The organism is Proteiniphilum saccharofermentans (assembly GCF_900095135.1).
Taxonomy (GTDB): Bacteria; Bacteroidota; Bacteroidia; order Bacteroidales; family Dysgonomonadaceae; genus Proteiniphilum; species Proteiniphilum saccharofermentans.
The window spans coordinates 2,652,879-3,114,251 of record NZ_LT605205.1 but is presented as its reverse complement, the minus strand read 5'-3'; the positions used below and the strand labels follow the sequence as shown (position 1 = coordinate 3,114,251).

Here is a 461,373-nt window from a genome sequence, read left to right as displayed (position 1 = left end):
CGTTGGGATATAATGTCCCATTGAATACCTCCTATATCCGGAATTTACGGGTTTACGTGACGGGAAAAAACCTGTTTACCATTACTGGATACAGTGGGTCGGATCCTGAGTTGCAGGATACGGGATTTGAGGCCGGTGTGGATGCCCGGGACTATTATCCCCGCACACGCTCATGGTCTGTTGGGTTGAATATCGGATTTTAACAGTAAAAAAGTTTTAGTCGTATGAAACGAGCATGATAATCATTATCACACAAGATCATGACTAATGCGAGTTCCATATGACACCATTGAAAATAAATATTTTAGTCATATGAAAAATAAAATATATCATATATCTGCTCTCATTTTGGCGACGATACTCATAGCCGGAATGAATAGCTGTACCGATCTGGATGAGAATCTCTACAGTGAATTGCATGAGTCGAATTTCTATAATAACAGGTTGGAAGTGCTGCAAGCCGCTTTGAGGCCGTTTACACATATGCAGGCCTGGCTGGCGCCCACCGGTCAGAACGGATATTATTACCATGCGGAATTGTCGGCCGATCAGCTGGCATGGCCGCAGAAAGGGCGTCATGGATACGATAGCGGTGATCATTTCCGTCAACATTATCATACATGGACATCCAACGAGGGACGCATGCGTACGGCATGGACACTGATGTGGACAGGAGTCGGTTATGTGAATTCTGCTATTGCAGACCTGGAGGAGGTGGATAATGAAGCGATAGATATTTCCGACGAGGAAATGGCTGCCATTTTGGGTGAACTATATGTGTTGCGCGCTTTTCATTATATGAAAATCATGGAACTATGGGGAAATGTACCTATTGTCACAACCGTAGGAGAAGCGATTAATCCTCCGACACAATCGAAAGCCGAAGTGTTTGAATTTATTAAAACGGAACTGGAAACCCATGTACCCAATCTTCTGCCTTATTCGGAAGAGTTGGTAGGGCGTGTCTCACAAACTGCCGGGTACGCTATGCTTGCGGAGTTATATCTGAATGCCGAGTATTTTATCGGGGAACCCATGTATGATGAATGTATCGCTGCCTGCGACAAAATTATCAGTGGAGAAGCCGGAGGTATTAACGGTACTCCCGAGCTGGCACCCGACTTGCTGGAAACATTCTCCAATGCCAATCAGAATGCAAGAGAAGCATTATTTCAATTCGCATTTAGCCGTTTAGGTGGATTTACATTCGATTGGGCAGGTTTTTTTATGGGGTATTCCAATATGAGCCGGGCGCTTGATGTAGGTTATTCCGGGAACAATGCCTTTGTGGTAATCCCTTCGGCTTTTGATGCTTATCAGGATAATGATCTGCGGAAAGAGGAGTGGTTTTTGTTCGGGCCTCAGTACGTTTACGGTACCGATGAACCGATCCTGGGTGTAGAAGAGTATAACGGACAACCTTTCATCTATGTCAATTCCATCCGCCAGGAAAGTCAGGGTGACCTTACGAGCGAAGGAGGCATGGATCAGGGAGAAGAGAACAGCGGGGCCCGGTTTCATAAATATAAGAGCGGCCGGACGAGCGATCCGGATTATCGGGAGAATCACTATATGATCTACCGGTTGACGGAAATTTATTTTAATAAAGCGGAAGCATTGATGCGGAAGAACAACGGTGTGGCTACACAGGAAGCCGTGGATCTGGTGAATGCATCCAGAAGACGGGCATTCACGAATGAAGATTGGGAGGAGGCACAATATACAACCTCCACGTTAACAATGGATGAGTTGCTGGCTGAACGCGGCCGGGAATTTATTTTCGAAGGGAAGCGACGTACGGATATCATCCGTTTCGGTAAATTTACGACCGCTAGCTGGTGGGATCATGAACCGACGAACGATCCGAATCGGGAGATCTATCCCATCCCTCATACCCAGTTGGCTGCCAATCCGAATCTGGTGCAGAATCCCGGTTATGAATAAAATGTTTTGAAAACATAAGCAATTAGCCAGGGCAATCTGAATAAAAAATAACGTGGCGGAATAAAGCCACGTTATTTTTTATCTGCATATCAGAGTATGGTCTTTATACCTACAGTAGTATTCTGAATTTGTTAAAATAAAAGATATACAGCGTCGTTTTTTAAAAGAAAGGAATATTTGTTTTACTTTTGTAAGATACGGTTCTTGTAGTGGCAATATAAAAGAGATTTGTCTATATAAGAAATGGATCGAGAATTTCCTGGAAGTATAAGATAGGTTAGGGTTAATTCAAATGAAAAAAATATTTCCATCGGATAGATTTGCTGAGTTATACAGTGCTTATTATAAAAAGTCCTTTTTGTTTACCAAATCCTATGTCCATGACAAATATGTAGCGGAAGATATCGCCTCCGAAGCGTTGATGAAATTGTATGAGAAACTGCAGAAAGAAGAGATTGAGAGTATTCCCGCTTATTTATTGACTTTATTGAAAAACCAATCGTTGGATTATCTGCGTAAAAAAGCTGTCAGGGATAAAGCCCATGCAGATTATTCCACTGCGGATTATGAGGAACTGAATTACCGGATATCCACTTTACAGGAATGTGATCCCAGTCTGATCTTTTCCAAAGAAATACAAAGTATAATTGATGCGACACTGGCACAATTGTCTCCGCAAACCCGAAAGATTTTTATATTGAGTCGCTATGAGAATTATTCCAACAAAGAGATTGCCGCAGAGTTAAATATCAGTGTGAAAAGTGTTGAATACCATATTACCAAAGCCTTGAATCTATTTCGTGAGAACCTGAAAGATTACCTTCCTTTGTTTTATTTCCTTTTTCTTTTTTAAAAAAAACAGATTTTTTGTTTAGGGTTGCCGGGGTGTAATACGTCATCTATTACAACGACGGTAATTTAACTTGCTTTTGCGAGAGATGGACGATTTGTTAAAAAAATATCTCGAAGGAGATACCAATCGAATAGAAAACAGGGATGTCTTTGAATGGATCAGACAGTCAGACAAAAATGAGCAGAAATTCAAGGCATTAAGACGATTGCATGATATTGCCATATGGCGGGATGATGCTGTTGTTGGACCGGTTGTACGGGAAAAAGTTCAAAAACGGAATGTCAGCGTTTTTATACGTATTGCGGCAGCATGCATACTGGCTATGGCTTTATTTTATTTTTATCAACAGGTATCGGACAGCGATACTGAATGGATAGTTGGGCAATCCGATGCCGGGATGCAGGAAATGAGTGTCCCCACCGGACAAAATGCTGAATTGGTATTGGATGACGGGACAAACGTCTGGCTTAATTCTAAATCGACACTTGTTTTTCCTTCCCGCTTTACCGGTACGGAAAGAGTTGTGCAACTTTCTGGTGAAGGATATTTCGATGTAGCTCACGATTCCGGTCGTCCGTTCAAAGTTGAAACGCAGCAATATAGTATAGAGGTGTTGGGGACGGAATTCAATGTCCGTGCTTATGAGGGATCACAGCTTTTTGAAACATCTCTGTTGAAAGGAAGTGTGATAGTAAGATCGGTACAAACCTCGGAAGACCTGTATTTGAAACCGAATGAGCGGGCCATCGGAAAAGACAGCAAGCTGAATATCACCTCTTTTAATAAAGATGAATTTTTGTGGCGGGAAGGAATTCTTTTTATTGATGATAAATCCATTTATGAAATCCTACCAGTATTAGAGCAATACTTCGATACCAAATTCATAATAGAGGAAAATAGCGTTGAAAAACATAAAAAATATACCGGAAAATTCCGTATTCAGGACGGAGTTGAGCACATTTTGAATGTACTTCAGATTCAAAATAAATTTTCATACAAAATGTATCAGGAAGATAAAACAATTATAATTAAATGAATGCCTATGGAATAAGAGATATTTTATCACAATTTAAGAACATGAGTAAAAATGACTAATTATTAATAATCTAAAATCAATTTAATGAATAATGGAACATATCAATAGGAAAAGAGTGAACATTCGTAAGAAAATGAGAGGACTCTATACACATAATATACGTGTCTCGGTACTTCTTATATTTACTTTATTCACGTATTCTCTGAGTGCAAATTCTCAGGATGTAAAGGTGAGCTTAACGATTAATAACAAGCCTGTTATAGATGTATTGACGGAAATAGAAAAGCAGACAGATTATTTATTTGTTTACAGTTCCGATGAGATCAGTACCAATAGGAAAGTTTCAGTGCGTGCTAATAATGAGTCTATTGATAAGGTGCTGGAGGATATTTTTTTCAACACAGATATTGAATCAAAAATAGAAGGGAAAAATATTCTTTTGGTTAAAAAGCAGGAAAATATTGCTGCCATACGTCAATCGGGACCGGTCGTGACCGGGATTGTGACTGATTATTTGGGAGATCCTCTTCCCGGTGTCAATATACGGGTAAAAGGAATCGATGCAGGAACCATTACGGATATTGACGGTAATTTCAGACTCGAAGTTCCTTATGCGAATGCAATCCTGGTATTTTCTTTTGTAGGTTTTCAGCCGCAGGAAGTAGCGCTTGGGGGAAGGGATCATGTAACCGTACAATTAGTAGAAGACAGCAAAGCATTGGAAGAGGTGGTGGTTGTCGGTTATACCACACAAAGGAAAGCAACCATAACTGGTTCGGTGGCGACTATAACCACTAAAGACCTAAAGCAAAGTCCCACTGCAAACATCAATAACGCTTTGGCAGGGCGTATGCCGGGATTAATGGTCAATCAATTCAGCGGAGGAGAACCGGGAGTAGATGTGGCCGATGTCAATATCCGGGGTATGGGGACATACGGAGATAAATCCCCTATTATAATTGTTGATGGCGTTGAGCGGGATATGAGTTATCTGTCTGCGGAAGAGATAGAGACTTTTACAATACTCAAAGATGCTTCTGCTACTGCTGCTTATGGTATCAGAGGTGCAAATGGTGTTATTATTGTAACGACAAAGCGGGGACAGGCCCAGGAAAAAGCTACGGTGAACTTTAAAGCATCCGTAGGTACGAATCATCCCGTGAAATTTCCTCAATATTTGGGTTCGGCCGATTATGCGACGCTTTATAATGAAGCGATGATAAACAGTAACCCGAATACGGATCCTTCCTCTCTTACTTTGTTTTCAGCGCAATCCATAGAAAACTTCAGAAAAGCAAAAGGAGATAATTCGGATGGTTTGGGATATAACTGGGATTATTTCGATTATGCTTTTAAACCGGGAATCCAGCAGGATTATAGTCTTTCCGTCAGAGGTGGCTCCAATCAGGCGCGTTATTTCGTGATGGGGAATTACTATGAGCAAAGCGGAAATTATAAACATACCAATTTAACACAATACGATACCCAGGCGGTATTCAAACGCTATAATTTCCGTGCCAATGTGGATGTCGATATTACGAAAGATTTTTATGTAAAAGTGGATCTTGGTGCACGTATTACGGACAGGAACGCACCCGGAACCACGGCTTCCAGAGTGGTTGCTATTGCCAATACCCAGCCGCCTTATCTGCCGATCACCTTGCCGGATAACGGGCATCCGGATAATGAGGTCTATGTTTTGAATAATCCGTATGGCCTGCTATATGGTGATTTTTTACATCGTTACAATATATTAGGAGAATTGTCGCGTACCGGTTATTTGAACGAAAAGAAAACTTTTTTGAACGGTTCTTTTGCATTAGGACATAAGCTCGATTTTATTACCGAAGGTTTAAAAATAGAGGGGATCTTCTCTTATGATGCTGAAGAAGGACGTTGGATCAGAAGGGTGCTTGAAACACGTGCCGACGGTTATGCAAGTTATGGTCGGTATGCCACCTTTCAGCCTGCAGAAGGCAATCACGGTGCGTTCTATATGAATAATACCTTTTATGAAGGTAGGTATATATTAGGCAATCCCTGGTATGATACCGATGCAACAATAGGGAACAGTTTAAGCCATAATGCCGCGCAGAGTAAGACCTATTATCAGTTGAAACTGGAATACCTGCGTCAGTTCGGAGGACAACATGATGTGTCGGGTCTGGTTTTATTTAACCGCTCAACGCGGAGTTATGACAACAGGGTGGAATACCGTTATCAAGGTATAACAGGACGGATGACCTACGCTTTTGAGAATAAATACCTGGCGGAATTCAATATCGGGTATAACGGCTCAGAAAATTTTGCTCCCGGTAAACGGTACGGGACGTTTCCTGCCGGTTCATTGGGATGGGTAGTTTCTGAAGAATCGTTTATGAACGGTACGAAAAGCTGGTTGGACAATCTTAAGATCAGAGGATCGTACGGGTTAGTGGGAAGCGATAAAATATCGGACTCCAATGATGATCGCTTTGCTTACCTACAATTTTACGTAGGCGGGAGCGGATACAGTTTTGGTATAAATGAGTTTGGAAGCGGACTCAGTGGATTACGGGAAGGAAATTTTGCCAATCCGAACCTTACATGGGAGAAGGCCCGGAAACTGAATATCGGTATCGATGCTTCACTCCTTAGGCAGCGCTTGAATTTTTCTGTTGATTATTTTAATGAGTATCGGTATGATATCATCACCAGCTTAAGCGGAGGAGATAAACTGGGATTTCCTGATATTGTAGGGAAAGATGCTCCCTTTATCAATTCAGGAATTGTGGAAAATCGTGGTATTGATTTTGAAATAGGATGGAACGGGCGTATAGGAAGAGATATAAGATACTATATCAGGCCTAATTTCACTTTTGCGCGCAACAAAATAAAATTTATGAATGAAATTCCTTATGATGAGGAATATAGGCGAAATACCGGTAAACGGATTGATGAGCATTTTGTATATGTATTCGACCGTTTTGTCTATGATCAGGAGGATGCCGATCGTCTGAATGCAATGAACAATGGAAACGGATTTCAACCGTGGGGGAGGCTTTATCCCGGCGATGTTGTATATAAGGATCTGAATAGTGACGGAAGGATAGATGATGAAGGAGACCGCATGAATATGGGATACCCAAGGACTCCGGAAATACAATTTGGGATCCCTTTGGGAATACAATATAAAGGGTTTGATTTGAGTGTCCTTTTCCAGGGTGCGACAAATAGCAGTGTGCTGTTGAACGGTGCGGCCGTATGGGATTTTCCGGCATACGAACAAGATCAGACAGGAAAAGTGAAACCCATGCATTTCAACCGGTGGACGGAAGAAACAAAAGATACGGCTACTTATCCGCGTCTTACTATCGGTGCAAATAATAACAATAAGAACGGACAAAGTAGTTTGTTCTTATATGATGCGTCGTACCTGCGATTGAAAAATTTTGAAATCGGATACTCTTTACCGGGAAAAGCCATCAGATTCGCCGGATTACAGACTGTAAGAGTTTATATACAGGGAATGAATCTGCTTACATTTGATAATCTCAAAGAAGTTGACGTTGATCCCGAAACAAGAAGCGGTGACGGTTCCTGGTATCCCGTACAACGTATTTTCAATTTTGGAATAGATATAACTTATTAATACAGATAAAAACAATGAACAAGATAAAGTTATTTGCCGGATTGATAGCATCTATGTTTCTTTTATTCATGGGATGTGATGACTATTTGGATAGAATGCCGGACGATAAAGTAAACGAACAGGAAGTATTCACCCGTTTTGATTATGTAAATCAATTGGTAACAGATTTGTATGAAGGAGCTAAATCGGCCAATAAACCGCTCATATATTTCAATCACTTCGGTACTGCTGCTGTTACAGATGAAGCCAGTGCCAGCAGCCATGAAGCTGCTATCCCGCATCAGTTTCATATCGGAAATTACGGCCCGTCTCAGGGAATGCCTGATCGTAGCAGTGTAGGACAATATTGGTGGGATCTGTATACTAAGATACGTAAAGCAAATATTATACTGGAAGGCGTGGAAAAATACAATACGCCTGACAATCCGCAAATGGGGCGGGAAGGAGATATTGTGAAAAGAGTGGGAGAAACATATTTCCTGCGTGGGTATCTTCACTTTCTGTTGTTGCGTGCTTATGGTGAAGTTCCCTATGTGGATCATGTGATAAATCCTGATGATGATATGTCATTCACTCAATTATCGGCACATGAAATAGTGGAACGTATTTGTGCCGATGCCGATGAGGCATACGCCAGGGTTGCAGCCTTTAATGGAGGACAGGATTTTGGTCGTGTAGATCAGGGAGCCTGTCTCGGATTGAAAGCGATGGCAAGGTGGATAGCTGCCACGCCTATGTATAACGGAGGTAACTTTCCGAACGATACACGGTTATATAAAGATGAATACGGATACGATACAAGAAGGTGGGAAGCGGCTAAAACGGCAGCAAAAGCGGTGATGGAGGCCAAAGATAACAGCGGTGGATTACGTTATTCATTGTATACAAAACATGATAAAACCGATTTCGGGGACCTTAACAACGATAATACAAGCAATAGTAAGGTCCATCGGCGTTTGTGGAATATGTTCTATGATATGGATGCAATTCAGAACGAATGGGTTTGGTTTGTAACGAGAGACAAGGATACCGGTTGGTCGGGTGACGTATTGCCTCCGTCGCAAGGCGGGCATGCAAGACAGCGGCCTCTTCAGCAGCAGGTAGATGAATATGAATATATTGCTCCGGATGGATATGGGTATCCAGTGTATACCGAGAGGGCCGTTTCAGACGGATATGATGATGGAAATCCTTATGAGAGCGTCCAGCGTGATCCCCGCTTTTATCGGGATATCCGTTACCACGGTTCTGTTTATCGGGGTACAACATTGAACACCGCTGAAGGAAATGACGCTGTAAGCGGAAGTTATCTTGATAACGCATCGCACACAGGTTATTATTTACGTAAATTTTACAAAGATGGATGGACCAGGGGGGACGGATCCCATATAATCAACGGTCCCGCTATCTGGCGTCTTCCCGAGATAATGTATATCTATTGCGAAGCTGTAAATGAGACGACCGGCCCCAATGAAGAGATTTATAATATATTGAATGAAATACGCGCACGCTCTTTTATGGCTCCCATTCCGCCGGAGGCAAGAACGGACAAAGAGTTGATGAACGAATATATACAAAGGGAGCGTCGTGTTGAATTATTCTATGAGAATCATCGTATATGGCATGCCCGGTTATATCTGGAGCCCGATGATCCGGCTGAAATCGCTCTTGAAAATGCTTATGTGAACGCCGATAGCTGGCCGTATCCTAAAACACAACGTTGGTCTCATGGAATGAGACCTGTTGAAGATGAGAATGGGAAAATCGAAGTAAACGGTAAAAAATATAAGATGCAACGGTTTGAGATTCAGGAAGGACGGGTATTCGAAACGCCCAGACATTATCTGTTCCCGATAATGACGGATGAATTGAAACGAACCCCGGGATTGGTGCAAAATCCGGGATGGTAAGGACTCGGTAACATCATAATACAACTATGAATAAGGTTGCCCGAATAACGATCTGAATTTTGGGCAATCTTATTTTTTATTAAAAGAATCTCATCTTTTAATCCTGCAAATTGGGGAAAGAGATCATGACATGTGACTTTTTCTGATACGTATCGGAGAGTAGGTGTTTTAAAATCTTAATAAATACAATCAATCATGAATATAGAGATAAAATAGTTGCATACCTTCGCAGGAACTTCTATTTTAGTCCCCGTTTTTCAAATCGTTTCAGTAACAGGAATAACGATACTCCATTTATTGTTTTATAACTTCCAAATCCGATCAGAATAGTATAATAACTAGCATAATTATGACAACGCGTAGAAATTTTATTAAAAAAACCGCAGTAGGGTTAACTGCACTGGCTGTTCATCCTGCCTGGGCTGCCTCACCGGTAAGAGGTACATCTATGAAGGAAAAATTTGTTTCCAACCGCCCTGTAACGGGCGACCGGCATTTTACTTCGGTTGCTGTAGAACAGACTATCACAAGGGTGAAAGCAAAAATAAAAGATCTGAAACTGGCATGGATGTTTGAGAACTGTTTTCCCAATACGTTGGATACAACGGTAAGTTTCAGTATGAAGAACGGCAAACCGGATACCTTTGTGATCACCGGCGATATCGATGCCATGTGGCTCCGGGATTCGTCGGCACAGGTATGGCCTTACTTGCCGCTCACCAAGTCCGATGCAAAACTGAAGCAATTGATCGCAGGATTAGTCAACCGCCAAACACAATGCATTCTGGTCGATCCTTATGCCAATGCTTTCTACAATGAACCCAGGCCGGAGGGTTCATGGCAAAAAGACTATACCAAAATGACTCCAATGCTGCATGAACGCAAATGGGAGATAGACTCACTCTGCTATCCTGTGAGACTTGCATACCACTACTGGAAGACTACTGGCGACACTTCCGTGTTTGACGCTGATTGGAAAAAGGCAATGGGCCTTGTGATACAGACGTTCAAAGAGCAGCAACGTAAGGATGGTCTTGGCCCTTACAAGTTTCAAAGGGTAACGGAGCGTCAGTTAGATACGGTGAACAACGATGGATATGGTAATCCTGTAAAACCGGTGGGGCTGATTGTTTCCACTTTCCGTCCTTCCGACGATGCTACTACTTTTCAGTTTCTAGTACCATCCAACTTTTTTGCCGTAACTTCACTCAATCAGATTGCTGAAATTGCAGAAAAGGTTGTCCGTGATAACGCACTGGCGGCTGAAAGCAAGGCGCTGGCCGATGAAGTATATAATGCCCTTAAGCAATATGCCGTTGTGGAGCATCCCAAATATGGGAAAGTATATGCCTTTGAAGTAGATGGTTTTGGTAACGCCTACTTCATGGATGATGCCAATATACCCAGCCTGTTAGCGCTACCTTATCTTGATGGGGTTGAGAAAAGCGATCCTATTTATCAGAACACACGTAAACTGGTATGGAGTGAAGATAATCCTTACTTCTTCAGAGGAACTGCCGGAGAAGGAATCGGAGGCCCACATATCGGATATGATATGGTTTGGCCGATGAGTATCATTATGCGTGCACAAACCAGTGACAGTGACGATGAGATCCGGGATTGCCTGCGGATGCTGCGTGATACCGATGGAGATACAGGTTTTATGCATGAGTCGTTCCATAAAGATGATCCTGCTAAATTCACCCGGAAATGGTTTGCATGGGTAAATACTTTGTTTGGCGAACTGATCGTGGATCTGGAAGGCAAAGGAAAAATGGATTTAGTCAATTCGATATAAAATTAAACCACGAAAATATTCTAATGAAAAATTCTTTGATTATAGCGGCCATTCTCATTTTGATGATATCCTGCGTGGGGACTACGGGCACTTCATCGTACAGTGATGTTTCTGCGGAGGATACCCCTGTGGATTATGTCAATGTGCTGATGGGTACCATGTCGGAGTTTTCCCTTTCCAACGGTAATACCTACCCGGCCATAGCAGTCCCATGGGGAATGAACTTCTGGACCCCCCAGACCCGCAAGATTGGCGATGGCTGGCAATATGTGTATACCGACTATAAACTGAACGGATTCAAACAAACGCACCAGCCCAGCCCGTGGATGAACGACTACGGGCAATTCTCCATCTTTCCGATGACCGACAGAATGGAGTTCGACCAGGAAAAGCGGGCGAGCTGGTATTCACACAAGGCGGAAGTGGTAAAACCCTATTACTATAGCGCTTATCTTGCCGATTATGATGTCACCACGGAGATCACGCCCACCGAAAGGGCGGCGGTGTTCCGCTTCACTTTCCCCGAAACAGACAGGTCCTACGTGCTCGTGGATGCATTCGACAAGGGATCGGCAGTGGAAATCCTTCCTGAAAAGAATGCCATCATCGGTTATACAACACGCAACAGCGGAGGTGTGCCGGAAAACTTCAAAAATTATTTTGTGGTTGTGTTCGATAAACCGTTCCAATACAAACATGTGGTAAAAGATGGCGAGATCCTGCCGCAGGGTGATAAGGTGGAAGCCGGCCATACAGGCGCCTTTATCGGTTTTGCCACCCGAAAAGGGGAAAAGGTAATAGCAAAAGTAGCATCTTCCTTTATCAGCCACGAACAGGCCTGGCAAAATCTGAAAGAGGTGGCGGAAAAAGATTTTGAAACGGTGAAGCAGGAAGGGCGTGACGCATGGAATGAAGTGCTCGGTAAAATAGAGATAGAGGGCGGAAACCCCGACCAGAGACGCACGTTCTATTCCACCTTCTACCGCTCCACGCTGTTCCCCCGCAAATTCTACGAGATCGATGCAGCGGGAAATATCATCCATTACAGCCCCTACAACGGAGAAGTCCTTCCCGGATATATGTATACCGATACCGGATTCTGGGATACCTTCCGTGCCCTTTTCCCGTTCCTGAACCTTGTCTACCCGTCGGTGAACGTGGAGATGCAGGAAGGGCTCGTCAATGCATACAAGGAGAGTGGATTCCTGCCGGAGTGGGCAAGCCCCGGTCATCGCGGAGTCATGATCGGCAACAATTCGGCTTCGGTGGTGGCAGACGCCTATCTGAAAGGATTACGCGGATATGATATCGAGACACTTTATGAGGCGATGCTGCACGGTACCGAGAATGTGCATCCCAAAGTTTCCGCCACGGGACGTTACGGACACGAGTATTATAATAAACTGGGCTATGTGCCTTATAACGTGGGTATCCACGAGAATGCGGCCCGTACGTTGGAATATGCTTATGCCGACTGGGCCATTTATAAGCTGGCCAAGGCGCTGAACCGCCCGCAGGAGGAAATCGACCTGTTTGCCAAACGGAGCCAGAATTATCGGAACCTCTATTCGCCGGAGCATAAGCTGATGCGCGGGCGTAACGAAGACGGCTCGTTCCAGTCCCCTTTCAGCCCCTTGAAATGGGGAGACGCCTTCACGGAGGGCAACAGCTGGCACTATACCTGGTCGGTTTTCCATGATCCGCAGGGACTGATCGACCTGATGGGCGGTAAGAAAGAGTTTGTGAATATGCTCGATTCCGTTTTTGTAATACCTCCTGTTTTCGACGACAGCTATTACGGATTTCCGATCCATGAGATCCGTGAGATGCAGGTGATGAATATGGGACAGTACGCGCATGGCAACCAGCCTATCCAGCATATGCTGTACCTCTACAATTATGCGGGTGAACCGTGGAAAGGCCAGTATTGGATACGCGAGGTGATGGATAAACTTTATAACCACTATCCTGACGGCTATTGCGGAGACGAGGACAATGGACAAACCTCGGCGTGGTATGTCTTCTCCGCACTCGGATTCTATCCGGTTTGCCCCGGTACCGACCAGTATGTGGTCGGTTCCCCGTTGTTCAGCAAGATGACCGTTCATCTGGAAAATGGGAATACCATCGAGATCAATGCACCGGATAACAGCAAGGAAACAAGGTATGTTTCCGGCATCAGGATCAACGGAAAGGAGTATACCAAGAACTACTTTACGCATGACCAGTTGATGAACGGAGCCAAAATTGATTTCTCCATGTCTGCCACACCCAATAAAACACGCGGCATCAATGAGTCCGATTTTCCCTATTCGTTCTCTAACGAAAAGGAGTAAGTTATATCAACTATCAGAAAAAGTGTCGCCGGAATTTTTTCGGTGGCACTTTTTGTATATAAAGAGGGTCTTTAAAATAAAATCAGCCATATCAACTTTTTTCCTTATTTTTGTGGCAGCCGGATTGTTACAAGGTTACGAGCAATAACAGCGTGTGTTTTAGATTGCGGCAGGACAGATAAATTTAAAAATCAAATTGGAATCAAAAATGTTGTTTTCAGTATTAGATATAATCGGTACGATAGCTTTTGCCATTTCAGGAACGCTTACCGCCATAGAGAAGCGGTTCGATATTTTTGGGATTGCTATTATTGCAGCCGTGACGGCTATAGGTGGCGGAACATTGAGAGATATGCTTATCGGGAATACTCCGGTAATGTGGTTGCAGCATCTTGAATATCTTTACATCGTGATTGCTACTATTATTGTTACGATCTTTTTCCGGAAAAGTTTGAATAAACTTCGGACATCTCTTTTACTGTTTGACACAATGGGGATCGGTATTTTTACACTTATAGGGATACAAAAAGGGTTGTTAATCGGATTGCACCCCATAGTATGCATCCTCTTAGGTACGGTAACAGCCTGTTTTGGCGGGGTGATCAGGGATACACTTTGTAACGAAGTGCCTATTATCTTTAAGAAAGAGATATATGCTACTCCCTGTATTATCGGCGGAGGTATATTTTTTCTGGTTCAATATATGGGATTCACCCAGAACATAATCTATTTGGTTACCATTATATCCATTATTACCATTCGGCTTTTTGCCGTACGTTTGCATTGGTCATTACCCGTGGTAAAACTATAGGGAGTGTCAGAGTCCCTAATGACTCAGTATTGACAAGATAACCCTACAAAAAAAGCCGGCTCTCTGTTACGAAAGCCGGCTTTTTTCGAGTGTTGCGGAGACAGGACTCGAACCTGTGACCTTTGGGTTATGAGCCCAACGAGCTACCAACTGCTCCACTCCGCGATCTGTTTTCCTTAATTGGACTGCAAAGATAGACATTTTTATTTAAAATACAAAATAATCCCCGAACTTTTTTATTTGTGGCCGAAAAATCGTACTTTTGAAAAAATTTCTCCTTTATGTCAGATAGTTCAGATAGTATAGTACTCATACCTACTTACAATGAAAAAGAGAATATCGAGAACATCATCAGGGCAGTTTTTGCTTTGGAGAAAGATTTTCATATTCTGGTGATCGATGACGGATCTCCCGACGGGACAGCTTCCATAGTGAAGAGTTTAATGTTAGAAGAGTTTGGAGGTTGCTTGTTTATTGAGGAGAGAAAAGAGAAATTAGGCTTGGGTACGGCGTATATCCACGGATTCAAATGGGCATTGATGCGTTCTTATGACTATATTTTCGAGATGGATGCCGATTTCTCACATAATCCGGAAGATCTCCCCAGACTATACGCTGCCTGTCACGACGAAGGGTATGATCTTTCCGTCGGATCGCGTTATGTCACCGGCGTAAATGTGGTAAACTGGCCAATAGGACGTGTGTTAATGTCTTACTTTGCATCAAAATATGTACGTGTTATCACGGGACTTAATATTAAGGATACTACGGCCGGCTTTGTCTGTTATCGTAGAAAGGTGTTGGAAACTATTGATCTCGATCGTGTCCGGTTCAAAGGATACGCTTTCCAGATCGAAATGAAATATACGGCTCATGTACTCGGGTTCAAGATAAAAGAGGTGTCGGTGATTTTTGTAAACAGACAGCTCGGCACCTCTAAGATGAACACGAGTATTTTCGGCGAAGCTTTTTTTGGAGTGATCGACCTCCGACGACGTAAGGCAACCGGTAAAATAAAACCCCACCCTGAAAAATGACCGGGTTGATCAACAATTCAACAATTCAACAGCTTGACATGATTCTTATTCATAAAGCGACGATAATTAATGAGGGAAACAGCTTTACAGGATCGCTGCTTCTGGAAGGGGAGAGGATTTCCCGTATTTTCAAGGGGGACGTGCCCGAAGCTGTGCTGAATACCTGCCGGCAGGTGATTGATGCACGTGGTTTATGGCTGATGCCCGGTGTGATTGATGATCAGGTCCATTTTCGGGATCCGGGATTGACACACAAAGGGGATATCCATACCGAAAGCAGGGCAGCGGTAGCAGGTGGAGTGACATCCTATATGGAAATGCCCAATACCAACCCTCAGACGGTCACATGGGATGCCCTCTGCCGGAAGATGGAGATGGCTGCCGGAAAATCGGTCGTAAACTTTTCATTTTATCTTGGGGCAACCAATGATAATATGGAGGAACTGAAAAAGGCAGACCTGAAGCAGGTATGTGGAGTGAAGGTCTTTATGGGTTCTTCTACCGGAAATATGCTGGTGGATAATGATAAGGCCCTGCGACGGATCTTTGCTGAAGTTGATACGCTGATCGCCACACATTGTGAAAAAGAGGAGATTATCCGAAAAAATATCGATATCTATAAAAAAGAATTTGGAGATTTTATCCCTATTCAATACCATCCGCTGATCCGAAGTGCGGAAGCATGTTATCAGTCGTCGGCACATGCTGTGGAGTTGGCAGATAAATATGGTTCGAAATTGCATGTATTGCATCTTTCTACTGCCCGTGAACTTAGCCTTTTTGATGCGAAACCATTAGATGGGAAAAAGATCACGGCGGAAGTATGTGTGCATCATCTCTGGTTTTCAGATGCTGATTATGAAAAGATGGGATCAAGGATCAAGTGGAATCCTGCTGTGAAAACTGCGGAAGACAGAGAGGCTTTGAGGGAAGGATTGAAAACAGGTAAGCTTGATGTGGTGGCTACCGATCATGCGCCTCACCTGTTGAGCGAAAAAGAGGGAGGGGTGTTGCAGGCTGCTTCAGGAGGACCGCTTGTGCAACATTCCCTGCAGGTGATGTTTGAGCTGATGAAAAAAGGTTTGTATAATAAAGAGCTGGTAGTTGAGAAGATGTGTCATGCGCCGGCGCAACTTTTTCAAGTACGTGAGAGAGGGTTTATTAGAGAGGGTTATTATGCCGATCTGGTATTAGTTGATCCCTTTAAGCCATATACCGTCACTCCTGAAAATCTATTTTACAAATGCGGCTGGTCGCCTTTTGAGGGAAATACTTTCAGTTGTTCAATCCACACGACTTTCGTCAACGGGAATATTGTTTATCAAAACGGCAGTTTGACTGAAAACGTGTTAGGAAAGGCGCTTGAATTCAACAAATAATTCAAATTTCATAAGGCGCATGCATTTTCTGTACTTGCTTTTAAAAGATAGGCAAGTAATAAAAGGGGGAAGACGAAATTATAATTAACCCTCTTTGTTGTGGATTGTGAGGCAATTTTGTATTTTTGCGCTGAAGTTTTTATTTAAAAATCTTGACGAGTGAGATTTCTGTTTACTGTGCAGGGTGAGGGGAGAGGCCATTTTACACAGGCACTTTCCCTGGCTGCCGTACTTCGTAAGCATGGCCACGAGGTGGTTGCCGTGCTTATTGGTAAAAGTGATTCCAGGCAGACGCCGGCTTTTTTCATTGATAAGATTGGAGCTCCCATATTTGAATTTGATAGCCCCAGTTTTACCTCCTTCTACAAGCAGAAACGTCCCAATATCCTGATCAGCATGGCGAATAATTTTCTCCGGCCTTTTGTTTTCAAGGATAGCCTGCAATTTATCAAACATAAGATAGAAGAGTTGAAACCCGACAAGGTGATCAATTTCTACGAGATGATTACCGGTATGGCTTATGGTATCTACCGCTTTGATAAGAAGATGGGGATAGAGATGATTACCCTTGCGCATCAGTATGTATTGCTTAATCCTCACTATAAAACGACTGCAGAACAGGACATGAAATACTACTTTTTACGGATGCTCTCAAGGATCACTTCCACACGGGCATCAAAAATACTGGCGCTCTCTTTCAGGGATATGCCGGGATCGAAAAAGAAGAAGATTGTGACTGTCCCGCCTCTATTGCGATCGGAGGTTTTTGAAATAGTGCCATCCGATGGTGATTATATCCACGGTTATATGTTGAATGCCGGCTATTTTGACGAGGTGTCGGAGTGGCATGAAAAACATCCCGAAGTTCCATTACGTTTTTTCTGGGATAAGAAAGATGCCGAGGAGGTGACTCAGATCGATGATAATTTCACGTTGTATAAGTTGAACGATGAACGTTTCCTGCGGAGCATGGCCGGCTGTATGGGTTATGCCACCACGTCGGGATTCGAATCTCTTTGTGAGGCCCTTTATTACCGGAAGCCTACTCTCATGGTGCCTGTGCATGTGGAGCAGGAGTTCAACGCTTACGACTCGGGTCTCTCGGGTGTAGGTATCTCGGCCAAGAAATTCAAATTGAACAAGTTGATCGAGTTTGTCCCCGATTATACCCCAGATAGCAATTTCAGGGAGTGGGTTCACCAGGCAGAAGCCCGGTTTATCAGTGAGATTTGCGGATAGATGGTGGTGTCTTCAATCTTCTTAACGCATGTATGAAGGTTTCATGTATAACAAAATACATTAGTATCCGGTTAATCGAATGTTAATTTATTTGTAACGTTGATTAAACAATTGAATTTGTTTTATTTATAACCGGACACTAATGATGAGATTTTGCTCTTTCTTTACAATAAAGCTGTAAAAATACTTTAGACCAAATAGTGCTATTCTTTAATACAGCGGATTGACAATGCCCTTGCTTTGGGAGCTCCATTTATCGGAGCAGTTCCACCTACACCGAAAGAGGGCGACAGAGCCGAACCAATGCCGGCATCCCCGGAAATTACAGAATTAACCCAAAATGTACCATAGTTCGCTGTGGCGTCCATATTTCCTTCTACTTCACGGTAGCCGGTAAACGCGAAGAAGTTCGACTGGCCGTCAAAGATAAAGTTATGACCACCCTCCACATTCTTATTAAAATGTTCGTCTGCAAGTCCGCTATAATCCTCAAGAGCGGGAACTCTCCAGCCGGCAGGACAAGGATCGTACACGGTTTTGCTTCCATCTTCACTTTGCCACCAAGTTGTAATGTTCTCATCACACCAGTCGACCCACAATGATTTTATGTATGTATGGGGATTTGCTACAGCGAATGCCAGATCCTTAGGGCCATCAACTGTTTTGATTTCCGGATTTCTCCCGGATAAATCATAAAGCAGGACTTCTGACGGGGTGCCGAAGGACGCCGATGCGGTGAACGGATCTTTACGCCCAAATTGGAATTGAATACCTACCGCACCTATCTCACTTACGGCTTTTGAGGTGGCGCCAAGATTCCTATCCATTAAAACTGCCCCGGAAGGCATTCTGATTGTGCCGATTTTTGAAGGTTCTGCATCAACCCATATGTGCCAGGACCAAACGATGTTATTATTTACCCTCACTGCAACTACTGCATTTCCATTGATACTTCCGGTGGCGACAACTATATTGCCTGTGCCCCCTTTTCCATAAGTGAATACTTCTTCAATAACATCTTCATTATCCATCCATATTAATTCAGCAGTTATTTCATCGCCGGAAGCGATCAGTTCTCCTAACGCTGATTTGTTGGCCCTGGAGACAGGTATGACCACAACATCATTATAACCGACGATATAGCTGTTTGATTCTACCTGTGGTGTTACCGTTTTTGTTGAAAAATTCACTGTATTGCCATATACCGTTTCACCGGCATGCGTGACAGCAAACGCCCGTACATTATAACTTGTGCCGGGCTCCAAGTCAGACATTTTTAAAATAAAATCTCCTACAACGGGATCAACATCTATTACTACTTTGTCATCTGTCGTTGGTTCTGCATTCGTGCTCCAGCAAATTCCTCTCTTGATGATCGGTTCAGTACCTGTAATTTCTCCGCCTCCTGTTGCGGTGAAAGCTGTTAAATCGGCTACAGCGTTGGTTGTCACTTTCAGGTCAATGGCTTCTTTCTTTTCATCACCTTCTTTACTACAATTCGTTACAGCAAAAATGATACTTGCTGCAAGCAGGAATAATCCAATACCTCTTTTCATAATAATCATAATAATTAAATTAAAAAAGTTAGTTAATCTGTTTTGCTTATTGAACTTGTTACATACTTTATACCTTTTTACCTTTTTGTCTTATTCTCCTTACTTTAATTCATTGATCCCAATACACCTTTTCTATTTGTTTTCCCATCTTAATATTTTCATTATTAGTATTTAATGCTATTTTGTAAATAGTGTAATACCTCTTCTACCGTCCCGTCCTTAATCAATACGCGTTTTTCCACATTCAGCAAATAGAGGCTTGGAATTGCACGTAAATCATATAAATTCTCCTTATAAATTATCTGGCTAAGATCTATACCATTGAGCCATTTATAAGGGTAAACCGTTTTTTTCCATAGATCTTTGTTATTCTCAGGATAGATCGATAGAATCTTTAACTTCTCTGTGTCAATTGCCTCATTGATCAAATTAGATCCATTCAAAATTGATGTTATATCCTTACAGCTACTGCATTCGGGGTTATTAAAGAAAAGAATCAAGTATTCAGCATTTATATTCATCAATTCTCCCCGTTGATTATCTATGGTGTTGAAATCGAAGTTATTTGCGATTGATCCAACCTGATTCTGTCTGATAAGTTGTTGTTGATAAATAAACCTGGTTTTATTCAAATCACTTATTCTTCTACTTTTTATAAGTTGTTCGAGTATACTCAGGTAATTGCCATCATTTCGAATCGGAGAATCTGGTCGATATAAATATTTTTCAAATAATTCATCAACCATATATTGAATAATTATGCTATCTGCTTCAAGAACTTTATCCATCAATAAACCGAGAGCAACTTCACTTTCTTCTGGAAATTGCTCTAACAGCTGTAAGAAGGTGAGGGTCGGTTGCTTTAATAAAGCCAGGTTATTCAGATAATTATTGTTTGAAAAATCAAAACTATTCCAAAAAGAATTGATATTGTTTTTTTTCATACCAACATTATTCAGTAAAATTTCCTGATCACGATCTCGTGCATAATTTGTGCTACCTTTGACTTCTGTCCCGGTAAAAAGAATGATATCGGAATGTTTAATTATCCACAATGATGTGCAAACAACTATTCCGGTTGCAATTACTATCTTTAGCCTTTTCACCATCGGATGTACAAATTAAAACTTCACCAATACAGCATCTCCGGCGGAAAGAGTTTGAATTAATTCTTGATTTTTTATTTTGATTCGTTTCTCTTTTTTTCCTTTTATTACAGTTACATAATCAATATCACGTTCCAATACAAGTTTTACAGTCGCATCTTTATCCGGAGTGAGCGGTGATATAAGGATACGATAATGTCCATTTTTATCGGTAAAACACCCTACGATATTATCATCACCGACCACCTTTTTTACCGGTCCGAAACTCTTACGATTCCCTTCATAGAGTGGGTATGGATTTACTGTTGTTTGGATGACTCCTGCAGCATCACATTCGAGTAAAATTTTTCCTGTCTTTCTGAGATCGGAATTGATTCGTTTCACATAGTCATATTTATCTGTTTTTTTCCCTTCCCGGGTGATTAAGGCATCGCTAAAAACTTCGGTACCGCTTCCGGGCGACCAGTAACAGAAGTATTGTATCCCTTTTGCTCCAAATACAAGATTTATCCACACCTGCCATCTGATTTCCTTTTCAGAAGGGTCTCTTTTATCGGGAACCCCGGGAGTTTGAGCGATGGAAAGGGTTTGTATAAATGTCCAGAAGGGAATTCCTCTTTCCAAAGTCTTAGCCCGGATAAAATCCAGATTGTAAAAATAATCCTGGATTATTCCTCCCGTTTTAAGAAGAGGGTAACTGTCAAAAGACAAATAATTAGGATCAATGACATTCAACCAGGAAGAGATGTAATCTTCGTAACTTGCGGTTTTGATTCCTCCTGTAGCATAAGTCGGGAATAGATTTACATGCCACATTTTATCGGGATAGAGTTTCTCATACCGTTTTGTAAAAGCCCCTACAGATGAAAACAAGGGTTTTCCGGGTTCATCAAGAAGAAGTTCTCCTGCATAGGCCGGATGTTTAAAATAATCTCTTACACCTGCCATGAAATTCTCTATGATTGTTTTGTCCGGATTGTCAGCGTATGTTAGGATGGCTTTATGTGCGTCATTCCTGTTTACAAAATATTTCAAGCCATATTTGGCACATAAATCAAGCGCAGTTATTATTTCATCCGATGTGTTTTCATAGAAACCAAACCCATTGACAAAGTTTATTCCGGCTTTGGCTATCCTCTGATATTGCATATCATTCCTATATTGGTCAGGTGGTGTAACCCACATTCCAACAGGTAAGTTGTTCATATTCATAACGTCGTACTTATTGATGGGGAGTGCCTTTGTTTGAGCCGTCGAGCTAAGGATGGAAAAAGCTAATAGAAATATGATAAGTAATGACTGTATAGTATCTAATTGTTTCATACGATTAAAATATTTTTTATTTTTTAATCTAAGAATTCAACAAAAACTGCTTCTCCCTCTTTAATCTGAAATGAGATACTCTTGTCATTTACAACCTTCTCCTGAGAAGAGCCGTTTATCCAAACTTTTATCTTTCTGGAATTTTCCGAAAGATGGAGAATCACATTTGATGGTTTGTCAGGTGTCAGAGTGGTAATGAGGACTTTTTTTTCACCTTTTTCATTTTCAAAACAACCTACAATACTCTCATCACCCGTAACCGAGTCTATGATCCCAAAATTGTACAGTTGTTCGAACATTGGATACTCTTTGACTGAAGTCAAAATAACCCCTTCTGCATGGCAATTGAGAAGAATCTTACCAATCCTGTTTATATCGTTATTGATTTTTTTGACATAATCGTACCTGACGGTTTTTTCTCCGTTAAGGCCAATAAGAGCTTCGCCAAACTGTTCGCTACCATTGCCGGGCGACCAATAGCAGAAGTATTGGATTCCTTTGGCTCCGAATGTCAGGTTTGTCCATACCTGCCAGCGAATATCCGTTTCACTCGGCTCTCTTTTATCAGGAACCCCGGGTGTACCGGCAATTGATAGTGTTTGTATGAAAGTCCAGAAAGGGATTTTCCTGAATCTCGATTTTGAGCGGATAATATCAAGGTTGTAAAAATAGTCGTTGGTGATTCCGCCTGTAGCAAGCAAAGGATAACTGTCATATGAGATATGTTTGGACGGAACTGTCAATAACCAATTACTAATATAATCATTATAATTTGGAGCCTGTATTCCTCCGGTAGCATAAGAAGGAAATAAATTCACATGCCACATTTTGTCGGGATAAGCCTCTTCAAACGCTTTGGTGAAAGCAGAGATCGCTCCGAAAAGGGGCTTGCCCGGTTCATCCATAAGTAACTCACCGGCAAAAGCAGGATGTTCCGCATATGGTTTTATTTCATTTATAAATTTGGTCAGTAATGATTTGTCGGCATTTTTCGAATATTTGACAATATCTTCAGCTACTGTTGCCTTGTTGACAAAGAACTTTAAATTGTTTTCTTCACAATAATCCAGAACTTTCAAGATTCTACTGTTGCTGTTTTCAAAATAGTGAAACCCATTGACAAAGTTTATACCGCATTCCCTGATTCTTGCATACTCTTCGCTTGTTTGATAGTTGGCAGGCGGGGTTACCCATAACCCGACAGCTACCTCGCCAAGACTCAATACATCGTAGTTGTAATCAGCCTCTTTGGGAGGCTCTTCAATATCGATTTTGTTTTCCTCTTTCTCACAACCGATAAATAATAGAGAAGAACTAAATAAAAGAATGGAAAATCTAAAGAAAAACTTTTTCATATTTATATTTATTTAAAAATCAATTTTTGGAAGGTTATAACCTTTATCTCGCCAGTGTGTAAGTAATGGATTCAGAGAACTCTTAAACCGATCATATGATTTCTTTTCTTTTGCTGTCCAGCCGGTTTCAGCATAGGCGGCTATTCTGGGATATGTGTGGTATTCAAGATCCTTTCTGTTGCGGATCCACTCGGTCCACATCTGACATCCCAATCCCAGTATTGATTCCTTAGCATATCCGTCGGGAACGGGAGAGAAATTATAAGCACGTTCCAGCGGAAGTTGTTCATAAGAATAATCGATATAGGTATCTTGACTGAAAGTGTGGATTATTTTATATCCATTATTGATCGCATACGAAAGAATATCCTTATTTCCTGCCCAAAACTGAACGATTGCATTTTTGGATAATTCCACATGGGAATTGTCTACCTCTTTCTGCCATTGATGAGGATTTATTCCCAGTATTTCATTCCAGCCTACCATCTGTTTCCCTAGTTCTTCTTCGATAAATGTGCAAATATCATTAGTTAATTTAATCTGGATATCGCGGTAGTTTTTGAGGTCATTTTCTTTCATGTATTGCTGTATTGACTGTGATGCCTGCCATTGGTCAAACTTAACCTCGTCTCCGCCGATATGGATGTACCCGGAAGGAAACAGGTTGTTTACTTCACGTAAGACATCTTTAAAGAATTGTATTACTTCAGGGGAAGATGGATCATAGACCTGGGTCATAACACCAAATTTACAAGGTACCCCGATTGGCTTTTTTGTTGTACCCAACCAAGGGTAGGAAGCAATTGCGGCGGAAGCATGACCTGGCATGCTAATCTCGGGAACTATCTTTATGCAGCGTCCTTCTGCATATTTGACAATCTCTCTAATTTCCTCCTGTGAATAATGCCCACTATGTGGTTTATTATCGAATTTCTCACTTTTATATCTGCGAAGGAAGGCGTCGTAAGCCGGATCTCCCGTTTCAGGAGGTGCGATAAGATCCTTATCCTCAATCTGGGTACTATCCCTACGGGAACCTATCTCTGTCAATAAGGGATATTTCCTGATCTCAATACGCCATCCGGCATCATCCGTTAGGTGCCAATGAAATGTGTTCATCTTCAATAAAGCCATATCATCGAGAATACGCTTTACTGTTTCTTTGCCATGAAAATGCCTTGCTTCATCAAGCATATATCCCCGCCAGAGGAATTGGGGCTCATCCGTGATATGTAAACAGGGGATTTTCTTGTCTTTTACAAGTTGTCGCAATGTTTGGATAGCATAGAAACTTCCTTTATATGCTGAAGCCTTGATTATAATCCTGTCTCTATTTACAATCAATTGATACCCTTCCTCGTTCTTTATTTCTTCAGAGGTAACAAAATTGACCGGTATCCCTTTTTTATTTTGGACAATATCAAAATCACCACTGAGATATTTATAAAGTTGCTCACTTGCAGGGCTGTTGGAAGAGCAATTTATCCCTCCAGATAGATCACAATGTCCGCTCAATAATTCCAATTCGTTCGGATACGGGATCAAATGTAACGGCTGCGATTTTATCGAAGGGAAAAAAATATAAAAGGATGAAACCAGTATAATAATCTTTGAGAAATTCATACAAATTTATTTTGGAGTGTTTGAAATAACTCTTTATTCCTGTATGGGTTAATTATATCCGGGATTTTCAATTAAATTAGGATTTTGCCCTATTCTCGATTTAGTTATCGGGAAGTAATAGCTTCTTTTGGGGAAAGTAGGGCGTTGATCACCATCAATTTCGTCGTGAATAATCACTTTGTATTTTCTTGTGGCAAAGTCCAATACGTATTGTATTCCACTGAAAGAACGGGTAAGTTTTTCCTCAGCTTCTCTCCATCGCCTTAAGTCCCAGTAGCGATGTCCTTCAAATGCCAGTTCAACCCTTCTCTCATTGCGAATCTGTTCCATATTCACAGAGTTAAGAAGTGGTATTCCTGCGCGTTCTCTAATACGGTTAATTGCGATAAGTGCCTCCTCTCGCCTGTTAATTTCATAAGCAGCCTCCGCATAATTGAGCAATATCTCCGCAAATCTGAAAATAGAATAATCTGTTCTTGACTCCATCAACCAAATCATATTATTAGCAGTGGGATCAAGATATTTCATTATGCCGAAACCGGTATTTACGATACCTGTGGATGCATGAAAAAATGCTTGATCGCCCACTACGGGCATTCCATTGTACGACTGACTGAATGATGTCAGTGTCCTTCCGTCAAGCGTGATTAAGCCTCGATGGAAGTTGATCGTATCTTTGCCGAAATTACTTGCTACAGCATCGCGCCATGGTGTGCCGTTTGTCCAGATTGAAGCATAAAAACGGGGATCTCTGCCTGCCCACAGCTCATCCATAGTCCATAGTTTTGACTCAACATATTCCCGATCGATTTTTCCTGGTCTCCCGTCAATGTATTCAAAGGCTTCTATCAATTCCAGGTAGGGAGCTTGATAGTTACCTTGCCCCCAGACCGATGGACGCGGGGCATGGCAGATATCCCACGACCAGGTTGTGGTTCCGCCACCCGGATCAAAACTTTGTCCTCCATGCTGTTTTGCAAAAATTGTTTCAATATTCCGTTTTACCAGAAATATATTCTTAAAATTTTCTATTCTTGAATTGGTGTTATTTTCGACTATATCCGCTTTATACAAATCAAAAGGACCTTCTTCAATTATTTTAGCTGATGCATTAAATGCTTTAGTAAAATAGTTTTCGGCCAACTCTTGTGGGATACCTGTTAATTTGTTCTCAGCCAGTTCTCCATATTTGGCAACACTTCCTGCATATAGTGCAGCGCGCGTATATAGAGAAAGTGCAGCCCAACTGGTAGCCCTGCCGTATTCATCCTGGACTTCAGGTAAAATCTTTGATATCTCCTCTGTCTCTTTGAGAATAAAATCCCAGACCTCTTGCTCTGTATTCCTCGAAGGGTATAGTAGTTCATCCGGGGAATCTAACTGAGGAACTTCGGTTAATAGAGGAACACCTCCATATCTCTTGACCATGGCAAAATAACTGAAAGCTCTTAAAAATCGGGCTTCTGCGATACGGATTTCCTTGATATCTTCAGATAGAGGGGATGAAGGTACTCTCTGAATGAAATCATTAAGATTTCTCATTACATAATAAGCGTTTTCCCACCACTCCATCATCCCACCGTCCGATGGAATTCCGTGCGCTTTTTCTGAAACAACATTTGCCCAGGCTCCGGAAGTATATTTAGCTTCATCACTGATCTCAATCGATAAACCCGGTCCAAAGGTTTGTGCACTATTCCCAAACCAGTAACGAAGATTACTTTCTGCACGTGGATCTCTGTTCATCGGAGATCCTTCCCAACTGGAGAATATGGTGGTAGCATCATTAATCATTACAGGAGTATATGCATATTGCGAAAGCAAAAAAGCATCGATAAGTGCCGGATCCTCCCATACTACCGCATCGGTATACCTGTCCAATGGCTTTTTGTCCAAAAGATCGTCGGAACATCCGGATAATAACGCCAGAAAAACGGTTGTGACTATAAATATTAACTGTTTCATCGCTAGATTTTTTTTATTAATAAGTGATTGAAAGTCCAAAGCTGATAGTACGTTGTTGCGGGTAATAATATGCCGGGGTGCCTTCCGGTGCTTCAGGATCTACACCAAATTTTTTGAGGCTGCTAAAGGTAACCAGATTAGTACCGGCTATGTATACCCTCATTTTATCAATCTTGTATTTTGACAGTAAATTTGAACTCAAAGAATAGCCTATGGCCATGTTCTTTAGCCTGATATAGGATGTATTATGGTTTCTGTAATCTGAATACCACCAGTTTGCAGGATTCTTACTTCCCGGTCTGGGTACAAGAGAATTCTTACTATTGACCTCTTCTGTCCAGCGGTTCTCAAACTTTAGGACAGTAGGAGCCGATTCGAGATCAATATAAGTGGTATAGCCAAATGCTCCCTGAAACAGTATACTTAAGTCAATATTTTTATAAGAAAAGTTTGTGTTGATACCATACATCCAGTTAGGTAAGGTGCCTTTACCTATTTCTACCTGATCTCTCCAGTCAAGAATATTATCTCCATTCACGTCTATATATTTAACATCACCTGGTTTTATCGATTCGTTCCCTCCCAGTTCTACGTAAGTATAGTCCAGGTTGTTGATTTCTTCTTGAGAAGTGAAAACGCCGTCGGAAATATATCCATAACGCTCATCAGTCCATTTTCCCGTAACACCGTAAATGCGTTTTTGATCAGCATCTTCATATTCAGGTTCGTCATATTTCACCCATTTACTCCTTGCCCAAGCAATATTTCCGGAAATGTTGTATACAAAATCGTTGATTTTACCAGAGGTGCCAATTTCAAATTCAAATCCTCTTGTGTCGATACTGTTTAAATTCTCAAGCGGTAAGGCTGCTCCAAAAGTGGATGGGAGCGATTTGGTACGATACCCGGGAATTCCATCCCTTAAGCGGTAAAAACCCTCGACAATCCCAAATAACTTTCGATTAAAAAATGAATAATCAATGCCGAGGTTGTAGATCGAAATTTTCTCCCATGACAAAATAGAGTTGGCCAACCCGGTAGAATAGATCCCTTGGATAATTTCATTGCCTAAGATATAAGACATATCGAATGCATAACCGGCGTAATATTGATAATTACCGATCCCATCATCACCCGATTGCCCGATACTTCCCCTGACCTTAATATTATCACATGCTGAGTAATTATCCATGAAATCCTCTTCGGAAACGACCCAGCCAACCGATACACTTGGGAAAAACCCCCAACGCCCATCTTTAGGGAACTTAGCTGAAGCATCTGCTCTGAAAATGGTCTCAATCAGGTATTTGTTTTTATAGCCGTAGTTTAAACGACCGACAAAACTGGATCTACCCATTTCTGACGCCTTTCCATCATTGGATGCAGTGGTGGGGTCACCAGCGAAAAGTTGATCGATTGTACTGGTTTTGAAATTTCCACGTTGTGTATCGAATCCCTCATTTTTGTAATTGATCCTTTCGTGAAGTAGTAATGCAGAGAAAGTATGATCGGTGTTGAAAGTTTTATCGTATGATATTGAATATTGTTGTGTGAAGTCTTCACTATATGACCCTCCTTGAGAGAGTACCGTTGGATCCTGTGCCTTCCTTTCGAAGATGTAATCACCCGTTGCTGAATTATATGAATAGAAATCGGGCTGTTTTCTGAATAGTTTGCTGAACCCTTGATATCCATTATAGTTCACGAAAGCTTTCAGTTTTAGTCCCTCAATTTTTTTAAAGTCGTATGTCAATGAACCATTTACCCTAAAACTATGGTTATTATTTGAACTATATCCTGCAAGCGATCTGCTGGATACAAAAAGGGCATTCCCGTAAGAACTACCAGCATAGGATAGCCTTGACCTGTCGGGAAAGTGCAGAGGATAGCGCGGATCACTATCATAAATTGCGTAATAGTAATTGGAATGGAACAGGTTCATCGCAGTGAAATTTCGCATCTCCTTGATATAGTTTACGCTTGAAGATAAAGTAAGTCCATCTAAAAGATTAGCATCAATCGTAGTTTGCAAATTTATTCTATCGTATCCTCCTCCATCATGCCGCGAGATTGTTCGTTGCTCATTGTATCCGAGATATGACAGGAATTTTAGATTTTTATTTCCTCCACTCACTGACAGGTTGTGGTTTTGTTGTGGGGCCCAGGGACGAACAACGGATGAGAACCAATCAGTATTGATATAGTCAGGATCGTCTCCGCTGTAGAATTTTTCGATTTCAGAAAGTGTCCAGGGTATTTGTGATGAAGGGAGATTTGCATTAATATGTGCTTCTCTTTCCCATTCCGACCTTTGACCGGAGCTTCCTGATTTAATTAAATTTGTGGAATTCTGATAAGTTAATGATGTATTGGCAGAGATAGAAACTTTAGACTCATTGCCCCGCTTAAGGGTTACCAGCACAACACCGTTGCCGGCACGGGCTCCATAGATCGATGCAGCACCATCCTTAAGAATTGAGATAGACTCAATTTGAGATGCATCAATATTGTTGAAACTGGTTTCTACTCCATCCACAATAATAAGGGGGGAATTGAAACCCCTGATATTAAGGGAGGCATTGTCGGAGCCAGGAATTCCCGATGTTTGTTTGGTTTTTAAGCCGGCAAGTTGGCCTCCTAACATATTTGTAACATTAGTTATAGGAGCTATAGTCAGTTTTTCGGATTTAATTGAGGCGACAGAACCGGTGAGATTACCTTTCCTCTGCGTGCCATATCCTACAACTATTACCTCATCTAATGCTTGCCTATCCTCATTTAAAATAATATCGAAGTGTATTTTACCTGCGGTATTAATATCCTGAGAAAGATAACCTATATAAGAAATTTTAATAGTTGCACCTTCTTCCACATGTAAAGAAAAATTCCCGTTTACATCCGTTACCGTTCCGTTTGTAGTATTTTTTTCCACAATATTGGCACCGATAATGGATTCCCCTTCTTTATCGGTAACTGTTCCAGTGATTGTCTTTTTTGTTTGTTGTGGTTGAGGATGTGCCGACAGTACAGGAGCAACTTCTTTCCGTTTATTTACCAGAATATACCGGTCATTAATTTTGTATTCATAAGTATCAGGAAGTGCCTGTTCCAATACTGTGTTAATATCGGCATTTTTCGCTTTCACACTTACTTTTACTGAGGTGTTCACCTGATCGTTGTTATAGAAGAATTCAAATTCACTTTGCTTACGAATGGCGTCGAAAACTTCTTCCAATGGTACATTATTAAGATCCAGATTTAACAATGTGATTTGGGCATAAGTCTGTCCGGCCCAAACTAAATTGGAACTCAACAGCAAAAAGAAAAAAACTAATTTCATGATACAAAACAGTTTTTTAAATTCCCGCAGGGGGAATTTTTGTTTAAGTCTCTTTTTTTTCATAAATTTGAGCGCTTTAAATGAATTGTTGATTAATGAATTTTAAAAAGATAACGATTCTTTTAATGCATAAGGCTACCTGAAAGGCCTAAGATCGGGTAGCCTTTTATATTATTTGTATAGAATTATTTTATCACCTTCAGGTCTATATCCAATGTCTGTAACCGCTTGTATCTGATCCAGTAAATAATTAAGCGGTCTTGCTTTCTCTACACTTCCGGTAAACCGCATTTTCCCTATGTCCGGGCTTTCATAGACGATCCTGAAATCATACCATCTTTCCAACTGGACAAATATTTCACTTAAAGGCTGGTTTCTGAACACGAACTCTCCTTTTACCCAGGATGTATACACATCTGTATTTACCTGCTGAACGGATATCTCGTCGGATAATTTATCCAGCCGGAAATTGTGTTCGGGTTGTAGCAAAAAGGTTTCTTGGTTTTCAGACAGATGGATCCGGATGCTGCCTTCCACTAAAGTGGCATTGACATACGGATTTGTCTGATATGCATTGATATTGAACGAGGTTCCCAGTACTTCGATCATAAGATCCGGAGTTTGGATAATAAATGGTTTCTCGTCTTTTTTTACTTCAAAATAAGCTTCTCCGGTCAACTCTACATTACGTGTGTCTCCTTCAAAATAAGAAGGAAATGTCAATTGTGACTCTGAATTAAGAAAGACTTTAGATCCATCTGATAATATCAGTTCATATTCACCGGATTTAGGTACATATATCGTTTGGTGTTCTATTGTTTTTTTAACAGGTGCTGTCTTTTGAAAACTTATAACCCCTTCGCTATTATTTGAAATAATGGTGCCATCTTCTTTTTTTACTTCAAAAGATTCGGACAGATCGATCTTTTCACCTTGCATTGAAAGAAGATATGCTTTTTTAGAGCCCGGATCAAAGATATTTTTGTCTATTCTTTCGGGAGTTGTATTCTCTTGAAAAGTGAAATAGTTTAGTACAATAATAGATAGTGCAATGACTGCAACAGAAGAAACAGCGTATTTAAACCATTTTTTTTGGTATAAGGGCTTTCTTTTTCCAGTATTCAGACTGAGCTTGCTGGAGATAGTATTAAAAACTTTATCCTTATCAAATAGTTCTTCGTTTTGCCTTCCCTCTTTTAATGACAGGTAAAGCTTTCTGTTTTCTGTATCTTCATTAAGCCAACGTTGAAAATGTCTGTCATCTTCAGGTATCTCTTCGCTTAATACTTTTAATAACAGTTTCCATTTATCAATGATGTTTTTTTCTATTTTCATACGATTAACTTATTTCTTTCTTGTTTGTATGTGTAATTATCTTTTAATTAACTTGTTAGATGGAGGTGCTGTTTGTGCTCGTTTCAACATACTTGTATGCTTATTTATACGATAACACAATGATTTTGAAAAAGTATTATTTAAATCCAGAGTCTTTATCCTATTTTTTCTTTTAAAATCCGATAAGCCTTGGATACCTGTACTTTAACAGTGTTGACGGATATACCCAATAAATCGGCAACTTCAGTGTATTTCTTCTTCTCCATGGTTGTCATTACAAATATTTTCTTACATCTGTCCGGTAATTCGTCAATGGCTTTCAGGAGTAACCTTTTTAATTCTTCAATGTCCTCATCTCGTACATCATCGTCAATCAGATCTATTGTGATTTCATAACCGTACACGAAACGTTTATTATCCCTGAGGTAATTCAATGATGCGTTGTAAACGGATTTATAAGCGTAGGCTTTAAAAGAACATTTATCAGGCAGTATATCCCTCTTTTCCCAGCAACGGATAAAAAAATCCTGTACAATATCTGCCGATGCTAAGGAGTCACCAGTTATCTTGTATGCCCAGACGAAAAGCCTGTCACTATAGAGATAGAATATCCTTTTAAAGACTCCTTCATCACCGGCCTTTAATTTTTTTATCAACTTGTTCTCTTCGTTTTTCATACGATTAAACGATTTATTCTCAAAGGTATCGTATGGAGCTCGCTTTGATCATGTTTTTGTGAACGAACAATTCTTGTGCTCGTTTCATAGATACTTTCCACAAAAGATATGTAAAAGGAAACACGAGTAGAAGTAAAAAGTATTATTTAAAAATTAAATTTAACGTTTTTTCTATATACTGGGGTGTTTCAGAGGCTTGGAATAATGTAGTATGTTCGTTTCAAAATGTCCGGAGCGATAAATGATTATCCGGCCAAAATTTTGTCTTTTCTTATTTAATTCCAGATTACATCATCGTTTTTCTTTATACCGTGGGAAGGAAACGGATGTTTTTCATCAAAAGGATATAATGTTTTAATATCTTCTATTACAATAGTGTTTTCATTCAACGAACCGTCAGGATTGATAGCTTTTGCCAAGTCAAGCTCTAGGTGTTTCGCTAAAAACGGATATACAGCAGCCCGCTTATTATAATCATAACCATGTTTGTCATCAGGCAGATGTACGCTCTCAACCAAATCCGATTTACCGTATAACTCATAAATATATTTGACGAAAGGATATTCAACCTCAGGGGTGTTTTTTGTCCAGTCATCACCGTCAGAAACGAGCATTAACGGCCGTGGAGCTGCACATGCCGCTATTTCTACATTGTTGGTCTGATAATTCTCTGTCTTGTGTATCGGCATTCCACTTTCACATACACATCCGCCAAAAAAATGCGCAGAGACTTGAACTACAGGGACAGATACCGAAATTCTGTCATCGACCGCTGTAAGTATGAATGCTTGTGTTCCGCCACCGGAGGCTCCGGTAATACCGATTCGATCAGGATCCGCACCCATGGAAAGTAAGAAGTCAACACTCCTGATACTATTCCACAATTGTTGTTTCAATGCTTCCGGATGCTTATGGATCCATTCGTATTCTTCGGCAAGTTGTCCGTATCCAACCATGTCGTATGCAAAAACCATTGCCCCCATCCGGGCCATAACGGCGAATCGTTTTTGGGCATCGGGGCGATATCGGCCATAATCATCAAGATCTGACCAATGTCCATGGGTATTTAAAATAGCCGGCAGTTTTTCACTCTTGTTTAACGGAGTGTAGAGACTTCCTGTAACATATACTCCGGGTAGGCTTTCGAAAGCAACATTCTGAACCTGATAACCATCGTATGTCCGTGTATCCCCAAAAATAGGATTGAGAGGGCACTTTTCGGGGAATTTCTCCAATCCTGTCCCTTTTAAAATCTGTCTTCTTATTTGTTCCGAACGTTTCTTCCAGTCGTCGGTGGTTGTGTATTCCTTACGTTGTTTTTCCAGAAATTCTTTCCCTTCAGCCTCGCTCCAATAGTTCCCGACACAAAGCATGGTTGAGTCTGCTTGTTTTGTTCCGGCAATATTTTCATTCCTTTTAGAGTTACAGGAATCAAACAGAAAAACCACGACCAACAGGAATAGAAAAATTATTTTTTGAATAAATTCCCGTCTCATTGTTTAATAATTTAAATTAAAATCAGGGATCATTATAACCCCACCGAATCCCTGTAGAAATCGAATGCTTCGAAAAGCAATTCCTTATCCGTTGTCTGGTCAATCTGTACATCTCCTATATCGCTCAACAGTGTGAAATGGATGGTATCACCTATATTTTTTTTGTCGTGCCGGGCTATTTCGTACAATGTTTCATAATCGTCACATGAGATGGGGAATGCGCCATAGTGCTCCTGAATGAAACGAACACTCCTTTGTAGTTTTTCTTTCGGGAAACCACAAAGCCTGTATGATAGCCAGAGTTCCACGATCATCCCCCATGCCACGGCATAACCATGAGGGACAGGCTTCTCGCTGTTCATGGCAAAACTCTCAAACGCATGGGCTGTAGTATGTCCGAAATTCAATGCTTTACGGATATTTTTTTCGTATGGATCTTTTTCCACGATATCCTGCTTGATGTTCACTGACCGGAAAACGAGCTCATTCAGCTTTGAATAATCTGCCTCATTGAAAGGATAGGCAAGTACCTCTTCCCATTCCGCAGTTGAGTGGATCAACGCATGCTTGATCATCTCCGCGTATCCCGATAAAATGTCGGAGTGACTAAGTGTATGGAAAAAATCAGATGAGATGATTACAGCCTCGGAGGGATAAAAGGAGCCTATCTCATTTTTATATCCTTCGAAATTGATACCGGTCTTCCCGCCTACGGCTGCATCCACCGCTCCGAGCAGCGTAGTGGAAATATTAATATAGCTGATGCCTCGCTTAAAGGTCGCTGCTGCAAATCCTCCCAAATCGGTGACCATGCCTCCTCCCAGATTTACCAGTAATGAATGGCGTGTCGCACCGTTTTCAGTGAGGAGTTGCCATACCCTGGTGAGGTTTTCAATTGTTTTGTTGGTATCGCCGGCGGGGATTACAATTTCTTTGGCATCCCGCATTAATGGTATGCCCGCAAGTAGGGGAAAACAATGAGTATGCGTATTTTCGTCTGTGAGAATAAACAGTTTATCGTGCCTGATGTTTTGAATTGCTTTTTCTACATCGGTTATAAGATGGTCGCTTTTGATGATTTGCTGCATAGCTTATATTTCTAATCGGTTGTTATTGGACTTTTTATTGTCTTCAAGGCGTGATATAACTCTTCCTGGATACGCTCTCTGATGCTAAGAGTAGAAAAGCGGTTGGGAGTCCTTGATGGATTTACCCTATTGGAGAGAAAGATATAAATTATATTGTGGGTAGGATCGACCCAGAAGCTGGTGCCGGTGAAGCCGGTATGGCCATATACTTCGATGGGGGTTCCCGGACTGGTCGGGCTGTATCGGCTGTTGGTGGGATCGGGTTTGTCAAATCCCAGGCCACGGCGACTGATGCTGCTTTTCGTCGTGGTAAAAAGCCTGACCGTCTCTTCACTCAAATAGCGTTCTCCTCCATATTCTCCTCCGTTAAGCCACATCTGATAGAGCTTGGCCAGGTCATTGGCATTGGAAAAAAGGCCTGCATTACCCGATATGCCGCCGAAAAGGGCAGCACCTTCATCATGCACGTACCCTCGTACGTGTTGTTTGCGGAAAAAAGGATCATTTTCAGTCGCAGGAATTCTTTCAATGGGTATATGCTTTAACGGTTGGAAAGTAGTAGATGCTCCCAGCTTATAGTAGAAATTCTGTTTCACGTAAGTATCCAGATCCGTTCCCGACACAGACTCCACTGCTTCCTTCAAAAGCATGAAATTAAGGCAGCTGTATCTGTAGCTCCCTTTCCGGCTCAACGGAGTATCGATGACCTCTTTCAACAGTTTGTCGTGCATCTTGTTGCTTGCATACAGTCCTTTGGCGACGGGAAGATAAAATTGTTCCGATTCACGTGTAGAGATCAGTTCAGGTAGGAACTTATAGTCAGTACGGCCCCAGGCCCCTGCATAACGGGCATGATAGATTGCCGATTGCTTGCCGAACAGGGAACCGGAGTAGCTCTTTTCGTCAATAGCTGCGGCATAGTAAGGAATAAAAGCAATTACCCCTGTTTCATGCAATAGCAGTGAACGTATGGTAAGATTTGCCTTATTGCTACCCTTAGTCTCCAAGACGAATTTACTGAGCGGATCCTGAAGGCGTATTTTTTTCTCGTCATACAATTTCATGATAGCAGGGAGGGTCGCAGTTGCCTTGGTAACCGATGCCAGGTCGTAGACTGTTTCGTCCGTCACTTCAGGGCTTTCCCCGTAATCGAATTTGCCGAACTCCCTTTCATAGATCACCACCCCGTCTTTTGCTACCAGGATCTGACATCCGGGATAGGCCCGCTGTCTGATCCCTTCCATTGCAATACTCTCTATCTCACTGAATCTTTCCGAAACTAACCCTGTCTCTTCGGGCATAGAATAGCCCAGGCGTATCTTTTCTGTGTTAAGGCCTGTGCCTTCCTTAATAGCAGTAGTCGATACCGGAAGCTTTCCACTGATACCAATTCCTCCGAAAATACCCTGTGCAGCACTCATCTGCGCGAAATCAGTAGCATCGTAGCCTATAAGGGTTGCTGTGGTGTTGTTGAATGATGCTTGAAAATTATCTATCCTGTAAGGTGAGGTGAAAAATGCAAGTATAGTCTTCCGGTCTTTTGTCAGTTGTTGTAACGCTGCCGCATCAACGGCATTGTTTGAATGGATGGAGATAATAATCAGGTCATACTCTTTCAACGCTTTTATTTCGGAGAGTGCTGCTGTGGATTGAGCGTTGAAAGTGGTTAGGGGGGCGTATTTTTTCAGATACTTGTGGAACGTGTTGTCAGCAGGAGCACCGATGGAAACGGCTGCGATCTTTGTCTGGTCGAGTTTCCTCACCGGGATCAACTCATTCTCATTTTTGAGAAGCGTGACAGCACCATCATAAATCTTCCGCTGTATCCATTCTGCAGAAGAGGCATTTACTTTGTTATGAATGGTTGAGGTATTGATAGGGGTAAACTCGTTTGCACCAAGGATATATTTGTAAGAAAGTATTTTCCGTACTTTTTCTTCGAGGAGTGAAGTTGGAATTGTACCGTCTTCGACTGCTTTTTTCACCGATGCGAACTCTTTTCCCTGGTTTACAACTCCTAATATGATGTCATTGCCGGCCAATAGGGCTTTTATGCTTGCTTCGGGTTGATCAGAGACGCCCTTCATAGCCATACCGTCGGTAAAAGTGAGTCCGGTGAAACCCATTTCCTTTTTGAGAAGGTGTATGCCTACTTCAGGGGAAAGCGATGCAGGCATACCTTTTGTCTGTAATGCCGGCACGTTCAGATGACCTGTCATCATTCCCGACAGTCCGGCATTGATATACTCACGGAATGGAAAAAGTTCTATCTGTTCCAATCGTTCGCGGTTATGCGGGATAGTCGGTAATGTCTTGTGAGAGTCTTCAGAGGTGTCGCCATGACCGGGGAAATGTTTAGCTACTGACATCACGCCGTTTTCCTCCAATCCTTTTGCATAGGCAATTCCTTTCTTTGCCGTATTGACCGGATTCTCTCCGTAGGAACGTGTACCGATAATGGGATTTTTAGGATTACTATGGACGTCGAGTGAAGGGGAGAAATTTACATGAATACCCATTTCTCTGCATTGGCGTGCTATTTCCTTTCCGTATAGTTTCACTATCTCTTCATCCTGTATGGCTCCGATTATCATATTCCTGGGATATTTCGGGGCGTCTGTCAACCGCATGGACAAACCCCACTCACCGTCAAGGGAAATCAAAAGCGGTATGTCCGCAAGTTGTTGGGCATAATTAGTAATATCGGCCTGCTGAGCCAATGTTCCCTTTGAAAAGAGTAATCCTCCTACTTTCTGATTCCGGATATACCCCGATATTCTGCCCTTCCAACTACTATTTGGTTCTACTATGGGCATAAAAAGCTGCCCAACCTTTTCGTCGAGGGTCATTTTCGTATATACCGAATCCACCCACCGCGTCATTCCTTCCTTGTCCGTCTGTTCATACAGATTGGTAGACACCTGCGCTGATACAAGCACCGGGTATATAATAGAAATGCATAAAAAAAGCATCTTTTTCCTCATTGGTCTCTTCATATCGCTCTCTACTTAACTCAATTAGTAATTACTAATTACCAATTACCAATTACTAATTACTAATCAGCACTTTTCTGCCTTTCCCACCTTTTCACCGCTTTGTTTTCTCCAATTCTACATCTATTCTCCCTACATAGATTCCGCGACCGTTGGTCTGGTAGATCATTACCTCCTTATTATCCAGGTTTTTGCGTATTTCCGGCTCTTTCATATAGGTGTGGCTGTGCCCGCCGATGATCAGATCGATATTTCGGGTTGATTCTGCTAACATGAGGTCCTGCGGGTAACCCAGGTGGGAGAGGCAAATCACCATGTCACATTTATGTTGTGACCGGAGCTGTTCAGCCAATTTGTTGGCTGTCTTCACCGGATCAAGGAATTCCATTCCCTTATAGTTCTCTACGGCAATCAATCCCTGCGGACGCACGCCGATACCGATGACACCTATACGAACGCCATCTTTTTTCAGGATAATATAGGGTTTAACGAGTCCTGCCAATGCTGTCCGGGAAAAATCGTAATTACTGGTGATAATAGGGAAATCGGCTTTACGTACCACCTCCTCGAGCACTTCCATCCCGTAATCGAACTCATGGTTACCCAGCGTGGCAGCATCATATTTCATCAGATTCATTGCTTTCACTTCCACTTCTCCTTTGAAAAGGTTGAAATAGGGTGTACCTTGTAGGAAATCTCCTGCATCGAAGAGAAGTACGTTTTTATTCTCTTTCCTGACTTTATCCACATAAGAGGCCCGTCGTACCACACCTCCTTTGTCGGCAGCTGTCCTGTCGGTCTCAGGCAGAGGTTCTATTCGACTGTGGCTGTCGTTGGTATGAAGAATCACAATCTTCTTTTGCGGGAATGCCTGAAAAGAAAGAAACAGGGAGAGGCAGAGTATGATAAGGCGATTTGTTGAATACATATTTCTACAGAGTGAAAAGTGAAAAATTAAAAGTGAAAAACTTTCATCGTGCGAAGCACATCAGCGAATTACAATACGTCCATCGAGTGCGGACTCGATCTCGTTACCACGCCGGGTCTGTTCTTTTACCCAGTCGATCATCACATCACGCAATGTAATGCCAGTGTTAACGCTGCTGACAGCATCACGGAAGGCACTCATATTGTCGTTACCTTCAGCCAGATAGTCGAGTGTGACGATGTGGTAAATTTTGTTCTTATCAATGGGTTGCCCGCCGATAGTAACACTCTTTACTTTTCTCTTGTCGATAACCAGTTTCACATTCGAAGAGATGCCAGCCCCTCCTATGCGCGCATAGGCGTCGAACATCTTTTTCAGGTCACTTCCCTTCAGTTCCAGGAAGGTGATGGTATTGTCGAAAGAGTATATTTCGTAAAGGTTACCTATGGTCACATCTCCCGCGGGGAGGGTCGCGCGGTGTCCGTGGACATTCATCACTCCTATATCTGCTCCACCCGGCAAATGTTCATCCCCATATGATTTCATAACATCCGAAGTGAGGTTGGTCAGCAGGCTTTCAGGCCTCTTGTAATCCATGAATTGAGTGGATCTGCCGATTACTACGTTCATCTCCCGGTCGAGTTCTGTCTTATAGGATTGCACGAGCTCCTCCATCTGCCGGTGAGGATATGTGTCGAAAGAAGAATTCATCTCGACAATAGTGCCGGACATCTCCGCGATCCGGTATTGCTGATTACAAGAAAGAAGCAAGATTGCCATACAGGCAATCCACATTGTTTTTAGTCGCATGTTGTATGTTATTGTATAAAACAGGTCAAAAGTACATTTTTTTACCTTGTGCGTCAAGACGTAGATCAAAAATAAACATTAAATTGTGTTTTGTGTGGAAGATTAAAGAAAATTTTCTACCTTTGCATCCGCTTTGCGTAATCTCTGTCGGCAACAGGCCGTTATATTGCGTTCAAAAGGGTTAATTATTAACATAAAGCTTGATAAAAATGGATTTAATAAAGATCGCGGAAGAAGCTTTCGCGGGAGAAAAAAAAGAATTTCCCAAATTCAAGAGCGGTGACACGATCACAGTGGCTTATCGTATTGCTGAGGGGAACAAAGAGCGTATACAGCAATATCGCGGAGTGGTGATCAAGATCGCCGGTCACGGGGACGCCAAGCGTTTTACCGTAAGAAAAATGTCTGATAATATCGGTGTGGAACGTATCTTCCCGATGAACTCACCCTTTATTGATAATATTGTTCTTAACAGCGAAGGTAAAGTACGCAGGACAAAATTGTACTATCTGCGCAAACTGCGTGGAAAAGCTGCCCGCATCAAGAAAAAAGTATATTGATATACTGCAGTACACAATACATAAGCCCCGGATTTTTTATTCGGGGTTTTTTATTTTTTTACAGAATATAAGATGTGCCTCGGAAAAACTCAAGCAAGCTTGGCTTTTCTTTCGGCTTTCACTATATTTGCCCTGCTATTCTATAATCGGTAACCTGCAGCATGTTATTCAAAACAGAAGGTATAGTACTCGGTGCCACTTCCTACAGTGACACCTATTCCATCGCTCATCTTTTTACGCGTGATTTTGGTCGGGTTTCCTACCTGTTGCCTATATCGCGTGGGAAAAAGACGAAAATCCGGAACTCACTTTTCTTTCCTTTGTCGGTGTTGTATCTGGAAGTCGAGCATATGCCGTTACGAGATGTTCAGAGGCTGAAAGAGGTGGAGAGGCAATTTCCGCTATACGGACTATGTACTAACATGACTAAGGTCTCTCTTGCTTTTTTTATTTCGGAGTTTTTATCGTTCATCCTCCGCGAATCGGACAACAACGAATTGACATTCGATTACCTGAAAAATTCGATAGAGACATTAGAGGCCACAGAAAAGGGATTAGCGAATTTCCATCTGGCGCTTATGATGGGATTGACACGTTTTCTGGGAATCTATCCCAACACGGAATTTACAGGGAATTATTCTTTCTTTGATCTGCAGCATGGAGAGTTCGTGGTAAATGAACCGATGCATTCTTATTATCTGGACAGGAAAGAGAGTCACTACCTGCGCGATCTTTATCGCATCAACTACAGCAATATGCATCTTTTTAAACTATCGCGGAATAACCGCAATGAGATTGTGGATCAATTGCTGGACTATTACCGGTTGCACATTTACAATTTTCCACCATTGAAGTCATTGGAAGTCTTGCGGGAGTTGGGATAGGTGGTTAAAACTAAAAACTAAGAGTCAAACTTCTCCACTTCTTGACTTCGGACTTCTCCACTTCTTGACTTCCCTATTCTAACTTCTATTGTTTATATGCCTGGAAAACAATAACTCTTCCTTCAGGATCAATGCTGAAAGAATCTCCCAACGACTCATTTAATGACCCCTGCCACCAGTTTGTCAATATTCTTCCCTCGACCGGATATTTGAGGTTATGTGTGGTGAGCTTTTTAGGGTCGATGGAGAAAATGGAAACCTGTTCTCCCTTGTAACTTTTAAACTCCGTGATTGAGTGAATGGGTGTGAAGATACCCCAATTGGTCACCATGATGACCTCTGCTAACTCTGCATAGTCGGCCAATAGCGATATGTTCCCAAGGGTGTGGTCTTCACGTTTTCCGGTTCCACCTACAATAATAATTTCCTGTCTGCCGTTTTCAACACAAAACTGTACTGATTTAGTGAGATCATTTGTTTCCTGGTCGGGGTTGGGATGGAGGATATCGGCAAAACGGATCTTGTTCTCTTCCGAGATCGAATCACAGTCACCTACAATGGCATCGGGTACCCCTCCCCGGGCGATGAAGTCGTTGGCCGCTCCATCGCAGCAGATAATATACTCTGCCTCTCTGATACAGGAGAGGGGAACGGGGTGGCTGGGAAACCGCCCGTTGGCAATAATTACCGTTGTGACGGTCTTGTTTTTGTTCATCTTTTACAGCTTTGGTTCTATTTCCATTTAATGCAACAGTTAATGCAAAGGTATAAAAGATGTGCTAATGAAAAATAACCGCCGGCATAAATTCTCCTGCTACTAAAAAAACTCATAACTATCTTTCCAGTTGTTGCTCCAACTGAATTGATCTTGGAAACAAGATATTGTTCTCCAGATGAATGTGGCGGTGCAGATCCTCTTCGAACTCCTTTAGCAAGCTCAGTGTCACCCTGTAGGTATTGCAGGCATCTTCGGGAGGAGTATAGTTCCCGGTCAACCCGCTGATCCTCCTGAATCGTTCCCCTTCGGCAGTATGTTCCTGTTCCATCTGTTCGATGTAGGTGGCAGCCGACCCTATTCCCGTCTGCGGTTTCTTTCCATCAGACAGTTGGGTCTTTACCAACAGGCGGATATAAGGAAACAACATCAATTCCTCTTTTTTCATATGAGCCGAAAGATCTTTTGTCGAGTCGAAAAATAGTTGTTCCACTTCTATTAATTCGGGATGACTGCCGCTATGGACGCTGACCACTTTTTGAAGGAACGGGGTGATTTCCGGAATCTTCTTCTCCACATAGCGATGGTGTGTTTTCTCTATATAATCGGTCAGTAGGTCAAGAGGAAACAATTTCACGTCGATATCACCGGCCTCCTTAGTATTTATCGTTTCAGAAAGTTCATCGATAAGCCTGTTTTCATCTATCTGTTTTTTATTGCATGCGTCTGCTATTGTCCTGTTCCCATTGCAACAGAAATCTATATTGTATTTCTTGAATATTGATGCTGCTTTGTAGTTCTCAGCTACGATTTTACCTACGATACTTTGACTGTTTATAACCATAATTGATACATATTTTAGAGAGCTTCTCCCGGCTTTCTGGAACAGAAAGCCGGGAGAGTTGCCCTGGGGTGAATAGTTATTTTTTCTTTATTGTTAATGTGTATACAAACCAGAAGAGGGCGAGGGTGCCTATTGCAAAGACAGTGTCGCCTACAATGCGTAACCATTTAAATACACTCACCAGCGGTTGCTGCATGAATTCGGCGGAACGGGCATACCACATTCCTTCCTTGACACTGGCTACGGTTTGCATCAGGCCGACCGGCAGCAAGCTCAGTACAACCATCAACAGCAATCCGATATTGAGTGTCCAGAAGGTGAATGAGATCAGCTTATTGTTCCATTTCTGTTTCCGGTACATACTGCGCAATACGAACAGGATGAGCCCGATACCTAACATGCCATAAACCCCGAAGAGTGCTGCATGGCCGTGTACCGGTGTTGTGTTCAATCCCTGCATATAGTAGAGGGCGATGGGTGGATTAATGATGAATCCGAAGATCCCGGCCCCTAGGAAGTTCCAGAAGGAGACCGAAAGAAGGAAGTAGATAGGCCATTTGTAATCCGCCAGCCATTCGGTGGCTTTGCTCATCCGGTAGTTGTGATAGGCTTCAAACCCGATTAACACCAGCGGCACCACTTCGAGTGCACTGAACGTGGCACCCAGTGCCATGACCGCTGTCGGCGTCCCGGTGAAATAAAGGTGATGGAAGGTTCCCAGAATACCCCCGGTGAGGAAGATAACAGTGGCAAAAAGCACATTGTTGGTCGCCGATTTGATACCAAGTAGTCCCATGCGTGTAAAGAGGAAAGCAGCCACCACGGTAGCGAACACCTCAAAGAAGCCTTCTACCCAGAGATGGACTACCCACCAGCGCCAGTATTCGGCAACAGCCAGGTTGGTTGTCCGTCCCCACATAAGCCCCGCACCATAGAATAACGCAATGGCGGCACAGGAGATCAGGAACAGGATCAGCAATCCTCTTTCTGATGTTCCCTTTTTGATGATTGGCAGGATAGGCCGGACCATCAGCGCCAGCCAAAGGAACAGGCCTACTACCAGGAGTAATTGCCAGAAACGGCCTAAATCCACATATTCATATCCCTGATGCCCGAACCAGAAATTATTGACAAGATTGAGCCGTTGCATTACTCCGAACCATTGCCCGGTCATGGAGCCTGCCACCACGATAAGCAAGGCGATAAAAAGTAGGTTTACCCCCAGTTTCTGAAATTTCGGGTCCCTTCCATTTAACGAAGGGGCAATATATAATCCGGTGGCAAGCCATGCAGTAGCTATCCAGAAGATGGCCAGTTGGATATGCCAGGTACGGGTGATGGAGTAGGGGATGAATTTAGCGATGTCGATGCCGTAAAAACCATCTCCTTCCACTCCGTAGTGTGCAGTGATCACGCCCAGCAGTACTTGTACCAGGATCAGCAGGTTCACAATCCAGAAATATTTCTTTACCGCCCACATCGACGGGGTGATGGTCTGGTTCATCAATGGGTCTTCCACCGGTTTAAGCGTCTCCTCCTGGCGGCTGCGTGCCTGTACAAAGATCATGATACCAATCCCTAAAAGCAGCATGATAATACTGAATCCTGTCCAAAGCACCAGATCACTGGTCGGCACATTACCTATCTGCTCGTCCGGAGGCCAGTTGTGCGTATAGGTTACGTCCGAACCGGGACGTTCCGTGACGCATGCCCAGGAGGCCCAGAAAAAGAACTGCACCATTTTATCCATCCTCTCTTCCGATTTGATGGTGTTTTTCGCAATGGCATAATCGGAACGGAGTTTATCCAGTGCCGGATCATCCATAAAGAGTCCTGCATAATGTTGCTTATTGTGCAGGAATGCCTCATATCGTTCGCTGTGAATAGTGAGTGTCCCGGTTGCAGCATCATAGGTGTTTACCCTAAGGAACTCCTGCAACCTCGACTCCAATGAGGCCTTGTCGGCAGTGGCCAATGCATCAAACTCTTTTCCGTAGTCGGCCTGAGACCATTTGTTCAGGAGATACTGGGCTTCCCTGTGCAGATAGTCGGCTGTCCAGTCGGGTGCCACGTACGCACCATGGCCCCATACGGTTCCTATTTCCTGTCCGCCGATACTTTGCCAGATATTCTGGCCGTCTTTGATGTCATTACCTGTAAATAACACCTCGCCCGTCTCGTTAGTCACTTTTTCGGGTACGGGCGGAGCCTGTTGATAGATCTGGACGCCGTAAAACAGCAATACGGCAAATGAAATGCCTACCACCAGTGCAAATGCAATCCACAATTTTTTCTGTGTCATACTGAATCATTTTTTAGGTTAGAAATTTATGATATTATCCGGATTGATCTTAAAAAATGAATGCCTGTTATGAACAAGCAGATAACCTTGACCACTTCTGTTCCCACATAATAAAAATGGAGTGGTGATGACGGGACTTCCAATCCTTGCTGGTAGAGAGGAATGCGGGCATCCAGTGCAGGTAATAGCCAAAGTGTTTGAATGATGAGTATCAGCAATGCGATCAGAAATAGTACCCTGGGTAGGTTTATTCCCATCCCACGGTGAAGTAGGAATAGGTCCACTGCCATAAGAATGGCAAATACCCATTCTGCTTTATTCAGTGCTTTGAATACCAAGCTACCTATGCCGAGACCTAAAGGAAGTGTCACGCCAGGTGCCCTGAACTTTACCCACGCCTCCATGAAGCTGATGGCACAAACAAATCCAATCCATAAAAAAATAGAAGGTAATGCCAGAATGTGGAGTTGAGCTTCTTTCGTTAGCATATTTTTGATTTTAGCTGCGATTAATTTAAACTACTTTTTGTCAGGTTGATAATGTCCTGCATTATACCAAGCATAATGAGAATGGAAAACAATTATTATTACTTAATAATTTGATATCCTGTTCTTTTGTATTTCCGATAATTTTGTCGTAAATTAAAGGAAAAAATTTACCGCTTCAATAGGGTTTCCCTGTTTTTAATTCCTACTGCCAGTTCATAAGCAGTGGTATTTTGCAGGACTCCTCTCATTTCTTTTCTGATCTCTTCCACAGAATAGTGTATAGGGCAAGGGCGTGTTTCATCGCAATGGTTCAATCCCAGTGCGCAGCCTTCAAAAAAAGTATTTCCATCGATTGCCCTGACTATGTCTGCCATAGTGATACCATGCAAATTTTCACGTTTGATTTCAAATCCTCCATTGGGCCCTGTATAGGATTCCACAATACCACTTTTTGATAACAATCCCAGTATTTTTCCCGTAAATGCTTCCGGAGAGCCGATATTCTCTACAATATCACCGATTTTGACCCTTTTTCCCTTCAATGATTGGGAGGCAATATAGAGAGTGGCTCTTATTCCATATTCGCAAGTTTTCGAGAACATATAATCTATTTTTGCCAAAGATATATTATTTTTTTTATTTACGATATTTTTGTCGTAAATATTTTTCGCATAAGAGAATTTACTTTTTACTGCATAGATTTTCTATCATTACACTTCATTTGTCATGCTGAAAAAGTCTTGGTTCTTTGCTCTTGGTTCTTTGTCCTATGAATGCCAAATATTTAATAAAATATAAAAGATACGCTTTTTCAAACAATAGGTTTGAAAAACTGTTCTTATGTAGAATCGTTCTAATTATTAAAGGATACACTAAGAAATATTATATTGTAAAGTAAAAGCTGTTATGGCCAAAACAAAATCAAAAAAAAGTGAATTAACAAAGGAGAAAATGCTGCACATGCATCGGTTGATGCTTGATATCCGTAATTTCGATAGCAGGGTAAACCGGCTTGTAAAAAAAGGAAAGATACCCGGGATGACACATTTTTCCATAGGGGAGGAAGCAGCCAATGTGGGTGCTATTGGTGCGATAAAGGCCGGATTCGACCTGATTACTTCCAATCATCGCGGACATGGACAGAGTATTGCGTTAGAGATAGACCTCAACGGAATGATGGCGGAGATTATGGGAAAGGCCACCGGAACTTGTAAGGGAAAGGGTGGTTCCATGCATATTGCCGATCTCGACGGAGGAAATTTAGGTGCGAATGGTATTGTAGGCGGAGGAATGGGAATGGCCATTGGTGCCGCACTCACCCAGAAAATGAAAAAAACCGGAAAGATTGTTCTCTGCTGTTTTGGCGATGGAGCATGTAACGAGGGAACTTTCCACGAAACGTTAAATATGGCTTCTATCTGGAAATTGCCGGTGATCTTCTACTCTATTAATAATATGTATGGCATCAGTACACCTATCAAGGATGTAATCAATATCGACTACAATTACCAACGGGCTTGTGCTTACGGTATTCCCGGGCATTTTATTGAGGATGGTAATGACTTGCTTGCCGTTTATAATAAATTCGAAGAGATAGTACAGTATGTACGTGATGGTAACGGTCCGGTTCTGGTAGAGGCGGTCACTTACCGTTGGTTAGGGCACTCTACGTCTGATCCCGGAAAATACCGTACCAAAGAAGAGGTGGATGAATGGAAGAAAAGAGATCCTATCGATCGTTTCAAAAAACACCTTCTCGAGAATAAAATAGCTACCGCACAGGAGATAGAAGCGTTAGAACAGGCGTCACTGGCAGCGGTAGAAGAGTCAGAGAAATTTGCATTGAGCAGTCCGGAACCGACATTGGAGTCGGCGTTCGAAGATATCTTTGCAGACTAAATTCAATTAACCCCAAAAATGATTTAGCCCGGAGACCTTATAGTCTCTGTTGCTCATACAAAACAACAACAGCAGAAAAAAACAGATGGAAAATAAAACAAAGCTCATGTCTGTCCGTGATGCCATCATCATGGCAATGTCGGAAGAGATGCGTCGTGATGAGAATGTATTCCTGATGGGAGAAGATGTGGGTATTTTCGGAGGTGACTTCGGTACATCGGTAGGAATGCTCGAGGAGTTCGGCAAAGAACGTGTGCGTGATACTCCTATTTCAGAAAATGCCATTTCCGGAGCGGCCATAGGCGCTGCCATGACCGGGATGCGCCCTATTGTGGATGTGACATTTATGGACTTTATTGTCTATATGATGGATAATATTGTGAATCAGGCTGCCAAAACAAGATATATGTATGGCGGGAAAGGGCAGATACCGGTGGTATTCCGTGCCGCGGCGGGAGGTGGTGTCGGCTCTGCCGCACAACACTCTCAATCGCTTGAAGCCTGGTTTACCCATATCCCCGGACTCAAAGTGATTGCCCCGGGCACGCCGGCCGATGTAAAGGGATTGCTCAAGGCGGCAGTCCGCGACAATAATCCGGTGATCTTCCTCGAATATAAGGCACAATATAATATGAAGGGTGAGGTACCGCTTGATCCGGAGTTTGTATTGCCTATCGGGAAAGCCGATATCAAAAAAGAAGGAAAAGATGTCACCGTCATCACCTATGGACGTATGCTGGAGCGTGTGATGCAGGCTGCGAACGAGGTAGAGGAAACCGAAGGGGTGAGTGTGGAGGTCGTAGACCTGCGTACGCTGGCACCCCTCGATAAAGAGGCTGTGCTCGAGTCGGTGAAAAAAACCGGTAAAGTATTGCTGGTAAACGATGCACATAAAACGGGCGGTTTTATTGGCGAAGTAGCGGCGATGATTGCGGAGAGCGATGCGTTCGATTACCTTGACGGACGTATATTGCGCCTTGCCGGTGAGGATGTACCCATTCCCTACAACCAGACATTGGAAGCGGCTATGATACCCAATGTGGAGCGGATCAAGAAGTACATTCTCAAATTAGTGAATAACCGATAAAAAGGGAGTAATGGAAAATAAAAGATTCAGGGCAACACCGGCGGCGAGGGCTTTGGCCAAACGTCTGGGTGTGGATCTGCTCAGTGTGACCGGTACCGGTTACAAAGGGCGCATCCATAAAGACGATATAGCCAACTTCAATTACGAGGAGAAAACACATATTTCTCCGCTTGCCCGCCATATTGCCGAAGTACACAATATAGACCTGAAAGGGGTAAAAGGATCGGGACACCGCAACAAGATAATGAAAGACGATGTGTTACAGTTGATCTCTGATCCCGACTTGAAAGCCCGATTCACGCTTAATGACTTTGGTGAAGTATTTGTTCCCAAAGCAGGTCAGGCTGCAGCCGGCCCCTCGGCAGAAGTGTCGCAGAAAGCACCTGCGGCAGCCGTATCACAGGGTGCCCCGGTTACATCGGTTGCAGGTGAAACCGAAACTGTACCGATGACCCAGATGCGGAAGATTATCGCCAAACGGATGTCGGAAAGTTTCTTCGGAATCCCCACTTTTATCCAGACATGGGAAGTGGATATGACTGAATTGCTGGCATTGCGTAAGCGGTTGATAGAACCAATACAGGAGAAGACCGGAAAGAAACTTACTGTGACTGACCTGATCTCCCTCGCTGTAGTGAAAATGCTGTTAAAACACAAATATATCAATGCCAGCCTTAATCCGGAAGGAACGGAAATGACCTTCCATAATTATGTAAATCTGGGAGTGGCGGTAGGTCTGGATGAAGGGCTATTGGTGCCTGTGGTGAAGAATGCCGATAAGATGTCGCTCAGCGAATTTGTAGTGGCATTGAAGGATCTGACGGAACGCACTTTTTCTAAGAAGTTACTACCGGATGAACAGGCAGGGAGTACATTTACGATCAGCAACCTGGGGATGTATCCCGTGGATGAGTTTACTGCCATCATCAACCAGCCTAACGCGGCCATCCTGAGTGTTGCTTCTACTAAGGAGAAACTTGTGCCGGTAAATGGCGAAGCGGTCGTACGGCCTATCATGAAGATGAGCCTTACCAGCGATCACCGTATTATAGACGGACTCACGGCAGCGAAATTCATGACCGATCTGAAAAAATTGATGGAAGATCCGATCACTTTATTGATTTAAAAAAAATAGATATATGGCTTATGAAATAATCATGCCCAAGGCCGGTATAGACATGACCGAAGGGCAAGTGGTGAAATGGTTGAAAAAAGAGGGTGATCCGGTAAAGGAAGGTGAGATCATTCTTGAGATAATGACCGACAAGACCAGTATGGAGATCGAGGCGGAGGCGTCGGGTATCCTGCTGAAAATAGTACACCCCGACGGTGATACGGTTCCTGTTACCGAGGTAATCGGTTATATCGGGTCGGAAAATGAGTCGGTGGATACACTGATGCCCGAGGTAATCGAAGATACAGGTGAAAAGGAGAGTGAAGAAGATAAACGGATGATCCGTCTCGAGGATAATTATAATGTGGTTGTGATCGGTGGCGGTCCTGCCGGATATGTGGCAGCCATTAAGGCCGCTCAACTGGGCGCCAGGGTGGCTATCGTGGAAAAAGGCGAATTCGGAGGTACTTGCCTGAATGTAGGATGTATCCCCACAAAGGCCTATCTGAAAAATGCTGAGATCATCGAACATATCCGGGAAGCATCCACAAGGGGAATCCTGATCGACAGTTCCCAGATCAAAGTGGATATGGAGAAAGTGCAGGAGTACAAAAACGGTGTGGTGAAGAAGCTGACCAGCGGTGTTGTGGCACTCCTCAAGAGCAATGGCGTGGATATTTACCAGGGTGTTGGTAAGATCAACAAGAATAAGGATGTGGTAGTAAACGACTCGCAGATCATTAAAGCCGACAAGATCATTTTGGCCGGAGGATCCAAAGCATCCAGAATCAATATTCCCGGTATCGAGAGCGACAAGGTGCTTACCAGCGATGATCTTCTCGCTATCAAGGAAGTACCCGAAACACTGGCTGTCATTGGTGGTGGCGTGATTGGCACTGAGATGGGACAATCGTTTGCCGGCCTTGGATCCAAAGTAATCATCATCGAGATGATGGATCGTATTGTGCCGCCTCTCGACCATGAAGTTTCCGCCGAGCTGACCAGGATCGTCAAGAAGAAGGGAATGACGATAATCACCTCTGCCCGTATTACCGAGATTGTGGATAAAGGCGATAAGCTGGAAATCAAGATCGATGGAAAAGATTCTGTGATTGCCGATAAGGCATTGATCTCCATTGGCCGTGTGCCCGACCTCGAAGGAATGGGTGAGGTGAAGTTCGAAACCGAACGGGGTAAGATAAAAGTGGACAAGTACATGGAGACGAGCGTCAAAGGTATTTATGCGCCCGGCGATGTAAATGGTATCAAGATGCTTGCCCACGTGGCTTTCCGTATGGGTGAAGTAGCCGCAGAGAATGCGGTAAAAGGAAATCATCGTTCCATCAAACTACTTTCCGCTCCTTCAGTGGTTTATACCTCGCCCGAAGTGGCTATGGTCGGTCTGACCGAAGAGGAAGCACGTGCGAAGTACGACGATATCCGCATCGGGCGGTTCAACTTTGCCGCTAACGGTCGTGCTTTGGCATCGAGCGAAGCGCATGGTTTCGTGAAGGTGATCGCAGATAACCGCTATGGGGAAGTGCTGGGTGTGCATATCATTGGCCCCTCTGCCGCGGAGATCATTACCCAGGCGTCACTCATCATGGAAATGGAGATCACAGTGGATGAAGTGATAAAGACCATCTATGGGCATCCGACCTATTCCGAAGCGCTGTTCGAAGCCTTTGCCGATATCCTGGATGAAGCGGTACATATACCCAAAAAGAAGAAGTAAATAAATTATATATGTTTTGTGGCGGGTTCCGGCTGAAAGATGACGGAGCCCGCCCTCCTTTTATCTTATGATATATATTGTCAATAAAAGTACTGACCCCGCTTATAATATTGCGTTGGAAGAGTTTTGTTTCAAGGAGTTGAAACAGTTCGACAAGATTTTTATTCTTTGGATCAATGAACCGGCTATCATCGTCGGAAAGCATCAGAACACACAGGCAGAGATCAACAACCGCTTTGTCCAGGAAAACGGGATTCATGTGGTACGGCGCATTACCGGAGGTGGAGCGGTTTATCACGACCTGAATAATCTGAATTATACTATCATCTCCAATGAAGAGGAGGGAGAAAATGATTTCGATTTCAAGACTTTCTCACAACCGGTTATAGAGACACTGGCCGAATTGGGTGCTCAAGCTGAATTTTCCGGCAGGAACGATATTACTATCGACGGCAAAAAGATCTGTGGCAATGCGCAGGCTTATGTGGGTAACCGGGTTATGCATCACGGCTGCCTGCTGTTCGATACCGATTTGAGTATACTTGCCAAAGCACTGGAAGTATCCAAAGAGACGGTCGATTTTAAAGGGGTAAAATCTGTTCGTAGCCGGGTAGATAACATCCTGCCCAATCTTCCGGTAAAGATCACCGTCCATGAGTTTGCAGATAAGATATTGTCGCAGATGAAACGGAAGTTTCCCGAAATGAAAGAATATCATTTTAGTGAAAATGAAAAAAATGAGATTGAAAAAGCCCGTCAGGAAAAGTTTGCCAACTGGGAATGGACTTATGGGCATAACCCGGTGGCAGAGGTAGTTCGTAAAAAGCGTTATTCTGCGGGACGAATACAAGTCTTTCTCAATATCGGAAATGGCCGGATAAAGGCAATCCGTTTCTACGGTACCTTTTTCGGGAAGAACGGTGATTTAGCTGTGCCGCAGCACGCCTTAAAAGGGGTGATATACACTTCTTCGGAGGTGAAAAAGGCACTGGCAACTCTTGATATTTCCCAATATTTTGCAGGATTCTCTCTTGACGAACTTACTGAAGCAATCGTGGATTGAGGCTTCTCAACCGATTTGCCTTTCAGCAGTTGTTTCACTGCTCATCATCCGTTTCCATTTTAAATATCCAAAAACAGAAATTACTGAGTAGATAGCAAAAAGAATAGAAGTAGGGTAGAGCCCTTTCCATACATACAATCCGCAGGAGATAATATTCACGAAGAACCAGAACCACCATTGCTCCACGTATTTGTGGGCCAGTAACCACATGCCCAGGATACTGAGTGCTGTAGTGAAACTGTCTCCATAGGGAACGGGACTGTCGGTAAATCGGATCAGAATAAAGGCGATAGCCGCAAAAAGTGCAGTGCCTATTGTCAAAATCGGTATGATATAACGGCGGGGTGTATGGCGGATCGGCAACCCCGACCCTTCTGACTTATGCTTTGTCCATCGTGCCCATCCGTAGATACTGGCGAAGAAGTAGTAAACATTAATTCCCATATCGGCATAGAACTTACTCTGGAAGAATATCCAGACATACACAATGGGCATCAGTACACCCACCGGCCACAACCATTTGTTGGCATTGTATTCCAGATACAGATAGAGTAGTCCGATAACGGCACCGATAATTTCAATGGTTTGCATTATTTGTTTTTATGTAAAGGTAAACGGATTTCCCCGGTAAAAGGAGAAAATCCGTTTACTATGTATATGATTTTCTAAAAACTTAACGTAAGCCGTGCCATATAATTACGGGGGGCTTGCGGATAATATCCGACCCAATTGATAGTACTTCCATTCTCAAAAGCATCAGTAGATGCCCATCCATTGGCTATGTATTTCCTGTTGAACAGGTTGTTCACAAAAAACTGCAGATTGAAAGTTCCTACTGCCGACGGTTTAAAAGTATAGCCGGCCGAAAAGTTGCTTACGAAATAGGCATCAATCGACTTTTCATTGTCTGATGTATTATCGAGGTATTGTTTGCTTACATATTTTCCTGTCAGGTTCAGATAGAGATCCGGTGTGGGCTGCCAGGTGGCGCCTATCGCACTCACGACGCTGGGAGAGAAGGATATATTGGTCGTTCCGTAATCTTTGGATATCTGTCTTGTCCAGTTGTAATCATCTTCGTTGTCATATACGTCAAAATAGGCCGTATAGTTGTCGATCTTGTTCCGGCTAAGTGTGGTGTTGGCGTCCAAGATGAATTTATTGTTAAAGAGTGGTATAACTGCTTCCAGTTCAATACCGGCCCGGTAGCTGTCTTTTACATTTTCCATTAATTTGTATCCTATGTCACTGAGCTTTCCGGTCTGTACCATTTGGTTATGGTAATCCATATAATAGAGGTTTGCTCCTAATCGAATACCATTCTCTCCCTGATGTCGGTAACCCAACTCATAATCGATCATCCGCTCCGGTTTAATGGGATTCACAGCGCCTCCTTTTATCCCATCTTTCAGGTCGGTTCGGAGTGGTTCCCGTTGTCCTACGGCGGCCGATGCATAGAACCGGTTATGGTCGTTCATCCGGAACGAAAGGCCAGCTTTTGGGTTTACGAAGTTGTAATTGAATTCTCCCGTCAGATCCATCAGATCGTCATCGATACCGCTGAAACGGTAGCCAATGTGGCGGTATTGCAGGTCACCGAAAAGAGAGAGTTTCTCGTTCAGTTGATATTCTGCTTTGGCAAATAAGTTCATTTCCGATTTTTCACCCACGTTACGGTACCACTCGTAATTCTCGGGTATATTCTCCGAGTGTTTTATCCATGGGAGCCTTCCGTAATGGTCGCCGTCATAGAAACTGTACATTCCGCCGAAGGTCACTTCCAGGCTATTCTTTGTATAGTTGAAATTGAGGTTGGCCACATAAAAATCATTTTTCATCAACTTTTGCCGTACGAAGTCGGTGCGGCTATAGGTGCTATCGCCAATTGTCTGGGGCTCTAACCCGAAATCGGAATATTTTCTGTTGTAGCGGTAATTTTCGTAGTAGCCGTAACCATGGTTGTAGCTGAGTCCCGCGTTCATCGAGAGATTCCGGCTCAGTTCCCGTGCAAGGGTGAGTTGCAGGATATCGGAGTAGTAATTGTCGGTTTCGTTGTCATAGTAGAGCCTGTTGCCCGCATCGTCTTTGTATTCCCCGGCCGGATTATAACGCCGTCCATACTCTTCGTCCTTCATTTGCTCTTCAGAAACACCTTCCCAAGTGATGCCGGTATGTTGAATCCCTTTCATGTAGATCAGGCGAAGCAGCTGCTTGTCAGTGTAATGGGATAATGCAGCATATAGGTTGGTGTGGTCCACCTTCCCGTTTCTTATATAGCCGTCGCCCAACACACGTGAGAAGCGGGTATCGAACGACAGTCCGTTTTTCAATATCCCTGTTCCTGCAGCTATATTGGACAAGAACGTGCCATAACTACCTACTGAGGTAGAAGCTTCTCCATATGCCTCGGAACGTGCCCCCACCGTTTGCAGGGAGATACTGGCTCCAAAAGCGGCCGATCCATTGGTGGATGTTCCTACTCCCCGTTGTATCTGGATGTTCTGTAATGAGTTGGATAGATCGGGCAGATTTACCCAATAGACCTCCTGGCTTTCGGGATTGTTCAGCGGCATCCCATTGAGGGTTACGTTGATGCGTGTGGCATCGGTACCTCTGATCCTGAATGCCGTGTTGCCTACTCCTAATCCGTCTTCTGTAAAGGAAACAATTGATGGTTGATACTGCAACACTGTCGGGATATTTCGAGCCGCATTTTCTTTTTTGATATCAGAGGAAGAGATATTGGAGTATGTCACCGGTGTATTTTGCCCGGCACGGGTGGCGGAAACAATTACCTCTTCCAGTTGAATTTGACTAAGAGTGTCAGATGGCACCTCATGTGGCTTTGCTTGATAAACCAATGCCAACAGGATTGCCGGCAATAAAAAAACCTTTTTCATATGACTAATTTATTTTTTTATTAATGTATATGGAACTCGCGATAATCATGATCGTAAACTAAAATGATTAAGCTGCTCGTTTCATTTACATAAAGTTTTAGGATGGACAACGCAACTTGCATTGTACATCGTTAATTAGTGAAATAAAAAAGGGGATTTGTGAAGATGTATACCAGAAAAACCACGAAGTGTGGACTTTATTTTCCCTACGCCGGCATTACCCGGATCAGGTGATTTGGGTATGATCTCAGCCCGTTTACTTGGGCACCCCCTGTCGAATGAGAAAACAAAGATAGGACAATTTTGTTCAGAAGATACTGTTCTCAACTGTTTTTAACATCGAAAGCAGTTATCAGGAGAAAAATAACCGACTGGATAGATGTTATTTTTGGATTTATTTGTAATTTCGTTCATTAAAGTAAACTTCTACATTATAATCCGGCTTTCTCCATGTCTTGCAGAAAAATATAAATTGGCTTAGTAGGAAAAAATCCGGTTAGATGAACCAATAAAAACAGGGTCAATTAGGCATATGAGCGATGAAGAAAAATTGATAGCGGAAGATCAGATGATCGAGAATGAGTTTCAGGCTCTCTTGAATGATTATCTGAACTCAAACCACCGGCGGAAGGTGGATGTCATCACCAAGGCGTATAATATGGCGAAAGAGGCACATAAAGGTGCCCGCCGTCGCTCAGGTGAACCCTATATCATGCATCCGCTGGCGGTAGCCCGCATTGTGTCGAGAGAAATGGGGTTGGGGTCTACCTCCATCTCTGCTTCCCTATTGCATGATGTGGTGGAAGATACCGATTATACTGTGGAAGATATCCGTGCACTGTTTGGTGAAAAGATCGCACAGATTGTGGATGGCTTGACAAAAATCTCGCATGGCATGTTTGGCGAGAATGTATCGGCGCAGGCAGAGAATTTCAGAAAATTGCTGCTGACCATGTCGGATGATATCCGTGTGATCCTTATCAAGATCGCTGACCGGCTGCACAATATGCGTACGCTCTCTTCCATGACGGCTGCCAAACAGTACAAGATCACAGGAGAGACATTGTATATTTATGCCCCGTTGGCGCATCGCCTGGGGCTTTTTGCTGTCAAGACCGAACTGGAAGAACTCTGTTTCAAGTATGAGCATCCCGAAACCTATGCCGACCTGACGCAAAAGATTGAGCGGACAGCCCCTGAACGGAATAAGATTTATGAGAACTTTGCCATTCCTGTGGTAAAGGCACTCGACAAGATGGATATGGAGTATGAGATGCGGGCACGGGTTAAGTCGGTCTACTCCATCTGGAATAAAATGCAGACCAAAGGGATTGAATTCTCGGAGGTGTACGACCTGTTCGCGGTACGCATTATTTTTGAAGTGCATCCCGGGATGGATGAAAAGAAACAGTGCTGGGATATCTATTCCGCCATTACTGATATTTACAAGCTTCGCCCCGACCGTATACGCGATTGGGTGAGCCATCCTAAGGCCAACGGCTATCAGGCGCTTCACCTCACGGTGATGGGCCCTGACGGAAAATGGATTGAGATACAGATCCGCAGCCGCAGGATGGATGATATTGCCGAGAAAGGGTTTGCCGCCCACTGGAAATACAAGGAAAACAGGATCGAAGAGGATAATGAATTGGACAAATGGTTGAAGACCATTCAGGAAGTGTTGTCCAACCCTAATCCCAATGCCATTGACTTTCTGGATACGGTGAAGATGAACCTTTTCTCATCCGAAATTTTTGTATTTACTCCCAAAGGTGAGATAAAAACCCTTCCACAGGGAGCAACAGCTCTCGATTTTGCCTATACCATCCATACAAGGGTAGGTGATCATTGTTTAGGAGCCAAAGTAAACCATACATTGGCACCACTCAGCCAGAAACTGAGCAGCGGCGATCAGGTGGAGATCCTTACCTCACAGTCGGTCAACCCACAGCCGGAGTGGCTCAATTTCGTGACGACGGCCAAAGCACGGACCAAAATTGAAGCATCATTGCGGCGCCAACGTAGACGTATTACCGAGAAAGGCCAAAAAATGCTTGAAGAGCTGTTTGAAAATGAACCTATCGATAACACTGTTTTTAATAAGATACTTCAGGCCTATAAGGCCGAAAATAAGGATGACCTCTACTTCCTGATAGGTAATAACGAAGTCTCCCTCCCCTCCGGTAAAGACGCTTTCTTTAAAATGAAGATTGAGCCGGAGAAACAGGATAATCTCTTCGTGCGGTATATGAAGCAGGCGATGAATGCGATCAAGAAAGCACCGCCTGCCGATCAGAAAAATATAAAGAACGGACAAAAGGATTCTGTACCACCTGATGTGTCGGAAGAGTTATCCGGAGTGAAGGAGAAGATTGACCGGAAGGCGGTTTTTCAACTTACAGAAACCAATTTCCGTAAGAACTTTATCGTTTCTTCCTGTTGTAATCCGCTTCCGGGTGACGATGTATTCGGATATATAACTGAGAAAGAGGAGGTGGAAGTACACAAGCGTTCCTGCCAGAACGGCTTGAAACTGAAATCCAATTTTGGGGACCGCATTATTGCCGTGAAGTGGGGAGATTATCGGCAATATTCATTTTTGGCCTCCATCGTATTTACGGGAATAGACCGGGTGGGAATATTAGGGACGATATTGTCGAAGTTGGCCGAAGATGTGGTGGTTAACATACAGAGTGTGAATGTCTCTACCACTGACGGTATCTTTGAAGGAGTATTCAACATACACGTCCATAGTGCGGAAGAGGTGAATCAACTCTGTGCCAAGATAGCAAAAGTGGACGGTGTTAGCACCGTCCACAGATCCACTATTTAATTTTTTTTCTTTTTTTACCGAACAGCATCGATGGAATCTTTCGGACTGCGAAGGCAATAAGTGCCGGCCTGGCTACTTTCCATGAAAGAGACCCAATAAGAGGTAGGTTCGACATGACGAGGTTCAACCATGGGTTGGTCCTTTTCGTCACAAAAGGAGTGACGGAAAATGAAGAACCACTCGACAAATTATCTACCGTCTCGGCCAGTTTTGATCTTACCGAGGAGGCTACGCCTTTCGTGAGCATTGTCCCCCAGTTATCATTCAGATATTGTAATTGATATGAGAGCCTTTGGCTTGCAATAATACGCTCTTCTCGCAACCGTTTCTTTTCTAACCGGAGTTCTTCCAGCGGAGTTAATTTATAGGTACTCATTTGTCACTCTTTTTATCATCTTTATCATCCTGCGTCATCAAAAAGCGTATTACTCCATTGGTGACTTTCTGGTTGAAATACTTTTTCAAAAGTAACATGATCAGCAACACCAAAACGGCAAACGCCGCCACAATGCCAAATCCGACCCAAAGGCTTTGAAGCAATTCTCCCAAATAGAGGGCTGCTGTTACCAGTGCGAAAAAAAGCGCTACCAAAGCGATTCCGGCTATAATCAAACCATAACTGATGGCAGCCGAACCCAGGCTTAATTTCTCGTACACTTCCAACTTCCCGAGTTCAAGTGAACTGGAAATGTAGTTCGAAATATCATCCCGCATTTCTTCGAATAGCGTACTTACTTTTTTTTCTTCCATCGTTTTGTTTGGTTAAAGGATAGGATATTATTGTTTTGCCAACTCTTTCTTTGCTATTTCGGCAATGTCATCGATATCCTCCTTTAAATCGTGTACTTCACTTTTTCCTTTGTAGATCGCGGTTTTTACATTAGCTCGTACTTTATCTGCAAATTCGTTGGCTTGCTCCAACCACTCTTCTTTTCTGTCACTTCCCATAATGTAACCTACTGCAGCTCCAAGAGCAACGCCGATTCCTAAACCTAATAATAGTTTTGCTTCTGATTTCATAATTTTTGCGTTTAATAGTTAGTTATTTTGATGTTCAATCAAGTTTTGTCGCTCCAATACCTGTACTAAATAGAACACATTACCGGCAAAATTGTTTTTCGAAACTGTAATTTCCGGGATCGGGGATTATTCTGCGGACAACGACTCTCCCAGCAATGTGGCGGGTGTGAAGCCGGTTATTTTCACCTTCACAAACTCTCCGATACGGTGCTTTTTCTTGTCAAAAATAACCACTTTGTTCTGGTCGGTACGGCCGAAAAGTTGTTCCCGTGACCGCTTGGAAAAGCCTTCGGTGAGTACTTCAAACTCTTTCCCCATATCTTTTTCGTTACTCTGCCTTGATAACTCCATTTGCAGGTCGATAATCTCCTGCAGGCGTCTGCTCTTGACCTCTTCGGGTATGTTGTCCTCCAAACGCTTGGCAGCATATGTGCCCGGCCGTTCCGAATATTTGAACATAAAGGCCGAATCGAAACCTACTTCACGCATCATGGAGAGAGTTTCCTGATGGTCTTCTTCCGTCTCGGAATGGAATCCACACATGATATCGGTAGAAAGTCCGCAACCGGGAATAATCCGTTTGATGGCGGCAATCCTGTCCATATACCACTCCCTGTCATATCTCCTGTTCATCAGCTTCATCATCCTTGAACTTCCCGATTGCACAGGAAGATGGATGTAATTGCAAAGATTTTTGTATTTGGCGATCGTTTCCAGCGTCTCATCGGTCATGTCCCTGGGGTGTGATGTGGTGAAACGGATCCGCATTTCGGGTGCGGCTTCAGCGACCATGGCGAGCAGTGCGGGGAAATCAATCTTTCTGTCGCTGTCCATGAAGCGGTAAGAGTTTACATTCTGCCCTAATAGGGTTACTTCCCTGAATCCCTTTTCGCGCATAACGCGTAACTCATTGAGGATACTCTCCGGTTCGCGGCTGCGCTCCCGCCCCCGGGTAAAGGGGACAATACAGTAAGTACAGAATTTATCACATCCGCGCATGATGGAAATATATCCGGAGATGTTGCTCCCGTTCAATTTCAAGGGGATTACATCTTTGTATGTCTCTGTTTTTGACAGTTGGATGTTGATGGCTTTCTCACCTCTTTCGGCTGCCCCGACTAAGTTAGGGAGGTCGAGATAAGCATCGGGCCCTACCACCAGGTCAACATTATGATCGTCGATCAGGTCCGATTTTGCCCTTTCGGCCATACATCCCAATACACCTACGATAAGAGGTGCCTTCCGTTTCCTTTTCAGGGCATTGAAATATTCCAGTCGCTGTACTACTCGCTGTTCTGCGTTATCCCTTATAGAACAGGTGTTTACGAAAATGGCGTCAGCGTCGCGGTCATTGTCGGTCAGGCGGTAGCCATCCATCTCCATGATCGAAGCAACCACTTCCGTGTCCGCCACGTTCATTTGACAACCATAAGTCTCTATAAATAGTTTTTTTTCTTTTACTTCGTTCGGATTCATACGATAATTTTATTTTCTCATTTCGATGTATGGAACCTTCATTACCGGTTTCATAACTTATTTGTAAACTGTGATATATATCATAAAATTCCCGGGAAAGTTAAAATGTCAAATTCTCGACAGAAAAGTTGCAATATTCTATTTCTTATGCTAACTTTGCCACAAGGAAAAATAAAAATTTTTTCATAGTTAAGGTTTTGGTTAATTGCTCGAGAGTGGCTGTGAAGTTGCTCTCGATTTTTATATTGACCATGTAACCTTCAATTCAGAAAAAATCACTATTTTTGTCCGGTTACAAAATTAATCAAAATATGGAGTTTGGAGATATTATTTATTTTATCCTTCTGGTATTTTTCATGATATTGGGTTTTTTTAATGATTCCCGCAAGAAAAAGCAGAAACAACAGCAACAAAGGCAAGCGGAAGCAGAGCAGCCGCCGGAAGTTGAGTTCCGTCCATTTTTTGAAGAAGAAGAGATCGTACCTCCCCGGACGAAATCCGAAAGGCATGTAACTCTGCCCCCGCCTGCGCCTGCCGCATACTCGGCAAAGAGCCGGTACGAAAATTTCCAATCCTCAGTCGATCTGGTATCTATTCACGAAGAACCGACCACACTCTCAAGTTATACCTTTGATTATGATGCGAATTCATTTTATGAAGTAGATCCCGATTCACCCGATGCGCCTGATAATGCCCGGGAGGAGAAATCAAAGAAAACCCTCCATCCGTTGGTGCAAAGTCTGAGAGGCGATGCAGGCCGTGAAGAACTAAAAAAAGGGTTGATTTACGGGGAGATTATGCAGAGAAAGTATTGAAATTATATCGATTTATCTAAACACAAAAATATTTATTGTTTATGGCACTACAATTTATTAGCGCTAAGGAGGCTGCGGCACTCGTGAAAAATGACGACAACGTAGGCTTCAGCGGTTTTACACATGCCGGATGTCCCAAAGTGGTTCCGGTGGAGATTGCTAAAAGGGCGGAGGCGGAGCACGCCAAGGGCAATCCTTTCAAAATCGGAGTTTTCACGGGAGCATCCACCGGCGATTCCATAGACGGTGCACTCACCCGTGCGAAAGCGATCAAGTTCCGTACACCTTATCAAACCAACAAAGATACACGGGAAGCGCTCAACAGAAATGAATTCGATTTTTTCGACCTTCATCTTTCTCAATTGGCACAGGAAATCCGTTATGGTTTTTTTGGTAAAATCAATGTGGCTATTGTTGAGGCTTGTGAAGTGACTGAAAAGGGAGAGGTTGTACCAACAACAGCGGTAGGTATTACCCCTACCATCTGTCGCTTGGCGGATATCGTCATTGTGGAATTGAATAAAAAAGTTCCTGCCAAGTTGCGCGGTATTCACGATATCTATGAACTACAGGATCCTCCCAAGCGGAGAGAGATACCTATTTACGAGATACAGAACCGAATAGGGCTTGATTATGTGAAGGTGGACCCCAAAAAAATTTTCGTGGTGGAGACGGAAAAAGACGGAGAGGGAGGTGGTTTTGCTCCGGTGGACGAGGTGACTGCCCGTATTGGTGAAAACGTGGCAAACTTTTTTGTTTCCGAGATAAATGCAAAGCGTATTCCCGCTCATTTTTTACCAATCCAGTCAGGAGTGGGAAATATAGCCAATGCGGTACTCGCCGCCATGGGAAGTAATCCTGATATTCCTCGTTTTGAAGTATATACTGAGGTGATCCAGGATGCAGTGATTGATATGATGCAGAAAGGAAATATCTCTTTTGCCAGTGGTTGTTCCCTCACAGTGAGCAATGAAGTGCTTCACCAGTTCTATAACGACCTTGATTTCTTCAAGAATAAATTGGTGTTGCGTCCTTCGGAAATATCCAACAATCCGGGGCTGGCACGCCGGCTCGGTATCATCGCTTTGAATACTGCCATAGAGGTGGATATTTTTGGTAATGTCAACTCCACCCATGTGAACGGTACCAAGATGATGAACGGGATCGGCGGATCAGGAGACTTTACCCGTAACTCCTACCTCTCGGTGTTCCTGACCCCTTCTACTGCTAAAAAAGGAGCAATCAGTTGTATCGTGCCCAAGGTGACGCACGAAGATCATAACGAGCATTCGGTGAAAATTGTGGTATCAGAATATGGAGTGGCCGACCTGCGTGGTAAAGGGCCGAGAAAACGTGCCGAAGAGATTATTGAAAAATGTGCTCATCCCGATTACCGGCCACTGTTACACGAGTATCTCAATCGCGGTGTCAACGGGCATCTTCCGCAGGATATCTATGCTTGTTTTGCTTTCCATCACACATTGAGGGAAACAGGTAGTATGCTCAATACTGATTTTTCGAAGTATCAGATAGGGTAGGTGTCCACTTACAGATAACCCAAGGAAGTTTGTAAATTAGAAATAAATGGAGTTATCCTGGCAGGAAAGGTTTTCTGCCAGGATAACTTTTTAATACCCGGGTAATGGAGAGGGGCCACGAATTTAATTATCCCTCCTGAGGTATTCCCGCAATACGTATTGTAAAATACCTTCGTTTTTGTAATATTCTATTTCAATGTCGGAATCCAGTCGCGCTTCAACTTGGAAATCTGTGACTTTCCCTGACGGGTGTACCGCTTTCACGTCAAGTATTTTATGAGGAACTAAATCGTTCTCCAAACCTGTTATGGAATAGGTTTCTGTGCCATCCAAACTCAGGGACCCGGCGTTCTGCCCGTTGATAAATACCAATGGAGCAACACCCATGCCCACTAAATTGCTTCTGTGGATCCTCTCGAAGCTCTCGGCAATCACAGCCTTTATTCCCAGCAGGAATGTCCCTTTTGCCGCCCAGTCTCTTGACGAACCGGAACCGTATTCTTTACCGGCCAGGACGATCAGGGGTGTTCCGTCGTTTTTATATGACATTGCCGTTTCGTAAACGGTTTTCACTTCATTTGCCGGGAAATAAGTACTATATCCACCTTCTCTATCTGTAACTTTATTTTTGATGCGGACATTGGCAAAAGTACCGCGCATCATCACTTCATGATTACCTCTGCGAGAACCGTAAGAATTGAAGTCTGCCCGGCAAACGCCATGCTCCAACAGATATTTACCTGCGGCACTGTCTTCTTTGAATGACCCGGCAGGAGAGATATGGTCAGTCGTCACAGAATCACCCAGATATAACAATACCCTGGCATTATGGATGTTTTTTAGCGGCTGCAAATCTTCAGTGAGTCCCTCGAAAAATGGAGACTCTTTAATGTATGTTGAATTTCTGTCCCATTCGTAATTCTGATCCAGATTGACTTTTAGATTCTGCCAATCGGTAGATCCATCGAAAATCACATCGTAGACCTGTTTAAAATCCTCCACCCTCATGCAGGATTTGATTGTTTTCACGATTTCATCCCTGCCAGGCCAGATATCACGAAGATATACGGGATCGCCATTCGGATCATAGTCCAAAGGATCTTCCATCAGATTTACATCTATTCTGCCTACCAATGCATACGCAACGACAAGCATCGGAGACATCAGAAAATTCATCTTTACCTGTGGGTGGACACGAGCCTCAAAATTCCTGTTGCCGGACAATACTGCAGATACGATCAATTCACCCTTTTCAACAGCTTCAGCCACATGCGGGGGAAGCGGGCCGGAATTCCCGATACAGGATGTACAACCATAACCTACCGTATGAAAACGTAAGGCCTCCAAATCTACGTTGAGTCCCGAGCGTTCCAGGTATTGAGTCACCACCTTAGATCCCGGAGCCAGGGAAGTTTTAACCCACGATTTAGTGCGTAGTCCTCTCTTTACCGCATTCCTTGCCAATAAGCCGGCACCGACCATTACCGCCGGATTGGAGGTGTTCGTACAACTGGTGATTGCGGCAATCACAATACTGCCGTCGCTCAGTATAAACTCCTTGTTCTTATGTTTGATCCTTACAGACCGGATAGATTCTTTTTCTACCTCATAGGTGGTGGGTGTATTTACCGGAACCTTACCAAAGGTAAATTCTGTTCCCGATCCTCCATCTGCAAGCCAGGCGGATTCACGTCTGTCATGTACCGGGAAATATGAGCGGGCATATTCTTTTTCCAGCAGGAGTTCGAATTGCTTGCTTAATTCTTTCACCAGTATTTTATCCTGTGGGCGCTTAGGCCCTGAAACTGTAGGTTCAAGAGTAGACAGGTCAAATTCCACCAGTGAGGAATACTGAATATCTTCATTTCCTGTCCGCCATAACAGATTCTCTTTACAATATGTCTCGACAATCTCTACCTCTTCTTCCGTACGATTGGTTTGGTGCATGTACTGCAAAGTGAGGTCATCAATCGGGAAATAGGTTACCGTACATCCAAATTCGGGCGACATATTAGAGATAGTGGCCCTGTCAGTAACCGTTAAAGTGTCCAGTCCATCACCGAATACTTCAACAAACTTTCCTACGACCCCTTTGTCCCTTAACACTTTGGTTATAGACAATACCATATCGGTAGCTGTACACTGTTCCGGTATTTTTCCTGTCAACTTCAACCCTATCACCTCGGGACAGGTAAAGAAGATAGGTTGTCCAAGCATGGCAGCTTCCGCTTCGATACCACCAACACCCCATCCAATCACACCAATACCATTGACCATAGGAGTGTGGGAGTCGGTGCCGACCAATGTGTCAGGGAATAACCAGCCGTCACGGCTTATAATTCCTTTGGCCAGATATTCTAAATTAACTTGGTGGCAAATACCCAATCCGGGAGGGACTACCGTAAAATTGTGCAGGCCGTTTTGTGCCCATTTTAATAATTCATATCTTTCCCGGTTTCGTTCATACTCAACCTCTACATTTTTGTTAAATGAATAGTCTGTGCCGAAATAGTCGACCTGCACCGAGTGGTCGATCACCAGGTCAACCGGGATGGCAGGATTGATCTTCTGGCCATCTTTACCATGCCGGATATATTCGGCTCGAAGTGAAGCCATGTCAACAACAGCAGGGACTCCTGTAAAGTCTTGCATTAAAATGCGTGCCGGTTTAAAAGGGATATCCTTATCAACCGGGGTGGGCGACCAGTTAACCAATGTATTGATATGGTCATCGGTGATGCTGAATCCATCGTAATTCCGCAATACATTTTCAAGGAGGATACGAATACTGAATGGAAGATGTTCAACCTGACCGTAAGGAAGGCCTTTGAGAGAACTGTAAAAGTAGTTTTTCCCTTTCACTGTAAGTTCCCGGAGTGATTTTGATTTAGTTGTTTCCATAGCACATCTGTAATATTAGTCTTAATTCAACTAACAACGAAGAAGAGCAAATAGTTTAAATATTCCTTATTGTGACGAATTCTTTCTCCCGTAAGTTGATGAATGTAGAGTCCTTTCCCGGGATATTACTGAGAGGGGTTGAGTGGGAAACACTGAATTTCTTTTGTGATGATGCTATTGCTCTGCCCGATGAATTTAGAAAAATGTTTGTATAATTGGATACTATGAATTTTCATAGTATATTTGTAAGGTAATTAAAAGCAGATAAGGAAATGAAATTGACAAAAGATGAAAAGGAACTGATCGAAGTGATCAGGAACTATAGAAACTCAAGAATTTTCTTTAACTGGACGTATGAATTTTATATTAGGGAACTCTTCGATAATCTGCTTTCAAAAGATTACGACCCTGGAGAGGAAAAAGAAAGGGAAGAATAGAGTTGAGAGAAGTACTGTTATTTAACACATTAATTATGTAAAACGAAAGAGTATGAAACCGACATGTTTAAAATAATCATTAGACACCCGAAGGGAATGATTATTTTAAATATCAAAGGTTCCATACACCGAAATATAAAAAATAAAATAATCGTATGAAAATAATAACATCTGAAAAAGTGTCCACCAGGGAACAGTTGAAAGATATTGCTTTGGATATTACTTGGGCAAAAATAGCGCAGAAATACTTTGATAAATCATCGTCTTGGATATACAATAAAATCAATGAGATTGATGGTAATGGCGGTAAGGGTGGTTTTACCAAAGACGAACTGCAACAATTAAAAAATGCACTGTATGATTTTGCAGAACGTATCCGTCAGACAGCCGACAGGCTTGAATAATGAAATAAGTCTCATCAATATGTCTTGTTGTAAAAGGGAAATCGTCGCGAATTTGTCATGCTCCCATAAAAAAAGACTTACAACACTATGTAAGTCTTTTTTACCAGCATTGTCGGGATGACTGGATTCGAACCAGCGACCACTCGCCCCCCAGACGAGTACTCTAAACCGGACTGAGCTACATCCCGAAAAAGTGAGTGCAAAAGTACCACATTATTTTTAATTCCACAAATTTAGATTCTGCTTTGTTTAATGTATATTATGAATTTATTTATGATCGGATAAAAAAATAGTTGTTAATTTGCGGTTTAAAATATAAATAGAGAGATCGTTGGTGCCTTTTTACCCATCCATAACTGTGGTATATGGATAGAGAAAATAATGAATAGATTACCTCTGTAAGGCTTCAACATATTTAAAACGAAATAGTTATATTCAATGACTTTCACTGCAAAGCAAATAGCCGATTTTCTGAAAGGAGAGATAGTCGGCAACCCGGAAGTAACAGTTTCCAATTTTTCAAAGATAGAAGAGGGGAAAGCAGGTACCATCACTTTCCTGGCCAATCCCAAATATACCCACTATATTTATAATACAGAAGCCGATATTGTATTGGTAAACAGTGGTTTTGAGCCGGAGAAGCCAGTCAGGGCCACCCTTATAAAGGTGCCCAATGCTTATGCTGCATTGGCCTCATTGATGGAGATGGTAAATAAAAGTATCCCCGGTAAGACCGGTATTGACACAATGAGTTTTATCTCACCTACGGCGAATCTCGGAGGAGAGGTTTACGTGGGAGCATTCGCTTATATCGGAGATCATGCAGAGATCGGTGATAGCTGTAAAATTTATCCGCAGTCTTATATAGGAGATAATGTGAAGATCGGGAAAAATACGGTTATTTACCCTGGCGTGAGGATATATCATAATTGCGTCATAGGGGATAATTGTATATTACATTCCGGCGCCGTGGTTGGTGCGGATGGATTTGGCTTTTCCAAAGAGGGGGAGATGTATCATAAGATACCGCAATTGGGAAATGTGATTATCGAAGATGACGTGGAGATTGGAGCCAATACAGCCATTGACCGCGCGGTAATGGGATCTACCATCATCCGTAGAGGTGTAAAACTCGATAATCTCATACAGATCGCGCACAATTGTGAAATTGGAGAACATACTGCCATGGCTGCACAGGTAGGTATTGCCGGTTCTACCAAAATCGGAGAAAACTGTGTGTTTGGCGGACAAGCAGGTATTGGCGGTCATATTACTATCGGGAAGAACAGCCAGATCGGTGCGCAGTCCGGGATTATCAGTAATACCAAAGAGGGGTCGGAAATCATAGGTTCCCCTGCTATGCCTGTGAAGAGTTTCTTCAAATCAAGTATAATCATGCCCAAGCTGCCTGATATGTACCGGCAACTGAATGCCCTGGAAAAAGAGTTGTCAGAGCTGAAAAAAAAGCTTGAATCCGGTGATTAAGTTACTATCCTGTTAAGAACCATTGCTCTATTAAGAAATATACCATACTTCTCACAAATTTAAAAAGAATCTGTGCAACTGATCATTTGCAATAGGAAATATGCATTTTATTGAACCGTAATGGGGTGAAATTGTTTAGTTGATGTTATCTTTGCACATAAATAGGAAAAATGAGAAATAAATTATGTTCCATAGGTGCCTTTTAAGGTAGATAGTTTTATTATATGAAACAGAAAACATTACAAAACAGCTTCACGTTAAGCGGTGTAGGTCTTCATACCGGATTGGATATTGTAGTTACTTTCAATCCTGCGCCTGTAGACCACGGATATAAGATAAAAAGAATTGACCTGGAAAATCAGCCGGTGATTGAGGTGTTGGCGGAAAATGTAGTGAATACGCAGCGCGGGACAGTAATCGGTAAAGGTGATGTAACCGTAAGTACCATCGAACACGGACTTTCGGCATTGTTCGCCCTGGGTATTGACAACTGTCTGATAGAGGTTAATGCATCTGAATTCCCTATACTTGACGGAAGTGCGATTGAATATGTAAAAGAAATCCGAAAGGCAGGTATTCAGGAGCAAGATAAAGACAAAGATTTCTACGTGGTACGCAAGAAGATTGAGGTATCTGATCCGGAGACCGGTTCAAAACTGACACTCTTGCCCGACGATGCATTCTGTATTAACTCCTTTATAGAGTTCGATTCGAAATATATTCCTAACCAATCGGCGTCGATGGATACCGTTACCGATTATGAGACTGAAATTGCACCTGCGCGTACTTTTGTATTTGTACGCGAAATCCAACAATTACGTCAGGCTGGTCTTATCAAAGGAGGCAATCTGGATAATGCAATCGTAATTTATGAAAGGAAATTATCACAGAAAGAGTTAGATGATATAGCCGATGAACTGAATGTGCCTCACCATAATGCAGATGAGTTGGGCTATCTGAACAGCCGTAAATTGATGTTTCCCAATGAGCCCGCCCGCCATAAACTGCTCGATATTATCGGGGATATGGCGCTGATCGGTAAACCTATTAAAGGTCGGCTTATAGCCACACGCCCCGGACACAAGATCAATAATCAATTGGCGAGGATTATCCGTAAAGATATTAAACTCAATGAAGTGCAGCCGCCTGTATATGATGTGACACAGGAACCGGTTATGGATAATAACCGAATCCGGGAATTGTTGCCTCACCGTTATCCTTTTCTGATGGTGGATAAAATTATACAGATGACAGATAAATTTATTGTGGGGGTGAAAAATATTACGACCAATGAACCTTTTTTTGTAGGTCATTTTCCCCAGGAACCGGTAATGCCCGGGGTATTACAGGTAGAAGCCATGGCTCAGACAGGCGGATTGCTCGTACTTTCAGGATTGGATGAACCGGAAAGATATTCTACTTATTTTCTCAAGATCGATAATGTAAAGTTCCGTCATAAAGTCGTACCGGGTGATACCATTATCTTCAGGGTAGAGCTTACCAGCGAAATGCGTAGAGGTATTGCCACTATGAGGGGATTGGCATTCCTTGGAGATAAAGTAGTTTCCGAAGCCGACTTCACGGCTCAAATCATCAAAAATAAATAAGATAAACTAACGGTATATATGAACAGTGTTTCATCTTTAGCTTATGTGCACCCGGAGGCTAAACTAGGGGAGAATGTGATTGTAGAACCTTTTGCCTATGTCGATCAAAATACTGAGATAGGAGATGGTACCCGGGTGATGACGCATGCGACGGTGCTGTCGGGAGCCCGTATTGGAAAAGATTGTACCATTTTTCCGCATGCCACAGTAGCCGGTATCCCGCAAGATCTTAAGTTCCGCGGTGAAGATACGGAAGCGATTATCGGAGACAATACTATTATAAGAGAATGCGCTACTGTGAACAGAGGAACCGCCTCGAAAGGATTTACGAAAGTGGGTGCTAATTGTTTGGTTATGGCGTATAGCCATATCGCACACGATTGTGTGCTCAACGACCATATAATCCTGGGGAACGCTACCCAATTGGCCGGTGAAGTGGAAATTGAAGATTATGCTATCATCAGTGGGGGTGCTTTAGTGCATCAGTTCACTAAAATAGGTGCTCATGTGATGATACAGGGCGGATCTAAAGTGGGTAAGGACATTCCTCCTTACGTCATGGTGGGACGTGAACCGATTACATTCGTGGGTTTAAACGTCGTAGGATTGCGGCGCCGGGGTTTCATCAGTGAACGCATTAATTCTATTCAGGAGATATATCGTTATCTTTACCAGTCCGGGTTCAATATTACCCAGGCTGCAGAGAGGATAGAGAAGGAACTGCCTGTCAGTGACGATCGTGATCATGTCCTGGAATTCATCCGTTCGTCAAGTCGCGGTATTGTCCGTGGAAATATGGAAGGGTAAGGATATGCCGGAGATCTTTTTTCCGGCGGAATGGTATCCGCAGAGCGCTGTACAGGTTACCTGGCCACATATTAATACTGACTGGGCAGATGATTTGGAAGAGGTTACCGCCTGCTATGTCGCATTATCAAGAGAGATACTCAAACGGGAAAAGCTATTGGTGGTCTGCAATGATACCGGTGAGGTTGAGAAATATTTTTCCCGGGATGAACAGAAAAACCTTATTTGTACTGAAATAGGGAGTAACGATACTTGGGCGAGGGATCACGGTGCCATTTCCTTATTCATTGATGATAAACCTGCGATATCCGATTTTGGGTTCAATGGATGGGGACTGAAATTTGTAGCCAACCGGGATAACCTGATTACAAGCCGGCTTTTTGAAAAAAATCTTTTTTTACCCGGAGTTGCTTATCGGAATAATTTAGATTTTATTCTGGAAGGAGGATCGATAGAGTCGGACGGAAAAGGAACACTCCTTACTACTGTACAGTGCCTTCTGGCTCCCAACCGTAATCAGCCAATGACACAAGATGAAATTGGCGGTTATCTGAAACAATCCCTTGGTGCAAAGCGTATCTTATGGCTCCACCACGGTTATCTGGCAGGTGATGATACTGACTGCCATATCGATACGCTGGTTCGTTTCTGTGATGAACATACCATTGCCTATGTGAAATGCGACGATCCGCAAGACGAGCATTATGAAGAGTTGAGTGCGATGGAGAAGGAACTGGAGTCATTTGTTGCATACGATGGCCGGCCCTACCGGCTGATTGATCTCCCAATGGCAGATGCGGCATATCACGATGGGGAGCGTTTGCCCGCTACGTATGCCAATTTTCTTATTGTCAATGGGGCGGTATTGGTTCCGTTCTACGGTACTGAGAAAGATCAGGTCGCAAAAGAACAACTACGGAGGGCCTTTCCCGGCAGGGAGATAATTGGTGTCGATTGCAGGCCGCTTATCCGGCAACACGGTTCGTTACACTGTGTGACCATGCAGTTTCCCATCGGGTTTCTGTGACCTAAAGTGGGACAGTGGGAAGGTGGAGAATGACAATTGAAAATGATGTTTTATTTTTAGTGCTCTGTAATAAATTGGTAATTAGTAATTTGTAATTGGTTATTTTGTATGCGAGTCGGAATTATTCAGCAGGCTAATACGGCCGATAGGGAAGATAATATAAGCCGTTTACAGAAAAAAATCAGACAGCTGGCTCAGGATGGGGCAGAGTTGATTGTGATGCAGGAGTTGCATAACGGTCTCTATTTTTGTCAATCCGAGGATACGGCTGTGTTTGACCAGGCGGAGACTATTCCCGGCCCGTCCACCGATTTATTTGGCAGCCTGGCTAAAGAGGTGGAGGTGGTTATTGTCCTTTCTTTGTTTGAAAAGCGTGCTGCAGGGCTTTATCATAATACTTCGGTAGTGATCGAGAAGGATGGAACAATTGCCGGTAAGTACCGAAAAATGCATATTCCTGATGATCCTGCCTATTACGAGAAATTTTACTTTACTCCTGGTGATTTAGGATTTCACCCTATTGAGACATCTGTTGCAAAGCTGGGAGTGCTGGTCTGCTGGGATCAGTGGTATCCCGAAGCGGCGCGCCTGATGGCACTCGCGGGAGCGGAAGTGCTGATCTATCCTACTGCTATCGGTTGGGAGTCTACCGATCCTGAAAAGGAAAGACAACGGCAACTTGATGCCTGGGTTACGCTGCAGCGGGGACATGCCGTAGCCAACGGTTTGCCCGTTATCGCAGTGAATCGCACCGGCTTTGAACCGGATCCTTCCGGACTTACCAATGGCATTCATTTCTGGGGAAACAGTTTTGTCTGTGGTCCCCAAGGGGAATTTTTATATCGTACCGACAGTGAGGAGATTGCCAGTATTATTGAGATCGACAGGCAACGTACCGAAAATGTACGCCGCTGGTGGCCTTTCTTCCGCGATCGCCGTATCGACGAATACGGCCAATTGACCAAACGATGGATCGATTGATCCCTTATAAGGATATTTCTTCTTTCAGGTAATCTGTAATATTTTAATGAAATTGTGTCATAAAATCCAGATGCTTTCTGTTGGCATGTTTGCTATCGAGATTTACGTATTCTTTCCACATAGAGTAAATAGTCTCTCCTTAATAAATCACTTTTATCAGGTCGCAAGTTGTAATCTCTGCTTGAAAAATATTCTGAGAACAAAATCCAAAAACTCTCTTACGAGTTTTTCCATCATTTTCTTCAAGTTCCAAGCCGTTGCAGCCATAAAAGCATTGATTTGTATGCCTTTTTCGCCCCACAAGTAGTTTTGTTCCATACGAAAGTCTTTTTTCAGATGTCCGATAATGGGTTCGATGGCTGCTCTGGCTCTACATTTGTTGCGTTTGCACCGTTTTTGATAAACCGTATCCGATGCTTTGGGTTTGTCGGGGGTAATGATGGTTACTCCCTTAATCTGCTTTCTGCCTTTCCCGCCACGATCGTATGCCAGCTCTTGGGGTAGTTTCAGCTTGTTCTGCTGCATTTGTTCCAATAAAGGATCGATGGTGTCTCCGTCATAAGGCGTATCCAAAAAAGCTTTTATCGCCGTGATAACTTTTCGACCTCTTTTTCCCGTAGTTATCAGTCCGACCTTATTGCCGAACTCATATTGTTTGTGCGTTTTGCCCTTGGGGATACAGCGTGTAAAAGGCTTGTGAAGGCTGTAAATCTTGTCTTTGTCATCTTTCTGTTGATTGATAACACGCTTGTAAAGCGACAGCTCTTTCCGGTAAAGCGCTTTTTGCTCATCGCTCATTTTGCGTTCAAGTTCTCGCAACAAGGCCCCTGCTATGGTTTTCAACCGTCGCTTTGCTTTTCCGGCTTTTTTTGCCCGCTTGGGATGCTTGCCGTTGTAAGTGTCGCGAACCAACTGCTTGCTCTCCCGTGTATAACGCTGACGCTGCTTAATACCCGATTCTTCGGCTATTTTATTGCATTTGTCGATAACCTTTTTACACAATTTGGCATCGGTGGGAAAAGTGGTGTTGTTTTCCTGGACTGTGGTGTCCGAAAGAACAAACTTGGATTGCCTGGGTACTTCTTTTCCGTGAAGATGCACGCTGTAGGCGAATATTTTGCCTATGCCTTCTTTTCCCACACGATTACGGAAGTGAACAAAATCACTCGGATCGAAAGGAAACTTGTGTTCGAAAAATTCTCCGCCACAAAAATACTGGAAGTAAACGTCTCGAACCCAAAACTCGGGTATACGTTCATCGCCGAGATTGTACAGATGCTTCAGCATCAAACAACCCACCATCAGACGAATGGGAACGCTTGGAGCCCCTTTTTCTGAATACAGCGGGGAAAACTCGTTTTCGAAGTATTCCCAATCTATTTTGTCTGCAAGCAAAACAAGTTCGTGCTTGCTGTCGATAAAGTCTTTCAGCATAGGACGGAATAAATCGCGCTGTCCTTTTTCCGGTAATTTTCCTATCATAATTTGCAGGGTTTCATACCGTAAAGATACAAAAAACGGCAAAAACACACAAGAAATACTAACGTTATTTTGCTGCTCATCAGATAATTATGCCTATTTTAAGGATCGACTAAATATCTTCTTCATTGATAATACGATTAGTTAAGTAAGTTGTCATCGAGAGTTAAGTATCCAAACTGGATCATATCATCAAAGTGCATGGCTAACCTGTCATTCCGGTCGTCATAGCAGAGGTTTATGATCCGGTATCCTGTTTCTAATGTGTTAATATAATTACCGTTTATATCGAAGACAAGCAATTGCGTCGGAAGATCGTCATTGGAAAAAGTTCTATCCATCCCGTCGAAAAAGGAAGCCAATATCCTGTTGTTACAAATAATGACATCCCCGAAATATTGTTTCGCATTGGAAGTCCTGTTATCCCATTTTCTTCCATAGACGTTGTATTTTAAATTGCCTTCCAAATCACATATTGTGAAAAGTTCGTGGTGATGATAGCATTCCACATAGATCCCATTTTCCTGGGATACCGCAAAAGATACACGTTTTCTTTCTATTTCAGGATGCGTGTATTTCATAGGTATGATTTCTCCCGAGTTTATATTCCATTTGGCGATAGATTGATTGAATCCGTAGTTACCGATAGGTTCAATGATCAGTCCGATACAAAGCGAATCATTTATCAGCATGTATCTACTCGGAAACTGATGTTCGTTAAGATTAAGTTTTTCAACCGGTTTATAAGAAGGGTCTGTCAACACGCTATTCAGTTGATAGCTGAATATCTTCTGTTTACCGTGGTCGGTCACATAAAAAATACGATTCTTTTCGTCAATACCTATATGCCCCATATTGGTGATTTCATAGGGGCCTTGTCCTTTTGGGGCAATATTGGCAATACAATTAAAATTGTTTTTATCAAAAATGTAAATAAGGTTTTCAAAAGATTTATGGTCACTGATAATTAGATAATCATCCATTATATATATCCTGGCGAAATTACTAAGGTATGCCTCTTCGAATTGAATCTCTTGTATTTGACCATGTATGTTAATAATGTTATTCCGATGGCTGTGGTGTTTCTCTGTTTGTGTTGACTTATTAATACAAGAAGGCAACAATAAAATTATCAGCGCTAATAGTAATGTTGTACTGTTTTTCATCATTTTTTTTGATTTTACACATAAATGCATTTTCGTTAATCAGTTATAAATCCCTATGCGACAAATTTACGAATAAATCGTAGACAGGGACGTTTTACGTAAATATTTAATGTTAAAAAAAGAGAACGGAGACTTTCGCAAGCCTCCGTCCTCGAAATTTTTTGTAATTAAAAGTAGAAGTAGAGTATTTATAGTAGTCAAGGGGATTAATTCCCTGCTTTTATTTTTCCTAATCTCTCTTTATTGAGTTCTTTGTCTGCCGGGTTGCCATAATAGGTGACATTGCCTATACCTTCTGAGCGTACTTTGAGGTGTTGCGACGCGTAGCAGCTTACGTTACCGACTCCCTGCGACGTGACCACGGCACTTCGTGAAGTGAGTTTCGTAGTATTGATGTTTCCTACGCCCTGGGACTTTATCTCCACTTTGTCGGTCTTGCCACCCAAAGAGATGTTGCCCACTCCTTCGGAAGAGATATAAATGGATCCGGCATCGAGTTTGTCTGCCCTGAGATTGCCTACCCCCTCCGAATCGATAGTCAGTTCGGGGGTACTGAAAGCGCCATCGATCTCGATATTCCCCACACCGTCGAAATCGAGCCTGGTAAGGGTAGGGGTGGAGATGGAGATAACCAACTTGTCGGCACGGCCTTTGTGCCTTTTCAGGAAACGGTCTTCCATTGTGAGGATCAGTTTATCATTGTCCATCCGCACGTCAAGGATGTTGAGCAGTTCTTCGCTACCCTCGGCAGTCACGCTGACCGTAGGGGATTGCTTGATATGAATGTTGGCTACTACCGATGACTCGATAGCCGTAAATTCGCTCACTTCAAATTGATCCGCAGCCTGGCGCGATTGCGCTCCTACGGAAATGCAGGCTGTGAATAGCACTGCAATAAGGATTAATGTAGCTGATATTTTCATGTCTGTTGAATGTTGAGTTATAAATTATGAGTTATGAGTTATAAGTTGAGCAAATGAGTGCATCATTTATTCATTGGAGCATCAAATCAATGAAATGGTTACGGATGTTCAATCTTTTAACAGTTCCAGGATCTTCAAACGGAATGCGTATTCATATTTGGCCTGTGCTTCTTCTCCCAACACCTGTGTAAGGTTGTTCTTGGCGAGGAACAACTCATAGGAATTGGCACGGCCGCTCTCATATTTTTCTTCCGCGAAACGGTAGGCTTCACGACTGGCTGCGATTGATTTTTGGGCGGCATCCCATCGGCTTTTGGCGCCTGTGGCGTTGTAATAAGCCTGCTCGATCCGTTTGCGCAATTCGACTTTTGTTTTGTCCATTTCCAGTTGTGTGTTGGCTATGGCGAGTTCTGCACTGTGGACACTGTTCCTGATCTGGAACCTGTTGAAGATGGGAATACGGAGGCTGAAACCGAGCGAATTACTCATGTTGTTGCGCAATTGCGAACTGAAAGAGGTGTTATCCCTGCCGCTCATCCTGTAGTAGCCGGTTCCCATATTCACTCCGAACGAGAGGGAGGGGTAATATTGTGCCTTTGCCATCAACAGTTCTTTTTCACTGCTTTCCAGCCGGTAGCGCATGCCTCGTATCTCCGGACGATTCACCAGTGCACTTTCGTATACCGCTTCCGACTGCAAAAGGGTGGCTTCGTTGATCAGCGTTTCAGCGGGGGGCGCTGTAATATCGAAGTTGTTGAATTCCTCCAGTTCCATGATTTGGGCGAGATCGAGCAATGCCAGTTTGAGGTTGCTCTCTGCCTGCACACGGTTCAGTTCTTCCTTGGCCAACTGTGCTTCTAATTCATAGAGTTCTCCCTGTGCCATCTTGCCGCTTTTCACTAATTCACTCCGCCGTTGCAGGTTGGCCTGGGTGGTCTCGATCTGGTTCTCCGCGATCTGCAGCAACTCCCGGTTGAGCAATGCCTGAAGGAAGGCGGTAGAAACACTCATTACCACATCGTCGCGCATCTTCTCCAGATCGGCTTCCGACGCCTGCATGTCGGCCTTCCGTGCGTCGATGTTGTGTTTCATCCGCAAACCGTCGAAAAGGGTGATATCACCCCCGATACTGAAACTGGTCTGCGATGAGTTGGTGTTCTCATAAACGTTGTCGAGGCCGATGGAGCGACCGAATACGAAATTCTGCCCTGCCGAAGCGTTCAGGTTGGGCAGCAGATCTGCACGTGCCTGGCTGTAAGCGATCTCCCGCTGTTGCCTGCCGATTTCCTGCTGTTTGATGTTGCGGTTGTTCTCCAGCGCAATATCGATGCACTCCAACAGCGTATATTTCTGCTGTGCCGCTGCCGGAAATAGGGAAGCGCTGAAGAACAGGGCGATGATAATAGTTCTGATATGCATGGTCGTTACTTTTTCTTGTCCTCAATGATCTCTGTTCCACGGATCTTGTCATTCTCTTTCAGCCCTTCGGTCACTTCGATACGGATTCCGTCCGACAAGCCGATTTTCACATGCTTCCGATCGAATTCCTGCGGTTTCTCGCTTTTCACCATATAGACGAAAGCCGAGTCGCCACTAAATTCCACTGAACTTTCAGGAATGGTTACCACATCTTTACGCTGATCTAAAATAATATCGGCGTTAGCGCTGTAGCCTGCCCGGATAAACAAATCCTGCGGCAATTGCAGGGCGGCTTTCATTTCGAAGAGAATGGCTCCGCTCTCTTCTATGCCTTTGGGTGAGACATACTCTAACAAGGCGGGTATTTTTAGGTCCTGGATGGCGCCGATGGTGATCTCCATGGGCATTTCCACCGAGAGTTTACCTACTTCCGTCTCGTCGATCTTGCCGACGAAAAGCATGTCCCCCAGGTCGGCCACCGATGCCACGGTGGTACCGTCGTTGAAATTATTGGACTGGATCACCGAGTTACCTGCTTTGACAGGAACATCGAGGATAGTACCGCTTACCGTGGAACGTACCAGCGTGTTACTGGTCTGTGCCGAACTTTTGGTAATCCCGGTGCGCACCAGACTCAGGTTGTCGTTGGCGGCGCGCAGTTCTTCCTGATCGTTTTTGTACTGTAATTCCACCTTCTCGAACTCTTCCCTTGAAATCACTTCATTTTCAAAGAGTTTTTTATCCCGATCATAATTGATCCGGCTTTGGTTGGCAGCCAACCGGGCTCTTTCGACACGCGATTCGGCACTGCTTTCGTTCACCATATCGGGTACTACCTGTATCCTGGCAATGATATCTCCGGCCTTTACGGTTTCGCCTGCCTCTTTGTAAACCTCGGCAATGATACCCGACATTTGCGGTTTGATTAGGATCTCATTGCGCGGTTCTACTTTCCCTGTAGCCACAGTTCGTTTTTCGATATCACCTTTGGTGGCCGCCTCTATTTTGTAAGTTACAATTTTCGGGCGCGATTTCTGCCAGAGAAATACAAAGGTGGATATTACCAAGAGCCCTAACAGGGTCAATCCTACAATTCGCAATACTTTCTTCATACTATTTTTTATATTTCAAATTTTATATTCAAAATTCAAGATTTAGCTACACTGATTTCCAATTCAAATTCCATAAATCGTTAAATCAACAAATCAAATCGACCTTCCTTCCTTTTCACCTTCCCACATTTTACTACTCCTCACTGATCGCTTCTACGGGTTTAATCATCATAGCCCGTTGTGCAGGTATATATCCCGCCATAGCACCAATCACAATAAGGATCAGGAGTGAACCGATGGCCATGCCGAACGAGACCTGCGGGTCTTTAAAGAACTGGTCGCCCTGGCTGAGTACGATTCCGGCCCCCCGGAGCACGCCCACCCCCAGCACAATACCGAGGAGTCCTGCTAATACCGTGAGCACTACGCTCTCACTGAGGATCTGCCCTATGATGTTCCGCGGCGTGGCTCCCAGTGCCCGGCGGATACCGATCTCTTTGGTGCGCTCGCGCACGGTGACCAGCATGATATTGCTCACGCCGATGGCACCCGCGAAGAGCGTGCCCAGTCCCACGATCCATATCAGAGCGGATATGCCGATACCCAGGTAGTTGAACATTTTGAATTGTTCCTCTATGTTCATGGTCCATACCGCGTCTTTGTCGTCGGGTGAGACCTGATGCTGTTGTTTCAGGATCTCCAGTATCTGGTCCTGCACCTTTTTTACCGGAACTCCCTCTTTGGCGGTGGCTGCCAGTAGGTGAACGATATTTCCCTGGTTGAAAGCCTGTTGCATGGTGGAGAATGGTAAGACAACCGTTTCGGCTGTTTCACCCCCTATATTGACGCCTGAGGTGCTACGGGCTACTCCCACCACCTGGAAATAGATGCCATTCACACGGACCTGTTTGCCGGTAGGGTCTTCTCCTTTCTGGAAGAGTACTTCATAGATACGTTCTCCGATGACGCATACTTTTCTCTTTTCCGCGATATCGATATCATTGACATACCGTCCGTAGAGCATTTTGCTCTTTTCTATCAGGTCGTATTCGGGATAACAGCCTTTTATCCGGTAGGAGCCGTTTTTATCGCCCCTCACCACATTTTTTTCATTGCCGCCGCTGAACAGCATGGGAGAGATGTACTGCAATTCACTTACCTTTTCTTTTATCACAGGAATATCGCTGTTGGTAATGTTCCATCTCCTTCCTTTCCGGAAACCCTTGTAAGGAAGTGTTGTCCGGTTGGCTTCAAAGAAACAGGAGTTGGTGGCAAACCCTTCGATCTGTGAAAAGATACCTTTTTCGAGCGCATTGCCTGATCCCACCATCAGCACCAGCATCAGCACTCCCCAGAAGACGCTAAAGGCGGTCAGCACACTCCGTGATTTATTGTGCGTGATAGTGATCCATATTTCATGCCACCTGTCTAAATCAAACATACTTTTAAATTAAAAGTGAAAAACTAAAAATTATTACTCCTGTCTCATCGCTTCAATCGGTTTCACCTTTACCGCTTTGCGGGCGGGCAGGTAACCGGCGATCACCCCTGAGATGATCAGTATGATCGTTGCGAACAGGGCATATCCCACATCTACTGTAGGATTAGTGAATATCGACATCTGCGGTTCGTCGGACACAGCCTGGGCGGCGGCAGCCTGTTCCATGAAGAAGTTGACCATTTCGGTGAGACCGATACCCATCATCAACCCGATATACCCGAAAACAGTGGTGATAATGATTGACTCCAGGATAATGGTTTTCAAAATGGATACCGGCGTGGCGCCGATGGCTTTGCGGATCCCTATCTCCCGCGTACGTTCTTTTACCGACACCAGCATAATGTTGCTTACGCTCACAATTCCTGCGATCAATGTGAGGATACCGATAAGAGCGACTATGAAGGTGATCACGCTGAAAATCTTCATTGTCTCCACATAGTCCGACTGTGCATTATATATCCAGAGTGCCTGCTGGTCTTCGGGATTGAAGTTCAACCGTTGTCCCATCAGCGTTCTGAGCGATTCGTTGAACCGGTCATTTTCTTCTTTCGTCACCAGTCCGTCCACGGTAAAGGTGATCTGGTAGAATTTCCGGTTGGGATTGAAAATGGTCTGTGCAGTGGAAAAGGGGATATAGGTATTCGATCCTCCCCACTGTTCTTTCTTGGAATTGATCCCTACCACCTTGAACATGATTTGTCCTACCTTTACCTGTTTGCCGAGCGGCGACTCGTCCTTGAAGAGCAGGTCTGCGACTTTCTTGTCCAATACGATTACCTTGTTCGACTCCTTTATATCGAGTTGATTGATGAAACGCCCATCTTCCGGGGCAATAATCAGGTTCTCGATATCAAAATAGTTCGGCATTACGCCCCTCACCTGGTAAGAACCGTATTCATTGCCGTAAGAGATGGTCTGTGAGGTGTTGATGCGGGCCGTGATGAGCCGACTTTCCTCCACCTCGCTCCTGATCATATTCACTTCACTTTCCGTGAAATGAAGGTTCCGCTCCGATTTCAATCCCTTGTGGGGCATGGAGGTGGTGCCTGACCATAAGTTGATGCGGTTGACCGCCCTGGAGCTGAAATTTTGCATCACCCCGTTTCTGAGGCCGTTGCCAGCCCCCAGCAGGACGATCAGTATGAAGATACCCCACGACACCGAGAGCCCGGTGAGGGTTGTCCGCATCTTGTTTTTCTTCAGCGTTCCCAGTATTTCATGAAGCTGGTCGGTCATACCATTTGTGGTTTTTGAAGTTGGGTGGTGATATGTACGCCGTTATCCTTGCGTGTTTCATATTCGATCATACCGTCCTTCAGGTGGATGATGCGGTTGGTAGCATCTGCAACCGACGGTTCGTGGGTCACGATAATGGTGGTGATCCCTTCACGATTGAGATTAGTCAGCACTTCCATCACTTCCACGGTAGTCTTGCTGTCGAGGGCGCCGGTAGGTTCGTCAGCCAGAATAATTTTTGGATCAGAGATCAGTGCACGGGCAATAGCCACACGTTGCTTCTGTCCCCCGGAAAGTTCATTCGGCATGTGGTGCGCCCAATCTTTCAGTCCCATCCTGTCGAGATGCTCCAGCGCGATAATATTCCGTTTCTTGCGGCTTACTTTCTTGTAGTAGAGTGGGAGAGCCACATTCTCCAGAGCATTTTTAAAGTTGATGAGGTTGAACGACTGAAAAACAAAACCGATCATCTCATTGCGGTAAAGCGCAGCCTGTGTCTCACTGAGATTCTTTATCAGTGTACCGTTGAGGAAGTATTCGCCCGAATCGTAAGTGTCGAGAATACCCAGGATATTGAGCAGAGTCGATTTCCCCGAACCTGAAGCACCCATGATGGAGACATATTCTCCCGCCCCTATTTCAAGATCGATACCTTTCAGGACATGGAGGGAAAGTGCTTCCGTCCGATAGGACTTATGTAATTGCCGGATTTGAATCATATGATATTATTTCTTGTTTCCTCTATATTTGCTGTTTTTTGCTTAGACTATTGTTCTAGCTGAATGGTTACAGGGTCATGAACGTTTTCGTGAATATGCCATTGCGAGAATTGAAAATCGAGGAGCGAACGCGACTCAATTAACAGTCGAGGAGCGAACGCGACTCAATTAACAATCGAGGAGCGAAGGCGACTCAAAACGACCAATGCAATTGAACGGTACAAATGTATGCCAAAACATTGTACTATGCAATACATAATACTGTGTTATTTTAAATTTTAACTTTGTTTATGGTTTTATGGGGGGAGGTGGGAAAGCGGGAAGGGGGTAAAAGTGCCTAGGTGGCTAAATGGTTAGATGGATGAGTGGGGTCAATTAAATTGATTTTTTATTGAATAATATTTATTATTTATTTGATATTATTGAATATTTGTTTTATATTTGTAAGAAAATAAAGAATATGTTACCTTCTAAATGTCCAAGTTGTCAGGCGCAACTAAAAGTAAAAAGCCTCGTTTGTGAATCGTGCCACACGGAAGTGTCCGGTTTGTACGATTTGCCGTTGTTGGCTCAATTACAGCCAAGTGAACAGGATTTTATAGTGAAGTTTGTAAAATCAAGCGGAAGCCTGAAAGAGATGGCAAAAGAACTCTCACTCAGTTATCCCACTGTAAGAAACTTATTGAACGATATAATCTCTAAAATTGACGACTATGAGAAATAAATTCACATGGAACTTACTCTTTAACCCTTTTACTAAAATTGCCGGTTGGCAGGCTTTCGCTTTGGGAATGCTGTTTGTTTTGCTCACCGGTGTAATCGGAACGTATGCAGGTGTTGCGTTTGATGGGGCAATTGATAGCCATATAACTGAATATCTCAGTTTAAAAGACTCATTTTTATTTTTGGTAATTGCTGTTGTGTCGGTAGTAGTTATATTGTTTACCGCAGGCCTGATTATCTCCAAACGTCTGCGTTTTGTAGATATTTTGGGAACAATGGTGCTTGCCAGGTCACCGTTGATCCTGCTTGCCATATTCGGTCTATTTGTGACACCTGTCCCTGCAGAAGAGATTATGGCTAATCCTATGGCTATAATGCACAATCCCGGTTTGATTATTTTCAGTGTCATCAGTATTCCTGTGATGGTCTGGTTTATTGCTTTGATGTATAATGGATTTAAGGTGTCGACCGGTGCTAAGGGATCAAAACTGGTTATCGGATTCATTATCGGGTTAATTGTAGCTGAAGTGGTTTCGAAAGTACTGATTTTTCAAATATTCTGATCATCGTTAATTTACCATAAATGGAAACAAAAAAATTTACACAATTCGGTACACTTTCGGTGCTGTTAATGTTACCGTTATTTTTATTATTTACAGTATGGGCATTAAGATTAGGCGTAAACAATAATCCCGCGTTCTTCATTCAGATTTCTCTTGCCCTGATATTCTTCATTTGTTTATTGATCTTCTACAAATTGACCATAACAGCAGATGCTGAAAATGTTTCTTTCAGATTCGGTATCGGACTGGTTCGGAAATCCTATAAAATTTCGGAAATTAAGTCATGCAAGCCTGTAACGAATTCTCCCTATTATGGAATTGGTATTCGTATTCTTCCTAATGGTCGGCTGTATAATGTGACTGGTTTAAAAGCCATAGAACTACAATTCAAGTACAAGTCGTCTGTCGTCAGGATCGGCACAAACAAACCAGAGGAAATCAGCCAATTAATTCAATCGTTAATTGCCGGGAAAGAAATTGTAAGGAATATGACCGAAACTTCCACCAAAAACAGGGAAACCCCGATATGGATTGCGATTTTTTTGTTAGTTGTAGTATTGACATTTATCCCTAACTTTCAGGAAACAAGAGCGGAATGGAATGATAATGAGTTGAAGATTAAAGGAGTTTACGGCATGACTATTCCCTTTTCAGAGATAGAACTGGCAGACACGGTTTCCAATATTCCTGCAATCTCCCACCGGACAAATGGGTATGCTTTTGGAAGGGCTTTGATAGGGAATTTCAAATTAGCAGATGATAGTCATTCAAAATTATTTATCAAAAAAGGAGTTCCACCCTATGTTATGATTAAATGCCGGAAAAGTGTCCCGATTTATATCAATTTCAAGGATAAACAGAAGACAATGGATCTATACCAGACACTAAACCAAGGGAAATTCTTGCCTGATTTGGATATATGACTCGGACCAACAACTATTTTATTTATCAAAGATTTATATACTAAAAAATAACATAACCATATGAAGAAATTTATCATTGTAGCCTTTTGCACTTATATCACAAGTGCTGTTTTTGCCCAGGATATAACAGGTTCATGGGCCGGGAAACTGGATATTCAAAGTACAAAACTCAGTATTGTTTTCCATATCGGGAAAAACGATACGATTTACGAAACGAAAATGGATAGCCCCGATCAGGGTGCTTTTGGATTAGCTACGTCTAAAACTGTTTTTTCCGGTAATCAACTGGAAATTTCTGCCACAGGAATGGGGATTTCTTATACCGGAATTTTCCAGGGCGATTCTATTAAGGGTATATTCCGTCAGGGCGGACTACAATTACCGTTGGTTTTAAAACCGGCCCAAAAAACCGCCTTGTCCCGTCCGCAGGAACCTAAACCGCCCTTTCCTTATCTGACAAAAGATGTTACTTTCCTGAATGAAGTTGACGGAAATCTGCTGGCCGGGACGTTGACTACTCCCGACACCATGGGCATATTTCCGGCCGTAATCCTGATAGCGGGGAGCGGGCCGCATGACCGGGATGAATCCATTTTTGGGCACAAGCCGTTCTTAGTGATGGCCGACCATCTGACGCGGAACGGATTTGCGGTCTTACGCTATGATAAACGAGGTGTAGCCCGGTCAAATGGTGATTACGTAAATGCCACTACTGAAGATTTTGCTTCGGATGTTACCGTCGCTTTCAATTATCTTAAATCTCAAGTCTATGTCGACAAGAAGCGGATAGCCCTGATCGGGCATAGCGAAGGAGGGATCATTGCACCAATGGTCGCTGCAAATGATAAAACCGTGGGAGCTATTGTGTTGATGGCGGGAACGGGTGTGGAAGGGAATGAACTTCTCAAACAACAGAACACTGACCTGATGAAGATGGGACAGATATCGCAGGATACAATTGATCAGGTCATAGCTACCCTGGAAACGATTTATATAGACCTGAAAGAGTGGAGAGGTACCGTAGATGAACAAAAAGAACTGAGTGGCAAGTTCGGTGTATTGTGGGAGTCTATGCCTGTTTCTTTTCGGGGAACGAATGGTAGGGAACATTATATTAGTGGAAATATGGGAGCAATGCTTTCGCCATGGTATCGATTTTTTATATCATTGAATCCTTCCGAATATCTCGAAAAAGTGGAATGCCCGGTGTTTGCAGCTAACGGGGAAAAAGACATACAAGTGGAAGCCCGACAGAACTTACAGGCAATGGAGGAGTCATTGGAAAGAGGTGGAAACAGAAATTATACAATCAAATCATACCCTGGCCTGAATCATCTTTTTCAGGAATGTGAAACAGGCTCAGTCCGGGAATATGGGGAAATTGAACAAACAATTTCACCCCAATTTTTATCGGATATGACAAGTTGGCTGAAAAACATTTTTTCAGAAAAATAAAAAGGAGATTAAATACCTGTGACCCGGCTGGCGGGTATGGAATTTCCCGTCGGGATCAATTCAAATGTATATCCCTCTTGCTGCAACCATTCGATGGCATGCGGAAGGGCGTACTTCAGGTTTTTCTCTGCTTTCAGGGAATCGTGGAATACGATGATGGAGCCGTCTCGCGTGTATTTTTTCACGTTTTCCAATACCTGTGCCGGATTCATAAAGCGACTGTAATCCCTTGTCACCACATCCCACATTATCACTTTGTAGCCTGCATCCCGCAGCGCCAGATTCTGCGGTACACGCATATGTCCGTGTGGAGGACGAAAAAGCGATGAATCGATCAGTTCCGCTGCCTTGTTGGTATTCTTCAACAGAAAGGATGTGCTGTTTTTCCAGCCTTGTACATGGTTAAAGGTATGATTGCCTGTCAGGTGGCCCCTTATAAGGAGTTGCCTGTAAAGGCTGGGATATTTCCGTACGTTATCTCCTACACAGAAGAATGTGGCTTTTATATCGTAATGATCCAATAGGTCCAGTACCCAAGGGGTCACCTCGGGTATAGGGCCATCATCAAAAGTAAGATAGACCGTTTTTTGACCGGGGATGCTTATCCGCCAGCGGGCTTCCGGAAAAAGAAGCCTGTATAAATGTGGTGGTTGCTCAATTAGCATGGAATGTGGGTGTATGATGAAAAGAGATACGGCTATGAGTCGACTCACGACCGTATTTATATGCCATTACTGGGCCGACTGCTGATATTGCTCCAGCAAACGGGGACTAAATTGTTGCATCATATTGAGAGCTTTTTGCATTGTCTCCTCTTCCGCAGCGCGGTGTACAGTATCGTCGGCAGCGGTGGAATAATACCCGCGTACCGAACCGTCGGTGATTTCTTTCAGGAGGGTATCCCCTGCGTAGGGTACACCCAGCTTATAGAATGTTTGCGCACGTTGCAACAGGTCGTCGACCAGTATTCTGTATTTCTCCTTGTTATGTTGTTGATAAATACTTGAAATCAGCATCATAGGATTGATATTGTTGTATATCAGATCGGAAAGTGAATTCGATAGTTGTACGGGGTCTAACCGTACGAACCAATCGAGGTTCCTGTTCACCCTGTCGCTGATATCGTTAATAAGCGCCTCGGCTTTTTCTTTTTCACCCAGGCGGTAATATGCCCTGGCGAAGAGCAGTCCGTCGGTACCGTAAGCCACGGCCGATGAAGGTATCATCGTGGTGACTTTATCCAATGCCGTAAGGGCTTTTTCTTTTTCACCCGCACTGATCAACGCATCCACAAGTTGAGTGAAGTAGAGACGGTAGGTGGAAAGCATTCTCCGGCTGGTTTCATCTAAATAAATGTCCGGATTCTTTTCAAGCCCTCCCCACCTGAATTTGTTCACCATGTTGTCGTAAGCCGCTTCTATGTTTACCCCGTTGTATAGCGGGGTCCCGGGTACCACCTGGTAGGTAAGGCCGTTGAGCGAGAAACTGCGGTTTTGCAGGTTCATATATAAGGATGGGGTGATGGTAGTTGCAAAGTGGATGGGTCGTTCCCAGCCGCCAGCGTTAATGTTATCGAGCATTTCAAGGATCATCTGCTCATTGAAATATACCGCCGACTTATCTGTCATATCGATATACATCTTGTGGGACGGTTTTGCGGCGAGGCTTTTCCAGTCTACCCGTGCGGTATCCACGTCGAGTGCCAGCACATTCCCCGGGATAATAGGCATATCACCCGTATTGAACGGATTGGCCGGACGCGTATTCTGTCCTGTCCGCAAATTCTCCATGATCTGTGACAGTGAAAGGGTGTCCTTAAAAGCGGTCACATCGTAGTACGACCCGAAAGAGACGGGAGGAACGTTGTTATGCCGGAGCACATCTTCTATTTCCTTTTTGGTGATGATATATGCCGCACTTCCTGCCTTTCCTGCATACTGGGGTTGGGTCCACCGGATGGGTAGCGGTTCGGACTCATACGCCTGGCGTAATAGTTGGTCCACATACCATTCCGTCTGGAGGAAGCTGAGGTTGGTGACCCGCACGTCGGTACGGAATCCTTCGGTTTCCTGCACGTACCAGAGCGGGTAGGTGTCGTTATCGCCATTGGTGAAAAGAATGGCGTTCTCACCCACACAGCTCAGGTAATTCATCCCGGTATCCCTTGCCAGTGTCCTGCCTGAACGGTCGTGGTCGTCCCAGTTCTGCGATGCCATCTGGATGGGCACACAGAGTGTAGCCACGGTAGCCAGGGCTGTGGCGGCGGCGGTGCTCTTTATATATTTCCTTAAGAAGTAGCTGATGCCTGCCACCCCCATCCCCACCCAGATGGTGAAGGCATAGAAAGAGCCTGCATAGGCATAGTCGCGCTCTCTCGGTTCATATGGTGTCTGGTTCAGGTAAAGGATGATGGCCAGCCCCGTCATAAAGAAGAGCATAAAGACCACGGTAAAACTCTGTTTTCCTCTTTCCTTCAGTTGTAACTGGTAAAGGATACCGATGATACCGAGCAAAAGCGGAAGCATATAATATTTATTGTGTCCCTTGTTGTCGACGATGTCGGGTGCGATATTGTCCTGCGGCCCCAGGCCCAGCACATGCTCGTCGAAGAAGGGAATTCCGGTGATCCAGTTCCCCGCTGTGATTTCACCGTGCCCCTGGATATCATTTTGCCTGCCTGAGAAATTCCACATGAAGTAGCGCCAGTACATGTGGTTGACCTGGTAGCTGAAGAAGAATTTCAGGTTCTGCCAGAAGGTAGGCTTTTGGTTCAGGTCGGTCACGCCGCCCCACTGTTCATAACCGAGGCTATGATTCCTGAAGGATGGATTGTTGGGTTGGGAGTGCATCCTGGTGAACAGCATGGTATTGGTATATCCATAGTTGGGCAGTACTACTTTTTCATACCGGTCTTTCTGTTCAGGTGAAGTTTTTACTACTTGTTGGTAGGTGATTTTCTCTCCTTTCTTGACCAATGACCCGTCGGCATTCCGTTCCAGTTGAGAAGCATAGGTCGTACCGTGAATAAGGGGTGTTTGCCCGTACTGCTCACGGTTGAGGAAGCTCCCCAGGGAGAAGATATCCTCCGGTTTATTCAGGTCGAGAGGAGGATTAGCGTTCGACCGGATAGGGATTAAAGCATACGCCGAGAATCCTATCAGTATCACCATTAGGCAGGTAACGGCCAGATTGATGAATTTAACCTCTAATTTTTTGTATCTGAAAGCAAAATAAGCACCTGCAGCAATGAGCAGCATCCATAACCATGCACTGCTACCTATAAAGAGGATTCCGGTCATGCCCATGCTAAGGAAGAAAGAGATGCGGGCTCTCTTTTCGGTCCCTTTGGGAGATAATGTCTCATAAAGCGACCATACGATGATGCCTATCAGAAGGACAAGGTAAACCAATACACCGGTATGGTAAGAAAATCCCAGCGAGTTCACAAAAAAGAGTTCGAACCAGCCGCCCACTTTGGTGAATCCGGGGATAATCCCCCACATTAATATAACGATCAGCCCGAAGGACAACAGAAGGGCCTTGATGCCGCCTTTCCAGTCGGGAGCCTCATTCTTCTTGAAGTAGTAGACCAGTACGATAGCCGGGATACACAACAGGTTGAGCAGGTGCACTCCGATAGATAACCCCATGACATAGGCGATCAGCACGATCCACTTGTCGGAATGGGGCTTATCGGCATTATCCTCCCATTTGAGGATCAGCCAGAATACCAGGGCGGTGAGCATGGATGAGAAGGCGTATACTTCACCTTCCACGGCCGAGAACCAGAACGTGTCGGAAAAAGTGTAGACCAGCGCGCCTACGATTCCGCTGCCGATCACCGCGATCGTTTGCCCTGTACTGTGTTCGTTACCCTCCTTTACCATAATCAATTTACGGGTCAGATGGGTGATGGTCCAGAAAAGGAACAGGATGGTGAATGCGCTCATCAATGCCGACATGACGTTGACCATCTTTGCTACCTGCGACGGATCCTGTGCTAACTGTGTGAAGAGATTGCCCACCAACATGAAAATAGGTGCGCCGGGGGGATGCCCCACTTCCAGTTTATAGGCCTGGGTGATGAATTCACCACAGTCCCAGAAACTTGCCGTGGGCTCAATAGTCAGTAGATAAACCACTGCTGCGACAGCAAATACAATCCAACCTGTAATATTATTGATAAGCTTGTACCTCATCGTTATTCTTTCTTTTGGTGATTGATGTATAGTTTCAATGTATAACCCGAATCATGCTGGTTGATTGCACAATTTTGGGCAAAGATACTTAAATCTCTTAATTCCTATTGTCGATTGAAACTGCATTTTGCCGTAACCGTATTAAAAAAAGCAAAATAAAGAGTTTCGGCTCAAGAAAAATTTGGTTTTAGCTGCTTTTTCTTGTTTTACCCGGTAGATTTTATATTGAGGCGATAGAGGGATAGTATAATGGTTAATAATTGTCTATTGTGCTTAATATCAGTAAAATATGTTATAAAACATGTTTTGGTGTAAGTTGTTGTAAATCTGTTTGATATGCTTGTCTTTTGTTTCTGTCGTGGAAAATATCCTCAAAAAAGTGAGTTGATTATTTGGATGGGAAATAATAAAAAGTTTACTTTGGAGATGATTTAAAGAAAAAAATCAGTAATTAAAAGGTCGTTTTCATTATAGTTTATCATTTTTTTTATTCATGGAAATTACATTAGTAATTCTGAAACCATCTGCTGTACAGCGCGGAATCATGGGGGAAGTTATCTCCCGTTTCGAAAAGAAGGGAATCCAGATTGTCGGCATGAAGATGGTAGAGTTGACTGATGAGATTTTGAGTGAACACTATTCCCATTTGGCTGAAAAGTCTTTTTTTGGTCGCATCAAGGACGCTATGCGTGTGAGTCCGGTAGTTGTGATGGCACTCAAAGGGTTGGACGTGATAAACGTAGTTAGGAAATTGGCGGGCGTTACAAATGGAAGGGATGCGCAGCCCGGTACTATAAGGGGTGATTACAGTATGAGTGTACAGGAAAATATCATACATGCTTCCGACTCTCCGCAATCGGCAGAAGCCGAATTGAAACGCTTCTTTTCAGAAAATGAGATCTTTAATTACTCTCACCATCTCCTCCCGTATCTGTATGCGAATGATGAGATATAAGTGACAAAAGTGTTTTTTATGGATTATCAAAAAATTCAGTGAAATAACAATGGAGAGAAATCATTTTTTAGCAAAAGCAGGCGTATTACTGTCTGCGAGCTTGATGTTCGTTACATTGAACTCATTTTCACAATTGTCTCCGGAATCAAACGGAAATACCAGGCCAGACCTCACATACAAACAATTACATAGTTCCACCTTGAGTGAACAGCAGGGGCTTTTTGCCGATGGGCTAAAGCTCAAGCTGGATTTGTCTGTCTTGGATGAAGTGGAAGAGGACCGGTTCGAGTTTGATCCCGATGCCATTCCTGCCGACGATATTTATGGTGGGATGTGGGGAAACAGGTATGTCAATACGTATGGTGACCTGAAAAATGCGCCGGATACGTTTATCGTGGATCTGGAGAATTTTACCATGCCGGTGGATGGGTATATGACATCCAATTTCGGGCGGAGAGGCAGCCGCCGTTACCATTACGGTGTTGACCTGAAAGCGCAAACCGGGGATACTATCTATGCCGCGTTCGATGGTAAAATAAGGGTAAAGCAATATGAGCGGAGAGGATATGGGTATTATCTTGTGATACGCCATTTGAACGGGCTGGAAACCGTTTACGGACATCTTTCCAAATTCCTCGTGGATGAAAATGATTTTGTCAAATCGGGACAACCAATCGGACTGGCAGGTAATACGGGACGTTCATTCGGATCGCACCTGCATTTTGAGACCCGCTTCCTGGGTAAACCGATTAATCCCAATTTTATTATCGACTTCCAGAAAAAAGTACCCCATAAGGAGGAGTATTTGGTGACTAATTCAAGTTACAGGAAGACATCCAACAGCAGTAGGGTGATTGTGAACAGCAACACGGGTAACACGAACAACAGTAGCACTTCAAATTACAGGGAGCCGGCTAATAATACAAATACAAACAAATATGTCTCTGGTGAAGTGAATTATCACAGGATACAGAAAGGGGATACCCTGGGAGCTATTGCCAAACGTTACGGGATTTCTGTGAGTAAAATTTGTTCGCTGAATAATATCACCCCAAAAACTACGTTGCGTATAGGGAAATCTATTCGCATCTCATAAATTGTAAACCGGACAGGAAAATCGGAAAGGTACAAGATAACGGACTTGTACCTTTTTTTATTATCTTTGTTCGTGTAATTAAAATAGACGAAATGGACCCAACCCACCATCAATTTGACGAAGTACTCGCCATTTGCCGGGAAGTATTCGAGAAGAAACTACAGGATTATGGGGCAGCGTGGAGGATACTTCGCCCTGCTTCAGTGACCGATCAGATCTTTATCAAGGCGAAACGTATTCGTACCCTTGAGACGACAAAAGATAACCGGGTGGACGAAGGTGTTTTTCCCGAATACATTGGTATCGTAAATTATGGAATTATCGGATTGGTCCAATTGGAACTAGGGTGTGTGGATACGGTAGATATTACGGCAGACAAGGCATTGGAACTATATGACCGCTTTGTAGCGGAAACGAAAGCATTGATGGATGCTAAAAATCATGATTATGGTGAGGCTTGGAGAAGTATGCGCATGAGTTCCTTTACAGATCTTATTCTGATGAAAATACAACGGACGAAAGAGATTGAAGCCAATAATGGACAGACTATTATTTCCGAAGGAATTGATGCCAATTACAAGGATATGATCAATTATGCTGTTTTCGGGTTAATCAAGCTGCACTTCGGAGAGGAATCTTGAATTTTGAATCTTGAATTAAAATAAAGATGAGTTCAAAAACAAAAATAGTAAAATTCCTGGTTGAGTTGTCTCGTATTATTGTCGGGGCAACTTTCCTCTTTTCCGGATTTGTGAAAGCGGTCGATCCACTGGGTTTTACATATAAGATAGAGGATTACCTGATTGAATTAGGTCTTACGCACCTTTTTCCGCTGGCTTTGCCCGCTGCCGTTTTTATGGTGACGGCTGAGTTTGCTTTGGGTGTTTTTCTATTACTGGGAATCTACAGGAAATGGGTCGTCCGATTAATCTTCGTGTTCATGGTCTTTTTTACTCCACTCACTCTGTGGATTGCCATTGCTAATCCGGTGGAAGATTGTGGATGTTTTGGAGATGCGTTCGTTATCAGTAACTGGCAGACTTTTTATAAGAACATAATACTTCTGGCAGGAGTGATCCTGCTGCTTTTGAAATGGGAGCAAATCACCCCGTTCTTTTCAAAGAAAATAGCTCCTGTTGCAGCTCTTCTGACACTGCTTTTTGGTGTGCTGTTCTCTCTTCATAATGTATACCGCTTGCCGGTGTTTGATTTCCGGCCATATAAGGTGGGTGCCAATATTCCACAACAGATGTTTGTCGATCCGGAGAAGGCAGATGTGCTGGAGACGGTTTTTATTTATAGTAAAGATGGTGTGGAAGAGGAGTTTACTGAAGAAAATTATCCCTGGAACGATTCTACCTGGACCTTTGTGGAAATGAAGACTAAACTGGTAAAGGAAGGAGAAAAGCCTGCCATCGAAGATTTTGCCGTTGAGTCTTTGTATTATGACGAGGCCGGTGGAGATTGGAATATAGGGGGGGACATCACCGACATTATCCTTTCCGAACCTTCTTATACATTCCTGATGGTTGCTTATTCATTGGAAAAGATGAATCTGAAGCATCTTGAACGATTTAAGGAAGTACACCGTTATGCAGAGGAAAACGGATATTCCTTCTATCTCCTCACTTCATCATCGGCCGATATGGTAGGAGAATGGGAAGAGCATCATCGTACCGGCTTCCAATTCTGTCATGCGGATGAACGGGTATTGAAAACCATGATCCGGGCAAATCCCGGATTGATGTTATTGAAAGAAGGAACGGTACTCGATAAATGGGACGGCAGTAGAGTACCGGGCAAGAGGTGGTTGGAAGAGGAAGACTGGGGAGATTGGGTGTGAAGAGTGAAGAATTAAGAGTGAAGAATTAAGAGTGAAAAATGAAGAATGAAAATGGATTTGTTGATTGAACGATTTTGAATCTTTGAATCTTTGAATTTTTGAATCTTTGAATTTTAATTATATATATTGTATGAGAAAAAACATTGTAGCAGGTAACTGGAAAATGAATAAAAACCTGCAAGAGGGAGTAGAACTGGCAAAAGAGTTGAACGAAGCATTAAAGAATAAGACTGTGAACTGCGATGTGGTGATCGGTACGCCTTTCATCCATCTGGCTAGTGTAGTAAACAGCGTAGACACAACCAGGATTGGTGTGGCAGCACAAAACTGCGCAGATAAGGAATCAGGCGCATATACCGGAGAAGTATCGGCTGCGATGGTGGCTTCTACCGGTGCCAAGTACGTGATCCTGGGGCACAGTGAACGCCGGGCTTATTACCACGAAACTCCTGAACTCCTGAAAGAAAAAGTGAAATTGGCTCTTGCTAACGGACTTACTCCTATCTTCTGTATCGGTGAGGTGCTGGAAGAGAGAGAAGCAAATAAACACTTCGAGGTTGTAAAATCACAGGTTGAAGAATCATTATTCGAACTTTCGCCTGAAGATTTCTCCAAGATCGTACTGGCTTATGAACCCGTATGGGCGATTGGCACCGGAAAGACGGCTACAGCCGATCAGGCACAGGAGATACATGCTTTTATCCGCAAAACATTGGCTGAAAAGTATGGTCAGGAGATTGCTGACAATACCTCTATCCTCTATGGTGGAAGTGCCAACGCTGGAAATGCAAAAGAACTGTTCTCCAATCCCGATGTGGATGGCGGTCTTATTGGAGGCGCTTCACTGGGAGTCGATAAATTTATGCCTATTATCGAGGCATTTTGACTCCATTAACAGAATTTTACCACAGATCCGCTCCGGGTCTGTGGTATTTTTTTATCTTTGCAGCACTTTAATGTGCCAATCCCGATAAATCGGGACAGGTAGTGCCAATGTGACAAACAACTGTTGGCTCCGCCGATTTTGACTACGTCGATTGTTAATTCAATTCAACGGAACGAAGTGTAGTTAAATATGCCAATGGCATTGATTTACAAATGTCTTAATATTGGCTCAGTGGGTAATTAGTAATTAGTAATTTTGAATAATGAACTATCTTTATCCCTATACGATCCTCTTTTTGTCGTTACTATTATCTGTCGGCAGTGCCTATGGCCAGTCGTCATCACAGAAGAAAGAGATACTGCGTGAGCTGAATTCCCCTGTGCCTGGCAAGGGGCGTGTTTTCGTTTATGAAGATGAGAGCATTGGGCATGTTTTGGGACGTCCCATGGCTCCTCCCAGGACGGTGTATACCAATGCCGACGGGTCAACGCAATTTTACCGGATACGAGGCTTCAAGATCCAGGCCTTTTCCGGAAATAACCAGCGTACTTCCAAGAATGAGGCACATCAGAAACAGCAACTTATCAATAACTTATACCCTGAGCATGAAACGGTCGTACTTTTTGAGTCGCCTTTCTGGCGATTGAGAGTAGGGAATTTTCAGACCAGAAATGAGGCGGAAGAGGTATTGAAGGATATGGTGAAGTCATTTCCCTCCTTTGGAAAAGAGATGTATATAGTAGTCGATGAGGTGAAGATCCCCGTTAACCAGCCTTACAGTGAATGAGAATTGAAGTTGTAATTGTACAAAAACGAACAGATGTCTTCCGAAGAAATAGAAAAGAACAGAGCGGTGATTACCGGTCATATGCATGATATTCTCTCACTTCTGGGTGAGGATGTGGCCCGTGAAGGTTTGGTAAAGACGCCCGAACGGGTAGCAAAGGCCATGCAGAATCTGACAAAAGGATACTGGCAGGATCCGGAAGCGATTCTGCGCTCCGCCTTGTTCAAGGAAAACTACCGGCAGATGGTAATCGTAAAGGACATCGACCTTTTTTCCCTGTGTGAGCACCATATGCTGCCATTCTTTGGAAAAGCACATGTAGCATATATCCCCGATGGTTATATTACCGGGTTGAGTAAAATTGCCCGGGTTGTTGATGTATTTGCACGACGGTTACAGGTACAGGAGCGCCTCACTACCCAGATCAAGGAGTGTATCCAGAAGACATTGAATCCGATGGGAGTGATGGTGGTGATCGAAGCCCAGCACATGTGTATGCAGATGAGGGGGGTGGAAAAACAGAACTCTATTACCACCACTTCCGATTTTACCGGCGTATTCCGTGAGCAAAGGACCCGTGAAGAGTTTATCGCGCTGATAAAATAACTCCCCCCTATGTGCATTAATTATATTTTTAATAACCGTAGTTTTGATTGAGATTTGGATTGAGTGAAATCTCACTATCAGGAATCGGTAAATAATTATCTTTTTCTATATCGTATCCATTCGGGAATTTGATTTGTATTAATTCCCCCAGCGCACCCCTGACTTCAACCGGATAAATTTCCGGCCCGATCTTCCACCGTTTTATGTCATCCCAATACTGACCTTCAAGTGCAAGCTCAATACGTCGTTCCTTACGCAGGGTCTCTCTGGCTTCACTCTGGGACAAACCTTTTGGGATAGCGGTGATTTTTACGTCTTCCCTGCCTCTCCTGATCAGGTTAATCAAATCAATGGCTGTGTCAATATCACGGTTGAGTTCTATAAGTGCTTCAGCCTTGCAAAGAATAACATCACCGTAGCGAAGGATCATAAAATCCAATGGCGACTCGTTTCCTTTTACTTCCATTGTTTCAATAGTATATTTACGGATTCCAAAGCCGACTAATTGGCCTGTATGATTTTTGATTTCATCCGGATAAAGTTGTCCCTGAAAATATGCGCCGGGTCTTAAAATGGTAAAATCCAAACGCGGATCCCTGTTTTCATAGGGGTTTTCCGGATCAATCGCTGTGCCGTCAATGGTTTCATACGCATCCACCAAATCTTGTATAGGGGCAACGGAATTCGATCCGTCAATGCCATATTTCAGGTTTTGAGGTTGCCAATATCTGTCGAAAACACTTCCCTGGCTGTAGGGGCCGGCCATAAAGCTTAAGCTGAAAATTGTTTCGCTATTTCCCTCATTTTCAAATTGAAATAATCCGTAATAAGAAGGAAATAGTGAATATTTCCCGAGCGTTTCAATTTTATTACAATATTCAAGGACCTCTTCCCATTGAGAATTATAAAGGTATGCTTTCATCTTCATGCCTAATGCTGCACCCAAAGTGATATGTCCGGTAGAGGCATCCTTGGGAAGCACTTTGATCGCCTCATCATAGTCTTGATGAATTTGATCCCATACTGCTTCTTCACCGGCACGGGTCAGATTTCTCGCCTCGTCCGGTGTTAATGTGTTCAACACAAGTGGAACCCCGCCATAGGTTTTTGCCAGCAAATCATAAAAGACAGCCCTCAGGAAATATGCTTTACCTTTATACACACTGTTCTGTTCATCAGTGAGTGAGGTTACTTTATCAATATTCTCCAGGAAGTAATTCGCCCTGTAAATACCTTGATAACAGTATGTCCATCTTGAGCTGACAATACCCCCTGATCCGGAATATATTTGTCCGGCCCCGACTTGCATTTGTTGCCCTTCCCAATGCGCCCATTGGTAAGCGTTTGGTGTGCACGCATCATATCCTCCGCCGTATCCGTATACAAAATTATTTCTCAATGTGTTGTATATCCCGTTCATGGTAAGTTCAACGTCTTCTTCTGTTTGCCAGAATGTTTGATCTGTTATTTGATCGTCAGGTAAGATATCCAGGTAATTACTGCAAGCGGCTATGATCAAAACCAGAGGAAGGTAGAAAATTGATCTATATATTCGTTCCATAATATCTTATTGTTAAAAATTTATATTTAATCCAAGACTGTAGATTGTAGGAATCGGGTAATGCCCGTATCCATCTGTGAAGGTGTCCCTTTCAGGGTCGAAGCCTTCGTATTTATTGCTGACCAGGGTAAACAGGTCAGTTCCGTTTACATAAACATACAGGTTTTGCAAGGAAAGCCTCTTACTGATATGCGTGGGCAAGTTATATCCAAGTTGTAAGTTCTTCAGCTTAAACCATGACATATTAGTGGTCCAAAATGAGGATTCCTGCCTGTTCCATGTGTCATTGATCACTATACGGGGGGTAACCGGGGACGGATTTTCTTCAGTCCAGGCGTCTCTCCATCTTTCAGTCACAGTTCCACCCGAAATTCCGAGAGGCTGTGTCCATGCATTCTGGAAATAGCCGGTTACCCCGGCAATCCCGGAAAAAAGAAAATTCAAATCAAAGTTTCTCCATGTCAGGTTTCCCGAAATTCCATAAACGAACTTTGGAATGGTATTCCCTATTTCTCTTTTATCCTGGTAATCGAGTCTGCCATCATTATTAAAGTCCTTGTACTTCAAATCCCCGGCAACGGGTATATAGCCATTATTCTTCATATGGCTTGCCGCTTCCTCATCTGATTGATAAACACCTTCCTGGATGAATCCGTATAAGGTTTTATAAGAAAAACCTTCCCTTATAAGATACAGCTGATCCGGCGCTCCCTCCCTGAATTTAGTGACCCTGTTTTTAACGTAAGTCAGGTTTGCCCCGATGTTATAACTCAGATCATATTCCGGGATCCTGTCATTCCATCCTACAATAATTTCAAAACCCTTATTCGACATTTCGCCCACATTTTCGAAAGGCGCAGTCAATCCCCCCATCACGCTGGAGATAGGTAATTGTACAATAATGCCTGAGGTGTTCTTGATAAAAAGATCGCTTTCAATGGTAAGCCTGTTATTGAGAAATCCCATATCAACTCCGATGTCGGTGGTTGTGGTTGTCTCCCAGGTAATATTTTGATCCACTAAAGCCGTTACAGCGGCACCCGGTGCGAGTTGATTCCCGAAATTATAGCTGGTGCCGTAATTCTGGGTGATAAACGTCAGATAGGGAAAATAATCACTATTACTGGAAGAGCCAATATTTTGGTTGCCCAGTTTTCCCCATGAAGCTCTCAACTTCAAATTATCGAAAACCTCCCATTTCTTCATGAATGGTTCTTCACTGAGCCGCCACGCGGCAGAGAATGAGGGAAAATACCCCCATCTGTTTTCTTTTGCGAATCGGGAAGAGGCGTCCGCCCTTAGATTCGCTTCAAACAGGTATTTGCTGAACAGGGCATAATTGACTCTCCCAAAATAGGAGAGCATTCTCCACAGGTTTTTGTTCCCGTTCGCAATTGGATTTGATGTACCTGCACTTACCTGGTGCAAACCATCCTCTTTGGGGGGATCCGATTTTTGGGCTTCTGTTGTTTTTCTCTCCAGGCTTTCCGTTTGAAATCCCAATACGCCCGATATCTCGTGAATGGTATTGAATTGGCGGTTAAAATTCAAATTGGTAAAGAATGTGGAATAAAAATTATCGGTTACCCCTCTGTATAGGTTTATTGTGGACGGAAAGTCAAGGGGTTTTGTCTGATTGTTCAGATCCAGGTCTGTATAGCAATAATGAAGTTCGTTATACCTGTCCCGGGTATTATTGTTATACTGCCCGTTGTATTGAGCCGTTAAGTTCAGGTAACCGGTAATTTTATATGTGGCTGAAAAATTGGCTTTGACAAAATTGTTGGTGTAGGTATTTTCACCGTTGTATAGATCAGGAAACGGGTTCCGGGTATCTACTATGGGTTGTCCGGCCCTGGCACCCGATTGGTAAAGGGCCATAGTGCCTCCGAACGTCTTTCCGTCTTCTAAATAAGGCGTTGAGAAGGGATGCCCGTTGGCCATCATATAAATTACCCTGCTGATCCCGTCATAAGGTTGGCTTGAAATCTTTCGCGTATAAATAAGCTTTGTTCCTATGTCTATCTTGTCGTTGATCTTCAGGTTGTTGTTCACTGTAATGCCGTACCTGTGGGAATCGGTGTTTTTAACAATGCCTTCCTGTTTTAAATAATTTACAGACAGATATGTATTGGATAAATTACTTGACAATTGAGCCGATAAGTTATGCTGTGTGGTGATGGCACTCCTGAATACTTCATCGAAATAATTGGTACTGGGATATTTGTACGGATCATTACCTGTCCTGAAAGCCTCCAATACATCATCCGGAAATAGCGCTTCCCCGCCGCTGCTTATGTTTGCCGCATTCCACATTTGCATATACTCGTAACTGTCGGAAATCAGGTTGTACCTCCTTCCCAGTTGGGAAACACCCACGTATCCATTATAGTTAAGTGAGATCCTTTCTTCTCCTGCACCTTTCTTTGTTTCAATGAGTATTACCCCGTTTGCGGCGCGTGAACCATATATGGCCGCGGATGCGGCATCCTTCAGTACAGTGATACTTTCAATATCATTCGGGTTGATTTCTGCAATTTGCCCCTCAATTCCATCGATGAGTATGAGAGGGTCTGTATTATTCAGGGTGCCGTAACCCCTGATTCTGATGGTAGCTCCGTCACTTCCCGGCGAACCTGAATTCTGGCTTACCCATACGCCGGGTATTTTTCCTGATAAGGCCTGAGATGCATTCGTAATGGGCCTGTTCTCTAAACTTTTGTCATACCGTATGGAAGAGACTGAGCCGGTGAGATTCACTTTTTTCATCGTCCCGTAGCCCACTACAACGACCTCTTCCAAAGTCTCTATGTCTTCCTCCAGCACCACATCTATGTTGCTCCGCCCATTGATGGGAATGGTTTGTGTTTCCATCCCTATATAGGATACCTCCAGTACCGCCTCCGGATCGACATTCGACAAAATAAAGCGGCCATCCGTACCCGTGACGGTACCTGTGCCCGTACCCTGTATCCTGACAGATACCCCTACCAATAATTCCCCTTTCACGTCAGTAATCGTTCCGCTGACCGTAACGGTCTGGGCGAACATACATACGGAAAATGCCCATATAAGCGCGGACAAAATTCCTTTCATTACACTTAAAAATACTTGTCTCATTTTCACGTTTTGTTTTAGATTGATTAATTATTTCTTTCAGATATTGCAGGTTTGCTCTTATTTATTTGGATATCGATACATTAAAAGGAACACCGGGTCGTTTTTTGACAAAGCAAGAACTTATGTCCGCAAGAACTTATGTCCGGAGATTACTTTTGCACGTGGGCCGCAACGTAGAGAAAATCGGCAGGTATGGATACCGGATTATAACTCTTTTTACAATGGTGCAAACTTAGGGGATCAAACAGGGGGTATTTCAACACTTTTGGTTGTTTAACTTCAGGTAAGAGGAGTAAAGTACAATTATAATGGAATAAAATACAACGCCGTATAAAGATATTTTTTGTATTTTTGTTGGTTAAGGAGTTACTATGTTTCATCTTTCAGCACAAAACAAACAATTATGGAAACAACTTACAGGGTCAACCGGAAACATCTGGGATATAACGTGAAACGTCTTCGTGAAATACTGGGTGTGAAACAGGAGGATCTGGCGGAGAGGCTGCACCTGACACAACAATCGGTATCCAAGCTCGAGAATAAGGAGGATCTGGATAATGAAACGCTGGAGAAGATAGCCAATGCGATGAATATCCCTTCGGATGCCATAAAGAATTTTACCGACGAGGGAGCGATTCATATTATATCGAACAATTTTTCAGATAATTCTTCGGCATTGTATAATAATTATACGATCAATAACCCGATCGAAAAGATCGTGCAGTTGTATGATGAAAAAGTGGAGCTGTACGAGCGGATGCTTCAATCGGAGAAGGAGAAAGTGGCTTTGCTGGAAGAGTTGCTTCGGGATAGACCGAATATCTGAAGAAAGGGGGATTAGATATCTCAATAAGTTATAGGGCAGGGTCTGTTATACTTTAAAAAATTGACTCTATAATTTTATCAACCATTTCAGTAAAATAGGGTTCCCGTATCTTTCCTAATTTACATACATAGTCTTGAATAAAAAAGTTAAAATGATGATTCTTAAAGTTTTTCAACTTGTTCTTCGTTTTACTTTTTGGTGAAATCCATGCATTTCATCTGTCCCGGTTATTTTATTTCACCCTTTCTTCGCTGCCCGCTTGCGGTCGTTATCATCCAGCAGTATCTTGCGGATACGCATGTGCTTGGGGGTAACTTCCACATACTCATCTTCCTTGATGTATTCCAGCGCCTCTTCAAGACTGAAGACGATGGGCGGGGCCAATTGCGCCTTGTCGTCGCTTCCCGATGCACGCACGTTGGTTAGTTTTTTTGATTTGGTGACGTTGACCACCAGGTCGCCTTCCTTGTTGTGTTCGCCTACCACCTGTCCTTCATATACATCTGTCTGCGGCTCAATGAAGAACCGGCCTCTGTCCTGTAATTTGTCCAAAGCATAGGCATAAGCATTTCCCGACTCCCCGGCGATGATAGAGCCGTTCTGCCGTTTTTCGATGTTTCCTTTCCAAGGCCGGAATTCCAGGAAACGGTGTGCCATAATGGCCTCTCCGGCGGAGAGGGTGAGCACGGTGTTGTTCAGCCCGATTATACCCCTTGACGGGATCACGAACTCCATGTGCATACGGTCGCCCTTGTTCTCCATGGTGAGCAATTCTCCCTTGCGGCGGGTGATGATATCGATGATCTTGCTGGCCGATTCTTCGGGGAGGTTCACCGTGAGTTGTTCCATCGGCTCATGTTTTTCACCGCCAATCTCCTTGATGATCACCTGGGGTTGGCCCACCTGCAACTCATATCCTTCGCGACGCATGGTTTCGATCAGTACGGAGAGGTGTAGTACGCCCCGCCCAAAGACGATCCATGAATCGGCACTGCCGGTCTCCTCTACACGGAGCGCCAGGTTTTTATCCAGTTCCCGCATCAACCGTTCATAGATATGCCGTGAGGTCACATACTTACCGTCCTGCCCGAAAAAGGGAGAATTGTTGATGGTGAACAGCATGGACATGGTGGGTTCGTCGATAGCGATAGGATCGAGTGGTTCCGGTTTTTCCAGGTCAGTAATACTGTCACCTATATCAAACCCCTCAATCCCGATCAGTGCACAGATATCCCCGGAGGTCGCTTCGTCCACTTTTACACGTCCCAATCCTTCGAAGAGATTCACCTCCTTGATACGGATTTTTTTGATGCTCCCATCCCGTTTGCTGAGCGCGTAATCCTTGTTGGAGGTGATACTGCCGCGGTGCACACGACCCACGGCGATACGACCCACATAGTTGGAGAAATCGAGAGAAGTGATCAGCATCTGTGGAGTTCCTTCCAACACTTTGGGTGCGGGGATATATTTGATGATCGCGTCGAGTAGGGGAATTATAGTGCCGGATGGTTTTTTCCAGTCGTCGGACATCCATCCCTGTTTGGCGGAACCGTAAATGGTGGGGAAATCGAGTTGCTCTTCGGTTGCATCAAGGCTGAACATCAGGTCGAACACATTCTCCTGCACCTCTTCCGGGCGGCAGTTAGGCTTGTCCACCTTGTTGATCACCAGGATGGGTTTGAGACCAATCTCCAGCGCCTTCTGCAATACGAAGCGGGTTTGGGGCATAGGGCCTTCAAAAGCGTCGACCACCAGCAGACAGCCGTCCGCCATGTTGAGCACGCGTTCCACTTCACCACCGAAGTCGGCGTGGCCCGGGGTGTCGATAATATTTATTTTAACGTCGTTATAACGAATGGATACATTTTTAGATAGGATGGTGATACCCCTTTCCCGTTCCAGGTCGTTGTTGTCAAGGATCAGATCTTCTGTTTGCTGGTTATCTCTGAAGAGATGGCCTGCCATCAGCATTTTGTCCACCAAAGTGGTCTTGCCATGGTCTACGTGGGCAATGATGGCAATATTTCGGATATTCTGCATGTAAAACAATCTTTTAGGGGTACAAAGATACGGATTTTCAGCGAGAAATTCATTATATGATTTATTTTTATAGACCAAAATATTTACCTACCCCCCATGAGGCATATGTAACCAGAGGAAAACCGAAAAATGAAATATTGATCCCAAATCATTTATTTGATTTTATAATTGAAAAACATTTGGAAGTTTGCTTGAAAAATGTTTCCTTTGCAAAAATTTTGTAGTAGCAATTATTTTTAATGGAATCAATTTGCAGGTTAAAGGACATATATAAAGCGCTTTATGCTTACGAAAAACAGTTCGCAGAGAAAGCCGGCATCACTATCAATGAAGGAGCTTTGCTTTGTTGCATGAAAGATGGTAAGCCGAAATCTGCGAACGAATTAGCAGATTTTATTGGATTGTCCGGTTCAAGGGTATCGCGTATTATCCACACTATGGAAGAGAAAGAATTTATTTTGCGTGAGATAGGGGTATCCGACAAACGCCAGATGATTTTTACACTTACCGACGCCGGGAGAAAGAAAATAAGCGAGATGAAAGGATTCAATATAGACGTGAATTCTTTGATAGGCAAATTGACATCTATTGCAGGGGGATAAAAAATTTACCCAAATTGTTGCTATTGACAAATATGTATATCGACAATTAATTAACACATAAATATGAAGATTATCATTATCGGGGGAGTGGCCGGAGGGGCTACTGCGGCTGCGCGTCTCAGGAGATTAAATGAAAAGGCGGAAATTATACTTTTTGAGAAAGACGAATACGTATCTTATGCCAACTGCGGATTACCGTACCATATAGGCGGTACAATAAAAGAACGCGACGAACTCTTTTTGCAGACACCGGAAGGTTTCAAAAACCGTTTCCGTATTGATGTACGTATCAAGTCGGAAGTTGTCGCGATAGATGCAGTGAGGAAAACCGTTACCGTGAAGGATCTGGGTACAGCCACGCAGTATGAGGAAGAATACGACAAACTGGTTATTTCAACCGGAGCAAAACCCATAAAGCCGACGATTAGCGGGATAGAGAACGAAAATATTTTTTCACTGCGGAACGTGCCAGATATGGACCGGATCAAATTGTTTATCTCGGAGAAAAATGTATCATCAGCAGTGATTGTCGGGGCAGGTTTTATCGGGCTTGAAATGGCTGAGAACCTCAAAGAAGCCGGACTGTCAGTGACGGTAGTCGAGCAGGCCGACCAGGTGATGGGTATCGTTGATTATCCCATGGCGGCTATGGTGCATCAATATCTTCGTACGCGGAAAATCGATCTCCTGCTGAAAGAAAAAATTACAGCGTTCGAACCGGATGGAAAGTCTATTGTTGTAAAGACAGAAAGCAGGAAATCTATCCCGACAGATATGGTAATTCTGAGTATCGGGGTAACGCCCGAAAACAGTCTGGCCAGGGAAGCAGGACTGGAAATCGGTGATTTAGGTGGTATTGTGGTAAATGATTATATGCAGACGTCCCACGCCGATATCTATGCCGTGGGTGATGCCGTGGAAGTGAGGAATCCGATTACCGGTAAACCAGCACTTATTCCCCTTGCCGGTCCGGCCAATAAACAAGCCCGGATTGCCGCTGATAACATCATAATGGGCAACAAACGTGTATACAGAGGAACTATCGGTACTTCCATAGCCAAAGTATTTGATATGACGGTTGCCTCATCCGGAGCTTCCGAAAGGTTGCTTTCGCGTGAAGGGATGGAATATATGACTTCGATCAGCCATGCCGGTTCACATGCAGGATATTATCCCGGTGCTTTACCGTTGACCGTTAAGATCAATTTTGCACCCGATGGAAAACTGCTCGGAGCCCAGATAGTAGGATTCGATGGCGTGGACAAACGTATCGATCTGCTGGCACAAGTGATCGGCAACGGTGGATCTATTTACGACTTACAGGAGATAGAGCATGCTTATGCACCGCCGTTCTCCTCGGCAAAAGACCCGGTAAATATGGCAGGATTTATTGCTGAAAATATTCTCACAAATCGTGTCAAAGTTATCCACTGGAGCGATATGCTGGAGGTGGAATCTGACGCTATGATTCTTGACGTAAGGACAAAAGAGGAATTCGAATTCGGGCATATAGAGAATGCTGTGAATATTCCTGTGGATGAATTGCGGGACAGACTAGCCGAAATACCTGCAAATAAACCGGTTTATGTGTACTGTGCAGTAGGATTACGGGGATATACTGCTTCGCGTATTCTTTTGCAGCATGGATATACAGCCGTGTACAACCTGTCGGGAGGATATAAGACCTATTCATGTGTGCAGCAGGATCAACGAAGTGTCGGCGGAGATATAGGCGTTGAATGTGATTTCTTTCCTGTGATCCGTGATGACGGGGAGATAAGGGTTGAATCGGAGAAAAAGGTTGTTGTGGATGCATGTGGGTTACAGTGTCCGGGACCCATCAGGGAGTTAAAGAAACATTATGATACCCTATTATCAGGGCAACAATTGACGATAAAAGTAACCGACCAGGCGTTCGGGCAGGACTTAAACGCCTGGTGTAATATGGTGGGCGCTAAACTGATTGATATGGATCACTCGGGAGGTGTTATCACTGCGACTGTCCAAAAAACAGAACCCCAAAATATTTCTATTCCCGGTAAAGGTACTCCCATGAACGGAAGTGATACAAAAACGTTAATTGTTTTCAGTGATGATTTGGATAAGGCATTGGCTACCTTTGTGATTGCCAACGGTATGCTGGCTGCGGGGAAAAAGGTGAGTATATTCTTTACCTTCTGGGGGTTAAGCGTTATCAAGAAGCTAGATAAACCGGCCGTGAAGAAAGATGTGGTTTCCCGTATGTTTGGAATGATGCTTCCTTCTCATAGCCAAAAGCTGGGATTATCCAAAATCAATATGATGGGTGCAGGCAGCAAGATGATGAGATCTGTGATGAAAAATAAGCATATCGATAGCCTGGAGAACCTGATGCAGCAAGCCATAGAAGGTGGTGCGGAATTAATTGCCTGTTCCATGTCGATGGATGTGATGGGGATACGGAAAGAAGAGTTGGCTGACGGAGTAACCATTGGTGGAGTTGCCACTTATCTGGAAAGAGCAGAGCAGTCGAATATCAATTTATTTATTTAGAGTTTGAACCGTTTATAATTTAACAAACATAATAATCATTTTATAATGGGATTTTTTAGTAATGTATTCAAATTGACGGGTAAGGCCGAATTAAAGGAAAAGATTAAAAATGGTGCGATGTTATTGGACGTGCGCGAGGTAGAAGAATATAAGTCAGGGCATGCCAGGGGTTCGGTCAACATTCCGTTGTTCCTTTTACCGACTGAAATGGGGAGGCTCGACAGAAATACTCCCATTGTGGTTGTTTGTCTTAGCGGTGCACGGAGTGCCCAGGCAGTGGGCCTGCTGAAGAGTCAAGGGTTTGAAGCCTACAATGGTGGTGGTTGGCAATCGTTTTAAGGTGGGAGAGAAAAAAATATAACGTGGAGTATCTGATTAGTTATTTCCTTTGGGAAAACCATCGGTTTTTTATACCTTTGCTTCTGAATCAAAAATAACACATTTCAGAGCATATTAGTCAGATGAGTATACCCAAATTTCTCTTTGTTTTTTTCGCATGCATTTTTATTGGAGGTTTTGTTGCGGAACATTCAGTTGTTATGGCACAAGATGCGCCGGTTTCGAATAGCGACAAGATTTTTGAAGAACCCGATATAATACCGATATATCCGGGAGGCACTTCGGAGATGCACCGTTTTATTGCAAATACGCTGAAATACCCGGAGGATGCGAGGGAACGTAAGGCGCAGGGGTTGGTAGTATATACCTTTGTGGTAGAGAAAGACGGTACCCTTTCCAACTTTAATATTATCCATCGTGCAGATCCATTGCTGAACGAGGAAGCATTGCGGATTTTACAGGCTATGCCACCCTGGCGTCCCGCCAGACATAAGGGAGAGATTGTGCGCTCTGAAACATATGTCCCGATGTATTTCAGGCTCAATCAAAATGCAGTAGCATCCGGTAAACCTGTTCAGCCTGCCCGTAATTATTCTAAGACAAAACCGGAGATCATTGAAAACAACACTATCTACACCATAGTGGACAAGATGCCCCAATACACCTATGGTGAGTCAGGATTGTCCGCTTTTATTGCGCGTAATATCCGTTATCCGCGTGAGGCCAGGCAGGAAGGTATTGAGGGAAGAATCCTATGCTCATTTATTGTAGCCAGTGATGGTTCTATTTCCAATATAGAAGTGGTGGATGGGCCGGATAAGGCGCTCAATGAAGAAGCTATCCGTGTACTGGGGCTTATGCCGAAATGGATACCGGGTGAAAATAACGGCGAGAAAGTGCATGTGAAATGTCTCCTGCCAATAGATTTTGTAATAGATGAGGATCCCATCCCGCCTTTGACCAGTAATGAATAGAAAAGGTTAGGCTAGGTGAGGACGGAAAGTGGAAAGATAAAAAAAGCTGCGGATTGGGATTCGCGGCTTTTATTTTAATTCCAGTTCAAATATACGTATTCCGGTATAAGTGTTGATAAAAAACCGGAAGGGGACAGGAGAACTGCCTACCTGCTCCCGCAAGTCGGAGAGCAGGAAAGAGGCATACATCATCCTGGGATATCCCGGAGGGTCGTTTTCGGAGGAATGGCTGAAATAGAGGTCTACCGATGAGGAAGAGCGATCCCGGAATAGTGCGACTTTGTGCGGCATGTTGAGGTATTCAATCTCCAAGACCAGGTTGAGCCAATCTCCGCCGACCCATACACTTTGAATTTTCACCGGATCATCTGAGTAATTTTGCGGGAATCCGTCCGATTGAATAGTGCCCGTAAATATATTAGACACAAAATTAATTTTGATGGCATCTCCCCCCAATGGAATATAATTGAGAATGACGCGTTGTCCTTCTTCCCCGGAATAATCTTTTACTTCATCAGGAATAAGTAATCTGCCGTTGTCGAGCCTGAAACGGTAGTTTGAGTTTTCCTTTACCACCGTAGCAAACTCTACAAGGTAATCGTCCATCCTTCCTGGATCTTTTTCACATGAGGAAAGAAGGAGGATCAGTAAAAATACCAAAAAAGTAGCTGTATGGCTATGACCTCTCATTGTATAATTATTATGCCTCCAGATGATTTTTAACTGTGTTACCGTACATCTCGGTCATTTTTACACGCAAAAAATCATCGTCTCTGTTGGCGATATTTATTTTCTCAATCTGTTTTTGGAGATAGGCATTGAATTTCGACACATCTTCGTCCGTATATTGCGATGAGAATCGTCCGGTATCGGTCATCAAATCGTATGCCACGTAATTGAACGGGAAAAAAGTATAATTGCGGTAAATCTCCCGGTCGATAATCGAGGCCACCTGTTCCAGTAATTCATTCCTGCCGGTTGCCGCAGGAATCTCCCGGATAGCCTGGTCGATGCAGGTGCCGAAACGGAATGTGACACGCCCCTTGAATCCCATGATACCGGTGTGCATATTTTCTATATCGTCGGCTTCCGTTTTTTTGTGCCCGGGATTATCACGCTTGAGCTGGAACTCTTTGGCTTTCAAATAGTCGCAAGGATCCAACTCATAGGAGATAGAAAGGGGGACGATATGCAGGTCTTGTAATGCTTTTGCCGGGTCGGAGCTGTTATGCAGCGTGAGCATCTTCAACAAACTCACTTGTGTTTTATCGTTCGAATCCTTTGCACGCCCTTCGCGTTGGGCGATCCATGCCGGTTGTGCCCTCCGGTTTACCGTATCATAAATATATTCCGAGAGATGTTTCGATACTTCCAGCATCTGGCGTACAGATACACCCCGTTTCACGATAAAACTCTTGTTAAGGCGCACCAGTTCTTCTATCCATGGGTAGATGAGCAAATTGTCGCCAATAGCTATCTCGGTGGTAGGCTTTTCCTTATCGATCATAAGCATATTCAGAAAAGCGGCGTCCAGTACGATATCACGATGGTTGGAGATAAAAAGGGTTCCTATACCTTCGGGGATATTCTCCCATCCTGCACCGCTCATATCGGCAGTGGTTTTAGCGATCAGTTGTTTCATGGCCGGATAGATGATATAACGCTGAAAATCGTCCTTGGTTCGGCATTGGCTCATTACTGCCGTAAATTGTTCCCACGAAAGGGGTTTTACGAAGGCTTCAGTTGCACGCCTGAAGTAACTGTTGGCAATGAGTCTCTCGATTGTTTCCCGGACGTTGCTGTCGGGAATGGGGCAGATATCATTGAATCGGTTCATTGTCTCTGTCATAATATTGTTAGGGGTTAAAAAGATTTCTATTTTTCTATTTGACTGAGTTCTTTTTCGATAATTCCAGTGATAATATTCGTCATTGAAAGTCCTGCCGCATTTACCTGTTGGGGAATAAAACTGGTGGCGGTCATTCCCGGTGTGGTGTTCACTTCCAGAAGAACGGGCATGTCTCCGACCAGGATATAATCTACCCGGATGATTCCTTTTGCACCGATCAGACGATATATTCTTTGGGTTTCCTGTTGAATAGCTTTGGTTATCTCTTCGGGGATCCGGGCAGGGGTGATCTCTTCTACCTGCCCATTGTACTTGGCGTCGAAGTCGAAAAATTCATTGGTGGTGACCACTTCCGTCAGGGGGAGTACCGTCATTCCTTTGCTGTCCTCGAAGCAGCCGCAGGTTACTTCTGTCCCTTGCAGGAAACTCTCGATAATCACTTCGGGTGCTTCCCGGAAAGCCTCTTCAACAGCAGTTTCGAGTTGTACCCTTTCTTTTACTTTTGTGGTGGCAAAACTGGAACCACCCAAATTGGGTTTCACGAAGATAGGTAATCCCAGCCTAGAGATAATCCCATCCGGTTGATAAGGGTCATTTTTCCGCAAGAGTATTGAATCGGCCACCTCTATTCCGAAATTTTTCAGGAAATTATTACAGATAAATTTGTTGAATGTCAATGCTGAGGTCAATACACCGCAGTTAGAGTAGGGGATACCCAGCATATCGAAATAACCTTGAAGCGTTCCATCTTCACCCGGGGTACCATGGATAGTGATATAAGCAAAATCAAAGGCGACACATTGGGCTTCACCGTCGGAGAAACTGAAATTATTTTTGTCGACCGGATAAAAACAGCCTTGATTTTCCACTTCCCATGAGGTGCGGTCTATCCTGACCTTGCAGACATTGTATTTTTCCTTGTCTATAAAGGAGTAAATACCGGCAGCACTCTTTTCGGATATCACTATTTCCGAAGAGTAGCCTCCCCACACAATGGCGACATTCTTTTTCATTGTTGAATCGTTGAACTATTAAATTGTTGAATCTACCTTCCCACTTTCCCACTTTCCCACATTACTGTACGCTCTCCATTTATCGATGACCGATTGCATATCGTCCGGAATATCGCTTTCAAAGTAGAACTCTTCTCCGGTGGAAGGATGGATGAAGCCCAGCGTTTGTGCATGCAGGCATTGACGCGGACAGAGGGCAAAGCAATTGGAAACGAACTGTTTGTATTTGGCGAAATGGGTTCCGCGAAGGATCTCATTGCCTCCGTATCGTTCATCATTGAACAACGGATGTCCTATATGTTTCATGTGAACACGGATCTGGTGCGTACGGCCGGTTTCTAACCGGCATTGAACCAGAGTTACATAGCCGAATCGTTCCAATACGCTGTAGTGGGTGACGGCCGGTTTGCCATGATCACCGTCGGGGAAGACGCGCATGCGCATCCGGTCATTCGGGTCGCGTCCGATATTACCCTCTATCGTTCCGTGGTCTTCTGCCGGACTTCCCCATACCAAAGCGGCATACGTCCGCTTTGTCTCTTTACGGAAGAACTGCCCTGAGAGGTTTGTTTTGGCTTCCGGGGTTTTGGCTACCAGCAGCAGGCCAGACGTATCCTTGTCGATCCTGTGTACCAGTCCCAGTCTTGGATCATTCATGTCGCTGATATTCTCTCGATACAGATGGTATGCCACCGCATTGACCAATGTGCCGGTGTAGTTTCCGTGACCGGGATGTACAACCATTCCTGCAGGCTTGTTGATTACCATCAAGGCCGTATCTTCATAAACAATATTAAGCGGGATATCTTCAGCGATGATTTCCAGTTCACGTCTTGGACGGTCCATCACGATAGAGACCATATCGAGCGGCTTCACCTTGTAACTCGATTTGACCGGTTGCCCGTTTACCAGGATACAATCAGCTTCAGCTGCCTGCTGGATACGGTTTCTGGAGATCCCTTCTATCCTGACGGACAAAAATTTATCGATCCGCAGCAAGCTCTGTCCCTTATCTGCTACAAACCGATAATGTTCGAATTTCTGATTTTTGTCCGGAAATTCCTCTATGATCCCGTCATCATCCTCAGCAAAAAAATCAATATCGTCCAAATTTTGTTGCGTCACAAGCAATTGATTAGAAAAATGAATCGTCTATAGCTCCATCACCTCCCGGCTGAATGCCGTTGGCCTCACTTCTCTCCCCCGGAGGGATGGTATATTCGTTGTCAATCCTCAACGAGTCAGCCAATGCACCACTGGTGACAATCAATGTGAGTGGCGAACCGGCAGGTATTTTTTCATCAGGCGTCAACCTTTTTCCTCTGTATTCCACAGCTACTACCAGGCCGGAATATTCCGCAGGTACTTCCTGTATAGAGAGCTGGGTAAATCCTATTGAGTTGAGCAATGCGGACGCCTGACGGGTAGAATAGTCGGTCAATTCAGGCACAGCAACCATCTGAGGGTTCTTTGCGTAGATGGTCAGGTATATGGCACGTCCTTCTTTTACCTTATTGCCGGCTTTAGGCCTCTGATCTATGATTGCTCCCGGCACGGCATCGCGCTGGTAGATTGAGTCCACTATCTCGGCATGGAGGCCTTTGGCCCTGAGTATGGTATTTGCCTCCCCTATCTGAAGGCTTTCCAGTGCAGGCACTACCACATTCTGCCCGTGTCTTGTATAAACGTTCAGGAGCAATAATGCCAGGACAACCAGAAGTATGCCACAAATTATGATCATCAGCAAATTTTTCACAATACTATTGCTGAGGATAGTTGTTTTTGTCTGTTTTTTACTCATAACAATCGCGCGTATAAGTGTATAAGCATATACGGGATACAAAAGTACAAAAAATAATGAGAGTGGGTAGTTGTGGTATCGAAAAAGAGAGGTGAAGAACTCCGGAGAGATATATGGCGGTCACCTAACAAAAAGACAGGAATAAGTCAACCCTATTCCTGTCTTTTTAAAAGATACTGTCTTTAATATTCGTCTGACACGGTAAGTTTGGCCCTGCCTTTTGAGCGACGGGCGGCAAGTACTTTCCTTCCGTTTTTGGAAGCCATTCTGGAACGGAATCCGTGTTTGTTCTTTCTCTTTCTGTTAGAGGGTTGGAATGTTCTTTTCATACAATTATTTTATTTTTTTTATTTCCGTTGTTCTTTATTATATATGATATAGGCCCGGTTGGATTTAAACGCTTCTCCTGTGACCCCTTGCCCTTCCCGGTTTGTCCATTTCCTGTTAAACAAGGTCTCTTCTCTATGGGAGACTTCATTTTACGGGCTGCAAAATTAGATAAAATATTTGAAAGAACCAATTCGATATGGGATAAAAATACTTTTTTTCTCTTTTTCAGCCCTTTGGGCAAATTACGGAAAGAAAATGAAAAGAAAAATGAAGAAAATTAAATGAAAAGTTTTGCGCTTTCAGAAAAACGTTCTATATTTGCACCCGCAATTGAGACAGCAAGATCTTTAACAATAGGGTTCACGCCCGAAAGGGCCCATTCGTCTATCGGTTAGGACGCAAGATTTTCATTCTTGAAAGAGGGGTTCGATTCCCCTATGGGCTACAATATTTAAAAAAAATAAACATACGCGTCAATAGAAATGGCAAATCATAAATCATCTGTAAAGAGAATCAGGCAAACCAAAGTTCGTCGTCTGGCAAACAGATACGTTTCGCGCACCACCAGGAATAAAGTGCGTGAATTACGTACGCTTACTTCCAAAGAAGAAGCCCAGAAGATGTATCCCGAAGTTTGTTCTATGCTCGACAAGCTGGCTAAGAAGAATGTGATACACCAAAATAAAGCCAACAACCTGAAGTCGAAATTGGCTTCTCATGTAAACAGCTTGAGTTGAGATGATAAGGCATTTGGTATTCTTTAAGTTGGCTGAAGAGGCTGAGGGGAATGCTAAAGCGGAAAACATTCTCATAGTAAAAGAAAAACTGGAGGCATTAAAAGCGGTGATTCCTGTGATCAGGAAGATAGAGGTTTTCTCGAATCATCCACTGGCTTCTTCTGAAAATTATGATATTGTGCTCGATAGCGAATTTGACTCGCTGGAAGATTTGAAAACTTATGCCGGACATCCTGAACATTTAAAAGTAGGGGAGTTTATTGGAAAAGTGAGGATTGGAAGAGCAGCCATTGATTACGAGTTTTAGGATAGTGCTCCTCAAGGAATAATATGACAAAAGCGGACAACAGGTCCGCTTTTGTCATTTATAGGTTTTTTGGAAAGTCTTTGGCCTTGACATTGCTCTCGCTTAATCGTTATTTTAGCTTGACGCAAACGTTCACTAAAGTTAGTCGTTTGCTCGCTATGGCAAAATTCAAACAAGTTTGGCTTTGCTCATTTAGCTTGACGCAAACGTTCACTGAAGTTAGTCGTTTGCTCGCTATGGCAAAATTCAAACAAGTTTGACTTTGCTCATTTAGCTTGACGCAAACGTTCTAAAAAAACAAAAAGGGGTTGGAAAAATGACTATTTTTTCGTACTTTTGTTCAGTCTTGAAAAAATCAGCAAATCTATTGTAGAAGTCTAATTCACAGGTAGTTTTAATATATATTGAAAGAAATGTCAGAAGAAGAGAAAAAAAATGGAAGTGGAAATTATTCTGCTCAAAATATTCAGGTGCTCGAAGGTCTTGAAGCAGTACGTAAGCGTCCTGCAATGTATATCGGGGATGTAAGTGAGAAAGGATTGCACCATCTGGTATCTGAAGTCGTCGACAACTCCATTGATGAAGCATTGGCCGGATACTGTACGGAGATCAATGTTACTATCAACGAAGATAATTCAATCACTGTAAAAGATAACGGGCGTGGTATTCCGGTCGATTATCATGAAAAGGAAAAAAAATCGGCACTTGAGGTAGTACTCACCGTATTACATGCCGGTGGGAAATTCGATAAAGGTACTTATAAAGTGTCGGGTGGACTCCACGGGGTGGGGGTTTCCTGTGTGAATGCACTCTCTATCTATCTGAAAGCCGAAATCCACAAGGATGGTAAGATTTATATGCAGGAGTATTCGAAAGGTAAGCCTTATGCCGATGTAAAAATTGTTGGGGAAACAAAAGAGAACGGAACGATTATCACATTCAAGCCGGATGATGCCATTTTCACCACATTGGAATACCGGCACGATATATTAGCGACCCGTCTTCGTGAATTGGCCTATCTGAACGCAGGTATCACGCTTACGTTGACCGATAAGCGAACTCCTAACGACGATGGTAGTTTTAAAATAGACCGTTATTACTCTGAAACGGGATTGGAAGAGTTTGTTCGCTATATCGACAAGAATAAGGAGTCCCTTATTCCCGAACCCATTCATATTGTGACGGAGAAAAGTGGCATTCCCATCGAAATCGCACTTACATATAACGATACTTACAATGAGAATATCTATTCTTATGTAAACAATATTAACACCATCGAAGGTGGAGCACACCTCACCGGTTTCAGACGTGGTCTTTCGCGCACGCTGAAAAAGTATGCGGAAGATTCCAAAATGCTTGATAAGGTAAAAGTAGAAATTAGTGGTGATGACTTCCGTGAAGGGATCACCGCCGTGCTTTCCGTAAAAGTAGCCGAGCCCCAGTTTGAAGGGCAAACCAAAACGAAATTGGGAAACAGCGAAGTGATAGGGGCTGTGGATCAGGCTACAGGGGAGGCTTTGAGATATTATCTGGAAGAGCATCCGAAAGAAGCAAAGGTGATCGTAGAAAAGGTTATTCTGGCTGCCACGGCCCGTCAGGCTGCACGCAAAGCACGTGAGATGGTGCAGCGCAAGTCGCCGTTATCGGGTGCGGGATTGCCGGGGAAATTGGCCGACTGTTCCAGCAAGGATCCGGCACAAAGTGAGATCTTCCTGGTAGAGGGTGATTCAGCAGGTGGTACCGCCAAACAGGGGCGTAACCGTATATTCCAGGCTATCTTGCCATTACGTGGTAAAATCCTCAATGTGGAAAAAGCAATGCCGCATAAGGTGCTGGAAAGTGATGAAATCAAAAACATATATACCGCTTTAGGTGTTTCTATAGGAACTGAGGAGGATTCCAAAGAACTCAATATTGAAAAATTGAGGTATCATAAAATCATTCTGATGACGGACGCTGATGTGGACGGAAGCCATATCGATACCCTTATTCTTACTTTTTTCTTCCGCTATATGCGCTTGTTGATTGAAAGCGGGTATGTTTATATTGCTACTCCACCTCTCTATCTCTGCAAGAAAGGTAAGATTGAAGAGTATTGTTACAACGACCAGCAGCGACAGGCTTTTATCAACAAATATGCCGATGGTAACGAAAATGCTATCCATACGCAACGTTACAAAGGTCTTGGAGAGATGAATGCCGAGCAGCTCTGGGAAACAACGATGAATCCCGAGAATCGTACCCTCAAACAGGTGACCATCGAGAATGCCGCCGACGCCGATGTGATCTTCTCCATGTTGATGGGTGAAGAGGTGGCACCACGCCGGGAATTTATTGAAGAGAATGCTACCTATGCCAATATCGATGCATAGATGAGAAAATAACAAGATGAAGCGACCGCCGTCACTGCAATTCAACGATAGAGCCGTCATCCTTTCCCCTGCCGGGAAAATTGACGGATATGTCGTGCAGGATGCAGCCGCTGTCCTGGAGGGTTGGGGACTCCGTCCCGAGATCAGTGAAAACGCCTTGTGCGATGCAGGGCGATTCAGTGGTTCGGTAGCGCAACGGCTTTCCGATCTGCAGAGAGCGTTCGACGATCCGGATGTGAAACTGATCCTTTGTTCCCGTGGTGGTTACGGGACTGCGCATCTGCTTGGAAAACTCAATTTTTCGGGGATAAAAAGAAATCCAAAGTGGCTTGTCGGTTATAGTGATATAACCCTACTTCATGCTGCACTGCAGACTCACGGCATAGCTTCTCTTCATGGGCCGATGGCTCAACATTTTTCCGATGAAGGAGCCGAAGATATAGCGGTACGCTATACAAAAGCTGTTTTGGCAGGACAGTCACCGGAATACCGGATTCCTGTGGGAGGATATTCCCCTTTGAATCGAAAAGGGAAAGCCACTGGAAAACTATTTGGCGGAAATCTATCGGTTTTTTGCGGCTTATTGGGTTCTAGATATGTCAGAGTCCCCCGTGGAGGTATACTCTTCATAGAGGACATTGGTGAAACTCCCTATCGTGTAGACAGGATGATATACCACCTGAAACTTGCAGGTATATTTGAGGGAATCAGTGGATTGATTGTCGGTCAGTTCACCGGTTACGAAGAGGATAGTCAAATGTATTCTCCATTACAAGAGTCTATCAGAGAGGCGGTCCGTGAATATGATTTCCCTCTCTGTTTCAATTTCCCGGTGGGACATGTGAAACTGAACTTCCCTCTGATCATGGGGGGGATGGCCACGTTGGGAGTTGGAGAAGAATTTATTTCATTCATACAGTAAAACCTAAATATAAGATGACAATAAGCCCTGAATTATTATTATTGGTAGGATCTGTCCTATTTTTTATAAGTATGTTGATTGGGAAAGCAGGCCACCGTTTTGGTGTTCCCATATTATTGCTTTTCCTTGGAGTAGGAATGGTTTTCGGATCTGATGGATTTGGTCTGGTCTTTGAAAATGTGCAGACCGCACAGACGATCGGCACGATCTGTTTGACCGTGATCCTTTTTTCCGGTGGATTGGATACCAAGTTTTCTGAAATCAGGCCGGTCATCTGGCCCGGAGTAATGCTCGCGACCTTAGGGGTGCTTATAACCGCTATTCTTACCGGATTATTCACTTTCTGGTTGTCAGGACATATGTTCCCTTCCCTGGGGATCAGCCTGTTGACGGCGATGCTGCTCTCGTCTACCTTTTCATCAACCGACTCAGCATCAGTGTTTGGTATATTGCGGTCCAAAGGATTATCGCTTAAGAATAACCTGCGCCCGCTTTTGGAGTTGGAGAGTGGTAGTAACGACCCGATGGCCTATATGCTTACCATCGTGTTTATGGGAATTATCCAGTCGGGAACAGATCCTAATATCGGCATGGTGGTACTCACTATTGTAATCCAACTGGTAGTAGGAAGTGGAATGGGGTATTTAATGGGAAGAGGAGCGGTGACTATCATCAACCGGATCCGTATGGATAACAGCTCTTTTTATCCCATTCTTTTACTGACGCTGGGTATATTTATCTTTGCCGCCACATACTACCTGAAAGGAAATGGATACCTTGCCGTATATATTGCCGGATTGGTAATCGGAAACGCCAAATTCTCCCATAAACGGACTTCCATGAAATTTATTGATGGGGTAGCATGGATGAGTCAGATATTGCTCTTCCTTACCCTCGGATTGCTTGTCAATCCCGGTGAACTCATTGAGGTAATTGTACCTGCCCTTATCATCTCCGCTTTCCTGATCTTTATCGGACGTCCGCTGACAGTGTTTCTTACTCTTCTGCCATTTCGTAAAATAGGTTTCAGGGATAATCTTTATATTTCATGGGTAGGCCTAAGGGGAGCGGTACCTATCATCTTTGCCATTCTACCGCTGGCTGCGGGAATCCCGGACTCACGATGGATATTTAATATGGTTTTTGTGATTACTATTGTCTCGCTCCTTGTACAGGGTACTTCTCTTCCAATGGTGGCAAGATGGTTGAATCTGGCTGAAAAACCGCAAAAACATAAAGCGTTGGAGGATTTCGACGTGGAATTTGCAGAAGAGATCAAGTCGGCTATGACGGAGATATTGATCACCGATGAGACTTTGAAGTATGGTAAGAACCTGATAGAGATGCCTTTGCCGGATAAGACTCTGGTGGTTATGGTGAAAAGAGGAGAACAATTCTTTGTGCCGACCGGTCAGACAGAACTGCATGCGGGAGATAAATTGTTGGTTATCTCCGATAATGAAGAGGCTCTGAGAGAGACTTATCAAAATATAGGGATTTCGAATTTTTCTTATCAGAAGAACCAGTGATGATTAGTTGATTTGCTGATTTTGTGATTTCATAATTTGATTACGTCTATTTTGGCTCCGCCGAACGTTGTTCCTATCCAAGATTTGACTCCGTCGATTTTCAATTGGCTTACGCCGATTGTTAATTGGCTATGCCGATTGCTAATTCAATTCAGAATTTTGAAATCCGAAATTTAAAATAAAATATGCAACGAGCGGGTAATTTTTTCCTGTTGATTTTATTGATAGCCGGAGTGATGTTTTCCATATCGTGTAATTCTTGTCAATCGAGTAAGTACACGGTTGTGACGGAACCGTACCTCCAAATTTCTCCGGATTTCAACGCCGATAGTGCCTATTCCTTCGTGGAGAAACAGTTAGCTTTTGGCTCCAGAGTACCCGGCACGACGGCACATCAGGCCTGTGGAGATTACTTAGCGGCAAAACTAACCGAGTTTGGTGCACAAGTGACAGAACAAAAGGCGGATATCACTCACTACGACGGTAAAAATCTGACGTTACGCAATATCATAGGGAGTTATTATCCTGAAAAGGAGAAAAGAATTTTACTTTTTGCCCATTGGGATACGCGGCCCTTTGCCGATGAAGAATCGGATGCCGGCAGGCAACAACAACCTATTGCCGGTGCCGATGATGGGGCAAGTGGGGTAGGGACACTGCTCGAAATAGCCCGTAATCTGCAGCAATACCCGGTGGAGGTGGGAGTTGATATTATCTTTTTCGACCTGGAAGATTGGGGGCAACCCTCTTTCGATACCGATTGGGTGCAGGGAGAGTGGTGGTGTCTCGGTTCTCGATATTGGTCGGAGCAACCGCATGTGGAGAATTACAAAGCGGATTATGGTATTTTACTGGATATGGTCGGCGCTGCAAATGCAACTTTTCTGAAAGAGGGTTATTCTATGAAGTATGCACCGAACATATTAGACAAAGTGTGGAGCACCGCAGCTAAGTTGGGACATGGCAATTACTTCCTGCCACAGAACGGGGGGTATATCACCGATGATCATCTGTCGGTGAACCAACACCAGCGGGCTCCAAGCATCAATATAATCAATCTGAAAACTGATACACATACGGGGTTTGCTTCACATTGGCATACCCATAGAGATGATATGCGCAATATTGACAGGGGCAGCCTTAAAGCAGCCGGACAGACAGTAATGGAAGTGATTTATACAGAAAAATGAACATGAGCCAAACGATAGACGAAGTACAACAGGAAATTGTTGACGAATTCAGCATTTATGATGACTGGATGGATAAATATGCCATTATAATTGAGCAGGGAAACGCCCTGCAACCAATCGATGAAAAATATAAAATTCCCGAAAATATCATAGAGGGATGTCAGAGCCGTGTATGGCTGCAGACCGATTATCGAGATGGAAAACTCTGGTTCCAGGCGGAAAGTGATGCCATTATAGTGAAGGGTCTGCTTGCTCTGGTACTGCGGGTATTCAACGGTCGTACTCCTGACGAGATTATCAATACCGATCTACGTTTTATGAAAGAGATCGGACTTACAGATCACCTTTCGCCGACGCGCTCCAACGGGTTACTCTCGGTAATCAAACAAATCCGTTTTTACGCTATTGCCTATAAGGCCAAAGCGGAGAAATAAGTCAATGTGCCAATGAACTAAGATGTCTTGGTGCGCCGGAAAAAATGTAACGGATCCCCCCACTCTCCGTATCCGATCGTTTCACCTACAGAGGCTATACGTGCTTCAAGGCAATTATTACATTGAGAGGCATCTTCGTTGAGGCATGGTTTATCTTCATAAAGGAGGTAGTCTTTTCTATGGATGAGAGGTGTGAGATTCGGCATAATCACATTGGCTCCAAAGAGTAAACCCTTTTCACGTCCGAATTTGTCGAGTACCTGCATGGCGGTGGTGGAAGCGATATTGACATCTTTGAGTAATATTCTCAGAATTGCAATCATTCTTAATGTGAGGCCTAGCCGCTCTTCCTGTCGTATGGAATAAGCTTCACTCCGGTAGAATGGGGTCCCTGAATGTTCGATGAAAGGGCCTATTCCCATCATGTCTACTCTCATGTCTCGCAGGAAAAGAATATCACCCGCGATATCTTCATAGGTCTGATAAGGTACACCCACCATACTTCCTGAACCCACTTGAAATCCGATTTTTTTTAATGATTTCAGGCAATTCAGGCGAGTTACGAACCGGTGTTTACCATCTTCCGGATGCCACTTTTCATATAAATCAGGAGAAGCGGTCTCTATGCGCAGAAGATAACGGTGCGCTCCACTTTCAAAGAAACGGTGATAGGTCTCCTCACTCTGTTCACCGCACGATAAGGTAATGCCCAGGTCGTATCTCGATTTGATTTGTTTTACAACCCTGCAAACAAAATCTGTAAAATCTTCGCTTTGGTCTTCTCCGGATTGTAGGACTAACGACCCATAGCGGTTTTCATGGGCAAAGTCAGCTGCCTTGAGAATTTCTTCCTCAGAGAGGCGAAAACGGTTTACCCCTTTGTTCCCCTTTCTTAATCCGCAATAAAAACAGTTTTTTCGGCATTGGTTTGAGAATTCTATCAGCCCACGGAAATAGACTATTCGGTTAACCCTTTCCTGTTTGACCTCCATGGCCAACGATTGCAAGGCATCCATCTCTTCCCTTGTATCCATTTTCAGGATAGATACAATATCCCTCTTATTCAATGAGGGAGAAGAGAGCATATTCATGATATTGTATTGGATACTTGTCTTCTCCATTCAATCTCCATTTTTACTCATCTCCTCCGACCGGTTTCTCGCTGCATCGAGTATCCCTTCGAAGTGTTTCCCTATTTCATGCGTACGGGAGTAATCGAGGCCGGCCTGGGTAGTTCCGCCTTTACTGGTGATATTCTGTATCAACTGTTCTATGCTGTAATTTTTTTGATTTTGGGTGAAATAGAGGGTAGTTCCCTGCGTAAGTTCCAACAGGAGTTCGTCGAGAAGTGATCCCGGAAGATTGAATTCCTGCATTTTATCCTTGAAGATTTGAATAAAGGAGAGGATAAAAGCGGGACCACTGCCAAAGACGGCTGTGAACAGGTCGAATCCGCTTTCTTCCAGTTGTACAGCCTTTCCCAGCTTTTCCAACAGATGAAAAATCTCTGATGCATTCCCATTATCCGGTTGATTGCTCACGAAAGCAGTTACCGATTTGCGGTAAGCCATTGCCAAATTGGGCATGATCCTTACGATTAATTGCCCTGTACCAAGATAACGTTCAATGAAAGCGATATTTCTCCCTGCTACCGGTGAGACAATGGTTTTGCCGGATCGGTCGAGAGGTGTCAACTCTTCAAGGACAGCGGATAAATCTTGTGGTTTTACCATTAGCCAGATCACATCCGCGAAAGCAACCAGGTCGCTTATCTTGTTGTAATAAGGTATGTCGGCCTCTTTTCTGCTTCTGGCAAAATAAGCGAACTCAATATTTTCCTCCTGTTTCAATCCCTGATAAACAGCTTTGGCCAGGTTGCCAAAACCTATAAAACCATGTTTCACGCTCATTAATAAACTAAAATATGAAAGTTGAATACTAAAAGTGTCATCAAATCAACCTTTCCCACCTTTTCACTTTCCCACCTTTTTCCCGAATCGTGTAAAGGGGATACGATCACCCATAGCATTGATGATGTAATTGGCACGTTGTCCGTTCACGATCCACATTTCAACATTGTGTTGCATACAAATTTCAGCAGCATGTACTTTAGACGACATGCCGCCGGTTCCGAGGAGGGACTCTTTCTCTTCGATAAATTCTTTGATGGAATCTAAATCGGTGACTTCGGCGATCAATTGTGCATCGGCATGTAGATGAGGGTTCCGGTCGAAAATACCGTCGATATCGGAGACAAGGACGAGCAGATCTGCCTCAGTAATCACAGATACCAATGCCGAAAGTTTGTCGTTATCCCCCAGCACTATCTCTTCGATGGAAACGGTATCATTCTCATTTACAATAGGGATATAATCAACCTGCCAGAGTCGTCTTATGGTGTTGCGGGTATTTTCGTTGGCTACCGGATTCTCGAAATCACGATAAGTCAATAGTATCTGTGCGATATTCAGTCCGAATGTACTGAAAATATTGTCGTACAGTTCCATTAGTTTTGTTTGTCCGATAGCCGCGAGCGCCTGTTTGGAATCGACATGTTTATTGAACCCGTTGATCTCTACAAATTGTCTTGCTGTTGCAATCGCGCCTGATGAGACGATTACGATATCATATTCTTTTTTTAGTTCCACGATCTGTCGTGCCAAACTCTCGATCACCGCGAATGATATCCTATTTGTTCCGGCCGTTAACGTGGACGTACCTATTTTAATGATTAGTTTCTTTTTCACTTTTAATTCTTCATTGTTCACTTTTAATTTTTCACTCTCTTATCTGCCCGTTTCCATACACAAACCATTTGTTTGTTACCAATTCCTGGGCACCCAGTGGCCCACGGAAATGGAGTTTTTGGGTACTGATGGCGATCTCAGCACCAACTCCAAACTGTCCGCCGTCGGTGAAACGCGACGAAGCATTGTGATATACCGCAGCACAATCTACCTGTTGCATAAATTCTGTGGCGTTTGTAGCGTCGTTGGTGACGATCACTGCCGTGTGTCCGCCGGAATAGAGGTTGACCATATTGATGGCATCCTGTATCCCGTCTACCAGGGTGAGGTACAGTTTCGGAGCCAGGTATTCTTCGCAGAGTGTGGCAGCATCGTTTTCTATCTTAATGGTGTTGCATAGAGATGCTATTTCTTTGTCTCCCCACACCTCAATGCCTTTTTCCGAGAGATGTGTGACCAGATAAGACAGTTTTTCTTCTAACTCATCAAGGCCTTTATGCAAGAGCACCTTGTCTATGGCGTTACATACGCTGATACGTTTTTTGCCGTTCAGCACCAGACGGACAGCCATTCCGAAATCGGAGTTGTCATCCACAAAGAGAAAATTATTACCTCTGCCACTCACAATGACAGGCACCGAAGTGTTTTCCTGTACGAACCGGATTAATCCTTCTCCGCCACGGGGAATAATGAGATCCACCCTGTGGCTGTTTTCCTTGATCAGGCTCTGTGTCTCCTCCCGGGACAGGTCCAGATATTGTACCCAATCCGTATTGACATTTTGTCCGTCGAGTGCCTGTTGCCACAGCCCTGTAAGCAGAATGTTTGTCTGACGGGCCTCTTTACCTCCCTTCAATAGGATCCTATTACCCGCCTTGAATGCTGTTGCTGCCGCTTCGATGGTAACGTCAGGACGCGACTCGTAAATGATCAGGATAGTTCCGAATGGTACCGTCTGGTTGACAATACGCAGTCTGTCTTCCCGTACGAATTCATAGAGGATTTTCCCTTCCGGATCAGGTTGGGAAGCAACCTCTTCCAATGAGCGGATCATTCCATCGATCTTTTTATCATCCACCTTAAGTCGGTCTTTCATGGAATCATCCATGCCGGGAAAGGTTTGCATATCCGCCTCATTGACCTCTTTGATATTCCCCCTGTTTAACTCCAATAGCTGTGCAAGGGAGAGTAATACGTTATTTTTTTGTTCAGTATTCATATTGCTGTGAAATGGTACCTTTGAAATTATTTATCTACTCTTTCTCGAAAAATACTTATAAGAACCAGGCTTGCTTGCTCTGATATGTGTAATTGAAAGTATTTTGGTTTCAAAGGTAGCAAATTATTCTCAAAATTGAGATTTTTACATTTAATGATTAATTGAAGAGCGATATTGTAACAATGGGACGGTAAAATATATTTTAATAGAACTAGGTTTTAAAGAGGAAACGAAACAGGTTAAACCCTTTTAATTTTGTAAAGTCCAATTCCCAATGATTAATAAAGAAACTTACACCCAATCTTTTAAAGCCCTTTTCCGGAACCTGGTTCCTTTTGTGAAACCCTATAGAGGGATGATAGCGGGAACCCTATTTCTTACACTGGTCGGATCTTTTGCCGCCCAGGTAAATCCGCTTTTAGTGAATGAAACGATTAACCGAGTGGAAGATTTACTCCGGCAACCCGATCCGTTTCAGAACGGGATGAGATTGCTGCTGATTATTTCTGCCATTATGTTGGCCAATGAGTTGTTGAATATTGGTATCCAGTTTGGACAGAAATATTTTGGTGAAAAAATTCGTATCAAAGTAGGGAGCGACCTGTCTCAGGCGTCGGTGGAGAGGATACTCAGCTACAAAATGTCATTCTTCTCTGAACCCGGGAATCAGACCGGATTGCTGCAAACCAGGATCAACAGGGGAATAGAGAGCCTTATCGGGTTGGTGCAGAACTTCTTCCTCGATATATTACCTCTATTCTCTACTGCTATTATCGCCCTGGTGGTGATGTACAATGCCAACCCCTACGTGGGATTGTTGGCGACAATCATTGTGCCGGCTTATTTTTATGTAAGCCAGAAACAGGCGGGCCGGCTGAAAGGATGGCGTATCCAGTTGCGTGGGCAGCGGGAGCGTAAGAATCACGGGCTGATCAATATTATCGACTCCATCACGGTGATCAAGAGTTTCGTACGCGAAGAACCGGAAGGGAAAAAGCAATACGACGTACAAATGGAGATGCTGAACAACCAGTTACAGACCCGTCGGACAAGCTATGTCTATGAGAGCCTGAAATCGTTTATCCAACAGATCGGGGTGGTACTCATCATCATTCTGACTGTCTTTCTTGTACTTGACGGGCAGATGGGAATCGGTGCCATTATGATGCATATCATGCTCTTCCGGAACGTATCGGCTCCCATCAGCCAGTTGCATCGTATCTACGACCAGGTCAACGACGCACTTATCTATGCCGACGGATTTTTTGAAGTGCTTTCGAACGATGAGGCGGTAGAGGCGGGTGGTGATATCAGGGCAGGGAATGTGCAGGGGCAATTTGAAGTGCGTGATGTAACTTTTACTTATCCCAACGGCAAGCAGGCACTCTCGAATGTAACCCTCTCGTTGGAAAAAGGAAAAACGACCGCTATCGTCGGATTGAGTGGTGCAGGTAAGAGTACCCTGATCAATCTCCTCTGTAAATTTTATAAACCTGATAGTGGAAAAATCCTGTTGGACGGAGTCGGCCTGGAGGATTATGAAAACGGTTCGTTGCGGAACAATATAGGTCTGGTGTTGCAGAAGAATCATATCTTTAAGGGAACGATCTACGACAATATCCTTTACGGAAAACTGGATGCAACCCGTGAAGAAGTAATTGAAGCATCGAAAAGGGCTTTTCTGCATGATCAGGTCCTTTTGTTGCCGGAAGGTTACGATACCGATGCGTTTAACTTGAGTGGTGGCCAGCAGCAGCGGATTGCCATTGCCCGGCTGTTCCTGAAGGATCCTCCCGTGATCTTCCTCGACGAACCTACCGCCAGCCTTGACGCGATTGCGACCGAACATATCAAGATGAGCCTTGATGCTATAAAAGAAGGACGTACGGTAGTAATTATCTCGCACTCGCTGTCGCAGATCATCGATGCCGATGTGATCCACGTATTAAAGGATGGACGGTTAGTAGAGACCGGATCGCATGAATCCCTCTACAAACTGAACGGAGAATACCGCAAAATTTTTGACGCTTCTGCCCGCAGCCTTAACCTCGATAAGATGCTCGATACCCTTGCGGTATAAAAATCTGTTTAATCGAACCGGATAATAAACCGTGTCCATCCATCGGGGTAGGTGCGTAGGGAATATTGGAAATCGTGCTGGGAAAGTACTTCACGGATAAAAAGCAATCCAATTCCCTGGCCCTGGGGTTTGCTGGAGAAGAAGGGGTTAAATATTTTTTTCTCGATCTCTTTACTGATCCCTTTACCGTTATCCGCCACCACCAGCGTTTTCGGCTGCGAACCGGTGGTGATGATTATCTCGCCATTCTCTTCAATACTTTCTACCGAGTTTTTGATGATGTTGAGTAATACCTGTTCAAAAAGGGATGAGTCGAGACGTATTGGTTGCAGGTTCTTATCGGGATGGAAAGCAAGTTGGATGTTCCTGTTGAGGCACATCACCTCCATAAAACGTGTCAGGTTGCCGATCAACCGGTTCAGGTCGATAGGTTCCGGCTCCGCTTTCGGGATTTTTACCACATCCGCGAAGTTGGTTATAAATCGGCTCATTCCATAACATCTCTCCACGCAGATCTGCATGGCCTGGCGCATATCCTGTGCTTCGGCAAGGGATTCCAGTTCCTTGATCACGGTATCGAGGGTAGAGGTAATTCCCGCAGTGGTGTTATTCACCTCATGCGATATCATACGGATCACTTTTTCATATGCTTTCTTCTCGGCCCGGCGCACCTCTTCCGTAAGGCTCTCTATTAAATAGAACGGACGTGGAAACCCCCGGTCGATAAACGATTCCAACGTGCATTTATACACTGTGCCGTTGCTCAGGCCGATAGAACGGGTTTCGTGCATAGGGATTTCTGAAAGGTCAATCGGCATTGAACCGTGTATTTCGGAAAGCTTTTTGCCTTTTACTTCATTGGCATTTTCCAGTTCCAGCAGTTTAATCGCCGCAGGATTCAGGTCGGTGATCTGATGATCGTAGTTTAGCACGATAACTCCCATGGGGGAGGCGGTGATGAGCAGGTCGAGAAATTCATTCTGTTCCCTGAGTTGGAGCCGTTCGTTCTTCAACTGCGCCATCATCTTATTGAAAATGGCGACTACCCTGTCTGCTTCATATTGTCCTACCTCCCGGAGTTTGGAACTGAAATCCTGCTCCCGGAGCAGATCCATTCCGCTGCTGATCGTTTGTAGTGGACGAACTGTTTTACGGTAGAAAATGATCAGATATATCAATGCTACCAGAATAAGCCCTTCAATAGTCATTGTCCTCCACGACATTGTATGCAGATTTTCGTAAAGTGTAAATCCGAAGACCAACAGCAGTAAAAACACCAGAATATAGAAGTAAACTCTCAGTTTCATATAGTGTATTTATCTCGAATTCAAGATTTAAAATTCAAGATTCAATTATCACTGAATTATCATATCATGAAATTAGCACCTCGTTTCATAAACCATATTTTTCAATGCGCCGGTAAAGGGCGGTTCTGCTTATACCTAACGTACGGGCCGCTTTTGATAAATTACCATTATGTTGTTCGATGGCGTTTCGGATGGTTTGCGCTTCCAGATCGTCTAACGTCATACCATGGACGATGTTGTGAGTGGCAGATGAGGTTTCCGGCAGGGTTGTCTGGCTGCGCAGATCGTCTGCCTGGATACGGTTTTTCCCACTCACCAGTATAGTCCGTTCCACCAGGTTCTTTAATTCCCGGATATTTCCGGGGAAGGGGAGTGTTTGGAGCAATTCGAAAGCACCGGGTGTAAATGATATGGAAGATAACCTGTTTTGTACCGATTGGCGGTCGGCAAAAAATTGAGCCAGCAGAGGGATGTCTTCTTTGCGTTCGCGGAGAGCCGGTAAATGAATCCGGATGAGGTTGATACGGTAGAAGAGATCTTCCCGGAAAGTTTTCTCACGTACCATTGTCGGCAAATCGGCGTTGGTGGCGCTAACCACGCGCACATCCACTTTCCGGGGATTACTATCGCCCAGCACTTCAAAGGTCTGGTCCTGTAATACGCGTAGCAGTTTCACCTGACAGGTGGTGTCGAGTTCGCCGATCTCATCGAGAAAGATAGTTCCTTTGTCCGCCAGTTCGAAGCGCCCTGTACGGTCGGCGTGTGCATCGGTGAACGCTCCTTTCCGGTGCCCGAACATCTCGCTTTCGAAAAGGCTTTGCGACACACCGCCCAGATTGACTTTCACGAACCGCTGCTTTCTGCGGGAGCTGTTTTTATGAATTGCTTCTGCAATCAGTTCTTTGCCTGTACCGCTTTCCCCTGTAATAAGTACCGAAGCATTGGTGTCGGCGATACGGGCTACAGTGGAGAGTACATCGACCAGGACTTCCGATTGTCCGATAATCGAAGAAAAATCATAGTGGTCATCCAGTTCACGGCATGTTTGTAGAAGGTTGGGAACCATTCTTCGTGTTTTTAGTTCGAGCGCCGTTTCCACCGATTTCAACAGTTGGCGGTTATCCCACGGTTTAGTGATAAAATCGAAAGCCCCGGCTTTCATGCCGCGTACAGCAAGCGATATGGAACCCCATGCGGTAATCAGTATCACCGGCACTCTCGGACAGAACACCTGTACTTTTTGTAATAATTCTAATCCTTCTTCGCCTTTCGTTGTCAATGAAAAATTCATATCCATCAGCATCAGATCGGGTGACACCTGGCGTATGAATTCCAGTGCTGCCTCGGGTGGAGCCACCGCTTCGGTTTCATACCCCGCACGTTTCAACAGGAGTGAAAGCGAAGAGCGCACAATTGCGTCGTCGTCAATTATCAGGATCATTTTATCTTTTATAGGATTAATCGATACGTTCACAAATTTTATATTTGTTATTTATATAATCAGTTGATAGAGCCTCTGTCTACAATTTATTTATTTGGGTGAAATAAATAAATTGTCAATTCCTGTACTTTTACTTATCATTCGGGCTAAAACATAAAGCCTAACCCAAGATTTCCACGAAAGCCCGACCAATCTACCCTTAGTTGATTATTTATAGTAGATAATTTAGCGCCGAATTCAAAATCATATCCTGCGCTGCAAGAGATAAAAATATTCCGTGTTACCAATAGCTGTCCCGCAATCAATGGTTGAATACTAAAACCGGTCTCATCCGTGCTTACATTATCGTTTGGGTTGGTTTCATGGACATCGTAATCGGGGAGATCCAATAACGCATCGTATTTTAAACCGGTAAAAGTGACGGCCGGTGAAATTTCACCATAAAGGGAGAAAGGAAGATTGCCTATTTGTGTCCTTAAGAAATGAAACCGATACAGGGCACCCACACGAAATCCGTTCAGCGTGAGTGTTTCGTGATATTTCCCCGAATAATCCGAATAAGCAATCTTGCCCCCGGTTGTCATATACGTCCCTTTTAACCCAATCTCATGACGTTTTAACCGGTACGTTACGTCGATACTATGTGTGATATATCCCGGAAATTTATCCGTGATCCGCACTCCCGGAGGGAGTTGTGTTTTCATGGATGAAAGTGATGCTTCAAAGAGGCGATGCATATCATCCATTTTATAATTTCCGTATCCTGCGGAATAAGCAATACTTACCTGTGCATTTGCTGTTAACACTGCACCTAAAGTCAAAAAGATAATGGCTATATATTTTTTTATGATTATCCGTAATCAGTCCTAAACATTTATTAGGATAATTACCGGAAAACCGGTTGATAATTAACGATATATATTTTCTCATGTCATGGAGAAGTTGTATATTTATGGTCTAAATATCAATAGATTATGAACCTACTTCAATTTATACAAGAGTATCCCGACGAGGCCTCGTGCCGCCAAAAGTTCAAGGAGGAACGCGACCGGATCGGTATCGTGTGCAAAAGGTGTAACTGTACTGACCACTACTGGCTCGAGAACAAGTCGAGTTACGAATGCAAGAAATGCCACTCCCGGACTTCGCTCCGCTCGGGCACTGTGATGGAGAACTCGAAGCTTCCCTGCCGCTACTGGCTCATAACCATCCACTTGCTGACAAGCACGAAAAAGTCATTCTCCACCGAGGAGCTTCGCCGCCAGCTGGGTCACAAGCGCTACCAGCCCATCTGGGAGATGGTTTGCAAACTGCGTGAAGTGATGGGTAAACGTGACGACAAGTCCATGCTCACCGGCCATATCGAACTTGACGATGCCTTCATCACGACCGAAGTGCCCGAAGACCAGAAGGGCAAACCCCGGAAAAGGGGACGTGGCAGCCAGGGAAAGTCAAAAGTGGTGGTGATGTGCGAAAGCCCTCCACGGGATACCCCGAAGAAAGGACGCAAGGACAAGAAGCCCGGACACCTTAAAATGAAAGTCGTGCCCGACCTGAAGTCCGGTACAATTACACAAGTTGCCAAAGAACGTGTCGACGGGGAATCGGACCTTACCACAGACGATTCCACATCCTATGTGGAGCTGGGACAGCTCGTGAACTCACATGCCTCCAAGGTTGTCAAACCCGAAGAAGCGGAGAAGGTGCTACCTTGGGTGCACACCGCCATCAGCAATGTCAAGAGACTGCTACTGGACGTGCACCACAATAAACTCAAACCCGAATACCTGCAATACTACCCCAATGAATTCTGTTACAAGTTCAACCGGAGATTCTTCGGGGAGAAACTTTTCGACAGGCTTGTCATTGCGGCCGTTTCGTTCAGCCCCGATTTCAAATCAAAAATTTATAATAGGTCATATTGCGGATAATCATATAAACTTTATTTCAGCATTTATCTGAATGGTATCGTATTGTATCATATCTCCGTAAAAACCACCGGAATTGGGGAGCGTTCCCCATGCTGTATTGAGCAGGCTGGCTGTTTTTACCTGGTCATATTGCCTGATTTTGCGCGTAAACAGCTCCAGGTTCCGCATCATTCGAATGGAATCGCTCTCTGTGGCATCATACCGTGAATTTTCTTCCGTCAGCACACCATAGGTTATTACATAGGTATCATTGATATCCGAACCTGTTGGAATGCTCTTATTATGGAGGAGGACAAATCCGAAATCCACAATGTACCACATCAATATGCATACAACCAGTAACTCGGCGAATATCCATCCGTTTTGTTTGCGTTGTACCCAAATCTGTTTTATAAGTTGTTTTATCATCTTTGAATCATGTATAGCGTATGTGAAGCGAATCAGTTATATTTTTCCGTAAGGAACGAAATACGGGAATCAGTGCCGAAAGAAGGTTCATTGCGAAACAAACCAGTAGTACCACTAGAAAAATCTTGAAATTGAAAAGCATGGACATTGAAAAGTCGACCGTTGCCCCTTCCGGTAAAGTCTCTGCAATTTGTTTTCCTAAATCGAGGATCCAGTTGCGCGATACCGATATAAAGAGATAGGAAAGCAATAGTCCCGTTATCCCTCCGGCAAAGGTCAATAATAGATTTTCGGTAAATATCTGGTTGAACAGCTTTTTGCGTGATGCACCGAAAGCTTTTCTGACACCCATTTCACTCATGCGTTGTTCCATACGGGTACTGTTTAATCCGGAGAGATTGATCGCCGGTACCAGTAAGAATAACAGGACCAGTAAAAGGTTACGCAACATGATCTTGTGCATATCGGGACCTACGTTGGACCAAAATCGGTTGATTTCCTCCCTCTTCGTATCCGGTTGTCCTGCAAGGTCGATATTCCATTCGGCTGATTGCGCATTATAACGGCGGATATTTTCATTCACTTCTGTGCGGATATTATCAAAGTCATCCGCCGAATGTGCCAACAGATAAATATTTCGCATTGACCCTATCATTCCATCGTGATAGTTATCTTCTTCATTATAACTTTTAGTGGTCGTATAAGGTACCCATACCTGGGCATAGGTGCCCGAAAGGACATAAGACACATCTCTTACTACACCTGCTATACGGAATTCCTTAAAGCCGCATTCGAAATATTTTCCGATGACATCTATTGTGCCGTATAATTTCTTAGCCAAAGATTCGGATATCACCGCTGCCGGTAAACCGGAGCGGAAATCTACTTCGGTAAATGGTTTTCCAAATAAAAACTGAAAAGAGAAAAGATCCCAGTAATGATTGTCTACATAGCGCACCTGTACCCTGTTGAGATAACTATCATTTGGAAGTGAGACAAATTTCGAGACAGGATCCATTTCCAATGATACCAATTTGGGCGTTTTCAGTGATAGAAAGAACATATTGCAGCTTTTATAAGAAAATCCTCCCGAACTATGCCATTTGAGAGTAGTGTCTTTTGGCGTTATGATAATCGTTTTCAGATACAAAGTCCTGTCCCGGTTGGTTTCGGGATAGAGGTTCGCTGTTTTCATATGGTTGATTATTGCCATTACCATGACCATGGAAATTCCCAAAGCCGTCCCGGCAATGTAAATGCCGCTGAATAGTTTGTTCTGCTTAATCAGGTACCACGCCTGTTTGAAGTATTGTTTAATCATTTTATCATGCATTGCATACTATCATTTCCCATATTATTGAGAAACTTTCAACTTATTCTTGTCCCTGTACCGGCTCATATCGGATACTACTACACGGTCGCCCGGTTCCAGACCTGAGATCACTTCGACATATTGATAATTGCTTTCGCCTAATTGTACTTTTCGTTTTTCAAGGGTACCACCATTCAGTACAAACAGTTCATACGTGCCCTGGCCGCTGTAATATGGACCGTTGTCAATGCGCAACACATCCTCCTTGACGGCATTCATCACATAAACATCGGTACGCAATCCCGATCGTAATCGTTGGTTATCGGGATCATCCAACTGCACGGTGAACTGGATCACGCCGTTTTTCGACAGTGGGGTCACGTTGCTGACAACGCCCGTCAACTCATCACTCCCAATCCTGACGACTGCTTTGCTTCCCACAGAAATACGGTCTCCATAGCTGTCGGCAATCTCCCCGTCGATGCGGAACTGCGACAGGTCGGAGAGGATGGCGACTTCGGTACCTTGTCCCACACGGGCACCCACCTGGTTATTGATATAGGTAAGGATAGCTTTTCGTGGTGAGCGGATCTGTGCGTCTTCAAGAATACGTTTGGTTTCGGCAAGCGTCTTACGGAAAATCTCGAGCTCCAGTTCCTGCACACGAAGTTCAGCATCGGCCACCTTACGGTCGTTTTCGAACTTCTTATGTGCCTGTTCTTGTTCCAACTTTGCTACGTTGTAACTGATCTCCACCTCACGGACCTTATCAGTGGTACCCGCTCCAATACTGTCGAGGTATTTCTCATTGACCACTTCTACAGCCATCTTATCGATCTGCATGTCGTTCACTTTTAGTTGCATTTCCATATCACTGAGCGTACTGCTGTTCTTGATACGTTGCTGCTCAATGCGGTATTGGCGCATCTGCAATTCATCCAGCATTTTGCGGTAGTCGGTCTCGATGCTTTGCAGGTCGAGTTGTAGCAAGGGAGTACCCACATCTACGGAGTCACCCGCTCTTTTATGTACTTTCATGATCCGGCTTTCGATGGGAGCGATAACGGTCTCTTCAAATGCCGGCATCACTTTTCCCGATGCGCTCACGGTAACTTCAATCGTTCCTTTATCGACGGAGGAGAGTTGGATATTTTTCAGGGATATACTGTCCCGGAGCAAAGAGATGATTACAGCGATAAGCACTATAGAGGAAAGGATAATAGTTCCATATTTGATCCATCTTTTTCTTTTCTCTTTGAGGAGAACATCTTTGGGTATTTTTCTGTCCATATATGTTGTCTGTTTTGCTTTATTAAAAACAAAACGCATGCCATAAATATAATACGCTGATTATTAGGATTGAATGTGGAGATTAAGTGTCCGTTTCCGAACAGTTCTGTACGGAAGCGGACACTTGGAAAGATGTAGAGATGTAACTACGGAAAAGAAGAAGGATTAGTGCAGGGATATATCATTCTGATTATGGAGTGGATTTTCTTCCTTTTGTACAGAATGATGTAATTTGCCAAGTGATTTGGCTACTACCACTGATACCATGGCGTCGCCTGAGATGTTGATTACTGTGCGACACATATCGAGCGGACGGTCAATGGCAAAGATCAATGCAAGGCCGATCGCCAACTTGTCGGCAGGAAAGCCGATCGATTCCAGTACGATTACTAGCATGATCATACCGGTCCCGGGTACGGCTGCTGCACCGATAGAAGCCAGCAAGGCAGTCAGAATAATAGTCAACTGATCGGAGAAATCCAATGGGAAATGAAGTGCCTGGGTGATGAAGACTGCGGCCACGGCCTGGTAAAGACTGGTGCCGTCCATATTGATAGTGGCGCCTACCGGCAATACAAAACTCGACACTTCATTATCTACACCCAGGTGTTCAGTTACCCGCTCCATCGTCACCGGCAATGTGGCTGCGCTCGAACTGGTGGAGAAAGCGAGAAGTTGTGCCGGAGCAATCCCCTTGATAAACCAATGGGGATTTCTTCCTGTAAAAAGATAGACGACGATCAGGTAGAAGCTAAGCATCAGTATAAGCCCTAAAACCACAGTGGCTCCGTAGAAGAGTAATTTTTGGAGTATTTCCACATTGTCGGTGCTGACAATAATCTGTGCCAGAAGAGCAAATACGGCAAAGGGCGCCATCAGCATGATCAGGTTGACCATCTTCAGCACCACTTCGTTCAATCCGTTGATCAGTCTGGAGACCGGTCTTGCACTTTCCGGATCGATCAACAACATGCTGATACCAAAAATGATAGAGAAAAAGATCACCTGTAACATCAAACTGTTATTGCCGAAAGCGGTAAAAATATTTTCAGGTACTATATCGATCAGGAAAGTCAATGGACCGCTGTCTTGCTGTTCTATTTCCTGTAGGTTGGTGATGATGGATGTATTTCCCGCATAGGTCTCTGTCAACTCGTCAATAGTCTCCTGCGAGATCCCGGCTCCCGGCTTTAGCGTATTAACCAGCAACAGCCCGATGATGATAGCAATTACTGTGGTACTGATATATAGAATAATAGTCCGGACTCCGATATGTCGGAATCTCGATATATCTTTCAGGTCGGATATCCCTTTTACTAACGAAGTAAAGATTAACGGAATTGCTATCAACTTTAATAACCTGATGAAGATGGTGCCGAAAGGGGCGATCCAGTCACTTACAAACTGTTTCCCCCAACTGAAGTTACTGACCAGTGCGCCGAACAATATGCCGAGCGTCATTCCTATTACTATCTTCCAATGCAGGGGGAGTTTCCTCACTTTTAATTACGTTTTTTTATTTAACATTTTCAGTAATACCAATGCATGGGTATGCTCCTCATCTTTTCCTGCGTAGAGCAGTGTCACGTTACCATGCTCTTTTTCGAGGTCTTTTATCCGGTGCAGGTTCTCCTTTTCTTTGAAGAGCTCTTTCCGGTACCGTCCACCGAACTCTTCCCACTTTGCGGGATCATGTTGGAACCATTTCCTTAATTCTGTAGACGGAGCAATTTCTTTTAACCAGAGATCCACATGGGCGTTTTCTTTGGATATGCCGCGCGGCCATAGCCGGTCTATCAGTATACGATATCCGTCATCATCGCCCAATTGATCATATATACGTTTAATCCGGATCATAATGCTCTGTTTATAAACGTTTATTTACCCTTCAGGTAAGTTGGGTTGCCACTTTATAACAAAAGGATAAATAGAATGTTCAATATTTTTCACATAAATTTTGGATTTATGGTTTGTGTATCACAGCTATTTTGCCGGTTCGTGTTGTTTTCAGAAAAAATCATGTAATTTTGCCTTACGAATCCGATAGAAGAGTCAATATAATGGTGAAATGACCCGGTAAATCGGACGATTGAATAAATAGAAATAAAATAATCGCATGAGACATATTAATTTGGTGATTGTGGGTGTTATTACACTTATGGTCGTATCGTGCAATCCTAAAAAAGAAGAAGTGGAGATTTTGAAACAATCCGATTTTCCCGCTCCTCCGGTAGCGGAAGTGATTCCCGATACGTTTATTAATTTCGGGCAACAGCGTGTCGACAACTATTATTGGTTGAAAGACAAAAACAACCCGAAGGTAATTGATTACCTCAATGCCGAGAATATCTATACAGATAGCATAATGGCCTCTACCAGAACGCTTCAGCAGACCATTTTTGAGGAGATTGTAGGTAGAATGAAAGAGGATGATGAGAGTTATCCCTCGTTTAAGGATGGTTATTACTACTATAGCCGCACTGAAAAAGGGAAACAGTATCGCACCTATTGTCGTCGTAAAGGGTCGATGGAATCCCCGGAAGAGATTATTTTCGATGTGAATGCGATGGCCGAAGGGAAACCTGCATTTATTTTCAGAGGCTATTCTATCAGTCCGGATAACAGCAAGGCGGTCTATTTCTATAATGAGACCGGTTCATATGCCGAATTCACGATGAAAGTCAAAGACCTTGCTTCAGGTGAAGATGTAGGGTTTTCAATGGATGGCGTTGCCTCGGTAGCGTGGGCTAACGACAATAAGACGCTTTTCTACAGCGTGATCGACCAGACATTACGATCTTCTAAAGTATACAGGCAACAACTGGATGCGACAGCAGGTGAGTTGGTATATGAAGAGAAGGATGCCCGTTTTGGCACTTACGTCTACGGTAGCAAGACCAGGCAGCATATTTTTATTGCCAGTGCAAGTTCTACCACATCCGAAGAGAGATATATCTCTGCCGACCGGCCTGCCGACCCGTTTAAAGTGTTCCTTCCCCGCGTACAGGATGTGGAGTATAGTGTTTATCCGCATAAGGACAAGTTTTTTGTCCGCTATAAAGACAAAGAGAATCTTAACGGTATGATCTATGAAATGCCGCTCACCGGCTATGAAGATCGTGCTGCCTGGAAACTGTTTGTGCCCCATGATAAGGATGTTCGTATAGAATCGATCGATATACTGAAAGATCATGTGTTGCTCGAGTTAAGGAAAAACGGACTGGCTGAAATTCAGGTCAAACCGGTATCAGGAGAGGGAGAAACGGAAACGATTGCTTTCCCCGAACCGGTCTATACGGCATCACTCAGCGGTAATCCCGAATATGACGCCGTCACTTTCCGGTATTCTTATACGTCGCTTAACCGCCCCACTACTTTATACGAATATAACATAGAAACAAAAGAAACGGAAAAACTGAAAGAACAGGAAGTGCCTTCGGGATTCAACCCTGATGATTATACAGTGGAACGGCTTTGGGCTACCGCTCCCGACGGAGTGCAGGTTCCGATGGCTGTCGTTTACAAGAAAGGATTGAAGAAAGATGGCAGCAATCCCGCGTTGCTCTATTCCTATGGAAGTTACGGAATAAGTTCTGATGTCTATTTCAGTGCGAGCATGTACAGCCTGATCGATCGAGGTTTTGTGTACGCCGTTGCCCAGATCCGTGGAGGAAGCGACCTGGGTGAGCAATGGTATGAAGACGGAAAACTGTTGCATAAAAAGAATACCTTTACCGATTTTATCGCCTGCAGCGAAAAACTGATACAGGATGGTTATACATCTTCCTACAAACTGGCCGCCATGGGGGGGAGTGCAGGGGGATTGCTGATGGGTGCCGTGGCGAATATGCGTCCGGACCTTTACCAGACTATCGTAGCGCAGGTACCGTTTATCGATGTAGTCAACACTATGCTCGACGATACGCTGCCACTCACCACAGGTGAATATGAAGAGTGGGGTAACCCCAATGAAGAGGAATATTACAACTATATCCTTTCTTACTCGCCCTATGATAATATCACTGCGCAGGATTATCCCAATATATTGATTACCGGCGGTATCAACGATTCGCAGGTGCTTTTCCACGAACCGGCCAAATATGCAGCTAAACTGCGCGCACTGAAGACGGATGATAATATCCTGTTGCTCCATATGAATATGGATTCAGGCCATGGAGGTGCTACGGGGCGATATGACGGTATCAAAGATACTGCCTTTGAGTTTGCCTTTATCCTGAATCGTGTCGGGATCGATAAATAGACAGAGTTGAATTAGTTATGCATGCACATCAGCACCACCATCACGATCATCACTACGGACACACGGAGGTAAAGAATATCAGGGCTGCTTTTTTTCTGAATCTTTCTTTCACCATCATTGAGTTAGTCGGTGGTTTGATAACCAATAGTGTGGCAATCCTTTCGGATGCAGTCCATGATCTGGGCGATAGTTTTTCGCTCGGGCTGTCATGGTATTTCCAAAAAGTGGCAAAGAGACCCCGAACCAAGGAATACACCTATGGCTACAAACGTTTTTCGTTATTAGGTGCCGTGATCAATTCGGTGATACTGCTGGTGGGAAGTATCCTGATCCTGACGCATGCTATTCCCCGTCTGTTTAATCCTCAACATCCCGATGTGAAAGGGATGTTGTTACTTGCCGTTCTGGGAGTGATCATTAACGGGATGGCTGTCCTTCGGCTGAGGAAAGGAAGCTCAATCAACGAAAGGGTGGTGTCTCTACATCTCCTGGAAGATGTGCTGGGGTGGCTGGCGGTGTTGATAGGTGCAGGAATCATGTATTTTGTCGACGCGCCATTTATCGATCCTCTCCTTTCCATTCTCATTTCTCTCTATATCCTTTATAATGTGTATAGAAATATCCGTCAAAGCTTGCGTATTATTTTGCAGGGAAGTCCTTCGCAGCTTGATATGGAAGAAGTGAAACGATCGCTACTGGAAATCGGAGAAGTGCAAGATGTACACGATCTCCATGCATGGTCGGTAGACGGCGAATATAACGTAATGACCGTTCACGTGGTACTTCGTAGCGCTCTTCCGATGGAGGAACAACACCGACTAAAATTGGAGATCCGGGACAAACTGTTGTCAATGGGGGTACAGCACTGTACCATTGAGTTTGAAGTGGCGGACGAGGAATGCGTTTATTCCAGATAAGTGTATCCGTACAATCCCGACCGGTAGTTCGAGAGGAATTCTTTCCCTTCTTCTACCGAGATCTTCCCTTGTTTTACAGAACTCATCACCCAGGTCTCCACGGTACGAACCAGTTTCTTGGGATTATACTGTGCATATTCCAGTACTTCTGCTACCGACTCGCCATCGATTACCTGATCGATCTTATATCCGCTTTCGCCCGTAGAAACATGTACCACATTGGTATCGCCGAACAGGTTATGCAGGTCGCCCAGAATTTCCTGATAAGCCCCCACCAGAAAAACACCTATATAATAGGATTCATCTTTTTTAAGAGAATGGACGGGAAGATAAGCAGAGCGGAATCCATCCTGCGAAGCAAAATTGGATATTTTCCCGTCCGAGTCGCAGGTGATATCCTGCAATGTGGCAGTCCTGTCGGGTTTCTCATCCAGCCGGTGAATAGGGATAATTGGAAATACCTGGTCGATGGCCCAGGAGTCGGGGAGCGACTGGAATAACGAGAAGTTACAGAAATATTTGTCGGGTAGCAGGGTAGATAGTTGCCTTAGTTCTTCGGGGGCATGTTTAGCCCGGTTGCTGGTGATATTGATTTCCCGCACGATAGAGAAGTAGAGTTGCTCCATCTGTGCCCGGGTTTTCAAATCGAGCATGCCCAGGCTGAATAGGTCGAGTGACTCTTCCCTGATTTGCTGTGCGTCGTGCCATGCTTCCAGCATCCGTGCCTGTGTAAGCGTATCCCAGATATTGTAGAGTTCTTTCACCAATTCATGGGCATCCTCTTCCAATTCCTGATCCTCCGGCCATGCCGGTAAGGTCGCCGTTTCCAGTACTTCAAAGATTAATACCGAATGATGTGCCGTAAGTGCACGTCCCGATTCGGTAATGATGTCGGGGTGGGGTAGTTCGTTTTTGTTCGCTGCATCCACGAAGGCAAACACCGAGTCGTTCACATACTCCTGTATAGAGTAATTGATGCTGTTCTCGGTGAAGGAGGAACGTGTGCCGTCGTAATCGACACCCAATCCACCCCCTATATCTACATACTGGATCTTGAATCCCATGGCATGGAGCTGGACGTAAAACTGGGCCGCTTCGCGCAATGCGGTCTTAATACGGCGTATCTTTGTAATCTGGCTTCCTATGTGAAAATGGATAAGCTGAAAGCAATCCTCCATCTTATTTGTTTTAAGCACCTCCAGTGCTTCAAGCAGTTCACTCGAATTGAGTCCGAATTTGCTGCCGTCGCCACCCGACTCTTCCCACTTGCCACTGCCGGAGCTGGCCAGTTTCACACGGATACCAATATTGGGTTTTACCTTTAGCCGCTTAGCGATCTTGATGGTCAGGTCGAGTTCATTCAGTTTCTCAACAACGATGAATACTTTCTTTCCCATCTTTTGTGCCAGCAGTGCCAGTTCTATATAACTTTCATCTTTATATCCGTTGCATATGATAAGAGAGTCATTATCGGTATTGATTGCCAGCACGGCATGGAGTTCCGGTTTGGATCCGGCTTCCAGTCCTATATTGAACCGTTTTCCACTGGAAACGATCTCTTCTACTACCTGTCGCATCTGGTTTACCTTGATAGGGTAGATGATGTAATTCTGGGCATTATATTCATACTCTTTCGATGCAATGGCGAAACTTTGAGATATCTTTTCAATACGGTTGTCCAGTATCTCGGGAAACCGTATCAATACGGGAGCTGAAACATCGCGCAGGTACAATTCACGCATTAGCTCGCTCAGGTCTACGCTATAGCCTCCCTGTTTACGTGGAGTTACCTGCACATGACCCTTTTCGTTGACGGAGAAATAACCGTTTCCCCAACCGTTGATATTATATAACTCTTCTGAGTCTTCAATACGCCATCTTCTCATTCCGACAGACAATAATTTAAAAGTGGTACATAAATCAGACCAACCAGTGTAAAACCTGATCAATCAGCAGGCAAAAATACGCATTAATTTTATCATTTACAGTTACTGCAAGTAAAAGATCCCACTTTTCCTCCGTCCCTCCTTTTCACCTTTCCTCCTTTTCACCTTTTTTAATGGTCTTTTTGCAACAATTTGCCGTTTAAATACATCATATAAATATGTAAATGGAGAATGTTCACTTAAATATAACTGTTATGCTATCGAAGATCAACTCATTGTTATTAATGGTAATTATTACAAGCCTGTTTTGGGCTATGTCTTGTGATAAAAACGGCAGTGATGTGCGGGCCGGAGATCTCCCCGATCCCATCCGGATAGACCTGCGCTCGGCAGAGCGGCAGATGGTACGTGCAGACCAGACTTTTGCGTTTGAATTCTTTGAACATCTGTTTGTGGAAGAATCCCTCGGCGAAGACAATAATTTTATGGTTTCGCCGCTGAGCCTGAGCATGGCCCTTGCCATGACATGGAACGGTGCTGCCGGCAAAACAAAGGAGGCTATGCAGCAAACGCTGAAAATGGATGGATTTTCCGATGATGAACTCAATAGTTACTATAAAAAACTCAGGGAGGCTTTATTAAAAACAGATCCTTCCACTAAGTTATCAATTGCCAACGCTATTTTTACCAATCAATCCGTTAAGATCAAGCCCGATTTTGTTAATACTAATCGCTCGTTCTATGAGGCGACTGTAGAAGCTGTCGATTTTACTCGTCCTGAAACCGTAAGTATTATTAATAAGTGGGCATCGGATAATACCAACGGTTTGATAGAGAAAGTGATAGAGAATACCAAACCTGAAGATCTGATGTATCTGCTTAATGCCATTTACTTTAAAGGTATATGGACTTCAGAATTTGACAAGAAGAACACTTCTGAAAGGCCGTTTACCTATGAAAATGGTACACGGAAAAATGTGGAGATGATGAAACAAACTGCAAAGTTTAATTATACCAATGATGGGAACCTCCAATTAGTACAACTTCCCTATGGTAATCAGGCTTTCAGTATGATGGTACTCCTGCCTGCAGAGGATAAAAAACTACAGGATGTGATAGCAACAACCCGTCAGGAGGGTTATTGGGAAAATTTGAAGTCGGGATTGCATGAGGCCGAGGTTGAACTCTCCTTACCTAAATTCAAAACAGAGTATAGTAAAAGGTTGAATGAGGTCCTTGCAAAAATGGGGATGGGGATCGCTTTTGCCAATGTGGCCGATTTTTCACGGATGAGTGATGCACCTGCTAAAATTGATTTCGTTAAACAGGATACCTATATCAGTACTGATGAGTTGGGTACCGAAGCGGCAGTTGTTACTACAATCGGGATGATAATGACCTCCCTTCCTGTAAATCCGGAAAAAGTGGTATTTAACGCTAATCGTCCTTTCCTTTATCTCATTCAGGAAAATTCCACTGGTGCCATTCTCTTTATGGGTGCAGTAAAAAATTTCGACAAGTAGATTTATACACCATTTATAATCCGGGACGACTTATTAATCATCCGGGAGTCCTATCACTCAGCAGGTTTCACCGGTTGGGTGATTTTTTTATTTATATTTTCTCTGTTTTTTATATTCTTTTTTTACTTATTTATTTGTTTGAAATTCAGTGAAGTTATACCAATTGGAAAACTTTTTCTCTCTTTGGTAAAATTAATTATCTGATTATTAATATTTTATGATTTTTTCTGGAAAACTTTGGGATTTTGTTGATAAAAAAATAGATAAAAATTTTGGATTCTTAGAAACTTTCCATAAACTTGCAAAACCAAAAAACCTTACTTTGATAAATTGAGTGGTCTGTTTTGGAGAATAAGTGACATTTTAGAACTATTTCGTTAAGTGAGAGCAGAAACAAAGCTTGCTTTGGTTTTGCCGAGCGCAGAATTGGAAATCGAGAAGCGAAGGCGATTCAAAATGTCTAATGTAATTGAAATTTTATTTATTATATAATTTTTTCCTGATGAAAAAGAAGACATACACTTTCGACGAAGCCTATAACGCCTCGTTAAGGTATTTCCAGGGCGATGAACTGGCGGCCAAGGTGTGGGTAAGCAAATACGCCCTCAAAGACAGTCAGGGTGATATCTATGAAAAGACGCCCGAAGATATGCATTGGCGTTTGGCCAAAGAAGTAGCCCGGATCGAAAAGAAATATACCAATCCATTGAGCGAAAAAGAGTTGTTTGACCTTTTCGACCGTTTTCGTTATATCATTCCCCAGGGAAGTCCTATGACCGGTATCGGAAATGATTACCAGGTGGCCTCGTTATCAAATTGCTTTGTGATAGGGATGGATGGCGATGCCGATTCCTATGGCGCCATTATCCGTATCGACGAGGAGCAGGTACAATTAATGAAACGCCGCGGCGGGGTAGGGCACGACCTCTCTCATATCCGGCCGAAAGGATCGCCCGTAAAGAATTCGGCACTCACTTCCACTGGCTTGGTTCCTTTTATGGAACGCTACTCCAATTCCACGCGTGAAGTGGCACAGGACGGTCGTAGAGGTGCTCTGATGTTGAGCGTATCTATCAAGCATCCCGACTCGGAAGATTTTATCAATGCCAAGTTGGAGCAGGGTAAAGTAACCGGAGCCAATATCTCGGTAAAAATCGATGATGGATTTATGGAAGCTGCATCAGAAGGAAAACCCTATGTACAGAAGTTTCCTGTCGATTCCGACAAACCGAAATATGAAAAAACGATTGATGCCGAGAGGTTATGGAAAAAGATCGTGCACAATGCCTGGCAATCGGCTGAACCTGGTGTGCTGTTCTGGGATACCATCATCCGCGAGTCGATCCCCGACTGTTATGCCGACCTGGGTTTCAGAACCGTATCGACCAATCCGTGCGGTGAAATCCCTTTGTGTCCTTACGATAGTTGCCGCCTGTTGGCTATTAACCTTTATTCCTATGTGGTGAATCCCTTTAAGGAGGATGCTTATTTCGATTTCGAACTGTTTGGCAAACATGTACGGTTGGCGCAGCGTATCATGGACGATATCGTGGATCTGGAATCGGAAAAGATCGATATGATCCTCGAAAAAATAGAAGCCGACCCCGAATCGGAAGAAGTAAAATATTCCGAGCGTAATCTCTGGAAGAAGATCCAACTTAAAACCCTGCAAGGGCGTCGTACCGGTGTAGGTATCACTGCAGAGGGAGATATGCTCGCTGCATTGGGTATTCGTTATGGAACTGACGAGGGTAATGATTTCTCGGAAAAAGTACACCGTACAGTGGCACTCAATGCCTATGCCTCATCTGTGGAGATGGCAAAAGAGCGGGGTGCATTCGAAATATTCGATATAGAAAGAGAGAAAAACAATCCCTTTATCAATCGCCTGAAAGAGGCTGATCCTCAGCTGTATGAGGATATGGTGAAATACGGAAGGCGTAATATAGCCCTCCTTACCATCGCCCCTACAGGAACAACCAGTCTTATGTCGCAGACCACTTCGGGTATCGAGCCGGTCTTTTTGCCTGTTTATACCCGTCGTCGTAAGGTAAACCCCAATGACAAGGATGTGAAGATCGACTTCGTGGATGAGAACGGCGATTCATGGGAAGAATACACGGTGTTCCATCATAAATTCGTGACCTGGATGGAAGCCAAGGGCTATTCTACTACCAAACGCTACACCAACGAAGAAATCGATGAGATGGTGGCAAAATCACCCTACTATAAAGCTACCTCCAACGATGTGGACTGGCTGCAAAAGGTAAAGATGCAGGGAAGAGTGCAGAAATGGGTAGACCACTCAATTAGCGTGACTATCAACCTGCCGAATGATGTGACCGAGGAGCTGGTGGGCGAATTATACATGGAAGCGTGGAAGAGCGGTTGTAAAGGTTGTACGGTCTATCGCGACGGATCGCGGGCCGGTGTGCTTATCTCCAACGGTGACAAAAAAGAAGAAAAAGACGATGACTGTTACGAATTGCCGGCAATTGTCACCTCCCGTCCTGTTGAGTTGGAAGCCGATGTGATCAAGTTCCAGAATAATAAGGAGAAGTGGATCGCTTTCATCGGATTACATAATGGCAGGCCGTATGAGATCTTCACTGGGATCAATGATGAGGATGATGGTATTATGTTGCCTAAGACGGTTACTTCCGGGAAGATTATCAAGGCATATGACAGCGACGGCCGGAAGCATTATGATTTCCAGTTCCAGAACAGGCGTGGTTACAAGGTGACCATCGAAGGGCTGGATGGAAAGTTCAATCCTGAGTATTGGAACTATGCAAAGCTGATTTCCGGGGTATTACGTTACGGTATGCCGATTGATCAGGTGATCAAACTGGTATCGGGGCTGGAACTCGACAGCGAGACTATCAACACCTGGAAGAACGGTGTGGAGCGCGCACTGAAGAAATACCTTCCCAACGAAACCGAAGCCAAAGGACAGAAGTGTCCCGTCTGCGGCCAGGAGACGTTGGTCTATCAGGAAGGATGCCTCAAATGTCGTAACTGCGGTGCATCCAAGTGCTAGTGATATATAATTTATTTACCCGCCATTCCGGTTCAACTACCGGTTTGGCGGGTAAATTTTTTTGATATAATCATGCTTTATCCTACACCAACTATCATAGGTGCAATCGCGGGTGATATCATTGGTTCCGTTTTTGAACGGAATAACGTGAAGACAGCAAAGTTCCCGTTGTTCTCGGATAAATCGGACTTTACGGATGACACTGTACTCACGGTCGCTGTGGCCGATGCTATTCTCCATGACAAAGATTTTGCCGAAACTATTTGGAAATATGGACGGAAGCATCCTTACCGGGGTTATGGCGGCTTTTTTATCGAGTGGCTGCAATCGGAAAACCGTGCACCATATGGAAGTTATGGAAACGGTTCGGCGATGCGTGTGAGTCCTGTCGGTTTTGCCTTTGACACGCTGGAAGAGGTGCTGGACGTTGCCAGACAAACAGCGGAAGTGACCCACGATCATCCTGAAGGTATCAAAGGCGCACAGGCAGTTGCTTCTGCCGTTTTTTTCGCCCGAAAGGGAAAAACGAAGGATGAAATAAAACAATACATCACCGAAACTTTTGGCTACGATCTCAATTTTACGCTTGATGAGATCCGTTCGTATTATACTTTCGACACTACTTGCCAGGGTTCCGTCCCGCAAGCAATCAGGGCTTTCCTCGAAAGTTCGGATTATGAAAGCGCTATCCGGCTGGCTATTTCAATCGGAGGCGACAGCGATACCATAGCCTGTATGACAGGAGCCATTGCCGCAGCTTATTACAAGGAAATCCCCATCTATATTCTCGATTTAGTATATAATATCTTACCCGAAACGTTCATCGACGTGTTAGACCTGTTTGAAAAGAGGATATCTTCGAGATAAAAGAGTCATAGGCATAATAGCTGTTAAAGAGAATTATTTGCGTATAAATATTGATAAAGGAAATACCGTGGGAGGAACATTGAAATAATTAAGTTAAGCGTGAAACATTAAAACAACCCTGTCGGCATTATGCCTGTTCCATCCACTTTTACTATTTTTGTGGTATGGACGATACATATAAAACCGTAATCCGACCTGCCGAAGGATATATCACCGAAAAGAAAAGTAAGTTCATATCTCACATCTTTCCGGTGAAGAGTGTTGAAGAGGTGAAAGAGATACTGGATGAGCAACACAAGAAATATTACGATGCCCGCCATGTCTGTTGGGCCTATATGTTGGGGTGGGAGAGAATCGATTTCCGCTCCAATGATGATGGGGAGCCGTCGGGAACGGCGGGAAGGCCTATCCTGGGACAGATCAATTCAGCCGAACTGACCGATGTGCTGATTACCGTAGTGCGCTATTTCGGCGGTACACTTCTGGGAACGGGCGGATTGATCAAAGCATACAAGGAGGCGGCCGCCGATGCCGTTGCCAACGCGGAGATCGTGGAAAGAACAGTCGATGATACCATCAATATCGCTTTCGATTATACCTTGCTCAATGAGGTGATGCGTGTGTTAAAACAATTTGATACCGTGCGCTGGACACAGGATTTTACCGATAGTTGCCGTATGCGTCTTGAAATACGCCGGACATTGTCTCCACAGCTTACTAATATGTTGACTTCCATTCATGGAGTGACCCTCTATTAAACATAAAAACACCTTCACAAACAAGGATTTTCTGAAAAAGATATTGTTCCTTACACAAAACTTAGTACTTTTGCACCCAAATTGTAAAGTTGAATGGATAAAAACCTGGTTATCGTAGAGTCACCTGCGAAAGCAAAGACAATTGAGAGGTTTCTCGGAAAGGATTTTCATGTCATGTCCAGCTACGGGCATATTCGCGATCTGAAGAAAAAAGATTTCAGTATCGATATTGAGAACGGCTTTATGCCGATTTATGAGATTCCTGCCGATAAGAAAAAAGTTGTTAATGAGCTGAAGGCGGCGGCGAAAAAAGCTGAAACGGTCTGGCTCGCTTCCGATGAGGACCGCGAGGGGGAGGCCATCTCATGGCATCTCTTTGATGCGCTGGAGCTGAAGGAGGATAAGACCAAACGTATCGTATTTCACGAAATCACAAAGGATGCCATTCAACAAGCAATCCAAAATCCCCGTAAGATCGACCAGAACTTAGTGGATGCACAGCAGGCGCGGAGGGTACTCGACCGTATCGTGGGCTTCGAGCTCTCGCCGGTGTTGTGGAGAAAGATAAAACCGGCCCTCTCTGCCGGACGTGTGCAATCTGTCGCAGTACGCCTGATTGTCGAAAGGGAACGGGAAATCCAGAATTTCAAATCGGAAGCGGCTTACAGGATTGTAGCCCTTTTCACTAAAGAGGAGAACGGGCATCAGTATGAGATCAAAGCCGAATATAACAAACGGCTTAAGACCAAAGCTGAAGCGCTGGTGCTGTTAGAGCAACTCAAGACATCGGCCTTTACCGTGGGCGATGTCCATGTTCGTCCGGCAAAGAAATCGCCTGCACCTCCATTCACAACCTCCACCCTGCAACAGGAAGCGTCGCGTAAGCTGGGCTTCTCGGTAGGACAGACCATGATGGTGGCGCAACGCCTTTACGAGTCAGGGAAGATAACCTATATGCGTACCGACTCGGTACATCTCTCCGCACTGGCGATCGGAACTGCCAAAACGGAAATTAGCAGTCAATACGGAGAGAAATATATCAAAAGCCGGCAGTACGCTACCCAGTCTAAGGGTGCACAGGAGGCGCACGAAGCTATCCGCCCGACTTATATCAGTACACATGAGATTGATGGTACTGCCCAGGAGAAGCGGCTCTATGAGCTGATCTGGAAGCGTACCATTGCTTCGCAGATGGCGGATGCCGAATTGGAGCGCACTACTGCAGATATCACTATTTCCAACAACGACGGTAAATTCGTGGCTAACGGTGAAGTAATTAAATTCGACGGATTTCTGAGGGTCTATCTGGAAGGAACCGACGAGGAGAACGGTGAAAATGAAGAGGGGATGCTGCCTCCCATGAAAAAAGGTGAACAACTCACCATGCTGGAGACGAATGCAACAGAACGCTTTACACAACGTCCCCCGAGATATACCGAAGCAGCATTGGTGAGGAAGATGGAAGAACTGGGTATCGGACGCCCTTCTACTTATGCACCTACCATTTCTACCATCATCAACCGGGAGTATGTGGAGAAAGGGAATATAGAAGGAGAAGAGAGAATCTATAATATCCTTACCCTCAAGAAAGGAGTTATTAAAGATACCCACAAAAAAGAGATTGCCGGTGCCGATAAAAATAAATTAATCCCGACTGATATCGGTATGGTAGTAAACGATTTTCTGGTGGAGTATTTCCCCTCGATCGTCGATTACAATTTTACGGCCAAAGTGGAGAAGGATTTCGATAAGATTGCCGAGGGTGAAGCCCAGTGGAACAAATCGATTGCCGATTTCTATAAAATGTTTCACCCCATCGTGGAAGAGACGTCGCAGATGCGCACCGAACACAAAGCGGGTGAACGGGTGTTGGGTACGGATCCCAAGACGGGGCGCCAGGTATCGGTGAAGATAGGTCGTTATGGTGCCATGGCGCAGATAGGAACCCAGGATGAAGAGGAGAAACCGCTTTTTGCTTCGTTGCAAAAATCACAATCTATCGAGACCATCACTCTCGAAGAGACCCTGAAACTGTTTGAATTACCGCGAACAGTGGGTGAATTTAGAGGGAAAGAGGTGGTGATCGGGGTTGGTCGGTTTGGTCCTTATATCCGTCACAACAATAAATTTGTTTCATTACCTAAGGGAGTCGATCCGTTAGAGGTCCGGCTCGATGAAGCTATTGAACTGATCGAGGCGAAGGAGAAAAAAGATAAGGAAAAGGTCATCAAAACTTTTGAGGAAGATCCCGACCTACAGGTGTTGAACGGTCGTTACGGTCCCTATATCGCCTACAAAAAATCGAATTATAAGATTCCCAAAGGGCAAAAACCGGAGGAACTCTCCCTGGAAGATTGCCGTAAGATTATTGCCGATACAGATAAGGGAAAGGAACCCAAAGCTGGGAAGGGAGCAACAAAAGCAGCCGCCACCAAGACTGCGGCAAAGAAATCATCGACTGGAAAATCGTCGGCAAAGAAGACAACCAAGAAACCATCGGCAAAAAAGGCATAAAGAGAGATAAGAATCAAAAGTCAAGACAACCCAACCGTAGTGCTGTAAATAATTGGAATGATCACCCGGATACGACCCACAACCCATGACGATCTGCCGGAGGTGATGGAGATATATGCCATCGCCCGTGATTTTATGTGCAGTACCGGAAATGTTTCGCAATGGACGGACGGCTATCCCTCGGTTGCCTTTATCAAAGAAGAGATAGATGCAGGACACAGTTTTGTCTGTGAAAACCAGGAGGGAGAATTGATTGGTACTTTCTGTTTTATCATTGGCGATGATCCTACTTATGAGAAGATCTATGAGGGAGAATGGCTCAATAATGACCTCTATGGTACCGTACACCGTATCGCATCATCAGGCAAAGAAAAAGGAATTGCCGAAGCCTGCTTCCGGTGGTGTTTCTCTCAATGTAACAACATTCGGGTAGATACGCATCGTGATAACCGTGTGATGCAGCGGATACTCAAAAAACTGGGATTTACCTACTGCGGTATCATCTATGTCTCCAATGGAACAGAACGGCTTGCTTATCAGAGAATAGATATGTTGAGTGAGATTGATGGAGATTGAGTGAGATTGAAGAAGATTGAAGGAGATTGAATGAGATTGAATGAGATGGAGGAGATAAACCTTGATATAGGCATTGACTATAGTAACGACCCTTTTTATACTGAAACATGGTTTTTAGTTCTGATTGCGCTATTACTCCTGTTTTTTCTGGTACTGCTTATCCGGGCCGGAAAGAGGAGCCGGAGAAGGCGGAAGGCTGAAAAGGCATTGAAAAAAGCACTCAAGGAGTCAGCGGAATTTCAGAAAGAAGACTCAAATGAGACAAATGAATCCGGGAGACCGGAGAACACCTCTCAATAAAGAATCAGTCCAATCACACCGGAGAGAAAAATAAGCAGGATCGGATCGACCTTTTTGATGGATGCCGCCAATACCACTCCAAAAATGATCCAGCTTTTATAATCAATAAAATTGTAAGGAGTAATCAGTATAAGTGCTGCGGAAGCAATCAACCCGATAATAGCCGGTTTCAGAATCGAGAGGGCCGACTGCAACCATGGGTTATTCTTGAGGCGGAAGAAAAAAGCGGTGACAAGTGTCATCAGGATAAGAGAGGGCAGACTTACCGCAAAGGTGCAGATTGCCGAGCCGATCACTCCGTAACCCGACGCAAACCCCATCTCCGTAACGGCCGAATAACCTATATAAGTAGCTGAATTGAAGGCTATAGGCCCCGGCGTGGTCTGTGAGATAGCCACAATATCGGTGAAGTCGCTTACCGACATCCATTGATGCGTATCGACGATCTCGTGCTGTATAAGAGGCAGCATGGCATACCCTCCTCCAAAACCGAACAGGCCGATCTTAAAGAATGCTACAAACAATGCCAGATAGAGGTCCAATAGTTCCATATTACTTATTTATTTTCGTTCTCAAATAAATAAAATGGGAAATTCCTAAAAGGATAGCTGCGAGTACAATATACATGGGGGAGACGTTTAGCTGCCAGACTGCAAGTGCTACAGCAACGGGAATCCATAGGTTCTTCCATCTCACCCCGGCCGATTTGCCCAGACTCAACAGGGGTGCGACAATTAGTGCTACCACTGCGGGACGGATACCTTTGAATATACGCTCTACTACCTCGTTATCCTTGAACTGGGTGAACACCATGGCGATAAGCAGGATCACGATAAAGGAGGGTAAAATAACGCCTGCTGCAGAAAAGAGGCTACCTTTAAATCCTCGCCGTTTATTTCCCACGAACAAGGCTGTATTGAGTGCGATAGGGCCGGGCATGGACTGGGCAATAGCAAGCATATCTATAAATTCGTCATCTTGTATCCATCTCTTTTTGTTGACTACCTCGTTGCGGATAAGGGGAATCATGGCGTAACCACCACCAAAAGTGAAGGCGCCGATCTTAAAAAAGACAATGAAGATTTCCCAATATTGTTTTATTGTAGCCATCTTGATAATGTGCCAATTTTACTCAATTGACAATGGATAATTGACAGTTGACAATGAAATCTTGAATTTTGAATCTTGAATTCTCGAATCATCTCCCATATAAAGTGAAAAGCAGACTGCAATCAGAGAAGATCTTCTTGCTAATCTGCTTTTTATAAAAAGCCGCACCGGTGGAATAAGACGAAACTCCTTATGACAGGATTTGAGTGTCTCGGTATCTTTGTAATCCGCTGTCCCGGTAAAACCGGAATCCCGAAGGATGCGGCCCGCCATTGATGCCAAAAACGAGTCTCGGTTCATAAAATGTAATTGATGAGTTTCCCAATCGACCAATGCGGCAATAACTCATTCAATAAATTTAGACTATTTCTACGCTCAACATAGTCAAAACAGGTTTTGCCTCTGTATTCGCTTAACGAAATAGTTCAATTGTATTTTCAAAGATAGGGGCTAAAAATGAAACTTCCAAATTATTTATGTTATTTTTCACCCTTTTTCGTCTGTTTATCCGCAATAGCGCTTATTCTCAATGAGATCAGGACTCAGCTGAAAATTTGCGGATATCTTCATCCGAAACCTCATGATTACTCAGATCACCCGCCAGATATTGGTCGTAAGCGGCCATATCTACCAATCCGTGTCCAGAGAGATTGAACAGAATAACCTTTTCTTTTCCCTCTTCTTTGGCTTGTAATGCTTCCCGGACGGCTACCGCAATAGCATGGGTCGATTCGGGAGCAGGGATGATACCTTCGGTACGGGCAAAGAGTATACCTGCTTCAAACGTCTCCAGCTGTTTGATGCTTACCGCCTCAATCAACTTATCTTTCAGCAGTTGGCTCACGATACTACCTGCCCCGTGATAACGCAATCCTCCGGCGTGGATATTGGCCGGGGCGAACTTGTGCCCCAGTGTGTACATCGGGATCAGCGGTGTATAGCCGGTCTCGTCACCAAAATCATAACGGAACTCCCCTCGCGTCAGCTTGGGACAGGATGCAGGCTCGGCCGCAATAAACCGTGTGTTGGTTTTTCCGGCAATATTGTGACGCAGGAATGGAAAGCTGATACCGGAGAAGTTGGAACCACCGCCAAAACAGCCAATTACCACGTCGGGATACTCGTCGGCCATCGCCATCTGTTTCTCTGCTTCCAAGCCGATAATCGTCTGGTGCAGCGATACGTGGTTGAGCACACTTCCCAGCGTGTATTTGCAGTTGGGAGTCTGCATAGCCAATTCAATGGCTTCGGAGATAGCTGTTCCCAGGCTGCCTTGATAATTGGGATGCTCGGTGATGATTTTACGTCCTGCTTTGGTCGACATACTGGGGGAAGGGATCACCTGAGCTCCCCAGGTCTGCATCAGCGAGCGGCGGTAGGGTTTCTGCTCATAGCTGATCTTCACCATATAGACCGCCAGTTCCAGGTCGAATGCTTTCGCGGCAAATGCCAGTGCGGTACCCCATTGTCCTGCACCGGTCTCGGTAGTGATGTTGGTTATTCCTTCTATCTTATTATAGTAGGCCTGAGGCAGTGCCGAATTGAGTTTGTGTGAACCTACCGGGCTTACACTTTCGTTCTTGAAGTAGATATGTGCCGGTGTGCCGAGTGCTTTTTCCAATCCGGTAGCGCGTACCAGCGGGCTGGGGCGGTAAATTTTGTATTTCTCTCTAACCTCCTCGGGGATATCGATCCAGGCATCGGTCTGGTTCATCTCCTGTCGCGACAGTTCTTCGGCAAAGAGTGGGTAAAGATCTTCCGCTTTCAATGGTTCTTTCGTCTGCGGGTTGATCATGGGTTGAGGTTTGTTTTTCATTTCAGCCGTCACATTATACCATTGGGTAGGTATCTCTGCTTCGGGGAGAATGAATTTCTTTCTTTTTTCCATCATTTCTATATTTTGTTTAGGTTTAATTTTCTGTTTGTTTCTCCCTGCAAAACCGTTTTACAGGGTAGTTGCCCGGATTTACATTGCCGGGGTGAGGTGATGTTTTCTATTCTATCCTTGTGAGGTTGTTGGTTTGGATATTTTCCTCCACAATCGCATCGATTACTGCTACTGCTACCATGTGGACTATATCGCGTACCGATGTTTCCACATCGAGGATATGTACCGGTTTCTTCAATCCCATTTGGATCGGACCGATAATATCTTTCGTACCGGTTTCCCTTAACAATTTATAGGCTGAATTGGCCGAGCTGAGATTGGGAAATACCAAGGTATTTACTTCTTTATCACGTAGGCGGGTAAACGGGTATTTCTTGTCGCGCAGTTCTTTGTTGAGTGCATAGTTTACCTGCATTTCACCGTCCACTACCAGGTTCGGGTATCTTTCGTGCAGCGTCTCCACCACCTTGTGCACGCTGGCGGGACTACCCACCGAGTCTGCCCCGAAATTGGAGTAGGAGATCATGGCGATTACCGGATCGTGCGCGAAAAACTTAACAGTAGCGTTGGCCAGCCGGGCGATATCTATCAGCGCCTCGGTGTCGGGATGGCGGTTGAAGAGTGTATCGGCAAGGAAGAGTACACCCTTTTTTGTATTGACAATATGCATGGCGCCGATGTGGTTCAACCCGTCACGGATACCGATCACCTCTTTGGCGATATCAGTGGTATCGGCATATTTACTGAACACACCCGTAATCATGGCGTCCACATCGCCCGTCTCTACCATCATCATGCCGAAATAGTTCCGCTCAAACATCTTCTCGGCTGCTTCGTCGAAGGTCATACCGTGTCGTTTCCGCTTCTGTGCAAGGAGTTCCGCATAACGTAAACGCCGCTCTTCTTCCCGGTCGTGCCGGAGGTTCACGATCTCAATTCCTTCGAGGCTGATCTGGTTTTCTTTGGCTACTTTGGCAATCTTCTCTTCGTTCCCGAGCAGAACGGGTTTGCATATCCCTTCGGCATACGCCGTTTCGGCTGCCTTGAGCATGTTGAGGTGGTTAGTTTCGGAAAAGACTACTCGCTTCGGATTCTGGCGCGCCATCTCGAACAGGCGGCGGATCATCTTGTTGTCCAATCCCATCAGGTCACGCAACTTATGGTCATATTGTTCCCAGTCGGTGATCGGTTTGCGGGCTATACCCGACTCCATAGCTGCTTTTGCCACTGCCGGGGCGACAGTAGTCAGCAATCTCGGATCCAGGGGTTTGGGTATGATATAGTCTCTGCCGAAACTCAGTTTCTTGATGCTATAGGCGGCATTCACCACGTCGGGCACCGCTTTTTTAGTCAGCTCTGCCAGTGCGTACACCGTGGCGACTTTCATCTCCTCGTTGATGCAGGTTGCCTGCACATCGAGCGCTCCGCGGAAAATATAGGGGAATCCCAGTACATTATTGATCTGGTTGGGATAATCGGAACGTCCTGTAGCGAAAATAATGTCCTCTCTTGATGCCATGGCCAGTTCGTAAGAAATCTCCGGGTTGGGGTTGGCCAGTGCAAATACGATCGGGTCGGAATTCATTGACTGGAGCATTTCGGGAGTAAGAACATCGGCTACGGAAAGACCAAGGAACATATCGGCATCCTTTATAGCTTCCTCTAAAGTAAAGATATTGCGGGTAGTGGCAAATGGTTTTTTGCGATCATTCAGGTCGGTCCTCGAAGTGTTGATCACCCCTTTTGAGTCGAGCATCACGATATTTTCCGGTTTTGCTCCCAAAGCGATGTATAACTGTGTACAAGAGTTGGCAGCGGCTCCCGCACCGTTCACCACGATACGGATATCTTCAATCTTCTTACCGTTTAGTTCCAATGCATTCAACAATCCGCAGGCGGAGATGATTGCCGTACCATGCTGGTCGTCATGCATAATGGGTATATCCAGTTCATTTTTCAGGCGTTCTTCGATCTCGAAGCATTCCGGCGCTTTGATATCCTCCAGGTTGATGCCCCCGAAAGTAGGGGAGATGGCTTTCACCACTTCAATAAATTTTTCGGGATCTTTTTCGTTTACCTCGATATCGAACACATCGATCCCGGCGAATATTTTGAAGAGCAATCCTTTCCCTTCCATCACGGGTTTACCTGCCATTGCACCAATATCACCCAGACCCAGTACGGCGGTACCGTTGGAGATTACTGCCACTAAATTACCTTTCGATGTGTAATCATAGGCTGTCTGCGGATCTTTTTCGATCTCCAGGCAAGGTTCTGCCACGCCGGGAGAGTAGGCGAGTGAGAGATCGCGTTGCGAACTATGGGGTTTTGTGGGAACAACTTCTATTTTTCCGGGGCGCCCCTGCGAATGATAGGCAAGGGCGTCGTCATGTAGTTTATTATTTGCCATTTTGATTGTTATTGTGCGGTAAAAATATAAATGTGTGCAAATTTATAAAATTATCATCACAAATTATAATTTTTATTGCTTCTCCTTCACAATACCAATAAACCATTTGCGTTCATGGGCCTGGCGTTACCCCTTACCGATGCAACTTACAGATAATAGCAGGAGAGTTGTCTCCAACGAGAAAAAGAATAAAAAAATGTGTTTCTTTTCATATGGCTTACTGTTATTTTCATACATTTACAGCCATTTTCCAGGACGGAGAAAAAAGGTATCGTTTAAAGGAAAAAATAGTTCATTCGTCGGGTAAATCGGATGCGTTCATCGATTTTCAGTTGTTTCCGACCCCTTTTGAAGCGTAAATTTGTGCAAATTCTAAATTGTATTTATTATGGAAATAAATTCATGTTTTACATTTCATCATTCGCCAAAGTCGAAAGGGATTATTTTCGGTCTGTTGTTGATTATAGCCGGATTGCTGTTTCTATCATTTAATTTCGGATGGATTGATGCCGCCCTCAGGCCTATCCTGTTTTCATGGCCGATGATCTTTATTGTACTTTCCATTATCAGTTTTTCCAAAAGAGATTATTCTTTCGGGGTGATTTGGTTGATCGCGGGACTCTTCTTCCTGCTTCCCCGTATAGCGGAAGCTTATCCGGGATTTATCAGCGGCGTTGATACGGATTTTGCCCGTATCTATTGGCCGGTATTGCTCATCCTCCTGGGACTTGTGCTTGTTTTCAGGATAGGTTCCGGCAGGGGTAGGAGGCAGCACGGATACAAACAGATAGGAGCCGATTCTACAGAAAACGTAAACGGGAGAATAGACAAAAGCGTGCTGTTCGGCGGTTCCGAGAGTATTTTCTTAGACCCTATTTTCAACGGCGGCAGCATAAACGCCACTTTTGGCGGTGTGGTGCTTGACCTGAGAAGAACCACGCTCCCGGAAGGAGAGACCTTTCTCGATATTGACGCCACTTTTGGGGGTGTGGAGCTCTATATTCCCGGTGATTGGTGGATCGAGACACGATTTCAGACTGTTCTGGGAGGTGTTGAAGATAATCGGATCATTTCCCAGCCCGATCATACCCGAAAGCTGATCCTGCAAGGCAATCTGACCTTTGGAGGATGCGAAATACGGTAGACAAACAGAAAAACGGTAACCCAATTTAAAAACAAGGAATGAAGCTCTCATTGACGTATATACCCTTACGACTGTTACCAGTGATAGTCCTGGGCGTAATGTACGCCCTATTGCAAACGGCGGCATTTCTCCCGATTGTCTCCTTTCCCCTTGGTTTGCTTTTACTAAAGAGTTGCATTGATGCGATCATCTTACTGGGAATGGGGATGCTGCTGGCAGTCATCATTCCGTCTTCCAACTATGTGAGATTAGATGTCTTTCAGCGGTTTATCAATTATTTCGCATTGGGGTTCCTCTATATATCCATATGGGTACTCTTTGGTTATCTCTCTTCCATCCTTCTGCTCGGTAATGAAAACAGGGATGAGATTCGTTCACTTATTCCGTTGTCCGCTTTTATCGGCCTGTTTATGTATGTGATACATGTGCAAATAATCCATTTCAGGATGATACAAAGGGAAACTGAAAAGGAGAGGCAGAAAGAAGAGGAGCCGGAAACAGACTCTGCGGAACCGCACGCCGACAGGGAAAAAGAGAATAGCAATGGAGAGAGCGAAGTGCTGGAACGGGTAGCGGTAAAGATTGGTCAGAAGATACACGTGATTCTTGTCCCTGATATTGTCTATATCCAATCCGACGGCGATTATGTGCAGATAGTCACCCACCAGAACAGGTTTCTCAAAGAAGAGACCATGAAGTATTTCGAAGCGGGATTACCTTCGTCACAGTTTGTGAGAGTGCACCGTTCTTATATTGTAAATGTGGAAAAGATACTTCGTATTGAGATGTACGAAAAACAGAACCAGATGCTTACCCTTAAGAATGGAGACAAGATCAGGGCCAGCGTTGCGGGCTACAAGGCGTTGCGGGCCGTGCTGAACCTCTGAGTGTAACAGAATCTTAATGTAAAGTATGTTAAAACCTGGAAAACCAATTTGAGTTTTTGAGTTTTCTCTACTACCTTTGTGCCGTTTTTTTACGCAATCCGCCAATGAATGGATATAAAGGAAAGAATTATTGAAAAAGCGAGCCGTCTGTTCCAGCAATATGGTATAAAGAATGTATCGATGGACGAGATCGCTTCCTCGCTGGGTATCTCGAAAAGGACCATTTATGAAAACTTCAAGGACAAGGAAGATATCTTGTTGTCGGCGCTTCTTCGCTTTAAGCAGGAAAGGGACAAGCATTTTATTGCTCTTCTCGGACAGAGCCCCAATGTGGTAGATGTGTTTATCAAAATCATCGAGGAGCATCAGCATATGCCCATCTGTAATGTGAGGTTTTTCGAGGATATCCAGAAATATTATCCCCGGGCCGCTAAGCTGATCAGGGAGCATGTTGAAACCAATAATAACTACCTGCGGGATTTTCTGCGACAGGGAATTAAGGAGGGGTATATCCGGGAGGACTTGGATGTGAATGTGGCTGCTTTTCTGGTAGAAGAGACCACTTACACCTATATCCGCGCCTCTTATCTTGAGAAGCCGCCCTTCTCGTTTCAAGATCTCTTTTACACAATGATGATCAACTTTGTGCGGGGTATATTGACAGGGAAAGGGATCAGGATCATAGACGCGTACTTAGAACAACAAAGAACAGGTAAGTAAACATTTTCATTAAGCAGTAAAAATTGAAAACGACTAATTCTAATGACCGTTTTCGTTTAAATGTAATTGAATTTTTAATTGAAATGAAGTAATGAATCTACGAAGTATAATACTATTATTACTGATACTACCGGGTCTTGCCGGTTTATCGACGGCAACAGCACAGCAAACCGATAGTTTGCAGATCGATTTGGACCGTGCATTGGAAATCGCTTTGAGTGAGAATCCCACGGTGAAGGTTGCCGATATGGAGATCACCAAGAAGCAGTATGCGAGGAAGTCGGCTTACGGGGCCCTTATGCCTCAGATGGATCTGATCGGGCAATACCAGCGCGCTATCAAAAGACAGACGGTCTACTTTGACGAAGGTTTCGGCATGGGAGGCGGAGATATTGACCCCGGGGATTATACCGAAGAAGAATTACAGATACTGCAGGTATTGCAAAAAGTGATGATGCCTGGCGGCGGTACTGATAGTGGTGAAGGGATCCAGATGGGGCGTTTTAACGTTTGGTCAGCCGGACTGAATGTGAGTCTGCCATTGGTAGTTCCTTCGCTATGGAAAAATATCCAGATGACCGAGGTGGATATCCAACTCGCTATGGAGCAGGCCCGTGCGTCGCGTATCAACCTGATGAACCAAGTAAAGAAATCATTTTTCAGCCTGTTGCTGGCGCAGGATAGCCACGACGTTTTCAGGAAAACTTACGAGACCGATTCCATCAACCTCGAGAATATCCGTAACCGGTATAATCAGGGAGTGGTGGCCGAGTATGATGTGATCACCGCCGACGTGCGGCTCAAAAGCCTTATACCCAGTATCCTTCAGTCGGAGAATATGATGAAGATCGCTGAATTGCAACTGAAGATGCTGATGGGGATCGATGGCGACATACCGCTGAAAGTGGTGGGTTCTTTGGATGATTATGAGAAGAGCATGTTCGATGCCATCATTCCGGCGGATACTTCGCTTATCAACAATAGTGATATCAAGCAGTTCGACCTGCAGGCCGAACAGGCACAAAAAGCCTATGAGTTGCAGAAACTGCAGTATGCTCCTTCACTGGTGACCTCTTTCAACTGGACCTACATGAGTCAGAACAATGACTTCAAGTTCAATACTTATCGTTGGGATCCCTATTCCATGCTGGGCTTCACGCTCCAGATACCTCTCTTTAGCGGCGGACAACGTTACCATAATGTGAAACAGGCACAGATACAGCTATGGCAACTCGATGAACAACGCAAGGATGTGGAAAGGGGGCTCAAGTTGTCGATCAGGAACAATTACGACCTTATCCACAAAAATATTGAACAGGTGGTAGCTACGCAATCATCCGTGGAACAAGCCCGCAAGGGCCATGAGATTACCCTGAAGCGGTACGAGACGGGAATGGGTACTATCGTGGATGTCAACGCGGCGGCATTGGCCGTGCTGAACGCCGAACTGCAGTACAGGAACGCCATCTACGACTATCTCTCGGCTAAAGCCGATCTGGAGAAAGTGCTGGGGTATGATATTACGCCGGTAAATATAGAATAAAGATTTAAGATTCAAAATTTAATATTCGAATGGCAAATCAACGTAGTCAAATCTGAAATCTTGAATTTTGAATCTTGAATCTTGAATTTTGAATTTTAAATGTGGAACCCAATTTAAAAATAAAATATATAAATAATTATATGAAACGATACAGTTTATTGAGAATAACTCCTTTACTGGCAGTTGCACTGCTTGCTTCCTGCGGAGGAGGAGACCGTACCGGGAACGCTGAAAGCGAAGCTATCCAGAAGACAAAGGTACGTGTGGAAGAGGTTCAATTGGTACCGGTGGATCAGATATCGACCTTTACCGCTACGGTAGAGGCTGATCAGGTGAATAATATTGCTCCCGCCATGGGAGGCCGCATTCGTGAAATCAGGGTGGATGTTGGTTCGCAAGTCCGTCGCGGACAGGCGTTGGTAACCATGGATAAGGCAAATCTTTCACAACAACAGACACAGGTAGCCACGTTGAAAAGGGACTATGAACGCTATAAAGAGCTGTATGAAGTAGGTGGTATTTCCAAACAGCAACTCGACCAGGCAAAGACCCAACTCGATGTGGCGGAGTATGCCCTGAATAATCTGGATGAGAATACTACGCTGACCAGTCCCGTAAACGGAGTGGTGACTGCTCGTAATTACGATCCGGGAGATGTAGCCGGACAGTCCCCCATCCTCACCATCGAGAGTATCAATCCCGTAAAGGTAAAGGTCAATGTCTCGGAGTCTTATTATAGCCAGGTGGTAAAGGGAATGCCGGTAGAAGTACAGGTAGATGCCCTGGGAGGAGAAGTGTTCCAGGGAAGCGTATCGTTGATACATCCCACGCTCGACCCCGTTTCGCACACTTTTACAGTAGAGATATCGGTGCCTAACGGCGACCAGCGGTTACGTCCCGGTATGTTTGCCCGTGTGAAGATGAACTTCGGTACCAATGAACGCCCGTTGCTTTCCGACAGGGCTGTATTGAAGCAGGTAGGTTCTAACGACCGTTATGTGTTCGTGGAAAAAGACGGAAAAGCAATCTACACTTTGGTACAACTGGGAGTCCGTATCAACGATAAATATGAGATCGTTTCCGGCCTGAATGACGGGGATAAAGTGATCGTGCAAGGTAATACCGGTCTGATTGACGGAGTTGAAGTGGAAGTTATAGATTAAGATTCAAAATTTAAGATTCAAAATTCAAAATTTGAATTGCAAGTCAGCGAAGCTAAATCTTGAATATGAAATCTTGAATTAAAAATATATAAGTATGAAACCGACATGTTTACAATAATCATTAAACATACAAGGTTCCATACACCGACAAGAAAAAAATAAAATAATCGTATGAAAATATATGAAACTGCGGTAAAAAATCCCGTGGGAACATCATTAATATTTATCGGTGTTGTGCTGATAGGGTTTTTGTTCTACAGGCAGCTGCCTATAGACCTCTATCCCAATATCGACATGAATATTGTCTCGGTCATGACCTCCTATTCGGGGGCAGGTGCCGAGGATGTGGAGACCAATGTAACCCGTCCGCTTGAAGATGTCCTGAACTCTACCGAGAAACTGAAAGAAATTACATCACAATCGAGGGACGGTATGTCAATGATCATGCTGGAGTTCGAATTCGGTACAGATATGGATGCCGTGATGAACGATGTGCGGGATAAGGTATCTCTGATATCGGGCTTTTTGCCTGACGGTACGGAAGATCCCATGATCCTGAAGTTCAGCTCTGACATGATACCGGTAGTAGTGCTCTCTGCCACTGCACAAGAGAGCTCGGGAGCACTGTATAAGATACTCGACGAACAGGTGGCCAACCCGCTCAACCGTATTTCGGGTGTGGGTACCGTTTCCGTCAGTGGTGCCCCCCAAAGGGAGATACAGGTGAATGTGGTACCTGAAAAACTGGAGGCATACAATATTTCCCTGGAACAGATCGCACAAGTGATCGCCACTGAAAATGTGAATGTCCCTGCCGGTAATTTCGATATCGGCACGCAGACCTATATGTTACGTCTCGAGGGAGAATTCAAGAACAGCCGCGACCTGAACAATATCATTGTGGGTAACAACCAGGGACGCGCCATCTATCTGCGGGATGTGGCATCGGTGAAAGATACACTGGAGTCCCGTATACAGGAGAATTATACCAACGGACAGCGGAGTGCTTCCATCGTGGTACAGAAACAGTCGGGTGCCAACACCGCAGCGATTGCTGATGCGGTAAAAGCACAGTTGCCTGTGCTGGAAAAGAGTCTTCCGCCCGATATCAAGCTTGTTACGGTAATGGATACTTCCGATTATATTAAAGTATCCATCAATAGTTTGCTGGAGACGATCGTGCTGGCACTTATTATCGTCGGTATCATCGTGCTTTTCTTCCTGGGGCGGTGGCGTGCCACCATCATTATCATGGTGACCATACCCATCTCGCTGATCGGATCGTTTATCTATCTCTATCTCACCGGCAATAGCATCAATATAATCTCGCTCTCAGCCCTTTCCATCACCATCGGGATGGTGGTGGACGATGCCATTGTGGTGTTGGAAAACATTACTTCCCATATTGAGCGGGGGAGCCGTGTCAGACAGGCTGCTGTGTACGGTACGGAAGAAGTATCCCTTTCCGTAATCGCCTCTACACTGACCATTATTGCGGTATTCTTACCGATGACCATGGTCGGTGGTTTTGCCGGTGTGATGTTCAAGCAGTTGGGATGGATGGTGACCATCATAATTTCTCTGTCGCTGATCATAGCCTTGACACTTACCCCGATGATGAGTGCGAAGATGATGCGCTCGAACAAGGATGCCAAGGCGTCCGGTTTCGACAAATGGTATAGTAGAAGAGTACTTCCGTTGCTCAACGGAATCGATCATGCTTACGCCCGATTGGTGAATTGGGTGGCTCGCAGGAGACGACTCACATTGTTGGGTGTGCTGGTTGTTTTTATCATAAGTGTGGTTGTCAGTGCCGTCACTTTGAAAACGGAATTTATGCCGGCGTCCGACAACAACGAAATTGGCATTACCGTGGAGATGCCTACCGGAACCCGTATGGAGGTTGCCCGGGAGGCAGGCCACAGGATAGCGCGGGGGATGCAGGAAAAATATCCGGAGATCGAGATCATCTCTTTCAGCGTGGGCGCGGCTTCGGAAGATAACACCTGGGCAGCCATGCAGGATAATGCCTCCAATATCATGACCTATACGATGCGTCTGACGGAGGCCAAGAACAGGAAAAAGACCATCTATGACATATCTGACGAAATACGTCAGGACCTTGCCAATATGCCGGAGTTGCATCGTTTCCGGGTAATGCCGGGTGGAGGCGATATGGGAATGACCGGTGGAAGTAATGTCGCGTTGAATATCTACGGGTATGATCTTGCAGCCACCGACCAACTCGCTGCCGAGATGAGAACCAAACTGGAAGGCGTGAAAGGATTGCGCGACATCACGGTATCGAGAAAAGATTACCGGATGGAGTACCAGATACAGTTCGACCGTGAGAAATTAGCGTTGAACGGACTGAACATGAGTACGGCGGCCAATGCTATCAGAAACAGGATCAACGGTCTTGTCATGTCACGTTTCCGTGAAGAAGGAGAAGAGTATGATATCCGGGTACGGTATGAAGAACAATACCGCCAGTCCATTGAAGATATCGAAAATATATTGATATACAACACGATGGGAGCCGGTGTGAGGGTACGTGACCTGGGGACAGTAATAGAAACTTCTACACTGCCGCAGATCGACCGTCAGGATCGCCAGCGTATTGTCACGGTGACCGGTACCATTTACGGTCGTGCCCTGAGTGAGGTGGTGACCGATGTAAATACCATTATGGCCGAAGCAGATCTGCCGGCAGGAGTGCAGATGGAGATAGGTGGATCCCTGGAAGACCAGCAGGAGTCATTTTCACAGTTGGGACTTCTTCTTATGATCGTTTCTCTGCTGGTATATATTGTATTGGCATCGCAGTTCGAATCGCTCACCTATCCGTTTATGATTATCCTCACCGTGCCGTTCGCCTTTACCGGCTCCATCCTCTTCCTTGCCCTTACGGGAGAACCACTCGGTATTATGGGATTTGTCGGGTTGATCATGCTTGTGGGAATGGTGGTGAAAAACGCCATCGTGTTGATCGACTACATCAACCTGAACCGGGAGAGAGGTATGTCCATTATCACGGCGGTAGTCCATGGAGGCCGTTCGAGGTTGCGTCCCGTATTGATGACCACCCTTACCACTATCCTGGGTATGGTTCCGTTGGCAATAGGTACAGGGCAGGGATCAGAGATGTGGAAATCACTGGGTATCTCCATTATCGGAGGTATGACCTTCTCCACCATCATTACCCTTATACTGATCCCGGCGCTCTATTCCATGATGGCAGGCTACGGTGTGCGCAGAAGACGCAGGAAACACCGCCGCGCGGTATTGATTGGTTAAAGTGAAAAATGCGAGGACATTGATAATTGGTAATTAGTAATTTGTAATTGAAAATATGAAAGCAGTAATGATAACTTTAGACCAGGCGCACTACGATGAGATCGTGGGCAACCTGAGTTCACTCAATATACGCGGATTCACTTCATGGAAAGAGGTGCACGGACGGGGAAGCAAGACCGGAGAACCGCATTACGGTTCCCACGCGTGGCCTTCGGTGAACAAGGCCATCCTTACTATCGTGGAGGACGACCGGGTGAAGCTGTTGCTGGACTATCTGAGGAAACTCGATGAAGAGTCGCCCAACCTGGGTCTCCGTGCCTTCGTATGGAGCGTGGAAGATATGATATGATTCGATTTTGATGATTGATTCCGGGGGGGCGTTGCTGACAAGTAGCGCCTTTCTTTTTGGATTTTCCGTCGTACATGTTACAGCCGGCAACTTTTAGGTATCGATTTTGTACAGTTGGGTAGCCAAAACATTCGTTTCGGTAAGTTTGTAAAAAAAGGCACGGAACTGTACCATAACTTTGTATTACGAAAAATAGGAGGGTAATCAATTTTATCAGGCAATGAAACGAGGATTAAAAATAGCAATTGTATCTACCGTATCTGTAATAGTATTTTCAGTGATGAGTCTTACCGGATTACTGTTATTGAGAAAGCAGATCATAAGCAGATCTTGAATGAGTAAATTATGGATAATAATCACTCTTTTTATTTTAGACCCTGGCACTTTTTACTGGCAATCGTGATATTCGTTGTACTGACAGGAATTGTAGCCCAGAAAAAAGTGAAGGATATTCCCTTGTCGGAAAAAGACAATTCGATTTTGACAGAATTGCATGAAATTAATCTGGATAAAAAAGGTATAACCTTTCTGTTTTTCTATCGGAAAGATTCCGAATTGTGCCAAAAGATGCGGTACAACATAGAGCAATTGGATGCAGAGAATCTTCACGGTATTCATTTCTATGCCATGGATATTGAAGAGAATGCCGAATATTATTATAAATACAATATCTCAGGGATTCCCAACCTGTTAATATTCAACGGAGATATCGAAATAAAACGGGTCATGGGCGTTGTGTCCACCAATAATTTAGAAAAAATAGTGAATAGGATAAAACCCTATTGACCTTCATCAATAAAATAATCATATGCAACAAAGAACTATAAAAGAAGCCTTTTCCGCCAATGGGAAAGGATTACACACAGGGTTAAAAACTACTATCACATTTCGTCCCGCACCTGTAGATTTCGGGTACAGGATAAAGCGGATTGATCTTGAGGGAAGTCCGGTAATTACGGCTTCCGCCGAAAATGTGATGAATACGCAGAGATGTACCGTCTTATCTGTAGATGGAATACAGGTTGCCATGATAGAACATGCGTTGGCTGCGCTTTACGGATGCGAGATTGATAATTGCCTGATTGAAATTGACTCACCTGAATTTCCGATACTGGACGGGAGTGCCATTGAATATGTGAATAATATCCACAGGGTAGGTTTCGAAGAGCAGTCTAAAGAGAGGATCTACTATGAGGTGGATCAAAATATTGAATATTTCGATGCAGAAACGGGATCATACCTGATATTAATGCCCTCCGACAGATTTAGCGTCCATGTGCAGATAGCATTCGACTCGGAGGTTTTACCTGTACAAAAGGCCTTTCTGGAAAATTTATCCGATTTTAAAGATGAGGTCTCGATGTGCAGGACATTTGTCTTTATAAGAGAGATTGAAAGTCTCCTGAAAACCGGATTGATTAAGGGCGGGGACCTGGATAACGCAATTGTCATTTACGATCAACTCATTCAACAGAAGGAATTGGATCGGTTGGCCGATGTCATGGGTATAGAGAGGAGAAAGATTGATAAAACCGGATATATAGTAAACAGGCCGCTTTTGTTTCCTAATGAACCCGCAAGGCATAAATTACTGGATGTTATCGGGGATATAGCCCTTGTCGGCAGGTTTATCAAAGGAAGAATAATCGCGAATCGTCCCGGTCACCGGATTAATAACCTGTTCGCAAGGAATATAATTGAACAGATCGAAACGAAGCCTGTCTTTGAGATGCATGCAAATTTTTTATAGAAAATCCCCATTAATATGAAGGCTATCTTTTTATTTGTCAGGAGAAACATGATCTCTTTTCTGGGTATGACCCTGGGATTGATAGGCGGATATCTTTACTGGCTATATTATGGGATCTATGACGGTACATTTGGTTTTTCTTCGGAATTGTGGACAAATTGCGTGTATGGATTATTATTTGGAGGATTGATAGGCAGCTTAATTGGAAAAAAAACGATCAATCATTATGAGAAAAAAAACAATTTTGATCACAGGTGCGACACGGGGCATGGGTAAAGCCGCGGCATTGGCCTTAGCAAAACAAGGGCACCATATTATTATCACGGGTCGTAAAGAGTACGAAACCGTTCAGGTACAACAGGAGATCATTTTAGAAAGCGATAACCCTCATGTTGATTATCTTTTAGCCGATTTGTCACTGCTGGGTAATATCCATCAATTGGCAGAAAGGTTCAAGCAGCGCTTTGACGGATTAGACATACTCATCCACAATGCAGGAGGCATTTTTGGTAAGGAAAGGATGGAGACTGCCGACGCGATAGAAAAGACCATTGCCTTAAATTTCGTCGCACCTTACTTGTTGACCGCGTTACTTACCGACGAGCTACAAAAGCATTCCGATGCGCGCATTGTATTTACAGCTTCGGATGGACATAGTTCTATGGCAAAACCCGACTTTGAGGATATAGAATTAAAACAGGGGTACACCGCCGGAAGGGCTTATGGGAATGCAAAACTCTTCTTGATCATGATGTCTCAGGAATTAGACCGGAAGTTTAAAGAGACAGGTATTGATATTACCGTCAACTCACTTCATCCCGGTGTGGTGATAAACCAGAAAATGGTGGAAGATGCGAAAAGAAGAGGCTTTTTAGGAAAAGCAATCATGCTTCCTCTGATGCGGTTGCTGATGAAAACAGCAGAACAGGGAGCGGATACCATTGTTTATCTCGCTTCTTCGGAAGAGGTGGAAGATACCAGCGGCTTGTATTTTTACAACCGCAAACCTAAGAAGGTAAATAAGAAATATATTTCGGTGGAGACAAAAGAGATCATTTGGAACTATTGCGAGACGATAACAGGAGTAAAATTATTCACATAAAACCTCATGCTGCCCGTTAATAATTTCTTGTATGCTGACAGGGATGGCACAAATGAAAGAAATACTAACATATAACATCTGCTTATGAAATTCAAAAAACTGTTTTTTACCGTGTTCTCTATTATGGTGCTCACTTCCACTCTAAATGCACAAAGCTACTATACATCCCTGGGGGTGAGGTTGGGATATGATAGCGGTTTAACATTGAAACAATTCCTTAGTCCCGAAAATGCCGCGGAGTTTATTCTCTCTGTATCACCCCGTTATTTTCAACTCACGGGGATGTATGAATATCAGAAACTTCTTCCCGGTTTATCCGACTTCTCCTGGGTAGTAGGAGTGGGTGCCCACGTGGGTGGTATACATCATGACAAAGATAAATATAAAAGTAATTTGTTGCTGGGAGTGGATCTGTTGGCCGGACTGGAATACAGTATCGCCCGCACACCTTATACTGTTGGGTTGGACTGGAAACCATCTTTTAACTTCACCAACAGTTATAACGACTATTGGCTTAACGGATTTGCCCTTAGTTTGCGATATACGCTCTATTAGGACTGGGCTTTACTATCTTTTGCAGATAACTGAACGTAATGATTGTATTGTTTAATGAAACCTTTGCCGGGCCTTACTTAAGTATTGATAAGTTTTAATTCGGTATTCAAAATTACCGTTTGGGTAATTTTTAGGAGCAGGCAGTGTTTTGAAGCCATATCTTTGCAATATCAAACAAGAGAGATGATAACAATTTTATTAATTAATTACGAGTCCGCTCCGAAAAGTCGGAGTGATAATTTAGTTTAAAATTTTTTGTACAATAAATTTTATAAATCAGGTAAATTTCACCTGAAAAGTTCTTTGAAATATTTGCGTATATAGCTATTATTCACTACCTTAGTAGGGCTTAAAACTGTATAATATGTTCAAAAAATCGGACGAAAACCCTCAATTGGGCATTTTTTCATCACCGACGGAGTACTTCAGAGACTCTAAGAAGAAAGAATACCTAAAAAATGACTCCTGGCATAACCGGTTCCGAAACCATGTTGTAATGCGTGTGGATGAGTCTATTTTCAGACCACTTTATTCTAATGGAACGGGGGCTCCTAATGCCTCTATCCGTATTTTGGTCGGTATGATGATCCTCAAGGAAGGCCAGGGATGGAGCGACGCACAATTGTTTGAGAACTGCGCATACAATTTACTTGTTCGCAGTGCTCTGGGTCTGATGTCGTTAGAGGACGCTGAGCCTGTTTCATCCACTTACTACCTTTTCCGTCGCCATCTGGTTGACTATGCAAGGGAACACGGCGAAGACCTGTTCAAAAAGTGCCAGGGGCAAATCACCCGTGACCAGCTATTGGAGTTTGAGGTGAGCGGCAAGCAGGTGCGCATGGACAGTAAACTGGTCGGCAGCAATATCGCCTGGTACTCCCGTTACGAGTTGATTCATGAAACCCTGCGTCTGTTTATCAATGAAAGGGAGGAACATATCTTCAATAAGAGCCTGTCCAAAGAGATGTTTTCCCTTATCGAAAGCATACAGGGTGAAACGGGCAACAAGGTGGTGTACCGCAGTACAAAGGCCGAGGTTGATGCCAGGTTCGTTGAACTGGGCAAACTGATGTACCGTTTTATAGGGCTCTTCAAGAAGCATGACTATGGTCATTACCAGACCCTTAAAGCGGTTTTCGAACAACAATACTCGGTTGGCAGGGACAAAACTGTCGTTCCTCTGGAAAAGGAGAAAGTCAGCGCCAAATCCATACAGTCACCCCATGACACCGACTGCCATTACCGTGACAAAGACGGCAACAAGGTCAAAGGGTATTCGGTGAACGTCACCGAGACATGCGACCAACCGGGAGATGACAAAGATACGGCATTGAACCTGATAACCGATACCGAGGTAACGGTGGCATCGGCTCCGGACAACGGCTTCCTTGAACAAGCCCTGGATCGGACACAGGAAATAATATCCGACAAAATAGAGAAAGTATATGCCGACGGGGCTTACCACAGTGCTGATAATCAGGAGTATTGCCAAAGCGATAAAAATGGCATCGAGCTGATACTCACAGGCATGCAAGGCCCCGCACCGAGATATGACATCCGTTTGGACGAACAGAATGAAATCAATTTAATAGTAACCGACAACAAAACAGGAACAACAATACAGGCACAACGGGTAAAACTCCGCAAAGACAAAACACAGAGGAAATGGAGGATCAAGACTGAAGAAGGAAAATACCGCTACTTCGATGAGGATAACCTCAGGGCTGCCGCTCTGAGGAAGAAATTGGACGATATCCCGATAGATGAAAAAAATATCAGGAACAATGTCGAAGCAAGCATTTTCCAGTTAGGATACCATTACCCGAATGACAAGAGCCGTTACAGGTCACTTGCCAAGCACAAACTATGGGCATACTCCCGCTCGTTGTGGATAAACTTCGTCAGGATAGTGAATTATATGACGCGAATAAGTCAAAGAGCGCTTTTTTGGCAAAAACTGCCACAATATATAATTAATTTATGTTTCAATATGTATATTATTGTAAACATACTTTCAATTAATAAAAACAATCACATTTGTCCGGTTAAACTTCATTTTTCAGCAATTTGAAAAAATGGGGTTTTCAGAGCAGACTCAATTACTATTTAGAAAAAATGAAAAAGATGGTTTTAGTGTGTTTGTCAGTATTGATGACAACAGGATTGGTGACAGTGAACGCTCAGACTCCCATATCTTATGGCGTGAAAGCTGAAGCAAACATGTCGAATTTTTTACTTAGCCCAACTTTCACTTACATTTCCACGCAATCCTGTCCAGAATGAGTCAGGACGATCCCCTTGGCGGTGACTGTGACCTACATATTTTTATTTTCTTGAACGGCGCCTGTTTCATCTTTAGGATGGAGTATATCCTCTCCGCTTGCTTTGTCGGCCGACTGCATTGTCTCAGTTCCACCTTCTCACCCAGGGCATTGACGGCTTCTGTAGTCACCAATTTCTGCGTAGACATGCGGCGAACAATCTCTGTCCAATAAGCGTTTTCTCCCGATTGCTTGAGTTGAAAGCGTATCGTATTGACAATCCAATAAGAAAGTAGTCCGAAGAATAAATGCGCATCACTGCGTTCATCCTTTTGATGATAGATGGGTCGTAGATTGAGATCCGTTTTTAGCTGCCGGTTGGTGCATTCTATCTCACGAATCAAATTATAATACTCCCAGGTCGTCTGTTCGCCAAAAGTCCGTACGTTGGTTCTCAGGAAATAGACTCCCGTGTTTTTGTCTATTGCGGTAATATCCTTGATCGTCCAGTTTACTTTTTGCATTTCAGCTGGTTTCCTCTCATTGCACAGGTACGTTATTTGATAATGTCGCGCGATGGAGGGATAACGCTCAATGGCTCTGCCGACTCGTTCAACTACTTTTTCGTAACGTTTGGTACCTCCTTTCCTTGTAATGGCCTCGTTGATTTTCTCCATCTCACCTTCAAAGCGTTCTTTCCATTGACGGTTCATGGAGGCTTCCGTCATTGCTTTTGAGGGAGAGGTGATCTCCAGATAATAATCCTCTTCAGGCCGGGTCTGCACTTCCCGCAAGGTAATCTCCTGTTTTCTGGTGTCATGTACGGTTACCGTCCGGTGATCCTTCGAGAGGCTGTAGTCTTTTAACCGTGTGCGGGATACGCAAAGATAATTGTATCCTTTTTCTTTTATGCCTTGCAGGTTCTCTTCGGTGGAGATGCCTGCATCGATTACAACCAAGGTCTTTTTACTGGTGACGGAGGTTTTGACAGCCAACTTGTCAATCATACCGGGAAGTGATTTGGGGTCTGAGGTATTGCCTGCAAGAATAGAGGAATAACGGATAAATCCCTCCCTGTTTATGCACAAGGCCAATACCAGTAATCGACAGTCGTTGCGCTTCTCCTTGCTGCGTCCGAAACGCGCTTTGCGACTTCCTGCTTTACGGCCTTCAAAATAGAAGTTGGTCAGGTCAAAAAGCACGATACGATTATCTATATTGAACAGGTTATCCGTCCTTTGGCAAAGATGTCGTTCCAATTTATCTTTGATCCCATAAAGACGATCCGGCATTTGGTAGAGTGCATTGATGCCCGGAGTCCAATCCGGAGTACCTGAATAAAGTTCGCAAGCAGCGGAATTCTCCTTCATGACACGGTGTGTAGCCCATTCCGATGGACTATAAACGGTTCGGACAATCAGATGGGAGAGAGCGGCATGAATGGCGTTTTCATTCCAGCCCTGGCCTCTTAGAAAATCTTCCAGCCCCAGGCGGTCAATGGTTTGTTTGCAAAGCCATTCCGCGCCGATGTTACGGGCATCGGTATGTTCTACTGTATCCAAATCTATATACCTTTCGGACTCTTCTTTGGATTGGTTCTCTTTTTGGTTGAACCGGTCGATCCCTCCTTCGGCAAGCATGCGTTGCCAGTATCGTTCGGCAAAGAGGCGCTCTTCGTGAGAAAGTCCATCCTTATTTTCCGGGAAAAGAGATCCATGATGCCGGTGTTGAAAACGCATAGTCAAGGCACGTGCAATACGTTTGACCTGGAGAGGCTTCAGGCATGGTTCAAAACCGATATTCAGTACAATCAGGGAATGCACATGTCCGCGCACATCTCGATAAGACTCCTTCAGTCGATAGTAAGGAGCTTCCTGTCCCGTGGCGGAATTGAAACGTAGTTGTACATTCACGTGCATGAGACAAAAATACAACAAGACTTGCATTCAAAAGTGTCCTACAATCCGGATTTGACATACTTCCGAAAAATACGATCGCTGAATATCAAATGGCTATCACATCAAAGGAGCATAAAACAGGCTCATTTTTTATCAAAAATAATTTTGAGGGTGAAAGTTGGGTTAACACGTTGGCTGGTTTTCTCTTCATTTTCGACACATTCAGGAAATCCTTGCGGGCAACCCTCCTGTAGGTGCGGGGTTTATCCCGGACTCCCAGCTTCAAACACAGTTCATCAATCAGTTCTTCCGCCTTTTGACGGCTCTCGTTTAACAGGTCCAGGTCGGTGGGGTATTTGATATCCGCATCACAGACTGTAGCATCCATTTGAAGTTTCCCCTTGTTCCCGGGATGCGGATCGGGATCGTCATCATTATTAACCCCATCATCCTTCGCAACCGTGTCAACCTCTTCTTGTTTTGCCCCGGCTTTCAGCTTTAATCCTTTTCTTATCAAATCATCTGTCAATGATTCAAAGACATCCAGGTCGATTCGCTTTCTGATGGATACCGGCAGTGAGGGTGTCATCACCTGTTCATAAGTGAAAGCCTCAAGCCCAAGAAAATACTGCATGTAGGGATTTTCCTGGATCATCTCTATCACGCCGCGGTCATCCGTCTTCATGATGTGCTTTATGATGACCACTCCCAGCACAAGCCTGGCATCCTTGGTGGGTGCACCCCGGTTGCTCTTGAAGTTCTTGTAATAAAGCCGGGCGAACTCTTCCCAGGGAACTATTTTTGAAAGAAAAACCCACCGGTTATTCTCATCCAGTTTTGCCTCGAAGGGCATCTTGAACTCGGAAATTGAAAGCTGTCTGGAGCTCTTGTATCGTATCATAAAATGCAAGGTTTATGAAGTAAAAATACTCAATTTCTTGCAGTTATGCAAATATTATGACGGTTAATCTACTGATTTTCAGCATAAATATCGATTATTCAGCAGACCCTATTTATAGGAAATATAGAGAACTTTACCAGTACGGTCCTTTTGTGGTATATGTCCACGGATGAGAATGCAGGTCCTATTACCAGCGGATGTCCGTCCTGTCGGCCATTTGTCACGATACATTCGGAAACGGGTGAGATATCTTTTAATCCAGAATATTATTTGACAGGCCATTTTTCAAAATTTATAGACCGGGGAGCCTGGCGGATCCATTCATCGAATGTGGAAAGTACGGATAACATAAGAAACGTGGCTTTTCTCAATCCGGACGGATCAAAAGTAATGGTAGTACTTAATAATTCGGATATTCGGATATGGAACGGGTAATCGAAATACAGGATCAAACGGAAGTCATTCGTTCCATTCTGCCCGCCCGTTCTACGGCAACATATAAATGGAATAACAATTAATTGAACCGATGAAAAGAAATCAGACCGTACTGTTTTTTCTATTCATTGTCGTGCCGTTTTTTGCACAGCAGCACGCCGTGATTCCCCAGCCGGTGGATATTACATGGCTGCAATCTGCTCCCTGTTATTTATCCGATCCAGTAAAAATCGTTGCAGAAAAAGGCTTTCTTTCAGAGGCCGTATTACTTGCTGGTGAATTGGAAAGCAGATTCAATTGCTGGGTAGTGCTGGTTGAAGAATATAATGAGAAGGAAGGCGGTACATTGATACGGATAGGACAGGATACCGATCGATCGCATCCGACAGAAGGATATCAGTTGAAAGTTGATTCAAAGGGTTGTCTTATTACTGCATCCGATCCGGCCGGGGCTTTTTATGGTTGTAATACTCTTTTGCAGCTTATTGAAGCCGACCCGGAGAAAGATGGGCAATATTGTATAAAGTCTGTCGACATAAAAGACTATCCGAGATTTGGATGGAGAGGTTTAATGATGGATTGCTCCCGTACGTTTCTATCAATGGATTATTTGAAAAAAACGATCGATCGTATGGCATTCTATAAATTGAACAAATTGCATCTTCATCTGACGGATGACCAAGGGTGGCGATTGGAAATAAAAAGCCGTCCGAAATTAACAAGCGAAGGAGCCGCTTTTGCGGCCTCCTCACTTGAGCCGGAGAATTTTTCGGGATATTATACACAGCAGCAGATGAAAGAACTGATTGCATACGCTGCACAAAGGCATGTGGAGGTTATACCCGAAATTGAAGCTCCCGGGCATAGCTCGGCCGCTCTTTATGCCTATCCTGAATTGTCCTGTTCTAAATTGAAAGTACCTGTTTATCCTTTATTCGCCTTCGAAGGAGAGAAGTTGAATGATGTGTATTGTGCAGGAACCGAAGATACGTATGTTTTTTTCAAGGATGTGCTGGGTGAAGTCGCCCGTATTTTCCCTTCACCTTATATTCATTTGGGAGGTGATGAGGTAAGAATACAATTATGGAAAGAATGTAAAGTATGCCGGAACAAAATGAACGAGTTGGGAATAGATTCCGAAGTATTACTGCAACGGTATATGATGACGAGAGCGGCAGAAAATGTGTTAAGTGCCGGTAAGATGCCTATTTGCTGGGACGAGGCTATAGAAGGGGATATAGGAAAGGATTGGATTATTATGGCATGGCAGGAACAGGAAAAAGGCCGGATAGCTTTGCAGAAAGGATATCAGGTAGTGATGACCCCGACCAGTCATCTCTATTTCGACTATAGTTATGCCACAACACCGACCCGGAAAGTATATAGTTATGACCCCGTTCCTCCGGATGCGACGGAAGATGAAAAATCGCGGATCCTGGGTATCCAGGCCAATTACTGGACGCATATCGACAGATGGGAATCACGGATTGATTACCAATTGTTCCCGCGTGTGCTGGCTTTGTCTGAGAAAGCCTGGTCGGAAGAAACGGTAGTTGATTATGACGATTTCAGGAAGCGTGGGAAACAGCATAAACTATGGTTTCATTATTTCGGGATCGAATATAACGGGAATGATATGTAAAACTTAACTCAAGCCTGATCAAGTTCCTATGCGCCTACCGGCTTATTCCCCGAATGCCAGCAGGTATTTGTCGATATAGAGCTGTTTCTCTTTCGACTTGTATTGCTGAATATAACGTGGATGCTCCAATATTGTCATCCTGTCGAAAAGTTTCTCCTGTTTGTTCAGTTTTGCAATGAAATCGGCATTCTTTTTCCCGAGGATATATACTTCAGAAGTATCGAGTCCTATCTCGATATGTTTTTTGAGCGATGCAATCATAAACCCTTTTACCGTTTCAAACAGTTCTTTATCATCATAGTAGTTGGCGTTAAGCCAGTTGCCGTCTTTTGTTTGGCGGATGATTGCCAGCGGGAAGGGTGAGTTGATGTAAAAGTGGCTGTAAAATTCATCCGCACCGCCGTAAGCTGCGATCATATCATACATGAACACGGAAGAAACCTCGTGGGTATGGGCTGAATGCATGGTGATCCCACAGACACTTTCCAGTCGTTTGGTATCGGTGAAGGGGACACCCGTTACTCCCGCTCCGTGACGGCTCGGATTAATGCCAATGATGAATCTGCGTTGGTTCGTATCATTATAATATTTGTGGTAGAATGCTTCCATGACCAGCATCGTTTCCGGGTTTTCCAGAAAAGGGTTCAGTACCTGAAATCCCTCGGGCAAATCCCCCGAATAGTGCAACTCCCTGTTGAAAGCAATAACCTTATCTGCCAGATTTTCCGTCATTTTTCCTATTAGACGAGTTTAACAAAATTGTTTTCAAGTTTTACATTAAAGTTTATCTCAGCTTTTAGGGCCTTGAAAACTTTAACTATCGTGTCAATCGTCGCACTATTAGCACTGTTTTCAAGTTTTGAGATTTGAGCTTTCCGAACACCTACAAGCTTTCCGAGCTCTTCTTGTGTCAAGTTTTGTTCTTGCCTGGCGGCTTTGATCATTTTACCCAAAACATCCATACGAAGTTCGTATTCGTAGTCATCACGTTCTTTTGTGCCAACCTTGCCGATGTATCTATCCTTCATCTCGGCAAGCGTATATGTCTTTAATTCCTTTGTTGCCATGTGATTATTTTTTTAGTTTGTTCCTAAAGTACTCATCTCTCAGGCTTATTGCCCGATCTATTTCGTTTACCGGCACTTTATCAACTTTCTTTATAAATCCATGTGTTGCTATCACCAGAGTTTCCTTATTCTCACTTTTGTCCCAAAATGCAAGAAGCCTTATATGAAGTCGTGCGTATCTTGTCCGAAATTCCCAAATATCACTTTGTAGCTTCTTGAAAAGTTTTGGATCGTTGGTTTGTTCTGCAAGATCAATATTGTAGAATATCTTCCTAACTATTTTAGAATCAAGGACTGCAATAAACTTGTCTGCTTCTTCCAGAAATCTAGTTTCAGGTGTATTCATAATTTCTTTGGGTATTCCTTTGGTTCTAAACCGGTACTAAGTTTTTCTGAAATCTTAAAAAAATAATCGACCGAGGATAGATTAATTTCTTCGATATTGTTTTGAGCAAAGGTGATTTGACTCAGGACAGCTGTAAAAAATAGGGAAATAAAAATCTTTTTCATGTTGTATAATAAGCTATAAGGTGCCATTATAAGGTAAAAGATGGGAACTTGGCTCCTGTTTGTGAGAGTAAAATTGAGCTATCCCGCCTTTATCTGGGGCGGGATAGCTCTCTGTAATTACTCCTCTAAGAAGTTCGGATACATATAATCGGTTGCCGGAATGAATGTTTCCTTGATACATTGCGGGGAAACCCAGCGCAGCAGGTTGAATACCGAGCCGGCTTTATCGTTGGTACCTGAACCACGTCCGCCGCCGAACGGCTGCTGGTCGACCACGGCGCCGGTGGGCTTGTCATTGATATAGAAATTCCCGGCTGTGTGTGTCAACCGGGCAGTCATCTTTTCGATATTGGCCCTGTCGGCAGAGAATATAGCGCCTGTAAGCGCATAATCTGTAGTGGTATCGAGGATATCCAGCGTCTTGTCGAGGTCTGCCGGATCGTACAGATATACGGTAAGTATCGGGCCGAAGAGCTCCTCTTTCATCGTGATGTAATCGGGCTTTTTGGCCAGAATTATGGTGGGGTGGATAAAATAACCTTCCGATTTGTCGTAGGTGCCGCCACAAACGATTTCCGCATCGGGTGATGCTTTGGCGTCGTCGATTGCCTTAGCAAGCTTGTCGAACGAATCCTCATCGATTACTGCATTCACGAAATTGCTGAAATCTTCCGGTACTCCGATTTTAATTTTAGAAAGATCGTCACTTACAAACCTCTTAACATCTTCCCATAGGGTGATGGGAATATAGGCGCGGGAAGCAGCCGAACATTTCTGTCCCTGGTATTCGAACGCTCCGCGGGTAAGTGCTGTGGCTACTTGTTTTGGATCGGCTGTTTCGTCTGCAAAAACATAGTCTTTACCTCCCGTTTCTCCTACGATGCGGGGATAGGATTTGTATTTCGACATATTGCCGGCAATGGTACGCCACATGCTGTTAAAGACTCCTGTAGATCCTGTAAAGTGCAGTCCGGCAAAATCACGGTGGTTGAAGATCACATCGGCGGCATCCCTTCCATCGGCATAGACGAGATTGATCACCCCCTCGGGTAGTCCGGCTTCCTGTAACACCTTCATAATAAGGTGGGCGGAATAAATCGCTGTCTTTGAGGGCTTCCATACTACAGTGTTACCCATCAACGCCGGAGCGCCGGGCAGGTTTCCTGCAATGGAGGTGAAATTGAATGGCGTAAGCGCAAAGATAAACCCTTCGAGCGGACGCCAAACCATACGGTTCCATATACCGGGAGAGGAGTTGGGTTGCATCCGGTAAATTGTATCCATATTCTTCACATTATAGCGGTAGAAATCGATCAATTCGCATACAGCATCTATTTCAGATTGATAGGCATTCTTCGATTGGCCTATCATGGTAACGGCATTGAACTCATAACGATAAGGGCCGGCAATCAGTTCGGCTGCTTTCAGGAAGATGGCTGCACGGCTTTCCCATTGCATTGCTTCCCAGGTTGGTTTTGCTTTTAATGCAGCATCGATCGCCATCTGTACATGTGTTTTGTCCCCTTGATGATAATGTCCAAGAAGATGGCGGTGATTATGGGGTGGACGAATATCTTTTAGGTTGCCGGTACGCACCTCTTTTCCTCCGATGATCATCGGCAGATCGAGCCCACCTTGATTCAACTCAACTAATTTTTGTTTTAACGCTACCCTTTCGGGCGTTCCCGGAGCATAACTCCTGACGGGTTCATTCTTTACTTCGGGTAATTGAAAGACTCCTTTAGACATAAGTTAATCTGTTTAATGAGGTTTTACTATTTGGATGAGACAAATTTACCACAAAAAAGTTTGATGAGACTATTTCGCCGGAAAGTTTTCATGAAAAAATACAGTTGCTGGAAATAAGAAATTTTTTAGCGATAAAAAAATAGAATCTTTTTGTTATTTTTGTAGGCCTTTACATTTATAACACTTATACAGAAAATACATGCAATCTAAGGAAACACTACCTGTCAATTTTGAAAACACGGAAACCGCTTTTCGTGATCAATCCAACGCAAGTTTAAAACAGGCTTATCAACTCTTTAAGGTAATGAATAACCGCCGGTTGGTGAATATAGGTAAGCATCTGGTTAATTTTGCTTTTGCCGTCCATTTTCCTATAGAGGGTATAATCAGAAATACTATCTATAAACATTTTGTCGGTGGAGTGTCTATTGAAGATTGTAGCAAGACAATTGCCCGGCTGGCCCGATACAATGTGGACTCTATTCTCGATTATGCGCAGGAGGGAGAGGAATCGGAAGATGCTTTCAATGCTACTTGTCGGGAGGTAATACGTACTGTTGAATTTGCCGGTAACCATAAGAATGTGCCATTCAGCGTGTTCAAGATCACGGGGGTGGCACGCTTCGACCTTCTGGCCAAGGTGAGTGAGCAACAACCTTTGACCGATGAGGAAAGAGAGGAATTCCGTAGTGTTGAGGAGCGCGTGGATGCTATCTTCAGAAGAGGATTTGAACTGGATGTGCCGGTGCTGATCGATGCCGAAGAAACGTGGATACAGCCGGTTCTGGATGATATGGTGATGAATCTCATGTCACGCTACAACAAGGAGAAGGCTATTGTGCAAAACACCTACCAGATGTATCGACACGATAGTATAGAGCGGATCAAACAGCATCACCGTATGGCGTTGGAGGGGGGATTTAAATTCGGTTTAAAAATTGTGCGGGGTGCCTATATGGAGAAAGAACGCAACCGTGCTGCTGAACGAGGGTATCCATCACCCATTCAGCCGGATAAGCCGGCTACTGATCGCGATTTCGACGATATTACCCGTTATTTTATAGAGCATCTGGATAGTATCGACTTCATGGTCGCCACCCATAACGAAGAGAGTTCATTATTATTGGCTCGCCTGATCGATGAGTATAATCTGCCGAGGAATCATAGGGGAATCTATTTCTCCCAATTATATGGTATGAGCGATCATATTACTTATAATCTTGCCGAACAGGGATACAATGTTGCAAAATACGTTCCTTATGGTGCCGTGAAGACCATGATGCCCTACCTGTTCCGTCGGGCTGAAGAAAATTCATCAGTCAAGGGGCAGACCAACCGCGAACTGAAGATGATCCGGACAGAAATAAAACGGAGACGTAATTGATTAGTTGATTTATTTCACTTCCCAGATATTGGGGGAGTTAAGAAGGAATTCGGTGAATGACCTTTTCGGTGTCATCATTTGTACTTCCTCTATCTGTCTTTCATATTCCTTCTCGTAAGTCGGTTCTTTTACACTACGGATGACTCCCAGTGCCACGGGAAGCCTGTCAGCAATATCCATCAACGCCAGTTTCATATGTAAGATATTGTCTCTGGTGGTAGCATCATGTACCAGTATATCGTCCAATGTATATCCATCCTCTCCTATGGTTACAGCTTTGAGGTTCCATCCATCCAAAACAATCCCCCTGTTCTCTTCTTTACCGAAGATCATCTTTTCCCCATGCTTCAGTATTATGGTATTATCGGCCTTCCAGTTGCGGTCACTAATCCTGTTGTGGATACTATCGTTAAAGATTACGCAGTTCTGTAATACTTCCACTACCGAAGTCCCCTTGTGCTTGGCGGCCTCGGTCATTACTTCAGTTTGGTTTTTAATGTCTACGTCTATGGCGCGGGCAAAGAAAGTACCTCGTGCCCCGAAAGTCAGTTCAGCCGGACGGAAAGGATCTTCCACTGTTCCGTAAGGTGATGATTTGGAGACGAATCCCCTGTCGGAGGTAGGTGAGTACTGTCCTTTTGTAAGGCCATAAATCTTGTTATTGAAAAGCAGAATATTGATATCCACATTTCTTCGGATTGTATGGATAAAGTGGTTCCCGCCGATGGCAAGTGAGTCGCCGTCGCCGGTAGCGACCCATACGCTTAATTCGGGGTTGGCCACCTTCACTCCTGTGGCGATGGCTGCAGCACGACCATGGATGCTGTGAAAACCATAGGTATTCATATAATATGGTAAACGTGACGAACAGCCGATCCCAGAGATAACGGCTATCTTGTGAGGGTCAATATTCAATTCAGCCATTGCTTTCTGGAGGCTCGTCAGAATGGCATAATCGCCGCAACCCGGACACCAACGAATGGCATTTTCACTTTTATAATCTTTAGGTAGATGTTTCTGATATCTTAATTCTTTTGCTGCTATTTCTGTTACTTCCATATTACTTTTCCTCCATAATTTTCGTAAACTCCTCAATCAACGTGCTAACTTTAAAAGGTTGTCCTTCCACTCTATTATATTTGTGGATGTTATCCAGATCCTGGAATCTACCATTCAGATAATTGGCAAACTGTCCTTCGTTTTGTTCCGCCACGATCACTTTCTTATATCTTTTCAGCAGTTCGTGGGTATTTCGTGGAAGGGGATGGATATGCCTGAAATGAGTGTAGGCCACCTTTTTCCCGTTCGCCATGAGGCGTAGTGAAACTTCAAGCAAATGGCCGTATGTGCCGCCCCATCCTACAATCAACGTGTCGGCGTCTTTGTCGCCTGTTACTTTTTGATCGGGGATATAATCGGCTATTTTTTCGATCTTTGTCCTGCGGATGTTCACCATTAGTTGGTGGTTGTCGGGATTCGATGAGATGACACCGGTAAGACGGTCTTTTTCCAATCCGCCTATACGGTGCATATATTCCGGAGTTCCCGCCACACCCCAGTACCTGACGAGTGTGTTTTCGTCACGGAAATAGGGTTTCCACTCTTCTGCGTTACCGTTATATTTATTTTGGACGTAGGGAGGTTTAATTTCGGGATAATCATTCATATCGGGAATTCTCCATGCCGATGAACCGTTGGCGATATAACCGTCGGTCAGTAAAATAACAGGAGTCATATGTTCCAGGGCAATCTTCGATGCTTCGAAAGCACTTTCAAAACAATCAGTGGGTGATGCTGCCGCCATCACTACCAAGGGGCTTTCGCCGTTTCTTCCGTAAAGCGCCTGGTTGAGGTCACTTTGTTCACTCTTGGTCGGCATCCCCGTGGAAGGGCCACTACGCTGTACATCGATTACTACCAGCGGCAGTTCGGTCATCACGGCCAGTCCCAGTGCTTCGCTCTTGAGTGACAATCCCGGTCCGGATGTGGAGGTGGCTGCCAGACATCCTGCGAAACTTGCGCCGATGGATGAAGTGATTCCGGCAATTTCATCTTCCATTTGCAGTGCTTTCACACCGAAATCTTTTCGTTTGGAAAGTTCCTGCAGGATATCAGTCGCGGGGGTGATAGGGTAGGAGCCGAGAAAAAGTTCCACGCCCGCCTTTTCTGCAGCGGCGACCAACCCGTATGCAGTGGCAGTATTTCCATTAATATCAGTATAAAAACCTTTGGTCGATTCAATAGGCTCAATACGATAAGTGGAAGTAGTCATATGGGTGTTGTTCCCATAATTGTATCCATCGGTGAGCGCTTTGATATTGGCTCTTACCAATATTGGTTTTTTTGAGAATTTCTGTTCGAGCAGCTTGTCTGCTATTTCCAGTGGCCGGTTGAAAAGCCAACATACAATACCCAGTGCAAACATATTCTTGCTACGGAGTATATCCTTGTTTTCCAGTCCGGAGTCTGCCAGTGAGGCTTTTGTCAGGGTCGTAATATTCACCCCGATAGGTTGCACATAATCCAGGTTGAGTTCTGCAAACGGATCTAACGTTTGGAAAAGAGCCTTGTCAAGATCCCTTTTCTGGAAAGAATCGGTATCAAACAGCACGATAGACCCTTTCTTCAAAAAAGAGGCGTTTACCTTGAGCGCAGCAGGATTCATGGCGACAAGTACATCAGTCTTGTCCCCGGAATTATAAACATCTTTGGCACCGATCCGTACCTGGAATCCCGACACACCATGCAATGAACCTTGCGGTGCGCGAATTTCAGCAGGAAAGTCGGGGAATGTGGCAATTTCATTCCCGAAAATAGCCGATAACGTAGAGAACAATGTCCCTGAAAGTTGCATTCCGTCACCGGAGTCGCCTGAAAAACGAATGGTTACTTGTTTAATGTCAGTTACGACCGAATTCGTTGGCATAATTTTTCTTTATAAATAAAGTACAAAGTAATAAAAGAGTTGTGGAATAAGCAAATATTTTACTCTGACAAAAAGCCTTATTTGTCATTATAGGTGCAATTCAGGAAAAAGATAATTATCTCCGTTCAATCTTTGCCCCTAACGCGTTGAGACGTTTGTCTATATTCTGATATCCTCTGTCGATTTGGTCGATATTATGGATAGTGCTTACACCCTCCGCACTCATTGCGGCGATTAACAAAGAGATACCGGCCCGTATATCGGGTGATGTCATTGTCATACCTTTCAGCCGGAATCGTTTGCCCATACCGATCACAGTAGCACGGTGGGGATCACAGAGGATGATCTGCGCTCCCATGTCGATCAGTTTGTCCACGAAAAAGAGTCGGCTTTCGAACATTTTCTGGTGGATCAATACGCATCCTTCCGCTTTGGTGGCGACCACCAGTAATACGCTGAGGAGGTCCGGAGTAAGTCCCGGCCAGGGAGCGTCGGCAATGGTAAGAATGGATCCGTCTATAAATGATTCTATGGTGTAATTATCTTGTTGGGGAATGTAAAGATCGTCCCCGCGTTGTTCCACGATAATACCTAAGCGGCGAAAGCTTTCGGGAATGATGCCGAGATGGGTTATAGAGGAATCTTTTATGGTGAGCTCGGAAGCGGTCATGGCTGCCATGCCTATAAAGCTGCCTATCTCAATCATATCGGGCAGCAGACGGTGACGGCAACCGGAAAGGGAGGAGACACCATGTATTGTCAGTCTGTTGGAGCCAATTCCTTCGATTTTTGCGCCCATGCTTACCAGCATCCGGCTCAATTGCTCTACATAAGGTTCACAGGCTGCGTTATAGATGATGGTTTCCCCTTCGGCAAGGACTGCAGCCATCAACAGGTTGGCAGTACCGGTAACGGAAGCCTCGTCAAGCAGGATATATTGCCCGTTTAGTTTTTTTGCTGAAAGGGTAAAGAGCTGTTTTTGTTCATTAAAGATTAGCTCAGCACCCAATTTCATGATACCGTTGAAATGGGTGTCCAGTCGTCTACGGCCAATCTTGTCTCCACCCGGTTTAGGCACTACCGCTTCTCCAAATCGCGCCAGGAGGGGACCGACAATCATGATGGAACCTCTCATGGCGGCACTCTTTTCCATAAAGTCTTTCGATTGAGTGTAGGCCAGGTTGATCTTTTCCGCTTTGAAGGAATAGCTTCCGCTGTCCAATTTTTTCACTTCGGCTCCCATATCCGAGAGTAGTGCAATGAGATTGTTTACATCCAATATATCAGGTACGTTCTCTATGATCACTTCCTCCTGTGTGAGCAGGGTGGCACAAATTACCTGCAGGGCTTCGTTCTTGGCTCCCTGTGGTGTAATTTCCCCCTTGAGGCTGCATCCACCTTCAATGATAAATGATGACATGTTGACCATTTTTTTTAGTTAATAAATACGTACTTCCGGTTCGAGTAGCACACCGAATTGTTGTAGTACTTCCTGTTGTATTTTGTGCATAAAGTCCACGATTTCCTTTCCGTTTTCAGTACCATAATTCACAATGATAAGTGAATGGCGGGTATAAGTACCTACCATTCTGTGCCGCTTCCCTTTATATCCGGCCTTATCTATCAGAAATGCCGCCGATGTTTTGAATTGTCCTTCTCCAACATTGTAAATCGGGACATCCGGTAGTTGCTGTTGTAATTGATCTTTTTCCTCTTCCGTAAGCACAGGATTTTTGAAAAAACTTCCGGCATTCGGCAGTATTTTATAATCGGGCAATTTCCGGTTGCGGATACGGATAATGGCATCACGAACCTGGGTAAGGTCTGGAGAGGAAATACCTTCCAACTCACGGCTTAAGTCGATATATTTCTCTTTATATTGAAACGACTTTTCCAATTTGAAAACCACGGAAGTGATTACATAGAGTCCGGTGCGTTTAAAAATGCTGTCGCGGTATCCGAATCCGCACTCCTCGTTGGAGAGTTCTTTGTAATTCCCTGTCTGAAGTTCCACCGTTTTCACCTTGGTGATCACATCCATCGCCTCCGTACCGTACGCACCGATATTCTGAACCGGACTTGCACCTACTGAACCGGGAATAAGCGACAAATTCTCGATACCGGCGTAACCATTCTCCACACAATAAGCAACAAACTGGTCCCAATCTTCTGCCGCACCGACTTCAATTTCTACACACCGATCAGTTTCCGCCAGAATATGGATACCCCGTATGGCAGGTTTAATAACCAATCCTTCGAAATCTTTGGTGAAAAACAAATTGAAACCGTTCCCAAGCACCAATTTCTGTTCATCGGGAAAAGTGTGGATGATTTCCGAAAGTTCCTCTGCCGATTGCGGTTCACAGAATATTTTTGCCGACGCTTTCGTACGGAAAGAGTTAAATGGTTGCAGTTGTACGTTATATTTTGTGGTCATTACCGAACAAGGTGTAATATCGAAATGCAAATGTAGGGAAAAAGTTTCAATGAGCCATATCATGTGTCGTGAATACAAACTTATGTCCGGAATAAATTATTCTGTTTTTTTAGAACATCAGTCTAACCTTTTCTGCTTTTAATTATTTCGAGGTAGTAAGTCTTTATATATTTTCTGAGTACTGCTTCCTTCGTGCTTTTCGGAAACTGTTTAAATGCCGAAATAAAAAAGGTCGGAAATCGAATCTATTTTTATCCGGTCCAAAAATAATGCCGGGAGATTTATATCTTCGAGCGTGAAAAAAACGACAATCATATAGAGTAAACCGTAAATTCCCCCGGAGATGTGTGCCGAGTGGTTGATACGACCTGTTTGTTTCCGGTCGAGATAGAAGGCGACCAGCAAGAAAATTATACCGAAAAGAAAGGCGGGGAGCATGACCGGAATAAACATGATTCCCATGAAATTCATCGGGTTGACCAACACATAAGCGAAAACGATAGCTGAAACCGCACCGGAAGCGCCGAGACCCCGGTAAGGCTTGTTGTTTTTTTGTTTGAAATAGGAGGGAAGGATGGATATTGCCAATGAGGAGATGTACAGGACAATAAAAGAGATGAAACCAATTTTCAACCCCTATAAATCAGGAAAACAGTCGGTTTTTTATGCATATCAGGCAGTTTACCTTTCCATGCCTTTACACTTCGCGTTACAATGAATTCATCTTCGCAGGAGATGTTCATGGCAATACATAACCGGGTTTGCGGTTTACAGTGTTGTAGTATGTCTTCCGCCAGTTTCAGGTTACGATACGGTGTTTCAATGAAGATTTGGGTCTGGTCTTCATTGTATGCCCTTGTTTCAAGCTGTTTCAGTTTTTTTATCCGCTCACCCGCATCGATTGGTAGGTAACCATGGAATGAAAAACTTTGTCCGTTGAATCCGGAAGCCATAATTGCCATCAAAATGGAAGAAGGTCCTACCAGCGGAACAACCCTGTAGCCTTCCTGTTGGGCAATAGCCACCATATCTGCGCCGGGATCGGCTACGGCTGGACAGCCGGCTTCGGAGATTACCCCCATATTTTCTCCCGATTTCATGGGTGTCAAATAACTTACGATCTGGTTGGGGTCGGTATGTTTGTTCAGTTCATAAAAGGTGAGTGTGTCGATATCGATATCGGGATTGCTTTTTTTTAGAAAACGGCGTGCCGAACGTACATTCTCAACAATAAAATATTTCAGACCAGATACCACCGTTGTGTTGAAGGAAGGAATTACCTTCTCAACAGGTGTATCGCCCAATGTGACGGGAATTAAATAAAGTACCGGGTTCTTCATTTCTCGTTTGCAGACCTTTTAATCTCTTAGGGTTTAATTCCCCCTGCTTGCAGCGGGGAGTAATAATTATTCCTCTAAGATACCCCGCCCGCTTGCGACGGGGAGATTCATTTGCAAAAATAGATAAAATAGGGTAAAGAAGAGATGCTTTCCGGTATATATATCAAAAATGTTTGGTTTTAAGGAGGGATTAATCTGATCAAAATGGCTACTTTTGCAAAATTAATCCTTATTCACAATTATGGCTACAACAACCGTCAAACACCCTAAAGGGCTTTACTTCGTATTTTCCATTTCTATTGCCGAACGTTTCGGCTATTATGGCATGCGTGCGCTCTTTGTACTCTATATGATCAATGCGTTGATGATGGACAAGGATCTTTCCGCGCTTATCTATGGGAATTACACAGGATTGGTTTACCTCACACCCCTTATCGGCGGCTATGTAGCCGACAAATATTGGGGGATGCGGCGTTCCACTTTTTGGGGGACTGTCCTGATGGTGATCGGACAACTGCTGATGTTTTTTAGTGCCCTCTATTTCCAATATCCCGGACCGGCAAGATGGTTGATGTATCTGGGATTGGGTGCCCTGATTTTCGGGAACGGTTTCTTCAAACCCAATGTATCCACTTTCGTCGGTCAATTGTATGAACCGGGTGACAGAAGGCTTGACTCTGCCTATACCATCTTCTATATGGGAGTAAATCTTGGGGCATTTGTCGCACCTCTTATTTGCGGATTTTTGGGTGATACGGGCGATCCGGCCGATTTCAAGTGGGGATTTCTCGTGGCGGCAATAGTTTCTTTGTTGTGTCTTATCCTTTATGTGCTGCGAAAAGATAAGTATCTGGTCGATCCCGCCGGAAATCCTATCGGAATTGAAGCGGCTGCAAAAAGAAAGAGGGAATCAACCGGTACAACTCCCTCTGTAAAGTACACATTCAAAGAAATAGTGTTGTGGATTGTTGTGGCCGGTGGCCTGTTTGCGCTCTTTATGTATCTGTTCAAGGATGATCTGATCGGAGCTTTTATCTATGCCGCCGCATTGGTTGTTCCGGCTTTTGTAATATCTGACAAATCGCTGACTAAAATTGAGCGTCAGCGTATCTGGGTAATCTATATCATTGCCTTTTTCGTTATCTTCTTCTGGTCTGCTTTTGAGCAAGCAGGAATATCATTGACCTATTTTGCGGCTGAACAGACCAACCGTGATATTCTGGGATGGACCATGCCTACCAGTTGGTTCCAGTCGTTCAATTCCGTATTCGTTATTCTTCTGGCGCCGCTGTTTGCACAGTTGTGGCTTGCCTTGGGAGCTAGGAACAGGGAACCCTCCTCACCAGAGAAACAGGCAATCGGACTGCTTTTGCTATCATTGGGTTACCTCCTGATTGCTATTGGTGTACAGGGAGTGGAGCCGGGTGTAAAGGTGAGCATTATGTGGCTTGTAGGACTTTACTTTATTCATACTATGGGTGAACTTTGCCTGTCGCCTATTGGCCTGTCGATGGTGAATAAGTTGTCTCCCGTACGTTTTGCATCACTGTTGATGGGGGTGTGGTACCTTTCTATGGCTACCGCTAATAAACTGGCCGGTACACTGAGTTCCCTTTATCCCGAAGAGGGAAAAATGAAATACCTTTTCGGAATTGAAATTGCAAACCTGTTTGATTTCTTCATGGTATTTGTTGTGATGGCTGCTGTTGCTTCTCTCATCCTTTTTCTTCTTTCGAAAAAATTGCAAAAGCTGATGCACGGAGTACGGTGAAATAGCACCTATTTGTCATATAATGCCATATATTTCCATAATGGAGCTGCCATGGTGGCCTGGACAATGTTACCGCTTTCAAGCAGTTCTTTCAATTCTTCAAAAGAAAGCAGATGAACCGTCAATTCTTCCGATTCGTCCAGTGCCTGGTCTCCCAGTTTTTCAACATTCTCGGCAATAAAACAATAAGAATAATTATTGGCAGCACTGGCATTAGGGGCAACACACATGAATTCACTCCATGTCCCGCCACCATAACCGGTTTCTTCCATTAATTCGCGTTGTGCCGAGACAAGCGGTGATGCATCTTCTTTCTCACATACACCGGCACAAAGTTCGAGACAGGTCTTCTCAATCCCCGGCCTGTATTGTTTTACCAGAATAAATTTTCTATCCCTGGTAATCGCAATGATATTCACCCAGTTGGGGTATTCCAGTACGTAATATTCAGGGACAACAGTCCCGTCGGGCATTTGTAATGATTCCCGACGAACCGTCAACCATGGGCGCCTGTGAAGATATTCGCTTTCAATTACTTCCCAACGCATATTATCATTGTCACAATTTATATTTATCATCTTACCTGAAATCAGAATTATTTTTTAAATATAGGGTAAAGGTACATTATCCACGGAAATTGAAAAGGGGAGAATCCTTTATCGGATTCATCCCCCGGTTATTGTGTAATGTCATCCCATTACTCTTTACATTGCCGCAGCATTATTTTTCTTTTGTGGCTGCAATTACACCCCGGAAGTAACCGATAGACTCGGCGATTCCCGAAAACGGATCTTTCATATTACGTTCGTGTTCCAGACTGCAAACACCTTCGTATCCAACCTGACGGAGCATTTTTACGAATGCCGGGATATCGATAATTCCACGGCCGATCTCCACTGAGTATCCGGCCTTGGTGGATCCTGTAACATCTTTAATATGAATGTCGAACACGCGGGAGTGATATTTCTCCAGATCCTTGACAGGATCTTTGCCATTGCGGGTATCGTGGCCGATGTCAAGGCACATGCCGATACGTGGATCCAGATCCTTCACATTTTTCCACACATCATCGGCATCGGGATATAATGGCATATCCGGCCCATGCAGGTGAATAGCATAATTAAAATCATACTCCTTCACTTTCTTGTCTACATAAGGCAGTAATTCATAATTGGGAACTCCCACAATCAGTTTGACACCTACACGTTTTGCATACTCAAAGGCATTGTCAACCTCTTTTTCTGAACGCATATAGATGGGGCCGACAGCATAACCTGTAACACCTTTGGATTTTAGTTTGGTATGAAAATCGGCTATTTCCTGGTCGGTACTGTTAAAGGGGAGATGGAAATCTTTAATGCAGAGGTATTTTACATCGCATTTCTCCAAGGTCTCCAGTGTTTTGTCGAGATCGAAGTTGACAAACGTGTACCCTGCCATACCCACGTTGAACTTTTCGAAGGTGTCAGGGGCCGGTTGCGGATCAGGGCGATCTTGCGCAACGATCGAAAGGGATAACAATAATCCCGCGAGGATCAGAATTTTGTTCATTTTATCGTTTTTTTAATGATAGTGTTTCGTCACAAAGATACTGTTTTTTATCAAGAGTATAAACGGGTATGGAAATTAATTTGATAAGCGAAAAAAACTTTTATCTTTGTAATTAAAATAATAAACAGATGAATTTTCCCCCGGATTTTATATCATCTGTCCGCCCATTACTTGGGAGTGAGACAGAATTGTTTTTGTCTGCATTGTCCGGTGATGCGTCGGTCAGTCTTCGTCTGAATCCCTCGAAAGCGGTTCGTAACCCGATGGAATCGGTTTTCCCCTCTAAACGGGTACCTTGGTCCCAGTGGGGGCTTTACCTGGAAGAGCGACCAGCTTTTACCTTTGATCCTCTTTTTCATGCCGGATATTATTATGTGCAGGAAGCCTCTTCTATGTTTGTGGAGCATGTGGTCCGTGAATTGGTGACAGAACCGGCAGTGTGTCTCGATTTATGTGCTGCTCCCGGTGGTAAATCGGTCTCCCTGCTTTCTGCCCTTCCCGAGGGAAGCCTGCTGGTGGGCAATGAACTGGTTCGTCAGCGCGCCCATGTATTGTCTGAGACTATATCGAAATTGGGTTATGCAAATGTATTGGTCACAAATAATATGGCAAAGGATTTCTCTGCATTTCCCCATCTTTTTGACCTGGTGCTGGTGGATGCTCCCTGTTCGGGAGAGGGAATGTTCCGGAAGGATGAGATAGCCGTGGAGGAGTGGTCAATGCAAAATGTGGAGATGTGCGCAGTACGGCAAAGAGATATACTGAATGATATTTGGCCGGCACTTAAACCGGGTGGGTTGCTTATTTTCAGCACCTGCACTTACAATACTCTTGAAAATGAAGAGAATGCTTTTTGGATTGCACGGGAACTGGGTGCGGAATTTGTATCTGTGACAACGGATAAAGGGTGGGGGGTCTCTTCTTCGCTCGACAAGCGGGTAAAGGGCTATCGTTTTTTTCCTCATAAAACGCAGGGCGAAGGATTATTTGTGACAATACTGAGAAAAGCTGAGGCAGGAGCAGAAGATGCCACTGTTGGAGGGCAACGGGTAAGAAGCAAAAATAAAAAAAAGCCATTGCCTTTTATGAAAGACCGTTCTGCATATGCAAATCTATTGCTACACCCTGATTCCTTTATTTTTATGGAAGATGGTAACCGTATTTTTGCCCTGCCTGTGGAGTATTCAGAGGTTATTGTTACCTTGAATGAGCGGTTGAAAACAGTCTCAATGGGTATAGAACTTGGTGAGAAGAAAGGGAAGGATTTTATTCCCTCCCATATGTTGGCGATGAGCAGGGAGCTTAATCTCAGTGCATACCCCATATATGAGGTGGTTTACGAGGAGGCTGTTTCTTATCTGCGTCGGGAGTCGATTATCCTCGCGGATGCACCCAAAGGCTATTTGATCCTCACTTATAAGGGTGAACCGCTGGGTTTTGTGAAAAATATAGGCAACCGGGCAAATAATTTATATCCCAACGAATGGCGTATCCGAAGTGGTCATCTGCCTGAAAAAAAGGCTGAAATATTCACTCCGTAGATTGTATGTCGTCACTCGGCATAATGTAAACAAGTTTGTTTCTGCCCTCGTTCCTAAGAAAATTCAATCACTTTTAATTTTAGTCTTTCACTCTTAAACTTCTCACTAATCATGTATTCCCGACAGTCGCTCACTTACCTTTTTGTAATTATGGCAATTATAGTTGTCCTGCTGTCGTTGTGGCTGTCGAACAGGTTGGTGAAAGAACTGGCTGATGAGGAGCGTAGGAAAATAGAGATCTGGGCGATGGCGACTGAATCGATGTTAATGGACGAAGAGATGGATATGTCGTTGGTATTGCGCATTCTGGAAAGTAATACAACTATTCCCATCATATTGTATGACAAGAGTTCAGGAAAGTTGACACCGCGTAATATCAAATTGCCCGAAGAGGATGCAGAATCCTACTTGCAGATAAAAATAGTAGAGTTCGGGCGTAGGCATGATCCCATTGCATTGCTTGAGATGAACCAACTGCTCTATTATGATGATTCGCATACGCTGAAGACGCTACAACTCTATCCCTATTGGCAGCTATTGGTGATTGCCCTGTTTACCGGTCTTGCGTTTTTTGCCCTGAACCGTTCACAAAGGGCGGAGCGCGATAGGGTATGGGTGGGATTGTCAAAGGAGACCGCCCATCAGTTGGGCACCCCCATCTCATCGTTGACAGCATGGATGGAATATATGAAACTGAAGGAAATCGATCCGCAGTTGTTGACAGAGATTGATAAGGATGTTTCCCGTCTGCAAATGATCACTGAACGTTTCTCCAAGATCGGTTCTATAACTGGTCTGAAACCTGAAGACCTGAGAGGGGTGATAAGACGTTCGGTGGCCTATCTGGAAAAACGGGTCTCCGGGGCAATAGTGTTCAATATGCGTTTTCCCGAACATCCGGTAATTGTTGATCTGAACGAACCGCTTTTCGGATGGGTGATTGAAAATATTGTAAAAAACGGTGTGGATGCCATGCAGGGAGAAGGAATCATTACCTTTGAGATCTCCGAAAAAGGAAAAATGATCCATCTCGATATTTCCGATACCGGTAAAGGATTACACAAGTCGAAGTTTAAGAAGATCTTTTCACCCGGTTACACCACAAAAGACCGGGGTTGGGGACTTGGGTTAACCCTTGTGGAACGGATTGTGGAGGAGAATCACAAAGGAGAAATTTTTGTAAGAAGATCGGAGCCGGGAAAAGGTACCACTTTCAGGATCCAGCTAAGGAAGAACTGAAAGAGCGGGTTGGAGTGTTATTACGGGCACTTAATATATTTTTTCCTGTCAAAATTTGATCCTCTTCCAACACTTTGCTGCTGGCCAGATACTCCGGCTGATCGGCGTAAATGAATAACAAGGATCCTCCCTTTATAGTGTCTATAATGGGTTTTGCCAGTTCTCTGGGGATTGCGGGACAGCCGAAGCTCCGCCCAAGCCTACCGGTAGATCTTATTGCATTTTCGCTGCAATAATCGGCGCCATGGATGACGATAGCACGCTGCATAGCTTTGTCGTTGATCCCTTTTTCCAGCCCGTCTAACCGAAGAGAATAGCCGTTTCCTCCGTTATAGGTGTCGACTGTACGATAGAATCCCAGTGAACTCTGGTGTGAACCATCCCGGTTGGAGAATGATGTGGCGTAGTTTTGTCCACTATTGCGGCCGTGCGAGACATACGAAACAAAAAGAATTTCCTTTTTTGCCAAATCCAATACATACATCCTTTTCTCGGTGGATGGCAGACTAAAATCGATCAGGGTGAGTAAGGGATTATTGCCTTTATTTAACTTCTTATAACCCGTGTATGCCGATTTGAATGCATCCAGACATATTAGTCCGTCCAAATCCATCTGTTCATATAGCCACTGGCCCTGGTCCTGGGACAATGCTGTTTTTTCAAGTTCCACCTTCTTCTCTTTTCTGCTCATGGAGTCAAAAAGGCTGACAGAGAGTAGTATAAGGAAGCATAGAATTATTTTGCGCATATTATATATTACGGAAATATTCAGTTCGTGTAATGAAATAATTTCCAAATATACAAACAATTTCGTTAAGTGAAAGTAATACAAGTTTACTTGTTTTACCGAGCGCTGGATTGAAAATCGGGGAGCAAGTGGCTCAAATAGCCTGATGAAATCGGATTTCTCCAAAAACAATTGTTAATCAATTACGATGACTACAGACTCTTTAACAGTTGCCCAGTCGAAGACGAATTTTGAGTGCGACGATGCATTTCTTACACACATATGGGAGCGGGGGGTGGTGCCGAGTGTCGGACTCGATTCTATGATACTTTTATTGGGGTATTGTGTCGGTACTCCATGCACATATGCACCGTTGGTAAACCGTGTGGCATAGGGGGCGAAACCGGCAATTTCACTTGTTCCATCCCTGAGGTAAAACATTTTCTCTTTTTTCTCTTGTACCGCGAAAATCCCAGTGGGTGTTTCCTGTGCGTAAGGCGGTTTATGTACTCCTGTTGTGGCATGATTCATACTTAATATATGCCAGCTGTTTCCCTTTTTTTCCAGTGTTGCAATATTTTGGTTAGTAACATCGACAGCTATTACCTTGTCAAAACGGACACTGTCACCCCACGATATAATGTAGCGTTTCGGTACCAGGAATTCCCCTACAAATGAAACACCTTTTACCCTCACCATTTCAGTGGTATCGTTTTCCGGTAACCTCACGATCCATCCATCCCTTCCATAACGCAATAATGTCGTATCACCGTCGACAGAATAGAGTGGCGCCGATTGGTACCGTTCCACACCAAATTGATCCGAAACCCGTTTGTATTCGTTTCTTACGAAATCGGCAACTGTAGGTGCTTCTTTATTCATATTCCTGTAATTGTTTAAAACCCCCCATTTGCCTCCTTCGGCCATGGCATTCTCAATTACCGCAATCTGCTCCTGTATTTTCTCCCACTGGAAATGACGGGTAGTATCTTTATACGGATATTCATCATCTAACAGGTATTTGTCGTAGCGGATATTTTTCTCTAAGCGGATATCTTCTGCTGTCAGTTCTTTCTTTATTTCCTCCTGATGATCGATGGCGGTTGTATCCGGAGTGGAGCTGGATGGTTGATCGTCGTCGCCGGATTTACACGAATTACAACTGATGGCAATGAGTACCGGTATAGTTAAAGATAAGTGGAGAAATGATTTGACTGTTCGTCTCATAGAGGGTGATGGTGATTATATTTGTAAACTATAACAATTTTTAAGTACGGTTGTTCATTCCGTCTATTGAAAATCGCATGAAAAATTGTAGTTTCCAGCCTGCATAATGTCCAATTTGTTTGAATGATATAAGATTTGTTTGGAGAAATGTAAAATTATTTGTATTTAACAAAAATATAAATTATTTTTATTTCATTGTTTATGTAATCTATTGAATAATAATAGTGTAAAGGGTAATGCTGCTTCAATCGATGGTCGGTGAATATTGTTAAAAATTCTGATGCTTATTGCTGTACATAGAAGTATGCTAAACTATCTGCCTTCAGGCAATATTTTGTTCCATAATGTATGTCACACGATGTAACTGTTATAGAAACAGGTTAAACAAATAGAGTACCCTGAATAATTTAAAATCTTTTTATCTTTACTCGCAATAACTCTATGGGCGTGTGAAGAAGATGTCTATGAAGTGCAAAAACCTGAAGCAAACCGTTTCAGCGTTACTGAAGCAAAGGCATGGTATGAAGTGAATGCACCTTTGGTAAAACCAAACGGTATTTTACGAAGAGTGTAAACGAGAGTGACCCGGCAGAAGTTCTTAACTTGGAACCATTGCTGGATTGGGATATTGCCGAATTGAGCAACGATTCCATATGGGAAGTGGTCGAACTGCCCTGGGAATATGAGGAGGTAGAAGAGATTTTCGCATTGTCGGAAGTGTGGGAATATGCTGGAGCGAACAATCTGATGCCCGGGCAGGTTATAAAACTGGTAGTGATACGACACAAGCAGACGGGCAAGATTTACGGTTTTAAAATGAAGATCGCCCCCGACCTGGATTATATGCTAGACATGGGAGAGGATCTGAAAACCAATAACTACCTTGTGCGGGACAATGACTTCAGCGGGATTGTCATATTCTGCACCCTCGACGACCGGTTTATTAACGGGTGGCAGTACAGGGACGGCGTGATTTGCGGGAAACTGGTTCCGGCCAACGGAGAAGATGCCGAAACACCGGTTACCGTTTCAGGAACAAGGATGGCGGACTGGCATATAGAGTTGGACGAAGTCGTTATTATAGGGTACGTCCCAAAGGGATTGATGCATGCCGATATGTACACCCAGGAAAACGGTTACCTTGTATTTCCGCCTGATGACATGGAGCGGGCGGGGCAAGTGGACATTCAAAACCCGCTTGACCTGTCCGGTGGAAGTGGTAGTGAAAACAATAAAGATAAGGATAGTGATTCGGACAATACAGCCTCCACACCGGAACTTAAGGATTTAAACGAAATTATTCTGGACGATTCGTTTAAAGATACGAAAGCAGAATGCATATACAACAAATTATTAAACCTAAGCGGCGGGTTTAAAAAGGCAATTCAAAAATTCGATGGTGAGTTTCCGGTGAGCCACTTGTATTTTTCGGTTTCATATGATTTATCTCCTAATGTGAATGGTAGGACATATCCTCCTCAAAAATTTATAACACGAATAGAGATTAATGGGAATAATCTTGACAGACCAAATTTGGATATAGCCCGTACAATAGTGCATGAAACTATTCATGCTGAAATACACCGGAAAATGTTATCCGCTGCCCAAAAAGGAGAGTTAGATTATAATGGATGGACACAAGCCGAAATAATACAATATGTGAAAAATATACAAAATGATTTTCCGGGTATTTTTGATTTCTATACTCGATATTACAAAGATAATGATTGGCATCATCAGCAGATGGCGGCCTATTATAGAGAGTGGATGATTAATATATTAAAAGAAATCGATCCGACACAAACGCCCGAAACTTACGAAGCTCTTGCCTGGGTTGGTCTTAGAGGAACAACTGCATGGGAGGAGAAATCTAAAGAATATCAAGATAATATGAAGAAGATCGCATCTGATTTTGCAAAGAAAGGGGGTGAGCCATGTTGGTAAAGATTAATAAGGTTCTATCTGTATTTTTAGTTTTATGTTTGTATAGTTCCGTAACTTTTTCTCAGACAACCAATGAAAGAGAAAAAGTTTACTTGAAATTTGATTCCACTCAAATTATTCCTCCTTTACTTTTGGGGATTACATATACAGAAGGGATGTTTGGAAAATTCGATGAAAAAAAACAGATTAAATTTGGCAGAATAAATAAGGAGCCAGATATCGTAGATTCTTTTATTTTCGACAAACAAAAAGGTCAGATGAGATGTCTGACAAAACAGGAACTATCTACTCTTCCTATCTCCGAATTCAAGCATCTTGAAGAAGTTGCGAAAAATAAAGGACACCGGGATGATCCTGGCAAGGTTTTTACAAGAATTGCGCTTGTCGAGATTACAAAAGATGGAAAAATTATCCTGTATGATCCTGTCAAATGGAGAAGGATTGTCCATATAGAGTGATTGTTGTTTCTTGTTGAAACTTTTTAGACAATAACGTAAAAACAGATGCCTACTTCAAATTAGACAATGCGGAATCGTTATTTTCTGCACCCTTGACAACCGGTTTATCAACGGGTGGCGATACAGGGACGGCGTGGTTTACGGGAAATTGGAGCCGGTACACACGGAAGATGTGGAAATACGGGTTATTGTTTCCGGGACAAGGTCAGGGTGTAACCTTCCCTTGGGACGGGCAGTCAAAAGAATATCCTAAAATATACATACCCATATACTTGTCGAATTCTAAAATTTGTCTATACGAAGTGAAATGGCAGTATTATATTGAGTAGAATGTAACTAAAGAAAAATAGAATGCGTTACCACACAATAACTGTTTGACATGCATGAAAGGGCGGCGGTTCGGGTGATACCGCCTCTTTACTACCCTCCGGATCCGGATGCATTCGCATTGAACAAGTCGATATTCAGTTCTTTGGCTTCGGCATATCTCTTTAGTAGTTCTACCGAATAGTCAGTTGCTTCCTGTAACCCTTCCCTGCCGGAATAACCGTTGATCAACATCAGTAATCGGGTTGTCTCGGAGGTAATCTTGGTGCGCTCTTCGTCGCTGGTAGGGGTGCCGATACCGCCAATGTCATCCCGGTAAACAGGTAAGCCTTCGATATTGAGTAAGCCTCTTCCGATCCCCTCGAATTTCTCCTCCGCTTCGCCCACGCCCAGGGTCAGTCCTCCCCGGATCTTTGCATCATCAAAACCGCCGATAGAATAACCTGTTTCGAGTGAGACAAGATTGATCAGGTCGACCAGTGTGTTGATTTGGTAAAGTTCCTGCCCTTTCAATATCCGGCGACACAATGCCTCGGAGGAGGGGCGGTATCGATTGGGATCTTTCCCGAGTTTTTTATATACTTGCCGCGTGGCATAAATAGCCGGACGCTTATTGATATCTGCCATTGTGTGGGTAGCGGAAAACCGGGAGCAGAATGTATCTATTTCCTCCCATAGCCCGGTACTATGTGGCGTATTTCTGACCTCGCATGCGATCACGGCCAGGTGAAAATCGGGGCATACTGCCTCAATCCGGTCACTGATTGTTATATTTCTGGTTTGCATTTATCTTTTTAAATTAACAGTATAACGGGGATTGTCATATTGACAACTTATCACTGGTATCCCTGTCATTGATCCCGAAGCTGATATCCCAAATCCCAAACTATGAATTCAAAGGTACAAAATCCCAGGCAGAACAGGACAAATAATATTAACAAATTGAAAAGAGCATATTGACTGGTTTAAAGAAATGATAATCCCAACAACAGGGGTAACTTGTCCCGGCTTTTCGGGAACTTGTCCCGATTTATCGGAGTAGCGCCGGTTTGATAATTGCTAACTAGCAGTTCATTCCAAACAAAAAATAAACCATCACTATACAAAATAAAAGACAATTAATTTGTTAAACTCCATTTCAATGCTTATATTTGCGTGAGTTTTTGTTTGCATATGGCTGAAGAACATAATAAGCTGCTTGTTGATCTGGAGGTACGAATAAAACAGGTGTTGTTTTTATGTGACTCTTTAAAGGAGGAGAATGCCCGACTAAAGACTGAAATCAAGTCTGGCCGGATCCATCTTGACGAGACGGCAAAAGAGTTGGAACAGTTAAAAGCAAAATATGACAGTTTGAAGATTGCGAGGACTATCACGGCTGCTTCAGTAGATGTGGATAGTGCAAAGGAAAAATTGTCGAAACTGGTGCGAGAAGTTGATAAATGCATAAATTTATTGAAGTAATTTTCTGAAAAATTTATGTGATGGGTGACGAGAAATTTTTATTGACATTAGAGATAGCCGGCAGAAAATATCCACTGAAAATCAAACGGTCGGATGAACAGGCTTTCCGTGATGCCGCCAAAAAGATTAATAATAAAATAAACCAATATCGTGTTGTGTATGGGGGTGAGAACTCCAGCATGACAACGCAAGACTTTGTGGTGATGACAGCCATTCAGGCATTGGCAGAAAATTTTTCTCTTGGAGATAAGAATAATACGAAACCCTTTGAAGATAAAATAGATTCGCTGATAAGCGAGTTGGATGATTATCTAAAAAAATAATAGATCCTATTGTTAACCAATGGGATGGTAGGCGCACCATTTATATGCATCGGAGTGATGTGTGTAATTGAGTGCGATTTTTTATGTGATAAGAAGTAGAATAAAATCCCTTATCAGAAAGAATAACTTTTTTTGGTAAGTGTATAACAATCAATTTAAATAATAGACAATATGGAAATAGTAATAGGTATTATCGGATTACTGATCGGAGCGGTTGTCGCCTGGTACGTAACCGGTAAGATGGCCAACTCCCGTGCTCAGAATATTTTGAGCGATGCGGAGAAAGACGCTGAAGTAATAAAGAAAAAGATATTACTTGAAGCAAAGGAAGAGACGCTTCTGATGAAGACGGAAGCAGAGAAGCAGGCGAATGCCCGCACGTCCAAGATTCAGATTACAGAGAACCGGTTGAAACAGCGTGAGATGACGCTCAATCAAAAGCAAGAGGAACTGAATAAGAGGATGGCTGAGGTGGACGAAATTAAACAGAATCTGTCAAACCAACAGGAATTTATTGATAAAAAGGGGGCTGAGCTGGAGCGTCTCCACAGGCAGTCGGTAGAAAAGCTGGAAACTATTTCCGGACTTTCCGCTGAAGAAGCCAAAGAGCGGCTGGTGGAATCTCTGAAAGAGGAGGCCAAAACCGGTGCACAATCCTATATCAGTGAAATCATGGAAGAGGCCAAAATGACGGCTAATAAAGAGGCGAAACGTATTGTTATCCAGAGTATCCAACGGGTAGCGACCGAAACCTCTATCGAAAATGCCATCACGGTATTCCATATCGATTCCGATGAAGTGAAAGGCCGTATCATTGGGCGTGAAGGACGTAATATTCGTGCTTTGGAAGCTGCTACAGGGGTTGAGATCGTTGTAGATGATACACCTGAAGCAATTGTACTGTCGGGCTTTGATCCTGTCCGTCGGGAGATTGCCCGTTTATCACTTCATCAATTGGTTGCAGATGGACGTATTCACCCTGCCCGAATTGAAGAAGTGGTATCGAAAGTGAAGAAACAGATTGAGGATGAGATAGTAGAGACCGGTAAACGTACAGTGATTGATTTAGGTGTGCATGGCTTACATCCTGAACTGGTACGTATGGTGGGTAAGATGAAATACCGTTCTTCGTATGGGCAAAACCTGTTGCAACACTCCCGTGAGGTAGCTAACCTTTGTGCCATTATGGCTTCGGAACTGGGATTGAACCCCAAGAAAGCAAAACGTGCCGGACTGTTGCATGATATAGGAAAAGTGCCCGACGATGAACCCGAATTGCCGCACGCAGTGCTGGGAATGAAGCTGGCTGAGAAATTTAAGGAAAAACCTGATATATGCAATGCTATAGGTGCTCACCACGACGAAGTTGAAATGACAAGTTTGTTGGCGCCTATCGTACAGGTCTGCGATGCTATTTCGGGTGCGCGTCCCGGTGCCCGCCGCGAGATCGTAGAGGCCTATATCAAGCGGTTGAACGATCTTGAGCAACTGGCGCTCTCGTATCCGGGTGTAGTGAAAACATACGCCATACAAGCCGGACGCGAGTTAAGAGTGATTGTGGGGGCCGACAAGATTGACGATCAGGATACTGAAAAACTGTCGTCTGAAATTGCACGCAAGATACAAACTGAAATGACCTATCCCGGTCAGGTGAAGATTACGGTCATTCGTGAGACCCGCGCGGTAAGTTACGCGAAATAAAGAGTATTGGATAACTTAATGTCTGGATTACTTTTCCGGACATTACACAGAAAAAGGGTGGATCACAGATAGATGTGTTTCACCCTTTTACTAAATTGAAAGTAGTGAATGTTTAATTCTCCGCTTTTTGTGCTTTTGGATTCTTTTCCACTAACATCTCTTCATTAGTGCCAATCACTTTCTTGAGTTCGGCCTGAAGACGTTTAATCTCCATCTCCTGATTGTGAATAGTAGTAAGGAGTGCGTTCAACTCTTCATTGTCGACTGTATCGGGATACTGCGCTTTTACACGGCCAATAAAATCACTCAGCACATTCATGTAATTGTTGAAAGCGTCGTAAGGCGACATGTAGGGGCTGAACTGGCTTTGTCCGCCCCCAAAATGTTTGGTAGACATGTAATGGAAATGGTCGCTGGTTTGCAAATAGAGCCAATCCTGTTTGAGGCGACGGTCAGTACATAAACGAACCCTTTCTCCTATTTCATACATTGATTGTAATGCGCTCTTTTGGAGTTTGTTTCCTACCCATGCACTCAGGTCTCGCTCCTCATCCGTCCATGAGATGGGATTGGGGACGTTGATGGCGCCAATGGGTTTATGCATGTCCAATGCCTCTCCTGGCGTGGCAAATCCGATCCCGTTCTCAAAAGCAAAGCGGGGCATTGCTTTAAAGAATTCGAAAATACCGGTGTATGATGGTTGGAGGTTGCCGAGTGTTTCATAGTTCATAAAGAGGTTAACCACCTCTTCTTCGGCAGGAGTACCGGCTATCCATGAGATAAACTTCTCTGCCGTCAGCGGATACTCATTCCAGCTATAATTCGAAAAACGATAGGCTATGTCATCGCTGAAACGACTGTTTTTGAGCAACAATTTCAGTTTTGGTTGTGTGGCTGCCTGATAGACATAATTAGGACTCTTCCATCCCAATATATGTTTGGCACCTTCGGTGATCATTTTCGAATATCCCATATCATATACCATCTCAGCAATCTCATCGGAGTAGATCAGTTCCGTATTACGGAGAACGGTCGGCTTCTGTTCAAAAAGCATCTCCATCCTATCGGAATGATGTTTTACCTGATTGCGGAACTCTTCAGGGTCGTAAAGGCTGGCCAGTGAATGGGCATAGGTTTCCGTCAGAAATTCTACACTTCCGGTTTTGGCCAGTTCGCGAAAACCGTCTATCACCTCCGGTGCATAAATTTCGAGTTGTTCTAAGGCTACACCCGAGATAGAAAAAGCCACTTTGAATTTTCCCTTATATTGATTGACCAGATCGAGCAACATGCGGTTGGCAGGGACGTACGATCGGGTAGCAATCTGTTGCAGTATATCTTCGTTGGCATAGTCATCGAAATAGTAATGATCCCTGCCGATATTGAAAAAGCGGTATCTCTTTAACCGGAATGGTTGATGGAGCTGGAAATAAATGCAAATTGTCTTCATATTTCTTGTTTGTTTCTTGATTTTACATAAGGCTGTCGTAAATCCGGCGGACTTTTAATCCGGCATCTTCCCATTTTATATTGTCTACTTCTATCTTTCCTTCTACTTTCAGGTGCTCTGCCATTGCAGGGTAGGTACATATTGAGTAGATTGCATCAGCCATCGCATCCACGTCCCAATAATCGGTCTTGATGACATTATTAAGGATTTCTGAACAACCAGACTGGTAAGAGATAATACTGGGTACACCGCATTGCATTGCCTCGAGAGGCGATATCCCAAAGGGTTCCGATACGGAAGGCATTACATAAACATCGCTCGACTTCAGCATTTCATATACCTGTTTACCACGAAGGAAGCCGGTAAAATGAAATTTATGTGCGATACCACGGTCGGCCACCAGACGGATCATCTGATCCATCATATCACCGCTGCCCGCCATCACAAAACGGATATGATCGGTCTTTTTAATTACCTGTGTAGCGGCGTCTACGAAGAATTCGGGTCCTTTCTGCATGGTGATGCGTCCTAAAAAGGTAACCACTTTCTCTGAAACACCGGAAATTCGTTCAATAGCTTCTATTTCAGGACTAAGCGGTTCTACGGCATTATGAACAGTGGTTACTTTCCAGTGAGGCTGATGATAGTTTTCAATGACTGTACGCCGCGTCAGATCGCTCACACAGATAATGTGATTGCAGTTATCCATTCCGTCTTTTTCAATTCCATACACCATCGGATTGGGCTTGCCCCTGCTGCGATCGAATTCAGTGGCGTGTACATGAATCACCAATGGTTTACCGGTAACACTTTTTGCATGGAGTCCCGCAGGGTAGGTGAGCCAGTCATGCGAATGGATGATATCAAAATCATAGGTACGGGCAATCACTCCTGCCACGATAGAATAGTTATTGGTTTCTTCCAGGATATTGTTCGGATACCTGCCTGAGAATTCGATGCATCCCAGGTCGTTTGTATGCATATAGTTGAAATCGGCGTAAATATTGTCCCGCAACCGGTAGTATTCCTGGGGATCCATGAATTTTTCCAGTCGTGGTTTTACTGTTTCCCATGGTACATCCCGCCAGACAATAGGGGTGTTGTTGGCTCCTATAATCTTCATAAAACTCTGGTCCTCATCACCCCAGGGCTTGGGAATCACGAAAATGGTCTCCAGATCTTCCTGCTTTGCCATCCCCCGTGTGAGTCCGTAACTTGCCGTACCTAATCCCCCAAGTATATGTGGCGGGAATTCCCAGCCAAACATTAATGCTTTCATATATTTATTTTAAATTCAAAATTCAAAATTCAAGATTTTGAACTTCTCGATCTCTATCAATCTCTATCAATCTCATTGGCATATTATTCTTATTGGCACATTAAAAACCTATCTCCCGTTTTCCAATTCAGTACTATACCTACTGATAATCCGTTGTGCCCTCAGCAACTCACCTACACTCATGGCAAAGGAATATCCTCCATGGGCAATGAATGGTGGGTGTGAATCATAGAATTCCGAGATACTACCGATACAGTCGTTCTGCATCTGCCCCTCCATTTCTACCATGATCCTGTCTGCCAGAGATAATCCACTCATATGGAACAGGTTTAAATAAGCTTCAATATAGTGGGCGAATAACCATGGGAAAGACATCCCGTTGAAATAGGCGAATTTTTTTTCATTCTCCGTTCCTGTGTAATGGGGACGGAATTTATCACTTTTCGGGGTAAGCGATCGTATACCACAGGCGGCCAGCAGTTCTTTGGTGATAAAATCGATCACTGATTTCTTTTGTCCTCTTTCCAGAGGCGAATAAGGGAGTGATACGGCAAAGAGCATGTTGGGGCGTACATCCGGATCTTTATAGTTTCCGTCGACATAATCATAAAGATAGCCGGCAGGATTGAGGAAGAGTTCTTTAAAAGAATTACCCGCTAAGCGTGCACGTTCTTCAAAATCAGATGCCACTTTATCTTTATTTTTTGTCCGGGCTATTTCTTCTGAGAATTTCAACGCATTGTACCAGAGTGCGTTAAATTCTACCAGATAGCCTGATCTGGGTACGGCCGGTTTGCCGTCGATGGAGGCATTCATCCAACTGACAGATACATCACGGCCGTAGGTGGAAAGTAATTCGGTCTCTTGATCCAGAACCAGATTGGGATGCTTACCTGTGGTTATATAATCAATGATTTCATTTATGAAATCACTGTATTTCTCCAGGAAAATATCCTTCTTCTCTTTCCAGAACTGCTGAAGCGCCCATATCACCCATAGTAATACGTCGGGATCGTCTATCTGCTTCAGATAGCTTTTCGATGGCTTGTCCTTCATAAAATCCCGCAAGTGAGGAATGGCTGTATCCATCATCAGTTCAAAATCCTGCGGTTTATCTACCGAAAGTGTACAACCGGGAAGAGCAATGAACTGGTCACGGGCACGCACTTTGAACCAGGGATATCCCGCCAGAAGGTAATATTCATCCTTTTGAGGGATATAATAAAACTGATGGCTTGAGTTCTTGAGGCAGTTATAGAAGTTGGAGCGTGGAGTTCGCTTATGTGTTTCATAATCAAACTCTTTTGCCAGGGTAGAGGTGTCTACCATAATATCTCCGGTAGAGAAGATAATCTCTTCACCTTTAGTGATAGACATTTCGAAGTAGCCCGGTACATAAAGGTCTTCCTGGAATGTGTCACCGCTTTGTAGATCTTGCAGATACTCAATGTCGCGATACCAGTCGGGATGATAGACAAATTCCGGTTTTTTATTGAACTGCATGAACAGTTCGGGGTAACCGAAATACATACAGGTACTGATACCGTTTTCTACTTCGCGGTAGGATTTGTCTACCTGATCGTTTTCCCGTGTGAGTTGGGATATCTTTCTAAAAGCCAGGAAAGGTTTAAAACGGATGGTAGTAGGGGAATGGGCGTCTAAAAGCGTATAGCGGATCATCAATCGGTTCTCTTTCGAGGAGAACATGATTTCCTTCGAAAGGATTACCCCTCCCACACGGTAGATAGTTTTGGGTACGCTGTCGCAGTTGAACTCCCGGATATATTTGTGTCCCTTCGGGTTGTAATTGTCGCCGGCATAGCGGTGAATCCCGAGGTTAAATTCTGCCCCGTGCTGTATTACCGTTTCATCAAAAGAGGAGAGGATGAGATGATTCTCATCGTCAAGGTAAGGTACGGGCATTACAAGAAGCCCCTGGTATTTGGTTGTATTGCAGCCGGATATGGATGTATTCTGATAAGCTCCCCTTCGGTTTGTTCTCAAAACATTTCGGTATAGAGAATACTCCAGGTTAATCATCAGGTCTTTGTCAAATTTCAAGTAACTCATCGTTGTATAATTTAGGGTAATATGTGCCACTTAATTCCTGCGAAAGATAATAAAATGAAATCTAATCTACAAGCAAAGAATAAATAATTTTCGGTTTTCTACACTTGTGCGGGGGAGAAAAAAATAGTTTGTATATTTGTAAAAAACAGATGAAAAAGAGGGTATATTCCAGAAAATGAATATCGATAACTCATCATGGTACAATATAGAGAAGAAGCGGGCGCGGCTTGCTCTCCTGCCCGCCATTGTGTTTGTCGTCCTGGTCTGGGTGGCATTTATTGTCGACTATGCAGGGGTGTTTACATGGGACTTCTCACGTTTGGGGATATTGCCGGGAGTTGTTGACGGTTTGGTGGGGATCATCTTTTCACCTTTTATACATAGCTCTTTTTCCCATTTGCTGTCGAATACGCTCCCTCTGCTGATATTGATCTGGTTTTTGTTCTATTTTTACAGTAAGATCGCTTTTGGTGCTTTCATCTGTCTCTGGCTTTCAAGTGGATTTCTGACATGGATCATCGGACGTGGCTCTTATCATGTGGGTGCAAGCGGACTTGTGTTTGGGCTCCTTTTCTTTCTCTTCTTTAGCGGAATTTTCAGGAAGTATATCCCTTTGGTCGCGGTTTCCCTGATTGTTGCATTTATTTATGGAAGCACTATCTGGAGTATTTTTCCCATCACGGAGATGGTGGATACTTCAATTTCATGGGAAGGACATCTGTCGGGTGCCATTAGCGGTCTCATTTTTGCTATTGTTTTCCGCAAACAGGGTCCGCAGAAACCTGAAGTGGTATGGGAGGAAGAGGAAGACAGTGATGATGTGACGATGTGATGATGTGACGATAGGGGGAGACTGGGGTGTTAATGTGGTAAGTCGGAAAATAAAAGGATGATGGCCTCAACCCGTAGTGAACCATCATCCCAAAATAGATTATTTAAAGGCTTTGCTTGCGTCTAACTTCCGCCGGAGACGACAATCATGGCCAATCCTGCGATAAACAGGATAAACATAAGCGTCAGTAACAGATTTACCGGCTTAGAAGCGCCTTTGAACTCTTTCCATATGAATACACCCCATAAAGCGGCGATCATGGGTGCACCCTGCCCCAAAGCATAAGAAATGGCCGGACCGGCTTTTCCTGCGGCAATATAGCTCAAAGCCGTACCCACACCCCAGATAATACCACCTAAAATTCCCACTGAATGTGTACCCGGGCTGCCTTTGAAATATTGGGAATAACTCACCGGTTCTCCCATAAAGGGTCTCTTCATGACAACGGTGTTGAATATGAAATTACTTGCCAATATCCCTAACGAGAAAATAAAGAATGCACCGTAGGGAGTCAGCATCCCGGGTGTGGGGTTCTCCAGGTTATTCAGGTCCATAGCAGAAGCGACAAACCGATAGAAGAAAGACATCAGGATCCCGGCACATACGGCAATAATAATCCCTTTCTTTTTGTTTCTGCCTGCTTCCGTTCCCGAACTCACTTTTCCCGAAGCAAGGCCGTTCAGAATAATAGCAATAACGATCAGGACTACACCTGCAAACAGGATGACAGGGTCACCTTTCGGTGCACCGAAGTAATTGATAAATACACCTAATACAAGTGCCAATCCCACTCCCACGGGAAAAGCGACCGACATTCCTGCCAATGAGATGGAAGCCGACAATAATATATTGGATGCATTAAAAATAATACCTCCTACAAATGCACTCCGGAAATTATTTGCATCTACCTGTACGATATCGTCGGTAAAACTGCGCCCCTGCTCGCCAATACTTCCCAGCGTGAATCCCAAAATGAGGGAAAGGAGTACAATACCGATTACGTAATCCCAATAGAACAGTTCATACCGCCATGTCTTTGCGGCCAATTTTTGCGTATTGCCCCACGATCCCCAGCAAAGCATGGTAATAAGGCAGAGTAATACTGCTAACGGATAATTTTGTACGATAAACATAAATTCGATATAAATTAATGGTTTGTTGTTTTCATTTTTAAGAAGTTACGCACTTCGGTTTCTGTCGGTATAGAAGGCTGTGCTCCCATACGTGTGACACAAATGGCGGCTGCTGCGGATGCAAATTCAAGCGTCTCATGCCAACTGCGACCTTTGCTTAGTTCTGCGGCTAAAGCACCGCAGAACGTGTCGCCTGCTGCTGTCGTATCTACTGTTTCCACAGAGAAAGCCGGTATCTGTAAATATATTTGGTCGTTTTTTACTATGCAGCCTTGTTTGCCCAATGTCAGGACAACTGTTTTTACGCCCAAAGCCAATAATTTGTCAACAATTCCGTCTTCACCGATATGCTCTATTATTTCTCCTGAAACGATTTCGGCTTCGGTTTCGTTTACGATCAGAATATCTATCTTTTTAATGATATCCTCATCTAACTTTCTCGCGGGCGCCACGTTTAACAGTATCTGTTTCTTGTTTTCATAGGCAAGGTCGCAAATGACTTTGACCGTGTCGTATGGGATCTCCATTTGCAGGACAATCAAGTCAGCCTCCAATATCTCTTTTTCGATTTCGCGGATATATCCGGCAGAAAGCATCTCATTCGCTCCTGAGATTATTACAATGCTGTTTTCTCCTTTCTCGTCCACCCAAATCATAGCTATTCCTGAAGAGGTATCCTCGACAATCAAAGATAGAGAGACATCCAATCCCTCTTCCTTATAGTATTCCAGAGAATTCAGTCCATTGGTGTCTTTGCCCAGGCTGGTTACAAATTTCACTGTTCCCCCGAGCCGATGTGCGGCCACTGCCTGATTCGCTCCTTTGCCCCCCATCGCCTGGAGATAGGAGACCCCCTTAATTGTTTCACCTGCCTTGGGAAACTTTTTTACTTTCGCGATTAAATCCGTATTGGAACTGCCAATCACTACTATCTTACTCATATTATATAAATTATTCTTTAACTATTTGACTTTTCCAAATATGGTATGTCCATTCCGCATGGTTATTGCCTGAAGGTTGTACATCAGGAGCAGCTTTACTGACTGTAAAGTAAAATGTTGGTTTCTCCCAGTCTTGTAAGTATCCCAGATTATCTCTCAATAGGGCCGCGTTGTGGTTACGCGGATATCCGGTATCCTCCGGCGTAATGCGATATATAGGTTTCCAGCTACCTGTTTGATTCATAAAATCGGAAAGATTCATGTAATCGATTTCCAGTGAGGTATTCAGGTAAGCCGGATAATCAGTCGGATGGGGTTGTACCGGACGGATCATTATGATCTTGTCGGCTTCTTTGTTGATGGCAAAATCAGCGTTGCAGGTGTAATCCGCACTTTGGTTGTCTATTGCTTTCAATCCGCTTTGTACGATAGTTTGAGGTGAAGTTATCGTATAGTTATCCATATTACTGAAATCCGCTTCCGACCATACAATCCGCGTACCGCCGATATCTCCGACGGTATATGTCAGTAGTACTTTGCCTTTTCCATCCAAAGATACTACAGATGGTTGACCTACTCCCCATGCTTTACCGGATCCGCCGACACTCTGATCCCCGGGTGTGGACCATGTCTTTTTTACAATCTGTTCCGGGTATTTTACCCAACTGTCCGTATCCAGCTTGTTACTGAATGCTACGCCGATTTCATTGTAATATACTCCATACATATTGCTCAGGAAAAACATGGCATATTTATAGGTTACACCATCCCAGGTGAAATCGCCGGCAATAACCGAAGGATCACACGTATGATGGTCGTCCCACGAACCCGATACTCCGGGCTGCAGGACGCTTTTGGCACTTGTCTTCGTACCATCGGGATTGATCTTTATATGATAAATATTATCGACCATGATCAGATTATTGGGATTTCCGCAGAAGAACATGTGAATACTTCCGTCTTCCTGTTGCAATACACTTGGACAATAAGAATACCTGCTTTCCCCCTGAAACCCGAATACGAATTCCGGAGTAGCGATAGCTGAAATCGGGTTTCCCGGCCCCGGAGGGTCAATAGGTGGCTCAATGGGATCCCCTTCCGAACAGGAAAATATAAACCATATTCCGATGAGTAGAAAGAAATATTTAATCATGTTACTTATTGTTTTAAAGGTGTGTTTGTGTCCGGATATTTATTTGAAATTGGCCGGTTGCTGGCTGATCAATTCAATAAAATGTTGCTTGATATTCTCAGCCTGAATGGAATCCACCATTAAATAATACCGATCACCTTTCTCATCGGCTGTAAAAGTAGTAACTCCTTTATCCGTTACATCAATCTTACCTGCAGGAGAAATATTGAAATAAGAGGGACCTTCCACTGAATATAATACTGAAGTCAGATCCCAGGTAGGACGGTCATAAGGCATTTCCAGATAACATTTATAAGCCTCTACCATCGGGTGTGCCGGTGCCCATCCGAAATCATTTTCAATGCTGGCGCCCGGATAGTTGATTGCAATTCCCACTTCAAAGGGAGAAGTTACCACACGTGTCGGCCATTCGGCAAAGACCTTTTTTGCGGCTGGAATGTCTTTCACGATGTTGTACTCATATAGATCCGGATTATTGAAGCATCCTGCCATGGTGCATAATAGCTTCACTTTCTTTGCAACCAACTCTTTTCCTGTCAGTGGTGAAAAATCATCTCCGGGAGTATCCAGTAAACGGGCCAGATTGGTAGAGAAACCTACAGAGATAATTGTAACGGAATTATCGGGTTGTTTAGCCAATAGTTCACGATACAGAATATGCGCTTCCGGTAGAGTTGAATAGTCTTTGAGGGAACGGTGAAATATCGGCTCCCCGTTCTCTTTGTTCATCAGGGATACACATTTGGCATAATTGGTAGCATCATTCTCGCAGTCCGCACCATTGTGTATGATACCAACAGGAATTTCAGGGTAACCATACCAGGTATTCATAATGTCCGTATATTCAGGGGGATATATACCTTCTTTGTTGATCATAATCCCTAACAAGTTTATGTCTCCTGCATCCATGTATTTATAGAGCATATCCAGCGCTAAGGCATCATCCACATCGTTGCCGATATCCGTTTCAAAGATAATTTTCTGTGCATCTGAAACAGTTTGTGTACTCCGGTCTTTAGATGTGCAGCCGGACAAAGCGATCAGTAATAAAAGGCTTACTACATGAAATTTGTTGTCGGTCATAAATATATATTTTTGAGTTAATGATTGGGTGAAATAGAGATATATAGTTCGGGAATCACCTTCTGAAATGCTTTCTCGTTCTCTTCAAGGTCAGGGCGATAGTAAATTTCTTTTTCAGACGGCTTATCGGTATATAAGAACTGGAAGCGCCCGTCATTTCTTATCTCGGTGATATTACAACGGCGCAGTTCGTTCTTTATTATCCGGTCGCCCTCCCTGACATTCCCTTCTTTGATAAGGAAGTACTCCCCACCGGGAGTACACACGATTTCCCTTTGTGTCGCTTTTAACCAGATCGCACTTTCCCATACATGAAATGGTTTTGGATATTGGTCAATATTTATATTTACCGGATATGCAGCATCCATTGCCCGAAGAAAATCATATTGCAATTTCCGGTTGAAAGCAAAGTCCAGATATTGTCGTAACCGGGGATCCATTTGTTTGGTAAATTCCATATCAGGTAATCTCCAATAGGTGTTATTCTTATCTTTAATAAATCCTCCATCTTTACCTGCACACGGATAGATAGCTACCGGAAGATCGGATTGTAAGATTCTGGTAAAAGCAAATACATCCAGGGCCACGTTCCATTCTCCTCCTGGAATGGCATTCGCTCCTTCGTCGCTTCCTAATTCGTGGTTTTTACTTGCCGTCCCGGCACTCAGATGGATTTTACTTATTTTCTTTTTTAACAGGTCTGGATTGCGGTTATAGGCTACTGCCAGTATTCTTGCCGAACCAAAAGAAAGGATTTCAACGGGTTCTTCACATTCTGTTAATATTTTTATGAACAATGAAATCGCTTCTTGTTCATAATCAGGTAAATCTTCCATCTTATCCTCTTCCGATTTCATCATGGATAACGGGCCGAGTGCATATGGTATCTTTTTATTGAAAATATAGTTTAGTTGTTCCACCGGAATGATACCGGCCTCTCTCGGTCCTCTCGGATCTTTCCATAATGTCGGATGGTCGGCCGTATCCTTTCTGAAAGCATCTGTAATATCTAAAAGCACAGCTTTCAGGTCAACATCCGGTAAGCCGAACCCCATGATAAGATCCATATTATCTCCCGGATCCTGATAAGGATGGTATAAATCGGTAATGACCACTACAGGAATATTATGCCGTTGTGCCCTTGTCTTCCCAAAAGGGAAGGCAAGGATATACACAAGACACAACATTAGAAATAGAGTTTTTCTCATTTAAAATAACTTTTGAGATTAAATGTTGCTGAATACAGATCATAAGACCACAGCCAGTTTTCTCCTGTCATGGCCGGAGTAAAATACATTATGAGCTCGTCATCATTCAGCATATATCCTTTGGTATCGGTCAGAATACCGGGATTATGATTTCTCGGGAAACCCGATTCTTCAGGTCCGACATGTCCGATTTCTATCCAACGATTCTCTTCGGAAAACATATCTTCCGTTCTTGGCATATAGGCTAAACGAGAGACATCGCCTACCCAGGTAGGTATTTCCTCGATAGGACCAACACGCATCTCGGAAACCATATATATATTCTTATCAGACATGGCCGGATAATTGTTGGATCCCATAAAACGGATCGGCTTCTCTTCTCCTATCACGATGTTATCCAGATCATTCATTTTGATTTCACGCATGCAAAATCTGCCATTCTCGGTCGTGGAACTATAGAATAATTGGATGGTCGTGGAATCCTTGACAATTGTCGTACTCTGCCCGACTCCCCATTTTGTTCTGTCTTCGTATGGTATCAAAGGATTACGATCGAATTTAATATAGGGTCCTTCAATGTTTTTGGAGATGGCCAGTCCGATCTGATTATGTTTACTGTCCCATTGGTCAACACCTAAATAGGTCATAATCCAATTGTAAGTCTCTCCCTTATATGTGGTTTTAAACTCGCGGACATCCGGATCACAGATATGGCAGTTGTCCCAGCCTGTTTCGGAGGGAGCAATAATCTGAGTACCGGGTTGCCATACATAGCCATCGGCAGTAGGGATTCCCTTATACAGGTATACATAATCCACTATTTCGAAGGGATCACGGTTTTCACATATAAATCCATAACGGATCCCATACTGATCCTGTATGACGCTGGGGGCATAGTTGTAATGCCCTGCACCGCCACTGAATTCATATCTGATTTGAGGGGTAATAGTAAGAGGTCTCTCACTATCAGTTCTGCTTTGGCATCCCCAAAGCAGAACTACAATAAAACAGATAAAAAATGATTTCATTCCGCATGCTTAATTAGTTAGTCTTCTACCTGAATATCTTTCACCGGCCGGATCATGGCTGCGCGTATTTTTTGCCCGTCACCCCAGCCCCATACGTCGCGGTAACCTCCGGCATCTCCCAGAGACATACCGCCATGTGTGGGACTTAATGATGTGCCCGTCCGAACAGCGCACAGCCATCCACGATCGACCATCCCGGTTTCGTTACGCCATCCGCTTTGCGGAAGAAACAGGCAACCCAATTGTTTCAGATTATCTTTGTTGGCATTCGCTGCAATGGATGCGGGAACACCTATAATTAAGCCGTCCACGTTAAATCCGGTTTGCGCTTTTGACACCCAGGTTGCTCCGAGTTCCCAGAGTGCTACCATCTCTGCGGCGGTAGGGACACGCCATCCTTCGGGAGAGGGATCGTTTTCAGGAAGCCAGTCGGTTCCGTCGTTTGTATAACTGGCCGGCCAGTTTTCCGGTGCCGGATCACCTTGCGGACCGCTGGGATAGCCTGTTTTCCGATTAAACTGATAATACATACCCGGATCATCCGGTGAAGAGGCAAATGCACCCGGTGCACCAATATTTTTGGTAGACCATACCATACCATTTATCAACACTTCGTCTTCGCCAAGTACCATGGTTTCCTGGAGAACTTTTGATCTCAGCACTCTGTCATCCGACTTAACGTTTATAATGATCGACCGCAATTTTACAAAAGAAGTGCTTGGAGTAACAGTGAGAGTGATTACTTTCTTGCCACTCCCCGAAGTCTCGCTTAATGTACACCAATCAACAGCTGAACTGTTGGATTCGGTTAATTCGATGGTCCATGCTTCATTTCCGGTTATTGTCAGTTCGTATGTTCCTCCTTCGGCACTCACAGGGATCGCTACCGGATACACTCCAAACCGGTTGGAGTCTGATTCGATTACATAACCGGAATCATTATCATCACATCCGGAAAGCATCAAAAGTAGCACGAATGTTCCTAATAAATATTTTATATTGGTCATAATTTGTAGATTTTCAATTAGTATTTATCATTCTGATTTAAATTAGGATTGTTGTCAACCTCACTTTGCGGGATAGGCATACGGATAGACTTGCCAATAATGAAATTATTAAAGTCCGAATCACGTGCTTTTAACTCATTCAATGTCGCTTCATTATTTATTCCCCAGCGTTTCAAATCAATCCATCGCACACATTCCATAGCCAACTCAAGGGCACGCTCAATTTTTAAATGTTCACGGAAAGCATCTTTATTACCCGTTATCTGAGTACCGTTATAATAGGTGCTGTTTTGTATATTCGGTAAGTTTACGCGATTACGTACCCGATTGACACATTCAATGGCCTTGGCAGGCGGTGTGCCACTCAGTTCATTGAGCGCTTCGGCGTAAAGTAGCAGCATATCCGCATAGCGCAATGAACGGAAGTTATTATCGTTCCAGTAATACAACGGCATTGCATCCGTGCTGTATTTCCTTATAAAGACACGGTTTCCCCAATCGCTGTTCCAGGGCGCTCCATAAATCAATTGGTCAGGATATTCCGGAAAATCGGATGATGCACCGTCATACCACAAGGTATGAAATAACCGGGGATCATATTTACCGTCGGTTGTTTTTTCGCGCTTAAAGTAATCTACCAACCAACGCCTTGCTTCTATATTGTTCCAGCCAATACCCGGAGGTGCTGCATTCATTTCGATTTGAGTACCTAATTGCGCATTCGGATCCAGGTAATTATCGGTCTGGTCGAATCCTACCCGGTTCACCAGAGAGAAATGTATTTCATACAGCGCCTCTCTGTTGTTTTCCGTATGGTTACTGAAATTGCTTTCCCAGTCAGCTACCAGATCATAGTGGCTTTTCCCTTCGCCGTCGATAAGCCATTCAAGACACTCTTTCGCTTCTTCCCATTTATGATGTTGTGCATAAGCTTTGGCAAGCAATCCGTAGGCTGCACCTTTTGTAGGACGAGCGGTATTGTTTGCGTCACGTGTAGGAGGAAGCTTGCTGACAGCATCTTTCAGGTCTTCTTCTACCTGGGTAAGTACTTCCTCTTGCGTAGCTTGCATGGGGCGGTCGGCTGCAGATGATGTCTGTAATACAAGGGGGACATTATCCCAAAGCATAGTAAGGTAGAAATAATAGAAAGCACGCATAAATTTGGCTTGCCCTATTAAATCCTGTTTATGGGTGTCATTGGCAAATGTGATATTCTCTATGTTATCCAATACCTGATTGGCACGGAAAATAGCCACATAATGCTCTCTCCATATCTTCACATTCGTTTCTCCAAAATTATAATTGGTAAAAATAAATTTGGTATATTCATTCAGTTCTGTCCAACCGGCATAACTTACTCCCTCATCCGCCATACCTATCATTTGCGTGTAGATATTCCTTGTCCATGTACCCTGACGATAGAACATCCCATATATGGAAATAACGCCGGCTTCAATATCAGCCTCAGTCTTCCAGAATACGCCCGTACTCAGGGTGTTTTCATTTTGAATATCCAGTAGAGAGGCATCGCACGATACGCACACTACCAGGATAAGACATAATATATAATTGATTATCTTTTTCATACGATTATTTTATTTTTTACATTATAGTGTATGGAACTCGCAATATTGACTGCGTCGATTACTTCGTAATTCATGTTGATGGGTGTAATGAGTTATATGCTCGTTTCATACGATTAAAACTGTTTATTTTCGTTAGAATGTAAATGATAAGGCAAATTGAACAGCCCGGGGATTGGGGAATGAGCAATTGTCTGCCCCTATGGTAAAGATACCGCCATCTGCAAATTCAGGATCCAACCCGGAATATTTGGTTAATGTGACCATGTTTTGCAGGGTTACCGATGCACGAACTCTGTCTATACCAAACTTTTCGCAAAAGGTAGCTGGAATGGAGTAGCCCAAAGTAATATCGCTTAAACGGAAGAATGAGCCATCTTCCAACCAGCGGCTCTGGTCACCGCGACTATTTCGGGAATCCCCATATACAATACGTGGGCGATCGTTCGAACGATATTCCTGTGTCCAGGGTCTGAGACCATTAAAGTTGTTTTGATTATTGGCAAAATCACCAGCCGCTGCTGCCGATCCATTCCAGATGTCATGTCCGAATCGTCCATAACCATTGATCTTCAGATCAAAGTTTCTATAAGAAGCTCCGAGATTCAATCCCATTTCTAATTTGGGCCAGGGATTCCCTACAATCTGACGGTCGTCCGACGAAATAATACCGTCGTCGTTATAATCGTCATATTTAATATCACCAGGCAAAGCATTCGGCTGGATTACTGTTCCTTCCGAATTTGTATAATTGCGGACCTCTTCTCCCGACTGGAAGATACCATTCATTTTGTACAGATACCACATTCCAAGCGATTGCCCAATTTCTGTTTTAGCCAAATCGGTGTAATAGACTGTCTGGCCGTATCCCAGATCTATCACCTTATTCTTTAAATGCGACACATTCAACGAGGCTGAATAGGAAAAATCTCCCACTTTATCATTCCATCCGATCTCTACTTCAACTCCTCTGTTTTCCAGGCTTCCGGCATTCACAGCAGGCGATCCTCCTTCATTTCCGGAGCTCATCAAAATAGGAAGGTATACCAGCAGGTCTCCGCTCTTTGAATAAAAATATTCGGCAGAAAAACGTAGCCGGTTATTCAGCCCTACCAGGTCAAAGCCGGCATTGGCTGTGGTTTTCTTCTCCCAAACGAGATCGGTATTGGTTAATCGGGACTGGATCATTCCGATCTCTTTTGTTTCCGGATTACCCATAATTGCCCGGGGAGCGGTATTAATGGTGGATTGATAATCCCAATAGCCAATACTGCTATTTCCCAGTGTACCATAATTAGCGCGTATCTTCAAATCATCAATAAACGGAACATCAAAGAACTCCTCTCCACTGATACGCCATCCCAATGAGACGGAAAGGAAATTTCCCCAACGTTTATCTTTGGGTAAACGCGAAGTCCCATCACGACGGGCGGTTATCTGTGTCAGATATCTGTCATCATAGGAATAATTGATCCGTCCGAGATAGGATATCAGCGCAGATTCTCCGTAACTTCCTCCTGCGGTTGTGTTGCCGGTTGCGGCATCAAGCGATTTAATATATTTATCCCCGATCGTTAACGGATCTAACTTGGTAATCCAGCGGACTTCTTCGTGGAATTTATTATAAGTGATGCCGCCTAAGGCATTTACATCGTGCTTGCCAAACTTATGTTTAAAATTATAGGTTTGCTCTATCAGGATATCATGATTCTGTGCGCTGTTATATCCTAAATGCGCTGCATCATCTCCTTGTCCCATAACCCAGTTTCCTTTTTTGCGTAAGGTATTGGTAACACCCATATAGCTTTTATAAGCGACATTCAACCTGGCATCAAGCATATTGAAAAGCGATACCTGGCCAAAGACGTTACCGGTCAGGTATTCTTCTTCATTGTTTCGTTCCATTAAATCCTGCATTGCTACCGGATTCCGGCCATAAGAATTAGCCCGGTCAACATCCCCATAACCATATCCACCTGTGTGGGATTCATCATATACCGGAATTGTGGGCGGCATAAAGATAAAATCATACCACGGATTACCATTTAGCAGTGTCCTGTTTGATTTGGTATAATAGAAGTTCTCACCATAAGAGAATATTCCTTTCTGTCCGCTTGTATTAAGACGGAATCCGTATTTGTCATACCCGGTACGATATAATGCTCCGTCATCTACCATACGATTTAACGAAGTATAATACTTTACAGTGTTAGAGCCGCCGGATAGTGAAATATTGTAATTCTGTAATATGCCTGTCCCCAGCATCTCTTCCTGCCAATCCGTATCGCCATCGAAATGATTCTGACGTTTTGTAATTCCACCGACTCCGGCCAGAATCGCTTCTTCATAGGCCCGGTCATTATAAATCTTATAAGTGGAGGCGTCCATCAGATCATAACGAGGTAGCCAGTTGAGTGTCAGTTGTGAGTCGAATTTCACTTTCAAAGGTCCCTCTTTCCCTTGTTTGGTGGTAACGATTACAACCCCGTTCGCTGCCCTCGACCCGTAAATCGCGGCTGATGATGCATCTTTCAGGATTTGAATAGATTCTATGTCTTCCACATTCACACCCAGGTCGCTACCGCCGTAAGCCCCATCAATAATAAATAAAGGATTGTTATTGGTCAAGCTCCCCAGACCGCGGATAATAATAGAAGCATTAGAGCCCGGCTGACCACTTGATGTGATCTTTACGCCTGAAGTCAGTCCACGCATAGACTCTACTATGTTACCCGATACACGTTCTGCCAAAGCATCCTCTTTGACGACAGATACAGCGCCAAGCAAATCTTTCTTCTTTACAGTGCCATAACCTACGACCACTACCTCTTCTAAAGTCTCAATGTCTTCCTGAAGAATAATATTCAATATCGTTTCTCCATTCAAGGCAATGGTTTGTGAGATCATGCCTAAATAGGAGATCTCTAATATGCTGTTTGAAGGGATATTGGTTAAAGTGAATCTGCCATTTGTATCGGTAACAGTACCGGTTGTTTTTCCTGAAACCTGAATAGATACTCCAATTAGGGCTTCTCCTTTGGTATCAGTAACCGTTCCCTGTATGGTTATGTTTTGAGCGAACAGACACACGGAAGATATCCATACTAACATGAATAAGGTTCCTTTCCATAGATTTAATTTTTTTTTATTCATTTCATTTTTCTCTTAATTGTTTAAATTAATATGGTATATTGAAAATAATCAGTCGTTGTTTTTAATATCCCGAACCTCCTGGAAAAGATTGTCCGTGGTCTGTCTGTTATCAGCCGATAAGGGTTGGATCTATGTCGGTCGATAACGATTGAGCGATTACCATATCGGTATTATAGTTCCCCGTGACAATAATTCTATATAAATCCATGATATTTATATCAAATAAATGCAAATATATTGACAATATTGATTAGAACAAACGTTTTCGCAATTATATTTGGTTAAATAAAGTTATTTTCAGGCTGGTTGTCTGCTTATTCTGTTATTTCTGTTCGTTTTATTCCAAAAAATAGGTTACAAAGCGCCAGTCAAATATAGTCGATATTACCGAATAGTTGGTTGGGGTTTTGTATTATGGCGGTATCCATGTTTTGAATGGAAAAGCTGATAAATACAGGATAAGCAAAGCCACTCAAGGGAAAATAAGATTTACGGGACGAGAAGTTGAATTTTCGAATGAATTTGTCCGAAATGTATGAATTGATATAAGTAAAACGATTGTGCTAATTGTTTTTTCTTTATAAAATCCTTTTTTAGCAGAGTTTTTTAGATGATATATTTCTTTGGTGACAGTTTCCCTGATCGGTGTGGGCCAGTGCCTGGTTAGCGGGATTAAAAATATACGTGTTTTCCCGGATTTTTACTGGAATACACAATGAGTTCCCTTATATTAATATGGTAACCATCGGGAATATTCCTTGTTTTTAATGTTATAGTATGTTCACCTTCGGAAAGGTCATAGTTCCATGCCACATCATGTCTGCGAACAAGAGACAGTGTTGGCATCTTTATCGTTTCGATAAAATTGTTATCAATATAAAGATCAGCTTCCAACGCATTATTTTCCTGGTTGTTTTGTGCTGAAGCATATCCTGTGAGAACAAAACCACAACCGGTTATACCAAATGAAATTTCATTGTTTTGCTCAGTTAACCGGGTACTTATATCTTTCCTTTCAGTAGGATAAATCCCTTCAAAACCTGTCTCCAGAGGAACTGTTTGGGGAACCTGGTACCGGATAATAAATGAATCGTCATTCTCAATGCCTCCGTTTCTTTTAATCATTTCGGCAGCATGGCGGAATCCTATATCATACACCTTATTAAGGGACATTTCCGTATATTGGAAGTTCATATCTTCCACTTTTTCAATACCCTGCATCCAATAGTCGGGGATATTGCTGTATCCTATCATTGTGCCCAGAATTCCGGCAGCATTGGCCGGATTACAGTCCGAATCATAGCCGCACCTTGTACTTATATCTATTGTTGCACCGTAATCGCCTTTGCCGTAAAGTAATCCGATTACAATGTAGGCTGCATTGATCTTGGCATCGATATTGAACGGCATAAAAACCCCGTCGGGACATCCTTTATCATGTGTCCATTTTTTCTGCGCTTCGAACCATGCCGATTTCCAGTCGTCAGGATTGTTTTTATACCATTTAATTACATCTGCTATGCATTGATAAAATTCACTTTCGGCCGGGATAGTCTTCAAAGCCTCTTCCACTATAAATTCAATATCATTGTGAACAAAGGCCAGGGAATACATCGCAGCCACATAAATTCCGCCATAAAAGCCATCTCCGTAATTCATGATGTGGCCAATCCTGTCACAGATGGCAGCGGCCGAATTCACCATACCCGGGGACATCAATCCCGCGAAATCAGCCTCAATCTGAAAATCGATATCGTCGGCGTGCGGGTTATTTTTCCAATGCCCGGAAGCAGGAGGCATTATACCGTTAAGTATATTATAACGTGCAGCCTGATTGGCATGCCAAAGAGGATACTCAGCATGGGCAAATGCCAGTGCATGCAAAGAGTCGGGTGCATCAAGACCATGCTTTTCAAAAACATCCACAAAAGTCAAATCCATATATATGTCATCATATAGACCCGGAGAATTTTTATAATACCACAACATCCGGGTGTCATCCCATGGAATAGCTATATGGTCGTCAATCATTGTACCGTTCCAACGAAACTCAGTCGGACCGCCGTAGGTGCATCCGATCACCTGTCCGGCCCAACCGCCTTTGATCTTGTCCAGAAGTTCACTTTTGGAAATCGTTACTTCATTTTTTTCTGAATGGCCCGTATTGCAGGATAATGTAATCATAAGTACCGACCACATTATGGCTGTTTTAAAGATGTTCTTCATAACTTTAAGTCTTATTTCATGATACAAATATTTTAATTGGATAAACTGACAATCAGTTGCAATCCACATCTATCACTGATATTTCTTCGGCTTTTGGGTTATCAGGTCAATGAAGTAATCTCTTATTTGCTCCCTTTGTTGTTCCGTGACAGTCAGGTATTTATGTTTCCCTTTTTCGTCGGGTGTAAATCGGGTAATCCCTTTATCATCAATATTTATCGTACCTGCAGGTGATTCTCCAAAAAAACCTTTATCTGCTTCGACAACGTAAAGTACCGAGGTCAGGTCCCATGTCTGACGGTCGTAGGGCATCTCCAGATAGGTTTTATATCCTTCAACCAACGGATTAGGTTCTTTCCATTTGAAATCATTTTCGATGCTGGAGGCAGGATATAATATTGTTTCACCCAGTTCGAAGGGAGATACCACTATGGGGGTCGGCCACTCGTTGATTGTTTTTTGAGCAGCAGGAATATCACAGTTGATATTGAATTCCGAAAAATTTTCGTCCTGAAAGTGTCCCATCATAGCGGATAGGACTTTCACTTTCCTGGCCACGAGTTCTTTCCCTGTAAGGGGTGAAAATTCATCTCCCTGACTATCCAGGAGTTGGGCAAGGTTAGTTGAGAACCCTACCGAAATAATATCTACCGAATTATCTTCCTGTGCTGCTAATAATTTACGGTAGAGAGTTACTGAAGCAGGGAGTGTTTCGTAGTCTTTCACCGTCCTTTCGAAGGCAGGCCTGCCATCTTTCTCCATTTGGCATACTGCACGTACGAAATTATCCTCATTGTCTGTTTCAGTTCCATTGACTACTACTCCTATAGGTATGTCGGGATAGCCATACCATGTATTCATAATATCGATATATTCAACGCAATAAGGACTTTTCTTTGTTGTAGGAATACCAAGTAATTGTATCCTGTCCTGATCCAGATATTTATATAACATATCCAAAGCAAGCGCATCGTCTACATCATTACCCATATCTGTATCGAAAATTACGTTAATTTTTTGCCAATCAACATCCCCTTTTGTTTTGCCTTCGGAGCATGATAAAAGAAATACGAAGACGATGAATAGCCACAATGTTGTTTGTATAACCTTTCTCATATTGTAATGTTTTATTTATTTAAACGCATTGAATTCTCTTATACAAATTTTGCCTGATTACTTCATATCCTTATATACGGGGGAATTTCCATGGCTCTCTGTATTGAGGCTTTATATATTTATTTGCTTCAGCAATGTTGAACGACTTATTCTTATCGTCATATTGTAAAGAGACTCCGCTCATCCTGGCGGCAATATTCCCTAAATGAGCATATTTGGCGCACAAACTCCCTGTTTCTATCGTGCATGCCGTATTCCGGTCTCTGCTTTTCATGCATTCCAGGAAGTTGAACACATGATCTTTGTGGTCCTGATAATCGGCCTTGACAATTTTCCCGGGAACCTTTTCCCTTTCGGGATAAACCTGCCAGTCATCTCTATTGGCCACCAATGTCCCGTTTTTACCGGTAAAGACTAATCCGTAATTTTTACCATACGGGCCGGATTCAATACCGGCATTATTCTCCCAGGTCAGTATATAATCATCAAACTGGTATAATACTGATTGTGTGTCAAAAGTTTCATGCATACCATCCGGGTAGAGAAAATTACCGGCATTGGCCTGTATACTATTGGGCATGGCATTTACTTTCTTCGCCCAGAGTGCCATATCCAACAGATGAACACCCCAGTCGGTCATAAGACCTCCCCCGTAATCCCAGAACATTCTCCATAAACCGTGGAAACGTTGTCTATTGAATGTCCGTTCCGGGGCAGGCCCCAACCATGTGTCAAAATCAACACCTTCCGGGATATTTGAATCGGGAACAATTTCGGTTATTGCAGCATAATTGAAGTTGGCATATACATGTATACGGGATATTTCTCCCAATACACCCGAATCCAGGTAATCAATCATTTCTTTCCATAGCTTTGCACTTCTTTGTTGTTGACCTACCTGTACCACCCGTTGATATTTATTCGCTGCTTCGACCATCACATCGCATTCTGCTATCGAATTACTGACCGGTTTCTCAATATACACGTCTTTACCGGCCTTACATGCATCCACAAATTGCAGGCAATGCCAGTGATCGGGCGTTCCGATTATGACTGCATCGATGTCCTTTCGATCGAGGATCCGGCGGTAATCACCATATAGCTCGAATTTCTCTTTCTGCATGGAAGCCAATTCCTTTGCCCGTGACTCCATGATCGATTTATCAATATCACATAATGCCAAACATCGTACTTCATCCGATAACAGGAAATCCGATAAATTAGCCCATCCCATAGAGCGGCATCCGATTAATGCAACATTAATCTTATCATTCGCAGATACCTTAATCGATGCAGCCCTTAAATAGGTGGGCATTGCCAGGCCTGCTGCCACAGTAGAGGATGTTTTCAGGAAAGAACGTCTTGTAATACTCATAATAATAGTGTGCTAATTGTAAATTACGAATCGGGCCATTTCTAAAAGATACAATTGTGTTTTTAATTTATTAATTGATACTAATTGCAAATATATGAACAATATTTATTTGAACAAACGTTTTCGTAATTTTACTTAGTTAAATAAGCTATCTTTGTAGACTTAGTCTCTGCTTATTCCATTATTTCTGTTAGCTTTGTTAAAAAAATAGGATTATGCATCATAAATCGAATATAGTTGATATTGCCGAAAAGTCGGGATTCTCTATTACTACTGTCTCCAGGGTTTTGAACGGCAAGGCAGACAAATACAGGATCAGTAAAGCTACTCAGCAGAAAATAAAGGCTCTGGCGGAGGAGCTGAATTATGTTCCGAATGAATTTGCCCGTAATCTCCGCACCGGTAAAAGTAAAACGATTGCGTTGATTGTTCCTTCTTTAAAAAATCCTTTTTTTGCCGAGATAGCAAGCGTGGTAAATACAGAAGTGAGAAAATACAATTATATAACTATTATCGGAGACAGTGATGACAACATCGAAAATGAAAAAACAGAAGTAATGCATTTGTCATCGAGAAATCTGGATGGAATGATCATTGTTCCTTGCGGGGATGAATGGGGACATCTGGAGAGGATGCAGGAGAAAGGACTTCCGTTGATCTGTATTGACAGGTATTTTGAAGGGTTGGATCTCTCCTTTGTTTCTTCGGACAATTATGAAGGTGCCTATTCAGCATCTAAATATCTGATTGAGCACGGTCATACTTCTATTGCCTGTATCCAGGGGGTCAGACACTCAACCCCTAATATCCAGCGGGTAAGAGGTTTTGTAGATGCCATGATTAATTCCGGTATCACTTCATATACGGTGACCGGAGATGCTTTCAGTGAACAGAACGGATATCTGGAAACAAAGCTGTTGCTCCGGCAAAAAGTGAGACCTACTGCTATATTTGCCTTTAGCAATACTATTGCTATGGGATGTATAAAAGCGCTTAAAGAGGAGAAGGTGAAAGTACCGGAAGATATATCACTGCTTACATTTGACGATAATCCATACCTTAATTATATAGAGCCTCCGCTTACCTGTATATCGCAACCTGTGGAAGATATCTGCAAAATAGCTGTGAAAATACTGTTTTCCAATATACTGGAACATGATATCTCTCCCAAACATGTTCTGTTAAAAACCCAATTGAAAGTGAAAGCATCGGTAAAGAATTTAGGCCGTCCACTGTAAAATGGAAAGGTGGTAAAGTCAATTAAAAATTAAGTCTCAAATCCGACATCTCAAAATCGAAAGAGGTTTAGTCTGCCCGTTCTGCTCAAAAAATACCGGAGATGCATTTTATATGTGCATTGTTTTGCTTACTTTTGAATCCTCTAAAATATATTGTTTTTATGTCAAGAAAGATCAGAGCTGCCGTAGTAGGTTACGGAAATATAGGAAAATATGTGGTGGAGGCGTTGCAATCGTCCCCCGATCTTGAAATTGCCGGAATTGTCCGTCGCGATGCTGCGAATGTTCCCGCCGAGTTGAAAGAATATGATGTGGTAAATTCCATATCGCAACTCGAAGATGTGGATGTGGCGATACTTTGTACCCCTACGAGAAGTGTAGAGAAATTTGCATTGGAATGTCTGGAGTTAGGTGTCAATACGGTAGATAGTTTTGATATCCACGGTCAGATAGTACAATTGCGTGCATCGCTCGATGAGGCTGCGAAGAAACACAACGCCGTTTCCATTATTTCGGCCGGATGGGATCCGGGAAGCGACTCGGTGATCCGTACCCTTATGGAGGCGATGGCGCCTCGAGGAATTACCTATACTAACTTCGGCCCCGGTATGAGTATGGGGCATACCGTAGCCGTAAAGGCGATCACTGGTGTAAAAGCTGCTCTTTCCATGACTATCCCTACAGGCACAGGCGTACACCGCAGAATGGTCTATATTGAACTGGAAAAAGGACATGACTTTCAAACGGTAGCACAGGCTATTAAAGCCGATGATTACTTTGTCCATGACGAGACCCATGTTTTTCAGGTGGAGGATGTGGAGGCCCTCAAGGATATGGGACACGGTGTACTGATGGAACGCAAAGGCGTTTCGGGAAATACACAGAACCAATTGTTTAAGTTCGATATGCGTATCAATAACCCCGCACTCACAGCACAGGTGCTTGTAGCTGTAGCTCGTGCGTCGATGAAACAGCAACCCGGCGCTTATACCATGATTGAAATTCCTGTAGTGGATCTCTTGCCGGGAGAAAAAGAGGCGTGGATCAGGAAATTGGTATAAGTCAATGTAATAATGTGACAAACAACGTTCAACGGAATGAAACATAGTTAAATTTGCCAATCCCGATGAGTCGGGGACAAGGTGTCCTCGATTTATCAGGATTATCACATCATCTTATCAGTAAATTATCACATCATCACATTTTTCCTTATCTTTGTCGAAAATATCAATTCTGATGGACATATTACTCACTGTAACCTGGAATGTAGATCCCACACTTTTTACCGTTTTTGGGCGCGAAATTCGGTGGTATGGCCTTTTATGGGTCATAGGGTTGATTGTTGCCGTGTATATGGTGCAGCGTATCTTTAAGCGTGAAGATCTTCCTGAAAAGTGGTTCGATTCGCTTTTCTTTTATATGATCGTCGGTATTATCGTAGGAGCCCGCCTGGGGCATTGCCTTTTTTATGAACCGGCTTATTATCTCGCCAATCCCGTTGAGATACTGAAGGTATGGGAAGGAGGGCTGGCAAGCCATGGGGGAGTGATCGGGATTATCATTGCCGTCTGGCTCTATTCGAGGAAGGTGACCAAACTCAGCATGTTGTGGACGTTTGACCGGGTGATGGTGCCGACGGGATTTACCGCTGCAATGATCCGTTTCGGAAACCTGATGAATCACGAGATCTACGGAGGTCCGACCGACCAGCCGTGGGGATTCCGGTTTGTCACTAATCTCCACCAATGGATGCAGGGGGCTGAACCGGTTTATTCACAACCGTCGCATCCCACGCAGATATACGAAGGGTTGGCCTATCTGGTCGTTTTTGCCGTCACCGTGTATATGTACTGGAAAACCGATGCCAAAGACAGAAAAGGATTGATTACAGGCGTAGGTATCCTGCTGATTTTCCTGTTCCGCTTTTTCGTGGAATTTCTCAAGAATGTACAGGTCGAATCCGAAATAGCCATGCGTGATAATACGGGCCTGATCTTAGGCCAATGGTTGAGTATTCCCTTTATTATATGGGGTATATGGCTGATATGGAATGCCTTGCGAAGACCAGCTCAGGTAGCAGATACTCCAAAGCAATCGCAAATGGCACAGCCCGGATCGAAGAAGAAAAAATAATTTACTGATTTAGCGATTTGTTGATCCCGACAAGCCGGGACATGTAGTGATGATTAAAACTAAAGTGGGACAAGTCATGCCAATGAAACTGATAAAGAACGACATTTGTAATTAGTCATTAGTAATTGGTAATTAGTAATTAGTAATTAGTAATTTATTAACATGTTGATTTGTTGATTAATTAGGGAATACGAAATATATGTACAAGCCGATTGAAGTAACGGAAGATATTTTTTATGTGGGTGTGAACGACCGCACCAAACATCTTTTTGAGAGCCTATGGCCCTTGCCGCAAGGTGTTTCTTATAACTCCTATATTGTCAGGGATGAAAAAACTACACTGATCGATACCGTCGATATTTGCTATTCAGATCTTTTTATGCGTAAGATCCGGTCGGTGTTGGGTGATAATCCCATCGACTACCTCGTGGTGAACCATATGGAGCCCGACCATTCCGGTTCCATCGAATTCCTTGTCTCCAGATATCCGAATATCCAGATCGTAGGGAACAAGCGAACCCTTGAAATGCTGAAAGGTTTTTACGGGATAGTAGATAACGTGGTTGAAGTGAAAGATCTGGATGAGATGAGTCTGGGAAAGCGTACGCTCCAGTTTTACATGACTCCTATGGTACACTGGCCGGAGACGATGATGACCTATGTCAGGGAGACCAGAACCTTGTTTAGCGCTGATGCCTTTGGTACCTTCGGCACACTCGACGGTGGAGTGTTAGACAGGCAGCTTTGTCCTGAAAGGTATCGTGACGAGATGATCCGCTATTACTCCAATATCGTGGGAAAATTTGGCTCACCTGTGCAAACCGCCCTGAAAAAACTGGCCAATGTGGGTATCGACGCTATCTGTTCCACCCACGGTCCCGTATGGACGATCCCGGAAAATATAACCGGTGTGATTGCCTTGTATGATCGGTTAAGCCGTTATGATGCCGAAGAAGGACTGGTCATTGCCTACGGAAGTATGTATGGCCACACCGAAGAGTTGGCTGAGATCATTGCCGGCGAAGCTGCTGAAAACGGGGTAAAGAGCATTGTGATGCACAATGTGTCGAAAAGCTATGAGTCGGATATCCTTCGTGATGCGTTTAAATACAAAGGATTGATCATCGGATCACCTACCTATAACAATAAATTGTACCCTGCGGTTGACAGTTTGGTTTCCGCCCTGCAAAACCGCGGACTGAAGAATCGATTCTTCGGTTATTTCGGTGGTTTTACCTGGGCCGACGCCACTGCCAGACAATTTGAGGCTTTTGCCGGAGCAATGGAATTCGAAACAGTGGCTGAGCCTGTAATCATGAAGCAGGCTATGCTGGCCGACGTAGTGGAGAAAGCCCGCAATCTGGGTCGTACCATGGCGCAGAAACTGACTTCAGGTACAGAAGTAGTTCAACAAGTTTAGTCGTTTTCTGCGCTCGGCAAAGCAAATAAATTCACTTTGCTCTTGCTTAACGAAAACGTTCCAAATAATACATCTAACGGTCAATAAATAAAGAAACATGAGACTTATCATTCAGCCCGATGCCGACCAGATGGCACAATGGGCAGCAAATTACATTGCAGCAAAGATCAATAGTGCAAAACCGACGACAGAGAAGCCTTTCAAATTGGGATTGCCGACCGGGTCATCACCTTTGAAGACCTACAAGGCTTTGATCAAATTGTATGAAACGGGACAGGTATCATTTGAGAACGTGATTACGTTTAATATGGATGAGTATATCGGTTTGCCGGCAGACCACCCGCAAAGTTACCACACTTTTATGTGGGATAATTTTTTCAGTCATATCGATATTAAAAAGGAGAATGTATATATCCTCGACGGAATGGCAGAAGATCCGGAAGCTGAATGTGCCGCATATGAACTGGCCATAGCAGAGGCGGGAGGTATCGACCTTTTCCTTGGTGGGATCGGCCCCGATGGGCATATCGCCTTCAACGAACCCGGCTCTTCGCTTAGTTCGCGTACACGTGTGAAAACGCTTACCACCGATACGGTGATTGCCAACTCCAGATTTTTTGATAACGATGTGAACAAGGTACCTAAAACAGCGCTGACAGTAGGAGTAGGTACTGTACTTGATGCCAGGGAAGTGCTTATCCTTGTCAACGGACATCATAAGGCCCGTGCGCTCTATCACGCCGTGGAAGGATCTATTAACCAGATGTGGACGATCAGTGCCTTGCAATTGCATGAAAAAGGGATCATTGTTTGCGATTACGATGCCTGCGCCGAACTGAAAGTGGGTACTTACAAGTATTTTCTCGATATCGAACATGATAATCTGAATCCGGATTCGCTACTGTAGTGTATTGGTTGGTGTATTGCCAATTCTATATAACCGCTACCGTTTAGAAGATAAAAAGTGTGGGCTCCGGCCTGCACTTTTTTCTTGATACCTTAACGTTTTTTACTTGATCTTTAACAAGTTCCGTCGATTATTAAGTGAACAAGACCCGTTTATTGTTTGTTTACCGAGAAATCACAGTATCAATCGCACAGAAAAATGAACAAGGTAAAAAATATATTTCGTCTGCTTCCGGGCCTGCTGTTTCTGCTAATTCCTTTTCTCCTTTTTTCGGAAAACAGGAAAAGCGAAACAGAGATAAAAGTGGTCGATTTCAAACAACTTCAACCTTTGTTGGAACAAGAGGACGACACTATATATGTGGTGAATTTCTGGGCCACATGGTGTGCTCCCTGTCTCAAAGAGATTCCTTATTTTGAAGAATTCGGCGAAAAGTACCGTGACAGGAATGTAAAGGTGCTTATGGTAAGCCTTGATATGCGTAGCCAGTTAGAAACGAAACTGATCCCCTTTATTGAAAAGGAGAAGATGAAGAATGAGGTCATTCTTTTGGATGATCCCAGGTTCAATGATTGGATACCTTTGGTGGACAAGAGCTGGACCGGTGCCATACCTGCTACGCTTGTCTATGGGAACGGGTTCAGGAAATTTTATCCGAAAGAACTCACCTTGGCTGAACTGGAAGAGATTGTACAACCTCTATTGGCTAATTAACATTTTAAATGACAGTAACAATGAAACAGTTTTTAATTTTATCAGTTTTGACGTTGAGCGCATTATCGTTGAACGCGCAACCTATCGCGGTCGGTTCCGTTGCACCCGATTTCTCACTGAAGAATATCGATGGTACGACCGTCTCTTTGTCCGATTACGCAAATGAGAAAGGGGTGGTGGTGATCTTCTCCTGTAACCCTTGTCCTTATGTGCAGGCTTATGAAGACCGTATGATCGCTTTGCATAATGAGTTTGCTCCACAGGGAGTTCCGGTGGTGTATATCAACCCGAACGATCCGGTACAATCACCTGCCGACTCTTTTGAAGAGATGAAAAAAAGGGCTGCTGAAAAGAACTTCCCTTTCCCTTACCTGGTGGATGAAGGACAACAGGTATATCCGGCATACGGTGCTACCCGCACTCCGGAGATCTTCCTGTTAAAAAATGAAGGTAATGGACGGTTTGTGGTAGTTTATACCGGAACCGTGGATGATAATTATCAGGATCCAGCGGCTGTGACCGCTCCGTATGCAGCGAATGCAGTACGTGCTTTACTGGCCGGTAATAACCCCGATCCTGCAACAACAGTAGCGATTGGTTGCACTATAAAGCCAAAGGGATAATAGTTTTGGGTTATTAGAACGCAGAATAAATAATGCGGAATTTTATCCGCCGGATTGCAATCCTCCTTTCGGGAAGTATGCAGGTTCCGGCGGATTTTTTGCTTTTTTCAATAGCCGATGTTCGCCTTCAATTTTTTAAAGTTTACTTTATTTGATGACATTCAGTTATTCTTGTCTTTCGGCTTAATACCACAGGCCTCTCCTGTGGGTTCATCTTTGGAACGATACCATATATCGTTGTAATCATCAGGGCGCCTGCGGAATTTTGCCAGGATATAGGAGCATGACGGGATTACCTGATATCCATTCTCCCGTGCATAATTGACCATCTCATTGAATAATCTTCCGGCAATACCTTGCCCTTCCAGTTCTGGACGTACGCCTGTATGATAGGCGTTCAGCAGATTATCTTTTATTTCGAAATCCAGTTCAGCGACCTGCCGCCCTTCCTGTTCAATGAAAAAACTACCCCGGTTACTGTTGTCTATTCTGAATTGTATATCCATATCATTCAATTTTAATTGTGACCTGTTTGTGACCTACTTTATTAAAACATATTCCTCTTCTGATTTGTTGAGTCGTAAAATGCTTTACTTGTTAAGCAAGGAAAAAAGATTGAACCAGTACGGAGTTTGTGGAAATGTTAAAAATGATATCCTTGTGAGTTGAAAATGAGATTTTTGTAATTTTATTCGAAAAATACTATGAAAAAAGATATTATTTTTTGTGTAGAATGAACAAAAATGCATTACTTTTGTTTTTGAAATATAAATAAAGACAAAACGATAGTGAGAATATTTTTACAAGATACAGCCGCAACAATATGTAACACTTCAGTAAAAAGGGGATGTTGCATGTGTATGTGTATGGACATGTGTATGTCCTTCAGGCGATGTTGTGTCGGAGTAGAATAAAAGAACAATAGAATATATTACGTTAATATAGAACTCTCCTGGTACAATAAAATATCAGGAGAGTTTTTTTATCTTAGGGTTAGAGTCAATTAAAAAAATCAAATGAATAAATATTTTATCCAATATAACGATAATACTTGTACTACATGTTGTATGACGATGTGTTGCTGTATGGCTATGTGTATGGTCAGGAATCATATCGTATTGGATAGGGGAAAATAGTATTATAATAAAAACATAAAACATAAAAAACTCCACCGATACGGCTTCGGTGGAGTTTTTTTTTTGCTCAATATTAATTATTAAAAAAACGAATGACAATGAAAAGATTTGGATTTATTAGGTTATCATTAGTAGTTGCTGTATTGTTTTCTACAAACGCTATAGCTCAGCAGAATTCCAGGGAAGTGATATACATTAAGAGTGCACGGTTTGCCACACCTCTTATAGAAAAATGGGCTTCTGAGTATGAAAAAGTGAACTCCCAAATAGAAATTAAGTTTGCGGAAGGGCAATCATCCGCTGAAGATATCGATTTAAGCTTTATCACTTCCATCAATGAAGAGGGGGCTGAAAATGGAAATCAAATTGTATCATATACCGGACGATATGCTTTGCTTCCGGTTACCAATGCGGACAATCCGCTGTTAAACGAACTGAAGCGGAAAAGATTAAATGGTAAGAGGTTGGAAGATCTGTTTTTTGACAAGGATAATCTTGATGAATATTCCGATTCGTCGGATAAACAAAAATATGATATAACGATCTATTCGGGGACCAATAGCAATTCCTTTGCCGGCACCTTTGCCTCTCACTTCGGATATTCTGCAGCTGATATCAGAGGACGAAAAATATCCGGTGACGATATTTTCCTTATAAATGCCATACAGAAAGATAATTCAGGGGTCACATTTAATAATCTCAGTTATATCTTCGATATTGATACCCGAGGATTGAAAAACGGCTTAGCCCTTATTCCTTTAGATATAAAAAAAGAACAGCGTGAAATATTGCAGGAAGCCGATATTGACAAGACTATAGCTCTGCTCGAAAATGAAAGGATATCGCTTATCCCTGTTGAAAATATCGGATTCGTTTATCAGGAGAATAATATTCCGGCAAAAAGATTTTTGAAATGGATCCTCTCGGAAGGACAAAAATATAATCAGGAATACGGTTTTCTTAAGGTCGAAGAGGCCATTTTGTCTGCACAGTTGAAGGAGATTGAGGATTTGCTTCTGACAGCTACTTACTGAAGTGTTTGAAAATAAGAAATATATAAAATCATTCGTTGCAACAAAAAGATAAGCGCTCCCATTAGCCAATTGCAGTCGGACGCGGAAGCGCTTATATTCACTCTAAAAAAATTAGAATATGACAAATGTATCACTTTTTTACAGGAACAGAAGATTATCCCTCATATTAAAAAAAGGTATTTACGTTTTTTTAATCCTTCTTTTGTGTTCTTTCAGTACTTATGGGCAGGAAACCATACGGGGTACAGTCGTTGATAAAGAGAATCATCCGCTTCCCGGAGTTGCTGTTGCTATAAAATCGACCACTATCGGAACAGCAACCGATATAGACGGGAATTTCAGTTTTACCACAGACCAATCGCTTCCGCTTACATTGACAATTAACCTTTTGGGTTATAAGACACAGGAAATCGATGTATATGAGGCAAATGAAATCATAAGGGTAATATTGTCGGAAGATATTAATTATCTCGACGAAGTGGTTGTGGTAGGTTATGGTACAGCCAAAAAGTCCAGCTATACGGGATCGGTCGCAGTGGTTGGAGCCAGGGAGTTGGAAAAACTGGAAATCACTTCTGTCGGGAAGGCTTTACAGGGGACGGTCCCGGGACTTCAGTCAGTTTCTTCCGCGGGTCAGCCCGGTAGCGATGCTTCGCTGTATGTGCGCGGGATAGGCTCAGTCAATGCTTCCACATCGCCTCTGTATGTTGTGGATGGTGTTCCCGGAGCAAATCCCAATCAGATAAGCGGGAAAGATATTCAGTCGATATCGATACTGAAGGATGCTACTGCAAGTGCCCTTTATGGATCGAGAGGCGCTAATGGTGTAATCGTTATCACCACTAAATCGGGAAATCTCAACACGAAACCGGTAGTCAATTTTTCGAGTAGTGTGGGGTTTACGAGCCGCGCCGTCAAAGACTACGAGTATCTCTCTGCAAACGAATATTACGAATTGCAATGGGAGGCCATCCGCAATACCCAGTCAGACCAGGGTAGAACTGCTGCAGAAGCTGCTCAATATGCGACCGATTACCTCGTTGACGGTGCACTTAAAGTGAATATCTACGGCCCTCAGTATCCTAAGCCTGTCGGTACGGACGGAAAATTGGTTGCCGGAGCAACGCCGTTATGGAATGACGACTGGGGTAAAGCGATCTCACGACTCGGAATACGTCAGCAATACGATCTGAGTGTCAGTGGTGGAAGTGCTAATACAAGATATTTCCTGTCAGGGGGATATTTAAATGAAGAAGGGTGGATAAGAACTGCTGAATACGAACGTTTCAATTTCCGTACAAACATACAATCGAAGATCAATAACTGGTTCGAGATCGGTGGGAATGCCTCACTTTCGTCGAGTTATCAAAGATCTCCCAACCAAAGCGACAGTAATACGGGAAACTTTGCCAATTTCCAACGCCTTATTTCCAATATTTATCCTGTTTACGAACGTAATCCCGATGGTTCGTACGTGTTGGACGAAAACGGGAATAAAAAATGGGATTATGGCGTATGGCGTCCCACTACAGCCGCCAGCGGAGTGAATATTCTCGGAAGTGCGGAACATGCCATATCGGGTAGTAAAACAGAGGCTGCATTGCTTAGCACAAACTTCAATATCACTTTTCTACCCGGTTTATTGTGGAAGACGACAGCAAGTGTCGATTACAGGACAGGAAGTTCGCACTCTTATTCCCATTCCTATTACAGCACGGGGGTAATATCCGAAGGTGCAGGTACTGCCAGCAGGAGCGCAAGCCGCACACTCAACTATACGGTCAACAGTTTTATCGATTATAGCTTTGGCCTGGGTAAATCACATTCCTTTAACCTGCTTGCCGGGCCGGAAATATATGTAAATAATGTATCATCATTGTCAGGAAGCCGCACCGGCTTCCAGGTATTGGGTAAAACCGAACCTTCGGCAGGTTCCACAAGCGGCATCTTCTACGGAACTTCCGACAATTACCGGTTGGCAAGTTGGTTGAGTAAACTGGATTACAATCTTCTTGATCGTTATCATTTCTCTGCCAGTTACCGCCGTGATGGCTCTTCACGTTTTAGTAAGGAGTCGCGCTGGGGTAATTTCTGGTCGGTGGGCGCCGCCTGGAATGTGAAGAGGGAAAATTTCCTGCAGCATGTGAGGGATATCGACAACCTAAACCTTCGTTTCAGCTACGGAGCACAAGGTAACGACAATGTGGGTAATTATGCTTACGGCGGTTTTTATGAGATCTATAACAGTCTGGATATGCTGGGATTATTGCCGTCTGAGCTTCCAACGCCCGAATTGAAATGGGAAACAAACTTAAATCTCAATTTCGGGATAGATATTTCCCTGTTCGAGAACCGGTTGATCGCCCAGATCGATGTGTATAACCGGCAATCGAAAGACTTGCTGTTTGAAAAACCGCTTTCTCCTTCCACCGGTTATAGCGGCATCAATGCCAATATCGGTTCATTGAGCAACAGAGGTATCGACGGGCAGATAACCGGTACGCCTATCCGGAATAAAGATTTCAATTGGGATATTACTCTCAACTTCGGACATTATACCAATAAAATAACCAAATTGCCCCAGGAAGAAATACTTACAGGTTCGATAGGACAATTCGGAAATACCAAGAAAATGGTAGAAGGTGGCTCGGTCTATGACTTTTATATCAAGGAATGGGCGGGAGTCAATCCTGAAAATGGGAAAGCCACATGGTATAAAGATATTGTTGACGAAAATGGAAATGTAACCGGACGGACTACTACCGAAGATCAGACAGAAGCCACACAGTACTTCCAGGGAAGTTCATTGCCTGATTTTTATGGTGGTTTGAACAACCGGATTTCCTATAAAGGATTTGAACTGTCATTCCTTTTATCGTATAGTATAGGAGGTAAGATATTTGATGGCGACCAACCGTTTATCATGCATTTGGGATATGCACCCGGCCGGAACTGGTCGAAAGAAGCACTTACGCGTTGGACCCCGGAAAACAGAGATACCGATTTTCCCCGCCTCTCTTATGTCTCCGACCCGTGGAATACAATTCCATCGACTCGATTTCTATATAGCGCTACGTATGCACGCCTGAAAAATGTTGTTTTTTCCTATTCATTCCCACAGCAATTATTATCGAACTGGAATTTATCGGATCTGAGACTGTATCTCACAGGTGATAATATTCTGACTTTCTTCGGTCATAAGGGATTGGATCCCGAGCAAACCGTTTCCGGCTCGACATTCTACCGTTATCCCGCGCAAAAATCATATTCACTGGGAATTAATGTGTCATTTTAATTAAGATAAGATTATGAAGCTGAAATTTATATATATACTGGTCGCTTTATCATTATTTACATCGACTCTACTTACGTCGTGCAGCGACAGTTTTTTCGAGACTTCTCCGGCAACCCTGATTACTACACCGGAGGTTTTCTCTTCCGAGGACAATATCGATGCCTTTATTAACGGGGCAATTCGTTATCTGATGGAAAACAGTACATCCCAGGATAATCCGGGACTTCCCGCCATTTTTCTTACACATGAAGTAATGGGTGAAGATGCTTTTGCACGTGACGGGCGTTATGGATTTCGTGATTCATATCCATACCGCGATCCGTTCGATAATACGACAAGGCGTGCTTTGTTCTTCTGGACTTTGCAATACACATCGATTGATCATGCGAACAATATAATTGCCAATATTGATATCGATGAGAGTACAAAACAGAGCATAAAACATCTCAAAGGGCAGGCTTATGCTTTACGCGCATACAATTATTTAAACCTGGTACGTCAGTACCAGTTCACATACGTAAAAGATGCGAATACGAAAGCTATTCCTGTCTATACCGAGCCTACGACTCCCAGTACCAATCCCAATCCCCTGTCGACAGTCAGTGAGGTATATGATTTGATTATTAAAGATCTGACGGAGGCGGAGAAACTGCTTCCAGGATTTGAACGTACAGTGAAGAACCGTCCCGATATTAACGTGGTGTACGGATTATTTGCCCGTACCTATCTTACGCTTGAAAATTGGGAACTTGCAGCCGAGTACGCAGCCAGGGCCCGTGCAGGCTATCCTGTTATGACGCCTGAACAATATACCGGAGGATTTAATGATGTCAGTAATCCGGAATGGATCTGGGGGCATCCGCAAACCCAGACTCAGAACAAGGGAGGCGCGTCATATCTGGCATATATAGAAACAACGCCTTACACCACAGATGCAAACGGAACGAATCTTTATTACGGTTACAACAGCATCATGCCTGATCCCCATTTTATAGCTCTGTTTGACGATGGGGATATACGTAAATCGCTTTTCGAGATAGCCACGCAACCGGCAGAGGCACTGTATAGGCATTACAGGTATAAGAAATTCAGGAATAAATATCCTAATCACGACGGGCATATTGTTCTGATGCGTTCTTCGGAAGTATTACTTATTGAGGCTGAAAGCAAAGCCCGGTTGAATGATGTGAATGGCGCCGTTGGAACGCTGAATGAATTGCGCCGCAACAGAAATCTTTCTGATCTGTCGGCAACCGATTTTGACAAGGAGGGTATCATCGATGAAATCCTGCTTGAACGTCGGCGTGAACTCTGGGGCGAAGGTTTCCGCCTGTATGATATTCTGCGCTTACAAACAGCACCTGTCCGTCGGGAAACAACGGAGACTTTTGTAGATGATGAGGGTAGAACGGTGTCTGTAAGAGGACATTGGATCACCAAATTCCCCGATGGCACCGATTTAGTGCCTAACAGTAAGTATTATCTTTTCCCTATTCCATTAAACGAGATCAATAACAATCCTAATTTAGATAAATGATGAAGAAGAACTTATTATTAATCGCAATCATTTTTGTGGCATTCTCATGCAAAGACAAAAACAGTTTTACGCTCAACGGTACAGTTGAGGGTGTGCAATCCGGTACGGTCTATTTGCAGAAATTCAGTAACAAAACATTTTTTGTAATAGACTCAGCAGCAATAACAGACGGAAAATTCCGCTTTTCAAAGGATATAGAACTTCCGGAAATTTACGGGTTAACATTGGATACATTGAAAAATTCCTTCCTCGTCTTTTTCGATGAAAGTCCGGTAACGATACATCTTGATTCTTCACGTTATTATCGCAACACGAAAGTAGAAGGTTCGAAGTTGCACGATTTGTTTGTGGAATACAAAGCGCAACGCCATGTGAAGATCGACTCGTTCATCCGTCAACATCCTGCTTCGCTGGTATCGGCTTATGCCCTTTATCGCGATTTTTCCTACCGGTTGTCACCCGAAGAGATCAGGTCAAATATTGAATTGCTTGATCCTTCTTTATGGAAAACGCCATACGTACAAACGTTGGAAGAATTGATAAGTACTCTCGAAGTGGTAGCGATCGGTAAGCAAGCACCCGACTTTATAGTGAGTAATACGGAAGGGAATACGGTAAGATTTTCGGATTATTTGGGAGGAGAATATGTGCTGCTTGACTTCTGGGCATCGTGGTGCGGACCTTGCCGAAGGGCAAACCCGGGTAAGGTAGCCGCGTATGGTAAATACAAGGACAAAGGTTTTGGCGTTTTTTCCGTATCACTTGACAAAAGCAGGGAGAGATGGTTGGAAGCCATTGAAAAAGATAACCTTACATGGACGCATACTTCCGACTTGTTACATTGGGATAGCGAACCGGCAAAATTATACGGCGTGAGAGCCATTCCTGCTAATTTCCTGATAGATAAAAACGGTACTATCGTTGCCCGGAATCTCAAAGGGGAAGAGTTAGATAAGACTTTGGGTGATTTGTTGTCAAAAATTGAAAATTGAAAGTTGAAAATTAGAGGGTGATGGTTGTTGTTTGACAATCAGCGGATTGACAAGTAAGGAGATCAACAAATCATCACATCATTACATCAATAAGTTGTATGAAAAAAGTTATAACGACAATTATTATATCACTTGCAGTACTGTTGTCTGCTCATGTGAAAGCGGAGAAAACAGATTATTTCTTTGCTCCGGAAGTAATATTCGATTCAACCATCCCGACTCCGGAAGAGTTTTTAGGTTATGAGATCGGTAGCAGGATTACCGAACACAGTAGAATAAATGCATATTACGAGAAGCTCGCCGAACTATCCGACAGGACTTCCCTGATAGAGATCGGGCAAACGCATGAAAAGCGTAAGCTGTATGTACTGATCGTTTCATCACCCGAAAATATAAGAAATCTAGATAGGTATAAAGAAGCCCGAAAGAACGTTCGCCAGGGAGAAAAGCCGGACAGCCCGCTGATCGTCTTCCTGGGAAATACGGTGCATGGGAACGAAATCTCTTCCTCGGAAGCGGCATTATTGTCGGCTTATTATTACGTAGCCGCGCAAAATGATTTTTTATTGAAACAGCTGGAAGAGGGGATCTATTTTATTGATCCCGTACGCAATCCCGACGGACAGGAGCGCTTCGCCTCATGGGTGAACTCGAATACAAGTGTAAATAGCTACAATATTTCCCAGTTCGACCGTGAGCATACAGAGGGTTGGCCCAGAGGCCGCGGCAACCACTATTGGTTTGACCTCAACCGCGATTGGGTGAATATCGTGCATCCTGAAAGTAAGGCGCGTGTAGCGTTTTATCAGGATTGGCTGCCTCATGTGCAGGCTGACCATCATGAAATGGGGACAAATAGTACCTTCTTTTTCGAACCGACTGACCCCGATGGGAATGAGAGCCGCTTTGTTCCGCAATCGACCTATCAGCTTAACCGGCTTTTTGCAGATCATTACGCCAAAGCACTGGATAAAATCGGCTCCTTTTATTATACAAAAGAATCTTACGACAATAAAAACCCGAATTTTGGTTCTACTTATCCCGATTATAACGGAGGCGTGGGAATCCTTTTTGAGCAGGGATCGTCGAGAGGTCTGAAACAGGAATCGGATAACGGGATCGTGACGCTTCCCTTTACCGTAAGGAACCAGTTGGTAACAAGCATTGCGACGGTTGATGCAGCCATAGCGCATAGAGATGCTTTATTCGATCTTCAGAAGGAATTTTTTACCCCGCTTCGGGGAAGGGAGGCTTCGAAATCATATATTATCGGCGATAGCTATGACCTGTCCCGATTGCACAAGTTCGTCCAGCTGTTACTCGACCACCGCCTGGAAGTATATGAAAATGCAAACGACGTCACAATAGACAGTGTACAATATGAAAAGGGAAAATCCTACATCATTCCGGCAGGACAACCTAACAGCGCGTTGGTGGGAATTATTTTCGACGATATAAAAGAGTATGACGATGCTTCAAAATTGGGTTACGGAGCCGGTTTTTCTGTCGCTTATTCCACCGGGCTTTCTTATAATGTAACAGCCTCTTCGTCGAGGGGAGCAAGGGTACAGACATTACCGCAAGTATATACCGGCAGTTTGCAACCGTCGGAGTATGCCTACCTGGTGGATTATCGTGACTCGAAAAGCCAACAATTGCTTTTCAGGCTTTTGGAGAGAGATATTCTGGTTAAATCGGCCTTTAAACCGTTCTCCATAAGTACGGATAAAGGTGTGAGGGATTTTTCTTATGGTAGCCTGCTTATTCCCGTAAAAAATCAGACTATCTCTTCCTCCGAATTATATGCGATATTGAAAGAACTGGCGGAACAGGAAAAAATTGATATTATTCCTGTCTCTACAGGCCTTAATGTGAAGGGAGTCGACCTGGGCAGCAGCACCTTTAAGCGGATAGAGAAACCGAAAGTACTGGTCGTGACAGGAGGTGATGTCTCATCGCTTGAAGCCGGCGAAGTGTGGCATCTGTTCGACCAGCAATTAAAATATCCGTTGGTACGCGTCGATTTCAACATTTTCGGACGGGTTCCTCTGAATGAATTCAACCGGATCGTTTTTGTAAGTGGAAATTATTCGTTTTTGAATGAATCGGAGATCGAAAACTTAAAAAACTGGGTTAGGAACGGAGGTACGCTTATTACCCTTAACGGAGCTTCCCGATGGGCGATAAGCAACAAAGTTACTTCGGCAAAATTAGTAGAAAGACCTGATACTACCGGGCAAAGGCAAGGCACAGGTGTTTCGTCCCGTTCGTTCGGAAGATTCCCGACATCTGTATTCCAGACAAAGATAGACCTGGAACATCCCCTGGCTTTCGGGCTGACAAGCGAAAAACTGCCGGTAGTACGGGAAAGCGCCTTGTTTCTTGCTCCTTCATCCAATGCGGTATCCGTATATACCGACGATCCCTTGCTCAATGGTTATATCTCTTCCGAACATCTGGAGAGGCTGAAAGGTTCCGCCTCTATCCTGGCGAATAATTCCGGCAGGGGGAGTGTGATCCTCTTTGCCGAAGATCCGTTGTTCCGCGGAATATGGGATGCTACGGGCCGTACTTTTGTGAATGCGGTTCTATTCGGGAATAATATTTCCGGAAGATAGTGCTGCTGGTTTTCTTTTTGTTTCTTGTAAATAAATCCGTAATAAATAATAATAAAATTATGCGCCTATGATGAGACAATAGTAACAGTGTATTTATTTAATAATTCCGGAAATTTTTAATACTGAAATAACAACAGTATTGACTTAAGTACAGAAGCCTAAAATCGTTTTAATTATCTGATTATTTATAGTTAGAATATCAATGACTATAAGTAGGGGAGGATAATATAAACTAATTTCAATCTTGTACTTAAGAGAAATTAATTCGTTAAAAAAGATAAGCGCTCCCATAAGCCAATTGGAGTCGGACGCGGGAGCGCTTTTTTCTAAAAAAATTAGAATATGACAAATATATCACTTTCTTTCAGGAACAAACTATGCTATCTTACATTAAAAAAATGTATTTACATTTTTTTAATCCTTCTTTTGTGTTCCTTCAGCGCTTACGGGCAAAAAACTATACGGGGGACAGTGGTTGATAAAACGAATCAACCTATCCCCGGAGTCTCCGTGTTTATAAAATCAACAACTACGGGGACAGTAACGGATATAAACGGAGAATTTAATTTTATTACGGAAGAATCGCTTCCGCTTGCATTGACGGTTAGTTTCCTGGGGTATAAAACACAGGAAATTGATGTGTATGAGGTAAATGAGACCATAAGAATCACATTGTCGGAAGACATTAATTATCTCGACGAAGTGGTTGTGGTCGGTTATGGCACGCAGAAACGGAAAGAACTTACCGGGGCTATTTCAACGGTTTCCAAAGCAACGCTGTCTGTGCCGGTCACCTCGTTCGATAATCTTTTGGGAGGCGCCGTAGCGGGGTTGAACATCACGCAGGGGGGACAACCCGGTTCAACCTTCTCTACCCGCATCCGTGGTGGCAATTCTATAAACGCCGGGAATGAACCTTTGTTTGTGGTCGACGGTGTGATCCTCTACGGTAGTGGTGCCACAGGGGCAGGCTTGAGTCAGGTTACTGCAAACCTGGACCCCTTATCAGCCATCAATCCCAGTGATATTGAATCCATTGAAGTTTTGAAAGACGTATCTGCCACCGCCATTTACGGCTCACGCGGATCGAATGGGGTTATTATCATTACGACTAAAAGCGGAAGAAGAGGCAGTGATAATATTCAGTATCAATATACTGTTGGCTGGCAGGAAGCTACTCAAAAACTGGATTTACTGACCGCGGGCGAATGGGCGGCGCTCAATAAGGAAATAAATCCGAACGGGCATTTCAAGGACTATACTGATGCCCAGATCGCCGCGCTTGGCAAAGGTTACGATTGGCAAAACGCCGCTTTGCGCACGGGCGTTAACCATAATCATAACATTTCGTTTAACGGCGGCGATGAGAAAACCCGTTATTTCATTTCGGCGAATTATACCAATCAGGAGGGTATTTTGCAGAATACAGATTTCAAACGTTACACGGGCAGGTTGAATTTCGACCGGGACATATTAAGTAATCTTTCAATCGGTTTAACTTTGAATGCAAGCAAGTTGGAGCAGAACGGACTGAACAATTATCCGACCTATGCCAATGGATTGTCGAATCCTTTCGAATCGATTATACGGACTTCACCGGCAAATCCGATCTATAATGACGACGGCAGCTTCAACTACAGAAACCGCTATGAACTGGGCGATCTTATCAAAGGTGATGTTACGACAAACGCGCTATCCGATCTGCTCAATACAACCGCTCAAAATATCAGCAACACTTTACTGGGTAATTTCTCTTTGCGGTATGCCATTATACCCGAATTGGTGTTCAAGGTAGATGCCGGTACAAATATTATTAATGCCACACAGAATTACTATGCGCCTTCCTATACCGCCGGTGGTTTTCAGGCCAACGGATATGCCAGCGTAGGCAACCGCCGCACAGATATATGGCAGTATGAATATACGCTTAATTATACAAAGCAATTGAATAAAGACCATTATATCGACGTTCTGGCAGGTTACACCACGCAAACGACGCTTGCGGAATATACTACTGCTTCCGCAACCGATTTTGCCAATGAACAACTTTTGTGGCATAGCCTGCAAAGCGGTGCTGCACGACAGGCACCGACTTCGGGAGGTTCGGAAGCAATACTCAATTCTGTTATCGGAAGGATAAACTACTCCTTAAAAGGCCGTTATAATCTCACGGCCACTTTACGTGCCGACGGGTCGTCGAGGTTTGCCGCCAACAACAAATGGGGATATTTCCCGTCTCTTGGCGTGTCGTGGAATGTGAGCGAGGAGTCTTTCCTGAAAGACAACAAAAGCATTAACGACCTCAAACTTCGCGCCAGCATAGGTACTGTGGGAAATCAGGAAATCGGTGATTACCGGTATGCAGCGCTTTACGGCACAACGAGCAATTATTCATTCGGGGAACAGTTGGTGGTGGGGTATATCCGCACAAATCCTGAAAATCCCAATTTAAAATGGGAAAAAACCATCTCTTATAATATCGGAGCCGATATAGGTCTGTTCAATAACAGATTGAACCTGGCAGCGGATGCCTATTATAAACTGACAACCGACTTGTTATTAGATACACCGGTAGAAATATCAACCGGTTTTGGTTCGGTGCTGCGTAATGTGGGAAGCGTCAGTAATAAAGGCGTTGAATTGGAAGCACGTGGTTTAATTGTCAATACGAGAGATTTAAACTGGACACTCTCCGCGAATATCGCCAAAAACATCAACAGGGTCGAGGACCTCGGACCGGGAATTGACAATATTGGCAATACCATTTTCGTGGGACAACCTTTGGGAGTACATTATCTGATTGAATATGCCGGAATTATTCAGAAGGGAGAAGATTTAACAAAGATAGTCGGACCTTCATGGAAGCCTGTCGTAGAGTATGGAGATGAAAAATTCGTCAACCAGAACGATGATAATGTTGTTAATGAAACAAGCGACCGTGTGATCTTAGGTACAAGCAACCCTGACATTACTTACGGGTTTTCTACAACACTTTCTTATAAATCGTTCAGTCTGTTTGCCTCCTTCCAGGGAGTAGCGGGGAATAAGATATATAATTCACTGCGTCAATCTCTTGAAGAGCCTAACACCGCTTACAACGTGTCGGCTGCACTTAAAGACAGATGGACCGAATCGAATCCTTCCACAACAATCCCGAAAATACGTTCATATTCAACAACGTATCGTACCAGCCGCTATTTAGAAGACGGTTCTTTTCTTCGTTTGAAAAATATTACTTTGAGTTATACGCTTCCGGTAGTTATTCAGGCAGTTCCATCAGCCCAATTCAGGGTATTTGCATCGGGACAGAATTTGCTTACTTTGACAAAATTCAAGGGTTACGACCCTGAAACCGACGGAGGAGCAGTCACGGCGCTTAATCCGATTGCTACACGGATTGCTTATCCGCTTTCACGGACAGTTTCGCTCGGTATCAACTTATCTTATTGAATCAATCAGGTAATGTATGTTTCATTCAAAAATAAAAACAAAATGAGAAAAATCATCCTATTATCAATCATATTATCCGTTGCTTTTATATCGTGCAGCGATTTGGATTTAGCGCCTGTGGGACAACTTGCAGATGGTAATTTTCCTGCAAGCGACGGCGACGCGCTTACATTGGTGAATGCTGCCTATCAGCCCAATGTGGGAATAAGTACAGGATTGGGATACCTGATCGACTTAACTTCGGAGGAAGAAGTTAACGCAGAGAACGTTAACAGTGGAGGTTATTATTTGGGAATTTTATCGATAGATCCCACCAACAGCTATGTGAACAGTGTATGGAATGCTTTATACAATGGCATAACCCGTGCCAATGATGTCGTTGACAAGGTGGAACCATCCCCAAACGTATCTTCCGATCTGAAAAAACGTATTGTGGGGGAAGCGAAATTCCTTCGCGCCTACTATTATTTCTATCTCGTTCAACTCTGGGGTGACGTGCCTTTGGTATTGCATAATATTGACGGGTCGAATACTACCCGTGCTGCAGTTGATGATGTATATGCGCAGATTGTCCGGGATCTTGAAGACGCAGCCGAATCGCTGCCACGTGTCAATGAATATGCTGCAGCCGACAAGGGACGCGCCACCAAAGGCGCCGCATACGCTTATTTGTCAAAAGTATACCTGGTTTGGGGGCAAACTTCTCCTACGGCAGATGCCGCAACTCAAAGAAACTATTTCAGCGAGTCGGTAAAATATGCCGATCTGGTAACGGATTACGAGCTTCAGGAAGATTTCCTCGACAATTGGACGATACCCAATGGCAAGGAAAGTATTTTCGCCACGCAACATATAAAAGGGCAGGCAAGCGCCAGCGACGGCGGCAATCACCTTGTACATTGCTCGTTTGCCAATGGGTTTTCGAACACGAGTTTACCGCACGTGTTTCCGTCGACAAACAGATGGTATGATGATTTCGATGACCGCGACCAGCGTAAAAAAGGAACCTACGCAAAAGAACTATACGATCCCACAGGTGACAGTGTTTTTGTGTTCGAGCGTATCCGTTACCGTAAATATATAGACACTACGGATGTGGTCTCATCGGCTAATACGCGCGATATCAACCGTACGATTATTCGTTACGCGGAGGTATTGCTGCTGAAAGCCGAAGCTATTAACGAATTGAACGGAGCTCCCAATGCAGAGGCTTACGAAGCTATTAATCAGGTCAGGCGCCGGGCGTTCAGGCATCCCTTGACAGTTCCTTCCGCCGACGACCTGCCCGCCGGATTGGATTATGAGGGTTTCAAAACAAAAATACAGCAGGAACGCGTTCTTGAACTTACCTACGAACAGAACCGGAAGACAGACCTTATCCGCTGGCGTATATACCTAAAAACCCTGCGTGATGCCGTAAGTAACGGTTATGTTGATCCCGGATACGGCAAGCAAAACGTCAAGTTGAAACATTACCGTTTTCCCATTCCCAAAACACAACGTGATATCAATCCCGACGGGTTATGGCAGAATTGGGGCTACGATGGCTATGATGAGAGTAAAACGGGGATAAATCCTTATGCGGCCCATGAGCCTCAATATGCGGGAGAAACTATTTAAGCGCAATAACCTGTTCATACATTATGCTGAAAAGATATATTAAAAGTTTATCGCTGGCTTTGACGTTATCATTGTTTGCCGTATATGCAGGCAATGATAAATCCGGTGAGAAAAAAGCCGTAGACATTGATTTTTTTACAAAAGTCAAGAGTATTTCAAATCTTAAAGAAAAAAACGGGGAGATATTCTTTATTGTCAGTCAGCCGGATAAGGAGAACAACCGTAACAGCGTAAGCGATCTCTATCAGTTGATAGAGGGTAAACCTGTCAGACTCGCCAGAAATGTATCCGATTATTTTTTCTATGACGACGGAATTATCTTTCGCGATGTGCGTGAAGATAAAGACCGGGAAAAGATAAGAAACGGCGAACCATTGACCGTCTTTCAGAAACTGAGCAAAGGTTATCAGGAAGCGGAGGAATGGTTACGTTTACCTTTTAGGGTAGGGCAGGTTAAATGGATAGATGACGACCGGTTTTTTTATACTTCTTCATACGACCGTCATTTTGAATTTCTGTTGAAAGAAAGTAACGGAGACCATCAGGAAGCATTGAAGAAGCAGCGAAAAGCAAAAGAGGCTTACCGCATTTTTGACGAACTGCCCTTCTGGGCTGATGGACGCGGGGATGTAAGCGGGCTGCGCAACCATTTGTCTTATTATGACAAAGGAGAGATTACACTCCTGTCCGACACCCTGGAATCGGCCTCTTCCCCGGAATTAAGTCCCGATAAAAAAACACTGGTATATACTACCCGGGCCGCTTATTATGGTAAGGCGCCGCAAGGTAACAGTTTGGTTACATTGGATGTGAATACGCTGAAGAAAAAAGAATGGGCATTGTTCGATAATGCCTCTTACGGCAGTTATCAGTTCATTGGCAACGATGAAATCGTATTGACCATCAACCGCGGTTTGGAACGCGACAGGATAGAAAATGGAGGTATTTACCGTTTGAATTTGCGTACGGAAGAACTTACTGAGATTTACGATGGATCCGTATATGCTTTGGGAAACAGTGTGAATACGGACATAGGGGGCGGTGGAAGATCTGAGATTACTTTTGACAAAGACGGTATCCGCTTCATAACCACCCGTGTGGACTATGCTCCCTTGATACACCTTGCCTACAAAGACGGAAACGTCCGTTTTCTTACCCCTGACAATATCACCGTACAGGAATATCTGCCGTATAAGGATGGATTTCTTATCATAGGGCTTTTGGAGCAATACGGCAGTGAAATATATGCTATCGATGAGAAAGGAAATGTTACTCCGCTGACCTCCGTCAACAAGCCTTTATTTGACGGGTATAAAATAATTAAACCTGTTGAGATAACTTTCACCAATGAAGAAGGAAAGCAGTTGAATGGTTACATATTGCCTCCCGCCGATTATAAGCCAGGGAAAAAGTACCCGGGTATATTTACAATTCATGGAGGGCCGAGAGGGGCTTACGGAACAGTTTTCTTTCACGAAATGCAGTATTGGGCAAACCAGGGTTACGCGGTGTTCTATACCAATCCGAGAGGTAGTAGTGGACGTGGCTCCGAATTTTCGGATATAAGGGGAAAGATCGGCGTGGCAGATTATAATGACCTGATGGATTTTACAGATGCTGTTTTGAATCAGTTCGATTATATCGACGTGGAACGTCTGGGCATAACGGGCGGTTCCTATGGGGGATTGCTGACCAACTGGATTATCGGACAAACCGACCGCTTTAAGGCGGCAGCTTCTTTGAGAGGGATATCTTCCTGGTTAACCCATAGTAATACAAGCGATATCGGCCATACTTATCTGTACAATTATTGGGGAACGGATATATGGAAAAACGGACAATTGTTGTGGTACAGGTCTCCCTTGAAATATGCCGACCGGATTAAAACACCTGCTCTTTTCCTCCATAGCGAAGAAGATTACCGGTGCTGGTTGGTGGAAGCAGTACAGATATATTACGCCCTTCAATATTTTGAAGTTCCTACACGGTTGGTAATATTCAAGGACGAAAGCCATGGACTATCCCGTTCGGGCAAACCGTCAGGCAGAATAAAAAGGCTGGAAGAAATTACCGGATGGTTCGATAGATATCTGAAACAATAAATATCCGTATCGTTGCCGGATAGCTTCCTGAACTTTAGATAAAAAAAGGATGAAAAGAAATGATATGCAGATCAATATAATTATTACTGCTTTATGTATTGTTTTTGCCGTAGGCAGTTGTACAGGATCAACTGTCAATGAAAAGACTGTATCATTTCAAAACGAGGAATATATACTTTCGGATTATACGGATGTACATAAAATTTCACACGACTCCGTATTACCGTTGGACGGGGCGGCAAAATCAGAACGAAGGCTGGATATCAAAAATTCGCCTTACTTCATGTCCTATGATTTTTACAATATGGAAAGTGAGGGAACCCTTGTGCTGTTGAAGAATTTTAAGACGATCCAACAGGCTACAGAGGTCACCTGTGGTCCTGCATGTGTGCTGATGGTACTGGAACATTTCGGTAAAAAGGGGAATTACAATGAGAAAATTCTGAAAGAATTACGGGGTACTGCCCAGGATACCACTTATCTGAGGCATTTGTTGAGCATTTTCGACGCGGTCGGAGGATTTAGATATGCTTCTACATTCGACTATAAGAAAAAGGAAGATACTCCAAAAAATTTATTCCCTGATTATTTGAAACGCAATATTCCTGTCATTGTCGGCACCAACGAATGGGAAGGGCATTGGCAGGTAGTAATCGGTTACGATACGATGGGGACGGAAACGAAAGAAGATGACATACTTATTTTAGCCGACCCATACGATATAACCGATCATAACCAAGACGGATACGTTATCCGTTCGTTTTGTCGTTTTTATTATGATAATTGGAAAACCCGGTATGATCCTGATTTTGACTGGGGACTTTTTATTGCCGCATGGCCGGAGTAAAAAAGATTTTTTAATGAGAATTGAGAATAATGAGAGTAATGAGTTAGTGCGATTGATAAATTAATAATTAGTAATTTAATTGACACATTAATTACACTTCGTTCTGTTGAACGTTGTTTGGTATATTAATAAAATTAGCACATTAGTATACTCTTGATTCTTGTGTCTAAAGATTTTAATTGTATGAAACCGACATGTTTAAAATAATCATTAAACACCCAAAGAGAATGATTATTTTAAATATCAAAGGTTCCATATACCGAAATAAAAAAATAAAATAATCATATGAAAAAAGTAGTATTCCTTATTTTGTGTGTTTCTGTTGTTTTTTCGAATATTTACGCACAGGGAGAACGTGAAAAGAATCCGTTGAACAATGTTTCAATAGAGTATTTAAACAATTCATTCAATACGTATGATAAGTTACAAAAAACAATATGGGCTAATCCCGAATTAGGCTTTTTGGAATATAAAAGCTCCGGTTTTTTACAGGGTCATCTGAAAGAAAAAGGGTTTGACGTGGAAACCGGAGTCGCCGGTATGCCTACCGCTTTTGTCGCTACTTACGGAACGGGAAGCCCCGTTATTGGAATCTTAGCTGAGTTTGATGCACTCCCCGGTTTGTCGCAGGATACGGTACCTTATTTGAAACCATTGGTAGAAGGAGGCAACGGGCATGGATGCGGACACAATGTATTTGGCGTTGGGTCGGTTGCAGGAGCTGTTGCTGTAAAAGAATGGCTCGTAAGTAATGGACATGCCGGGACGATTAAAGTTTTCGGTACGCCTGCCGAAGAAGGCGGTGGAGGAAAAGTATATATGGTTCGCGATGGCCTTTTTGATGGTGTAGATGTGGTACTCGACTGGCATCCGGGTACGAACAACGGGGTAAGCGTGGGAAGCGGTACGGCAATACAAATGGTAGATTATACTTTCCATGGAGTAGCGGCACATGCAGCCGGTAGTCCTGAGAAGGGACGTTCAGCGCTGGATGGCGTAGAAGTAATGAATTATATGGTCAACCTTTTACGTGAACATATCCCCATTACTTCCCGTATTCATTATGTTATCACATATGGAGGGGAAGCGCCCAATGTAGTGCCTCATTATGCAAAAGTGTCCTATTATATCCGCAGTCCGAAAAGGGAAATTTTGAAGGAACTTACGGAATGGGTCGGCCAGGCGGCGGAAGGAGCGGCAAAAGGGACACAGACAACCGTGACGAGCGAGATCATATCCGGTTTTTACGAAAGACTGCATAATGTGAGCCTCGCGGAATTAGTACAAAAAAACCTCGAATTAGTCGGAGGCATTGCGTATAATGAACGCGAGAGGGAATTTGCAGAAGCAATAGTAAAAGGATTAAACCGCGATATAAGCACATTGAAAGAAGTAGAGGAAATAAAACCATTGGAAGAAGAAAAACCCTCTTTGGGCGGCGGCTCCAGCGATGTAGGCGATGTCAGTTGGGTCGTACCTACCATCAGTTTCAGGACAGCTGTATTTATTCCCGGCAGTGCAGGACATAGCTGGCAAAATGTGGCTTCAGGTGGATCCACCATCGGTACAAAAGCATTATTGAACGCGGCGAAGGTATTTTCTCTTACGGCTATCGACCTGTATACCAATCCAAAATTGATTGAAGCGGCCAAAGCGGAATTTGAAGAACGAAGGGGAAAAGATTTTACCTATGTTTCTTTACTTGGAGATCGTGCTCCTGCCCTGGATTACCGGGTAAAAAAATAAATTCACCAAATAATTGACGAAAAAAAAGTATTGTGAAACAAATAGTAAGAAAAAGGTCATTCTGTAGAATGATAATAATAGTGGCATTCATTTTTTCTTCCCGGTTTTCCATCTCTGCACAAGAGACGGTGAAAAAAGAAGCTGTTCTGGAAAAAGTAAGTCAGATAGACAGTTATGTGCGCCAGATAAGAGGTTATTTGCATGAACGTCCGGAATTGTCCGCCCAGGAATTCGAAACCAGTCGTTTTCTTCAGGAAGAAGTAGAGAAACTGGGGTTGACCGTAACAAAAGTAGAAGGGACGGGGTTTTATGCTGTATTGGATACCCGCCGTCCCGGGAGAACTATTGGATTAAGGACAGATATCGACGGCTTGCCTATCGAAGAAAATCCGTTCAATTTAAAACAGAGAAAACAGTGGATATCAAAAAATGAGGGTGTTTCTCATGCTTGCGGACACGATGGACATATGGCTATCCTGCTTGGCAGTATTAAAATCCTCAACGATTTGAAAGACCAGCTCACAGGTAAAATAGTATTTATATTTGAAGAGGGGGAGGAGACTAATTCCGGTATTCATGCAATGATAGAGGCATTGCGACCTTTGCAGATTGATGCGATTTATGGTAATCATTTGAATTCCAAATTGAATACGGGAGAACTTTTCATTCAGGAAGGACCGATTATGGCGGGTACAGGAACCATTGCGTTTGACGTAATTGGCAGAGGCGGACACGCTGCCCGCCCTGATTTGTCGATCAATCCGATTTTTGCCGCTGCAAATATATTAAACGGAGTTTCAATAGCCTGGAACAATCAGCGTGACATCACCAAGACCCTTACATTGGGCGTTACACAAATACAGGGTGGGGAAACCTACAATGTAATTCCCAATTCGGTCTATATTGGGGGTACAATACGTTTCTTTGACAAAGAAGAAGGAGAAAAAGGATTTGAATTGTTGCGGAAAGTGGCTGGAGATATTGCACGGGCACACAATTGTACGGTTACATTTCATGATAAGATGGGGGTTGCTTTGAATCCGGTAGTCAATGATCCGGTATTGACGGTATTTACCCGCAATGCCATAAAGGATATATATTCCGATAAAGTTATTTCCGGAGATCAGCATATCTGGTATGCGGCTGAAACTTTTGCGAGATACAGCGAACTTGCCCCTGCCGTTTTTCTCTTTGTCGGCATCAAAAACGATGAACTCGGCAGCGGAGCGGAACATCACAATGACCGTTTCGATCTGGATGAAGATGCGCTGCAATATGGCGTGGGAGCAATGGTACAGTTTGCAGTGCAATACTTGCATTCATACACGGAGTAACTGCAAAATAAATCATCCGGTGAAGATAGTTTTATTATTCTCATTTCATCAATTATAATTAAAAACAGTAATGACAAAAATCTTTTCAAATACAAGTGTCCGTTTATTTCTGGCGGTAATTGCCGGATTGGTGATAGGCCGATTCGCCACAGAAGGAGTGATCGCCGTCATCCTCCCGATAAAGCATATATTGGGACAGATCATCTTTTTTCTGATCCCCCTGATTGTTTTCGGATTCATAACTCCTGCCATTACCCGTCTAAAAAGTAATGCCTCAAAGCTCCTCACGCTGTCGCTTATTTTAGCGTACCTGTCATGTGTCGGGAGTTCTGTGTTGGCGGCCTTAGTTGGTTACAACACCATACCATTGATCGACATTACACCGGATGATGAAGTATCAAAAGTGCTTCCACAGATGATATTCCGGTTGGATATTCCGCCTTTGATGCCGGTTTTGAGTGCACTGGTACTGGCTTTTCTGGTAGGTATAGGGATACTTTTGACAAAATCCCGGAAAATAGAGAATGCATTATACGAGTTTCAGGACATCGTATTTGTTATGGTTAAAAGAGTGCTGATCCCCCTTCTTCCCTTTTTTATCGCGGCAAATTTCAGTGTGTTTGCCTATGAAGGAGATTTAGTATCAAGATTACCTGTTTTTTTACTGATCATTCTGATTACAATTCTTTGCCATGCCGCATGGCTCACCTTTCTGTATGTCTCGGCGGGGATATACTCAGGCAAGAATCCCTGGCAGGTGCTTAGATATTACGGACCGGTAGTATTGACCGCGTTAGGATCCCAATCGTCGGCAGCAAGCTTGGGCGTTGCTATCGAAGAGACCCGGAAAAGCCCTGTGTTGAAGCCGGAAGTAAGGGATTTTTCTATTCCGCTGCTGGGTAATATTCATTTTCCCGGATCTGTTTTAGATATCGTATTTCTGGCATTGGCCGTGTCGTATCTGTTAAACGGAACGATGCCGGACATCGAAAAAATGGTTCTCTTTATTCCGCTTCTTGCCATTTTTGGTGTGGCTGCACCGGGACTCCCGGGAGGAACACTTTTTGCTTCACTTGGGCTGATACAGGCTGTGCTGGGAATAGGTGAAGAGGGAATTGCCCTGATGATTACTATCTTTGCTTTGCTGGATAGTTTTGGTACAACCCATAATATCACGAGCGACGGCGCATTATCGTTGATCCTGACAAAATATTCCGATAAGAAGGAGAGAGCTAAATCTGTCGGAATAGAACCTGGAGTAATTTGAACTCTAAAATTGGATATATCTTTTTCTGTTTTTTGTATCTTTGGGGAGTTAATGTGCCAATGTGATGAATGTGCTAATATGAATAATAAAAAAGAAGTCAAGAAGTTCAGAAATTGAGAAGTTATTATTTAATTCTTCACTTTTCACTTTTAATTCTTCACTTATAAGTCTTGGCTCTTGGCTCTTGATTCTTGGTTCTAATAATAATGATACAATGAAACGGTGTGTGCTTATTCCCCTGCTATTAGCCTTATTCGTTGTAGGAGTCTTTCCTGCAACGGTCGATACGGTAAGTGTTTTCAGCAAAAAAATGGAAAAGGAAATCAAAACGGTTGTCATTAAACCGCAATCGTATGACGGGGAGAATACTTTCCCGGTTCTCTATTTGTTGCATGGTTATAGTGACCGATATGACGGATGGGTAAATAAAGTGCCTCAAATCAGGGAATTGTCTGATCAATATGGAGTGATTATTGTCTGTCCCGACGGCGCTTTCGGAAGCTGGTATTTCGATAGTCCTGTCGATCCGGCGTTTCAGTTTGAGACATTCGTATCAAAAGAGCTGATTACATGGGTGGATAACAATTACAAAACCGTTGCTTCGCGTGAAGGACGAGCTATTACCGGCCTGAGCATGGGAGGTCATGGCGGGCTCTACCTGGCTTTCCGGAATCAGGATGTGTTCGGCGCATGTGGAAGTATGAGCGGCGGCGTGGATATTCGTCCCTTTCCCAACAACTGGGATATTGCCAAACGGATTGGTTCACAACGTGATTATCCCGAAAGATGGGAGGAAAATACCGTCATGGGACTATTGCATTTGTTGACACCAGATGCATTAAAGATAATTATCGATTGCGGGACGGAAGATTTCTTTTTCGCTGTCAACGAGCGGCTGCATGATGAACTGCTGTATCGGAACATACCACACGATTATATTACCCGTCCCGGAGCACATAACTGGGAATACTGGAGCAATGCGGTGAAATACCAGGTGCTCTTCTTCAGTGAATATTTTAAATCCCGGCAATAAGAGTTTAACCAATCAATAACAGGTAAGATGAAGAAATGGGTATTGTCTTGTCTGGCGGTAGGCATCAGCCTGTTGCTTTCCGCCCGGCCTTCACAACCTTTCAGGTTTGCACTGGTTACCGACATACATGTCAGCAATCCTGAGAACAATGAAGATCTCCGGCGTACGGTAAGAGACATCAATTCTCTTACAGATATCACTTTCGTGATTGTATCGGGAGATGTGACCGAATTCGGTTCATATGATGAACTGCATACAGCGAAAACGATGCTGGATAGTCTGAACGTTCCTTACTATACAATTCCCGGGAATCATGACTCCAACTGGTCAGAAAGTGGAACCAACGATTTTTTGCGGATTTTCGGCAATGAAACATTCGGCTTTGAGTATAACGGTTACAAGTTTCTCGGACTGGCATCAGGTCCCAATATGCGTATGGGACCGGGGCAGATACCACGGGAGAACCTCACCTGGTTTTTTGAAGAGCTGGAGAAAACCGATACCGATATGCCTGTTATTTATGTGAACCATTATCCTATGGATAACGGGTTGAATAACTGGTTCGAAGTGATGGATGCGCTGCGGCCCTATAATGTACAACTGATGCTGTGCGGACACGGGCATGCCAACCGGGCAATGAATTTCGAAGGAATCAATGCGGCGATGTGCCGCTCTAACCTGCGGGCCAAAGAAGAGTATGGAGGATATACTATTATCACTGTGGATGCCGATTCTATTACTTTGCAGGAACGCAAGGCTTCAGGTGAGACACTTGCTCCCTGGCTTACCTACCCGGCAGGACAACGGCCTAAATGGGAGATCAATCCGCCTCGTCCCGATTATTCTTTTAACCACGATCATCGCTATGTTTCCGAAGTCTGGAGTGTACAGGAAAAAAGCGATATGGGTAGCGGCATGGTTCTGGCCGGGAAAAAACTGCTTTACACCAATACCGCGGGAGAAATAAAAGCCGTGGATGCCGGTAACGGGCAACCGGTATGGACGTATACAACCGACGGAAAGATCTATTCCACTCCTACCGTATATGAAAACACCGTATGGTGCGCTTCCTCCGATTCGTTTCTTTATGGATTGGACCTGCAAAACGGGAAACAACGGTTTAAACTGGAGAACGATAAAGCAGTGGTTTCTTCTCCCGCCTGTTCCGGAAACAAGGTGATGCTCGCCGGTGGAGACGGTCACTGCCGGGCATGGGATGTCTCGACAGGAAAGCTCCTTTGGGAGTTTGATAGTGTGAAGAACTTCGTGGTGACCCGTCCGCTTGTAAAAGATGAAGTGGTCTTTTTCGGCAGTTGGGGCAATGAGTTCTATGCCCTCGATATTGAAACCGGAAAACCACGCTGGATATGGAACAGCGGATACTCGAACCGGATGCTGTCTCCTGCACAGGTGGTGCCCGTTGCCACGCATGGACGGATCTACCTGGCATCCCCCGACCGGTATATGACCGTTTTGGATGAGGTGACAGGAGAAGTGATATGGCGTTATAATGATCCGGAAAACAGGGTGCGTGAGTCAATCGGCATGTCGGAAGACGGCAATACTGTCTACGCCAAGACTATGGATGGGAATATCCTTGCTATTGACGCGACTGTACCATCACGGCAGGTAAAATGGATCTCTTCGGGAGAGGATATGGGCTATGAACTTACCCCTACGCCGGTGGTGGAGAAAAACGGAGTCGTCTATGCGCCTACCGATAAGGGGCTGATCTATGCCTACCGCGCTTCTGATGGTACGTTTCTCTGGAAGTACCGTATTTCCAACGGACTCATCAATATGATCCTGCCGACGGACGGTAACGAATTATTTGTCTCCGCAATGGACGGTCGGTTGGTGAAGTTAAGAGTGAGCCCTTATTGAAGAAATACCCTTTCCCTAGTATTTGCCCCTATTCCCTTCATCCTGACAACGGGCATTCCACGATCTTTCCCTGTTTCACGTAAAAGATGTATCCCGATACGTTTTCGTAGCCTATTTCCTGTATATGTTGTATATAACGACGCACCTGACGGATATGTTTTGTCTCTTCCAGCTCTCCGAATTTGTAATCGGCTACGATTACTTCGTCGGGGCCGATCATTACCCGGTCGGGGCGGCTGAATCCGGTATCGGGATGTAACACCTGGGTCTCATTCAGTACGGTATATTTGCCGGAATACCAGTCTGAGATCTCCGGTCGGGATAAGATCTCTGTCAACCGATGGATCGTATTTTCCCTTTCTTCTTCTGCCAACTCCCCTGCGGAGACCTTTTGTTCTACTGCCTGCGGAATATCCTCCAGGGTCTTCACATTGCTTACAATGTCGTGCATCATCGTGCCATAATCGCGACTGCCATCGTCACTGAAATATCCAATGGAATTGAATCGCAATTGTAGCCGGTCACCAAAAGGAACCGATTGCCATTTCCCTGTCTTATCGCTGTCCGCAACCGCTTTTTTTTCCGGTTTCCGTACTGTTTCCGGTTTGCCATATTCAAAAACAGATTCAACTTCACCCTCATTGAAATATTCGTTTAGGGGAATATAGTCTCTTTGATGACCGGGGTTCGTAGACGCTGGATTTGTGGATTCCGGGGAAGCGGTGTGGCCGGTTAACACCGAAGCGGGTAGGGGAGCAGTGTCGGTAATACTTCTCCATAAGAGATCTGCTACATCGGAAATGGTTTCCGGTTTCCGGGGGATGGGGGCGAAAGCGATGAGCCGGTGTTTCGGACGGGTAAATGCCACGTAGAGCAGGTTCAGGTTGTCGATATAGGTAAACCGTTTTTCTTCCAGGTAGCTATCCCTGAAGATGGTGTCTTCAAGTCCTTTTCCGTATTTCAGCGGCGCAACACCCAAAGTGTTGAACGGTACGGATCCGGGTTTGCACCAGATAATATCGTTATGATATGTATTGTGGTCCATACCCCAGCTCACGAATGGCATGATCACAGCACCAAATCCCAACCCTTTTGATTTGTGGATGGTAATCAGCCGGATGGCGTCCTGGTCTTCGGGCGAAAAAAGCGCTTTCCTGTGGCCGGTCTCATCCCACCAGTCCAGAAAGTCGTTTAAATCCGCAGTAGCACTCTCCTTGAATTTAAGTACTATATCCAGAAAAGCTTGTACATAGGCATTCTCTTTGGCATCCAATGCATCGGTTGTCAGTGTGAAGAAATGCTCGGTCATTTCGTAGAAAGGCATGGATACCAGTTCACCCAGATGACCTTTTATCTCGTCGGGGAAATCGCCGCGACCCTCTTCACGATAGAACTGTAGGGCCTCGTCCGGAGAAGAGCGGCGTTGAAACCGGTAGAATTCGTAGATTGCCATCATTCTGCAAATTTCATCTTTCGGGTTCCGGAAATGGCGCATCAGTGCGATGATGGCTTTCACGCTTTGGGCACTGCGGACAAGAAGCGCTTCATTGGAAATAATGTCGTAACGGTAAGGTGATTCCGGGTGTTGTTCGCGGTAGGACAACAACGTATCAGCGACCTGCACCGCTTCATGGTTCCATCGTACTATTATAGCGATATCTTTCAGTGCGAACCCCTGGTCCTGAAGCACTTCGATCTCATGCGGCAGCCGCTCCAGCACATCTGCTTTCCAGTCTGTCTCCTTATCATCCTTCAGAAAGGTAATCCTCACTTGTCCGCCACTGTCCGCTTTTTTCAGAGGAACCTGCTGATAGAGGTCGGCGTAGGCATTGGTGATCTGTGTATCACTGTTGTGCCCGTTATTGCCAGCCCCTTCTGTATGCTGCGGACTTTCGGCGGAGGTGTTAAAATCGTTTTGCAGGTTGACAGCGGCTTGCGTGAAAAAAGCATTGTTGAATTGCACTATATGTGCGTCGCTTCGCCAGTTGGTGTCCAGCACGTGTTCCCGGATATTGCCGGCCTGAAAATCCTCTTTTACCTGTTCCTCGAGCAAGCGCCAGTCGGAATTGCGGAAACGGTAGATACTCTGCTTCACATCGCCCACGATCAGGTTCAGGTTTCCGGAGGCAAGGCTTTCTCCGATCAACGGCCGGAAATTTTCCCATTGCATACGCGAGGTATCCTGGAACTCATCTATCATATAATGATGGACGCGGGTGCCCGTCTTTTCATAGATAAAAGGGGAGTCGGTACCGGCAATGATGTCGTTCAGCAGTTCTGTGGTGTCGGAGAGAAACAGGGTATTGTTTTCCTGTTGCAGTTTGCGCAGCCGTTGTTTGATGTCGTTGAGGATACCTAAGGTATAGAAATTACGGAGCAGATGCTTTGCAGTCTGGTATTCCCGGTCGTTATCGGAAAGATAGATGATCTGCTTTACACATTCGTTGAGGCCGTCGCTGTAAGCCGATCGGATGGCATTCTCTTTCTCCTTGCCGCTGTACCACAGGTCGATATTGTCTGCCAATGCGATAAGGCGTGTGGATGGTTTCTCCACGTTTCCACCTGCCAGTTTGGTGAATAGCAGGAAACCGGAATTCCTTTTGTGTTTGAAGTCGTCATACGATAATCCGTATTGCTGCATGATGCTGAGCGCCTTTACTCCTACCGATTTCACCTCATTCTCGTAGCTCTTTGCGATACGCATAAGCATCTGTTTGTAGGCCTCGAGCTGTTCCTTATCCTGAATGGTCGACTGCTCCTCATCGGTAAACGATTTATATGTCTCGTTGAACAATTGCTTTGCCAGATCCAACACCTGCCGGTCGATCTTCCAGCTTTTCCCCTCTTCTATATTATGCTGCATGAATCGGAGGAGCCATTCCGCCAGCGTCTTGTTCTCCGGTTTATCCAGTTCGGAAAGCATCAGGTCGATAGTTTCGGTCAGCAGGGAGGTCTCATCCAACTCGATATTATATCCCCCCGCCAAACCGGTCTCACGGGCAAAAGTGCGCATGGTCTGCTGGAAAAAACGGTCGATGGTGCTGATAGAGAAAGATGAATAGTCGTGTAGAATAGTTTCTAAGATGGTTTTTGCTTTTGTGCGGACGTCTTCCCGACGCATGGAGAAATCGTCCATCAGTTCCGCCAGATAAGAGGAGTCTGCACCCGAAGCCAGCCGGTACAACTCTTCCACGATGCGCGACTTCATCTCATCGGTCGCCTTGTTGGTAAAGGTTACGGCCAGGATATGGCGGTGATTGTTTGGCGCTGAAAAAAGCAAACGGAGATATTCACCTGTCAGACGGTGTGTTTTGCCCGATCCGGCAGATGCTTTGATCACGTGGAGCAGATGTCTGTCTAATGACTGCTGATTTTCCATCGATCGTTCTGCTGTGTTGTGAACCGATTTCCGTGGTTAGATGATACGTGATTTGGCATATCCTTCCTTCTGCAGGATAGCCAGTACCTTTTCGCGATGATCGCCCTGGATGATGATCTCTCCCTCTTTGGCTGATCCGCCCACGCCGCATTTTGTCTTCAGCATCCTGCCCAGTTCCTGCAGATCGTCGTCATTTCCAATAAATCCGGTGACAAGCGTTACAGCCTTTCCTTTGCGATTCCGTTTGTCGAGGCTGATTCGAAGCAACTGTTTCTCTTTCGGCTGTGTATTATCTTCCTCGCTTCCCTCTTCCTTGTAGTGGTAATCGGGATTGGTGGAGTAGACAATATCTAATCTTTTTTTCCAGTCGTTCATATTGTTACGGAATTTATGTATTCAATAGAATTAGTCGTTTTGAGTCGCCTTCGCTCCTCGATTTTCAATTCTCACAATGGCATAATGCAAACTTGTTTGCCTTCTGCTCATATTGCTTAACGAAAACGTTCGTCCCACACGCAATGCGGCAACTATATCCTGTTGCATGCCGGAACTACGAAGATACGCATTTTCCCTTAAATATGCTTTACCTCTAACGATTCAATCACGTTCATGATATAATCTCCCATCCGTTCACATTCCGAGACGATATCCATATAGAAAACGCCGTTTTGATATGAGTAGAGATTCTGGTTCAGATTCTCTACGTTCTCACGCTTCAGGAGATTCCGCTTTTCATTGATACTGTTTTCGATATGTTTGCTGTGCAATAATTCCGATTCCGTTATTTTCTGATTTTTGAGCAGGACCTGCATGTTTTCAAATGCCTTATCCAACAGTTCGTACATGCAGTTGATATTGGTGATAATAATTTCTTCAAAAACAACATCGGCTTCCATCTTTCGTTTCAAATGCCGGGCAATATTACAACTTGAGTCGGCAATGCTTTCTATTTCCGTCACTCCGCGGAGGATGGCACGTACGCGCTCTTTACTCTGATTACTGAGCCTTCCCTCTGCCACTTTACCCAGATAAGAACCTATCTCGACCTCCATCTGGTCGCAGATATCCTCATATTTCTCAGTACGGTTGTACAGTTTAAGGAACTTCTTGTCGTGATGATTCAAATTGGTTAATTTCTTAACGAAACCAAACATTTTCCGGACACGCTGCACATATACTTCCACCTCTTTTTCAGCCTGGAGGATGGAAAGTTCATCTGTAGAGGCCATTCCCGTGGAGATATACTGAAGTATGAATTCTTCGTCTTCTTCTTCGCCTCGTTTGGGTCTGATAACTGCGAGACAGATCTTTTCATACAATTTTACAAACCATATCATAATGAGTACATTACAGATGTTGTAAAGTGTATGGAATAGCGATAAGCCATACGAGGTAGAGGCTTGATAATTAAGGTATTCACTTTGCAAGGCGGCAAGTTCGGGCGAAAGTTCCGATCTGGAAAGTGTAGTGATCTGTGTGTATTCCTCGGGTGAGAGCGAGGCGAGAAATGACTGCATCCCGCTGGGGTTGACGGATGTAATTCCTCCAATGATCGTGTCGACAAGCTCCACAAAGAAATTAAACGCGATTGTCAACCAGACAAGGCCTAACACATTGAATATGAAATGGGCGAATGCGGCCCTTTTTGCCGAGATATTTGCAGGAATAGCCGCAAGATTAGCGGTAAGGGTTGTGCCGAGATTTTCTCCCATCACCATCGCGGCGGCACTTGGAAAGTCGATCCATCCTTTTGCTGCCATGATCAGGGTAAGGGCAACCGTAGCGCTTGAAGATTGGACGATGATTGTCAGTATTGTACCGACAATCAGGAAAAATAACATGGATAGAAGTCCCCTGTCAGTAAAGTTTTGAAGGAAAGATAATACTTCGGGATTGTTTTGCAGGTCGGGCATGGAATTTTGCAGAAAATCAAGCCCCATAAAAAGAAAGGAAAATCCAAAAATGAATTCTCCCAATGATTTATTTTTGCTTTTTGAGGAAAAAATAAGCGGAAGCGCAATCCCCATCAAAGGAATTGCGAGTGCGCTGATCGATAATTTCCCGAATCCGAAAAAAGCGATTATCCATGCGGTAAGTGTGGTTCCTATGTTGGCACCCATGATTACGCCGATGGATTGAACCAGACTTAGTAACCCTGCGTTCACAAAACTCACTACCATTACCGTGGTGGCGGATGATGATTGGATAAGGGCGGTGATTAGTATCCCGGTCAAAACTCCCGTCAGACGGTTTTTTGTCATTGCTGACAGGATATTCCTGAGTTTATTACCGGTAAGTTTTTGGAGGCCTTCGCTCATGATTTTCATCCCATAAAGGAAGAGTGCCAGCGAACCTATAAGCTTTAAAAAATCGAAGAAACTGTAGTCCATGTTCGAAAAATAGCGTATATTAGCGTGCAAATATAGTGAAAGCCGAGAGAAATGCCAAACTTGTTTGAGCATTTCCGAGGCGCCTCCTATATTATTCAAATATAGTGAAAGCCGAGAGAAATGCCAAACTTGTTTGAGCATCTCCGAGGCGCCTCCTATATTATTCAAATATAGTGAAAGCCGAGAGAAAAACCAAGCTTGCTTGAGTTTTTCCGAGGCGCCTATTATATTCTGGAAATATAGTGAAAGCCGAGAGAAATGTCAAACTTGCTTGAATTATTCCGTTAAGTGAGGTGCAGAAGGAGTTTACTCGTTTTGCCGAACGCAGAATTAACAATCGAGGAGTGAAGGCGACTCAAATAATCTAACTCGTTAAACTTTTCCGAGGTGCATCTTATATTATTTAAATATAGATAAAAAATCGTTGAATGCAAATAAATGTGAAAATAAAAAATAATAATATGACAGATACTGTACGTGTGCATTGTCTTAACACAGATGTATATAAAGAGGTGAAAATCGGTTCAACATTAGAAGAATTGATTGATGTTTTCGGGGTTACATCGCCCTATATGATTACAAATGCGAAAGTAAATAATAAAACAGAGTCATTATCCTATCGGGTATATCGGCCGAAAACGATAGAGTTTATAGATCTGACCCACTCTTCGGCCATGCGGACCTATGTACGGTCGCTCTGCTTTATTCTTGCCAAGGCTGTGAATGATACCCTCCCCCATGCGGAAACCTATATTGAACACGCTGTAGCAAGAGGATATTACTTCCAGATTGAGGCAGAGGTGCCGGTGGGTAAACCCGAACTGGATGCTATTCGTAGAAGGATGCGGGAAATCGTGGACGCGGATATCCCTTTCGTGCAGGTAGAAGAGGAAACTGCTAAAGTGGTGAAATTGTTTCGTGAACGGGGAATGGAAGATAAAGCCCGGTTGCTCGAAACGTCCGATTTTCTTTATGCCCGCTACTCGAAACTGGAAGAGTATATCGACTATTTTTACGGCAGTCTGACGCCCTCTACCGGTTATATTACCTTGTTCGATATTCAACCGCACAATGGCGGTTATCTGTTACGGATACCCAACCGGGAAAATCCGGTAGAACTGGAACCTGAAATACAGCAGGAGAAACTGCTGAATGTGTATCGGGAGCATATTAAATTTCTGAAAATAAGTCAATTGGATAATGTGGGTGATCTTAACCGGGCAAAGCAGGAAAATCGTATGTCCGAAGTGATCCAGGTAGCGGAGGCTTATCAAGCTAATCAGATTGCCGGTATTGCTGAAGAGATTACCCGTCGCTTTAAGGAGGGAGTGCGTGTCGTCCTGATATCGGGACCCTCTTCTTCGGGAAAGACTACCTTCCGCAAACGGCTTGAAGTGCAATTGATGGTGAATCTGTTGAAGCCGGTGGGCATCTCCCTCGATGACTATTTCATTAACAGGGACCAGACACCTCTGGATGAACATGGGGAGAAAGATTACGAATCACTTTATGCGCTCGATTTGGAGTTGTTCGAACAACATATGCTCGCGCTTATGGCAGGAGACGAGATTGAACTGCCGTTTTATAATTTCATGACAGGTAAGCGGGAATTCAAGAAGAATTTCCTGAAAATGGAGGATAACAGTATCCTGATTGTGGAGGGTATCCACGGCTTAAATCCGGAATTGACGGAGCATATCCCTCCGGATAAGAAGTTTATGGTCTATGTCTCTGCGCTGACTACTATTTCACTGGACGACCACAACTGGATCCCCGCTTCCGATAACCGGCTGATCCGCCGTATCGTACGTGATTACCGCTACCGCGGTTATTCGGCGGAACAAACTATCTCCCGTTGGGATAGTGTCCGGCGTGGTGAAGATAAATGGATTTTTCCCTATCAGGAGAATGCCGACGTGATGTTCAACTCGGCCATGATCTATGAACTGGCAGCTATCCGGCGCCATGCGGAACCTATCCTGCAGCGTGTACCGCGTACCGTACCGGAATATTCCGAAGCATACCGCTTACTCAAATTCCTGGGTTATTTCAATTATATTACCGATCGTGAGTTGCCACCTACTTCGTTGCTTAGGGAGTTTGTGGGAGGAAGTAGTTTCAGGTATTAAGATGACTAATGCGCCAATGTGACTAATGAAACTAATGTGCTAATGTGACAAACAACGTTCAGCGGAATTCGTTAGAATCGGCGGAACCAATAGAAGTATAGTTAAATAGTTCCCCGTATCATACCGGGGCATACATATGACAGAAGATATAATTTGTGCAATATCTACTCCTCCCGGTATGGGAGCGATAGCAGTTATCCGCCTTTCTGGCGAGGGAAGCTGTTCTCTGACCGACCGGATATTCCATTCTCCCTCCGGTAAAAAACTAAGTGAAGCTGCTGCCAATACCGTCCATTTCGGGAGGATCATGGGCGACGATGAAGTACTGGACGAGGTACTGGTCACCGTTTTTCGTGCACCCCATTCCTTTACGGGTGAGGAGAGCGTAGAGATATCCTGTCACGGATCGGTGTATATCCAGCAGAAGATCATGGAACTATTACTTGCCAACGGAGCCCGGTTGGCAGAGGCGGGAGAATTCACCCGTCGCGCGTTCCGGAATGGGAAGTTCGACCTGAGCCAGGCCGAGGCTGTTGCCGATCTGATTGCTTCTTCCTCACGGGCTTCGCACAGGGTGGCGATGAACCAGATGAGGGGAGGTTTTGCCAAAAAACTGTCCGACTTGCGGGATAAGTTATTGCAGTTTGTTTCACTGATCGAACTGGAACTCGATTTTTCGGAAGAGGATGTGGAGTTCGCTAACCGGGAGCAACTCTACCTGTTGACCGAAGAGATTGAGCAGGAGATCGGAAAGCTGGTTAGTTCTTTCCGTTTGGGAAATGCCATTAAGAGCGGTATTCCGGTCGCTATTATCGGCGAGACCAATGCCGGTAAGTCGACCTTGCTGAATTTGTTGCTCAATGAGGAGAAAGCCATCGTCAGCGATATCCACGGCACCACACGTGATGTGATAGAAGACACCATGAACATAGGAGGTGTTACATTCCGTTTTATCGATACGGCCGGTATACGCCAGACTTCCGATACCATTGAGACAATGGGTATCGAACGTACATTCCGGAAAATTGAACAGGCATCCATTGTGCTGTGGGTAGTCGACCTGACCACACCACGGGAGAAGATCGAGTCGCTGGCTACATCTATTGTGCCAAAGACAAAAGAAAAGCATCTTATACTGTTATTCAACAAAGCCGATCTGATACCGCAAGATAAGCGTACAAATGTAGAAGACATCCTGCTCGGGGTAGGGGATAACCGACTTTTTATCTCAGCAAAGCAACAGTATAATACCGGCAGGTTACAGGAGTTGTTAATCAAAGCCGCCGCTATTCCTGCTATTAGCGAGGAAGACGTGATCGTAACCAACCTGCGTCATTATGAAGCCCTCACCAAAGCATTTGAAGCTATCCTTCGTGTAAAAGAAGGTCTGGAGATCGGCATCACCCACGATTTCCTTTCCCAGGACATCCGCGAATGCATGTTCCATCTCGGCGAAATCACCGGTCAGATATCGACGGATGAGATACTGGGAAATATTTTTAGTAAGTTCTGCATCGGAAAGTAAATAGTTTAGATTTCAGTTGTTGGGAAAATACAATGACTTAGTTGACATTAGAGCCACACAAATACAAGAAGCTATGAATGATAGAGAATTAAAAATCAGTGATACCTAAATAATTATTTATTAAACTCCAGATGGTACAGCCAATCTTGATGTTAGTTAGATTGGAGGACGAAATTGTTTGGTTAGATCAGTACCAAATGGGCGATCTTTTTAAAACAGACAGAACTTCTATTTTAAGGCATATTCGAAATATTTACAATTCGGAAGAATCACTTGAAGAAGCAACTTGTGCAAAAATTGCACAAGTACGAAAAGAAGGCAAACGTGAAGTAACACGTAAAATATCCTATTATAATTTAGATCTGATTATTTCAGTGGGATAACTAACGCAGTGAGTTTTCGAAAGATTTTTAATGGTTTTGAAGGAGAACTTCGCTATCTTTGTTTTTATATATTTCGCACAACACAATAGAGGATAAGGATAGATATAAAATCATCCTAGCAGAGAAAAAGAAAACCAATCAATGGAAGCATGGAAGCAACATATAGCAGCTGATTCCCGGCACAAGCTACTTTTCGTCTCTTACGAGATGGAAGGTATGTCGTTCGTGGATATGGGAACTGAACTGTCGGCAGCTATAGAGTTTTCCCTCCAAAATAGACGGCTTCCGATGATAGCCGAAGAAGCTCTTGAAAAGATTATAGATCAGCATACGGTGCATGATCCTGATATAGGCGATTATATTGTCATCCGAAATATTGGTATTCTCTTTGAGCCGGCACTGCATATCAATCTCCATGCTAAAATTGATTCGTGGTCAAAGTCAAGGGTGCTGATCATTCACCATGAAGGAGTCGTCCATAACCAAGTCTTCTTCCTCACTACAAGTCGCGAAGCTAAATATTCATTAAACTTGAAAGATATAACACATAAGACCCTATAGAATGAAATATAGAGACCTGATACAATTCGACCCGATTGATGAAATCATCAAGTTTGGGAAACTCGACAATGAAGACTATCGTGAGAAGCTGGTGAGGAATTTTGTATGTTCCAGTGCATTTGAGAACTACATTATACCGCAGATTTGTGCAAAACTCGATTTGAATGCCACTACCGAGACAAAGGGTATCCAGATTGTGGGTAACTACGGTACCGGTAAATCCCACTTGATGTCGTTGTTCTCGATTATTGCGGAGAATGCTGACTACTTGCCCTTGCTGCAAAGCGAGAAAGCAAAGGAATGGCTCAAAACAATAGCCGGGAAATATATGGTTTATCGGTTTGAATTGGGCAATCATCAGGAATTGTGGGATATTGTCACTTACAAGATTGATGCGGCTTTGGCGCAATGGGGTGTTGATTATTCCATATCAGATGACAATTCTCCTAAATCCTATTCTGAAAAGATGGAGTGTATGCTGGCTGCCTTTGAGGAAAAATATCCAGATAAAGGTTTTATGCTGGTCATCGATGAGATGTTATCCTATTTAAAAGGTCGTAGTGAATCTGCTAAGTTGAATCGTGATTTGATGGTCTTACAGGCATTGGGTCAAATGAGTGATCGTACTCATTTCCGAATGGTATTCGGTGTGCAGGAACTTGTTTATCGCTCTCCCGAATTTCAGTTTGCCAAGGATATGCTGGGACGTGTCAATGAACGGTATGTTGACCTCACCATTCAGAAAGAAGATGTGCAGTTCATCGTGCAACAGCGTTTGTTACAAAAGAATGAGCATCAGAAAGCACAAATCCGCCAGCATCTGTCGCAGTTTACAGTCATGTTTCCAAATATGAATAATAACCTGGATACTTATGTCAACTTGTATCCCGTGCATCCGAGTTATTTTGATAATTTTTCATTGATCCGCATCGGCAAGAGTCAGCGTGAGGTATTGAGAACACTGTCTCAGAGGTTTGAAAGTATGATTGATGATGATGTGCCGAGAGATGAACCCGGACTTATCTGTTATGATTCCTATTGGAAAGATATGCAAAATAGTGTCGATCTAAAGGCTGACCCTGATGTGAGTAAGGTAAGCGATATTACGGGACTGGTAGATCAAAAGATAAGAGATAACTTTACAAAGGGTCTTGCTCCTAAAAGAGCGTTGGCTCATCGTATTGTAGCCGCTGCGGCCATCAAGATGCTTCAAGCGGAACTCAGTCACCACAATGGAGTTACTGCCGAGTCTTTGGCCAACGACCTTTGCCATGTCGATCGTACTTGTGAAAACTACGATGAGTTGGTGGATCTGGCATTTACCCGGACATTGGATGCTATTGTTTCGGCTACCATCGGACAATATTTTGAGAAAGGAGAGAACAATGAGTATCACCTCAGAATAGAAGGAGGCGTCAATTACGAACAGAAGGTAAAGGACTATGCTGTCCAGATGGGAGATAGCCAGAAAGATGAATATTTCTATATGTTCCTCGCCGAAGTATTACCGGTAGAAGGAGAAACCTATCGCCGTAATTTCCGTATCTGGGCACACAATATAGAATGGCTGTCGCGTAAATGTAATCGTGCCGGGTATATCTTCATGGGGAACCCGAATGACCGTTCGACTACCCAGCCGCAGCAGCATTTCTATATCTATTTTATGCCTGTCTTTGATAGAGTTGGGAAATCATATCCTGCAGAAAAAGATAGTATTTTCTTCCTGATGGACGATTTGAGCGATGAGTTTAAACAGAAAGTCACACTCTATGGTTCCGCCCTTGCGCAAGAAGGTAGTGCAAGTAGCGATGAAAAGCCTCGATACAAGCAACTTCGTGAAAAATTCTTCAAGGAGGCTCGTGAACTCTTCAACCAGCAGTTCTTGACCAAAACCATGGTTGAGTATTTGGGAGAAAAGCATCCTATGCAGGCAATGCAGGGTGCGCAGGCAGAATCAAAAATAGATGCCATCAATGCGGTCACTTCTTATATTATGGAACCGCACTTCGAGACAGAAAACCCGTATTACCCGAAGTTTTCCAATTTGCAACAACCATTGACACAAGATAACCGGGAGAACCTTTTGCGTTCTGCCCGTGCTAAGATAGCTAGTCCTGCCACCATTAACCGAAATGGAGAAGCCATCTTGATGGGACTTGGATTGTGGGAAGATGGTCGTCTTGCTACCGATCACTCTCAATATGCCCGTAGCCTTAGGCAGAAATTGGAAGCAAAAGGTGGTCAAGTACTCAATAGGGATGAGATATTGGAATTGTTCTTCGATGAAACGCACGAATACATCTCTTCTGATTTTCATATCGAGGCCGATCTGCAAATGTTGGTTATGGCAACCATGGCCGCCTTGGGAGAGATAGAGATTGTGTTACAAGGAGGAACTCGTATTAATGCCAGTAACATAGCAGACATCAATAAACTGAATCCGCAAGATAATTATACATTCTCGAATATCTGCCCGCCTAAGAACCTTAACGCCGCTTTGGTGCGTGAGTTGATGCTGGGTTTATTGGGGGCAGACCGCACCAATGAGTTGGATAGTCCGAATAGCAGTGTGTTTGCTGATTTGTTGAGCAAGGCACAAACCGTCGAAAATCAGGTGGTGAAGTTACAGCACAAGATTCAAGGAGGCTATCGTTTTGCCGGTGACATTGAAGTGATCTCAAGCGAAGAAGCTTCGGAATTTGACAAGGAACTTGTTCGTTTAAAAGGCATTTGCAACCAACTTCAGCGATACAACACCAAAGCCAAGATGCGCAATATTGATTGGTCTATCGATGTGGTTAAAAAAGCCATGAACGGAACTTTGCGGAAGCTGGATGACACAGAACGTATGCTGGAAGAGTTGAATGTCTTCAAGGATATGATTGGCTATCTACGCACTGCGCTGTCCAACATCAATGAGCCCAATCTCAAAGAGGATATTATCGCAGGTATTAGCAATATTAAAGAGGTAATAGGCCAGGACAAAACTGTGGTTGATAACTATAAATCAGAACTTAAGACCCTAAAAGAGCGATATGCCGATTGGTATATGAGCGAATATTTAAAAGCACATATCAGTGAGATTGACTATAGCAAGGCACAGAAACTTAGGGCCAATGACTATAAACAGGTGTGCGATACTATTCGCGATGCACCTTTCATTAACCCTTCCCGGTATGATGCATGGTTAAGAAAATTAGCACTGCTGCAAGTTGTGAATCCAACTGTCAGTAAGCAGACAATTCTATCCATGCCCACAGCTCCCGATGGCTTCAATCCCACACTTCAGCGAGAGCCGCTGCCTCAAATTGGAGATTTACAGGATGAATTAAACGAAATCTATGCTGAATATGAGCAACAATTCCGTGATGCTCTGGATGATCCTACAACTAAGCGCAATCAGGAGATGCTGAGCCATCAGGAAAAGACCATGATTCAGCAGTTTGCCGATGGAGTGATCAAACTCAATCGGCAGTATGCACATCCGTTGATAGAAATTATTACTAAATTACAGCGTAGTTTCACCAAAATCGAGATCAATCATGGGGATATGCTTCGAATCTTTTCTAAGCCTATGACTAAGCAACAAGCTATTGAGGCTTTGGCTGAATACATAGAGGCCCAAAGCCGTGGACACCGTCCGGAAGATGTACGTATCATAATCAAATAAAGAGAATAAAACCAAATATGAGCAATAAAGACCCCAGGCTGTTTCTTGATGATGAATTTGAGGAGACCAGTTTAAACCCCGAACCCGTAGTTTGCTTTGGAATGGAATTTCCATGTGAAGAGGCTCGTCGGGATTATTTTCGGGAAGAGCTTCGCAAGAAACTGCCGGAACTAAAAAAGATAGAAGGCTTTCCTATTGGAGAGGATGATGACATTATCAATCTCTCTGATCCCCCCTATTATACAGCTTGTCCCAACCCCTGGTTAAATGATTTTATTGGGGAATGGGAAAAAGAAAAAGAACAACTTCAGGCAGAAGGGAAACGACAGGCCCGTTTTGAAGTGAAAGAGCCATATGCCGCAGATGTCAGTGAAGGGAAAAACAATCCCATTTATATGGCTCATGCTTATCATACCAAGGTTCCTCATCCGGCGATTATGCGATATATATTGCATTATACCCAACCGGGAGATATTGTATTTGATGGGTTTGCCGGAACGGGCATGACGGGAGTGGCAGCTCAGCTTTGCGGTTCTAAAGAAGATGTGGATGCGTTGGGAGAGAAAAATGCCAAAGTAGGTGTCCGCAAAGCTATTTGTTCCGACCTTTCTCCAATCGCATCGCTTATAGCTGCTTCTTACAACCTAAAATTCGATGTACATTCTTTTGCAAAAAAAGCTAAAGCAATACTCAATCGAGTGGAAGATGAGTTGGGTTGGATGTACGAAACAGAGGTTGACGGGAAAAAAGCAAAGATTAATTACACTATTTGGAGTGATGTTTTTGTTTGTCCATCGTGTGGACAAGAAATTACGCTATGGAATGAAGCCGTTAATCTTCAGGAAAAACAAATTAAAGACACTTTTCCTTGCCCGCATTGTGGCGCTACCTGTTCCAAAAAAAACATGGATAAAGCCTGGGAAACATCGTATGATTCCTTGTTGAATAAGACTGTAACCATGAACAAAAAAGTTCCGGTTAGGGTGAATTATACCTGTAATGGGAGACGCGGGGAACGAGATGTTGTACAATCTGATTTAAAATTATTTAAAAAAATTGATGGAATTGATATCTCAGATTTGTCTTCAATAAGGATGCCTGAAGGAGATGAATCCCGGCGAAATGACAGAATTGGAATAACTCATGCTCATCAATTCTATTCAAAAAGAAACTTTATCTATTTAAGTCGAGTTTTAGAATTGGCTAAAGGAGATATTTTTCTTCAAATATGGTTGACCTCAGTATTACAAAGAACGACAAAAAGCTATAAATTTACTCTGGATAGAAAATTTGGAATATTAACCGGCACGCTCTATGTTCCATCTTTAAATGTTGAATTAAATCCTATTAATATTCTGAATAGAAAAATTAAAGATATAAGTGCTATGGAGTATTTGACACGAGGTAATGCTATTGTCAGCATTAATTCGGCAACTGAGCTTCATAGCCTTTCAGATGCTTCCATAGATTATATCTTCACGGACCCACCCTTTGGGGCAAATATTATGTATTCTGAATTAAGTTGTATTTGGGAGTCTTGGATAAAAGTAATGACCAATACTAAGGAAGAAGCCATTATAAATAACGTTCAGCAGAAATCACTATTTGAATACCAGACATTAATGAACCGCTCTTTTCAAGAGTATTACAGGGTATTAAAACCGGGAAAGTGGATTACCATAGAATTTAGCAATACGTCTGCTTCAGTGTGGAATTCAATTCAAAATGCTTTGCAGGGAGTTGGGTTCATCGTGGTGAATGTTGCAGCACTCGATAAAAAACAAGGTTCTTTTAAAGCAGTAACGACTACAACTGCCGTGAAGCAAGATCTTGTTATTACTTGCTACAAACCTTCAAAAGAATTGACATTCAAATTGGAGGGTTCCTTGGACAAATCTGCCAATGCAATGGATTTTATAGAAGAATTGTTGTTACATCTACCAATACATCAAGAAAAAGACAATTCAACGACTGCTGTAGTGGAACGCAGCCCCAAAATTCTCTATGACAGACTTATTTCCTACTATGTGCGACACGGTTATGCCATTCCCATGGATGCCCAGGAATTTCAAAAAAGTCTTCACGATCGGTTTATTGAGCGCGATGGGATGTTCTTTACGGCTTCTCAAGCACTGGAATATGAAGACAAAAAGAGTAAGACGACAGGTATTGTGCCAATGGCTTTGTTTATAGGTAGCGAAGCAGAAGGCATTGAATGGTTGAAGCGTGAATTGGAAACACCCCAAACCTATTCAGAATTGCAACCTGAATGGATGAAAAATATGACTCCCACTAAGAAAGGTGATATTCTTCCTGAGCTATCTGAAATTCTGGAAGATAACTTCATCAAAGACGCTGATGGCAAATGGCGCAAGCCGGATGCCGAAAAGGCTGCCGATATGGAGATTATGCGGGGAAGAAAGATGATGAAAGAATATAATATGTATCTGGAACAAGCACAAAAGCCAAAGGCTAGGCGGATGAGAGATACCCGTCTCGAAGTGCTTCGCTATGGGTTCAAGGAGTGTTACAAGCAAAAGGACTACCAGGCAATTATCACAGTGGGCGACCACATACAGGAGTCTCTGCTTCAAGAAGATGAGATTCTGCTCCAATATTATGATATTGCTGTTTCAAGAGTGTAATCTCTTAGAATGTTGGGTTGTTAAAACGAAAGTGTATGACCAGGGAAGAGTTGAACGAGTTGTTGCAAACGGATGAAAATTTTCGCATAGAACGTACTGCTTCCACTTCCAACATGGATAAGTTTCAGGAGGCAATCTGTGCTTTTTCCAATGATCTTCCCGGTTCCGGGAAGAAAGGCTACCTGCTTATAGGTGTCAATGATGATGGTTCGGTGAGCGGACTTAAAGTGGATGATGCCCTGGTAAAAAAGATTTCCGGAATTCGTTCAGACGGCAACATCCTCCCTTTACCTGTAATGAGTACAGAAAAGGTAGAAACCGAAAAAGGCGATGTGCTTGCCGTCGCAGTTACTCCTTCTCTCTTCACTCCTGTCCGCTACCGAGGTCGCGTTTTCGTACGCATCGGCCCACGTAAGGATATCGCTTCGGCTGAAGAAGAACGGATCCTCACCGAACGAAATGCTGCACATCTAGCCACTTTCGATGTAATGCCCTGCCGAGAAGCAACATTGGATGATATTGATACAGATATCATCAAACAGCAATATTTTCCTCAAGCCATCGATACCGAAACACTCGAAACAGATACTCGTAGTTTTACGGAACAGATGGCCTCTCTACGCTTATACAACAAGCAATATGATTGTCCCACAATGGCAGCAATCATACTTTTTGGTAAACAGCCTAAATATTTTATGCCGGGTTGTTATGTGCAATATGTTCGTTTTGAGGGAACAACAAAGGCCGGCAAAATCATCAACGAAAAAGAATTTAAAGGAGGATTAACAACTTTGTTACCTCGATTAGAATCATTCGTAGCCGATGCTATTGTTACGCAACGACCGGAAGAAATAAGTCTGCTACGCGAAAAAACGGTTACAAACTACCCCGGAGGAGCTTTACGTGAACTTTTGATGAATGCCTGCATGCACAGAGATTATCAGTCAAACACTCCCATTCGACTCTATCAGTTTGACAACCGCATTGAAATTATGAATGCTGGCGGACTGTATGGCGAAGCTCGTCCGGAAAACTTCCCCCATGTGAATGCCTACCGCAATCCTATCGTGGCAGAAGCAATGAAGGTAATGAAGTACGTAAATATGTTCAATCGAGGCATAAGCCGGGTGCAGGAATACCTTCAAACCAATGGTTCTAAGCCGGCACATTTTAATGTAAATAAATTAACCGTCTTTGAAGTGGTGGTTATGGATGCTAACGTTACGGCTTTAGAGCGAACTCATGATGAACTCCGCACGAAGTTGGCACAACTTGACGACAACTTCAAAATTCGCGTTAAATCACTGATATGCAACATCAATAGGGACTATTATAGTGCGAGAGAATTGCAACTTCGTATGAACTCCGCACAAACTCCGCTCGAACTCCGCACGAGCTCCGCACGCTATTTTATGGTGCATATTCTTAAACCGGCTATCGAGCTTGGTTGGATAGCCCCTCTCTATGCAGACACCCCCCACCACCCCAAACAAAAATATAAACTTACGGAGTTGGGCATTACAATGAAAGTTATTCTTTCAGAGGAGAACCATGAAATATAAAGGCAAAAATATAGAGATAATAGGTAGTAAGACGCTATTTGGCAAGGAAACTCACTGGATTCGTATCCTGGAAGATAACAGTTTTGCCCAAGTGCTTAGTTCTGATCTGGATGATGATCTGAACAGGAACTCCAACAGGGGTCTGGCATACGTTCGTTATATGGCTATAGCGGCACGTATCAAAGAGGAAATGGCTCAAAAGCGATTGTTGGCCCCTTATGAAAGTAGCCTTATTCCTTTGCCACACCAAATACTGGTATTGGAGAAAGTAATGCAGGGTATTCAAACCCGTTTTTTGTTGGCAGATGAAGTGGGCATGGGAAAGACCATTGAAGCTGGACTTGTGATAAAGGAGAAGAAATTGCGCGGCGAGATAACGCGAATCTTGTTGATTGTGCCTAAATCGGCTATGCTTCAGTGGCAACAGGAGTTGAGGGAGCACTTCAACGAGAACTTCCATATCTACAACAGTGGTTTTATTTCGGGGATGGCTCGTACTTTTGCCGGATTTGAAGCAGAAGAGGAGTTGAATTTCTGGAAACAGCATCATCAAATCATAGTCTCTACTGATGCTTTGAAGCCATTGTCAGCTCGACAAGGATGGAGCCAGGAGAAAATTGATGAATACAACAAGTATCGCCTGGAAGCCGTGGTGAATGCTGAATTTGACATGGTTATTATTGATGAAGCCCATCGCATGGGTGGAAGTACGGCACAGGTATCTCGCTATCAATTGGCCGAAACACTATGCAATGCAGTGCCGAACGTGTTGCTTCTCACCGCTACTCCCCATCGCGGCAAGAGCGATCATTTCCGCAGAGTGCTCAAATTGATTGATGCCGACGCTTTCCCGGGAGACGGAATGCCGAGTATTGAAGAGATTGAGCCTTACGTGATGCGTTCAGAAAAACGATATGCGGTGGATTATGACGGGAAGAAACTTTTTCAGCAGCGAATGACCATACGATTGGATGTTCCACTCGACGAAACATATCATCGCTTACAGATAGATTTATACAATCATGTAACCAACTATGTGAGGTATTGTTTTGGACGTGCCAAGCGAGGTAATAGGAATGCTACAGGACTGGTGATGGTGATGATGCAAAAGTTGGCAAGTAGCAGTACGGCCGCTATTTTGGCTGCCATGGAAACTCGTTTGTGGAGGTTGCAACATGGTGAAACGGATGATGACATTGACGACTATGATGAAGAGGGTGTAGTCGACTTTGATGATTTAGATACGAACGACTTTTCGGTTGCAATGCAGGATAATGGCTTTTTCAATGAAGAAACAGCACTCCAAAAATTGATCGTGGAGGCACGCACCTGCCTGGAAACAGAACAAGATGCCAAAGCGACAGCTTTGGTTCGGAAAATCTATAAACTGCAAGACAAGTACAACAATTCTCAGTTAAAAGTACTGGTGTTTACCGAGTTTCGCAAGACACAGGGCTATCTGAAAAAAATCCTTGAAGGTGCAGGATTGACTACGGTGGAAATACATGGCAGCATGGATTTGGCGGAACGACAACAGGCGCTTGTGAAATTTAAGAACGAAGCCAATGTGATGGTGGCAACGGATGCGGCGGGTGAATCGTTGAATATGCAGTTTTGCCACATCGTTTTCAATTATGATTTACCTTGGAATCCAATGGCCATAGAACAACGCATCGGACGTGTAGATCGTATTGGTCAGAAATTTCCGGTAGTTGCTTTCAATATGTTGACCAATAACACGGTCGACACCAGAGTATATGAGATTATCGTGGAGAAATTGGATGCCATACTGCAAGAATTGGGAATTGACAAAACCAATGATGTACTGGACTCTACGATCGATATGAAGCAGGTAAATCATCTTTATCTGCAATCATTGCTCGATCCCCATCGATTTGATTTTGCCAGTGACAAATGGCTTTTTGAGATAAAAAGCAAACTCAACGATTATAAATCTACGGAAGGTATTTTACCTGTTTTTACAGGAGATGATATAAAAAAGGAAAGTGCCGGTGAAATAAAATACAGTCCGCTTCCTGTATGGCTGGAAGAGTTGATGGATCTTTACACGATGAGTGAAAAGGGTAAAATTGTGAAGCGATTGTCCGGCGTTTCCGAATACGCCATCAACGGATATCGACTGGAAGCTGTATTTGAGGCAGACAAACTGGGTGATAATCCTGGCTCGGAACATCTTACTTTGCAACATCCCGTCGTGAAACGAATTCTGGATGAGATGGATGGGAATATTCAAACGATGGTTCCTGTAATTGTGTCTAAAAATGGTGGTGAGACATGTGGCTATCTGACCTTATGGAAAGTGTTGGCCAAAAACAACTACGAAACCAAAACAACTTATTCTGCTCAGTTTATTACCGATGCGGGCAGGGTATTTGCTCCCTACGGCAATGATGTGTGGAATAGATTGGTGCAAGAGAAAAACAGTTTTCAATATGTGGGTGAAACAGAATGCAATCTGGCTATAGAGGAAAACCAAGCCTTAAACAATAATCTTCATGCCTTGTTCCATCGGATGGAAGCCGAAATTCAAAACGTTTTGCAAGCAAGAGCAGAGAAAAAACTGAAGGCTTGGAGTTATGCAGAGAATCGGCTCAACCGCATTGGCATTGAAAACATTAGAAATGCCAAGTTACGAAAGCTGACTACAGAAAAAGAAGAGTGGAAAAGTGCTTTTGCCAAAGGGCTTAGCGTGGTGCCCGACGTGAATCATATCTTAACCGTAAGAATTGATGGATGAATTTATTCATAGGTTAGAACAGAGGCTTACCGGTGAAGGTAAGCCTCTCAGTATTGTGAGAAATCCGGATGGTTTCTTACAACGGCCAGACACACAACAAGCTGTACTTAACGCTTGTGGCTTGCTTTTACTACCAATCTCTTCTTCACTTGAACTTCGTGTGAGGTATGAACTGTACGACAAAAACACACGAGAGCGAATTTGCTACATCATGGATGACCCATCATCTGTCTTACCTGATATTAAGCGATTGTTATACAACGCCCATACCTTTTCAATTCCAGATCTTATGCCTGCTTGCAATGAGGCTGAAATCCGTCAAGCTCGACTGACATTTGGTATGGCTTCTTATATCTACAACAAGAAATTCGTTTATAACCTTTCTTCTGTTGAAACCAAAGGTGTTATTGAAGATGCCAAAAGACGCTATGGGGAAGATGTGAATGAACTGATTGCAAACTTGAAAGCTATCCCATTGAAATGGGAGAAGGTGGAAACAATGGACTCTATCTGCCGCATATTGCTTACAGCAATCAGTCAGGGTGTGTATGAAAAGATAGAACCGGAGATAGAGGTCATCAATAAAGAATTTCAAAAGTATATCGATAGTAAGTATTTTGCTCTATCTTCATCGTCACACATCGGTAAGCCAAAAATGGTGAACAGAATATTACCCCATTTGGCCTATAAACACAGTCGTACAGAAAAGGTGGCATTGGTTGTGATAGACGGTATGGCGTATTGGCAATACCTGATACTCGATAAAAAATTATCTGATTTGGGTATAGAGACCAAAAGAGATGTAACGATGGCTTGGATTCCTTCTATTACCAAGCTATCTCGTCAAGCTATTTTTAAAGGAAGTATTCCAGATGAAAGATATGGACAAAACCCTATTGCCGAAGAAAGGCTTTGGAGAGAATTTTGGATCAATAAAAATAGAGACCCCAAACGGATGCAGCTTTATGAAATTGGCTATACCCACGATAGTCTCTTGACCGATGATACCAATCAATACAAGCAGGCATTTGTGGATGTCAGTCTGGATGATAAAATGCACAGTTCATCCAGTAATAAAGACTTATATGCTTTAACGGAAAACTGGACTGTAGAGGCTGCAGAGAATATCAAACTATTACACGAGCAGGGCTATACGATTTATATTACTGCCGACCATGGTAATATCATGGCACGTTCTTGGAGAGCACTCGATTCGCAGGAACGGACATTCCTATATCAGAAAGAAAGCCGTGGTAGCAGGCATCTTATTTATTCAAATACAGACTATCTGGACAAATTCATTCAAAATAACCCGGATATCCATAACGAATTGCTTGTCCATAATAATTGGGCAGTTTGGAGAAACAACCGATGTTTCAAAGGAAAAGACGAAATAACCCATGGCGGTTCGCATTTCCTGGAAGTATTAGTCCCCTTTATAACAATAGAAAAAGATTGAAATGGAAAAGATTGTAGGTATCAACCAACGCATAAGTATAAATGTAATAGAGATGGCCATAAAGGCCTGTCTTGATGGTAGTTTTACCTCGGAGTATGCAGCCGATTTGGCTGCCGGAGAATACCAGGGTACAAACCGAATCAATAAAGCGCGCACCATCATAGGTAAACTGACACAGCGTAATCCCCTTTTTCCTTTTATAAAGGAACATAAACAAGAATATCTTACAGCAATCAAATACACAGGAGATAAAGCTATCATATATTCGGCTCTGATCAATGCTGCGTATGGCTTTGGTTATGATGCCATGGTCATACTGGGCAAGTTTTTCCATGTGCAGGAGCAAGTATCCACCAACCTTATTATAAACCGTATGTCGTCGATCTATGCGAGTAATCGCTCACTGTCAAATGGTTTGTACTGTATTATGCCCATGTATATTGAAGCCGGCTTGATTAGTAGACAAAAGGTTGGTGTATATACGAGGAAAGAGAAAGAAATAGTAACCTCTTTCGCCCGTGATTTGTATGCCAAATCATTCTTTGTGAATAATCCCATGCTCGAAGAAGGTGACTACGATTATGCAGAACATCCCTATTTTGAGTTTATTTGATGATGGTAGTTATGGAGTTACGAATCTCTCTAAATAAATAATTCGAAATATTTTTTCAAACTTTTTCGAACAGGGCTTTGAAATACAAAATATTTTATTGAACTTTGTATTTCAAAGTACTTTGTATTTATAAAAAAGAAAAATGAAGACTATGGACACTAAAATAGTATTTGGAACGATAATGATGTTGGCACTGTTTACCACAACATATGCACAGACGCTGGACAAAGCCAAACTTGGAATACCATCTTCAAATGTGACAATAGGGTGTCGCATAACATACCTGAAATATGCAATTACGGAATTCACGGATAGTCAAAAGGAGAATACCGGAAAAAAGAGCTGCCGTTTATTTACATTCATTTTAAATGACTATTTTTGTTGTCTCTTAAGCATGGCGCGATGAAAAAAAGTCCACTCCGTAGATTCATATATCTCTCTATTGCCGCTGCAATAGTAACCATATTACTGAAATTTTATGCTTATTCTGTAACAGGTTCCATGGGTTTCCTGTCGGATGCGCTAGAGTCGTTCGTAAATCTGTTTGCGGCGATCTTTGCGTTGATGATGCTCTACATTTCACAGAAGCCGGCTGATAAGGAACATGAATTCGGACATAGTAAAGCGGAGTATTTTTCCAGTGCGGCGGAGGGTGCCCTTATCCTGATAGCAGCATTCACCATTATCTGGTCAGCTGTTCCGCGGCTTATCGATCCCCGCCCCATTGAAAATATCAACACAGGTCTGCTCTTTTTGTTGCTGGCGTCGCTTGTTAATCTGGCTGTGGGTATGACGTTGGTCCGCAACGGGAAAAAAAGGAGATCTCTCCTGCTGGAGGCAGACGGAAAGCATCTGATGGCGGATGTGTGGACTTCGGCAGGTGTGATTGTGGCAATCGTGATCGTGAAGTTCACCGGTTGGTTAATCGTCGACCCTATCATTGCCATCTTAGTGGCACTCCATATTATCTATACGGGATACAGACTGATCAGCCGTTCTGCCAGCGGTTTGATGGATGCTTCCATTCCCGACGAAGATTTGGAGAAGATTACTAACTATCTTGATTCACTGAATGACCAAAAGATTGAATATCATTCGCTGTTGACCCGTGTGGCCGGACGCCGTAAATTTATCGCCATGCATATACTGGTTCCGGGTAAGTGGACAGTGAAAGAGGCACATGACTATGCAGACGAGATTGAGGAGACCATTGTGAATATGTTCGATGAACCGGTGACGGTGCATACTCATCTGGAACCGGTGGAAGATCCCGCATCGATGAAAGATATCGGTATTGACCGACAAGAGATCGATTATCACCTGTAACGCTTTATCCCATTCAATGGTTTTACTGAAAGAAAAAAGCTGCCGCGAAGTGCGACAGCCTTTCCATTAGCTTTATTTTTCTCAACCGTTTGCACGGTTTTTATCAGGCAACAGCTGAACCGATAAGGAATACACCGGCCAATACCACAATAGCATACAACTCGGGGAATACGGCAAGGATCAGCGTATTTCCGAATACATCATTTCCCTGGCCAATGGAGGCGATACCGTTGGCACAAACCTGCCCCTGGCGGATAGCTGAAAGTAATCCTACCAAACCCATCGCGAGGCCTGCTGCAAAAACGGCTGCGGATTGAATAGCGGTAATTTCAGGTGTCAGGATATTGAAGATGCTCTGAAACATAAAGTATCCGGCGAAGCCATATAGCCCCTGTGTGCCGGGAAGCGCCGTCAACACGAGGAAGTTTCCAAATTTGCTGCTGTCTTTCTTCAGCGCCCCGATAGCCGCATTCCCGGCGATGGTAACCCCGTAGGAACTGCCGATGCCCGAAAGCGCGATCATAAGTCCGATACCTAAATAGGCAATAAATAAATTGCTGTCCATAATGTTTTATTGTTTGTTATTGATTTGAATTTTTTGTTTATATCTTGTTATTTCTCTATTTCCTGAAAGGATTGTATTTTTTGCCTCCTCCTTCAAATTCCGCATTTTTATAAAACTCTACAAAGGTGAGACGCAGCGGGTGGACAAAAGCTCCAAGCACGTTCATAAACATGTTGATGGCATGTCCGAAGAGGAAGATCAGCAGGAAAACGATCGATCCTCCGATCAGGTTGTCCGGCTTCAGTCCCAATGCCAGGCTATTGAATACGCTTGCCAGAATACCTCCGGAAAGGCCTAAGGCGAAGAGACGCACATACGACAACACATCACCCAATAGGCCGGTCGCCATATTATAGGTGTCCCACAGACCGAGTCCCAGGTTCATGAACGGGTTCTTTCCCGGTGAGTTCAGGAAGAAGATCAGGATGGCCGAAAGTCCCATCACGATAAGATGTAAAGTGCCTCCCATCGGCATAAATGTTGGGAACAGATAGGCCACGATCACGCTCAATAGCAATACGAACCAGCCAATGGTGGAAAGACCCTGTACCCATCCGAACTGCTTGACACGGTTCACGATCTTAAGGGACATGGCAAACATGATTTGCACCACACCCAATATAAGGGAAAGCATAAACATCTGTTCGTTATCAAAAAAGACCTGATCCTTTAGGTTCTGGAAGATGGCGATGTTGGTTTCGTAGATACTGAAACCGAAAAATCCTCCGGTAAGGAGCCCACACACCATGGTAGAGATACCCAGTATCTGTACCAGTGCAAGCATGCCCCGCATCGTACGGGAGATTTTCTCCTTTCCGAAAGTCCTTGCCAGTGTAGCTACTATCAACAGGAAGGCTCCGTAACCAATATCACCCAGTGATAATCCGAAGAAGATCATATAGAAGGGTGCGAAGAAGGGGGTGAGGTCGATCTCGTTGTATTTGGGGAGCATATAGAGTTCCGCGATCGGTTCGAAGAGCCGCATAAAACGGTTATTTTTGAACTTGATCGGTACATCATCTTCGGGTGTAGGATCGGATACCCGGAAATAGACATCCTGCGATTCCAGGTAATTGGTGATCTCTGTCACATTCTCTTCCGGCGCCCAGCCTTGCAGGAGCATCAGCTTGTCTTCCGCGGCAGGAGTCGCGCTGCGGGCTACCCTTGTGAAGAAGATGTCTGATTCCAATGATTTCAATGCCGCCTCTGCTGATGGGATCTCGGCCGAGAGTGCTTTTAGCGCATCTTCTTTCCCATGTATCTTTTCCTGTAGTGAATCAATAAGTTTGTCAAGTGCGTCTAACGATACCTCGGGGACTTTCATCTCCTCTAATTGCAGTTCGTCGACCGCTTGAGCGCCTTTCGTTACCGTAACAAAGTAGGTTTTTGATGCTCCCTTTTGAATAACCACAGCGTTATAAAGCGTTTCCCATTCCGGATCATATTCTCTGTCAGGAACGATAAAGAAACGGACATGGTATCCCGCTTCCTTCAGCCGGTGGATATTCTCAGGATCGAAATTTCCCCAAGGGCGTAAGATGTCACGCTCTTTAAGGCTGACCTGTAACTGCTGGTGAAGAGCCGACTTTTTATTTTCGATTCTCTCTATCTCTGCCGGGATATTCATTCCCCGTTCTATATCGACATCATGGAATGGGACGGCTGCTTTCTTATCACGCAACTGCTTGAGTTTCTTGATTGATTCACTCAACCGTTTCGATGCAGAGAGGTAGTCTTGTAATTTCTCTTCATCCACCTTTATATTATCCTGCTCCGCCACATGTATCATACCCAAATCACGCAGGGCATGGAGGAACCGGTCATAATCCTTATGGAAAGAGATAAAGATAAATTTCTTCATTGTGGCTACCATACGCTTCCCTCCTGTTCTCTACGTTGTTCCTGATGGGCACGCATAATCTTCTGAGACGATTTGGAGAGATTCTCCTCATCTTCCAGATAACGTTTTATCTTCAGAATGGCTTCCTGATAGCCGGGGATCTGTACTTTCTCGAAGAGGTTGACCTTTTGTGTGGTTTTCTTCCTTGCGTATTCGAGCCGGGAGAGCCTTATCTCCTGGAAATCGCGGCGGATCCCTATCTCAGCCAATCCTTCGAGGGTTTTTACCCCATCGAGAAACCATTTGGGGCGGTTGAAAAGGCTGAACGGCCGGATCTCAAAATCTACCTTATCAAGCATTGGCAGGAGTACTCCCGCAATCTTTCTCTTTGAAAGGTGCACATCCTTTACGCGCAATAGGGTAGGGTCGAATTCCGTCCACATGCTGACCATCTTGTCGTATGACTTGATCTTTGCTTCGAGTTCCTTGTCGAGTTCTTCTATTTCCGCTTTGGTCTTTTTCACTTCCATCCGCAATGCAGATTCTTTGTTCTGCAGCGTGGGAAGTGCCCGTTCACGTACAGCCAACTGTTTTTCCAACTGCTGACGGGACGTTTTGTTATATTGAAATCGAATAGCCATTATTGTTGCCAGTAGGTATCTATCAATTCCTGTTTCATATTCACCTCTGCCGGCTTGAAATGCCTCGACAGTAGCTTCCATGTATTGTCGAGCATTTCAGTCGTATCGAGATTCACATCGATAGCGAGTATCTTTTCCGAATAATCCAGGGCAAACGAGAGAGTCCGGGTGTCGTAATCGGTCAGGTCGAACCCGTTCTCCATTTTCGTTTTGGCATTGGCGGCATCGGCATAGAGACGTACGGCGGCGTTCATCACCTGCGGATGGTCTTCGCGGGTCTTCTTGCCCTGCACCAGTTGTTTCAGGCGGGAAAGTGAGCGGAACGGATCCACAACTACCTTACCTACATCACTGTCGCGGCGCAGGAAGAGCTGCCCTTCCGTAATATAGCCCGTGTTGTCGGGTACGGCATGGGTGATATCGCCCCCGGAGAGGGTAGTTACGGCTACAATGGTGATGGAACCGCCCGCCGGGAACTGCGCTGCCTTCTCGTATATCTTGGCAAGGTCGGAATAGAGCGATCCGGGCATCGAATCTTTCGACGGGATCTGATCCATACGGTTTGATACGATCGAGAGCGCATCGGCATAAGATGTCATATCTGTAAGCAGCACCAGCACTTTCTCGTTTTTATCCACCGCGAAATATTCGGCTGCCGTCAACGCCATATCGGGTATCAACAGACGTTCCACGGCCGGATCCTCAGTGGTATTCATAAAACTGATGATCCTGTCCAAAGCTCCTGCATTACTGAACACATTCTTGAAGTAAAGGTAATCGTCGTTGGTCATCCCCATACCTCCCAGGATGATCTTGTCGGTCTGTGCGCGAAGTGCCACGGTAGCCATCACCTGGTTGAATGGCTGGTCGGGGTCGGCAAAGAAAGGGATCTTCTGTCCCGACACCAATGTATTGTTCAGGTCGATCCCCGAAATACCGGTAGCGATCAGTTCCGACGGTTGTTTACGGCGTACAGGGTTTACAGAAGGCCCTCCGATAGGTCGTTCTTCCCCTTCGGGTACGGGGCCACCGTCTATCGGATCACCATAGGCATTGAAAAAACGGCCTGCCAGTTGTTCGCTCACTTTTAGCGAAGGAGATTTTCCCATAAAGATCACTTCGGCGTTGGTAGGAATACCTTCTGTTCCTTCAAAGATTTGCAGTGTTACCTCGTCTCCGATAATCTTCACTACCTGGGCCAGACGGCCTTCTACGGTGGCCAATTCATCATAACCTACATTGGTCGCCTTTACCGAACAGGTGGCTTTGGTGATCTGGGTAATTTTTGTATATATTTTTTGAAATGCTTTTGCCATAAAATTCAAGATTCAAAATTTAAAATTCAAGATTGTGAATTGAAAATAGACGGAGTCAAATTGTAAAATTATCGAATCATCACATTAGTCAGATACTTTTTTTCGGGATATCAACTCGTCCAGTTGTTTCCTGTATTGATTGAACTTATCCGACCGGAACTCCGAGTAATTCATCTGTCTTCCGATATTGATCAGTTCCTTGAAAAAATCGGCAACCTTGTTAAAATTATCGAACTCGAAATCGGTACGACAAATATCGGTCACCATATCCAGGATATATTTCTGCCGCTCGATGGGAGTTACCGAGTCGATATCGTCGAAAGCATCCTGCTGAAGGACGATAAAGTCGATCAATTCCGATTTCCAGAAAGTAACGTGATATTCTGTCGGTACTCCGTCGTCCCCCAAGATATTGATCTGTTCTGCAATTTCTTTTCCACGTAAAAGTCGGGTCTTGGCTTCGTTTACCTTCTCTGTCCAGTCACTCGATATATGTTCCGAGATATACTCTTCAAACTCGGGATATTCGATATATTTGGAATAAGAGTCGATCGGGTTGATGGCCGGATAGCGTTTCTTGTCGGCACGATCCTGCTCCAGTGCGTAGAAACAGCGGGCCACCTTCTTGGTGTTTTCGGTTACCGGCTCCTTGAGGTTACCCCCGGCGGGTGATACCGTACCGATAAAGGTGATGGATCCCTCTTTTCCGTTGTGCAGGATCACATGTCCCGCACGGCCGTAGAAATTGGAGATGATGGCTGAAAGGTCCATCGGGAAGGCATCGGGGCCGGGAAGCTCTTCCAGTCGGTTACTCATCTCACGCAGCGCTTGCGCCCAACGTGAGGTGGAGTCTGCCATCAACAGTACTTTCAGTCCCATAGAGCGGTAATACTCGCCGATAGTCATGGCGGTATATACCGATGCTTCACGGGCAGCTACCGGCATATTAGAGGTATTTGCCACGATGATGGTACGTTCCATCAGTTTGCGGCCGGTATACGGGTCGATCAGTTCCGGGAATTCGGTAAAGATCTCTACTACCTCGTTGGCACGTTCACCGCAGGCGGCAATAATCACGATATCTGCTTCCGCCTGCTTGGAGATGGCATGCTGCAATACCGTTTTACCTGTACCGAATGCTCCCGGGATAAATCCCGTACCCCCTTCCACGATGGGGTTCAGGGTGTCGATGGATCGTACTCCCGTTTCCAGTAGTTTGGAAGGACGGGGTTTTTCTTTATAAGCTGTGAGCGGCATCTTTACCGGCCAACGCTGGATCATATTCAGGCTGGTTTCCTGACCATTACTGTCTTCCACCACGGCTACGGTTTTGTAGATATTGTAATCTCCTTCTTCAGTGATACTTTTTACTGTATATTCCCCTTTCATAGTGAAAGGTACCATGATTTTGTGAGGTTGGAAATTTTCATCTACCTCTCCCAGCCATGATCCGGCAGTCACTTTGTCACCCGGTTGGGCTATCGGTTTAAAATGCCATAACTTTTCTTCATCGAGGGGGAAAGTGTAATCACCCCGCTTCAGGAAGATCCCTTCCATCTTGTCGAGGTCATTCTCTAACCCGTCAAGGTTACGTTGCAGCAGTCCCGGTCCCAACACCACTTCGAGCATGTGTCCCTGGAACTCCACCTTCGTGCCGACGGTCAGCCCGCGTGTACTTTCGAATACCTGTACATAAGCATTATTCCCGACCACCTTGATCACCTCCGACATTAAACGGGTGCCATCAAGGTCGATATAGGCGATCTCATTCTGGGCTACCGCTCCGTCTACTTCCACAATAACGAGATTAGATATAATCCCTTTAACTGTTCCTTTTGTTAGCATATATAGTTGTTTATTTTTTCTTCTTTCTAGATATCTTCCGGTTTTTGTATCTCATTTTTCAACTGGGTGATCAGTTCCCGGAAAACACGCTCTCCCTCTTCGGCGTTGAGGTTTACCCACCGTTCCAATATCCTGAGTTTACAGAGATAGGCGAAGATATATTCAATATTGAAATAATCGAACAAGGTGTTGTCATCCAGCCAGTTCCATCGAAATTTATCGATCTTTCGTTCCCGCTCGTAGATATCCGGTTCTTCGGCAATCCGCACGATATCATCCCAATAATCAAGCTCGCGGCTGATGCCGAAATCGCGGGCATTGGCATTTTCCCTGATCAACTGGGCAATCTCGTTGTTACCGACCACTACCCGGCTTACATCCATTCCGTATTTCCTTGCGAAGATTGCGGAGAGAATATTGCCGATATTGAGGTTCATTTCGAACCATCCGGCGATCAGGCTGTTCTTTACCCCCATTCCGTAGTCTGCGTATAGGGAACTGATAAGGTCCTCCAGCGTTCTCAAGTGTCCGGGCATCTCCTCATCGAGCCATGTCCTGACAGCCTTTTCGAAATAGGGCGGTACTTGTTTATTTTCTATGGTGTCTCCCTCTTTCACCTGCCGGATCGCCTCTTCCATGTCGGCACGCGAGAGGATCCCCCGGTTTTCTATTTCGCTCTCTTTCTTTTCCAGCAGCCGGAAAAGATTGTCGTTATCGTAAGAGAGAAAATAGGTGTCCAGAAGTTTTTTATCTTCCGGCTCAAGGGCTTCGTCGAGCACCTCCCTGAACTCCTCCACGGAGAAGGGCAATTTTATGCTATCGAAAGAAAAATCGGGCAGGCCGGATATAAAATAGTAATATTGATTCTTGAAAATCATAGGCAAAATCAACCTCCTGAGAGAGATCGGTGGAAATTTTCAGTTTCTAAAAAAGAAGTTGTTGGATCTGGGGGCGTAAAAACTCCCTGAAGTAGTTTATAAACTCTTCTTCCCCGAATTTTACCTTGTAGGAACCGTCTTCGGGTACGAGAGTGAATCCGGTCTTGATCCCATTCACCGATTCGATCTTTAATCCGTTGTCCAGTAGGTTTTTCGCATGTGAGGCGATATAGGATTCCAGTTCTTCCGGGTTTTCCACACAAATGGTTAAAGCATCGTTCTTCGACCAGTTTTGAACCAGTTCCACGATCAACTGTTGCATAAATAATTTGTCTTCCACAACCGTTTTTACCTGTGTGGTAGACAACTTGTCGGTCACCAGATTGATGATTTCCGTTTTTAGTGCTTCGGTAGATTGGGTAGCATAGAGTTTCAACTCTGCCTCTGTGTTTTTTCTCAGTTCTGCGCTTTCCTTTTCCGCAGAAGAAATCAATTCTTTGGCTTTGGTGCGAGCCGCATCCACTATCTGTTGTTCTTGCGCCCGTGCTTCCGCAATAATCCTCCCGGCTTCTTCTTTGCCCTTTTCGACGCCTTCCGTGTAAAGTTTCGAAGTAAGTTCCTGAATCTTATCCATATATTAGTATGTAATGAGTTTTTTTCTGAAAAACTGACACTCTTTCTTCCCAGTGTGCTGATTTTCAATATGTTGTGAAAACATATAAAGTGAATTTACAAATTTACAAAAAAGAAAGTATAATTATTGCTTTATCATTTCAAAAAAATAGAATCTTTTATTAAAAATGGAATTTATTTTGTTTTCTGAAATGAAAATGATACAGTAGCTACTGTTTTGTATCTTTTGACAAAGATATGATATGAAGAGGTTTCCTGTTACATTAACTCCCCGAAACGAAAGATTTGGGTACTGAACTGCATAAAGCCATTACCCGGTCGTATATACGGTCAAAAAGATAATAACCGGTCAAATTGGGGTATATCGTCTTTTTGAAGTAATTTTGCGCCAATGGACAAAAAAATCTTCAGGCTCGCCCTTCCCAATATCATCACCAATATCACCGTCCCCTTGCTGGGAATGATCGATATTGCCATTGCCGGCCGACTCGGCTCGGCTGTGTATATCGGAGCCATTGCACTCGGTGCCAATATCTTCAATATGATCTACTGGAACTTCGGCTTTCTCCGGATGAGTTCCAGCGGGTTTGCCTCCCAGGCGTTGGGAGCCCGGAATTTTCCGGAGGTGATGAATGCATTTATCCGTTCGCTGGCGATCGGTCTGGGAGTAGGGGTGCTGATCATATTATTGCAATATCCTATAGGGATGTTAGCTTCCGGTTTGATACAGTCGGGCCCTGAATCCACGGATCATGTGATGACCTATTTCCGTATTGTGGTATGGGGAGCGCCGGCTGTATTGGGTATGTATGCTTTTAAAGGGTGGTTTATCGGTATGCAGAATGCGAAGATCCCTATGGTCGTCGCCATACTGAATAATTTGCTGAATATTGTCCTGAGCCTGCTTTTTGTGTTCGGCTTTGGGATGAAGATTGAAGGGATCGCATTAGGAACAACACTTTCACAAGTTATTTCGCTGATGGTGGCAGCCGGGTTCTGGTGGAAGTACTATCGCCGATTACGGAAATATATCCGTAAGGAAACTATTTGGGACAGACAAGCTATACGGGAGTATTTCAGGGTGAACAGTGATATTTTTGTCCGTACTTTTTTGTTGACTTTGGTGACTACCTTTTTCACCTTTGCCTCCTCAGGAATGGGAGAGACTATATTGGCCGTGAATGCTTTGCTGATGCAGTTCTTTATGCTGTTCTCCTATTTTATGGATGGTTTTGCCTATGCGGGTGAAGCGCTGACCGGACGGTTTTATGGAGCAAAAAACCGGGAGTACCTGCAATGGATGATCCGCAGGATCTTTTTCTGGGGATTGATAGTGAGTCTTGCTGCTGTAGTGATCTATATGCTCTTTCCCGATCCGATATTGCATATCATGACCAATGATCTTGTTATTATTGAGCATACCAAAGATTTTATGTTCTGGACGGTGCTGATTCCTGTTGTCGGCTTTGCTGCATTTCTGTGGGACGGTATTTTTATCGGAGCAACAGCTTCCGGCGAGATGCGGAATGCTATGATACTTTCCTCCATCGTCTTTTTTGCCTGCTATTTTATCATGACACCGCTGTGGGGAAATAACGGCCTCTGGCTGGCGTTTATCCTCTACCTTTTTGTGCGAGGTGCTACGCAGACCCTTTGGGCAAAGAAAGCATTACGATTACCGTGATAGAAAACGGCACAACCTACATGAGGTCAGAACAATTGTCGGATATACAACGGGAAATTGAGAAACAGGCTTATGATAAAGTAAAGAGTTTAAATTTATCATCTTGATAATGGAAAATTTTGAAGATTACGAGAAAGAACTGAAAACGATCAACATCCATACTGCAAGTCGTATTTCGTTGGTGATTACCATTGCCACGGCAATATTGTTCGGTATTCCTTTTTATTTTATATGGAGGCCGGAGTTCTCATTATCGCTGCAACAAAGTCTGTTATTTGTATTATTATTCTTAGTCGGTATTGTTCTACATGAACTGATCCACGGTTTTTTCTTCGGTTTATTTGCTGAGAAGGGGTTTAAAAGCATTCGGTTTGGAGTGATGTGGAAGATGCTTACACCTTATTGCCATTGCAAGGAGCCGCTAAAGATAAAGCATTATTTCCTGGGTGCATTGATGCCGGCGCTACTACTGGGAATCGTGCCGGCCGTTATATCGCTTTTCAACGGCAGTGGACTGATGCTGTTGTTTGGAATTATTTATACCGGTGCAGCAGCAGGTGATTTTATGATAGTATGGATACTGCGGAAAGAGCATCCTGAAACTTATGTACAGGATCATTCGTCGGAAGTGGGGTGTTTTGTTTACCGGAAGAGTTAGTATGATATCGAAACATAGAGATAAAGTATCTAAGCGGCAGTTTCTGCTTTTATTGATCAGGGTTGGTGCATTGTTTGTAATGATCTTTCTGTTTAGCCTTAGCACAACGCTTTCGGAATGGTATATGCGTGTGATTTATCCCGTTGTAGCCATAGTGCTCTCTTTTATCTCGAATATTTTCTCCTTTTCGTTATACGATATATTTTTGATCGTGGCGGTGCTGCTGTTGATAAAACTGATCCTGTTCGTCATCATACGAAAGATCTCCTTTTCGGAGTTTCTTTTTTCGCTGATCCGGTTTATGATGGTTATCGTTTTCTGGTTCTATTTTAGTTGGGGGATTGCTTATTTCCGGGAAGACTTCTATGGTCGGAGCGATGTGAAGGAAATGGCATTTGATCCGGAAATTTTCAGAGATTTTGCCGTCCGGTTTATTGACCGGGCGAACCTTTACTATGCCGATTGTACAGATATGGACAGGCAAGAAGTACGGCGAGAAATTGAGTTATCGTATCGTATAATGTATGAGACGTTAAGAATATCTTATCCCAACGGGAAAAGGAAGCCAAAGCCGATGATGTTCGAATCGGTCTATTCGAAAATGGGTGTTTCCGGCTATTTCGGCCCATTCTTCAATGAAATCCATGTGAATAACTATAGCCTTAATTTTACTTATCCGTTTACTTTAGCTCATGAAATGGCGCATCAGTTCGGTATTGCCACCGAATCGGAGGCGAATCTGTATGCATTTGTTGTCTGTACCCGTAGCGGTAACGAAAAGATCCGATACAGTGCATATCTGTCTACGCTTCGGTATGTGTTGAACGATATACACAAGTTTCTTCCGGAGGAATATGAGTCGCTGGTTTCATCCATCCGGCCGGAGATTATTGCAGATCTGCGACGAAACCGGGAGCATTGGCTTGCGGCGAGAGACGAATCCTTGTCAGATGTTCAGGATAGAGTATATGATGCTTATCTGAAAACAAATAAAGTCAGTTCAGGGCAGGATAATTATTCTGAAGTAGTCGGCTTACTTATTTCTAGTTATGATATTTTTACGGAGTCACCTCTATAATCTTCCTCACCCCAGTCTCCCAGTCTTCCCAATCTCCCCAGTCATCCCTTCTCCCGGTCACTATTGGTTGTTCAGTCTCCCTTACTCCTTCTTTTCCCAGTCCCTTATTCACTGCCAACTGTCCATTGTCAACTGTCCATTGTCCATTATCCCTTATCTCTTCATTCCAGATATTCTCCGACTTTTCCGCTAATTTGGAGCAGTGATATCTCATAAAGTTTAGTGTTGTATTGTGCGGTGAGAAGTCGTTGTTCCGCTTCGAGCAGGCTGTTTTGCGCTTCACGTAATTCTAACCCGGAGAGGTCGCCAATTTTGTACCGTTCCATGGCGATTTCGTAATTCAACTCTGCATTTCCTAAACTTTCGAGTTCCAGATTGGTCAATTCTATATTATTCTGATAGGCCATCCACATATTTGCGAAATCGCTTTCCAGCGCTAATTTGTTCCGTTCTACCTGCAATTCACGGTTTTGGACGGTGATTTCGGCATTTTTCTGCTCCCTTCGGCGATTGAATCCGTCGAAGATAGTATAACCAAGTGTGAGTCCAACATTAGGACCCCAGGTACGTTGCCTGTCGAATGTGCCGGTGTTGTAATTGTAGTGGGTGAAGCCATAAGCGGTATTCAGTCGAAGATAAGGATAATTACGGCTTCTCAGACTTCTCAGATCCAGTTCACTCAGCGTTTTGTTCTTTCCGGTCAGCAAGAGAACCGTGTTATGTTGCATCGCCTGATTGAACAGTTCTTCTTTCGACAAAGAAGCATCGAAGAGAATAGTGGTGTCTTTTGCCAGGAAGTGTTGTTCCACATCACCTCCCATCATCTCATTCAAGCGTATCCTTGAGCTGTTGAGTATTTCGTACTGCTGGATAAGCAGTGAACTGTCCGCATTGAAATCGACCTTCGCCTGTTGCAGGTCGAGTTGCGAAAGGGAACCCACCTGATAGCGAGCTTCCACTATTCGCAATCTTTCTTTGGAAAGGGATACCGCATATTGGAGATTTCCCAGACGTATCTGCTGTTGCACATAGTTATAATATTCCGCCGTAAGGTTGGCTATGAACTCTTCCACGACCAACCGGGTATTTAATTCCCCCACAGTTTGTAACTCTTTCAGCCGTTGATAATTGGTTTGCACCCGGAAACCTTCGAAGAGTGTCCAATTGAGATTCAGTCCGGCATCCAACGTTTGTGTATTGGAATTACGAGTTTCTATAGCCTCTCCTCCTTCTGCAGGATACTGATCGGAATTGCTGTTGCGCAGATTATAACCGGAGTTAAGACTGACTTCCGGCAGGAATCCGGCATTTCCCAATGTGACATTATTGTCTGAGATCAACTCTTCATTGCGTACTATACGCAGATCATAATTGTTCTCCAGCCCAATCCTCAGACATTCCTGCAAGTCCATCACAGGCTGTGCGGATACAGCGGAAGCAAGCAGGAGAAAGAGCAGTAACGGCACATTCTTTATCATCATATAGTCTGTTTTCAATTACAAATTATCAATTACCAATTATCAATTACCAATTACCAATTACCAATTATTTGAGAACCAAGAGCCAAGACTATAGAAATTCAATATTCAATATTCAATATTCCTCCACTTCTTGACTTCTTTATTAATTAATTTTCTTGGCACATTAATCACATCAATCCCTTAGTCCTGATCCAAATCTCTCTGTTTCTTCCTCAACCTCTTCATCTCTTTTGCTTCCCTGTCGGTAGAGAGATAGATATACATGGCCGGAATGAGGAAGAGAGTGAGCAAGGTAGAGATGAGCAATCCACCCACTACGGCCGTACCCATTGCGATCCGCCCGTTGGCTCCTTCACCGGTGGCGAACATAAGAGGCAGCAACCCAAGGACAGTAGAAATACTGGTCATCAGAATAGGACGTAACCGCTGTAATGACGCATCAATGATCGCTCTGAGTTTATTGATGCCGGCATTCTGGCGCTGGTTGGCAAACTCCACGATAAGAATACCATTCTTGGTAACCAATCCGATAAGCATAATAATTCCGATCTGGCTGTAAATATTCATTGTGATGCCGAATAGCCACATGAACAGGAGTGCGCCGAACAGGGCTAGGGGGACTGTGAACATAATGACAAACGGATCTTTGAAACTTTCGAACTGCGCGGCCATCACAAGGAAAATCAACACGATAGCGAGGGTGAAGGCGAAAAGCAGACTGGAGGAACTTTCCCGGAAGTTTCTGGATTCGCCTTCGAGGGCAGTCCTGAACGTTTCGTCCAGCACCTCGGCGGCAATTCTGTCCATTTCTTCCAACCCTTGACCCAGTGAATAACCGGGTGCCAATCCCGCCGAAATGGTGGCTGAATTGAAGCGATTGTACCGGTAAAGCTGGGGAGGGGCAACCGACTCTTCGAGTTTCACCAGGTTGTCCATCTGAATCATTTGTCCGGCATTATTCTTGATGTAAATAGTTTTCAGGTCGACCGGTGTGTTGCGTTGCTGGCGGTTGATCTCACCCAGGATCTGATACTGTTTACCGTTCATATAGAAATATCCCATCCGCTGGCCGCTGAGCGCATATTGCAGGGTTTGGCCGATATCGCGGGTACTTACCCCTAACATGGCTGCTTTGTCGCGGTCGATGATTATCCGTGTTTCCGGTTTGGTAAACTTCAGGTCTACGTCACTCATCTGAAAGTAGGGACTTGCGTTCATCCTGTCCATAAAAGGGGGAATAAACTCTTGCAATTTTTCAATATTAGGCGCCTGTAACACATACCGTATTGGCATGCCGGCACGGCGGCCGCCGAAGGTGGATTGTTGCTGTACGAACGCACGGGCGGCAGTCTCATTCCTTACGGCAAGGGTGAGGGCATCGGCTATTTCCATCTGGCTGCGTTCACGTTGATCCATATCGGGCAAAACTAAGCGCACCATGCCGAATCCGCCGCGGGTCATGGTGATGTTCGATTCCCTTTCGGGCGCGACAGAATCGGCGATCTCTGAGATACGGTCGGTATAGTCCCTGATAAATTCGTAGGTAGCCCCTTCCGGAGCGGAACTTCTGACCATCACCACGGAGCGGTCTTCTAAAGGGGCCATCTCTGCGGGGATCATGTTCCAGAAAAGGATAATAAATACCCCGGAAACAATGATGACGGGCAGGACGAGCCATTTGTGGCGCAGAAACGAACGCAGCGATCTGTCGTAAAACCGGTTCAACCCATCAAAGATTATTTCGGTCTTTTCGTAAAGTTTATTCTTTTTCCGTCTTTTGGCGAGCATTTTGGATGAAAGCATAGGCACAAAAGATAAGGCGGCAAAAGAGGAGATGATGACTGCTCCGGAGATTACAATACTGAATTCACGGAACAGCCGCCCCGTCATCCCTTCCAGAAAAACAATCGGGAAGAATATCGCTACCAGCGTGATGGTGGTGGAGATTACGGCAAAGAATATCTCTTTGGATCCCATAATAGATGCTTCCTCGGGATCCATTCCGCTCTCCACTTTCTGATAGATGTTCTCAGTCACCACGATGGCATCGTCCACTACAAGTCCTACTGCCAGTACGACTGCCAGCATCGACAACACATTGATGGAAAATCCGGCCAGATACATCACGAAAAAGATCCCGATGAGCGAGATAGGGATCACCAATGCGGGGATCAATGTCACGCGCCAGTTCCTTAAAAAAATAAAGATGATAGCTACGACCAGGATGAAAGCGATGACTACCGTGGTTTCCACCTCATGGATGGAGGCCCTGATAAACCTGGTATTGTCGAATGCCACGTCGATGGCCACATCTTCGGGAAGGTCTTTGCGCATTTGCTCCATGCGTACCCTTACCTCGTCGGCAATATTGATATGGTTGGCACCCGGTTGTGGAATGATCACACAACTCACCATAGGCACACCGTTCCTCTTGAGGATATTCTGGCGGTTAGCCGCATCCAATTCGGCGTATCCCACATCGCGGAAACGTACAATACGGAAGTCATTCTCTACTAAGATCAGATTGTTGAAATCTTCCGGGGTTTGCATCAATCCCATGGTACGTATGGATTGTGCTATATGGTCGCCCTCTATACTTCCGGCAGGAAGTTCGATGTTTTCCCTGTCCAGTGCGTTTTTAATATCTATCGGGGTGATATTATATGCCGCCATCCTGAGAGGATCAAGCCACAGACGCATAGCGTAGCGGTATTCACCCCATATCTCCACAGCACTTACGTTAGAGATGGTCTGTAGCCGCTCTTTCACAGTAAGGTCGGCGATCTCGGAGAGTTCCAGCATCGAACGGACGGGACTCTGTATGGTGATCTGCATGATGGGATCGGAGTCGGCATCGGCTTTTGATACCGTGGGAGGATCTACATCGCGGGGCAGGTATCTTTGCGCGATGGAGACTTTGTCTCTTACGTCGTTTGCGGCGGTCTCCATATCCACGCTCAACTCAAATTCCACGGTGATCCGTGAACTGCCTTGGCTACTTTGGCTGATGAGCGACCGGATACCCGGAATACCGTTGATATTCTGTTCCAGCGGTTCCGTAATCTGGTTCTCAATTACTTCCGCATTGGCACCGGGATAGGATACGTGTACGGTAATGATGGGGTTATCCACGTTGGGATATTCGCGGACGGGTAGGCTGGTATAGCCGATCAGGCCGAAGATGATGATGATCAGCACCATTACCGTGGCCAGTACCGGTCGCTTTATACTTAATTCCGATAAATTCATCTTGTATTAATCTGCTCTGTTTTCAACCATCTGGCCGATCTGCACCGGCATCCCGTTCCGTAACTGCATTACACCGGTGGTCAGAAGAGTGTCGCCGATATTCAGGCCGCTGATCACTTCTACTGACGAGGATGTACGCATGCCTGTAATAATCTCCACTTCCCTTGCGTTGCCGTTGTCGTACAGATAGGCAATATCGCGCCCCATCTCCTTGATACTGGAGATACTTGGTATGACGACGGCATTGTCGATCTGATCCAGGTTGATCCGGACACTGGCGGACTGACCCGGTTTCATCCTCCTGTCGGTATTGGGATAGCGGGCTCGTGCAAAGAGATTGAGGGTTTGTACGTCTAACCGTGATTCCACGGCATAAACCGTAGCATTATATACTGTCAGGTCATTTTCCACCGTGAAAAAAATTTCGGTTCCCGGTTGGATCATATTCACGAAATTCTGGGTAAGGGAGAATTCGATTTTCAGGGGTGAGATCTTGGTGAGATTGGCTACCACTACCGAAGGCGATGCGTATGCCCCTTCACTCACCTGCCTCAACCCGATCATACCGTCGAAAGGGGCTCTCAGCTCAGTCTGCCGGATACGTGCTTTCACCAGATCTATATCGGCTTTCAGTGTTTCTAGCTGCGTGGCAACCGATTGGTACGTTTCCTGGCTGATGGCATCTTTCTCAAGGAGTGTCTGTTGACGATACAGCCTGTCTTCTGCCAGCGGCAATTGGGCTTCCAGTTTTTTGAGCTCTGCCTGTAACGGAGCATCGTTTACCTTTGCCAGTAATGCCCCTTTTTGTACATAGGAACCCTCCTCGAAATAGATATCGGTGATCTTTCCTGCCGACTCGAAAGTGAGATCTACCTCCTCGTCAGGCAGCAGAACCCCTGTGATCCGGAACATATTGTTCAACGTTTGGGGCTTCAGTACGGTCGCGTTTACCATCAGCGCCCTGCTACCACCTCCGCCTGTATTTATCCGAACGGGAGCATTATCCTGCTCCCCGGGAGTAAGTAGTTGTTTGATCCTTGGGAAGAATGCCATCCCCAGAATTAAAACTGCGATGGAGGCAAATACAATTATTTTTGTTTTCCTATTCATACAATTGTGTAATTTCCTGTCGGCTAATATGCGTAGTATGTATTATTTTATCGCTATATTTCTTATTCGCAAAAAATCTTTCAAAAATACCCATTAAACGAGAGAAAACGTAACATAGAAACGGTTTTTAGTTTTTTTTAGGCCTTAAAATCGATATATCATCCAAATAAGTCGATGAATCCTATACGGATCAGCAATTAAATAACTATTTTTGACATTCAAAAACAGAGATCAATACAAATAAAAATAAGAATAAGTAGGTGTATGAGAAAATTGTTTCTAGCATTGGTGTTTATTATGAGTGGTATACTTCTGGCTGAAGCCCAGGATTGGGCGAACCTGGAGCGGTTCAGGGAGGATAACGCGAAATTGGGATCGGCAAAAACGTGTGACGACCGGGTGGTCTTTATGGGTAATTCCATTACACAGGGTTGGAAAGAAAAGGTACCTGAATTTTTTGAGGGTCGTCCCTATATCAACCGGGGGATTAGCGGGCAGACTACACCGCAGATGTTACTCCGTTTCCGTCAGGATGTACTTAAGTTATGGCCTAAAGTGGTGGTGATCCTGGCCGGAACGAATGATATTGCCGGTAATACTGGCCCGTCGACACTGGAAATGATCGAAGACAATATCCATTCCATGACGGAATTGGCACAGGCGCATGGCATACAGGTAGTATTGTGTTCGGTTCTCCCTGCATACGACTATCCTTGGCGCCCCGGTTTGGAGCCGGCTCCTAAAATTGTGGAATTGAACAAACGTATTAAGCAGTATGCCGGCACACGCGGGGCTGTCTATTGCGATTTTTTCTCTGCCATGGCTGATGAGCGTGACGGCCTGCCGGAAGAACTGTCGGAAGACGGCGTGCATCCAAATAAGGAGGGATACGCCATTATGGGGCCTTTGGTAGAGAATGCCATTGCCCGGGCACTTCTCATGTGGAAGGAGTTTAAATAATATTTTTATTTGATCTTTTTCCTATTGGTTTTTGGATCTTGGCGGCAATCCCAAATTGCCGCTATATATACTGTATCCCCTTTTATATAGTAAATAACTTTGTAATTATGCTTTACTATTAATCCCCGAAATATTTGAGGTTCATTAATTAATACTGGTTCAACCGCAGCCATTAGAGGAAAATCACGAAGTCGGTCTATTTCATCCAGAAAATCATTGTATAATCTAACCGCCGCATGTTCATTCGTTCCGGCAATTGAATTATAGATGTCTTCTAAATGCTCTTCGGCTGCGATTAAAAATTTTATTTTCATTTACGGGGATGTTTTCTTCTCATTTCTTCCATAGATTTGCCTCCTCCGTTTCGTTCATCTTCAACAGAACGTCTTACTTCCTCTATTAACTCTTCTGATGAAAATTGGCAGGGAGTAGTTTTTATTCTACGATAGTAGGCTTGTACCCGTTCGATTACAGAGCTATCTTGCTCGTTTTCTATTTCTTTTTGAAATTGGGCTTTCAATTCTAATGTTGCCATGTACAACTCCTTTCTTTTTTGATACAAACAAAGATAATATTCTTTTCTCAGATTGTGGAGATCTGTGACAATTTAGCATTTTTTCTTATTTTGCTTTATAATCATTCCTAGTTCCTGCTCCTTTGGCTGTATATGGTAAATAAATATAATTACAACTACTCCCTGACTCCATTTACTATTACGGTTCTATAAATTCGTATGCATTGATATCTCTTAACCCGGGTGCGCTGAAGTATGTTCCCAAATCTCCCCTGATCTTTACTTTTTTATCGAAATTGTCTGGGTTATCTCGTAGATTCAGTGCATTTCTGGCACTTCTGGTGCCCAGCATCACCGGTATAATCCGAGCCAAGTCAGTCTCTCCTTGATTGTCCGCCAGTGCGAGATTGCTTTGAGAGACATCACCGGATAAATTGGTCGAAAAACTGTTCATGGAGGAAGACGAAAAATATCCCACAATATACCCTTCCACCCATACACCGGCTTTACCTTGGTATTCTTGCGCTTGGATTACCGTGTAGGGCGATCTCTTTGACCCGGGTATTATCGGAGGGTTTTCGTTCGTGGTAGGTACGGTCGCATTGGTGGAAGGCCCCTCAATCCAATTGGATATTGTTCCTACGGTAACAGCGGGTATCCGATCCGAATCTAAAAAAACATTATAAATGTACCGGGTCGATTTATCGAAAGATTGGATCTCCGGTACACTACTCAGGGGGTATTTGAACGTTTCATCATCCAATAGGAACCACAATTCCATCCCGTTGAGGCTGGATGTGGGCAAAAGGATCGCCTCGGCGGTCGCTCCGTCGGATGCCACCATACAGGCAATATTGCCGGTTGCGGAAGGCGCCGACAATGTCCCGTCCGTAAGGTTGAAATTGGCATTTATCCCTGCGTTGGTGATAATTACTTCTATGCCGTTCAGGTTAGGTATAAATTTGTGCTCTATCGTGAGCGTGATTTTCGCCAGTTGGTGGGAGAACAACATATTGACATTGGGTTTACCCGAGTTGAATGCTTTTGCATTATCGGAATAGAGGAGGTCTATATCGGACTGTACCGACTGATTGGACAGGTCGATAGGATATGTTAAATTGGCAATCATCTCTTTATAAGGATAATATCCGATGAAATCCACATTCGATCCATCAAGCGGGAAGGTAATGGTGGTTGCCCCTTTTGCCGGTAAAAACGTTGATGTGCCTGTAGTTTCATACTTTGTATTCTGCACGATGGCCGAAGGTCCGAGTGCTTCGCCCGATTTCTTCATATACACGCCTATGGCATCTCCTTTATCCCACGTAGAACCGGAGGCGCGGGTCTGCAGCCCCTCGATCGCGGCACTTAATTGAACTTTCTCGCCTGCGCCTGGAGGGATTGGCGTATCCCCTTCGCACGAAGCGATGACAAAACAGATGAGAGAACAAAAGAACAATAATTTTTTTGCTTTCATAATGTGATTTTTTTTGATTTTCACCTTGTCAAGGTGATATTCTGAAAAAAATGAGTAGTGAATAGTACAAGGTCAAAGTATGCGGTATAGATAACGTAAACCAATCTCAGCACCGTACCACAAAGATTATTGTACGGCGAAAAGGACACACAAGATATATTATCCCATTTCTAAAATGAAACGGAATGCAATTACAAAATAATACATGTGAAATCCAAATGTATTAACGAAATAATATTAAAAAACAGTTAAGGTCTTGGTCGCTGTTACTGGGTTGACAAGTGTCTCTCAATGAAACACGTAAAATCAAATAATGATTTATATTCCGGTAAGATGGTAATTTCCCGATCCTAATTCGATTTCGATACTATTTTCCGTTTCTGTAACATTCCTTATGCCCTTCCCTGTTGGTGTCGACACATTCAGTTCCTTCGGCAACCTGATGATGGCTGAACTGTTTCCGGGAATGGTAATATTCCAATGGAATGTTCCGTTTTCTTTTTTCCATTCGCTTTTAATTTCTCCGTAAACCGATTTATAGGAGGCTTTTACATGCGATAATCCTTCGGGGAATTTCGGCTCCATCAGCAGTTTTTTATAAGCCGTACTTTCCGGATGGTTTTTGATCCCTGCCAGATCCTCATAAAACCAGATCAACAGGTCACCCAGTAACATCACATGATTGGCGGAGTTCATTGCCGGATCGGCCGTATCTCCGTTCCATAATTCCCAGATGGTAGTCGCACCGTTTTCAATCATATATCCCCAACTGGGATAGGTGCGGTTGGTGACGATCCTGTATGCCAGATCTACATTTCCCTGTTCCGTCAGACCGCGCATCAGGTGCTGGATTCCCAATACTCCTGTGCTAACATGACCGTTGAAATCCACCTCTGTCTTGCGTACGATATTGTCGAACACTTTTTGTTCATATCCTTCCGGTACCAGCCCCAGGCGAAGCGAAAGAATATTGGCCGTGACAGTATTATTATCATACAAAGCTGAATCGGTATTGAAAAAACGGGCATTATACGCCTCTTTGATCTTCGATGCCAGCTCTTGATACCCTGCTATATCTTTCGTGTTGCCAGTGAGTTGGGCAAACTCGGTCATCAGGTTCAACAGGCTGTAGTATACGGTGGTGCTCAAAACGGCTCCGGCTGTTTTCCGGGAAGGATCCTTCGAATGGATGAGCTCCTGTGATTCGGGCGGCATGCACCAGTCGCCGTAAGTGTCTTTTGTAAGGATATAATCCTGCATCGATACCTGTTGGATACGTTCCAGATAGCGTTTCATGGATGGGTAGTGCCTTTTTACCGGTTCGGTATCGCCAAACTGCAGCCACAACATCTTTGCCCCGTAGAAATAGGCGGCCGGCCAGGTTACATCGTCATTAAAGATAGTCCAGTACCGTGGAGAGACCACCGAAATGCTGCCTTCGGGGCTTTGCGAATCTTCGATATCCTGCAGCCATTTACTATAAAGTAGTGCATTGTCGAACACGAAGGCTTCTCCGAAGCATCCGGTCGCACGGTCACCCAGCCAACCCTGACGCTCATCGCGTTGCGGACAGTCGGTGGGCATACCCCTGTAGTTCCCGCGGATTCCCCAATAAGCGTTTTTGAATATTTGATTGATGGTTTCGTCGGATGTCTCGAATTGTCCGGTCGTTTCCATTTGGTCATAGATAACCCTGCCGGTGAAATCCGACAATTCCGGTTGGTAATCGAGGCCCGATATTTCTACGAAGCGGAATCCGTGAAAGACGAAAGAGGGTTCCCAACTGAAATCCCCGTCTTTCGAAGGCGTATAGATGTCGGTAACCTTTGCACTCCGCAGATTTGCCATATAGAGTGTCCCGTCGGGATTGAGCATTTCTGCAAACCGCATTGTAACGGGCTGATCCTTTTTCCCATTTAACCTGTTGATCTTTATCCAGCCTACCATATTCTGTCCCATATCCAGAATAAATTTCCCGTCGGTCAGTTTTGTGATAGCTACCGGTGTCAGTTCTTCCTGTACGCGGATATTCGGATTGGGTTGTGCGGTAAGTGTCCCTCCGGGTGCAGACATTATATCGACCTGTTTCCATGTAGTATCGTCGTAACTGATCTTATCCCATCCGGGAAGCTCCATCCGGGCATCATATTCTTCTCCGTCGAATTCGTTATTGGCGATGATGGGGCCCCTGGAGGTGACTTTCCAGGATTCATCGCTGACAATAACATCTGTTGAACCGTCACTGTACTCAATTTCCAGTTGTGCCAGTAGTCGAGGCAAACCGAATACCTGGGTTGGAGATTCACGCATACCGAAATAGCGACCGTTACCTAATTTTACCCCCAATAGATTACTATCTCTTTGAATCAGGGAGGTAACATCATATACGTTGTAATATACTTTTTCAGGATACCATGAAACCGTGGGGGCAAGAACGTCATCCGATACTCGCTTCCCGTTTATATAAGCCTGATAGGCGCCTTGCCCGGAGATATAAAGCACTGCACGTTTTACCTTCTGTTTACTGTCGAAAGGTTTTCGCAGATAACGGGCAGCCAGACGGGTATTTCCTTTATCTGTTTCACCCGGATTTGAAAGCGCATTTTCGCCAATCCATTTGGCCTGCCAGCCGGCAATGTCCGGTAGGGCCATAGACCAGTGGTTGATCTTACTCCAGGCTGTTTCTCCCTGATTGGTCGTTACTTTTACCCGCCAGTAATATACTTCTCTCGGAGAAAGTGTTTCTCCCGTATATGGGATAAGTATGGATTCAGCATCAGCAACAATTCCCGAATCCCATAACAAGTTGTTTCCTTTTTCCAGATCCTGCTCCGATCCGGCCACCTGAATCTGATAGGCTTCCTGCCGTAAATCGGGTTTAACTGAAGTGATCTGCCATGAGAATCGGGGTGTTGATGTGCTCACTCCCTGAGGATTCTCCTGCATTTCTACCTTCAGGGAATCCACTCTGACCGCTGTTCCCTGACATCCGGCCATGAATATGACCAGGATAAGTCCAATTAAAAAATGAATGTGTTTCATATTGATTAAGAAGTTAGAAATTAGAACTCAGAAATAAGAAATAAGAAGTTAGAAGTGGAGAAGTAGAATTACTAATTATCCAATTAGCAGTTTCAAAAAAAATTCACTTTTCACTTTTAATTTTTCACTTAAACCACCTTCCCACCTTATTCATATTGACATATTAGCATATTATCAAATCAATATCGGTCAATTACTGAACCGGTATTTTCCTGCCGGTATTTCAAACAGGATATATCCTTCTTTTCTGCCAGTTTCTTTGACATGTTCAGCATTCACATGTACGGTTTTTCCGTTATCATCGGGAAACAGGACTGTTGCCGTACAGTTTGGCGGTACAGTTACATTTAATGTAATCCTTCCGTTTTCACGCTCCCATGAGGATTCTATCAACCCGGCCGGAGAATCGAATGAAGCTTTTGCAGAGGATATTTGTGTTTCGGTGAGTTTGGGTATCCGTACCATAAACTTTCTGAATCCGGGAACATCGGCATCCCTTCTGATACCGGCCACACCATCGATATACCATGCACCGGGATAGAGATAAGAGCTGTGCAGCAGAGAGTGGCCTGGGAGATCTTTTTCCCACATCTCCCAAATGGTGGTGGCTCCGCTTTCACGCATTAGGCCCCAACCCGGATAGGTGGTCTGGGATGTCATGGAATAGATGAGGTCGTCTCGCCCCTCTTCACGTAATACTTTAAAAAGCATTGCACCACCGGTGATCCCTACGTCGATATGTCCGTTCTTATGAACGAGAATCTCTTCAGCCAGTCTCTCCATCACTTTTGGGCGTAATTCAGCCGGCATGATATCGCCATAGAGAGCCGCAGAAAGGCTCCGCATCGATCTGTCCGAATAATTATGATCGTCCGGATGATAATATTTGGCATGGATAGCTTTAGATGACTGTTCTGCCTGACGCGCCCATTGTTCTGCCTCTTCAGTTCTTCCGATCACCCTGGCAATTTGTGTTGCAGTTTTCAGGTTATATACCCAATAGCAGTTATTGAAAAAGATATTTTCATCGGAATAGTTATTCATCCCTTGCGACGTAGCTCCCGGCCAGAGCCAGTCGCCCAGGAAATCCCACCGTGCGCCGTACCGTTTGAGCATATCGTTTTCTACATGAGTATCGAGAAATTTCAACCAGCCTTTGATCATTTCGAAATTATCTTCGAGCACCCGCATATCACCATGATGTTGGTATATGAACCACGGGAGGGTGACCACTATTCCGCCCCATGCCGGGCCGCCGCCACCATGGTAGGTCGGTGCTGTCTGAGGGAGTATACCTCCACCCAGTATCCTGCCGCTTCCTTCCTGCTTGCGTGCCCATTCCGGATCGTTCATATTGCCTGTCATCGGTTCTGTTCCCTGTACGTCTCGCCAGTCTTCCAGCCATTTGGTATAGAAAGCACCCAGTTTGTAATTAAACAGGCCGGTTTCGGAAGTGGCATGTGCATCGCCGCCATAGCCGAATCGTTCGCGTTGGGGACAGTCGACGATAAATCCGCCAAGAGACAGATTCTCAAAAGTCCATTTTACCGTATTGTAGATCCAGTTCTGCAACGGATCGGAACACTCGAAACGGGCTGCGTCATCGAAAGCGGTACGTACCATCCATCCTTTGATCTCCTCTTTTTTGGGAGCCGATCTCAAGCCTTTAATCGTGATCCATCTTCCCGAACTGTAGTTGAATCGATTTTCAAATGTGCCTTTTCCTGAAGCACCGATAACGTAAGCGTTCATCAACCCGAACGTTATTTCTTCCTGCTCTCTTTCCGAAAACAGGAACCGGATGGTATCGCCGGGGTTGCCCTGTACTGATATTTGTGTCCATCCCGCGAAATTTACGCCCATATCCACACGGTAAGAGCCATCGGGGCGGGATTCGACGGCGACCGGATGAATCTCGTCAATCAGGATGTTGGTTTCTACCTGCTGAGTTGATAGTTCAAGCGCCGGTGTGTATACTGTGGCGTTTTTCCAGTTGCGGTCGTCCAGGGTTGCCAGGTTCCACTCTTCCACCTCTTTACTAGCATCCCATATCTCGCCTCCATATCCTCCTACTCCAAATCCCCAGTTCCCAATCAGCTTATTGGGACTCGGATAGGTTTTCCACGACTGATCGGTAGCGATCCTCGCCAGCTTGCGGTCGTTGGCATCGTAGATATCCGTCTGGGCGATTACCAAAGGGGTACGAGGTTTATCGGCCGTTGCGTAAGGAGCAAAGATAGACCACGAAGTTCCCAGCCATAGGGCGATGACGTTTGTGCCGGATGTAAGTGCGGGTGCAATATCGTAGGCAATGTAACGCGCCCGTTTAGTATGGTCCGTTACTGCCGGTGCAAGTACATGATCATCGATTCTTTTCCCGTTGACATATACTTCATGATATCCTACCGAAGCGACAAACAGCGTCGCTTTAGACGGGTTTTCCTTTAAATCGAAAGTTTTCCGGAACCACGGATCATATATTTTGTTAGGTCCTTCCGCCGGATCGTAAGCCTTGTCCGTACCGATCCACTTGGCTGTCCATTCTTCCTGTGAGAACAATCCGGTACTCCATTTGGCTACTTCGCTGTAACCCGATTCATTGCCGTTTTCATCCTTTACGGCTACTTTCCAGAAATATTTCTCGTCAGACCGCAGCGGTTTGCCGTTGTATTCGATCAGTTGCATATTGTCTGATTCGATCCATCCGCTGTCCCACATGTCGCCGAAATGGTCAGCCCTTTTTTGCTGTGAACTTCCTACCAGTATGCGGTATGCTGTTTGTCGTTGTCCGTAAGCTGATTCATCGGTCGGTTGGAGTGTCCAACTAAAACGTGGATGCGCTACATCCAGACTTGCCGGATTCTTCAGGTGTTCACAGGTGAGATTCACCGGAGCGACTGATGCTTTTTCCTTCCCAAAAACCGTTATAGCTAGAGAGGTGAGAATTAGTATAGCCAGAAAAAAGATTATTCGTTTCATATGATTAAATTTTGAACTCAGAAGTTAGAAATTAGAAGTCGGAATTGGAGAAGTATAGAATTGGAGAAGGGAAGAATAACAGGGTAATCAGCCAATTATCAAATCGTTAAATCATCACATCATCACATCACCACATCACCACATCACCACATCAACCTTCAGCCACTTATCTTAAATGTAAAACTATGAGTTCCTGCATCCAGTTTTATTAATTTGTTTCCTTCCACATAATCGGGAAGATACAAAGTGGCACTGCTGTTCGCAGGTACCACAACCTGATAGTTTATCTTTCCTCCTTCCCATTTCCATTGAGAACGGATCAGGCCATGGGGTGAATTAAACTGTGCATCGAACCGCTCCAAATCTTTTTCAAAATGGGGGCGCAGGATAATATGCTTGAAACCGGGCTGTGCGGCATCGGGGTAGATGCCTCCCAGTCCTTTGAAGAACCACGCGCCGATCTCGCCGAACATCATATGATTGTCGGAGATGTCCCGCTCGGCATCCAGATCCCAGTTCTCAAGCAGGGTAGTGGCTCCATTCACAATCCACCATCCCCAGGAGGGATAAGTGTCCTGCACCGCTACCTTATACGCTACATCGGGATAGCCGTTTTCACTTAATGCGTTTAAAATAGCTTTGGCCCCTAATACACCCACATCTAAATGGAATCCGGCTTCTTCCACTTTCTTCGCAAGGTTCTGTGCTACTTTAGGTATCATATCCTCCGGTACTACTTTCCATTGTAACGGAACACTTAGTTCGGTTTGGGTTCCGCTGGCGTAAATACCGGTTTCACGATCCAGGTATTTCTTGTTGATCGCATTTTTGATTTTCTCTGCCAATGCGGAGTAATATTGATGATCTGTTTCTTTCCCGAACAGTTTTGACGCTTCGGCCAGTATTTTTGCATCTACATAGAAATAGACGGAGGAAGTCAGTTCCAGGTTCGAACGTGATTTCACCGGTACCCAGTCGCCACGTCCCCAGGAGGTCAGACCCCCGGGACTTGTACGATCCACATAATCCACATACCGTTTGATGTTCCCGTAACAGTCTTCCAATAGTTTACTGTCACCATAGAACCTGTATATTTCCCAGGGAATAATGGCAATTGTACTGGTCCAGTCTAATCCGTTATGAGTTCCATAACCCCATCCTCCCGTAGGAATAATGTCGGGCAACACTCCATTGGGTTGTTGTTCGTCCCGGTGGTCGGCCAGCCATTTCTCATATACGGTGATACCGTCGAAATTGTAGAGGGCGGTCTCTATGGCAAAATGGCCATCACCGGTCCATCCGTTCTTTTCGCGTTGCGGGCAATCGGTGGGATAACCCATCAGGTTCGACAGATAAGCATTATTTGTTGCCCACCATAATTTATTGATAAGGTCACTTGAAGTCTCAATTTTCCCGATCGGCGGTACATCGCTATGCATAAAATAAGCAGTCAGGTTGTTTTTATCCAGTTCAACCGGTTTACTGCTTGTTATTTCCACATACCGGAACCCTTTGTAGTTGAAGCGGGTCATAAATTCATCTTCTCCTTTTCCGCTCAATATCAGTATATCCGTCTGGAAAGGATCTTTTTCCCTATCCCCCCGGTAATACACATCGATATTGGACATATTGATCCGTCCGTTATCATACAGACGTTCTCCATGCTTTATCCGTAGTTCCGTACCTTCTTCGCCGGAAACCTTTATCCTGGTTACCCCCGACATATTTTGCCCGAAGTCGTACACATAGGTCTTTTCATCTATCTTGTGGACTGATTTAGCGGGGATCGTCAATACATTCCGTATCGGTCTCAATTGTTGGGCGGTAATATTCTGAGAGGGAGTAGAGCGTAATCCTACTTCCTGCCATTGTGAATCATCAAACTCCGGCTTGCTCCATCCATCCTGTTCCAGCCGTGCGTCGTAATGCTCCCCTGTGTAAATACTGTTAAAGATGACCGGGCTGTCCGATTTTTTCCAACTCAGGTTAGTGGGGATGATCTCCACAGTGCCATCGGTATAGGTGATACGCAGGTCCAGACAGAAAGCGGGACGGTTGCGCCAGGGCGCCCGGTGAAAATCCCATACCGCCATTGACTGATGATTATACCAACCGTTGCCGAGGATCACCCCGATGGCATTTTCTCCTTTCTGCAGTTGAGCGGTCACATCGTGGGTGACATAGAGGTTACGCCTGTCGTAGCGGGTGTACATCGGATCGAGGCGCTGGTTGCCTATCTTTTCTCCGTTGATATGGAGTTCATATAATCCGGCGACGGCAATATATACACGGGCCGATGCGATTTCCTTGGCGGTTTCGAATTTTTTACGGAAGTAGGGAGCGGGTGCATAATGGATATCCCTCCCGTCGCTGATCCAGTTCCCCTGCCAGTGGCTGATATCCATCATCCCCGTTTCAAAAGATTGGATACCGGAGATGCTTTCATTCTGCCCTGCATCCCATATCATCACTTTCCAGTAATATTTTGTGAAAGGGGCAAGGCTATTTCCTGCGTAAGTGACTAACTGCCGGTCTGAGTTCATCTTTCCGGAATCCCATACATCGCCTTTCCCGTTAAGTACTTTCAGGGAATCGGTGCCAATGATGACCCTGTAGGCGGACTGCCGTGCTCCCTGCCTGTTGTCCTCAATCCTCCATGCCAATCTGGGATTAGGGTTATCTATGCCGATGGGATTTTCCAGATGATCGGTTTTCAGATCGACCGGCAAGGAAGATGATCCCCCTTTCAGAAAATAACTGAACGAAAGTAGTATAACCAGAATGGTATATCTGTATAATTTTACCATAAATAAAAGATTGTTTTAGTATAGGCCAAATACGATTTGCTGATTTGTATATTTATTGGTCATCTGATTAATTATCAAATCGTTAAATCGTTAAATTATCGAATTAATTTATTGTTGTTGTAAACGAATGATGTCCGCTTCCAACATCTTTATAATCTTTTTGTTGCGGAAGATACACTTTGGCAGTACAATTGTGCGGGACGAACAAATCCATTTTAAATTGATCGCCATCGATTTTCCAGTTGACGGAGATTGTGCCATACAAAGTATCGTAGGATGCTTCTACAAACTTCAGGTCTCCCACCGGTTTCGGTGCAATCACTATATTTTGGAAACCACTGTAGTCTTCTGTCGTTATTCCTGCCAGTGATTTGTAGAACCACTCCTCAATCTGGCCCATCATGAAGTGATTCCATGATGCGCCGTCTCTCGGATCCCATAACTCGGTAAGTGTTGTGGCACCGAATTGCAACTGGAAACCGTATCCAGGCACTTCCCTATGATTATGCATTTTATACATGACTTCGTTTAATCCGTTATCGGCCAACGTTTGGAACAGGTACCTGTTTCCGACATCTCCCGTGGAGAGCCGGTACCCTTTTTCTTGTATGTCTTTTATTAAATTATCCAGTACGGCTTGTTTGTGTGGAGGTTCCACAATACCCGCAAACAGCGGCATAGCATTCGATGCCTGACTTCCCGTACCGTATTGCCGAGTGTTTTCATCGAAGAATTCTTTGTTAAATGCATTTTTTACCTGCTCCCTGAGCGTTGAATAGTAGTCATAATCGTCGGATTTATCCATTATTTCGGCAGCCTGTACAAGGTAGTCAATCACCATATAATAGTGAGCAGATGCGGACAAAGGTACCGGAGTGTTCTTGGATACGCCGTAGGGTTCGTCTTTCCGGTAATCGCACCAGTCTCCCAGCCCGTGTGACACAATATGGTCAGTTGCGGTAGAAGAAAGGTAATCGGCATACTTTTTCATTACGTCGTAGTATTCCATGATCAGGGATTTATCTCCGTAGAACCGGTAATACATGAACGGCAGGAAAACGGCCGTACTTCCCCATTCGGGAGAATCGCGGAATCCTCCTTCAAAAATAACATACTCGGGAGCAATATCGGGAACCAGACCGTTTGGAAGCTGTGCATCGCGTATATCCTGCATGATCTTCGGTGCAAACGTGGTCAGGTCAAAATTGTAAAACAGTCCGGGACCGTTCAGATGTACCTGTTCCAGCCATCCGAGTTTTTCACGGTGGGGACAATCGGTAAACACAGCGTGCATATTACTTTTGATCGCATTCACAATAATCCGGTGAGCCTCATTGAAAATCTCATTCGAACAGTGAAAACGACCTGTCCGGGTGCTCGAATTATACACGAAATGGGACTGTACCTCTTCCGGCTTGACACCATCTGCCTGGACATATTTATAACCGTAATAGGAGAAACGGGGATGCCATGTCTCTTGCGTCTCTCCTTTTAAAGTGTATTCGTAATAATAGGGCGATCCCGATTGTGATTGATTTACGGAACCGTCTTCGTGAATGTTTTCACCTACTGTCAATCTGACTTTATCTCCTGACTTTCCCGAGACTTTGATCTTTGGAAAGCCTGATAGGTTTTGTCCCATATCGAAGACATATGCATCACCCACTTTTTTCACCGACTTAGGTGTGTATGTTTCCATTATTTTAACGGAAGCAGTGGTCTGTGGTGTAAGACGCCCATTGGGGGCACTTTGTACCACTACCGGTAACCAGTCCGACTCATCGAATCCATAACTATCCCACCCATTCTGCTCCAGCCTTGCGTCATAATCTTCGCCGCCATACATATCATTGAAGATAATGGGGCTTAAAGAATATTTCCAGTTTTCGTTCGAATCGATTTCCTCTTTTGTGCCGTCCGTATAAGTTATATGAAGTTTAAAAAACAGGGTAGGGGGACCAAAACTCACCTGCATTTTTACGTACCGGCCACCCTGCTGATTAAAGAATCCGTTCCCCAACAATACTCCGATTGCGTTGTTCTGTTGCAGGGAATGAGTCACATCATAGGCATTATAATAGATTGTCTTGTCGTAATCACTCCACATGGGATCAAACCGGGAATCTCCCACCTTTTCTCCGTTCAATGAAAGTTCATAGTGGCCTAATCCGCTGATATAAATAATTGCCTCTCTGATTTTCTTATCGATGGAAAAATCTTTTCTCAGATAGATACTTCTTTTGGAAAGGGGATGGGTATTCATCCATTTTTCGGCTGCTTCCGATGAGGCAGCCAGTGCGTGATAGATTCTTCCTTCCGGGATATTGGCCTCTTTTTTGTCAATCGCTCCGATCCATTCGGCTTTTAATTCCGTATCCGAAGGAGCCATCCGGAATCTGTCCATTTCACTCCATTCCGAAGAGTAATTACGTGTATCCCAGACCTTGACTCTCCACCGATACTCTTTTCCCGGTTCCAATGTTTCCCTGCCGTCGTATTTTACCTGTTGGCTTTGACCGGATAGCACTTTTCCCGAATCCCATATTTTTATTTCTTTCCCGTTGATACGGGTATAAACCTCTATGGTGTAAGCTGACTGGCGTATTTCCTGCTTATCCGATTGCAGTTGCCATCCGAAAAGAGGTGTGCCTGAAGCAACCAGTAGTGGATCTTGTTGATACTCGCAGGTAAGTTTTATGATCCTGAGAGGATGAATGTTATTTCCATATACTGTATTGTGAGCACAGAATAGAAAGGTTGACAGGATAATTAAAATTCCCGGCTTTTGAAACTTGTGTAAAATGGTTAGTCGGTTTAATAAGAACATGTTGTTGTTTTTTGTATGGTGACATTATTGCTTAATTCCGGCACAAGAAACTAATCTTACAAAAATAAAACAATATTTCCATTCTGTAAATCATTCGAAATGATATAAAAACTAAGAAATTTGATACGGGGAGAAATTATCGGATATAAATTATTTTGACAGGTTCGTGATAAATGATTAGATTATCTGTTGGGACTATGGATGTATTCATAGGGGAGATAATACTTTCTAATTTCCTTAAAAGTTAAGAGAATATTCTTGAGAAGCTTGTATTTGTGAAATAAATTTAAAAAATAGATTTCATTGGTTAAAATGCAAGTTACTTCTTGGTTATTAAAAAATATTGACTGTATATTTGTCAGACAAATCATATAATTAATACAAGACGTATAAAATACGTAAAAATATCAATTACTCATGGAAAGACTGAAAATTCAGAATAATTCTGTTACCCTGGTGGATCAGGTGGAAGACAAACTTTTGACCTATTTTAGAGAGAAAGATCTTCAAACGGGGGATCCTATTCCTAATGAAATGGAGCTGTCGGCTTCCTTAGGTGTAGCCCGGAGTGTGTTACGCGAAGCGTTGAGCCGGTTAAAGATGATGGGTATGATTGAAACCCGTACCCGGCGGGGTATGATCCTTTCGGAGCCATCTATCCTGGGAGGAATGAAACGGGTAGTAGATCCCCGTATTTTAAGCGAAGATGCTTTATTCGATATCCTGGGGTTCAGGATTGCTTTAGAGATGGGTATATGCAGCGATATTTTCAGAAATATTACGCCGAAAGACATCGAAGATCTTGAAGAAATTGTGAAAGTAGGTATTATGTATGAGAACAACGAATATGCGCCTTTCAGCGAATTTACTTTTCATACGAGATTGTATCAGATAACAGGGAATAAAACAATCGCTGAATTCCAGAATATTGTGCATCCCGTGATGACCTTTGTAAAAGACAAATTCAAGGAATACCTGGCTCCCATCAATATAAAACTCAAAGAAGAAGGACGGATTGTAACCCATCAGGATCTGTTACACTATCTGAAAGAAAATGATGAGGACGGATACAGAAAGGCACTGGAACAACATTTCGAGGTTTATAAGATTTTCATCCGACAAAAGAACGAAACTATTCATCATCAAAAATGCGTTGTCAAACAATAATATCTTTTTTAATTGCCATGAGTATTACAGCTGTTATGTATACAATGGATAATCTACCATTGCCTTGTCAGCTAGAATGGGAGATACAATGGAATAATTCGAATTCCCTTCCTTCCCTTCAGGATAAGGAAGAGAACAGAGGGGTTGCGGGTGTATTTTCCGGATTTGTCGGCAATGAACTGATTATTGCGGGAGGAGCAAATTTTCCGGATAAGATGCCATGGGAAGGAGGAAAAAAGAATTGGGAGAGAACACTGTATCATGCACATACGGACACCATGGATTTTCAATGGGGGATTATAACTGATTTTCTGCCTGCAGCTATTGCCTATGGCGTGTCCATACAATTGGCAGAAGGCCTGCTGTGTATAGGCGGATGTGACATGAAACGGTGCTTTGATGATGTCTTTCTTATCTATAAGGAAGGGGGAGTTTTTAAAATCTCTTATGATTGGCCTTCCCTGCCGGTTCCCTTAGCCAATGCTACAGGTGCGCTTCTGAATAATAAAATATATATAGCCGGAGGTCAGGAAAAGATGAGTGAAGAAAATGCCACAAATCACTTTTTCGTATTAGACCTTGACCATAAGGACAAAGGATGGGTCGCTTTGCCTTCCTGGGACGGTAATGCACGGGGTTACGCAGTGAGTGTTGCCATTGAAAACGGAGAGTCTCCGGTTTTTTACCTCTTCAGTGGAAGGGATTATCGTTCGTCCGGTTATGTGGAGATACTAACCGATGGGCATATGTATGACCCTTTTGTGAATAGATGGACACGTCTTCAGGGATTTTTTCCGGTGATGGCGGGAACAGCATTTGTACACTCGGAGAACATTGTCTTTTTAGGAGGCGTTACGAAATTATTTCCCGGATCATATGAGCACCCCGGTTTTGAAAATATCCTCAGGGTATATGATCGTATATCGCACAGATTTGTTCATGAGGAAATCCTGCCTTTTTCCGTTCCGGTCACCACCAATATCGCCGTACGGGAAAATAATTTTTATATTACCAGCGGAGAAATAAAACCCGGAATAAGAACACCCTCTGTCTATGAGGGACAGATCATACCACTGGAAAAATAATCCGGCATATTCTACTGTATTATTTATAAAGTATTAATTGTTAATTTGTTAAAATGAAAAATTATCAAAAATTGAAAGGATTAGTAGCCGCGACATTTACCCCCATGTATCCGAATGGCGATATTCATTATGCTGTCATAGGTCAATATGCACAGCATATCGTCGATTCGGGTATTTCGGGAGTATTTGTGTGTGGAACCACGGGCGAATTCACATCATTGACGACAGAAGAGAGAAAACAGATTCTGGAACATTGGGTGAAAGCTGCCAGGGGACGTTTTAAAGTAATTGCACATGTGGGTAGTGATAACCAGCGTGAGTCGGTGAAACTTTCCCGTCACGCGGCAGAGACCGGAGCCTGGGGTGTGGGGTCCATTGCTCCCGGTTTTTTTAAACCTGCCTCGGTGCGTGACCTGATCGGTTTTTTCAAACCTGTTGCAGCCGCGGCTCCCGAACTTCCGTTCTATTATTACAACATGCCTTCGATGACGGGAGTCAGTCTATCCGTTGCGCAATTTTTACAGGAAGGAAAACAAGAGATTCCCAATCTGGCCGGTGTGAAGTATACGCACAACAACCTGATGGAAATGGGAGACTGTATCCATCTTGATGATGGAGCGTTCGAAGTATTGCACGGGTATGACGAGATGCTTGTCTGCGGACTGGCGTTGGGTGCGGTTGCCGGTGTAGGAAGTACATATAATTATTCGCCTTCCGTGTATTTGAATATCATGAAAGCAATGGAAGAGGGAGATCTTGCGTCTGCCCGGGCATTCCAGATGCAATCCATTGAAATTGTCAAAGTAATTATCAAATACGGAGGAGGTGTAAGAGGCGGGAAAGCCATTATGAATTTGATCGGAATCGAATGCGGAGGATGTCGTTTACCCATTGCTCCGTTTGAAAAAGAAGAATACGATTCTCTCAGAAAAGACCTGAAAGAAATCGGTTTTTGGGGAAAATAGAGAAAGGGATACATCCTGCAAATAGTACCCCTTTCCACAATAATTTTAAAACACGAATATCTTAAAATCATTACAAAGATGAGAAAAATTTGTCGATTTTTAGCCTTTTTTATTTTCTTGTTTGCTTCATTATCTTTCCTTATGGCACAGGAAATAACCGTTACGGGGGTAGTGCATGATAATGAAGGAGAAACGTTGCCGGGCGTTTCTGTAGTAGTCAAAGGCACTACACACGGAACAGTCACGGGTATAGATGGTAATTTTGAAATAAAAGTGCCTCAGGGAGCCACTTTAGAATTTTCTTATGTAGGATTTCAACCTCAGGAGATAAGGATCACGAATCAAGAACGTATCAATGTTGTACTGAATGTTTCGACCGTGGGATTGGATGAGGTTGTCGTTGTAGGGTATGGAACGCAATCCAGGCGTACCGTAACTTCTGCTATTACAAAAGTAGGAGGAGAAGTATTGCAGAATATTCCGATCAGTACTGTAGGTGAAGGATTGAAAGGAAAAATAGCGGGTACCCGGATATATTCCAACGATAATACTCCCGGTGCAGATGCAACCATCCGTATCAGGGGAGGTTCCTCTATTAATAAAAGTAATGAACCGCTTATTCTGGTTGATGGAGTGGAAAGAGCGTTCAGCGGGATTAATCCGAATGATATCGAATCCATAGAAGTGTTAAAGGATGCTGCTTCGACAGCCATTTACGGATCAAGAGCTTCAAATGGAGTAGTATTGATCACAACGAAGAAGGGGTCGATCAATAAAGCCCCTAACATTACTTTTGAAGCCAATGTGGCATTACAGGAAGCTGCAACTTTATATAAATTCATGAATGCAGCCGATTATTTGAGTATTGTGCGTCCGGCCGTTGCAGTAGGCCCGAATGCACGGTTTAATTGGATGGACGGCTATTCGGCCAGTTCCGGTAATACAGCTTCTTCCATTTATTCAACACGCTATCTGGGCGATGGAGAATCTGTGCCGGCTGGTTATCACTCCATGCCGGATCCATTGGATCCTACGAAAACCCTGATCTTTCAGGATAATAATTTTCAGGATGAGATTTATAAACAAGCGATGTGGCAGAATTATTATGTGGGACTTGACGGAGGAAACGAAGGTGTTCGGTATAATATCAGTTTAGGATACACGGATGATGCCGGTGTCGCTATTGCAACCAATTATTCACGCTTAAATTTGCGAAGTAATATTGATGTGAATATTAATAAGTTCTTGTCGTTTATGGGAGGATTTGATTATTCCCGTACAGAATCGCAGGAATATGAAAACCAGATGAATGTTATTTCCCGTGGTCTGGCAACTCCTCCTACACAAAAGAAATACAATGAAGACGGAACCCCCACTAAAGGATATAATGCCACTTCTCCCAACCCATTATGGTATGCCTATTATAATGATCAGAGCCAGGAAAACAAACGTCTGTCGGCATTTGGTAAGCTGACTTATCGGATCATAGACGGCCTTAAGGCAGAGGCTCAACTATCGACCTATAATCATCATTATAAGAACGATAGTTTTCAAAAAGCGAATGAATTTAACGGATTACGTCCGGCCAGTTCTTCTTTTGGTGAACTCAGGCGGGATAAACTGGAAGTATATGCAACCTATAATAAAGGAATTGATAATCATTCCTTTTCTGTAATGGGTGGATATTCCTATCAGAAAGATATCAATCAGGCACTGGCTGCACAAGTTGATGGAGCGAGTTCTGATAAAGTGCCGACACTGACAGCCGGGCCGAATAAGAAGAATGCAACCAGCAATTATACGGAGGATGTTACCATCGGCTATTTTGGGCGGTTATCTTATGATTTTAAAAAGAAATATCTTTTTTCGGCCACATTCCGTCAGGATGCCTCTTCCCGTTTTGCACCGGGTAATCAATGGGGTTTTTTCCCGGGAGCATCTGCCGGTTGGATTATATCGGATGAAGATTTCATGCAAGGGATCAAAAATCTGGATGATCTGAAATTAAGGGTCAGTTATGGGCAAACGGGAAATAATGCAATCGGATTATACGATGCGTATGGAAGATATTCTACGAATGCAAAATATGACGGTATTGCGGGTATTGTCCCCTCCACCATGCCGAATCTGGATCTGACGTGGGAAACCTCCACCCAATTGGATTTGGGATTTGATTTATCACTGTTCAATAACCGGTTAACGCTGAATGCGGACTATTTCGACAAAAGAACGGAAAATCTCCTTTTCAGTAAGGAGCTTCCTAATACGACCGGTTTTGCCAATGTACAAACCAATATCGGAGAAGTGAAGTTTTACGGATTCGATATAGAGATCGGTTCGACCAATATTCAAACCAAAGATTTCGAATGGGCATCAAAGCTTACATGGAGTTTTGTAAAAAACAAGGTATTGAAACTTCCGGATAACGGGCGTGACCGTAACCGTATCGGTGGTATTACCCTGGCCGATGGAACCGCTTTCGGGGGAACTGCCGAAGGAGAGCCGCTTTACCGGTATTACGGATATATGGTGGATTATATAATAGAAACACAGGCTCAGGCCGATAACGCCATGTATGATAATTCTGCGAAAGGATACCGTCATTCGGACGAAAAAAGAATTGCCGGACGCAAAGAGATTGGAGACTATGAGTGGAAGAACCGTCCGGGCAGTCTGACCAGAGACGGGAAAGATTATATCGATAGTCAGGACCAGTTTTTCCTGGGATATACCGTTCCCCATTCTACAGGAGGGCTGAACAATAGTTTCACTTATAAGAATGTGTCGCTGAATATTTTCCTGGATTGGGCATTAGGACACTCTATCAACAATAATTCAGAGATGCGTTATTTTATGAATACGTTTGCCAATAATTATACCCTGATAGATAAAGTAAAAGAGACCTGGAAACAACCGGGAGATGATACGAAATATGCCCGCTTTACGGCAAATGACCCGGACGACGGAAATGCCAACTTCAGCAGAACGTCCAATATATTTAACTATAAAGGTGACTACCTGTGTATCCGCGAAGTGAGCCTGCAATATAATATTCCTCCTGTTAAACTGACTAAATTCGGGATTCAGAATTTAGCCATTACACTGTCGGGGAATAACTTACATTATTTTACGCACGTGGAAGGAGTATCTCCCGAAGTAGGAGCATCTACTACCTATAATGCCAGTTATTATAACTATCCCCCTATCCGGAGATATTCGGTAGGTGTAAAAGTTACATTCTAAACCTCACATAATAAAAATCTAAAATTATGAGACTTAAAACGATACTACTATTGACGATTTTTGCGGTACTGACTGCTTGTCACGCCGATCTGGATATTCAACAAAAAAGTGAAGTATCAGCAAATTCAATGTGGCAGGATGAAGGAGATGCTACCTCTGCCATGTATGGTTTATATAATAAATTCAGATCGACTTTTTCCCAGGGTTATATGTATTGGGGAGAATACCGCACAGGATTGTGGGGTGACGGATTGACCGGACAGACCGCTCGTGATCAGGTTTATCAAAACCAGATACCTACCAATCACGGATATGCAAACTGGGAAGATCTGTACACTACCATCAATCAGGCAAACCTGATCCTCAGATATACACCGGATATTGCCTTTAACAGTGAAGAAGCTAAAAATAAAGTATTGGCGAATGCTTATTATGTGAGGGCTTTCTGTTATTACTGGATAGGCCGTGTATGGGGAGATGCTCCGGTATTACTGGATGGCTTTGAATCCGATAAACAGGATGGGCTTTTTCCTGAACGAGATCCGGCAGATAAAGTGTTTCAACAGGTAAACGATGATATAGCACAGGCATTGTCGTTGGTGCCGTCAGCTATAACAGACAGGAATCTTGCTTCAGCAGGTTCCATTAATATGCTGAAGGCCGATTACAACCTGTGGATGTATAAGGTAAGGAACGGAGGGCAAGCTAACCTGGATGCAGCAGCTACAGCTATTACTGCTGTATTGGGCAATTCCTCCTATGGTCTGGAAGAAACGTTCTCTGCTGTTTTTGAAAATGAGATGGGAAAAGAGATCATTTTCGCCTGGAGTTATATCAAAGATGAATATACGGGTGGTTATCCAGCCGATTATCTTGTTCCCTCACAATATGTTTCGGAGAAAGCTATCGAAAATCCCGTAAAAGTAGGAAGTCATCAGCAATGGTGTTTCTATACGGAAGAATATAAAGCAGTCCTTTCGGAAGATGAGAGGGATCAGAGGACGGAAGTGAGTTTTGAAACTTATTTCGATGAGCCGAAGAATGCAACATTTCAGTGGATCAATAAATTTGCCGGTGAATGGACGAATGGAACACGGATCTTTGATTCGGATATAATTGTGTATCGTTATGCCGATGCTTTGTTGTTCGATGCCGAGATAAAACTGGCGAAACAGGATTTGGCCGGTGCACTCGTTGCACTGAATAAAATTGCTGAAAGAGCCTATGGGATAAAAGATTTTTATGCATCCGGATTATCTTCCACCGCAATTGAAGAGGCTATATTGAATGAACGACTGAAAGAATTTGCCGCAGAAGGAAAGCTTTGGTGGGATTACATTCGTTTCGGTGTAGCTTTTGAAAAAAATTCCTATCTGGAAGGACGTGAGAATGAATTGAATGTATTGCTATGGCCGATCGCTCAGGCATCTATTAACAGAAATCCGAATCTTACACAAACACCTGGATACGATAAATAAGTGAAGTATGAAAAAAATAGTTACCCTATTATTTGTAATAATCTTGTTCCAGTCATGTGGATATGACGATAATGTAGAGGTTGGGATCAATAGTCCCGTTCTCCCGGTGTTAACGGGAAAGGATGCCAATCCTGTACTGAAAGTTGAAGTGATCCGGCAACAACCGGAAGATTACTCACTGCAGAAAATTGTCATTTCACTGGAAGGGACGACCGATTTGAACGATATCGGGCAGATATCACTCTTTAAATCCGACGAGGAAGGGCGTTTTGCTACCGATATGCTTATAGGGGAAGCACAACCCCCTGCGTCTGTCGTTACGTTTAAAGATAATTTCAACGTTACTGAAGATACGCTTATATTCTGGGTGTCTGTTACTTTAAAAGAAAATATAGATCTGACACACAGGATTAAGGTGCAATGTAAGAGCATTTCAACGGATATTGGAAAAGTACATATTCCTGCTGTGGATACACAGAGCCTCAGAGTGGGTGTGGCGGTGCGCCGGCATATGCAGGATGGTGTGCATACCTCGCGTATTCCGGGATTGGCCACATCGAAGAATGGAACGTTACTGGCAATTTATGATGCCCGGTATGAAAGTGCGAGGGACCTGCAGGGACATATCGACATAGGATTGAATCGAAGTACCGACGGAGGCCGGACATGGAATCCGATGCAGATCGTGTTGGATATGAACGAATGGGGTGGTTTACCGGAGAAGTATAACGGAGTAAGCGACGCCTGCATTCTGGTGGATGACAATACCGGTGATATCTATATAGCCGGTCTTTGGATGCATGGCGTACTCGACCGAGAGACCGGGAAGTGGGTAGAAGGGATGACCGAAGATAGTACCCGATGGATCCACCAGTGGCAGGCAAAAGGTTCCCAACCCGGATTCGGTGTAAAGGAAACATCGCAATTCCTGATCACGAAGAGTACCGATGACGGATTAACCTGGAGCGGGCCGGTGAATATTACCCCTATCAAGAAAAAAGAATGGTGGCTGTTTGCTCCTGCACCGGGGCATGGAATCACTCTGGCGGATGGTACATTGGTATTCCCGACACAGGGACGGGACGAGACGGGTGAACCGTTTTCCAATATCACCTGGAGCAAAGACAGTGGAAAAACATGGACGACCGGTAATCCCGCACATAAAAATACTACCGAATGTATGGCTGTGCAATTATCCGACGGGTCGGTTATGCTGAATATGCGGGATAACCGTAACCGGGGAAACGAAGAGGTGAACGGACGGACTATCGCCACAACTACCGACCTGGGAGATACATGGACGGAACATCCCACTTCCCGGAAAGCGCTCATAGAACCTACCTGTATGGCAAGCCTGCATAAGCATGCATATCACGAAAATGGTGTTGAGAAATCTGTGCTGTTGTTTGTCAATCCTGCTTCTGTGTCACGGCGTGACAATATTACGTTGAAAGTCAGCTATGATGATGGCAATACATGGCCGGAAGATAAACATATCCTGCTGGATGAATATAACGGACGGGGATATTCCTGTATTACATCGGTAAATGATTCCACTATCGGTATCCTTTATGAGAGCAGCCAGGCCGATATGGTTTTTCAAACCGTTTCATTAAAGGAGATCCAATAATCATAGAGAATCGGTTATATCACGATGAAGATTCAAAATAGTAAAATATATCCCTGGATCGTAGTGGGACTGTTATGGATGGTGGCATTGCTGAATTATCTTGACAGGCAGATGCTGTCGACACTGCAATCCTCCATGCAGATGGATATCGCAGAATTGGCTATAGCTGAAAATTTCGGGAGGTTGATGGGAATTTTCCTGCTTATTTACGGACTGGTCAGTCCGTTTGCGGGAGCCATTGCCGACCGGATTAACCGGAAATGGCTGATCGTAGGTAGTCTTTTTACCTGGTCGACGGTAACGTATGGTATGGGAATAGCACAGACCTTTGAACAGGTATATTGGTTACGTGCTTTCATGGGGGTGAGTGAAGCGTTGTATATCCCGGCGGGACTCGCCATGATCGCCGACTACCATTCCGATAAAACTCGCTCGCTTGCGGTAGGTATCCATATGACCGGATTGTATGCCGGACAGGCTCTCGGGGGATTTGGAGCGACTATTGCGGCTACTTACTCATGGCATACCGTTTTTCACTGGTTCGGGATTATTGGTATTCTATATGCGGTATTACTGGTGTTTTTCCTTCATGAAAAGAAGGGACATGGGAATGCGATTGCTCTTCCGGAAACAGATCAGGGCATAAAAGTGAAAAAAGAACCTGTATGGAAAGGATTTGCGGTATTATTTGCCACAGCCTCCTTCTGGGTGATGTTATTCTATTTTATGGCGCCGAGTTTACCCGGATGGGCGACAAAAAACTGGTTGCCGACACTATTTACGGCAAACCTGGGTGTTCCTATGGCTCAGGCAGGCCCTATTGCCACCATTTCCATTGCTGTGGCATCGTTTATCGGGGTGATGATCGGTGGTCCTATGTCCGACAGGTGGGTGCAGAAGAATATCCGGGGGAGGGTATATACCAGTGTGATCGGATTGGGATTGACTATTCCCTCACTGATCCTGTTGGGATTCGGGCATAGTTATATCAGTCTTATCGGTGCGGCAATGCTTTTCGGTATTGGTTTTGGTATGTTCGATGCCAATAATATGCCTATACTTTGTCAGATCATTTCACCTAAATACAGGGCAACGGCATACGGCATCATGAATATGGCGGGCGTTTTCGGTGGATATGCCATTACCCGTATTCTGGGAAGTTCCATGGATGCGGGCCATCTGGGCGCTGATTTCAGCAAACTGGCAGTTATTGTGTTGGCAGCTATTGTTATCCTGCTTGTATTCCTGAAACCGAAAAAAGAATACACCTACCAGTAAGGTTATATTAACTGATCAAAAACGGTCCGGGTTGATTTTCTGATCAGTCCGGACCGTTTTTTGATTATAGAAAACTTTTGTAGTTATAACGTGAGTTCGACCTAAGCTATGACGGTCTTACGTCGAATTCACGTAGTTATAATTATTTATGACACTTTCTCTTATCGTTTAGAAGAATATTCTATAAAATATTTTCCACTTTTAAGGGAGATAGTATCGGATTGATCCGTAATTACTTCCTGATTTATCCGGGTACTGATGGCGGATTCGGGGGAAATCAGTTTTGCGATTGAACCGACAGGCACTTCCACTTCCATAGTCATCGTTTCATTATGGAGTTCCCAATGAACACCTATTTTTCCGTACGGTGTCTCCTGTGTTGTTTTGGCCCAGGTGACGCCTTCCGGAATTTGAGGATCTACCAGAAATTCACTGTAAGCCTGTTTTCCGGGAAGGGAACGAATTCCTCCTATGGCATGATAGAACCATTGTCCTACACCGTTAAAACAGTTATGTATCCGGCTTCTATCCCCTGCCCAATGCTCCCAGGTGGTGTTGGCTCCCTGTTCCAGCATGTACAAATATCCGGGATATGTTTTCTTCTTCAACATGGAGTAGATAAAATCGGGCTGATTCGCTTTTGCTGCCCATTCCATCATGACCGGTATGCCGACAAGTCCGGTATTCAGGTGCCCGTCATACTCTTTTATTGTCCGCTCTATCAATGTATTTGTAAGACCGTCTTTTAATTCTACAGGAGCCACACCGGCAAGCATCGGGAAAATAATATCGATCTGCGATCCGGTGGCATAATAACCCTGTTGCGCATCAAAGAAGGTTTCATGAATTATATTGTTCAATTGCGCTCTCTTACCGGAATAATATCTGGCTTCTTCGGTTTTTCCCAGTACTCCGGCTATATTCTCCATCTGACTGAGACAGACGGAAATATAACAGTTATTTACCAGATCGACCGATCTTTCATCTGTATTAACAGGATTGCCGACTCCCTCCGGTGTGGCCCAATCTCCCAGATACCAGTTCCTGTAGTCGGTGTCAGGCCATCTTTTTAGTAATCCGTCTACACTGTATTGATCGACATATCCCAGCCATTTTTGCATTACAGGATAATATTTTTCCAATACCTTTCGGTCACCATAATGCTGATAGGTGTTCCATGAAGCGGAAATAATAAATCCACACCAATAGGGTCCTCCTCCTGCTGCGTAAGGATTAGGCGCCGTGTGAGGCATACTGCCGTCTTCACGAATCACATCTTCCCATGCCTGAAGCCAATTATTATAGAGTGGGGCTAGATGAAACATTGTTTGAGCCGTTACGGTGGATGCATTTCCATCCCCTCCGTACCCTAATCTTTCAATCTGTGGACAATCCACCAGGTATCCGCCAAGTCCCACACAACGGAGCGTATAGGCAATCATATCGTGGATACGGTTCAGATCTTCATCCGAACATTCAAATGTAGACGTAAATTCAAAATCGGTATGAATAAGATGGGCTTTTATATCTGTTAATTGGGGTATCTGTTTGAGGTTAGAGATTTTTACATAGCGAAAGCCATGGTAATTGAATTTGTTGATGAAATATTCTGTTCCAGTGCCCGATGCAATATATTTATCCGTTTGTCCTTGTTTTGCCAATCCTCCGTTATTATCCAGATGATCGGCATACTCCATGACAATTTCCTGTGATTTTTCCAGATCGGGAAAAGTTATTTCGAACCATCCGGTGAGGCACTTACCCATATCCACCAGAAAAGTACTGTCATTGAGTTTTTCTATTTTGGCAGGCTGTATGGTTTCCATGATCCTGTTGGGTTCAACTGTCTGAGGAGTTACTTCATGCTCCGGTATTTCAGCAATCGCAATTTCTCCCCATTTCAATTCATCCGGCGCTTCAAAAACTATATGCTGTGTTTCCAGATTACCGGAAACGGTTTCGCCTCCGTATCTTCCCGTCATCCAGTCGCTGATACGGCTATATTCGCTTTCTCTCCCCACCCAGGAAGCATCGGTATATAACACAGTTTCACTGGTTCCTTTGTGAACATGTTCCATCTGTGCCCTTACAACAGGGCCGTTGCCTGCAACCCCCGGTAACCCTTCGGTATACCAGCCGCTCCCCAGCCAGATGACCAGATCGTTCTTCCCTGTTTTCAGGAAAGGCGTCACATCGTATGTCACAATCAGGGAACGCTTGTCAAACTGGGATACTGCCGGCGATAATACATCTTCGCCCACTTTCTTTCCGTTCATGAAAACTTCGTGATATCCGAGCGAATTTACATGCAAAAGGTATGCTCCCTTTTTATCCGTTTTATTGAGAGAAAATGTTTTTCTCAGTTGCGGACAACTATAAAAACCCTTTTCAGAAGGATATCCGATATAAGAAGCCGTCCAATCGTTCTTGTCAAGCAACCCGACACCGAATCGGGCCGGTTTGCTCCATGATGATTCATTTCCGTTCTCGTCCCAAACACGTACTTTCCAGAACAGGAGTTGTCCGGGGTGAAGCGGTTTTCCTGCATACTCAACCCATATATTCGATGAGGAGGTTATTTTTCCGGAATTCCATACATCAGCGTCTTTTTCATTCAGCTTTTGGATATCGTCGGCCACTAAGATCTGATATGCCGTTTGAATGGCTCCCTGGCGGTTGGAATTGTTTTTCCAGTTAAACCGGGGATGGAGCGTGTTAATCCCCAAAGGATCTTTTAAACTTTCACAGGTAAGGTCAGATATGGAAAATCTGTCCGAATGGGTACATCCCAAAGTGAAGATTAAGAGGATACTTAGAATTGCCAATTGGGAGTATTTGTGGGTTAATATCATGATTACAAATTTTTATTGAAAGATTTTCAAATGAATATATGTCAGATTATCTATTTTCTCGGGTCATATAGCTGCGGCATCCAAACTTTAAAGAAAGGATAAGTCATCATGGCATTTCCTGCCGAAGCATAGTCACAGAGTTCCGTTCCTACCGGTTCAGCGCCATATTCTGCATATGATTCCGGAATAAATTTAGCTGAAAATACCATCCAGATATCCTTGCCGGAATAATTTTTCTGTGTTAAATCGATATATTTATCTTCATTTACAACAGGTCTGAGTATTGCCTCTAATGCCGCACCTTTTAGTCTTTCATCTCTGGACAGCACGATTGGTCCTCTCGTGATAGCTATATAGGTTGGATTAGTGTGCATGGTATGAATTTTTCCTTTCATTTCGAACCCGATTGAAATTTCATCGTTGTTTTTCCATGTTCTGTTGAGGATAAGATATTCGCCCGGAACAACGTTTTCTACCGGAGTACCATTTACAGTGACAATGGATTTTTCACTCCATGAGGGAATCCTGAGAGCGATATCCATTTTTTCCTCTTTTTGAAGCTGCAATTGAATGTCAATTTGCCCCGACAAGGGATAATCCGTTTTTTGGTGCAATGTGACCGGTCGGTTTGCCGGTGTCTTTAACTCATATGAGCCATCCAGGTAGAAATTGATATAGGGTCCTTTCTCAGAATTCATCACTGCGGTTAAAGGGATTGTAAATAATCCTCTCGGCCCGCTCGCATTACAGCAATTCAAACCCATGCCACATTGTTCCGATCCTTTTAATCGTTGACCGTACAAGGGAGTATATTTTGCCCAGTCCGACCCATCAGGGCGCATCGATCCCAAAAGCGCATTGTAAAAGGTCTGTTCGATTGCGTCGGCATATTTGGCTTCCCCGGTCAGACGGAGCAATTGCTGATTGAATTTAAGCCAGGTTACAGTAACACAGGTTTCCTGGTAATGCTCTATCGGCATTGTCTGCAGTTCTTTACCGGAGAACCATGCTTCCATTGCGGAGCCGGAACCGGCAATATTCAGTTCCGTATCCATAATACTTTGCCAGGTTTTCCCGGCAGCTTTTTTGTATTCCTCTTTCCCCGTCAGGCGGTACAGTTCAAGTAATCCTTCGTAACAGGACATCATTTCGTATGCTTTTTGTCCCTGGTCCCATCCGTACCAATTATTCCTGTCAGGTTTAGGGAAGCGCTTGCCGATAGGAATATCTGCTTTGGAAAGCAATTGGGGACCGTCCGGTGTTTCCCATTCCCTGATAATTTCTTCGGCGAAATCCAGGTATTTTTTGTCTCCGGTACGAACATATAATTGACATATAGGTTCAAGGACGGAAGATGCTGCCATACCGCGATGACTACCCAGTCTTACAATTTTTGCATTTCTTTCGGTGAGTTCCCGGATCAGGCAATCAGCCTGTTTGGTTGCTGCCTGTAATGCCGTGCGATCTTTGAAGGTGTCGTAATAGGCGATCAGACCGAGCAGGCAGTATTTTCTTCCCCAGATATCCCATGCTTGCAACCGGCTTTCGGGCGCATAATTTCCGATATATCCGTCGGGAGTCTGTGTTTTTATTAATTCTTCGACGGCTTCTTTCAATTTATCGGCAAGAACCGGGGTAGGGTTGTATTGATAGGCGAGTACAGCCGATGTAAGCCATTTCCCCCAGAATTCGCTCTGCCAGCAACGGTGCTCATCTCTGACGGTAAACGGATGAACAAGCGTGTGTACATCCTGAGCAAGAATACGGTTCTGATAGGACACGTTGAATTTCTCTCCTGCATGCCGGTTTATTTTGGCAGAAGTTACAGGGGTTAACTTATCGTGTACTGTGCTTTTCACGGTTGTTTGGGGACAAACGAATTGAGCAGACAGAAATAGCAGAATAGTTATTACGTGTTTCATATTTCACCTGTTTATAGAATGTAATTGTTCTACCTTCATCCAGCGGACACATTGATTGAACCAATCCTCGAAGGATGGAGTACTCCCAAAACCATGTTCCCCTTTGGAATAAATATGTATTTCGGCCGGTATACTATTTTGAAGTAATTTATTATAGAAACGAAGACTATTTTCCACCGGAACAACCGTATCGTCTCCGGCATGAAAGAGAATGGTTTTAGGGGTATCTCTATTCACTTGTAATTCGTTGGAGAAGAATTTCACCGAATTTTGCCCGGGATGTTGTCCCAGCAAATGATCTTTTGAGCCGACATGTCCGATACTATCATTGAAACTGATCACCGGATAGACGAGAATCATAAAATCGGGTTTTAGGTTTGTATTCCGTTTGTTCTCAACCAGTGTGGAATCATAATGTACTCCGGCAGAGGAGGCCAGGTGTCCTCCGGCTGAAAACCCCATTATACCGATTCTGTCGGAAGCGATACCCCATTGTTCAGCATTTTCACGCACGAGTTGGATGGCGCGTTGGGCATCTTTTAAGGGTATGAACGATTTATCCGTTACTATGTCTTCATCCGGTAAACGGTATTTGAGGACAAATGCCGCAATTCCCTGCTTGCTGAAAGCCTCCGCAACCCTGAATCCTTCCCGTTGGATATGCAGGGTTTGATATCCACCACCGGGACAGATAATCACGGCTGCTTTATCCATATTTCCATCAGATGGTATGAAAGGTGTCAACGAAGGATTGGTTACTTTAGTGATGATCAGGTTATTTCCCCGATCATAGATATGCTCCTCTGCGATGATCTCATCTGTTTTATCATACAATAGAAACTCCTGTCCCTGTTGCGGCAACAATTCCTGTCCCTTTACCATAAGGCAAAACCCAAAAAATAGAACGATAAGCAGATCCCGGTAAATTGTCATTGTTATATACTGTTTAATTGTGTTTTTTGGATAAAGCAAAATCTTTATTAGTAATTTTTCTGGCTTTACGATCCAGTTTTACAAAAATAAATATTTTTTCTATTCTATAACCCTGTCATAATGATATAAAACTAAGTAGTCGAGCCTTAAAAAGCCCATTTTTATATGGTTTGTAAAATTATACTGTCCCTGATGGGGTGAAGTTGCCTGTTCAGGAACACAATTATCTTTTCAAGGAAGAGCCAAAAAGATGACTTCCACTTGTTCATCATCCTTTTGAAGTTGAATCCGGCAGCTGCGAGCATAACATTGATCTCATCCCCGGTGATTCCCTTGTAGTAATTGCGGGAGAGACGGTGATCTTCTTTCAGGTGTCCGATTACCGGCTCAATACCTGCCCGCTTGCGGAAGTACTTTCTCTCTTTATTCTTCCTATAGGTGCTTAGAGCCTTTGAAAAGGATTTGGGGATGTGGATGAGTGTATCCCTGACTTTACTTCTTCCCCGGTACCCCCTGTCGCAGATACCGTTTCGGGGTTTTCTTTCAGTCAACTTCTCCACTTGCTCGATAGCCTTGTCTAGCGTGTGCCCGTCAAATTCATTTCTAAAACTCAGTGCTCCAACAATTACACCGCTGCCGGTTCGTGTGATGGATACCTTGTTTCCAAACTCGTACAGTTTATGCTCTTTCCCCTTGCTGATGCATTGCACATCCACCTCGTGCAGTGAATAAATCTTGTTCTTGTCTTTCTTCTTCTGGGCCAGTACCCGCTTGTACAGGTCCAGTTCATTCCGGTAACCATCAACCATGGTACCCAGCTTCCTTTCCACATCGCGTACCAGCCGTCCGGCTATGGTTCTCACTTTCTTATCCGCTTTCCTGGCTTTACCCTTGTTTCGTGGGTGATTTCGGAAGCGCTGATCGTAGGAAAGATCTTTCAGGATTCGCCTGTAACTTTGGCGCAAATCCAAACTGTTCCTGTCTGCTATCTTCCAGCACCTCTTGATAATCTTCTTTGCCAGTTTGTCATCCGTGGGGAAGGTGATATTTTTCTCCTGGACAGTGGTGTCGATGTAAACGTCCTTGTCGTTCGAGTCTTTACCATTGATACGGATGCTCTCCCTTAAGATCAGCTCAATACCCTCTTTGCCGATGCGGTGACGGAAATGAACCAGTTCTGACGCTTCACAAGGAACACGAGGTTGGAATTCCTGTTCACCACAAAAATACTGGTAGTAATTGTTTTCACTCCATTGTTCCACCACGCTTTCATCCGAGAGATCTCGGATGTGTTTCAGGATCAATAATCCCACCATCAGGCGAATGGGCTTCGCCGGACGTCCGTTATCGGGACAATACAGGGGTGAGAACTCTCTTTCAAACATCTCCCAATCAATTTTATTGGCCAGAATGAATAGCGGGTGCTTATGATTCAATGTGCTTTCCAGTGAAAAGAACAATGAGTGTTGTGAACGGTCTTGTTGTTTTGCCAGCATGATTTTCTGCAAGATTTATATCTCAAATTTACGAAAACTTGCAGATATAACCAAGGAAAATATCTACTATTTTACTGTATTATAGACTATTGAATGCTTTTTAAGGGTCGACTAAGTATTTTGATATGGGTCTCAGATACCCGGTAATAAACGAATTAAATCGGAGCTTATCATCGTGATCCCCGACCTGCCGGCCGGGGAGTACCGCCTGGAAGTGGTGACGCAATTTACCCCCGGGCAGCTGTTAAAGGAGCCCCGCGCCGTCACTTTTGACAAGATGCTGACAGTTGAGTAGCCAACTTCATGTTGACCGCCCGTCCAACACCTCGTTGGACGGGCGGTCAACACACCATTGGACGGGCGGACAATGCCTCCTATAACGGGCGGTAAAGGCATCATTATTCATGACTATGTCGGAAACAACTATTACTTCGCTTATGAATATCTCTTACAAATCTATTTTACTTTATTCTGTCTTTACCTGATTTACTTCGTCTGATATATATAATTAAATCGTCCTTCGGGCGCCACATCGCCATTGAGATACCAATCCATCGGATCTTCGGTTTGCATATTGTCAGACCATTTAAATTCAAAATTGAGTTCACCTTTGCGGCCGGAAATTATTTTCAAGGGAAAACTATACAAAAGTTTGTTTCCTTCCGTTTTGACTGTGACTTTACTGATTGTCTTCCATTGTCCATTGGTATATTGTTGCAAGTTTGTTCCCGCATTGATTCTAAAGTCATATCCCATCCATCCGGTAGTGTGATCTCTGTCGCTGTTGATATAGAGCCTCATCCACTGTTCGTCATTACTATTGATAATCGGTTTGGCAGTCTCTGCAAGAAAATAGATCGTTTTTCGGTCTCTTGCTACTTTCAGTATTGTGAAATCATTTCTGCCGGTGGTGTTAGTGTATTGGATATGAGGATTGATTACTGCCGATGGATGATCTCTTTTTTCAGTGTCCTCTTTATAGTCTGTATAGACCGGGGTAACTTCTTCCCAGTCGTTCCATCCTTTGATACTCTTTTCGTTACCGGCTTTTTGTACAGGATTCATACCCTTGTATTTCCGGATGTTTGCCACCATCTGCATATAGTAGTTGTCTTTTAATCCGGCTGTCATTGTGGGTTCTATGTCTCTGCTGTATTCCGGATCAGCCTGGTCGCAGAAGTAGGAGTGCTCCGGATTTCCATCCGTGCTGCCCCATCTTCCGGCTATCCACTCGTTCCATCCGGTGATAAACACAAATGGAACATCCTGTTGAAGGGCATAATCCCACTGTTCCTGAAAATTATATCCGTAGAGAATATCCTTTTCCGGATTACCCGGGTTGCCATTTCGATAACTACGTCCCCAATTGTTCTTGTTGCCATAAAAAGCAGACCCCCCCATTCCCGCTCCCGGATCAGGGTGCTGGCATACCGACACATTGATGATTTCCCTTTCTCCCCTCCGGTTTTTGTATACATGCTGCGGCCTGATAAAATCAATCCATGGCCATCCGTTATCCTGGATTGGTTCATTGGGCCATTGTGATTCCCTAAAAGTAAAAAAGGGTTGGAACTCTTTTCCGTCGACCTCTTTGGTCCTCCCGATGATAAGGGGTTTTCCTTCCATATAGTACCAAGTTTCAGGATATCGGATTGGTGCGTCCGATCGATAAAATGCATCATAAATCTTTTGCATTGTTTTTCCCGATTCTGTATTGGTGTAATAGACTATTTTGGGCGGATTCCTGCCCTGTTGTTGAAGAGTTCGAATGGCCCTCATCAAAGCATCCGATTGCTCTTCATAGATGAGTGTGTTTGTAGCGTCAATTATCAGGAAGTCTACTTGTGCATCGGTCAATAACTGCATATTTCTCAGATGTACCCAGTAATCATCTCCCCTGTAGTAGCCATAAATCGGTTCTCCCCAGAAATAATAACGTCCTCTCTGACGTGATCCCCAGTTTTCGTGATCCCCTTTTTCGAGTACTTCCGGGTGACAGGGAATGATCTTACTTAGATCCCATTTTTGTTCTGATGTTTTAGAGGCATTATCTCCCTGCCAGAGGAAATAAAACATACCAACATTCCTGTTTCCCCTGATATCACCTACTTCCTCATGTTCCGGAAGTATTCTGCCTAACTCATCACATCCTGCCAACGGTTGAATAAGATCTATTGTTTTCGTTTCCTGTTTGGAAAGGAGAGGGGTGTGCACCACAGGATCATTCTTTCTGTCGGAACTGCTCAAAGTGAGAATTGCGAGGAAAAATAGAAAAAAGAAGTATATCGATTTCATACGATTAAATAAAAGTTAATTGGCACTGCCGAATACATTTCTTACTGCTTCCAGATAACCGTATCCCCATGTGATGTCAGGTTCCAGGTAACTTCCTTCAGACCATTCATTCCATGCATTGATGGTGATAATTTTCGGCTTAATAGCGTTCTCGTCGACATAATTCCTGGCTTTTATCAGGTACTTCTCAAATTTCTGAGGAGTTGAGTTATTGATATACCCTGCCTTGAAAGGGAATCGGGGATTGGCATCCCAGCTTACGGTGATGTTGGGATAGTAAGTCATGGAGAACTGATCTCTAAATCCGCCCCACATATCAGTGGAAGCATCCCCCCATACCTCGTAATCTCCATCCGGATTTTGAAGGTGTGCCCAACAATAGTTTGTCAGGCTCTTAAAACCGAAATAACTCAGTACATCATCCTGACTTTTGATCGGATCACCGGGAACACCTTCAATGGTGGAGGGTAGCGCTTCCCATAAAATACTTTGTAGATGAAGTCCGGGGAAACCGGCTTCCACGGTTTTTTGCCTGAAATAGTCAAGTGCTTCTTTTGTCTTTTCCGGTCCTCCCAGTCCATTGATCAGTGTGTTCAACTCATAGATACAGAAGACCGGCTCGCCATCGATTTTAAAATAGGATGGTTCTTTGAAATAGTTGGAGATCACCCGGTCCACTATTATATCAAACTGCTCCCTGTCCACTTCTCCATCCCAGTAAACCGAGTCTACACGAGGATTGTTTACGTCCCAGTAGGTGGTGGCATCGTGATTGGCCCACATAAGATAGAAGTTCATCCGGTCATTGTTCGCTTTAAGAAAACCATCGTTGATGCAACTTTCAAGAAAAGGTGCCTTTTCGAACCAATACCAGTCGAAAATAAATGTATTTACACCGTATTCGAGTGCTGTGGAGATTTTCAAGTCCATATCTTTGGGATTTGCTTCATCGAGATATCCCCAGAGCGGCACCTTGGGTTGTTGATGCCTTTCCTCTTTTGGGACGGCATTGCGGATGATTTCCCATTCACCGGTTTTCTCCGGGAAAAGGAATTCCGATCGTGGCTCATAATGATAGGCAGGCCAGTAAAAGGCTGCAATTGTGTAATCGCTCTCTTTTACGTTTTGTTTTTTATTCTCCGAACAGGAAGAGAGGAAAACAATCGCTGTAAAAAGGATAAAGATCTGAGAAAAATGTTTCATACAATTAAAAAAATAGACTCAAGAACCAAGAATCAAGACATAAGATATTTTTTAATCATAGTCTCGTGTGAACTTGTATCTTATGAGTGTTTTATATGATTGTTTTATTTTTTCCATATCAACCGGTAATTGAACCTTCTGTTAGGTGCGGTATCCCCGTTCAGGCAGAAAGAGATAGGATCTGCCAGTTCTTCCGGATTATCACTCCATTTAAAATCAATTACAAGTTGATCCTGACTGATATTCAGCAGGCGGCGGGGAATTTCAATCTCCATTTGGTTACCTGTGTAGTGGTAAGTAAGGTCACCGGTTTCGATCCACTGTTGACCGTCATATTTCATCAGTGTTGTCATATTTTCACCCTTCACGTTTTGATTAACCAGATAATCATAGCCATACCATCCAGTCTTGGAGTCGTTGTCTGCATCTATCAGTAAAAGCATCCAGTTCTTATCTGTATGTGGAGTAAGAGGTTCCGCCGTTTCCACGTAGAAGTAGATATTCTCTTTGCCAACTGCGGCCTTACCGGTAATGATATCATTCCTGCCCGAGTTGTTGACATACCTGATCCCGGCATACCCTATGGCATCTCTGTGATAGGTATCTCCCCTGGTATCCCTGAATTCATTTCTGATCTTTCCCCAATCACTGAAATTTCCATCGATCACGATCCTATCAAATCCTTTTTGTTCAGGGATAGGACGTACACCCTTATACCTCCTGATATTCTGTGCCATTTGCATGTAGTAGTTATCGGTATAACCTCCTTTCATCGGTTGAATGCCACGATTAAATTCGGCATTGTACTGGTCTACAAAAAAGAAGGGGTTGTCTCTGCCCAGCCAGGAAATGGTCCCTCCGCCATCGGGTTGATATTTTCCGGCAGTCCATTCATTCCAGTCGTTGATATAGAGAAATTCGGGATTGGCTTCAAGTGCTTCATCCCATCTTTCCTGAAAATAGATGCCGTAATCTGTCGGGTTTTCAACCTCTTTCCCCAACCATGGGACATACGCCGATTTGGGCATGTCCTGTTCATTGAGTTCAGGCTGGCCAAACTCTCTGGACCATGATTTTCCTACTCCCATATTTTCATCGGTCATGGTAACGGGATGCTGTGCTGTGGTGACTGCCGCCTGTTCCCTTTTGCCGTTATGCAATGAGAGAAGTTGTTCGGGGGGAAGACTCTTTATACGCTGATCCGCCATACTGTAACCGAAACTCCAGTTGTCTTCAGTACCGATAAAACGTTTCCCGCCCCATTCATAGTATCCCCACCACATTGTCCGCAGGGTGAAAAACTCTTTCACTTCATTGGTATAATCCTGATAAAACTCCTCCGCATAATCAGGATCCTGATAATGAGGATGATCGGGATCTGTGGCTGCAGCAGGGTCATAATGGGGATTAGGGTGCTGGATTCCTCCTCTGTTCGCATCGAGCGACGGTGTTCCATTGTAGAGCAGCAGGGGCTTGCCATCCCAGTAAAACCAGAGGTCACTGTATTTGCCCTCTTTGTAAACCTTGTCATAGAGGTCTTGTACTACTGTGATAGAGGGACCGTTAAAAGACCAGAATGCGAATTGGGGTACTTTGTTTCCCTCTTTTTTCATCTCCTGCATGATACGGAAAGTGACATCCCACTCATCCCAGTATCTGACCGCATTTGTTACATCCATGATAAGTACGTCCACTCCGGCGTCTGCGAGCATCGACATATCCTTGCGGATCACATAGTCGTCCTGACTCAGGAAGTAGCCCATTTCCGGTTCTCCCCAATGATAGGAATTGGTGTACCATAGCGGGTGGTCTGCTTTGATTCGGGCAGAGGGATCTTTCTTCAATATTTTGGTTACATCTGCATTATAGGGTTGTTCCAGATTTGCCAGTCCCTGTGTATGCCACGTTATATAGAAGATACCGACCACCCTTCTTTGATCTTTTTTTACATCACCTACTTCCTGATGGCCGGGCATCTCCCGGCCAATAGCATCGGTGGCTACCCATGTGTCGGAAAAGAGGTCTCTGTAGTAACTCTCTTCCGTGGAGCCATCCCTGTTCTCTTGTGAGACTCCACACGATAAAAGGATCACCGGAAGCGAGAGAATTAGAGTAATAAATTTGATTATTTGCATATTCGACATCCTCAATACTTTACCGACTGAATGGTTACAGGCCCGAAAAGACCGGATGGTTGTAACGGACTCTTCGCATTATATGGATTTACGAAACACCATGTTTCTCTCTGCGTTTCAGGAAGATTTTGGTCACCGATCAGGCGATTCATCCAGTTGTTGACCACCTCGATTACCAGCTTATTCTTTCCGGGTTTTGCGAAATCGGAGATATCGAGTTTGTAGGGGTAAGTCCAAACTCCACCTACATAAGTGTCATTTACTTTCACTTTTGCCATCGAAGTCAGATTTCCCAGGTCGACCTCGATCACTTCATTCTCTTTTACTTCCGAAACGGAGAAATGGATTGTATAGTATGCTGTCCCTGAGTAATATTTAATTGACTCATTCGCTGAAGTGGTCCAGTCATGAAGTGTCTCAAAGATCACCGGTTCGGCAGGACCTCTTAATAGAGGATCAAAAGAAACACTCCATGGGCCTTTCAACTCCTCGATGATTTCAGGTGCAGGGTAATTATCTACAATATTCGTCTGGCCACTTTTTCCGGCTTTATTTCTAAATACGACAAAAACACTTTCATAAGGAGCCAGTTTGATGGGCAGGGAGGTGGAATGTTCTTTTATCTCAAAAGCAGGAAGAATGCGGATTGATCCGGAGGTTGCTTCCCACAGTTCAGGTTGTTTTCCTGTTACCCTGAATTCAGGATGAATAACCTTCTTCTCTCCTGTCTGATTAGAGATAAAGTAAATATCAATATCTCCCATTGATCTATGCCCGTAATGAATGGAGTTGTCTTCCGGCAATCTGCAATCGGGTGGGAGCTGGATCATTTCAAATGTCTCTTCCAGTGTAAGTCCGTTTATAATCATCCCTTTCCCATATTGTCTGTAAGTAGCATTTACTCCATCAACTTCATCCCATAGTTCTGTGGCCATTGTCTGTACCTGCTTGTCTGCTCCCGGTTGATTCCGGAGGCTTGGTGAGCGATTGGGCATCGGACCGAGTACTACGGCTCCGTCATAAATCAATTCTTTGATTTTTTTGAGCACTTCAGGGCGCATCGTTTCCAGTTTCGGTAAAACAAGTACCCTGTATTGTGTACCGTGTGGTAGTGTAAGCATCCCATCTTTGACTTTCATATCTCTCAGAATCACTTCAGCATTCATGTAGTCAAACTGGTAACCTGTCGGGAGAGGAGGATCTGCGATCCCTGTCATTTTAGGTGCATCTTCCCCGATGAAGTAGGCCACATCAGCGACATTCAGCCCTTGCTGTAACATGAAGTTACTCCTTTTCAGATATTGCGTGAATAGATCCAGTTGAGAGAACCATCTGTTCTTCCGGTCGAATTCGTTGCCAAACCATGCATTCACTCCGGGATTTTTGTCTTCATAAGGCTGCATGATATAAACATGCAGTAACGTATTGTTGATCCCTTCCGCGAAAAAACGGTCGGTTCGTTGTTTCATCATAGCAGGGTGACGTGAATAGGCGGGACCACCCGATGTATTGGATTCTGCTGAAATTTTATTTTTTCCATATATATGCCCGGCTGAAGTGGCAGCACGGTTTTCAATATCTCCCAGTTCTCCCTGGCTCCAGAATTCCCCTCCGATCTCGTCAGACTGCCCGCCGTACATCAGGAACTCACCCGGAAATCCCCAATGACCGTAATTTTCCAACCAGGTGGTCAACCCGTGTTGATGGCTTACATCCCTCAGCCCTCCTACATAGTCATAGGCGACCTTATCGGCTACCATCCTTCTCATATCCCATAAGAACCGGTCCGATTCCAATTGGCTGTTTATGACAAACCCTTTATAAGTAGGTAGATATGGAACAGGATCATATCCATATCTCTCATTGAATTCTGTCAGAAAATCATCGGTGAAGTTTTGACCTCCCGTTTCATAGCTGTCCTGTACCACTACTTTGAAGGATTTCCGGTCTACTTCGGGTATTCTTCTCAATATCTCTCCTATGAACCGGTCGAAATGTTCTGCAATCCACTTCCTGCTCATCTTGTCGACTTCCAGTCCGGTTGCTTCGGGAGAAGCGGGACTATTGGTTACTCGTGTAGGTGTCATTCCCATACGCAGAATGGTCCATTTCCCCTCGGGAACATCCCATGTTAAAATACCGTCAGCTGATAAGTACTGGGTGATATCGAGGATATTATCTTCCCGGATGATCAGGCTTTTATCGTCCACCTCCGGTTGAGAAGGCCATAAATAGGCATCCCAATAGGGTAGTGGGGTGGGATGCATTTTAGCCAATGTTTTCTCGCTGTATCTTTCTATGCGAGGGATACTGCTTAACTTAACTTCAGTCAATCCCGCCTGAGGATAGGTGTTTGTGAATGTGAGCCGGAATTCTGTTGCGGTGGTTGCAGGAAAAGAAATAACTACCGGGGCAAAAGGTTCGAACCCTACATTCAGGGATGGATTCGACCGGTTAATATCGAATTCGGAGATAGTTTCCAATTCACCGTCCTGCAGTTTTGCCTGTAAGATTGCTTTCGCCCGTAGTGGTGTTTCCGTTATTTGGATGGTCAAGCTTCTTGCTGTAAAAGGATGTGGTGACTTGAATGTGATATGGAACTCATTTCCATCCGGGAACCGGATCGCGGTTTTGTTGTTTCCATCTGTAATATTGGAGAGTTCAGGTATGGATGGAGTTGATTGTATAACGGCATTTTGATGGGTTAGCACTCTATTTTCATTTTTTGTAGCAGGAAAGGCGATTACTTTTACGTCCTGGAATAACTTCGTTGGCTGTTCCAATCGTTGTTCAATTTTCTGTGGACCTTGTAATGTTGTCTCAGAGGAGGCAAGGTATCTCATCGATTCTTCCGGTTTGATCCATGGGCCTCCGGACTGGCTCCAGCCGGGAGAATTAAAGATTCCAATCTCAATCCCTAACTCTGTGGCAGTTTTTAATGCCAGATGTAAAATTTCCCACCATTCGTCGCTGAGCATTTTCACTTCACCGTAAGGAAGTCCATCTATGCCGATATTCCCGATAAACGCACGGTTAATACCGGCCTCTTTCATCGCATGCAGATCTTTTACGGCTCCTTCCTTAGAGATATTATCGGAAATCCAGTACCAGTAGATACTTGTTTGAATGGAGTCGGGGGGAGAAATGAATCCGCTCTCCAACGCATCCGATAATTGTTTCGATCTGATTTCCGCATTTTGTGTACACGAAAATGCGGAAATCAGGATTATTGCTGTTAAATAATGAATGATTTTCATTGGATAAATTTATTTATCTTTTGTCAATTGTTCCAAAAACGTTTTTTACTGCATCGAGATATTGGTATTCCCAAATTGTGTCAGGTTCCAGATAACTGCCTTCTGACCATTCATTCCATGCGTTGATGGTGATGATTTTGGGTTCGATGTTGTAATGATCTACGTGACTTTTCGCTTTCAAGAGATATCTTTTAAATTTCTGTGGGGTTGAATTGTTTATATATCCTGCTTTGAAAAGAAAACGTGGATTGGCATCCCATCCGACAGTCACATTCGGAAAATAGGTCATTGAGAAATCATTGTGAAATTGATCCCACATCTCTGTTGAAGCATCTCCCCATACCTCATAGTCTCCATCGGGGTTTTGCAGGTGTGCCCAACAATAATTGGTCAGACTCTTAAATCCGAAATAGCTGAGTACTTCATCCTGACTTTTAATCGTATCACCCGGGACTCCTTCAATTGTATTTGGTAATGCTTGCCACAAGATACTTTGCAGATGTAGTCCGGGAAATCCTGCTTCTTTGGTCTTTTCGGTAAAATGTTCTAAAGCCTTTTTTGTCTGCTCTGCTCCACCTAAACCGTTTATTAAAGTATTTAATTCATAGATTGAAAAAACCGGTTCACCGTTAATTTTCAGGTAAGAGGGGTCTTTAAAATAATGGTTGATAACGCGGTCGACCACAATATCAAACTGTTCCCTGTCGACTCCTCCTTTCCAGATCACGGAATCTATTTTGGGATTATCTACGTCCCAATAAGTAGTAGCGTCATGATTGGCCCACATCAGGTAAAAGTTCATCCTTCCGTTATTGGCTTTTAGGAAACCGTCATTTATACAACTTTCCAGGAATGGTTGTCCATCGTACCAATACCAGTCGAAAATAAAAGTATTAATATCGTAATTGACAGCTTCAGTGATTTTCTTGTCCATATCTGTAGGATCAGCCTCATTAAGATAACCCCATAGGGGAATTTTCGGCTGTTGATGACCTTCTTCTTTGGGTACGGCGTTATAGATGATTTCCCATTCTCCTTTCCTGTCGGGAAAAAGGAACTCGGCGCGCGGCTCATAGTGGTATGCGGGCCAATAGAAAGCAGCCACAATATATTCCGATTCTGTGTCGATTTTACCGGAGCTATGTTTACACGCCGAAAAAATAAATACCGTGACAATCAGTAATCCTGAAAGAAGGAGTTTTTTATTCATCATATTAGTTTGTTTTCATTACAATCTCTACCGGTCCCAACAACCCGTAATCTTTTAGAGGTGATCCTTGCTTCGGACCATTGATCGTCCAGGTTTTTCTCTGCGGTTCGGGTAAACCGGCATCATATACAAGCCGGTTGAACCATGTGCTGGTCACAGCCACTTCCAGCCTGTTTTCACCCAGTTGTAAATACTCCGTTATATCCATACTATAGGGGTAAGTCCATTTGGTGGATACTTCCTTTCCGTTCAGTTTGACTTTGGCGATCATCTCCACCTGCCCCAGGTCAAGCTGGTACTCCGCTTTATCCGCTCTCTCATCCATGTTAAATGTAGTATGGTAGACAGCTGTTCCCGAGAAAGCCTTCCCCTCTGTGCTTAATGCCGTGATATCCTTCCATGCCGTTAACCGGTCGATCCTGACGGGCGAATCTCCTATCCCCCATCCTTCGGGGAAAGAGATTTCCCAACCGTTCTGAAGTTCCATTTTCTTTGTCAGGTTGAGTGGTCTATCTGCTACGTCGAGTACTTTCTCCAGTCTGGAAGCCTTACCTTCCCTGAACACTACAAAACAGGATGTACCTGCCGGCAGATCCATCTCAACCTGCGTGTACCCCTCTTTTGGCGCCCCGGGTGCCACAGATGTCACACCCCGGGTTTCACCTGTCAGCGGGTCCCATATCTCGGCATTGCCTCTACTGCGGAAAGAGATAGTACCCTTGTATCCCTTTTCTTCCGGGGCGGAAAGGAAATAGAAATCAGAACTGTCTACCCTACGGTGCAGCCAGCGCACATCGGAGAATTTGACATTAATATCGGGATGGATTTCCTCGGAAGTCAAAGCTGCACCGATATCTCCGGTGTATACTTTTCCTTTCCCGACCTGACGGACACTCCGGCTGCCGTCTCCCCAGAGGGCTTCGACTGCCTTTTGGAAACGGGTCTGTTCCGCTTCACCTCCACTCAGTGTTGCCATGCCGGCAGGTGCTTGCCCTACAACTGTTATCCCCTGTTCTGCAAACGAGCGGATCTTTTCCAGTGTTTCGGGTAACATCCTCCTGCAGTCATATAACCACAGGACGCGGTATGCGATCCCTTCGGGTGTCACTAGTTGCCCGTCCTTCACCGATAGCCGGTTCAGCAATACATCGGGATTACAGTAGTCGTATGCGTATCCTTCCGGGAATTCCAGTAACTGCTGCGGCTTGTGGTTCTGCTCGTCTCCCAGATACATCAACACGTCCGACACGGGGTTCCCGCTCTCGAGCATGTAGTTGCACCTTGCCAGGTAATCCGTGAAGTGCGGCATATGCTCCCACCATGTCTGCAGGCGCAGGAAAGGCGTTCCTATACCTGAACCGAAGGAGGTGCTCGGCGGCAGGAAATCGGTGCGGGGATTGTGGGTATAGGTATGGAACACCATATGGGTCACTCCCCGTGCCAGGTGCTCGTCTGCCCTGTCCTTTATGAAACCGGGATGCTCGTTCCATGACAGGTCGAAGGAGGTGAACGCCTCGGCGGCTACCCTCCCCTTGCCATATACACGGCTTGCCGACACGCAGGGCTTTACCGGCTTGAACTCGAGGCTTCCGACGTAGGAGTCCATCTTTGGGTGCCAGAACTCACACATCGGCACATCGGCATATTTGTAATATTCGAGTATGTCCCCCGGGAAAATATCGCCGGATGCTGTTTCAAATGATATCTTTAACCTGTTATCCTTTGCAATGCTACCCATTTCCCCGAAGAAATTCTTTACCAGCAGATCGTTCAGGGTAACCCTCCAGTCACGCAGGAAGCGGGCCGTGGTTTCGGGATCATCCACCACATAGCCGAAGATGGCTGGGAACATCGAGAAGAGGGAGTAATCCCATTTCTGCCGGAAAGTATCATCCAGTCCTGCCGTCCATGTCTGGGTCCTGCATTCCCAGCTGTCTATCAGTATGCCATTCAGTAAGCCATCTTTCAGGCTGCTGTTATCGTTCAACAACCGGCCTATATATCCCTCGAAGTTGGCACGGGCACCAGCCGGGTCGAGTTTGTTGGACTCCCACCCCGTGGCTTCGGGAGGGGCGGGACCGTTTCTCATCCCGGTGTTTACATGACCAATTCGCAATACGCTCCATTTCCCTTCGGGGGCATCCCATGATAACACCCCTGAAGAATCCATCTTATCCGTAATATCCACAATTGAAGAAGGATTGACCCATGCGGTTGACGATTGTCGGGGATAATCTTCCCTTACGATCCTTCTGAGTGTCCACGCCGCTTCCGACTCCCAGTTTTGTTGCCGGGCGGCGGAATAAAAGTTGATATAGGATATCGTCATTTCGTGCAGGTTGGAGATCTCTATGCGGTAGGATTGTGCTGCGGCTCCTTCACAGGCAATGGAAATGGGCTGGTCGTCCTGCCAGCTTCCCGGCGGCATCTCCAGCCATGCAACCTGTTTCATTCCATCACCGGTTTCTGCGTAAATCGCGATCGTGATATCGGGAGAATAGCACCATGCGTGGGAGAATGATCTCACCGGCGGTAACTCTACAGTACGGACAAGAGTCTCCTTTTCGAACTTCACATCGATGGTTGTCGGTCCCGACAGTGAAGGATCCAATACCAGTCTCTTCTGTTCTACCAGGCACTCTTTCCACGGCAGATCGGCGCGGTTGCTCTGTATGCCGGACGGGATTAACCGGTATCCGGTATCCCCTTCCGGTGTAGGGAAGGCAATCACGAAGAGATCCTGGTAATTGCGCCACTCCTCCTGGCTGGGTTGCGGCATTTCAAACTGGACAGTTACCGTCCGGCCACCCTCTATATCTTTGCGCGAGCGGACCAGATGCCGCATGGAATTCTCCGGTTCTATCCATGGCCCTCCGGCATAGGACCAGCCGGGACAGTTCTGCATGGTGAAATTCAGTCCCAGCCGTTTGCACTCTTCGGCTGTCCAGACAATCAGCTCGTCCCACGACTCACTCAATGCCTTGATCTGTGGGGATACCCCCGGCCACTCTCCCCCGAATTGTCCATGGAACAGCTGGATGCCCGAGATACCGGCTGCGGCAATAGCTTCCAAATCGGCCGTTATACCTTCCTTCGATACGTTTCCTCCGATAAAGTGAAACCAGGTTTCCGGATAATGGTCTTTACCGGGATTCTTAAAAAATTCCTTATTCAGGGGGGTGTTTGTATTCTCTTGAGAATTTGAATAGGAGCAGCCAGTAATAGAAATGGTACCGACCAGTATAAGCAGTATTGGTAATAAATTTTTCATGTTGATTTGGATTTCTTATTTCCTCGGATCATATTTTACCTGTTTAATGGATGGAGCTGTTCTACTTTCATCCATTGATGCCGATTTATCGAAAGTAACACTTTCTTTTACAAAAATAAAACATTATTTCCATTTTGTAAATTGTTCAAAATGACAAAAAGACTAAAGATTTTGATATTGATGGATAAAAGAATTGGAATTTTATAAAATGATTATCCGCAATAGTTCCTATTGTAAATTCTTGACTTGAAATCAGGAGCATACGTTACAGCGGCTATCAACAGTCTTTCAAACTGGTTTTCCCCGAAGTAACGCCTGTTGAATTTATAACAGAACTGGTTGAGATAATATTGCAAGTATTCCGGTTTTATCTTGTAATACACGCCCAAGAGCTGTCGTTTGGCATTGCTGATCGCGGTATGGACCCAGGGCAGCACATTGGAAAGATCCTCGTGTGGAATAACGGATGCCGTATGTGAATGGACATGCTCTTTCAATTTAGTGTAAGAAGTTGAGTCATCGGTGGTCAGGTCCGCCGTGCTTTCAACGTGCTCTTTGACATTCCTTGTAATTGTACCGGCTTTCAAGTCGTTGATGACTTTCATCTTCAGGTATCTGACCTTCTTGGGTTTCTTACCCGGTTTGGGGTTTTCAACGGTTTTGCTTTCAGCCATTACCAGCACTTTGGTCTTTTTTTGGCTCCCGCGGCCGCGCTTCAACGGTTTGTCCCTCTCTTGAAGGGATATTTCGGTGGAAAAGAAGGCGTCGTCCAACTCGATGGCTCCCTCAAGGGTGTACTCATCATCGCGTTTGCCCATCACGTCACGCAGTTTATTGACCATTTCCCATATGGGCTGGTAACGCTTGTGCCCCAGCTGGCGCTGCAGCTCCGCCGCGGAAAAGGAGCCCTTGGTCGCCGTGAGCAGGTGCATGGCCACGAACCAGTAACGGTAAGGCAGGTTGGAGTGCTGCATGACGGTGCCTGAACGCAAGGTTTGGCGTGCGCGACAACGCTTGCATTCATAGGCCTGCTTGTTTTCCAGCCAATAATGTTCTTTACAATTGCAATGCCGACAGGTTACTCCCATTTGGTCTCTTTGTTCTTTGAATTTTTTCCGACAGGATTCCTCATCGGGGTAATTTATAGCAAAATCCAGGATATTCATAGCTTGAATCTTTATATCGTTATCGATGTAAATATAATGAATATCAGTGAATTGCACAAGCATTTTTGAAACTTATTTATAACTTTTTCCCGCTAAATTCTTTAGGAATAACTGCGGATAATCATTTTTTATTATATGATTATCCGCGAAACCTCCTAATAATAAGTATAAAATCATAAAACAGGTGAATAATTAGTTTTATAAATCTCGTCAATTGAGAAATAGTTCATAAACTTGTGTACATAAAACGTTCTTATTCTCTACTTTTAGGAAGTTTACTTCTCATGATCTTCAAAACTTTTTGATTCGTTTCGATCAGATGACTTATAGTACTCGCTTCTCTCCAGTTTAAGATACGATCTTGATGGTAAAAAGGTTCGATAAATACCTGATTTTCCAGTAACGCAACAAAATTCGCAAAAGAACCGTCTGTTTCGGAGAGCAAGACAAATTTTGCTTTTAACAGATTGTATTCTTTTATCTGCACATTAATTGTTTTAATATACATACGAGGCATATACTCCGACACATTTGTTCCTTTCAATATTTCTTTCACAAAAACACCCGCTTCCGTTTTAGGTGTTTGCCATTCTTTTCCCAATAAACCGGCGATTGTCGGAGCTAAATCGATATGTTCAAAATAATTTAATTCCCTTCCTTCGGCAATACTCTTTCCAACAAAGACCAAAGGGGTTTTCCAACTATCCTCGTCAAATAACGGATGCCAGCCGATACGGCTTTGCCCATGATCTGAAGTCACGATAAGTACTGTTTCATCCCACATTCCGGACTCTTTAAGAAACGAAACAAGCCGGGCCAACTGTTTATCGGCGGCTTCTATTGCCTCTGCATAAGGAGAATGAGGTGCGAAAATATTCCTGTAATAAGGCTTGTCCGGCGTGCTTTGGGAGATATCGTAACCTCTTTGGCCCGGTCTTTGAAGATGTACGCGCATAAATACCGGTGCTTGGGTTTTTAAAATATTGATGGCGCAATCAACCACTTGAGCATCGGTGAATGTATCATCCATTATCAGTGTGGAGAAACCTCTTCCCACCGATTTATAAGCTGTTGTATTTACAACAAAGGCGGTTTGGTGTTGAGGAGAAAAAAGCTCCTGAATCATTTTATTTTCGGGAGACAGAAAGAGTGTTCCTTCATGTAACACCGGATTTGGAAAAGAACAACTGTTAAACTTGCTGTAATCCCCGACAGTCGGATGATGCGGGATAATTACGTAAGATTGCTTTATATATGTTCCCTGCTTAATCAAATCATTGAACGCCGGCATTTTCAAACGTTGGGGCGCTTCCCAGTGAAGTCCATCGATCCCGAACAAAATGACTCTTTTAGGTTGGGATTGTACCAAAAAATTAAACATTAAACAGTTAATTAACAGAAACATTATTCTTTTACTCATAATTCGTATGTAATTGAATATTTTATTCCATATAAAACATTTCCTCCAAAGGTATTGAGATGGGAGAATTATCATTATTTACCTCCATTATATCCGCCATATAATCCCACCATTTTTGAACGATGGGGTTTACGCCTATTTCCTGTGAAGATTTTTCCCCGTCTATTTTTTGTACCGCAAACAAAATATTTGTTTCCCTGTCCCAATAAATAGCGTAATCACGAATACCGGTACCGGATAATAATTTTTTCAATTCGGGCCATATTGTCTGATGCCTCTTTTTATATTCCTCTTCAAACCCCGGTTTCAAATACATTTTAAAAGCTACTCGTTGCATATTTCAATTGTTTTATTGATTTATATTTGTAGACGTAAAAAATATCTTGTATCTCTTTACATCGAAAGTGTTATTGATAGAAATTTAATTATGTACACAATGTGACGTATTTCAGGTTCTTATACGTATGAACCATCATTTATTTTCGGATGCATATCTTGCTACTTCTAATCCAGCTAAAGCAAATGCGGCCGTTCCGTATACTTCATTTTTTTCGGCTGTAATATTTTGTGGGGCATCTCCGATAGGTTGAACATAACCGAGCATTCCATTATTATGAACGGCGGCAACCATTGCTTCCCAGGCTTTAATTGCAATAGGCAGATAAGTTTTTTTATCCAGTAAATTGCGATTGATCCCCCACCAAAGTCCGAATGTAAAAAAACCACTTGCACTGGTCTCCGGCGAGGTGAAAGTTTCATAATCTAACAGACTTGTATGCCAATAGCCGTTTTCATCCTGAAGTGTAGCTATACGTGACATCATTTCTTGAAATAAATTTGTATAACGATTTCTGTCGTAATAATCCCTAGGAAGAAAGTCAATGACTCGGGCAATCGCCCCTATAACCCATCCGTTTCCACGTCCCCAGAATACTTTTTGGTCATTGGCTTCTCTTCGTTCAATGAATCGTGTATCACGATAAAAAAGTTTTTCGTCTTTATCGTATAGAGCCTTATAGGTTTCCCAGAATTCCCTGTTCATAAACTCCCGGTACTCATCGTTGCCGGTAATATTGGCAAAAAGAGCATAGGTAGGAGCCGCCATATATAGGGCATCACACCAACACCAACGCTCCTGGTTTTGAGGAATCTCAAAAAGGAGATTATCTGTTTTGGGATAATATTTCATCTGATAGTCTAAGCGTTCTATTGTCGGGATGAGAGGAACCCATCCGCCAAATAAGTTTAAAACCATTTCCTCGTTCCATCGATCTACTTTTTCGACAATGTAATAAGGCTTAGGGTCATCCAGCCATATTCGCCCATACATTATAGAGACAGCTATGTCATTGGCAGGGTTAAGAGAACGGTTTCCCACCTCCCAACGGTTTTCTTCCGCAATTTTTCCATACCAACTTTTAAAGTCCCGACTGTTATCATAGTGTGCCCAATCAGAAACGGCGCTTAAGAATACGCCATCTGCCCATCCGGTGAACTGTGGATTCCATATCGCCCTTCCGCGAGTTGGCATATTTTCTGTTTGCCAGGCAATTGCATCGTTCACTACTTCTCTTATAGCTTTTTCATCAATGGCTGCCGAATACTTTTTTTCGGCAAATACCATATGAATCACAATAGTACAGAATAATGATAATAATAATTTTTTAAACATCTTTATTACGATTTTTATAGATTATGTATTTTTCAATTGTTTAATTATGGGTAAGTTTTGTTTGGATAGTTATTCGCCTATTTTTATGGATGATTTTTTGCTTATTCAATTATTGTACTCCATCCTAAAATTTAAAATATTTTTCCCTGATAGGTATATTCAGCATAGTCGAAGCAGCGTTGTCACCTATAAAATCTTCACTGACTGAATCCCAGTTCAGTTTTGAGCCAATCTTTATAGCAATCAACCCGAGTTGACACATGCTGATGGTACGGTGAGCCATTTCGAGCGGTTCGAGAGATTTACGGTTTTCTTTGATAGCCAGGAGGAAATCATCTTTATCATTCAACTCGACCTTGAATGATTTTTCATCCCTGCCGAGCGGAGTGTTTATTATTTCGGGTGAAGATGCAGACAATTTATCCGGATATCCGATTTCTACCCAACCATTTACTCCTTCAAAACGAACATATGCCCGTTCTATATTGAAAAATACTTCCACGCCATCTGCAAACCTGTAGTGAATATCGAAACGGTTCATCGTATTCCATAAGCCTTTGTCAAAATTCCCTGAACCTTCAATTTCGACAGGCCCTGTATATTCGCTATTGTTGCCCCATTGCATTATTCCCATCAGATGGGCTCCCCAATTGGAAATCATACCGTTACAATAGTCGCTTACTCTCATCCATCCGGGACGACCGTATGCTTTAACGGCATGTACCCGTTTTTCGGTATATGGAGCTTCCCAGGCAGGGCCTAACCAAAAGTCATAATCAAGTTCCGCAGGCACCGGCATGGTTTGTTGTGGCGGTAAAGGATCGCCATTTAATTCCGGAGGGACCGAGACATATATTTTTCGTATCTTACCAATACGACCATTACGGACAATCTCCACGGCTTTCCAGAAATTAGTTAAGGTACGGAATTCACTGTCATTACGTGTGACGATCCCATATTTTTTTATGACTTCCACCAATTTCCGTCCATGCTTGATACATGTTGAAATAGGTTTTTCGAGTGAAATATGTTTTCCTGCCCGGGCAGCATCAATAGCTGCCGGGACATGCCAATGATCGGGCAAAGACAGCATCACTGCGTCAATGCTTTTATCTAATAACAGCTTCCTGTAATCTGTATAGGTTTTACAACCTTTATAATCTGTACCTTTTATTGCGGAATAATACCCGTCCACTTGTTTTTGCGCCTTGTCCATCCTCCATGTGTCCACATCGCAAACCGCAACCACCTGTCCATGTGGCGATTCCAATAATTGAGGTATGTTCGGTTTTACCATTTGCCGACCACAACCTATACATGCAACAGTTATCTTGTTGCTTGGCGCATTTTTACCGAAAACCGATGCCGGTACAATCGTCGGCATGATGAAACTTCCGGCAACGATTGTTGTACTTTTTTTCAAAAAATCCCTGCGTCCATTCATATTATTTACAGTTTACATATTTCTGATCAATGTCGATCCTCATATAATCGGCATAAAGCTTCAACCCTTCTTTTTCGAGTACCACTTTCATTTCCAGAATACCTTCCGTTTCACGATGCTCAATGCCGTCGAACCCCAGATTTTTCAACTGTGTTGCCGCTATTTCCTGATTATTCCAAGGACTCGTAACAACATCGAAATCTTTCATAACAAAATATACGCTTGTCAAATCGGGTCGGTTATAATGTCGCAAATAAATACGTTGTTGATAATCTGGTCAATAGTACGATACATGTTACTATAATTACCTGTCTAGAGTTTTCATCAATCAAGTGGTCACCTCAAATCATAAGCCTGCGGTTTTTTAAAGCCAAATGATTATATTGTTGTCACTCTTTTAGAGTAGACTCATTATTCCTTTTTTAAACTAATAGAATAGTGTCCAGCTTTTACTTGATTTATTTTCAATATAATCATGGACAATTCCTCTCCCAATACCCTTTGTAATCTCGGATCATCAATAGGGATTATTTGAATATCGGCTTCATACTGTGAAGATTTATAATCCATCAAAAGGGCAAAATTTTCTCCTTTCAGTTCTATCAATCCCGGACTATTTATTGTACAATTCAAAGATGTTATAAAATGTAATTCTGTATCTCCCAAATTTTCTGTTAATAGGAAATTATCCCTAATGGAGAATCCTGTGTTCCGATCAAGAATATAACTCCTTAACCATTTCTGGACTTTGGCTTCTTCGGGATAAGCTTTTGATATATCTGTAGTAAATGAGGTTTTTGATTTAGAGGTTTTATATACAGAATTTGAAGCTTTATACTTACCTCCCGGACTTTGAGGAGTACCGTTAATAAGGGGTACGTTATGAAAAGTTGATTGCATCGTCCAGATTTTGTATCTATCCGAACTAAAAGTTTCTTTCGTATAAGTTCCTACACCGACATCAATTAATACAGGCTCTCCATTATAATATAGTATAAATGAACCCACATCATTATGGTTATGCCCTTCCCCGTTATTGCCACCCTTGGCAGCAAAATAGAATCCCTCTGTGGAGTCAGCCTTATCTCTTCCTATAGCAATATCTAAGTCAGGGAAATAAAATTCTGAAATTAAAGGCTCTTTAGGATTTATGTTATCCCAGCCTTCAGAATTAAATAGTGCTTCCATTGTTTCACCTATTCTTCCGATAATTGCAGTGTTTCCAAAATTTGAGTTTTTCATTAAAAATGCACCAAACTCTTGTAGATTCAAGTCTTTTATACTTCTACCATATCTGTATATTTTACTTGGTTCATGTTTTATCTGTAGAGGTGCATCAGCAAAATTGATATAATAACTCCCATTACTTATATAAACCCTGTAAATATAACGGCCCATCTCTTTGATCAATTCATTATCAAAAATGTTTATTTTCCCATTGGTATTTGTTTTTAATAGATCCAAATAGTCAAATAATTTACCGGCAGCAACTCCCCAATAACTTGGACCTTCATCACAACCTCCATCAGAGGGATAGGAATTAATAAACAGATCTACAGATTGCATGGTTTTATAAATTCCATTTTCTTTTTTTTTCTGGTCTTCCTCCATCAATAATATGCATGTAAGCATATTGTAGTTGCACCAGGGATTCCAGTTATTCACATTTCCTTCCCCCCATCCTGTTATCCACCAATAATCGTATCTTTCGTAAAAGGGATCTAACACTTTTTTTTGTAATTCATATTTTAATCTTTTTGAAATAACAGGACTTATTTTATCAAACTCTTCATGAAAAAAATAATATATCCATGATAGGTCAGCTGCCATATCACCAACGACAAGATCAATTATAGGATCTTCAATATCGGGAATAGTTTTTATCGGATTTGCGATTTGTCCATCAAAGCCATACATATAAAAATGAGCAGAAGAACCCCAATACGTTTGCTCACAAATCAAGAATACTCCGTTGATTATATCATCTAAAAACCGTCCTTCACCTTCGAAAAGTTCGGCCATTACCAAAGCTTGGAGGACCCTTCTTCTTTGGCTATTGGGTTGGTCAACAGCGGTTCGGTCTCCACTTCTGGTAAATTCTAAATACATAGTTGCCGTTATTTGTGGCCACTCGTATGCAAGATATTTTTCACCCTCTCCAATGGTTTTTCTCCTTAACTCTTCCGGAAATTGCTTCCAGGCCTCCCTATCATTGTAAGAAGGATAATTTATCCAACTGTTATTTTTACATAGAGACTCACTAACAAATTTTCGGGTATAAGAATTTGTTAATACATTTCGCTTGTTTTGCGCAAATGATAAAAAAACAGTTATTAAACTACCAATAATAATAAATATTATTTTTTGAATTATTCTCATGACATTGTGAGATTTAAATTGTTTTTTTAAATTCTTTTATTCCTGCAAAGCCTTTATAATATCGAAAATTATATTTCCGTTAAGATCTTTATTCTTCATCTTGAAAACAATTCGTGAAATATTATTTCCCCAAACACGTTGTAGGTTATTATCATCTATATCAATTGATTCCAATTGAACTTTAAGGATTAATGGATTATATTTTAAGTAAAGTGTAAATTCATTATCTTTTAATTCCATAATACCCGGTCCCAATATTTGAATATTTAATGGAGATATAAAATGAAAGTCAATTCCGTTAAAATTGTCCTCTAATTGATAATTGTCTGATATTCTAAAGTATCGATTACTAATATCTAAAGTGTATGAGCGTATCCACTTATTGACCTTGGCTTCTTGCGAATAAGCACCTGCAATATCTGTAGAAAAAAAGGATTTATTTCCTTTTAGTTCATAATTTGAATTCTTAGCTTCAAATTTTCTTCCAGGAGTTTGTCCAAATCCATTAATTACAGGCAAATTATGATACTCTGACTGCATTGTCCAAATTTTATATCTTTGATCACTAAAGGTCTTTGCTGTATATGTGCCAACTCCCACATCTACTAAAACAGGTTTTCCATTAAAAAATAGTATGCATGTACCCACATCATTATGATTGTGGCTTTCTGCGTTGTTTCCTCCTTTTGCGGCAAAATAAAAACCGCTGGTTGTACCTTCGTTTTCTCGTGCAATTACTATTTCCCTGTCAGAAAAATAAAAGTGTGAGATTAAAGGTTCTATAATTTGTGTATCTTGCCAACCTTTTATGTTAAATAAATTTTCAAGTGCTTCTCCAATTCTTCCTCCGATAAAATTAGATTCCTTTAGTAAAAATGCACCAAATGATAACATTTGATGATCCTGAATTTGTTTTCCATAACGATAAATTCTTCCTCCGTCATGCCTTATGATTGCGGGCGAATCTGAATAGTTGACATAAAATTGTCCTTTAGGACTGTTGGCTATATAGACACGATATATATACCGTCCCATATTTTTTATCAAATCATTACTGAAAATGTCTATATTTCCATTTGTAATTTGATGAAGCAGGTCTAAATAATCAAATAATTTCCCTCCTGCAACACTCCAATAATTTGGACCTTCGTCACATCCTCCATCATTAGGATATGAATTGATAAAAAGATCCACAGAAGCCATCGTTTTGTATATACCGACTTCCTTTTTAACCGGATCATCCTCAATCAACGCTATGCAAGTGAGAATGTTATAATTACACCACGGAGTCCAGTTATTCACATTTCCTTCTCCCCATCCGGTTATCCACCAAAAGTCATATCTCTCGTAAAATGGATCGAGTACTTTTTTCTGTAACTCGTTTTTAAGCCTTTTTGAAATTACCGGACTTATTTTGTCAAATTCCTTATTAAAAAAATACCAGGTCCAGGCTAAATCGGCTGCTGCGTCACCGACTGAAAGATCAACAATTGGATCATTTATATCAGGCAAAACAGTATTAGGATTATCAAATCCCTTAAACCCTGTTTTATACATATAAAACGTTGCAGACATTCCCCAGTAGGTTTGTTCACAATAAACGAAGACACCATTTATAATATCATCGATAAACCGCCCTTTACCCTCCATCAACTCAGCTAAAACCAAAGAGCGTAAAACTACTCTACGATTACTTATTGCCCGATCGACAATTGCCCGATCACCGGTTCTGGTAAATTCTAAATACATCGTAGCTGTTATTGGCGGCCAATTATATCCAAGATACTTTTCTCCTTCTTTGATAGTTTCTTGTCTTAAGTTTTCAGGTAATTGTGTCCAGGCTTCTCTTTCATTGTAAGACGGATATTTGATCCAGCAATTATCTTTACAAATTGATTCACCTACAAAGCTTCGGGTAAAAAAATCTGTCAATAGATTTCTTTTTTCCTGTGCATTGGTCAGGAATGTAAAAGATAATCCAGCAACAAAGATAAAGAATTTTAGAGCTTCATGCATAATAATGTAATTTAATTTTGTTGGTTTTCACTAACAAATACTTGTTATCTGGCTTTCACTATTTCAAATAGCATATTCCCTGATAATTCGGTATTAATCAGATTAAAAGTTATCCGTGAAATTTCGTTCCTAAACATCTTCTCTTCAATATCAATTGCCACTAAAAAAGGATTATACTTCATCTGAAGTGTATAGTCCTCACTATGTAATTCTAAAACTCCAGGTTTTATAAGTCTGGTTTGTAAACCTGTCATAAAATGAAATGCTGTATTGCCTGAATTCTGACTTAATTGATAACGGTCAACAATAGAAAATTTTTCACCGCGAATAAGAGTATATGAACGTGTCCATTTATTTACATTAGCCTGAGATGGATAAGCTTTAGTTATATCAGTTGAAAAGGATACTTTTCTTGTTGAGGAAGAAAACTTTGAATCATTTGCTTTATATTTTCCTCCTGTAGATTGGGCAATGCCGTTTATTAGTGGTAAATTGTGCATCGCTGTCCCATTTCCTCCCCTGCCTACATCAACTAAAACAGGGGTTCCGTTAAAAAAGAGAATACAATTGCCAACATCATTATGGTTATGTCCTCCACTATTATTATTTCCCCATGCTGCAAAATAAAATCCATCATTAGTTTCCTCTTTGTCCCTTGCAAAAGCAAGTTCACTTTCAGGAAAATAAAATTCATGGATTAGCGGTTCAGATGGTCTTGTATCCTGCCATTTCTCAAGATGGAACAAATTCTCTAAAGACTGTCCTATATTTCCCGTAATCGTCTCTTTTCCAAAGTTGGATTCTCTCAACAAAAAAGCTCCGAATTTTTTCATTACAGGGTCTCCGATTGCCTCTCCAAATCGAAATATATGGCCTCCATCATGACGAATTATTTGCGCTGCATTGGACCAATTAACATAATGCCCGCCATTACTTATATAAACACGATAAATATAGCGTCCAATATTTTTTATTAATTCATCATTAAATATATCAACAGCTCCATTTGTAGCTTTTCTAAATATATTAAGATAATCAAATAACTTTCCACCGGCATGTCTCCAGTAAGAAGGCCCTTCGTCACAGGCTCCGTCTAAAGGGTAGGTGTTCATGAAAATATCCATAGAAATCATGGTTTTATATATACCATATAATTTCGTATCTGGGTTTCCTTCCATTAGCAGAATAGTAGTTAGCATATTAGAAGTTATCCAGGGTGTCCAATTATTGACAATCCAATTTGATCTTTCAAAAATTACATCTCCTTCTCCCCATCCCGTCATCCACCATAGGTCATTCCTTTCATAGTAAGGACTGAGAATTTTATTTTGTAACTCATGTTTAAGTCGTTTTGAGATTACAGGACTTATTTTATCAAATTCTTCGTGAAAAAAATACCATATCCATGCCAGATCAGCCGAAACATCACTTGCCATAAGATCAATAATGGGATTATCAATGTCCGGTAATACAGTATATGGATCATTTATCGATCCGTTTGGATCGGAATTACCGAAACCGTATAAATAAAAATGAGCACTGGATCCCCAATAAGTCTGTTCACAATATGTGAACACACCATTTATAATATCATCAATGAACCGGCCTTCTCCTTCCATCAGCTCGGCCATGACCAAAGATCGTAATGCTCTTAAACGATTACTGATTGCCTCATCGATTATTGAACGATTTCCTGCTCTTGTAAATTCGAGGTACATCGTCGCTGTAAATATTGGCCAATCATAACCAATATATTTTTCTCCCTCTTGAATAGTCTTTTTTCTCACCTCCTCAGGAAGTTGGGACCAACCCATTCTGTCGGAATAAGAAGGATACGTTATCCAACTATAATCCTTTGCCAATACGCTGTTAACAAATTTTCTCGTATAAGAATCCGTTAATAAATTTCGTTTAGGATTACAAAATGCAATCGATGAGGCCAAGTATAAAATAATTAAAATAAATATTCTATTCATTCTATTGTATATTTTGTAAATTACTTAACTGGTGTTTTTAGTGATTATCATTTTCAAATTTAATTAAAATGCCTTCCCCGGCAGTCAACCAATAATTATCATTATGGTTATTCATGTCATTTTTCCTTACCAGTGGTAAATGGTCATTTCTATTAGAGGGAATTATCAGAAAAATATTTTCTTTCCCACTTTTAGTTGACAGAGTGAATTTAACTGAACGGTCCAAATTTAAATTAACGATCATGGCATATCTATTATCTTTGTTATCAATAAATTCTCCGATCATCATAGGTGCGTCACAATTCAAAGAATCTACAATTTCTCCTGGAAGAGTTGGAAAATCATAACTTAAAAATGAAGGTGTAAAATAAACACCGGTAGAAGTTAACTGATTAATCAACGGCCCTAATGATAATATTTGCCTGTTAACTTCTTTGAGATAAAACCAAGTTGAAGTTTTTTCCTGCTCTTTGTTTATTGGGCTGTAATTATATCCATTTTGATTATATTGATACCAGGAAATCCCTTTGTAACCTGCGGCCAAGGAAGTATAGGCCTGAAAAAGCATATTTGCAAGTGAAGGAATTGTCGTGTTCTTGCGCACCTGATGTGAAGATACAATATTCCAATAAGGTAAATTATATTTTAAAGCAACTCTTCTTACTTCTAAAAGATTTGTGAAATAGCTAATGGCTCTTTTTTCTTCTTTTAGATCCATTGAATATTGAACCATATAATTATCATAACTAATAAACTGTGGTTTAACCTCGTTTACAAATCGTTCGAGGTATTCAGTATAAGTTTTTGTACCTAATTGAGAATTCATTTTATCTATTGACGAAAGAGTAGCGTAATTAGGAAAAAGATTAATATAGGCAAGTTTGTCAGGAGCATACTTTTTTACGGCTTTCACAGCTTTTCCTAAATAAGGAAAATCTAGTACAGAGGGTTCATCCATTATAAAATATCCGATGATGGCTTCGCTTTTACCTGAATTTTCTATTAATAACCTAATTCTGCTGTCAATTTCTTCGTCCGATAAATTACGCCATATCCTTCTATGTAAACTTGTCCCCCAATTGTTTAAATCCATATCAACAATAGCCTGCAGACCATGTTCTTCAACGCGATTAAGATCATAAGGTCTGATAAAACCTGCAATTGTAAAATTACATTCAGAAACATCTTTTAAAGAATAATCGGGAGAGCCCAAAAAATCCCAGGCTAAAATTGGAAAATTTGTTTTACCCTCTATAAAATCATTTTTCAAAGTTTGAGCAGTTAAACTATGTGATATTAAAGTTATAAATAGGATAATCACCCAATTCTTTCTGAAGATTTGAATATATTGTATTGCCATAATAATTTTTATTTTGGACGATCTAAAAAAAGCTATTTTTCTACCTCTTTGATCAAATTAATATTTTTCGATATAAATTTTTTCAATTCTAAAGGCAGAAAAATAGCTTTCAAATATTTATATTAATTCCATCCCGGATTCTGTGTTATGAGTGGATTAATATCTATTTCTGCACCCGGTATTGGCCATAAGTAATCTCTATTTTCCCGAAATACTTTCTTATACCATTCTGTCATTAATCTAAAGTCTACTTCGGTATGATTTAGTCCAAAAACTGGATCATCTGTATGTGCGACATGCCACCTTCTTACGTCAAAAAACAAAATGCTTTCAAACATGAATTCCCGGAATCTTTCCAGCCAAATTTCCCTACGCATTTCGTCCTTAGTCAGACTTGGTTTCAAGGATATTAATCCTAATAACTCCGCTCTTTCCCTTACCCTGTCAATCGCGTTATAAACATTTGCGTCGGGTCCGCTCACCTCATTTTTCGCTTCGGCATACATCAACAGCACATCAGCAAAGCGTATCACCGGAAAATTAGTAGGACATTCCGTTCGACCGACAGTATTCTCTTGCCCCTCTGTAACGAACTTCCTGATTGGAATTATAGCATCGTCCCCAAAAGTATGCCAAAGTGCCGGGGGATCGTCACTTCTATGGATCGAAATTGGCCAATAATATTTATAAAGCCTATCAGTATAACCATGATACCGTGAACCGGGTAGAATTGCACTTTGATGCAATCGTTTATCTACTCCGGTTAAAACTTCCTGATACCAGTCTGTAAGATCATTCCCATACGTCACATCGTTGCTATAATTACTTCGTTGAGGGATTGTTGAAAAATCAATTGGACTATCATCAGAATAGGTAAAAACTTTAAATGCTCTTTGAGACATTTCACAATAATCTTGACCGGGACCTAATCCGACAACCCTGGTTCCGAACCAATTATTAAATGAGCTTCCCGATCCGGGATTCATAGAATATTGAATCTCGAATACCGATTCCTCATTATTTTGAGTCTGAAATCTGAAGTTGTCAGCGTAGTTTTCAACAAGATCGTATTCAAAAGGAGCTGCTAAAAGAATTTCAAATTGTTCCGCAGCTTCAGACCATTGTTTATTGTATAAATATGTTTTTCCTAACATTGCAACAGCGGCTCCTTTTGTAGCTCTTCCTTCATTTGACGCAGGAAGTTTTGTAATTGCATCAGAAAAATCAGCTATTATTAAATCCAAGACTTCTTCTTTTGTATTTCTTGGTAAGTAGGAGTCTTCTACAGGTATTGGCTTATCTAGAATTACTACTCCACCAAAAAGATTCCACAAATAAAAATAGCATAATCCACGTAAAAATTTTGCTTCACCGATGTACTGATTTCGTACTGTCTCTGTTACATTTTCATTTCCGTCCAGCCCAACTATGACATCATTGGCATAAATTATAGTTCTGTAAAAATTTCTATAATTATTTAGATATTGACCATTTCGAGCATCCGCAATTCCCATTCCCTGACTTATGCCCCAATCACCTCTTACACGACCGTATCCTTCCGGACCCAATGCTGAAACAAAAACATAAAAATTGGCAGCAAAGGAATTTTGCGCTAAAGAATTATAAGCTCCGTATAATGCATTTAATGCATAAGTATCATTGGAAAATATATTTGCAGAAGCTATGCTATCATAGGGGGTTGTATCTAAGAATCCATCATTACAACTGGAATTTAACAGAAATAATGCAATACATAAAATATAAATTTTTGTTTTCATTTTTCTCATATTTTTATTCAGTAATTAAAAACTAATGTTTAACCCTATCGAAATTGTTGTAGTTAATGGATAGGTATGGTGATTTGTTCCACCATCAGCTTCAGGGTCATAAGATGGCCAAGAAGTGAATGTGAATGGATTCTCTGCATTGATATAAGCTCTTATACTGTTAAAATTAATCGCATTCATTAAGTTTGTTGGAAGCGTATACCCAAATTGTATAGATCTTACTTTAAAATAATCTGCACTACGAATATAAGCATCATGATTTTGATTATTCATATGATCATTTGTATAAATTTTGGGAATATTGGTATCCCTGTTGTCTTCCGACCACATTTTCTGATGTTCGTATGGAAGCTGGTATTGATCTATATAGTAAAAATTATAAATGTCATCATTCAAGTATCTGTCCCATTTAGCAACTCCACTGAAATATGCATTCAGATCGAAACCTGCATATGCAAAGCCAATATTACCTCCATAAAGATGGACTGGTATAGGATTACCCTTCAAAACACGGTCATCCATATCAATTGATTTATCACCATTGGTGTCCTTATAAAGGAAATCTCCTGGTCTGGGAGTTCTTGGATAAAATGTATAACCATCGTTAATCATATTGTCAATCATACTTTGATCCTGTACAATTTGATCAACCTCCAAAACATAAAATACACCAATCGGATAGCCTTCAGTCCACGCGGTAGCTCCTCTAATATCAATTAAATCACCCTGATAATCTACAATCTTATTTTGATTATAACTATAATTGACTCCTATATCAACGGTGAGCTTTCCAAGCTTCTTTAAATATTTAGCCTCTACTTCAAATCCTTTGTTTTGTACACCCGCTGTGTTAACTCTAGGAGCACCGATTCCTCCCAGGATATTTGGTATTGGCGGATTTGTCAGAATATCACTTGTTTTTTTAATATAATAATTGACATCAAAATTTATTGTATTCAATAGCCTGAAGTCGGCACCTATGTTAGTAACCTGAGTACTTTCCCAAGTAATTCGATCGTTTCCGAATGTATTATACCTCAACCCGGCGACTATCGAATTATCTTTTGCATATGGTGCGGACGAATAAAAACTTTGCCATTCATAATTCCCAATACCTGCATTTCCTAATATGCCAAAAGAGGCTCTTAATTTAAACGCATCCACAACATCATTAAGCGGACTCCAAAATTCTTCTTCCGAAATGAACCACCCGGCTGAAATGGATGGGAAAAACCCCCAACGATTATCCGGTGAGAACCTTGATGACCCGTCATACCGTAAGTTAGTTTCAAGCATGTATTTGCCTGAGAAATTGTATGATAATCTTCCAAAAAAAGATCTCATTGCAAAATCACTGGCACTGCCAGAGGCTTGTGGATTTAGGGGAGCAGCATTTAAAACCGGAATATCATAACTTAATAAACCACTTTTTGACGCACTCATGCTCTTAGAATAGTAATATTCCTGGTTAAACCCCGCCAATGCCGAAATATTATGATTTCCCAATGAAACAATGTAATTTGCGTATAAATCAATAACCTCTCTTTGACCTCTGGAATATGAATTATTTAAATTGAGAACAGCTCCGGAAGTCATATCCCAGACAACTTCATTAGTCCTGAAATTCCACCTGTCAGCCGGCTGAGATCCACTCCATGATTCGCTTAAACTAATATCCCTATAGTAACTGCCGGTAACAGTTAGTCCTTTTAAGGGGGTAAGCTCTGCAAAAATCTTTCCTTGTATCTGGTTTGTTTTTGTTTCTCCTCTGGCCTGTACAGCATTCTGCCGAGGATTATTTTGACCTCCCGTACCATCCTGGAAAGCACCGCCTCCCCACCTTCCATCCGGATGTTGGGTAAACATACCGGGCATGGTACTGCGCATCCATTGGAAAATAGTAGTCACTGACGCAGGTTCTGAAATCCCATTGATATACGAAAAACTATTTCCTAACTTCAACCAATTGTTAACCTGATAATCAATGTTATTTCTGAAATTCAATCTTTTATAACCTGTGTTATAAACCAATCCATTATCATTATAATACTCCAGGGCAGAATAAAATCTAATCTTGTCACTTCCCCCCCTGGCTGATAAGTGATATTTTTGTACGATATTTTCCTTGGTTACATCTTTGAAATGATTTGTGTAGGGCCATAAAAATGAATCTTCTTCGTGACCTTTTCTATATTCTTCAATTTGCTCTTGGCTCCACCTTGGATTCGAACCTGAATTTAGCCAGATCCTATTCTGAAGTTCCATAAATTCAACGGTATTATGAATGATATCCGGTTCATTGGTAGGAGTTTTTTTCCCTATGTAACTATTAAAATCAAAAGTAATTTTTCCCCCGGTATCTTGTCCGGTCTTAGTAGTTATCAGAATGACCCCATTAGATGCTCTTGAACCATAAATTGCTGCTGATGCAGCATCCTTAAGAATTGAAACAGATGCCACATCATTCGGGCTGACAGAATTAATTGAAGCAACCTGCCCATCTACTATAATAAGTGGAGCAGAGCTAATATTTAATGAACCTATCCCTCTGACATTTATGTTAGCTGCTTCATTATCTCTTGGTAATCCGTTTGTTTGTTGTATACGTACACCGGATGAAGCTCCTGATAGCATACTTGAAACGTTTGTAAGAGATCTTGATTGAAATGATACATCCTCGAAATTAACTGACGAGACAGACCCTGTTAAATTTACTTTTTTTTGAGTTCCATACCCCACAACTACAATTTCATCCAATATTTCAGTGTCTTCTCTTAAAGTAATATTTATGGATGTTCTTCCTGCCACATCAACTACTTGTGCTTGCATACCTACATACGAAACCTCCAATGTCGCATTAGGAGGAACGTTTGTAAGAGTGAAAATACCGTCAATGTCGGTAATTGTACCAATAGATGTTCCCTGCACCTGCACTGTTACACCGATCAATGCTTCTCCCGCGTTATCAGTAACCGTGCCTCTTACGGTTATGTTCTGGGCAAGCATACATAGGGAGAATGACCACGATAATGCGATCAATATCCCTTTCGTCAGATTTACAATTTTTCTTTTCATTTCATTCTTTCATTTGTTTAGATTAATAATTCGAAGCGATAATAATTTTTTAGAATTATTTGATGTTTTCTGGAAATTATTGGTGATTACTTTCATGATGAAGACCTCCTTGCCATTATCCCATTTTGATATTTAGCAGGCAATAATCATTTGCTTGTGTGGAAATATCCCTCACAAGATGACATGCGAATTCGCTCTTATTGGCGTCTGCCAATAAGAGAATGCTGTTATTACTAATACTGTATTTGTTGACTAAAGTTAATGGGGGGGGGTAAAATTGTATATCTCCATCCCTATGATAAGGACAGATAATTATTGGGGGGAGAAAAATACAATTGAACGGCATCATATTATTTTTTAGCCTTATATAAATAATCCGGCATGATACTATATAATAGGGCAGTAATAATTTGTGTTCGGTAATAAAACTGCACTATTAAAAAATTTTATTCGGTATTATCTACTTGCTATAGAGATTTTTCATTTTAAATATGCTGCAAATATAAAGGGAGTTATATTGTTTATAACTGTAAAAAATGGTATTAAAACTATATAGAATGATTTTTAATGTTAAAACTATCATTCCTTGTATTCCTCGTAATGATAAACAGGCGCTCTGTCTTTCCATACACTCCTGCAGAAATGCAAAATGATTGACAGTAATTGATGAATAGTATTTATTACAGATAGATGAACATTAGAATAAATCACATCCCGGTGATTTGATTAACATCAATAGCCGGGATGTGTCCCTTTTATCTTTTACTTGAATACTCTTTTCACGGCCTCCAGATATCCATACCCAAAAACATTACAGGGTTGTAGGTAGCTTGTTTCTGTCCATTCATTCCAACTGTTTATTGTAATAAGCGGCGCTTGATTTGAATGAGCGTCTACATAGGCTTTTGCATCACGAAGCGCCTTTTCGAAATTTTCAGGGGTATTGTTCTTTACCACTGCGCTTTTTCCGGTACGAGGACTGTTATCCCATCCTACGCTCACATGGGGATAGTATATCAGATCAAAAGTAGCATCAATACGCGCCCATTCTTTTTTCACATCTTCCATGATTTCCATGTAATCACGGTTTACATTTGTGAAATGGACAAACTGGTAATGGGTAGAACTGGTAAATCCCAGTTTTTTTACGAAATCCTTATCCGGTTCATGAGTTCTGCTACCATCAACGCCACTATAATTCACATTGATAGACCACATCGTAAGTTGCAGGTCTAACCCGGGAAAGCCTGCTCTTTTGGTTTCTTCTTTAAACCAATTCAACGCATCGATAGTTTGGACCAATCCTCCTAATCCGGTAATTAACTGGGGTACATCATAAATCATGAAAACAGGCTTGCCGTCAATTTTATAATATTGAGGATGCTTGAAATATTTTTCGATATTACGTTTACATATCTTCTCAAATTCGTTTCTATCCACTTGTCCAGTCCAAATCACATTGTGTTCATCGATATTTGCCAGACGGGTATCCCATACATTTACGACCTCATGATTGGCCCACATTAGGTAGAACTTCATCTTGTCTACATTTTCAGCCTTCAGGAATCCATTGTCGAGCGTTGTCTCCATAAACGGACGACCGTCATACCAGTACCAATCAAAAATAAATACATTTACACCATGCTTGGTAGCAGCGTCAATTTCCATAGCCATAACGGTCGGATCAGCTTCATTGATATATCCCCAAAGCGGTTTTCTATTCCAGTAATGTCCGGGATACCGTTCCTGCATATTTGCCACGGTTTCCCATTCACCGATCCCATGCGGCCAGAAAGGACGTAAACGGGGATCGTCGGCAGCATAAGCCGGATATAGAAATGCGGCCACATCATATTTCTTTTGCTTTTGGGCTTGTAGGCCAATACAAATAAGCGTAAAAACGGTTAGAATAAAAATCTTTCTCATATTCACAATTTATATTTCTTTTGTTCGACAAAATTTTCAATACTCAACTAGTTAAAAACATCCCTTACAGCTTCCAAAAATCCATATCCATATTCAGTGTCCGGCTCCAGATAGCTGCCTTCTGTCCATTCATTCCAGCAGTTGATATTCAGGATACGAGGACCATCAGGATCAGATAGTAGTTTGTCTTTAGACATTTGAAGTGCCGTCTTGAAATTTTCCGGTGTGTTATTGCTTATTATATTTGTATAAGGATAGCCATACCCCCTGCTGCTACTCCATTCCTTATCCTGATTGGTTCGCGGACTGGAATCCCATCCCATTGTTACATTGGGATAATAAGGTACTTCGTACTCGTTTTTTACCTTATCCCAATGATTGATATATTGATCTCTTACTACATTATAATCGGTTTGAACTTCCGGTAAGTGTGCATGGTGTATCCATACATACGATGTGGCTGAATCGAAGCCTAGCCTTTCAAGTAAATCCTTATTGTTTGTCGGAGCATCCTGACCAGGTAAAATAGCAGTGCTCCAGGCCACTAAATTCCAGTGTATACCTTTCAGTCCGGCTCTAATGGCTTTTTCATTCAGTTTATCCATTTCTTTAACTGTTGCTTCCACAGAGCCAAAACTATGGATGAAATTTTGTATGTCATAAATTGAAAAATAAGCTTTACCGTCAATTAACCAATAATTAGGCTGGGTGAAGTATTGTGCTATAAGATCGTTGCCTATCTGGTCGAATATTTCAGAGGTCACTTTTCCATCGTACAAAATATCATGCTCATCGCCGGCTGTATATGGATATAGTTCCATCCAGTCGTGGTTTGCCCACATAAGTGAGAATTGAATAGAACCGGTGTTATTCGCTTTCAAAAAACCTTCATCCAGGCAACGATTTAAAAAGGGCTGCCCTTCGTATGTGTACCAGTCGAATATAAACACATCGATACCATACTCTGAGGCGGTACGTATTTTTTGTTCCATCACTTTCGGATCTTTTTCGTCTGTATAACCCCAAGCGGGTATTTTTGGCTGATTATGTCCTTCGAATCGAGGTTTGGCATTTTTTATCAATTCCCATTCCGACCAATTGTCAAAGTGTTGACGACTAATCCGCAAATCGGTAGTATCTCGTGTGTGATAATTGGGAAAATAATAGCATGCTACCGTAATTTTCTCAGTATGTATGTTACTCTTTGTTGTACATGACATACATACTAGAAATAAGAGGATAATAAAAAAAGTAGATTTTTTCATTTTTTTTTATTTAATGGTCTGCTTTGCATATTTTAGTGCAGAGCAGACCTATGTATTATTATTGATATCCGGGATTTTCTACTAATTTAGGATTATTGGCTGTCCTTGCTAAAGTAATGGGTAAGTAGTAATTTTCTTCTCTGAAAAGAGGTTTATTGACTGCTCCATCAATCTGTTCAATAACAATTAGTTTGTATTTTGGCTCACCTGCCTTATAACTATTGTAATCTAAAACATAACGTAATCCGGAAAATTCGCGGGACAAAACGTCTGTGGCTGTTCTCCACCTTCTCACGTCCCAATATCTGTGCCCTTCAAACGCAAGTTCCACTTTTCTTTCGTGACGGATTTTTTCTCTGTCGATAGTCGCAAGAAGAGAAATTCCTGCACGTTCCCGCACTTTATTAATCGCTTCTAACGCTTCGGGAGTTCTACCCAATTCAAATGCGGCTTCTGACATATTCAAATAAATCTCCGCTAACCTGAAGATTTGCCAATCTTGGTCTGAGGTAGCCCAGGCGCTATTTGTTCCGGCCATGTTATCATGGCTTTCATCCAGATATTTCAGGACACCGAAGCAGGTTCCATCGACATCCTGATCCCCTGTCGCAAGAATACCGTCATATGAATCGGTTGTCTGTATAGTCCCGTCAGGTAATAGAATCCCTTTATAATATTCAATTTTATTGCCTTTCCATGGAGTATTTTGGGTGTAAATTGTGGCAAAAAAGCGAGGATCTTTGTCTTTCCATAACTCCTCTGTAGTCCATAATCCCTGTTGAATGGCTTCCCTGTCTAATTTACCGGGACGTCCATCGATATACTCAAATTCTTCCACCAATTCCAAATAAGGGCCATCCAAATTTCCCCTGTTCCATCCTTGTGGTCGTGGACATTGGAAAAAGTCAACATTCCAACCGTTTCCTCCCCCCTGGCCATGATCGCCATTCACATTATTATGCCTTTTAGCGAAGATAACCTCAGAATTATTTTTTACCAGGAATAAATTCCTGAAATTGGTTGCTTTATCTTCATCTACATTGTACAATGCATGCTTTCCGCTGTTTACAATCTCTGATCCGGCAGTATAGGCGATTTCATAATAATAATTCGCTTTTTCAGCAGGTATGCCTACCACACCATCTAATTGTACTTTGCCGAACTGTGCAATACTGCCAGCATACAATGCAGCCCGACATTTTAATGCTAATGCTGCATATTTGCTTGGTCTCCCCAAATTACTGTTATCAAGTGTTTCGGGCAGATCATTGGCAAACTCATCAATTTCTTTTATAATATAATCATATATAGTTTCTTCTTTGTCTCTTGCCCGGAATAGTTCTTCATCCGGATCATCTATAGATTGGGCATTTGTAATAAGTGGAACTCCTCCATACCGTTTTACCATTGCAAAATAGGAGAACGCTCTTAAAAAGCGGGCTTCAGCTGTTCTTGTTTTTTTCAATTCATCACTCAGAGGAGTTTCCGGGATCTTTTCTATAAATGTATTGAGCCTGCGTATAGGGCCGTATCCCCACCATTCGAGGAGTCCTCCCTGAATTTTCAGATTACCGAATTTATAATTATACCATCTTAGAGCATCCCCCCAGTCACGCCATTGAGATAAACATTCATCACTTACATGGTTAATAGCAAATACAGGAAAGAAGACATCGCCATCCCAGTTGTTACCGGGACTCTCATTTGCAAAATAAGACATTTCATAATATGAATTAGATAAGTATGCCTCGATCAGCGCTTCATCATTCCATACGTCATTATCTGAAATGAGATCCAAAGGAGCTTTATCCAAATAATCACAAGAATTAAACAAGATAAAGCCTGAAACTATAACTATAATTATTTTTCTCATAATTTAAATTTTAAAGATTAGAATGATACATTGATGCCAAAACTTATCGTTCTTTGCTGGGGATAATAATATCCCGCATTTCCAAAGGGAGCTTCAGGATCAATATTATATTTTTTCAACCGATCGAAGGTCAGTAAGTTTGTACCGGCCAAATATATTCTTGCTTGTTCTATGGAGATTTGGTTCAACAATTCTTTTGGGATATTGTATCCTAACGAAGCGCTTTTCAGTCGGAGGTAACCGGCCTCTTTGTAGCGATAATCGGAAGCCTCACCATTCAAGCTGGACCCTCCCATCCTGGGTACCAGAGCATCAGTATTATTTTTTTCTTCGGTCCACCTTAAATTGTATACTTCCTCGGAGTAAACCCTGATTGATCTTAAAAGCCAAACATCCGTGTAATAGGCGAAAGCACCCTGGAATAATGTTGTCAGATCAAAATTTTTATACCTTGCATTGATATTAAGTCCCATTGTCCAGTGAGGGAATCTTGCTCCTAATTCAATCTGGTCTCTCCAATCCAGCCTGTCGTCACCGTTTGTATTTATATAACGTACATCCCCGGGACGTAAAGAAGTATTATTGTTATTATCCTGCATGAAGGTAAGCGCATCAATTTCCGCCTGACTTCCGAATAGTTTGTCTGACTTATAACCGAATAAACGGTCTGTCCAGTTCCCTGAGACTTTTCTAAGTCTTATCTCGTCGGGATCGGTATATTCCGGTTCTTCATAGTGAATCCATTTATCTCTTGAGTAGGCTACATTTCCTGATATATCAAATTCAAAATCATTTATATTGAAATAGGTGCCTAGCATGAATTCAAATCCTCTGTTATCTAAACTATTAATGTTCTCTTGCGGTAGTGATGCACCGAAAGTGGAAGGTAATGTAGATTGCCGGGTTCCCGGTATGCCGGTTCTTTCACGATAAAAAACATCCGCCTCTCCATATATTTTTCGTTGAAAAAACGAGAAATCAATTCCTGCACCCATGATTCTTATTTCTTCCCAGGATAAGTTCGGGTTAGGTATCACTGAAGGTGCAATAGCTTTGAGCGGGTTGTCGCCGATCAGGTAACCTGCAAAACCCTGTAATGTGTAACCTGAAAGATACTGGAAATTTACTACATTATCATTTCCAGATTGTCCATAGCTTACTCTTAATTTCAGGTTGTCCAGATTATCTGCATTCTGCATGAAATTTTCTTCACTTATCCTCCACCCGGCAGAAATGCTAGGGAAATACCCCCATCTTTTTGTCGGAGAGAATTTTGCAGAAGCATCTGCTCTCAATGTCGCTTCCAACAGATACTTACCTTTATATGAATAATTCAAACGACCGACATAACTCATTCTTCCCATTTCTGATGCACTTCCGTTATTTTTAGCCGTACTGTTATCTCCTGCATACAATTGTTCGACAGCAGGTGATAAAAAGTTATCACGACTGGCAGAAATCCAATCTCCTTTATAATCAATTCCTTCAAATAACGCGAGTATTGTGAGATGATGTATATCTGAAAATATTCTGTCGTAATTCAGGGAAGCTTGTGTCGTAATACTTGAATTTCTGCTTTGATTGATACTTAACTGCGCTTTATTCCCTAAAGCTCCGGCTAGCGTGTATGTATCACTTGCAATATCGTATCGATAATATTGTACAGGTTTCGAGAATGTAGATGATTTATTATAATTGACAATGGCATTGACAAGTACTTTAGCGGATAAACCGGTAATACCGGGAAATGTATAATTCAAAGTCCCTGTTCCTTTAAAATTTTGATTATCCCCTTTATTATATCCCATTAATTCATGGTTGGATGTTACATGAGCTCCTCCTGTTCCACCACCATCCGCATAAGAAATCTTTGTCGGATCAGGTAACGTTGCCGGATAAATGGGCAATGTATTCCAGAAGTCCTGCCATACATTATCTCCTCCTGCACTTTGTGGCCTGCTTGGGAAGATCTTATCCTCAATGATTGCAGCCAGATCGAGTTGAAAAGTTAAGTTTTTGGTGACAGAAGCGTCAATATTCGATTGTAGATTGTAACGGTTATAGTTCCCTCCATTCTGTTTCCACATGGACTGTTGGTTTAAATAACCTACAAATCCATAATATTTTACGGCTTCGTTTCCACCGCGGACTGAGAGGTTGTATTGTTGTTGGGGCGCCCAGTCTCTGATGAGTTCATTATACCAGTTTGTGTTAGGATATTGGGGATCGGAACCATCATAATATTTACGTATCTGCTCCTCTGTAAACGGAGCCTGTTCTATTGGTCTTCCCGATTGGATCCATTTTTCACGCTCTAATTCGGCATATTGTCCTGCATTTGTCGGTTTGGGCATACTTGTAACCCCTTGCAAAGTAAGGTTGGAATTGAAAGTAATGCTCGGCTTTTGTTGAACTCCTCTTTTGGTAGTTACCAATATGACACCGTTCCCGGCACGTGAACCGTAAATAGCCGCAGCTCCGTCTTTAAGGACTGAGATACTCTCTATCATATTGGGATCAATTGTATGGAATTCAGCTTCAATACCATCTACTATCACTAATGGTGAATCAAAACCCCGAATATTCAGGCTGGCCCGATCCGCACCCGGTTGACCACTATTTTGAATGACAGTCAAACCTGGTAAACGTCCGGCCAGCGCATTTGTCGTATTAGCTACGGGAGCAACTGTCAGGCTTTTGGATTCGATCGATGATACAGCCCCCGTCAAATTTACTTTCTTCTGTGTCCCATATCCCACAACTACAACTTCTTCCAACGTTTCGGTATCTTCCTGTAGTTGTACGTTAATAGTGGTTTGTTCTCCAACAGGTATTTCCACGCTTTTATAGCCGATATATGAAAAAAGGAGAACAGAAGAATCTGTTGAAACTGTGATATTGAACTTTCCATCTATATCTGTCACTGTTCCGTTAGTAGTCCCTTTCTCTATTATATTTGCCCCGATAATCGGCTCTCCCTGTTCATCTGTCACTATCCCTATTACCGTTTTTCGATTATCCTGAGTGACTCCCGGCGAATTTGTCTCCTCGTTCTCTTTTGGAGTAATAACGATGTAATTGTTTACCATCGTATAGGATACATTTTCACCCGCTAACAATTGATCGAGGATAGCGCTGACTTCTTTCTCGTTGCTATTGACACTCACCCGCTTTTCAGTGTTGAGCAAAGTTTTATTATAAAAGAAACGATAATCAGTTCGATTTTCTATCTCACGAAAAATCTCCGTGATTGTTGCATTCTGTATGTCCAGGCTTACTTTCACATTTTGTGAATAGGAATCATTCGCCTGAAGACAGAAGGTCGTAAGGAGTATAAGTAGGGTTGTAATCTTCATTTGTAGCCATAATTGTTTAGGCACCAGAAGGTATATCTTCTTGGCTAAATTGTTTTTTTTCATATCTTTGTATTGCGTATTATATTAAACAATGAATTTATTTGTTGTTTGATAGCAGACCGGAGAGAGTGCCACCTCTTTCCGGTTCTTTTAGTTATTTTTTATGTTTCATAGGCCGTCCTCCATGTTTTTGATTTGTTGAATATTAGATTCTCGTAGTCGAATTTTAGTAATCTCCCATTATTTCACGTATACAATATTCTCCCGGATTTCATATTTCACCGGCGTGCTTGTACTGATCACTTTCATAATTGTTTCAACCGATTCGTAATTGCGAAATGATCCTCCAAAAGAATGCTTGCGCACATTATCGTTTTCAAAAACAAACTGAATATTAAAGTTCCTTTCTAACCGTTTGGCCAGTTCTTCAAAGGTTATATTATCAAATACCAGCTCACCTTCACGCCATGATGACAGTCTGTTTACATCTACATTTGTGAGGGTATATTTTCCGGACTCCTTATTAAAGATGAATTCCTGTCCCGGTAATAATTGTTCCGAAAGATTTTCATATTCAATAGTAACTCCTCCTTCAAGTAAAGCGATACTTGTTTCGTTCTCATCATCGAACGAATAGACATTAAATGATGTGCCGGTAACTCTGTAGGTAAATCTATCCGCATGGACAAAAAAAGGTTTGAGGGTATCCGTATGCACCTCAAAATAGCCTTCTCCTTTTATATGGACTTGTCTGTCAATGTTGCCGTATGTATTATCATAGGCTAACGAACTACATGCATTGAGCCATATTTTCGATCCGTCAGGTAGGGTTATTTTGGATCGTTCGCCAACTCCGGTTTCTATAATTGTTGTTTTAAATATTTTCTTTTCATCCTGATTGTGAATGTAATGGATCGCTTGAAAACAAATGATCCCTAAAATAAACACAGCAGCATATCGCATAACACGAATGAAATACCGGGATATACCTGTTTTATTGTTTTTGCATACAATTTGCTTTTCAAATTTTATCCATTGTTGATCGACCTGACTGTTGTAAAGATGAATGTCTAACTTTCCAAGATCATGAGCATCTTTCAATGACCGAAAATATTGCCTGTTTACCTCACTCTCCTCCAGCCATTTTAACAAAAAATCCTGTTCTTCGGGAGATGAAGTTTTGTGGAGATAGCGAAGGATACTATTGTCAATTTTTTCCATTGTTGTACGATGCTTTATAATAATATGACGCATACAATGACGACACTACTTAGAGAAAATTGAAAAAAAGTAATAAATTTCTTTATAAATGGGGATAGGAGGGTAAGATGTATAGGGATAATACAACGTTTTAAATAAAGAAGTAAAGGATGGGCAGATAATCTTTTAACCCGATTCTAATTGATTTGAGTGCATGGTAAATCTGGGCTTCTACGGTTCGTATACTGATTCCTAACCGATCCGCAATTTCCTGGTTTTTTAGTCCTTCCTGCCGGCTCATAATAAATATTTGCCGGCATTTATCCGGCAGTTTTTCAATGTGCTCCTGAAGTAGTTCGCTGACCTCTTTCATGTAAATATCTGTTAGCGGATCAGGTATATCAGGATGAAATTCAAATTCTTTGATTTTTAACTGGGCAGATTCCGTGAATTTCGACTGTAATCTTAAGGTGCGGAAATGGGAGATACATCGGTTTTTAACAGCTACAATCATATACCTCTCGTAGGAGCCGCTAATATTTTCATAGTTTTCCCAAAGTTGGATCAGGCATTCCTGCACAATGTCCCTGGCTAATTCTTCGTCTTCCACGTATTTGCAACAATACGCAAAAAGTCGTGGTTGAAGCCTCCGGAATAATGATTCGAAATGTTGTAAGTCTTTTTTCATCTAGACAGGATCAACTAAATAGAGGTATATCCCTAATACAGAAGTATCCGGATCAAATTTGATCCGGATACAATCGCCTGAATACCAGGCATGCGTGCTGTCACTATATCTATTATTCTATGTTGTACGGTTCATACGGTTCATTTCTTACATTCAATGTTTCAGTGATCCACACGCGGTAACGGACATCATTCATCCATGTGTTGCCGGCAGAAGCGAAATCGCAAAAATGGATCTGTTTCGGGCTACGGGCTTCCCCTTCCAGGTCTGTTCCCAGTACGAGAGGAGCTGTAAACGACATCCATATTCCTTTGAGTTTGTACTGCGATGGAGTCAGTTCTACGTAGTTGTCATTATGGACTATCTGGGCAGTTTCATCGACAAATCCATCGCAGAAACGACTGTCACGTGCCAACACGACCGGTCCTTTCATCACCGCCGCATAACCGTCCTGTTTTACAACCCTTCCTCTTACATCAAGATCCAATGTGATAACATCTCCTTTTTTCCATTGACGGTTGATTTTGCAATACATACCGGCATTCACTCCTTCGATTTTTTCTCCGTTTACGGCCACTGAGTTATTTTTACTCCAGGACGGGATACGTAAACCCACTGTAAAATCTTCCGGTTTATCCGTTTCAATCTGTAAACGTATTTTACCATCAGCCGGATAATTGGTTTCCTGTTTGATAACCACTTTTTTCTTTGTTGTTAGTGGTACAGTTGATGTAAAACCGGTGTAGAGATTTATATATACTTCATTGTTGTTGGCAGACGGCATCACTGCGAATTGAGGTAAAAGAGCAAAGGCTCTCGGACCATTGGCATTACAACAATTGATGTGCATTCCGCACTGTTCCTCACCGGGATGACGCTGCCCTTCCAATGGACTGTATTTGGCAATCTGGGAGCCGTCATCTTTCATTGAAGCCAGTAATGCGTTGTAAGCGGTAATTTCCATCTGATCCGCATAGACGGGATTTCCTGTCAAATTTAATAATGTCTGGCATAATTTCATCCATGTCATCGTCACACATGTTTCCATAGTATGATAAGTAGGCCTTGCCTGTTGGGGTTTACCGTAATACCAGCATTCAAAAGCGCTACCGGATCCGGCAATATTAATTTCCGTATCAATAATACTTTGTACGGTCTTTTCTACAGCAGATAAATATTGAGGGTCATTTGTCAGCTTATACAACTCCAGTAGACCTTCATAACAAGACATCATCTCGTATGCTTTTTGTCCGTTGTGCGTACCAAACCAGGCTTGTTGTATGGTTACCGGGTGCGGAAATCTCTCCGCTACCGGAACTCCCGCTTCTGCTTTACTGATCAATCCGGGACCTTCAGAGGTCTCCCATTGGGCAACAATATATTTAGCAAAGTCCAGATAACGGGCATCTCCTGTCCGGCGGTAAAGGAATACGATGGGTTCGAGAATACTGCTACTTGCCATACCCATATAGTTACCGGTGGTGACGATATTTGTTTTTCCCGGTCCGACCTGTGTCATCAGATGATCGGCCATTTTACGACAGGCTTTCAATACTTCTTTATCTCCTGTTAAATCATAATAGGACAGAAGACCGAGCATTGAATATTTGCGTCCCCATACATCCCATTGCTGAAGTTGTGCCTCTTCCGAATAATTTCCGATATAACCGTTGGGCAATTGCGATCCGAGCAGATCTTTAACACCCTTTTGAATAGAATCCAGCAATACCGGATCCTGGGTATATCTATAAGAGAGCACTGCACCCAGCATCCATTTACCCCAGAATTCGCTTTGCCAACGATGGGTTTCCGTTTTATTATAAAAGGGGACAATTAAATGATTCACATCCTGTCCTTTTACCCGTTGTTCCACACAGATATCTATTCTTTCTCCGAGGTGATCTCCGATTTTTATATTTGAGGGATCACCATTTAATAATAAATCGGGGACAGAGGTCTTAACCTGAACCGGCTGTGCCATACTTTTTGGAGGAAAAAAGGTGATAATACATCCTAACACGCTGAAGAATAAAATAAAAGTATGCTTTTTCATCTGTAAATTATTTTTAATGAATTTCCTCTTTTGAATCGTAACACCTGTTGTATAACCCATGTACAGATTATCGAATAAATTTCATATAATCTTTATTTCTTTCGGAGCATCAATCTCACTTTTTATTTTTCCGTCGGCTTGTTTCACATGTTTTACTGTTACGACACCGTAAGGTGTAGGAAATGATCCTTCCGCAAAAGTGAGATCTCCCAGGTTCGGACGTATGCGGATTACCTTTGATCCGGGTTCGATCACCTGGATCCCCAATACGTGTGCCGTTAACCAGGCGGTTGGTCCGGATGCCCATCCGTGACAGAGACTGGCCCTGAGGCCGATATAGCAGTGATCGCCCCCGTCGGCATGAATATCGAACTTCGATGGGTCAGGAAGTTGATCGATCGGTAAGGCATTCAATCGTTCTTCATAATTGAAATTTTCCCAGAAGGTGGTGGCGCCCAAATCGAGCATTGCTCCCCAATAATCGGTGATAATATTCATTGCTTCCCTGTATTTACCGTCTTTCGCCAATGCTTCCAGCATGTAATAGCCATAGAAGGTTGCGAAATCAGTGGCCCCGTTTCTGAGTATAACCGGAGAAGCCTGATTGGGAGCCAACATCCCTGCCAATGTGAGTAATGAGGCTGCCTGTTTATTCCCATGATCGGATGGAAGGTGTTTATGTAGTGATTCAGACGCTTTTATACATACATTATTGAGTTCCCTATCATTTAACCATCCGGCAATATCCTTTCCTGCTTCCATAGCCATCACCGTTAAAGACTGGAGTCCGGCATGGATCACGTTAGAATCTCTTGCAGTGGGCCAATCGAGGAAACGTCCTCCATCGAGATTTTCCTTTCCGTCAGGACCTATTTTAGAAATAATCTGGTGAATTAATGCAGACAAATAGGCTTGTTGCTCTTTCAGATAGTCCAGATCACCATGATACAGGTATAGGTCGCGATGTGCGATTATCCACCATAAGGAATAGGAGGAAATTCCGTTCATCCATTGGGGTAGAGGAGTCGTATCTCTCCCGAAATCAAGACTTTTTTTCACTATTTCCTGATCGCCAAATACTGTATTGATTGTCATGATTTCCGGATGTACGTCACCCAACCACACTAACCGGTCACGCTTTATCCCGTCCCACAGGTATTCCTGCATATTCAGATGAACGGTATAGGCTCCCGTTTCCCATATTTCGTTTAGTCGCTCGTTATCACATTTGAATGAACCCAGATAAGGGATATCCCGGTATCGGAAGATCGCTCTTACCGATCGTATCGGCAGATCAACTTCTTTATCCAGAAGATCTATTCGCACAAAGCGAAATCCTGAGTTTCCAACCTCTATGGTTCCCAGCCAGGGGAGTTCCAACGTGTAATCTCTTAAAGAGTGATCATTGGTCGCCGAACTCATCCCGGGAACGCTATTGTCTATGCAGTCGCTCATAGCCTCGGAAACGGATTCCCCCAAACGGATACGGACTTTTAATGGTTTTTTCTCGCTCCGTATTGCGGCTGCAATCTCTATCCCCCCATACAGTTCTTTTCCGAAATCCAGCAAGATAGAAGCCTGTGTCTCGTTGTCCGATCGGAGCAGGCATATCCCTTCTCCGCTGGTAGAAAGCTGTCCGTCGAACTGTGTCAACAGCACTTCGGAATTTTTTACCTGTTTGTTATTATTATCCGATTGCCAGACTATTTTTACAGGAGTAAGATATGCCCGCGTAATTTCATCTTCTACCAGTTGTCCCTGAAAAAATCTCTCAGAAAGATACTCCTGGGCCGGAACGTTTTCCGATAAAAGGAAAAGAAAAAGAATAAAGAATAAACGGGTTTTCATATTATTGGAATAAAGAGGTTGTAAACTAACAATTAAAAACTAAAAACTAAGAACCAGGACTTTGTAATTGAAATTTGAAAATGGAGAATTTGTAATTAGTAATTGGCAATTATCTGTCTTTATTGCGCGAAGCACACTATCATTCGTACTATTGCAAGTGGCTGGAAAATTATCGTTCTACAGAAAACTGCCATTTCCCTGAACCAATGTTTTCAATGACTGAAAAATTTCCGTCCCTTCTATATTTTACCGGTTGACCATTCAGATGTACGGTCTGGCTTCTGGAATAGAAAGGAAGATGTATATCTGCGGTTGTGTTGACGGGAATATCCACTTCAAGGCGGAACGATTGTCCGGGATCATTGTTAAAACTCACCGTTACATCACCGCGGATAGTCGGATGCTTGATTTCAGCCGATTCCAGCAAATCCGGCTGCGGCTTGATCCGTATCTTCCGGAAACCCGGTTCCAATGGTTCTATTCCCATCAGTTTCCGTGGGATCAGGTTGGCAGGTGCAGCGCCCCAGGCATGGTTCCAGTCCTGATTGGGTTTGTATTTGTTGTCCCATGCTTCGAGTGTGATTGTGGAGCCTACCCGGATCATGTTGTACCAACTCCTTTCGCCGGTGGAAGTCAGCAGCTGTAGTCCGTATCCGGCATCATGGGCATCGTAGATGGCGTCCAGAAGGAACTGTGAACCGTATACACTACAAGCCATTCCACGGGAACGGATAAACTCCAACACACTGTTGATCCGGTTTTCAGGGACTAATCCGAAAGCGAGTGGAAACATATTGGCATGGAGGGATGCATGGTCTGTACCAATGCCATCGATATAAACACCTCTTTTTTTATCGAAAAGATGTTTATTAAAAGATTGCTTTAGTTTAGTAGCCCGTTCGTTATAAAACTTCTGGTCATCTGTCTTACCTAATGTTTCCGCAATTTGCGCCATCAGTACAAGCGTTCTGTAATGGAAAGCATTGACAACCGTGTTGATATCGGTGAAGACAAACCCGTCGGTTTCTCCGCCCTCTTCCTTTTCCAATCCGAGAATGCCGGTGTGGGGCCAGTCGACAATATCCCGTATTTCCCCGTTGAAATGGACAGATTGAAGTACTTCCGGTGTTACTTTTCCTGTTCTGGTACTGATGAATCCATTTTCATCGGAGAGTGCTATCAGGGTTTTTGCCTGAAGATCTTCATAAAAATGTGCCAATGAAAGTTTATTGCCGGTGTACATATAATCTTCCCATGCTATGAGAACGGATTGCAGATGCCACTCGGTTGGCCAGGTCGGCTTCCGGATCAGGTATTCATGCGTGTAGCGTGCCATGCTATAATCACGTGCCACACCATAGTGTGATAGTTGGTTGATCAGTGCGTCTGCTTCATAAGGAATTCTTTCCCGATCCCCGTCGACATATATACCGAGAAAGGATGTGGCCTTTATTGAGTATTTGCTGATATCCCAAACCTGGTTGAGTATCGTGTCGGAACTGTGGAAGTGAGAGTCGAAATCGTTGAACGGATAAAAAGCCGTCTCCCGTATCAGGTCTTTTTCCTCTAGCGGATGTTTATAATTTTCTATTTCGCAGTAGCGGAATGGGGTCACTTCTCCGATATATTCCGGCATCAGTACAGCCTGTGGCCCGGTATTTCTTTTATCGGGACGAATGGCGACCACATAGGTTTTCCAACCTTTATCGAGCCCAATCTTATATTGGGAGTAACGGATTGATGCTCCCGGGGAGCGGTTAACCTCTCCGTTTTTTTCCGTTTCTCCCAAATGGATGGTTATGCTATCGGTTCCGGTATCTGAATACAGGTTTACTCTAATCCTACCGAAAGATGCTTTACCAAAATCGGCAAAATAGCGCATCTCGTCAATCCGGTTTATTTTTATGGGGTGTTCGTCTTGTTTTTGTATCGGATACCGATCCGTAGCATAATCGGTTAGATTTTCCGCTGTCTTAAAAGCCGAGATTTGGGAGAACCCCGATTCTTTACCATGGCGATCCCACGTTTTTACTTTCCAGTAATAGACCTTTCCCGGTTCAAGTTGTTTTCCTCCATAAAGAACATTGGCCGAACAATTCCCTTCCACTTTTCCGGAATCCCACAGATCAGCAGAATCTTTCAACAGAAAATCCCTCTCTGATGCGACTAATAACCGATAGGCTGTTTGCAGGGTGTTTTTTTCCCGGGAAGGTACTATCCATCCGAAAAATGGTTTGCGGGTACTTATTTCAGTAAACTGGAAATTCTCTCTTTGAGAAACCACTTTATCTATCGGTGTTGTTACAGGATAGCCGTTTATATATACCTGCTCGGTCTGTGATAACAGATTCACTGTTAATTCGTATGGAACGGATTGCTCCTGTGCGTTGGCAGTAATGGACAAGAATAAATATAAGATCGTGGGTAATATTATTTTTCTGATATGCATGAATGACTGAAATTAGTTGCTGTTTTGTTTTATACGTCCTGAATTTCTGTATTCCATAGGGGTAACCCCGACTCTCTTTTTAAAGAAGGATAAAAAGTACTCATAGGAACTGAAATTCAATTCGTAGGAAATCTCCTTTATAGAATAATTGGTTTCAGCCAATAACTCCTTGGCCTTTCTTAATTTTAATTCCTGAAAATACTGTGCCGGGGCATAACCGGTGTACTCCTTAAATGCTTTCCTGAATAAAGAGTAGCTGATCCCCAGGTTGGTAGCAATCCCTTTGATATCGATATTTTTATGGATATTTTCAATCATGATAACTTTTGCCCGTTCAATTTTCTGAGCGGATTCTTTAGACTCGAAGTTCCTGTTTTGTGCCAGCGATAAAATCGTACCCAGGATATTAAATGCAATTCCTGCCAGATTCTGCTGTGCAGCCGTTTTATCTTCTTTAGCCACTTTAATGGCTGTAGAAAACAGGTTTACGAGATCTTCGTTCACCCCTACACTGAGAATCTGATTCTCCGGAGATATGAACCCGTTTGCTACGATATCATCAATGATCTTTCCTTCAAAGCCGATGTAATATTCATTCCATCCTATTTCTTTGAGTGGGCAGTAGGTATGCCATTGGCCGGGAAAAAGAAAAATAACCTGTCCTTTGGTAATATTTGTCCTTTTTGTGGAATCGGAAGAAAAAATTCCTTTTCCTTTACTGATATAAACGATTTGATATTCCGATAAAATACGTCCGTTATTTGGGGTGAAGTAGTAACTTTTGGGATGTTCTGTGGACGGGTACACCGTATTAGGTGCTATGGGCTGAAAACCAACAGTGTTGACCGTTAACCCGAATTTTTTATCTTTTTCGTTTACTAACAGGTATTTAAAATCGATTCCTAAGTCGTTAAATCTCATGTTTTGTCTGTTTAGATTTGCAAATTCATTTTCATTGAAAATGGTCGTTGTCTGTATCGTCGATTTACATATATAAACCGAATTTTATTGCTCCCTGTTGAGACTTTCAATAGAAGTCAGCGATTTTCGCTTTGCTTCAATTCCCGCCGCACCATCAACTTATTGCGGCATATTGCAAATATTGTCAGGTCAGTACATGATTCATAGAACTGATAGGATTAAAACAGATTGGGTATTACCAAAGAAAATATCAAAACTGCCATCCCGATAACCAGGAAAATGACGGCCTTTTTTCCTGCACCTTTCCACTCTTTGAGGATAATGCCCCATACGTTGCTGAAAACCACGTTTAGAGACATCAGTATGCTCCATGAAAAAGCCATCATCACACTGCCGGGTTCAAAAAAACTTTGTCCCATACCCAACCCGAAAAATTGAGAATACCAGAGAAGCCCTGCCAGTGCACAAAACAGAAGATTATTTACCAAAACGGCTTTTGAGGAGCGTTTTATTTCACTGCTCGTTTTATTTTTCCGGTTCATATAGAGACAATAAACGAGATTGGTGACAAATCCGCCAAGGGTGACCAATAGTGTGACCGGATTCTGTGCAAACAACTCCTTTGCTCCGGCAGCAATGGCCGCTTCTTTTACCGGTATCCCGGCGCTTAATCCCAGACTGAAACAGGCACTCATTACACCTGCAAACAACGCGATAAGAAGTCCCTTTTTCAGGGCAAAATCTTTGATCGCTTTTTTCCTCTCCTCTTCGGACATATTTTTTGAACGGAGGCTACCGGCATACCCTACTAATGCAATGCCTGCCAGTGTAACGGCAACAGCCACCAACAAAACCAATCCTTTCGGAGAAAAAAGATCCGTACCGGTAAGCATTGCGGGGATAAGTGTCCCGAAAGCAGCACAGGTTCCCAGCGCCACTGATTGTCCGAGTGCGATACCCAGAAAACGCATACTCAATCCGAAAGTCAATCCCCCGACTCCCCAAAGTACCCCGTATCCAATAGCTTTCCATGAGGCAGCTGCATTGGTAGTATATATTGCGATCAATTCCGATGGCGTACTGGCCATGAATGCCCCCAGAAGAGGAAAGAGCAGCCATGCGAAAATTCCCTGCATCAGCCAGAAGTTTTCCCATGACCACTCTTTTATCTTATTGATGGGGACGTATGAGCTTGATTGGCCCATACTTCCCACAGCAATAATAATTAAACCCAGAATTGTATTCATTGTTTAGACTCGTTTAGAGGTTACCTGATCTTCATACTCCTGAACATCCTGTATATAAGCATCGCCCACAGGTACGTTCTGCTGCTGGCAATAGTAATTATATACCGCGTTCCAGGGCATTGATTTCAATTCTTCCAGATAAGCCAGCCGTTGGAAATTTTTATCCTGCAGTTCAAATTCCCTTAATTGTCGGGTCGGCTCGAGCAGCGCTTGCAACATCGCTTTCTGTGTAGCGCGGATTCCCACTATATAAGCTCCCAGGCGATTGATAGATGCATCAAAATAATCGAGCCCGACATGTACACGATCGGCATGACCGGAACGAACAATCTCCTGAGTTAAAGCCAATAACTCGTCGCTTAAGATCACTACGTGATCACTATCCCAACGTTCCGGACGACTTACATGCAGATTAAGTTCAGGAACAAAAAGGAGCATCGAAGAGATTTTATCGGCTATTGATTCGGTCGGATGGAAGTGCCCGGCATCCAGTGTCAGCATCATATTGTTTTTTACCGCATAACCCATATAAAATTCATGCGATCCCACTACATAACTTTCGCTTCCGATACCAAACAATTTACATTCCACACAATCTTTCAGGTAATCTGTACTGATCTTTTCGGTGAAAACATCGTCGAGTGCCTCTTTCATCAGTTGTCTGTGGGCAAAGCGTGAAACGGTTTTGTCCTTTTCTCCGTCGGGAAACCAGATATTGTGAATACAGGGATCGCCTTGCTGCCGTCCGATTTCAGCTGCGATACGACGACAACGGCGCAGGTGCTCTTTCCAGAACTCCCTGATCTCAGGATCAAAATGAGAGATCATATATCCGCTCTCACCTTTGGGATGCGAGAAAAGAGTACAGTTGAAATCGAGTTTTACGCCGACTTTCTTCGCCCAGTCGATCCATGATTGAAAATGTTTTGGTTCGATCTGATCACGATCGACGAATTCACCGCCAAAATCGCCATAGATGGCATGCAAGCTTATCCTGTGTGTTCCGGGGATCAGCGTGAGCACTTTCTCGAAATCACTCCGTAGTTCCTCTATGGTCCTGGCTTTTCCGGGATAGTTACCGGTAGCCTGGATGCCACCTGTCAACTCTCCGTCAGGATTTTCAAATCCCGACACATCGTCTGCCTGCCAGCAGTGAATGGATATAGAGAGATTGTTCAGTTTCTCAATAGCCTGGTCAACATCCACTCCCAGCGATGCGTATTGTGCCTTTGCATCTTCATACGCTCTTTTAAGTTGTTCTTCCTTCATACGTTTAAATTTAGATTCAAGATTTAAGAATCAAGAATCAAGACTTTTTTAATTAAAAATTAAAAGTGAAAAATTAAAAACTAATTCTCAACTTTTTTTTCATTATCACATTATCACATTATCACATCGATTATGCTATATATTCCTGTAAACATTCAGGTAATCACTGTAGTGACTCTCCCATAGGGGAGTATCTTCTGGCTCGAACGTATCGGGTTCAATGGAGTTTCTTACGATTTGACGGATTTCTTGTTTGTCATTGACTATACCGGCAGCTTTTGCCTGTAATAAAATATTTCCCATTGCCGTAGCTTCTGACGGGCCCGCAACGACCGGCTTACCGATAGCGTTGGCCGTAAAGGTATTGAGTAATTTGTTTTGGGATCCCCCGCCGATAATATGCAGGATATGGATAGGGAATGTAGCAAGTTGTTGAAGATCAGCCAATACCTGCTTGTATCGAAAAGCAAGACTTTCGTAAATACAACGGGCTAATTCTCCCATTGTTTGAGGGATATATTGATTTGTTTCTTTACAATAAGACTGAATAGCCGTAGTCATGGATCCCGGGGCAGCAAAGCATGGTGAATCGGGATTGATAAAACATTTGAAAGGAACTGACTGTTTTGCAGCGGCTACGATATCTTCATAAGTAACCGGTTGATTATTTTCCCATTCTTTTTTGCATTGTTCAATCAGCCACATTCCACAGATATTTTTCAGCAGACGGATAGATCCGTCGGCACCTCCTTCGTTGGTGAAGTTAAGTCGAAAAGTTTCGTCATTGATTACAGGCGTTTCCGATTCGATGCCCATTAATGACCATGTTCCCGAACTCAGATATGCGAAGTTTTCATCTTTCGCAGGCGTAGCCAAAACGGCCGAAGCCGTGTCGTGACCTGCAACGGCTATGACGGATAGATTCTGTATGCCGGTCAGGCGCTGTACAGATGGGGATATATTGCCTATCTTATGTCCCGGATATACCAGCATTCCGAAGTGATTGCCATCCAGTTGCAGTGCTTGAAGAAGCGAACTGTCGAAATTTTGTGTATAAGCATCGAGCATTTGTGAAGTGGAGGAAATGGTGTATTCTGTCACCGCCGTCCCCGTCAGCAGATAGGATAGAGCATCCGGCATAAACAGTATCTTGTTGATGACAGGATAGATCGATGAATTTTCATGCAGGAGAGTGTCAAGTTGGAAAAGAGTGTTAAAGTTCATGATCTGAATTCCCGTTTTTCGATATACCTCTTCTTTCGGAATTTTGGAGAAAAAACGCTCCGGTGCATCGAATGTCCGGGAATCCCTGTAACTGTAAGGCATACGCAATGGTTCCCGATCCTTTCCGAAACAGACAAAGTCTACCCCCCATGTATCAATACCCAGGGATGTGACGTGCAGCCTGTGAGATTTGACTTCCCGTAGTGATGTTATAATCTGATTATACAAATAGAAGAGATCCCAATATAAACGATTGTTCACTTCGATTATAGGATTAGGGAAACGACTGATTTCCTTTAACTCCAGTTGATCATTTTGTATAGTTCCCAGCATTGCCCTTCCGCTGCTGGCGCCCAAATCGATTGCTAAGAATGACATTAAATTATCTACACTCATGATGAGGTTAAATTCAATTTTTTTTAAGATTGTCTGCAAACTTACAGGATAAATTGAATATATGCAATGAAATAAATGATTTTATGACTGTGTTTTTTGATAATGATTTGGATCTTTTTGGTGACAGGTTTATTTTGGGGAATTATTGTAGTTTTTTTGCATCCTCGGTTATAAAGTATAAAATAAATAAAAAATAATAAAATCGGCGTTTTCTGAAAAAGAATTATATTATGTTTGCAAAGGAAAGTTATTTTATATAGATTTAGTCAACCGGTTTAGCAAATATGAAACGAGTATCCATGCAAGATATAGCAGACAAGTTGGGACTTTCTAAAGGAACAGTCTCTCTTGTATTGAGCGGTAAGGCTAAAGGCAGTCGTGTGAGTGAGGAGACGTGCAGGAAGGTTAAACAAATGGCTGCTGAGATGAACTATCAGCCGAATGAAATTGCCCGTAGCCTCAGTACAGGAAAGAGCATGTCTATTGGAGTTGTTATTACGGATATCTCAAATGAATTTTTTGGAAACCTTACCTTCCATATACAGGAACAGGCGAAGAAATACGGCTATACGGTGATTACTTCAAACACAAACGAAAGCCCGGAGGAGTTTTACGATGCGGTTACCACATTATTGAACAAGCAGGTGGACGGTATTATACTAGTTCCGGTAGATGAAGGGCAGGAAGTCCTCCTTAAAATCATGAAAAGAAATCTTCCAGTGGTGCAGGTAGATCGTTATTATCCGGATATTAAGGCCAACTACATCATTATTGATAATTATAAAGTATCCCGTGATGTAATTGAAGTTTTGATCAGAAAAGGTTTGCAAAGGATTGCAGTTGTTTGTTATGATATTAATCTGAATGCATTGACAGACAGGCGGCAGGGCTACATCGATGCACTGGACCGTCATGGTTTATTAGACCCTGCATTGATAAAGAATATCAATTATGAGAACCAGGAAGAAGAGATAAAAAGAGCCATTATCGACCTGAAAAATAATCCCGACAAAGTTGATGCAATATTTTTTTGTTCCAGGAGGGTATTTATTACCGGGGTAAAATATATGCACAGGGAAGGCATAAAGATCCCCGAAGAGATGGAAGTGGTGTGTTTTGACGAAATCGATTCTTTTTCTATCACCAATATGCCTATTACCTACATTAAGCAACCTATAAGGAAAATGGGGGAAAAAGCAGTGGATATTCTTATGGAACAGATGAGCGGAATAGACGAAATAAAAGAGTGCGTCTTCGAAGCCGAGATTGAATATTCAATCTGATTGAATTTTACTGATTTATTGATAGGAGAATTTTTATAATAAATAAGTTAACCGGTTTAGCAATGTGAGGGATCAGATATCTTACAGTTCTCTCTTACTTATTAGGTCGGTCGGAGCTTTAGGCATGTTATTATTTACGGTATGAGGATTGTAAGAAAAGAGAAATAAGTGTCAATTGTCTAATATTAAAAATTAAAAAAGGATGAAACGTAGCGAGATCAATCGGATTATTTCGGACGCAAAAGCATTTATGGGAGAATGGAAGTTTTCATTGCCTCCATGGGCGTATTGGAGCCTGTCAGACTGGGGAAAAAATAAAAAGAGTGCTGCTGAAGTGATGGAGAATATGCTTGGTTGGGATATCACTGATTTTGGTTCCGGAGATTTTTATAAAAGAGGATTATTCTTATTCACTTTACGTAATGGCAAACTCAATGTGGATAGAAAACCTTATGCCGAGAAAATAATGATTGTTGGGGAAAATCAGGAGACCCCCATGCATTATCATTGGTATAAGATGGAAGATATTATTAACAGGGGCGGAGGCAATTTAGTCATTGAATTATTCAACTCTACCCCTGATAATGGGTTTGACGTGACCGATGTACGATGCAAGAAAGATGGTGTGAGTGTGGTTGTTCCGGCAGGCGGTAAGGTAATACTGGCCCCGGGCGAGAGTATTACGTTGGAACAAGGTGTGTACCATCGTTTTTACGGAGAAGAAGGGAGAGGTAAGGTCCTGGTGGGTGAAGTCAGTATGGTAAATGATGATTCTACAGACAACTGCTTCTACGAGTCGGTAGGGCGATTCCCGTCTGTAGAAGAAGATGTGGAACCGTTACATCTGTTGGTATCTGATTATAAAAAATTTCTGGGCTGATGGTGAAAAAACACTTTAAAATATCCGGAGTAGGATGTGCTTTGGTAGATTATTTGTTTACCCCTGTAAACTTCAGTGGAGAGACTTTCAGCCGTTATATATCCGTGAGACCGGGCGATGGAGGATTATCTCCCGGAAAGCTTGTTTTCAGAGACGAGTTTGAAGCATTCTCCGGTAGAGATTATATGGAAGTGAGGGAGCTGCTCACAGCGGGCAACTCTCCGCTAACATTGAATATCGGAGGACCATCCATTGTTTCGTTGATTCATGCCGCTCAGATGCTGGACGGTACTGTGGCGGAAGTTTACTTTTACGGTAGTAAAGGGCGCGACAAAGATGCGCTGTTTATTGATGAACGATTACAGAAAACACCATTGAAGACTGGAAAATACAAGGTGTCCGATCAATATACAGCCTTTACCGACGTACTTTCGGATCCCGGTTATGACCAGGGGTTGGGAGAACGTATCTTTATCAACAATATCGGAGCCGCATGGGATCTTTACCCTGAAGATATGGATGAAGCGTTCTTCGAAAGTGACATGGTCATTTTCGGAGGGACTGCTCTAGTCCCTCATATTCACCGGTCGCTCTTGGAATTACTTAAAAAAGCCAAAGCTAAAAAATCTGTTACCGTAGTCAATACTGTTTACGATTTTCTCAACGAAAGGAGTAACCCAGGAAAAGCCTGGCCGTTAGGATCTACTGTGGAGACCTATCGTTATATCGATTTGTTGATTGCAGATATGGAGGAAGCCCTACGATTGAGCGGACAAGCAACTATTGCAGAAGCCCTCTCTTTCTTCAAAAGAACAGGTGTAGGTGCAGTGATTGTTACACATGGAGCAAACCCGCTTTACTATTTCTGTAACAGTAAATTGTTCGGCAGGGCAGAGGGTTGCAAGCTGGTTTCAGAAAGGGTGAGAAATGAGATTGTCCTTTATCCTGAACGGGTAGGTGATACCACAGGATGCGGAGACAATTTTGCGGGGGGAGCAATTGCTTCTATTGCCGAGCAAATGATGGATCCTCATAAAGAAAGGGTAAATATAGATGAAGTGATTGCGTGGGCTACGGTATCGGGCGGATATGCCTGTTTCTATCATGGAGGAACATTTTATGAAGAATATCCGGGACAGAAACGGGAACTAATAGAACCTTATTACAGGGATTATCAACTTCAGAAGACAAATCGACCGTTCATACCAGACTACAGATAAACTCAATGAATGAGAGAAAAATTGTTATTTTTGGAGCCGGGAAGATTGGGCGCTCTTTTATAGGGCAGGTATTCAATTTGTCAGGGTATGAAGTCGTTTTTGTGGATATCAATAAGCAATTGGTCGATCTGATAAATCAACAGAAACAATACCGGATAGTCATCAAAAACGGAGAAGAGGATGAGTTGCTGATCATTCGTAATATAAAAGGTATATACCTTGATGAAGAGGAACAACTTATGTCCGAGTTGAATAATACAAAAATTATGTCCCTTTCCGTGGGACAACAGGGAGTAGGCACAGTGATTCCTCTGCTGGCCAGGTTATTAGTTGTCCGACGGGAAAAATATGGAGATGTACCCCTGGATATAATTATAGCAGAGAATATAAGAAACGCGGATAGGCTTATCCGGAAAGAATTGGAAAAACAGTTGCCGCCGGATTATCCATTGGAAAAATTGGTGGGATTAGTGGAAACGAGCATTGGAAAGATGGTGCCTATCATGACACAAAAGGATATCGAGGAGGATCCGTTACAGGTATTTGCCGAATCTTATAACTCTTTGATCGTTGCAAAAAACGGATTTAAAAACCCAATTCCCGATATTCCTTTTCTGGCGCCCAAAGAGAATATCAAAGCCTGGGTCGACCGCAAACTTTTTATCCACAATTTAGGGCATGCTGCGACGGCTTATCTTGGGTTTAAAAAATATCCGGATGCCGTTTATATCTGTGAAGTACTCGAAGATCAAGAACTTCTTGATACCGTGAGGCAAACAATGCTGCAATCTGCTGAAATCCTACGGTCATTATATCCGGAAGAGTTTACCCTGACCCAGCTGAAAGAACATATAGATGACCTGATATGTCGATTCAGAAATAAAAGTTTAAAAGATACCCTGTTTCGTGTGGGGTGTGACCTGTACCGGAAACTGGGCCCGGAAGACCGATTGGCTGCTCCTGTCCATGCTGCTGTCCGGCTGGGAAAACCTTATCACCTGATCCTGAATGCAATTATCGCAGGAATATCTTTCAGGGCTAAAGATGAAAACGGTAATTACTTCCCTTCGGACAGATTGTTCTTTGAGGAGGCAGTAAGAGGTCCCCGGTATATATTGGAGAATGTGTGTAAGATAAGGTGGGAAAGTGGGAAGGTGGGAAGGAAAAACTAAATGATCCCGACAAGTCGGAATAACTTGTCCCGATTTTTCGGGAAGTAGTGTTGATTAATGTACTAATTAATAAAGAAGTTAAGAAGTCAAGAAGATGGCGTAGGTTTAATGTATTAATAATCAGTAAATTATTTAGTTTGAAAAATCTTGAATCTTGAATTTTAAATTTCTATAGTCTTGGTTCTAAAATTTAATTGAAATGAAGAAAATAATTTTATTCGTAGTCCTGTTTGGAATAATATTGAATAGTTGCGGGAAGATGACAACCACTTCCAGCCGGAAAAAAGAGCCGGTCGATTACGTGAATAACCGTATCGGCAATATCAGTATTCTTTTGGTTCCCACATTCCCGGTGACGCACCTGCCTAACAGTATGTTGCGTATGATCCCTGCTCATAGGGAATTTGTCACCGACCGTATGGAAGGATTGCCGCTGAATGTACCTTCGCACCGTCAGGGTGATGTGTTGTACCTGATGCCCTACTGCGGCGAACCGGATGGGCTGACGCCCAACCTGAATTATCGTTACGACCATGAAGAGTCCACACCCTATCACTATTCGGTATATCTGGACGATCATGGCATCACGGCCCGTTTTGCACCGGCTGCCCGTGGAGCGGTATTCGCCCTGACTTTTGAGGAAGAGGCTCCCCGATATGTTATGCTACGTACGGTCGGAAACGGAGAATTACATGCCCAGGGTAATACTATGCACGGATATGAAATGTATCATGGAACAAAGCACTATTTTTATCTTGAGTTCGACCAGGAGCCTGTGGAGACAGGCAACCGGGATACGGAAAGCCGGAAAGCCTGTTATGCCGCATTCGATAAGAACGTGAAAGAAGTGCGCATACGATACGGTATCTCATATATCAGCGAAGAACAGGCACGTCGGAATCTGGAAAAAGAGGTTCCCGGTTATGATATCGATGCACTGACAAAGGCTGCCCGTGCGCAATGGAACAGGACTTTGGGGAAAATAGAGGTGGAAGGTGCTACCGAAGACCAGAAAACAGTCTTTTATACCTCACTGTACCGCGCACACGAACGTATGATCAATATATCGGAAGACGGGAAGTATTACAATGGTTTCGATGGGAAAGTGCACGATGATGAAGGTATTCCGTTCTGGACAGACGATTGGATCTGGGATAATTATCTGGCGCTGCATCCGTTGCAAACGATCCTGAATCCAAGGGCGCAGGAAGAAAAGCTGGCTTCCTATATCCGGATGTATGAACATTCCGAAGAGAAATGGATGCCTACATTTCCCTGTGTATTCGGTGATGCACATTGTATGAACGGCAACCATGCCGCCGTGATGTTTGCCGACGCACTGGCCAAGGGTATTCAATTTGATGTGGAAAAGGCTTTCGAGGGGATGAAGACTACCGTGCTGACCGAAACTATGATCCCCTGGGCACGCGCTCCAAAAACGGAACTGGATGATTTCTATCACGAGTATGGATGGTTCCCTGCGCTTTATCCTGATGAAAAGGAGACCGTACCTGTTGTCAGTGATTTTGAAAAACGAAATGCAGTGGCAGTAACTCAGGCGGCTTCATATGATGACTGGAGCATTGCACAGATGGCAAAATCGCTGGAGAAAGAGGATGATTACCGGTTCTTCCTGAACCGTGCATTCAACTACCGCCATCTGTTCAATAAAGAAACGGGTTTCTTTCACCCGAAAGATAAGGAGGGTAAATTCATACAGCCATTCGATTATATATTTTCCGGAGGGATCGGTGCCAGGGCCTACTATGATGAAAACAATGCCTGGACATATATCTGGGATGTACACCACAATATTGCCGACCTGATTGACCTGTTCGGAGGCAATCAGCCTTTTATTGAAAAGTTGGATCAATTGTTTGTGGAGGATTTGAAATTACCCAAATGGCAGTATTATGCCATCCATCCCGATGCTACAGGGAATGTCGGCCAGTTTGTAATGGGAAACGAGCCCAGTTTTCATATTCCTTACCTCTATAATTATGCCGGTCAGCCATGGAAAACGCAGAAACGTATACGTATGCTGCTTGAAAGCTGGTTCCGTAACGACCTGATGGGTATCCCCGGTGATGAAGACGGCGGCGGTATGACCGCGTTTGTGGTCTTCTCGCAATTAGGGTTCTATCCGGTATCCCCCGGCATCCCGGTTTATACGATTGGCAGCCCTATCTTTACAAAATCGAGCATCAAACTGGATAATGGGAAGGTTTTCACTGTGAAGGCCGAAAATGCTTCGGGGAGTAATAAATATATACAATCGGCTACACTGAACGGTCAACCGTTGAATCGTACCTGGTTCATGCATGAGGACTTAGTCAATGGCGGTACATTGGAACTGATCATGGGAGATCGTCCGAATAAAGACTGGGGATTGGAATCACCTCCTCCATCGGCCGCAGACATGCAGGGGTTTTAAATATTGTTTAATGAGTGATAAATGAATTGTTTAAATGAAAAAACAATAGGTTATCTGGCTGCAGCGTTAGTTCTGCTCCCCGTTATTCTATGTATTCTGATTTCTTGTAAAGAACAGAATAGCGATGTTATCGGAGTGTATGATTTGAGATATACCCTCTCTTATGATTTGAATGATACACAGCAAGTCGGGAGTTTATGGGATGATATCCATGCTGTCGCCACTTTACAGGGAATTGTAAACAGAAAAGGTCCGCGCCTATTTATACATTATATTGTTACCCACGGTATAGATATAGACAGCTATTGGTGGGATAAATACCGGGAGCCCGGAAGATGGCTGCATGAAAAAGATACTGTGGTATATCAGGATATTATACAATTGATAGAGGCATATAGAAAAGATATCAATGGTGTCGTGTTATATGATTCATCCATTGCATCGACCAGTAACGTGGCTTCAGCTGTGGCGGGAATTGAAAATCTGATAGCTGTTCGTTATGATACTGATCCTAACAGCCTGTATTCACGTATAGTACTCAATGGGCCTAAACTGAAAGTGATAGCAAGGCTGATCAAAGAAAACGGTACACCCCTTTTTACAGGCACCGGCATTATACCCGGGACGGATCGGATGTCGACCGGATCCTTAAAAAATGATCCTTATATATGGTTTATCGAGAATTATATGAAGACTAACCGCTGTTCAGGTGAGTTTGGTGCTTATTATATCGACCAGAAATGGCGGGAAAAACCAACGGCTACGGTGGTAAACCATCATACCCTTACCAATCATGATTTCTTCGTGAGTAAGAAAGCTTTTTTCTTCGATTTATCTCCCTGGGGTGATGAGCCGGCCACTGATGATGAAACGCAGGTAACGGGTACCGACCTGAATACGCTGAAAGAGTTCTTGAGTGAGGCCTACAGGATCAATAAGGGTGAAAAGATGTGCTATATAGGTGGTTTCCCGTCATGGGCTTTTAAATATACGCAGCACGCGGGGGGAATACATGAAGATGTAGCCACCGAATGGGAATTTTCTAAATTGATCGGAGCCTATAATGCGTTTAAGGATGCCGATGCCATTGGGTACGGAGCCTTGGCAAATGCTTCCTTCTGGACTCATTTCCCGTTGAAGGAAAGATATCCTCAACGAAGAGTGTCCCTGGAAGAGTTGAAACAAAGAGGATATTTAGATGAAGATGGAAAGGTCGATTTCAAGGGAAGGAACTTTTTTATATTTTATGTGGGAGATTATGATGCCTCTTCATGGGTGGTTCAACGTACGCCCTCCATTTGGGATGACGAAAACAGGGGGAAAGTGCCTATGATGTGGGCGATTAGCCCGGTGCTGGAAAACAGGGTGCCGATGGCGCTGGATTATTACCGGGAAAGTGCGACACACAATGACTATTTTGTAGCTGCCGACAACGGCGCGGGTTATCTTATGCCGGGAATGTTACAGGAACCTAGAGAATCTGGTTTTAAATCGGGATTAGATAGCTGGGCAAATCATTGTAAACCTTACTACGAGCGCTGGGATTTAACAATCACCGGTTTTATCATCGACGGAACCGCCCCGGGTCTTTCTAAGGAAGGACTTGATTGTTATGCCTCATTCAGTCCTGACGGCATTGTACCGCAAAAAGTGCCTTTGACTCTGTTACATGGCGATATGCCTGTATTACGATCTGATTATGATATTATTGCCGATGATCCCAAAATTGCTGTCCAGCATATGTTAGACAGGGTAAGAGTAAGACCGGTACCTTTTCATTGGTTCAGGAATATTCTTAAGACACCTACCTGGTATGTTGAATTTATGGATGAACTGCATTCGGCAGACCCTGATATTGAACTGCTGGATGCTCCGACATTTTTTGAGTTGTACCGGATCTGGCTCCGTCAGAATCCGGCTGCAGCCACCGGCAAAATAGAAATGGAATAATTATTTATCTGATGAATTTTGTTTTTAAAATAAAGTATTGTATCAAAAAGAATATATGAAAGATCAATTATTGAATCGACAGCGAAAGCAAATTCTGTATATTTGCCGATGCTTTCTGTGTGGCTCAATTAAATGTAATGAATAGAATGATCTTTAAATATCCGAAAATATTGTCTATTAATTTAATGGCATTTATCTTTGGATTCTACCATAGATAATGATATCTTTGTGTCAGCATAGTTCAGCACAGTTGACGGTAGTCAAAATTATGTATATTTGTAGAATATAAGATACGCCTCGGATAAGCTTCAAGCAAGCTTGACTTATCCCTCGGCTTTCATTATATTTGCATACTTAAATCATGCGTAAATGGCAGTTGTAGTAATCATGCCCAAACAGGGGCAATCAGTGGAAAGTTGTATCATTACCGAACTGAAAAAGAAAAAAGGTGATACCGTGCAAAAAGGAGATATACTATTTTCTTATGAGACGGATAAGGCTTCGTTTGAAGAAGAAGCCCCTGCGGGGGGAGTCGTACTCGAATGTTTTTACAGCGAAGGCGATGAAGTGCCCGTATTGGAAAATATGATGGTGATCGGAGAACCTGGAGAAGATATTTCTTCATTGTTGGTCGGGCGTGAATCGCCGGCTGAGGGGAATAAAGGCGTGTCTATGGAATCCCGACCTGCAGACTCTTTAACAAGTGAAAAACAAGAACAAAAAGAGAGTTCTACCCCCTTTACCGTACAATCGGGAAGGAGTCCTGTTTCCCCGCGTGCCAGAAAATTGGCAGAGAAAAACGCTGTGGATACTTCCGGCCTTTCAGGGAGCGGTCCTAAGGGACGTATTATAGAAAAGGATATACAGGCGGTCTTGCATGATCGACCGAAGATGACACCGCTGGCAAAAAAACTGGCTGCGGAACAAGGTATGCTGCCGCAGTCGTCCGGAACGGGGCTTGCAGGTACGGCCCGGGCTTCCGATCTGTCCGTTCCTGTGAACAGTGTTTACGGAAAGGATTACGAAGAACGGAAGATATCCAATATGCGCAAGATCATCGCCCGTTCTATGCACGCTTCCCTGCAAAATTCGGCGCAGTTAACCCACCATTTGGGTGCGGATGCCAGAAGAATATTAGTGCTTAGAAAAAAAGCAAAAGCAATGCTTGAAGAGGGAAGCCTTGACATCAATATCACATTGAACGATATGGTCTGCTTCTCAGTCATCAGGGCGCTGAAGAAGTTTCCCAATGTAAATACCCATTTTCTGGGTGACAGTATCCGCTATTTTAGTAAAATACATCTTGGATTGGCGGTAGACACCGAAAGAGGATTGATGGTGCCGGTCATACGTAATGCTGATGATCTGTCCATTACCGGTTTGGCCCGACAGTTCAAGGAAATTGCTGCTGCTTGCAGGAACGGAAGCGTGAATCCCGATATACTTTCTCCGGAAGCGGGTTCGTTTACCGTTTCGAACCTGGGAAATTATGGCGTGGAGATGTTCACGCCGGTCATTAACCTGCCTCAATCGGCTATCCTGGGTGTGAATACCATCGTACCGCGTCCAAAAGATATTGGAGACGATGTATATGCTTTTGTTCCTTTTATCGGACTGAGTCTTACTTACGATCATCGTTCATTAGACGGAGGAGAAGCTACACGCTTCCTGAAGCAGATTGCCATAGAAATAGAAAATCTGGAATTTGAAATATAAGAACCAAGAGCCAAGATTCAAGACAAAAGATACAAAGTTTTAATGAATTGTTGGGTGCTTGGTTGTTATATATGGTAAATGGTTTTAGAAATGTTTTAAATAATAAATTATGCCGGTAACCGGTCTGAATATAGCCTTTATAATCCTGGCTCTTGATTCCTGGTTCTTGGCTCTAAAGAAAATATTATGTACGATTTACTGATTATCGGTGGAGGCCCTGCCGGGTATGTTGCGGCGGAACGGGCCGGACATAAAGGATTGAATGTGATACTGTTTGAGAAAAAAGCGATGGGTGGGGTATGTCTGAATGAAGGTTGTATTCCCACCAAAACACTGCTTTATAGTGCCAAGACTTATGAAAACGCTTTGCACGGGGATCTCTATGGTGTTTTTGGAGATAATATCCGTTTTGATTACGGAAAAATGGTCTCCCGTAAAAAGAAAGTGGTACGTAAACTTGTACTTGGTGTGGAAAGCAAGATGAAAGCCAATAAAGTGACGGTAATAAAGGGAGAAGCCGTTATCAACGGACGCTCATCGGAGGGGATTGAGATAACCAGTAATGGTGAAAAATATATTGGAAAGAATCTTCTTGTCTGTACAGGATCGGAGGCATCTGTACCACCAATACCCGGACTGCAGGAAGCAGGGGAGGTTATTGTTACCAATCGTGAGATACTGGAATTAACCGAACGGCCGGAATCGCTTGTCGTCATTGGCGGAGGGGTGATCGGTATGGAGTTTGCCAGTTTCTACAATAGTCTGGGTACAAATGTTACTGTTGTAGAAATGCTTCCCGAAATTCTTGGAGGACTCGACTTTGAAATATCGGCCATGCTCCGTGGGATATATACCAAGAAGGGTATTACATTCCATCTCAACGCGAGAGTGACACAGGTCGACGGAAACAAGGTCATTTTTGAGAAAGAGGGAAAAACCGACACCATAGAAGGTGAAAAGATACTGTTGAGTGTCGGCCGTCGCCCCGTTACGCAAGGATTCGGCCTGGAAAACCTGGGTGTGGAGTTAGTACGAGGTGGCATCAAGGTGGATGAAAAGATGCGCACCAATGTTCCCGGTGTGTATGCAGCAGGAGATGTGACCGGCTTCTCATTGCTGGCCCATACGGCAAGTCGTGAGGGTGAGGTAGTGGTCAATAACCTTACCGGTAGAAGCGATATCATGCGTTATAATGCTATTCCGGGCGTGGTTTATACTAATCCGGAAGTGGCCGGAGTAGGAGAGACCGAAGAGTCGGCCAAGGCAAAAAATATTGCCTATAAGGTAGCCAAGTTGCCCATGGCCTATGCCGGACGTTTTGTCGCTGAAAACGAGGGAGGAAGCGGACTGTGCAAAGTGCTGGTCGGTGAAAAGCATGGCGAGGTGATCGGCGTACACATGCTGGGTAATCCCGTCAGCGAAATCATTTACGGAGCCTGTATCGCTATTGAACAGGAAATGACGCTGAAAGAGATGCAAGAAGTGGTCTTTCCGCATCCTACCGTGAGTGAGATTATTAAAGAAACCGTCTTTTTATAGTGGAAAGGAGTATTAGAACTTACAACTTACAACTTGGAACTTAGAATTAAGAACTAAAACTTCTAAATTTTCTCTTTTCTATACTTCTTGACTTCTGAGTGTAGTATAATCTTCAAATCAATAAATTAGCAAATTAATAAATCAAGATAAAATGCCCAAAGTTCAACTTATAGATCCGACCGAAGCACGCAAACCCGGCTTTGTGGAGTTTCAACCGATACCTGTCAACCAGTACCAGAAAACGGTACAAGATGAAAAAGAGAATTTTACCACAGAGGAATTCAAGGCGATTTACCATGATATGGTATTGATCCGTGAATTTGAAACCATGTTGAATCTGATCAAGACGCAGGGAGAATACAACGGTACTCCCTATAATCATCCCGGTCCCGCTCACTTGTCTATCGGACAGGAATCGTCGGCAGTGGGTATGGCCTGGACGCTGACGGTGGACGATTTTATTTTCGGGAGCCACCGTTCACATGGCGAAATCCTGGCCAAAGGAATGTCAGCCATCCATCAACTGGATGACCATCAGCTCATGGATATCATGGAGAATTTTTTTGATGGTGTGATCTATGAGATCGTGAGAAAAGATTTTGAAGGATCGGTCAAAGAACTGGCAAAAAGATTTCTGGTATATGGTACATTGGCCGAGATCTTTGCCCGGAAGACCGGTTTCAATAAGGGGTTAGGAGGATCAATGCATGCCTTCTTCACTCCGTTCGGTGTCTATCCCAACAACGCCATCGTGGGTGGGTCGGGAGATATAGCTGTCGGTGCCGCATTGTACAAGAAAGTGAACCGTAAGCCCGGACTGGTTGTGGCCAATATCGGCGATGCTTCCATGGCGTGCGGCCCGGTATGGGAAGGTATCACCTTTGCCGCGATGGATCAGTTTAAGCAACTCTGGGAAGGTGACATGAAGGGTGGTCTTCCTGTGATCATCAATATAATGAATAACCAATACGGTATGGGTGGCCAGACCTGTGGTGAGACGATGGGTTATGGTATCGCTGCCCGTATCGGGGCCGGAGTGAATCCGGAGCAGATGCATGCGGAACGGGTGGACGGCTATAATCCGTTGGCGGTAATAGATGCCTATAAACGTAAACGTGAAATAATTGAAGAAAAGAGAGGCCCGGTATTACTGGATGTCCTCACTTACCGTTACAGTGGACACTCTCCTTCCGATGCGTCATCGTACCGTTCCAAAGAGGAGGTGGAGGCATGGGAATCGCAGGACTGTATCCGCAGCTATGGTGAACAGTTACTGGAAGCGGGAGTAGCTACACAGGCCGACCTCGACTCGATTTCCGACAATATACGCGCATTGGTTAATGAAATGTTCTTGAAAGCGATTGATGATGAGATTTCCCCAAAGATGGAAAATCCTGAGGTGATCGGTGATATGATGTTTTCCAATGGATCAGTGGATAGTTTTTCCGACGCCAAACCTGAAGTATTGATCCCGCTGGAAGAAAACCCAAGGGTAAAAAAGATTGCAAACAAGGAACGTTTTGCTTTCGATGCCGAAGGCAAGCCTTTCAGTAAGATGAAGCAGTTCCATTTGCGCGATGGCCTCTTTGAGGCGATTATCGATCGTTTCTATAAAGATGCTTCCTTGATCGCTTACGGTGAGGAGAATCGTGATTGGGGTGGTGCGTTTGCTGTTTATGGCGGATTGACCGAGTCATTGCCTTATCACCGTCTTTTCAATTCTCCTATCGCGGAAGCCTCCATCGTTGGTACGGCTATCGGTTATGCCATGTGTGGCGGACGGGTGATTCCGGAGATCATGTATTGCGACTTTATCGGCCGTGCAGGTGATGAGATCTTCAATCAGTTGCCCAAATGGCAGGCAATGAGCGGTAATGTACTCAAGATGCCGATGGTTGTTCGTGTATCGGTGGGATCTAAATATGGTGCGCAGCACTCGCAGGACTGGACGTCGCTTGTAGCCCATATCCCGGGCTTGAAAGTGTGCTTCCCCGTGACGCCTTATGATGCCAAGGGATTGATGAATGCCGCATTGCAGGGTACCGATCCTGTGATTTTCTTTGAAAGCCAACGTATATACGATATAGGTGAGCAGTTCCATGAAGGAGGTGTTCCTGCCGGTTACTACGAAATACCTATTGGCGAACCGGATGTGAAGAAAGAGGGTAGGGATATTACGTTCCTGACCATTGGCTATACCCTCTATCCGGCTTTAGAAGCCGCGAAGGAACTGGAAGACAAATACGGTATGAGCGCAGAAGTGATAGATGCCCGCTCGTTGGTACCATTTAACTATGAAAAAGTATTGGAATCGGTGAAGAAGACCGGAAAAATTATTGTTGCCGGAGACGCTACCGCACGTGGTTCATTCCTCAATGATCTCGCAGCCAATATCAGTCAGCTTGCGTTCGACTATCTCGATGCCCCCGTCTGTGTGTTAGGTTCACGCAACTGGATCACTCCCGCATTTGAACTTGAAGAGTCTTTCTTCCCCCAGCCAAGCTGGTTCCTGGATATGATCAACGAGCGAATCCTGCCCTTGAGGGATTATATTCCGGTACAGAATTTTACGGATGCGGAATTTATCAGAAGGGCGAAAAAAGGAGTCTGAGTTGATACCGACAAGTCGGGACAAGTAGTGATGATTTGTTGATGTGATGTTGTAATGATTTACTGATTTGAAGATGGTGAAAGTAAACGTGCATATGCATACGCCTTACTCGTTCAGTGCGTTTTCCGATGTGGATGACGCGCTGGACAGGGCAGTTGCCGAGGAGGTAAAAGTGGTAGGGATAAACGATTTCTACACTACGGAAGGATATCCGGAATGGGCCGATGGTTGTCATAAGCGGCAGTTATACCCGCTTTTCGGTATCGAATTTATCAGCCTGAATGAGGAGGACCAAAAAGCGGGACTACGCGTGAACGATCCTGCAAATCCGGGGCGTACCTATCTGAGCGGAAAAGGATTGTCACATCCTTTCCGATTGGAGGAACCCTACGCAACCATATTATCTGACGTACGGGATGAAGCCAATCGACAGGTCGAGGCGATGTGTGGAAAACTGAATGAATTGCTTCGACGCAAAAACTGTGATTTTGAGCTTGACCTCAAACAGATAACTGATGAGTTGACAAAAGGACAAGTGCGTGAACGCCATCTGGCAAAAGCATTGCGCATAAGTGTCTATGATGCTTGTGACAATGATGAAACTCGCATAAAGGAATTGTTGGAGTTGCTCTTCGACGGAAAGACGCTGAAGTCATCAGTAGATAACCATGCTGCAGTGGAGAACGAGATACGTGGTAACCTGCTGAAAGCGGGTGGGGCTGCCTTCGTACCGGAAGAGGCTACTGCTTTCCTCCCGATGGAAACTGTCCAGAAAATTATCATTGCTGCCGGAGGTATCCCTACTTATCCCTTCCTGGCGGATGATGCGAATGGAAATTATACCGATTTTGAGAATGACTTGGAGCGGGTGGCAAAACAACTTGCCGAAAGAGGATTCCATTCAGTGGAATTTATCACAACGCGCAATGATGTCAGGCTTTTGGAAAAATATGCCGATTATCTCTATGAGCAAGGTTTTGTGGTGACTTTCGGCAGTGAGCATAATACCCCTGCTATGGAACCAATTGAACTATTCACCCGGGGAGGAGCGCCTTTGACCGAAAGGCTTATGGAAATTAACTACAAAGGTGCATGTGTCATCGCTGCCCACCAACACTTGGTGAAGCAGGGATTGAACGGATACATAGACGAGGATGGTAATGCCGATCGATCTAAGCGGCATGAATTGGAAGTTTTAGGAGAGCGACTCATTGCAAGCAGCGGGTCTCCACAAAATATCTAGAGGTCTCTGCTTTAGTGTCAATCATCATAAGATTAGCGAAACAGGATACATATAAAAACAGATAAAGATGGAACAGCATTCTCAAACCTTTCTCCCTGGGAACGATATTTTTGGAATACGGGATTTAATTTATATATCACGTTTTTACGGGCAGGACAGCCGTTTTGTGATTGCCGGTGGTGGTAATACATCCTTCAAGAACAAAGAAAAGATATGGGTGAAGGCCAGTGGTGCTGCATTGGCTACAATAACCGAAGAGGGATTTGCAGTGCTCGACAGAAATAAACTCGACAGCATGTCGGAGAAAATATATAGTACAGATCCGGCAGAGAGGGAAGAGCAGGTGAAGAATGATCTGGCCGAAGCTACCCTCACTAAGGGGAGACGTCCTTCGGTGGAGACATCGATGCACAATATAATCGACTATCCTTTTGTGGTACACCTGCATCCGACAGCAGTGAACGGGTTGATGTGTGCACAGAATGCGGAAGCTGAATTGAAACGGCTTTTCGGTGAAAAAGCATTGTATGTGGAATATACTGATCCGGGCTATGTGCTTTTTAAAAAGGTCTATGACCGGATCAGAGGATATCGGTCGGCTTATGGTGAGGAGCCGCAGGCAATCTGGCTGCAAAATCATGGTATCTTTGTCGCGGCGAATACTATTGCCGAGATCCAATCGATCTATGCTGAAATCTTTCAAAAGCTGGAACAGGCAGTTTCTACTCCGTTACTTATGGGAGAAAGAAAGACTTGTCACTGCACAGAAGAGATCCTGCCTGCATTGAGGATGATGCTATCAAGCAACGGATTGAAAACGTTGAAAGTACGCAAAAACGAACTGATCAAATATTTTTACGACAATCCCGGTAAACAACGGGATATTGCCAAACCATTTACGCCTGATGCCATTGTTTATTGCAAATCGAATTATATTTTCCTGAACGATGAGACACCCGAAGCCGTGTTGGAAGAGGCACAGAAAGTAATTCCTGCTTTTACGGATAAATTGGGTTACCAACCTAAAGTGATACTGATAAAAGGGATCGGGTTGGTCGCCGTAGGAGATAATGCCGGGCAGTGCGATATCATTCTGGATGTGTTTGAAGATGCGATGAAGGTCGCATATCTTGCCCATTCATTTGGAGGTCCACATCCAATGACACAGGAACAGATAGATTTTATCGACAACTGGGAGGTGGAGAATTATCGTCGTAGCGTGTCGGCTAGGATATCCCGGGGACGTGCGGAAAATAAAACCATTGTGATTACCGGTGCTGCCCAGGGTTTCGGAGAGGGGATCGGACGATGCCTGTTACAGGAAGGAGCTAATATTGTGATTGCCGACCTGAATGAAGAGGTGGGTAAAATGACGGCAGAAAAATTCAATACTATTGTAAAAAGCAACAGGGCTTTTTTCGTAAAGACAAATGTGGCAGAGATAGCAAGCCTGGAGAATCTTATCCACGAAACGGTGTGCCAATTTGGAGCAATCGATTGCTTTATCAGTAACGCAGGTGTACTTCGCGCTGGTGGCCTGGATGATATGACACCGGAAAATTTTGATTTCGTCACCAAAATAAATTACAGCGCCTATTTTTATTGCACGAAAATGGTCAGCAAGGTCATGAAGTTGCAGACAAAGTATGCTTATGTCGATTATTATGCCGATATCATCCAGATTAATTCGAAGTCGGGTTTACAAGGCAGTAAAGCCAATTTTGCCTATGCAGGAGGGAAATTCGGGGGTATCGGGCTTACCCAGTCTTTTGCTTTGGAATTGGCGCCAGACCGTATCAAAGTCAATGCCATTTGTCCCGGAAACTTCTATGAAGGACCCCTCTGGAGTGATCCGGAAAACGGGCTCTTTGTGCAATACCTGAAAGCAGGTAAGGTGCCGGGAGCAAAAACTATAGAGGATGTGAAAGCGTTCTATTTATCTAAAGTCCCGATGGGAAAAGGATGTACGCCCGAGGATGTAACCAAGGGAGTCCTTTACCTGATGGAGCAGTGCGGTGAGACGGGGCAGGCTTTGCCGATTACCGGCGGGCAGGTGATGCTTTCTTAGACAAAAGAATCAAGAACCAAGATTCAAGACAAAGGACAAGTTGAGATGCATAATTTTAAAAAATTAGATATTTGGAATAAATCAGTGGAATTTGTTGCTGATATATACCGGCTAGTCAATAGGCTTCCTCAAATTGAACGTTTCGGATTGGTTACTCAAATGCAAAGAGCTGCAGTTTCCATACCTACTAATATTGCCGAAGGTTCAGCAAAGTCAAGTAATAAAGATTTTGCACGTTTTCTTGAAATATCACTTGGATCCGCTTATGAATTAGAGACAGAGTTACTGGTATCTTTTAAATTATCATATATTGAAGCTGAAACATATGAACAATTCCAACAAAAACTATCAGAATTGCAGCGTATGATAAATGGTTTCAAGGACACTTTATAGTATAAAATTGTCATATAACCGTCCTAAATCATGACTCTCATGTCTTGATTCTTGGATCTTGGTTCTTGGCTCTAACAATAATTATATGAAAACGAGAGCAGTTAGATTGTACGGCAAAAAAGACTTGCGTCTGGAAGAATTTGATTTGCCGCCCATCAAAGAGGATGAAATCCTGGCCAAAGTGGTGACCGATTCATTGTGCATGTCATCCTATAAAGCTTCTTCACAAGGGACGGATCACAAGCGTATTCCCGATGACGTAGCGGAAAATCCTATTATCATCGGTCATGAATTCGCCGGTGAATTGCTGGAAGTGGGTTCCCAATGGGCTCATAAATTTAAAGCAGGGGATAAGTTCTCCATTCAACCGGCGCTCTACTACGAGAATGGCCCCGTTGGTATTCTGAGCGCTCCCGGTTATAGTTACAAATATATCGGCGGAGATGCCACCTATGTGATTATTCCTAACGAAGTGATGGAGCAGGACTGCTTATTGAAATTTACGGGTGAGGGATATTATCCTGCATCGCTGGCAGAGCCGCTCTCCTGTGTAATCGGTGCGATGCATGCCAACTACCATACTACTCCCGGCAGTTATAAGCACAAGATGGAGATTGTGGATGGAGGAAAGATGGCTATTCTTGCGGGTGTCGGTCCAATGGGACTTGCAGCTATCAACTATGTGCTCCATCGTGAAGACCGTAAACCATCACTGTTAGTAGTGACCGATGTAGACCAGGCTCGGTTAGACAGAGCTGCCTCAATTTATACGGTTGAATTTGCCGCATCTAGGGGAATTGATCTCCACTATATCAATACCCGTGCGATGGAAGACCCGGTGAAAGAACTGAAAACTCTGAGTGGTAATTCCGGTTATGATGATGTGTTTGTCTTTGCACCGGTCAGGCCGGTAGTAGAGCAGGGGGATGCTATACTGGCATTCGACGGTTGCCTCAATTTCTTTGCCGGACCCAGTGACCCCAATTTCAGCGCCACGTTCAATTTCTACAATGTACATTATGCCTATACACATATTGTCGGCACCAGTGGAGGTAATAACGACGATATGGTGGAAGCACTCGATATTATGAGTAAAGGACTTGATCCAGCCGGACTGATTACCCATATTGGTGGATTGAATGCAGTAGCCGATGCGACCAACAACCTGCCCAATATCCCGGGTGGAAAGAAGCTGATCTATACACATATTGATATGCCGCTCACTCCGATATCCGACTTTGAAAAGCTTGGTGGGACCAACGAACTTTTTAAAGAACTGGCTGTTATCTGTAGTCGCCATAAGGGATTGTGGAACGTAGAAGCGGAAGCTTATTTGCTGGCTAACAGCAAATAATGATGTGATAATTTACTGATTTGATGATGTGCTGATTAGTGTTTATAATCTGCTAATCAGTACATAGATAAATCTACTAATCAATTTTACTCTTTATTCAATAAAAATGAAACAATTAGATGTGAATTTAATGCATCCGGTGGAACAGATCAATGTGATCATCGGAAGAATATACAGTCGTGGGATGACCACTACTTCGGGAGGGAATATCTCTATCAGGGATAAGAATGGTGATATTTGGATTACCCCTTCGGGAGTGGATAAAGGGTCGCTTACTACCAAAGATATTATGCAGGTGAAGAGGGATGGAACCATTATCGGGTTACATAAGCCTTCTTCGGAGCTCCCTTTCCATAAGGCTATTTATGAAGCCAGACCTGAAATAACCGCTATCATCCACGCCCATCCGCCTGCGCTGGTAGCTTTCAGTATTGCCGGCATTGTACCCGACACCAAAATCGTTCCTCAGGCACACAATATTTGCGGGGATATAGGATTTGCACCTTATGGAACTCCCGGTAGTGAGGATCTGGGCGAGAAAATCGCTTTTGAGTTCAAGGATACCCGTTATAAGGCGGTGATCATGGAGAATCATGGGATAGTGTTGGGTGGGACTGATATGATGGATGCCTATCAACGGTTTGAAACGCTGGAGTTTTGTTGCCGGACGATTGTGAATGCCAAAAGACTCGGGCAGGTGAATTATCTGAGTGATGAGCAGGTGTCGCAATATGTAAATCACTTACCGACCAATATTTCCCATTTTATGGATATTGATCATCCTTCCGATGAGCGGGCAATCCGTACGGAGATGGTGAATATTATCCGCCGGGCCTGTGACCAGGGGATGATGATATCGACTTACGGTACGGTATCCGTACGCTGGAGAGGTGACGATTTCCTGATTACACCAAGTAATGTGGCGCGATGGGATATTGTGCCGGGTGATATTGTCCAGATAAAGAACGGTATGGCCGAAGCGGGAAAAACACCCAGCAGGTCGGTAGCCCTTCATCAACGTATTTACCAGCTGAACCCGCATATCAACTCTATCATCTGCACACAATCGGTGAATCTGATGGCACACGCGGTGAGCGGCTCAAAATTTGATGTACGCACAATCCCCGAAAGTTGGATCTTCCTCCAGGATGTCCCCTCCATTCCTTTCGGGCTGATCTATAATGATGTGGATAGTGTGGCGAAAATGTTTAACCACAATCGGGTTATTCTGGTAGAAAACGACAGTGTTTTTGTGACAGGTGATAAATTGTTGAATACGTTCGACTATCTGGAAGTAGCTGAATTTTCAGCTAACTCGCTGGTGATGGCCTCTTCGATCGGTTCTTTGCAACCCATGGGTGACAAGGAGATCGACGAACTGCGCATCGCGTTTAATGTAAAATGACAATAATACATTTTCGATGATGGTTGATGATGGTTGATTAAATATCATGACCTATGAATTTATTAGAGCAGTTGAAGCTGTATACCAAAGTAGTGGCTGATACGGGCGATTTTGCCTCTATTGAAGCATACAAACCGGTCGATGCAACTACGAATCCTTCTTTGATTTATACTGCATCGCAAGACCCGAAGTATGCTTCGCTGGTAGATGATGCTATTGCCTATGGTAAAACGCAGCTAACCGACAAATCCGGGCAATTGGCAAAAGCGATAGATAAGTTGGCCGTGAATTTCGGATTAAAGATTTTGGAAATTGTTCCAGGAAGGGTTTCTACTGAAGTAGATGCCCGGTTGTCGTTTGACACTGAAGCGTCGGTGATCAAAGCCCGGGAATTGATAGCTCTCTATGAGATATCGGGGATTTCGAGAGAACGGATATTAATAAAACTCGCATCCACCTGGGAAGGGATAAAGGCCGCAGAAATACTTGAGAAAGAAGGAATTCATTGTAACCTGACCCTTCTCTTCTCTTTTGCACAAGCGGTTGCGTGTGCCGAAGCGGGTGTTCGTCTGATATCTCCCTTTGTAGGCCGGATTCTGGATTGGTACAAAAAAGAACAGGGTGTTACGGAAATTGCCGCTCATGAAGATCCGGGAGTGCTTTCTGTGAAAAAGATTTTCAATTATTACAAGAAATTTGGTTATAAGACCCAGGTAATGGGAGCCAGCTTCCGTAATATCGGAGAGATAGTGGAACTTGCCGGATGTGAATTGTTGACTATTGCTCCAAAGTTCCTCAAAGAGCTGGAGAATACCGAAGGTGTCTTAGTCCGGAAATTGAACGAGGAGGCTGCCAGACAATCTGAGATTGAACAAATCAGCATCGATGAAAAAACGTTCCGGTGGATGATAAACGAAGATGCCATGGCCACGGAAAAACTGGCGGAAGGGATCAGAAACTTCACGAAAGACTTAGAGAAACTCGAGGAACAAATGGCGAAAAGGTTGTAGGGGACAGGTGAAGAGATTCGTTTAGTACCTTTCCATAATCAATATCCAATCGTTATTTTTTCCTGATGACGGCGGAGTTGCCACGAAAGAACCTTTGGCTGCCTTGGCACCTATCCCGGTTTTTTTACCTGTACGGGGATTAAACCAGATAAGCTTTATTTTTTTCGTTCCGGAAATTTTTTCCAGTGATACCTCCACACTATTTCCATGTGGAAGGTATATCAATGCATATCCATCTCCTTTTGTCGCGATGGCGTAGTCCTTGCTCTCTGTTTGTGGCGTTAAAATAATGGTGTTATCGGGTTGCCTGCTGAAAAAATCATATGATTCGAATAACCTGCGGGCATGTATCAGATCCCAGGCTCCCGGCAGGTCAAGGACATCATACCAGTTGTTCCGGACTCCTCCTACCGGGGTATAGCCAGGAGCCATGAACTGCCATACGGGATGGCAACCATAAGTATGTCCAAATGCCCCACTGAACAGACTCCAATACAATGCATGCCGCACATTGCTTTCATCGAACCAAAGATCGACACCTTCAGGTTGCCCTCTTACCGGATGATCTTCGTAACAAGGCTCCAGATTGATAGCCGGTTTAGTGGGTTGCCTGTTATAATCCCCGGCAATCAACTTTTCAAAAATATCGTAGGTATAATAGGCGTGTCCGGTCTGGCAACTATTAAAATCAAGCCAATCGTAATCATGAAACCAACTTCCGGATGTTTCCGCACCAATCGGGTGGAAGGTCATAAGATGATTGTTGTCTGCCGATCTGATCCCTTTAGCCATGGCATCCCAAATATCTTTGTTCCTGCCACCACCACTGCGATCCCCTCCGTTGATCCATATGATATTAGGGAAATCCTTGTAGCGTTCTCCTAAATATTGCCCGTAAGTATAAGCATTGTCGGTATCGAATATTACAGGGCCTGTGCCCCATTGAACATCTACTTTATCACCCCATGTAGGCAGCAGGCCAATATACATTCCCTTTCCTGCGGCTTTACGTATCACTTTATCCACCCATGCAAAATAAGCCTCGTTAGGTTTACGGGGATCGTTGCCAAGAAGAGGCCGGTCACCGTTTTTGTTGGGAGTGTTCAGCCCGTCCAATTCAGCAAGGATTACTGCCTGGATCACGTTAAACCCTTTTTCCCTTCGGTTTTCAAGGTAGGTGTCTATTTCCGTTTCATCCAGCCTGTGAAACAATTCCCATGCCGTGTCACCGAGGTAAAAGAATGGCGTGCCGTCGGCATGGCAAAGAAACCGTTTGTCGGGATGGACTTCCAATCTGCCATGTGAAAAATCAACCGCTTTCCCTTGCCATTTATCTTCCTGGGCATGGAGAATATACGTAGAAAAAATGAGTGCAAGAGCAAAAAATAATACCCTGATCTTATAGTTTGTGTTCATGATTGTATATTGTTGATAATAGATATGTTATCCCTTAAATTTTAAGTTGTGGCCATATGTTGCAAAGCAAATGTACATGATTTTCTTCAAAAAACCACATAGACGGCAAAGATAATACATTTTTATGCAAATATTATATCCTATTTTAACGCTATAAACCTATATTTTTGTATAAATGAAAAAAATGATAATACGATTGAACTTACAAGATATTTAATATAATTCCAATGAAACGAGCATGAAAATGATTTTACCCAAGTTCATGATTATCGCGAGTTCCATATGATACCTTTGAATTTTTTCGATAAGTGAATACAGAGGAAAAACTTGTTTTTACTATGTTGAGCGAAGAAAAAATCTAATGAAATAGAAAATAAATATTTTAATCATATGAAAAGAAAATTTGAAATAACAAATCCTGACCTAGAGTTAAGTCCTATGACAGGTATGACAAGAGAGCATTACATTGATTTGGCAAAATTTCTTCTGGAGGGAGCTTTTTCTCACGTTGATTCCATGGATCAGCATATGAGTTTCCCCATTGTCCCGGGTAAGACTTACCCTCAGCCAAACGCACCCGAGTGGCGATATCGGGCGGCTGATTTTGAGGCTTTAGAACGAACATTTACATTAGCAGGTCCGCTGATACAGATTGATCCTGACACTACGATCAAAGGAATTAATCTAAGAGATTATTATTCTTTACACTTTTACAGAGCTTTTACACCCGGTCATCCCAATTCAATACCGCTACCGGAGGAGTTGCCCGACTCCAATTATCAATTCACTTGCGAGTTTGGAGGATTATTCAAGACGTTACTTCTGATGCCGGATACTATTTGGACACACTATAGCGAAGAACAAAAAAATGAGATGGTTGAATGCATATCAAAATGGGCTCACCACCGAACTACACAAAATAACTGGCGTATTTTTAACATTGTAGCTCTTTCCTTTTTAAAAAAATATGGGTATAAGATTGATGATGAGCTGTTAAAAAGTCATTTGCTATGGATAGCGTCTTATCATTCAGGGAACGGGTGGTATTTGGAGCAAACTTATAATTATTACTCAATCAGCCTTTTTATTGTTTATACAACCATATGGAATCGAACATTCGGAGACGAATATTACCCTGAAATTGCTGAAATAATTGAAAGGTCTGCACAGCAACTCATGAAATCGTTGCCCAGTTTTTTTGGTCGTGATGGATATATAAACATGTGGTCACGGAGTATCTGTTACCGGACTTGGGTATCAGGGGCTTTCCCGGTCTCGTTTATGCTGAAAAACCCGGAATTACTGGATCCGGGATGGGCCAGGCGTCTTTGCTCAGGCTCCTTATTGCAGTTCGTAACACGTGAAGATTTTTATTACAATGAAATTCCTAGTCTGGGATTTTATGGACAGAAGGAGTATATGGTGCAAAACTACAGTTGCGCCGGAAGTCCATTTTTGATGTTCCTGCCCTTTATTTGCTTGGCTCTTCCTGAGGATTCGCCCTTCTGGACAGCAAAGGAAAATGACGGTCTCTGGGAATCCCTTGGCAATGATTCTAATAAATTGGTGCTTGAGAATCCGGGGCTCGTGTTAGTAAACCATGGAAAAACGGGAACTTCAGAAATAATTCCAGGGAAGGTGTATTACGATGACCCAAATTACTCAAAGTTATCTTATAATACACATTTTCCATGGGAAGATCATGATCCTTCCGGAGGTACTGCCATGGAGTACTGTTACCGCAGTCTTGATCCCCGCGACTTGAGAGGAGATGATGTGAATTTTTACCTTACCGGGCTAACTGTTGACAATGACGCGCTAGAAAATCAAAAATTCACGATTTCGCAAAGTATGGTATTCAATGGAGTTATTGACGACGTATTGTACCGGCAAGCCATAATGCGCAAGCCTCCCAATAATGGGGTTGGATACATTCTCGACTTGGCAGAAATTGCTATTCCTGGAGGAGTTATCAGGGTAGATCGTACACGCTTGGCCTTTGAATACGAAATTACTCTCGGGCATTATGGTTTACCTCACTTAGATGGAAAAAATGCAGTGGTTAAACAGTTTGAGAAGGACAATAGGAAGGTAATTACAGCTTCTATTCCCGGTAGGAGCCTGGCTTTAATATCTTATAGGGGTTGGGATCAACTCGAAAGTCTTGTCCATTCGAACCGGAATGCAGAAGCAGATGAAAGTACGGTTATATTTGCCCGAAAAAAATGTCTTGACAAAAACCCCCCTATGGAATTACTCGTGACAGTTATGCTACACAAGATGGATGACAGTGATTGGACCGAAGAGGAGTTGAATCCGATAAAGAATATTGAGATAGAAGATGTGACCAAAAGTTATTCCACATTGGGCGCGACTATTACCATTTCTGATAGTAAGGTATTTAAAGTTGATTTCCAAGATATCGATGGAAGAAGAAGGTGCTAATTGGAACACATGATTTTTAACGTAATAGTTTAATTAATCGAACAAAATTTAACGAGCTTCAATATTGATAACTTATTTTAAAGAATTACTAATTATAACTGTGTTTTTATGGAAACTTGCAGTGATTTATTTTTATTTAAGGATGAAATTTCGTGGTGTCCGGCCGGTGATGGGATACGAAGGCAAATTATGGGATTTGATACCCAAATTATGCTTGTAAAAGTAGAATTTCAAAAAGGAGCGATAGGTTCTGAACATTCTCACTATCATTCTCAAAGTACCTACGTGGCAAGTGGAGTTTTTGAATTCACTGTGGACGGGATCATGAAAAAGGTCAAAGAAGGGGATGGAATATATATTCCTCCGAATATAAAGCATAGTACGAAATGCATTGAGTCGGGAATGTTAATAGATGCGTTCAGCCCCATGCGGGAAGATTTTATTTAAAAGAAAGTTTGCTGCGTATGAAAATGAGATTTATCCTGCTTCTGTTGCCTTTGGCAGTCGACTGAAAAGAAACCGGGTTCTGCAAATTCATTTATTCTTTCAGATCCAGGCAGAGTCAAGCAGCAAGTGCAATTTACATTAATTGTTTGTAAAACTCAACTTTGGGTGTGTTAAAGTCCAATTTTTTCCTCGGTCTTTCATTCAGCCTGTGCTGTATCCGCTTCAATCTGTCGGGTGGATAGTCCTTGAAGGACGCCCCCTTGGGGATGTATTGCCGGATGAGCTTGTTCGCGTTTTCGATCGATCCTTTTTGCCATGCCGAATAGGGGTCGGTGAAGTACACCGGGGCTTCCAGCATCTCCGTGATCCGTTCGTGCGCCGCGAACTCCAAGCCGTTGTCCGTGGTGATCGTCCTTATCACGTCCTTGTAGGGTAGCAACATGCGGCACAGCACCTTGGCCAACCCTTTCGAGTCCCTTCCGCGGGGCAGTTCCCCGATCATCACGAGGTTCGTCTTCCTTTCCGTCACCGTCAGTATCGCCTCCGACTGGTCGGCCCCTATCATCGTGTCCATCTCGAAGTCGCCGAAGCGCTTCCCGTCGGCCTCCACGGGCCTTTCCCGGATGCTCCTGCGGTTGGGGATGCCTCTAACGGAGCCCACCGGTCTCTTGCGGTGCTTGAGCCTGTGACGGCAATGCTTGTAAAGGTCGCCCCCGGCCTTCTTGTCCTCCCGGATCCACTTGTAGATGGTCTCGTGGGAGACCCGGATATTCTCCTTCTTTCTCAGGTGTCCGCTGATTTGCCCGGGCGACCAGTCCTTGCGCACGAGCCGGATCACCTTTTGTTTGATCCATTCCGGGGTGGCCCGGTTGCCGGGCAGGCGTTCCCTTCTCTCCATCGCCATCTCGTGGGCCAGTCGCCACGAGTAGCCCCCGCGCTTGTCCTTGTTGCGCTGCAACTCCCTGGACACCGCTGAAGGACTGACACCTATCAAGCTCGCGATCGTCCGCTGGGTGTCACCGTTTTCTAAACCTAAATAAATCGCGTACCTTTGTTCTGAAGTTAACTGTTTGTATTTTTTCATAAGCAACATAATAGTTAATTTTAGGGAGACTTCGGTCTCCTTTTTCTTTTATGTTGCTGTCCGACTCTCTTCGGGGGCTTGCGCGCCCCCGGCCGTTAGGCAAACCCCCGCGGTGTTTTTCATGATTGTTGTGAAGAATCATTTCAAAAAACAACACGTGGATGTTGCACTTCTAAGTTGAACTTAGGCCATAGTTATATACATCAATTTCACTACGGGTTGCCATTACCAGGATATTACCATATTTTGAATTTCCTCCTGCTCCAGAGGCATGCGTGTGGTTGAATCCATGTATTTTCCTATTTCTGTCGTATTCTGAAACTTTATTTCTCATCTTTATATTATTTGATCCATTGTTTATGATACAGGTAATTATGCAGTCGAAAATTAAGAGGATACTATCTCATTTTTTTGTGATCATATGTGGCGCATCGCTTGACTCAAGCGCCTTCATAGCCGTAACGTCATTTTTTTGGTTTGCAGCATGATCATAAAAACTCCACCCCGGAAAAGTCAGGTATATTGACTTTCCGGAGTGGGCCAGGATTTGAAAGAGATGATAAATCGATTTTTTACTGTTTCAATATTTTCTACTCTGGCATATTCCGGTTAACAAGATATCCGAAGATACTTCTTCTTTTAATTCGTATCCGGTCCAAGCACAGTTCCTTCTTTGGGAACTATTAAAGGTTCAACATTGTTTTCTGCTCCAGGATAACCAATATTCTGATTGATGATTCCTCTTATATTTGTATTTATAGCATTTGCAGGAACGGGCCATAAAACATGATGTACGCTCATTTTATATTCTGCCCATGTATGTTTTACGCCTTTGTTATAGAAATTGGATTGTTTCATTATCCAATCATAATAAAAGTTAATTCCTTCCTGTTTTATATTTGCCCCTGTTCCTCCCGGTCCGGAGAAATTATCCAGCCTGTACACTCTGCCGCCAAATACTTCACAAGGTTTTCCGGTCTTTGCATAGGTATATGCTACTCTTGTTAATTCGGATTTTCTGTTTTCTTCATAATACAACTCCCTTGCCCTTTCATCCAGAATAGCGCCGATATTTATATCTGCAGCTGTCAAAGGATCGGCTCCCGCTCTTACCCTGACTACGTTTAAAGCTTCAGCCGCCTGTGCGGGTTGACTTTTCCAGTAATAACATTCTGCCATCATTATATATACTTCGGCAGAACGATAAATGTACCAGGGGGTTTCTCCTCCGGCCCACTGTGTTTGAAGTGGATCAGGAACAAAGAGTTTATAATGGGGCCATGAGAACCAGCAGCGGATAGTGTCTTCTACCGACATTGCCACAGGTTTAATCATGTTTTTCCCGTACCATTCCTTGACCAATGGATCGCTCGATGTTAATAAATTGGGGTGGTTATACTTTAAGTCTTCGGGGCTTTTCCAACTATCGCGATTATAAATTCCACGCAAATCATTCATCTCTTTTTCCGTCCAGACCTTATTGGTATAATAATATGTCGGGCGTAAGCGACCAATTCCTCTTCCGTAGCTTTTGTTCAAATCCATCAAAGGATCGGTTTCTGAAGCATGGATGCTAACACTTGTCCCTGCATTTCCGTTGGGTGTCCTCACGTTCCCACTGTTCCAAAAAGGCACACCATTGCGCATGGTTTGAATTCTGGCAGAACCGTCAACTTCAGGATATGCAACCACATACATCAATCCTTCTGTATTACTCAGGTCAAGTTTGGCTTCTACACTATGAAGGTCGTGCATCAGGTTTGTTCCTGGTTTTGTCCGGTTTACCGTAAACCGCTGGGTCATTAACGGGTGTTTGGCAACAATTTCATTACCCACTTCAATAGCTCGGTCAAATTCTCCCAACGCCATGCAAACTTTCATCAGCAATACTCCGCAAGCTGCTTTAGACGTTCTTCCACGGTCTACTTTCTCAGGAACCCATTGATAGGCAAACTCAAGTTCAGGAAGCATTTTCTCCAGAATGGACCATCGGTCATACGAGTAAAAATCGTATTTGGGTTCTACTATTTCCCAGTCCAGATAAGGAACGTTGCCGAACTGGTGGGTAAGTTTATAATACCGGTATGCCCTGTGGAAATAAGCTGATCCCAGCACCGCGTTTCTTTCAGCTTCATCCTTATATTGGGCCTCATCAATTCTTGCAATTACAACATTCGCGTATTTAACACCTTTATAACCTTCGTACCAATACCATCCTATTCTTGTTGTATTCTCGCTGTTCAGATTAGCATCCGGTAAAAGTGTAACATCCAGATCCATTTGAGGACCGGCTTTATCGGTGGTTCCTTCCACAGCCATATCCGACAGAATAAATTCCGTCAGAATGGGAGATCCGTCTCCGAAATACTCGTGTCTCATATTGCGTTCACATGTGGTTAATGCGGCATAAAAACCCGCAGCATCGACATATGTATTTTCCGGAGTATAAAAAGACAAGGGTCTTGGCTCCAGCCAGCTATCAGAACAACTCCATGTTAAGATAAATATCCCCAACAGGAGTATTGTTTTATTATGTTTTGATAATAATGTCTTCATATTATTTGAAATATTAAAGGGTGAAATTTAAACTGATATTGTAAATTCGGGGGGTAGGCTCGCTCAATTCGGGATCCCAGAAGTTCCAGTCAGGAGAAAATACAGCTACATTTCTAACAGAGAGTGATAAACGCATATCCTGAACAGATATTTTCTGAATCAACGTTTTGGGCACATTGTATGACAATGTGATGTTTTCGAGCCGGATAAATGATTTCTCTTTATACACTGTCCCAATATTTTTAGAGCCTATACGGGCATAATCATTTATTTTGTTTTCAGCAGTCCAGTAAGGCTGAACATATTCCGAACATCTGTCTGGAAAGTTGGAAACGTTTGCTGCACGGTTAAATGAGCCGTATTGTCCCCAATAAGAATATATCATGGTTGATAAAGAGAGGTTTTTATAAAAAACGAATTCGTTACGTAATGTCCATCTGAAGCGAGGAGTAGTATACCCTTGAAATATCTTGTCTTCATCTGTCATTACTCCATCCTCATTTTGGTCTTTGTATTTAAAATCACCCGGTTGTAAACCATATATAGCAGCCTCCGTTGCCTCTTCTTTTTGCCAGACACCTATATGTTCATAATCCCATATACGGTCGGGGTCTTGCCCGATAAACCATTTGTTTTTAATATCATCGGCTTCTTTTTGTCCGATTACGTTCCCGTTGTCATCTATTATATCAATCATATCACCATAGAGGCTTACGATTTTTCTTCTGTTCAGCGAGAAGTTAGCGGAAGCGTTCCAGTCAAACTTAGGACTCGAAATGATATTTGCATTTACCGTTGCTTCAAATCCCCTGTTTTCTAATTTCCCCAGGTTTGCGGCCACACTGTTATATCCGATAATCTCGGGGAGCGCCCTATCTACCAACAAATCGTTTGTGGTGGCTTTATAAGCTTCCAAAGCGCCGCTGATCCTGTTATTCAGGAAAGAGAAATCCAGTCCAACATTGACGGAAGCTGTACGCTCCCATTTCAAATTGACATTGGACATCCTGTTCACATAGATCTGTGATGTGATATACACATTCCCGTTTTGGTCGATGTAGGGGTGTGGTCCGGATACCATATCCGATAATGCTTCGTATTGCCCGATATCCCTGTTCCCGTTTTCACCCCAGGAGAAACGCAGTTTGCCGTAATCGAACCAACTCGTTATCGGTTCTGAAAACTTTTCTGCTGTAAAGATCCATCCTAAGGCTACAGCCGGAAAAACAGCCCGGGGATTTCTCTGCCCGAAGGCGGAATAACCGTCTCTCCGAACGGATGTGGTAATCATATATCTGTCTTTTAACGAGTAAAACAACCTTCCCATCAAGGCATCTCCCGTACGGTATGTATCATTACTTTCATTCAGTGGAACAGTTCCTGCCTGTATCCGGTGATATCCCAAAATATCGTTTGGCGAGAATTGTGTGGCAGTCATTTTTTGACTCCAATATTGTCTTTGCTCAGCGTTTACCAAAAAAGTGGTCTCAATATTATGAATCCCATTGAACCTCTTTTTCCATCTCAATACATTATCGACCTGCCACGAATAGATTTTATGTGTTGTGCGTTCAGACCTTCCCCCGCTTGCCGCCCATGAAAAGTTCTTGGAAGATTCGTGGTTGTAATATTCCCGCCACTCAAGATATGGAATGTAGTTAAACTGATATTCTATTTCGAAAGGCAGTGTCACAATAGCGTATAAATTTGCATTCAAAGCACTGTACACGTCCTTCCGGTCTCTGTATAAATTATCGAAGAAAGGGTTTACCGGGGTTACGTCCGAGGTGGGATATTTCCAGATATATTCCTCCACTTCCGGATTGCCGATCTCATCTGCTCCGTAGGGAGATATTCTAACCATTTGTCCCCAATCGGCTTGTAGATAGCCTTCATTTCTGGATGAGAAACCTGAATTCAAACCTATTTTCAAAAAAGGAGTAATTGTAGACTCCAGATTAAGTCGTGTTCTGAAAGTGCTAAATCGATCTCCTACAATGATTCCTTCTCTATCAGAGTAACCTAATGACCAATAGTAAGAGACATCGTCGGTTCTGTTTGATATAGCTGCCTGGTAATCTTGCTGTAAGCCTATGTGGAATACTTTTTTCGCCCAATCGGTCGTCCTGTTAAGGATAAAGTTGTCGATTTCCGGTGCTTTGAGTTCTAAACGGGACGCCCAGGTTCTTAAAAGATCTTCTTCGGTAAAGGTTTCTACCGGTGTTTGTTTGTCATAGTTGAACCAGTCGCGTTGATTTACATTTTGAAGTTTACGTGGATCTTCAAAAATTTCGGGATATTGTTGCAGATATGCATCCGTATTTTTACCTATCTCATAGGCTCTTCGATATTGCATGAAACCTTCTGCATCTAATAACTTAGGCTGATTGGCCGACTGCACGAAACCCGTTGAAGTATTGAAAGATACTAAAGGTTTGCCGCCTCGCCCTCCTTTTTGTGTTAAAATAACGATTACCCCGCTGGCCGCTTTGGCTCCATAAACGGCTGCAGAACTGGCGTCTTTCAAAATATCAATAGAAGCTACATCCATAGGATTGATATCCGTTAAAGCTCCCTCGAAAATAACTCCGTCTAACACGATAAGAGGTTCTGAACCGGCTTTTAACGTATTCACACCTCTAATTTGCAGTCCCGCGCTTCCTTTTGCCGAATTGGCAAAACCAATATTTAATCCAGCAGAATTACCCCGTAGCAGGTCCTGAATGGAACGAGGGCTCTCCGCTTTGAGCGCTTCCGTTTTAATCGTAGATATGGCACTCGTCAGGTCTTTCTGCCTCATGGTTCCGTATCCTATGACCACTACTTCATCCAGGAAGCTTGTCTCTTCTTTTAAAGTAATGTCAATAACGCTTCTGTTTCCCACATTTACTGTTTGTGTTTCAAATCCGATATAAGATATATTCAACATTGGATCTGAGGTGGTGAGTTTTAATGTGTAATTCCCGTCTATGTCGGTGACGGTTCCATTGGTTGTTCCGGCTTCAATTACATTTACACCGACCAGGGATTCGCCCTGAGTGTCAATGATACGACCGCTTGCTGTCCTTGTAACTTGCTGTTGTTCAATTGGTTGGATTGCGGGGGGGGGGGGTAGAGTATTCACCTAAAGCGAAAGAGCTTATAGGGAAAGAGAAAAGTAAGGCCATAATAAAACCGGCCAACGTCAGTTTCATGGTCCCATCTCCCATCTTCAACTTTCTTGAATAGAGAAAAAATTCATTCTTTTCTTTCATAATGATCTAATTAAAAAAATAAATAATAAATGGTTTAATTATTGTGAGATTCAGGGTGATTAATATTTTTCGCCATTTCTAAAGCGGTTGTCGTTATATAATATTTTGTTATGGTGTTTGATATTTCCCATTCCGGCATATCCCGGTTCACAAGATACCCGAAATATTTTTCGGCTACCATTCCAAAATAGTCTTCATGTCCTTTTCTGAATTCCAAAGGAGCAATGATCTTATACCTTCCTTCCGCAACTTTCTCTGCCGATACATAAGGATACGATGCTTGCAGATCTGTCACTGCTTTCACTATATTAGAATCGAAAGTTTGTTCATCAAAAGATTTCTCTTTTTGAATAAATAATTCTTTTATATAGTTAACCGATTGATCCTGAGTAATTTCAATAGACGCATTCGTTCCCCTGATAAGGCCATTATAAGTATCACCACCTCCTTTGGGAGCTTCATAATTCCATAGAACGGTCATTGATATATTTTTTCCTTTTACCTGATAATCGATTTTTCCGTTACCATAAACCTCCAATACTGAATTATTGATATATTTCTGCAGGAAATCGGGGAAAGCATTCATCTTTGTTGACCGGGAAAAATCCTGCAACGTCAATTTGGTGGGCCAATGACTTGCGGCTGTCATTTGTACATCGTTGGTATAATCGATTATCTGGTCAGGAAAGCACTGCCAGTTGATTAGATCTATTAAATGTACCGACACATCTGCAATTCCTTCTCCCTGTTGTTCCACATCGTAAAACCATGCCGGACGAACCAGTGTATTTCCGGATACTTCCTTATAATAATGATGCACACTTTCCATGGCTATTCCGGGATTATCCGGGGTGCCGGCTTGTAATTCTCCAAACAGTTCTTTCCTGTTCACAAGTTTACGGGTAAGTGTATTGATGATCTCGTTCCTTTCCGTCATAACATCCAACAAGTATGAGCCATGTGCGTCCGCAGAATTAAAAGCCTCCTTGAGTAGATTGAAATTTTCCTTATTGATTGCCATCGGCTTATCTGAAAGGACATTGAATCCGGCATTGAGCGACTGGAAAATATACTCGGTTTTTTTCCTGTTATTTCCAGCCAGAATCACTACATTTCCATTTTTCTCTTCAATCATCTTCTCGAGATAATCCTTCCCGGCATATAACACTATCTGCCAATTAGTCGGGTTTTCCGGGCGCTGGTTATAACTTTCAATACTTTCCAGATACTGATCAAGTTCGTTCCCCTCAGGCGCATATACGTGTACGGTGTCGTTGACCTGACGCTGTGGAAATTTCTGAAGCAGACTGGCATGAAAATGACCTGGATCCAATACCACTAATCTGATCTCTCCGTCCTGACCTGTAAACGTAGTCGGCGATTGTTCTTTTTCTGTGTCTTTACGCATATTGCATGAAAAGAGTAAAAGGGCTCCAAGAATAATCACCAGTTTATAAAGAATATTTCTCATTACTTCAATTCTTTAAAATTTCATTTAAGTTAGACTATCTCTCGCTATGGCTAGTTCAAGTAAACTTAGTTGTTTTCTCGCGACGGCATAATGCAAACAAGTTTGCTTTCCGCACATCGCTTATCGAAAACATTCAAGCAAGCTTAGTTCTGCTCATTTAGCTTATTGAGATAGTTGAATATAATCTGTACCGTATGGGGCCCTCTGCGGTCTTCTCAGCATAGAGTTTGCCAATTCACTGTTTTTGAACTTCTCGAGTTTCGGATCCCATTCCAGTCTGCCCGGAATTTTCATTGCGATATGACTGATCAGACAGACGGTGCAGGTACGATGCCCGATTTCTACCGGCGATATGGGTTCTTTTCTCGATTCTATACAGTTAAGCCAATTCCCGTGTTGATTGTCACTCTTATACAAATGAATCTCATTTTCACCGATTTCTGAAGTCAAAATTTTCGGATCACTGGCATCCAACGCTTTTGCATTATTTCCCTGAGCCACCGGATCACTTGTAGATGCTACGTAATTACCCCGGGAAACGAAAATCCATCCATCGGTGCCTTCATATCTGATGCCGTTGGGATAACCTCCACTTGTGTACATGGTTATTCCGTTTTCATACTCCGCTTTTACCATAAAATCGCCGTGCACATCCCACAGCCCCGATTTGGGGAATTGCGCGATAGCCTCCACAGAAACAGGGCCTGTGTATTCCGTATCCATACCCCATGCGGCCGAATCAAAATGATGCTGTCCCCATCCGGTAATCATACCCGCACCAAACTGCTCACAACGCAACCATCCAGGACGGCCATAGTTGTTTTGGGGATGAACCCTGATTTCGGTATAATAAACTTCAGGGGTTGATCCGAGCCACATGTCGTAATTCAAATTCTTAGGAACAGGCATTTCACTTGCTTCGGGACCGGAAGGGTCACCGGGTAATCCTATTTTCACAGTATGAAGCTTGCCAATCCTCCCGTTTCTCACCAATTCTGCCGCTATCCTGAATTGGGGAGATGAACGTTGCTGCGTTCCTACCTGGAGGATCACATTTTGACGACGTACCACATCGCTTAAAAGCCTACCTTCCTCAACAGTTAACGATGTGGGCTTTTGCAAATATATGTCCTTTTTAGCCAAAGCAGCGCGGATGGCAGGTTCGGCATGCCAATGATCCGGTGTACTGATAATTACAGCATCAATTTCATTATCGGATAGCATATCGATGTAATTTTCATACATTTTCGCATTTGAATAGGATTTTTTACCGGTCTTTTTCGTGTAATATTCATCCACATACTTTTTCCCATCCGCCAGACGTTTGCTGTCCACATCGCAAACAGCCATGAATTGCGCTTTATCATATTTTATTGTCTCTGCCATATCATGATCCCGGGCAATTCTGCCACAACCAATCTGTCCGATATGAATTTTATTGCTTGGTGCATTTTTGCCGAACACCGATGAAGGAACAATGGTAGGAAAAACCGCTGTTCCGACTGCTGTTGCCGCTGCTTTTTTTATAAACATTCTTCTTTTCATTTTTATTTGAATTTATTCTGATTTATATTTTTCAAACTCCCCGGCTATTCCGGCCTCGATATGGTTGCCGCTGTGCACAAGCACCCGATATCTGAGTTTGATCACTTCCCCCTTTTTCAGCGTGGTAGTTTTATCATTCTCCGGCCAGTACATAGGAGTGGGGGAAAAAAAACCATAATCGCGCGTGAACCATGGAGCGGGGTACCAGTCGTTGGAAGGATGCTGCATGATAGCCATTCCTTCTATTTTTCCTTGCCTTTTACCATGACAGTCTATCCACGGGGAACGTTTCCCGAAAGTAGCTTTTTCTCCGGTCTCCCCTTCGGCATTGACTATTGTTCCCCCGTTAATCACTGCCAAATCAGGATCCATGCGTCCACTGAACAGCGAATGGTTTGTTTTTTCGATCACCACATCTATCAGTATTTCCATCGTGACATCAAAATCGATTTGGAATTTGCCTTTTGACGGGGCGGAAATAGTAATAATCCGTTTGTCTTTGATGGGAGCATCGGCGCCGGGACGCCTCCAGATGCATTCGTTTTCGATTACTACCTTATCATTGCCTGTTTCAATAATATCGGCTCTCAGGGAAATGATTTGCCCCCTCTCTAAGCCCTCCTGCCAGTAATTGCCTCCGTTTACCCTGTCGCACCCGAAAAAGAGTGAACTATGATGTGGATAATTTGCATTGCGCATTGAGGTTACGGAAGCGTTTGAAGGGCCATTCACCGGAAAGAAAAAGGGATATTTCTCATGTTCCGAAATAATATAATTTGTAAATAGGTTCCCGTTTACTTTTATCTCAATTTTATCTCCAGTTTTTTCTGCAGTTACTTTTGGTTGGGGAAGGGCGGCATTATGAATAAGCCCGGTAAAAAAAATGAATAATACGATCTTTTTCATGTTTTTATAATTTATTTTTTTGAGTCAATTTTAATTTCAGGTGTTGCGGCAAAACTATTCCAATACATTTCTGCTGCCTCTTTGTCGATTTTTCCATCAAAGACTATCATCCTGTACTTAAGAATATAATTACTTCCTTTCTGCAGTTCCCACGATCTATGGCGAATAGGGGTAAATTCGAAGAACATGTCACCTCTGCCTCCATTTGCATCGAGAGGCCAAACGCGCATAGGTTCAGGATGTGCACGATTTGAAGGATGGCTCAGAAAGAGAATCCCCGACCGGCCTTCCTGTACTTCCGATTCCCCTTCCACAATACACCAACGTGCGTTGCTGCCATCCGCATCTATCCTTGTTTTCCCTTCAGATGTCAGCACAGTAGAATTATCCTTCGTCCATTTTTCTGTTGCCCTGAAACCAATGCCACCTCCATATCTGTATGCGTCGAGCATGATACCGTTCGGCAATGGCGTATTTAATATAGTGGTATAGTCAATGATCCTTACTCCGTCGTGTATGTTCCAGGCTCTCACATCCAGAATCTCATTGATTGCTATCTGGTCTTCTCCCTTTGCTCCAAAATCAATATGTTGCTGCAACGCGCGAAAACCTGAGAATACACTTCCGGTTGTTTCGGACAAGAACCCGGCAAACTTCACCGTCCCCTGGCCTTCATACAAATTCCAGAAATCGACTTTCCGGTCATTTATATGAGTTAATGTCCACGGCCCCCAAATACCATAATGGTGATAATGATCGGGAGCCTGCACACGGGTTAATACTTCACCTCCCGGAGACCACAGGGGATGGATGAATCCTGAGCGCTTAAACAAAGGATCAACCCCTTCGGGGGGGTACATCGTACCAAAACGATAGCTTAAAATCTGCTGCTCTTTCTGACGAAGGGTGAGGTTTTCTCCCGATTTATAAATGTGAATATCAGTATTTGATTTATTGGGAGAATCCTGTTCTTGAAATTTAAGCACAAATTTCCTTGTTGAATTTTTTGCGGAAAAACCTTCTAATATAAACCAAAGGCGAGAAGTGTAATCCGATTCCAGTTGGCTGTGTATAAGTTTTTCTCCTGAAGGGGTGACCTCATATAATGCGAATGTTTCACTGGTTATATCAGCTATTAAATCATCTACCGAAATCGAAACAGGCGTATTAACGCAAGGTTTTTTAATAATAATTGAAAAGTTTATTGTTTGGGCAGATACACATAAAGAAGATATCCACACAAGTGTGAGCAACATTCCTCTTGATAGATTTGAAGTTTTCCTTTTCATTTCCCTGATTTGTTTAGATTTATATAGTATTTACGTAAACTGTTATTTACAGACAAACTTGAACTTATCCACTTATTTCCATTACTGTCTGTCACTTTATTAAAAAATGCTTATATTCTCCCTAATATCTACCCTAACGCATATTTTGTGTACGTGAACAGCCAAGGTAAATCTTCAATTAATTTTCATTAAGGCTCAGATCACAAAAATAGCTTGGTGTTGTGTTAAAACAAAATATTATTTTTGCATATGAAGGTATAAAATTTGCAGGAATTATTCGGTCCGTTGATTTTTATATTCCACTATAGTAGTTAAAACCGCCGCTTTGGAGCGTCTTTACGGATTTATTTTACTTTTCACAATCTGCTCTATTGCCGTTTGTAATCCCCTGATTTCCGACAGTCCCCTTATTCGCCCGACCAGTGGATAGCCGGGATTGGATTTTCTATGGAAATCATCCAGCATTTTCTTTCCGTGATCTGCCCTGAACGGGATTCTTATGTCTTCGCGTCCTTCGTTTTTTCGCCTGTATTGTTCTTTCAATAATAATTTCACGATCGGATACATATCTATATCTCCATCCAGATGTCCCGATTCATAAAAGCAATGATCATTTAAAAATCTCAGATTCCGGAGATGTGCAAAATGAATCCGGTCTGCGAATTTTTCAATAAACTGAAGTAAGTCATTGTCCTTTCTGGCTGCCAAAGAGCCGGTACAAAAAGTAAGTCCATTGGCAAGGGAGTTGTTATGTGAGAATATCCGCTCAAAGTCTTCTATTGTACTGGCAATGCGGGGTAATCCTAACAAAGAGAAGGGAGGGTCATCAGGATGGATACATAATCGTATTCCATGATTTTCGGCAACCGGTATCACTTCTTTCAGGAAGAAGGAAAGATTATCCCTGAACTTATCCGGGCCTAATGCTTTATATTGTCCTATTGAATGGAGGAATAACTTTTTATAATTATTGGTATCTTCAACGTCACTATTGATAAAACCCTGCGTAACTATGATGATATTGTAGGCAAGTTTTTCTTTCTCCTCATTATCCATAGACTCGTATATTTCCCTTGCTTTCAGGATAATGCTTTCCGGATAATCATCGGTTGCACCCTCTCTCTTTAGAATGTACAGGTCAAAAGCGGCAAAAGTGTGATAGTCAAACAGTATTGTTTCCGTGCCATCGCTGTCTTTGTAACGGAGATCCGTCCTTACCCAATCCAACACAGGCATAAAATTATAGCAGACGGTTTTGATACCGCATTGGGCCAGATTAACCAGGGAAGTTTTATAATTTTCCATATGTTCATCCCGCTTATCCGTTCCTAATTTTATGTCGTTCGATACCGGCAGGCTCTCCACAACACTCCACTTAAGGCCTTCCTGTTCAATCATTTTTTTTACGGGCAGGATGTCATCGACATGCCAGGCAGTACCCGGCTTTATGTGATGCAAAGAGGTGACGATACCTTCTACGCCGATCTGTTTTAAATCGGACAGGCTGATTGTATCGTCCATGCCAAACCATCTCCAAGTCCTTTCCAACAACATGATTCATTCTATGTTTTATGGCCGATAGACGGCGGTGTTATTCAGTTTACAAATGTATTCATATTTATAAATATCCGACAAGTTTGATATTTGCAATTATTAATACTATATTTGCGGCAAATTATATGGCTATGGCAAAAATAATGCATGAGAAGCTGAATCTCAGCAGCGGGTCACCGGTGAAGATAAAATGGTGTGATTATGATTATTTCAAATTTCCCTGGCATTTTCATGAAGAGTATGAAATTGTATATATATTGAAAAGTACCGGTACGCGATTTGTGGGGAATAATGTCGAGCTGTTTTCCGATGAAGATTTGGTGCTGCTTGGAAGCAGTGTCCCCCATATGTACAGAAATGATATTCAATATTATCAGAATGACCCGAAGTACAGGGTGAATGCTATTACCCTTCAATTTTCCAAGGATTTTTTTCATTATTCCCTTCAACAGTATCCGGAATTTTCCAAGATAAAAAAATTACTGGAGGATGCTAAATACGGCATTTACTTTGAGAAGGATGCGAATAAGACAATAAGAAAAAGAATAACAAAGGCACTTCGGTTAAGTGGGCTTGACTTACTTTTGGAGACAATAAAAATTCTTTCCATGATGAGCCAGTCACAAGAAAAGAGGTTATTGAGGGATGAGAGTGAAGATACTCTTATAAATATCCATGATAAAGATCCCCGTATAATTAAAGTCAAAGCTTTCCTGCATCGTGAATATACTAAAGCAATTACACTGCAAGATATTGCAGATATCGCAGGGATGAATGTAAGTGCATTCTGTCGTTACTTTCTGGAAAAAACGAGTAAGACCTGTTTTCAATATATCAACGAACTCCGGATCAGTTATGCATGTAAACTGTTGTTGGAAAGAAGGCTGACGATAACCCAGATTTGCTACGAAACAGGGTATAATAATATTTCCAATTTTAACAGGCAGTTCAAAAAGATAATGGGTTATACGCCTACAGAATATATACTGGAGTTTAATAAGGCTGTGTAAATATATTTCCGTGTACCGGAACCGTTTCTGTATTCTCACATAAATTCAAAATTAATTCGTTACTTTGTAAAAACAATTACACTTATCTTGTTTATTCACTAACATGTTTGTGTTTATTAAATATCTATAAAATCACCCTATATGCAACGAAAAGTTCGTATTAAGGATATTGCGCAAATGGCGGGAGTTTCGGCAGGCACGGTCGACCGGATACTTCATAACAGGGGAAATGTATCTGAATCGGCACGTATTGCTGTTGAGAAGGTGCTGAAGAAAGTAAATTACAAGCCGAATATCCATATCTCCGGATTATCATTAAAGAGAAAATACAAGGTGGTAATCACTACTCCGCATGTGATGGAGGGGGAATATTGGGAGAGTATCCATTCCGGTATCCGCCATGCTTTGGAAGAGTTTGAAAATATCCGGGTACAGTGTTTGATATATACTTATAACCAATATGATATTTATTCCTGCAGGGAGGTGCATGACCAGATAGCACAAACAGATGCCGATGCGGTCATTATCGGTGCTACTTTCAAGGAAGTGACCGTCCGCCTGACGAAACAGTTGGATGAAAGAGAAATCCCCTATGTTTTTGTTGACTCTCCCTTGGAGGATACTTCACCGCTCGCTTTCTTCACTTCCGACCATTATATTTGCGGTTATCTGGTGGCCAAACTGATTACCTCCATCATTCCTTCAGGGAGTGATATTGGGATGTTGCAGGCTGTGAGGATAGGAGCCCAGAGTGCCAATACGAGTATACTGAGAAAGCAAGGATTTAATGATTATCTCAGCGAAAAGGGCATCACCAACAGTGTGCGGAGAATACCTTTTACTGCTATGGAACCGGAAAAATTTGACCAACAGTTGGAAGAATTTTTTCAGACCCAGCAGAATATTGGGGGAATAGTGGTACTTAACTCGAGGGGAGGGCTTATTGCCGATTATTTCGATAGAAACGGGATCGATGATATCAGGCTGGTTTGTCTGGACCTTACGGCACCCAATATAAGGGGATTGAAAAATGGATATATCGATTTTCTGATCGGGCAGGAACCGGAACACCAGGGTTTTCTGGCAATGAAAACATTAATTGAATATCTGATATACCGGAAACCGGTAAAAGTAGAGAATTACACACAGCTTGATATTCTAACCAAAGAGACTATCGGTTATTACAACCAGTTCAATTTCATGTCATGAATATTATCCTGTCTCAATCTAGGTCACCTTCGTTTAACTTAGCCGCAGAAGAACATCTTTTCTCAAGAATAGGAGAAGATTTCTTACTGCTGTATGTCAATGAACCAAGTGTTATCATCGGATCTAATCAGGCTGTATTGAATGAGGTTGACCAGGACTTCTGCATTGAACACGATATCCGTATTGTACGTCGATTGTCGGGTGGGGGAGCAGTGTATCATGATACAGGCAACCTGAATTACAGTTTTATTCATGGAAAAACAGGGGAGCCGTTGAGCACTCGTTTCCTTGATCCGGTAGTGGAGACATTGCGTACTTTGGATATTCCCGTTGAAGTAAGGAAACGAAAGGATCTTTGGTTAGAGGGCTATAAAATATCCGGTACTGCATCACATCTTTCTAAAGGTCGGGAGATACATCATGGTACGTTGCTTTATGATACTGACTTGGAGATGCTTTTGAAGGCTCTCAACCCTGAAAAGAGGGATCTGGTCAGGAAGGCAACCGCTTCGGTTCCCAGTCCCGTGAAAAATATCCGGTCATATTTAGAAAATATGAAAGGAATCAGTCCTGAGCCTGAGCAATTTTTCCGGCAGTTTGTGCAGCAGGTGGGCCTGGTACTGGGGACAGGGAATATCGACTCTTTTGGAAGCCGTGAGAAAGAGAAGATAGAAGTATTACAAAGAGACAAGTATATACAAAGGATGTGGAATTACAGGATGTAATAGCTATTTAGCCGGGACGGTTCTGGAATTTCACGTAAAAGGATTTACTACAGGTTGGGAATATTCCTGTAATTGGCCATACAGTCGTCCCTGCCAGGTATCCCTTTCCCGGAAGCGTTTCATGATTTTTTCCGTTACCACATAATTCTTCTGATCCCAAGCAGGTGCAATCAACAGTTTTTTTGGAGATTGGGAGGTGAACCGTTCGATATAAATTTCCGGTTTCAGCCGTTCCGCAAAGTCGATACACAGATCCACATATTCATCCAGTTCGAAAAGGTGAAACGATTCCGGTAATAACCTGAACTCTTTTGCCATGGCGGTTCCCTTGATGATCTGTAACTGATGCAGTTTCAGGGTTGTCAGAGGTAGTTGTGAAAGCTTGTCTGCATGAGAGAGTATTTCTTCAGTACTTTCCCCCGGCAATCCCAGGATCATATGTGCACCTGTCACAATGTTTCGTCCGGCAGTTTCCTCGATCATTTCTGCGGATTCCTCATAAGTATGCTGACGGTTTATCCTCTCCAACGTTTTATTCAATGTTGATTCTACGCCATATTCCACCATGACAAACGTTTTTTTACTGAGTGCTTCAAAATAATCGAGCAGTTCTTTTGGCATACAGTCGGGGCGGGTACCTACTATCAATCCTACAACGTTGGGGTAGGAGAGAGCCTCTTCATATTTGGAGATAAGAGAATCCAGACTGTCGTAGGTGTTGGTATAGGATTGGAAATAGGCGAGGTATTTCATCTCCGGATATTTGTGAGAAAAGAAATTGATACCGTCGGCCAGTTGTTCTGAAATAGTTTTGGTCGGTTTGCCATAGCCGGGGCTAAAACTCTGGTTGTTGCAATAGGTACATCCGCCACGTCCTTTGCTGCCGTCGCGGTTGGGACAGGTAAAGCCGGCATTGACGGAAATTTTTTGTACTTTATAGGGGAATTTTGCTGAAAGGAATTCGGCAAAATCACGATATGGTTTGTCGTTTGAGAACACGATCGTCAAATTTGTTGATATAATAATGGTGGGATATTAAACCTCTATCTTAAACAATTGTAGGAGTAAAATGTTTTCGATATATGGGGAGAGAAATAAAACTGAAATAACGGGAATATGGCTCACGCCGCATTCCCGTTCAGAAATTTATATATTAAAAAAAGTAGAGTTAATTAACCGGTTATTTTTTCCTGATCGTGTATAATTCCCATTTCAGAACGACATTTCCACTGCCGTTTTTGATAACCCGCACTTCTTCCATCTTATCGGATGATTTGCGTATATATTCCGATACACGATTGTCTTTACCATTGCGGACATAGGACGTGTTTTCAAATTTATCACTCTCCAAGGCTTTATCCACTTCGGCCATAAAACTCTTCTGAAAACTTTCATTGGCTGAATTCAGAATAAGCATTTTCTCATTTTCCTTGTTACGATCCGATTTAAACCGGATATTAAATGCATCTGTTTTCAGATTTTCCAGGTCTGCCCTATCCAACACAGAGCCGGCACTTCCTTTTCTATATACATAATTGAAGCGTTCATCTTCCATATATTTATCGAATAATTTCTCTACCTGTTGTGCTGATGCTACTGCTGAAAATACCAGCATTATAAGCATAATTGAAAATAATTTCTTCATAATGTGTTGGATTTATTGTTTATAATTTGTTTTTATACATTCTATTTTTTGATCTGTCTCTTTTAATATCTTCTCGGCATTAAGATCTTGATTTATAGTGGCCGCTTCACGGAAAAGCTGATAGGAGTTCTCAATGATCTTGTCCGTTTCCGAAAGCATATGCTCGGCGTATTGCTGTGCTTTATGCTGATTGACGACCTGTTTGCCGTTTACAATAACCATATATTCAGGATGTTGTGAGCGTGCGTACTGCAGGTTAGAGAATGCGACAGCCAGTAGTCCTATCGCGGCTGATCCTGCCAGTAGAATGATTATACGTCGTGTAATCGCAGGTCTCCTTGTTTTCTTTTCAGGGAAGGTCATCACCGGCGCCTTTATCTGTTTTTCCGTGTTGAAAGCAGCGAAAACCGGTCTGTATATTTCGTGTTCGGGAAGTATCCCTGTTCCCTCGAAATAGTTCTTCAGCCTTTTCTCTTCTTCGGTTGATGACACGCCGTTGAAGTATTTCTCAAGCAGATTATCTATATCGTTCATATACTTTATTCTCCTTTTTTCGGTTGTTTATAATCATATCGCGAAGTTTTTTCCGCGCCCGGGAGAGGTTTACGGTGACGGCATTTTCCGTCATCGACATTATCCGGGCGATCTCCTCCAATTCCATCTCTTCCACATCTTTCATGCGGAGAATAGTTCGTTGCATTTCGGGCAGTGTATCGATCATACTACCGATGTGGTTTATCATATCAGCTTGTTCCGTTTGTTGATGCGGATTGGGAGCGTTGTATTCAGTGTCGTCCGGAATTTCATGTGTGTGAATTGACTTCCGGATCATATCGAGGCACAGATTACGCATCGATGTGAGTACAAATGCCTGATAATTGGCAATGGCATCCAATTGCTCGCGCTTTTCCCACAGCCGCATCATAAGTTCCTGCAATGCATCTTTTGCACTGCTTTCATCTTTTAGGATCGATAGTGCCATCCGATATGATTTATCGGAGAGGCAAAGGATCTGATATTGGAACTGCCGGACATTCATATACTATATAGACGAATATAATGGGAAATTCTTACATAACCCGGTCGATTTTTTTTATAAAATAAATCCATAAAAAAAACTGCCCGGATTTCCGGACAGTTTTTACATTATGTAGATAAAGAATTATTATTCTTTATCTGTTTCGGGTTTTTCGGTTTCAGCTTTGTTTTCTGCTTTCGACTCTTCCGAAGTAGTTTCTTCCGCTTTCACTTCTGCCTTAGTTTCGGCAACTTCAGGAGTTCCTGCTTTTACCTCTTCGGTTTCTGCTTTCACTTCTTCGGTTTTAGTTTTCACCTCTTCCGCTTTTGCTTCAGCAGCTTTGGCCTCTTTGGCCTCTTTGGCCTCTTTGGCAGCTTCTTCCTGTTTCACCTTCTTATTGAGTGCTTCAATTTTCTGGCTGTCGAGTTTTTCTTTCAAAGCAGCCAATTCTTCGATATCACCCAAAGTGGTTCTTTCCATTGCAGGGATAGCGGCAGCGGTTTCATTTCCACCTTCTTTTCTGCCACCGGTACGTTTATTATTGCCCTTCTTTCTGGAGTCATCAGCGAGATCTTCATGGATACGGCTGTGAGAGACAATAATACGTTTTGCATCTTTATTGAACTCAATCACTTTGAATTCCAGTTTCTCATCCATCTGAGCCTGGGAGTTGTCCTCTTTCACAAGATGTTTGGGAGTAGCAAATCCTTCTACGCCGTAAGGGAGAGATACAACTGCACCCTTGTCGAGCATTTCGATGATAGTACCTTCATGGATGGAACCTACAGTGAAGATAGTTTCAAATACGTCCCAGGGATTTTCTTCCAGTTGTTTGTGGCCGAGGCTCAAACGACGGTTTTCCTTGTCAATGTCGAGTACCTGTACTTCAATCGGAGCACCGATCTCGGTCACTTCGCTCGGGTGTTTGATTTTCTTCGTCCAGGAGAGGTCGGAGATATGGATCAATCCTTCTACACCATCTTCAATTTCAACAAATGCGCCGAAGTTGGTGAAGTTGCGCACAGTTGCAGTATGAGTGCTGCCAACCGGATATTTCTGTTCGATATCTTCCCATGGGTCGGGTTTGAGTTGTTTGATACCGAGAGACATTTTACGTTCGTCGCGGTCGAGAGTCAGGATGACTGCCTCTACCTCTTCGCCTACGCTCATAAAGTCTTGTGCGCTATGCAAGTGTTGTGTCCAGCTCATTTCTGAAACGTGGATCAATCCTTCTACGCCCGGTGCTATTTCTACAAATGCGCCGTAATCAGCAATCACAACCACTTTACCTTTGACGATGTCACCTACTTTCAGGGTTTCGCTCAATGAATCCCATGGGTGCGGGGTCAGCTGTTTCAGACCAAGTGCGATGCGTTTTTTCTCGTTGTCGAAATCGAGGATTACCACGTTGATCTTGTCGTCCAGTTTCACCACTTCATCCGGGTGCTGGATACGTCCCCAGGAGAGGTCGGTGATATGTACAAGACCGTCCACACCGCCAAGGTCGACGAATACACCGTAAGAAGTGATGTTTTTCACGACACCTTCGAGTACCTGTCCTTTTTCGAGTTTCGAGATAATCTCTTTTTTCTGCTGTTCGAGTTCTTCCTCAATAAGGGCTTTGTGAGATACCACCACGTTCTTGTATTCAGGGTTGATTTTAACTACCTTGAATTCCATTGTCTTGTCGACAAAGATGTCGTAATCGCGGATAGGTTTCACGTCGATTTGTGAACCGGGGAGGAACGCCTCGATACCGAATACATCTACGATCATACCACCTTTTGTACGGCATTTGATGTATCCGTTAATAACTTCGTTGTTTTCAAGCGCGGCATTGACCCGATCCCAAGAGCGGGAAGCACGTGCTTTTTTGTGAGAAAGGATCAACTGTCCTTTTTTATCTTCCTGGCTTTCGATGTAAACTTCTACTTCGTCACCAACTTTCAGGTTCGGGTTGTAACGGAACTCATTCATCGATACCACGCCATCGGATTTATAACCGATGTTTACAACCACTTCGCGTTTGTTCATGGAGGTCACAGTACCTGTTACTACTTCCTTGTCATTGATTTTATTCAAGGTGTTGTCGTAGCTTTCGGTAAGTTTTTCTTTACTTTCTTTGCTGTAAGAATCACCTTCAGCATAGGCGGCCCAGTCGAAATCTTCCATTGGAGCCACATTGTTTAAATTTTCTGTCATTTGTTGTGAAATAATTTTTTCAATTAAATAAGTGAGACATTATATTGATAAAAAACGGTGCAAAGGTAGTTGTTTCTTTGTTAATAGACAACTATTTGCACCATTAATTTTTTGAGTGAAAACGGTTCCGGATAGTATTTGCAGGTCAGAATACGACTAAATCTTTATCTGACGATATTTTGTGACCACAAAATATCTAAAGGACTCTGCTTTAGCCCTATTCATTGATCAGAGTAACAGTCCGTTCTGCACCTCTTGTCTTGTTTTGAGGCCGGCGATCTGCTCTACCAACCTTAATGCAAACTCGAATGCCAGTCCCGGGCCCCTTCCTGTGGTAATATTGCCGTCGACCACTACATTTTCACCTGTTGTCTGCGCACCTGCCAGTTCGGCTTCAAACCCGGGATAGCAGGTGGCCCGTTTGTCATTAAGCAGGCCAAGTCCACCCAATACCATTGGTGCTGCACAAATAGCGGCGATTTGTTTTCCTTCTCCGTTAGACTTTGTGATCAGTTCTTTTAACCCTTCATGTTCGTTGAGGTTTTTGGCGCCCGGCATTCCACCCGGCAAGATTAATACCTCAACATTTGAAAAGTCGGCTTGCTGAAAGGTTGTATCCGCAATGACTGTCACGTTATGTGCACCGGTCACGGTTTTTGTATCTGAAATCGATACAGCCTCAACCGGTATCTGCGCTCTTCTTAAAATATCTACGGTCGCGAGCGCTTCAATTTCTTCAAAACCGTTTGCTAAAAAGAGGGCTACTTTCTTCATGATTGCAGTATTTTAGTGAAACTTAAATAATATCTCTCCTTATAGAGAGAGTAAGATATTTTGGGGTTTACCTGTATATCTTTTAATTGAGATTAAATCGATAAGTAATGGTTCCCTGCTGGTTATTAGCAGAGTTTATCGCATTGAATTTAGTGCTTCGGGCTGCTCGTAATGCTTCTTCACGGAGAGTGGCGCTGGGGGTGTTCGTGCCACGTCCGATTTCCGTGTGGATCACGTTGCCGGCAGGATCCACTGTAATATTGACAACGACAGTCCCATAGTCGTTCACAGTATACCGGGGTTGAATAAGCCCACCACTGCCCAAACTGCGTCCACCCAAATCATAGGAGCCTATTCCTCCATTACCGGAGGGTGAGCCTTGCGTAGCGTTTCCGGTAGAAACACCCTGTGTTCCTTCCCCTTCAGTATTACCGCGGCTTTCCGAACTTTCTCCGAAGAGTCCTGACATCTGGCGGTTGATTTCACGCTTACGTGCTTCTTCTTCTTTCCGGCGTCGCTCAGCCTCTTCCCTCGCCCTGCGTTCAGCCTCCAATTGTGCCCTGCGTCGTTCTTCTTCCCGTTGAGCTTCCACATCGATGGTAGGTTCCGTTGTTTGGGTAATTAACGGTTCAGCCGGAGAATAAGGGGGGATCTCAGGTGAAGGTGCAGGTGTTATCTCTGTAATGGGAGGTTCGACAATGCCGAAAGCATCTTCAGTCGTTCCGAACATTACCGGTATTCCTTCCAGTTCTTCGGGTGGAAATGATAATGTGAAAACAGAGAATAACAAGATGAGGAAAAGCAATATCATAAAAATTGCCGTTCCTATTATTCCTCCTATTTTTTCTCTTGTAATCATGTTTCTGATAACTGAATTTAGTGTATACTTATGATCAGGGCGCTTTTATTCGCTTCTATACCGTATCATTATTTCCTTGAATAATTCGGCTGTAGTAGGGGGCGTATAGGAAACCGCATTGGCACCGGCTTCAATTACCTGCCGGATGGTCTCGTCGGTTTTTCCGCCTGTAGCAATGATGGGAATATTGTCATCCATATCCCTGATCTTTTTCACAATATCCGCTGTTTTTTCCGCTCCTGAGACGTTGAAGATATTTATCCCCGCTTTGAGGCGTTCTTTTATATCGTCTTTTCCCGATACGATGGTAATGATGATAGGAATATCTATCTTCTTTTTCATCTTTTTGATCGTGTCGTTCTTTGTGGGTTTATTCAATATGACACCTAGGGCGCCCTGAAATTCCGCGTCGATGGCAAGCTCTACACTTCTTTCCCCGGAAGTGATGCCTCCGCCTACACCGCAGAATATCGGTTTGTCGGCAGCAAGGATAAGCGCATGCGATATCAGGGGTTGAGGTGTAAACGGATAAACTGCTATAATCGCGTCGGCATTGGTATTGCGGATGATAGCGACATCAGTGCTGAACAAGAAAGACTTCAACAACTGCCCGAAGATGTTGATCCCCGAACAGGTGTCGATGATCTCAGGAACCTTTACAATGTTTTTCCTGAGTCGACTGGGATATGACGGAGCCTTTCTCATTGGTTGTTCCTTTTAATTCGGTCGCGTCATCAGTACCATTTTGAATTGGTTCTGATTGGCAATATCCAGCACACGGACAATCTCCCGGTAGGGCACGGTCTCATCTGCATAGAGTGCGACGAATATACTGGGATCGGCCGAATAGGCCGATTGCAGGAAAGGCGTGATATCTTCGAAAGATACCTGCCGTTCCGTCTCATTGGCATTTGCCACGTAATAGTTGAGATCCTTGTCTATGGTTACCCGTGTAATAGGTTTTGCCTGGGTTTGTTGCTGAGACCTTGGCAATAACACCTGTATGGAATTAGGTACGACGAAGGTGGAGGTAATCATAAAGAAAATAAGCAGCAGGAAGATCACATCCGTCATGGACGCCATGCTGAAATTAGTCTCTATTGTAAACCGTTGTTTTAAAGCCATAAAACTAATGTGCTAATGTGATGATTTAACAATCAGTAAATCAATAAATCAACTAATCAATCATACTGCCGGTTCATTGAGGATATCCATGAACTCCATCACCCTCATCTCCAATTTATTTACAATTCCCTTGATCCGGGTAGTAAGGTAGTTGTACGAAAATAGTGCGATAATCCCTACGATAAGCCCGGCAACGGTAGTCACCAATGCTTCGTAAATACCGGCGGAGAGGGTGGTTATACTTACGTTGGCCCCTGCGTTTGCCATACTCATAAAAGCATTCACCATTCCGGTCACAGTACCCAGGAATCCAACCATAGGAGCCGCCGATGCAGAAGTAGCCAATACGGGCAACCCTTTTTCCAGTTTTGATATTTCAATATTGCCCTGATTTTCAATGGCTGACATTACGTCGGCAGTCGGCCTTCCCAAACGGGAAATACCTTTTTCCACCATACGGGCTGAAGGAGTGTCGGTATTGCGACAGAGTGCAACTGCAGCATCGATTTTACCGTCGTGGATATAATCTTTGATGCGATTCATGAATGAATTGTCCTCTTTGCTTTCTTTGTTGATGACCAATGTTCTCTCAATAAGAACATAAATAGTCATCAGCAGAAGGATGAGCAGAACGACCATCAACCAACCGCCTTTCAAGGCAAGATCGAAAGCGTTCATTGTGACAGCTTCAGTCTCGGCAGTCGCTACTTGCTGCATAGTGTCATAAATTGCCTGGGCTGTATCTCCCGGCACAGGTATTTGCAATAGATTCATTTTATACTTATTCTAAAAGAAAATTTTACTAGCGAAAACTTGTGGATAAAGATAGTTAATTTAGATTGTCAAACCTCTTCCGGAGACTCTTTTAAACAATTTTTATACGCTTTTATTGTTTCTTTCAACCCCATATAGAGTGCATCGCTAATGAGCGAATGACCTATTGATACTTCTTTCAGCCAGGGGATATTCTGGTAAAGATAAGCGAGATTCTCCAGATTCAGATCGTGTCCTGCATTTACGCCTAATCCGAGGTTTTTCGCCAGAGTGGCAGCTTCAATAAAGGGCGCTATAGCCTTTTCCCTGTCTGCCCGGTATGCTTCGGCATAAGGGCCGGTATAGAGTTCAACCCGGTCCGTGCCGATTTGCGATGCCATCCGTACCATTTCCGGATTTGCGTTGATGAAAATAGAAGTGCGTACCCCCATCGCCTGAAACTCATTGACAACATCGGTCAGAAAACCTTTATGTGTAACAGTATCCCATCCGGCATCTGAGGTGATAGCATCATGGGCGTCGGGTACAAGCGTTACCTGCGTGGGCCTGATCTTTCTGATCAAAGAGATGAATTCCGGCGTAGGATTCCCCTCGATATTGAATTCCGTATATACTTTTGCCTGCAAATCAAAGACATCGTTATAGCGGATATGGCGCTGATCGGGGCGGGGATGCACTGTAATCCCTTCGGCACCGAAAAGTTGACAATCGGTAGCCACCTGCACCAGATCGGGGATATTTCCACCGCGCGCATTCCTCAAAGTAGCTACTTTGTTTACATTTACACTGAGTTTGGTCATAAAAAGAAAAAAATAAAAACCCGTGGGAACTTTCAATTAGGCAAAATTTTGCCATCTTTGTAAATCAGATACAAAAGTAATACGAAATAACCGTTTTGCGCAATGTCGACCAAAGAATTTATCAAAGAGCAAGTGGAAAAATTCAGTTCATCGTTTACCCCCGGGCAGTTTACAGAACTTTCCAGGACGGAAAACTCCCTTATCATACTGGAGGTTCCGTTGAAGGATTATACGCTGACGGAGATAGCAAGGATTGTAGAAAGTAATAATGCGCATATAACGGCTCTCAGCGTCATGCCAATTTCCGGAGGAGAGTTTCTATTGATCTCTTTAAAGCTCGACATCGATGATGTGACCGTGCTTTTAAGAAGTTTTGAACGATTTAATTATAATGTAGTTTATTATTTCATGAAAGAGGGAGAAGTGACGGACAAACAAAAGGAACGGTTGGATGAGTTGATGTATTATTTGGAAATGTGATTTCAATGTGCCAATTTCTGTTGTCACTTGGCATAATGCAAACAAGTTTGCTTTTGCACTCGTTCCTAAGAAAATTCTAACTTCTTAAAAATAAAAAGATGAAATTTGCTTTATTTGGGAGTATGTTCCCCGACAGGACTGCCAAAGCAGAAGAGCAGATATGTGGGGTATGTGAGGCTATTGGTCGAAACGGCGGTGAGTTGTGTTTACCTGTGAACTTTTTCTATAGCCTGCCTGCCCCTCTCCGCCAACGGATCGCTCCGCTCTGTACTCTTGAGGAAAAATTACCCCCTGTGGATATGGCTGTGAGTGTGGGCGGAGATGGTACTTTTTTGAGAACGGCCGGTACAGTAGGTGATTCGGGTATCCCTATTCTGGGTATCAATACGGGGCGTTTGGGATTTTTGGCAGCTATTAATTATGCCGATATGGAAGAGACATTACAGGAGGTGATGGAGGGGGCATATAAAGTAGAAGATCGTACATTACTGAAACTATCTACAGACGAATCCTTTCCCCCGGAACATTTTAATGTGCATGCTCTCAATGAAGTGGCTATCCTGAAACAGGATACTGCTTCTATGCTTTCGATCCATGCCTATATTAACAACGACTATCTGACATCTTATCAGGCTGACGGATTAGTGATATCGACGCCAACCGGATCCACTGCCTATTCTTTAAGTATCGGTGGTTCTATCTTATCACCCACCACTCCCAGTATTATCCTTTCAGCAATTGCTCCTCATAACCTGACTTCTAGATCGTTAGTCGTAGACGATAGCAGCATCATCTCGTTGAAAGTGGAGAGCCGCAGCCATATGTTCCTTGTCTCAGTGGATGGCGAATCGCGTGTCCTGGATGAATCAGTCAGTATTCAAGTCAGAAAGGACGATTATACACTCCGCGTAGTGAAGCGGGTTGGGCATACCTTTTACGAAACATTGCGAGATAAACTGATGTGGGGTGCGGACGTCAGAAAACAACAGAAATAGCAGATATTTGCGTTGTAGCCCAATTAATAAAGAAAGAAGCGAAACCCTTTAAGATTCCGCTTCTTTCTTTATTATACCGGGAAATATCTTTTGCGCTGAAAGACTATTCCTCTTCGTCTTCAAATGTCTCCTCAATAAACTCTTCCACAGGTTTTTCTTCCTGATAGGGAAGGTATTTGTCGAGCGCAAGGATAATCATATAGAAGAAGGACATAAAAATAAAAATCCCTGCTATCCCTACGATGGCGATGAACAATGCTGTTTGTATTGTCGGTGTCATAGTTTCTGTTTTTAAGCGAGTAAAGGAACTAACGTCAATATAATACCTCCTGCTACTACCGAACCTATCTGGCCTCCAACGTTGGCACTGATGGCCGGCATAAGCAGATAATTATAGGGATCTTCTTTCTGTCCCATCTGGTGGATTACACGTGCTGACATCGGGAATGCCGAAATACCGCAGGCACCTATCATTGGGTTGATCTTGTTATCTTCCTTGCGGAACAGGTTCAGGAATTTTGCGAAGATCACACCGCCAAAAGTATCGAAGATAAAGGCGAAAAGCCCTAACGCAATAATAATCAGTGTATCCGTGCGGATAAACCGGTCGGCCGTCATTGTACTGGCAATGGTTATACCCAGTAATATGGTGACCAGGCTAGACAATTCATTCTGTGCTGACTGCGATAACTTGTTTAACACGCCACATTCACGGATCAGGTTACCAAACATCAGGAAGCCGATTAACGATAGGGAAGAGGGTGCGATAATACCTGCTGCAATGGTAATTACAATGGGGAAGGCGATAAGGGCTTTCTTCGATATCTTCTTGTTGTTGTGGGTGGCTGATGACATCCTGATGAGGCGTTCCTTACGGGAAGTCAGCAGCCGGATGACGGGCGGCTGTATAATGGGTACGAGCGCCATATAGGAGTAGGCTGCCACAGAGATAGGCCCCAGCAAATTGGGGGCGAAACGGGAAGCCACCACAATAGAGGTCGGTCCATCTGCCGCACCGATAATACCGATAGAAGCTGCCTCGCGGATATCATATCCGAGTAAAGTGGCAAACATCATCGTGAGGAAAATACCGAACTGTGCAGCAGCACCGAACAATAATAGTGATGGGTTCCGGAACAGTGGTGAGAAATCAATCATAGCCCCGATGGCGATAAATATCAATAACGGGAAGATTTCGGTGGCAATACCAGCTTCGAAGAAGACGTTGAGTACGCCTTCTACAGCTTGCCCTGTAGCCGGATCAATTTGGGTGAGTGCCGAAGAGAGTGGTATATTTACTAAGATAGCGCCAAATCCCATTGGTAATAATAGCGTGGGTTCGTAATTCTTGGCAATGGCAAGATAAATCAGGATGAGTCCTACGCCAATCATCACCAAATGCTGCCAGGTCATGCCGGCTATCGCCGGTAACAATTCTTCTAAGCCCATAAGATAGTAATCTTTTAAATTCAGTTTTGTATGCGCTACTTCGTGTTATGTAAAGAGGCGAGGCTACTGCCCCACCTCTTGAAATAACGTATAATCTTTTCTTAATAGAGGAATCCCAACAGGATACCGGCAGCTACAGCCGAACCGATCACACCGGCTACATTGGGACCCATAGCATGCATCAACAGGTAGTTGCTGGGTTCATATTCGAGACCAAGAACCTGAGAAATCCGGGCTGAATCGGGCACGGCGGAAACACCTGCATTTCCGATCAACGGATTGATTTTCTTCTCTTTCGGTAATATCAGATTGAATATCTTCACAAAAAGAATTCCTGTACAAGTGGCAATAATAAATGAAAGGGCCCCGATAGCGAATACTTTTAGCGATTCTATCCGTAGGAAAGTGGTGGCCTGCGTGGAAGCACCCACGGTGAGTCCCAAGAGGATAGTGATGGTATCGATCAGCGGCCCGCGTGCCGTTTCGGCAAGACGGCGGGTTACCCCCGATTCCTTCAACAGGTTACCGAAGAATAGCATCCCCAGCAAGGGAAGTCCGGAGGGTACCAGAAACGCAGTCAGCAATAGCCCCATAATGGGAAACAGCACTTTTTCCGTTTGTGAAACCACCCGAGGTGTTTTCATCTTGATGACCCGTTCTTTTTTTGTTGTCAGCATCCGCATAAAAGGAGGCTGTATCACAGGAACCAGCGCCATATAGGAGTAAGCCGAGATGGCTACCGCCCCCAGCAGGTGTGGGGCCAGCTTGGATGTGGTAAAGATAGCTGTAGGGCCGTCTGCACCACCAATGATACCGATCGCCCCTGCTTCGTTGGGAGCAAACCCCAGTTGCAAAGCGATTATATAAGCTCCAAAAATCCCGAATTGAGCGGCAGCTCCAATGAGGATCAACTTAGGGTTGGCTATCAAAGAAGAGAAGTCCGTCATGGCCCCGATACCGAGGAAGATCAATGGTGGGTACCATCCTTGCACTACTCCCTGGTATAGTATGTTGAATACGGAACCTTCTTCATAAATTCCCACCTGCAGGTTGGCAGCTTCATTGAAAGGAATATTTCCGATAAGGATACCAAATCCGATAGGGATCAGTAGCAGGGGTTCGTATTCTTTCTTTACGGCAAGGTAGATAAAGAACAACCCCACGAGGATCATTACAATATGGCCCGTTTCGGCATTCGCAAATCCGGTGTAGCCCCAGAACGTTCGTAGATTGTCTGTTAATGATAATAATGTGTTCATAATCAATCCTTGATTTTATTCAATGACTACGAGATCAGCTCCTTCGAGAACTGAATCTCCTTTCTGGATAAGAATTTCCGTTACTTTTCCATTTCCGTTGGCAAGGATATTGTTTTCCATTTTCATTGCCTCAAGGATCATCAGGGTTTGTCCTTTTTTTACCGTATCACCCACCTTGCAACGTATATCCAGTATGACACCGGGAAGTGGGGATTGAATGGTATTCTTACCGGCAGGACCGGCTGGCTTTGTTACAAGATGACTAGTTGAACTCTGTACTGGTGTTGCGGGTGTACTATGGCGCTGTACGACAGCTTTTGGTTTTTTTACTTTTGGTGTTATTTCAACCGTGTAGGGTGTACCGTTCACTTCAAGTTCCACTAAATCTGTGTCTGATTTGTTAACCACTACCCTGTAGGGGGCACCGTTGATTTTATAATTGAACTCTTTCATATTATTATTTTATCTTTTTTATTTCGTTGTATAAGATATCTGTATTATGCAGCAATATCTAAATATTAACGTGGTAATTAGTAATTAGTAATTGGTAATTGGTAATTGGTAATTAGTAATTACTATTTCGGTAACTGCCTTAATGACTGAAGTTTGGAGCTCCATGGTGAATAATTCCTCTTCACATGTTGAATGGTGAGGATTGTGGATTCCAGATCATGCTCATCTTCTCTCATCTCGTGGATGGCGGCAGAGATAGCGGCCAATACCTCACCCGACAGATGAGTATGGCTTCTCACAGCAGAGAGTGTGCCACTTTGGGCCACTTTCTTTTCCGACATTCTCTTGGCTATATTCCCCGATAATTTGAAGAAGAGATACAAAGCAATCAGAGCGAAAAATACCACTAACATGGAGGTGATGGTAAGCATGCCACCCCATGCATCGGTTTCCTGAAGATTTACCACTTTGGGGTTTTCTTCCAGAATGGCATTATTGCTGCTGGGAGTTACCCTTTCAAGACGGGTAGCAAGAATGTTACCTTCCGCGTCGTATTTTATACCATCCTGAATGTAGCCATAGGTCTGATCGGCCAGTATCCCGGCCGGGATCACAATTTCGTCCAGCAATGTCTTCCCGTCGTTATCATAGAGTGCGATATAGTTCTCTTTTGTGGGGTCGAGTTTGAAACTCACGTGGAACGTTCCGTTAAAAGGTTCGTTGTCCGCCCAGAAAAGAGCATGCTGGTGAGGGGGTATCCTGGTGAGGACGTCTCCGCGCGGAATCGGATACTTTTTCGGATTATTGGGGTCATTGGTCAGGTATCGACCTCCCAAGTCCTGCGTTCTTGCCGTATTGTTGTATATTTCAATCCATCCGTTCCGTTGTCCATAATCATCCATATAGCTGCTCTCGTTGAGAACCATGACCTCGTTGATGATCCAGGCCGGATTTTTCAGTTTGGAACTACATCCGGAGAACAACAGTACTGCGGTGAAAAGAAATAATGTTATTGTATAATTTCTCATATTCAACTGCTTTTAAAGAGGTAGGTTGTCGTGCTTCTTGGGCGGATTCTGCAATTTTTTGGTTTGCAGTTGCTGCAATGCACGAATGACACGGAAACGGGTGTTCCGCGGCTCAATTACATCGTCGATATATCCATAACGTGCAGCTACATACGGGTTTGTGAAGAGGTCGTTGTACTCATTCTTCTTTTCTTCCTTCACTGCAGTCATTTTTTCCGGATCTTTTTCTGCTGCTATCTCTTTGCTGTAAAGTACTTCCACAGCTCCATCCGCTCCCATAACAGCAATTTCAGCTGTAGGCCATGCGTAGTTGATATCGCCCCGGAGTTGTTTACAACTCATCACGATATGCGCTCCACCGTAAGATTTGCGTAACGTAACGGTTACTTTCGGCACAGTCGCTTCGCCATAAGCGTAGAGCAATTTAGCGCCGTGGGTGATTACTCCACCATATTCCTGTCCTGTTCCGGGAAGGAAACCGGGTACATCTACCAATGAGACGATAGGTATATTGAAAGCATCGCAGAAGCGGACAAAACGGGCTGCTTTACGCGAAGCATTGATATCGAGCACACCGGCAAGGAATTTAGGCTGGTTGGCTACAATCCCGACCGATTGACCGTTGAAACGGGCAAAACCTACAATGATATTTTTTGCATAATCGGCATGTACTTCCAGGAATTCTCCCTTATCAATGATAGCACCAATCACCTCATACATATCATATGGTTTGTTGGGACTGTCGGGGATAATATCGTTGAGTGCGTCATCCAGCCTGTCGATTGGATCATCATTAGGCTGCAAAGGTGCTTCTTCCAGATTGTTCTGCGGAATAAAGCTGAGCAGTTGACGGATCAGTTTCAACCCGTCCTCTTCGGTTTGTACCTGGAATTGGGAAACTCCTGATTTGGAAGAATGAACTGAAGCACCTCCCAGTTGTTCTTGAGTCACATCTTCACCCGTTACGGTTTTTACTACTTTCGGCCCGGTGAGGAACATATAAGAAGTTCCCTGGGTCATGATGATAAAGTCGGTAAGGGCAGGGGAGTAAACTGCACCTCCGGCACAAGGCCCGAAGATCCCTGAAATCTGGGGGATCACACCCGAGGCGAGGATGTTACGTTGGAATATCTCGGCATAACCTCCCAACGCATTGATACCTTCCTGGATGCGGGCACCTCCTGAGTCGTTAATACCGATAAGAGGAGCGCCCATTTTCAGTGCCTGGTCCATTACTTTACAAATCTTTTGTGCATGCATCTCTGACAGGGATCCTCCGGATACGGTGAAATCCTGTGCGAAAACATACACCAGACGTCCGTAAATGGTTCCATAACCTGTTACCACCCCGTCTCCCAGGAATTTAGTTTTTTCCATTCCGAAGTTGTGGCAACGATGTTCCACAAACATGTCGAATTCCTCAAAACTTCCTTCATCCAGAAGCATGTCGAGTCTTTCACGCGCGGTGTACTTTCCTTTGAGGTGTTGCGCTTCGATTCTTTTTTCGCCACCCCCTAAACGAGCTTTTTCACGTAGTTGGATAAGCTCTTTGACTTTTTCGAGTTGGTTGCTCATATAAAAATGTTTATTTAAAACGAAATAGGTTTTTGCAACGGCTTTTGCTTCACTAAAATTCAAACAAGTTTGTTTTTTGTTTCAGTTCATAGTCAACAGCTCTTTGTTGTTGAGAACAAATGACTAATATCTTTTGAGACCTGTTGCTTTACTATATTGTTTGGTGTAAGAATTTTTCTAGATGATAGTGTTGGAAAAGAAGTTTCTCCGGATTATTCGGGATGTTCGCATAGTTCGGTGAGGACGCCACCGGTAGATTTGGGATGTAAGAAAGCGATACGCAACCCTTCAGCACCTCCACGTGCTTCCTTGTCTATCAACCGTACTCCTTTATCTTCCATCTCTTTTAAAGCTTCATTTACATTTTCAGTGGCATAGGCTATATGATGTATTCCTTCACCCCTCTTTTCAATAAATTTGGCAATAGTGCTTTCCTCATCGGTTGGTTCCAGCAATTCGATTTTGGTTTGTCCCACCATGAAAAATGCAGTTTTAACTTTTTGATCTTCTACTGTCTCAATGTTATAGCATTTTAGTCCTAAAATCCCTTCATAATAAGGGAGTTGCTCTTCAATACTTTTTACGGCTATCCCAATGTGCTCGATGTGTGTAATCTTCATATTATTATAATCTTATGATATTTCAGAGTTTGACTGCAAATGTACGTCTTTCAATCATAAAAAAGAATAAAAAACGCATATTTATTTTTGTAGGACAGAAAGAAAATAGTAATTATCAGATAGAGGAGATACGTAATACCTCCAACATTTCCCGGCTAATCTCCCTGTCTTTCTTGATTGCTCTTTTGAATGGAACATATACGATCTCGTTTTCCCGGATGCCAATCATCACGTTACGCTGATATTCCATTAATGCCTGTATGGCTGCAACCCCCATACGGCTTGCAAGGATACGGTCCTGTGCAGTAGGTGAGCCGCCACGCTGCAGGTGCCCAAGTATGGACACACGTACGTCGTATTGCGGATATTCCTTTTTTACCCTTTCTGCCAACTTCATGGCGCCACCGGTCACTTCGCTTTCAGTGACAAGTACCATGCTACTGTTTTTTGATTTGCGGAATCCCTGCTCAATGAGTTCTGCCAACTGGTCTTTTTCGATACTTATTTCCGGAATAATAGCTGCTTCGGCTCCTGAAGCAATGGCACTGTTGAGCGCCAGGTAGCCACAGTTACGGCCCATTACCTCTATGAAGAACAAACGCTCATGTGAAGTGGCTGTATCCCGTATTTTATCCATCGACTGCATGATGGTGTTCAGTGCTGTGTCGTATCCGATAGTTGTGTCGGTACCGTTCAGGTCATTATCAATAGTGCCGGGGAGACCTACCACAGGTATGTTGTACTCATTGGCAAAAATAGCAGCACCCGTCAGAGAACCGTCGCCACCAATCACTACTAACGCTTCGATGCCGTGTTTCTGCATGTTCTCGTATGCGATCCTTCTCCCTTCCTCAGTCATAAAATCTGCCGAACGGGCTGTTTTCAGCATGGTTCCTCCCTGTTGGATGATGTTGCTTACACTGTTGGTCTTGAATTCCATAATCTCGTCAGAAATCAATCCCCTGTATCCCCTGTAAATCCCGTACACTTTCATGTTATTGAAGATCCCGGCACGTGTTACCGCACGAATGGCGGCATTCATGCCGGGTGCGTCTCCTCCGGAAGTGAGGACACCTACACTTTTTATATTAGAGTCCATAATTGAAATGTTAATCTTTGAAGATTTGGGTGTTATTTACCTGATCTTTTTGAATAATCCTTTTAAATAACGAAGCGCAAAGATAGATTTTTTTAATGATGCATACAAAAAAAAGCTGCTTAAAAAGCAGCTTTTTCGACTTGCATCTGGGGTTGTAGTTTTGCGATGTTTTGGGCTACAGCCTCCATTTGCCACATAGGCGTGGAAGTTGCCCCACAAATACCTATACTGATATCCTCTTTTATAAGGGATGGATCTATCTCATCCGGATGATGGATCAGGTATGAGTTGGGATTCTTTTTCTTACATTCTGCAAACAGGACTTTACCGTTGGAACTCTTCTCCCCGGCAATAAAGAAGATGAGGTCATGATTTTCCGCAAACTCCTGTATATTGGGAACCCGGTTCGATACCTGACGGCAGATGGTGTCGTAGAATTCAAATTTAGCGTCGCCCTGCATACGGGATTTGATCAGTTCTCCTACTTCACGAAAACCTTCAAGCGATTTGGTCGTTTGAGAAAAGAGGCTGATGTCTTTTGTGAAGTCCAGTTTGTCTATCTCCTCTTTGCTCTCGATTACAATGGCCGATTCATCAGTCTGCCCGAGCAGTCCGTTCACCTCCGCATGTCCCTTTTTACCGAAAATAACAACCTGGGCATCGTCGCTTTCCGCATGTGTGTATTTTTTCTTGATCCGTTTCTGCAATCCCAGTACTACGGGACAAGAAGCATCAATCAACTCAATATTGTTTTGTTTGGCTATTTCATAAGTGCTGGGCGGTTCGCCGTGTGCGCGAAGCAGTACCCGCACGTTCTTTAATTCCCTGAACTGCTCATGATTGATGGTGATTAACCCCATCTTTTCCAGACGTTCTACTTCTATGTTGTTGTGTACGATGTCACCCAGGCAATAGAGGGTGCCTCCTTTTTTCAGCTCCTCTTCCGCTCTGATAATAGCTTTCTCCACCCCGAAACAGCAACCGGACTGCCTGTCTATTTCAATTTTGTTCATTTTTTACTGTGATTCTGTTAAACATATCCAATGCCCATTGCAGTTGTCCCTCGATATCTACGTGCGTATTGTCGAGTTCAATTGCATCATCGGCCTTACGTAGCGGACTCTCGGCCCGCGTAGTGTCACGCAAGTCGCGTTCCTTTACATTCGCCAATATATCTTCATAAGCCGGTGGGTTGATCCCTTTGGCTTTCATCTCATCAAAACGGCGTTGTGCCCGTATTTCTGGTGGGGCAGTGACGAAGAGTTTTAATTCGGCATCCGGAAGAACAACCGTACCTATATCGCGGCCATCCATCACCACCCCCTTCTCTTTCCCCATCTCCTGCTGCTGGCGAACCAGTTCTTTCCGTACAAACCCGAGCGTGCTTACCCGGCTGGCACCGTTAGCCACTTCTAAAGTACGGATATCATCCTCCACATTTTCTCCGTTCAGGTAAGTATCCTGGCTGCCCTGTGCATTAGGAGCAAATGTTATCTTTATCTCTGAAACATGTTCGCGAAGGGCTTCTTCGTCCATCGTTGTTTCCGTGATCCACCCTTTCCTGATAGCGTACAGGGCAACAGCGCGATACATGGCTCCACTGTCGATATAGGTATAACCCAATTTTCTGGCCAGGTCTTTAGCCATTGTACTTTTGCCGCACGAGGAAAAACCGTCGATGGCAATATTAATCTTTTTTGCGTGCATATCCAAATGATCAATCTCTTTATCCGTTGTTTCCCTGCGATAACCTGCAATGGGTAAATATCCCGAATGAGATAAACAAAGTACAAAGATAGAATGTTTTTGTAAGAATATCTTTTAACAGAAATGGATATTTATCCCTGTTAAAATGTATGGATGATAATGTTAAAAGTCATCCAGGTTTTGTCTTGAAGTTTTATTTTTGTATCATTACGGTCGCTAATAAAGTGTATGTTTCGTTGAAATAGCATAATAAAGAAAGGAGAAGTTATGAAACCGATGTTCCAGGAGTTGCCATTTCCCGTAGATAGTCATATACATTATTATATAGAAGACCTGCCTCATTTCATTGTTCCCTGGCATTATCATCCTGCTATTGAGATTATGTAGGGTCTGCTTATTAAATCCCAATCAGGCACACAATTTCATTTGTGGCCCGAGTGGATAAATGTTTATATTTCTCACTTTCATCAGCTTCAATAGTAACGAGACAAAATAAGACAGGGGAATATCCCTCATGTGCCGGATCAGGTTCATCACAAAAATGATAGCCCCTATCCAACTGTTTGACGTCGAGGACAGTCTGGCCCGGATATCATTTAAACCATATCCACGCTTGCCCTGACCAAACTTCCCTTCAACCTGGTTGCGTTCCCCCGCCTCTCGTCGCTCTTTACGTTTTTGGTGTCTGCTCTTGATCTCTTTTACCGGTTTTCGTCCCAGTGGCTCCCCGGTGTAGCGGATCCTTTTTTCTTTCAAAAACCGCCTGTTCTCCCGGGTGAGATATATCTTGTCCACCTGGACCAGCTCCGGATACTTCCCGGTCAGCTTCCTAAAGCGTTCAACCTGTGCCTGAAGATCCTGTCCCTCGTTGAAGGCATCCCAGTCAAAATGATCCACCCTGGCATAGCCATCCAACAGGCTGATATTTATTTTCGCCCCAAACTCCGTCTTTGCCTTGGCTTTGCCGCGGACGATGGGGCGTACATGCGGTTGATGAATGTTCACGATGCGATCTTCTACTTGATGGCTCTTCTTCTTGTACATTGTCTCCTGCTGTTCCAGCAGATGCTGGATGACAAAAAAATATTTCAGTTGCCGCCGGTCGAAAGGAATCGGTTGATCCTTTATGGTGTCCAACATATTGTTAATAATCCGTACATCCCGTTTCAGGTAGTTGATCTGCTTTCGTATCGCTTTTCTTAACACGTTGGCTGGTTTTCTCTTCATTTTCGACACATTCAGGAAATCCTTGCGGGCAACCCTCCTGTAGGTGCGGGGTTTATCCCGGACTCCCAGCTTCAAACACAGTTCATCAATCAGTTCTTCCGCCTTTTGACGGCTCTCGTTTAACAGGTCCAGGTCGGTGGGGTATTTGATATCCGCATCACAGACTGTAGCATCCATTTGAAGTTTCCCCTTGTTCCCGGGATGCGGATCGGGATCGTCATCATTATTAACCCCATCATCCTTCGCAACCGTGTCAACCTCTTCTTGTTTTGCCCCGGCTTTCAGCTTTAATCCTTTTCTTATCAAATCATCTGTCAATGATTCAAAGACATCCAGGTCGATTCGCTTTCTGATGGATACCGGCAGTGAGGGTGTCATCACCTGTTCATAAGTGAAAGCCTCAAGCCCAAGAAAATACTGCATGTAGGGATTTTCCTGGATCATCTCTATCACGCCGCGGTCATCCGTCTTCATGATGTGCTTTATGATGACCACTCTCAGCACAAGCCTGGCATCCTTGGTGGGTGCACCCCGGTTGCTCTTGAAGTTCTTGTAATAAAGCCGGGCGAACTCTTCCCAGGGAACTATTTTTGAAAGAAAAACCCACCGGTTATTCTCATCCAGTTTTGCCTCGAAGGGCATCTTGAACTCGGAAATTGAAAGCTGTCTGGAGCTCTTGTATCGTATCATAAAATGCAAGGTTTATGAAGTAAAAATACTCAATTTCTTGCAGCTATGCAAATATTATGACGGTTAATCTGCTGATTTTCAGCATAAATATCGATTATTCAGCAGACCCTATGTAAACTTAGAAATATAATTAAGCGGTACTTCTAATTGATATTTTTTACAGAATAGACATTATATTGGTTAAGGAATAAGGCTATTGACAACCAAACATCTAAAATCTTATTCGATATAAACTCTAATAAAAAATAAAACATCATGTTAATAAGTGGAATTGTGCTTATCGTATCGGGAATACTCGCTGTCCCTCCCCGTGTTTTACCTGCAAAATGGATTGACTTGATTTTGCGTTACAGAGCCTGTTTCAGTATCATTTGCCTTATATTTGGAGTGTGGGAACTGATTATTTACATTCAAAACATATTCACGGATAACAATCTTTTTATCGGTATTGTCGGGCTACTTTTTTCAATAGCCAAAATAAATATGGGAATAATATTGGGATACAAATTAATGGAGAAACAGATCCTGAAATGGAATAACAAAAAAACAGTTGACGGATTGTATAAAAGAAATGTTGATTTTATCCTGTTTAAAACCAATATGAGCTTTATTGTGATTGGGCTTGGTGTTTGCCAGGTTCTTATTGCGTTTTTTCGTTGATGGAAAATTCATTGTAACCGGATCAGATATTGTATTTTGTTTTCCTTATCAGGAAAGCAATAGTAAGAAAGAGTGGACTGTCCACTCTTTTTTAGTGAAGTGGATGTATAGTTGGGCATCGTTTTTTTGTACTTCAGTACTTAAAATAGCCGTTTAGGAATTGCACTCTCTACAATCTGCACAGTTGTAGTATTACTTTGCATTGTCAAAATCATAAAGAAAACAATGTTAAGAGAAAGAATAATTCAACAAGCGACAACCCTTTTTGGCCTTCATGGTATTAAAAATATTTCCATGGACGATTTGGCATCTTCTTTAGGGATCTCTAAACGGACTATTTACAAGAATTTTAAGAATAAAGAAGACATTTTGAAGAATTGCATCCTTGTTTCTCAAGAAGATAGAAACCATAGAGTTATTGAAATCATGAGTCAATCGGAGAATATTATTGATGGATGTTTACAAATAATCAATCATTATAAATACGCCCGGTTACCGGTTGCTATATTCTGGGAGGATATCTACAAATATTATCCGGAAACTTATCAATACATTTTAGAGGATGCAGAGAAAAGTAATATCTATTTGAAACGATTACTGAAAGAAGGAATAGAAGACAATTATTTCCGTAAAAATCTACATTTTGATGAAACTGTCTTTATGTTGGATATAAGTACTTGCATAGTAATCTACGGTATTTATTCAGTAAGAGTTTCTTTATCCCGAACAGATATGATTTTCAATATAATGGTTAATATGCTCCGCGGAATTTCTACCGATAAAGGTATTGAAATCGTAGATAAATATATTGCCGACTTACCCCATTCAAATAATTAATAATATTTTATGAGAGCTACAAAAATTGGTATCGTCGTAATGACGATTTGTGGATTGTTTAGGTTACCGGTTGCGAACGCGCAAGAAACGGATCCCGGAATATTGCAGTGCTGGGAAAGTTAATGGCGCCCGATCCTGATAGCGCTGACGATGGTATCCAGGTAGGCCGGAAAAATATGTGGACGGGAGGGGTCAATGTGAGTCTGCCACTCGTTGTACCGTCATTATGGAAAAATATCCAGATGAGCAAGGTTGATTTGGAAATTGCCGTGGAGCAGTCGCGATCATCGAAGATCGATCTGACACACCAGGTAAAAAAGGCTTTTTACAGTATATTATTGGCAAAAGACAGCTACGATTTGTTCAGGGAAACCTATGCGACCGACTCTTTGAACCTAGTAAATATCAAAAATAAGTTTGAGCAGGGTGTCGTCTCCGAATACGATGTCATTACCGCCGATGTCCGCCTCAAAAGCATTATTCCCAATATCCTGCAGTCGGAAAGCATGTTGAAAATCGCGGAACTTCAATTGAAAATGCTGATGGGTATTGACTCTGAGCTGCCGGTGGAGATCGTGGGATCGCTTTCTGATTATGAAAAATGGATGTTTGAAGCCATTGTTCCCTCTGATGACAATCTGATTGGCAATAGTGACCTGAAACAATTCGACCTGCAAGCTATGCAGGCGGAAAACGCGTATGAGATGCAAAAACTGCAGCGTCTGCCCACCCTCACCTCTTCTTTCAACTATTCCTATATAAGCCAGAACAACGATTTCAAATTCAACACATATCGTTGGGATCCTTATTCAGTGGTAGGTGTGACGCTTGCCATTCCGCTCTTTAGCGGGGGGCAACGGTATCATAATATCAAACAGTCCGAAATTCAATTGTACCAATTACAGGAACAACGCCATAACCTGAAACGGGGCCTGCAACTATCCGTGAAGAACAGTGTGGAGCTTATCAATAAAAGTATTGAACAGGTTGTTGCTGCCGAGTCGTCTGTACAACAAGCAAAGAAAGGGTACGAAATCACACAGAAAAGGTATGAGACAGGAGCGGGAACTATCGTGGATCTGAATGCGGCTGCCCTTGCGGTAACCAATGCCGAATTGCAATACCGTAATGCTATCTATGACTACTTGGCATCCAAAGCTGATTTGGAAAAAACACTCGGTTATGATATCTAAGTTGATGTGATGATTTGATAATCTATTGATGTGATGATATCGATAAATCGGTAAAAGTATTGATAATAAATGAATTGATTGGGATTTGAATATCGAAATATAAAATCAAAGAAATTGAAACTAAATATAAATCAAATGAAACGAAAAGTCTTTCTAAAATTTATCTCGTTGGCTGCTCTTCTGATGCTCTCTTCGTGCGGAGGATCCGGTAAGAGTGAACAACAAACAGAGAACACTAAAAGAAACGTCATAGTGGAAGAGGTCAGGTTGGTGCCTGTAGACCAACTCTCATCTTTTACAGCCACAGTTGAAGCAAAAGCTGTCAATCATATCACTCCTGCGATGGGTGGTCGTATCAGGGTTATTCATGTGGATGTTGGCAGTAGGGTTTCCAAAGGACAAACTGTGGTCACAATGGATGCAGCCAATTACTCACAGCAAGAGACACAATTGGCTACTCTACGGCGCGATTATGAGAGATATAGTGAATTGTACAAAGTGGGAGGTGTTTCCAAACAACAACTGGATCAAATGAAAACACAGCTTGATGTTGCTCAGACAGCGCTGAATACTACCGGAGAAAATACCGGGTTGATAAGTCCCATAAGTGGAATTGTGACCGCCCGTAATTATGATCCGGGTGATGTGGTTGCCGGAATGCCGATCCTGACGATTGAAAATATCAATCCGGTCAAGATAGTCATCAATGTATCGGAATCATATTATAGTAAAGTATCTCCGGGGATGCCCGCTACAATAGTCGTGGATGCGTTGGAGGGTGAAACTTTCGAAGGAAAAATATCTTTGATCCATCCGACGATTAACCCGACTTCACGTACTTTTCCCGTGGAGATTGAAGTGAACAACACCGACCAGCGTCTTCGTCCGGGAATGTTTTCACGCGTGACACTTAATTTCGGAACCAATGAACGTCCGCTCGTCACTGATTTGGCTGTCTTGAAACAAAGCGGGTCCAACGACCGGTATGTTTTTTTGGAAAAAGATGGAAAGGCCGTCTATACGAAAGTAGAGCTGGGAACCCGGATTGGCGATAAATATGAGATAGTATCGGGGTTACATGTCGGTGACCGTGTGATCGTTCAGGGAAATTCCGGATTGATTGAAGGCGCCGAAGTGGAAGTTATTGATTAAAAATTTCAGATTTAAGATTGAGTCCGCTCCGAAAAGTCGGAGTGATAATTTAGTTTAAAATTTTTTGTACAATAAATTTTATAAATCAGGTAAATTTCACCTGAAAAGTTCTTTGAAATATTTGTGTATATAGCTATTATTCACTACCTTAGTAGGGCTTAAAACTGTATAATATGTTCAAAAAATCGGACGAAAACCCTCAATTGGGCATTTTTTCATCACCGACGGAGTACTTCAGAGACTCTAAGAAGAAAGAATACCTAAAAAATGACTCCTGGCATAACCGGTTCCGAAACCATGTTGTAATGCGTGTGGATGAGTCTATTTTCAGACCACTTTATTCTAATGGAACGGGGGCTCCTAATGCCTCTATCCGTATTTTGGTCGGTATGATGATCCTCAAGGAAGGCCAGGGATGGAGCGACGCACAATTGTTTGAGAACTGCGCATACAATTTACTTGTTCGCAGTGCTCTGGGTCTGATGTCGTTAGAGGACGCTGAGCCTGTTTCATCCACTTACTACCTTTTCCGTCGCCATCTGGTTGACTATGCAAGGGAACACGGCGAAGACCTGTTCAAAAAGTGCCAGGGGCAAATCACCCGTGACCAGCTATTGGAGTTTGAGGTGAGCGGCAAGCAGGTGCGCATGGACAGTAAACTGGTCGGCAGCAATATCGCCTGGTACTCCCGTTACGAGTTGATTCATGAAACCCTGCGTCTGTTTATCAATGAAAGGGAGGAACATATCTTCAATAAGAGCCTGTCCAAAGAGATGTTTTCCCTTATCGAAAGCATACAGGGTGAAACGGGCAACAAGGTGGTGTACCGCAGTACAAAGGCCGAGGTTGATGCCAGGTTCGTTGAACTGGGCAAACTGATGTACCGTTTTATAGGGCTCTTCAAGAAGCATGACTATGGTCATTACCAGACCCTTAAAGCGGTTTTCGAACAACAATACTCGGTTGGCAGGGACAAAACTGTCGTTCCTCTGGAAAAGGAGAAAGTCAGCGCCAAATCCATACAGTCACCCCATGACACCGACTGCCATTACCGTGACAAAGACGGCAACAAGGTCAAAGGGTATTCGGTGAACGTCACCGAGACATGCGACCAACCGGGAGATGACAAAGATACGGCATTGAACCTGATAACCGATACCGAGGTAACGGTGGCATCGGCTCCGGACAACGGCTTCCTTGAACAAGCCCTGGATCGGACACAGGAAATAATATCCGACAAAATAGAGAAAGTATATGCCGACGGGGCTTACCACAGTGCTGATAATCAGGAGTATTGCCAAAGCGATAAAAATGGCATCGAGCTGATACTCACAGGCATGCAAGGCCCCGCACCGAGATATGACATCCGTTTGGACGAACAGAATGAAATCAATTTAATAGTAACCGACAACAAAACAGGAACAACAATACAGGCACAACGGGTAAAACTCCGCAAAGACAAAACACAGAGGAAATGGAGGATCAAGACTGAAGAAGGAAAATACCGCTACTTCGATGAGGATAACCTCAGGGCTGCCGCTCTGAGGAAGAAATTGGACGATATCCCGATAGATGAAAAAAATATCAGGAACAATGTCGAAGCAAGCATTTTCCAGTTAGGATACCATTACCCGAATGACAAGAGCCGTTACAGGTCACTTGCCAAGCACAAACTATGGGCATACTCCCGCTCGTTGTGGATAAACTTCGTCAGGATAGTGAATTATATGACGCGAATAAGTCAAAGAGCGCTTTTTTGGCAAAAACTGCCACAATATATAATTAATTTATGTTTCAATATGTATATTATTGTAAACATACTTTCAATTAATAAAAACAATCACATTTGTCCGGTTAAACTTCATTTTTCAGCAATTTGAAAAAATGGGGTTTTCAGAGCAGACTCATAATTTTAAAATTCTAAATTCAAATGAAAGCAGTTTTGATTATATTTGATCAGGCACATTACAGCCAGATCGAGAGAGACCTGTCCAAACTGAATATTCGTGGATTTTCGTCCTGGAAAGAAGTTTACGGCAGAGGCAGCAACACCGGAGAGCCTCATTATGGCAGCCATGCATGGCCGTCGGTAAATAATGCTATCATTACAATAGTCGAAAATGACAGAGTCGCGTTCTTACTTAAATACCTAAAAGAGCTTGATAATGAGTATAACAATTTAGGGCTTCGAGCTTTTGTTTTGAACGTGGAAGATATGGTGTGATTTTTTTAGAAGTGTACACTATTCTGTAATAAACGTACATTTAAGTCGGAAGCCGGGCATGGATATGTCCGGCTTTTCTGAGTGGGTTGTCGTACAATATAGTCCTTTTCTTCACTCGCAGGATTATCCCGCCTAATAGGGATTAATCAGGTTTAGGTCACAATTATGATGGATCACTTTGTGGTGTAACCACTTTCCTAACCGAAGGATAAATATTACCTTTGCAGCCTCTTTAGGCTGTCATTGATAATTTATTAATCCGGACATTGTTATGTTGTATTCGTTACTTCAGAATTCTTATTTTTCCGTTTTTCTTATTATAGCGCTTGGCTATATGCTTGGACGCATCAAAATTAAAGGTCTCTCACTCGATGTGTCGGCAGTGATCTTTATAGCTTTGCTGTTCGGCCATTTTGGGGTGACTATTCCCAGCTCATTGGGATATTTCGGGTTGGTGTTGTTTATTTTTACTATCGGTTTACAATCGGGGCCCGGTTTTTTCGATTCGTTTAAAAAGAATGGAAAAAATCTATTAATGATGGCATTGATTATTGTGGTTAGTGCCGGTGCTGTTGGTATAGGATTGGCCTATCTCTTCGGTATAGATGTGCCGGGAGTGACGGGGTTGATTGCCGGCGCATTGACCAGTACACCGGGGCTGGCGGTAGCCATCGACAGTACCAATTCCCCGCTTGCTTCCATTGCGTACGGTATTGCTTACCCGTTTGGAGTGATAGGGGTGATTCTGTTTGTGAAATTCTTCCCGAAAATGATTGGTGTTGACCTGCAACAGGAAGCGCTCCGGCTCGACCGGCAGGAAAAGGCGGCCTATCCTGAAGTGAACTTCGCAGTCTTCCGGGTCAAAAATCCGACCGTATTCGATAAATCATTGGCCGAATTGCAGATACGTTCCATGACAGGAGCTGTTATCTCCCGCCTGATCCATGAGGGCACAATGGTGATTCCCCGGGCAAAGACCATCCTCAGGGAAGGGGATCTGGTCAAAGCTGTAGGAACGGATAACTCACTGAACCAACTTGCTCTGTTTATTGGTGAACGTACCGAGATAGAATTGCCGGTAGATCAGGACCAGGTGGTGGAATCGCTCCTGGTTACCAATAAGAGGATGGTAGACAAGATATTGGGGTCATTAGACCTTTCCCGGGCATATCATTGTAATATCACGCGTATCCGACGGAGTGGAATAGTGCTTTCTCCTACACCCGACCTGAAACTGAAATTCGGTGATAAGGTAGTGGTAGTAGGCGAGCGAAAGAGTGTGCAGGAAGTGGGATTACTGCTGGGCAACAACGAGAAAAAATTATCGGATACCGACTTTTTCCCGATAGCCATGGGTATTGTACTGGGTATATTAGTCGGGCAGTTACAGATCTCTTTTTCCGATTCGTTCTCCTTTTCCTTGGGACTGACGGGTGGAGTACTGATGACAGCGCTTGTGCTGAGTAAACTGGGAAAAACAGGGCCAATCCTCTGGTCGATGTCGGGGATGTCGAACCAGCTACTGCGGCAACTCGGGCTATTGCTTTTCCTCGCTGAAGTGGGAACGTCGGCAGGCGCTAATCTCTTTGCGACCTTCCAGACCTATGGCTTACCATATTTCCTTACTGGAGCAGTTATCACGATAGTACCCATGATTATCGCCGGATTGCTTGGATTTTACGTGTTCAAAATCCCTATTCTGGATTTAATGGGTACCATTGTCGGAGGTATGACCAGTACCCCCGGGCTGGCCACTGTCGATTCAATGACCGACAGCACTGCTCCCAGCGTGGCTTACGCCACCGTATATCCCGTAGCCATGATATTATTGATCGTATTGATACAAGTGCTCGCCCTGTTGGGATAACCTCCATAGTACGGCTCCGGTGAACCGGATTTCGGTTTGAGATGTTGTATTGTTCAATTACATTAGTCGTTTTCTCGCCATGACATAGCCCAAACAAGTTTGATCTCTGTACATTTGGCTTAACAAAAACGTTCAATAAAATAAATAAGTAAAAGATATGGCTGTTATCAAAAGTATCCTCGATACCGACCTTTATAAGTTTACTACCGGTTATGCCTATTCGAAGCTCTTTCCAAGAGCTTACGGCGAGTTTGAATTTATAGACCGGAGTAACGGTGACTATCCGGAAGGATTTGACCGGCTCCTGAGAAAAGAACTGGAGGAGATGTCGAACCTTGCACTCACCAAAGAGGAGGAGGCGTTTGTAAGGAAGCAAATGCCTTATCTGCCGCCAATCTATATTGATTTTCTGAAAGGATTCCGGTTTGATCCCTCGGAGGTGGAGATCGACATGGAGGGAAGCAAGTTGCATATAAAAGCGCTTGGGCTTCTCTATCGCGTCACCCTTTGGGAAACTCCTATCCTGGCGACCGTCTCCGAGCTCTACTTCCGTGAGACCGGCCGTTATCCAGACCTGAAATATATGGAAGAGGTGACTGTGGAGAAAGCGAAGAAGATGCAGGAGCATAATCTTTCCGTCTCCCTTTTCGGAATGCGGCGGCGGTTCAGCGCCGATGTGGAAGACCGGGTGACCGGACTGTTGAAGCAACATGCCGGTACCGGCCTCTATGGGACGAGCAATGTCTATATGGCATTTAAACATAACCTGAACGTGTCAGGGACACATCCACACGAATGGGTGCAGTTCCACGGGTCGATCTACGGTTACAAGATGGCCAATTATATGTCGATGGAGAATTGGATCAATGTTTACGACGGCGATCTGGGTACTGTGCTGACCGATACTTATACCACCGATGTTTTTCTGCGTAACTTCAGTAAAAAACATGCGTCGCTCTTTACCAGCCTGCGTCACGATAGCGGGGATCCGTTCTTGTTTACCGACAAGGTGATCCGGAGGTATGAGGAGTTACGTGTAAATCCTAAACTTAAATACCTGGTTTTTTCCGACAGCCTGAATGTGGACAAGGCTATTCAAATCAAAGAATATTGCGGCGACCGTATCGGTGCCACTTTTGGGATTGGTACAAATCTGACAGCCGATGTAGGGAACGATATCAAAGGAATGAATATCGTGATGAAGCTTTTCCGCTGCAAGATGACTCCCCGTGAAGAGTGGCAGGAGTGCATCAAACTATCGGATGTAGAAGGTAAGCATACCGGCAGCGAGCAGGAGATAGCGATTGCCCAGGCGGTACTGGGGTTGTAATTAATAAAAAAAGTTGTAGGTATACTCGCTTCGGTTGCCTGCCCCGTCAACAACAGTAAAAACCAATACCTGCTGTTGACCTTTTGTCAGCCGGCTGTCATCAAACCGGTAAGTATAGATCGATGATTTGCTGTCGTGTGTGAACAATACATACTCGCCGTTGATCTCTCCCCTGAATGATGCGATACCGCTCTTGTCATCCCTGAGCCGGATGCGGATGCGTTTTTGATTTACCCAGATAGCTGGTTCTATAGGTGTTATGACGGGAGCGATAGTATCGGCCGATATGGCGTACCGATCACCCAACTCGCGAATGCTGATTTTAATACCCCCACGGACATACTCTCCCCCGACCCAACTCTCCGATCCGTTGTCGCTGATCCTTACGATACCGTAATTTTTTTTGTTTTGTAACGTGTCGGTGTGCATGCCGATCCACATATCTGCACGGTCATGTAGTGGAACAGGGCTATTGTTCACTTGGTGCAGATCGGAATAATGATTCCTACTTCTGGTTGTGGAATGGGAAAAGCAAAAATCGTTGTACAGGTTTCCTTTTGGAATTTGCAATTGAAACCCCATCTCCATATAAGAGTTATAGAGGTTCCAGGCCATCCAGTTATTACAATCCGGTCTTTGGGGGATAGACTGTGATTTTCCGTCGACGGTGAAATTGTAGGTCAGCCTGTTTCCGTAATGATCTTCCAGTTCATACCGGAATCGGTATGGCCTCTCTTCGTCAATATCGATATATCCGTTATTTTCGGCTTCATAGAATGGAAGGGTGTTGCCCGGCTCAATAAATGATTTCATAAAGAACGACCGTCGCTTTCTCCAATCTTCAAAGTCGATGAAAGTGTTCAGCATACGTGTATCCGCGAATGAGAACCGGCTTATGGTACTGTTGAATATTTGGCGGTCATCCACGAAAAGACGGATATGCTTTACGCCGTAGATATTGTTTTGGCCGTCCATCCGGTCGTATGCCTTTACACCCACACCGATACGTCCCCAGGCCTCAATGTTTCTTCCCAGTGGTGACGGATTTCCCGCTTTATCTTTGCTGATATTAAGTCTGACAGGATTGCCGCTACCGTTGACTACCCCTTTTTCAAGTATGGGATAAAAGGTGATCCCCTGAAGGTTCGGTTTTCGTGTATCGGGTATCTTAGCCAGAAATTCCAATGCGTCCAACGGCTCTTCCGTGTGGGTATCGCGTATCTCAAAATGGAGGTGAGGCCCGCCGGAACTGCCGGTGTTGCCGCTCAAAGCAATTTGTTCCCCTTTCTTTACCGGCAACATGCCCGGCTCCGGATAGAGGATGACACTGAATCGCTCCTGTCGGTATTGTTGTTCCTTTACCCATTCCGCGATCTCTCTGGAGAAGCTGTTGAGATGCGCATATACACTGGTATGGCCGGTAGAGGGATGGTCTACATAGAGTGCCAACCCATAGCCCCCGGGAGAGACACTGATGCGGGAGACGTATCCGTCCTCGATGGCGATGATGGGTTTGTCGACCACCTGTTGTGTCTTGAAATCGATACCGGAATGGAAATGATTATTTCTTAATTCGCCGAAGTTGCCGCTAAGTGCGGGAGGGATGGTGACGGGATTTCTGTACTGCTGTGAATAGGATAGGGATATACTTGTAAAAAACAGGAAGAGTATCAGCTGTAATTTGAATAGTCGCATTATATAGTTAAGAGTGAAAAATTAAGAACTAAAAATGAAAAATTAAAAGTGAAGATCAGAGCCAAGAATTAAATGAGGAATTAAAAAATTAAGAATGATGACAGAACCAAGACTTTAGATTTGGGATGTCGGATGTTGGATTTGGAAACTATTAATTGTCAACTGTCAATTATCAATTATCAATTATCAACTGTCAACTGTCAACTGTCAACTGTCTTAAAGCTGTATCAATAATATCTTTTGCCACGTCACTTTTTGATTTTAGCGCGAACGACCGTTTTTCATCGTTGCGGGAAAGGATCGTCACTTGGTTCGTATCGTGTCCGAAGCCTGCTCCCTGGTCATTCAGTGAATTGAGTACAATGTAGTCGAAGTTTTTTTCTTTTATCTTTTTTATCGCATTCGACTCTTCGTTGTTGGTCTCCAGAGCAAAACCGACGGTCAGTTGCCCCGGTTTTTTTATCTTTCCGAGCGAAGCCGCGATATCGGGATTGGGGACAAGAGAGAGTGACAAGTGCTCATTTCCTGACCGTTTTATTTTCTCCTCACTCATCTGCTCCGGGCGGTAATCGGCTACTGCGGCCGAGAGGATGGCTGCATCCATTTGCGGGAAAATCTTTAGCGCGGCATCATACATCTCGACGGCCGACTCCACGTTCACCCTTAGTATATTGGGATGTGAAGCTGATAATGCGGTGGGGCCTGTGATCAGGATCACCTCAGCACCCCGTGAAGCACATTCTTCCGCCAGGGCGAATCCCATCTTCCCGGAAGAGAAATTACCGATGAAACGTACCGGATCGATCCGTTCATAGGTCGGCCCTGCAGTGACCATGATTTTCTTCTTG

347 protein-coding genes, 3 tRNA genes, 1 pseudogene and 1 riboswitch (2 of these 352 running past the window's edge) are annotated in these 461,373 nt (G+C 43.5%); of the genes and pseudogenes, 164 read left to right on the top strand and 187 right to left on the bottom strand.

Annotation, left to right across the window (positions count from 1 at the left end; genetic code table 11):
• The 9 genes from PSM36_RS12195 to PSM36_RS12155 form a co-directional block, all read left to right on the top strand.
• A protein-coding gene (locus PSM36_RS12195) for a SusC/RagA family TonB-linked outer membrane protein (protein WP_076931130.1) crosses the window boundary here: on the top strand, nt 1-203 show its end. 2,761 nt of this gene lie to the left of the window's left edge; 203 of the gene's 2,964 nt are visible here — the last part of the coding sequence; the start codon falls outside the window, past its left edge; its stop codon occupies nt 201-203.
• Between the two features lie 109 nt (nt 204-312).
• Entirely contained in the window at nt 313-1,944 is a 1,632-nt protein-coding gene (locus PSM36_RS12190; protein ID WP_076931129.1) for a RagB/SusD family nutrient uptake outer membrane protein, read from the top strand.
• Between the two features lie 292 nt (nt 1,945-2,236).
• Nucleotides 2,237-2,797, top strand: coding sequence for an RNA polymerase sigma-70 factor (locus PSM36_RS12185; protein WP_076931128.1), 561 nt, complete (start codon nt 2,237-2,239; stop codon nt 2,795-2,797).
• A gap of 85 nt (nt 2,798-2,882) precedes the next feature.
• Nucleotides 2,883-3,833, top strand: a complete 951-nt coding sequence (locus PSM36_RS12180) for a FecR family protein (RefSeq protein WP_076931127.1) — start codon at nt 2,883-2,885, stop codon at nt 3,831-3,833.
• A 91-nt stretch (nt 3,834-3,924) separates the two neighbouring features.
• Complete coding sequence (locus tag PSM36_RS12175; RefSeq protein WP_232001440.1) at nt 3,925-7,464, top strand: TonB-dependent receptor; 3,540 nt, start codon at nt 3,925-3,927, stop codon at nt 7,462-7,464.
• A gap of 14 nt (nt 7,465-7,478) precedes the next feature.
• A complete protein-coding gene (locus tag PSM36_RS12170; protein ID WP_076931126.1) occupies nt 7,479-9,374 on the top strand; it encodes a RagB/SusD family nutrient uptake outer membrane protein in 1,896 nt (631 codons plus the stop codon).
• Between the two features lie 349 nt (nt 9,375-9,723).
• Nucleotides 9,724-11,172, top strand: a complete 1,449-nt coding sequence (locus PSM36_RS12165; RefSeq protein WP_076931125.1) for a glycoside hydrolase family 125 protein — start codon at nt 9,724-9,726, stop codon at nt 11,170-11,172.
• Nucleotides 11,173-11,195: 23 nt separating this feature from the next.
• Nucleotides 11,196-13,508, top strand: a complete 2,313-nt coding sequence (locus PSM36_RS12160) for a GH92 family glycosyl hydrolase (RefSeq protein WP_076931124.1) — start codon at nt 11,196-11,198, stop codon at nt 13,506-13,508.
• 208 nt (nt 13,509-13,716) lie between these two features.
• Nucleotides 13,717-14,319 (top strand): trimeric intracellular cation channel family protein, encoded by a 603-nt coding sequence (locus tag PSM36_RS12155; RefSeq protein ID WP_076931123.1) that lies wholly within the window; start codon nt 13,717-13,719, stop codon nt 14,317-14,319.
• A gap of 92 nt (nt 14,320-14,411) precedes the next feature.
• Here PSM36_RS12155 and PSM36_RS12150 read toward each other — a convergent pair.
• Nucleotides 14,412-14,484 (bottom strand) — tRNA-Met (locus PSM36_RS12150).
• A gap of 116 nt (nt 14,485-14,600) precedes the next feature.
• Here PSM36_RS12150 and PSM36_RS12145 point away from each other — a divergent pair.
• From PSM36_RS12145 to PSM36_RS12135, 3 genes are all read left to right on the top strand, one after another.
• Entirely contained in the window at nt 14,601-15,356 is a 756-nt protein-coding gene (locus tag PSM36_RS12145) for a polyprenol monophosphomannose synthase (RefSeq protein WP_076931122.1), read from the top strand.
• Nucleotides 15,357-15,394: 38 nt separating this feature from the next.
• On the top strand, nt 15,395-16,735 hold the full coding sequence (locus PSM36_RS12140) for a dihydroorotase (protein ID WP_076932232.1): 1,341 nt from the start codon (nt 15,395-15,397) through the stop codon (nt 16,733-16,735).
• 159 nt (nt 16,736-16,894) lie between these two features.
• Nucleotides 16,895-17,974 (top strand): glycosyltransferase family protein, encoded by a 1,080-nt coding sequence (locus tag PSM36_RS12135; protein ID WP_076931121.1) that lies wholly within the window; start codon nt 16,895-16,897, stop codon nt 17,972-17,974.
• 203 nt (nt 17,975-18,177) lie between these two features.
• Here the strand turns inward: PSM36_RS12135 and PSM36_RS12130 are convergent, their stop codons facing one another.
• The 14 genes from PSM36_RS12130 to PSM36_RS12065 form a co-directional block, all read right to left on the bottom strand.
• Nucleotides 18,178-19,530: a fibrobacter succinogenes major paralogous domain-containing protein gene (locus PSM36_RS12130; protein ID WP_161947572.1), complete on the bottom strand. Its 1,353-nt coding sequence runs from the start codon at nt 19,528-19,530 to the stop codon at nt 18,178-18,180.
• Nucleotides 19,531-19,694: 164 nt separating this feature from the next.
• A complete protein-coding gene (locus PSM36_RS12125; RefSeq protein ID WP_083711039.1) occupies nt 19,695-20,639 on the bottom strand; it encodes a DUF5106 domain-containing protein in 945 nt (314 codons plus the stop codon).
• Nucleotides 20,640-20,651: 12 nt separating this feature from the next.
• On the bottom strand, nt 20,652-21,959 hold the full coding sequence (locus PSM36_RS12120; RefSeq protein WP_154671022.1) for a beta-galactosidase: 1,308 nt from the start codon (nt 21,957-21,959) through the stop codon (nt 20,652-20,654).
• A gap of 23 nt (nt 21,960-21,982) precedes the next feature.
• Complete coding sequence (locus tag PSM36_RS12115) at nt 21,983-23,314, bottom strand: beta-galactosidase (protein ID WP_076931117.1); 1,332 nt, start codon at nt 23,312-23,314, stop codon at nt 21,983-21,985.
• Between the two features lie 12 nt (nt 23,315-23,326).
• Nucleotides 23,327-24,937 (bottom strand): beta-N-acetylhexosaminidase, encoded by a 1,611-nt coding sequence (locus PSM36_RS12110; protein WP_076931116.1) that lies wholly within the window; start codon nt 24,935-24,937, stop codon nt 23,327-23,329.
• 48 nt (nt 24,938-24,985) lie between these two features.
• Nucleotides 24,986-26,902 (bottom strand): RagB/SusD family nutrient uptake outer membrane protein, encoded by a 1,917-nt coding sequence (locus PSM36_RS12105; protein WP_076931115.1) that lies wholly within the window; start codon nt 26,900-26,902, stop codon nt 24,986-24,988.
• A 16-nt stretch (nt 26,903-26,918) separates the two neighbouring features.
• On the bottom strand, nt 26,919-30,242 hold the full coding sequence (locus PSM36_RS12100) for a TonB-dependent receptor (protein WP_154671021.1): 3,324 nt from the start codon (nt 30,240-30,242) through the stop codon (nt 26,919-26,921).
• A 171-nt stretch (nt 30,243-30,413) separates the two neighbouring features.
• Nucleotides 30,414-31,577 carry a FecR family protein gene (locus PSM36_RS12095; protein WP_076931113.1) on the bottom strand — a complete coding sequence of 388 codons (1,164 nt, stop codon included), beginning with the start codon at nt 31,575-31,577 and terminating at the stop codon, nt 30,414-30,416.
• Between the two features lie 155 nt (nt 31,578-31,732).
• Nucleotides 31,733-32,254 carry an RNA polymerase sigma factor gene (locus PSM36_RS12090; protein ID WP_076931112.1) on the bottom strand — a complete coding sequence of 174 codons (522 nt, stop codon included), beginning with the start codon at nt 32,252-32,254 and terminating at the stop codon, nt 31,733-31,735.
• A 275-nt stretch (nt 32,255-32,529) separates the two neighbouring features.
• Nucleotides 32,530-33,750 (bottom strand): alpha/beta hydrolase family protein, encoded by a 1,221-nt coding sequence (locus tag PSM36_RS12085; protein WP_076931111.1) that lies wholly within the window; start codon nt 33,748-33,750, stop codon nt 32,530-32,532.
• A 32-nt stretch (nt 33,751-33,782) separates the two neighbouring features.
• Entirely contained in the window at nt 33,783-34,838 is a 1,056-nt protein-coding gene (aroB, locus tag PSM36_RS12080; RefSeq protein ID WP_076931110.1) for a 3-dehydroquinate synthase, read from the bottom strand.
• An 11-nt stretch (nt 34,839-34,849) separates the two neighbouring features.
• Nucleotides 34,850-37,834 (bottom strand): glycoside hydrolase family 3 N-terminal domain-containing protein, encoded by a 2,985-nt coding sequence (locus PSM36_RS12075; RefSeq protein ID WP_232001438.1) that lies wholly within the window; start codon nt 37,832-37,834, stop codon nt 34,850-34,852.
• A 91-nt stretch (nt 37,835-37,925) separates the two neighbouring features.
• Nucleotides 37,926-38,759 (bottom strand): bifunctional metallophosphatase/5'-nucleotidase, encoded by an 834-nt coding sequence (locus tag PSM36_RS12070; protein ID WP_076931108.1) that lies wholly within the window; start codon nt 38,757-38,759, stop codon nt 37,926-37,928.
• A 60-nt stretch (nt 38,760-38,819) separates the two neighbouring features.
• The gene (locus PSM36_RS12065; RefSeq protein WP_076931107.1) at nt 38,820-39,569 is read right to left on the bottom strand and encodes a 5'-nucleotidase C-terminal domain-containing protein; all 750 of its coding nucleotides are present in this window, start codon (nt 39,567-39,569) and stop codon (nt 38,820-38,822) included.
• 209 nt (nt 39,570-39,778) lie between these two features.
• Between PSM36_RS12065 and rplS the strand changes: the two genes are divergently transcribed.
• Entirely contained in the window at nt 39,779-40,129 is a 351-nt protein-coding gene (rplS, locus tag PSM36_RS12060) for a 50S ribosomal protein L19 (RefSeq protein ID WP_076931106.1), read from the top strand.
• Between the two features lie 161 nt (nt 40,130-40,290).
• Complete coding sequence (gene recO, locus PSM36_RS12055; protein ID WP_076931105.1) at nt 40,291-41,013, top strand: DNA repair protein RecO; 723 nt, start codon at nt 40,291-40,293, stop codon at nt 41,011-41,013.
• 85 nt (nt 41,014-41,098) lie between these two features.
• Here the strand turns inward: recO and PSM36_RS12050 are convergent, their stop codons facing one another.
• The 5 genes from PSM36_RS12050 to PSM36_RS12030 all read right to left on the bottom strand — a co-directional run bounded on the left by PSM36_RS12050 (nt 41,099) and on the right by PSM36_RS12030 (nt 45,964).
• Nucleotides 41,099-41,728, bottom strand: coding sequence for a thiamine diphosphokinase (locus tag PSM36_RS12050; protein ID WP_076931104.1), 630 nt, complete (start codon nt 41,726-41,728; stop codon nt 41,099-41,101).
• A 118-nt stretch (nt 41,729-41,846) separates the two neighbouring features.
• Nucleotides 41,847-42,572 (bottom strand): iron-sulfur cluster repair di-iron protein, encoded by a 726-nt coding sequence (gene ric / locus PSM36_RS12045; protein ID WP_173823141.1) that lies wholly within the window; start codon nt 42,570-42,572, stop codon nt 41,847-41,849.
• Between the two features lie 76 nt (nt 42,573-42,648).
• Entirely contained in the window at nt 42,649-44,874 is a 2,226-nt protein-coding gene (locus PSM36_RS12040; protein ID WP_076931103.1) for a nitric-oxide reductase large subunit, read from the bottom strand.
• 26 nt (nt 44,875-44,900) lie between these two features.
• Nucleotides 44,901-45,362, bottom strand: coding sequence for a hypothetical protein (locus PSM36_RS12035; RefSeq protein WP_076931102.1), 462 nt, complete (start codon nt 45,360-45,362; stop codon nt 44,901-44,903).
• Between the two features lie 167 nt (nt 45,363-45,529).
• Entirely contained in the window at nt 45,530-45,964 is a 435-nt protein-coding gene (locus PSM36_RS12030) for an RrF2 family transcriptional regulator (RefSeq protein ID WP_076931101.1), read from the bottom strand.
• A gap of 349 nt (nt 45,965-46,313) precedes the next feature.
• On the opposite strand from PSM36_RS12030, the gene PSM36_RS12025 reads away from it, so the two are divergent.
• The 5 genes from PSM36_RS12025 to PSM36_RS12005 all read left to right on the top strand — a co-directional run bounded on the left by PSM36_RS12025 (nt 46,314) and on the right by PSM36_RS12005 (nt 52,260).
• Nucleotides 46,314-47,261 carry a thiamine pyrophosphate-dependent dehydrogenase E1 component subunit alpha gene (locus PSM36_RS12025; RefSeq protein ID WP_313381011.1) on the top strand — a complete coding sequence of 316 codons (948 nt, stop codon included), beginning with the start codon at nt 46,314-46,316 and terminating at the stop codon, nt 47,259-47,261.
• 85 nt (nt 47,262-47,346) lie between these two features.
• A complete protein-coding gene (locus tag PSM36_RS12020; RefSeq protein ID WP_076932230.1) occupies nt 47,347-48,348 on the top strand; it encodes an alpha-ketoacid dehydrogenase subunit beta in 1,002 nt (333 codons plus the stop codon).
• A 10-nt stretch (nt 48,349-48,358) separates the two neighbouring features.
• Nucleotides 48,359-49,474, top strand: coding sequence for a dihydrolipoamide acetyltransferase (locus PSM36_RS12015; protein ID WP_076931099.1), 1,116 nt, complete (start codon nt 48,359-48,361; stop codon nt 49,472-49,474).
• Between the two features lie 13 nt (nt 49,475-49,487).
• Nucleotides 49,488-51,197: a dihydrolipoyl dehydrogenase gene (lpdA, locus tag PSM36_RS12010; RefSeq protein ID WP_076931098.1), complete on the top strand. Its 1,710-nt coding sequence runs from the start codon at nt 49,488-49,490 to the stop codon at nt 51,195-51,197.
• Between the two features lie 67 nt (nt 51,198-51,264).
• Entirely contained in the window at nt 51,265-52,260 is a 996-nt protein-coding gene (locus tag PSM36_RS12005; RefSeq protein WP_076931097.1) for a lipoate--protein ligase, read from the top strand.
• 6 nt (nt 52,261-52,266) lie between these two features.
• Here the strand turns inward: PSM36_RS12005 and pnuC are convergent, their stop codons facing one another.
• Entirely contained in the window at nt 52,267-52,851 is a 585-nt protein-coding gene (pnuC, locus tag PSM36_RS12000) for a nicotinamide riboside transporter PnuC (RefSeq protein WP_076931096.1), read from the bottom strand.
• A 74-nt stretch (nt 52,852-52,925) separates the two neighbouring features.
• Nucleotides 52,926-55,160 carry a TonB-dependent receptor gene (locus tag PSM36_RS11995; protein ID WP_076931095.1) on the bottom strand — a complete coding sequence of 745 codons (2,235 nt, stop codon included), beginning with the start codon at nt 55,158-55,160 and terminating at the stop codon, nt 52,926-52,928.
• Nucleotides 55,161-55,346: 186 nt separating this feature from the next.
• Nucleotides 55,347-55,442, bottom strand: a riboswitch (TPP riboswitch).
• 250 nt (nt 55,443-55,692) lie between these two features.
• On the opposite strand from PSM36_RS11995, the gene PSM36_RS11990 reads away from it, so the two are divergent.
• Nucleotides 55,693-57,993, top strand: a complete 2,301-nt coding sequence (locus tag PSM36_RS11990; protein ID WP_076931094.1) for a RelA/SpoT family protein — start codon at nt 55,693-55,695, stop codon at nt 57,991-57,993.
• Here PSM36_RS11990 and PSM36_RS11985 read toward each other — a convergent pair.
• From PSM36_RS11985 to miaB, 4 genes are all read right to left on the bottom strand, one after another.
• Nucleotides 57,986-58,369, bottom strand: coding sequence for a hypothetical protein (locus PSM36_RS11985; protein ID WP_076931093.1), 384 nt, complete (start codon nt 58,367-58,369; stop codon nt 57,986-57,988). The genes PSM36_RS11990 and PSM36_RS11985 overlap by 8 nt on opposite strands.
• Entirely contained in the window at nt 58,366-58,743 is a 378-nt protein-coding gene (locus tag PSM36_RS11980; protein ID WP_076931092.1) for a phage holin family protein, read from the bottom strand. Before PSM36_RS11980 ends, PSM36_RS11985 begins: the two co-directional genes overlap by 4 nt.
• Before the next feature lie 27 nt (nt 58,744-58,770).
• Nucleotides 58,771-59,013, bottom strand: coding sequence for a YtxH domain-containing protein (locus PSM36_RS11975; RefSeq protein WP_076931091.1), 243 nt, complete (start codon nt 59,011-59,013; stop codon nt 58,771-58,773).
• A 126-nt stretch (nt 59,014-59,139) separates the two neighbouring features.
• Nucleotides 59,140-60,489 (bottom strand): tRNA (N6-isopentenyl adenosine(37)-C2)-methylthiotransferase MiaB, encoded by a 1,350-nt coding sequence (miaB, locus tag PSM36_RS11970; RefSeq protein WP_076931090.1) that lies wholly within the window; start codon nt 60,487-60,489, stop codon nt 59,140-59,142.
• Nucleotides 60,490-60,800: 311 nt separating this feature from the next.
• Here miaB and PSM36_RS11965 point away from each other — a divergent pair, with 311 nt between their 5' ends.
• A complete protein-coding gene (locus tag PSM36_RS11965) occupies nt 60,801-61,304 on the top strand; it encodes a hypothetical protein (RefSeq protein ID WP_139233497.1) in 504 nt (167 codons plus the stop codon).
• Nucleotides 61,305-61,345: 41 nt separating this feature from the next.
• Entirely contained in the window at nt 61,346-62,842 is a 1,497-nt protein-coding gene (locus PSM36_RS11960) for a succinate CoA transferase (RefSeq protein WP_076931088.1), read from the top strand.
• Between the two features lie 123 nt (nt 62,843-62,965).
• Here PSM36_RS11960 and acnA read toward each other — a convergent pair whose 3' ends face one another.
• A complete protein-coding gene (gene acnA / locus PSM36_RS11955) occupies nt 62,966-65,743 on the bottom strand; it encodes an aconitate hydratase AcnA (protein WP_076931087.1) in 2,778 nt (925 codons plus the stop codon).
• Nucleotides 65,744-66,015: 272 nt separating this feature from the next.
• Between acnA and PSM36_RS17380 the strand changes: the two genes are divergently transcribed.
• A complete protein-coding gene (locus tag PSM36_RS17380; protein WP_154671020.1) occupies nt 66,016-66,180 on the top strand; it encodes a hypothetical protein in 165 nt (54 codons plus the stop codon).
• Nucleotides 66,181-66,335: 155 nt separating this feature from the next.
• Entirely contained in the window at nt 66,336-66,584 is a 249-nt protein-coding gene (locus PSM36_RS11950; protein WP_076931086.1) for a DUF5053 domain-containing protein, read from the top strand.
• A 112-nt stretch (nt 66,585-66,696) separates the two neighbouring features.
• Here the strand turns inward: PSM36_RS11950 and PSM36_RS11945 are convergent.
• Nucleotides 66,697-66,772, bottom strand: a tRNA-Pro gene (locus PSM36_RS11945).
• A gap of 250 nt (nt 66,773-67,022) precedes the next feature.
• Between PSM36_RS11945 and lpxD the strand changes: the two genes are divergently transcribed.
• From lpxD to PSM36_RS11920, 5 genes are all read left to right on the top strand, one after another.
• Nucleotides 67,023-68,069 (top strand): UDP-3-O-(3-hydroxymyristoyl)glucosamine N-acyltransferase, encoded by a 1,047-nt coding sequence (gene lpxD, locus PSM36_RS11940; RefSeq protein ID WP_076931085.1) that lies wholly within the window; start codon nt 67,023-67,025, stop codon nt 68,067-68,069.
• Nucleotides 68,070-68,293: 224 nt separating this feature from the next.
• Complete coding sequence (locus PSM36_RS11935) at nt 68,294-69,676, top strand: bifunctional UDP-3-O-[3-hydroxymyristoyl] N-acetylglucosamine deacetylase/3-hydroxyacyl-ACP dehydratase (RefSeq protein WP_076931084.1); 1,383 nt, start codon at nt 68,294-68,296, stop codon at nt 69,674-69,676.
• An 18-nt stretch (nt 69,677-69,694) separates the two neighbouring features.
• A complete protein-coding gene (lpxA, locus tag PSM36_RS11930; protein WP_076931083.1) occupies nt 69,695-70,483 on the top strand; it encodes an acyl-ACP--UDP-N-acetylglucosamine O-acyltransferase in 789 nt (262 codons plus the stop codon).
• A gap of 4 nt (nt 70,484-70,487) precedes the next feature.
• A complete protein-coding gene (locus tag PSM36_RS11925; RefSeq protein WP_076931082.1) occupies nt 70,488-71,510 on the top strand; it encodes an agmatine deiminase family protein in 1,023 nt (340 codons plus the stop codon).
• Between the two features lie 108 nt (nt 71,511-71,618).
• A complete protein-coding gene (locus PSM36_RS11920) occupies nt 71,619-72,491 on the top strand; it encodes a carbon-nitrogen hydrolase (RefSeq protein ID WP_076931081.1) in 873 nt (290 codons plus the stop codon).
• 156 nt (nt 72,492-72,647) lie between these two features.
• On the opposite strand, the gene PSM36_RS11915 is transcribed toward PSM36_RS11920, so the two are convergent.
• The 8 genes from PSM36_RS11915 to PSM36_RS11880 all read right to left on the bottom strand — a co-directional run bounded on the left by PSM36_RS11915 (nt 72,648) and on the right by PSM36_RS11880 (nt 81,986).
• On the bottom strand, nt 72,648-73,973 hold the full coding sequence (locus PSM36_RS11915; protein WP_232001436.1) for an IS5 family transposase: 1,326 nt from the start codon (nt 73,971-73,973) through the stop codon (nt 72,648-72,650).
• A 137-nt stretch (nt 73,974-74,110) separates the two neighbouring features.
• A complete protein-coding gene (locus PSM36_RS11910; protein ID WP_232001434.1) occupies nt 74,111-74,953 on the bottom strand; it encodes a 6-bladed beta-propeller in 843 nt (280 codons plus the stop codon).
• Nucleotides 74,954-75,342: 389 nt separating this feature from the next.
• A complete protein-coding gene (locus PSM36_RS11905) occupies nt 75,343-76,059 on the bottom strand; it encodes a head GIN domain-containing protein (RefSeq protein ID WP_076931079.1) in 717 nt (238 codons plus the stop codon).
• A gap of 108 nt (nt 76,060-76,167) precedes the next feature.
• Entirely contained in the window at nt 76,168-77,478 is a 1,311-nt protein-coding gene (locus tag PSM36_RS11900) for a TolC family protein (RefSeq protein WP_076931078.1), read from the bottom strand.
• A gap of 5 nt (nt 77,479-77,483) precedes the next feature.
• Nucleotides 77,484-78,590, bottom strand: a complete 1,107-nt coding sequence (locus PSM36_RS11895; RefSeq protein ID WP_076931077.1) for an efflux RND transporter periplasmic adaptor subunit — start codon at nt 78,588-78,590, stop codon at nt 77,484-77,486.
• 133 nt (nt 78,591-78,723) lie between these two features.
• On the bottom strand, nt 78,724-79,971 hold the full coding sequence (locus PSM36_RS11890; protein ID WP_076931076.1) for an ABC transporter permease: 1,248 nt from the start codon (nt 79,969-79,971) through the stop codon (nt 78,724-78,726).
• A 33-nt stretch (nt 79,972-80,004) separates the two neighbouring features.
• The gene (locus PSM36_RS11885) at nt 80,005-81,267 is read right to left on the bottom strand and encodes an ABC transporter permease (RefSeq protein ID WP_076931075.1); all 1,263 of its coding nucleotides are present in this window, start codon (nt 81,265-81,267) and stop codon (nt 80,005-80,007) included.
• On the bottom strand, nt 81,264-81,986 hold the full coding sequence (locus PSM36_RS11880) for an ABC transporter ATP-binding protein (RefSeq protein ID WP_076931074.1): 723 nt from the start codon (nt 81,984-81,986) through the stop codon (nt 81,264-81,266). The genes PSM36_RS11885 and PSM36_RS11880 overlap by 4 nt, the downstream gene beginning before the upstream one ends.
• Nucleotides 81,987-82,446: 460 nt before the next feature.
• On the opposite strand from PSM36_RS11880, the gene PSM36_RS11875 reads away from it, so the two are divergent.
• The 4 genes from PSM36_RS11875 to PSM36_RS11860 are packed head-to-tail and all read left to right on the top strand — an operon-like array spanning nt 82,447 to nt 85,650.
• The gene (locus tag PSM36_RS11875) at nt 82,447-82,710 is read left to right on the top strand and encodes a DUF2089 family protein (RefSeq protein ID WP_076932229.1); all 264 of its coding nucleotides are present in this window, start codon (nt 82,447-82,449) and stop codon (nt 82,708-82,710) included.
• Entirely contained in the window at nt 82,700-83,272 is a 573-nt protein-coding gene (locus PSM36_RS11870; protein WP_076931073.1) for a hypothetical protein, read from the top strand. The genes PSM36_RS11875 and PSM36_RS11870 overlap by 11 nt, the downstream gene beginning before the upstream one ends.
• 20 nt (nt 83,273-83,292) lie before the next feature.
• A complete protein-coding gene (locus PSM36_RS11865; protein WP_076931072.1) occupies nt 83,293-84,195 on the top strand; it encodes a hypothetical protein in 903 nt (300 codons plus the stop codon).
• 60 nt (nt 84,196-84,255) lie between these two features.
• A complete protein-coding gene (locus PSM36_RS11860; RefSeq protein ID WP_076931071.1) occupies nt 84,256-85,650 on the top strand; it encodes an alpha/beta hydrolase family protein in 1,395 nt (464 codons plus the stop codon).
• Nucleotides 85,651-85,658: 8 nt separating this feature from the next.
• Here PSM36_RS11860 and PSM36_RS11855 read toward each other — a convergent pair whose 3' ends face one another.
• Both PSM36_RS11855 and PSM36_RS11850 read right to left on the bottom strand, forming a co-directional pair.
• The gene (locus PSM36_RS11855) at nt 85,659-86,315 is read right to left on the bottom strand and encodes a polysaccharide deacetylase family protein (RefSeq protein ID WP_076931070.1); all 657 of its coding nucleotides are present in this window, start codon (nt 86,313-86,315) and stop codon (nt 85,659-85,661) included.
• A 66-nt stretch (nt 86,316-86,381) separates the two neighbouring features.
• Nucleotides 86,382-89,849: a protein O-mannosyl-transferase family gene (locus PSM36_RS11850; protein ID WP_076931069.1), complete on the bottom strand. Its 3,468-nt coding sequence runs from the start codon at nt 89,847-89,849 to the stop codon at nt 86,382-86,384.
• Between the two features lie 493 nt (nt 89,850-90,342).
• On the opposite strand from PSM36_RS11850, the gene ndk reads away from it, so the two are divergent.
• The 7 genes from ndk (at nt 90,343) to folE (ending at nt 96,022) form a co-directional block, all read left to right on the top strand.
• Nucleotides 90,343-90,804, top strand: coding sequence for a nucleoside-diphosphate kinase (ndk, locus tag PSM36_RS11845; protein WP_076931068.1), 462 nt, complete (start codon nt 90,343-90,345; stop codon nt 90,802-90,804).
• A 49-nt stretch (nt 90,805-90,853) separates the two neighbouring features.
• A complete protein-coding gene (locus tag PSM36_RS11840; protein WP_076931067.1) occupies nt 90,854-91,900 on the top strand; it encodes a M23 family metallopeptidase in 1,047 nt (348 codons plus the stop codon).
• 92 nt (nt 91,901-91,992) lie between these two features.
• Nucleotides 91,993-92,541 carry a DUF1599 domain-containing protein gene (locus tag PSM36_RS11835; protein WP_076931066.1) on the top strand — a complete coding sequence of 183 codons (549 nt, stop codon included), beginning with the start codon at nt 91,993-91,995 and terminating at the stop codon, nt 92,539-92,541.
• Nucleotides 92,542-92,567: 26 nt separating this feature from the next.
• Nucleotides 92,568-93,743: a BT_3928 family protein gene (locus tag PSM36_RS11830; protein ID WP_076931065.1), complete on the top strand. Its 1,176-nt coding sequence runs from the start codon at nt 92,568-92,570 to the stop codon at nt 93,741-93,743.
• A 130-nt stretch (nt 93,744-93,873) separates the two neighbouring features.
• Complete coding sequence (tpiA, locus tag PSM36_RS11825) at nt 93,874-94,629, top strand: triose-phosphate isomerase (RefSeq protein ID WP_076931064.1); 756 nt, start codon at nt 93,874-93,876, stop codon at nt 94,627-94,629.
• A 262-nt stretch (nt 94,630-94,891) separates the two neighbouring features.
• On the top strand, nt 94,892-95,416 hold the full coding sequence (locus PSM36_RS11820) for an SPOR domain-containing protein (protein WP_076931063.1): 525 nt from the start codon (nt 94,892-94,894) through the stop codon (nt 95,414-95,416).
• A 33-nt stretch (nt 95,417-95,449) separates the two neighbouring features.
• Nucleotides 95,450-96,022 carry a GTP cyclohydrolase I FolE gene (gene folE / locus PSM36_RS11815; RefSeq protein WP_076931062.1) on the top strand — a complete coding sequence of 191 codons (573 nt, stop codon included), beginning with the start codon at nt 95,450-95,452 and terminating at the stop codon, nt 96,020-96,022.
• A gap of 28 nt (nt 96,023-96,050) precedes the next feature.
• On the opposite strand, the gene PSM36_RS11810 is transcribed toward folE, so the two are convergent.
• Nucleotides 96,051-97,583 (bottom strand): RagB/SusD family nutrient uptake outer membrane protein, encoded by a 1,533-nt coding sequence (locus PSM36_RS11810; RefSeq protein ID WP_076931061.1) that lies wholly within the window; start codon nt 97,581-97,583, stop codon nt 96,051-96,053.
• A gap of 12 nt (nt 97,584-97,595) precedes the next feature.
• Nucleotides 97,596-100,703: a SusC/RagA family TonB-linked outer membrane protein gene (locus PSM36_RS11805; RefSeq protein ID WP_076931060.1), complete on the bottom strand. Its 3,108-nt coding sequence runs from the start codon at nt 100,701-100,703 to the stop codon at nt 97,596-97,598.
• Nucleotides 100,704-101,106: 403 nt separating this feature from the next.
• Between PSM36_RS11805 and PSM36_RS11800 the strand changes: the two genes are divergently transcribed.
• A complete protein-coding gene (locus tag PSM36_RS11800; RefSeq protein ID WP_076931059.1) occupies nt 101,107-101,529 on the top strand; it encodes a helix-turn-helix domain-containing protein in 423 nt (140 codons plus the stop codon).
• Nucleotides 101,530-101,766: 237 nt separating this feature from the next.
• Here the strand turns inward: PSM36_RS11800 and typA are convergent, their stop codons facing one another.
• Nucleotides 101,767-103,569, bottom strand: a complete 1,803-nt coding sequence (typA, locus tag PSM36_RS11795; RefSeq protein WP_076931058.1) for a translational GTPase TypA — start codon at nt 103,567-103,569, stop codon at nt 101,767-101,769.
• A 239-nt stretch (nt 103,570-103,808) separates the two neighbouring features.
• On the opposite strand from typA, the gene PSM36_RS11790 reads away from it, so the two are divergent.
• The 4 genes from PSM36_RS11790 (at nt 103,809) to PSM36_RS11775 (ending at nt 108,016) form a co-directional block, all read left to right on the top strand.
• A complete protein-coding gene (locus PSM36_RS11790) occupies nt 103,809-104,171 on the top strand; it encodes a MarR family winged helix-turn-helix transcriptional regulator (RefSeq protein ID WP_076931057.1) in 363 nt (120 codons plus the stop codon).
• Nucleotides 104,172-104,234: 63 nt separating this feature from the next.
• A complete protein-coding gene (locus tag PSM36_RS11785; protein WP_076931056.1) occupies nt 104,235-106,703 on the top strand; it encodes an FAD-dependent oxidoreductase in 2,469 nt (822 codons plus the stop codon).
• A gap of 45 nt (nt 106,704-106,748) precedes the next feature.
• A complete protein-coding gene (locus PSM36_RS11780) occupies nt 106,749-107,042 on the top strand; it encodes a rhodanese-like domain-containing protein (RefSeq protein ID WP_083711036.1) in 294 nt (97 codons plus the stop codon).
• A gap of 200 nt (nt 107,043-107,242) precedes the next feature.
• The gene (locus tag PSM36_RS11775; protein ID WP_161947571.1) at nt 107,243-108,016 is read left to right on the top strand and encodes an energy transducer TonB; all 774 of its coding nucleotides are present in this window, start codon (nt 107,243-107,245) and stop codon (nt 108,014-108,016) included.
• A gap of 69 nt (nt 108,017-108,085) precedes the next feature.
• Here the strand turns inward: PSM36_RS11775 and PSM36_RS11770 are convergent, their stop codons facing one another.
• The 6 genes from PSM36_RS11770 to rpmH form a co-directional block, all read right to left on the bottom strand.
• A complete protein-coding gene (locus PSM36_RS11770; RefSeq protein WP_076931053.1) occupies nt 108,086-108,706 on the bottom strand; it encodes a NigD1/NigD2 family lipoprotein in 621 nt (206 codons plus the stop codon).
• 10 nt (nt 108,707-108,716) lie between these two features.
• Complete coding sequence (locus PSM36_RS11765; RefSeq protein WP_076931052.1) at nt 108,717-109,865, bottom strand: 1-acyl-sn-glycerol-3-phosphate acyltransferase; 1,149 nt, start codon at nt 109,863-109,865, stop codon at nt 108,717-108,719.
• Between the two features lie 26 nt (nt 109,866-109,891).
• Nucleotides 109,892-110,878 carry a D-alanine--D-alanine ligase gene (locus PSM36_RS11760; protein ID WP_076931051.1) on the bottom strand — a complete coding sequence of 329 codons (987 nt, stop codon included), beginning with the start codon at nt 110,876-110,878 and terminating at the stop codon, nt 109,892-109,894.
• Between the two features lie 18 nt (nt 110,879-110,896).
• Nucleotides 110,897-112,003: an RluA family pseudouridine synthase gene (locus tag PSM36_RS11755; protein ID WP_154671019.1), complete on the bottom strand. Its 1,107-nt coding sequence runs from the start codon at nt 112,001-112,003 to the stop codon at nt 110,897-110,899.
• 10 nt (nt 112,004-112,013) lie between these two features.
• On the bottom strand, nt 112,014-112,679 hold the full coding sequence (locus tag PSM36_RS11750) for a PASTA domain-containing protein (protein ID WP_232001432.1): 666 nt from the start codon (nt 112,677-112,679) through the stop codon (nt 112,014-112,016).
• A 182-nt stretch (nt 112,680-112,861) separates the two neighbouring features.
• Nucleotides 112,862-113,008, bottom strand: a complete 147-nt coding sequence (gene rpmH / locus PSM36_RS11745; RefSeq protein WP_076931049.1) for a 50S ribosomal protein L34 — start codon at nt 113,006-113,008, stop codon at nt 112,862-112,864.
• A 374-nt stretch (nt 113,009-113,382) separates the two neighbouring features.
• Here rpmH and PSM36_RS11740 point away from each other — a divergent pair.
• From PSM36_RS11740 to PSM36_RS11700, 8 genes are all read left to right on the top strand, one after another.
• A tRNA-Glu gene (locus tag PSM36_RS11740) sits at nt 113,383-113,454 on the top strand.
• Nucleotides 113,455-113,491: 37 nt separating this feature from the next.
• Nucleotides 113,492-113,746, top strand: coding sequence for a 30S ribosomal protein S20 (rpsT, locus tag PSM36_RS11735; RefSeq protein ID WP_076931048.1), 255 nt, complete (start codon nt 113,492-113,494; stop codon nt 113,744-113,746).
• A 1-nt stretch (nt 113,747) separates the two neighbouring features.
• Nucleotides 113,748-114,053, top strand: coding sequence for a Dabb family protein (locus PSM36_RS11730; RefSeq protein WP_076931047.1), 306 nt, complete (start codon nt 113,748-113,750; stop codon nt 114,051-114,053).
• Between the two features lie 413 nt (nt 114,054-114,466).
• Entirely contained in the window at nt 114,467-116,425 is a 1,959-nt protein-coding gene (gyrB, locus tag PSM36_RS11720) for a DNA topoisomerase (ATP-hydrolyzing) subunit B (protein ID WP_076931045.1), read from the top strand.
• Nucleotides 116,426-116,441: 16 nt separating this feature from the next.
• Nucleotides 116,442-117,347 carry a S66 peptidase family protein gene (locus PSM36_RS11715; RefSeq protein ID WP_076931044.1) on the top strand — a complete coding sequence of 302 codons (906 nt, stop codon included), beginning with the start codon at nt 116,442-116,444 and terminating at the stop codon, nt 117,345-117,347.
• Nucleotides 117,348-117,361: 14 nt separating this feature from the next.
• Nucleotides 117,362-118,876 (top strand): potassium/proton antiporter, encoded by a 1,515-nt coding sequence (locus PSM36_RS11710; protein WP_076931043.1) that lies wholly within the window; start codon nt 117,362-117,364, stop codon nt 118,874-118,876.
• A gap of 185 nt (nt 118,877-119,061) precedes the next feature.
• On the top strand, nt 119,062-120,066 hold the full coding sequence (locus tag PSM36_RS11705) for a M28 family peptidase (protein WP_076931042.1): 1,005 nt from the start codon (nt 119,062-119,064) through the stop codon (nt 120,064-120,066).
• 2 nt (nt 120,067-120,068) lie between these two features.
• Nucleotides 120,069-120,500 (top strand): SufE family protein, encoded by a 432-nt coding sequence (locus PSM36_RS11700; protein WP_076931041.1) that lies wholly within the window; start codon nt 120,069-120,071, stop codon nt 120,498-120,500.
• Nucleotides 120,501-120,517: 17 nt separating this feature from the next.
• Here PSM36_RS11700 and hydE read toward each other — a convergent pair whose 3' ends face one another.
• The 4 genes from hydE to PSM36_RS11680 form a co-directional block, all read right to left on the bottom strand.
• Nucleotides 120,518-121,621, bottom strand: a complete 1,104-nt coding sequence (gene hydE / locus PSM36_RS11695; RefSeq protein WP_232001430.1) for a [FeFe] hydrogenase H-cluster radical SAM maturase HydE — start codon at nt 121,619-121,621, stop codon at nt 120,518-120,520.
• Nucleotides 121,622-122,410, bottom strand: coding sequence for a pyrroline-5-carboxylate reductase family protein (locus PSM36_RS11690; protein ID WP_076931040.1), 789 nt, complete (start codon nt 122,408-122,410; stop codon nt 121,622-121,624).
• Nucleotides 122,411-122,473: 63 nt separating this feature from the next.
• Nucleotides 122,474-123,247 carry a glutamate 5-kinase gene (gene proB / locus PSM36_RS11685; protein WP_161947569.1) on the bottom strand — a complete coding sequence of 258 codons (774 nt, stop codon included), beginning with the start codon at nt 123,245-123,247 and terminating at the stop codon, nt 122,474-122,476.
• Nucleotides 123,248-123,278: 31 nt separating this feature from the next.
• Complete coding sequence (locus tag PSM36_RS11680; protein WP_076931038.1) at nt 123,279-124,466, bottom strand: glutamate-5-semialdehyde dehydrogenase; 1,188 nt, start codon at nt 124,464-124,466, stop codon at nt 123,279-123,281.
• Between the two features lie 274 nt (nt 124,467-124,740).
• Between PSM36_RS11680 and PSM36_RS11675 the strand changes: the two genes are divergently transcribed.
• On the top strand, nt 124,741-126,546 hold the full coding sequence (locus PSM36_RS11675; RefSeq protein ID WP_173823139.1) for an ABC transporter ATP-binding protein: 1,806 nt from the start codon (nt 124,741-124,743) through the stop codon (nt 126,544-126,546).
• 8 nt (nt 126,547-126,554) lie between these two features.
• On the opposite strand, the gene PSM36_RS11670 is transcribed toward PSM36_RS11675, so the two are convergent.
• The 3 genes from PSM36_RS11670 to PSM36_RS11660 form a co-directional block, all read right to left on the bottom strand.
• On the bottom strand, nt 126,555-127,853 hold the full coding sequence (locus PSM36_RS11670; protein ID WP_076931037.1) for a sensor histidine kinase: 1,299 nt from the start codon (nt 127,851-127,853) through the stop codon (nt 126,555-126,557).
• A gap of 85 nt (nt 127,854-127,938) precedes the next feature.
• Complete coding sequence (locus tag PSM36_RS11665; RefSeq protein ID WP_076931036.1) at nt 127,939-129,294, bottom strand: sigma-54-dependent transcriptional regulator; 1,356 nt, start codon at nt 129,292-129,294, stop codon at nt 127,939-127,941.
• A 146-nt stretch (nt 129,295-129,440) separates the two neighbouring features.
• Nucleotides 129,441-130,100: a hypothetical protein gene (locus PSM36_RS11660; protein WP_154671018.1), complete on the bottom strand. Its 660-nt coding sequence runs from the start codon at nt 130,098-130,100 to the stop codon at nt 129,441-129,443.
• Nucleotides 130,101-130,268: 168 nt separating this feature from the next.
• Between PSM36_RS11660 and PSM36_RS11655 the strand changes: the two genes are divergently transcribed.
• Nucleotides 130,269-131,225, top strand: coding sequence for an IS1595 family transposase (locus PSM36_RS11655; RefSeq protein ID WP_076931034.1), 957 nt, complete (start codon nt 130,269-130,271; stop codon nt 131,223-131,225).
• On the opposite strand, the gene PSM36_RS11650 is transcribed toward PSM36_RS11655, so the two are convergent.
• From PSM36_RS11650 to PSM36_RS11630, 5 genes are all read right to left on the bottom strand, one after another.
• Nucleotides 131,226-131,633: a hypothetical protein gene (locus tag PSM36_RS11650; protein WP_076931033.1), complete on the bottom strand. Its 408-nt coding sequence runs from the start codon at nt 131,631-131,633 to the stop codon at nt 131,226-131,228.
• A 7-nt stretch (nt 131,634-131,640) separates the two neighbouring features.
• Nucleotides 131,641-132,954: an ABC transporter permease gene (locus PSM36_RS11645; protein WP_076932225.1), complete on the bottom strand. Its 1,314-nt coding sequence runs from the start codon at nt 132,952-132,954 to the stop codon at nt 131,641-131,643.
• A gap of 33 nt (nt 132,955-132,987) precedes the next feature.
• Nucleotides 132,988-134,235 carry an efflux RND transporter periplasmic adaptor subunit gene (locus PSM36_RS11640; protein ID WP_076932224.1) on the bottom strand — a complete coding sequence of 416 codons (1,248 nt, stop codon included), beginning with the start codon at nt 134,233-134,235 and terminating at the stop codon, nt 132,988-132,990.
• Nucleotides 134,236-134,400: 165 nt separating this feature from the next.
• Nucleotides 134,401-135,735, bottom strand: coding sequence for a dicarboxylate/amino acid:cation symporter (locus PSM36_RS11635; RefSeq protein WP_044060117.1), 1,335 nt, complete (start codon nt 135,733-135,735; stop codon nt 134,401-134,403).
• 6 nt (nt 135,736-135,741) lie between these two features.
• Nucleotides 135,742-136,092 carry a DUF488 domain-containing protein gene (locus PSM36_RS11630; protein WP_076931032.1) on the bottom strand — a complete coding sequence of 117 codons (351 nt, stop codon included), beginning with the start codon at nt 136,090-136,092 and terminating at the stop codon, nt 135,742-135,744.
• Nucleotides 136,093-136,351: 259 nt separating this feature from the next.
• Between PSM36_RS11630 and PSM36_RS11625 the strand changes: the two genes are divergently transcribed.
• Both PSM36_RS11625 and PSM36_RS11620 read left to right on the top strand, forming a co-directional pair.
• A complete protein-coding gene (locus PSM36_RS11625; RefSeq protein ID WP_154671017.1) occupies nt 136,352-138,496 on the top strand; it encodes a S9 family peptidase in 2,145 nt (714 codons plus the stop codon).
• Between the two features lie 17 nt (nt 138,497-138,513).
• Nucleotides 138,514-139,413, top strand: coding sequence for a cation diffusion facilitator family transporter (locus tag PSM36_RS11620; protein ID WP_076931031.1), 900 nt, complete (start codon nt 138,514-138,516; stop codon nt 139,411-139,413).
• Here the strand turns inward: PSM36_RS11620 and speA are convergent.
• The gene (gene speA, locus PSM36_RS11615) at nt 139,401-141,299 is read right to left on the bottom strand and encodes a biosynthetic arginine decarboxylase (protein ID WP_076931030.1); all 1,899 of its coding nucleotides are present in this window, start codon (nt 141,297-141,299) and stop codon (nt 139,401-139,403) included. The genes PSM36_RS11620 and speA overlap by 13 nt on opposite strands.
• Nucleotides 141,300-141,553: 254 nt before the next feature.
• On the opposite strand from speA, the gene PSM36_RS11610 reads away from it, so the two are divergent.
• From PSM36_RS11610 to PSM36_RS11580, 7 genes are all read left to right on the top strand, one after another.
• Complete coding sequence (locus PSM36_RS11610) at nt 141,554-142,822, top strand: serpin family protein (protein ID WP_076931029.1); 1,269 nt, start codon at nt 141,554-141,556, stop codon at nt 142,820-142,822.
• A gap of 502 nt (nt 142,823-143,324) precedes the next feature.
• Nucleotides 143,325-145,862: an adenosylcobalamin-dependent ribonucleoside-diphosphate reductase gene (locus PSM36_RS11605; protein WP_076932222.1), complete on the top strand. Its 2,538-nt coding sequence runs from the start codon at nt 143,325-143,327 to the stop codon at nt 145,860-145,862.
• Between the two features lie 72 nt (nt 145,863-145,934).
• Nucleotides 145,935-146,729: an ADP-ribosylglycohydrolase family protein gene (locus tag PSM36_RS11600; RefSeq protein WP_173823137.1), complete on the top strand. Its 795-nt coding sequence runs from the start codon at nt 145,935-145,937 to the stop codon at nt 146,727-146,729.
• Between the two features lie 164 nt (nt 146,730-146,893).
• Nucleotides 146,894-147,487 carry an IMPACT family protein gene (locus tag PSM36_RS11595; RefSeq protein ID WP_076931028.1) on the top strand — a complete coding sequence of 198 codons (594 nt, stop codon included), beginning with the start codon at nt 146,894-146,896 and terminating at the stop codon, nt 147,485-147,487.
• 93 nt (nt 147,488-147,580) lie between these two features.
• Nucleotides 147,581-150,001, top strand: coding sequence for a type I DNA topoisomerase (gene topA, locus PSM36_RS11590; protein WP_076931027.1), 2,421 nt, complete (start codon nt 147,581-147,583; stop codon nt 149,999-150,001).
• 57 nt (nt 150,002-150,058) lie between these two features.
• A complete protein-coding gene (locus PSM36_RS11585) occupies nt 150,059-150,577 on the top strand; it encodes a GNAT family N-acetyltransferase (RefSeq protein ID WP_076931026.1) in 519 nt (172 codons plus the stop codon).
• A gap of 30 nt (nt 150,578-150,607) precedes the next feature.
• A complete protein-coding gene (locus PSM36_RS11580; RefSeq protein WP_076931025.1) occupies nt 150,608-150,877 on the top strand; it encodes a hypothetical protein in 270 nt (89 codons plus the stop codon).
• On the opposite strand, the gene PSM36_RS11575 is transcribed toward PSM36_RS11580, so the two are convergent.
• The 4 genes from PSM36_RS11575 to PSM36_RS11555 form a co-directional block, all read right to left on the bottom strand.
• Complete coding sequence (locus PSM36_RS11575; RefSeq protein WP_076931024.1) at nt 150,871-151,428, bottom strand: chromate transporter; 558 nt, start codon at nt 151,426-151,428, stop codon at nt 150,871-150,873. The two genes, PSM36_RS11580 and PSM36_RS11575, sit on opposite strands and share 7 nt — an antisense overlap.
• Before the next feature lies 1 nt (nt 151,429).
• On the bottom strand, nt 151,430-151,978 hold the full coding sequence (locus PSM36_RS11570) for a chromate transporter (RefSeq protein WP_161947593.1): 549 nt from the start codon (nt 151,976-151,978) through the stop codon (nt 151,430-151,432).
• 544 nt (nt 151,979-152,522) lie between these two features.
• Nucleotides 152,523-153,878 (bottom strand): TrpB-like pyridoxal phosphate-dependent enzyme, encoded by a 1,356-nt coding sequence (locus tag PSM36_RS11560; protein ID WP_076931021.1) that lies wholly within the window; start codon nt 153,876-153,878, stop codon nt 152,523-152,525.
• A 103-nt stretch (nt 153,879-153,981) separates the two neighbouring features.
• The gene (locus PSM36_RS11555) at nt 153,982-156,285 is read right to left on the bottom strand and encodes an NADP-dependent malic enzyme (protein ID WP_076931020.1); all 2,304 of its coding nucleotides are present in this window, start codon (nt 156,283-156,285) and stop codon (nt 153,982-153,984) included.
• 388 nt (nt 156,286-156,673) lie between these two features.
• Between PSM36_RS11555 and PSM36_RS11550 the strand changes: the two genes are divergently transcribed.
• The 13 genes from PSM36_RS11550 (at nt 156,674) to PSM36_RS11490 (ending at nt 170,866) form a co-directional block, all read left to right on the top strand.
• Nucleotides 156,674-157,429 carry a LiaF transmembrane domain-containing protein gene (locus PSM36_RS11550; RefSeq protein WP_083711033.1) on the top strand — a complete coding sequence of 252 codons (756 nt, stop codon included), beginning with the start codon at nt 156,674-156,676 and terminating at the stop codon, nt 157,427-157,429.
• A 38-nt stretch (nt 157,430-157,467) separates the two neighbouring features.
• On the top strand, nt 157,468-158,316 hold the full coding sequence (locus tag PSM36_RS11545; protein WP_083711032.1) for a LytR/AlgR family response regulator transcription factor: 849 nt from the start codon (nt 157,468-157,470) through the stop codon (nt 158,314-158,316).
• 108 nt (nt 158,317-158,424) lie between these two features.
• Nucleotides 158,425-159,036 (top strand): TetR/AcrR family transcriptional regulator, encoded by a 612-nt coding sequence (locus tag PSM36_RS11540; RefSeq protein WP_076931018.1) that lies wholly within the window; start codon nt 158,425-158,427, stop codon nt 159,034-159,036.
• Between the two features lie 91 nt (nt 159,037-159,127).
• Nucleotides 159,128-160,579 (top strand): TolC family protein, encoded by a 1,452-nt coding sequence (locus PSM36_RS11535; protein ID WP_076931017.1) that lies wholly within the window; start codon nt 159,128-159,130, stop codon nt 160,577-160,579.
• 140 nt (nt 160,580-160,719) lie between these two features.
• Nucleotides 160,720-161,742 (top strand): efflux RND transporter periplasmic adaptor subunit, encoded by a 1,023-nt coding sequence (locus tag PSM36_RS11530; protein ID WP_076931016.1) that lies wholly within the window; start codon nt 160,720-160,722, stop codon nt 161,740-161,742.
• A gap of 171 nt (nt 161,743-161,913) precedes the next feature.
• Nucleotides 161,914-165,039, top strand: a complete 3,126-nt coding sequence (locus PSM36_RS11525; RefSeq protein WP_076931015.1) for an efflux RND transporter permease subunit — start codon at nt 161,914-161,916, stop codon at nt 165,037-165,039.
• 55 nt (nt 165,040-165,094) lie between these two features.
• Nucleotides 165,095-165,388, top strand: coding sequence for a PG0541 family transporter-associated protein (locus PSM36_RS11520; RefSeq protein ID WP_076931014.1), 294 nt, complete (start codon nt 165,095-165,097; stop codon nt 165,386-165,388).
• A gap of 345 nt (nt 165,389-165,733) precedes the next feature.
• A complete protein-coding gene (locus PSM36_RS11515) occupies nt 165,734-166,174 on the top strand; it encodes a thioredoxin family protein (protein ID WP_076931013.1) in 441 nt (146 codons plus the stop codon).
• A 22-nt stretch (nt 166,175-166,196) separates the two neighbouring features.
• Nucleotides 166,197-167,138: a UDP-3-O-acyl-N-acetylglucosamine deacetylase gene (locus tag PSM36_RS11510; RefSeq protein ID WP_076931012.1), complete on the top strand. Its 942-nt coding sequence runs from the start codon at nt 166,197-166,199 to the stop codon at nt 167,136-167,138.
• A 15-nt stretch (nt 167,139-167,153) separates the two neighbouring features.
• Entirely contained in the window at nt 167,154-167,414 is a 261-nt protein-coding gene (locus PSM36_RS17485; RefSeq protein ID WP_076931011.1) for a hypothetical protein, read from the top strand.
• Entirely contained in the window at nt 167,365-168,240 is an 876-nt protein-coding gene (locus PSM36_RS11500) for an SDR family NAD(P)-dependent oxidoreductase (protein WP_076931010.1), read from the top strand. Before PSM36_RS17485 ends, PSM36_RS11500 begins: the two co-directional genes overlap by 50 nt.
• A gap of 84 nt (nt 168,241-168,324) precedes the next feature.
• On the top strand, nt 168,325-168,795 hold the full coding sequence (locus PSM36_RS11495; RefSeq protein WP_076931009.1) for a hypothetical protein: 471 nt from the start codon (nt 168,325-168,327) through the stop codon (nt 168,793-168,795).
• A gap of 364 nt (nt 168,796-169,159) precedes the next feature.
• The gene (locus PSM36_RS11490) at nt 169,160-170,866 is read left to right on the top strand and encodes a transposase (protein ID WP_076929013.1); all 1,707 of its coding nucleotides are present in this window, start codon (nt 169,160-169,162) and stop codon (nt 170,864-170,866) included.
• 213 nt (nt 170,867-171,079) lie between these two features.
• Here the strand turns inward: PSM36_RS11490 and PSM36_RS11485 are convergent, their stop codons facing one another.
• Together PSM36_RS11485 and PSM36_RS11480 are read right to left on the bottom strand one after the other, a co-directional pair.
• Complete coding sequence (locus PSM36_RS11485) at nt 171,080-172,975, bottom strand: IS1634 family transposase (protein WP_076929716.1); 1,896 nt, start codon at nt 172,973-172,975, stop codon at nt 171,080-171,082.
• Nucleotides 172,976-173,060: 85 nt separating this feature from the next.
• Nucleotides 173,061-173,855 (bottom strand): transposase, encoded by a 795-nt coding sequence (locus PSM36_RS11480; protein WP_076931008.1) that lies wholly within the window; start codon nt 173,853-173,855, stop codon nt 173,061-173,063.
• Nucleotides 173,856-174,014: 159 nt separating this feature from the next.
• Here PSM36_RS11480 and PSM36_RS11475 point away from each other — a divergent pair, with 159 nt between their 5' ends.
• Nucleotides 174,015-174,290, top strand: a complete 276-nt coding sequence (locus PSM36_RS11475) for a glycoside hydrolase family 30 beta sandwich domain-containing protein (RefSeq protein WP_076931007.1) — start codon at nt 174,015-174,017, stop codon at nt 174,288-174,290.
• A 91-nt stretch (nt 174,291-174,381) separates the two neighbouring features.
• Nucleotides 174,382-175,932 (top strand): beta-N-acetylhexosaminidase, encoded by a 1,551-nt coding sequence (locus PSM36_RS11470; RefSeq protein ID WP_076931006.1) that lies wholly within the window; start codon nt 174,382-174,384, stop codon nt 175,930-175,932.
• A 42-nt stretch (nt 175,933-175,974) separates the two neighbouring features.
• Here the strand turns inward: PSM36_RS11470 and PSM36_RS11465 are convergent, their stop codons facing one another.
• The 4 genes from PSM36_RS11465 to pruA all read right to left on the bottom strand — a co-directional run bounded on the left by PSM36_RS11465 (nt 175,975) and on the right by pruA (nt 179,258).
• Nucleotides 175,975-176,664 carry an SMUG2 DNA glycosylase family protein gene (locus PSM36_RS11465; protein WP_076931005.1) on the bottom strand — a complete coding sequence of 230 codons (690 nt, stop codon included), beginning with the start codon at nt 176,662-176,664 and terminating at the stop codon, nt 175,975-175,977.
• An 8-nt stretch (nt 176,665-176,672) separates the two neighbouring features.
• Nucleotides 176,673-176,999 carry a helix-turn-helix domain-containing protein gene (locus PSM36_RS11460; protein WP_076931004.1) on the bottom strand — a complete coding sequence of 109 codons (327 nt, stop codon included), beginning with the start codon at nt 176,997-176,999 and terminating at the stop codon, nt 176,673-176,675.
• A 4-nt stretch (nt 177,000-177,003) separates the two neighbouring features.
• On the bottom strand, nt 177,004-177,345 hold the full coding sequence (locus tag PSM36_RS11455) for a type II toxin-antitoxin system RelE/ParE family toxin (RefSeq protein ID WP_076931003.1): 342 nt from the start codon (nt 177,343-177,345) through the stop codon (nt 177,004-177,006).
• Nucleotides 177,346-177,626: 281 nt separating this feature from the next.
• Nucleotides 177,627-179,258 carry an L-glutamate gamma-semialdehyde dehydrogenase gene (gene pruA / locus PSM36_RS11445; RefSeq protein ID WP_076931001.1) on the bottom strand — a complete coding sequence of 544 codons (1,632 nt, stop codon included), beginning with the start codon at nt 179,256-179,258 and terminating at the stop codon, nt 177,627-177,629.
• 199 nt (nt 179,259-179,457) lie between these two features.
• Between pruA and PSM36_RS11440 the strand changes: the two genes are divergently transcribed.
• Nucleotides 179,458-180,642 carry a proline dehydrogenase family protein gene (locus PSM36_RS11440; protein WP_076931000.1) on the top strand — a complete coding sequence of 395 codons (1,185 nt, stop codon included), beginning with the start codon at nt 179,458-179,460 and terminating at the stop codon, nt 180,640-180,642.
• A 9-nt stretch (nt 180,643-180,651) separates the two neighbouring features.
• On the opposite strand, the gene PSM36_RS11435 is transcribed toward PSM36_RS11440, so the two are convergent.
• The 6 genes from PSM36_RS11435 to PSM36_RS11410 all read right to left on the bottom strand — a co-directional run bounded on the left by PSM36_RS11435 (nt 180,652) and on the right by PSM36_RS11410 (nt 187,345).
• Entirely contained in the window at nt 180,652-181,701 is a 1,050-nt protein-coding gene (locus PSM36_RS11435) for a 2-oxoacid:ferredoxin oxidoreductase subunit beta (RefSeq protein ID WP_076930999.1), read from the bottom strand.
• Between the two features lies 1 nt (nt 181,702).
• Nucleotides 181,703-183,568: a 2-oxoacid:acceptor oxidoreductase subunit alpha gene (locus PSM36_RS11430; RefSeq protein WP_076930998.1), complete on the bottom strand. Its 1,866-nt coding sequence runs from the start codon at nt 183,566-183,568 to the stop codon at nt 181,703-181,705.
• A gap of 115 nt (nt 183,569-183,683) precedes the next feature.
• Nucleotides 183,684-184,988: a UDP-N-acetylglucosamine 1-carboxyvinyltransferase gene (murA, locus tag PSM36_RS11425; protein ID WP_076930997.1), complete on the bottom strand. Its 1,305-nt coding sequence runs from the start codon at nt 184,986-184,988 to the stop codon at nt 183,684-183,686.
• A gap of 18 nt (nt 184,989-185,006) precedes the next feature.
• The gene (gene murB, locus PSM36_RS11420; protein WP_076932219.1) at nt 185,007-186,005 is read right to left on the bottom strand and encodes a UDP-N-acetylmuramate dehydrogenase; all 999 of its coding nucleotides are present in this window, start codon (nt 186,003-186,005) and stop codon (nt 185,007-185,009) included.
• Between the two features lie 210 nt (nt 186,006-186,215).
• Nucleotides 186,216-186,638 carry a rhomboid family intramembrane serine protease gene (locus tag PSM36_RS11415; protein WP_076930996.1) on the bottom strand — a complete coding sequence of 141 codons (423 nt, stop codon included), beginning with the start codon at nt 186,636-186,638 and terminating at the stop codon, nt 186,216-186,218.
• Nucleotides 186,635-187,345, bottom strand: coding sequence for an SAM-dependent methyltransferase (locus tag PSM36_RS11410; RefSeq protein WP_076930995.1), 711 nt, complete (start codon nt 187,343-187,345; stop codon nt 186,635-186,637). Before PSM36_RS11410 ends, PSM36_RS11415 begins: the two co-directional genes overlap by 4 nt.
• Before the next feature lie 241 nt (nt 187,346-187,586).
• Between PSM36_RS11410 and PSM36_RS11405 the strand changes: the two genes are divergently transcribed.
• Nucleotides 187,587-189,116 carry a peptide MFS transporter gene (locus PSM36_RS11405; RefSeq protein ID WP_076930994.1) on the top strand — a complete coding sequence of 510 codons (1,530 nt, stop codon included), beginning with the start codon at nt 187,587-187,589 and terminating at the stop codon, nt 189,114-189,116.
• An 8-nt stretch (nt 189,117-189,124) separates the two neighbouring features.
• Here PSM36_RS11405 and PSM36_RS11400 read toward each other — a convergent pair whose 3' ends face one another.
• Both PSM36_RS11400 and PSM36_RS11395 read right to left on the bottom strand, forming a co-directional pair.
• A complete protein-coding gene (locus PSM36_RS11400) occupies nt 189,125-189,664 on the bottom strand; it encodes an NUDIX hydrolase (RefSeq protein WP_232001428.1) in 540 nt (179 codons plus the stop codon).
• Between the two features lie 172 nt (nt 189,665-189,836).
• On the bottom strand, nt 189,837-190,667 hold the full coding sequence (locus PSM36_RS11395) for a sugar phosphate isomerase/epimerase family protein (protein WP_076930992.1): 831 nt from the start codon (nt 190,665-190,667) through the stop codon (nt 189,837-189,839).
• A gap of 128 nt (nt 190,668-190,795) precedes the next feature.
• Between PSM36_RS11395 and PSM36_RS11390 the strand changes: the two genes are divergently transcribed.
• Both PSM36_RS11390 and PSM36_RS11385 read left to right on the top strand, forming a co-directional pair.
• Nucleotides 190,796-192,208 (top strand): methyltransferase RsmF C-terminal domain-like protein, encoded by a 1,413-nt coding sequence (locus PSM36_RS11390; RefSeq protein WP_076930991.1) that lies wholly within the window; start codon nt 190,796-190,798, stop codon nt 192,206-192,208.
• 150 nt (nt 192,209-192,358) lie between these two features.
• Nucleotides 192,359-193,447, top strand: coding sequence for a sensor histidine kinase (locus PSM36_RS11385; RefSeq protein ID WP_083711160.1), 1,089 nt, complete (start codon nt 192,359-192,361; stop codon nt 193,445-193,447).
• Here the strand turns inward: PSM36_RS11385 and PSM36_RS11380 are convergent.
• Both PSM36_RS11380 and PSM36_RS11375 read right to left on the bottom strand, forming a co-directional pair.
• Nucleotides 193,422-194,195: a murein L,D-transpeptidase catalytic domain family protein gene (locus PSM36_RS11380; RefSeq protein WP_083711161.1), complete on the bottom strand. Its 774-nt coding sequence runs from the start codon at nt 194,193-194,195 to the stop codon at nt 193,422-193,424. The two genes, PSM36_RS11385 and PSM36_RS11380, sit on opposite strands and share 26 nt — an antisense overlap.
• Before the next feature lie 174 nt (nt 194,196-194,369).
• Entirely contained in the window at nt 194,370-195,401 is a 1,032-nt protein-coding gene (locus PSM36_RS11375; RefSeq protein WP_076930989.1) for a L,D-transpeptidase, read from the bottom strand.
• 603 nt (nt 195,402-196,004) lie between these two features.
• On the opposite strand from PSM36_RS11375, the gene PSM36_RS11370 reads away from it, so the two are divergent.
• The gene (locus tag PSM36_RS11370; RefSeq protein WP_076930988.1) at nt 196,005-197,345 is read left to right on the top strand and encodes a hypothetical protein; all 1,341 of its coding nucleotides are present in this window, start codon (nt 196,005-196,007) and stop codon (nt 197,343-197,345) included.
• Nucleotides 197,336-197,803, top strand: a complete 468-nt coding sequence (locus PSM36_RS11365; RefSeq protein WP_154671015.1) for a hypothetical protein — start codon at nt 197,336-197,338, stop codon at nt 197,801-197,803. The genes PSM36_RS11370 and PSM36_RS11365 overlap by 10 nt, the downstream gene beginning before the upstream one ends.
• Nucleotides 197,804-198,223: 420 nt before the next feature.
• Here PSM36_RS11365 and PSM36_RS11360 read toward each other — a convergent pair whose 3' ends face one another.
• Complete coding sequence (locus tag PSM36_RS11360; protein WP_076930986.1) at nt 198,224-198,916, bottom strand: B3/B4 domain-containing protein; 693 nt, start codon at nt 198,914-198,916, stop codon at nt 198,224-198,226.
• A 387-nt stretch (nt 198,917-199,303) separates the two neighbouring features.
• Between PSM36_RS11360 and PSM36_RS11355 the strand changes: the two genes are divergently transcribed.
• The 3 genes from PSM36_RS11355 (at nt 199,304) to rny (ending at nt 201,618) form a co-directional block, all read left to right on the top strand.
• Nucleotides 199,304-199,594: a hypothetical protein gene (locus PSM36_RS11355; protein WP_076932217.1), complete on the top strand. Its 291-nt coding sequence runs from the start codon at nt 199,304-199,306 to the stop codon at nt 199,592-199,594.
• Nucleotides 199,595-199,614: 20 nt separating this feature from the next.
• Entirely contained in the window at nt 199,615-199,917 is a 303-nt protein-coding gene (locus tag PSM36_RS11350; RefSeq protein WP_076930985.1) for a cell division protein ZapA, read from the top strand.
• 171 nt (nt 199,918-200,088) lie between these two features.
• The gene (rny, locus tag PSM36_RS11345) at nt 200,089-201,618 is read left to right on the top strand and encodes a ribonuclease Y (protein WP_076930984.1); all 1,530 of its coding nucleotides are present in this window, start codon (nt 200,089-200,091) and stop codon (nt 201,616-201,618) included.
• A gap of 112 nt (nt 201,619-201,730) precedes the next feature.
• Here the strand turns inward: rny and PSM36_RS11340 are convergent, their stop codons facing one another.
• From PSM36_RS11340 to PSM36_RS11330, 3 genes are all read right to left on the bottom strand, one after another.
• Nucleotides 201,731-203,068 carry a glycoside hydrolase family 57 protein gene (locus PSM36_RS11340; protein ID WP_076930983.1) on the bottom strand — a complete coding sequence of 446 codons (1,338 nt, stop codon included), beginning with the start codon at nt 203,066-203,068 and terminating at the stop codon, nt 201,731-201,733.
• Between the two features lie 22 nt (nt 203,069-203,090).
• Nucleotides 203,091-204,347, bottom strand: a complete 1,257-nt coding sequence (locus tag PSM36_RS11335) for a glycosyltransferase family 4 protein (protein ID WP_019540303.1) — start codon at nt 204,345-204,347, stop codon at nt 203,091-203,093.
• A 108-nt stretch (nt 204,348-204,455) separates the two neighbouring features.
• A complete protein-coding gene (locus tag PSM36_RS11330; RefSeq protein WP_019540304.1) occupies nt 204,456-206,417 on the bottom strand; it encodes a glycogen debranching enzyme N-terminal domain-containing protein in 1,962 nt (653 codons plus the stop codon).
• A 175-nt stretch (nt 206,418-206,592) separates the two neighbouring features.
• Here PSM36_RS11330 and PSM36_RS11325 point away from each other — a divergent pair, with 175 nt between their 5' ends.
• On the top strand, nt 206,593-207,249 hold the full coding sequence (locus PSM36_RS11325) for a rhomboid family intramembrane serine protease (RefSeq protein WP_076930982.1): 657 nt from the start codon (nt 206,593-206,595) through the stop codon (nt 207,247-207,249).
• Between the two features lie 122 nt (nt 207,250-207,371).
• Here the strand turns inward: PSM36_RS11325 and PSM36_RS11320 are convergent, their stop codons facing one another.
• The 12 genes from PSM36_RS11320 to PSM36_RS11265 all read right to left on the bottom strand — a co-directional run bounded on the left by PSM36_RS11320 (nt 207,372) and on the right by PSM36_RS11265 (nt 224,255).
• Complete coding sequence (locus PSM36_RS11320) at nt 207,372-208,382, bottom strand: GRP family sugar transporter (RefSeq protein WP_076930981.1); 1,011 nt, start codon at nt 208,380-208,382, stop codon at nt 207,372-207,374.
• 14 nt (nt 208,383-208,396) lie between these two features.
• Entirely contained in the window at nt 208,397-209,323 is a 927-nt protein-coding gene (gene rbsK, locus PSM36_RS11315) for a ribokinase (protein WP_019540307.1), read from the bottom strand.
• Nucleotides 209,324-209,333: 10 nt separating this feature from the next.
• The gene (locus tag PSM36_RS11310) at nt 209,334-210,476 is read right to left on the bottom strand and encodes a glycoside hydrolase family protein (RefSeq protein WP_076930980.1); all 1,143 of its coding nucleotides are present in this window, start codon (nt 210,474-210,476) and stop codon (nt 209,334-209,336) included.
• 39 nt (nt 210,477-210,515) lie between these two features.
• Nucleotides 210,516-211,559 (bottom strand): nucleoside hydrolase, encoded by a 1,044-nt coding sequence (locus PSM36_RS11305; protein ID WP_076930979.1) that lies wholly within the window; start codon nt 211,557-211,559, stop codon nt 210,516-210,518.
• Between the two features lie 17 nt (nt 211,560-211,576).
• Nucleotides 211,577-212,767 (bottom strand): nucleoside hydrolase, encoded by a 1,191-nt coding sequence (locus PSM36_RS11300; RefSeq protein WP_026327463.1) that lies wholly within the window; start codon nt 212,765-212,767, stop codon nt 211,577-211,579.
• Nucleotides 212,764-213,795, bottom strand: coding sequence for a hypothetical protein (locus PSM36_RS11295; RefSeq protein ID WP_019540311.1), 1,032 nt, complete (start codon nt 213,793-213,795; stop codon nt 212,764-212,766). Before PSM36_RS11295 ends, PSM36_RS11300 begins: the two co-directional genes overlap by 4 nt.
• Nucleotides 213,796-213,812: 17 nt before the next feature.
• Complete coding sequence (locus tag PSM36_RS11290; RefSeq protein WP_019540312.1) at nt 213,813-214,802, bottom strand: BACON domain-containing protein; 990 nt, start codon at nt 214,800-214,802, stop codon at nt 213,813-213,815.
• 17 nt (nt 214,803-214,819) lie between these two features.
• Nucleotides 214,820-216,388, bottom strand: a complete 1,569-nt coding sequence (locus PSM36_RS11285) for a RagB/SusD family nutrient uptake outer membrane protein (RefSeq protein WP_019540313.1) — start codon at nt 216,386-216,388, stop codon at nt 214,820-214,822.
• A gap of 132 nt (nt 216,389-216,520) precedes the next feature.
• Nucleotides 216,521-219,538, bottom strand: a complete 3,018-nt coding sequence (locus PSM36_RS11280) for a SusC/RagA family TonB-linked outer membrane protein (RefSeq protein ID WP_076930978.1) — start codon at nt 219,536-219,538, stop codon at nt 216,521-216,523.
• 672 nt (nt 219,539-220,210) lie between these two features.
• Entirely contained in the window at nt 220,211-221,764 is a 1,554-nt protein-coding gene (locus tag PSM36_RS11275) for an ADP-ribosylglycohydrolase family protein (RefSeq protein ID WP_076932216.1), read from the bottom strand.
• Nucleotides 221,765-221,836: 72 nt separating this feature from the next.
• Nucleotides 221,837-222,880 (bottom strand): nucleoside hydrolase, encoded by a 1,044-nt coding sequence (locus PSM36_RS11270; RefSeq protein WP_076930977.1) that lies wholly within the window; start codon nt 222,878-222,880, stop codon nt 221,837-221,839.
• A gap of 70 nt (nt 222,881-222,950) precedes the next feature.
• Nucleotides 222,951-224,255 carry a Gfo/Idh/MocA family protein gene (locus PSM36_RS11265; protein WP_076930976.1) on the bottom strand — a complete coding sequence of 435 codons (1,305 nt, stop codon included), beginning with the start codon at nt 224,253-224,255 and terminating at the stop codon, nt 222,951-222,953.
• 215 nt (nt 224,256-224,470) lie between these two features.
• On the opposite strand from PSM36_RS11265, the gene PSM36_RS11260 reads away from it, so the two are divergent.
• The 7 genes from PSM36_RS11260 (at nt 224,471) to PSM36_RS11230 (ending at nt 231,290) form a co-directional block, all read left to right on the top strand.
• Nucleotides 224,471-225,493 (top strand): LacI family DNA-binding transcriptional regulator, encoded by a 1,023-nt coding sequence (locus PSM36_RS11260; protein WP_076930975.1) that lies wholly within the window; start codon nt 224,471-224,473, stop codon nt 225,491-225,493.
• Between the two features lie 161 nt (nt 225,494-225,654).
• Nucleotides 225,655-226,554, top strand: coding sequence for a diaminopimelate dehydrogenase (locus tag PSM36_RS11255; RefSeq protein ID WP_076932215.1), 900 nt, complete (start codon nt 225,655-225,657; stop codon nt 226,552-226,554).
• A 181-nt stretch (nt 226,555-226,735) separates the two neighbouring features.
• A complete protein-coding gene (lgt, locus tag PSM36_RS11250) occupies nt 226,736-227,626 on the top strand; it encodes a prolipoprotein diacylglyceryl transferase (protein ID WP_076932214.1) in 891 nt (296 codons plus the stop codon).
• A 199-nt stretch (nt 227,627-227,825) separates the two neighbouring features.
• Complete coding sequence (locus PSM36_RS11245; RefSeq protein ID WP_076930974.1) at nt 227,826-229,046, top strand: FprA family A-type flavoprotein; 1,221 nt, start codon at nt 227,826-227,828, stop codon at nt 229,044-229,046.
• Nucleotides 229,047-229,143: 97 nt separating this feature from the next.
• On the top strand, nt 229,144-229,953 hold the full coding sequence (gene nagB, locus PSM36_RS11240) for a glucosamine-6-phosphate deaminase (protein WP_019540322.1): 810 nt from the start codon (nt 229,144-229,146) through the stop codon (nt 229,951-229,953).
• Nucleotides 229,954-230,151: 198 nt separating this feature from the next.
• Nucleotides 230,152-230,667, top strand: coding sequence for a TlpA disulfide reductase family protein (locus PSM36_RS11235; RefSeq protein WP_232001426.1), 516 nt, complete (start codon nt 230,152-230,154; stop codon nt 230,665-230,667).
• A 20-nt stretch (nt 230,668-230,687) separates the two neighbouring features.
• On the top strand, nt 230,688-231,290 hold the full coding sequence (locus PSM36_RS11230; RefSeq protein WP_076930972.1) for a thioredoxin family protein: 603 nt from the start codon (nt 230,688-230,690) through the stop codon (nt 231,288-231,290).
• 161 nt (nt 231,291-231,451) lie between these two features.
• On the opposite strand, the gene PSM36_RS11225 is transcribed toward PSM36_RS11230, so the two are convergent.
• Nucleotides 231,452-231,796, bottom strand: a complete 345-nt coding sequence (locus PSM36_RS11225) for a GNAT family N-acetyltransferase (RefSeq protein ID WP_019540326.1) — start codon at nt 231,794-231,796, stop codon at nt 231,452-231,454.
• A gap of 728 nt (nt 231,797-232,524) precedes the next feature.
• Between PSM36_RS11225 and PSM36_RS11220 the strand changes: the two genes are divergently transcribed.
• The 14 genes from PSM36_RS11220 to PSM36_RS11155 all read left to right on the top strand — a co-directional run bounded on the left by PSM36_RS11220 (nt 232,525) and on the right by PSM36_RS11155 (nt 257,185).
• The gene (locus PSM36_RS11220; RefSeq protein WP_076930971.1) at nt 232,525-233,460 is read left to right on the top strand and encodes a hypothetical protein; all 936 of its coding nucleotides are present in this window, start codon (nt 232,525-232,527) and stop codon (nt 233,458-233,460) included.
• Nucleotides 233,461-233,578: 118 nt separating this feature from the next.
• Nucleotides 233,579-236,755: a SusC/RagA family TonB-linked outer membrane protein gene (locus PSM36_RS11215; RefSeq protein WP_083711030.1), complete on the top strand. Its 3,177-nt coding sequence runs from the start codon at nt 233,579-233,581 to the stop codon at nt 236,753-236,755.
• A gap of 13 nt (nt 236,756-236,768) precedes the next feature.
• Nucleotides 236,769-238,292: a RagB/SusD family nutrient uptake outer membrane protein gene (locus PSM36_RS11210; RefSeq protein WP_076930970.1), complete on the top strand. Its 1,524-nt coding sequence runs from the start codon at nt 236,769-236,771 to the stop codon at nt 238,290-238,292.
• Nucleotides 238,289-239,284: a TlpA disulfide reductase family protein gene (locus PSM36_RS11205; protein ID WP_232001425.1), complete on the top strand. Its 996-nt coding sequence runs from the start codon at nt 238,289-238,291 to the stop codon at nt 239,282-239,284. The genes PSM36_RS11210 and PSM36_RS11205 overlap by 4 nt, the downstream gene beginning before the upstream one ends.
• A 98-nt stretch (nt 239,285-239,382) precedes the next feature.
• Nucleotides 239,383-241,902 (top strand): M14 family zinc carboxypeptidase, encoded by a 2,520-nt coding sequence (locus tag PSM36_RS11200; protein WP_076930969.1) that lies wholly within the window; start codon nt 239,383-239,385, stop codon nt 241,900-241,902.
• A 471-nt stretch (nt 241,903-242,373) separates the two neighbouring features.
• A complete protein-coding gene (locus PSM36_RS11195) occupies nt 242,374-245,352 on the top strand; it encodes a SusC/RagA family TonB-linked outer membrane protein (protein WP_232001424.1) in 2,979 nt (992 codons plus the stop codon).
• Nucleotides 245,353-245,394: 42 nt separating this feature from the next.
• Nucleotides 245,395-246,972: a RagB/SusD family nutrient uptake outer membrane protein gene (locus PSM36_RS11190; RefSeq protein ID WP_161947568.1), complete on the top strand. Its 1,578-nt coding sequence runs from the start codon at nt 245,395-245,397 to the stop codon at nt 246,970-246,972.
• A gap of 23 nt (nt 246,973-246,995) precedes the next feature.
• Complete coding sequence (locus PSM36_RS11185) at nt 246,996-249,074, top strand: alpha/beta hydrolase family protein (protein ID WP_076930966.1); 2,079 nt, start codon at nt 246,996-246,998, stop codon at nt 249,072-249,074.
• A gap of 49 nt (nt 249,075-249,123) precedes the next feature.
• A complete protein-coding gene (locus PSM36_RS11180; protein WP_076930965.1) occupies nt 249,124-249,921 on the top strand; it encodes a C39 family peptidase in 798 nt (265 codons plus the stop codon).
• 285 nt (nt 249,922-250,206) lie between these two features.
• The gene (locus PSM36_RS11175; RefSeq protein WP_076930964.1) at nt 250,207-251,667 is read left to right on the top strand and encodes an amidohydrolase; all 1,461 of its coding nucleotides are present in this window, start codon (nt 250,207-250,209) and stop codon (nt 251,665-251,667) included.
• Nucleotides 251,668-251,735: 68 nt separating this feature from the next.
• Complete coding sequence (locus PSM36_RS11170) at nt 251,736-253,001, top strand: M20 metallopeptidase family protein (protein WP_083711029.1); 1,266 nt, start codon at nt 251,736-251,738, stop codon at nt 252,999-253,001.
• A gap of 70 nt (nt 253,002-253,071) precedes the next feature.
• Entirely contained in the window at nt 253,072-254,268 is a 1,197-nt protein-coding gene (locus PSM36_RS11165; protein ID WP_076930963.1) for a cation:dicarboxylate symporter family transporter, read from the top strand.
• Between the two features lie 214 nt (nt 254,269-254,482).
• Complete coding sequence (locus PSM36_RS11160) at nt 254,483-255,301, top strand: alpha/beta hydrolase (RefSeq protein WP_076930962.1); 819 nt, start codon at nt 254,483-254,485, stop codon at nt 255,299-255,301.
• 27 nt (nt 255,302-255,328) lie between these two features.
• The gene (locus PSM36_RS11155) at nt 255,329-257,185 is read left to right on the top strand and encodes an outer membrane protein assembly factor BamB family protein (protein WP_076930961.1); all 1,857 of its coding nucleotides are present in this window, start codon (nt 255,329-255,331) and stop codon (nt 257,183-257,185) included.
• A 37-nt stretch (nt 257,186-257,222) separates the two neighbouring features.
• Here the strand turns inward: PSM36_RS11155 and PSM36_RS11150 are convergent, their stop codons facing one another.
• The 3 genes from PSM36_RS11150 to PSM36_RS11140 form a co-directional block, all read right to left on the bottom strand.
• Entirely contained in the window at nt 257,223-260,564 is a 3,342-nt protein-coding gene (locus tag PSM36_RS11150) for a UvrD-helicase domain-containing protein (RefSeq protein WP_076930960.1), read from the bottom strand.
• A 36-nt stretch (nt 260,565-260,600) separates the two neighbouring features.
• Nucleotides 260,601-260,939, bottom strand: a complete 339-nt coding sequence (locus tag PSM36_RS11145) for a translation initiation factor (protein ID WP_076930959.1) — start codon at nt 260,937-260,939, stop codon at nt 260,601-260,603.
• A gap of 197 nt (nt 260,940-261,136) precedes the next feature.
• Nucleotides 261,137-262,954, bottom strand: a complete 1,818-nt coding sequence (locus PSM36_RS11140; RefSeq protein WP_076932210.1) for a Na/Pi cotransporter family protein — start codon at nt 262,952-262,954, stop codon at nt 261,137-261,139.
• A 461-nt stretch (nt 262,955-263,415) separates the two neighbouring features.
• On the opposite strand from PSM36_RS11140, the gene PSM36_RS11135 reads away from it, so the two are divergent.
• The 11 genes from PSM36_RS11135 to PSM36_RS11080 all read left to right on the top strand — a co-directional run bounded on the left by PSM36_RS11135 (nt 263,416) and on the right by PSM36_RS11080 (nt 281,585).
• A complete protein-coding gene (locus tag PSM36_RS11135) occupies nt 263,416-265,083 on the top strand; it encodes a nucleoside kinase (RefSeq protein ID WP_076932209.1) in 1,668 nt (555 codons plus the stop codon).
• A gap of 136 nt (nt 265,084-265,219) precedes the next feature.
• Nucleotides 265,220-266,608 (top strand): tRNA uridine-5-carboxymethylaminomethyl(34) synthesis GTPase MnmE, encoded by a 1,389-nt coding sequence (gene mnmE / locus PSM36_RS11130; protein ID WP_076930958.1) that lies wholly within the window; start codon nt 265,220-265,222, stop codon nt 266,606-266,608.
• A 131-nt stretch (nt 266,609-266,739) separates the two neighbouring features.
• Entirely contained in the window at nt 266,740-266,991 is a 252-nt protein-coding gene (locus PSM36_RS11125; RefSeq protein ID WP_076930957.1) for a virulence RhuM family protein, read from the top strand.
• A gap of 141 nt (nt 266,992-267,132) precedes the next feature.
• Nucleotides 267,133-267,552, top strand: coding sequence for a hypothetical protein (locus PSM36_RS11120; RefSeq protein WP_076930956.1), 420 nt, complete (start codon nt 267,133-267,135; stop codon nt 267,550-267,552).
• A 1-nt stretch (nt 267,553) separates the two neighbouring features.
• Entirely contained in the window at nt 267,554-271,222 is a 3,669-nt protein-coding gene (locus tag PSM36_RS11115) for a DUF6079 family protein (RefSeq protein ID WP_076930955.1), read from the top strand.
• A 17-nt stretch (nt 271,223-271,239) separates the two neighbouring features.
• Nucleotides 271,240-273,867 (top strand): DNA methyltransferase, encoded by a 2,628-nt coding sequence (locus PSM36_RS11110; RefSeq protein WP_076930954.1) that lies wholly within the window; start codon nt 271,240-271,242, stop codon nt 273,865-273,867.
• Between the two features lie 35 nt (nt 273,868-273,902).
• The gene (locus PSM36_RS11105) at nt 273,903-275,429 is read left to right on the top strand and encodes an RNA-binding domain-containing protein (RefSeq protein WP_076930953.1); all 1,527 of its coding nucleotides are present in this window, start codon (nt 273,903-273,905) and stop codon (nt 275,427-275,429) included.
• A complete protein-coding gene (locus PSM36_RS11100) occupies nt 275,419-278,187 on the top strand; it encodes a DEAD/DEAH box helicase (protein WP_076930952.1) in 2,769 nt (922 codons plus the stop codon). The genes PSM36_RS11105 and PSM36_RS11100 overlap by 11 nt, the downstream gene beginning before the upstream one ends.
• Nucleotides 278,180-279,646, top strand: a complete 1,467-nt coding sequence (locus PSM36_RS11095; RefSeq protein WP_083711028.1) for a PglZ domain-containing protein — start codon at nt 278,180-278,182, stop codon at nt 279,644-279,646. Before PSM36_RS11100 ends, PSM36_RS11095 begins: the two co-directional genes overlap by 8 nt.
• Nucleotide 279,647: 1 nt before the next feature.
• Complete coding sequence (locus PSM36_RS11090; RefSeq protein WP_076930950.1) at nt 279,648-280,259, top strand: hypothetical protein; 612 nt, start codon at nt 279,648-279,650, stop codon at nt 280,257-280,259.
• Between the two features lie 402 nt (nt 280,260-280,661).
• Nucleotides 280,662-281,585 carry a cation diffusion facilitator family transporter gene (locus tag PSM36_RS11080; protein ID WP_076930948.1) on the top strand — a complete coding sequence of 308 codons (924 nt, stop codon included), beginning with the start codon at nt 280,662-280,664 and terminating at the stop codon, nt 281,583-281,585.
• Between the two features lie 103 nt (nt 281,586-281,688).
• Here the strand turns inward: PSM36_RS11080 and PSM36_RS11075 are convergent, their stop codons facing one another.
• The 7 genes from PSM36_RS11075 to PSM36_RS11045 form a co-directional block, all read right to left on the bottom strand.
• The gene (locus PSM36_RS11075) at nt 281,689-282,150 is read right to left on the bottom strand and encodes a V-type ATP synthase subunit K (protein WP_076930947.1); all 462 of its coding nucleotides are present in this window, start codon (nt 282,148-282,150) and stop codon (nt 281,689-281,691) included.
• 55 nt (nt 282,151-282,205) lie between these two features.
• Entirely contained in the window at nt 282,206-284,023 is a 1,818-nt protein-coding gene (locus PSM36_RS11070) for a V-type ATP synthase subunit I (RefSeq protein ID WP_076930946.1), read from the bottom strand.
• On the bottom strand, nt 284,017-284,631 hold the full coding sequence (locus PSM36_RS11065; RefSeq protein ID WP_076930945.1) for a V-type ATP synthase subunit D: 615 nt from the start codon (nt 284,629-284,631) through the stop codon (nt 284,017-284,019). Before PSM36_RS11065 ends, PSM36_RS11070 begins: the two co-directional genes overlap by 7 nt.
• Nucleotides 284,631-285,947: a V-type ATP synthase subunit B gene (locus tag PSM36_RS11060; protein WP_076930944.1), complete on the bottom strand. Its 1,317-nt coding sequence runs from the start codon at nt 285,945-285,947 to the stop codon at nt 284,631-284,633. The genes PSM36_RS11065 and PSM36_RS11060 overlap by 1 nt, the downstream gene beginning before the upstream one ends.
• 84 nt (nt 285,948-286,031) lie before the next feature.
• Entirely contained in the window at nt 286,032-287,792 is a 1,761-nt protein-coding gene (locus PSM36_RS11055; RefSeq protein WP_076930943.1) for a V-type ATP synthase subunit A, read from the bottom strand.
• A gap of 26 nt (nt 287,793-287,818) precedes the next feature.
• Nucleotides 287,819-288,670 (bottom strand): DUF2764 family protein, encoded by an 852-nt coding sequence (locus tag PSM36_RS11050; RefSeq protein WP_076932208.1) that lies wholly within the window; start codon nt 288,668-288,670, stop codon nt 287,819-287,821.
• A 46-nt stretch (nt 288,671-288,716) separates the two neighbouring features.
• Complete coding sequence (locus tag PSM36_RS11045) at nt 288,717-289,304, bottom strand: hypothetical protein (RefSeq protein ID WP_076930942.1); 588 nt, start codon at nt 289,302-289,304, stop codon at nt 288,717-288,719.
• Nucleotides 289,305-289,694: 390 nt separating this feature from the next.
• Here PSM36_RS11045 and PSM36_RS11040 point away from each other — a divergent pair, with 390 nt between their 5' ends.
• From PSM36_RS11040 to PSM36_RS11030, 3 genes are all read left to right on the top strand, one after another.
• Nucleotides 289,695-290,987, top strand: a complete 1,293-nt coding sequence (locus tag PSM36_RS11040) for an MATE family efflux transporter (RefSeq protein WP_076930941.1) — start codon at nt 289,695-289,697, stop codon at nt 290,985-290,987.
• A 109-nt stretch (nt 290,988-291,096) separates the two neighbouring features.
• Complete coding sequence (locus PSM36_RS11035; RefSeq protein WP_076930940.1) at nt 291,097-291,645, top strand: DUF3267 domain-containing protein; 549 nt, start codon at nt 291,097-291,099, stop codon at nt 291,643-291,645.
• 1 nt (nt 291,646) lies between these two features.
• Complete coding sequence (locus PSM36_RS11030) at nt 291,647-292,723, top strand: DUF3810 domain-containing protein (protein ID WP_076930939.1); 1,077 nt, start codon at nt 291,647-291,649, stop codon at nt 292,721-292,723.
• Here PSM36_RS11030 and PSM36_RS11025 read toward each other — a convergent pair.
• From PSM36_RS11025 to PSM36_RS11010, 4 genes are all read right to left on the bottom strand, one after another.
• The gene (locus PSM36_RS11025) at nt 292,704-292,937 is read right to left on the bottom strand and encodes a hypothetical protein (protein WP_019537717.1); all 234 of its coding nucleotides are present in this window, start codon (nt 292,935-292,937) and stop codon (nt 292,704-292,706) included. The two genes, PSM36_RS11030 and PSM36_RS11025, sit on opposite strands and share 20 nt — an antisense overlap.
• The gene (locus PSM36_RS11020) at nt 292,885-294,201 is read right to left on the bottom strand and encodes a TolC family protein (protein WP_173823187.1); all 1,317 of its coding nucleotides are present in this window, start codon (nt 294,199-294,201) and stop codon (nt 292,885-292,887) included. The genes PSM36_RS11025 and PSM36_RS11020 overlap by 53 nt, the downstream gene beginning before the upstream one ends.
• Before the next feature lie 183 nt (nt 294,202-294,384).
• A complete protein-coding gene (locus PSM36_RS11015; RefSeq protein ID WP_076930937.1) occupies nt 294,385-297,453 on the bottom strand; it encodes an efflux RND transporter permease subunit in 3,069 nt (1,022 codons plus the stop codon).
• Between the two features lie 6 nt (nt 297,454-297,459).
• Nucleotides 297,460-298,563, bottom strand: a complete 1,104-nt coding sequence (locus PSM36_RS11010) for an efflux RND transporter periplasmic adaptor subunit (RefSeq protein ID WP_076930936.1) — start codon at nt 298,561-298,563, stop codon at nt 297,460-297,462.
• Nucleotides 298,564-298,827: 264 nt separating this feature from the next.
• Between PSM36_RS11010 and PSM36_RS11005 the strand changes: the two genes are divergently transcribed.
• The gene (locus PSM36_RS11005; protein ID WP_076930935.1) at nt 298,828-299,523 is read left to right on the top strand and encodes an SGNH/GDSL hydrolase family protein; all 696 of its coding nucleotides are present in this window, start codon (nt 298,828-298,830) and stop codon (nt 299,521-299,523) included.
• A gap of 5 nt (nt 299,524-299,528) precedes the next feature.
• Here PSM36_RS11005 and PSM36_RS11000 read toward each other — a convergent pair whose 3' ends face one another.
• From PSM36_RS11000 to PSM36_RS10970, 7 genes are all read right to left on the bottom strand, one after another.
• Entirely contained in the window at nt 299,529-299,837 is a 309-nt protein-coding gene (locus PSM36_RS11000) for a type II toxin-antitoxin system RelE/ParE family toxin (protein ID WP_076930934.1), read from the bottom strand.
• Nucleotides 299,834-300,058, bottom strand: coding sequence for a hypothetical protein (locus tag PSM36_RS10995; protein ID WP_076930933.1), 225 nt, complete (start codon nt 300,056-300,058; stop codon nt 299,834-299,836). Before PSM36_RS10995 ends, PSM36_RS11000 begins: the two co-directional genes overlap by 4 nt.
• Nucleotides 300,059-300,236: 178 nt before the next feature.
• Nucleotides 300,237-301,514, bottom strand: a complete 1,278-nt coding sequence (locus tag PSM36_RS10990) for a fimbrillin family protein (RefSeq protein ID WP_076930932.1) — start codon at nt 301,512-301,514, stop codon at nt 300,237-300,239.
• 318 nt (nt 301,515-301,832) lie between these two features.
• Nucleotides 301,833-304,556: an alpha-L-rhamnosidase gene (locus tag PSM36_RS10985; protein WP_076930931.1), complete on the bottom strand. Its 2,724-nt coding sequence runs from the start codon at nt 304,554-304,556 to the stop codon at nt 301,833-301,835.
• A 189-nt stretch (nt 304,557-304,745) separates the two neighbouring features.
• A complete protein-coding gene (locus PSM36_RS10980; protein ID WP_076930930.1) occupies nt 304,746-307,535 on the bottom strand; it encodes a family 78 glycoside hydrolase catalytic domain in 2,790 nt (929 codons plus the stop codon).
• Nucleotides 307,536-307,693: 158 nt separating this feature from the next.
• Nucleotides 307,694-310,342, bottom strand: a complete 2,649-nt coding sequence (locus PSM36_RS10975; RefSeq protein ID WP_076930929.1) for an alpha-L-rhamnosidase — start codon at nt 310,340-310,342, stop codon at nt 307,694-307,696.
• Between the two features lie 103 nt (nt 310,343-310,445).
• Nucleotides 310,446-313,169, bottom strand: coding sequence for a glycoside hydrolase family 78 protein (locus tag PSM36_RS10970; RefSeq protein ID WP_076930928.1), 2,724 nt, complete (start codon nt 313,167-313,169; stop codon nt 310,446-310,448).
• A 417-nt stretch (nt 313,170-313,586) separates the two neighbouring features.
• On the opposite strand from PSM36_RS10970, the gene PSM36_RS10965 reads away from it, so the two are divergent.
• The 7 genes from PSM36_RS10965 (at nt 313,587) to PSM36_RS10935 (ending at nt 324,015) form a co-directional block, all read left to right on the top strand.
• Nucleotides 313,587-314,336, top strand: a complete 750-nt coding sequence (locus PSM36_RS10965; protein WP_076930927.1) for a FadR/GntR family transcriptional regulator — start codon at nt 313,587-313,589, stop codon at nt 314,334-314,336.
• Between the two features lie 44 nt (nt 314,337-314,380).
• Entirely contained in the window at nt 314,381-315,421 is a 1,041-nt protein-coding gene (locus PSM36_RS10960) for a hypothetical protein (RefSeq protein ID WP_076932207.1), read from the top strand.
• Between the two features lie 53 nt (nt 315,422-315,474).
• Complete coding sequence (locus tag PSM36_RS10955) at nt 315,475-316,386, top strand: dihydrodipicolinate synthase family protein (RefSeq protein WP_076930926.1); 912 nt, start codon at nt 315,475-315,477, stop codon at nt 316,384-316,386.
• 78 nt (nt 316,387-316,464) lie between these two features.
• The gene (locus PSM36_RS10950) at nt 316,465-319,629 is read left to right on the top strand and encodes a SusC/RagA family TonB-linked outer membrane protein (protein WP_154671012.1); all 3,165 of its coding nucleotides are present in this window, start codon (nt 316,465-316,467) and stop codon (nt 319,627-319,629) included.
• A gap of 26 nt (nt 319,630-319,655) precedes the next feature.
• The gene (locus PSM36_RS10945) at nt 319,656-321,107 is read left to right on the top strand and encodes a RagB/SusD family nutrient uptake outer membrane protein (RefSeq protein WP_076930924.1); all 1,452 of its coding nucleotides are present in this window, start codon (nt 319,656-319,658) and stop codon (nt 321,105-321,107) included.
• A gap of 7 nt (nt 321,108-321,114) precedes the next feature.
• The gene (locus PSM36_RS10940; protein WP_076930923.1) at nt 321,115-322,737 is read left to right on the top strand and encodes a sialidase family protein; all 1,623 of its coding nucleotides are present in this window, start codon (nt 321,115-321,117) and stop codon (nt 322,735-322,737) included.
• A gap of 30 nt (nt 322,738-322,767) precedes the next feature.
• Nucleotides 322,768-324,015 (top strand): MFS transporter, encoded by a 1,248-nt coding sequence (locus PSM36_RS10935; RefSeq protein WP_076932206.1) that lies wholly within the window; start codon nt 322,768-322,770, stop codon nt 324,013-324,015.
• Nucleotides 324,016-324,176: 161 nt separating this feature from the next.
• Here PSM36_RS10935 and PSM36_RS10930 read toward each other — a convergent pair whose 3' ends face one another.
• From PSM36_RS10930 to PSM36_RS10915, 4 genes are all read right to left on the bottom strand, one after another.
• Nucleotides 324,177-326,867 carry an alpha-L-rhamnosidase gene (locus PSM36_RS10930; protein WP_076930922.1) on the bottom strand — a complete coding sequence of 897 codons (2,691 nt, stop codon included), beginning with the start codon at nt 326,865-326,867 and terminating at the stop codon, nt 324,177-324,179.
• Between the two features lie 50 nt (nt 326,868-326,917).
• The gene (locus PSM36_RS10925; RefSeq protein WP_076930921.1) at nt 326,918-328,789 is read right to left on the bottom strand and encodes a glycoside hydrolase family 127 protein; all 1,872 of its coding nucleotides are present in this window, start codon (nt 328,787-328,789) and stop codon (nt 326,918-326,920) included.
• Between the two features lie 3 nt (nt 328,790-328,792).
• Nucleotides 328,793-329,722 carry an alpha/beta hydrolase gene (locus PSM36_RS10920; protein ID WP_076930920.1) on the bottom strand — a complete coding sequence of 310 codons (930 nt, stop codon included), beginning with the start codon at nt 329,720-329,722 and terminating at the stop codon, nt 328,793-328,795.
• 161 nt (nt 329,723-329,883) lie between these two features.
• Entirely contained in the window at nt 329,884-331,218 is a 1,335-nt protein-coding gene (locus tag PSM36_RS10915; protein WP_076930919.1) for an IS5 family transposase, read from the bottom strand.
• 175 nt (nt 331,219-331,393) lie between these two features.
• Between PSM36_RS10915 and PSM36_RS10910 the strand changes: the two genes are divergently transcribed.
• Nucleotides 331,394-331,513, top strand: coding sequence for a DUF4469 domain-containing protein (locus PSM36_RS10910; RefSeq protein ID WP_232001422.1), 120 nt, complete (start codon nt 331,394-331,396; stop codon nt 331,511-331,513).
• Nucleotides 331,514-331,704: 191 nt separating this feature from the next.
• Here PSM36_RS10910 and PSM36_RS10905 read toward each other — a convergent pair whose 3' ends face one another.
• From PSM36_RS10905 to rhaB, 31 genes are all read right to left on the bottom strand, one after another.
• Entirely contained in the window at nt 331,705-333,513 is a 1,809-nt protein-coding gene (locus PSM36_RS10905; protein ID WP_076930918.1) for a hypothetical protein, read from the bottom strand.
• 15 nt (nt 333,514-333,528) lie between these two features.
• Nucleotides 333,529-334,716, bottom strand: a complete 1,188-nt coding sequence (locus PSM36_RS10900; RefSeq protein WP_076930917.1) for a glycosyltransferase WbsX family protein — start codon at nt 334,714-334,716, stop codon at nt 333,529-333,531.
• 104 nt (nt 334,717-334,820) lie between these two features.
• Complete coding sequence (locus PSM36_RS10895; RefSeq protein WP_232001421.1) at nt 334,821-336,851, bottom strand: glycoside hydrolase family 71/99 protein; 2,031 nt, start codon at nt 336,849-336,851, stop codon at nt 334,821-334,823.
• An 11-nt stretch (nt 336,852-336,862) separates the two neighbouring features.
• Nucleotides 336,863-340,108, bottom strand: a complete 3,246-nt coding sequence (locus tag PSM36_RS10890; protein ID WP_083711024.1) for a glycosyl hydrolase — start codon at nt 340,106-340,108, stop codon at nt 336,863-336,865.
• A 13-nt stretch (nt 340,109-340,121) separates the two neighbouring features.
• A complete protein-coding gene (locus PSM36_RS10885) occupies nt 340,122-341,321 on the bottom strand; it encodes a glycosyltransferase WbsX family protein (protein ID WP_232001420.1) in 1,200 nt (399 codons plus the stop codon).
• A 1-nt stretch (nt 341,322) separates the two neighbouring features.
• Complete coding sequence (locus PSM36_RS10880) at nt 341,323-344,589, bottom strand: glycosyl hydrolase (protein WP_076930915.1); 3,267 nt, start codon at nt 344,587-344,589, stop codon at nt 341,323-341,325.
• A gap of 212 nt (nt 344,590-344,801) precedes the next feature.
• Nucleotides 344,802-345,755: an IS1595 family transposase gene (locus tag PSM36_RS10875; protein ID WP_076929706.1), complete on the bottom strand. Its 954-nt coding sequence runs from the start codon at nt 345,753-345,755 to the stop codon at nt 344,802-344,804.
• Between the two features lie 253 nt (nt 345,756-346,008).
• Nucleotides 346,009-347,136: a sulfatase-like hydrolase/transferase gene (locus tag PSM36_RS10870; RefSeq protein WP_076930914.1), complete on the bottom strand. Its 1,128-nt coding sequence runs from the start codon at nt 347,134-347,136 to the stop codon at nt 346,009-346,011.
• A 61-nt stretch (nt 347,137-347,197) separates the two neighbouring features.
• On the bottom strand, nt 347,198-347,512 hold the full coding sequence (rhaM, locus tag PSM36_RS10865) for an L-rhamnose mutarotase (protein ID WP_076930913.1): 315 nt from the start codon (nt 347,510-347,512) through the stop codon (nt 347,198-347,200).
• A 135-nt stretch (nt 347,513-347,647) separates the two neighbouring features.
• Complete coding sequence (locus tag PSM36_RS10860; RefSeq protein WP_076930912.1) at nt 347,648-348,847, bottom strand: glycoside hydrolase family 88/105 protein; 1,200 nt, start codon at nt 348,845-348,847, stop codon at nt 347,648-347,650.
• A gap of 124 nt (nt 348,848-348,971) precedes the next feature.
• A complete protein-coding gene (locus PSM36_RS10855) occupies nt 348,972-350,291 on the bottom strand; it encodes a Gfo/Idh/MocA family protein (RefSeq protein WP_076930911.1) in 1,320 nt (439 codons plus the stop codon).
• Nucleotide 350,292: 1 nt separating this feature from the next.
• A complete protein-coding gene (locus PSM36_RS10850) occupies nt 350,293-350,499 on the bottom strand; it encodes a hypothetical protein (RefSeq protein WP_154671011.1) in 207 nt (68 codons plus the stop codon).
• A gap of 203 nt (nt 350,500-350,702) precedes the next feature.
• Complete coding sequence (locus PSM36_RS10845; RefSeq protein ID WP_083711022.1) at nt 350,703-352,670, bottom strand: heparinase II/III domain-containing protein; 1,968 nt, start codon at nt 352,668-352,670, stop codon at nt 350,703-350,705.
• Between the two features lie 36 nt (nt 352,671-352,706).
• The gene (locus PSM36_RS10840) at nt 352,707-354,686 is read right to left on the bottom strand and encodes a heparinase II/III domain-containing protein (RefSeq protein ID WP_076930909.1); all 1,980 of its coding nucleotides are present in this window, start codon (nt 354,684-354,686) and stop codon (nt 352,707-352,709) included.
• Nucleotides 354,687-354,730: 44 nt separating this feature from the next.
• The gene (locus tag PSM36_RS10835; RefSeq protein ID WP_076930908.1) at nt 354,731-356,662 is read right to left on the bottom strand and encodes a heparinase II/III family protein; all 1,932 of its coding nucleotides are present in this window, start codon (nt 356,660-356,662) and stop codon (nt 354,731-354,733) included.
• A 37-nt stretch (nt 356,663-356,699) separates the two neighbouring features.
• Nucleotides 356,700-358,022, bottom strand: a complete 1,323-nt coding sequence (locus PSM36_RS10830) for a hypothetical protein (RefSeq protein ID WP_076930907.1) — start codon at nt 358,020-358,022, stop codon at nt 356,700-356,702.
• A 122-nt stretch (nt 358,023-358,144) separates the two neighbouring features.
• Nucleotides 358,145-359,800, bottom strand: coding sequence for a RagB/SusD family nutrient uptake outer membrane protein (locus PSM36_RS10825; RefSeq protein WP_161947567.1), 1,656 nt, complete (start codon nt 359,798-359,800; stop codon nt 358,145-358,147).
• A 24-nt stretch (nt 359,801-359,824) separates the two neighbouring features.
• Nucleotides 359,825-362,884: a SusC/RagA family TonB-linked outer membrane protein gene (locus tag PSM36_RS10820; protein WP_076930905.1), complete on the bottom strand. Its 3,060-nt coding sequence runs from the start codon at nt 362,882-362,884 to the stop codon at nt 359,825-359,827.
• 762 nt (nt 362,885-363,646) lie between these two features.
• A complete protein-coding gene (locus PSM36_RS10815; RefSeq protein ID WP_083711021.1) occupies nt 363,647-364,810 on the bottom strand; it encodes a glycosyltransferase WbsX family protein in 1,164 nt (387 codons plus the stop codon).
• 47 nt (nt 364,811-364,857) lie between these two features.
• Nucleotides 364,858-366,075 carry a glycosyltransferase WbsX family protein gene (locus tag PSM36_RS10810; RefSeq protein WP_076930904.1) on the bottom strand — a complete coding sequence of 406 codons (1,218 nt, stop codon included), beginning with the start codon at nt 366,073-366,075 and terminating at the stop codon, nt 364,858-364,860.
• A 58-nt stretch (nt 366,076-366,133) separates the two neighbouring features.
• On the bottom strand, nt 366,134-367,948 hold the full coding sequence (locus PSM36_RS10805) for a RagB/SusD family nutrient uptake outer membrane protein (protein ID WP_076930903.1): 1,815 nt from the start codon (nt 367,946-367,948) through the stop codon (nt 366,134-366,136).
• 17 nt (nt 367,949-367,965) lie between these two features.
• On the bottom strand, nt 367,966-371,367 hold the full coding sequence (locus PSM36_RS10800) for a TonB-dependent receptor (protein ID WP_083711020.1): 3,402 nt from the start codon (nt 371,365-371,367) through the stop codon (nt 367,966-367,968).
• A gap of 177 nt (nt 371,368-371,544) precedes the next feature.
• On the bottom strand, nt 371,545-372,525 hold the full coding sequence (locus tag PSM36_RS10795; RefSeq protein WP_076930902.1) for a FecR family protein: 981 nt from the start codon (nt 372,523-372,525) through the stop codon (nt 371,545-371,547).
• Nucleotides 372,526-372,655: 130 nt separating this feature from the next.
• Complete coding sequence (locus tag PSM36_RS10790; RefSeq protein WP_232001419.1) at nt 372,656-373,114, bottom strand: RNA polymerase sigma-70 factor; 459 nt, start codon at nt 373,112-373,114, stop codon at nt 372,656-372,658.
• 190 nt (nt 373,115-373,304) lie between these two features.
• Entirely contained in the window at nt 373,305-375,173 is a 1,869-nt protein-coding gene (locus PSM36_RS10785) for a glycoside hydrolase family 127 protein (protein WP_076932200.1), read from the bottom strand.
• Nucleotides 375,174-375,326: 153 nt separating this feature from the next.
• Complete coding sequence (locus PSM36_RS10780; RefSeq protein ID WP_076930900.1) at nt 375,327-377,093, bottom strand: alpha-L-rhamnosidase-related protein; 1,767 nt, start codon at nt 377,091-377,093, stop codon at nt 375,327-375,329.
• A gap of 169 nt (nt 377,094-377,262) precedes the next feature.
• A complete protein-coding gene (locus tag PSM36_RS10775) occupies nt 377,263-379,542 on the bottom strand; it encodes an alpha-L-rhamnosidase-related protein (RefSeq protein ID WP_076930899.1) in 2,280 nt (759 codons plus the stop codon).
• A 12-nt stretch (nt 379,543-379,554) separates the two neighbouring features.
• Entirely contained in the window at nt 379,555-380,463 is a 909-nt protein-coding gene (locus PSM36_RS10770) for an AraC family transcriptional regulator (protein WP_019540941.1), read from the bottom strand.
• A 218-nt stretch (nt 380,464-380,681) separates the two neighbouring features.
• Nucleotides 380,682-381,710 (bottom strand): L-rhamnose/proton symporter RhaT, encoded by a 1,029-nt coding sequence (gene rhaT / locus PSM36_RS10765; RefSeq protein WP_076930898.1) that lies wholly within the window; start codon nt 381,708-381,710, stop codon nt 380,682-380,684.
• A 3-nt stretch (nt 381,711-381,713) separates the two neighbouring features.
• Nucleotides 381,714-382,979 (bottom strand): L-rhamnose isomerase, encoded by a 1,266-nt coding sequence (locus PSM36_RS10760; protein WP_076930897.1) that lies wholly within the window; start codon nt 382,977-382,979, stop codon nt 381,714-381,716.
• 135 nt (nt 382,980-383,114) lie between these two features.
• Nucleotides 383,115-384,581, bottom strand: coding sequence for a rhamnulokinase (gene rhaB / locus PSM36_RS10755; RefSeq protein ID WP_076932199.1), 1,467 nt, complete (start codon nt 384,579-384,581; stop codon nt 383,115-383,117).
• Nucleotides 384,582-384,898: 317 nt separating this feature from the next.
• Between rhaB and PSM36_RS10750 the strand changes: the two genes are divergently transcribed.
• From PSM36_RS10750 to tal, 15 genes are all read left to right on the top strand, one after another.
• The gene (locus tag PSM36_RS10750) at nt 384,899-385,882 is read left to right on the top strand and encodes a LacI family DNA-binding transcriptional regulator (protein WP_019540937.1); all 984 of its coding nucleotides are present in this window, start codon (nt 384,899-384,901) and stop codon (nt 385,880-385,882) included.
• A gap of 202 nt (nt 385,883-386,084) precedes the next feature.
• Nucleotides 386,085-386,762 carry a D-lyxose/D-mannose family sugar isomerase gene (locus PSM36_RS10745; protein WP_076930896.1) on the top strand — a complete coding sequence of 226 codons (678 nt, stop codon included), beginning with the start codon at nt 386,085-386,087 and terminating at the stop codon, nt 386,760-386,762.
• Nucleotides 386,762-387,982, top strand: coding sequence for a carbohydrate kinase family protein (locus PSM36_RS10740; protein ID WP_076930895.1), 1,221 nt, complete (start codon nt 386,762-386,764; stop codon nt 387,980-387,982). The genes PSM36_RS10745 and PSM36_RS10740 overlap by 1 nt, the downstream gene beginning before the upstream one ends.
• 5 nt (nt 387,983-387,987) lie before the next feature.
• The gene (locus tag PSM36_RS10735) at nt 387,988-389,154 is read left to right on the top strand and encodes a mannitol dehydrogenase family protein (protein ID WP_076930894.1); all 1,167 of its coding nucleotides are present in this window, start codon (nt 387,988-387,990) and stop codon (nt 389,152-389,154) included.
• Nucleotides 389,155-389,353: 199 nt separating this feature from the next.
• A complete protein-coding gene (locus PSM36_RS10730; RefSeq protein WP_076930893.1) occupies nt 389,354-391,588 on the top strand; it encodes a GH92 family glycosyl hydrolase in 2,235 nt (744 codons plus the stop codon).
• 21 nt (nt 391,589-391,609) lie between these two features.
• On the top strand, nt 391,610-393,538 hold the full coding sequence (locus PSM36_RS10725; protein WP_076930892.1) for a GxGYxYP domain-containing protein: 1,929 nt from the start codon (nt 391,610-391,612) through the stop codon (nt 393,536-393,538).
• A gap of 369 nt (nt 393,539-393,907) precedes the next feature.
• Nucleotides 393,908-395,254 (top strand): dihydrolipoamide acetyltransferase family protein, encoded by a 1,347-nt coding sequence (locus PSM36_RS10720; protein WP_076930891.1) that lies wholly within the window; start codon nt 393,908-393,910, stop codon nt 395,252-395,254.
• Nucleotides 395,255-395,440: 186 nt separating this feature from the next.
• Nucleotides 395,441-396,793, top strand: a complete 1,353-nt coding sequence (gene lpdA / locus PSM36_RS10715) for a dihydrolipoyl dehydrogenase (protein ID WP_076930890.1) — start codon at nt 395,441-395,443, stop codon at nt 396,791-396,793.
• A gap of 151 nt (nt 396,794-396,944) precedes the next feature.
• Complete coding sequence (locus PSM36_RS10710; protein WP_076930889.1) at nt 396,945-399,404, top strand: alpha-ketoacid dehydrogenase subunit alpha/beta; 2,460 nt, start codon at nt 396,945-396,947, stop codon at nt 399,402-399,404.
• Between the two features lie 73 nt (nt 399,405-399,477).
• Entirely contained in the window at nt 399,478-400,647 is a 1,170-nt protein-coding gene (locus PSM36_RS10705; RefSeq protein WP_076930888.1) for a PHP domain-containing protein, read from the top strand.
• Between the two features lie 67 nt (nt 400,648-400,714).
• Nucleotides 400,715-402,715, top strand: a complete 2,001-nt coding sequence (locus PSM36_RS10700) for an SDR family NAD(P)-dependent oxidoreductase (RefSeq protein WP_076930887.1) — start codon at nt 400,715-400,717, stop codon at nt 402,713-402,715.
• Between the two features lie 45 nt (nt 402,716-402,760).
• Nucleotides 402,761-403,108, top strand: coding sequence for a four helix bundle protein (locus PSM36_RS10695; RefSeq protein ID WP_076930886.1), 348 nt, complete (start codon nt 402,761-402,763; stop codon nt 403,106-403,108).
• A gap of 85 nt (nt 403,109-403,193) precedes the next feature.
• Complete coding sequence (locus PSM36_RS10690) at nt 403,194-404,462, top strand: zinc-binding dehydrogenase (RefSeq protein ID WP_076930885.1); 1,269 nt, start codon at nt 403,194-403,196, stop codon at nt 404,460-404,462.
• Nucleotides 404,463-404,568: 106 nt separating this feature from the next.
• Nucleotides 404,569-405,867 carry a class II aldolase/adducin family protein gene (locus PSM36_RS10685; RefSeq protein WP_076930884.1) on the top strand — a complete coding sequence of 433 codons (1,299 nt, stop codon included), beginning with the start codon at nt 404,569-404,571 and terminating at the stop codon, nt 405,865-405,867.
• Between the two features lie 53 nt (nt 405,868-405,920).
• Entirely contained in the window at nt 405,921-406,877 is a 957-nt protein-coding gene (gene tal / locus PSM36_RS10680; RefSeq protein WP_076930883.1) for a transaldolase, read from the top strand.
• Between the two features lie 21 nt (nt 406,878-406,898).
• Here the strand turns inward: tal and PSM36_RS10675 are convergent, their stop codons facing one another.
• Nucleotides 406,899-408,293: a glycoside hydrolase family 140 protein gene (locus PSM36_RS10675; protein ID WP_083711017.1), complete on the bottom strand. Its 1,395-nt coding sequence runs from the start codon at nt 408,291-408,293 to the stop codon at nt 406,899-406,901.
• A gap of 390 nt (nt 408,294-408,683) precedes the next feature.
• Between PSM36_RS10675 and PSM36_RS10670 the strand changes: the two genes are divergently transcribed.
• Both PSM36_RS10670 and PSM36_RS10665 read left to right on the top strand, forming a co-directional pair.
• A complete protein-coding gene (locus PSM36_RS10670; RefSeq protein ID WP_076930882.1) occupies nt 408,684-410,738 on the top strand; it encodes a DUF2264 domain-containing protein in 2,055 nt (684 codons plus the stop codon).
• A gap of 108 nt (nt 410,739-410,846) precedes the next feature.
• A complete protein-coding gene (locus PSM36_RS10665) occupies nt 410,847-411,185 on the top strand; it encodes a cupin domain-containing protein (protein WP_076930881.1) in 339 nt (112 codons plus the stop codon).
• Nucleotides 411,186-411,318: 133 nt separating this feature from the next.
• Here PSM36_RS10665 and PSM36_RS10660 read toward each other — a convergent pair whose 3' ends face one another.
• From PSM36_RS10660 to uxuA, 9 genes are all read right to left on the bottom strand, one after another.
• The gene (locus PSM36_RS10660) at nt 411,319-412,269 is read right to left on the bottom strand and encodes an IS30 family transposase (RefSeq protein WP_076931995.1); all 951 of its coding nucleotides are present in this window, start codon (nt 412,267-412,269) and stop codon (nt 411,319-411,321) included.
• 172 nt (nt 412,270-412,441) lie between these two features.
• The gene (locus tag PSM36_RS17905) at nt 412,442-412,603 is read right to left on the bottom strand and encodes a hypothetical protein (protein ID WP_394333033.1); all 162 of its coding nucleotides are present in this window, start codon (nt 412,601-412,603) and stop codon (nt 412,442-412,444) included.
• A 305-nt stretch (nt 412,604-412,908) separates the two neighbouring features.
• Nucleotides 412,909-414,825, bottom strand: coding sequence for a RagB/SusD family nutrient uptake outer membrane protein (locus tag PSM36_RS10655; protein ID WP_076930880.1), 1,917 nt, complete (start codon nt 414,823-414,825; stop codon nt 412,909-412,911).
• 13 nt (nt 414,826-414,838) lie between these two features.
• Nucleotides 414,839-417,949: a SusC/RagA family TonB-linked outer membrane protein gene (locus PSM36_RS10650; RefSeq protein WP_083711016.1), complete on the bottom strand. Its 3,111-nt coding sequence runs from the start codon at nt 417,947-417,949 to the stop codon at nt 414,839-414,841.
• Nucleotides 417,950-418,113: 164 nt separating this feature from the next.
• Entirely contained in the window at nt 418,114-419,550 is a 1,437-nt protein-coding gene (locus PSM36_RS10645) for a putative oxidoreductase C-terminal domain-containing protein (RefSeq protein WP_076930879.1), read from the bottom strand.
• Between the two features lie 162 nt (nt 419,551-419,712).
• Entirely contained in the window at nt 419,713-421,095 is a 1,383-nt protein-coding gene (locus PSM36_RS10640; RefSeq protein WP_076930878.1) for a Gfo/Idh/MocA family protein, read from the bottom strand.
• Nucleotides 421,096-421,107: 12 nt separating this feature from the next.
• Nucleotides 421,108-422,001, bottom strand: a complete 894-nt coding sequence (locus tag PSM36_RS10635) for a DUF6807 domain-containing protein (protein WP_076930877.1) — start codon at nt 421,999-422,001, stop codon at nt 421,108-421,110.
• Nucleotides 422,002-422,012: 11 nt separating this feature from the next.
• Nucleotides 422,013-422,987 carry a DUF6807 domain-containing protein gene (locus PSM36_RS10630; protein ID WP_232001417.1) on the bottom strand — a complete coding sequence of 325 codons (975 nt, stop codon included), beginning with the start codon at nt 422,985-422,987 and terminating at the stop codon, nt 422,013-422,015.
• 639 nt (nt 422,988-423,626) lie between these two features.
• Complete coding sequence (gene uxuA / locus PSM36_RS10625; RefSeq protein ID WP_092027054.1) at nt 423,627-424,844, bottom strand: mannonate dehydratase; 1,218 nt, start codon at nt 424,842-424,844, stop codon at nt 423,627-423,629.
• A 131-nt stretch (nt 424,845-424,975) separates the two neighbouring features.
• Here uxuA and PSM36_RS10620 point away from each other — a divergent pair, with 131 nt between their 5' ends.
• The 3 genes from PSM36_RS10620 (at nt 424,976) to PSM36_RS10610 (ending at nt 427,788) form a co-directional block, all read left to right on the top strand.
• Nucleotides 424,976-425,854, top strand: a complete 879-nt coding sequence (locus PSM36_RS10620; RefSeq protein ID WP_076932195.1) for an AraC family transcriptional regulator — start codon at nt 424,976-424,978, stop codon at nt 425,852-425,854.
• A 141-nt stretch (nt 425,855-425,995) separates the two neighbouring features.
• Nucleotides 425,996-427,063 (top strand): LacI family DNA-binding transcriptional regulator, encoded by a 1,068-nt coding sequence (locus tag PSM36_RS10615; RefSeq protein ID WP_076930876.1) that lies wholly within the window; start codon nt 425,996-425,998, stop codon nt 427,061-427,063.
• Nucleotides 427,060-427,788 (top strand): lipoate--protein ligase family protein, encoded by a 729-nt coding sequence (locus tag PSM36_RS10610; protein ID WP_076930875.1) that lies wholly within the window; start codon nt 427,060-427,062, stop codon nt 427,786-427,788. The genes PSM36_RS10615 and PSM36_RS10610 overlap by 4 nt, the downstream gene beginning before the upstream one ends.
• A 30-nt stretch (nt 427,789-427,818) precedes the next feature.
• On the opposite strand, the gene PSM36_RS10605 is transcribed toward PSM36_RS10610, so the two are convergent.
• The 11 genes from PSM36_RS10605 to PSM36_RS10555 all read right to left on the bottom strand — a co-directional run bounded on the left by PSM36_RS10605 (nt 427,819) and on the right by PSM36_RS10555 (nt 436,985).
• Nucleotides 427,819-428,787: a TIGR01212 family radical SAM protein gene (locus PSM36_RS10605; RefSeq protein ID WP_076932194.1), complete on the bottom strand. Its 969-nt coding sequence runs from the start codon at nt 428,785-428,787 to the stop codon at nt 427,819-427,821.
• 181 nt (nt 428,788-428,968) lie between these two features.
• The gene (locus PSM36_RS10600; RefSeq protein WP_076930874.1) at nt 428,969-429,433 is read right to left on the bottom strand and encodes a DUF4252 domain-containing protein; all 465 of its coding nucleotides are present in this window, start codon (nt 429,431-429,433) and stop codon (nt 428,969-428,971) included.
• A 12-nt stretch (nt 429,434-429,445) separates the two neighbouring features.
• Nucleotides 429,446-429,967, bottom strand: a complete 522-nt coding sequence (locus PSM36_RS10595; RefSeq protein WP_076930873.1) for a hypothetical protein — start codon at nt 429,965-429,967, stop codon at nt 429,446-429,448.
• The gene (locus PSM36_RS10590) at nt 429,951-430,415 is read right to left on the bottom strand and encodes an RNA polymerase sigma factor (RefSeq protein ID WP_232001416.1); all 465 of its coding nucleotides are present in this window, start codon (nt 430,413-430,415) and stop codon (nt 429,951-429,953) included. The genes PSM36_RS10595 and PSM36_RS10590 overlap by 17 nt, the downstream gene beginning before the upstream one ends.
• 183 nt (nt 430,416-430,598) lie before the next feature.
• Complete coding sequence (gene rpsA / locus PSM36_RS10585; protein ID WP_076930871.1) at nt 430,599-432,653, bottom strand: 30S ribosomal protein S1; 2,055 nt, start codon at nt 432,651-432,653, stop codon at nt 430,599-430,601.
• Between the two features lie 228 nt (nt 432,654-432,881).
• Nucleotides 432,882-433,427, bottom strand: coding sequence for a DJ-1 family glyoxalase III (locus tag PSM36_RS10580; protein WP_076930870.1), 546 nt, complete (start codon nt 433,425-433,427; stop codon nt 432,882-432,884).
• An 82-nt stretch (nt 433,428-433,509) separates the two neighbouring features.
• Nucleotides 433,510-434,286 (bottom strand): energy transducer TonB family protein, encoded by a 777-nt coding sequence (locus PSM36_RS10575; RefSeq protein WP_076930869.1) that lies wholly within the window; start codon nt 434,284-434,286, stop codon nt 433,510-433,512.
• A gap of 45 nt (nt 434,287-434,331) precedes the next feature.
• Nucleotides 434,332-434,991 carry a hydrolase gene (locus PSM36_RS10570; protein ID WP_076930868.1) on the bottom strand — a complete coding sequence of 220 codons (660 nt, stop codon included), beginning with the start codon at nt 434,989-434,991 and terminating at the stop codon, nt 434,332-434,334.
• Nucleotides 434,992-435,003: 12 nt separating this feature from the next.
• Complete coding sequence (locus PSM36_RS10565) at nt 435,004-435,411, bottom strand: ExbD/TolR family protein (protein ID WP_076930867.1); 408 nt, start codon at nt 435,409-435,411, stop codon at nt 435,004-435,006.
• A gap of 60 nt (nt 435,412-435,471) precedes the next feature.
• The gene (locus PSM36_RS10560) at nt 435,472-436,128 is read right to left on the bottom strand and encodes a MotA/TolQ/ExbB proton channel family protein (protein WP_232001561.1); all 657 of its coding nucleotides are present in this window, start codon (nt 436,126-436,128) and stop codon (nt 435,472-435,474) included.
• 125 nt (nt 436,129-436,253) lie between these two features.
• Complete coding sequence (locus PSM36_RS10555; protein WP_076932193.1) at nt 436,254-436,985, bottom strand: pyridoxine 5'-phosphate synthase; 732 nt, start codon at nt 436,983-436,985, stop codon at nt 436,254-436,256.
• Nucleotides 436,986-437,087: 102 nt separating this feature from the next.
• Between PSM36_RS10555 and PSM36_RS10550 the strand changes: the two genes are divergently transcribed.
• Both PSM36_RS10550 and PSM36_RS10545 read left to right on the top strand, forming a co-directional pair.
• Complete coding sequence (locus PSM36_RS10550; protein ID WP_076930865.1) at nt 437,088-437,465, top strand: hypothetical protein; 378 nt, start codon at nt 437,088-437,090, stop codon at nt 437,463-437,465.
• A gap of 98 nt (nt 437,466-437,563) precedes the next feature.
• Nucleotides 437,564-438,460 carry an NAD kinase gene (locus PSM36_RS10545; protein ID WP_076930864.1) on the top strand — a complete coding sequence of 299 codons (897 nt, stop codon included), beginning with the start codon at nt 437,564-437,566 and terminating at the stop codon, nt 438,458-438,460.
• Nucleotides 438,461-438,563: 103 nt separating this feature from the next.
• Here the strand turns inward: PSM36_RS10545 and PSM36_RS17545 are convergent, their stop codons facing one another.
• From PSM36_RS17545 to cmk, 10 genes are all read right to left on the bottom strand, one after another.
• A complete protein-coding gene (locus PSM36_RS17545) occupies nt 438,564-438,740 on the bottom strand; it encodes a hypothetical protein (RefSeq protein ID WP_173823135.1) in 177 nt (58 codons plus the stop codon).
• A gap of 11 nt (nt 438,741-438,751) precedes the next feature.
• Nucleotides 438,752-439,909, bottom strand: coding sequence for a sodium ion-translocating decarboxylase subunit beta (locus PSM36_RS10540; protein ID WP_076930863.1), 1,158 nt, complete (start codon nt 439,907-439,909; stop codon nt 438,752-438,754).
• Between the two features lie 101 nt (nt 439,910-440,010).
• On the bottom strand, nt 440,011-441,168 hold the full coding sequence (locus tag PSM36_RS10535; RefSeq protein WP_076930862.1) for a sodium ion-translocating decarboxylase subunit beta: 1,158 nt from the start codon (nt 441,166-441,168) through the stop codon (nt 440,011-440,013).
• Nucleotides 441,169-441,183: 15 nt separating this feature from the next.
• A complete protein-coding gene (locus PSM36_RS10530) occupies nt 441,184-441,621 on the bottom strand; it encodes an acetyl-CoA carboxylase biotin carboxyl carrier protein (RefSeq protein WP_076930861.1) in 438 nt (145 codons plus the stop codon).
• A 122-nt stretch (nt 441,622-441,743) separates the two neighbouring features.
• Nucleotides 441,744-442,649, bottom strand: a complete 906-nt coding sequence (locus tag PSM36_RS10525; RefSeq protein WP_076930860.1) for an OadG family transporter subunit — start codon at nt 442,647-442,649, stop codon at nt 441,744-441,746.
• A gap of 12 nt (nt 442,650-442,661) precedes the next feature.
• Complete coding sequence (locus PSM36_RS10520) at nt 442,662-444,224, bottom strand: acyl-CoA carboxylase subunit beta (RefSeq protein ID WP_076932192.1); 1,563 nt, start codon at nt 444,222-444,224, stop codon at nt 442,662-442,664.
• A 212-nt stretch (nt 444,225-444,436) separates the two neighbouring features.
• Nucleotides 444,437-444,844: a methylmalonyl-CoA epimerase gene (gene mce, locus PSM36_RS10515; RefSeq protein WP_076930859.1), complete on the bottom strand. Its 408-nt coding sequence runs from the start codon at nt 444,842-444,844 to the stop codon at nt 444,437-444,439.
• A gap of 115 nt (nt 444,845-444,959) precedes the next feature.
• Nucleotides 444,960-445,943, bottom strand: coding sequence for a 6-phosphofructokinase (pfkA, locus tag PSM36_RS10510; protein ID WP_076930858.1), 984 nt, complete (start codon nt 445,941-445,943; stop codon nt 444,960-444,962).
• A 119-nt stretch (nt 445,944-446,062) separates the two neighbouring features.
• Nucleotides 446,063-446,956, bottom strand: a complete 894-nt coding sequence (locus PSM36_RS10505) for a 4-hydroxy-3-methylbut-2-enyl diphosphate reductase (protein WP_076930857.1) — start codon at nt 446,954-446,956, stop codon at nt 446,063-446,065.
• Nucleotides 446,943-447,650: a (d)CMP kinase gene (gene cmk / locus PSM36_RS10500; protein ID WP_076930856.1), complete on the bottom strand. Its 708-nt coding sequence runs from the start codon at nt 447,648-447,650 to the stop codon at nt 446,943-446,945. The genes PSM36_RS10505 and cmk overlap by 14 nt, the downstream gene beginning before the upstream one ends.
• A gap of 267 nt (nt 447,651-447,917) precedes the next feature.
• On the opposite strand from cmk, the pseudogene PSM36_RS17375 reads away from it, so the two are divergent.
• Nucleotides 447,918-448,034: pseudogene (locus PSM36_RS17375) on the top strand (AraC family transcriptional regulator); the annotation flags it as partial.
• Between the two features lie 24 nt (nt 448,035-448,058).
• Here PSM36_RS17375 and PSM36_RS10495 read toward each other — a convergent pair.
• Nucleotides 448,059-449,567, bottom strand: a complete 1,509-nt coding sequence (locus tag PSM36_RS10495) for an IS5 family transposase (RefSeq protein ID WP_076930855.1) — start codon at nt 449,565-449,567, stop codon at nt 448,059-448,061.
• Nucleotides 449,568-449,822: 255 nt separating this feature from the next.
• On the opposite strand from PSM36_RS10495, the gene PSM36_RS10490 reads away from it, so the two are divergent.
• The 8 genes from PSM36_RS10490 (at nt 449,823) to pncB (ending at nt 458,830) form a co-directional block, all read left to right on the top strand.
• Nucleotides 449,823-450,227 carry a hypothetical protein gene (locus PSM36_RS10490; RefSeq protein ID WP_076930854.1) on the top strand — a complete coding sequence of 135 codons (405 nt, stop codon included), beginning with the start codon at nt 449,823-449,825 and terminating at the stop codon, nt 450,225-450,227.
• Nucleotides 450,228-450,452: 225 nt separating this feature from the next.
• On the top strand, nt 450,453-451,064 hold the full coding sequence (locus tag PSM36_RS10485; RefSeq protein WP_076930853.1) for a TetR/AcrR family transcriptional regulator: 612 nt from the start codon (nt 450,453-450,455) through the stop codon (nt 451,062-451,064).
• A 107-nt stretch (nt 451,065-451,171) separates the two neighbouring features.
• Nucleotides 451,172-452,257 carry a TolC family protein gene (locus PSM36_RS10480; RefSeq protein WP_232001415.1) on the top strand — a complete coding sequence of 362 codons (1,086 nt, stop codon included), beginning with the start codon at nt 451,172-451,174 and terminating at the stop codon, nt 452,255-452,257.
• A 135-nt stretch (nt 452,258-452,392) separates the two neighbouring features.
• Nucleotides 452,393-453,409 carry an efflux RND transporter periplasmic adaptor subunit gene (locus PSM36_RS10475; protein WP_076932191.1) on the top strand — a complete coding sequence of 339 codons (1,017 nt, stop codon included), beginning with the start codon at nt 452,393-452,395 and terminating at the stop codon, nt 453,407-453,409.
• Between the two features lie 173 nt (nt 453,410-453,582).
• Nucleotides 453,583-455,289: a transposase gene (locus PSM36_RS10470; protein WP_076929013.1), complete on the top strand. Its 1,707-nt coding sequence runs from the start codon at nt 453,583-453,585 to the stop codon at nt 455,287-455,289.
• Nucleotides 455,290-455,339: 50 nt separating this feature from the next.
• Nucleotides 455,340-455,633 (top strand): PG0541 family transporter-associated protein, encoded by a 294-nt coding sequence (locus tag PSM36_RS10465; RefSeq protein ID WP_076930852.1) that lies wholly within the window; start codon nt 455,340-455,342, stop codon nt 455,631-455,633.
• A 271-nt stretch (nt 455,634-455,904) separates the two neighbouring features.
• Complete coding sequence (locus PSM36_RS10460) at nt 455,905-457,500, top strand: aspartate:alanine exchanger family transporter (protein WP_076930851.1); 1,596 nt, start codon at nt 455,905-455,907, stop codon at nt 457,498-457,500.
• 157 nt (nt 457,501-457,657) lie between these two features.
• Nucleotides 457,658-458,830 carry a nicotinate phosphoribosyltransferase gene (gene pncB, locus PSM36_RS10455; RefSeq protein WP_076930850.1) on the top strand — a complete coding sequence of 391 codons (1,173 nt, stop codon included), beginning with the start codon at nt 457,658-457,660 and terminating at the stop codon, nt 458,828-458,830.
• Here pncB and PSM36_RS10450 read toward each other — a convergent pair whose 3' ends face one another.
• Nucleotides 458,831-460,525 carry a M23 family metallopeptidase gene (locus PSM36_RS10450; protein ID WP_076930849.1) on the bottom strand — a complete coding sequence of 565 codons (1,695 nt, stop codon included), beginning with the start codon at nt 460,523-460,525 and terminating at the stop codon, nt 458,831-458,833.
• 193 nt (nt 460,526-460,718) lie between these two features.
• Nucleotides 460,719-461,373, bottom strand: the 3' portion of a protein-coding gene (coaBC, locus tag PSM36_RS10445; protein ID WP_076930848.1) for a bifunctional phosphopantothenoylcysteine decarboxylase/phosphopantothenate--cysteine ligase CoaBC. It continues 560 nt past the right edge of the window; the window shows 655 of its 1,215 coding nt (coding positions 561-1,215); its start codon lies beyond the right edge, outside the window; the stop codon is at nt 460,719-460,721.

Excerpts from the sequence above, each read along its gene's own strand:
- PSM36_RS12190 (WP_076931129.1), top strand. The coding sequence starts at position 313 with ATGAAAAATAAAATATATCATATATCTGCTCTCATTTTGGCGACGATA.
- PSM36_RS12185 (WP_076931128.1), top strand. The coding sequence starts at position 2,237 with ATGAAAAAAATATTTCCATCGGATAGATTTGCTGAGTTATACAGTGCT.
- PSM36_RS12180 (WP_076931127.1), top strand. The coding sequence starts at position 2,883 with ATGGACGATTTGTTAAAAAAATATCTCGAAGGAGATACCAATCGAATA.
- PSM36_RS12175 (WP_232001440.1), top strand. The coding sequence starts at position 3,925 with ATGGAACATATCAATAGGAAAAGAGTGAACATTCGTAAGAAAATGAGA.
- PSM36_RS12170 (WP_076931126.1), top strand. The coding sequence starts at position 7,479 with ATGAACAAGATAAAGTTATTTGCCGGATTGATAGCATCTATGTTTCTT.
- PSM36_RS12165 (WP_076931125.1), top strand. The coding sequence starts at position 9,724 with ATGACAACGCGTAGAAATTTTATTAAAAAAACCGCAGTAGGGTTAACT.
- PSM36_RS12160 (WP_076931124.1), top strand. The coding sequence starts at position 11,196 with ATGAAAAATTCTTTGATTATAGCGGCCATTCTCATTTTGATGATATCC.
- PSM36_RS12155 (WP_076931123.1), top strand. The coding sequence starts at position 13,717 with ATGTTGTTTTCAGTATTAGATATAATCGGTACGATAGCTTTTGCCATT.
- PSM36_RS12145 (WP_076931122.1), top strand. The coding sequence starts at position 14,601 with ATGTCAGATAGTTCAGATAGTATAGTACTCATACCTACTTACAATGAA.
- PSM36_RS12140 (WP_076932232.1), top strand. The coding sequence starts at position 15,395 with ATGATTCTTATTCATAAAGCGACGATAATTAATGAGGGAAACAGCTTT.
- PSM36_RS12130 (WP_161947572.1), bottom strand. The coding sequence starts at position 19,530 with ATGAAAAGAGGTATTGGATTATTCCTGCTTGCAGCAAGTATCATTTTT.
- PSM36_RS12125 (WP_083711039.1), bottom strand. The coding sequence starts at position 20,639 with ATGGTGAAAAGGCTAAAGATAGTAATTGCAACCGGAATAGTTGTTTGC.
- PSM36_RS12120 (WP_154671022.1), bottom strand. The coding sequence starts at position 21,959 with ATGAAACAATTAGATACTATACAGTCATTACTTATCATATTTCTATTA.
- PSM36_RS12115 (WP_076931117.1), bottom strand. The coding sequence starts at position 23,314 with ATGAAAAAGTTTTTCTTTAGATTTTCCATTCTTTTATTTAGTTCTTCT.
- PSM36_RS12110 (WP_076931116.1), bottom strand. The coding sequence starts at position 24,937 with ATGAATTTCTCAAAGATTATTATACTGGTTTCATCCTTTTATATTTTT.
- PSM36_RS12105 (WP_076931115.1), bottom strand. The coding sequence starts at position 26,902 with ATGAAACAGTTAATATTTATAGTCACAACCGTTTTTCTGGCGTTATTA.
- PSM36_RS12100 (WP_154671021.1), bottom strand. The coding sequence starts at position 30,242 with ATGAAATTAGTTTTTTTCTTTTTGCTGTTGAGTTCCAATTTAGTTTGG.
- PSM36_RS12095 (WP_076931113.1), bottom strand. The coding sequence starts at position 31,577 with ATGAAAATAGAAAAAAACATCATTGATAAATGGAAACTGTTATTAAAA.
- PSM36_RS12090 (WP_076931112.1), bottom strand. The coding sequence starts at position 32,254 with ATGAAAAACGAAGAGAACAAGTTGATAAAAAAATTAAAGGCCGGTGAT.
- PSM36_RS12085 (WP_076931111.1), bottom strand. The coding sequence starts at position 33,750 with ATGAGACGGGAATTTATTCAAAAAATAATTTTTCTATTCCTGTTGGTC.
- aroB (WP_076931110.1), bottom strand. The coding sequence starts at position 34,838 with ATGCAGCAAATCATCAAAAGCGACCATCTTATAACCGATGTAGAAAAA.
- PSM36_RS12075 (WP_232001438.1), bottom strand. The coding sequence starts at position 37,834 with ATGAAGAGACCAATGAGGAAAAAGATGCTTTTTTTATGCATTTCTATT.
- PSM36_RS12070 (WP_076931108.1), bottom strand. The coding sequence starts at position 38,759 with ATGTATTCAACAAATCGCCTTATCATACTCTGCCTCTCCCTGTTTCTT.
- PSM36_RS12065 (WP_076931107.1), bottom strand. The coding sequence starts at position 39,569 with ATGCGACTAAAAACAATGTGGATTGCCTGTATGGCAATCTTGCTTCTT.
- rplS (WP_076931106.1), top strand. The coding sequence starts at position 39,779 with ATGGATTTAATAAAGATCGCGGAAGAAGCTTTCGCGGGAGAAAAAAAA.
- recO (WP_076931105.1), top strand. The coding sequence starts at position 40,291 with ATGTTATTCAAAACAGAAGGTATAGTACTCGGTGCCACTTCCTACAGT.
- PSM36_RS12050 (WP_076931104.1), bottom strand. The coding sequence starts at position 41,728 with ATGAACAAAAACAAGACCGTCACAACGGTAATTATTGCCAACGGGCGG.
- ric (WP_173823141.1), bottom strand. The coding sequence starts at position 42,572 with ATGGTTATAAACAGTCAAAGTATCGTAGGTAAAATCGTAGCTGAGAAC.
- PSM36_RS12040 (WP_076931103.1), bottom strand. The coding sequence starts at position 44,874 with ATGACACAGAAAAAATTGTGGATTGCATTTGCACTGGTGGTAGGCATT.
- PSM36_RS12035 (WP_076931102.1), bottom strand. The coding sequence starts at position 45,362 with ATGCTAACGAAAGAAGCTCAACTCCACATTCTGGCATTACCTTCTATT.
- PSM36_RS12030 (WP_076931101.1), bottom strand. The coding sequence starts at position 45,964 with ATGTTCTCGAAAACTTGCGAATATGGAATAAGAGCCACTCTCTATATT.
- PSM36_RS12025 (WP_313381011.1), top strand. The coding sequence starts at position 46,314 with ATGCTGCACATGCATCGGTTGATGCTTGATATCCGTAATTTCGATAGC.
- PSM36_RS12020 (WP_076932230.1), top strand. The coding sequence starts at position 47,347 with ATGGAAAATAAAACAAAGCTCATGTCTGTCCGTGATGCCATCATCATG.
- PSM36_RS12015 (WP_076931099.1), top strand. The coding sequence starts at position 48,359 with ATGGAAAATAAAAGATTCAGGGCAACACCGGCGGCGAGGGCTTTGGCC.
- lpdA (WP_076931098.1), top strand. The coding sequence starts at position 49,488 with ATGGCTTATGAAATAATCATGCCCAAGGCCGGTATAGACATGACCGAA.
- PSM36_RS12005 (WP_076931097.1), top strand. The coding sequence starts at position 51,265 with ATGATATATATTGTCAATAAAAGTACTGACCCCGCTTATAATATTGCG.
- pnuC (WP_076931096.1), bottom strand. The coding sequence starts at position 52,851 with ATGCAAACCATTGAAATTATCGGTGCCGTTATCGGACTACTCTATCTG.
- PSM36_RS11995 (WP_076931095.1), bottom strand. The coding sequence starts at position 55,160 with ATGAAAAAGGTTTTTTTATTGCCGGCAATCCTGTTGGCATTGGTTTAT.
- PSM36_RS11990 (WP_076931094.1), top strand. The coding sequence starts at position 55,693 with ATGAGCGATGAAGAAAAATTGATAGCGGAAGATCAGATGATCGAGAAT.
- PSM36_RS11985 (WP_076931093.1), bottom strand. The coding sequence starts at position 58,369 with ATGAGTACCTATAAATTAACTCCGCTGGAAGAACTCCGGTTAGAAAAG.
- PSM36_RS11980 (WP_076931092.1), bottom strand. The coding sequence starts at position 58,743 with ATGGAAGAAAAAAAAGTAAGTACGCTATTCGAAGAAATGCGGGATGAT.
- PSM36_RS11975 (WP_076931091.1), bottom strand. The coding sequence starts at position 59,013 with ATGAAATCAGAAGCAAAACTATTATTAGGTTTAGGAATCGGCGTTGCT.
- miaB (WP_076931090.1), bottom strand. The coding sequence starts at position 60,489 with ATGAATCCGAACGAAGTAAAAGAAAAAAAACTATTTATAGAGACTTAT.
- PSM36_RS11965 (WP_139233497.1), top strand. The coding sequence starts at position 60,801 with ATGGAGTTTGGAGATATTATTTATTTTATCCTTCTGGTATTTTTCATG.
- PSM36_RS11960 (WP_076931088.1), top strand. The coding sequence starts at position 61,346 with ATGGCACTACAATTTATTAGCGCTAAGGAGGCTGCGGCACTCGTGAAA.
- acnA (WP_076931087.1), bottom strand. The coding sequence starts at position 65,743 with ATGGAAACAACTAAATCAAAATCACTCCGGGAACTTACAGTGAAAGGG.
- PSM36_RS17380 (WP_154671020.1), top strand. The coding sequence starts at position 66,016 with ATGAAATTGACAAAAGATGAAAAGGAACTGATCGAAGTGATCAGGAAC.
- PSM36_RS11950 (WP_076931086.1), top strand. The coding sequence starts at position 66,336 with ATGAAAATAATAACATCTGAAAAAGTGTCCACCAGGGAACAGTTGAAA.
- lpxD (WP_076931085.1), top strand. The coding sequence starts at position 67,023 with ATGACTTTCACTGCAAAGCAAATAGCCGATTTTCTGAAAGGAGAGATA.
- PSM36_RS11935 (WP_076931084.1), top strand. The coding sequence starts at position 68,294 with ATGAAACAGAAAACATTACAAAACAGCTTCACGTTAAGCGGTGTAGGT.
- lpxA (WP_076931083.1), top strand. The coding sequence starts at position 69,695 with ATGAACAGTGTTTCATCTTTAGCTTATGTGCACCCGGAGGCTAAACTA.
- PSM36_RS11925 (WP_076931082.1), top strand. The coding sequence starts at position 70,488 with ATGCCGGAGATCTTTTTTCCGGCGGAATGGTATCCGCAGAGCGCTGTA.
- PSM36_RS11920 (WP_076931081.1), top strand. The coding sequence starts at position 71,619 with ATGCGAGTCGGAATTATTCAGCAGGCTAATACGGCCGATAGGGAAGAT.
- PSM36_RS11915 (WP_232001436.1), bottom strand. The coding sequence starts at position 73,973 with ATGATAGGAAAATTACCGGAAAAAGGACAGCGCGATTTATTCCGTCCT.
- PSM36_RS11910 (WP_232001434.1), bottom strand. The coding sequence starts at position 74,953 with ATGGATGATTATCTAATTATCAGTGACCATAAATCTTTTGAAAACCTT.
- PSM36_RS11905 (WP_076931079.1), bottom strand. The coding sequence starts at position 76,059 with ATGAAAATATCAGCTACATTAATCCTTATTGCAGTGCTATTCACAGCC.
- PSM36_RS11900 (WP_076931078.1), bottom strand. The coding sequence starts at position 77,478 with ATGCATATCAGAACTATTATCATCGCCCTGTTCTTCAGCGCTTCCCTA.
- PSM36_RS11895 (WP_076931077.1), bottom strand. The coding sequence starts at position 78,590 with ATGAAGAAAGTATTGCGAATTGTAGGATTGACCCTGTTAGGGCTCTTG.
- PSM36_RS11890 (WP_076931076.1), bottom strand. The coding sequence starts at position 79,971 with ATGTTTGATTTAGACAGGTGGCATGAAATATGGATCACTATCACGCAC.
- PSM36_RS11885 (WP_076931075.1), bottom strand. The coding sequence starts at position 81,267 with ATGACCGACCAGCTTCATGAAATACTGGGAACGCTGAAGAAAAACAAG.
- PSM36_RS11880 (WP_076931074.1), bottom strand. The coding sequence starts at position 81,986 with ATGATTCAAATCCGGCAATTACATAAGTCCTATCGGACGGAAGCACTT.
- PSM36_RS11875 (WP_076932229.1), top strand. The coding sequence starts at position 82,447 with ATGTTACCTTCTAAATGTCCAAGTTGTCAGGCGCAACTAAAAGTAAAA.
- PSM36_RS11870 (WP_076931073.1), top strand. The coding sequence starts at position 82,700 with ATGAGAAATAAATTCACATGGAACTTACTCTTTAACCCTTTTACTAAA.
- PSM36_RS11865 (WP_076931072.1), top strand. The coding sequence starts at position 83,293 with ATGGAAACAAAAAAATTTACACAATTCGGTACACTTTCGGTGCTGTTA.
- PSM36_RS11860 (WP_076931071.1), top strand. The coding sequence starts at position 84,256 with ATGAAGAAATTTATCATTGTAGCCTTTTGCACTTATATCACAAGTGCT.
- PSM36_RS11855 (WP_076931070.1), bottom strand. The coding sequence starts at position 86,315 with ATGCTAATTGAGCAACCACCACATTTATACAGGCTTCTTTTTCCGGAA.
- PSM36_RS11850 (WP_076931069.1), bottom strand. The coding sequence starts at position 89,849 with ATGAGGTACAAGCTTATCAATAATATTACAGGTTGGATTGTATTTGCT.
- ndk (WP_076931068.1), top strand. The coding sequence starts at position 90,343 with ATGGAAATTACATTAGTAATTCTGAAACCATCTGCTGTACAGCGCGGA.
- PSM36_RS11840 (WP_076931067.1), top strand. The coding sequence starts at position 90,854 with ATGGAGAGAAATCATTTTTTAGCAAAAGCAGGCGTATTACTGTCTGCG.
- PSM36_RS11835 (WP_076931066.1), top strand. The coding sequence starts at position 91,993 with ATGGACCCAACCCACCATCAATTTGACGAAGTACTCGCCATTTGCCGG.
- PSM36_RS11830 (WP_076931065.1), top strand. The coding sequence starts at position 92,568 with ATGAGTTCAAAAACAAAAATAGTAAAATTCCTGGTTGAGTTGTCTCGT.
- tpiA (WP_076931064.1), top strand. The coding sequence starts at position 93,874 with ATGAGAAAAAACATTGTAGCAGGTAACTGGAAAATGAATAAAAACCTG.
- PSM36_RS11820 (WP_076931063.1), top strand. The coding sequence starts at position 94,892 with ATGAACTATCTTTATCCCTATACGATCCTCTTTTTGTCGTTACTATTA.
- folE (WP_076931062.1), top strand. The coding sequence starts at position 95,450 with ATGTCTTCCGAAGAAATAGAAAAGAACAGAGCGGTGATTACCGGTCAT.
- PSM36_RS11810 (WP_076931061.1), bottom strand. The coding sequence starts at position 97,583 with ATGGAACGAATATATAGATCAATTTTCTACCTTCCTCTGGTTTTGATC.
- PSM36_RS11805 (WP_076931060.1), bottom strand. The coding sequence starts at position 100,703 with ATGAGACAAGTATTTTTAAGTGTAATGAAAGGAATTTTGTCCGCGCTT.
- PSM36_RS11800 (WP_076931059.1), top strand. The coding sequence starts at position 101,107 with ATGGAAACAACTTACAGGGTCAACCGGAAACATCTGGGATATAACGTG.
- typA (WP_076931058.1), bottom strand. The coding sequence starts at position 103,569 with ATGCAGAATATCCGAAATATTGCCATCATTGCCCACGTAGACCATGGC.
- PSM36_RS11790 (WP_076931057.1), top strand. The coding sequence starts at position 103,809 with ATGGAATCAATTTGCAGGTTAAAGGACATATATAAAGCGCTTTATGCT.
- PSM36_RS11785 (WP_076931056.1), top strand. The coding sequence starts at position 104,235 with ATGAAGATTATCATTATCGGGGGAGTGGCCGGAGGGGCTACTGCGGCT.
- PSM36_RS11780 (WP_083711036.1), top strand. The coding sequence starts at position 106,749 with ATGGGATTTTTTAGTAATGTATTCAAATTGACGGGTAAGGCCGAATTA.
- PSM36_RS11775 (WP_161947571.1), top strand. The coding sequence starts at position 107,243 with ATGGCACAAGATGCGCCGGTTTCGAATAGCGACAAGATTTTTGAAGAA.
- PSM36_RS11770 (WP_076931053.1), bottom strand. The coding sequence starts at position 108,706 with ATGAGAGGTCATAGCCATACAGCTACTTTTTTGGTATTTTTACTGATC.
- PSM36_RS11765 (WP_076931052.1), bottom strand. The coding sequence starts at position 109,865 with ATGACAGAGACAATGAACCGATTCAATGATATCTGCCCCATTCCCGAC.
- PSM36_RS11760 (WP_076931051.1), bottom strand. The coding sequence starts at position 110,878 with ATGAAAAAGAATGTCGCCATTGTGTGGGGAGGCTACTCTTCGGAAATA.
- PSM36_RS11750 (WP_232001432.1), bottom strand. The coding sequence starts at position 112,679 with ATGAGTAAAAAACAGACAAAAACAACTATCCTCAGCAATAGTATTGTG.
- rpmH (WP_076931049.1), bottom strand. The coding sequence starts at position 113,008 with ATGAAAAGAACATTCCAACCCTCTAACAGAAAGAGAAAGAACAAACAC.
- rpsT (WP_076931048.1), top strand. The coding sequence starts at position 113,492 with ATGGCAAATCATAAATCATCTGTAAAGAGAATCAGGCAAACCAAAGTT.
- PSM36_RS11730 (WP_076931047.1), top strand. The coding sequence starts at position 113,748 with ATGATAAGGCATTTGGTATTCTTTAAGTTGGCTGAAGAGGCTGAGGGG.
- gyrB (WP_076931045.1), top strand. The coding sequence starts at position 114,467 with ATGTCAGAAGAAGAGAAAAAAAATGGAAGTGGAAATTATTCTGCTCAA.
- PSM36_RS11715 (WP_076931044.1), top strand. The coding sequence starts at position 116,442 with ATGAAGCGACCGCCGTCACTGCAATTCAACGATAGAGCCGTCATCCTT.
- PSM36_RS11710 (WP_076931043.1), top strand. The coding sequence starts at position 117,362 with ATGACAATAAGCCCTGAATTATTATTATTGGTAGGATCTGTCCTATTT.
- PSM36_RS11705 (WP_076931042.1), top strand. The coding sequence starts at position 119,062 with ATGCAACGAGCGGGTAATTTTTTCCTGTTGATTTTATTGATAGCCGGA.
- PSM36_RS11700 (WP_076931041.1), top strand. The coding sequence starts at position 120,069 with ATGAGCCAAACGATAGACGAAGTACAACAGGAAATTGTTGACGAATTC.
- hydE (WP_232001430.1), bottom strand. The coding sequence starts at position 121,621 with ATGGAGAAGACAAGTATCCAATACAATATCATGAATATGCTCTCTTCT.
- PSM36_RS11690 (WP_076931040.1), bottom strand. The coding sequence starts at position 122,410 with ATGAGCGTGAAACATGGTTTTATAGGTTTTGGCAACCTGGCCAAAGCT.
- PSM36_RS11680 (WP_076931038.1), bottom strand. The coding sequence starts at position 124,466 with ATGAATACTGAACAAAAAAATAACGTATTACTCTCCCTTGCACAGCTA.
- PSM36_RS11675 (WP_173823139.1), top strand. The coding sequence starts at position 124,741 with ATGATTAATAAAGAAACTTACACCCAATCTTTTAAAGCCCTTTTCCGG.
- PSM36_RS11670 (WP_076931037.1), bottom strand. The coding sequence starts at position 127,853 with ATGAAACTGAGAGTTTACTTCTATATTCTGGTGTTTTTACTGCTGTTG.
- PSM36_RS11665 (WP_076931036.1), bottom strand. The coding sequence starts at position 129,294 with ATGATCCTGATAATTGACGACGACGCAATTGTGCGCTCTTCGCTTTCA.
- PSM36_RS11655 (WP_076931034.1), top strand. The coding sequence starts at position 130,269 with ATGAACCTACTTCAATTTATACAAGAGTATCCCGACGAGGCCTCGTGC.
- PSM36_RS11650 (WP_076931033.1), bottom strand. The coding sequence starts at position 131,633 with ATGATAAAACAACTTATAAAACAGATTTGGGTACAACGCAAACAAAAC.
- PSM36_RS11645 (WP_076932225.1), bottom strand. The coding sequence starts at position 132,954 with ATGATTAAACAATACTTCAAACAGGCGTGGTACCTGATTAAGCAGAAC.
- PSM36_RS11640 (WP_076932224.1), bottom strand. The coding sequence starts at position 134,235 with ATGGACAGAAAAATACCCAAAGATGTTCTCCTCAAAGAGAAAAGAAAA.
- PSM36_RS11630 (WP_076931032.1), bottom strand. The coding sequence starts at position 136,092 with ATGATCCGGATTAAACGTATATATGATCAATTGGGCGATGATGACGGA.
- PSM36_RS11625 (WP_154671017.1), top strand. The coding sequence starts at position 136,352 with ATGAGACATATTAATTTGGTGATTGTGGGTGTTATTACACTTATGGTC.
- PSM36_RS11620 (WP_076931031.1), top strand. The coding sequence starts at position 138,514 with ATGCATGCACATCAGCACCACCATCACGATCATCACTACGGACACACG.
- speA (WP_076931030.1), bottom strand. The coding sequence starts at position 141,299 with ATGAGAAGATGGCGTATTGAAGACTCAGAAGAGTTATATAATATCAAC.
- PSM36_RS11610 (WP_076931029.1), top strand. The coding sequence starts at position 141,554 with ATGCTATCGAAGATCAACTCATTGTTATTAATGGTAATTATTACAAGC.
- PSM36_RS11605 (WP_076932222.1), top strand. The coding sequence starts at position 143,325 with ATGAAAAAGAAGACATACACTTTCGACGAAGCCTATAACGCCTCGTTA.
- PSM36_RS11600 (WP_173823137.1), top strand. The coding sequence starts at position 145,935 with ATGCTTTATCCTACACCAACTATCATAGGTGCAATCGCGGGTGATATC.
- PSM36_RS11595 (WP_076931028.1), top strand. The coding sequence starts at position 146,894 with ATGGACGATACATATAAAACCGTAATCCGACCTGCCGAAGGATATATC.
- topA (WP_076931027.1), top strand. The coding sequence starts at position 147,581 with ATGGATAAAAACCTGGTTATCGTAGAGTCACCTGCGAAAGCAAAGACA.
- PSM36_RS11585 (WP_076931026.1), top strand. The coding sequence starts at position 150,059 with ATGATCACCCGGATACGACCCACAACCCATGACGATCTGCCGGAGGTG.
- PSM36_RS11580 (WP_076931025.1), top strand. The coding sequence starts at position 150,608 with ATGAGATTGAATGAGATGGAGGAGATAAACCTTGATATAGGCATTGAC.
- PSM36_RS11575 (WP_076931024.1), bottom strand. The coding sequence starts at position 151,428 with ATGGAACTATTGGACCTCTATCTGGCATTGTTTGTAGCATTCTTTAAG.
- PSM36_RS11560 (WP_076931021.1), bottom strand. The coding sequence starts at position 153,878 with ATGATGGAAAAAAGAAAGAAATTCATTCTCCCCGAAGCAGAGATACCT.
- PSM36_RS11555 (WP_076931020.1), bottom strand. The coding sequence starts at position 156,285 with ATGGCAAATAATAAACTACATGACGACGCCCTTGCCTATCATTCGCAG.
- PSM36_RS11550 (WP_083711033.1), top strand. The coding sequence starts at position 156,674 with ATGGAAATAAATTCATGTTTTACATTTCATCATTCGCCAAAGTCGAAA.
- PSM36_RS11545 (WP_083711032.1), top strand. The coding sequence starts at position 157,468 with ATGAAGCTCTCATTGACGTATATACCCTTACGACTGTTACCAGTGATA.
- PSM36_RS11540 (WP_076931018.1), top strand. The coding sequence starts at position 158,425 with ATGGATATAAAGGAAAGAATTATTGAAAAAGCGAGCCGTCTGTTCCAG.
- PSM36_RS11535 (WP_076931017.1), top strand. The coding sequence starts at position 159,128 with ATGAATCTACGAAGTATAATACTATTATTACTGATACTACCGGGTCTT.
- PSM36_RS11530 (WP_076931016.1), top strand. The coding sequence starts at position 160,720 with ATGAAACGATACAGTTTATTGAGAATAACTCCTTTACTGGCAGTTGCA.
- PSM36_RS11525 (WP_076931015.1), top strand. The coding sequence starts at position 161,914 with ATGAAAATATATGAAACTGCGGTAAAAAATCCCGTGGGAACATCATTA.
- PSM36_RS11520 (WP_076931014.1), top strand. The coding sequence starts at position 165,095 with ATGAAAGCAGTAATGATAACTTTAGACCAGGCGCACTACGATGAGATC.
- PSM36_RS11515 (WP_076931013.1), top strand. The coding sequence starts at position 165,734 with ATGGATAATAATCACTCTTTTTATTTTAGACCCTGGCACTTTTTACTG.
- PSM36_RS11510 (WP_076931012.1), top strand. The coding sequence starts at position 166,197 with ATGCAACAAAGAACTATAAAAGAAGCCTTTTCCGCCAATGGGAAAGGA.
- PSM36_RS17485 (WP_076931011.1), top strand. The coding sequence starts at position 167,154 with ATGAAGGCTATCTTTTTATTTGTCAGGAGAAACATGATCTCTTTTCTG.
- PSM36_RS11500 (WP_076931010.1), top strand. The coding sequence starts at position 167,365 with ATGAGAAAAAAAACAATTTTGATCACAGGTGCGACACGGGGCATGGGT.
- PSM36_RS11495 (WP_076931009.1), top strand. The coding sequence starts at position 168,325 with ATGAAATTCAAAAAACTGTTTTTTACCGTGTTCTCTATTATGGTGCTC.
- PSM36_RS11490 (WP_076929013.1), top strand. The coding sequence starts at position 169,160 with ATGTTCAAAAAATCGGACGAAAACCCTCAATTGGGCATTTTTTCATCA.
- PSM36_RS11485 (WP_076929716.1), bottom strand. The coding sequence starts at position 172,975 with ATGCACGTGAATGTACAACTACGTTTCAATTCCGCCACGGGACAGGAA.
- PSM36_RS11480 (WP_076931008.1), bottom strand. The coding sequence starts at position 173,855 with ATGATACGATACAAGAGCTCCAGACAGCTTTCAATTTCCGAGTTCAAG.
- PSM36_RS11475 (WP_076931007.1), top strand. The coding sequence starts at position 174,015 with ATGTCCACGGATGAGAATGCAGGTCCTATTACCAGCGGATGTCCGTCC.
- PSM36_RS11470 (WP_076931006.1), top strand. The coding sequence starts at position 174,382 with ATGAAAAGAAATCAGACCGTACTGTTTTTTCTATTCATTGTCGTGCCG.
- PSM36_RS11465 (WP_076931005.1), bottom strand. The coding sequence starts at position 176,664 with ATGACGGAAAATCTGGCAGATAAGGTTATTGCTTTCAACAGGGAGTTG.
- PSM36_RS11460 (WP_076931004.1), bottom strand. The coding sequence starts at position 176,999 with ATGGCAACAAAGGAATTAAAGACATATACGCTTGCCGAGATGAAGGAT.
- PSM36_RS11455 (WP_076931003.1), bottom strand. The coding sequence starts at position 177,345 with ATGAATACACCTGAAACTAGATTTCTGGAAGAAGCAGACAAGTTTATT.
- pruA (WP_076931001.1), bottom strand. The coding sequence starts at position 179,258 with ATGTCTAAAGGAGTCTTTCAATTACCCGAAGTAAAGAATGAACCCGTC.
- PSM36_RS11440 (WP_076931000.1), top strand. The coding sequence starts at position 179,458 with ATGCAATCTAAGGAAACACTACCTGTCAATTTTGAAAACACGGAAACC.
- PSM36_RS11435 (WP_076930999.1), bottom strand. The coding sequence starts at position 181,701 with ATGGAAGTAACAGAAATAGCAGCAAAAGAATTAAGATATCAGAAACAT.
- PSM36_RS11430 (WP_076930998.1), bottom strand. The coding sequence starts at position 183,568 with ATGCCAACGAATTCGGTCGTAACTGACATTAAACAAGTAACCATTCGT.
- murA (WP_076930997.1), bottom strand. The coding sequence starts at position 184,988 with ATGTCATCATTTATCATTGAAGGTGGATGCAGCCTCAAGGGGGAAATT.
- murB (WP_076932219.1), bottom strand. The coding sequence starts at position 186,005 with ATGACCACAAAATATAACGTACAACTGCAACCATTTAACTCTTTCCGT.
- PSM36_RS11410 (WP_076930995.1), bottom strand. The coding sequence starts at position 187,345 with ATGAAGAACCCGGTACTTTATTTAATTCCCGTCACATTGGGCGATACA.
- PSM36_RS11405 (WP_076930994.1), top strand. The coding sequence starts at position 187,587 with ATGGCTACAACAACCGTCAAACACCCTAAAGGGCTTTACTTCGTATTT.
- PSM36_RS11400 (WP_232001428.1), bottom strand. The coding sequence starts at position 189,664 with ATGCGTTGGGAAGTAATTGAAAGCGAATATCTTCACAGGCGCCCATGG.
- PSM36_RS11395 (WP_076930992.1), bottom strand. The coding sequence starts at position 190,667 with ATGAACAAAATTCTGATCCTCGCGGGATTATTGTTATCCCTTTCGATC.
- PSM36_RS11390 (WP_076930991.1), top strand. The coding sequence starts at position 190,796 with ATGAATTTTCCCCCGGATTTTATATCATCTGTCCGCCCATTACTTGGG.
- PSM36_RS11385 (WP_083711160.1), top strand. The coding sequence starts at position 192,359 with ATGGCAATTATAGTTGTCCTGCTGTCGTTGTGGCTGTCGAACAGGTTG.
- PSM36_RS11380 (WP_083711161.1), bottom strand. The coding sequence starts at position 194,195 with ATGCGCAAAATAATTCTATGCTTCCTTATACTACTCTCTGTCAGCCTT.
- PSM36_RS11375 (WP_076930989.1), bottom strand. The coding sequence starts at position 195,401 with ATGAGACGAACAGTCAAATCATTTCTCCACTTATCTTTAACTATACCG.
- PSM36_RS11365 (WP_154671015.1), top strand. The coding sequence starts at position 197,336 with ATGTTGGTAAAGATTAATAAGGTTCTATCTGTATTTTTAGTTTTATGT.
- PSM36_RS11360 (WP_076930986.1), bottom strand. The coding sequence starts at position 198,916 with ATGCAAACCAGAAATATAACAATCAGTGACCGGATTGAGGCAGTATGC.
- PSM36_RS11355 (WP_076932217.1), top strand. The coding sequence starts at position 199,304 with ATGGCTGAAGAACATAATAAGCTGCTTGTTGATCTGGAGGTACGAATA.
- PSM36_RS11350 (WP_076930985.1), top strand. The coding sequence starts at position 199,615 with ATGGGTGACGAGAAATTTTTATTGACATTAGAGATAGCCGGCAGAAAA.
- rny (WP_076930984.1), top strand. The coding sequence starts at position 200,089 with ATGGAAATAGTAATAGGTATTATCGGATTACTGATCGGAGCGGTTGTC.
- PSM36_RS11340 (WP_076930983.1), bottom strand. The coding sequence starts at position 203,068 with ATGAAGACAATTTGCATTTATTTCCAGCTCCATCAACCATTCCGGTTA.
- PSM36_RS11335 (WP_019540303.1), bottom strand. The coding sequence starts at position 204,347 with ATGAAAGCATTAATGTTTGGCTGGGAATTCCCGCCACATATACTTGGG.
- PSM36_RS11330 (WP_019540304.1), bottom strand. The coding sequence starts at position 206,417 with ATGAGTTACTTGAAATTTGACAAAGACCTGATGATTAACCTGGAGTAT.
- PSM36_RS11325 (WP_076930982.1), top strand. The coding sequence starts at position 206,593 with ATGAATATCGATAACTCATCATGGTACAATATAGAGAAGAAGCGGGCG.
- PSM36_RS11320 (WP_076930981.1), bottom strand. The coding sequence starts at position 208,382 with ATGTTTATCGTACAAAATTATCCGTTAGCAGTATTACTCTGCCTTATT.
- rbsK (WP_019540307.1), bottom strand. The coding sequence starts at position 209,323 with ATGAGTAAGATAGTAGTGATTGGCAGTTCCAATACGGATTTAATCGCG.
- PSM36_RS11310 (WP_076930980.1), bottom strand. The coding sequence starts at position 210,476 with ATGATTAAATATTTCTTTCTACTCATCGGAATATGGTTTATATTTTCC.
- PSM36_RS11305 (WP_076930979.1), bottom strand. The coding sequence starts at position 211,559 with ATGACCGACAACAAATTTCATGTAGTAAGCCTTTTATTACTGATCGCT.
- PSM36_RS11300 (WP_026327463.1), bottom strand. The coding sequence starts at position 212,767 with ATGAGAAAAACTCTATTTCTAATGTTGTGTCTTGTGTATATCCTTGCC.
- PSM36_RS11295 (WP_019540311.1), bottom strand. The coding sequence starts at position 213,795 with ATGAAATCATTTTTTATCTGTTTTATTGTAGTTCTGCTTTGGGGATGC.
- PSM36_RS11290 (WP_019540312.1), bottom strand. The coding sequence starts at position 214,802 with ATGACCAATATAAAATATTTATTAGGAACATTCGTGCTACTTTTGATG.
- PSM36_RS11285 (WP_019540313.1), bottom strand. The coding sequence starts at position 216,388 with ATGAAAAAGATAATCAATTATATATTATGTCTTATCCTGGTAGTGTGC.
- PSM36_RS11280 (WP_076930978.1), bottom strand. The coding sequence starts at position 219,538 with ATGAATAAAAAAAAATTAAATCTATGGAAAGGAACCTTATTCATGTTA.
- PSM36_RS11275 (WP_076932216.1), bottom strand. The coding sequence starts at position 221,764 with ATGAAGAACATCTTTAAAACAGCCATAATGTGGTCGGTACTTATGATT.
- PSM36_RS11270 (WP_076930977.1), bottom strand. The coding sequence starts at position 222,880 with ATGAGAAAGGTTATACAAACAACATTGTGGCTATTCATCGTCTTCGTA.
- PSM36_RS11265 (WP_076930976.1), bottom strand. The coding sequence starts at position 224,255 with ATGAGTATTACAAGACGTTCTTTCCTGAAAACATCCTCTACTGTGGCA.
- PSM36_RS11260 (WP_076930975.1), top strand. The coding sequence starts at position 224,471 with ATGCATCATAAATCGAATATAGTTGATATTGCCGAAAAGTCGGGATTC.
- PSM36_RS11255 (WP_076932215.1), top strand. The coding sequence starts at position 225,655 with ATGTCAAGAAAGATCAGAGCTGCCGTAGTAGGTTACGGAAATATAGGA.
- PSM36_RS11245 (WP_076930974.1), top strand. The coding sequence starts at position 227,826 with ATGTACAAGCCGATTGAAGTAACGGAAGATATTTTTTATGTGGGTGTG.
- nagB (WP_019540322.1), top strand. The coding sequence starts at position 229,144 with ATGAGACTTATCATTCAGCCCGATGCCGACCAGATGGCACAATGGGCA.
- PSM36_RS11235 (WP_232001426.1), top strand. The coding sequence starts at position 230,152 with ATGAACAAGGTAAAAAATATATTTCGTCTGCTTCCGGGCCTGCTGTTT.
- PSM36_RS11230 (WP_076930972.1), top strand. The coding sequence starts at position 230,688 with ATGAAACAGTTTTTAATTTTATCAGTTTTGACGTTGAGCGCATTATCG.
- PSM36_RS11225 (WP_019540326.1), bottom strand. The coding sequence starts at position 231,796 with ATGGATATACAATTCAGAATAGACAACAGTAACCGGGGTAGTTTTTTC.
- PSM36_RS11220 (WP_076930971.1), top strand. The coding sequence starts at position 232,525 with ATGAAAAGATTTGGATTTATTAGGTTATCATTAGTAGTTGCTGTATTG.
- PSM36_RS11215 (WP_083711030.1), top strand. The coding sequence starts at position 233,579 with ATGACAAATGTATCACTTTTTTACAGGAACAGAAGATTATCCCTCATA.
- PSM36_RS11210 (WP_076930970.1), top strand. The coding sequence starts at position 236,769 with ATGAAGCTGAAATTTATATATATACTGGTCGCTTTATCATTATTTACA.
- PSM36_RS11205 (WP_232001425.1), top strand. The coding sequence starts at position 238,289 with ATGATGAAGAAGAACTTATTATTAATCGCAATCATTTTTGTGGCATTC.
- PSM36_RS11200 (WP_076930969.1), top strand. The coding sequence starts at position 239,383 with ATGAAAAAAGTTATAACGACAATTATTATATCACTTGCAGTACTGTTG.
- PSM36_RS11190 (WP_161947568.1), top strand. The coding sequence starts at position 245,395 with ATGAGAAAAATCATCCTATTATCAATCATATTATCCGTTGCTTTTATA.
- PSM36_RS11185 (WP_076930966.1), top strand. The coding sequence starts at position 246,996 with ATGCTGAAAAGATATATTAAAAGTTTATCGCTGGCTTTGACGTTATCA.
- PSM36_RS11180 (WP_076930965.1), top strand. The coding sequence starts at position 249,124 with ATGAAAAGAAATGATATGCAGATCAATATAATTATTACTGCTTTATGT.
- PSM36_RS11175 (WP_076930964.1), top strand. The coding sequence starts at position 250,207 with ATGAAAAAAGTAGTATTCCTTATTTTGTGTGTTTCTGTTGTTTTTTCG.
- PSM36_RS11170 (WP_083711029.1), top strand. The coding sequence starts at position 251,736 with ATGATAATAATAGTGGCATTCATTTTTTCTTCCCGGTTTTCCATCTCT.
- PSM36_RS11165 (WP_076930963.1), top strand. The coding sequence starts at position 253,072 with ATGACAAAAATCTTTTCAAATACAAGTGTCCGTTTATTTCTGGCGGTA.
- PSM36_RS11160 (WP_076930962.1), top strand. The coding sequence starts at position 254,483 with ATGAAACGGTGTGTGCTTATTCCCCTGCTATTAGCCTTATTCGTTGTA.
- PSM36_RS11155 (WP_076930961.1), top strand. The coding sequence starts at position 255,329 with ATGAAGAAATGGGTATTGTCTTGTCTGGCGGTAGGCATCAGCCTGTTG.
- PSM36_RS11150 (WP_076930960.1), bottom strand. The coding sequence starts at position 260,564 with ATGGAAAATCAGCAGTCATTAGACAGACATCTGCTCCACGTGATCAAA.
- PSM36_RS11145 (WP_076930959.1), bottom strand. The coding sequence starts at position 260,939 with ATGAACGACTGGAAAAAAAGATTAGATATTGTCTACTCCACCAATCCC.
- PSM36_RS11140 (WP_076932210.1), bottom strand. The coding sequence starts at position 262,954 with ATGGACTACAGTTTCTTCGATTTTTTAAAGCTTATAGGTTCGCTGGCA.
- PSM36_RS11135 (WP_076932209.1), top strand. The coding sequence starts at position 263,416 with ATGACAGATACTGTACGTGTGCATTGTCTTAACACAGATGTATATAAA.
- mnmE (WP_076930958.1), top strand. The coding sequence starts at position 265,220 with ATGACAGAAGATATAATTTGTGCAATATCTACTCCTCCCGGTATGGGA.
- PSM36_RS11125 (WP_076930957.1), top strand. The coding sequence starts at position 266,740 with ATGGTACAGCCAATCTTGATGTTAGTTAGATTGGAGGACGAAATTGTT.
- PSM36_RS11120 (WP_076930956.1), top strand. The coding sequence starts at position 267,133 with ATGGAAGCATGGAAGCAACATATAGCAGCTGATTCCCGGCACAAGCTA.
- PSM36_RS11115 (WP_076930955.1), top strand. The coding sequence starts at position 267,554 with ATGAAATATAGAGACCTGATACAATTCGACCCGATTGATGAAATCATC.
- PSM36_RS11110 (WP_076930954.1), top strand. The coding sequence starts at position 271,240 with ATGAGCAATAAAGACCCCAGGCTGTTTCTTGATGATGAATTTGAGGAG.
- PSM36_RS11105 (WP_076930953.1), top strand. The coding sequence starts at position 273,903 with ATGACCAGGGAAGAGTTGAACGAGTTGTTGCAAACGGATGAAAATTTT.
- PSM36_RS11100 (WP_076930952.1), top strand. The coding sequence starts at position 275,419 with ATGAAATATAAAGGCAAAAATATAGAGATAATAGGTAGTAAGACGCTA.
- PSM36_RS11095 (WP_083711028.1), top strand. The coding sequence starts at position 278,180 with ATGGATGAATTTATTCATAGGTTAGAACAGAGGCTTACCGGTGAAGGT.
- PSM36_RS11090 (WP_076930950.1), top strand. The coding sequence starts at position 279,648 with ATGGAAAAGATTGTAGGTATCAACCAACGCATAAGTATAAATGTAATA.
- PSM36_RS11080 (WP_076930948.1), top strand. The coding sequence starts at position 280,662 with ATGAAAAAAAGTCCACTCCGTAGATTCATATATCTCTCTATTGCCGCT.
- PSM36_RS11075 (WP_076930947.1), bottom strand. The coding sequence starts at position 282,150 with ATGGACAGCAATTTATTTATTGCCTATTTAGGTATCGGACTTATGATC.
- PSM36_RS11070 (WP_076930946.1), bottom strand. The coding sequence starts at position 284,023 with ATGGTAGCCACAATGAAGAAATTTATCTTTATCTCTTTCCATAAGGAT.
- PSM36_RS11065 (WP_076930945.1), bottom strand. The coding sequence starts at position 284,631 with ATGGCTATTCGATTTCAATATAACAAAACGTCCCGTCAGCAGTTGGAA.
- PSM36_RS11060 (WP_076930944.1), bottom strand. The coding sequence starts at position 285,947 with ATGGCAAAAGCATTTCAAAAAATATATACAAAAATTACCCAGATCACC.
- PSM36_RS11055 (WP_076930943.1), bottom strand. The coding sequence starts at position 287,792 with ATGCTAACAAAAGGAACAGTTAAAGGGATTATATCTAATCTCGTTATT.
- PSM36_RS11050 (WP_076932208.1), bottom strand. The coding sequence starts at position 288,670 with ATGATTTTCAAGAATCAATATTACTATTTTATATCCGGCCTGCCCGAT.
- PSM36_RS11045 (WP_076930942.1), bottom strand. The coding sequence starts at position 289,304 with ATGGATAAGATTCAGGAACTTACTTCGAAACTTTACACGGAAGGCGTC.
- PSM36_RS11040 (WP_076930941.1), top strand. The coding sequence starts at position 289,695 with ATGGACAAAAAAATCTTCAGGCTCGCCCTTCCCAATATCATCACCAAT.
- PSM36_RS11035 (WP_076930940.1), top strand. The coding sequence starts at position 291,097 with ATGGAAAATTTTGAAGATTACGAGAAAGAACTGAAAACGATCAACATC.
- PSM36_RS11030 (WP_076930939.1), top strand. The coding sequence starts at position 291,647 with ATGATATCGAAACATAGAGATAAAGTATCTAAGCGGCAGTTTCTGCTT.
- PSM36_RS11025 (WP_019537717.1), bottom strand. The coding sequence starts at position 292,937 with ATGAGATATCACTGCTCCAAATTAGCGGAAAAGTCGGAGAATATCTGG.
- PSM36_RS11020 (WP_173823187.1), bottom strand. The coding sequence starts at position 294,201 with ATGATAAAGAATGTGCCGTTACTGCTCTTTCTCCTGCTTGCTTCCGCT.
- PSM36_RS11015 (WP_076930937.1), bottom strand. The coding sequence starts at position 297,453 with ATGAATTTATCGGAATTAAGTATAAAGCGACCGGTACTGGCCACGGTA.
- PSM36_RS11010 (WP_076930936.1), bottom strand. The coding sequence starts at position 298,563 with ATGAATAGGAAAACAAAAATAATTGTATTTGCCTCCATCGCAGTTTTA.
- PSM36_RS11005 (WP_076930935.1), top strand. The coding sequence starts at position 298,828 with ATGAGAAAATTGTTTCTAGCATTGGTGTTTATTATGAGTGGTATACTT.
- PSM36_RS11000 (WP_076930934.1), bottom strand. The coding sequence starts at position 299,837 with ATGAAAATAAAATTTTTAATCGCAGCCGAAGAGCATTTAGAAGACATC.
- PSM36_RS10995 (WP_076930933.1), bottom strand. The coding sequence starts at position 300,058 with ATGGCAACATTAGAATTGAAAGCCCAATTTCAAAAAGAAATAGAAAAC.
- PSM36_RS10990 (WP_076930932.1), bottom strand. The coding sequence starts at position 301,514 with ATGAAAGCAAAAAAATTATTGTTCTTTTGTTCTCTCATCTGTTTTGTC.
- PSM36_RS10985 (WP_076930931.1), bottom strand. The coding sequence starts at position 304,556 with ATGAAACACATTCATTTTTTAATTGGACTTATCCTGGTCATATTCATG.
- PSM36_RS10980 (WP_076930930.1), bottom strand. The coding sequence starts at position 307,535 with ATGAAACGAATAATCTTTTTTCTGGCTATACTAATTCTCACCTCTCTA.
- PSM36_RS10975 (WP_076930929.1), bottom strand. The coding sequence starts at position 310,342 with ATGGTAAAATTATACAGATATACCATTCTGGTTATACTACTTTCGTTC.
- PSM36_RS10970 (WP_076930928.1), bottom strand. The coding sequence starts at position 313,169 with ATGTTCTTATTAAACCGACTAACCATTTTACACAAGTTTCAAAAGCCG.
- PSM36_RS10965 (WP_076930927.1), top strand. The coding sequence starts at position 313,587 with ATGGAAAGACTGAAAATTCAGAATAATTCTGTTACCCTGGTGGATCAG.
- PSM36_RS10960 (WP_076932207.1), top strand. The coding sequence starts at position 314,381 with ATGGATAATCTACCATTGCCTTGTCAGCTAGAATGGGAGATACAATGG.
- PSM36_RS10955 (WP_076930926.1), top strand. The coding sequence starts at position 315,475 with ATGAAAAATTATCAAAAATTGAAAGGATTAGTAGCCGCGACATTTACC.
- PSM36_RS10950 (WP_154671012.1), top strand. The coding sequence starts at position 316,465 with ATGAGAAAAATTTGTCGATTTTTAGCCTTTTTTATTTTCTTGTTTGCT.
- PSM36_RS10945 (WP_076930924.1), top strand. The coding sequence starts at position 319,656 with ATGAGACTTAAAACGATACTACTATTGACGATTTTTGCGGTACTGACT.
- PSM36_RS10940 (WP_076930923.1), top strand. The coding sequence starts at position 321,115 with ATGAAAAAAATAGTTACCCTATTATTTGTAATAATCTTGTTCCAGTCA.
- PSM36_RS10930 (WP_076930922.1), bottom strand. The coding sequence starts at position 326,867 with ATGATATTAACCCACAAATACTCCCAATTGGCAATTCTAAGTATCCTC.
- PSM36_RS10925 (WP_076930921.1), bottom strand. The coding sequence starts at position 328,789 with ATGAAACACGTAATAACTATTCTGCTATTTCTGTCTGCTCAATTCGTT.
- PSM36_RS10920 (WP_076930920.1), bottom strand. The coding sequence starts at position 329,722 with ATGACAATTTACCGGGATCTGCTTATCGTTCTATTTTTTGGGTTTTGC.
- PSM36_RS10915 (WP_076930919.1), bottom strand. The coding sequence starts at position 331,218 with ATGCTGGCAAAACAACAAGACCGTTCACAACACTCATTGTTCTTTTCA.
- PSM36_RS10905 (WP_076930918.1), bottom strand. The coding sequence starts at position 333,513 with ATGAAATCGATATACTTCTTTTTTCTATTTTTCCTCGCAATTCTCACT.
- PSM36_RS10900 (WP_076930917.1), bottom strand. The coding sequence starts at position 334,716 with ATGAAACATTTTTCTCAGATCTTTATCCTTTTTACAGCGATTGTTTTC.
- PSM36_RS10895 (WP_232001421.1), bottom strand. The coding sequence starts at position 336,851 with ATGCAAATAATCAAATTTATTACTCTAATTCTCTCGCTTCCGGTGATC.
- PSM36_RS10890 (WP_083711024.1), bottom strand. The coding sequence starts at position 340,108 with ATGAAAATCATTCATTATTTAACAGCAATAATCCTGATTTCCGCATTT.
- PSM36_RS10885 (WP_232001420.1), bottom strand. The coding sequence starts at position 341,321 with ATGATGAATAAAAAACTCCTTCTTTCAGGATTACTGATTGTCACGGTA.
- PSM36_RS10880 (WP_076930915.1), bottom strand. The coding sequence starts at position 344,589 with ATGAAAAATTTATTACCAATACTGCTTATACTGGTCGGTACCATTTCT.
- PSM36_RS10875 (WP_076929706.1), bottom strand. The coding sequence starts at position 345,755 with ATGAATATCCTGGATTTTGCTATAAATTACCCCGATGAGGAATCCTGT.
- PSM36_RS10870 (WP_076930914.1), bottom strand. The coding sequence starts at position 347,136 with ATGTTTAATTTTTTGGTACAATCCCAACCTAAAAGAGTCATTTTGTTC.
- rhaM (WP_076930913.1), bottom strand. The coding sequence starts at position 347,512 with ATGCAACGAGTAGCTTTTAAAATGTATTTGAAACCGGGGTTTGAAGAG.
- PSM36_RS10860 (WP_076930912.1), bottom strand. The coding sequence starts at position 348,847 with ATGTTTAAAAAATTATTATTATCATTATTCTGTACTATTGTGATTCAT.
- PSM36_RS10855 (WP_076930911.1), bottom strand. The coding sequence starts at position 350,291 with ATGAATGGACGCAGGGATTTTTTGAAAAAAAGTACAACAATCGTTGCC.
- PSM36_RS10850 (WP_154671011.1), bottom strand. The coding sequence starts at position 350,499 with ATGAAAGATTTCGATGTTGTTACGAGTCCTTGGAATAATCAGGAAATA.
- PSM36_RS10845 (WP_083711022.1), bottom strand. The coding sequence starts at position 352,670 with ATGAGAATAATTCAAAAAATAATATTTATTATTATTGGTAGTTTAATA.
- PSM36_RS10840 (WP_076930909.1), bottom strand. The coding sequence starts at position 354,686 with ATGCATGAAGCTCTAAAATTCTTTATCTTTGTTGCTGGATTATCTTTT.
- PSM36_RS10835 (WP_076930908.1), bottom strand. The coding sequence starts at position 356,662 with ATGAATAGAATATTTATTTTAATTATTTTATACTTGGCCTCATCGATT.
- PSM36_RS10830 (WP_076930907.1), bottom strand. The coding sequence starts at position 358,022 with ATGGCAATACAATATATTCAAATCTTCAGAAAGAATTGGGTGATTATC.
- PSM36_RS10825 (WP_161947567.1), bottom strand. The coding sequence starts at position 359,800 with ATGAAAACAAAAATTTATATTTTATGTATTGCATTATTTCTGTTAAAT.
- PSM36_RS10820 (WP_076930905.1), bottom strand. The coding sequence starts at position 362,884 with ATGAAAAGAAAAATTGTAAATCTGACGAAAGGGATATTGATCGCATTA.
- PSM36_RS10815 (WP_083711021.1), bottom strand. The coding sequence starts at position 364,810 with ATGAGAAAGATTTTTATTCTAACCGTTTTTACGCTTATTTGTATTGGC.
- PSM36_RS10810 (WP_076930904.1), bottom strand. The coding sequence starts at position 366,075 with ATGAAAAAATCTACTTTTTTTATTATCCTCTTATTTCTAGTATGTATG.
- PSM36_RS10805 (WP_076930903.1), bottom strand. The coding sequence starts at position 367,948 with ATGAGAAAAATAATTATAGTTATAGTTTCAGGCTTTATCTTGTTTAAT.
- PSM36_RS10800 (WP_083711020.1), bottom strand. The coding sequence starts at position 371,367 with ATGAAAAAAAACAATTTAGCCAAGAAGATATACCTTCTGGTGCCTAAA.
- PSM36_RS10795 (WP_076930902.1), bottom strand. The coding sequence starts at position 372,525 with ATGGAAAAAATTGACAATAGTATCCTTCGCTATCTCCACAAAACTTCA.
- PSM36_RS10785 (WP_076932200.1), bottom strand. The coding sequence starts at position 375,173 with ATGGCACAGCCGGTTCAGGTTAAGACCTCTGTCCCCGATTTATTATTA.
- PSM36_RS10780 (WP_076930900.1), bottom strand. The coding sequence starts at position 377,093 with ATGAAAACCCGTTTATTCTTTATTCTTTTTCTTTTCCTTTTATCGGAA.
- PSM36_RS10775 (WP_076930899.1), bottom strand. The coding sequence starts at position 379,542 with ATGCATATCAGAAAAATAATATTACCCACGATCTTATATTTATTCTTG.
- PSM36_RS10770 (WP_019540941.1), bottom strand. The coding sequence starts at position 380,463 with ATGAGATTTAACGACTTAGGAATCGATTTTAAATACCTGTTAGTAAAC.
- rhaT (WP_076930898.1), bottom strand. The coding sequence starts at position 381,710 with ATGAATACAATTCTGGGTTTAATTATTATTGCTGTGGGAAGTATGGGC.
- PSM36_RS10760 (WP_076930897.1), bottom strand. The coding sequence starts at position 382,979 with ATGAAGGAAGAACAACTTAAAAGAGCGTATGAAGATGCAAAGGCACAA.
- rhaB (WP_076932199.1), bottom strand. The coding sequence starts at position 384,581 with ATGTCATTCTTAGCAATCGATTTGGGCGCCAGCAGCGGAAGGGCAATG.
- PSM36_RS10750 (WP_019540937.1), top strand. The coding sequence starts at position 384,899 with ATGCAAGATATAGCAGACAAGTTGGGACTTTCTAAAGGAACAGTCTCT.
- PSM36_RS10745 (WP_076930896.1), top strand. The coding sequence starts at position 386,085 with ATGAAACGTAGCGAGATCAATCGGATTATTTCGGACGCAAAAGCATTT.
- PSM36_RS10740 (WP_076930895.1), top strand. The coding sequence starts at position 386,762 with ATGGTGAAAAAACACTTTAAAATATCCGGAGTAGGATGTGCTTTGGTA.
- PSM36_RS10735 (WP_076930894.1), top strand. The coding sequence starts at position 387,988 with ATGAATGAGAGAAAAATTGTTATTTTTGGAGCCGGGAAGATTGGGCGC.
- PSM36_RS10730 (WP_076930893.1), top strand. The coding sequence starts at position 389,354 with ATGAAGAAAATAATTTTATTCGTAGTCCTGTTTGGAATAATATTGAAT.
- PSM36_RS10725 (WP_076930892.1), top strand. The coding sequence starts at position 391,610 with ATGAATTGTTTAAATGAAAAAACAATAGGTTATCTGGCTGCAGCGTTA.
- PSM36_RS10720 (WP_076930891.1), top strand. The coding sequence starts at position 393,908 with ATGGCAGTTGTAGTAATCATGCCCAAACAGGGGCAATCAGTGGAAAGT.
- lpdA (WP_076930890.1), top strand. The coding sequence starts at position 395,441 with ATGTACGATTTACTGATTATCGGTGGAGGCCCTGCCGGGTATGTTGCG.
- PSM36_RS10710 (WP_076930889.1), top strand. The coding sequence starts at position 396,945 with ATGCCCAAAGTTCAACTTATAGATCCGACCGAAGCACGCAAACCCGGC.
- PSM36_RS10705 (WP_076930888.1), top strand. The coding sequence starts at position 399,478 with ATGGTGAAAGTAAACGTGCATATGCATACGCCTTACTCGTTCAGTGCG.
- PSM36_RS10700 (WP_076930887.1), top strand. The coding sequence starts at position 400,715 with ATGGAACAGCATTCTCAAACCTTTCTCCCTGGGAACGATATTTTTGGA.
- PSM36_RS10695 (WP_076930886.1), top strand. The coding sequence starts at position 402,761 with ATGCATAATTTTAAAAAATTAGATATTTGGAATAAATCAGTGGAATTT.
- PSM36_RS10690 (WP_076930885.1), top strand. The coding sequence starts at position 403,194 with ATGAAAACGAGAGCAGTTAGATTGTACGGCAAAAAAGACTTGCGTCTG.
- PSM36_RS10685 (WP_076930884.1), top strand. The coding sequence starts at position 404,569 with ATGAAACAATTAGATGTGAATTTAATGCATCCGGTGGAACAGATCAAT.
- tal (WP_076930883.1), top strand. The coding sequence starts at position 405,921 with ATGAATTTATTAGAGCAGTTGAAGCTGTATACCAAAGTAGTGGCTGAT.
- PSM36_RS10675 (WP_083711017.1), bottom strand. The coding sequence starts at position 408,293 with ATGAACACAAACTATAAGATCAGGGTATTATTTTTTGCTCTTGCACTC.
- PSM36_RS10670 (WP_076930882.1), top strand. The coding sequence starts at position 408,684 with ATGAAAAGAAAATTTGAAATAACAAATCCTGACCTAGAGTTAAGTCCT.
- PSM36_RS10665 (WP_076930881.1), top strand. The coding sequence starts at position 410,847 with ATGGAAACTTGCAGTGATTTATTTTTATTTAAGGATGAAATTTCGTGG.
- PSM36_RS10660 (WP_076931995.1), bottom strand. The coding sequence starts at position 412,269 with ATGAAAAAATACAAACAGTTAACTTCAGAACAAAGGTACGCGATTTAT.
- PSM36_RS17905 (WP_394333033.1), bottom strand. The coding sequence starts at position 412,603 with ATGAGAAATAAAGTTTCAGAATACGACAGAAATAGGAAAATACATGGA.
- PSM36_RS10655 (WP_076930880.1), bottom strand. The coding sequence starts at position 414,825 with ATGAAGACATTATTATCAAAACATAATAAAACAATACTCCTGTTGGGG.
- PSM36_RS10645 (WP_076930879.1), bottom strand. The coding sequence starts at position 419,550 with ATGAGAAATATTCTTTATAAACTGGTGATTATTCTTGGAGCCCTTTTA.
- PSM36_RS10640 (WP_076930878.1), bottom strand. The coding sequence starts at position 421,095 with ATGAAAAGAAGAATGTTTATAAAAAAAGCAGCGGCAACAGCAGTCGGA.
- PSM36_RS10635 (WP_076930877.1), bottom strand. The coding sequence starts at position 422,001 with ATGAAAAAGATCGTATTATTCATTTTTTTTACCGGGCTTATTCATAAT.
- uxuA (WP_092027054.1), bottom strand. The coding sequence starts at position 424,844 with ATGTTGTTGGAAAGGACTTGGAGATGGTTTGGCATGGACGATACAATC.
- PSM36_RS10620 (WP_076932195.1), top strand. The coding sequence starts at position 424,976 with ATGGCAAAAATAATGCATGAGAAGCTGAATCTCAGCAGCGGGTCACCG.
- PSM36_RS10615 (WP_076930876.1), top strand. The coding sequence starts at position 425,996 with ATGCAACGAAAAGTTCGTATTAAGGATATTGCGCAAATGGCGGGAGTT.
- PSM36_RS10610 (WP_076930875.1), top strand. The coding sequence starts at position 427,060 with ATGAATATTATCCTGTCTCAATCTAGGTCACCTTCGTTTAACTTAGCC.
- PSM36_RS10600 (WP_076930874.1), bottom strand. The coding sequence starts at position 429,433 with ATGAAGAAATTATTTTCAATTATGCTTATAATGCTGGTATTTTCAGCA.
- PSM36_RS10595 (WP_076930873.1), bottom strand. The coding sequence starts at position 429,967 with ATGAACGATATAGATAATCTGCTTGAGAAATACTTCAACGGCGTGTCA.
- PSM36_RS10590 (WP_232001416.1), bottom strand. The coding sequence starts at position 430,415 with ATGGCACTATCGATCCTAAAAGATGAAAGCAGTGCAAAAGATGCATTG.
- rpsA (WP_076930871.1), bottom strand. The coding sequence starts at position 432,653 with ATGACAGAAAATTTAAACAATGTGGCTCCAATGGAAGATTTCGACTGG.
- PSM36_RS10580 (WP_076930870.1), bottom strand. The coding sequence starts at position 433,427 with ATGAAGAAAGTAGCCCTCTTTTTAGCAAACGGTTTTGAAGAAATTGAA.
- PSM36_RS10575 (WP_076930869.1), bottom strand. The coding sequence starts at position 434,286 with ATGATTACAAGAGAAAAAATAGGAGGAATAATAGGAACGGCAATTTTT.
- PSM36_RS10570 (WP_076930868.1), bottom strand. The coding sequence starts at position 434,991 with ATGAGAAAGGCTCCGTCATATCCCAGTCGACTCAGGAAAAACATTGTA.
- PSM36_RS10565 (WP_076930867.1), bottom strand. The coding sequence starts at position 435,411 with ATGGCTTTAAAACAACGGTTTACAATAGAGACTAATTTCAGCATGGCG.
- PSM36_RS10560 (WP_232001561.1), bottom strand. The coding sequence starts at position 436,128 with ATGCAGCAAGTAGCGACTGCCGAGACTGAAGCTGTCACAATGAACGCT.
- PSM36_RS10555 (WP_076932193.1), bottom strand. The coding sequence starts at position 436,985 with ATGACCAAACTCAGTGTAAATGTAAACAAAGTAGCTACTTTGAGGAAT.
- PSM36_RS10550 (WP_076930865.1), top strand. The coding sequence starts at position 437,088 with ATGTCGACCAAAGAATTTATCAAAGAGCAAGTGGAAAAATTCAGTTCA.
- PSM36_RS10545 (WP_076930864.1), top strand. The coding sequence starts at position 437,564 with ATGAAATTTGCTTTATTTGGGAGTATGTTCCCCGACAGGACTGCCAAA.
- PSM36_RS17545 (WP_173823135.1), bottom strand. The coding sequence starts at position 438,740 with ATGACACCGACAATACAAACAGCATTGTTCATCGCCATCGTAGGGATA.
- PSM36_RS10540 (WP_076930863.1), bottom strand. The coding sequence starts at position 439,909 with ATGGGCTTAGAAGAATTGTTACCGGCGATAGCCGGCATGACCTGGCAG.
- PSM36_RS10535 (WP_076930862.1), bottom strand. The coding sequence starts at position 441,168 with ATGAACACATTATTATCATTAACAGACAATCTACGAACGTTCTGGGGC.
- PSM36_RS10530 (WP_076930861.1), bottom strand. The coding sequence starts at position 441,621 with ATGAAAGAGTTCAATTATAAAATCAACGGTGCCCCCTACAGGGTAGTG.
- PSM36_RS10525 (WP_076930860.1), bottom strand. The coding sequence starts at position 442,649 with ATGAGAAATTATACAATAACATTATTTCTTTTCACCGCAGTACTGTTG.
- PSM36_RS10520 (WP_076932192.1), bottom strand. The coding sequence starts at position 444,224 with ATGAGCAACCAACTCGAAAAAGTCAAAGAGCTTATCCAACTACGTGAA.
- mce (WP_076930859.1), bottom strand. The coding sequence starts at position 444,844 with ATGAAGATTACACACATCGAGCACATTGGGATAGCCGTAAAAAGTATT.
- pfkA (WP_076930858.1), bottom strand. The coding sequence starts at position 445,943 with ATGGACTCTAATATAAAAAGTGTAGGTGTCCTCACTTCCGGAGGAGAC.
- PSM36_RS10505 (WP_076930857.1), bottom strand. The coding sequence starts at position 446,956 with ATGAACAAAATTGAAATAGACAGGCAGTCCGGTTGCTGTTTCGGGGTG.
- cmk (WP_076930856.1), bottom strand. The coding sequence starts at position 447,650 with ATGCACGCAAAAAAGATTAATATTGCCATCGACGGTTTTTCCTCGTGC.
- PSM36_RS10495 (WP_076930855.1), bottom strand. The coding sequence starts at position 449,567 with ATGATACGATACAAGAGCTCCAGACAGCTTTCAATTTCCGAGTTCAAG.
- PSM36_RS10490 (WP_076930854.1), top strand. The coding sequence starts at position 449,823 with ATGTTAATAAGTGGAATTGTGCTTATCGTATCGGGAATACTCGCTGTC.
- PSM36_RS10485 (WP_076930853.1), top strand. The coding sequence starts at position 450,453 with ATGTTAAGAGAAAGAATAATTCAACAAGCGACAACCCTTTTTGGCCTT.
- PSM36_RS10475 (WP_076932191.1), top strand. The coding sequence starts at position 452,393 with ATGAAACGAAAAGTCTTTCTAAAATTTATCTCGTTGGCTGCTCTTCTG.
- PSM36_RS10470 (WP_076929013.1), top strand. The coding sequence starts at position 453,583 with ATGTTCAAAAAATCGGACGAAAACCCTCAATTGGGCATTTTTTCATCA.
- PSM36_RS10465 (WP_076930852.1), top strand. The coding sequence starts at position 455,340 with ATGAAAGCAGTTTTGATTATATTTGATCAGGCACATTACAGCCAGATC.
- PSM36_RS10460 (WP_076930851.1), top strand. The coding sequence starts at position 455,905 with ATGTTGTATTCGTTACTTCAGAATTCTTATTTTTCCGTTTTTCTTATT.
- pncB (WP_076930850.1), top strand. The coding sequence starts at position 457,658 with ATGGCTGTTATCAAAAGTATCCTCGATACCGACCTTTATAAGTTTACT.
- PSM36_RS10450 (WP_076930849.1), bottom strand. The coding sequence starts at position 460,525 with ATGCGACTATTCAAATTACAGCTGATACTCTTCCTGTTTTTTACAAGT.